431 protein-coding genes, 4 tRNA genes and 6 pseudogenes (2 of these 441 running past the window's edge) are annotated in these 447,956 nt (G+C 66.8%); 221 read left to right on the top strand and 220 right to left on the bottom strand.

The window, feature by feature from the left end:
- The 3 genes in view from CBM981_RS13515 to CBM981_RS13505 are tightly spaced (at most 1 nt apart) and all read right to left on the bottom strand, a layout consistent with a single transcriptional unit that may run on beyond the window.
- Positions 1-1,198: the 5' portion of an ABC-F family ATP-binding cassette domain-containing protein gene (locus CBM981_RS13515; RefSeq protein WP_087068824.1), read on the bottom strand. 734 nt of this gene lie to the left of the window's left edge; 1,198 of the gene's 1,932 nt are visible here — the first part of the coding sequence; it begins with the start codon at positions 1,196-1,198; the stop codon falls past the left edge of the window.
- A 1-nt stretch (position 1,199) separates the two neighbouring features.
- Positions 1,200-1,862, bottom strand: a complete 663-nt coding sequence (locus CBM981_RS13510; RefSeq protein ID WP_087068823.1) for a DUF2301 domain-containing membrane protein — start codon at positions 1,860-1,862, stop codon at positions 1,200-1,202.
- On the bottom strand, positions 1,859-2,845 hold the full coding sequence (locus tag CBM981_RS13505) for a glutathione S-transferase C-terminal domain-containing protein (protein ID WP_087068822.1): 987 nt from the start codon (positions 2,843-2,845) through the stop codon (positions 1,859-1,861). The genes CBM981_RS13510 and CBM981_RS13505 overlap by 4 nt, the downstream gene beginning before the upstream one ends.
- A gap of 163 nt (positions 2,846-3,008) precedes the next feature.
- Between CBM981_RS13505 and CBM981_RS13500 the strand changes: the two genes are divergently transcribed.
- Positions 3,009-3,947, top strand: a complete 939-nt coding sequence (locus tag CBM981_RS13500; RefSeq protein ID WP_087068821.1) for an aspartoacylase — start codon at positions 3,009-3,011, stop codon at positions 3,945-3,947.
- A 149-nt stretch (positions 3,948-4,096) separates the two neighbouring features.
- Here CBM981_RS13500 and CBM981_RS13495 read toward each other — a convergent pair whose 3' ends face one another.
- Together CBM981_RS13495 and CBM981_RS13490 are read right to left on the bottom strand one after the other, a co-directional pair.
- The gene (locus tag CBM981_RS13495) at positions 4,097-4,549 is read right to left on the bottom strand and encodes a hypothetical protein (protein WP_225867405.1); all 453 of its coding nucleotides are present in this window, start codon (positions 4,547-4,549) and stop codon (positions 4,097-4,099) included.
- A 63-nt stretch (positions 4,550-4,612) separates the two neighbouring features.
- Positions 4,613-4,969: a hypothetical protein gene (locus tag CBM981_RS13490; protein ID WP_172820903.1), complete on the bottom strand. Its 357-nt coding sequence runs from the start codon at positions 4,967-4,969 to the stop codon at positions 4,613-4,615.
- A 232-nt stretch (positions 4,970-5,201) separates the two neighbouring features.
- Between CBM981_RS13490 and psbA the strand changes: the two genes are divergently transcribed.
- Positions 5,202-6,281: a photosystem II q(b) protein gene (gene psbA, locus CBM981_RS13485; protein ID WP_087068106.1), complete on the top strand. Its 1,080-nt coding sequence runs from the start codon at positions 5,202-5,204 to the stop codon at positions 6,279-6,281.
- Positions 6,282-6,415: 134 nt separating this feature from the next.
- Positions 6,416-6,961, top strand: a complete 546-nt coding sequence (locus CBM981_RS13480; RefSeq protein WP_087068819.1) for a cupin domain-containing protein — start codon at positions 6,416-6,418, stop codon at positions 6,959-6,961.
- Positions 6,962-7,071: 110 nt separating this feature from the next.
- Here the strand turns inward: CBM981_RS13480 and CBM981_RS13475 are convergent.
- Positions 7,072-7,143, bottom strand: a tRNA-Thr gene (locus CBM981_RS13475).
- 47 nt (positions 7,144-7,190) lie between these two features.
- Between CBM981_RS13475 and CBM981_RS13470 the strand changes: the two genes are divergently transcribed.
- A complete protein-coding gene (locus CBM981_RS13470) occupies positions 7,191-7,457 on the top strand; it encodes a DUF3493 domain-containing protein (protein WP_087068818.1) in 267 nt (88 codons plus the stop codon).
- On the opposite strand, the gene CBM981_RS13465 is transcribed toward CBM981_RS13470, so the two are convergent.
- From CBM981_RS13465 to CBM981_RS13440, 6 genes are all read right to left on the bottom strand, one after another.
- Positions 7,362-8,348 (bottom strand): low-complexity tail membrane protein, encoded by a 987-nt coding sequence (locus tag CBM981_RS13465; protein ID WP_087068817.1) that lies wholly within the window; start codon positions 8,346-8,348, stop codon positions 7,362-7,364. The two genes, CBM981_RS13470 and CBM981_RS13465, sit on opposite strands and share 96 nt — an antisense overlap.
- Before the next feature lie 23 nt (positions 8,349-8,371).
- The gene (gene infB / locus CBM981_RS13460; protein WP_087068816.1) at positions 8,372-11,656 is read right to left on the bottom strand and encodes a translation initiation factor IF-2; all 3,285 of its coding nucleotides are present in this window, start codon (positions 11,654-11,656) and stop codon (positions 8,372-8,374) included.
- Positions 11,657-11,735: 79 nt separating this feature from the next.
- A complete protein-coding gene (locus CBM981_RS13455) occupies positions 11,736-12,011 on the bottom strand; it encodes a YlxR family protein (RefSeq protein WP_255376828.1) in 276 nt (91 codons plus the stop codon).
- 29 nt (positions 12,012-12,040) lie between these two features.
- Positions 12,041-13,477, bottom strand: a complete 1,437-nt coding sequence (gene nusA, locus CBM981_RS13450; protein WP_087068814.1) for a transcription termination factor NusA — start codon at positions 13,475-13,477, stop codon at positions 12,041-12,043.
- A gap of 51 nt (positions 13,478-13,528) precedes the next feature.
- Positions 13,529-14,005, bottom strand: coding sequence for a ribosome assembly cofactor RimP (locus CBM981_RS13445; RefSeq protein ID WP_087068813.1), 477 nt, complete (start codon positions 14,003-14,005; stop codon positions 13,529-13,531).
- A 67-nt stretch (positions 14,006-14,072) separates the two neighbouring features.
- Positions 14,073-14,375, bottom strand: a complete 303-nt coding sequence (locus tag CBM981_RS13440) for a hypothetical protein (protein ID WP_087068812.1) — start codon at positions 14,373-14,375, stop codon at positions 14,073-14,075.
- A 50-nt stretch (positions 14,376-14,425) separates the two neighbouring features.
- Here CBM981_RS13440 and CBM981_RS13435 point away from each other — a divergent pair, with 50 nt between their 5' ends.
- The 3 genes from CBM981_RS13435 to rpiA all read left to right on the top strand — a co-directional run bounded on the left by CBM981_RS13435 (position 14,426) and on the right by rpiA (position 17,211).
- Positions 14,426-15,199 carry a metallophosphoesterase gene (locus CBM981_RS13435; protein ID WP_087068811.1) on the top strand — a complete coding sequence of 258 codons (774 nt, stop codon included), beginning with the start codon at positions 14,426-14,428 and terminating at the stop codon, positions 15,197-15,199.
- 129 nt (positions 15,200-15,328) lie between these two features.
- A complete protein-coding gene (locus CBM981_RS13430; protein ID WP_369801703.1) occupies positions 15,329-16,444 on the top strand; it encodes a trypsin-like peptidase domain-containing protein in 1,116 nt (371 codons plus the stop codon).
- A 53-nt stretch (positions 16,445-16,497) separates the two neighbouring features.
- Positions 16,498-17,211, top strand: a complete 714-nt coding sequence (gene rpiA / locus CBM981_RS13425) for a ribose-5-phosphate isomerase RpiA (protein ID WP_087068810.1) — start codon at positions 16,498-16,500, stop codon at positions 17,209-17,211.
- 11 nt (positions 17,212-17,222) lie between these two features.
- Here rpiA and hisD read toward each other — a convergent pair whose 3' ends face one another.
- On the bottom strand, positions 17,223-18,545 hold the full coding sequence (gene hisD / locus CBM981_RS13420; protein ID WP_087068809.1) for a histidinol dehydrogenase: 1,323 nt from the start codon (positions 18,543-18,545) through the stop codon (positions 17,223-17,225).
- A 109-nt stretch (positions 18,546-18,654) separates the two neighbouring features.
- Here hisD and rpsT point away from each other — a divergent pair, with 109 nt between their 5' ends.
- From rpsT to rlmN, 7 genes are all read left to right on the top strand, one after another.
- A complete protein-coding gene (gene rpsT, locus CBM981_RS13415) occupies positions 18,655-18,960 on the top strand; it encodes a 30S ribosomal protein S20 (protein ID WP_087068808.1) in 306 nt (101 codons plus the stop codon).
- 62 nt (positions 18,961-19,022) lie between these two features.
- Positions 19,023-19,847: a TatD family hydrolase gene (locus tag CBM981_RS13410; protein ID WP_087068807.1), complete on the top strand. Its 825-nt coding sequence runs from the start codon at positions 19,023-19,025 to the stop codon at positions 19,845-19,847.
- A gap of 194 nt (positions 19,848-20,041) precedes the next feature.
- On the top strand, positions 20,042-23,332 hold the full coding sequence (gene rpoB / locus CBM981_RS13405; protein ID WP_087068806.1) for a DNA-directed RNA polymerase subunit beta: 3,291 nt from the start codon (positions 20,042-20,044) through the stop codon (positions 23,330-23,332).
- A 124-nt stretch (positions 23,333-23,456) separates the two neighbouring features.
- Entirely contained in the window at positions 23,457-25,361 is a 1,905-nt protein-coding gene (locus CBM981_RS13400) for a DNA-directed RNA polymerase subunit gamma (RefSeq protein ID WP_087068805.1), read from the top strand.
- Positions 25,362-25,413: 52 nt separating this feature from the next.
- Positions 25,414-29,511 carry a DNA-directed RNA polymerase subunit beta' gene (locus tag CBM981_RS13395; RefSeq protein WP_087068804.1) on the top strand — a complete coding sequence of 1,366 codons (4,098 nt, stop codon included), beginning with the start codon at positions 25,414-25,416 and terminating at the stop codon, positions 29,509-29,511.
- A 38-nt stretch (positions 29,512-29,549) separates the two neighbouring features.
- A complete protein-coding gene (locus tag CBM981_RS13390) occupies positions 29,550-29,741 on the top strand; it encodes a high light inducible protein (protein ID WP_087068803.1) in 192 nt (63 codons plus the stop codon).
- Positions 29,738-30,823 (top strand): 23S rRNA (adenine(2503)-C(2))-methyltransferase RlmN, encoded by a 1,086-nt coding sequence (gene rlmN / locus CBM981_RS13385; RefSeq protein ID WP_087068802.1) that lies wholly within the window; start codon positions 29,738-29,740, stop codon positions 30,821-30,823. The genes CBM981_RS13390 and rlmN overlap by 4 nt, the downstream gene beginning before the upstream one ends.
- 125 nt (positions 30,824-30,948) lie before the next feature.
- On the opposite strand, the gene CBM981_RS13380 is transcribed toward rlmN, so the two are convergent.
- Positions 30,949-32,460, bottom strand: a complete 1,512-nt coding sequence (locus CBM981_RS13380; protein WP_087068801.1) for a hypothetical protein — start codon at positions 32,458-32,460, stop codon at positions 30,949-30,951.
- A gap of 66 nt (positions 32,461-32,526) precedes the next feature.
- Between CBM981_RS13380 and CBM981_RS13375 the strand changes: the two genes are divergently transcribed.
- The 7 genes from CBM981_RS13375 to CBM981_RS13350 all read left to right on the top strand — a co-directional run bounded on the left by CBM981_RS13375 (position 32,527) and on the right by CBM981_RS13350 (position 37,656).
- The gene (locus CBM981_RS13375; RefSeq protein WP_087068800.1) at positions 32,527-34,296 is read left to right on the top strand and encodes a sodium:solute symporter family protein; all 1,770 of its coding nucleotides are present in this window, start codon (positions 32,527-32,529) and stop codon (positions 34,294-34,296) included.
- A 36-nt stretch (positions 34,297-34,332) separates the two neighbouring features.
- Positions 34,333-34,458 carry a hypothetical protein gene (locus CBM981_RS16060; RefSeq protein WP_006909996.1) on the top strand — a complete coding sequence of 42 codons (126 nt, stop codon included), beginning with the start codon at positions 34,333-34,335 and terminating at the stop codon, positions 34,456-34,458.
- An 8-nt stretch (positions 34,459-34,466) separates the two neighbouring features.
- The gene (locus CBM981_RS13370) at positions 34,467-35,300 is read left to right on the top strand and encodes a HEAT repeat domain-containing protein (protein WP_369801630.1); all 834 of its coding nucleotides are present in this window, start codon (positions 34,467-34,469) and stop codon (positions 35,298-35,300) included.
- A gap of 64 nt (positions 35,301-35,364) precedes the next feature.
- A complete protein-coding gene (locus CBM981_RS13365) occupies positions 35,365-35,571 on the top strand; it encodes a DUF2997 domain-containing protein (RefSeq protein WP_087068799.1) in 207 nt (68 codons plus the stop codon).
- A 4-nt stretch (positions 35,572-35,575) separates the two neighbouring features.
- Positions 35,576-35,965: a DUF1257 domain-containing protein gene (locus CBM981_RS13360; protein ID WP_087068798.1), complete on the top strand. Its 390-nt coding sequence runs from the start codon at positions 35,576-35,578 to the stop codon at positions 35,963-35,965.
- A gap of 11 nt (positions 35,966-35,976) precedes the next feature.
- On the top strand, positions 35,977-36,417 hold the full coding sequence (locus tag CBM981_RS13355) for a ferredoxin (RefSeq protein ID WP_225867404.1): 441 nt from the start codon (positions 35,977-35,979) through the stop codon (positions 36,415-36,417).
- Between the two features lie 39 nt (positions 36,418-36,456).
- Positions 36,457-37,656 (top strand): aldo/keto reductase, encoded by a 1,200-nt coding sequence (locus tag CBM981_RS13350; protein ID WP_087069445.1) that lies wholly within the window; start codon positions 36,457-36,459, stop codon positions 37,654-37,656.
- Here CBM981_RS13350 and rsmG read toward each other — a convergent pair.
- Entirely contained in the window at positions 37,645-38,421 is a 777-nt protein-coding gene (gene rsmG, locus CBM981_RS13345; RefSeq protein WP_087068797.1) for a 16S rRNA (guanine(527)-N(7))-methyltransferase RsmG, read from the bottom strand. The two genes, CBM981_RS13350 and rsmG, sit on opposite strands and share 12 nt — an antisense overlap.
- Before the next feature lie 48 nt (positions 38,422-38,469).
- On the opposite strand from rsmG, the gene CBM981_RS13340 reads away from it, so the two are divergent.
- Both CBM981_RS13340 and CBM981_RS13335 read left to right on the top strand, forming a co-directional pair.
- Entirely contained in the window at positions 38,470-38,940 is a 471-nt protein-coding gene (locus tag CBM981_RS13340) for a J domain-containing protein (RefSeq protein ID WP_087068796.1), read from the top strand.
- Positions 38,941-38,987: 47 nt separating this feature from the next.
- The gene (locus CBM981_RS13335) at positions 38,988-39,254 is read left to right on the top strand and encodes a DUF3143 domain-containing protein (protein WP_087069444.1); all 267 of its coding nucleotides are present in this window, start codon (positions 38,988-38,990) and stop codon (positions 39,252-39,254) included.
- 9 nt (positions 39,255-39,263) lie between these two features.
- Here CBM981_RS13335 and CBM981_RS15650 read toward each other — a convergent pair whose 3' ends face one another.
- From CBM981_RS15650 to CBM981_RS15475, 7 genes are all read right to left on the bottom strand, one after another.
- The gene (locus CBM981_RS15650) at positions 39,264-39,419 is read right to left on the bottom strand and encodes a hypothetical protein (RefSeq protein ID WP_172820901.1); all 156 of its coding nucleotides are present in this window, start codon (positions 39,417-39,419) and stop codon (positions 39,264-39,266) included.
- On the bottom strand, positions 39,416-40,120 hold the full coding sequence (gene bioD, locus CBM981_RS13330) for a dethiobiotin synthase (RefSeq protein ID WP_087068795.1): 705 nt from the start codon (positions 40,118-40,120) through the stop codon (positions 39,416-39,418). The genes CBM981_RS15650 and bioD overlap by 4 nt, the downstream gene beginning before the upstream one ends.
- Positions 40,117-40,899, bottom strand: coding sequence for a methyltransferase domain-containing protein (locus CBM981_RS13325; protein ID WP_087068794.1), 783 nt, complete (start codon positions 40,897-40,899; stop codon positions 40,117-40,119). The genes bioD and CBM981_RS13325 overlap by 4 nt, the downstream gene beginning before the upstream one ends.
- Complete coding sequence (locus tag CBM981_RS13320; protein ID WP_225867403.1) at positions 40,881-41,558, bottom strand: alpha/beta hydrolase; 678 nt, start codon at positions 41,556-41,558, stop codon at positions 40,881-40,883. Before CBM981_RS13320 ends, CBM981_RS13325 begins: the two co-directional genes overlap by 19 nt.
- On the bottom strand, positions 41,549-42,709 hold the full coding sequence (locus tag CBM981_RS13315; protein WP_369801702.1) for an aminotransferase class I/II-fold pyridoxal phosphate-dependent enzyme: 1,161 nt from the start codon (positions 42,707-42,709) through the stop codon (positions 41,549-41,551). The genes CBM981_RS13320 and CBM981_RS13315 overlap by 10 nt, the downstream gene beginning before the upstream one ends.
- A gap of 382 nt (positions 42,710-43,091) precedes the next feature.
- Complete coding sequence (locus CBM981_RS13310; RefSeq protein ID WP_157665475.1) at positions 43,092-44,024, bottom strand: NAD-dependent epimerase/dehydratase family protein; 933 nt, start codon at positions 44,022-44,024, stop codon at positions 43,092-43,094.
- Positions 44,025-44,092: 68 nt separating this feature from the next.
- Entirely contained in the window at positions 44,093-45,373 is a 1,281-nt protein-coding gene (locus tag CBM981_RS15475) for a hypothetical protein (protein WP_157665474.1), read from the bottom strand.
- Positions 45,374-46,240: 867 nt separating this feature from the next.
- Between CBM981_RS15475 and CBM981_RS15470 the strand changes: the two genes are divergently transcribed.
- From CBM981_RS15470 to CBM981_RS15455, 7 genes are all read left to right on the top strand, one after another.
- A complete protein-coding gene (locus CBM981_RS15470; RefSeq protein WP_157665473.1) occupies positions 46,241-49,756 on the top strand; it encodes a rhamnan synthesis F family protein in 3,516 nt (1,171 codons plus the stop codon).
- A 296-nt stretch (positions 49,757-50,052) separates the two neighbouring features.
- Positions 50,053-52,770 carry an RNA helicase gene (locus tag CBM981_RS13290; protein ID WP_087069441.1) on the top strand — a complete coding sequence of 906 codons (2,718 nt, stop codon included), beginning with the start codon at positions 50,053-50,055 and terminating at the stop codon, positions 52,768-52,770.
- Positions 52,767-53,378, top strand: a complete 612-nt coding sequence (locus CBM981_RS16260; protein ID WP_087068791.1) for a DUF1997 domain-containing protein — start codon at positions 52,767-52,769, stop codon at positions 53,376-53,378. The genes CBM981_RS13290 and CBM981_RS16260 overlap by 4 nt, the downstream gene beginning before the upstream one ends.
- Positions 53,379-53,409: 31 nt before the next feature.
- Entirely contained in the window at positions 53,410-54,222 is an 813-nt protein-coding gene (locus tag CBM981_RS15465) for a hypothetical protein (RefSeq protein WP_157665471.1), read from the top strand.
- Between the two features lie 17 nt (positions 54,223-54,239).
- A complete protein-coding gene (locus tag CBM981_RS13280; RefSeq protein ID WP_087068790.1) occupies positions 54,240-55,031 on the top strand; it encodes an ABC transporter permease in 792 nt (263 codons plus the stop codon).
- 374 nt (positions 55,032-55,405) lie between these two features.
- The gene (locus tag CBM981_RS15460) at positions 55,406-56,494 is read left to right on the top strand and encodes a sugar ABC transporter (RefSeq protein WP_157665470.1); all 1,089 of its coding nucleotides are present in this window, start codon (positions 55,406-55,408) and stop codon (positions 56,492-56,494) included.
- Positions 56,495-56,771: 277 nt separating this feature from the next.
- On the top strand, positions 56,772-58,073 hold the full coding sequence (locus CBM981_RS15455; RefSeq protein WP_157665469.1) for a glycosyltransferase: 1,302 nt from the start codon (positions 56,772-56,774) through the stop codon (positions 58,071-58,073).
- 65 nt (positions 58,074-58,138) lie between these two features.
- On the opposite strand, the gene CBM981_RS15450 is transcribed toward CBM981_RS15455, so the two are convergent.
- Both CBM981_RS15450 and CBM981_RS13265 read right to left on the bottom strand, forming a co-directional pair.
- Positions 58,139-58,990, bottom strand: a complete 852-nt coding sequence (locus CBM981_RS15450) for a hypothetical protein (RefSeq protein WP_157665468.1) — start codon at positions 58,988-58,990, stop codon at positions 58,139-58,141.
- Positions 58,987-61,347: a glycosyltransferase family 2 protein gene (locus CBM981_RS13265; RefSeq protein ID WP_157665467.1), complete on the bottom strand. Its 2,361-nt coding sequence runs from the start codon at positions 61,345-61,347 to the stop codon at positions 58,987-58,989. The genes CBM981_RS15450 and CBM981_RS13265 overlap by 4 nt, the downstream gene beginning before the upstream one ends.
- Positions 61,348-61,499: 152 nt before the next feature.
- Between CBM981_RS13265 and CBM981_RS13260 the strand changes: the two genes are divergently transcribed.
- Positions 61,500-62,432: a glycosyltransferase gene (locus CBM981_RS13260; protein WP_157665466.1), complete on the top strand. Its 933-nt coding sequence runs from the start codon at positions 61,500-61,502 to the stop codon at positions 62,430-62,432.
- 197 nt (positions 62,433-62,629) lie between these two features.
- Here CBM981_RS13260 and CBM981_RS13255 read toward each other — a convergent pair whose 3' ends face one another.
- Entirely contained in the window at positions 62,630-63,868 is a 1,239-nt protein-coding gene (locus CBM981_RS13255) for a polysaccharide biosynthesis/export family protein (RefSeq protein ID WP_225867402.1), read from the bottom strand.
- A gap of 397 nt (positions 63,869-64,265) precedes the next feature.
- Here CBM981_RS13255 and CBM981_RS13250 point away from each other — a divergent pair, with 397 nt between their 5' ends.
- The 3 genes from CBM981_RS13250 to CBM981_RS13240 all read left to right on the top strand — a co-directional run bounded on the left by CBM981_RS13250 (position 64,266) and on the right by CBM981_RS13240 (position 67,006).
- Positions 64,266-65,285, top strand: coding sequence for a GNAT family N-acetyltransferase (locus tag CBM981_RS13250; RefSeq protein WP_087068785.1), 1,020 nt, complete (start codon positions 64,266-64,268; stop codon positions 65,283-65,285).
- Between the two features lie 48 nt (positions 65,286-65,333).
- Positions 65,334-65,672: an acyl carrier protein gene (locus CBM981_RS13245; RefSeq protein ID WP_225867401.1), complete on the top strand. Its 339-nt coding sequence runs from the start codon at positions 65,334-65,336 to the stop codon at positions 65,670-65,672.
- A gap of 83 nt (positions 65,673-65,755) precedes the next feature.
- Positions 65,756-67,006, top strand: coding sequence for a beta-ketoacyl synthase (locus CBM981_RS13240; RefSeq protein ID WP_087068784.1), 1,251 nt, complete (start codon positions 65,756-65,758; stop codon positions 67,004-67,006).
- Between the two features lie 95 nt (positions 67,007-67,101).
- Here CBM981_RS13240 and CBM981_RS13235 read toward each other — a convergent pair whose 3' ends face one another.
- On the bottom strand, positions 67,102-69,123 hold the full coding sequence (locus CBM981_RS13235) for a 1-acyl-sn-glycerol-3-phosphate acyltransferase (RefSeq protein WP_225867400.1): 2,022 nt from the start codon (positions 69,121-69,123) through the stop codon (positions 67,102-67,104).
- 194 nt (positions 69,124-69,317) lie between these two features.
- On the opposite strand from CBM981_RS13235, the gene CBM981_RS13230 reads away from it, so the two are divergent.
- From CBM981_RS13230 to CBM981_RS13190, 10 genes are all read left to right on the top strand, one after another.
- Positions 69,318-71,405, top strand: a complete 2,088-nt coding sequence (locus CBM981_RS13230; protein WP_172820900.1) for a capsular polysaccharide biosynthesis protein — start codon at positions 69,318-69,320, stop codon at positions 71,403-71,405.
- A 34-nt stretch (positions 71,406-71,439) separates the two neighbouring features.
- Complete coding sequence (locus tag CBM981_RS13225) at positions 71,440-72,198, top strand: cytidylyltransferase domain-containing protein (RefSeq protein WP_087068782.1); 759 nt, start codon at positions 71,440-71,442, stop codon at positions 72,196-72,198.
- The gene (locus tag CBM981_RS13220; protein ID WP_087068781.1) at positions 72,195-73,493 is read left to right on the top strand and encodes a DUF6716 putative glycosyltransferase; all 1,299 of its coding nucleotides are present in this window, start codon (positions 72,195-72,197) and stop codon (positions 73,491-73,493) included. The genes CBM981_RS13225 and CBM981_RS13220 overlap by 4 nt, the downstream gene beginning before the upstream one ends.
- Positions 73,490-74,536: a DUF6716 putative glycosyltransferase gene (locus CBM981_RS13215; RefSeq protein ID WP_087068780.1), complete on the top strand. Its 1,047-nt coding sequence runs from the start codon at positions 73,490-73,492 to the stop codon at positions 74,534-74,536. Before CBM981_RS13220 ends, CBM981_RS13215 begins: the two co-directional genes overlap by 4 nt.
- The gene (locus CBM981_RS13210; protein WP_087068779.1) at positions 74,533-75,861 is read left to right on the top strand and encodes a DUF6716 putative glycosyltransferase; all 1,329 of its coding nucleotides are present in this window, start codon (positions 74,533-74,535) and stop codon (positions 75,859-75,861) included. Before CBM981_RS13215 ends, CBM981_RS13210 begins: the two co-directional genes overlap by 4 nt.
- Positions 75,862-75,995: 134 nt before the next feature.
- Positions 75,996-78,323, top strand: coding sequence for an N-acetylneuraminate synthase family protein (locus CBM981_RS13205; RefSeq protein WP_087068778.1), 2,328 nt, complete (start codon positions 75,996-75,998; stop codon positions 78,321-78,323).
- Positions 78,323-79,201, top strand: coding sequence for a sulfotransferase (locus CBM981_RS13200; protein WP_087068777.1), 879 nt, complete (start codon positions 78,323-78,325; stop codon positions 79,199-79,201). The genes CBM981_RS13205 and CBM981_RS13200 overlap by 1 nt, the downstream gene beginning before the upstream one ends.
- 41 nt (positions 79,202-79,242) lie before the next feature.
- Positions 79,243-80,358, top strand: a complete 1,116-nt coding sequence (locus tag CBM981_RS13195; RefSeq protein ID WP_087068776.1) for a glycosyltransferase 61 family protein — start codon at positions 79,243-79,245, stop codon at positions 80,356-80,358.
- A complete protein-coding gene (locus CBM981_RS15445; protein ID WP_157665465.1) occupies positions 80,342-81,004 on the top strand; it encodes a sulfotransferase family 2 domain-containing protein in 663 nt (220 codons plus the stop codon). The genes CBM981_RS13195 and CBM981_RS15445 overlap by 17 nt, the downstream gene beginning before the upstream one ends.
- Before the next feature lie 92 nt (positions 81,005-81,096).
- Positions 81,097-81,849 (top strand): sulfotransferase domain-containing protein, encoded by a 753-nt coding sequence (locus tag CBM981_RS13190; RefSeq protein ID WP_087068775.1) that lies wholly within the window; start codon positions 81,097-81,099, stop codon positions 81,847-81,849.
- A 112-nt stretch (positions 81,850-81,961) separates the two neighbouring features.
- On the opposite strand, the gene CBM981_RS13185 is transcribed toward CBM981_RS13190, so the two are convergent.
- Both CBM981_RS13185 and CBM981_RS13180 read right to left on the bottom strand, forming a co-directional pair.
- Positions 81,962-83,200 carry a class I SAM-dependent methyltransferase gene (locus CBM981_RS13185; protein WP_087068774.1) on the bottom strand — a complete coding sequence of 413 codons (1,239 nt, stop codon included), beginning with the start codon at positions 83,198-83,200 and terminating at the stop codon, positions 81,962-81,964.
- Entirely contained in the window at positions 83,197-83,757 is a 561-nt protein-coding gene (locus CBM981_RS13180; RefSeq protein ID WP_225867399.1) for a dTDP-4-dehydrorhamnose 3,5-epimerase family protein, read from the bottom strand. The genes CBM981_RS13185 and CBM981_RS13180 overlap by 4 nt, the downstream gene beginning before the upstream one ends.
- 77 nt (positions 83,758-83,834) lie before the next feature.
- Here CBM981_RS13180 and CBM981_RS13175 point away from each other — a divergent pair, with 77 nt between their 5' ends.
- Positions 83,835-84,851, top strand: a complete 1,017-nt coding sequence (locus tag CBM981_RS13175) for a hypothetical protein (RefSeq protein WP_157665464.1) — start codon at positions 83,835-83,837, stop codon at positions 84,849-84,851.
- Here CBM981_RS13175 and CBM981_RS13170 read toward each other — a convergent pair.
- The gene (locus tag CBM981_RS13170; RefSeq protein WP_157665463.1) at positions 84,815-85,813 is read right to left on the bottom strand and encodes a hypothetical protein; all 999 of its coding nucleotides are present in this window, start codon (positions 85,811-85,813) and stop codon (positions 84,815-84,817) included. The two genes, CBM981_RS13175 and CBM981_RS13170, sit on opposite strands and share 37 nt — an antisense overlap.
- A gap of 379 nt (positions 85,814-86,192) precedes the next feature.
- Here CBM981_RS13170 and CBM981_RS13165 point away from each other — a divergent pair, with 379 nt between their 5' ends.
- The gene (locus CBM981_RS13165) at positions 86,193-87,812 is read left to right on the top strand and encodes a glycosyltransferase family 2 protein (RefSeq protein WP_157665462.1); all 1,620 of its coding nucleotides are present in this window, start codon (positions 86,193-86,195) and stop codon (positions 87,810-87,812) included.
- On the opposite strand, the gene CBM981_RS13160 is transcribed toward CBM981_RS13165, so the two are convergent.
- Positions 87,769-88,755: a hypothetical protein gene (locus CBM981_RS13160; RefSeq protein ID WP_157665461.1), complete on the bottom strand. Its 987-nt coding sequence runs from the start codon at positions 88,753-88,755 to the stop codon at positions 87,769-87,771. The genes CBM981_RS13165 and CBM981_RS13160 overlap by 44 nt on opposite strands.
- A gap of 139 nt (positions 88,756-88,894) precedes the next feature.
- Between CBM981_RS13160 and gmd the strand changes: the two genes are divergently transcribed.
- Together gmd and CBM981_RS13150 are read left to right on the top strand one after the other, a co-directional pair.
- Positions 88,895-90,052 (top strand): GDP-mannose 4,6-dehydratase, encoded by a 1,158-nt coding sequence (gene gmd, locus CBM981_RS13155; RefSeq protein ID WP_087069437.1) that lies wholly within the window; start codon positions 88,895-88,897, stop codon positions 90,050-90,052.
- The gene (locus tag CBM981_RS13150; protein WP_172820899.1) at positions 90,052-91,062 is read left to right on the top strand and encodes a GDP-L-fucose synthase; all 1,011 of its coding nucleotides are present in this window, start codon (positions 90,052-90,054) and stop codon (positions 91,060-91,062) included. Before gmd ends, CBM981_RS13150 begins: the two co-directional genes overlap by 1 nt.
- Here the strand turns inward: CBM981_RS13150 and CBM981_RS13145 are convergent.
- The gene (locus tag CBM981_RS13145) at positions 91,031-92,080 is read right to left on the bottom strand and encodes a sulfotransferase family protein (protein ID WP_087068768.1); all 1,050 of its coding nucleotides are present in this window, start codon (positions 92,078-92,080) and stop codon (positions 91,031-91,033) included. The genes CBM981_RS13150 and CBM981_RS13145 overlap by 32 nt on opposite strands.
- 246 nt (positions 92,081-92,326) lie before the next feature.
- Here CBM981_RS13145 and CBM981_RS15440 point away from each other — a divergent pair, with 246 nt between their 5' ends.
- Positions 92,327-93,481 carry a hypothetical protein gene (locus CBM981_RS15440; RefSeq protein ID WP_157665459.1) on the top strand — a complete coding sequence of 385 codons (1,155 nt, stop codon included), beginning with the start codon at positions 92,327-92,329 and terminating at the stop codon, positions 93,479-93,481.
- 91 nt (positions 93,482-93,572) lie between these two features.
- Here CBM981_RS15440 and CBM981_RS15435 read toward each other — a convergent pair whose 3' ends face one another.
- Positions 93,573-94,235, bottom strand: a complete 663-nt coding sequence (locus CBM981_RS15435) for a hypothetical protein (RefSeq protein ID WP_157665458.1) — start codon at positions 94,233-94,235, stop codon at positions 93,573-93,575.
- A gap of 263 nt (positions 94,236-94,498) precedes the next feature.
- On the opposite strand from CBM981_RS15435, the gene CBM981_RS13135 reads away from it, so the two are divergent.
- A complete protein-coding gene (locus tag CBM981_RS13135; protein WP_087068766.1) occupies positions 94,499-95,017 on the top strand; it encodes a hypothetical protein in 519 nt (172 codons plus the stop codon).
- Positions 95,018-95,095: 78 nt separating this feature from the next.
- On the opposite strand, the gene purB is transcribed toward CBM981_RS13135, so the two are convergent.
- The gene (gene purB / locus CBM981_RS13130) at positions 95,096-96,397 is read right to left on the bottom strand and encodes an adenylosuccinate lyase (protein ID WP_087068765.1); all 1,302 of its coding nucleotides are present in this window, start codon (positions 96,395-96,397) and stop codon (positions 95,096-95,098) included.
- Positions 96,398-96,880: 483 nt separating this feature from the next.
- On the opposite strand from purB, the gene CBM981_RS13125 reads away from it, so the two are divergent.
- Complete coding sequence (locus CBM981_RS13125) at positions 96,881-97,789, top strand: TlyA family RNA methyltransferase (RefSeq protein ID WP_087068764.1); 909 nt, start codon at positions 96,881-96,883, stop codon at positions 97,787-97,789.
- A 22-nt stretch (positions 97,790-97,811) separates the two neighbouring features.
- On the opposite strand, the gene CBM981_RS13120 is transcribed toward CBM981_RS13125, so the two are convergent.
- A complete protein-coding gene (locus tag CBM981_RS13120; protein WP_087068763.1) occupies positions 97,812-98,150 on the bottom strand; it encodes a P-II family nitrogen regulator in 339 nt (112 codons plus the stop codon).
- A 204-nt stretch (positions 98,151-98,354) separates the two neighbouring features.
- Between CBM981_RS13120 and queF the strand changes: the two genes are divergently transcribed.
- Positions 98,355-98,771: a preQ(1) synthase gene (gene queF, locus CBM981_RS13115; protein WP_087068762.1), complete on the top strand. Its 417-nt coding sequence runs from the start codon at positions 98,355-98,357 to the stop codon at positions 98,769-98,771.
- Positions 98,772-98,826: 55 nt separating this feature from the next.
- Here the strand turns inward: queF and CBM981_RS13110 are convergent, their stop codons facing one another.
- From CBM981_RS13110 to CBM981_RS13080, 7 genes are all read right to left on the bottom strand, one after another.
- Positions 98,827-100,161, bottom strand: a complete 1,335-nt coding sequence (locus tag CBM981_RS13110) for a cytochrome c biogenesis protein ResB (RefSeq protein ID WP_087068761.1) — start codon at positions 100,159-100,161, stop codon at positions 98,827-98,829.
- 10 nt (positions 100,162-100,171) lie between these two features.
- Positions 100,172-100,900, bottom strand: coding sequence for a cytochrome c biogenesis CcdA family protein (locus CBM981_RS13105; RefSeq protein WP_087068760.1), 729 nt, complete (start codon positions 100,898-100,900; stop codon positions 100,172-100,174).
- Positions 100,901-100,909: 9 nt separating this feature from the next.
- The gene (locus CBM981_RS13100; protein WP_087068759.1) at positions 100,910-102,127 is read right to left on the bottom strand and encodes an FtsW/RodA/SpoVE family cell cycle protein; all 1,218 of its coding nucleotides are present in this window, start codon (positions 102,125-102,127) and stop codon (positions 100,910-100,912) included.
- Positions 102,128-102,336: 209 nt separating this feature from the next.
- Positions 102,337-102,537, bottom strand: a complete 201-nt coding sequence (locus CBM981_RS13095; RefSeq protein ID WP_087068758.1) for a phycobilisome linker polypeptide — start codon at positions 102,535-102,537, stop codon at positions 102,337-102,339.
- Positions 102,538-102,572: 35 nt separating this feature from the next.
- Positions 102,573-103,061: an allophycocyanin subunit beta gene (gene apcB / locus CBM981_RS13090; protein ID WP_006909433.1), complete on the bottom strand. Its 489-nt coding sequence runs from the start codon at positions 103,059-103,061 to the stop codon at positions 102,573-102,575.
- A gap of 42 nt (positions 103,062-103,103) precedes the next feature.
- The gene (locus CBM981_RS13085; protein WP_006911806.1) at positions 103,104-103,589 is read right to left on the bottom strand and encodes an allophycocyanin subunit alpha; all 486 of its coding nucleotides are present in this window, start codon (positions 103,587-103,589) and stop codon (positions 103,104-103,106) included.
- A 442-nt stretch (positions 103,590-104,031) separates the two neighbouring features.
- On the bottom strand, positions 104,032-107,046 hold the full coding sequence (locus tag CBM981_RS13080; RefSeq protein WP_087068757.1) for a phycobilisome rod-core linker polypeptide: 3,015 nt from the start codon (positions 107,044-107,046) through the stop codon (positions 104,032-104,034).
- 137 nt (positions 107,047-107,183) lie between these two features.
- Here CBM981_RS13080 and CBM981_RS13075 point away from each other — a divergent pair, with 137 nt between their 5' ends.
- From CBM981_RS13075 to CBM981_RS13015, 13 genes are all read left to right on the top strand, one after another.
- Entirely contained in the window at positions 107,184-108,386 is a 1,203-nt protein-coding gene (locus CBM981_RS13075; protein ID WP_087068756.1) for a trans-aconitate 2-methyltransferase, read from the top strand.
- Positions 108,387-108,578: 192 nt separating this feature from the next.
- The gene (locus CBM981_RS13070; protein ID WP_225867398.1) at positions 108,579-108,878 is read left to right on the top strand and encodes a hypothetical protein; all 300 of its coding nucleotides are present in this window, start codon (positions 108,579-108,581) and stop codon (positions 108,876-108,878) included.
- A 14-nt stretch (positions 108,879-108,892) separates the two neighbouring features.
- Entirely contained in the window at positions 108,893-109,621 is a 729-nt protein-coding gene (gene atpB, locus CBM981_RS13065; protein ID WP_087068755.1) for a F0F1 ATP synthase subunit A, read from the top strand.
- A gap of 144 nt (positions 109,622-109,765) precedes the next feature.
- The gene (gene atpE / locus CBM981_RS13060; RefSeq protein ID WP_006911576.1) at positions 109,766-110,014 is read left to right on the top strand and encodes an ATP synthase F0 subunit C; all 249 of its coding nucleotides are present in this window, start codon (positions 109,766-109,768) and stop codon (positions 110,012-110,014) included.
- A 74-nt stretch (positions 110,015-110,088) separates the two neighbouring features.
- Entirely contained in the window at positions 110,089-110,583 is a 495-nt protein-coding gene (locus CBM981_RS13055) for a F0F1 ATP synthase subunit B' (protein ID WP_087068754.1), read from the top strand.
- A complete protein-coding gene (locus CBM981_RS13050) occupies positions 110,580-111,110 on the top strand; it encodes a F0F1 ATP synthase subunit B (protein ID WP_087068753.1) in 531 nt (176 codons plus the stop codon). Before CBM981_RS13055 ends, CBM981_RS13050 begins: the two co-directional genes overlap by 4 nt.
- Positions 111,110-111,658 carry an ATP synthase F1 subunit delta gene (atpH, locus tag CBM981_RS13045; RefSeq protein WP_087068752.1) on the top strand — a complete coding sequence of 183 codons (549 nt, stop codon included), beginning with the start codon at positions 111,110-111,112 and terminating at the stop codon, positions 111,656-111,658. The genes CBM981_RS13050 and atpH overlap by 1 nt, the downstream gene beginning before the upstream one ends.
- Positions 111,659-111,728: 70 nt before the next feature.
- Entirely contained in the window at positions 111,729-113,246 is a 1,518-nt protein-coding gene (atpA, locus tag CBM981_RS13040; protein WP_087068751.1) for a F0F1 ATP synthase subunit alpha, read from the top strand.
- A 14-nt stretch (positions 113,247-113,260) separates the two neighbouring features.
- Positions 113,261-114,214: a F0F1 ATP synthase subunit gamma gene (locus CBM981_RS13035; RefSeq protein ID WP_087068750.1), complete on the top strand. Its 954-nt coding sequence runs from the start codon at positions 113,261-113,263 to the stop codon at positions 114,212-114,214.
- Positions 114,215-114,371: 157 nt separating this feature from the next.
- Positions 114,372-115,085, top strand: coding sequence for a TIGR02466 family protein (locus CBM981_RS13030; RefSeq protein ID WP_172820898.1), 714 nt, complete (start codon positions 114,372-114,374; stop codon positions 115,083-115,085).
- Positions 115,086-115,189: 104 nt separating this feature from the next.
- On the top strand, positions 115,190-115,519 hold the full coding sequence (locus CBM981_RS13025) for a 2Fe-2S iron-sulfur cluster-binding protein (protein WP_087068749.1): 330 nt from the start codon (positions 115,190-115,192) through the stop codon (positions 115,517-115,519).
- Positions 115,520-115,542: 23 nt separating this feature from the next.
- A complete protein-coding gene (locus CBM981_RS13020) occupies positions 115,543-115,773 on the top strand; it encodes a hypothetical protein (protein WP_087068748.1) in 231 nt (76 codons plus the stop codon).
- Positions 115,770-116,918, top strand: a complete 1,149-nt coding sequence (locus CBM981_RS13015; protein WP_157665457.1) for a DUF3326 domain-containing protein — start codon at positions 115,770-115,772, stop codon at positions 116,916-116,918. The genes CBM981_RS13020 and CBM981_RS13015 overlap by 4 nt, the downstream gene beginning before the upstream one ends.
- Here CBM981_RS13015 and CBM981_RS13010 read toward each other — a convergent pair.
- The 7 genes from CBM981_RS13010 to CBM981_RS12980 all read right to left on the bottom strand — a co-directional run bounded on the left by CBM981_RS13010 (position 116,800) and on the right by CBM981_RS12980 (position 124,462).
- Complete coding sequence (locus CBM981_RS13010; RefSeq protein ID WP_087068747.1) at positions 116,800-118,035, bottom strand: serine hydrolase; 1,236 nt, start codon at positions 118,033-118,035, stop codon at positions 116,800-116,802. The two genes, CBM981_RS13015 and CBM981_RS13010, sit on opposite strands and share 119 nt — an antisense overlap.
- Positions 118,036-118,140: 105 nt before the next feature.
- Complete coding sequence (locus CBM981_RS13005; RefSeq protein ID WP_087069433.1) at positions 118,141-118,575, bottom strand: 23S rRNA (pseudouridine(1915)-N(3))-methyltransferase RlmH; 435 nt, start codon at positions 118,573-118,575, stop codon at positions 118,141-118,143.
- A gap of 16 nt (positions 118,576-118,591) precedes the next feature.
- The gene (gene ald, locus CBM981_RS13000) at positions 118,592-119,704 is read right to left on the bottom strand and encodes an alanine dehydrogenase (RefSeq protein ID WP_087069432.1); all 1,113 of its coding nucleotides are present in this window, start codon (positions 119,702-119,704) and stop codon (positions 118,592-118,594) included.
- Between the two features lie 69 nt (positions 119,705-119,773).
- Positions 119,774-121,477: an NAD+ synthase gene (locus tag CBM981_RS12995; protein ID WP_087068746.1), complete on the bottom strand. Its 1,704-nt coding sequence runs from the start codon at positions 121,475-121,477 to the stop codon at positions 119,774-119,776.
- On the bottom strand, positions 121,477-122,094 hold the full coding sequence (locus CBM981_RS12990; protein WP_225867397.1) for a nicotinate-nucleotide adenylyltransferase: 618 nt from the start codon (positions 122,092-122,094) through the stop codon (positions 121,477-121,479). Before CBM981_RS12990 ends, CBM981_RS12995 begins: the two co-directional genes overlap by 1 nt.
- Positions 122,091-123,449: a GTP-binding protein gene (locus tag CBM981_RS12985; RefSeq protein ID WP_087068745.1), complete on the bottom strand. Its 1,359-nt coding sequence runs from the start codon at positions 123,447-123,449 to the stop codon at positions 122,091-122,093. Before CBM981_RS12985 ends, CBM981_RS12990 begins: the two co-directional genes overlap by 4 nt.
- The gene (locus CBM981_RS12980; protein WP_087068744.1) at positions 123,446-124,462 is read right to left on the bottom strand and encodes a CNNM domain-containing protein; all 1,017 of its coding nucleotides are present in this window, start codon (positions 124,460-124,462) and stop codon (positions 123,446-123,448) included. The genes CBM981_RS12985 and CBM981_RS12980 overlap by 4 nt, the downstream gene beginning before the upstream one ends.
- Before the next feature lie 116 nt (positions 124,463-124,578).
- Here CBM981_RS12980 and CBM981_RS12975 point away from each other — a divergent pair, with 116 nt between their 5' ends.
- The gene (locus CBM981_RS12975) at positions 124,579-125,886 is read left to right on the top strand and encodes an aminopeptidase P N-terminal domain-containing protein (protein WP_087068743.1); all 1,308 of its coding nucleotides are present in this window, start codon (positions 124,579-124,581) and stop codon (positions 125,884-125,886) included.
- Here the strand turns inward: CBM981_RS12975 and CBM981_RS12970 are convergent.
- On the bottom strand, positions 125,858-126,628 hold the full coding sequence (locus CBM981_RS12970; protein WP_255376826.1) for a TIGR01548 family HAD-type hydrolase: 771 nt from the start codon (positions 126,626-126,628) through the stop codon (positions 125,858-125,860). The genes CBM981_RS12975 and CBM981_RS12970 overlap by 29 nt on opposite strands.
- 101 nt (positions 126,629-126,729) lie before the next feature.
- On the opposite strand from CBM981_RS12970, the gene CBM981_RS12965 reads away from it, so the two are divergent.
- Positions 126,730-127,206: a 30S ribosomal protein PSRP-3 gene (locus CBM981_RS12965; RefSeq protein ID WP_369801627.1), complete on the top strand. Its 477-nt coding sequence runs from the start codon at positions 126,730-126,732 to the stop codon at positions 127,204-127,206.
- A gap of 134 nt (positions 127,207-127,340) precedes the next feature.
- Here the strand turns inward: CBM981_RS12965 and atpC are convergent, their stop codons facing one another.
- The gene (gene atpC / locus CBM981_RS12960; protein WP_087068741.1) at positions 127,341-127,751 is read right to left on the bottom strand and encodes an ATP synthase F1 subunit epsilon; all 411 of its coding nucleotides are present in this window, start codon (positions 127,749-127,751) and stop codon (positions 127,341-127,343) included.
- A 29-nt stretch (positions 127,752-127,780) separates the two neighbouring features.
- Entirely contained in the window at positions 127,781-129,241 is a 1,461-nt protein-coding gene (gene atpD / locus CBM981_RS12955; protein ID WP_087068740.1) for a F0F1 ATP synthase subunit beta, read from the bottom strand.
- Positions 129,242-129,496: 255 nt separating this feature from the next.
- Here atpD and groES point away from each other — a divergent pair, with 255 nt between their 5' ends.
- Complete coding sequence (groES, locus tag CBM981_RS12950; RefSeq protein WP_006910546.1) at positions 129,497-129,808, top strand: co-chaperone GroES; 312 nt, start codon at positions 129,497-129,499, stop codon at positions 129,806-129,808.
- A 117-nt stretch (positions 129,809-129,925) separates the two neighbouring features.
- Positions 129,926-131,560 (top strand): chaperonin GroEL, encoded by a 1,635-nt coding sequence (gene groL / locus CBM981_RS12945; RefSeq protein WP_087068739.1) that lies wholly within the window; start codon positions 129,926-129,928, stop codon positions 131,558-131,560.
- Between the two features lie 828 nt (positions 131,561-132,388).
- Here the strand turns inward: groL and msrB are convergent.
- The 3 genes from msrB to gpmI are packed head-to-tail and all read right to left on the bottom strand — an operon-like array spanning position 132,389 to position 134,761.
- A complete protein-coding gene (msrB, locus tag CBM981_RS12940) occupies positions 132,389-132,871 on the bottom strand; it encodes a peptide-methionine (R)-S-oxide reductase MsrB (RefSeq protein ID WP_087068738.1) in 483 nt (160 codons plus the stop codon).
- 48 nt (positions 132,872-132,919) lie between these two features.
- Positions 132,920-133,150 carry a preprotein translocase subunit SecG gene (gene secG / locus CBM981_RS12935; RefSeq protein WP_087068737.1) on the bottom strand — a complete coding sequence of 77 codons (231 nt, stop codon included), beginning with the start codon at positions 133,148-133,150 and terminating at the stop codon, positions 132,920-132,922.
- Between the two features lie 24 nt (positions 133,151-133,174).
- Entirely contained in the window at positions 133,175-134,761 is a 1,587-nt protein-coding gene (gene gpmI, locus CBM981_RS12930; protein ID WP_225867396.1) for a 2,3-bisphosphoglycerate-independent phosphoglycerate mutase, read from the bottom strand.
- Between the two features lie 366 nt (positions 134,762-135,127).
- On the opposite strand from gpmI, the gene pyrR reads away from it, so the two are divergent.
- Complete coding sequence (gene pyrR, locus CBM981_RS12925) at positions 135,128-135,727, top strand: bifunctional pyr operon transcriptional regulator/uracil phosphoribosyltransferase PyrR (protein ID WP_087068736.1); 600 nt, start codon at positions 135,128-135,130, stop codon at positions 135,725-135,727.
- On the opposite strand, the gene CBM981_RS12920 is transcribed toward pyrR, so the two are convergent.
- The 3 genes from CBM981_RS12920 to CBM981_RS12910 form a co-directional block, all read right to left on the bottom strand.
- Positions 135,724-135,942: a ferredoxin-thioredoxin reductase variable chain gene (locus CBM981_RS12920; protein WP_087068735.1), complete on the bottom strand. Its 219-nt coding sequence runs from the start codon at positions 135,940-135,942 to the stop codon at positions 135,724-135,726. The two genes, pyrR and CBM981_RS12920, sit on opposite strands and share 4 nt — an antisense overlap.
- 64 nt (positions 135,943-136,006) lie before the next feature.
- Positions 136,007-136,798 carry a hypothetical protein gene (locus CBM981_RS12915; RefSeq protein WP_087068734.1) on the bottom strand — a complete coding sequence of 264 codons (792 nt, stop codon included), beginning with the start codon at positions 136,796-136,798 and terminating at the stop codon, positions 136,007-136,009.
- Positions 136,799-136,911: 113 nt separating this feature from the next.
- Positions 136,912-138,471 (bottom strand): Hsp70 family protein, encoded by a 1,560-nt coding sequence (locus CBM981_RS12910; protein WP_087068733.1) that lies wholly within the window; start codon positions 138,469-138,471, stop codon positions 136,912-136,914.
- 131 nt (positions 138,472-138,602) lie between these two features.
- Here CBM981_RS12910 and CBM981_RS12905 point away from each other — a divergent pair, with 131 nt between their 5' ends.
- On the top strand, positions 138,603-138,833 hold the full coding sequence (locus CBM981_RS12905; RefSeq protein WP_043369135.1) for a DNA-directed RNA polymerase subunit omega: 231 nt from the start codon (positions 138,603-138,605) through the stop codon (positions 138,831-138,833).
- Positions 138,799-139,287, top strand: a complete 489-nt coding sequence (locus CBM981_RS12900; RefSeq protein ID WP_225867395.1) for a DUF1818 family protein — start codon at positions 138,799-138,801, stop codon at positions 139,285-139,287. Before CBM981_RS12905 ends, CBM981_RS12900 begins: the two co-directional genes overlap by 35 nt.
- Here the strand turns inward: CBM981_RS12900 and CBM981_RS12895 are convergent.
- Entirely contained in the window at positions 139,232-140,140 is a 909-nt protein-coding gene (locus CBM981_RS12895; protein WP_087068732.1) for an NAD(P)-dependent oxidoreductase, read from the bottom strand. The genes CBM981_RS12900 and CBM981_RS12895 overlap by 56 nt on opposite strands.
- A gap of 498 nt (positions 140,141-140,638) precedes the next feature.
- Between CBM981_RS12895 and CBM981_RS15980 the strand changes: the two genes are divergently transcribed.
- Positions 140,639-140,842 (top strand): DUF2811 domain-containing protein, encoded by a 204-nt coding sequence (locus CBM981_RS15980; RefSeq protein WP_225867394.1) that lies wholly within the window; start codon positions 140,639-140,641, stop codon positions 140,840-140,842.
- Between the two features lie 25 nt (positions 140,843-140,867).
- Here the strand turns inward: CBM981_RS15980 and CBM981_RS12885 are convergent, their stop codons facing one another.
- From CBM981_RS12885 to CBM981_RS12860, 6 genes are all read right to left on the bottom strand, one after another.
- Positions 140,868-141,629 carry a hypothetical protein gene (locus tag CBM981_RS12885; RefSeq protein ID WP_087068731.1) on the bottom strand — a complete coding sequence of 254 codons (762 nt, stop codon included), beginning with the start codon at positions 141,627-141,629 and terminating at the stop codon, positions 140,868-140,870.
- Positions 141,629-142,084: an EVE domain-containing protein gene (locus CBM981_RS12880; RefSeq protein WP_087068730.1), complete on the bottom strand. Its 456-nt coding sequence runs from the start codon at positions 142,082-142,084 to the stop codon at positions 141,629-141,631. Before CBM981_RS12880 ends, CBM981_RS12885 begins: the two co-directional genes overlap by 1 nt.
- A gap of 74 nt (positions 142,085-142,158) precedes the next feature.
- Positions 142,159-143,580 (bottom strand): UDP-N-acetylmuramoyl-L-alanine--D-glutamate ligase, encoded by a 1,422-nt coding sequence (murD, locus tag CBM981_RS12875; protein WP_087068729.1) that lies wholly within the window; start codon positions 143,578-143,580, stop codon positions 142,159-142,161.
- Between the two features lie 33 nt (positions 143,581-143,613).
- A tRNA-Val gene (locus tag CBM981_RS12870) sits at positions 143,614-143,685 on the bottom strand.
- Between the two features lie 267 nt (positions 143,686-143,952).
- Positions 143,953-144,738, bottom strand: a complete 786-nt coding sequence (locus tag CBM981_RS12865) for a photosystem II S4 domain protein (RefSeq protein ID WP_172820896.1) — start codon at positions 144,736-144,738, stop codon at positions 143,953-143,955.
- On the bottom strand, positions 144,738-145,256 hold the full coding sequence (locus CBM981_RS12860; protein WP_225867393.1) for a hypothetical protein: 519 nt from the start codon (positions 145,254-145,256) through the stop codon (positions 144,738-144,740). Before CBM981_RS12860 ends, CBM981_RS12865 begins: the two co-directional genes overlap by 1 nt.
- 68 nt (positions 145,257-145,324) lie before the next feature.
- Between CBM981_RS12860 and serA the strand changes: the two genes are divergently transcribed.
- The 4 genes from serA (at position 145,325) to CBM981_RS12840 (ending at position 149,028) form a co-directional block, all read left to right on the top strand.
- Positions 145,325-146,911 (top strand): phosphoglycerate dehydrogenase, encoded by a 1,587-nt coding sequence (gene serA, locus CBM981_RS12855; RefSeq protein ID WP_087068728.1) that lies wholly within the window; start codon positions 145,325-145,327, stop codon positions 146,909-146,911.
- Between the two features lie 71 nt (positions 146,912-146,982).
- Entirely contained in the window at positions 146,983-147,912 is a 930-nt protein-coding gene (gene prmA / locus CBM981_RS12850; RefSeq protein ID WP_087068727.1) for a 50S ribosomal protein L11 methyltransferase, read from the top strand.
- 165 nt (positions 147,913-148,077) lie between these two features.
- Positions 148,078-148,377, top strand: a complete 300-nt coding sequence (locus CBM981_RS12845) for a ferredoxin (RefSeq protein WP_087068726.1) — start codon at positions 148,078-148,080, stop codon at positions 148,375-148,377.
- A 231-nt stretch (positions 148,378-148,608) separates the two neighbouring features.
- Complete coding sequence (locus tag CBM981_RS12840) at positions 148,609-149,028, top strand: hypothetical protein (RefSeq protein WP_172820895.1); 420 nt, start codon at positions 148,609-148,611, stop codon at positions 149,026-149,028.
- 183 nt (positions 149,029-149,211) lie between these two features.
- Here the strand turns inward: CBM981_RS12840 and psbV are convergent, their stop codons facing one another.
- Together psbV and CBM981_RS12830 are read right to left on the bottom strand one after the other, a co-directional pair.
- Entirely contained in the window at positions 149,212-149,745 is a 534-nt protein-coding gene (gene psbV, locus CBM981_RS12835) for a photosystem II cytochrome c-550 (protein ID WP_087068725.1), read from the bottom strand.
- Positions 149,746-149,873: 128 nt separating this feature from the next.
- Positions 149,874-150,851: a ribonuclease Z gene (locus tag CBM981_RS12830; protein WP_087068724.1), complete on the bottom strand. Its 978-nt coding sequence runs from the start codon at positions 150,849-150,851 to the stop codon at positions 149,874-149,876.
- Between the two features lie 92 nt (positions 150,852-150,943).
- Between CBM981_RS12830 and CBM981_RS12825 the strand changes: the two genes are divergently transcribed.
- Both CBM981_RS12825 and CBM981_RS12820 read left to right on the top strand, forming a co-directional pair.
- A complete protein-coding gene (locus CBM981_RS12825) occupies positions 150,944-152,323 on the top strand; it encodes a SpoIID/LytB domain-containing protein (protein WP_225867392.1) in 1,380 nt (459 codons plus the stop codon).
- Positions 152,323-153,105, top strand: a complete 783-nt coding sequence (locus CBM981_RS12820; RefSeq protein WP_369801701.1) for a glucosamine-6-phosphate deaminase — start codon at positions 152,323-152,325, stop codon at positions 153,103-153,105. The genes CBM981_RS12825 and CBM981_RS12820 overlap by 1 nt, the downstream gene beginning before the upstream one ends.
- Here the strand turns inward: CBM981_RS12820 and CBM981_RS12815 are convergent.
- Positions 153,102-153,950 carry a YebC/PmpR family DNA-binding transcriptional regulator gene (locus tag CBM981_RS12815; RefSeq protein WP_087068723.1) on the bottom strand — a complete coding sequence of 283 codons (849 nt, stop codon included), beginning with the start codon at positions 153,948-153,950 and terminating at the stop codon, positions 153,102-153,104. The two genes, CBM981_RS12820 and CBM981_RS12815, sit on opposite strands and share 4 nt — an antisense overlap.
- Before the next feature lie 38 nt (positions 153,951-153,988).
- On the bottom strand, positions 153,989-154,876 hold the full coding sequence (gene truB / locus CBM981_RS12810; protein WP_087069421.1) for a tRNA pseudouridine(55) synthase TruB: 888 nt from the start codon (positions 154,874-154,876) through the stop codon (positions 153,989-153,991).
- 78 nt (positions 154,877-154,954) lie between these two features.
- On the opposite strand from truB, the gene CBM981_RS12805 reads away from it, so the two are divergent.
- Both CBM981_RS12805 and CBM981_RS12800 read left to right on the top strand, forming a co-directional pair.
- A complete protein-coding gene (locus tag CBM981_RS12805) occupies positions 154,955-155,656 on the top strand; it encodes a queuosine precursor transporter (protein WP_087069420.1) in 702 nt (233 codons plus the stop codon).
- A 50-nt stretch (positions 155,657-155,706) separates the two neighbouring features.
- Positions 155,707-156,468, top strand: coding sequence for a bifunctional 2-polyprenyl-6-hydroxyphenol methylase/3-demethylubiquinol 3-O-methyltransferase UbiG (locus CBM981_RS12800; protein ID WP_225867391.1), 762 nt, complete (start codon positions 155,707-155,709; stop codon positions 156,466-156,468).
- Between the two features lie 69 nt (positions 156,469-156,537).
- Here the strand turns inward: CBM981_RS12800 and rpmA are convergent, their stop codons facing one another.
- Complete coding sequence (gene rpmA / locus CBM981_RS12795) at positions 156,538-156,801, bottom strand: 50S ribosomal protein L27 (protein WP_087068721.1); 264 nt, start codon at positions 156,799-156,801, stop codon at positions 156,538-156,540.
- A 100-nt stretch (positions 156,802-156,901) separates the two neighbouring features.
- Positions 156,902-157,285, bottom strand: a complete 384-nt coding sequence (gene rplU / locus CBM981_RS12790; RefSeq protein WP_087068720.1) for a 50S ribosomal protein L21 — start codon at positions 157,283-157,285, stop codon at positions 156,902-156,904.
- A gap of 176 nt (positions 157,286-157,461) precedes the next feature.
- On the opposite strand from rplU, the gene CBM981_RS12785 reads away from it, so the two are divergent.
- The 3 genes and pseudogenes from CBM981_RS12785 (at position 157,462) to kaiC (ending at position 160,383) form a co-directional block, all read left to right on the top strand.
- Positions 157,462-158,349 carry a circadian clock protein KaiA gene (locus CBM981_RS12785; RefSeq protein WP_087068719.1) on the top strand — a complete coding sequence of 296 codons (888 nt, stop codon included), beginning with the start codon at positions 157,462-157,464 and terminating at the stop codon, positions 158,347-158,349.
- 19 nt (positions 158,350-158,368) lie between these two features.
- A pseudogene (kaiB, locus tag CBM981_RS12780) lies at positions 158,369-158,668 on the top strand (circadian clock protein KaiB); the annotation flags it as partial.
- Between the two features lie 176 nt (positions 158,669-158,844).
- On the top strand, positions 158,845-160,383 hold the full coding sequence (gene kaiC, locus CBM981_RS12775) for a circadian clock protein KaiC (protein WP_087068717.1): 1,539 nt from the start codon (positions 158,845-158,847) through the stop codon (positions 160,381-160,383).
- Between the two features lie 49 nt (positions 160,384-160,432).
- Here the strand turns inward: kaiC and CBM981_RS12770 are convergent, their stop codons facing one another.
- The gene (locus CBM981_RS12770) at positions 160,433-162,478 is read right to left on the bottom strand and encodes an ATP-binding protein (RefSeq protein WP_087068716.1); all 2,046 of its coding nucleotides are present in this window, start codon (positions 162,476-162,478) and stop codon (positions 160,433-160,435) included.
- A gap of 11 nt (positions 162,479-162,489) precedes the next feature.
- The gene (purD, locus tag CBM981_RS12765; RefSeq protein ID WP_255376825.1) at positions 162,490-163,689 is read right to left on the bottom strand and encodes a phosphoribosylamine--glycine ligase; all 1,200 of its coding nucleotides are present in this window, start codon (positions 163,687-163,689) and stop codon (positions 162,490-162,492) included.
- Between the two features lie 259 nt (positions 163,690-163,948).
- Here purD and CBM981_RS12760 point away from each other — a divergent pair, with 259 nt between their 5' ends.
- The 9 genes from CBM981_RS12760 to CBM981_RS12720 all read left to right on the top strand — a co-directional run bounded on the left by CBM981_RS12760 (position 163,949) and on the right by CBM981_RS12720 (position 172,422).
- Complete coding sequence (locus tag CBM981_RS12760) at positions 163,949-164,989, top strand: hypothetical protein (RefSeq protein ID WP_157665455.1); 1,041 nt, start codon at positions 163,949-163,951, stop codon at positions 164,987-164,989.
- Positions 164,986-165,753, top strand: coding sequence for a phosphoribosylaminoimidazolesuccinocarboxamide synthase (gene purC, locus CBM981_RS12755; RefSeq protein WP_087068714.1), 768 nt, complete (start codon positions 164,986-164,988; stop codon positions 165,751-165,753). Before CBM981_RS12760 ends, purC begins: the two co-directional genes overlap by 4 nt.
- A 44-nt stretch (positions 165,754-165,797) precedes the next feature.
- On the top strand, positions 165,798-168,032 hold the full coding sequence (locus tag CBM981_RS12750) for an outer membrane protein assembly factor (protein ID WP_087068713.1): 2,235 nt from the start codon (positions 165,798-165,800) through the stop codon (positions 168,030-168,032).
- Positions 168,032-168,895 carry a UDP-3-O-acyl-N-acetylglucosamine deacetylase gene (gene lpxC / locus CBM981_RS12745; RefSeq protein ID WP_087068712.1) on the top strand — a complete coding sequence of 288 codons (864 nt, stop codon included), beginning with the start codon at positions 168,032-168,034 and terminating at the stop codon, positions 168,893-168,895. Before CBM981_RS12750 ends, lpxC begins: the two co-directional genes overlap by 1 nt.
- Positions 168,896-169,002: 107 nt before the next feature.
- Entirely contained in the window at positions 169,003-169,431 is a 429-nt protein-coding gene (fabZ, locus tag CBM981_RS12740; RefSeq protein WP_087068711.1) for a 3-hydroxyacyl-ACP dehydratase FabZ, read from the top strand.
- Positions 169,431-170,237 carry an acyl-ACP--UDP-N-acetylglucosamine O-acyltransferase gene (gene lpxA / locus CBM981_RS12735; RefSeq protein WP_087068710.1) on the top strand — a complete coding sequence of 269 codons (807 nt, stop codon included), beginning with the start codon at positions 169,431-169,433 and terminating at the stop codon, positions 170,235-170,237. The genes fabZ and lpxA overlap by 1 nt, the downstream gene beginning before the upstream one ends.
- Positions 170,237-171,427, top strand: a complete 1,191-nt coding sequence (gene lpxB, locus CBM981_RS12730; RefSeq protein WP_087068709.1) for a lipid-A-disaccharide synthase — start codon at positions 170,237-170,239, stop codon at positions 171,425-171,427. Before lpxA ends, lpxB begins: the two co-directional genes overlap by 1 nt.
- On the top strand, positions 171,424-172,077 hold the full coding sequence (msrA, locus tag CBM981_RS12725) for a peptide-methionine (S)-S-oxide reductase MsrA (RefSeq protein ID WP_087068708.1): 654 nt from the start codon (positions 171,424-171,426) through the stop codon (positions 172,075-172,077). Before lpxB ends, msrA begins: the two co-directional genes overlap by 4 nt.
- A gap of 135 nt (positions 172,078-172,212) precedes the next feature.
- On the top strand, positions 172,213-172,422 hold the full coding sequence (locus CBM981_RS12720) for a hypothetical protein (RefSeq protein WP_087068707.1): 210 nt from the start codon (positions 172,213-172,215) through the stop codon (positions 172,420-172,422).
- A gap of 68 nt (positions 172,423-172,490) precedes the next feature.
- On the opposite strand, the gene CBM981_RS12715 is transcribed toward CBM981_RS12720, so the two are convergent.
- The 5 genes from CBM981_RS12715 to CBM981_RS12695 all read right to left on the bottom strand — a co-directional run bounded on the left by CBM981_RS12715 (position 172,491) and on the right by CBM981_RS12695 (position 176,364).
- Positions 172,491-172,745, bottom strand: a complete 255-nt coding sequence (locus tag CBM981_RS12715; RefSeq protein ID WP_087068706.1) for a hypothetical protein — start codon at positions 172,743-172,745, stop codon at positions 172,491-172,493.
- Between the two features lie 30 nt (positions 172,746-172,775).
- Positions 172,776-174,263 (bottom strand): leucyl aminopeptidase, encoded by a 1,488-nt coding sequence (locus CBM981_RS12710; protein ID WP_369801700.1) that lies wholly within the window; start codon positions 174,261-174,263, stop codon positions 172,776-172,778.
- A gap of 82 nt (positions 174,264-174,345) precedes the next feature.
- Positions 174,346-174,930 (bottom strand): GIY-YIG nuclease family protein, encoded by a 585-nt coding sequence (locus tag CBM981_RS12705; RefSeq protein ID WP_172820894.1) that lies wholly within the window; start codon positions 174,928-174,930, stop codon positions 174,346-174,348.
- 3 nt (positions 174,931-174,933) lie between these two features.
- The gene (locus tag CBM981_RS12700) at positions 174,934-175,617 is read right to left on the bottom strand and encodes a hypothetical protein (RefSeq protein WP_087068704.1); all 684 of its coding nucleotides are present in this window, start codon (positions 175,615-175,617) and stop codon (positions 174,934-174,936) included.
- Positions 175,618-175,650: 33 nt separating this feature from the next.
- A complete protein-coding gene (locus CBM981_RS12695) occupies positions 175,651-176,364 on the bottom strand; it encodes a response regulator transcription factor (RefSeq protein WP_087068703.1) in 714 nt (237 codons plus the stop codon).
- 189 nt (positions 176,365-176,553) lie between these two features.
- Here CBM981_RS12695 and CBM981_RS12690 point away from each other — a divergent pair, with 189 nt between their 5' ends.
- From CBM981_RS12690 to CBM981_RS12675, 4 genes are all read left to right on the top strand, one after another.
- The gene (locus CBM981_RS12690) at positions 176,554-176,877 is read left to right on the top strand and encodes a DUF1825 family protein (RefSeq protein ID WP_087068702.1); all 324 of its coding nucleotides are present in this window, start codon (positions 176,554-176,556) and stop codon (positions 176,875-176,877) included.
- Positions 176,878-176,928: 51 nt separating this feature from the next.
- Positions 176,929-178,215: a tyrosine--tRNA ligase gene (tyrS, locus tag CBM981_RS12685; RefSeq protein ID WP_087068701.1), complete on the top strand. Its 1,287-nt coding sequence runs from the start codon at positions 176,929-176,931 to the stop codon at positions 178,213-178,215.
- 66 nt (positions 178,216-178,281) lie between these two features.
- Positions 178,282-179,004, top strand: a complete 723-nt coding sequence (pyrF, locus tag CBM981_RS12680) for an orotidine-5'-phosphate decarboxylase (protein WP_225867390.1) — start codon at positions 178,282-178,284, stop codon at positions 179,002-179,004.
- Between the two features lie 14 nt (positions 179,005-179,018).
- Positions 179,019-180,401 carry a 1-acyl-sn-glycerol-3-phosphate acyltransferase gene (locus CBM981_RS12675; protein WP_087068700.1) on the top strand — a complete coding sequence of 461 codons (1,383 nt, stop codon included), beginning with the start codon at positions 179,019-179,021 and terminating at the stop codon, positions 180,399-180,401.
- 5 nt (positions 180,402-180,406) lie between these two features.
- Here CBM981_RS12675 and CBM981_RS12670 read toward each other — a convergent pair whose 3' ends face one another.
- Genes CBM981_RS12670 through hpf form a run of 5 tightly spaced genes read right to left on the bottom strand, consistent with a single transcriptional unit; the run spans position 180,407 to position 185,155 of the window.
- Complete coding sequence (locus tag CBM981_RS12670; protein ID WP_087068699.1) at positions 180,407-181,684, bottom strand: glycosyltransferase family 4 protein; 1,278 nt, start codon at positions 181,682-181,684, stop codon at positions 180,407-180,409.
- 25 nt (positions 181,685-181,709) lie between these two features.
- Complete coding sequence (locus CBM981_RS12665) at positions 181,710-183,068, bottom strand: MFS transporter (RefSeq protein ID WP_369801625.1); 1,359 nt, start codon at positions 183,066-183,068, stop codon at positions 181,710-181,712.
- Positions 183,069-183,094: 26 nt separating this feature from the next.
- Positions 183,095-183,889: a DNA repair protein RecO gene (recO, locus tag CBM981_RS12660; protein WP_087068697.1), complete on the bottom strand. Its 795-nt coding sequence runs from the start codon at positions 183,887-183,889 to the stop codon at positions 183,095-183,097.
- 7 nt (positions 183,890-183,896) lie between these two features.
- Positions 183,897-184,571 (bottom strand): deoxyribose-phosphate aldolase, encoded by a 675-nt coding sequence (gene deoC / locus CBM981_RS12655; protein ID WP_087068696.1) that lies wholly within the window; start codon positions 184,569-184,571, stop codon positions 183,897-183,899.
- A complete protein-coding gene (hpf, locus tag CBM981_RS12650) occupies positions 184,568-185,155 on the bottom strand; it encodes a ribosome hibernation-promoting factor, HPF/YfiA family (protein ID WP_087068695.1) in 588 nt (195 codons plus the stop codon). Before hpf ends, deoC begins: the two co-directional genes overlap by 4 nt.
- Before the next feature lie 54 nt (positions 185,156-185,209).
- On the opposite strand from hpf, the gene lipB reads away from it, so the two are divergent.
- The 5 genes from lipB (at position 185,210) to queA (ending at position 191,124) form a co-directional block, all read left to right on the top strand.
- Entirely contained in the window at positions 185,210-185,890 is a 681-nt protein-coding gene (gene lipB, locus CBM981_RS12645; RefSeq protein ID WP_087068694.1) for a lipoyl(octanoyl) transferase LipB, read from the top strand.
- Between the two features lie 46 nt (positions 185,891-185,936).
- On the top strand, positions 185,937-187,934 hold the full coding sequence (locus tag CBM981_RS12640; RefSeq protein ID WP_087068693.1) for an AMP-binding protein: 1,998 nt from the start codon (positions 185,937-185,939) through the stop codon (positions 187,932-187,934).
- An 81-nt stretch (positions 187,935-188,015) separates the two neighbouring features.
- Positions 188,016-188,459, top strand: a complete 444-nt coding sequence (locus CBM981_RS12635) for a YlqD family protein (protein WP_087068692.1) — start codon at positions 188,016-188,018, stop codon at positions 188,457-188,459.
- A gap of 28 nt (positions 188,460-188,487) precedes the next feature.
- A complete protein-coding gene (locus CBM981_RS12630; protein ID WP_087068691.1) occupies positions 188,488-189,864 on the top strand; it encodes a dihydrolipoamide acetyltransferase family protein in 1,377 nt (458 codons plus the stop codon).
- 15 nt (positions 189,865-189,879) lie between these two features.
- On the top strand, positions 189,880-191,124 hold the full coding sequence (queA, locus tag CBM981_RS12625) for a tRNA preQ1(34) S-adenosylmethionine ribosyltransferase-isomerase QueA (RefSeq protein WP_087068690.1): 1,245 nt from the start codon (positions 189,880-189,882) through the stop codon (positions 191,122-191,124).
- A 78-nt stretch (positions 191,125-191,202) separates the two neighbouring features.
- Here the strand turns inward: queA and CBM981_RS12620 are convergent, their stop codons facing one another.
- From CBM981_RS12620 to CBM981_RS12610, 3 genes are all read right to left on the bottom strand, one after another.
- Complete coding sequence (locus CBM981_RS12620; protein WP_087068689.1) at positions 191,203-191,802, bottom strand: superoxide dismutase; 600 nt, start codon at positions 191,800-191,802, stop codon at positions 191,203-191,205.
- A gap of 108 nt (positions 191,803-191,910) precedes the next feature.
- Entirely contained in the window at positions 191,911-192,519 is a 609-nt protein-coding gene (locus CBM981_RS12615; protein ID WP_087068688.1) for an FKBP-type peptidyl-prolyl cis-trans isomerase, read from the bottom strand.
- Between the two features lie 28 nt (positions 192,520-192,547).
- Complete coding sequence (locus CBM981_RS12610; RefSeq protein ID WP_087068687.1) at positions 192,548-192,886, bottom strand: phasin family protein; 339 nt, start codon at positions 192,884-192,886, stop codon at positions 192,548-192,550.
- A gap of 50 nt (positions 192,887-192,936) precedes the next feature.
- Between CBM981_RS12610 and lnt the strand changes: the two genes are divergently transcribed.
- Entirely contained in the window at positions 192,937-194,493 is a 1,557-nt protein-coding gene (lnt, locus tag CBM981_RS12605) for an apolipoprotein N-acyltransferase (protein ID WP_087068686.1), read from the top strand.
- 162 nt (positions 194,494-194,655) lie between these two features.
- On the opposite strand, the gene CBM981_RS12600 is transcribed toward lnt, so the two are convergent.
- Entirely contained in the window at positions 194,656-195,228 is a 573-nt protein-coding gene (locus CBM981_RS12600; protein ID WP_087068685.1) for a peroxiredoxin, read from the bottom strand.
- A 138-nt stretch (positions 195,229-195,366) separates the two neighbouring features.
- Here CBM981_RS12600 and CBM981_RS12595 point away from each other — a divergent pair, with 138 nt between their 5' ends.
- Positions 195,367-196,023 carry a methyltransferase domain-containing protein gene (locus tag CBM981_RS12595; protein ID WP_087068684.1) on the top strand — a complete coding sequence of 219 codons (657 nt, stop codon included), beginning with the start codon at positions 195,367-195,369 and terminating at the stop codon, positions 196,021-196,023.
- Here the strand turns inward: CBM981_RS12595 and CBM981_RS12590 are convergent.
- Positions 196,011-196,448: a hypothetical protein gene (locus tag CBM981_RS12590; protein ID WP_087068683.1), complete on the bottom strand. Its 438-nt coding sequence runs from the start codon at positions 196,446-196,448 to the stop codon at positions 196,011-196,013. The two genes, CBM981_RS12595 and CBM981_RS12590, sit on opposite strands and share 13 nt — an antisense overlap.
- Before the next feature lie 19 nt (positions 196,449-196,467).
- Positions 196,468-197,145: a pyridoxamine 5'-phosphate oxidase gene (gene pdxH, locus CBM981_RS12585; protein ID WP_087069416.1), complete on the bottom strand. Its 678-nt coding sequence runs from the start codon at positions 197,143-197,145 to the stop codon at positions 196,468-196,470.
- An 87-nt stretch (positions 197,146-197,232) separates the two neighbouring features.
- Between pdxH and CBM981_RS12580 the strand changes: the two genes are divergently transcribed.
- A complete protein-coding gene (locus CBM981_RS12580; protein WP_369801624.1) occupies positions 197,233-197,778 on the top strand; it encodes a DUF1499 domain-containing protein in 546 nt (181 codons plus the stop codon).
- On the opposite strand, the gene CBM981_RS12575 is transcribed toward CBM981_RS12580, so the two are convergent.
- Entirely contained in the window at positions 197,732-198,148 is a 417-nt protein-coding gene (locus CBM981_RS12575; protein WP_087068682.1) for a Crp/Fnr family transcriptional regulator, read from the bottom strand. The genes CBM981_RS12580 and CBM981_RS12575 overlap by 47 nt on opposite strands.
- 136 nt (positions 198,149-198,284) lie before the next feature.
- A complete protein-coding gene (locus CBM981_RS12570) occupies positions 198,285-199,223 on the bottom strand; it encodes an IS481 family transposase (RefSeq protein ID WP_087068681.1) in 939 nt (312 codons plus the stop codon).
- Positions 199,224-199,321: 98 nt separating this feature from the next.
- On the opposite strand from CBM981_RS12570, the gene CBM981_RS12565 reads away from it, so the two are divergent.
- Positions 199,322-199,867 (top strand): reprolysin-like metallopeptidase, encoded by a 546-nt coding sequence (locus CBM981_RS12565; RefSeq protein ID WP_087068680.1) that lies wholly within the window; start codon positions 199,322-199,324, stop codon positions 199,865-199,867.
- A 22-nt stretch (positions 199,868-199,889) separates the two neighbouring features.
- On the opposite strand, the gene CBM981_RS12560 is transcribed toward CBM981_RS12565, so the two are convergent.
- The 3 genes from CBM981_RS12560 to CBM981_RS12550 are packed head-to-tail and all read right to left on the bottom strand — an operon-like array spanning position 199,890 to position 201,983.
- The gene (locus CBM981_RS12560) at positions 199,890-200,216 is read right to left on the bottom strand and encodes a hypothetical protein (RefSeq protein WP_087068679.1); all 327 of its coding nucleotides are present in this window, start codon (positions 200,214-200,216) and stop codon (positions 199,890-199,892) included.
- Positions 200,200-201,033, bottom strand: a complete 834-nt coding sequence (locus tag CBM981_RS12555) for a fatty acid desaturase (RefSeq protein ID WP_225867389.1) — start codon at positions 201,031-201,033, stop codon at positions 200,200-200,202. The genes CBM981_RS12560 and CBM981_RS12555 overlap by 17 nt, the downstream gene beginning before the upstream one ends.
- Positions 201,030-201,983, bottom strand: a complete 954-nt coding sequence (locus CBM981_RS12550; RefSeq protein WP_087068678.1) for an orange carotenoid-binding protein — start codon at positions 201,981-201,983, stop codon at positions 201,030-201,032. The genes CBM981_RS12555 and CBM981_RS12550 overlap by 4 nt, the downstream gene beginning before the upstream one ends.
- Before the next feature lie 1,094 nt (positions 201,984-203,077).
- Here CBM981_RS12550 and CBM981_RS12545 point away from each other — a divergent pair.
- Positions 203,078-203,314, top strand: a complete 237-nt coding sequence (locus tag CBM981_RS12545; protein WP_087068677.1) for a Nif11-like leader peptide family natural product precursor — start codon at positions 203,078-203,080, stop codon at positions 203,312-203,314.
- Between the two features lie 138 nt (positions 203,315-203,452).
- On the opposite strand, the gene CBM981_RS12540 is transcribed toward CBM981_RS12545, so the two are convergent.
- From CBM981_RS12540 to CBM981_RS12530, 3 genes are read right to left on the bottom strand one after another with little or no spacing between them, the layout of a single operon-like run.
- Entirely contained in the window at positions 203,453-203,737 is a 285-nt protein-coding gene (locus CBM981_RS12540; RefSeq protein ID WP_087068676.1) for a hypothetical protein, read from the bottom strand.
- Positions 203,734-203,958 (bottom strand): DUF3721 domain-containing protein, encoded by a 225-nt coding sequence (locus CBM981_RS12535; protein ID WP_087068675.1) that lies wholly within the window; start codon positions 203,956-203,958, stop codon positions 203,734-203,736. Before CBM981_RS12535 ends, CBM981_RS12540 begins: the two co-directional genes overlap by 4 nt.
- 8 nt (positions 203,959-203,966) lie before the next feature.
- Positions 203,967-204,644 carry a DUF305 domain-containing protein gene (locus CBM981_RS12530; protein WP_087068674.1) on the bottom strand — a complete coding sequence of 226 codons (678 nt, stop codon included), beginning with the start codon at positions 204,642-204,644 and terminating at the stop codon, positions 203,967-203,969.
- 97 nt (positions 204,645-204,741) lie between these two features.
- Between CBM981_RS12530 and CBM981_RS12525 the strand changes: the two genes are divergently transcribed.
- On the top strand, positions 204,742-205,185 hold the full coding sequence (locus CBM981_RS12525; RefSeq protein ID WP_087068673.1) for a MerR family transcriptional regulator: 444 nt from the start codon (positions 204,742-204,744) through the stop codon (positions 205,183-205,185).
- Between the two features lie 90 nt (positions 205,186-205,275).
- Here the strand turns inward: CBM981_RS12525 and CBM981_RS12520 are convergent.
- From CBM981_RS12520 to ftsH, 4 genes are all read right to left on the bottom strand, one after another.
- Positions 205,276-205,348 (bottom strand) — tRNA-Ala (locus CBM981_RS12520).
- A gap of 107 nt (positions 205,349-205,455) precedes the next feature.
- Positions 205,456-206,097, bottom strand: coding sequence for a transcriptional repressor LexA (lexA, locus tag CBM981_RS12515; protein ID WP_087068672.1), 642 nt, complete (start codon positions 206,095-206,097; stop codon positions 205,456-205,458).
- Between the two features lie 70 nt (positions 206,098-206,167).
- Positions 206,168-207,181 carry an ornithine carbamoyltransferase gene (argF, locus tag CBM981_RS12510; protein ID WP_087068671.1) on the bottom strand — a complete coding sequence of 338 codons (1,014 nt, stop codon included), beginning with the start codon at positions 207,179-207,181 and terminating at the stop codon, positions 206,168-206,170.
- A 92-nt stretch (positions 207,182-207,273) separates the two neighbouring features.
- The gene (ftsH, locus tag CBM981_RS12505; protein ID WP_087068670.1) at positions 207,274-209,157 is read right to left on the bottom strand and encodes an ATP-dependent zinc metalloprotease FtsH; all 1,884 of its coding nucleotides are present in this window, start codon (positions 209,155-209,157) and stop codon (positions 207,274-207,276) included.
- A 104-nt stretch (positions 209,158-209,261) separates the two neighbouring features.
- Between ftsH and CBM981_RS12500 the strand changes: the two genes are divergently transcribed.
- The 3 genes from CBM981_RS12500 to CBM981_RS12490 are packed head-to-tail and all read left to right on the top strand — an operon-like array spanning position 209,262 to position 210,659.
- Positions 209,262-209,909, top strand: coding sequence for an SOS response-associated peptidase (locus tag CBM981_RS12500; RefSeq protein ID WP_087068669.1), 648 nt, complete (start codon positions 209,262-209,264; stop codon positions 209,907-209,909).
- Positions 209,906-210,151 carry a Nif11-like leader peptide family RiPP precursor gene (locus CBM981_RS12495; RefSeq protein WP_087068668.1) on the top strand — a complete coding sequence of 82 codons (246 nt, stop codon included), beginning with the start codon at positions 209,906-209,908 and terminating at the stop codon, positions 210,149-210,151. Before CBM981_RS12500 ends, CBM981_RS12495 begins: the two co-directional genes overlap by 4 nt.
- Before the next feature lie 13 nt (positions 210,152-210,164).
- Complete coding sequence (locus CBM981_RS12490) at positions 210,165-210,659, top strand: DUF427 domain-containing protein (protein ID WP_087068667.1); 495 nt, start codon at positions 210,165-210,167, stop codon at positions 210,657-210,659.
- Here CBM981_RS12490 and CBM981_RS12485 read toward each other — a convergent pair.
- The 9 genes from CBM981_RS12485 to CBM981_RS16110 form a co-directional block, all read right to left on the bottom strand.
- Positions 210,625-211,698 carry a mechanosensitive ion channel family protein gene (locus tag CBM981_RS12485; RefSeq protein ID WP_087068666.1) on the bottom strand — a complete coding sequence of 358 codons (1,074 nt, stop codon included), beginning with the start codon at positions 211,696-211,698 and terminating at the stop codon, positions 210,625-210,627. The two genes, CBM981_RS12490 and CBM981_RS12485, sit on opposite strands and share 35 nt — an antisense overlap.
- Positions 211,653-212,804, bottom strand: a complete 1,152-nt coding sequence (gene ribD, locus CBM981_RS12480; protein ID WP_225867388.1) for a bifunctional diaminohydroxyphosphoribosylaminopyrimidine deaminase/5-amino-6-(5-phosphoribosylamino)uracil reductase RibD — start codon at positions 212,802-212,804, stop codon at positions 211,653-211,655. Before ribD ends, CBM981_RS12485 begins: the two co-directional genes overlap by 46 nt.
- Positions 212,801-213,280 (bottom strand): DUF3122 domain-containing protein, encoded by a 480-nt coding sequence (locus CBM981_RS12475; protein WP_087068665.1) that lies wholly within the window; start codon positions 213,278-213,280, stop codon positions 212,801-212,803. The genes ribD and CBM981_RS12475 overlap by 4 nt, the downstream gene beginning before the upstream one ends.
- Positions 213,277-215,790: a GH116 family glycosyl hydrolase gene (locus tag CBM981_RS12470; RefSeq protein WP_087068664.1), complete on the bottom strand. Its 2,514-nt coding sequence runs from the start codon at positions 215,788-215,790 to the stop codon at positions 213,277-213,279. The genes CBM981_RS12475 and CBM981_RS12470 overlap by 4 nt, the downstream gene beginning before the upstream one ends.
- Before the next feature lie 92 nt (positions 215,791-215,882).
- The gene (locus CBM981_RS12465; protein WP_087068663.1) at positions 215,883-216,122 is read right to left on the bottom strand and encodes a hypothetical protein; all 240 of its coding nucleotides are present in this window, start codon (positions 216,120-216,122) and stop codon (positions 215,883-215,885) included.
- 206 nt (positions 216,123-216,328) lie between these two features.
- Positions 216,329-219,961, bottom strand: coding sequence for a Hint domain-containing protein (locus CBM981_RS12460; RefSeq protein WP_087068662.1), 3,633 nt, complete (start codon positions 219,959-219,961; stop codon positions 216,329-216,331).
- Between the two features lie 172 nt (positions 219,962-220,133).
- Positions 220,134-222,158, bottom strand: coding sequence for a TIGR03032 family protein (locus CBM981_RS12455; protein WP_087068661.1), 2,025 nt, complete (start codon positions 222,156-222,158; stop codon positions 220,134-220,136).
- Between the two features lie 8 nt (positions 222,159-222,166).
- Positions 222,167-224,032, bottom strand: a complete 1,866-nt coding sequence (locus tag CBM981_RS12450) for a glycosyltransferase family 41 protein (protein ID WP_087068660.1) — start codon at positions 224,030-224,032, stop codon at positions 222,167-222,169.
- Positions 224,029-225,531 (bottom strand): glycosyltransferase, encoded by a 1,503-nt coding sequence (locus CBM981_RS16110; protein WP_172820893.1) that lies wholly within the window; start codon positions 225,529-225,531, stop codon positions 224,029-224,031. The genes CBM981_RS12450 and CBM981_RS16110 overlap by 4 nt, the downstream gene beginning before the upstream one ends.
- Positions 225,532-225,676: 145 nt before the next feature.
- Here CBM981_RS16110 and cbiE point away from each other — a divergent pair, with 145 nt between their 5' ends.
- Entirely contained in the window at positions 225,677-226,963 is a 1,287-nt protein-coding gene (gene cbiE / locus CBM981_RS12440) for a precorrin-6y C5,15-methyltransferase (decarboxylating) subunit CbiE (RefSeq protein ID WP_225867666.1), read from the top strand.
- Here cbiE and CBM981_RS12435 read toward each other — a convergent pair.
- The 4 genes from CBM981_RS12435 to pheS all read right to left on the bottom strand — a co-directional run bounded on the left by CBM981_RS12435 (position 226,935) and on the right by pheS (position 230,192).
- On the bottom strand, positions 226,935-227,501 hold the full coding sequence (locus CBM981_RS12435) for a DUF192 domain-containing protein (protein WP_172820892.1): 567 nt from the start codon (positions 227,499-227,501) through the stop codon (positions 226,935-226,937). The two genes, cbiE and CBM981_RS12435, sit on opposite strands and share 29 nt — an antisense overlap.
- Positions 227,501-228,181, bottom strand: a complete 681-nt coding sequence (locus tag CBM981_RS12430; RefSeq protein WP_087068657.1) for a response regulator transcription factor — start codon at positions 228,179-228,181, stop codon at positions 227,501-227,503. Before CBM981_RS12430 ends, CBM981_RS12435 begins: the two co-directional genes overlap by 1 nt.
- The gene (locus tag CBM981_RS12425) at positions 228,178-229,095 is read right to left on the bottom strand and encodes an NAD(+) kinase (RefSeq protein ID WP_087068656.1); all 918 of its coding nucleotides are present in this window, start codon (positions 229,093-229,095) and stop codon (positions 228,178-228,180) included. Before CBM981_RS12425 ends, CBM981_RS12430 begins: the two co-directional genes overlap by 4 nt.
- Before the next feature lie 68 nt (positions 229,096-229,163).
- Complete coding sequence (gene pheS, locus CBM981_RS12420; protein WP_087068655.1) at positions 229,164-230,192, bottom strand: phenylalanine--tRNA ligase subunit alpha; 1,029 nt, start codon at positions 230,190-230,192, stop codon at positions 229,164-229,166.
- Positions 230,193-230,251: 59 nt separating this feature from the next.
- On the opposite strand from pheS, the gene surE reads away from it, so the two are divergent.
- Complete coding sequence (gene surE, locus CBM981_RS12415; RefSeq protein ID WP_087068654.1) at positions 230,252-231,043, top strand: 5'/3'-nucleotidase SurE; 792 nt, start codon at positions 230,252-230,254, stop codon at positions 231,041-231,043.
- Here surE and CBM981_RS12410 read toward each other — a convergent pair.
- On the bottom strand, positions 231,028-231,609 hold the full coding sequence (locus tag CBM981_RS12410; protein WP_087069411.1) for a DUF3611 family protein: 582 nt from the start codon (positions 231,607-231,609) through the stop codon (positions 231,028-231,030). The genes surE and CBM981_RS12410 overlap by 16 nt on opposite strands.
- A gap of 77 nt (positions 231,610-231,686) precedes the next feature.
- On the opposite strand from CBM981_RS12410, the gene CBM981_RS12405 reads away from it, so the two are divergent.
- The 4 genes from CBM981_RS12405 (at position 231,687) to CBM981_RS12390 (ending at position 235,235) form a co-directional block, all read left to right on the top strand.
- Entirely contained in the window at positions 231,687-232,676 is a 990-nt protein-coding gene (locus tag CBM981_RS12405) for a bifunctional riboflavin kinase/FAD synthetase (RefSeq protein WP_087068653.1), read from the top strand.
- Between the two features lie 132 nt (positions 232,677-232,808).
- Positions 232,809-233,903, top strand: a complete 1,095-nt coding sequence (locus tag CBM981_RS12400) for a thiamine phosphate synthase (protein WP_087068652.1) — start codon at positions 232,809-232,811, stop codon at positions 233,901-233,903.
- 83 nt (positions 233,904-233,986) lie between these two features.
- Positions 233,987-234,235, top strand: a complete 249-nt coding sequence (gene thiS / locus CBM981_RS12395; RefSeq protein ID WP_087068651.1) for a sulfur carrier protein ThiS — start codon at positions 233,987-233,989, stop codon at positions 234,233-234,235.
- 127 nt (positions 234,236-234,362) lie between these two features.
- The gene (locus CBM981_RS12390; RefSeq protein WP_225867664.1) at positions 234,363-235,235 is read left to right on the top strand and encodes a DUF1517 domain-containing protein; all 873 of its coding nucleotides are present in this window, start codon (positions 234,363-234,365) and stop codon (positions 235,233-235,235) included.
- On the opposite strand, the gene larB is transcribed toward CBM981_RS12390, so the two are convergent.
- From larB to CBM981_RS12365, 5 genes are all read right to left on the bottom strand, one after another.
- A complete protein-coding gene (larB, locus tag CBM981_RS12385) occupies positions 235,204-235,833 on the bottom strand; it encodes a nickel pincer cofactor biosynthesis protein LarB (RefSeq protein WP_087069410.1) in 630 nt (209 codons plus the stop codon). The two genes, CBM981_RS12390 and larB, sit on opposite strands and share 32 nt — an antisense overlap.
- A gap of 71 nt (positions 235,834-235,904) precedes the next feature.
- Positions 235,905-236,771 (bottom strand): methyltransferase domain-containing protein, encoded by an 867-nt coding sequence (locus CBM981_RS12380; protein ID WP_225867663.1) that lies wholly within the window; start codon positions 236,769-236,771, stop codon positions 235,905-235,907.
- Positions 236,772-236,808: 37 nt separating this feature from the next.
- Complete coding sequence (locus CBM981_RS12375; RefSeq protein WP_369801623.1) at positions 236,809-237,381, bottom strand: TIGR03792 family protein; 573 nt, start codon at positions 237,379-237,381, stop codon at positions 236,809-236,811.
- Positions 237,378-237,857, bottom strand: a complete 480-nt coding sequence (gene ispF, locus CBM981_RS12370) for a 2-C-methyl-D-erythritol 2,4-cyclodiphosphate synthase (protein ID WP_087068649.1) — start codon at positions 237,855-237,857, stop codon at positions 237,378-237,380. Before ispF ends, CBM981_RS12375 begins: the two co-directional genes overlap by 4 nt.
- A gap of 718 nt (positions 237,858-238,575) precedes the next feature.
- Positions 238,576-239,019, bottom strand: a complete 444-nt coding sequence (locus tag CBM981_RS12365) for an NfeD family protein (RefSeq protein ID WP_087068648.1) — start codon at positions 239,017-239,019, stop codon at positions 238,576-238,578.
- A 61-nt stretch (positions 239,020-239,080) separates the two neighbouring features.
- Here CBM981_RS12365 and CBM981_RS12360 point away from each other — a divergent pair, with 61 nt between their 5' ends.
- A complete protein-coding gene (locus tag CBM981_RS12360) occupies positions 239,081-239,962 on the top strand; it encodes an SPFH domain-containing protein (RefSeq protein ID WP_087068647.1) in 882 nt (293 codons plus the stop codon).
- Between the two features lie 14 nt (positions 239,963-239,976).
- On the opposite strand, the gene CBM981_RS12355 is transcribed toward CBM981_RS12360, so the two are convergent.
- The 4 genes from CBM981_RS12355 to era form a co-directional block, all read right to left on the bottom strand.
- Positions 239,977-240,354, bottom strand: coding sequence for a heavy metal-binding domain-containing protein (locus CBM981_RS12355; RefSeq protein WP_087068646.1), 378 nt, complete (start codon positions 240,352-240,354; stop codon positions 239,977-239,979).
- Positions 240,348-241,058 (bottom strand): tRNA (guanosine(37)-N1)-methyltransferase TrmD, encoded by a 711-nt coding sequence (trmD, locus tag CBM981_RS12350; protein WP_087069407.1) that lies wholly within the window; start codon positions 241,056-241,058, stop codon positions 240,348-240,350. Before trmD ends, CBM981_RS12355 begins: the two co-directional genes overlap by 7 nt.
- A 5-nt stretch (positions 241,059-241,063) precedes the next feature.
- Complete coding sequence (locus tag CBM981_RS12345; RefSeq protein ID WP_087068645.1) at positions 241,064-241,585, bottom strand: phycobiliprotein lyase; 522 nt, start codon at positions 241,583-241,585, stop codon at positions 241,064-241,066.
- Between the two features lie 77 nt (positions 241,586-241,662).
- Positions 241,663-242,727, bottom strand: coding sequence for a GTPase Era (gene era, locus CBM981_RS12340; RefSeq protein WP_225867387.1), 1,065 nt, complete (start codon positions 242,725-242,727; stop codon positions 241,663-241,665).
- A 132-nt stretch (positions 242,728-242,859) separates the two neighbouring features.
- Here era and CBM981_RS12335 point away from each other — a divergent pair, with 132 nt between their 5' ends.
- The gene (locus CBM981_RS12335; protein ID WP_087068644.1) at positions 242,860-243,387 is read left to right on the top strand and encodes a hypothetical protein; all 528 of its coding nucleotides are present in this window, start codon (positions 242,860-242,862) and stop codon (positions 243,385-243,387) included.
- Between the two features lie 135 nt (positions 243,388-243,522).
- Here CBM981_RS12335 and CBM981_RS12330 read toward each other — a convergent pair whose 3' ends face one another.
- The 5 genes from CBM981_RS12330 to CBM981_RS12310 form a co-directional block, all read right to left on the bottom strand.
- Positions 243,523-244,254 (bottom strand): Bax inhibitor-1 family protein, encoded by a 732-nt coding sequence (locus CBM981_RS12330; RefSeq protein ID WP_087068643.1) that lies wholly within the window; start codon positions 244,252-244,254, stop codon positions 243,523-243,525.
- A gap of 140 nt (positions 244,255-244,394) precedes the next feature.
- A complete protein-coding gene (locus CBM981_RS12325) occupies positions 244,395-245,435 on the bottom strand; it encodes a PhoH family protein (protein WP_087068642.1) in 1,041 nt (346 codons plus the stop codon).
- Positions 245,432-245,830, bottom strand: coding sequence for a 30S ribosomal protein S16 (rpsP, locus tag CBM981_RS12320; RefSeq protein WP_087068641.1), 399 nt, complete (start codon positions 245,828-245,830; stop codon positions 245,432-245,434). Before rpsP ends, CBM981_RS12325 begins: the two co-directional genes overlap by 4 nt.
- Before the next feature lie 48 nt (positions 245,831-245,878).
- Positions 245,879-247,363 (bottom strand): signal recognition particle protein, encoded by a 1,485-nt coding sequence (gene ffh, locus CBM981_RS12315; RefSeq protein ID WP_087068640.1) that lies wholly within the window; start codon positions 247,361-247,363, stop codon positions 245,879-245,881.
- Positions 247,364-247,444: 81 nt separating this feature from the next.
- Entirely contained in the window at positions 247,445-249,475 is a 2,031-nt protein-coding gene (locus CBM981_RS12310) for an ARC6/PARC6 family protein (RefSeq protein ID WP_087068639.1), read from the bottom strand.
- 149 nt (positions 249,476-249,624) lie between these two features.
- Between CBM981_RS12310 and pdhA the strand changes: the two genes are divergently transcribed.
- The gene (pdhA, locus tag CBM981_RS12305; RefSeq protein WP_087068638.1) at positions 249,625-250,755 is read left to right on the top strand and encodes a pyruvate dehydrogenase (acetyl-transferring) E1 component subunit alpha; all 1,131 of its coding nucleotides are present in this window, start codon (positions 249,625-249,627) and stop codon (positions 250,753-250,755) included.
- Positions 250,756-250,779: 24 nt separating this feature from the next.
- On the opposite strand, the gene CBM981_RS12300 is transcribed toward pdhA, so the two are convergent.
- The 3 genes from CBM981_RS12300 to CBM981_RS12290 all read right to left on the bottom strand — a co-directional run bounded on the left by CBM981_RS12300 (position 250,780) and on the right by CBM981_RS12290 (position 254,535).
- Entirely contained in the window at positions 250,780-251,694 is a 915-nt protein-coding gene (locus CBM981_RS12300; protein WP_087068637.1) for a histone deacetylase, read from the bottom strand.
- A 28-nt stretch (positions 251,695-251,722) separates the two neighbouring features.
- Positions 251,723-252,703 (bottom strand): sigma-70 family RNA polymerase sigma factor, encoded by a 981-nt coding sequence (locus CBM981_RS12295; protein WP_225867386.1) that lies wholly within the window; start codon positions 252,701-252,703, stop codon positions 251,723-251,725.
- 131 nt (positions 252,704-252,834) lie between these two features.
- Positions 252,835-254,535, bottom strand: a complete 1,701-nt coding sequence (locus CBM981_RS12290; RefSeq protein WP_225867385.1) for an NAD(P)H-hydrate epimerase — start codon at positions 254,533-254,535, stop codon at positions 252,835-252,837.
- Positions 254,536-254,684: 149 nt separating this feature from the next.
- Here CBM981_RS12290 and mnmA point away from each other — a divergent pair, with 149 nt between their 5' ends.
- A complete protein-coding gene (gene mnmA / locus CBM981_RS12285; protein ID WP_087069403.1) occupies positions 254,685-255,821 on the top strand; it encodes a tRNA 2-thiouridine(34) synthase MnmA in 1,137 nt (378 codons plus the stop codon).
- A gap of 42 nt (positions 255,822-255,863) precedes the next feature.
- On the opposite strand, the gene CBM981_RS12280 is transcribed toward mnmA, so the two are convergent.
- From CBM981_RS12280 to CBM981_RS12270, 3 genes are read right to left on the bottom strand one after another with little or no spacing between them, the layout of a single operon-like run.
- Positions 255,864-256,109 carry a 2Fe-2S iron-sulfur cluster binding domain-containing protein gene (locus tag CBM981_RS12280; protein WP_087068636.1) on the bottom strand — a complete coding sequence of 82 codons (246 nt, stop codon included), beginning with the start codon at positions 256,107-256,109 and terminating at the stop codon, positions 255,864-255,866.
- Positions 256,109-257,578: a cobyric acid synthase gene (locus CBM981_RS12275; protein ID WP_087069402.1), complete on the bottom strand. Its 1,470-nt coding sequence runs from the start codon at positions 257,576-257,578 to the stop codon at positions 256,109-256,111. The genes CBM981_RS12280 and CBM981_RS12275 overlap by 1 nt, the downstream gene beginning before the upstream one ends.
- Positions 257,579-257,586: 8 nt before the next feature.
- A complete protein-coding gene (locus CBM981_RS12270; RefSeq protein WP_087068635.1) occupies positions 257,587-257,982 on the bottom strand; it encodes an Npun_F0494 family protein in 396 nt (131 codons plus the stop codon).
- Positions 257,983-258,012: 30 nt separating this feature from the next.
- On the opposite strand from CBM981_RS12270, the gene CBM981_RS12265 reads away from it, so the two are divergent.
- On the top strand, positions 258,013-258,573 hold the full coding sequence (locus CBM981_RS12265; RefSeq protein ID WP_087068634.1) for a nucleoside triphosphate pyrophosphatase: 561 nt from the start codon (positions 258,013-258,015) through the stop codon (positions 258,571-258,573).
- 15 nt (positions 258,574-258,588) lie between these two features.
- Here CBM981_RS12265 and CBM981_RS12260 read toward each other — a convergent pair whose 3' ends face one another.
- The 3 genes from CBM981_RS12260 to psbD all read right to left on the bottom strand — a co-directional run bounded on the left by CBM981_RS12260 (position 258,589) and on the right by psbD (position 262,075).
- On the bottom strand, positions 258,589-259,353 hold the full coding sequence (locus CBM981_RS12260; RefSeq protein ID WP_087068633.1) for a YcgJ family protein: 765 nt from the start codon (positions 259,351-259,353) through the stop codon (positions 258,589-258,591).
- Positions 259,354-259,644: 291 nt separating this feature from the next.
- A complete protein-coding gene (psbC, locus tag CBM981_RS12255; RefSeq protein WP_087068632.1) occupies positions 259,645-261,033 on the bottom strand; it encodes a photosystem II reaction center protein CP43 in 1,389 nt (462 codons plus the stop codon).
- Entirely contained in the window at positions 261,017-262,075 is a 1,059-nt protein-coding gene (gene psbD / locus CBM981_RS12250) for a photosystem II D2 protein (photosystem q(a) protein) (RefSeq protein ID WP_006909677.1), read from the bottom strand. Before psbD ends, psbC begins: the two co-directional genes overlap by 17 nt.
- A 182-nt stretch (positions 262,076-262,257) precedes the next feature.
- Between psbD and CBM981_RS12245 the strand changes: the two genes are divergently transcribed.
- Together CBM981_RS12245 and CBM981_RS12240 are read left to right on the top strand one after the other, a co-directional pair.
- Positions 262,258-262,842, top strand: a complete 585-nt coding sequence (locus CBM981_RS12245) for a photosystem I assembly protein Ycf4 (RefSeq protein ID WP_369801622.1) — start codon at positions 262,258-262,260, stop codon at positions 262,840-262,842.
- A 53-nt stretch (positions 262,843-262,895) separates the two neighbouring features.
- A complete protein-coding gene (locus CBM981_RS12240) occupies positions 262,896-263,576 on the top strand; it encodes a peptidylprolyl isomerase (RefSeq protein ID WP_087069400.1) in 681 nt (226 codons plus the stop codon).
- Positions 263,577-263,633: 57 nt separating this feature from the next.
- Here the strand turns inward: CBM981_RS12240 and ilvN are convergent, their stop codons facing one another.
- Positions 263,634-264,164 carry an acetolactate synthase small subunit gene (gene ilvN, locus CBM981_RS12235; protein WP_087068631.1) on the bottom strand — a complete coding sequence of 177 codons (531 nt, stop codon included), beginning with the start codon at positions 264,162-264,164 and terminating at the stop codon, positions 263,634-263,636.
- Positions 264,161-265,201 carry an alpha/beta fold hydrolase gene (locus CBM981_RS12230; protein WP_087068630.1) on the bottom strand — a complete coding sequence of 347 codons (1,041 nt, stop codon included), beginning with the start codon at positions 265,199-265,201 and terminating at the stop codon, positions 264,161-264,163. The genes ilvN and CBM981_RS12230 overlap by 4 nt, the downstream gene beginning before the upstream one ends.
- A 215-nt stretch (positions 265,202-265,416) precedes the next feature.
- Between CBM981_RS12230 and CBM981_RS12225 the strand changes: the two genes are divergently transcribed.
- The 4 genes from CBM981_RS12225 to CBM981_RS12210 all read left to right on the top strand — a co-directional run bounded on the left by CBM981_RS12225 (position 265,417) and on the right by CBM981_RS12210 (position 268,118).
- Positions 265,417-266,616, top strand: a complete 1,200-nt coding sequence (locus tag CBM981_RS12225; protein WP_087068629.1) for a N2,N2-dimethylguanosine tRNA methyltransferase — start codon at positions 265,417-265,419, stop codon at positions 266,614-266,616.
- A gap of 26 nt (positions 266,617-266,642) precedes the next feature.
- Positions 266,643-266,744 (top strand): cytochrome b6-f complex subunit PetM, encoded by a 102-nt coding sequence (petM, locus tag CBM981_RS12220; RefSeq protein WP_043369173.1) that lies wholly within the window; start codon positions 266,643-266,645, stop codon positions 266,742-266,744.
- 94 nt (positions 266,745-266,838) lie between these two features.
- A complete protein-coding gene (locus tag CBM981_RS12215; protein ID WP_087069399.1) occupies positions 266,839-267,801 on the top strand; it encodes an NAD(P)H-binding protein in 963 nt (320 codons plus the stop codon).
- Positions 267,802-267,902: 101 nt separating this feature from the next.
- Positions 267,903-268,118, top strand: coding sequence for a hypothetical protein (locus tag CBM981_RS12210; RefSeq protein ID WP_087068628.1), 216 nt, complete (start codon positions 267,903-267,905; stop codon positions 268,116-268,118).
- Positions 268,119-268,145: 27 nt separating this feature from the next.
- Here the strand turns inward: CBM981_RS12210 and CBM981_RS12205 are convergent, their stop codons facing one another.
- Complete coding sequence (locus tag CBM981_RS12205) at positions 268,146-268,832, bottom strand: pseudouridine synthase (protein WP_087068627.1); 687 nt, start codon at positions 268,830-268,832, stop codon at positions 268,146-268,148.
- A 219-nt stretch (positions 268,833-269,051) separates the two neighbouring features.
- Here CBM981_RS12205 and infA point away from each other — a divergent pair, with 219 nt between their 5' ends.
- Positions 269,052-269,321, top strand: a complete 270-nt coding sequence (gene infA / locus CBM981_RS12200; protein ID WP_006911497.1) for a translation initiation factor IF-1 — start codon at positions 269,052-269,054, stop codon at positions 269,319-269,321.
- Between the two features lie 58 nt (positions 269,322-269,379).
- Here the strand turns inward: infA and trxB are convergent, their stop codons facing one another.
- The 3 genes from trxB to CBM981_RS12185 form a co-directional block, all read right to left on the bottom strand.
- Entirely contained in the window at positions 269,380-270,783 is a 1,404-nt protein-coding gene (gene trxB / locus CBM981_RS12195; RefSeq protein ID WP_172820891.1) for a thioredoxin-disulfide reductase, read from the bottom strand.
- A 103-nt stretch (positions 270,784-270,886) separates the two neighbouring features.
- Complete coding sequence (locus tag CBM981_RS12190; protein WP_087068625.1) at positions 270,887-271,123, bottom strand: hypothetical protein; 237 nt, start codon at positions 271,121-271,123, stop codon at positions 270,887-270,889.
- 169 nt (positions 271,124-271,292) lie between these two features.
- Positions 271,293-272,822 carry a DEAD/DEAH box helicase gene (locus tag CBM981_RS12185; RefSeq protein ID WP_087068624.1) on the bottom strand — a complete coding sequence of 510 codons (1,530 nt, stop codon included), beginning with the start codon at positions 272,820-272,822 and terminating at the stop codon, positions 271,293-271,295.
- Between the two features lie 164 nt (positions 272,823-272,986).
- Here CBM981_RS12185 and CBM981_RS12180 point away from each other — a divergent pair, with 164 nt between their 5' ends.
- From CBM981_RS12180 to CBM981_RS12160, 5 genes are all read left to right on the top strand, one after another.
- Positions 272,987-273,166, top strand: a complete 180-nt coding sequence (locus CBM981_RS12180) for a hypothetical protein (protein WP_087068623.1) — start codon at positions 272,987-272,989, stop codon at positions 273,164-273,166.
- 111 nt (positions 273,167-273,277) lie between these two features.
- The gene (locus tag CBM981_RS12175; protein ID WP_087068622.1) at positions 273,278-274,501 is read left to right on the top strand and encodes an NAD(P) transhydrogenase subunit alpha; all 1,224 of its coding nucleotides are present in this window, start codon (positions 273,278-273,280) and stop codon (positions 274,499-274,501) included.
- Entirely contained in the window at positions 274,498-274,785 is a 288-nt protein-coding gene (locus tag CBM981_RS12170) for an NAD(P) transhydrogenase subunit alpha (protein WP_006909833.1), read from the top strand. Before CBM981_RS12175 ends, CBM981_RS12170 begins: the two co-directional genes overlap by 4 nt.
- 112 nt (positions 274,786-274,897) lie before the next feature.
- On the top strand, positions 274,898-276,325 hold the full coding sequence (locus CBM981_RS12165; RefSeq protein WP_087069398.1) for an NAD(P)(+) transhydrogenase (Re/Si-specific) subunit beta: 1,428 nt from the start codon (positions 274,898-274,900) through the stop codon (positions 276,323-276,325).
- 6 nt (positions 276,326-276,331) lie between these two features.
- Positions 276,332-277,417: an alpha/beta fold hydrolase gene (locus tag CBM981_RS12160; protein WP_172820889.1), complete on the top strand. Its 1,086-nt coding sequence runs from the start codon at positions 276,332-276,334 to the stop codon at positions 277,415-277,417.
- Here the strand turns inward: CBM981_RS12160 and CBM981_RS12155 are convergent.
- Positions 277,384-277,758 carry a ferredoxin gene (locus CBM981_RS12155; RefSeq protein WP_087068621.1) on the bottom strand — a complete coding sequence of 125 codons (375 nt, stop codon included), beginning with the start codon at positions 277,756-277,758 and terminating at the stop codon, positions 277,384-277,386. The genes CBM981_RS12160 and CBM981_RS12155 overlap by 34 nt on opposite strands.
- A 3-nt stretch (positions 277,759-277,761) precedes the next feature.
- Complete coding sequence (locus CBM981_RS12150; RefSeq protein ID WP_087068620.1) at positions 277,762-279,012, bottom strand: 1-deoxy-D-xylulose-5-phosphate reductoisomerase; 1,251 nt, start codon at positions 279,010-279,012, stop codon at positions 277,762-277,764.
- Between the two features lie 50 nt (positions 279,013-279,062).
- Between CBM981_RS12150 and CBM981_RS12145 the strand changes: the two genes are divergently transcribed.
- The 4 genes from CBM981_RS12145 to CBM981_RS12130 are packed head-to-tail and all read left to right on the top strand — an operon-like array spanning position 279,063 to position 282,312.
- Positions 279,063-279,986: a DUF368 domain-containing protein gene (locus CBM981_RS12145; protein WP_225867384.1), complete on the top strand. Its 924-nt coding sequence runs from the start codon at positions 279,063-279,065 to the stop codon at positions 279,984-279,986.
- Positions 279,987-279,990: 4 nt separating this feature from the next.
- On the top strand, positions 279,991-280,668 hold the full coding sequence (locus CBM981_RS12140; RefSeq protein ID WP_225867383.1) for an RluA family pseudouridine synthase: 678 nt from the start codon (positions 279,991-279,993) through the stop codon (positions 280,666-280,668).
- A 20-nt stretch (positions 280,669-280,688) separates the two neighbouring features.
- Positions 280,689-282,044, top strand: a complete 1,356-nt coding sequence (locus CBM981_RS12135) for a sodium-dependent transporter (protein ID WP_087068618.1) — start codon at positions 280,689-280,691, stop codon at positions 282,042-282,044.
- A gap of 31 nt (positions 282,045-282,075) precedes the next feature.
- Positions 282,076-282,312, top strand: coding sequence for a hypothetical protein (locus tag CBM981_RS12130; RefSeq protein WP_087068617.1), 237 nt, complete (start codon positions 282,076-282,078; stop codon positions 282,310-282,312).
- A gap of 17 nt (positions 282,313-282,329) precedes the next feature.
- Here CBM981_RS12130 and cysS read toward each other — a convergent pair whose 3' ends face one another.
- From cysS to CBM981_RS12110, 4 genes are all read right to left on the bottom strand, one after another.
- Positions 282,330-283,889 carry a cysteine--tRNA ligase gene (cysS, locus tag CBM981_RS12125; RefSeq protein ID WP_087068616.1) on the bottom strand — a complete coding sequence of 520 codons (1,560 nt, stop codon included), beginning with the start codon at positions 283,887-283,889 and terminating at the stop codon, positions 282,330-282,332.
- A 63-nt stretch (positions 283,890-283,952) separates the two neighbouring features.
- The gene (locus CBM981_RS12120; RefSeq protein WP_157665451.1) at positions 283,953-284,195 is read right to left on the bottom strand and encodes a hypothetical protein; all 243 of its coding nucleotides are present in this window, start codon (positions 284,193-284,195) and stop codon (positions 283,953-283,955) included.
- A complete protein-coding gene (locus tag CBM981_RS12115) occupies positions 284,192-285,208 on the bottom strand; it encodes a glycosyltransferase family 2 protein (protein ID WP_157665450.1) in 1,017 nt (338 codons plus the stop codon). Before CBM981_RS12115 ends, CBM981_RS12120 begins: the two co-directional genes overlap by 4 nt.
- A gap of 98 nt (positions 285,209-285,306) precedes the next feature.
- Positions 285,307-286,080, bottom strand: a complete 774-nt coding sequence (locus CBM981_RS12110) for a hypothetical protein (protein ID WP_087068613.1) — start codon at positions 286,078-286,080, stop codon at positions 285,307-285,309.
- A gap of 153 nt (positions 286,081-286,233) precedes the next feature.
- On the opposite strand from CBM981_RS12110, the gene CBM981_RS12105 reads away from it, so the two are divergent.
- Both CBM981_RS12105 and CBM981_RS12100 read left to right on the top strand, forming a co-directional pair.
- Positions 286,234-287,565, top strand: coding sequence for a hypothetical protein (locus CBM981_RS12105; RefSeq protein WP_087068612.1), 1,332 nt, complete (start codon positions 286,234-286,236; stop codon positions 287,563-287,565).
- 192 nt (positions 287,566-287,757) lie between these two features.
- Complete coding sequence (locus tag CBM981_RS12100; protein ID WP_087068611.1) at positions 287,758-288,855, top strand: hypothetical protein; 1,098 nt, start codon at positions 287,758-287,760, stop codon at positions 288,853-288,855.
- Here the strand turns inward: CBM981_RS12100 and CBM981_RS12095 are convergent.
- The 5 genes from CBM981_RS12095 to CBM981_RS12075 are packed head-to-tail and all read right to left on the bottom strand — an operon-like array spanning position 288,830 to position 297,483.
- Positions 288,830-289,120 (bottom strand): hypothetical protein, encoded by a 291-nt coding sequence (locus CBM981_RS12095; protein WP_087068610.1) that lies wholly within the window; start codon positions 289,118-289,120, stop codon positions 288,830-288,832. The two genes, CBM981_RS12100 and CBM981_RS12095, sit on opposite strands and share 26 nt — an antisense overlap.
- On the bottom strand, positions 289,120-290,670 hold the full coding sequence (locus CBM981_RS12090) for an HlyD family efflux transporter periplasmic adaptor subunit (RefSeq protein ID WP_087068609.1): 1,551 nt from the start codon (positions 290,668-290,670) through the stop codon (positions 289,120-289,122). The genes CBM981_RS12095 and CBM981_RS12090 overlap by 1 nt, the downstream gene beginning before the upstream one ends.
- Positions 290,670-293,648 (bottom strand): peptidase domain-containing ABC transporter, encoded by a 2,979-nt coding sequence (locus tag CBM981_RS12085; protein WP_087068608.1) that lies wholly within the window; start codon positions 293,646-293,648, stop codon positions 290,670-290,672. The genes CBM981_RS12090 and CBM981_RS12085 overlap by 1 nt, the downstream gene beginning before the upstream one ends.
- Positions 293,648-294,517, bottom strand: coding sequence for a peptidylprolyl isomerase (locus tag CBM981_RS12080; RefSeq protein WP_157665449.1), 870 nt, complete (start codon positions 294,515-294,517; stop codon positions 293,648-293,650). Before CBM981_RS12080 ends, CBM981_RS12085 begins: the two co-directional genes overlap by 1 nt.
- A complete protein-coding gene (locus CBM981_RS12075; protein ID WP_225867382.1) occupies positions 294,514-297,483 on the bottom strand; it encodes a glycosyltransferase in 2,970 nt (989 codons plus the stop codon). The genes CBM981_RS12080 and CBM981_RS12075 overlap by 4 nt, the downstream gene beginning before the upstream one ends.
- Positions 297,484-297,758: 275 nt before the next feature.
- On the opposite strand from CBM981_RS12075, the gene CBM981_RS12070 reads away from it, so the two are divergent.
- The 4 genes and pseudogenes from CBM981_RS12070 to CBM981_RS16255 form a co-directional block, all read left to right on the top strand.
- Positions 297,759-299,705, top strand: a complete 1,947-nt coding sequence (locus CBM981_RS12070) for a hypothetical protein (protein ID WP_172820888.1) — start codon at positions 297,759-297,761, stop codon at positions 299,703-299,705.
- Positions 299,706-299,709: 4 nt separating this feature from the next.
- Positions 299,710-300,000, top strand: coding sequence for a hypothetical protein (locus CBM981_RS12065; protein WP_087068604.1), 291 nt, complete (start codon positions 299,710-299,712; stop codon positions 299,998-300,000).
- Between the two features lie 105 nt (positions 300,001-300,105).
- Positions 300,106-300,921, top strand: coding sequence for a class I SAM-dependent methyltransferase (locus CBM981_RS12060; RefSeq protein WP_157665448.1), 816 nt, complete (start codon positions 300,106-300,108; stop codon positions 300,919-300,921).
- A gap of 183 nt (positions 300,922-301,104) precedes the next feature.
- Positions 301,105-301,893, top strand: a pseudogene (locus CBM981_RS16255) (glycosyltransferase family 2 protein); the annotation flags it as partial.
- Positions 301,894-302,301: 408 nt separating this feature from the next.
- Here CBM981_RS16255 and CBM981_RS16250 read toward each other — a convergent pair.
- Positions 302,302-304,899 carry a glycosyltransferase gene (locus CBM981_RS16250; RefSeq protein ID WP_225867661.1) on the bottom strand — a complete coding sequence of 866 codons (2,598 nt, stop codon included), beginning with the start codon at positions 304,897-304,899 and terminating at the stop codon, positions 302,302-302,304.
- Positions 304,900-305,390: 491 nt separating this feature from the next.
- Here CBM981_RS16250 and CBM981_RS12045 point away from each other — a divergent pair, with 491 nt between their 5' ends.
- From CBM981_RS12045 to CBM981_RS16245, 9 genes are all read left to right on the top strand, one after another.
- The gene (locus CBM981_RS12045; RefSeq protein ID WP_157665447.1) at positions 305,391-306,497 is read left to right on the top strand and encodes a DUF1800 family protein; all 1,107 of its coding nucleotides are present in this window, start codon (positions 305,391-305,393) and stop codon (positions 306,495-306,497) included.
- A 10-nt stretch (positions 306,498-306,507) separates the two neighbouring features.
- Positions 306,508-307,638 carry a DUF1501 domain-containing protein gene (locus CBM981_RS12040; RefSeq protein ID WP_087068599.1) on the top strand — a complete coding sequence of 377 codons (1,131 nt, stop codon included), beginning with the start codon at positions 306,508-306,510 and terminating at the stop codon, positions 307,636-307,638.
- Positions 307,639-307,961: 323 nt separating this feature from the next.
- Positions 307,962-308,729 (top strand): glucose-1-phosphate cytidylyltransferase, encoded by a 768-nt coding sequence (gene rfbF / locus CBM981_RS12035; protein WP_087069395.1) that lies wholly within the window; start codon positions 307,962-307,964, stop codon positions 308,727-308,729.
- A complete protein-coding gene (gene rfbG / locus CBM981_RS12030) occupies positions 308,726-309,820 on the top strand; it encodes a CDP-glucose 4,6-dehydratase (protein WP_172820887.1) in 1,095 nt (364 codons plus the stop codon). The genes rfbF and rfbG overlap by 4 nt, the downstream gene beginning before the upstream one ends.
- Positions 309,821-309,833: 13 nt before the next feature.
- A complete protein-coding gene (gene rfbH, locus CBM981_RS12025) occupies positions 309,834-311,354 on the top strand; it encodes a lipopolysaccharide biosynthesis protein RfbH (protein WP_087069393.1) in 1,521 nt (506 codons plus the stop codon).
- 15 nt (positions 311,355-311,369) lie between these two features.
- Entirely contained in the window at positions 311,370-312,206 is an 837-nt protein-coding gene (locus tag CBM981_RS12020) for an NAD(P)-dependent oxidoreductase (RefSeq protein ID WP_157665446.1), read from the top strand.
- Positions 312,207-312,372: 166 nt separating this feature from the next.
- The gene (locus CBM981_RS12015) at positions 312,373-313,422 is read left to right on the top strand and encodes an SDR family NAD(P)-dependent oxidoreductase (RefSeq protein WP_087068597.1); all 1,050 of its coding nucleotides are present in this window, start codon (positions 312,373-312,375) and stop codon (positions 313,420-313,422) included.
- Positions 313,423-313,691: 269 nt separating this feature from the next.
- Positions 313,692-314,162, top strand: coding sequence for a hypothetical protein (locus CBM981_RS15960; protein WP_225867381.1), 471 nt, complete (start codon positions 313,692-313,694; stop codon positions 314,160-314,162).
- Positions 314,131-314,544 (top strand): DDE-type integrase/transposase/recombinase, encoded by a 414-nt coding sequence (locus CBM981_RS16245; RefSeq protein WP_369801621.1) that lies wholly within the window; start codon positions 314,131-314,133, stop codon positions 314,542-314,544. Before CBM981_RS15960 ends, CBM981_RS16245 begins: the two co-directional genes overlap by 32 nt.
- Before the next feature lie 240 nt (positions 314,545-314,784).
- On the opposite strand, the gene CBM981_RS12005 is transcribed toward CBM981_RS16245, so the two are convergent.
- The 3 genes from CBM981_RS12005 to CBM981_RS15430 form a co-directional block, all read right to left on the bottom strand.
- On the bottom strand, positions 314,785-315,147 hold the full coding sequence (locus CBM981_RS12005) for a DDE-type integrase/transposase/recombinase (protein WP_087068596.1): 363 nt from the start codon (positions 315,145-315,147) through the stop codon (positions 314,785-314,787).
- Between the two features lie 133 nt (positions 315,148-315,280).
- Positions 315,281-316,395 (bottom strand): IS3 family transposase gene (locus tag CBM981_RS12000; RefSeq protein ID WP_369801620.1). Its coding sequence is split into 2 segments (ribosomal slippage): positions 315,281-316,134 and positions 316,134-316,395, totalling 1,116 coding nucleotides; the frame shifts between segments, so codons are not numbered across the junction.
- Positions 316,396-316,556: 161 nt separating this feature from the next.
- The gene (locus CBM981_RS15430) at positions 316,557-316,766 is read right to left on the bottom strand and encodes an IS3 family transposase (protein ID WP_157665444.1); all 210 of its coding nucleotides are present in this window, start codon (positions 316,764-316,766) and stop codon (positions 316,557-316,559) included.
- Positions 316,767-317,350: 584 nt separating this feature from the next.
- Here CBM981_RS15430 and CBM981_RS11985 point away from each other — a divergent pair.
- From CBM981_RS11985 to istB (CBM981_RS11975), 3 genes are all read left to right on the top strand, one after another.
- A protein-coding gene (locus tag CBM981_RS11985) for an IS3 family transposase (protein ID WP_369801620.1) occupies positions 317,351-318,465 on the top strand; the annotation gives its coding sequence in 2 pieces (ribosomal slippage) (positions 317,351-317,612 and positions 317,612-318,465; 1,116 coding nt in all).
- Between the two features lie 54 nt (positions 318,466-318,519).
- Positions 318,520-319,752 carry a DDE-type integrase/transposase/recombinase gene (locus CBM981_RS15950; protein WP_087068592.1) on the top strand — a complete coding sequence of 411 codons (1,233 nt, stop codon included), beginning with the start codon at positions 318,520-318,522 and terminating at the stop codon, positions 319,750-319,752.
- Positions 319,667-320,434, top strand: coding sequence for an IS21-like element helper ATPase IstB (gene istB / locus CBM981_RS11975; protein WP_304441605.1), 768 nt, complete (start codon positions 319,667-319,669; stop codon positions 320,432-320,434). The genes CBM981_RS15950 and istB (CBM981_RS11975) overlap by 86 nt, the downstream gene beginning before the upstream one ends.
- Before the next feature lie 294 nt (positions 320,435-320,728).
- On the opposite strand, the gene CBM981_RS11970 is transcribed toward istB (CBM981_RS11975), so the two are convergent.
- Positions 320,729-321,055, bottom strand: a complete 327-nt coding sequence (locus CBM981_RS11970) for a transposase (protein WP_087068591.1) — start codon at positions 321,053-321,055, stop codon at positions 320,729-320,731.
- Positions 321,056-321,701: 646 nt separating this feature from the next.
- On the opposite strand from CBM981_RS11970, the gene CBM981_RS15425 reads away from it, so the two are divergent.
- The 11 genes and pseudogenes from CBM981_RS15425 to istB (CBM981_RS11920) all read left to right on the top strand — a co-directional run bounded on the left by CBM981_RS15425 (position 321,702) and on the right by istB (CBM981_RS11920) (position 332,109).
- Positions 321,702-323,543, top strand: coding sequence for a hypothetical protein (locus CBM981_RS15425; RefSeq protein WP_157665443.1), 1,842 nt, complete (start codon positions 321,702-321,704; stop codon positions 323,541-323,543).
- Positions 323,544-324,243: 700 nt separating this feature from the next.
- A complete protein-coding gene (locus CBM981_RS11965; protein ID WP_087068590.1) occupies positions 324,244-324,444 on the top strand; it encodes a hypothetical protein in 201 nt (66 codons plus the stop codon).
- 57 nt (positions 324,445-324,501) lie between these two features.
- Positions 324,502-324,759: pseudogene (locus CBM981_RS16240) on the top strand (transposase); the annotation flags it as partial.
- Positions 324,759-325,895, top strand: a complete 1,137-nt coding sequence (locus tag CBM981_RS11955) for an IS5 family transposase (protein WP_087066680.1) — start codon at positions 324,759-324,761, stop codon at positions 325,893-325,895. The pseudogene CBM981_RS16240 and the gene CBM981_RS11955, both read left to right, overlap by 1 nt.
- 276 nt (positions 325,896-326,171) lie before the next feature.
- Positions 326,172-326,627 (top strand): leucine zipper domain-containing protein, encoded by a 456-nt coding sequence (locus tag CBM981_RS11950; RefSeq protein WP_225867379.1) that lies wholly within the window; start codon positions 326,172-326,174, stop codon positions 326,625-326,627.
- Positions 326,628-326,669: 42 nt separating this feature from the next.
- A protein-coding gene (locus tag CBM981_RS11945; protein ID WP_369801619.1) for an IS3 family transposase occupies positions 326,670-327,784 on the top strand; the annotation gives its coding sequence in 2 pieces (ribosomal slippage) (positions 326,670-326,931 and positions 326,931-327,784; 1,116 coding nt in all).
- A gap of 18 nt (positions 327,785-327,802) precedes the next feature.
- The gene (locus CBM981_RS11940) at positions 327,803-328,354 is read left to right on the top strand and encodes an integrase core domain-containing protein (protein ID WP_369801699.1); all 552 of its coding nucleotides are present in this window, start codon (positions 327,803-327,805) and stop codon (positions 328,352-328,354) included.
- A 195-nt stretch (positions 328,355-328,549) separates the two neighbouring features.
- Positions 328,550-329,664 (top strand): IS3 family transposase gene (locus CBM981_RS11935; protein WP_369801619.1). Its coding sequence is split into 2 segments (ribosomal slippage): positions 328,550-328,811 and positions 328,811-329,664, totalling 1,116 coding nucleotides; the frame shifts between segments, so codons are not numbered across the junction.
- A 73-nt stretch (positions 329,665-329,737) separates the two neighbouring features.
- The gene (locus CBM981_RS11930; protein ID WP_157665442.1) at positions 329,738-330,328 is read left to right on the top strand and encodes a helix-turn-helix domain-containing protein; all 591 of its coding nucleotides are present in this window, start codon (positions 329,738-329,740) and stop codon (positions 330,326-330,328) included.
- Positions 330,329-331,234, top strand: coding sequence for an IS21 family transposase (gene istA / locus CBM981_RS15645; RefSeq protein WP_087068586.1), 906 nt, complete (start codon positions 330,329-330,331; stop codon positions 331,232-331,234).
- Positions 331,234-332,109, top strand: coding sequence for an IS21-like element helper ATPase IstB (gene istB / locus CBM981_RS11920; protein WP_304441604.1), 876 nt, complete (start codon positions 331,234-331,236; stop codon positions 332,107-332,109). The genes istA and istB (CBM981_RS11920) overlap by 1 nt, the downstream gene beginning before the upstream one ends.
- Positions 332,110-332,409: 300 nt before the next feature.
- On the opposite strand, the gene CBM981_RS11915 is transcribed toward istB (CBM981_RS11920), so the two are convergent.
- Positions 332,410-333,546, bottom strand: coding sequence for an IS5 family transposase (locus tag CBM981_RS11915; protein ID WP_087066680.1), 1,137 nt, complete (start codon positions 333,544-333,546; stop codon positions 332,410-332,412).
- Positions 333,547-333,679: 133 nt separating this feature from the next.
- Between CBM981_RS11915 and CBM981_RS11910 the strand changes: the two genes are divergently transcribed.
- The 3 genes from CBM981_RS11910 (at position 333,680) to CBM981_RS11900 (ending at position 335,427) form a co-directional block, all read left to right on the top strand.
- A complete protein-coding gene (locus CBM981_RS11910; protein ID WP_087068585.1) occupies positions 333,680-334,081 on the top strand; it encodes an ATP-binding protein in 402 nt (133 codons plus the stop codon).
- 192 nt (positions 334,082-334,273) lie between these two features.
- Positions 334,274-334,621, top strand: a complete 348-nt coding sequence (locus tag CBM981_RS11905) for a hypothetical protein (RefSeq protein ID WP_157665441.1) — start codon at positions 334,274-334,276, stop codon at positions 334,619-334,621.
- Positions 334,622-334,806: 185 nt separating this feature from the next.
- Positions 334,807-335,427, top strand: coding sequence for a transposase (locus CBM981_RS11900; protein ID WP_225867658.1), 621 nt, complete (start codon positions 334,807-334,809; stop codon positions 335,425-335,427).
- 102 nt (positions 335,428-335,529) lie between these two features.
- Here CBM981_RS11900 and CBM981_RS15945 read toward each other — a convergent pair.
- Positions 335,530-335,679: pseudogene (locus CBM981_RS15945) on the bottom strand (IS5/IS1182 family transposase); the annotation flags it as partial.
- 1,006 nt (positions 335,680-336,685) lie between these two features.
- Here CBM981_RS15945 and CBM981_RS15410 point away from each other — a divergent pair.
- The 7 genes and pseudogenes from CBM981_RS15410 (at position 336,686) to CBM981_RS11865 (ending at position 341,294) form a co-directional block, all read left to right on the top strand.
- Positions 336,686-337,186 (top strand): hypothetical protein, encoded by a 501-nt coding sequence (locus tag CBM981_RS15410; protein ID WP_157665439.1) that lies wholly within the window; start codon positions 336,686-336,688, stop codon positions 337,184-337,186.
- A gap of 612 nt (positions 337,187-337,798) precedes the next feature.
- Positions 337,799-338,209, top strand: a pseudogene (locus CBM981_RS11890) (IS630 family transposase); the annotation flags it as partial.
- 33 nt (positions 338,210-338,242) lie between these two features.
- On the top strand, positions 338,243-338,527 hold the full coding sequence (locus CBM981_RS16235; RefSeq protein WP_225867378.1) for a transposase: 285 nt from the start codon (positions 338,243-338,245) through the stop codon (positions 338,525-338,527).
- A 457-nt stretch (positions 338,528-338,984) separates the two neighbouring features.
- Positions 338,985-339,299, top strand: a complete 315-nt coding sequence (locus CBM981_RS16050; protein WP_255376823.1) for an IS3 family transposase — start codon at positions 338,985-338,987, stop codon at positions 339,297-339,299.
- A 71-nt stretch (positions 339,300-339,370) separates the two neighbouring features.
- Positions 339,371-339,583 (top strand): transposase, encoded by a 213-nt coding sequence (locus tag CBM981_RS11875; RefSeq protein ID WP_157665330.1) that lies wholly within the window; start codon positions 339,371-339,373, stop codon positions 339,581-339,583.
- A 167-nt stretch (positions 339,584-339,750) separates the two neighbouring features.
- Positions 339,751-340,137, top strand: coding sequence for an IS3 family transposase (locus tag CBM981_RS11870; RefSeq protein WP_157665438.1), 387 nt, complete (start codon positions 339,751-339,753; stop codon positions 340,135-340,137).
- Between the two features lie 42 nt (positions 340,138-340,179).
- Positions 340,180-341,294 (top strand): IS3 family transposase gene (locus CBM981_RS11865; RefSeq protein ID WP_369801618.1). Its coding sequence is split into 2 segments (ribosomal slippage): positions 340,180-340,441 and positions 340,441-341,294, totalling 1,116 coding nucleotides; the frame shifts between segments, so codons are not numbered across the junction.
- Positions 341,295-341,506: 212 nt separating this feature from the next.
- Here the strand turns inward: CBM981_RS11865 and CBM981_RS11860 are convergent.
- The 5 genes from CBM981_RS11860 to CBM981_RS11840 form a co-directional block, all read right to left on the bottom strand.
- Positions 341,507-341,821, bottom strand: a complete 315-nt coding sequence (locus tag CBM981_RS11860; protein ID WP_087068579.1) for a hypothetical protein — start codon at positions 341,819-341,821, stop codon at positions 341,507-341,509.
- A gap of 35 nt (positions 341,822-341,856) precedes the next feature.
- Positions 341,857-342,855 carry a sodium-dependent bicarbonate transport family permease gene (locus CBM981_RS11855; RefSeq protein WP_087068578.1) on the bottom strand — a complete coding sequence of 333 codons (999 nt, stop codon included), beginning with the start codon at positions 342,853-342,855 and terminating at the stop codon, positions 341,857-341,859.
- A 140-nt stretch (positions 342,856-342,995) separates the two neighbouring features.
- On the bottom strand, positions 342,996-343,559 hold the full coding sequence (locus CBM981_RS11850; protein ID WP_172820885.1) for a Crp/Fnr family transcriptional regulator: 564 nt from the start codon (positions 343,557-343,559) through the stop codon (positions 342,996-342,998).
- A 447-nt stretch (positions 343,560-344,006) separates the two neighbouring features.
- The gene (locus CBM981_RS11845) at positions 344,007-344,888 is read right to left on the bottom strand and encodes a DUF6671 family protein (RefSeq protein ID WP_087068576.1); all 882 of its coding nucleotides are present in this window, start codon (positions 344,886-344,888) and stop codon (positions 344,007-344,009) included.
- A gap of 7 nt (positions 344,889-344,895) precedes the next feature.
- Entirely contained in the window at positions 344,896-346,236 is a 1,341-nt protein-coding gene (locus CBM981_RS11840; protein WP_087068575.1) for a cation:proton antiporter, read from the bottom strand.
- Positions 346,237-346,699: 463 nt separating this feature from the next.
- Between CBM981_RS11840 and CBM981_RS11830 the strand changes: the two genes are divergently transcribed.
- Entirely contained in the window at positions 346,700-348,403 is a 1,704-nt protein-coding gene (locus CBM981_RS11830) for a SulP family inorganic anion transporter (RefSeq protein ID WP_225867377.1), read from the top strand.
- 27 nt (positions 348,404-348,430) lie between these two features.
- Here the strand turns inward: CBM981_RS11830 and CBM981_RS11825 are convergent, their stop codons facing one another.
- Positions 348,431-349,132, bottom strand: a complete 702-nt coding sequence (locus CBM981_RS11825; protein WP_087068572.1) for a Fe2+-dependent dioxygenase — start codon at positions 349,130-349,132, stop codon at positions 348,431-348,433.
- A 91-nt stretch (positions 349,133-349,223) separates the two neighbouring features.
- On the opposite strand from CBM981_RS11825, the gene CBM981_RS11820 reads away from it, so the two are divergent.
- Positions 349,224-349,457 (top strand): hypothetical protein, encoded by a 234-nt coding sequence (locus tag CBM981_RS11820; protein WP_087068571.1) that lies wholly within the window; start codon positions 349,224-349,226, stop codon positions 349,455-349,457.
- A 13-nt stretch (positions 349,458-349,470) separates the two neighbouring features.
- On the opposite strand, the gene CBM981_RS11815 is transcribed toward CBM981_RS11820, so the two are convergent.
- The 3 genes from CBM981_RS11815 to CBM981_RS11805 form a co-directional block, all read right to left on the bottom strand.
- Positions 349,471-349,785: a galactose oxidase gene (locus CBM981_RS11815; RefSeq protein ID WP_225867376.1), complete on the bottom strand. Its 315-nt coding sequence runs from the start codon at positions 349,783-349,785 to the stop codon at positions 349,471-349,473.
- A 95-nt stretch (positions 349,786-349,880) separates the two neighbouring features.
- A complete protein-coding gene (locus CBM981_RS11810) occupies positions 349,881-350,117 on the bottom strand; it encodes a chlorophyll a/b-binding protein (protein ID WP_087068570.1) in 237 nt (78 codons plus the stop codon).
- A gap of 278 nt (positions 350,118-350,395) precedes the next feature.
- The gene (locus tag CBM981_RS11805; RefSeq protein ID WP_087068569.1) at positions 350,396-350,539 is read right to left on the bottom strand and encodes a chlorophyll a/b-binding protein; all 144 of its coding nucleotides are present in this window, start codon (positions 350,537-350,539) and stop codon (positions 350,396-350,398) included.
- A 66-nt stretch (positions 350,540-350,605) separates the two neighbouring features.
- On the opposite strand from CBM981_RS11805, the gene CBM981_RS11800 reads away from it, so the two are divergent.
- The 4 genes from CBM981_RS11800 (at position 350,606) to CBM981_RS11785 (ending at position 356,141) form a co-directional block, all read left to right on the top strand.
- A complete protein-coding gene (locus CBM981_RS11800; protein ID WP_087068568.1) occupies positions 350,606-351,376 on the top strand; it encodes an AhpC/TSA family protein in 771 nt (256 codons plus the stop codon).
- A 108-nt stretch (positions 351,377-351,484) separates the two neighbouring features.
- Positions 351,485-352,213, top strand: a complete 729-nt coding sequence (locus CBM981_RS11795; protein ID WP_087068567.1) for a glutaredoxin — start codon at positions 351,485-351,487, stop codon at positions 352,211-352,213.
- A 161-nt stretch (positions 352,214-352,374) separates the two neighbouring features.
- On the top strand, positions 352,375-353,916 hold the full coding sequence (locus tag CBM981_RS11790) for a multicopper oxidase family protein (protein ID WP_087068566.1): 1,542 nt from the start codon (positions 352,375-352,377) through the stop codon (positions 353,914-353,916).
- Between the two features lie 1,991 nt (positions 353,917-355,907).
- Positions 355,908-356,141, top strand: coding sequence for a hypothetical protein (locus CBM981_RS11785; RefSeq protein WP_172820884.1), 234 nt, complete (start codon positions 355,908-355,910; stop codon positions 356,139-356,141).
- 274 nt (positions 356,142-356,415) lie between these two features.
- Here the strand turns inward: CBM981_RS11785 and CBM981_RS15405 are convergent, their stop codons facing one another.
- The gene (locus CBM981_RS15405) at positions 356,416-356,793 is read right to left on the bottom strand and encodes a hypothetical protein (RefSeq protein ID WP_157665436.1); all 378 of its coding nucleotides are present in this window, start codon (positions 356,791-356,793) and stop codon (positions 356,416-356,418) included.
- On the opposite strand from CBM981_RS15405, the gene CBM981_RS11780 reads away from it, so the two are divergent.
- Positions 356,792-358,318 (top strand): IS5 family transposase, encoded by a 1,527-nt coding sequence (locus CBM981_RS11780; RefSeq protein ID WP_225867339.1) that lies wholly within the window; start codon positions 356,792-356,794, stop codon positions 358,316-358,318. The two genes, CBM981_RS15405 and CBM981_RS11780, sit on opposite strands and share 2 nt — an antisense overlap.
- A 28-nt stretch (positions 358,319-358,346) precedes the next feature.
- On the opposite strand, the gene CBM981_RS16230 is transcribed toward CBM981_RS11780, so the two are convergent.
- The 10 genes from CBM981_RS16230 to CBM981_RS11730 all read right to left on the bottom strand — a co-directional run bounded on the left by CBM981_RS16230 (position 358,347) and on the right by CBM981_RS11730 (position 374,266).
- Positions 358,347-358,757 (bottom strand): DUF559 domain-containing protein, encoded by a 411-nt coding sequence (locus CBM981_RS16230; RefSeq protein WP_369801698.1) that lies wholly within the window; start codon positions 358,755-358,757, stop codon positions 358,347-358,349.
- Positions 358,758-358,825: 68 nt separating this feature from the next.
- The gene (locus tag CBM981_RS11770) at positions 358,826-359,746 is read right to left on the bottom strand and encodes a DEAD/DEAH box helicase (protein WP_087068563.1); all 921 of its coding nucleotides are present in this window, start codon (positions 359,744-359,746) and stop codon (positions 358,826-358,828) included.
- Positions 359,746-362,196, bottom strand: a complete 2,451-nt coding sequence (locus tag CBM981_RS11765; RefSeq protein ID WP_087068562.1) for an AAA domain-containing protein — start codon at positions 362,194-362,196, stop codon at positions 359,746-359,748. The genes CBM981_RS11770 and CBM981_RS11765 overlap by 1 nt, the downstream gene beginning before the upstream one ends.
- A gap of 7 nt (positions 362,197-362,203) precedes the next feature.
- Positions 362,204-365,509, bottom strand: a complete 3,306-nt coding sequence (locus tag CBM981_RS11760) for a DUF499 domain-containing protein (protein ID WP_087068561.1) — start codon at positions 365,507-365,509, stop codon at positions 362,204-362,206.
- A 7-nt stretch (positions 365,510-365,516) separates the two neighbouring features.
- Positions 365,517-367,343 (bottom strand): DUF1156 domain-containing protein, encoded by a 1,827-nt coding sequence (locus CBM981_RS15940; protein WP_157665435.1) that lies wholly within the window; start codon positions 367,341-367,343, stop codon positions 365,517-365,519.
- Positions 367,344-367,655: 312 nt separating this feature from the next.
- Complete coding sequence (locus CBM981_RS11750; protein ID WP_225867339.1) at positions 367,656-369,182, bottom strand: IS5 family transposase; 1,527 nt, start codon at positions 369,180-369,182, stop codon at positions 367,656-367,658.
- A 52-nt stretch (positions 369,183-369,234) separates the two neighbouring features.
- Positions 369,235-370,050 carry a DUF1156 domain-containing protein gene (locus tag CBM981_RS11745; protein ID WP_087068559.1) on the bottom strand — a complete coding sequence of 272 codons (816 nt, stop codon included), beginning with the start codon at positions 370,048-370,050 and terminating at the stop codon, positions 369,235-369,237.
- 4 nt (positions 370,051-370,054) lie between these two features.
- Positions 370,055-370,459, bottom strand: a complete 405-nt coding sequence (locus CBM981_RS11740) for a PIN domain nuclease (protein ID WP_087068558.1) — start codon at positions 370,457-370,459, stop codon at positions 370,055-370,057.
- On the bottom strand, positions 370,456-370,653 hold the full coding sequence (locus tag CBM981_RS11735) for a hypothetical protein (protein WP_172820883.1): 198 nt from the start codon (positions 370,651-370,653) through the stop codon (positions 370,456-370,458). Before CBM981_RS11735 ends, CBM981_RS11740 begins: the two co-directional genes overlap by 4 nt.
- A gap of 82 nt (positions 370,654-370,735) precedes the next feature.
- The gene (locus CBM981_RS11730) at positions 370,736-374,266 is read right to left on the bottom strand and encodes a helicase-related protein (RefSeq protein ID WP_172820882.1); all 3,531 of its coding nucleotides are present in this window, start codon (positions 374,264-374,266) and stop codon (positions 370,736-370,738) included.
- A 331-nt stretch (positions 374,267-374,597) separates the two neighbouring features.
- Between CBM981_RS11730 and CBM981_RS15395 the strand changes: the two genes are divergently transcribed.
- The 4 genes from CBM981_RS15395 to CBM981_RS15385 all read left to right on the top strand — a co-directional run bounded on the left by CBM981_RS15395 (position 374,598) and on the right by CBM981_RS15385 (position 377,479).
- A complete protein-coding gene (locus tag CBM981_RS15395; protein ID WP_157665434.1) occupies positions 374,598-375,584 on the top strand; it encodes a hypothetical protein in 987 nt (328 codons plus the stop codon).
- A gap of 80 nt (positions 375,585-375,664) precedes the next feature.
- Entirely contained in the window at positions 375,665-376,408 is a 744-nt protein-coding gene (locus CBM981_RS11725; RefSeq protein WP_157665433.1) for a MotA/TolQ/ExbB proton channel family protein, read from the top strand.
- Between the two features lie 55 nt (positions 376,409-376,463).
- A complete protein-coding gene (locus tag CBM981_RS15390) occupies positions 376,464-376,895 on the top strand; it encodes a hypothetical protein (protein ID WP_157665432.1) in 432 nt (143 codons plus the stop codon).
- Between the two features lie 47 nt (positions 376,896-376,942).
- Positions 376,943-377,479 carry a hypothetical protein gene (locus CBM981_RS15385; RefSeq protein WP_157665431.1) on the top strand — a complete coding sequence of 179 codons (537 nt, stop codon included), beginning with the start codon at positions 376,943-376,945 and terminating at the stop codon, positions 377,477-377,479.
- A gap of 195 nt (positions 377,480-377,674) precedes the next feature.
- Here CBM981_RS15385 and CBM981_RS11720 read toward each other — a convergent pair whose 3' ends face one another.
- Positions 377,675-378,073, bottom strand: coding sequence for a hypothetical protein (locus tag CBM981_RS11720; protein ID WP_225867656.1), 399 nt, complete (start codon positions 378,071-378,073; stop codon positions 377,675-377,677).
- Between the two features lie 110 nt (positions 378,074-378,183).
- Complete coding sequence (locus CBM981_RS11715) at positions 378,184-378,420, bottom strand: galactose oxidase (protein ID WP_225867375.1); 237 nt, start codon at positions 378,418-378,420, stop codon at positions 378,184-378,186.
- Between the two features lie 94 nt (positions 378,421-378,514).
- Between CBM981_RS11715 and CBM981_RS11710 the strand changes: the two genes are divergently transcribed.
- Positions 378,515-380,041, top strand: coding sequence for an IS5 family transposase (locus tag CBM981_RS11710; RefSeq protein ID WP_225867339.1), 1,527 nt, complete (start codon positions 378,515-378,517; stop codon positions 380,039-380,041).
- A gap of 244 nt (positions 380,042-380,285) precedes the next feature.
- Here the strand turns inward: CBM981_RS11710 and CBM981_RS11705 are convergent, their stop codons facing one another.
- Positions 380,286-380,606 carry a hypothetical protein gene (locus tag CBM981_RS11705; protein WP_087068553.1) on the bottom strand — a complete coding sequence of 107 codons (321 nt, stop codon included), beginning with the start codon at positions 380,604-380,606 and terminating at the stop codon, positions 380,286-380,288.
- Between the two features lie 350 nt (positions 380,607-380,956).
- Here CBM981_RS11705 and CBM981_RS11700 point away from each other — a divergent pair, with 350 nt between their 5' ends.
- Together CBM981_RS11700 and CBM981_RS11695 are read left to right on the top strand one after the other, a co-directional pair.
- Positions 380,957-381,250 (top strand): hypothetical protein, encoded by a 294-nt coding sequence (locus CBM981_RS11700; RefSeq protein ID WP_087068552.1) that lies wholly within the window; start codon positions 380,957-380,959, stop codon positions 381,248-381,250.
- The gene (locus CBM981_RS11695; RefSeq protein WP_369801616.1) at positions 381,237-381,971 is read left to right on the top strand and encodes an HD domain-containing protein; all 735 of its coding nucleotides are present in this window, start codon (positions 381,237-381,239) and stop codon (positions 381,969-381,971) included. Before CBM981_RS11700 ends, CBM981_RS11695 begins: the two co-directional genes overlap by 14 nt.
- A gap of 55 nt (positions 381,972-382,026) precedes the next feature.
- Here the strand turns inward: CBM981_RS11695 and CBM981_RS11690 are convergent, their stop codons facing one another.
- From CBM981_RS11690 to CBM981_RS11680, 3 genes are all read right to left on the bottom strand, one after another.
- Complete coding sequence (locus CBM981_RS11690; RefSeq protein WP_157665430.1) at positions 382,027-382,542, bottom strand: hypothetical protein; 516 nt, start codon at positions 382,540-382,542, stop codon at positions 382,027-382,029.
- 133 nt (positions 382,543-382,675) lie between these two features.
- On the bottom strand, positions 382,676-383,140 hold the full coding sequence (locus tag CBM981_RS11685; protein WP_157665429.1) for a helix-turn-helix domain-containing protein: 465 nt from the start codon (positions 383,138-383,140) through the stop codon (positions 382,676-382,678).
- A gap of 1,403 nt (positions 383,141-384,543) precedes the next feature.
- Complete coding sequence (locus CBM981_RS11680; RefSeq protein WP_087068549.1) at positions 384,544-385,812, bottom strand: AAA family ATPase; 1,269 nt, start codon at positions 385,810-385,812, stop codon at positions 384,544-384,546.
- 265 nt (positions 385,813-386,077) lie between these two features.
- Here CBM981_RS11680 and CBM981_RS11675 point away from each other — a divergent pair.
- Positions 386,078-387,192, top strand: a protein-coding gene (locus tag CBM981_RS11675; protein ID WP_369801615.1) for an IS3 family transposase whose coding sequence is annotated in 2 segments (ribosomal slippage) — positions 386,078-386,339 and positions 386,339-387,192 — 1,116 coding nt in all. Because the reading frame shifts where the segments join, the coding sequence is not laid out codon by codon here.
- Positions 387,193-387,854: 662 nt separating this feature from the next.
- Here the strand turns inward: CBM981_RS11675 and CBM981_RS15375 are convergent.
- The 3 genes from CBM981_RS15375 to CBM981_RS11665 all read right to left on the bottom strand — a co-directional run bounded on the left by CBM981_RS15375 (position 387,855) and on the right by CBM981_RS11665 (position 389,658).
- Positions 387,855-388,064, bottom strand: coding sequence for a helix-turn-helix domain-containing protein (locus CBM981_RS15375; RefSeq protein ID WP_157665428.1), 210 nt, complete (start codon positions 388,062-388,064; stop codon positions 387,855-387,857).
- A gap of 180 nt (positions 388,065-388,244) precedes the next feature.
- Entirely contained in the window at positions 388,245-389,204 is a 960-nt protein-coding gene (locus CBM981_RS11670; RefSeq protein ID WP_157665427.1) for a hypothetical protein, read from the bottom strand.
- A 382-nt stretch (positions 389,205-389,586) separates the two neighbouring features.
- Positions 389,587-389,658: transfer RNA gene (locus CBM981_RS11665), tRNA-Val, on the bottom strand.
- A 39-nt stretch (positions 389,659-389,697) separates the two neighbouring features.
- Here CBM981_RS11665 and CBM981_RS11660 point away from each other — a divergent pair.
- The 3 genes from CBM981_RS11660 to mazG all read left to right on the top strand — a co-directional run bounded on the left by CBM981_RS11660 (position 389,698) and on the right by mazG (position 392,195).
- Positions 389,698-390,696: a lysophospholipid acyltransferase family protein gene (locus CBM981_RS11660; protein ID WP_087068546.1), complete on the top strand. Its 999-nt coding sequence runs from the start codon at positions 389,698-389,700 to the stop codon at positions 390,694-390,696.
- The gene (locus tag CBM981_RS11655) at positions 390,696-391,223 is read left to right on the top strand and encodes a metal-binding protein (protein WP_087069388.1); all 528 of its coding nucleotides are present in this window, start codon (positions 390,696-390,698) and stop codon (positions 391,221-391,223) included. The genes CBM981_RS11660 and CBM981_RS11655 overlap by 1 nt, the downstream gene beginning before the upstream one ends.
- 63 nt (positions 391,224-391,286) lie before the next feature.
- Positions 391,287-392,195, top strand: coding sequence for a nucleoside triphosphate pyrophosphohydrolase (gene mazG, locus CBM981_RS11650; protein WP_087068545.1), 909 nt, complete (start codon positions 391,287-391,289; stop codon positions 392,193-392,195).
- Here mazG and arfB read toward each other — a convergent pair.
- The gene (gene arfB / locus CBM981_RS11645; protein WP_087068544.1) at positions 392,192-392,644 is read right to left on the bottom strand and encodes an alternative ribosome rescue aminoacyl-tRNA hydrolase ArfB; all 453 of its coding nucleotides are present in this window, start codon (positions 392,642-392,644) and stop codon (positions 392,192-392,194) included. The two genes, mazG and arfB, sit on opposite strands and share 4 nt — an antisense overlap.
- Positions 392,645-392,728: 84 nt before the next feature.
- Here arfB and speE point away from each other — a divergent pair, with 84 nt between their 5' ends.
- Together speE and speB are read left to right on the top strand one after the other, a co-directional pair.
- Positions 392,729-393,595: a polyamine aminopropyltransferase gene (gene speE, locus CBM981_RS11640; RefSeq protein ID WP_087068543.1), complete on the top strand. Its 867-nt coding sequence runs from the start codon at positions 392,729-392,731 to the stop codon at positions 393,593-393,595.
- Positions 393,596-393,606: 11 nt separating this feature from the next.
- Entirely contained in the window at positions 393,607-394,473 is an 867-nt protein-coding gene (gene speB, locus CBM981_RS11635; protein WP_087068542.1) for an agmatinase, read from the top strand.
- On the opposite strand, the gene CBM981_RS11630 is transcribed toward speB, so the two are convergent.
- Positions 394,467-394,877: a cyclic nucleotide-binding domain-containing protein gene (locus CBM981_RS11630; protein ID WP_087068541.1), complete on the bottom strand. Its 411-nt coding sequence runs from the start codon at positions 394,875-394,877 to the stop codon at positions 394,467-394,469. The two genes, speB and CBM981_RS11630, sit on opposite strands and share 7 nt — an antisense overlap.
- Positions 394,878-395,019: 142 nt before the next feature.
- Positions 395,020-395,283 (bottom strand): hypothetical protein, encoded by a 264-nt coding sequence (locus CBM981_RS11625; RefSeq protein WP_172820772.1) that lies wholly within the window; start codon positions 395,281-395,283, stop codon positions 395,020-395,022.
- A gap of 193 nt (positions 395,284-395,476) precedes the next feature.
- Between CBM981_RS11625 and gcvT the strand changes: the two genes are divergently transcribed.
- Positions 395,477-396,583: a glycine cleavage system aminomethyltransferase GcvT gene (gcvT, locus tag CBM981_RS11620; protein ID WP_087068539.1), complete on the top strand. Its 1,107-nt coding sequence runs from the start codon at positions 395,477-395,479 to the stop codon at positions 396,581-396,583.
- Here gcvT and CBM981_RS11615 read toward each other — a convergent pair.
- Complete coding sequence (locus tag CBM981_RS11615; RefSeq protein ID WP_087068538.1) at positions 396,580-396,801, bottom strand: hypothetical protein; 222 nt, start codon at positions 396,799-396,801, stop codon at positions 396,580-396,582. The two genes, gcvT and CBM981_RS11615, sit on opposite strands and share 4 nt — an antisense overlap.
- 116 nt (positions 396,802-396,917) lie before the next feature.
- Between CBM981_RS11615 and aspS the strand changes: the two genes are divergently transcribed.
- The 4 genes from aspS (at position 396,918) to CBM981_RS11595 (ending at position 402,134) form a co-directional block, all read left to right on the top strand.
- Positions 396,918-398,738 carry an aspartate--tRNA ligase gene (gene aspS / locus CBM981_RS11610; RefSeq protein WP_087069387.1) on the top strand — a complete coding sequence of 607 codons (1,821 nt, stop codon included), beginning with the start codon at positions 396,918-396,920 and terminating at the stop codon, positions 398,736-398,738.
- A gap of 130 nt (positions 398,739-398,868) precedes the next feature.
- Positions 398,869-399,852 carry an RNA polymerase sigma factor, RpoD/SigA family gene (locus CBM981_RS11605; protein WP_087068537.1) on the top strand — a complete coding sequence of 328 codons (984 nt, stop codon included), beginning with the start codon at positions 398,869-398,871 and terminating at the stop codon, positions 399,850-399,852.
- Positions 399,853-399,903: 51 nt separating this feature from the next.
- Positions 399,904-400,389, top strand: coding sequence for a Dps family protein (locus tag CBM981_RS11600; RefSeq protein WP_087068536.1), 486 nt, complete (start codon positions 399,904-399,906; stop codon positions 400,387-400,389).
- 62 nt (positions 400,390-400,451) lie between these two features.
- Complete coding sequence (locus tag CBM981_RS11595; RefSeq protein WP_087068535.1) at positions 400,452-402,134, top strand: CTP synthase; 1,683 nt, start codon at positions 400,452-400,454, stop codon at positions 402,132-402,134.
- Between the two features lie 63 nt (positions 402,135-402,197).
- Here CBM981_RS11595 and CBM981_RS11590 read toward each other — a convergent pair whose 3' ends face one another.
- From CBM981_RS11590 to CBM981_RS11580, 3 genes are read right to left on the bottom strand one after another with little or no spacing between them, the layout of a single operon-like run.
- On the bottom strand, positions 402,198-403,406 hold the full coding sequence (locus CBM981_RS11590; protein ID WP_087068534.1) for an HlyD family secretion protein: 1,209 nt from the start codon (positions 403,404-403,406) through the stop codon (positions 402,198-402,200).
- Positions 403,406-406,372: a peptidase domain-containing ABC transporter gene (locus CBM981_RS11585; RefSeq protein ID WP_087068533.1), complete on the bottom strand. Its 2,967-nt coding sequence runs from the start codon at positions 406,370-406,372 to the stop codon at positions 403,406-403,408. The genes CBM981_RS11590 and CBM981_RS11585 overlap by 1 nt, the downstream gene beginning before the upstream one ends.
- Positions 406,369-407,085, bottom strand: coding sequence for a peptidylprolyl isomerase (locus CBM981_RS11580; protein ID WP_087068532.1), 717 nt, complete (start codon positions 407,083-407,085; stop codon positions 406,369-406,371). Before CBM981_RS11580 ends, CBM981_RS11585 begins: the two co-directional genes overlap by 4 nt.
- A 155-nt stretch (positions 407,086-407,240) precedes the next feature.
- Here CBM981_RS11580 and CBM981_RS11575 point away from each other — a divergent pair, with 155 nt between their 5' ends.
- The 4 genes from CBM981_RS11575 to CBM981_RS11560 are packed head-to-tail and all read left to right on the top strand — an operon-like array spanning position 407,241 to position 410,826.
- The gene (locus tag CBM981_RS11575) at positions 407,241-407,870 is read left to right on the top strand and encodes a 7-carboxy-7-deazaguanine synthase QueE (protein WP_087069386.1); all 630 of its coding nucleotides are present in this window, start codon (positions 407,241-407,243) and stop codon (positions 407,868-407,870) included.
- 3 nt (positions 407,871-407,873) lie between these two features.
- A complete protein-coding gene (queC, locus tag CBM981_RS11570) occupies positions 407,874-408,551 on the top strand; it encodes a 7-cyano-7-deazaguanine synthase QueC (RefSeq protein ID WP_087068531.1) in 678 nt (225 codons plus the stop codon).
- On the top strand, positions 408,548-409,987 hold the full coding sequence (locus CBM981_RS11565) for an anthranilate synthase component I family protein (protein WP_087068530.1): 1,440 nt from the start codon (positions 408,548-408,550) through the stop codon (positions 409,985-409,987). The genes queC and CBM981_RS11565 overlap by 4 nt, the downstream gene beginning before the upstream one ends.
- Positions 409,984-410,826 (top strand): aminotransferase class IV, encoded by an 843-nt coding sequence (locus CBM981_RS11560; protein ID WP_087068529.1) that lies wholly within the window; start codon positions 409,984-409,986, stop codon positions 410,824-410,826. Before CBM981_RS11565 ends, CBM981_RS11560 begins: the two co-directional genes overlap by 4 nt.
- A 17-nt stretch (positions 410,827-410,843) precedes the next feature.
- On the opposite strand, the gene urtE is transcribed toward CBM981_RS11560, so the two are convergent.
- The 8 genes from urtE to ureE all read right to left on the bottom strand — a co-directional run bounded on the left by urtE (position 410,844) and on the right by ureE (position 418,169).
- Entirely contained in the window at positions 410,844-411,596 is a 753-nt protein-coding gene (urtE, locus tag CBM981_RS11555; protein WP_087068528.1) for an urea ABC transporter ATP-binding subunit UrtE, read from the bottom strand.
- A gap of 11 nt (positions 411,597-411,607) precedes the next feature.
- A complete protein-coding gene (gene urtD, locus CBM981_RS11550) occupies positions 411,608-412,369 on the bottom strand; it encodes an urea ABC transporter ATP-binding protein UrtD (RefSeq protein WP_087068527.1) in 762 nt (253 codons plus the stop codon).
- Positions 412,366-413,493, bottom strand: coding sequence for an urea ABC transporter permease subunit UrtC (gene urtC, locus CBM981_RS11545; RefSeq protein ID WP_087068526.1), 1,128 nt, complete (start codon positions 413,491-413,493; stop codon positions 412,366-412,368). Before urtC ends, urtD begins: the two co-directional genes overlap by 4 nt.
- A gap of 3 nt (positions 413,494-413,496) precedes the next feature.
- Positions 413,497-414,654: an urea ABC transporter permease subunit UrtB gene (urtB, locus tag CBM981_RS11540; RefSeq protein WP_087068525.1), complete on the bottom strand. Its 1,158-nt coding sequence runs from the start codon at positions 414,652-414,654 to the stop codon at positions 413,497-413,499.
- Positions 414,655-414,866: 212 nt separating this feature from the next.
- Positions 414,867-416,147, bottom strand: coding sequence for an urea ABC transporter substrate-binding protein (urtA, locus tag CBM981_RS11535; protein WP_087069385.1), 1,281 nt, complete (start codon positions 416,145-416,147; stop codon positions 414,867-414,869).
- Between the two features lie 261 nt (positions 416,148-416,408).
- Entirely contained in the window at positions 416,409-417,017 is a 609-nt protein-coding gene (gene ureG / locus CBM981_RS11530; protein WP_087068524.1) for an urease accessory protein UreG, read from the bottom strand.
- Positions 417,018-417,025: 8 nt separating this feature from the next.
- Positions 417,026-417,667 (bottom strand): urease accessory protein UreF, encoded by a 642-nt coding sequence (locus tag CBM981_RS11525; RefSeq protein WP_172820881.1) that lies wholly within the window; start codon positions 417,665-417,667, stop codon positions 417,026-417,028.
- Positions 417,657-418,169 carry an urease accessory protein UreE gene (ureE, locus tag CBM981_RS11520; protein WP_087068523.1) on the bottom strand — a complete coding sequence of 171 codons (513 nt, stop codon included), beginning with the start codon at positions 418,167-418,169 and terminating at the stop codon, positions 417,657-417,659. The genes CBM981_RS11525 and ureE overlap by 11 nt, the downstream gene beginning before the upstream one ends.
- A gap of 71 nt (positions 418,170-418,240) precedes the next feature.
- Between ureE and CBM981_RS11515 the strand changes: the two genes are divergently transcribed.
- Positions 418,241-419,101, top strand: coding sequence for an urease accessory protein UreD (locus CBM981_RS11515; protein WP_225867374.1), 861 nt, complete (start codon positions 418,241-418,243; stop codon positions 419,099-419,101).
- 6 nt (positions 419,102-419,107) lie between these two features.
- Here CBM981_RS11515 and CBM981_RS11510 read toward each other — a convergent pair whose 3' ends face one another.
- A complete protein-coding gene (locus CBM981_RS11510; RefSeq protein ID WP_087068521.1) occupies positions 419,108-420,367 on the bottom strand; it encodes a sodium:proton antiporter in 1,260 nt (419 codons plus the stop codon).
- A gap of 486 nt (positions 420,368-420,853) precedes the next feature.
- On the opposite strand from CBM981_RS11510, the gene CBM981_RS11505 reads away from it, so the two are divergent.
- The 6 genes from CBM981_RS11505 to CBM981_RS11480 all read left to right on the top strand — a co-directional run bounded on the left by CBM981_RS11505 (position 420,854) and on the right by CBM981_RS11480 (position 426,645).
- On the top strand, positions 420,854-421,156 hold the full coding sequence (locus CBM981_RS11505) for an urease subunit gamma (protein ID WP_087068520.1): 303 nt from the start codon (positions 420,854-420,856) through the stop codon (positions 421,154-421,156).
- Between the two features lie 37 nt (positions 421,157-421,193).
- Positions 421,194-421,511: an urease subunit beta gene (locus CBM981_RS11500; protein WP_087068519.1), complete on the top strand. Its 318-nt coding sequence runs from the start codon at positions 421,194-421,196 to the stop codon at positions 421,509-421,511.
- A 46-nt stretch (positions 421,512-421,557) separates the two neighbouring features.
- Positions 421,558-423,276 (top strand): urease subunit alpha, encoded by a 1,719-nt coding sequence (gene ureC / locus CBM981_RS11495; RefSeq protein WP_087068518.1) that lies wholly within the window; start codon positions 421,558-421,560, stop codon positions 423,274-423,276.
- An 83-nt stretch (positions 423,277-423,359) separates the two neighbouring features.
- Complete coding sequence (locus CBM981_RS11490) at positions 423,360-424,823, top strand: circularly permuted type 2 ATP-grasp protein (RefSeq protein WP_087068517.1); 1,464 nt, start codon at positions 423,360-423,362, stop codon at positions 424,821-424,823.
- Entirely contained in the window at positions 424,817-425,800 is a 984-nt protein-coding gene (locus tag CBM981_RS11485; protein ID WP_087068516.1) for an alpha-E domain-containing protein, read from the top strand. The genes CBM981_RS11490 and CBM981_RS11485 overlap by 7 nt, the downstream gene beginning before the upstream one ends.
- Positions 425,785-426,645 (top strand): transglutaminase family protein, encoded by an 861-nt coding sequence (locus tag CBM981_RS11480; protein ID WP_087068515.1) that lies wholly within the window; start codon positions 425,785-425,787, stop codon positions 426,643-426,645. Before CBM981_RS11485 ends, CBM981_RS11480 begins: the two co-directional genes overlap by 16 nt.
- On the opposite strand, the gene CBM981_RS11475 is transcribed toward CBM981_RS11480, so the two are convergent.
- Entirely contained in the window at positions 426,635-427,111 is a 477-nt protein-coding gene (locus CBM981_RS11475) for a redox protein (RefSeq protein ID WP_087069383.1), read from the bottom strand. The genes CBM981_RS11480 and CBM981_RS11475 overlap by 11 nt on opposite strands.
- A 292-nt stretch (positions 427,112-427,403) precedes the next feature.
- On the opposite strand from CBM981_RS11475, the gene cynS reads away from it, so the two are divergent.
- Positions 427,404-427,847 (top strand): cyanase, encoded by a 444-nt coding sequence (cynS, locus tag CBM981_RS11470; RefSeq protein ID WP_087068514.1) that lies wholly within the window; start codon positions 427,404-427,406, stop codon positions 427,845-427,847.
- Between the two features lie 232 nt (positions 427,848-428,079).
- On the opposite strand, the gene CBM981_RS11465 is transcribed toward cynS, so the two are convergent.
- The 3 genes from CBM981_RS11465 to CBM981_RS15935 form a co-directional block, all read right to left on the bottom strand.
- Positions 428,080-428,961 (bottom strand): formate/nitrite transporter family protein, encoded by an 882-nt coding sequence (locus CBM981_RS11465; RefSeq protein WP_087068513.1) that lies wholly within the window; start codon positions 428,959-428,961, stop codon positions 428,080-428,082.
- A gap of 975 nt (positions 428,962-429,936) precedes the next feature.
- Complete coding sequence (cobA, locus tag CBM981_RS11460) at positions 429,937-430,740, bottom strand: uroporphyrinogen-III C-methyltransferase (protein WP_087068512.1); 804 nt, start codon at positions 430,738-430,740, stop codon at positions 429,937-429,939.
- Positions 430,737-432,074, bottom strand: coding sequence for a hypothetical protein (locus CBM981_RS15935; protein ID WP_225867373.1), 1,338 nt, complete (start codon positions 432,072-432,074; stop codon positions 430,737-430,739). The genes cobA and CBM981_RS15935 overlap by 4 nt, the downstream gene beginning before the upstream one ends.
- A gap of 80 nt (positions 432,075-432,154) precedes the next feature.
- On the opposite strand from CBM981_RS15935, the gene CBM981_RS11450 reads away from it, so the two are divergent.
- The gene (locus CBM981_RS11450; RefSeq protein WP_157665425.1) at positions 432,155-432,559 is read left to right on the top strand and encodes a hypothetical protein; all 405 of its coding nucleotides are present in this window, start codon (positions 432,155-432,157) and stop codon (positions 432,557-432,559) included.
- On the opposite strand, the gene CBM981_RS11445 is transcribed toward CBM981_RS11450, so the two are convergent.
- The 3 genes from CBM981_RS11445 to CBM981_RS15370 all read right to left on the bottom strand — a co-directional run bounded on the left by CBM981_RS11445 (position 432,501) and on the right by CBM981_RS15370 (position 434,743).
- On the bottom strand, positions 432,501-434,072 hold the full coding sequence (locus tag CBM981_RS11445; RefSeq protein ID WP_087068510.1) for a ferredoxin--nitrite reductase: 1,572 nt from the start codon (positions 434,070-434,072) through the stop codon (positions 432,501-432,503). The two genes, CBM981_RS11450 and CBM981_RS11445, sit on opposite strands and share 59 nt — an antisense overlap.
- Before the next feature lie 278 nt (positions 434,073-434,350).
- Positions 434,351-434,563, bottom strand: a complete 213-nt coding sequence (locus CBM981_RS11440; protein ID WP_087069381.1) for a hypothetical protein — start codon at positions 434,561-434,563, stop codon at positions 434,351-434,353.
- A 30-nt stretch (positions 434,564-434,593) separates the two neighbouring features.
- On the bottom strand, positions 434,594-434,743 hold the full coding sequence (locus CBM981_RS15370; RefSeq protein ID WP_157665424.1) for a hypothetical protein: 150 nt from the start codon (positions 434,741-434,743) through the stop codon (positions 434,594-434,596).
- A 394-nt stretch (positions 434,744-435,137) separates the two neighbouring features.
- On the opposite strand from CBM981_RS15370, the gene CBM981_RS11435 reads away from it, so the two are divergent.
- Positions 435,138-436,178, top strand: a complete 1,041-nt coding sequence (locus tag CBM981_RS11435; RefSeq protein WP_225867372.1) for an anthranilate phosphoribosyltransferase family protein — start codon at positions 435,138-435,140, stop codon at positions 436,176-436,178.
- Positions 436,178-436,687 (top strand): nitrate reductase associated protein, encoded by a 510-nt coding sequence (locus CBM981_RS11430; RefSeq protein ID WP_087068508.1) that lies wholly within the window; start codon positions 436,178-436,180, stop codon positions 436,685-436,687. Before CBM981_RS11435 ends, CBM981_RS11430 begins: the two co-directional genes overlap by 1 nt.
- Here CBM981_RS11430 and CBM981_RS11425 read toward each other — a convergent pair.
- Positions 436,612-438,774 (bottom strand): molybdopterin oxidoreductase family protein, encoded by a 2,163-nt coding sequence (locus CBM981_RS11425; RefSeq protein ID WP_369801613.1) that lies wholly within the window; start codon positions 438,772-438,774, stop codon positions 436,612-436,614. The two genes, CBM981_RS11430 and CBM981_RS11425, sit on opposite strands and share 76 nt — an antisense overlap.
- Positions 438,775-438,939: 165 nt before the next feature.
- Positions 438,940-440,505: an MFS transporter gene (locus CBM981_RS11420; protein WP_087068506.1), complete on the bottom strand. Its 1,566-nt coding sequence runs from the start codon at positions 440,503-440,505 to the stop codon at positions 438,940-438,942.
- Positions 440,506-440,630: 125 nt separating this feature from the next.
- Between CBM981_RS11420 and CBM981_RS11415 the strand changes: the two genes are divergently transcribed.
- A complete protein-coding gene (locus CBM981_RS11415) occupies positions 440,631-441,290 on the top strand; it encodes a molybdenum cofactor guanylyltransferase (protein ID WP_369801697.1) in 660 nt (219 codons plus the stop codon).
- Positions 441,291-441,322: 32 nt separating this feature from the next.
- Positions 441,323-442,411, top strand: coding sequence for a GTP 3',8-cyclase MoaA (locus CBM981_RS11410; protein ID WP_225867371.1), 1,089 nt, complete (start codon positions 441,323-441,325; stop codon positions 442,409-442,411).
- Between the two features lie 10 nt (positions 442,412-442,421).
- Here the strand turns inward: CBM981_RS11410 and moaB are convergent, their stop codons facing one another.
- Positions 442,422-442,928 carry a molybdenum cofactor biosynthesis protein B gene (gene moaB, locus CBM981_RS11405; protein ID WP_087069380.1) on the bottom strand — a complete coding sequence of 169 codons (507 nt, stop codon included), beginning with the start codon at positions 442,926-442,928 and terminating at the stop codon, positions 442,422-442,424.
- Between the two features lie 51 nt (positions 442,929-442,979).
- On the opposite strand from moaB, the gene CBM981_RS11400 reads away from it, so the two are divergent.
- Positions 442,980-443,252 (top strand): MoaD/ThiS family protein, encoded by a 273-nt coding sequence (locus CBM981_RS11400; protein ID WP_087069379.1) that lies wholly within the window; start codon positions 442,980-442,982, stop codon positions 443,250-443,252.
- An 8-nt stretch (positions 443,253-443,260) separates the two neighbouring features.
- Positions 443,261-443,713 carry a molybdenum cofactor biosynthesis protein MoaE gene (locus tag CBM981_RS11395; RefSeq protein ID WP_087069378.1) on the top strand — a complete coding sequence of 151 codons (453 nt, stop codon included), beginning with the start codon at positions 443,261-443,263 and terminating at the stop codon, positions 443,711-443,713.
- A gap of 56 nt (positions 443,714-443,769) precedes the next feature.
- Here the strand turns inward: CBM981_RS11395 and CBM981_RS11390 are convergent, their stop codons facing one another.
- The 4 genes and pseudogenes from CBM981_RS11390 to CBM981_RS11380 form a co-directional block, all read right to left on the bottom strand.
- On the bottom strand, positions 443,770-445,011 hold the full coding sequence (locus CBM981_RS11390; RefSeq protein WP_172820880.1) for a molybdopterin molybdotransferase MoeA: 1,242 nt from the start codon (positions 445,009-445,011) through the stop codon (positions 443,770-443,772).
- 5 nt (positions 445,012-445,016) lie between these two features.
- Positions 445,017-445,532: a cyclic pyranopterin monophosphate synthase MoaC gene (gene moaC, locus CBM981_RS15930; protein ID WP_255376859.1), complete on the bottom strand. Its 516-nt coding sequence runs from the start codon at positions 445,530-445,532 to the stop codon at positions 445,017-445,019.
- A 36-nt stretch (positions 445,533-445,568) separates the two neighbouring features.
- Positions 445,569-446,387: pseudogene (locus tag CBM981_RS15640) on the bottom strand (HAD-IIB family hydrolase); the annotation flags it as partial.
- Positions 446,368-447,956: the 3' portion of an HAD-IIB family hydrolase gene (locus tag CBM981_RS11380; protein ID WP_255376820.1), read on the bottom strand. It continues 523 nt past the right edge of the window; the window shows 1,589 of its 2,112 coding nt (coding positions 524-2,112); its start codon lies beyond the right edge, outside the window — the gene reads right to left on this strand; it ends in the stop codon at positions 446,368-446,370. The gene CBM981_RS11380 and the pseudogene CBM981_RS15640, both read right to left, overlap by 20 nt.

Here is a 447,956-nt window from a genome sequence, read left to right as displayed (position 1 = left end):
CGCTGTGCTGGTCGAAGTAGGCCAGCTTCACCGTGGCGCCCAGCTCCAGCCGTCCGGCCTGCACGGGGCGGCGGCCCGCGATCAGATCGAGCAGGGTGGATTTGCCCGCGCCATTGGGGCCGATGATCCCCACCCGGTCCTCCGGGCTGAAGTCGTAGCTGAACTCCCGCAGCAGCGGCGCCGCACCCGCCGCGCGGGCGGCCTCACTGGCCCAGATGCTGAGGTCTTCGGCCTTGATGGCCCGCTTGCCGATGCGGCGCTGGTTGCTGGCCAGGCTGAGCTGGCCGCGCTGCTGGCGCCGTGGCGCCTCCTGCATCGCCTCGATCCGCTGGATCCGGGCCTTCTGCTTGGTGCTGCGGGCCTGGGGGCCGCGCCGCAGCCAGGCGAGCTCCCGCCGCAGTGCGCCCCGGAACCGGGCCTCGCCGGCGGCCGCGGCGGCCTCGTCCTCGGCCTTGCGGGCCAGGTAGGTGGCGTAGTTGCCGCCGTAGCTGCGCGCCTCGCCCCGGTCCACCTCCACGATCCGGTCGGCCACCTGATCCAGCACGTAGCGGTCGTGGGTGATCAGCACTAGGGCGCCGGGGAAGCGGCCCAGGTAGCCCTGCAGCCACTGGATGCAGTCGGCATCGAGGTGGTTGGTGGGTTCGTCCAGCAGCAGCACGTCCGGTTCGGCCACCAGGGCCGAGGCCAGGGCCAGGCGCTTGCGGTAGCCCCCGGAGAGCTCGCCCACCCGCCGTCCCACCTCGGTCACGCCCAGGCGGTCCAGCACCTCCCGCACCTGCTGCTCCAGGCCCCAGGCCTGGCTCTGCTCCATGCGGCTGTTGAGCTGGCTCAATTCGGCCAGCAGCGCCGTGGCCGCCTCGCCATCGCTGTGGGCCAGCGCCTCGCTCACGGCGGTGTAGCGCCGCAGCAGCTCCATCTTCTCGCCGCTGCCCTCGAACACCTGCTCGAGCACGGTGCGATCGGGGTCGAGCTCCGGGTCCTGGCTCACCAGCACGATCCGGGCCTGGGGGAGCACCCGCCGTTCTCCCGCGCCGGGGGGCTCTACGCCGGCGAGCAGTTTCAGCAGGGTGGTCTTGCCGGCGCCGTTGGGGCCGATCAGGCCGAGCCGCTCCCGCGCACCGATGTGGAGGGTGAGGTTCTCGAACAGGGTGCGGATGCCGAAGTCCTTGCGGACGTCGATCAGGCTGATCAGGCTCACCTCAGGCTCCCGTGCCGGCAGCGTGGCGCTGGCCGTGGCGCTGGTCTTTCAGGTAGGCGAACACGCTCTTGTCGCCCACGTCGGCGGCGGCGGGCATGGGGAACTTGCGCAGGCAGAGCACCAGCAGCAGCAGGGCCTCCAGGCCCAGCAGGGTGCCGGTGGCCTCAGGGGAGAGCAGGCCGCATAGATGCCCCAGCAGCGCCAGCGGCAGCAGCAGGGTCACCCCGATCGCTTCGGGGCGGCGGAAGCAGAAGAACTCCTTGAAGCCGATCCCGGCCAGCGCCGCGAAGAACGGACCCACCGCCCAGATCCAGCGCCCGTTTTCCGCCACGGCCGTACCCATGGCGCCGGGCCCCACCGCCAGGGCCAGGGCCAGGAAGCCCAGGCAGCCCAGCAGCCAGAAGATCTGCAGGCTGCGGTGCAGGGGGATCAGATAAATGTGGATCCAGCGCAGGGCCAGGCCCAGGCCGGCCGCCATCGGCAGCAGCCAGGGCCACAGCCAGCCCGGATCCCCCCAGCGCCACTGGGCCAGCAGGGCGAGCTGGGCAACGGCGAGCAGCAGCAGGCTGAGCCGGTACCCCCGCACGTCGTGCCGGTCGTCGTCGGTGATGGTGAAGGGCCCGTACATCCCTTCGAACACCGGATCCTTGCTTGGCTCCGTCATGGCGTCTCTCCCGGCGTATGCCCCCCGGCAGGGGGCTCTGCCACCAGTGTGGCCAGGCAGGGCCCGGCCGGAACGATCCCGGAGGGATGGAGCGGGAAGAGGGTGCCGAAGTAGTCCTGGCGCCAGGCAGCGGCGGCGCAGGTGTCCGCCACTCCCGGCAGGGCATGGAAGCGGGAGCGCCACCGCCAGAGGGCCGGCAGTTGCCACAGCGGCAGGCGGCTCACGCCGAACAGCGGCGCGTAGACCAGCTCCAGCCGGATCAGGGTGGGAAACAGCTGCACGTCCGCCAGGCTCAGCATCGGTCCGCTCAGCCAGGGGTCCGGCCTGGTGCTCAGCTGCTCCTCCACCTCCGCCAGGGTGGCGAACAGCGCGGCTTCGGCGCGGTCGTAGGCCGCCTGGGTGCGGGCGAAACCGCAGCGGTACACCCCATCGTTGACACTGTGCTGCAGCCGCTCGCGCCACCGCCCCGTGGCCTCACGCTGCGGGGCCGGGTCGAGATCCAGGGCCTGGCCGGAGGGCCACTGGTTGAGCAGCTCGATCAGCCGGGCGCTCTCGCCCACCACCACCCGCTGGCGCCGCCGCGACACCAGCACCGGCACCGTGGCCCTGGTGGCGGCGGGCGCTCCGCAGGCGCGGTAGAGCTCCTGGAGGGTGGTGCAGCCCAGGAACGGGCGGGTGAAGCGCCACCGCCCCGCTTCCGGGTCAGGTTCCACCACCTCCAGCGCGATGCTGCCGGCGAGGCCGCGCAGGCTCCACACCAGCCAGGCCCTGTGGGCCCAGGGGCAGCTGCGTCCCACGATCAGCACATGGCCGTCCGGGGCCGCGGCGTCCTCCGGCAGCGGGGGCAGGGCCGTGAAGACACCGGCGGGCCTGCGGTAGTTGCCCTCGCTGTCAGCGGGGGCCAGGCCCCCCATCAGCTGCTGCCATTGCCAGCGCCAGCAGCGGCGGGCCGTACGCACGAGGATGGGGGGCACCGGAGCCATGAGCCTGCTCGCACTGCTGCGAATCGCACTGCTGCGAACTCTGCGTCAGCGGCGCCGGTGACGCCAAGGTCGGGGTCGGCTCGGGGGTGATCGCCGCTGGCAGAACCCGGCAGACTTCACACTGGTGATCGGGCGTGGCACAGGAAGCGCTGGGGGGTGGTCCTTGGAACGGCTGAACGGGGTTCTGGTGGTGGGCGGCACCCACGGCAACGAGCGCAATGCCCCCTGGCTGCTCGAGCACTGGCGCCAGGAGCCGGCCCGTCTGCGCAGCGCCGCGCTGCATCCGGTGTTCGTGCTGGGCAATCCCCAGGCCTGGGCCAGCAATCAGCGCTACGTGGAGCGTGATCTGAACCGCTGCTTTTCCGAGGCCCTGCTGCAGCACCGGGGTGAGCAGGCTCTGGAGGTGCGGCGAGCCCGCCAGCTGCTGGAGGAGCACGGGCCTGGTGGCCGCGAGCCCTGTGCGGTGGCGATCGATCTGCACAGCACCACCAGTGCGATGGGGAGCTGCCTGGTGCTGTACGGCCGGCGCTTCACCGACCTGGCCCTGGCCGCGGGCATCCAGGCCAGACTGGGCTTGCCGGTCTACCTGCATGAGGGCGACCCCGCCCAGACGGGGTTCCTGGTGGAGCGCTGGCCCTGCGGGGTGGTGATCGAGGTGGGGCCGGTGCCCCAGGGTGTGGTACAGGCCCGCATCTGCCGGCAGACCCAGCTCGCCCTGGAGGCGGCTCTCGCCGTGCTGTCGGAGGCCCGCGGCGGGCCTCCGCGGCTGCCCGCCGCCCTGGTGGTGCACCGCCACCTGCGCAGCCTCGATCTGCCCCGCCGGCCCGATGGCGACCCGCTCGCCTGCATCCATCCCCGGCTCCAGTCGCGGGACTGGTGGCCCCTGCCGCCGGGGGCGCCCCTGTTCCTCGATCCGGATGGCCGGGTGATCGGCTTCGAATCCTCCCCGGATGCGGAGCCGCAGGTGGCCGTGTTCATCAACGAAGCGGCCTACGGGGAGAAGGGCATTGCCCTCAGCCTCACCCGCCGGGAGGCGTGGCCGGTGCTGCCCGCGTGGTCAGCAGCACTGCAAGCCTGCGCGGCCACCTTGACGACGACATGATGCCGAAAGCCTGATTCCGAAAACCTGATGCTGAGGACCTGACACCGACACCCTGAAGCCAACCCTTTGACGCCCGGTGGACGTGCCGGACCCCTTGCGCCGGACCCCATCCCCTGGGCCCCATCAATCGGGCCCGAGGGCCCAGGCCCTCATTGAGCCGGCAGTTTGGCAGCGGCAGGACGCGGCAGACCGTTGTAGAGAATCTGCACCACGCTGCGGCCGTCGCGGCTGATCAGCAGCTCGGTCTCCACGGTGGCGGGGAGTTGCAGTTGTTCCCAGCCCGGGCTCCCGCCGAGGAAGCGGAAGGTGTAGCCCTCAGCGCTCCGGTCGACCAGGCAGGGGTTGTTGTTGATGCCCTGGAACATGCACACGGCCGGGCGGTACACGCTCAGCCCGCCGTTGAGCTTGGCGGCTGTTCCGCGGGCGAGATTGACGGCCCGCTGCAGGCCCATCGCCTCGTTCTTGATCTGCTCGATGCGCTGGAGGGTCTGGCCCGTGAGGCTGGAGGGTGAGGGCTCCTGGGCGCGCAGGTCCGGCTGGCCGCCCAGACCGGCAGCCGTCAGCAGGCCTGCGGTCAGCAGCCACCTTCCGGAACGTTCCATCGTGAAGTCCGCTGGCTCTCGATCCACCAGCCTGAGGCCTGGGCCGCATTGCTGTTCGCCAGCTCAGCCACAAACCAGGGTGGCCTGCTCCTTGGTGCACTCCAGATCGCTCGTCTTGCCGTCGCCCCAGTAGATGCGGAGCCGGTTGCCCTCGGGGCTGGTGCGGTACGTGAGCGATTTCACCGGCCCTGCGGGGGGTTTGCCGCTGCTGTCGGCGGCTCCCTTGGGACTCACCGCATTGAGCTTCTGCTCGAGCTGCTGGATTTTCACGTCCTGCTGTTCCAGCCGCTGCTGCAGCTGCTGGAGTTCCGTGGTGGTCTTGGGCTGGCAGGCCGAGAGAGCGGCTGCCGCTCCAAGCGCCACCGACACCACCAGCAGGGGACGGACCAGCGAGGCGGACACAGGAGCTGGCACAGCCATGCCGGAGCACATGCGGGGTTCCGCAGACATAGCCGAGCGGCTGTGGTGGAACCCCTACCGCCACCCCTGCCGCAACCCCTCTTCACAAACCCCGCAATGTTGTGTTACATTCATTGGCGACGGGATTCCGTCCGCGGCCGCCGACCCGGCCCCAGAGACCTCACGGGATCTGTGCTTCACCGGCAGTGCCGCCCTACTTACCCGCTCTCCGGAGCACCATTCTCCTGTTCTCATGACCACCACTCTCCAGCAGCGCTCCGGCGCCAACAGCTGGCAGCAGTTCTGCGAGTGGGTCACCTCCACCAACAACCGCCTCTACGTGGGCTGGTTCGGTGTGCTGATGATCCCCACCCTGCTGGCTGCCACCATCTGCTACATCGTGGCGTTCATCGCTGCGCCCCCCGTCGACATCGACGGCATCCGTGAGCCCGTGGCCGGTTCGCTGATCTACGGCAACAACATCATCTCCGGTGCTGTTGTGCCCTCCAGCAACGCCATCGGCCTGCACTTCTACCCCATCTGGGAAGCCGCCAGCCTCGACGAGTGGCTGTACAACGGCGGTCCTTACCAGCTGGTGGTGTTCCACTTCCTCATCGGCATCTTCTGCTACATGGGTCGTGAGTGGGAACTCTCCTACCGCCTGGGCATGCGCCCCTGGATCTGCGTCGCCTACAGCGCCCCCGTGGCTGCTGCCAGCGCCGTGTTCCTGGTGTACCCCTTCGGTCAGGGCTCCTTCTCCGACGGCATGCCCCTCGGCATCAGCGGCACCTTCAACTTCATGCTGGTGTTCCAGGCTGAGCACAACATCCTGATGCACCCCTTCCACATGCTGGGTGTGGCCGGTGTGTTCGGTGGCTCCCTGTTCTCCGCCATGCACGGTTCGCTGGTGACCTCCTCCCTGGTGCGTGAGACCACCGAAAGCGAGAGCCAAAACTACGGCTACAAGTTCGGCCAAGAGGAAGAGACCTACAACATCGTGGCTGCCCACGGTTACTTCGGTCGCCTGATCTTCCAATACGCCAGCTTCAACAACAGCCGCAGCCTGCACTTCTTCCTGGCTGCCTGGCCTGTGGTCGGCATCTGGTTCACCGCCCTGGGCGTGAGCACGATGGCCTTCAACCTGAACGGTTTCAACTTCAACCAGTCGATCCTCGACGGCCAGGGCCGTGTGGTGAACACCTGGGCCGATGTGCTGAACCGCGCCAACCTGGGTATGGAAGTGATGCACGAGCGCAACGCTCACAACTTCCCGCTCGACCTGGCGGCTGCCGAAGCCACCCCTGTGGCGCTGACCGCTCCGGCGATCGGCTGAGGCTGAAGCGATCGCCTCTGCTGGAGGCGATCACCCCAACGGAATCCCGCCGGCCCCCCTCCTCGAGGGGGGCTTTTTCATGCGGGGTGGTTCGGGACGGATGATGGGGCCGGTTGTTGCCTGGAGGTGCGCTGATGGCGTCCTGGCCCGATCCCGCCCTGACCAGCGCCGCGGAGCTCGTGGAGCGCCTGCGGCTCCAGCCCCACCCCGAGGGAGGCTGGTACCGCGAGAACCATCGCAGTGGTGCCCAGGTCAGGCGCCAGGACGGTGCCACCCGATCGGCTCTCACCCAGATCTTCTACCTGCTGCCGGGCGGAGGTCTGAGCCGCTGGCATCGCGTGCGCGGCAGCGATGAGGTGTGGCAGTTCCTCGCCGGTGATCCCCTGGAGCTGTGGACCCTTCCTCCTGAAGGAGGCGAAGCCCAGCTCCATCGCCTGGCGCCTCCCGCAGGCCCGCTGGGGGACGAGGCCGTGGGCCCGAGCGCTGTGCAGCGTCCAGCTGTACACGAGGCGCCAAGTCTTTCGGTTCCGGCAGGCTGGTGGCAGGCTGCCCGGGCACCTGGCCGCTGGAGCCTGGTGAGTTGTGTGGTGGGTCCTGGCTTTGCCTTCGAAGACTTCGATCTGCTCAATCAGCTGCCGGTCCACCAGCACCCCCTCGGTGCCGCTGAGGCGTTCCTCTGAGGCTGGAACGATGGGGAACGTGAACGGACTTCGTGCTCAAAAGTCACCGCTGCCTGCAATCGCAGCAGCAGCACGAATGAGCATGACGCTCTGACGCTGAACCCAGAAAAAGCCGGTGACTGGATTTGAACCTGCGACCTACTGATTACGAATCAGTTGCTCTACCGCTGAGCTACACCGGCGTCCCAGTGAAATTAGCATTGTGCCGTCAGCCACGCGCACGCCGGCCATGGGACAGCAGCCTCGTCCTCTCGATCCTGACCTGCGGGCACGACTGCTCCAGGAGGCACGAACACCCTGGCGGGGATTGCGGCGGGCCCTGTGGCTGGCCCTGGCCGGTTCCGGTGGCGCCGGTCTTGCCGTGATGGCGCTGCGGGGTGCTTCCGGTGGCGAGGTGGCCTCAGGAGACATTCTCATCCAGATCGGTGCCGTCGCTCTTTTCGGCAGCCTGCTCTGGTTCGATCGAAACAGGTCCCCCCGGATCGAGCAGCAGTGAGGACCCAGGGCTGATGGGCTCGGGGCTGGTGATCTCGGGGCTGGCGGAGTCGGCGCTGGATGCCTGACGCTCAGATGCCTCACCTTCGGATGCTTCAGATTCGGATGGGTCTGAGCCGGCTGGGCCAGAACCCTCCCCGTTGGATGCCGATTCGCCCGTCCGGAGCTCGGGGGTCAAGCCGTCAGGGTTCTCGCCATCACCTCCGGGATCACCCCCGGCACTCGTCCCAGCAGCCCCTCTTTCCGGGGTGACGGTGCCTGCCTGCTTCTGGAGGGTGTCCAGGGTTGCAGCTCCTGATGGCTCCCGCGCTGCAAGCGGATCCAGCAGGAGCAGCGGCAACCCCAGGCAGAGGTGCTGATCATCGAGCTGCTCCGGGGTCATCGGCTGGGCCGCCTCCAGCTGGCCAGCCGAGCGGGTGAGCAGCCAGAGGGACTGCACCAGCTGCTGCCATTGCCAGAGGAGCACGGTGAGCAGGGGAAGGCTGAGCAGGAGGGCAATGAAGCGGTTGCTGCTGTGGAGGGGGGAGAAGCGTGTGGCAAAGGCTGCATGGCTGTCCAGCGTCCACAGCAGGGGCAGCAGCACGGCCGCCCCCAGCACCGCCAGAAGCTTCGGTGGCCAGCTCTCCTGAAGGCGCGAAAGGCTCCGCTGCAGCAGACTGCGGCCCCGCACCGGCACCTGGATCAGCAGCAGGGAACAGCAATCCGGAGGGCGGCGCCAGAACAGCAGGGCGGGGGCCAGCGCCCCGAGGCCCCACACCAGCAACCGCTCCACCCCTGGCACCGGTCCGGGGTCGGCCCCGGCCAGCACCAGGAGAAGGAGCAGCAGCTCCAGGGGGATGGCCCCCAGGGCGATGAGCTGTAGCCAGAGGAGGGGCTCGCTGCGGGGTGTCACGGCGTCGGGGTCCGGGGCGCCGCTCAGGTGCTGAGCGTGCGCCGCTGTGTCACCAGTTTGAAGGCTTCGATGCGATCGCCTTCCTGCCAGCCCGTGAAGCGGTCGCAGCCGATGCCGCATTCGAAGCCGGTGGCCACCTCCTTGACATCGTCCTTGTTGCGGCGGAGCGAATCGAGATCCCCCTCGAACACGATCTCTTTGGCGCGCCGCACCCGGACCCTGCAGTTGCGCTGCAGTTTGCCGGTGGTGACGTAGCAGCCCGCCACGGCGCTCTTGCCGATGGTGAACACGGCACGCACTTCGGCCTCGCCGAGGGATTCCTCCACCAGCTCCGGCTCCAGCAGACCTTCCATCGCCAGCTGGATGTCCTCCAGCAGCTTGTAGATCACGTCGTAGTCGCGCACGTCCACGCCGGTGGCGTCGGCGGCCCGCTTGGCCCCGGGTGCCATCGAGGTGTTGAAGCCCACGATCACGGCGCCGGAGGCGGCGGCCAGATCCACGTCGGTTTCGGTGATCTCGCCCGGAGCCGAGAGCAGCACCCGCACCTGCACCTCGCCCTGGGGCAGCTGCTCGAGGGAGCCGAGGATCGCCTCCACCGAGCCCTGCACGTCGGCCTTGAGGATCAGGTTGAGCTCCTTGAGCTCGCCCTCGCTGGCCTGGCCGGACATCGAGGCCAGCGACACCCGCCGGGAGGCCATCTGCTGGGCCAGGCGGGTGGCGCGGGCTTCGGTGGCCCGGTCGCCCACAACGGCGCGTGCCGTCTTCTCATCCGGGAAAACCTCGAATTCATCCCCGGCCGTGGGCACCTCGCTGAAGCCGAGGGCTTCCACCGCCAGGGATGGACCGGCCTGCTTCACCCGCTTGCCGGTGTCGTCCACCATGGCCCGCACCTTGCCGAGCACGGGGCCGGCGGCGAGCACATCGCCCGGCCGCAGGGTGCCGTTCTGCACCAGCAGGGTGGCCACCGGGCCCTTGGCCTTGTCCAGATGGGCCTCGATCACGGTGCCCTTGGCCATGCGGTCGGGGTTGGCCTGCAGGTCCTCGAGTTCGGACTGCAGCAGGATCATCTCCAGCAGCTTGTCCACGTTCTCGCCTTTGATGGCGCTCACGGGCACCATCACCGTGGTGCCGCCCCAGTCCTCGGCCACCAGCTCGAGGCCGGACAGCTCCTGCTTCACCCGCTCCGGAGAGGCGCCCTCCTTGTCGATCTTGTTGATCGCCACCACGATCGGCACCTTGGCGGCGCGGGCGTGGCTGATGGCCTCGAGGGTCTGGGGGCGCACGCCGTCGTCGGCGGCCACCACCAGCACCGCCACGTCGGTCACCTTGGTGCCCCGGGCCCGCATGGCCGTGAAGGCCTCGTGGCCGGGCGTGTCGAGGAAGGTGAGCTTGCGGGGCTCGCCGCCATGCTCGATCTCCACCTGGTAAGCGCCGATGTGCTGGGTGATCCCACCGGCTTCGCCGGCGGCCACACGGGTCTTGCGGATGGCATCGAGCAGGCTGGTCTTGCCGTGGTCCACGTGGCCCATGACGGTGACCACGGGGGGCCTGCGGATCAGGTGCTCGAGGTCGCTCTCCTCGATCATCTCCACCGTCTTGGCGGCGGCCTCCTCGACGTCGTCCTCGAGCACGGGCACCCCGAACTCCTCGGACACCGCCTCGATCGTGGAGAGGTCGAGGCTCTGGGTGACCGTGGCGATGATGCCCTTGAAGAAGAGGCTCTTGATGATGTCGGAGCTCTCGACACCGAGTTTCTCGGCCAGCTCCTGCACCGTGAGGTTGCCCTCCGGCACGATCAGCATCTCCGGACGCTGCTGCTTGGCCTCGCGGGAGGCGCGCAGCTCCATGGCGCGGCGGCGCTGGCGCTGACGGGTGGTTTCCTTCTTGCGCTTGCGCACGGCCACGGTGGGCCTGGGGGCCGGTGCTGTGCGCGTCCTGGGCTTGCTGGGGCGGGCCAGGCTGGCCTGCAGCACCACGGCCTCCTGTTCACCGGCATAGCCACCGGTCTCGGCCGTGAGGGCGTCGTCGTTGTCGCCGATGATGTGGACCTTCGGCCGCTGCCGCTGGGGCGTGCGGCTGCGCAGGGCCTCCAGCTTGGCGCTGTCGTCCCAGTCGGGGCGACGCGGCCGGCCGGCCGGCACCGGTGCCCGGAAGCCAGGACGGCGGGGAGCCGAGGGGGGCGTGGCGGTGGGCCGCACCAGATCCGGTGTGCCGCCGGGTCCGCTGCCGGCTTCGGAGCGGTCGGCCGGACGGCGCGGCGGCGGCGCCGGGGAGCGCCCCGTGGGCTTCTGCAGCTGCATCAGCTCGCCCGGGGCCATGGGCTTGCGCATGCCGGCGGGCATGCCGGGTCGGCCAGGAGCCGCGGGCCGGTTGCCGCCGCTGCTGTCGCGGCGGATGGGCTTGCCCACCAATTCCAGAGGGGTGGCCGCCGGCCGGCCGCCACCACCGCCCTGGCCCGCCCGGGTGGGGGATGGGGCACCGCTGCGCTGGGGAGGGGCCGGCCGCTGGCTCGTGGCCGGCCGGCTTCCGGGAGGGGCGGGCCGGTTGCTGCCCGCCTGGGGACTGATCGGGCGTCCCACCAGCTGGGGTCTGCCGCCCCCGGGACGGGCAGGTGGCTCGGGCTTGCGACTGGGGGCAGGGGTGCTGGGCCGGGAGGGCCGGGAGGCGATCACCACCGGCGGACGGGCCGGGGGTGCGGGTTTGGCTGCCGGGCTCTGCCGGTTCACCGGCGCCGGACCGCCGGGCCGGCTGGGGGCGGCGCTGGGCCTGGTCTGGGGAGGCGCAGGCGCGGGCCGCACCGGCTGAGGCGGCGTGGGGGCCGGAGCCGCAGCGGCGGGGGTGGCCAGGGGTTTGGGGGAGGGTTTCGCCACCGGCTTGGCCAGCGGGGGCTTCTGCGCTGCTGGCGCCGCTGCCGAAGGTTTGGCGGCGGCGGCGGGTGTGGCAGCGGCTGCGGCAGGGCGAGCCGGGGCCGGGGGTTTGCTCGGGGCCGCAGGGCGGGCAGGCTGGGCTGCGGCCGCCTGCGGGGGGGAGGGCCTGGCCGGAGCAGCAGGTCTGACGGGGGCGGCAGCCTTCTTTACCGAAAGGATGGCCTTGCCCGGGGCCGAGGGCGGAGCAGCGGCTGGCTTGCTCGAGCCGTTGCCGCCCGTCTCGATCAGCCGCCTGATCCGGGCCGCTTCGTCGTCACTGATCGAGCTGCTGTGGCTTTTGGCGGCCACCCCCAGTTTCTCGGCAGCATCCAGCACGTCCTTGTTCTCCAGGCCCAGGTCCCGGGAAAGCTCGTAGATTCTGACTTTGCCGCTGCTGGTCATTCAGGTCTCCAATGGTCCGGGCCCCTGCCCGCCATGGGGGGACAGAAGCACCAGGCCGCACGCGCTCTGCGGCCAGGGTTCATCTTGCCTCAGAGCTTGCCTCGAAGGCGGGTCTCTGGGCGGCAGGTCGGCTCTGGGCAACGAGACGCTGCTCGAGCACGTCCAGGACAGCGTCTGCCACCGGGCAGCGCAGGGCCCGCTGCAGACGCTTCCGCCGCCTGGCTTCGTCGAGGCATTCGCTGCGGGGACAGAGGTAGGCCGAGCGGCCCATGCCCTGATCCAGCTGAATGCCACCGGCGGCCAGGCGAACCACCCGCCAGAGCTCACTGCGGTCCATCAGGGAACGACAGGCCACGCAGCGCCTCAGGACGGGTCTGCTGGAGGTCACCGGGCTCCGTCCTCGCTGCTGACCAGCTCGCCGGTCTCGGACGGCACGCCCTCCGGGGCCTCCTCCTCCGCCAGGGCGTCGGCCGGGGAGGGCAGCGCATCAGCCTGGGGCTCGACACCCTCGTCCAGGGACTCCTCCTCGTCCTCCGGCAGGGGGTAGAGCTCCCGCAGCCGGGCATCCTCCTCGGCCCTGGCGGCCTGCTCGGCGGCGAGGCGGGCCTCGGCTTCGGCATGCAGCGCCTCCTCCTCCTGGCGGACGGCGATCAGCTCGGCCACCACGGCGTCCTCACTGGCCTGGTCGTATTCGTTGGCGTTCTTGATGTCGATCTTCCAGCCGGTCAGCCGTGCCGCCAGCCGCACGTTCTGTCCTTCCCGGCCGATGGCCAGGCTGAGCTGGTCGGGGGGAACCAGCACATGGGCGTGGTGACCGTCGGGATCCACCAGACGCACGGCCTCCACCCGCGCCGGGCTGAGGGAGTTGGCGATGTACTGGCCGGGGTCCGGCGACCAGCGGATCACGTCGATCTTCTCGCCCCGCAGCTCGTTCACCACCTGCTGGATCCTCGAGCCCCGGGCGCCGATGCAGGCCCCCACCGGATCCACCTCCCGTTCCACCGAGTCCACCGCCACCTTGGTGCGCGGCCCCACGGCACGGCTGGGGGGGTTGGCTTCCCGCGCCACGGCCACGATCCGCACGGAGCCCTCCTGAATCTCCGGCACCTCGTTCTCGAACAGGTACACCACCAGCCCGGCATTGGCCCGGCTCACGAACAGCTGGGGCCCGCGCCGCGGCACCTCGCTCACTTCCTTGAGGAACACCTTGAGGGTGGTGTTGGCCCGGTAGTTGTCGTTCGGCAGCTGATCCCTGCGGGGCAGCTCGGCCTCCACCTCCGGCCTGCCGGGGCCGCTGCTCACCGCCATGATCACGCTCTGGCGCTCGAAGCGCACCACCCGGGCGCTGAGCACCGGATCCTCCAGATCGGCGAACTCCTCCTGGATCATGCGGCGCTGCTGATCCCGCAGCTTCTGGGCCAGCACCTGCTTGGTGGTGGCGGCGGCCATCCGCCCGAAATCGTCCTTCTCCGGCGTCACGTCCAGCACCACGGTGTCACCGATCTGGGCGTCGTCGGCCACCTGCTGCACTTCCGCCAGGGCGATCTGGTGGTCCTCGCTCTCCACGTCCTCCACGATGATCTTGGAGGCCAGCACCCGGTACCCCTCCTCGTCCAGATCGAGTTGCACGTCGAAGTTGGAGAAGTAGTCCTCCTCGAAGGGGTCCTCGCTGATGCCGAGATAGAGGGTGCGCCGGTAGCGCTCATAGCCCTTGAGGAGCGCCTCCCGCAGCGCTGCCTCCACCACTGCAGGAGGCAGCTTCTTCTCCTCGCTGATGTCCTCGATCAGGTTGTTCAGACCGGGGAGCAGGACCAGGGCCATGGGGGTTCGGTTGTGGGTGATTCAGTTGTGGGGATGCCGCTCGTCGCGGTTTCAGGTGCCGGTGCTCGGCGCGACAAGGAGCACCTGCAGCACGGACGCACGGGGAATGCGCTTCGTGCGCCCGCGCATGTTGATCTGGAGCTCGCTCGCGGTGCGCTCCAGCAGCAGGCCCTCGCACCGGGCTTCAGCACCGTTGCGGTCAGTGAAGCGTACGGCCACGGGAAACCCACGGAAGCTGCGGAAGTCGCGGTCCTCCCGCAGCTCGTCGCCGACGCCCGGGCTGCTGACCTCCAGAATGTAGGTCTCCTGGTCCAGAACGCCTGCCGCATCGAAGGCCTCGCCCAGGGGAGCGCTCAGGGCGGCGCACTCATCGAGGCTGATGTCCTGGCCATCGCCACGCTGCACGAGCACCTGCAGGGTCATGGGGATGCGGTGCGTCAGCAGGTTCACCTGCCTGAGCTCGAAGCCCAGGTCGGCGCAGGCCCTGCCGGCGAGGGTCTCCAGTTCGGGGATCAGAGGGTGAGGCACGGCGGGTGAGGCACGGCACGAACGGGGCCGGAGAAAGACCTGGCCCGCGGACCTCAGACCCTGGAGGTCACCCTACGGGATCGCCGGGGTTGTCCTTTCCTCCCCCGGCGAGGGCACCGAGATCAATCACCGGGGCTTCGGCGTAGTAGTCACTGCCCTGCACGGTGCCACGCAGGGTGGTGTCCTGGTTGAGGCACTGGCTCTTCTGCTCGTCGCTGCGCAGGTACTGGCAGACCCGGGCCCAGAGCTTGGCGCGGGTGCCGGGAGCGCCCTGGCTGAAGTGCACGAGATCCGCGCCGCCGGGCATGCCCTGAATCTCCACCTGACAGAGGCTGCAACGCTGCCGGGTGCCGGGGGGGATTGCTGCCATGGCCGCCTCTGAGTTCAACAGGCAACTTAGGCGCAGCGGCCAGGGAGGAGATGCACGTTCTGCAGCTGAGTGATCCGCATCTGCTGGCGGGCCCCACGGACACCTACCGCGGTCGCCGGCCGATGCAATGGCTGGCTCAGGGTTTGCGGGAGTCCCTGGCGCTGGTGCCCCAGCCACCGGACCTGCTGCTGCTCAGCGGTGATCTGTGCCAGGACGAGAGCCTGGGGGGGTACGTGAACCTCCGCAGGCTGCTGGAGCCCCTGGCGATCCCACTGGCCCTGCTGCCGGGCAACCACGACCACCCCATGCTGCTGCGGGTGGCACTCGGTCGTACGGCGGTGATCGCCCCTGCGCTGCTGCAGCTCAACGGGGCGCGGCTGCTGTTGCTCGACAGCCACAAGGCCGGCGCCACGGCGGGCTGGCTCGGCACGGCCCAGTTGCGCTGGGTGGCCGAGCGGCTGGGGCAGCTGCGTGAGGATCCCGCCCGGTTGCCCCTGCTGGTGGCGGTGCACCATCCCCCTGTGCCGATCGGGGATCCGGTGATGGATGCCATCGCTCTGCTGGATGGTCAGGCGCTGCTGCGGCAACTGCGCCAGGTGCCCGAGCTGGTGGCTGTGGTGTTCGGCCACATCCACCAGCACTGGGCCGGAAGCGTTCCCGGACGCCCGGAGGTGCCCCTGCTGGGTTGTCCCTCCACCCTCTGCGGCTTCGGTCCGGTGCAGCCCTGCCCTCTCGGCAGGCCCGGAGATCCCGGCGGGCGCTGGCTGGTGGCGATGCCCGAGGGCGGATTTGAGGAGTCCCTGCTGCGCTGGCTGCCTCCCTAACCTCGGGGGATCAGTTGCCGGCGACAGGTCTTGAGAGTTGCTGCCATCGGCTCCGCCCGCTTCGGCGCACCAGAGGCCGGCACACCGCAGCTGGGGCCGCCGCGCCGTTGCTGGGCGACCCATCCTGGGCTGCGGCCCAGCCATGCCAGCGCTCTGGCGCTCGTGCTGTTGCTGCTTGTCCAGCTTCTGATCCCGTCCGCTGTCTGGGCAGCGCCGTCACCTGCCGCCCCCCACAGCTTTGTCGCCGATGCTGCCCGGGCCGTGGCTCCCGCGGTGGTGCGCATCGACATCGAGCGCGACGTGGCCCGGCAGCCCTTCGATCCCGCCCTGCTGGACCCCCTGCTGCGCGATCTGTTCGGTGACCCCTCCGGCAGCATGCGGGAGCGGGGCCAGGGATCCGGGGTGGTGGTGGACGCCGGCCGCGGCCTGGTGCTCACCAACGCCCACGTGGTGGACCAGGTGGATCGGGTCGAGGTGACCCTCGCCGACGGCCGCCAGCGGGACGCCGAGGTGGTGGGCAGTGATCCGGTCACCGATCTGGCGCTGGTGCGGATCCGCGGCGTGGAGGATCTGCGGGCTGCTCCCCTGGGGGATTCCGAGGCCCTGGAGGTGGGCGACTGGGCCATCGCCCTGGGCAGTCCCTACGGCCTGCAGCGCACGGTGACCCTCGGGATCGTGAGCAGCCTGCATCGCGACATCAACAGCCTCGGCTTCGCCGACAAGCGGCTCGATCTGATCCAGACCGATGCCGCCATCAACCCCGGCAACTCCGGCGGGCCCCTGATCAATGCCGCCGGTGAGGTGATCGGCATCAACACCCTGGTGCGTTCCGGCCCCGGTGCCGGCCTGGGCTTCGCCATCCCGATCAACCTGGCCAAACGGGTCGCCGATCAGCTGGCCGGCGGCGGTGAGGTGGTGCACCCCTATCTGGGCCTGCAGCTGGTGCCGCTCACGGCCCGCCGGGCCCGGGACAACAACCGCGACCCGGATGCCCTGCTGCAGCTGCCCGAGCGCGATGGTGCCCTCGTGCAGCGGGTGCTGCCCGCCAGCCCGGCCGAGACCGCCGGCCTGCGGCGGGGGGATCTGGTGGTGGCGGTGGCGGACCAGCCCGTGCGCGACCCATCCACCCTGCTGCAGCAGGTGGAGCGTTCGGAGGTGGGGCAGCCCCTGGCGCTCACCGTGGTGCGCGGCCGCCGCGAGCTGAGTCTCTCGATCCGCCCGGCCGCCCTGCCCCGGGCGGGCTGATTCCGGGGCTGCCCGGGCCACTGCTACGGTCGCGGCCCGTCTGCCACGCCGTGATGTCAGATCTGCAGGACCGGATGAAGCAGGCCGTCGCCCTGGCGGCCACCGAGCAGATCCAGAGCGGCATGGTGGTGGGTCTGGGCTCCGGCTCCACCGCCGCCCTGATGATCCAGGCCCTCGGTGCCCGGTTGCGCAGCGGTGAGCTCACCGACATCACCGGGGTCACCACCTCGTTCCAGGGGGAGGTGCTCGCCGCGGAGCTGGGCATCCCGCTGAAGAGCCTCAATGCCATTTCCCGCATCGACCTGGCCATCGACGGTGCCGATGAGGTGGATCCCTCCTTCCAGCTGATCAAGGGGGGCGGTGCCTGCCACGTGCAGGAAAAGCTGGTGGCCCGTCGTGCCGACCGCTTCGTGGTGGTGGTGGATGCCACCAAGCTGGTGGACACGCTCAACCTCGGCTTTCTGCTGCCGGTGGAGGTGCTCCCCGGAGCCTGGCGCCAGGTGCAGGGCGAGCTGCGGGCCATGGGGGGCGAGGCCCAGCTGCGGATGGCGGTGCGCAAGGCCGGCCCTGTGGTGACCGATCAGGGCAACCTGGTGCTGGATGTGCGCTTCGCCGGCGGCATCCCTGACCCCGTGGCGCTGGAGCAGCAGATCAACAACCTGCCGGGTGTGCTGGAGAACGGGCTGTTCGTCAACCTCACCGACCAGGTGCTGGTGGGGGAGATCGAGGCGGATCAACCCCGGGTGCGCGATCTCGCCCGGCGCTGAGCAGCCAGGGCTCAGCGGGATGGGCCGCTGAGCCGCAGGCGCACCGAAGCGGCATGGCTGTGGAGCCCTTCGCTCTCGGCCAGGGTCACCACGGCTTCGGCGGTGGCCTCCAGGGCCTCGCGGTTGAAGCGGATCAGGGAGGTGTGCCGCAGGAAGGTCTCCACACTCAGGGCACCGGCGAAGCGGGCTGTTCCCGCGGTGGGCAGGGTGTGGTTGGGGCCGGCCAGGTAGTCCCCCACGGCCTCGGGAGTGTGGGGGCCCATGAAGATGGCCCCGGCGTGCTGGATCCGATCCGCCAGGCCCTCCGGGTCCTCCACCAGCAGTTCGAGGTGCTCGGGGGCGAAACGATCGCTCAGGGCCGCCGCCGTCTCCAGATCTCCGCAGACCACGACCAGGCCCCAGTCCTCGATCGCGCGGCGGGTGATCGCCTCGCGGGGATGGCCGCTCAGCTGGGCTTCGATCGCCGCCGGCACTGCCGCCGCCAGGGCCTCGCTCGTGGTGAGCAGGATGGCGGCCGCGAGCGGATCGTGCTCCGCCTGGGCCAGCAGGTCCGCTGCCACCTGGTCGGCGCAGGCCGTGTGGTCGGCGATCACCAGCACCTCACTGGGGCCGGCGAGGGAGTCGATCGCCACCTGGCCATACACCGCCTTCTTGGCCAGGGTCACGTAGAGATTGCCGGGTCCGCTGATCACATCCACGCGGGGGATGGAGGCCGTGCCGTAGGCCAGGGCGCCGATCGCCTGGGCCCCTCCCACCCGGTAGATCTCCTCGATCCCCGCCAGGTGGGCCGCCGCCAGCACGGTGGGATTCGGCAGCCCCCCCGGGCCTGGCGGTGTGACCATCACCAGCCGCTGAACGCCCGCCACGGCGGCGGGCACGGCGTTCATCAGCACCGTGCTCGGGTAGGAGGCGCGGCCCCCCGGCACATAGAGCCCGGCCCGCTCCACCGGCCGCCAGCGGCGCCCGAGCTGCTCCCCGTAGGGACCACGCACCGCCAGGTCCTGGGGCAGCTGCCGCTGATGGAAATCGAGAATCCGCCCGTGGGCCAGGGTCAGGGCCTGCTGCAGCGGCGCCGGGCACTGCTCCCACGCCGCGGCCAGCTGCTCGCGGGGAATGCGCAGAGGATCGGGGCGCACGCCGTCGAATTCTTCCGTGAGGCTGAGCAGCGCCGCATCACCCTCCCGCCGCACCCGCTCGAGGATGGCGTCCACCCGCTGGGCGGCGTCCTGACTCTGGGCCGATCCGGTCCGCGCGGCGATGGCCTCCAACCGTTCGGCGGCGGCGGCCGGATCCCGCAGGCAGGTGAGGGCGATGGCGGTGGGTGCGGCGGCCACGAGACGCTCGAGTGGGAGCGTTCAAGCTAGTGGCCGGGAGGGTAGGAACTCCAGTGGTGGAAGGCTGGGAGGTACGATCAGCGATTGCCGAATCAGCGTCTGTCCGCCTGTGGCCAATAACAAGTCTTCGAAGAAGCGCATCGAGATTGCTGAGCGCAACCGGCTGCGGAACCGCAGCTACAAGTCTGCCCTGCGCACGCTGATGAAGCGCTGCTTCACGGCCTGCAGCGCCTACGCCCAGGCCCCCGGGGATGACGGCAAGGAGGCCGTGCAGCAGAGCATGAGTGCGGCGTTCAGCAAGATCGACAAGGCCGTCAAGGTGGGTGCGCTGCACCGCAACACCGGGGCTCACCAGAAGTCCCGGCTGAGCGCCGCCGTGAAGAAGGCCATCGAGCCCTCGACTGCCGGCGTCTGACGGTGTGGCAGGCCCGGCCGGCTGCCCCGCCGGCCGGGCTCCCCGTCTTCCGCCCGCACGCCATGACCCCCCCAGCCCACGCTGCCGAGCCGGCCCCGCTCATCGATTCCCACTGCCACATCGTCTTCCGCAACTTCGAGGACGACCTGGACGCCGTGGTGGAGCGCTGGCGTGCAGCTGGGGTCGTGAGCCTGGTGCACGCCTGTGTGGAACCAGCCGAAATCCCGGCGATCCGGGCCCTCGCCGACCGCTTCCCCGAGATGCGGTACTCGGTGGGGGTGCATCCCCTGGACACGCAGCATTGGCAGCCCGGCACACAGCAGGTGCTCCGGGAGGCCGCCCTGGCCGATTGCCGGGTGGTGGCCATCGGCGAGCTCGGCCTCGACCTGTACCGCGACCAGAACCTCGAGGAGCAGCTGGGCGTGCTCCGCCCCCAGCTCGACCTGGCCTGCGAGCTGGATCTGCCGGTGATCGTGCACTGCCGGGATGCCGCCGCTCCGATGCTGGAGGAGCTCCGGCAGCGGGCCAGCCAGGGGCGGTGCCCCCGCGGTGTGATGCACTGCTGGGGCGGCACTCCGGAGGAGATGGAAGCCTTCCTGGGACTCGGCTTCTACATCAGTTTCAGCGGGGTGGTCACCTTCCCGAAGGCGGAGGCCACCCACGCCTGTGCCCGCCAGGTGCCCGCCGACCGCTACCTGGTCGAGACCGACTGTCCGTTCCTGGCGCCGGTGCCGCGGCGCGGCAAGCGCAACGAGCCGTCCTTCGTGGCGGCCGTGGCGGCCAGGGTGGCCGAGCTGCGCGGCGAATCCCTGGCGACCGTGGCCGCCACCAGCACCGCCAATGCCAGACGCCTGTTCGCCTTGCCCCAGGCGGGTGACAATGTATGATTCTTCATTGGCCTGGAAGCGAAAGCGCTCCTTGTTGTCAACGCCTGCAGTTTTGATCCGATCCCGCTAAGTGCGTCCGCCGGGCAGCCGTTCCCCCCTGGGGAGCGGCTGTTCGCGTGGTTTGCCGTGGATTTCCCCAGCTGTCAGGGCCGACCGGCCACCCCCCTTCACTTCCGTTCCTGCAGGTTCACCGCATGAGCAGCGCGATCCAGGTCGCCAAGACCGCCACTTACCTGCCCGATCTGGTGGAGGTACAGCGTGCGAGCTTCAAATGGTTCCTGGAGAAGGGGCTGATCGAAGAGCTGGAGAGCTTCTCCCCGATCACCGACTACACCGGCAAGCTGGAGCTGCACTTCATCGGCAGTGAGTACCGCCTCAAGCGGCCTCGCCACGATGTCGAGGAAGCCAAGCGCCGTGATGCCACCTTCGCGTCGCAGATGTATGTGACCTGCCGGCTGATCAACAAGGAAACCGGCGAGATCAAGGAGCAGGAGGTGTTCATCGGCGAACTCCCGCTGATGACCGAGCGCGGCACGTTCATCATCAATGGCGCTGAGCGCGTGATCGTGAACCAGATCGTGCGCTCTCCTGGGGTGTATTTCAAGGACGAGCAGGATAAGAATGGCCGCAAGACCTTCAACGCCAGCCTGATCCCAAACCGCGGAGCCTGGCTGAAGTTCGAAACTGACAAGAACGATCTTCTCCACGTGCGGGTGGACAAAACCCGCAAGATCAATGCCCACGTGCTGATGCGTGCCATCGGCCTCACCGACAATGACGTTCTCGACAAGCTCCGCCACCCGGAGTACTACCAGAAGTCGATCGAGTCGGCCAACGACGAGGGAATCTCCTCGGAAGATCAGGCCCTGCTGGAGCTCTACAAGAAGCTGCGTCCGGGTGAGCCCCCCTCGGTGAGCGGCGGCCAGAGCCTGCTGCACAGCCGTTTCTTTGATCCCAAGCGCTACGACCTCGGCCGGGTGGGGCGCTACAAGATCAACAAGAAGCTGCGGCTCACCATCCCCGATGCCGTGCGCACCCTCACCCCTGAGGACGTGCTCAGCACCATCGACTACCTCATCAACCTTGAGCTCGATGTGGGTGGGGCCAGCCTCGATGACATCGACCACCTCGGCAACCGCCGCGTGCGCTCGGTGGGTGAGCTGCTGCAGAACCAGGTGCGGGTGGGCCTGAACCGGCTCGAGCGGATCATCAAGGAGCGGATGACGGTGGGTGAGACCGAATCCCTCACCCCGGCCCAGCTGGTGAACCCCAAGCCCCTGGTGGCAGCGATCAAGGAGTTCTTCGGCTCCAGCCAGCTCAGCCAGTTCATGGACCAGACCAATCCGCTGGCGGAGCTGACCCACAAGCGCCGGATCAGTGCCCTCGGCCCCGGTGGTCTCACCCGCGAGCGCGCCGGCTTCGCCGTGCGCGACATCCACCCCTCCCACTACGGCCGCATCTGCCCGATCGAGACCCCGGAGGGGCCGAATGCCGGCCTGATCGGCTCGCTTGCCACCCATGCCCGGGTGAATGAGTACGGCTTCATCGAAACCCCCTTCTGGAAGGTGGAGGAGGGCATCGTGCTGAAGCAGGGTGATCCCATCTATCTCTCCGCCGACCTGGAGGACGAGTGCCGGGTGGCCCCGGGCGATGTGGCCACCGACGCCGAGGGTCGCATCACGGCCGATCTGGTGCCGGTGCGCTACCGGCAGGATTTCGAGAAGGTGCCGCCGGAGCAGGTGGATTACGTGCAGCTCTCGCCGGTGCAGGTGATCTCCGTGGCCACCTCGCTGATCCCCTTCCTCGAGCACGATGATGCCAACCGCGCCCTGATGGGCTCCAACATGCAGCGCCAGGCCGTGCCGCTGCTGCGCCCGGAGCGCCCCCTGGTGGGCACGGGCCTGGAAACCCAGGTGGCCCGTGACTCGGGCATGGTGCCGATCACCCGGGTCAACGGCACCGTCACCTACGTGGATGCCACCGCCATCGTCATCCGCGATGAGGACGGGGTGGACCACACGCACTACCTGCAGAAGTACCAGCGCTCCAACCAGGACACCTGCCTGAACCAGCGGCCGATCGTTCAGCAGGGTGACCAGGTGATCGCTGGCCAGGTGCTGGCCAATGGCTCCGCCTGCGAAGGCGGCGAGATCGCCCTGGGCCAGAACGTGCTGATCGCCTACATGCCCTGGGAGGGCTACAACTACGAGGACGCCATCCTCGTGAGCGAGCGGCTCGTCACAGACGACCTCTACACCTCGGTGCACATCGAGAAGTACGAGATCGAAGCCCGGCAGACCAAGCTCGGACCCGAGGAGATCACCCGGGAAATCCCCAACGTGGCCGAAGAGAGCCTCGGCAACCTCGATGAGATGGGGATCATCCGGGTGGGTGCGTTCGTCGAGAGCGGCGACATCCTGGTGGGCAAGGTCACGCCCAAGGGCGAGTCGGACCAGCCCCCGGAGGAGAAGCTGCTGCGCGCGATCTTCGGCGAGAAGGCTCGCGACGTGCGTGACAACTCCCTGCGGGTGCCCAGCACCGAGCGTGGCCGCGTGGTGGACGTGCGCATCTACACCCGGGAGCAGGGTGATGAGCTGCCGCCGGGCGCCAACATGGTGGTGCGGGTATATGTGGCCAAGCGCCTCAAGATCCAGGTGGGCGACAAGATGGCCGGCCGCCACGGCAACAAGGGCATCATCAGCCGCATCCTCCCCCGCGAGGACATGCCCTACCTGCCCGATGGCACGCCCATCGACATCGTGCTCAACCCCCTCGGTGTGCCCAGCCGGATGAACGTGGGCCAGGTGTTCGAGTGCCTGATGGGCTGGGCCTCCTCCCACCTGGACTGCCGCGTCAAGGTGGTGCCCTTCGATGAGATGCACGGGGCCGAGAAGTCGAAGCAGACGGTGCAGGCCTTCCTCGAGGAGGCCGCCAGCCTGCCCGGCAAGGACTGGGTCTACGACCCGGAGAATCCCGGCAAGATCCAGCTGATCGATGGCCGCAGCGGCGAACCCTTCGACCAGCCCGTCACCGTGGGCTACGCCCACATCCTCAAGCTGGTGCACCTGGTGGACGACAAGATCCACGCCCGTTCCACCGGCCCCTACTCGCTCGTCACCCAGCAGCCCCTGGGCGGCAAGGCCCAGCAGGGCGGCCAGCGGCTCGGGGAGATGGAGGTGTGGGCCCTGGAGGCCTACGGCGCCGCCTACACCCTGCAGGAGCTGCTCACCGTCAAGTCCGACGACATGCAGGGCCGCAACGAGGCCCTCAACGCCATCGTCAAGGGCAAGCCGATTCCCCGGCCCGGCACCCCCGAGTCGTTCAAGGTGCTGATGCGCGAGCTCCAGTCGCTCGGCCTCGACATCGCGGTGTACACCGACGCCGGCGACGAAGTGGACCTGATGCAGGACGTGAATCCCCGCCGCAGCACCCCCAGCAGGCCCACCTACGAATCCCTCGGTGTCGCGGACTACGACGACGACTGATCGATCCGGATCACCCGGGCACGGGGGCCGTCGGCTCCCCCCGGGACTGCCCTCCGAGTTGTCCTCCGTGTCGACGCTTCCCCTGTTGACGCCACCCACTCCGATCTCCGCGCCCTAGCCCCCCATGTCCAACAGCAACCTCCGCACCGAAAACCACTTCGACTACGTCAAGATCACCCTGGCGTCGCCGGATCGGATCATGCAGTGGGGGCAGCGCACGCTGCCCAACGGTCAGGTGGTGGGTGAGGTCACCAAGCCCGAAACCATCAACTACCGCACGCTCAAGCCGGAGATGGACGGCCTGTTCTGCGAGAAGATCTTCGGCCCCTCCAAGGACTGGGAGTGCCACTGCGGCAAGTACAAGCGGGTGCGGCACCGCGGCATCGTCTGCGAGCGCTGCGGGGTGGAGGTCACCGAGAGCCGCGTGCGGCGCCACCGCATGGGCTTCATCAAGCTGGCTGCGCCGGTGAGCCATGTCTGGTACCTCAAGGGCATTCCCAGCTATGTGGCGATCCTGCTCGACATGCCCCTGCGGGATGTGGAGCAGATCGTCTACTTCAACTGCTACGTGGTGCTCGATCCGGGTGACCACAAGTCCCTCACCTACAAGCAGCTGCTCACCGAGGACGAGTGGCTGGAGATCGAGGATGAGATCTATGCCGAGGACTCCGACATCGAGAACGAGCCCGTTGTCGGCATCGGCGCCGAGGCGCTCAAGCAGCTGCTCGAGGACATCGACCTCGCCGAGACCGCAGAGCAGCTGCGCGAAGACATCGCCGCCAGCAAGGGCCAGAAGCGCGCCAAGCTGATCAAGCGGCTGCGGGTGATCGACAACTTCATCGCCACCAACGCCAAGCCGGACTGGATGGTGCTGGATGTGATCCCCGTGATCCCGCCCGATCTGCGCCCGATGGTGCAGCTCGATGGCGGCCGTTTCGCCACCAGCGACCTCAACGACCTCTACCGCCGGGTGATCAACCGCAACAACCGCCTGGCGCGGCTGCAGGAGATCCTGGCGCCCGAGATCATCGTGCGCAACGAGAAGCGGATGCTGCAGGAGGCCGTCGATGCCCTGATCGACAACGGCCGCCGCGGCCGCACCGTTGTCGGTGCCAACAACCGGGCCCTCAAGTCGCTGAGCGACATCATCGAGGGCAAGCAGGGCCGCTTCCGCCAGAACCTGCTCGGCAAGAGGGTCGACTACTCCGGCCGTTCCGTGATCGTGGTGGGGCCGAAGCTGAAGATGCACCAGTGCGGCCTGCCCAAGGAGATGGCGATCGAGCTGTTCCAGCCGTTCGTGATCCATCGCCTGATCCGCCAGAACATCGTCAACAACATCAAGGCGGCCAAGAAGCTGATCCAGCGCGCCGACGACGAGGTGATGCAGGTGCTGCAGGAGGTGATCGAAGGGCATCCGATCCTGCTCAACCGCGCCCCCACCCTGCACCGCCTCGGCATCCAGGCCTTCGAGCCCAAGCTGGTGGACGGCCGTGCCATTCAGCTCCACCCGCTGGTGTGCCCCGCCTTCAACGCCGACTTCGACGGCGACCAGATGGCCGTGCACGTGCCCCTGGCGATCGAGGCCCAGACCGAGGCGCGGATGCTGATGCTGGCCAGCAACAACATCCTCTCGCCCGCCACCGGCGAGCCGATCATCACCCCGTCGCAGGACATGGTGCTGGGCGCCTACTACCTCACCGCCGAGCAGCCCGGCGCCGACAAGCCCGCCTTCGGCGACCGCGCCCGCACCTTCGCGGGTCTGGAGGATGTGATCGCCTCCTTCGAAGAGAAGCACATCGGCCTCCACGACTGGGTGTGGGTGCGCTTCAGCGGCGAGGTGGACTGCGACGACGAGGACAGTGAACCCCTGAAGGTGGACACCCTCGGCGACGGCACCCGGGTGGAGCAGTGGAGCTACCGCCGGGACCGCCTGGACGAGGACGGCGCGCTGATCAGCCGTTATCTGCTCACCACCGTGGGACGCGTGGTTATCAACCACACCATCATCGACGCCGTGGCTGCCGCCTGAGCCTTCCCCCCTACGTCTCCTCCCAGTTCCGACCTTTCACCAGCGCGCTGCCATGACCGCCACCCCCTCCAAGAAGACCAAGTCGTCCAAGAAAGCCGCTGCTGAAGCCGGCCTCGAGACCTCTGCTCCTGTCACCCCGGCGCTCACCCGTGAAGCCCCGCCCTTCCGGAACCGGGTGATCGACAAGAAGGCTCTCCGCAACCTGGTGGCCTGGGCCTACAAGCACCACGGCACCGCGGCCACGGCCTCGATGGCCGATGAGCTCAAGGACCTCGGCTTCCACTACGCCACCCAGGCGGCCGTGTCCATTTCCGTGGACGATCTGCGCATCCCGGGCGACAAGGCGTCGCTGCTGGCCGAGGCCGAAGAGCAGATCACCGAAACCGAGGAGCGTTACCGGCTGGGTGAGATCACCGAGGTGGAGCGCCACACCAAGGTGATCGACACCTGGACCGAAACCAACGAGCGGCTCGTGGCGGCAGTCCGCCGCAACTTCAACGAGAACGATCCCCTCAATTCGGTCTGGATGATGGCCAACTCCGGCGCCCGGGGCAACATGTCCCAGGTGCGGCAGCTGGTGGGCATGCGCGGCCTGATGGCCAACCCCCAGGGCGAGATCATCGACCTGCCGATCCGCACCAACTTCCGTGAGGGCCTCACGGTCACCGAGTACGTGATCTCCTCCTACGGCGCCCGCAAGGGCCTGGTGGACACGGCGCTGCGTACCGCCGACTCCGGCTATCTCACCCGGCGCCTGGTGGACGTGGCCCAGGACGTGATCGTCCGCGAGGACGACTGCGGCACCACCCGCTCCATCCCCATCGATGCCGATGAGCGGGGGCGGTTCGGCAGCAAACTGGTGGGCCGCCTGGCCGCCGAGCCCGTGCTCGACGCCGATGGCGCGGTGCTGGTGGATCGCAATGGCGAGATCGACCTGCCCCTCTCGCGCCGCATCGAGGCGAGCGGGGTGACGACCGTCCATGTGCGCTCGCCCCTCACCTGCGAAGCCTCCCGTTCGGTCTGCCGCAAGTGCTACGGCTGGGCCCTGGCCCACAACGAGCTGGTGGATCTCGGCGAAGCGGTGGGCATCGTGGCCGCCCAGTCGATCGGTGAACCGGGTACCCAGCTCACCATGCGCACCTTCCACACCGGTGGTGTGTCCACCGCCGAAACCGGGGTGGTGCGCTCCCTCATCCACGGTGTCGTGGAGTTCGGGCCGAAGTCCCGGGTGCGGGCCTTCCGCACCTCCCACGGGGTCAACGCCCAGATCGCCGAAACCGATTTCCAGCTGCACCTCAAGCCCACGGGCAAGGACAAGCCCCAGAAGCTCACGATCACCAAGGGCTCCATCCTGTTCGTGGCCGATGGCGACACCGTGCCGGCGGACACGGTGCTGGCTCAGATCTCGGCGGGTGCGGAGGTCAAGAAGAGCGTGGAGAAGGCCACCAAGGATGTGATCTGCGACCTGGCCGGCCAGGTGCGCTACGAGGATGGCATCCAGCCCAAGGAGGTCACCGACCGCCAGGGCAACATCACCCACAAGGCCACCCGCCTGGGGCGGATGTGGGTGTTCGCCGGCGATGTGTACAACCTGCCCCCCAACGCCCTGCCGGTGGTGAAGGGCAACACGCCTGTCACCACAGGTGATGTGCTGGCGGAGAGCCGCCTGGTCTCCGAGTACGGCGGCGCCGTGCGCCTGCGGGAGAGTGCCGGTGATTCCCGCGAAGTGCAGATCGTCACCACCAGCCTCACCCTGAAGGACTGCAAGCTCGTGGGTGAATCCACCCACTCCGGGGAGATCTGGCATCTTGAGGGCAAAGAGGGCATCCGCTACCGCCTCAATACGGCGCCGGGCAGCAAGATCGGCAGTGGCGAAGTGATTGCCGAATTGGCCGACGATCGCTTCCGCACCCAGACCGGCGGCCTGGTGAAGTTCGCCCCCGGCCTGGCCATCAAGAAAGCCCGCAGTGCCAAGAACGGCTACGAGGTGAGCAAGGGGGGCACCCTGCTGTGGATCCCCCAGGAAACCCACGAGATCAACAAGGACATCTCCCTGTTGATGATCAACGATGGCCAGTGGATCGAAGCTGGCACCGAGGTTGTCAAGGACATCTTCAGCCAGACCGCTGGCATCGTGACAGTGACGCAGAAGAACGACATTCTTCGCGAAATCATTGTGCGTTCCGGTGTGCTGCACCTCGTCGCCGACAGCAAGACCCTGGGCAAGTTTTCCGAGGGGCGGATGGTGATGCCCGGCGAGGACATCGCCAAGGGGCTCAAGGCTGAAGCGATGACCTTCGTGGAGGCGGTGGATACCCCCGAGGGCGGTGCCCTGCTCCTGCGCCCGGTGGAGGAATACGCCATCCCCGATGCGGCTCACCTGCCTGAGCTCAGCTCCGTCAAGCAGTCCGGCGGACCCTCGATGGGGCTGAAGGCCACGCAGCGCCTGGCGTTCAAGGACGGCGAGCTGATCAAGAGTGTGGAAGGGGTGGAGCTGCTGCGTACGCAGCTGATCCTGGAAACCTTCGACACCACTCCCCAGATGACGGTGGATGTGGAAGCTGTGCCGGACAAGCGCGCCAAGACGATCGAACGGCTGCAGCTCACGATCCTGGAAACCCTGCTGGTGCGGCGGGACACCCTCTCCGATGCCAGCCACGGCTCCACCCACACCGATCTGCAGGTGCAGGACGGTGACACGGTCAAGAAGGGCGATGTGGTGGCCACCACCCAGATCCTCTGCAAGGAGGACGGTGTCGTCCAGCTTCCCGATCAGACCGATGGGGAGCCCATCCGCCGCCTGATCGTGGAGCGCGATGTCGACACCCGCCAGATCGACCTCGGCGCGGCGTCGCCGCTGGTGGCTGTGGATCAGCGTCTGGTGGACGGCGACCTCCTGGCCGAAGGGCAGCCATCGCCGTGCTGCGGCCAGGTGGAGGCGATCGAGGGGTCCACGGTCACGGTCCGCCTGGGCCGTCCCTACATGGTGTCGCCCGATTCCGTCCTCCACGTGCGGGACGGTGAGCTGGTGCAGCGGGGCGACGGCCTGGCGCTGCTGGTGTTCGAGCGGCAGAAGACCGGGGACATCGTGCAGGGTCTGCCGCGGATTGAGGAACTGCTCGAAGCCCGGCGCCCGCGCGACTCAGCAGTGCTCTGCCGCAAGGCCGGCACCGTGGAGATCAAGCAGGGTGAGGACGACGATGCCATCACCGTCACCGTGATCGAGACCGATGACGTCATCACGGACTACCCCATCCTCCTGGGACGCACCGTGATGGTGAGCGACGGCCAGCAGGTGCGCGCTGGCGAGTCGCTCACCGATGGTCCGATCAACCCCCACGAGCTGCTCGAGTGCTACTTCGAGGATCTGCGCAACCGCAAACCCACCCTGGAAGCTGCCCAGGAGTCGATCTCCAAGCTGCAGTTCCGCATGGTGCAGGAAGTGCAGAACGTCTACAAGAGCCAGGGCGTGTCGATCGACGACAAGCACATCGAGGTGATTGTGCGTCAGATGACCAGCAAGGTGCGCATCGAGGACGCCGGCGATACCACCCTGCTGCCCGGTGAGCTGATCGAGCTGCGTCAGGTGGAGCAGGTGAACAGCGCCATGGCGATCACGGGCGGAGCCCCCGCCGAGTTCACGCCGGTGCTGCTGGGCATCACCAAGGCCTCCCTCAACACCGACAGCTTCATCTCCGCCGCGTCGTTCCAGGAGACCACCCGGGTGCTCACCGAAGCGGCCATCGAGGGCAAGAGCGACTGGCTGCGGGGCCTCAAGGAGAACGTGATCATCGGCCGCCTGATCCCTGCCGGCACGGGCTTCAGCGGCTTCGAGGAGGAGCTGCGGGCCGAGGCCGGTCCGCATCCCGACATCCTCGAGGAGGACGGCATGGGCTACCGCCGCATGCAGAATCTGAGGCCTGACTACACGGTGGAGACCCCAGCCCCCGCGGCCCAGACCGCTGTGCTGGACGATCCTTCCGAGGAGGATCTCGAAGCCACCCGCAGCCGCCACGGCCTCGAGGCCAGCGCCAGCACCACGGCCGCCTTCACCCGCCCCACCCTGGAGGAGGGTCTGGAGGAGGAACTGGTGGCGGATCCCGCTGCCCTTGAGGGTCTGCAGGAGGAGGGGCTGCTCAGCGACGAGTGAGCCTCCACCCTCCAGCCCACGATCGCCATGATGGTGCCATGTCCTCTTCGTCCTCCACAAAGCAGCGGCCGCTGACCGCCCTGGGTACCCCTGTGCCCCTGCGGCGGCTGCCCCGCTACGGATTCCATCCCCATACCGAACGGCTGAATGGCCGGCTGGCCATGCTGGGCTTTGTGGCGCTGGTGGCCGTGGAGTGGTGGCTCGGCCATGGGCTGCTGATCTGGTCATGACCGCAGGGGCGACCCTCCCCCTGCTCGGGCAGAACCTGTCTGCCCTGGAGACCTGGGCGATCCAGCACGGACAGCCGGCCTTTCGTGGCCGCCAGATTCACGACGGCCTCTACGCCAAGGGGGCCCGCAGCCTGGATCAGCTCACGGTGCTGCCGAAAGCCTGGCGCCAGCAACTCCAGGCTGATCCCCCGAAGGGAGCGTCCGACTGGCTGGGGCGTTCCCGCGAGCTTCAGCGCAGCGTGGCCCGGGATGGAACCACCAAACTGCTGCTGGCCACTGCCGATGGCCTCAGCCTCGAAGCGGTCGGAATCCCTGCCCCCGGACGGCTCACGGTGTGTGTGAGCAGTCAGGTGGGATGCCCCATGGCCTGCCGCTTCTGCGCCACCGGCAAGGGGGGGCTGCAGCGCTCGCTCGCGGTGCATGAGATCGTCGACCAGGTCCTGAGCGTCCGTGAGGTGATGGGGGAGCGCCCCAGCCACGTGGTGTTCATGGGCATGGGGGAGCCTCTGCTGAATGTCGATGCCGTCCTGGACGCCATCGGCTGCCTCTGTGAGGACCTCGGAATGGCTCAGCGGCAGATCACGGTGAGCACCGTGGGTGTGCCCCATACGCTCCCGACCCTGGCGGAGCGGGCCCTTCAGCGCCTCGGCCGCGCCCAGTTCACCCTGGCCGTGAGCCTGCATGCGCCCAACCAGAGCCTGCGTGAGAACCTCATCCCCACGGCGCGGGCCTACCCGATCGAAGCGCTCCTGGACGACTGCCGCCGCTACGTGGCGATCACGGGACGGCGCGTGAGCTTCGAGTACATCCTGCTTGGGGGACTGAATGACCAGACCCACCACGCCACCGCACTCGCCCGGTTGCTGCGGGGGTTTCAGAGTCACGTCAATCTCATTCCCTACAACCCCATCGAGGAGGAAGATTTCAAGCGCCCCTCCCCTGCGACCGTCGAGGCCTTTCGTCAGGCCTTGCGCGCGTCCCGCACGGCCGTCAGCGTGCGGGCCAGCCGTGGTCTTGATGCGGATGCGGCCTGCGGGCAGCTGCGCAGGCGTCACCAGGCGGTTGCGCAGGCCGGTGGCTGATCGAATCAGCCTCGAATCAGCCCTGGCAGCGCTCTGCACTCCCCAGCCAGACGGCTGAGCCAGGGGCCGGCCGGATGGGCTGCCGGGACACCGGCCAACCGGCTGGATCCCCTGAACGCCTGGGATCACCACACATTCTCGATCACATTCATGGCTTTGAGGTAAGCCGGTGTCTCCTCGCTGGATCCGGCCTCATCGAGGTTGCTGTCGTCGGGGATGGCACGCCGGGCATTGTCGGCGATCACGGCATTGGCCAGCAGCGTCAGGGATTCGGGGCGGTCCAGGGTCTGCAGGGCCTCGGAATAGCGCCGGCTGTGGGAGGGTCTGACCGACTCCTGGCAGTAGTTGGAAAGCTCCCGGCTCTCGGTCATCACCCGAAAGGCGATCGCTTTGGTGTCGCTCTTGCCGAAGATGGCCATGTAGAGCAGGTTCACCATGGAGGCGTCGTGCACCTGGATTCCATAGTTCAGAAGGATCTGGGGCCAGTAGCGCAGGGCCTTGAGCCCTTCCAGGCCTCCCTTCTTCACACCCGCCTGCTCACACCAGTGCTCGAATTCGTCCACGTCGTTGGGGCAGCGCCCCAGCCGTCGCATGCCCTCCGCGAGGATCTGTCCGGCCTGGAAGTTGCGGGTGGGCCTGCCGCAGACCGGGAGCATCATGCTGCCCCGCACATCGGCCACCATCGCCGTGAGCTGGGTGAAGGTGTGATCCCGCACTTTCTCCATGTCACCGCCGCGGCTGAGGGTGGCCTCGATCCGCTGCACGCCGTAACCCAGCTCGGTGAGCGGAAAGGGCTGGCGCCCGTAGAGCCGCTGCCGGTCGCGGCGGCGCATCGAGACCGAGGAGGCCTGGTCGAGGCACTGGTCCAGCAGCAGCGTCAGCAGGGTGGGCAGAATGCCCGTGTTTTCGGCGTGGAAGCCGTAGCCGAAGCCGGCGAAGATCGAGGAGATGTTCTTGGCGGCTTTGATGTACTGGGCTTCCACGTTGTGGACTCCCGGTGACACCTGAATGTTGGGAGAGAGGCGATCCAGCAGCCGGGCCCCCAGCAGGGCGGTGATGGCGTTCGGATGGCAGAAGTTGGCCGTGAAGCTGTCCACGGGATCCCGCAGCGCCCCGTGGCGGTGGAAGCCCGAGAAGAAGGCCAGGTTCGGCTGCCGCTCGCACAGCACGTAGGAATCGTTGCGCAGCGGGTCGTGGCTGAAGGACCCCGCCAGGCAGGCCAGCACCACCTGTTCCCGATCGAGTTCGCGGCGCAGTTCACAGGCCTCATGCAGATCCTGTTCGATGTGGTTGCTGTTGGCCGTCAGCATCACCAGATCGCAGGATTCGATCAGGTCCTGCAGGGTGTTCTGCTCCCAGCGGCCCTCCCGCTCGTGGCGCACCATCCGTTCCATGGTGGCCACGTGGGTCGGGTCCATGCCCGAGAGGTCCTTCGGGGAGAAGGCCCCGAACAGGGAGCGGCCGGGGCGCGGGGCCAGCATCAGCCGGTCACCGCCCCCGTGCATCGCGCTGTTGTAGGCCAGTGAAGCGGGGTACAGACCGATGCTGTAGAACCCCACGCGTCCCTGCTCCAGCGCAAGGATCCGCTCCCTGACGGTGTCCTGGTCGAGCGAGTCGGCGAAGAAGCTGTTCTGCATCGCTCAGGTGTGGTCGGCCGTGGTTCGGATCACGCCTTCATACTGCGCCCAACGGCAGCCCACCTGTTGCACACGATCGATTGGCTGATCCTGATCGGCTACCTGGTGGCCAGCCTGATGCTGGGCCTCTGGCTGGCCCGTCGCAACCGCGACGAGGCCGATTACTTCGTGGCCGGCCGGCGCCTCAGCGGTTGGCTGGCGGGCGCCTCCATGGCCGCCACAACGTTTTCAGTGGACACCCCTCTGTACGTGGCGGGCCTGGTGGGGGTCCGCGGTCTGGCCGGCAACTGGGAGTGGTGGAGTTTCGGTGTGGCCCATGTGGCCATGGCGGTGGTGTTCGCGCCGTTGTGGCGCCGCAGCGGTGTGCTCACCGATGCGGCCTTCACCGAGCTGCGCTACGGCGGTGCCACGGCGGCCTGGCTGCGGGGCATCAAGGCGTTCCTGTTCGCCCTGCCGATCAACTGCATCGGCATCGGCTACGCCTTCCTGGCCATGGCCAAGGTGAGCGAAGCCCTGGGCCTGGCCCCCACCCCCCAGGCCCGGTTCACCCTGCTGGCGATCGTGGGGGTCTTGGTGCTGGTGTACACGGCCGCCGGGGGGCTCTGGGCCGTGGTGGTCACGGACATGGTGCAGCTGGTGCTGGCCCTGGCGGGCGCCACGGCCGTGGCCGTGGCCGCCGTTCAGGCCGCGGGCGGGATGGATGCCCTGCTGGCCAGCCTGCGGGCGCTGGAGCGGCCCGAACTCCTCTCCCTGGTGCCGTGGCAGCTCCAGGACGGCCAGCTGCGCTGGATCGACAGTGCCGGGATCTCGATCTCCACCTTCAGCGCCTACATCGCCCTGCAGTGGTGGAGCTTCCGGCGCAGCGACGGTGGCGGCGAGTTCATCCAGCGGCTGCTCGCCACCCGCAATGAGCGTGAAGCCCGGGTGGCCAGCTGGGTGTTCCTCGGGGTGAACTACCTGCTGCGCAGCTGGCCCTGGATCCTGGTGGCCCTGGCCGCCGTGGTGCTGCTGCCCGACCAGACCGACTGGGAACAGAGCTATCCCCTGCTGGCGGTGCGGCTGCTGCCCCCGGTGGCCCTGGGCCTGGTGGTGGTGTCCCTCGTGGCGGCGTTCATGAGCACCGTGAGCACGGCGGTGAATTGGGGGGCGAGTTACCTCACCCACGACCTCTACCAGCGCTTCATGCGTCCGGCTGCGTCCCAGCGGGAGCTGCTGCTGGTGGGCCAGCTGGCCTCCGTTCTGCTGGTGGTGCTCGGGGTGCTCACCGCCCTGGTGAGCACCAGCATCGGCACCGTGTTCCGGCTGGTGATCGCCATCGGCACCGGGCCCGGCGTGGTGCTGGTGCTGCGCTGGTTCTGGTGGAGGGTCAACGCGGCTGCGGAGCTGGCGGCGATGGTGGGCGGCTTCGTCGTGGGCTTCGGCACCTCGGTGCTGCCCATGGTGCGCATCGACGACTACGGCGAGCGTCTGCTCTTCACCACGGGGATCACCGCCCTGCTCTGGGTGGTGGTGATGTATGCCACCCCACCCGAATCAGCCCCGGTGCTGGAGCGGTTCGTCCGCCAGGTGCGCCCTGCCGGACCGGGCTGGCGTCTGTGGCGTCAGCGCACCGGCGTGGAGCCCCAGGAGAGCCTGCTCGACCTGGTGGCCCAGCTGATGTTCAGCTGTGCGGTCCTGTTCGGCGCCCTGTTGGGGCTGGGCGGCTTCCTGCTGAAGCTGCCGCTCTGGGGATGGGGTGGGCTGGTCACGGCCGTGCTGGGGGCGGTGGCGCTGCGCCAGCTGCCTCAGTTGCAGGCCGGTTTGCGTCGCGCCCTGGGCCAGACCCTGCAGGGGTGATGATGGCGGTGGCGAACGGCCCCCCTCTCCACGACAGTGCAATTCTTTCGCTCCACCCTGCTGCCGGCGGCCATCGTGCTGCTGTTCGCCCTGGCCCTGCTGGCGGTGAGTGCCCGGATCTGGCTTCCGGGCGACATGGCCGCCCCTGCTCCGATGGCTTGAGCGGCGTCGTGAGTGTTCCGCCCCCCGACCCCCCGCCTGAGCAGCCCGGGCCTCCTGGTCCCTATCCCGAAAGCCCCCAGGAGCTGTACCTCGATCCGGAGGTTCTGGCCCAGGAGCTGGCCCAGGAACTGCTGGGGGACCCTCTCGATGAGATCGATGGAGCCGATGCCTCCAGTGTCGATGTGGCAGCGGAGTGCGATCTCGGCCTCAGCCTGCTCCAGGGTCCGCACGAGCAGCGGATGCAGGGGTTGCGCATCTTCTGCGAACACCGGGACCCCCGCGCGGTGCCCCTGCTGCTGCCCCTGCTGTCCGCCAGCTGTCCGATCCTCCGCATGAGTGCGGTGTACGCCCTCGGCCGCAACCCCAGTCCCCAGGCCGTGGCCCCCCTCCTCAGCCTGCTGGGCGGCGACGACAACGGCTACGTCCGCAAGGCGGTCGCCTGGAGTCTGGGGAACTACCCCGATGCTCCGGTGCTCAATCCCCTGATCCGGGCCCTCCAGGTGGACATCGCCGCGGTGCGTCTCTGGGCGGCGAGCTCCCTGGCGGATGCCGGCGGCACGGGGCCCGCCAAGGCAGACCCCGCCGCAGCCCAGTTGCTGCTCAGCCTCCGCATCGACAGTGAGCCCGCCGTGCGCAGCAACAGCGCCTGGGGGCTCGGGCGCCTCTACCCCGATCTCGTCGAACCCCGCCAGCGGGACGTGGTGGAATCCCTGCTCCACGCCATGCTGCACGACGCCGAATCCGGGGTGCGCGATGAGGCCCGCCTGGCCCTCGAGCAGCTGGAGCAGCCGGAGGTGCTGGAGCGGCTGCAGACCCTGGTGGATGAGGGCCTGCTGGCCTGAACCACGCTGCAACACAGCACCCGCCGATCACGGCTAGCATCCGCCCATTCCGCCAGGGTCTGGGATGGCACAGGAATCCATCCGTTTCCGCATCCGGCCCGATGGTCGGGTCGAGGAGCTGGTGGAGGGAATCCAGGGCCTTGCCTGCGAGCAGCTCACCGAGCGGATCGAGGCTCGCCTTGGCTCCGTTCTGCAGCGGAGCAGCACCGCGGAGTCCTTCCAGCCCGCCATCCGGCGTCAGTCCCAATCCCAGACCACCCAGCTCTCTTGAGGTCATGTCCCACTTCAGCACCGTCAAGACCGAACTGCGCGATCGCGAGGCCCTGCTGGCCGCCCTCCAGGATCTTGGCCACGATCCCCGGGAAGGCGAGCTTCCGGTGCGCGGTTACCGGGGGCAGACCGAACTGGCTCACATGGCCATCGCCCAGCCCAACGGCGCCGACATCGGCTTTCGCCTCAACCCCGCCACCGGCTCCTACGAACTCGTCACCGACCTCGACCTCTGGTCCCAGCGGGTGCCGATCGAGCGCTTTCTGGCCCAGCTGACCCAGCGCTACGCCCTGCGCACCATCCTCGCCGCCACCGACGACGAAGGTTTCCAGGTGAGTGAGCAGATCGACCAGGTCGATGGCAGCATCGAGCTGGTGGTGACCCGCTGGAGCTGAGTGTGACCGGGATGGCGCCGGAGCCCGGCTCCCTGGCCATGCAGGCGGTGGATCCGGCCCTCGCCTTCCGTGACGCCGCTTCCCTCGCCGCCCCCTCCCCCACCGGACTGGAGCCTGTGCTGGCCGGTGCCCTGCGCGAGCAGGCTGTCTGGGTGGATGAAGCGGTGTGCATCGGCTGCCGCTACTGCGCCCACGTGGCGGCCAATACATTCCTGGTGGAGGAGCGCTGGGGGCGATCCCGGGCCATCCGCCAGGACGGAGACAGCACGGCGCTCATTCAGGAGGCGATCGACACCTGCCCGGTGGACTGCATCCACTGGGTGGCTTACGAAGAGCTGCCTGCCCTGGCCGATCAGCTGGCCCAGCAGGACCTCCAGCCCCTGGGGTTTCCCAGCCCCGCCAGGGTCAAGCGCACCCTGCCCCGTCGTTCCGCCCCCACGCCTTCGCAGTGACAGGGGCCGGACGCCCGTTCCCGCTGCTTCCCCATGGCCATGATTCCCACCCGTCGCTTCGGGCGCACCGAGCTGGCCATGCCGGTGCTCTCCCTCGGCGGGATGCGGTTCCAGCAGAGCTGGACCGACCTGCCCCCCGACCAGATCACGGCCGAGAGTCAGGCCAACCTCCGCGCCACGCTGGAGGAGGCCAGGGCAGCCGGGCTTCACCATCTGGAAACGGCCCGCCACTACGGCAGCTCGGAGCGGCAGCTGGGCTGGCTGCTCCATGACCTTGCCGATCCAAACCGGATACTGCAGACCAAGGTGCCTCCCCAGGCGGATGCCCGGGCGTTCGAGGCTGAACTCAGCCTCAGCTTCCAGCGGCTGGGTGTGGAGCGTGTGGACCTGCTGGCCATTCACGGCATCAATCGGCCCGAACACCTCGAGGCCACCCTCCGGCCTGGAGGTTGTCTGGCCGTGGTGCGGCAGTGGCAGCGCCAGGGGCGGATCGGCCATGTGGGCTTCTCCACCCATGCCAGCCTCAGCCTGATCGAGGAGGCCATCGCCTCCGATGCCTTCGATTACGTCAATCTGCACTGGTATTTCATTCGCCAGGACAACCGGCCCGCCATCGATCGGGCGATGGCCCATGACATGGGTGTGTTCGTGATCAGTCCCACGGACAAGGGCGGGCATCTGCACACGCCGTCAGCCCGCCTGATCGAGTTGTGCGCGCCGTTGCACCCGATCGTGTTCAACGACCTGTTCTGCCTGGCGGCCGAGGGCATCCACACCATCTCCGTCGGCGCCGCCCGTCCGGCTGACCTGGAGCTTCACCTCGAAGCCGTGGGGCTGCTGGATCAGGCGCCCGCCCTGCTGCCGCCCGTGCTGGAGCGCCTGGAGACAGCCCGGGAGGAAGCCCTGGGGAGGCAATGGCTTTCCAGCTGGCGTGAGGGGCTGCCCGATTGGCAGGACACCCCAGGTGAGCTCAATCTGCCTGTCCTGCTCTGGCTCCACAACCTGCTGGAGGCCTGGGATCTGGAAGGCTTCGCGCGGGCGCGCTACGGCCTGCTTGGCAACGGTGGTCACTGGTTCCCCGGCGCCAACGCCGACGTTCTCGATGCGGTGGTGAGCGAGGGGAGCCTGGATCGCGCCCTGCGGCACAGTCCCTGGCGCAGGGAGATTCCCGCTCTCCTCAGGCGTCTGCGGGAGAGGGTGGGCGGCCACGCCGTGCAACGGCTCAGTTCAGCGTCCTGACCTGGTGCCAAGGGGTTGCCTGGCGGGAACGCCCACCGCCCGGGGATAGACCCCGGGGCAGGGCCCCGCCGGGCTGAGAACCACGGCATGACGGCAGCCCCGTCCTCCCGGAAGATGCCGCTGGTCCACTGCGACCACCCGAGCCAGGAGGGGCTTGCAGGCCCGTTCCAGATCCTGCCGGTCGGCGGCAGTCCACTGGCCGCGGTAGAGCAGGGCCATTCCCTCGGGCTTCAGCAGCGGAATGAGGTACTCGGCAACGACCGGGGCACTGGCGACGGCCCGCGCCAGCGCCCAGTCGAACCGGCCACGGCCATCCGGCCTGCGGCCGGTGCGTTCCGCCCGCTCGCAGTGCAGGGTCACCCTGTCCCCCAGCCCCAGAGCCTCCGCCATCGCCCCCACGGCCTCCAGTTTGCGTCCCACCGAGTCCACCAGGGTGAGGTGGGCCTGGGGGAGTGCCACGGCCACCGCCAGGCCCGGGAAGCCGCAGCCGGTTCCCACATCGATCAGCTGAAGCGGCTCGCTGCTGGATCCGCGGTTGGTCAGCAGCGGCACGAGCGGCCAGAGGCTGTCGAACACCTGGGCGATCCAGTAGTCGTCACCGTCCACCAGCCGGGTGAGGTTGAGCCGGCTGTTCCAGTGCCGCAGTTGCTCCTGCAGCCGCTCCAGCTGCTCTTCCTGGACGGAGCTGGGTTGCCAGCCCAGGGCCGCCCAGAGCTGACCGCGGCTGACTCCGTCGGCAGCCCGGGATCCGGTGGCGGACGCCATCGTTCGATGTCGGGAGAGGCATCCTTAGGATCTCGCAGCCCGGTCCCTGTGCCGTTGCCACCCTTCGGCGCCAGCCCCAGCCACTACACGCTGCTGCAGTTGCCCTCCTCGGCCAGCCCGGAGGAGTTGCGGCAGGCGTTCCGCAGCCTCAGCAAGCTCTACCACCCGGACACCACCTCCCTTCCCGTGGAGGAGGCCGCCGAGGCCTTCCAGCGGCTCAAGCAGGCCTACGCCGTGCTGAGCAACCCGGAAAGCCGCCGCCGCTACGACGCTGAGCTGCTTCGGGCCATGGCCCCGGTCCGCCTCCAGACGGCTCTGCCTGCCGATCCCTTGCCGGCGCCCCAGACCGTGACGCCCGGACGCCCGATGTCGGGGCGCCGTTCCCTCTCCGGAGGGGAGTGGCTGGCCCTGCTGCTGCTGGCCCTCGCCCTTGTGCTCAGCCTGGTGCTGGGGGTGGGCCTGGCCCTGGCCAGGGGGATGGAGCTGGCTCGCCTGCCCAGCTGGTGGCCCCCGGGCTGAACTCTGCCAGCCTGCGGCTCCCTCTCCCACCAGTCCTGCTGCTTCGCATGTCCGCTCTCCCCCCCGAGACCACCCCCCTCTACAACCACCCCCTGCCGGCCCTGGAGGCCTGGCTGCTCCATCTCGGAGCCAGCCGCCGGCCGTCCGACCCCTGCCTCTGGGATCTGCACCGCCCCTGCTGGAGCGCGAGCATCGAGCTGGAGGTGGAGGACCTCAAGGTGAGCTGGCAGGCGGATGGGCAGGAATGTGTTCGCCAGTTCCCCTACGGACTCTCCCGCGCCGATGTGGAGGCGGCGATCCTGGCGGGACCGTGACCCCAGGGATCAGCGGCACACCCCGCTGCGCTGCTCGTCCGCCGGGGCCTGCGGGCCACAGTTCAACCACTCCACCAGCCTGAGTTCCACGTCGGTGAAGATCGAGAGGATCGCGCCGCACACCAGCACGAGGATCACACTCACCAGGGAGTTGCGGCTGATCATGGATCTGCGGGCCGATCGGCGTCGCTGCATCGCCATCCTCCCGGTTGCCGGGCTGTGATCAGCGTCTGCAATCTATGGGCGATCCGCTGGCGTTGCCATTCCGCCTGGAGGGCGCTGGCAAGGAGGTTCGGCAGGGGAGGCAGATGGCCGATCAGGGGCACGCCGCCCAGCTCGGTCAGGGTGCGTGGATTGTCGGGATGGGCCGGACCGTTCAGAATCAGGCCCAGCACGGTGATCTCGCGCCGGCTCAGTGCCTCCAGGGACAGCAGGGTGTGGTTGAGGGTGCCCAGGCCGCTGCGGGCCACCAGCACCACCGGCAGTTGCCATTGCTGCAGTTGCTCGATCTGCAGCCAGTCCCGCCGCAGGGGCACCAGCAGGCCGCCGGCGGTTTCCACCACCAGGGGCCCAGGCACGGATGGCAGCGCCAGACGCCCGGGATCGATCCGCACTCCCTCGAGTTCCGCCGCCCAGTGGGGGGAAGCGGGTTCCCGCAGCCGGTAGGCCTCGGGACAGAGGCGACCGGCGGGCAGGTCCAGCAGGGCCTGCACCCGGCCCGCATCGCCACCGCCATCCAGCCCGCTCTGCACCGGCTTCCAGTAGTGCGCCCCGAGCCCCTGCACCAGCCAGGCGCTCACCACGGTCTTGCCCACATCGGTGTCGGTGCCGCAGACCACCAACTTCACGGGCGGCGTGGGGGTCACGGGAGCTTCTGGCCGATCAGCAGCAGCACGTTCCACGTCACCAACCCAGAGCTGGGCCAATGCTGCAGCAGCCGCCGCAGTTCCTGGGGGGCCAACGGGGGTTGACGGCTGGTGCCTGCCCCCAGCTCCTTGAGCTGCTGCAGGAAGGCGAGGCCATCGGCGTACGTCAGGCTGAAGTGAAGCCGCCGCAGCAGGTGAATCTCGAGTTGCCCAGCAGCCATGGCCGTCAGGCCGTGGCTGCTGGGCAACGGCCAGCGGGTGCAGCGAACCCCGGCGGCCCGGGCGGCCCCGGTCCACTGGGGGAAGCTTCCCGCGGTGGGAACAGCCAGAAGCAGCCATCCCCCCGGTGCGAGCTGCCGGCACCAGGTCTCCAGTCGCTCCGCTGGCCGGTCCAGCCACTGCAGAACGAAGCTGGAGATCAGCAGGGCGGAATTCCCCAGCTCGGCGGGGAGCCCCTGGTTGAGGTCCCAGAGCAAGGCACCGTGCCGGGCTGCCAGTGGATTGTGGGCCAGCAGCGCAGGGCAGGCGTCCACCTGCAGCAGCCTGCCCTGAAAGCCCTGCTGCAGCAGGGCCTGGCCTACCAGTCCACTGCCCGCCCCCAGATCAGCCATCGGACCGCTGGGCAGCGGCAGCTCCAGGCTGTGATGGGCCAGCCGCCAGGCCAGGCTCCGCTGCAGCCGCGCATGGTGGTTGTAGCGGCTGGCCCGCAGGGCAAAACCCTCCACAACCCGGAGTTGGGCCGGAGCCTGGTGGGCCGGGTTCAGAGTGATCCGATCCATCCGAGCACCCGCTCCCCCAGATCCGGCACCAGCAGCGCGTGTCCCGCGTCCGGGAGGAGGAGGTGCTCCGCGCCGGGCAAGACCACGCGCAGCTTCTGCCGTGCTTCCGGTGCCACGATCCGGTCGGCCCCTGCCTCCACAATCAGGCAGCGGGCCCCGACGGGAAATCCGGCCGGCAGGCCGCGGCAGTGGGCCAGAAGCTGCAGATCCTGGAGCAGCCGCTGCAGGCCCGGCTGGCGCAGGGGCTCGTCCAGGACCGTCTCCGGCAGCGCGCTCCAGGGCTGGGGATCGGCGGCCCGTTCCAGAAAGGACTGCAGCATCGGGGTGGGGTCCACGCCCCGCAGGCACCGTTCCATGCCCTCCAGGGCCCTGCGCACGGGGCGGCCGGCTGCCCCTTCGGGCACGAACCGGCCGAAGCTGGCGAGCAGCACCACGGTGTCAGCCTGCTCCAGCACGGCAGCGGGCAGGAGATGCGGGCCCAGGGAGTGGGCGATCACTACCCGCGGTGAGCCGCCCCGCCAGCCGGGCACCATGGGGGGGATCGATCCATAGCCCCGCTCGCCGCTCTGCCAGCTCCAGCCGAGGCGTCGCGCCGCTTCTGCCATGGGGGCCCAGGCGCGTCCGATGCCGCACCAACCATGCATGGCGATCACCTGCATGGTGCCGGTCCCAGGGCCTGCAACAACCGGCGCAAGCTGCCATCAGGCAGATCCTGGCGAACCACGACCCGCAGGCGTGCCGTGCCATCAGGCACGGTCGGCGGCCGGATCGCCACCACCAGCAGGCCTGCCGCTTCCAGTTGGTGCTGCAGGTCCATCGCTGCGATGTCCCCGCCCACGACCAGAGACAGGATGGGTCCTTTCCCAGGAGGTCGGGGCCATCCTGCCGCCTCGAGGGCATCCCGCCAGCGCTGGGAGCGGGCCAGCAGCCGCTCACCCGGAGCAGCACCGGGTGCCGCCACGCCTCGAAGAAGCGCCAGCGCAGCCAGAGCCGCCGCCGTGAGGGCCGGTGCCAGGGCTGTGGTGTAGCGGAAAGCTCCGCTGCTCTGGAGAAGCCAATCCATGGCAAGAGGATCTCCTGTGAGGAAGGCACCACCGCTGCCGAAGGCCTTGCCGAACGTGCCGCTGATCAGGGCGATTCCGGCATGGCCGTACCCCAGCCCCCGCCCTCCCGGACCGAGAACCCCCAGGGCATGGGCCTCGTCCAGCACCAGAGCCGCACTGTGGGCTGAACAGACAGCGACCAGGGCCGCCACGTCCGGGCTGGTTCCCTCCATGGAGAAAAGACTCTCGCTCAGCACCAGCAGCCTGCGCTGGGGACAGGCCCGCCGTGCGGCGGACAGTCGGGTCGACAGATCCTCCAGGTCATTGTGCCGGTACCGCTGGAGTCGGGCCTGGCTGGTCCGCACTCCGCTGAGCAGGGAGTGGTGCACGAGCCTGTCCGCCAGCACCAGCGTTCGACGATCCGCCAGAGCAGTGATGGCGGCCAGGTTGGCCTGGAATCCGCTGGGGAAGAGCAGCACCTTCTCGCGCCCCAGCCAGGCAGCCAGCTCCCGTTCCAGTTGGAGATGCAGGGGGCGCGTACCGCTCACCAGCCTGGATCCCCCAGCCCCAGCCCCCAGTTCGGCAATGGCGCGCTGGCTGGCTTCCACGACCTCAGGATGATGAGCCAGGCCCAGGTAGTCGTTACTGGCCAGATCCAGCAGCATGCACCGGTCCGCATCGATGAAACGGGGCTGGCCGGCCAGCGGGGACAGGGGCCTCAGCTGGCGCTGCCGATGTGTGGGGATGGCCGTCAGGGCGCACCGCAGCTGTTGCTGCCAGCTTGATGGCCCAGCGGACGACCCATCGCCTCCCTCCTTCCTACCCCCGCTGCGTTCCACACCTCGATCGGGACCTGCGATGGATTGAGATTAGACCTGCGGTTCCACCGCCCAGGAGCCCGCCGGAGCGTGTCATCCGTCCGAATCCCGGGGGGTGCTGTGGAGGGGCCGCTCGCGGAGACCAGCTCACGGAGGAACGCTCACGGAGGAAAGCTCACGGAGGAAAGCTCACGGAGGAACGCTCACGGAGGAAAGCTCACGGAGGAAAGCGTCCTGTAATTCCCTACTGAAGAGAACAGCACCACCCTGGCAGGCTTGAGCGTGCCGCAGCCCTGGCCGCGATCACCACGGTGCTGGGCCGAAGCTGGTCTCAGGACTGCTCCATGGAGAGAGCGGCCAGAGTTTTTCCCATCCCGTCCTCAAGGGGTGTGGACGGACTCCAGCCCAGTTCTTTGGCGGCTCGAGAGATGTCCAGGCAAAATTTGGTCACATCGCCTGGTTTTCCTTCGGAGAGACGAAGCTTTGCTCTTCTGCCGCATTTCTCTTCTGCGATCCTGATCACATTTGTCAGTGAAATCGACGTTGCAGAGCCAATATTGAACACATGCTCATGTCCATGGTAGCTCAGGATTTTTGCGATACATGCGCAAACATCTTCCATGAAGATAAAGTCTTTTTGGATCGAGTCTGGATCGCCCCAGATTTCAACAGTGTCGTCAGCCAAGATCGACCTGAGTAGTCTTGGGATGAAACCGTGACGCCTGTGAGCAGGAACGAGAGATCCATAGGGATTTGAAATCCTCATAAGAACGTAGTTTGTTGAAGATTCCCTCAGCGTGAAGGCTACGATCTGCTCGGCGATGCACTTCTCAAGTCCGTAGATTGAAATTGGCTTGAGCGCACTTTCTTCGGCTGAAAGCTTTGCTATACCGTCATCATATTTATTCCCATAAACGGCTCCCCCTGAGGAAGAATAGAGGTAAAGATGAACCGAAGACTTTTCAGCCAATCTGAGTCGGGTTTCAAGGGCTTGAAAGTACTCGTAGTCGAGCCCAGAATCCTTGTCATCATTGTTGGTCAGTGGTTTGCGCGAGTGAGCAAAATCGACAACGACATCAGCCCATTGCATCCACTGTTCAAGTGATGAGGGGGTATTGGCATCAAGGCAAACATGCTGATAGGAACCGTTCGGGTTGAGGAGCAGGCCTGATGACCTCCGGCTGATTCCTGTGCACTGCCAGAGAGGGTAGAAGCTGATGAAATGGTGGATAAGGTTGGAGCCCAGGAATCCCGTGTCGCCCAAGATAAGAATGTTTCCTGATTGCATGTACTATCTGAATGGGAGTAATTATGGTGATAAGATGAGTGGTTTCACGATTCACTCGTCAGTTCCTGAAATCCCCAAAGGGCAGCCGAACCATTGATCAGCAACCTTAATGGGCGGTGATAGAGGTTGTCCAAAAGATTCTTGAATCCATTGACTGCCCATCTGTTGTTTGCAATCATCATGGGGAGGACTTGATCTTCCCACTCCATCATTGACTCTTTGCTTAACAATTGAGCTTGTCGGGCGGAGCGTGCCGCAGCGCGGATCCGATCTGGATAGTGACTGATTGAGTCGTAGGTTGGATCGAGAACATGCTCAAACGTGCCGAACCCCAGACGGCGGGCCAGGCTAAGCAGACCTCCAGCCCCAAAAATAACCACGGGATGACCCAGGCAAAGGGGCTTGATCAGCTTCTCTGTCATGAGCAGCTGTTGAGACGAATCCCAATGTGTCTCTGTGACACATGAAAAGATTGTGTGCTCATAGACAGAGGAGTCAATTCTATCGAAGAGCATGTTTCCCTTCTCGGTAAAGCCATCCACTTTAAGAGGAGCCAACTTCTCGAGCTTATTAAGCGTTTCCAAGAGATCAGCTCTGCCAATCGCTTCCAGTTCTCGACGGACCGTCTCCCTATCGCATCCGCCGAGTTTGGAACCGCCGAATCCTGAGAAAGAGAGAAAAGGTAGGTTGGGAACACGATAAGAAAGAAATTCTTCCCACTCAAATACCCTTTGATGAAGTAACTCCAAAATCGAGATGATTCTCCTCAGCCGAGGTGTTGCGTTGAGGCAGAGAGCGTAGGGTTGTCGCTGATTGCTGTGAAAGGAGCGCTTGATCCACTTGCCATTCAGACGGTTGGAGGTGATCTGTTGATGCAGCTTGGTGTAAACGGCAAGAAGAAAGTAATGGTATTGACAGTGTCGGATTCTCCCAGTTTTCTGTGGATGAACCAATGTGTTTGCCCCCAGCCAGGAAATGTTTTGGAGATCTTCAATGCCCAGCTGCTTCATCAATGCGCTGGCAACCTCAAGTTCGCGTTCGCCTGCTCCTTCATTCGAATGGTCTAGTATAAGTTTGAGTCCATCGTGGTTGACAGCATCGATAGCACCACTGTCCTTAAGTTCGGATGCAAACTCATCGGTAAAGATTCTTGGAAAATCTCGGACTGCAACAATCAAGGTAGCGTTGTGCGTCTTGATTCTATTGACATGTTGCACCCTAGCCACATCAAGAGCAGTCCTGCCGTCCAACGTGGAATAGAGATGATCCGCTTCTAAACAGTGGGCTTCATGATGCCCAAGCACGAAGCAGGATTGTTGGTTCATTCTGAAGAAGACCCTGTCAGTTGGTTGAATTGTTGCTTCTGGAAACTGAACTGTTCTGTGTAGACTCTTGTGTTTTGATTCAGTTGGGTTTCATTCAATGAGTATGGACGGACAGGATTTCACCCTCGAGCTCGATTGATACTGGCATAGTGATCTTATCAGGCTGTCACTGGTGGAATGCTCCAGAGATCCTGCTTGGAATCCTGGCTTGAAATCCATGGGCGTGAAGGCGGGTCGTGAGCGTACCGGTTCATAGGCGCCAGTGCGGACTTTGTGCCCAGGCTGAACGCAGGATAACGATGAAGGCTTCATGCCAAGTTAATTTAAAAATAACCTCAATCTCGAAGACCATGGTAAGACAGCCCTAGGCAATCAGATGATCAGCCTCATGGGCCTGAAGCTTGCTGTAGCTGTTATCCTGTGAGCTCTTGATAACACGGAACTTCTGAGTAGACCCTAGAAACGTTCAGATTTGGATGTACGGCTGGAGGTACGGTCTGTTCTGTGTTGGGAGTATGGATCGTTCTGGCGGCTGCGATCATCTTGGTGATCGCAACTTATGATGACAATACAGACCTGGAGAGGGTGAAGGTGTTTCGTTCGTTAAGCATCAGATTTTCCACCCCACAGGGGTGGCCATTCCTATGGGGCCTTGGCTGTTCCGCCCAGATCTCTTGCTGATGGCTTTCCATCGCAGCCGCCTGCCTGGGCCGTTTGGACTTTCGCTCTGGGTTTCAAGCCACAGCTATCACGCTGTATGTTTCAGCTTCGCTGATCTTGTAACCTGTGAGAGGGCCTACTTTGAAGCCTTGGTATGAATGAATGGGAATCAATCATGCTAGATTCCCACCATAGGAACGATAAGACATGTCTCTGAGCGATCTCCATAGCCTTGAGCATGCAGGCTTGTACCGGCAAGCACTCTTCTTGACATTGCGTGAGCTCTGCTGGGGATCGCACCATCCTTCAGTGCTGGCAGCAATCTTTTTGCGTCTCCACAAGCAAGCTGATCATTCGCCCCGAGCACAGAGAGATCAGAAAGTCATCGACCTTCCCCATGACTTTGAAAAGAATGAAGCTGCTTTTCTGTCCTTTTCATCATTGCCTGCATTGGCCAAAGCACTCCCTTCGGGAATTGCTTGGTCTATCCATGAAGATGCAACGACGCTCAGGCTTGCGAACCGGAAGGAATCAGATTCGTTGTTATGCTTTGTTGCCTTTCACAAGTTCTTTTGGAACAGTGAAATTCTTTCTGCTGATGGCCTGAATCTAGCCGTCGCTCAAGAGTTGCCACCACTCTATGAGCATTCACTGTTCAATGTTAACCCTGGTTCGCAAAGGGATTCCAAAGGATCAAGTGCTTGTAACAATGTTCTGACCACCGTTGTTTCCGGTGAGCATGACCAAGTGCACTATGCAGGATTGCTGAAGAAAATCCTTGAGAACCACAAGATCTTTCAAGGTGGATTTACGGCGCTACCACGAATAAGGCAGTTTTTGCAATCATACCTTCGCTCCCTTGAGTATGATTACATACCGATCATTCAGTCTATACCTACTGATCTTGCTGCGACTTTTGGAACAAAGCCAGAACTATCCTATGCCTATGATATTGATGCCTATGCCCTTCCTAAGCAGAAGAGCCCTGCAAGAAATAGTTCACGCTTGGCACTTGTTGTTCATATCTTTTATACGGATGTACTGCCAAGGTTGCTGGAGATGCTGTCAGGACAACCCAGCCTAATCGATCTTCTGATTACAACAGATACCACCGAGAAGCGCGATGAGATTCTTGAATTTGTCAAGGAATCACAGATAGATCCCATGGGTGTTCATGTCTTTGTCTTTCCCAATCTAGGACGAGACATCATCCCATTCTTCTCTCTTCCTTACGCGCTCATTTCGAACTATGATTTGATCGGCAAGATTCATATTAAGAAGAGTCATCACCTCAACAAGGACTTTTCATCTGATTGGGCCTCTTATCTGGTCGGTGCAATGCTGAATGGAAGTCATCACATCGAAAAGATTGCAGCTATCTTTGATTCCAATCCAGGCTTGGGAATGCTTGCGCCGGCAGCCATGCAGGGGACGTGCAATACAGGATGGTCTCTTAATATTCTTGACACTGCCTATCTAGCATTTTCACTCTCCCCAGATCTGCTCAATCACTATTATGGCACCCGTGATCTTGCCTATCCATCCGGGACCATGTTTTGGTTCCGTCCGGACGCACTTCAGCCGATCTTCAGATCAGAACTCACAAAACTTCCCATTCCATTAGAGCCTGTCCCGACGGATGGAACTATTCTGCATGCACTAGAACGTGTACTCCCATACTGTGCCTATTCTCAGGGGTATGCGACGGGGTTCTTTGTTAATAGGCAATATAGGTACCTGTCCCAAAGTGCACAAGATCTCTTTGACTTCTGCCAAGGAACGGGGGAACGACGTGCACTTCTCTTCACACATGATCTTTCCAATAGTGGCGCTCCGAGAGTTGTCCTTTCCTTGGCCAAAGCATTGCTTGATGAGAGCTATAAAATCTTTATAGTGAGTCTTGGCAATGGAGACTTGTTGTCCGAATTCAGGCAGTTCCAGCGTTTTATTATTCTTCCATCGGAATGTAGGTCCAGAGAGTTTTACAGTGATCTCTTTGCGCAATCCAGCGGGATTGATCTCGTCATTGCCAACACAGTGGTCTGCTCGGATGTAGTCGTTGAGGCAAAAGCAAAAGCCATACCAGTTGTCAGCTTAATACATGAGTCTGCATCGTATCGTGTTTGGCCGGAATCCTTCTTTCGAAATTCTCTTGAGGCCGATGTCTGTGTATTTCCCGGATCGGAAGTAAGAGACCAAGCTCTTGACTTCTGTGGACTTACCGTCAATAATACCCCCTCCATACTAATCCTACCCCAGCCAATTCACGATGCCAAGTTCCCACGTCTGAACGCATTTCAAGCCCGTACAGCTGTTCGTACATTATTAGGAATTCATCCTGATGCGTTTGTCGTGCTTGGGTGTGGCCAGATTGAGGAAAGGAAAGGCTTTGATCGCTTTCTCCATGCCTATGAGAGGTGCCAAGCTCTTGCCAAGGAGAACCCAATCTATTTTGTCTGGATTGGACCGAAGCCTGCCAGTCCAGGCCAGAGAAAATATTCGGAAGGTCTGTTGAGTAACCTCGACAGAAAGACCCATCCTTATCTCATACTTCCTGGAAAAGTAGAGAATACAGAGGTCTATCATCATGCATCTGACTTATTCTTTCTCTCCTCTCGCCACGATCCCTATCCTTATTCGGTTCTGGAGGCGATGGCCGTTGGTACACCCATTCTCGCCTACAAGGATGCGACGTCAATTCATCGTGCTTTTGGTGATGGTTTAGGTGGACGCCTTGTTGACCCTGAAGATGACAACTCGGCAGCCTCAGCAATCCTATCGATAAGTCAGAATCCTGGATGGAGAAGTCGAGCTATAGAGTCTAATCGTATGGCAATTTCTGAAGGTAGTACTCCGTCTGCGTATCTCTCAACGATTCTTTGTGCCCTTGCTTCTTACCGAGATGTTCCTGTGGATGCCTCTCCACTCTTCTCCATTCTTGTGCCTGCATTTGAGACACCATGTACAATGCTCCAACAGCTTCTAAGTTCTATTGATAACCAGCGTTATCCGCATTGGGAGCTTGTGGTTAAAGCGTGCTGTCTACCGCGCGACTCCATCAACCTGCTTTCACGCTTTGCCGAAGCAAATCCTGGAAAGGTGAAGATTCTGGTATCTGATGTTCCAGCAGGAATTTCTGACAATACAAATGATGCCTTGCGTGCATCAAGTGGTGAGTTTGTTTGCCTGGTTGACCATGATGACTTGCTCTATCCGATGGCCCTCCAGGACTTGTATAACATCCTGAAAGCAATAGATGCCGACGTCGTGTTTACCGATGAAGACAAGGTCGATGCCCATGGCCTACGTCGTCACTCGCCCATTAGGAAACACAACTTAGACATCAAGGTGCTGTACAAGCATAACTACATTACTCACCTCCTTTGTCTCCGAAGAAACCTCCTAACTGAACTGGGCGGGTGCAGAGCTCAATATGACGGAGCCCAGGACTACGATCTTGTCTTGAGATGTGTTGGCGCAGGTCTTAGCATAGCCTATCTTGCAAAGAATACCTATAGCTGGAGAATTGCTGCGCACTCCACCTCCAGCGGTGAGTCGCTCGCAAAACCCTATGCTCACTACGCTGGGAAGCGTGCCCTCGCTGAACATCTCGCAACGATTGGATGGCGACACCTCAAGGTCAAAAGTGGTTCAACGCCATTTACCTATAAAGTTGTTGGCTTATCAGCTCAGCATACTGATTCTAGAAAGAACTCTTCTTAGTCGGCTTTCCAGCTCTCGACGCCTGTGATTCAATGCTTCAGAACCTTGGCGATGATCACGATTCCATGACAGTCTCTGTCTGCAACGTGCGAGCTCTTGTGCCGTTGCGTTCAGTTCTAATGACGTTTTAAAGAGAGCTTCCCTTTCTTGTTCCAAATGATTGAGTGGTCTTTTCATTGTGCGTTGCCAACCCCAAGCCCCTAGACTCTACTGCATAGACTGGACATCTGATTCTTTCCTCCGCTTTTCCCATAGAGGCCTCCGTAGCCAGTCCTTGTCATTGCGATGGTTGTTTGATGATCCCGTCCGAAAGCTCCATTGATCTGCGATCGTTATATCCATTTCAGTTGGATGACTTCCAGCTGGAAGCTATTCAAGCCTTGAATCACGGGTCTTCGGTTGTCGTCAGCGCACCTACAGGATCGGGTAAGACACTTGTTGGCGAGTATGCTATTCACAGGGCGCTAAGCCATGGCCACAAAGTCTTCTACACGACGCCGCTCAAAGCCCTGTCTAACCAAAAGCTACGTGATTTTAGACGCCAATATGGCGATGAGAACGTTGGCCTCTTGACCGGTGATCTGAGTGTAAACCGTGAGGCCCCAGTTGTCGTAATGACCACGGAGATATTCCGGAATATGCTTTACTCGGGAGCCGAATCCTCCCCTGGCGATCTCTTGTCAAAGGTTGAGGCTGTTGTCCTCGATGAATGCCACTACATGAATGACTCCCAGCGTGGAACGGTCTGGGAGGAGTCGATTATCCACTGTCCGCCATCGATTCAATTGGTTGCACTGTCAGCTACGGTGGCCAATGCTGGACAGCTTACTGATTGGCTTAATCACGTCCATGGTCCCACTGAACTTGTGTTCAGTACGCACCGACCCGTCCCACTCGAATTCAGTTTCTGTAGCGCCAAAGGCCTCCATCCCTTGCTGAATGAGTCACGTACTGGGATCCACCCAAACTCCAAGGTATGGAGAGCTCCAAAACGAGTTCAGCGAAAAGGGTCTAAATCTCCAAAACCTCCTCAGCCTGAATCTCCTCCCCTCCCTTTTGTGGTTGAGCAGCTTGCCCAGCGGGATATGTTGCCCGCGATCTACTTTATTTTCAGTCGACGTGGCTGTGATAAGGCAGTTCGCGATCTTGGCAAGGTCTGTCTGCTGTCCCGAGAGGAACAACTTCAGGTTCAGCATCATCTCAATGTGCTTTCTGAGTCATCCCCTGAGGCAGTTCGCGAAGGTCACGTAGCAGCATTGCTTCACGGCGTTGCTTCCCATCATGCCGGTGTCCTGCCTGCATGGAAGGAGTTTATCGAGGAGATGTTCCAGCTTGGCCTCGTCAAGGTTGTCTTTGCCACAGAAACACTGGCGGCAGGAATCAACATGCCTGCGCGAACAACTGTGATCTCTTCGCTCTCCAAGCGAACGGAGAGAGGTCATCGGCCTTTGATGGGTAGTGAGTTTCTCCAGATGGCCGGTCGAGCTGGGCGCAGAGGTCTGGATACGCAAGGCTATGTCGTCACAGTCCAGAGCCGTTTTGAAGGCATTCGTGAAGCAGCTGAACTAGCCACTGCGGAAGCCGATCCTCTTGTCAGCCAGTTCACACCGAGCTATGGCATGGTCCTCAACCTCTTGCAACGGTATGACCTGAGCAAGGCACGTGAGCTCGTTGAGCGCAGTTTTGGCCGCTACCTGGCCACTCTGGACTCCAGGACAGACGAAAATCTCATCTCTGATCTTGAGGCTCAGTTACAGATTCTTGAGGCTGGTGACTCTGATGTTTCATGGGAAGACTTCGAACACTATGACAAGATGCGTTCCCGATTGCGAGAGGAACGTCGCCTCCTGAGAGTCCTGCAGCACCAAGCCGAGGAGACAGTTGCGCATGAACTCACTCTTGCATTGAATTTTGCCAGTGAAGGGACTTTGGTCAGCCTTAAGGCCCCCCAGCTCCGTGGTGCCATTGCTCCTGCCGTGATCGTGAGGAAGCTGAAGAGATCGGGCCAGTTCCCCTGGCTCTTGTGCCTGACTGCTGCCAATTTATGGATTCTCGTTCCTTGCAATGCCGTGGTGTGTCTTCATGCTGAGTTGGCTTGCCTTCAACATTCTGATTTGCCAATACCCGATCTCCAGCGTGTTGGTGAGATTCATCACGGTGATGAGAGGAGCGCAGGACTGGCACTCGCTGTCGCATCCATGGCTCAACGCCATGATATGACCACCCCCCAATATGATCTTGCCGGAGAAGTCCAACATCAAGCCCTGCTGGTGCATCAACTCGAACACGAGATTGAGAGTCACCCCGTACATACCACGGGTGACCTTCGTCGGCTGAAGCGCCACAGGCGGCGGATGTTGGAGCTACGTGCCGAGCTGCAGGAGCGTCGATCCCTCCTGCATGCTCGCGCGAACCGTCACTGGGATACTTTTCTCAGGCTTATCGAGATTCTTCAATACTATGGCGCATTGGGAGGTGATGATGGCCTCCAGCCGACAGATATTGGTCGAAGTATTGGCGCGATTCGTGGAGACAATGAACTTTGGATTGGCTTGGTACTTCTCAGTGGTTATCTCGATGATCTAGATCCCCCAGCACTCGCCGCGACAATGGAAGCGATTGCCACGGAAGTCAGTCGCCCTGATCTCTGGTGTTCGTGGTCTCCTCCTGCCCCTGTCGAGGAAGTGCTGCATTCCCTACGCGATGTGAGGCGTGAGCTCGCGCATCAGCAGGACAGGGGCCGAGTCATGCTCCCCCTCTGGTGGGAGCCTGAACTCACAGGTCTTGTTCATGCATGGGCAAGTGGTGCTCCATGGCACGAGGTTGTGGCCAATACGTCTTTGGACGAGGGAGACATCGTGCGGGTGCTGCGTAGAACCGTGGATATCCTTGCGCAAGTGCCTTATTGCGAAGCTGTGAGTGAGAAGCTTCGTCGTACTGCCGCTGCCGCAAAACGGGCCATCAATCGCTTTCCGGTTGCAGAGCTGGAGAGCCAAGCCGCTCCCGCAGCATGACCCTAGAGACGGTCAAGTTGAGTGAGTCACGCGCTTGCACCGTGACGTTGAACCCTCCATCGCTGGCAGATCCGACACCGTCTACCCATCATTGCGCTGCACTCCAACGCTATGTGAGCCATCCAGGTCGCGTTCTTTCGGCCCTACTCAGCAGGTCTCGTCTCCAGCGCCTCCCTTCCGGTGTCTTTCGTTATTCCTCTCGACCTGTCGCCATAGCCCGCTGGCTCGTCCAGCCTGAGTTCTTTTTCTCAGCGGAGTGGCAGGGAGATGCCCTGACCATCCATCTTGACTCCTGCCACCTGCCAGGTCTCCCCCCAGCACTTGCGCAGCAGTCCATCCAGTTCGGCCTTCGGGCTTCGATCCGACCCGTGCAGCTCCAGCTCATGGCCTGCGCCACGGCGAGTCTCGAGATCTGTGCAGCGAATCGGATGCTGTGGCTTCCCAGGCCATTGTTGACGGCACTTGCCCGCCAGGTGCTGCTGGTTTGCCTGGCAAGACTTGAAGCACGCTGCCAGAGCCGGTTACGATTGGGAGCCTTGGGATGGTTGGAGCGAGTCTCTGATGATGAGCGCGATGAAGCCCCCAACGGTGCCAGTGACATCCTCTGAGTTGGCCCCTGGCTCGGTTGTCTTCAGGAATGTGACCAAGCGAAGCTCAACTGGTGGTTCTGCTCCCAACGTAGTTCTTGATGACATCACCTACACCATTCCGCCAGGCAAACGACTTGCCGTCTTTTCAGGATCCCAGGAAAGCAGCCGTGCCTTTTTGAATTGTCTCGCTGGCCACGAGCCCATCAGCAGTGGGAACCTGCTCGTCGCAGGCTGCTCCTCGTGGGTGATTGGCTCTCGCATGCCGTTGATGCCAGCGCTCTCTGCTCGGGCCAATGCAGAGTTTCTTGTCTCGCTGTATGGAGTCTACGAGGACGACACCAGAGAACTTGACTTTATTCGACAGCTGTGTGATCTTGGTGAGCTTTTTGATGAGCCTCTTGAAAAGTATTCCGTAGGCATGAAGGACCGCCTTAAGTTGGCTCTCGCCTTGGCGTTCCAATTCGAAATCTATCCTGTAATGCGATGGGATGGATGGAACTGCAGATCAGAAGTACCATTCATGCGTCAGGTCAAACGGCTTGTGGATAGACGCTTGGAAGGAAGAACTGTCATTGTTGAGGCTTCAGGCTCCCAGTCCTTTGCCCGAGACTATTGCTCTGAAGGCATTGTGCTCAAGGACGGGAAGGTTATTTTCCAGGGCTCCTTGGATGAAAGTGCTGTTCTTGCCAAGGAAGTTCGCGCTGCCCGCAAGGATCGCTCTCTATCACGATCATTGCGACAACATTCCGATGTTGAGAGTTCCCTTGAAAGCACAATGAATGATTTGTTGGGTGATGCACCATTGGCGCAGGACCCCTGGGAAACGAAGGCACCTGATTCTGTGAAAACCAATCTTCTTTAATTGAAAGCATACTCCTGATGATCATTCAAAAGCTCTTTCTTCAGCTGCGTATCGTCAATGCTATTGCAAGGCGGGAATTGCAGATGCGCGCTGCCATGGGCCCCATGGGTGTAGTTGGTGTGTTTGTTGAACCCCTTTTCTTTATTGCTATCTTCATGTCTTTTCGCCTGTTTGGCAGTCAAGGCGGACTGCAGCCTGACTATATTAATCCTGTCTTGTGGACTGCCATCGGCTTTGTTGGCTTCTTCATGTTTTCTGAGGTGGCTCTGAAGGCGCTGAATGGCGTCAAGAAAAGCACGAAACTGACCTATTACAATCGAATCAGGCCTATTGACTATCTCTTGGGCTCGGCAATTCTTGATACTCAAGTATTCTCTCTTCTAATCCTTGCTTTTATTCTTGGCTCATTCTTTTATGAATGGAAACCGATTGTTGAGGAGCCTGGCCTAGCGGTGTTTTACTTCGTGATGCTCTCGCTTTTAGCGTTCGGTGTTGGACTGGTTACACTCATCATCGGCCATAGGATCCCGTTTGTAGCGAGCATAGCCAGAACCGCCATTCGACGCCTTCTCCTTTTTACCTCCTGTATTTTCTTTTCGATAAGTACAATACCCAATATCTTCCGCGGTTGGATCCTGTGGAATCCCCTTGCGCATGGAATTGAACTTCTTCGCCATGCTTTTAACCATGAGTACCCCATCCCAGATGTTTCCGCTCCTTACTTAATTGGATCCACCATCTTTCTGCTCGGGTTTGGATTCTTTATATATGGTAACAATGAGTCTCTTCTCTTGGCTGATGAGGACTGACTCCATTCCGCCCTTGCTTTTCCCCGAGGGAGAGTTTGAATTGCGTGGGGCACTTTGCAGACCATGTTAAAATTGTTGTGATGAACCGTCTTCACCCCTCACGGCTCTCCAAAGAGTCGCGGTCTTCTCGACCTTCCCGTCGCTCGCGGCTGGACGTCCGAGGTCGCACCGAGTCTCGCGCTTTGGAAATGGGTATGTTGGCGGGAGGGGTGGCCAGTCGCCTCACTGGCACGTTCATTCGTTTGATCAAGACCTTCGGTCTGTCTGACGATGAGTTGCCAAATGCTGGTGTCCAAAAGCCCAGCACGCAGCCTTCTGGACAGCAGCAGACACCACCCCAGCGGTGGAGAATCCCTCGACCCTCACCTGAGCACTTGCGCTGGCTTGTGCCTGGTCCCAAGCGGATTGCAGCGCTCATCCTCCTGGGAGGTGTTGCTTATTTTGGAGTCATTGGTCGCAACCGCTATCAGGTTACGTCTGACTTCATCGTTAGACTGCCGCAAGCTCCAAACAGTGTCACCCCGTCATTGCTCGGGAGTGTCCTTGCTGGGCCGACCATGCTGGGATCTTTGGAGGATGGACGGTTCCTTTCTGTCTATCTCACTTCACCCGAGGTCATGGCACGCGCTTTTGACAAGTTGAAGCCGGAGACCACCTATGCGAGAAAGGGGATTGATATCTTTGCAGGACTCCAGAAAAATGCAACTTTCGACCAAAGACTCTCTTTCTTCCGCCGCCAGGTCAACGTAGTTCCGCAAGACCTGACGGGCGTCATTCAACTGACTACAACCGGTCTGGATCCGGCCACAGCTTTTAAGCTGAATCGTTTTCTTCTGGACGAAGCCGAAAACTTCCTCAATACATCCAACCAAAACATCAGCCGTAACCAACAAACTTTTGCTGAGCAGGAGCTTGAGAATTCCCGTAAGCGTCTAGCCGCTGCCCAGCAAGCACTGGCTGACTTTAATAATAGAGCAGGAGAAATCAATCCTGCTGCCACTGCTGAAGCCACAAGTACTTTCATTTCTGCTTTAGAAGCCAGGCTGGTTGATCTGCAAGTGGAGGAAGGACGCCTCAAGCGTCAATTCCTCGATCCCAGCAGTCCTGAGGTGTCTTATGTGAGTGACCAGATTGCTGAACTTCGGCAACAGATTGACGAAGAGCGCTCCAAGCTTGTGGGCCCGGATGCCAAGAACTACAACGAGAAACTTGCTGAGCTTCGCAACCTCAATACCGAAGTCGAGTTCGCTGAGGCATCTGTCAAAGCATCCCAACTGGCAGCCGACAACAGTCGACTTGAAAGTCAAAGGCAGCTTAAATTTCTTGTCTTGCTCAGTAACCCTGCTACTCCTTCAGGGCAATCGCTGGATTGGCGCTGGAAGGGTCTTCTTTCCCTGGTCGCCCTCCTCCTCGTGGGTTGGGGCCTTGCCAGTTTCGTGTTGGGGATCTCACGTCGACAGTGACTGGGGTGTGTGATTGAGATTCTTCCCGCGTCGGCCGCGCCGTCAGTTTGTCGACGTACTACGTGAACAGCGCGATACTGCGCGACGACAGAGAGACCGCCTCTCAGCCCGTCTTCGAGTGGTCACTGAGCGTCTGGCTCTTGAACGTCAGAAGCCCCTCCTGCCCCCCTACGGACGTCTCGTCATCGACGAGCCTGTTGAAAAAGATCGCGTCTGCTGGCCTGCCCGGACTTGGTCGTCATCAAGTGCTTCCAATCCAGGGCCGCGGGTTGCCTTCGTGACCGTCGCCAACGAGCGCTTCCTTCCTGGTCTAAAAGGGTTGTTGTTGTCACTTGTGGCGATCTACCCAGACCTTTCCAGCCCTTGCATTGTCTTCCATGACGGTACTCTGACGGATACCCATCTGTTGGAACTCCAGTCGATATACAACGAGGTCTGTCTCCATGTTCCCAGCCCATCATGGGCTGATGCCCTCCCTCTTGATTCACCTAATCGCGCTCGAATCGGTCTCCTGGGTTATCTGAACACCTATGCCTTCTCCCTGGCTGGATATGAGAGGGTGATTGTTCTGGACTCTGATGTGCTTGTCCTCGGCGCTCTTGATCCCCTCTGGGCGCCTGGCGAGACGTTCCGGGCAGTGATGGATTGTGGAGCCAGGCCCTATGGGCTGATCAGCGAGCATACCGGCTTGCCAGTGATCAACTCCGGAGTTATCTCGATACCAGGCTGGGCACTCGGTGACTTGTTTCTCGATCGTGTTCATACCTTGGTCCGTTCCGCTGCCATCCCAGTGTGCCCCCTTCTGGATGGCTTTGCTGATCAAAAAGTATGGAATCAACTCTTGGCTGATCAGCCCCTAGAGATGATGCCGGTGAATTATAACTGTAACATTAAATACGTGGTCCAGTTTCTTGATGGTTGCGTTGAAGGTTTGTCTTTGATCCACTTCGCCGGCCCCAAGCCCTGGTTGAGTGATCAGTTGTCCCGGCCCCGCTCCAAGTCCATCACTGACCACTGGTTATGGCATCGACACTACCGCAAGCTTCTCTCTACAGAGCTGTTGCGTCAGTATCAAGCATATCTTGATACCCATAGCTATCTTGATCGCCATACCACTGCTGCCACCGGCTCATCGTCGGAGTCCGCAGGTCCATCCTGCAGCACGGCGCGAGCGGTTCTGGCCTGTGATCCTGCCAGCCTGATCCCCATGGACAGCGCCTCGCTGTCCCTCCATCTCATCCTTCACAGTGCTGACCAGTTCGGTTTCGATGGGGGAGTCTCCCCCAGGTGGCCAGAGCATTGGCTCAGCTCACTGGCCACTCTTGCGAGGGCGTTCCATGACCAGCGCCAGCCCCTGTCCATCTGGGCTCCTTTCGAGCTGCGGCACCTTCTGACCCAGCTGCCTGCGCCTTTGCCTTCCACCTACCGCTACATCCTCATGGACCCCTGCTTCAGTGCCCCTGACTTGCTGGATGAGGGCGGCTGCGCTTTTGTGCCGTGGCATGGAACCAGCCTGGACACCATGCGCCGAGCTGTTGAACGACGTGTCCCCTGCTCCAGCTTTCAGTGGCTCGATTGACCCCTGCTGTTGTTGTCCCCGACCCCTGGCATGCGGCTTCAGTAACTGAGCTCACAATTGCTGTCCTATTGGCTTTCATCCCCTAGGGGATAGAAGGCTGGATCCGTCAGCCGTTTCATTACCGCATCATTTCCTCCACTCTTATTGATGGTGAGGAACAGGCTCTTCAATGCAACCTCTGGTTTCTTGGCTCGAATCCTCCTGCCGGATGCGGTCAGTTCCGGAAACTCCAGGCTTAGTGAGGGGTTGAGCAAGACACTGGGTATCCCCAGTTTCAGGGTGTGGTGCTTGAACCAGAGATCGTCGGCGTGCCCAGCCAGCCTCAGAGCTGCTTCCGTATCGCTCACGGCTGCATGCAGTTGGCTTAGGCGGTAGCAGATACCATCTTTACCTGTCGGCACGGTCAGCAGGTGTGGGGACGTGAGGGATGAATCATGCTTGATCCAGCGATGGTACGGTTCAACCTTTCCCTCCTTCACCATCATTCTCCGCCCGCGAAACCCAACAACGCACTGGAGCGTGTCCTGGGCATCAAGCAGTCGCACCAACCAGTCCTGTGGGTAAAGAGTGTCATCGTCAGCGGTGACCAGATACGGGTCGTTTTCCTTCTGTTGCTCTGTCAGTCGCGCGATTAGAGGCAACAGTTTGCGATAGGGGCCAACGTTCTCTACAAAATGACACTCCAGTTCTATCCTGCGACCTTGTGACCATGCGATCCGACGCTGTATGAAGCTGGGAACGGATTGAAACCCTTCATCGAGCAGGTACGGTTGCTGCGAAAGGAAGAGATTCAACCTCACCCTTCTGCCATCCTGGGGTGGTCTCTGGCGCAGCAAAGTATCCAGGGTGCGACATAGTGCCTTTTCCCGGCCACGTATTGATGTCATCCCAATCAACACAGGCGGCAGGCTGCTCATGTCAGATAACCCTCCTGGATGAGTCTTCGCCACGTCGGCAGCCTCAGGCTGCAGCCGTATTCAAATCCCGACGATATCGTGGTTGGTGCTCCTCTCATCAGATAGAGGGGCTGCTCCAGCCAGCCCACTGCTTCCTGGCCGTATCTTCGGACAAGGCGGTTCCTGAATTCCACGTCGCCCCGTGAGCGCACTGGGTAGAAGCCTCCCATCTCCGCCGCAGTAGCGCGTCGCACCATCAGGGTGGTGATGCCGTCCCCGACTGCACGGGCGCCATCCCCATCCGGTTGCGGTTGTCCTGTGGCCTCATCCAACCGCACATGCTGGGCGTAGCAGGCGAGAACACCGCCCTGCAGCGCTTGCCACTGCCGTTCCAACCGCAGTGGATGGGAGAGGTCGTCATCATCCTGAATGGCCACAACCCGCTGACGACTTGCCGCGATCGCCAGGTTCCGGCAGGCGTACTGACCGCGGTTCTGTTCCTGTCTGATCATCCTGACCGGCAGCCCCTTGCCGTGGCGATGGAGGGCGATCAGTTGCTGCAGATCGCGAGCTTCTTCATCAGGGGAGCCGTCATCCACCACCAGGATCTCCTCGGCCTGCACGGTTTGGAGCCTGAGGGATTCAAGAGTCTGTCCGAGACGCTTCAGATCGGGCCTGAAGGTGGTGATCACGATGGTGATCGGAGCAGTGGCCGAGGGTGAGGACAGCTGCTGGCGGTAAGTCCGCCAGTGCTCCAGCACGCGGTCGAAGGCTTCGCCCACGCCATCGACCCGCGGTAACAGCGGAAGCAGCTCCGGCACTCCCCTGGCCGCCGACCAGAGCCGCAGCAAGGACGAGGTGTGGACACCGAGCCCGGCGCAGGCAGCCTCCAGAATCGCTCCCTCGTTCCTTCCCTGCCAGCAGAGGTGGGTGCCTCCTGGCTCCAGTTCGCGTACGCGGCGCAACAGGTTGGTGCGGTCACGCACCCCGCCCGCCAGCCGCAGCAGCAGCAGCAGCTGCCATCGTATCAAGGCCAGTTCAGGGTTCGGGCTCACGGGTTCGGCCCCCTCCCCGGCAGGAGTGCCCGGCTCCGGTGGGGGCACCAGGTACCGATGGAGACGGACCATGCCCTCGAGCACAGCCCCTCCCTGCGTGCCCAGCCAGCCTGGATCCAGCCGGAATCGCCGCAGATCCCGCAGCAGCACACGCAGGAGATCGGATTGCCACCACACGCGTGGCAGCAGGCGTTCAAACAGCTGCACGAGAGCGCCTTGCTGTTCCTCCGGCAGCACCACTACGCGATCCCGATCCAGCACCAGAAGCCCCTTCAGCAGGAGCAGGCACGACGACGGCGGTTGCCGTTGCGGCAGCTGGCTGCAACAGGCAGGGCTGAGCTGCAGCACCAACTCCCGAAGCAGCAGGAGGTTGGACCCGACACTCCTGAGGGCATCGCTGAGCTGACGTTGCAGCAGCCTCCTGCGCCGGCTGTCCCCCCGGCTGGAAGCGTGCTCGATCTGCTCCACCACCACACCGATCGCGGCTGCCAGTGTGGCGACCAGTTGTGGATCGCGCCGACAGCTGGCTTCATCGATGCCCTGGATCAGGCGGAGCGTCCGTTGAACTGGGTCCTCCAGCCGGCAGGCGGCAGCGAGGTGTTCCTGTCGAAGCCTGTCACCGATGTCCACCAGCTCCGGTTGGCGCGTGTTGAGGCCGCCGATGAGGGCTTCACAGACGCTCCACACCCATTCCGCCGGCGGCTCTGAACCGTCTTGCCCTGAACCGTCTTCCCCAACCCCGCCACGGAGCAGAAGCCCGAGCTGTTGCGCCAGACGGCGGGCAAAGCGTGGCTGCTCCTCCCCGGGCAGCAGATGCACCATGGCCACGAGCTGATCAGCCTCAGCCGGGCTCGGCGGAGCTGAGGCCTTGAGCCATGGGCGGGGATCGATGGGATTTCTCCAGCTCCCTGCTGGCCAGGAGCGGGGATCGATCCGGCAGCGCAACCGTCGTTCCAGCTGCAGCAAGGCCAGGGAGGCTGCGAGGGTGGGTTCCGCTGGGGCCTCCGGATCCTGATCCGGCTGCTTCTGCACCAACCGGCGATAGGTTCGGATCTGGTCGGCGAGGGCGGAGCTGGCGGAGGACCCAATCCCCTCCCACGCCAGGCTGGCCAGGCTCAGCGGACGGCAACCGAACGGTTCCAACCATTCCGGGCTGTCAAGAGCCTCTCCGGCGGCTACCAGATCCCTGCTCCATTCCACCGGCAGCAGGGCCATCATCCCCAGCGGCGCGCGGTCCCATGCGCGCGAGCCGTCCGATCCGCTCACCACGATCAGGCTCGGGATCCGCCCGGCAACGTGCTCCGGGCTGTCGGGGCTGGACACCAGCAAGAGCTGATCCAGTCCATGGACAAAGGCATACGAGCCCACGCCCGGCAGCGCGTACAGCCGCTGGATCAGCCCCTGGAGGTTCAGGCGGGAGTGAATGTCCAGAACGGTGGTCCGGGCGAGGATGGGATCCCATCTTCGCTTCCCGCTTGAGGCAGCTCGACTTGCTGGTGGCCGCTCCCAGCGATCCCGCCGGGTTTGCGGGCTGGGGGGATGTGGCCTTCGCCCAGAGCCTGCAGCGGGCGTTCCGCAGCTTCGGTGTCGCGACGCGGTTGCTCTTTCGAGATACCTACACAACTGCCCCTGCCCCTCCACCGGAAACCGCGCTGTTGGTGCTGCGCGGCAAGTTCCGCCCCCTTCCGGCCTGGTTGGAGCAGGCCCCCTACCAGAGCCTCCTGCTCTGGCAGATCAGCTGGCCACTGGATGTGAGTCGGCAGGAGCTGGCGGCCTATGACCACCTGTTCGTGGCTTCAGCCCAGGACCGGCAGCGCCTGGCCTATCTGAGCGGTCGGCCCACCACGGTGTTGCTCCAGGCCACCGACTTCCAGCAGCTCGGCCCTCCGCAGGCACCTTGCCGGGGGTTGCTCTTCGTGGGCAACACCCGGGGAGTGGCCCGGCCCCTGGTGCTGGCCTTCGCCCGCAGCGGCCTGCCCCTGACGGTGATCGGAGCAGGCTGGGAGGTGTACGGCATCCGGGCTGAGAGGAGCAGCATCAGCAACCATGAGTTGCCTGACCTCTATGCACGCAGTCTGGCCGTTCTCAACGACCACCACACGGCGATGCGGGATTTCGGCTATCTCAATAACCGGGTGTTTGACGTGCTGGCCTGCGGCGTTCCGGTGATCACCGATGGCGCACCGGGATGTCCCGGGGAGCTGAGCCCCGCCGTGCTGGTGCATGGTCCCAAGGACGATCCGCAGGCGACCTTGGCCGCCGTGCACCGTTGCCGCGATCGTGTGGGCCTGCTGCAGCAGCTCTCCCGCCATGTGGCTGGACACCACAGATTCGAGCACAGGGCTGGGGAGATTCTTCAGTGCTGTGCAGGAATCCTGAACACGGGGACATCTCCAGGGCGCGGCTGAGACCGGTGCGGGATGCCGCTCCGGCCCTGCGACGCTTCAACTGCCATGGGGAACTGCCATGAAGAGCACCTCCAAGGAGCTGCGATTGTGCCTCCCGTCATGGCTGCATGTGATCACAAATGGCGCAATCAGGGCACTTTGGAATCACTTTAGCAACAAACTTTCAGGCCGGTAACAGTCTCAGGGCGGGGAAAGCTCTATCGGGCGAGAATGTTGTAAAGAGAGGCTGCATTGAGCAGGGGGCCGAGTGGGGTGACAGCCTGCACCAGCAGGTCGTTCGCCCGCGTCCAGGCGTTCCGGGCCACCACGATCACGTCGCCGTTGCGTAGGGGTGGATTTTGCTCGGATCCCAGAGGCGCGGCGGGATCGTACGCCACTTCCTTGGAAACGATCGTGCCATCACTTTCCAGACGAAGCAGCCGCAGATTGGTGGTGTTCGCCCGCTGAGGATCCAGCCCCCCAGCCGCGAGCACGGCGTTGGTGAGCGGAGTGTTCGACTTCACCTGCTTGAGGCCCGGTGACACCACCTCTCCCACCACATTGACGGCAATGGAGTCGGGAGCGAAGTTGGATGTGGAAGAAGCGATCAGGGCGTCGCTGGAGCGGGGACCCTTGACCTTGGAGACCCGAATGGTATCGCCGTCATAGATCAGTGGATTGACGGCAGTGCCGTTCTCCATGAGCACCTTCAGGTAGTCGAAGTGGTATTCCCGAGGCGGGTCTGAGGGGGTGTGGCCCCGACGCACCAGCACAAGGTTGGACAGGTCCCCGAGTGCCGTGATGCCTCCAGCCCGCTGGATCGCATCCACCATGGTGGGCCACCCTGAGGTGGTCACCGCCACGCCCTCCGGACTGGGGCCTGAGGGCCTGAGCGTGGAGGTCGAGGGGTCCCTGGTGAGGGTGTAGAAGCCTGGCCGCTCCACCTGTCCCACCATGGTGACCCGTACGGGCCGTGGGGTGAGCAGGTCGATGTAGACCAGGGGGCGGCGGAGAATCCTGCTGTAAAGCCGGGTGATCCGCTTGTTCGCTTCGTCGAGGGTGAGGCCCCAGACGTTCACCGATCCAATCCTTGGCAGGTTGACCGTGCCATCGCTGAGCACCTCGGTTTCCGCTTCATAGCCTTCAACCTTGAAGACGGACACCCGCACCCGGTCACCGGGGGCCAGGCGATAGCGAAAGCCGTCGTTCTGGGGATTGTCGGGGAAGCGACGGGCCAGGGACGCGGGCGGTGTCTCGGGCCTGGTCCTCGGCCGGTCCTCGGGCAGAGGACCAGGGGACGTGGTGGAATCCCCGGGGATGGGGAAGGACTGGGGCTGGGAGCGGGCGGGAAGCGGTGCCAGCGCCATGGCCGTCTGCGCAACCAGGACGCCGCAGAGGCCGGCCCGGAGCGGGGCCAGCCAGTGGGCCGGCGCGGTGAGGGGGAACAACTGGATCATCAACGGACACCCGCGGTCACACAAGGGGCCGGACCCGTGACCGCGATGGCCCAGCCCGACCAGGGGGGCTCACTGTAGGGGCGGTGGCGAGGCTCTTCCAGGTGACAGCCCAGCAACCGGCAGCGCTGCTCTCCAGGCCATGGCGGCCGTGGAGGCGCACGCACAAACTGTCCGGTCTTGGGTCCCAGGCCGGGAGGTGGATGTCACAATCGGCCCACGTGCATCGGGGCGGGGGGTTGTCACACACTGATCTCCCCGCTGGTGTTCCCCCCGCTGGGCCGTTACCCCCTCTGGCCCTTGCTCGGGGCACGGGCCGTAACCGTCTCTTGCGCCCGCCCGTCCAGCAGCGCGACTCCTGGGGGACGCCCCTGACCCCTGAGCTCAGCCCCGACTGCCCATGATTCCCCTGAGCCGAGTTCTGATTGATGATATCAAGCCCTTCTTCTTCTTTTCAAATTATGGCCTGACCCTCTTTTTGATACCGGGCAATACGTTTGAAAACTTCGCTGACGAAGTCGGCTTGCTTCGCGAGCTCACATACAGGCAGAAACTTTCGGGTTCGGGAAACAATAAAGATCTGGATGGCCGCGACCCTTATTACGATCACTTTGTGCTCGTGGATGATGCGACGTTCGCCCTGGCAGGAACTGCCAGGTTGCAGTTCGTCCCGGACCAGAGCTCATCTCACCAATCCAGCCACGCAGGACTCACCCACAGCTCCTCAACCTCCTATCTGGAGCATGTCTATCCGGGAATTAAAAAGTGCTTGATGGCTCGTGGCAGCCATCTGGAAATAGGCCGTGTTGCCATCTCACCAGCCTTTCAGCGTCAACCGGCCTCGTTGATGACACTTTTTCGAGGTGGCTTGCAGGCTGCAGTTGCCTCCGGCTACACGGCTATCTATGGCTTGGTTTCCTACAATCATTTCCAATATCCAGGCGCTCTCAATGATTTCTTTCTTCGCTCCCTGATGTTGCCTCCCTTCAGGGGGCCCGTGGCGGATCTGCCGCCGGCGCGCTACCCCAGAATCTTCCGCGGCGATGAGCTGCATGCCGGTGGAGGTTGCCAATCCATTCAGCACCTTGAGGCTGAGGCGCAACGCCAGCTGCCAGCCTTCCGTCTGCCCGTACTGCTTCGTCAATATATCAACCTCATGGGCGCCAAGACCCATGATATTTCCATCGCCAAGGACTTCAACCAGATCACGGAAATCCTGATGACGGCCGACCTTACCCATGTTCCTCCGCGTCGCCTTCAGCACTTTGTGGGCTTTCCGCATGCTCCGGTGTACAGGCAATTCCCCTGGTTTCGGGGGCAATCTGAATCCATGGGATCGTGGCTCAGCCAGCCTGTCTGCTCAGAACTCGATGATAAAGTGTCAGGGGAAACCCTCTCAGTCCCATCCAGCTCGCAATAATTGAGTCCCTTGGTAGACCCAGCTACTCCATCAGAATCCAATGACGACTTGACCGGCGATGGCATGACCAAGGACGGTTTGGCCGATGACGGCATGACCAACACTGGCGTGTCTGGTGATCCCGCGCTTCGCCGACCGCTCACCCAGGCCGAGATTCTGCGTGGACTGAAAGACATCCTTGCCAGGATTGCCGGAGCCGACCCCGACACGATCAGCTTGGACGCCTTGATCATCGAGGATGTGGGGGTTGATTCGCTCGGTTTTTATGAAATCCTGATTGAAGCTGATGAGACAATGGGCATCAAAATAGAAGAAAAGGATTTGCTCACCTTCAAGACGGTTCGCGATATCGTGACCTACATCGAACAGAGGGAGAATCCGAGCTGACTCCATCCAGAAGCCAGCCGCGGAGCCGGAGCCTTGCCGGAGCCTAGGTTTGATGGCGTTCCCCGACGAGCCTGAACAGTCCCGTGCCGAAGGAGAGGATCGCCATCACGGGCATGGGAGTGGTGTCCCCCCTCGGATGCGGAGTCGAGACCTGCTGGGACCGCTACCGGGCCGGCCAGTCGGGCATCCGTCGGCTCGAGCAGGAGTGGGCCGTGTCCCTCCCCTCACGCCTGGCGGGTGTCATCCCCGGCGATCCCACCGTGGCTCTGGAGCCTCTGCAGAGACGCCGGCTGGACCGCTGTTCCCAGCTGGCCCTGCTCGCGGCCCTGGAAGCCTGGCAGCAGTCGGCTCTCCCGCAGGCCATTCCCGCCGAGGAACGCCGGGTCGCCGTGGTGGTGGGATGCGGCATCGGAGGCCTGGAGACCATGGGACAGCAGTACCGCACCCTGCTGGAGCGCGGAGCATCCCGGGTCAATCCCGTGACCGTGCCCATGCTGATCCCCAACGCGGCCGCCGGCCAGATCAGCATCGCCCTGGGAGCGCATGCCGGCGCCCACACGCCGGTCTCCGCCTGCGCCTCCTCCGCCGAAGCCTTGCTCTGGGGACTGCTGCTGCTGCGGGATGATCGGGCGGACGTCGTGATCGCCGGAGGATCGGAGGCCCCGGTGAACCCGTTGGGTCTGGCCGGCTTCAGTGCCATGCGGGCGCTGTCCACCCGGAACGACACCCCCCACCTGGCGTCCAGTCCCTACGGCCGTGACCGTGATGGTTTCGTGATCGCCGAGGGCGCCGGCATGGTGGTGCTCGAGCGGGAGGGGGATGCACGCAGTCGTGGCGCCTCCTGTGAGGCCTTCCTGCTCGATGCGGGCAGCACGGCGGATGCGCACCACATGGTGACCCCCGATCCCCGAGGTACCCAGGCCAGTGCGGCCATGCGACAGGCCCTGGATCGCAGCGGTCTGAGCCTTGGCGACCTCAGCTTCATACAGGCCCATGCCACCGGCACCACGATGGGCGACCTGGCGGAAGCCAGCGCCATCGAGCACCTGCTTGGAGCAACCCATGCTGACATTCCGGTCACGGCACCGAAGGGCCAGTTCGGCCACATGCTGGGCGGCGCGGGCGCGGTCGAGGTGATCATGGCGATCCGTTCCCTGCGTGCCGGCCTCGTTCCGGTGAGCGTCAACGCCGAGCCCATCGATCCGGCGATCCAGCTCCATCTCGTGACTGATCAGCCTGTGCCCCTGACGGTGCCTCAGGAGCGGCGCACGGTGCTGAAGAATGCCTTCGGCTTCGGTGGGCACAACATCTCGCTGGTGCTTCAGGGCAGCTGAGTTCCTGTCACTCCTCCCTCGCGTCACTCCCTGTCTTCACTCCCTGTCATCAGTGGCCGTGATCAGTCGCCGTCCCTGCGACAGAGACAGCGACGTCAGGAAGCGACGCTCTGGTGGGAGTCCGCCCAACCGGCCGCATCCTGGGCGTAGTAAGCGATCACCCGCCGCGAGAAGCCATCCCGGTTGCTTTCGCCGGGGCCAAGGCGTAAATCCTCGGCACGCCCCTGACGACAGTGCAGCACAGCCCTCGGGGCGCACAACCGCTGGCCCAGCAGCCGGAGCGGCTTGTAGAGCGTGGCGGCGTCGATTCCTTCCAGCCCCCGGTATTCAAACCACCAGGGCACCACGATGGCCTGATGGCGCCTGGCCAGCAGGAAGGCGCTGGCGGAGGCTCGCTGCAGTATCGAGGTGCGCAGGGATCCATTCGGGGCAATCATCAGCTGACCGTGCTGTTCCAGAACCTGGGAGGCTTTCCAGAGGCTGCTGCGTCGCTGATCAGGTTGCCGGTGGTCGAGCAGCACGTGTCCTGCATTGCTCGCTGACCGGTTGAAAAACGGCAGCAGACGATTGAGGTGGAGTCCGGAAGTCGTGACAGCCGGCATGCTCAGATAAGCCTGAATGGCAAAAACATCGAAAGGGCTGTTGTGGTTCCAGATGTGTACCCGTCTCTGAGCATCACCCGCCTGGACCAGACTGTCATCAACAATCACATCAATGCCGAGAGCCCGGAGCCCGAAGCGTGAAACGCTGGTGAGCAGGCGCTTGGCCGCGCGGCGCATTCCCAGACTGAGCGCCAGCAGCTCCAGGCCATAGGCGATGTACATCGCGACAAAACAGAGCAGGCGGTAGCTCACTCTGAATGGAATCACCCACTTCTCGAACCGAGGAGCGGCGCTCGCGAGTGGGAATGAACTCGAACGGGCGGTGGGTGAAACAGGAAAGGTGTTCCGGAAGGGGAACTCGCCATCGAAGTTCCCGTTGATCTGCGTGGTGGTGACCAGATGGTGGTAGAACCGGTAGAACAGCGGCCTGCTGCTGGGCTGGGGCGAAGCCCAGAAACCATCCAGGGGCTGTTGATCCGTGAGGCCCCGCAGGTTGTAGAAGGTTTCACCCAGCACCTTGGTGGGTGCGGCATGAAAGAGGGCCTGAAGCCCAACTGTGCTGTTCACCGTGACGACGCCACGGCACGTGCGAATGAAGGCGCTGAGGGGCGCGTCATGGAAATAGTGGACTCTACCGGTGACACCTTCGCGCTCAGCCAGAAGGCGAATCAGGGCTTTGTAGTTGTTGTAGCCCCGGTCGCGAGGGTGGTGTTTGAAGGCGAGATGATCCGATGGATGGGCATTGGCGGCGAACGAAACCACCACGGTTTCGATGAAGTCGTGCATCCCACGGAATCCTGACCCCATCGTGATCTGGGAGTCGCTTGAAACCTGAAGGATGGCCAGGAAAAATGAGAGGTTCTCCACCAGGAGGCGCTTGAGTTTTCGCTCCTCCAGTCGGTACATCCAATAGCGGACTGATCCCCGCACCTGGCACCACAGGAATCTTGGCGATGGCTGAAGTTTATGCTCGCCTTCGATGATTCTGTAGCGGGTGAAGGCATGCTGGATGAAGGTGGGAGCCTTCCATACTTTGCGCCATCGCCAACCGGGATCCAGCCGTGCCTGGGGCAGGCTGGAAACCGGTGGCAGTGCCTCGTAGAACTCCACCGGCTGGTTGAGATTTGATCGACAGTTGACGCGATCGCGCTCGAGAGTGACGTAGTTTGGGCGGACATAGCCCAGCTCAAATACATAGGCGTCGATCCCCATCTCTTTGGCGACTTCGATGGCGAGGCGATGGGGGTCGATGAAGTCGCCATACATAAACAGATGGCGAATCCCCTGCTTCTGAATCACATCACGAAGGAATTCCGGCCATTCCTGCATGGAGCCGCGGAATGGAATTCTGGCGCGATGTGGAAAGCCGAATTCGTGCAGGGGGTAGGAAATCTTGTAGGCCGGCACCCCCGAATCATCCAGGTAGTGCCAGAGCCTTGAGAAGAACAGACCGATGGGACCCATCAGCAGCAGGACGGGACCTTCGATCTGCACCTGAACGCTGGCCAATGCCACACCTGCGGCCCTGGCGCCATCCTCCCACGGGCCGGGGGCAATCCCAGTGGTGATGCGCCCTCCGGCAGCGCGGAAGGTGCGGAGGCCTAGGATTCGGCCAGCATGCGGGGACAGGGCCAGGTATGGGGAACAGCCCGCCGCAGGCACCTCCCCCCACCCTGCCTTCTCTGCTTTCGGGGTCAGCGGCAGACCTGGTGCTCGGCATCCCCGATCCACTCGTTCTCGCCCACAGCACCCTGGAGTCGCTGCTGAGCCCTGCCCGTCTGGTGCTGGGCCGCAGGGCTTGTTCCCACCAGGCCGTTGACGCCCTGCTCGTCTGGGGGCGTCGACCCAGCGGACGCTGGGGGGAACGGTTCGCCCGCCACCACCACCTCCCCCTCTGGCGCGCGGAGGATGCCTTCCTCCGTTCGGTGGATCCGGGGCCCGGTGCACCTCCGCTGGGAATTGTCCTGGATGATCGCGGCATTCACTACGACAGCTCCCGTCCGAGTCGGCTGGAGGCCCTGATCGCCGCGGGGATCGATTCAGCGCAGCGCCTCCGCGCCCGGGACCTGGTCTCCGCCTGGCGCCACCACAGGGTGAGCAAGGTGAACGCCGCCGCCGAGTCGCCACCACCGGAGAAGGATTTCGTGCTGGTGGTGGACCAGGTGGCCGATGATGCCGCGATCGTGCACGGATCCGCGACCGCCGCCAGCTTCCAGGCCATGGTGGCCGCGGCGCTGGACGACTTTCCGGACCACACGATCGTGATCAAGACCCACCCCGCCGTGGTGGGCGGGGGGCGTCAGGGGCATTTCTCCCCGGAACTGTTTCGGCACCCCCGCGTCCATGCCTGCATCGATGGCGGCCATCCTGTCGGCCTGCTCGAAGCGGCCACTGCGGTGTACGTGGTGACCTCCCAGATGGGGTTCGAGGCCCTGATCTGGGGCAAGCCCGTGCACTGCTTCGGAATGCCGTTCTACGCAGGGTGGGGACTCACCTGCGACCGGCTCGCTGCTCCGGAGCATGGAGCCCGCCGGGGCGACACCGATCTGGACACCCTGGTGCACAGTTGCCTTGTGGGGTACGGCCGCTACCTGGACCCCGAAACCGGGCAGATCAGCACCCCCGAACGGTTGATCGCCCAGGTGGGTTTCCAGCGCCGTCAGCGGGCGGCCGTGCCGCGCAACCTGGAGGTGTTCGGCATCGCCGGCTGGAAGCGCAATGCCGTGCGCCGTTTCCAGCGGGGGTTGACCCCTCGGCGGCTTCGCTTCCGGGGCTTTCACGCCCCGCCGGGGCGGGCCCAACATGGCCGCGCCCTGGTGTGGGGCAACCGCGTGGGAAGAGGACTGCGCCAGGCTGGGGTGCCCCTGATCCACGCCGAGGACGGTTTCCTCCGCTCCGTGGGCCAGGGCTGGTGGCTGCGCTGGGTACCACCGATCTCCTGGGTGGTGGACCACAGCGGCATCTACTACGACGCCTCGGCTCCCAGCGATCTGGAGACCTATCTGGCCACACACCCGTTCACGGAGGCAGAACGACGGCGTGCGGCGGCCCTGCGGCAGCGGATCGTGGCCTCACGCCTCACCAAGTACAACCTGCGAGCGCCGCGGTGGCAGCGTCCTGCCCATCTGGCGGGACGCTCCGTGCTCCTGGTGCCCGGCCAGGTGGAGGTCGATCTGTCGATCCGCTATGGCGTGCCGGCCGATGCCAGCGTGCACAGCAACCTTGCGCTGCTGTGCGCCGTTCGCGCTGCCCATCCCGACGCCTTCCTGATCTACAAGCCCCACCCGGACGTGGTCTCCGGGCGTCAGCGCCCCGGCCCCGGGGAGCGCGATGCCCGCCACCACTGCGACCTGGTGCTGGCTGAGGCGCCGATGGAGGTCTTGCTCGAGGAGGTGGACGGTGTGCATGTGCGCACGTCCATCACCGGATTCGAGGCCCTTCTGCGGGGGATCCCGGTGACCACCTGGGGCCTGCCGTTCTATGCGGGCTGGGGCCTCAGCGTCGATCAGCTGCAGTGTTCTCGACGGGGGCGTCAGCTGCAGCTCGACGATCTGGTCTACGCCGCGCTGATCCATTACCCCGTCTACCTGAGCCTGGTTTCCGGCGCCTACACCACGCCGGAGCGGGCCGTGGAGGAACTGGGGCTGCTGCGGGACGGTGCCCTGCCCCGCCGTTCCCCGGCGATGCCCCCGCGCTGGCTCGAGGTGCTGGGCCTCGAACTCCCGCCTCCGCTGTGCTTCCGCCTCGCCCAGGCGCGGGCCCGTCTACGGGCCTGGCTTCCCGATGAGCGCTGCTAGGTTCTCGAAGCGTGCGGGCCCCGGGGTCCTGGGGATGGAAGCGGAGATCCAACCTCGTGAGCAGCCTGGCATTCGCATCGATCCGGCCCTTCCCCCGCTGGCTCTCATCCCGGCGCGCGGAGGATCCAAGGGCATCCCGGGCAAGAATCTGCAGCCTGTGGGGGACGTTCCCCTGATCTGCCGCACGATCCAGGCGGTGAAGGCCGCCTCCACCATCGACCGGGCGGTGGTGAGCACGGAGGACACGGCCATTGCGGAGGCCGCCTCCTCGGCCGGGGCTCAGGTGGTGCACCGGCCTCCGTCGCTGGCGGGCGATGCGGCCACCTCGGAGTCCGCCCTGCTCCATGCCCTGCACCACCTGGGCCAGGCGGGGCCGCTGCCGCCCCTGTTCGTCTTCCTCCAGTGCACCTCCCCCTTCACCACCAGCGGGCAGATCGACCGCGTGCTCGCGGCACTGCAGGCCTCGAAGGCCAACATGGCCTTCGCCGTCACGGCCTGGCACGGTTTTCTCTGGGGTCTTGATGCCCAAGGCTGGGGCTTCGGGGTCAACCACGACGCCAGCCGCCCCCGGCAGCGGCGTCAGGATCTCGCTCCCTGTTACCTCGAAACCGGCGCGATCTACGCCCTGCGCACCGGTCCCTTCCTGGCAGCGGAAACCCGGTTCGTGCCTCCACTCCTGCCGGTGCCGGTCGAGGGACCGGCACCGGAGATCGACACTCCGGACGATCTGGCGCTCTGCCAGCGGCTGGCCGGACTGCTGGATCCGGCCCAGCCTGGGGGATCGGCGCGATGACGAGGCTGGAGGGGCGACGCATCGCGGCCATCGCCAGCTTCGATTCCTTCGGGAAGACCGCGATGACGATCTTGTCGCAATGCCGGCGGGAGCAGGCCCGCACCACCCTCTACCTGCTCGAGGTGCAGGGCCGGCGGCTCTCCCGCCGCCAGTTGCTGGAAATCCAGCGCATCGATGCGAGGGTCACCATCGTCCGCCAGGAGTGGCAGGCTCTGCGTCAGATCCGTTCCAGCCTGGCCGATCTCGATGCCCTGGTGCTCGGGCTGGACGGACAGCGCACCCGTGAACTGGAGCTGCTGTTGCGTGCCGACGTCCAGCCCGGGGGCTGGCCCCTCACCATCAGCGCCTATCCGGGGATCCTGTTCCGCCATCAGATCGAAGGGATGATGGACCGCTCCGGGGTGGACCTGCTCTGTCTCAACTCTCCGGTGGATCTGGATCTCTACGTGCAGGCCTGCCGTGCTCTGGGGCTCAATTCCGACAACGCGGTGGTCACCGGGCTGCCCATCCTCTGGAATCTTCACCCGGGCCGACGCGGCCGTGGGGACCAGCCGACGATCGTCTTCTTCGAGCAGCCCTCGGTTCCGGCCAACCCCCTCCAGCGTCACTACATCTGCAACCGTCTCAACGATCTTGCCAAGCGCTGGCCCGACCACACCGTGATCTTCAAGCCGCGGACGTCCGGGGTGGAGCGCACCCTCCACCGCAGGCATGGGGAGATGGCCAGCCGGATTGAAAAGCTGATGAGGAAGTCGCCCAACCTGCAGATCAACTACAAGCCCAGCCTGGCCCTGCTGCGGCAGTGTGGCTGTGCGATCACCGTGTCCTCCACGGCGGCCATGGAGTCGATGGCCATGGGCATCAGCACCCGGATCGTGGCGGATCTGGGAGTGAATGAAACCCTGGGGAACCACTACTTCATGGGGTCCAACACCGTGCGCAGCTTCGAGGCGATCATCGACGATCCCTTCACCCCGATCCACGACGAATCCTGGCTTGACAGCCATGGCCGCTGTCAGGACGGCAGCGCGCGCTTCATCGAGGCGCTCGTTGAACGGCTCGAACGGGGCCGGGTGCCCTCCGCTGCGGTGGCCGGCCTGACTCCGGGACCGCCGGGGTGGGGAACGGAGCCATGGCAGCGCTATGCCCTGCGGCACGGAGGTCGCCGGATGCTGACCAGCGCCGGCAACCGCTCCCGTCTCAAGACCACCCACCGCGGCAAGAACGTGGTGCGTTACCTGCGGGATCTGCTGCTGGGGCTGCGCTGGGTGGAGAACTTCGTCAGGGGCCGATGAGGCCGATCAGGGTGCTGCTGGTGGCAGACACCGCTCTGGCCAGCTCTGCCTGCGGCCGTCTCGCCGCTGCCCTGCGCCACCGGGGTGTGGAGGTGTTCGAGGAAGCCCCGCTCGATCTCGACGACCTGAGCGTCAGCGACCTGCTCACCCATCTGGACGCCGTGGGCCTGTTCGCGGCTCCCGAGTGCCTGCCACGCTTCCTGCGGCGCCTGCGCCAGGCGTGTGCCCTGCGGGGCGGCCGCTCCGTGGCTGTCTTCAGTGGCCCCACCACCCCCCTGGTGGGGGATGCACTCACGGCCGACCTTCTGCCCAGGCTTGGGGTGGATCTGCTCTGCTTGCACGGGCCCCGCCAGCAGGAGGAACTCGACGACCTGTTGCGCACCAGTGGCCACCCTGCGCCTGCCTCGGTGCTGCTGGGACCTTGGGGCCAATCCGGGTCTTCCCCACCGGAGGCCTCCCCGGACCCCAATGGCCTGCCGAGACGGCTCGTGTTTCTCGAACAGCAACGACTCCCACCGGCTCCAGGGGCGCGGGAACGGTTGCTCACCGTGCTGGAGCGGTTATGCGCGAACTCCCCCGGCTGGGAGCTGATCCTCCAGGCTGACCCGTTTTGCCACCCCGCCCCGGCTGCCGGGACGGAGGAGGATGGACCGGCCATGAGCGCCTTGCTCCAGGGTCGTGCCAGTCACCGTTCGCTTCGGGCCGCTCCCCCGGAGATCTGGCGGCAGAGCCTCCGGAGCGCGGGGGTCTGCGCCACGATCAGCAGCCCGCTGCTCTGGCAAACCCTGGCCCTGGGCCTGCCACTGCTGCTGCTGGGTGACTACGGCATTCGCACCGATATGGACGGCCCCCTGCTGTTCGGTTCGGGACTGATGGGCAGGCTGGCCGGTTGCGACAGCCTCGAGGAGCTTCGTGACCTGCCGGCCCCCAACCCAGAGTGGTTGCGTCAGATGGGCTGGACCATCCGGCCGGATGCCGGGCCCCTGGTCCGTTGGCTGGCCGCCAGGGCCGACCGGGGCCCTCAGGCTGGGGCGGAACGATGAGCTCGGTGCTGCTGATCGCTGATTCCGACAGCCAGCTGCTCTACTGCGAAGCCCTGGCGCGGGACCACGCTGCCTGCGGCATCCGCCTCACCATCAACCTCATACCCCGCGAGGGAACCCCCGAGGCGGTGAAGCAGCGGATGCATCGCCTGGGCACCGTGCAGGAGCGCAGCATGGGGGTTCTGCTCCAGGATGCCGATCTGGGCCGCTACAGCGGCATCGGCGTGTTTCTGACGGGCAGCAAGATCGCCGCGTTCCGCAGTGCCTACATCCGCTCGCGCCAGCAGCACCCGGACCGCGATGCCCTGCTGTTCTGCGGCTTCAACGGGGTGGTGCTCGAGCGCTTCGAGGAGGCCGTCACCTGGCGGCTGGGCTACGACCTGATCTGCCTCAACGGCCCGAGGGACCAGGTGCGCTTCGAGCGGATGGTGGGGCCTACCCCGTACCACGGCCAGGCCACGGTGATCACGGGACTGCGCCGATCGCTGGTGACAGCCCCTCCAGCGCCATCCTCCAGGCTGCGTCAGCTCGTCTTCGCTGAACAGGTGGCGATGCCGGCCCGGCTGGAGGAACGGGAGCGGCTGGTCGCCCTGCTGGTGGGTCTGGCGCGTCGCTTCCCGGACTGGCGGATCGTGATGAAGCCCCGGGTGGCCCGCCATGAAGCAACGTTTCATGACATCGGCGAGCACATCAGCGACACCCTCGCCCGTGTCACGCCGGCCTTCCCTCCCAACCTCGTGCTCTCCTACAGCCCGCTTCCCCAGTTGCTGAGGGAGAGCCGGCTGTTCGCCACCCTGTCCTCCACGGCGTTCTTCGATGCCCTTGACCATGGCTGCACCCCGCTCCTCGTGGGGGACTTCGGCCTCCGCAGCGACCTGGGCACCCACTTCTTCGGTGGGTCCGACCTGATGGTGAGGCTTGAGGACGTCCAGGATCTCGATGCCCTGGTGGACCGCCAAGGCAACCCCGACTGGCTGCGCTGGGTGGGCTATGACCCGAGCTTCTCACCGGCCAGCCTCTTCTCCGCCATCCAGGCCAGGGCCGTGGGCGCGTGCGCCGCCCCGGACCCCAGGGAGCCGGCTCTGGGGCTGCAGCAGCGGGGCTACGTGGTGAACTCGGCCGATCTCTCCAGCAACCAGCTGCGGTTGAACGCCGAGGAGGCCATTGCCACCAAGGACTACCTGGAAGCGGCCAGGCTTCTGGAGATGGCCGCCCTGCAACGCCCCGATCACGGCAACATCCAGCGCAGGCTCGCCGCCGTGCGGGCCCGGAACCGCCTCTGGCGGCGTATCTTGCTTCTGGTGACACCCAGGTTCAGCCTGTAGGCTGGCCCGGACTCGGGGCGATTCGTCTGCTGCGGGAAGAACTCTCGAGGGAGCGAATCTCAGGGTGACAAGTTACGGCAAGGAGGAACCGTTAACCGGCATTGAACCAGACACCGGCATTGAAAGGGTAACGCATGCAGATCGAGCGCAACTTCACCCAATTTGTTGTCTTTGCCGAAGACACGGTTCTGACGGCTCTGTCGAAGATCACCGCCAACAAGTCCCGGCTGATCTTTGTGGTGTCGGAAAGTGGGATTCTCCAGGGGGTGTTGAGCGATGGTGACTTTCGCCGTTGGGTGGCGGACTGCAGCAGCATCGATCTGAACGCTCCCGTCACACGGGCGATGAACCCTCGCTGCCGCACGGGCTTGATCGGGATGAGCCCGGCTGAACTGCTGCCGTTGTTCAGTCCACAGATTCAGCTGATTCCCCTGCTGGACAGCCATGGCCGCATTGCGGCCGTCGCCATGGAAGGGGCCCGGGAGCTGCGCATTGCCGGACGTGTGATTGGAGAGGGATCGTCCAGTTTTCTCATTGCTGAAATAGGCAACAATCACAATGGCAGCCTCGACCTGGCATTGCAGTTGATCGACGCAGCGGCTGCGGCTGGCGTGGATTGTGCGAAGTTTCAGATGCGCGAGATGAAGAATCTCTATGTGAACTCTGGTGATAGCAATGACATGTCATCAGATCTCGGGACGCAATACACCCTGGACTTGCTCGAGCGCTTCCAGCTGAGTGATGACGACTTGTATCGCTGCTTCGACTATACGGCTCAGAAGGGAATGATTCCTCTGTGCACTCCCTGGGATCTGAGTAGTCTGGAGAAGTTGAATCGCTGGGGTATGGAGGCATTCAAAGTCGCCTCAGCCGACTTCACCAATCATGCCCTGCTCAGTGCCATCGCTGCTACGGGCAAGCCCTTGATCTGCTCCACGGGAATGGCGACAGAGCTGGAAATCAGCAGTGGTATTCGCCATCTGCGCAAGCTGGGCGCCCCTTTCGCGCTGCTGCACTGCAATTCCACCTACCCGACTCCCTACAAGGATGTCAACTTGCGTTACCTGGCCCGCCTGCGTGAGCTCTCCGATGCGCCGGTGGGTTATTCAGGTCATGAACGGGGTATCGAGGTTCCCATCGCCGCTGTCGCCTTGGGAGCCACGGTGGTGGAGAAGCACATCACCCTCGATCCCAGCATGGAGGGGAATGATCACAAGGTGAGCCTTCTCCCCAGCGACTTTGCGCGCATGGTTGAGGCCATCAGGGCCGTGGAGGAATCCATGGGCAGCGATGCCGAACGGGCCATCAGTCAGGGCGAACTGATGAACCGCGAAATCCTCGCCAAGAGCCTTGTGGCCGCCTGTTCGATTCCACGGGGAACACGGATTGAGCCAAGCATGGTGCGTGTTCAGAGCCCTGGCCAAGGCCTTCAGCCATACCGACTCCAAGACCTTTTGGGACAGACTCTCAACTGCGATAAGAAACCGGGAGACTTCTTCTTTGAATCCGATCTTGGTGATGGGAGCGTAAAGGCGCGCAACTATCATTTCTTCAATCCCTTTGGGGTGCCAGTGCGTTATCATGATCTTGCTCTCTTCAGCAAGTCCAGCAATCTCGATCTGGTGGAGATTCACCTCAGCTATAAAGATCTCGATATTCCGCTCGATAAGGCTGTCCCCGAGCCTGTGCCGCTCGGCTTAGTTGTTCACGCCCCGGAACTCTTTTCGGGTGACCATACACTGGACCTCTGTAGCCTGGATGAAGATTACCGCAATCACTCCATCCGTGAGCTGCAGCGTGTCATCACGATCGCGCGCCTACTCAAGGACCGCTTTGAGTGCCCGGAGGACGTTCTCCTGGTTACGAACGTAGGAGGCTTTTCAGCGCATCAGCACCTGTGCCCTGACGATCGCCGCCCCATGTTGGAGGCGCTCGTCGATAGTCTTGGGAAACTCACGAGCGAAGGTGTCGAAATCATTCCGCAGACCATGCCACCTTTCCCCTGGCACTTTGGGGGACAGCGGTTTCACAATCTATTTGTTGATCCTGACTTTATCGAGTCGTTTTGTCAGCAGTATGGTTACCGCGTTTGCCTGGATGTATCCCATTCAAAATTGGCTTGCAATCACTTGGGACAATCCTTTCACCGTTTTCTTGAGCGGATTCTTCCCCTTACGGCTCACCTCCATCTTGCCGATGCCCGAGGGGTTGATGGTGAAGGCCTTCAGGTGAACGACGGTGATATTGATTGGCCTTTACTCTTCAGGATGTTGAGAGACCACGCTCCGAAAGCCTCCTTCATTCCAGAAATCTGGCAAGGTCACAAGAACCAGGGTGAAGGTGCCTGGCTGGCCCTGGAAAGGCTTGAGTTGCATGACCAACCTGAATCAGCCTCTGGGTCGGACCGCTTGGCTGAGCGGGATCCAGCCGAATCCGATCTCAGCCAGTCGGTCTTGCGTTGATGGCTGTGCAGTCCTGGCGGGACCCAGCCTGTGAGGTCAGGCATGACGACGACCCTGGCCTGTTGCAGACGCTGTCAGCTATTCAGAGGGGGTTGGAAGGGGCTGATCGTGCCGTTGTCAGCAGGATCGCTCCCGAGTCTCTTCCTGATTTCATCGTGGTTGGTGCGGCGAAATCAGCCACAACCACCCTGACGCGGGTTCTGGGACGCCATCCCGATATTTTCATGTCCAAGCCTAAGGAGCCTAAGTTCTTCGGTCGCCATTACGACAGAGGCTGGGCCTGGTATGCCGATCATTTCTCGGGAGGTACAGAATCCAGATTGAGAGGGGAGGGAAGCACGATGTACAGCAGCCCCTTGCCTGGCTTCGAACATACGGCGGCGTTGATCCACACCTATCTCCCAAGCGTCAAGCTGATCTATATGGTGCGACACCCCTTGGATCGTATCGTTTCTCAGTGGCGTCATATCAAGGGCAAACATCCTGATACCGCGGACTTTGAGCGGCTATTGAAGACATCACGGTTGAAGCGTCTTGTGATTGGTTGTTCTCTCTATTACGAGCGTATCAACCAGTTCCGCACCTATTTCCCTGACGACCAGATATGTTGCCTTACGTTTGAAGACTTTCTCAGCTCCCCGAAACCAATTCTGGAGCGGGTTCTTCAGTTCCTTGGTGTCGGTGGTCCTGTTGAGCCCCTGTTGAATGATGGCACCACGTTGCCGATGGTCAATGAGGCGGGGCAGCAGGGGAGACGTTATGTGGAGAAGCCAACCTGGCCCTGGTGGATGAAATGGCAGATCAGCCGCCAGATTCGACCCGACTCCGAGCTCTTCCTCCGCTACATCGGCAAGCCCCTGGACTACTGGAAATTATGATGAGCCATCCCACCAATCGGCGCCCCCTTCGCCCCTGAAGCATGTCCCTTGCCTTCAACCTCATCCGCGAAGCCAAGAAGCGCCATCCATCCTGGTGGGGGAAGGCCAGGGTCGCTGAACGAAGCCATATCATCATCGAAAATGATGCTTTCGTATTAGATATCAATCGCCACCAGCATTACCATAAGAGGTGGTGGCTGAATATGAGTCACGGCGTTGTCGACCGGGAAGGTGAGCTCCTTGAAGAGCTCAACGACAAGCGCGGTGAGCGCCACTTCTACTACCCCCAGGCGGAGCGCCTCATGGAGGTAAGCCAGGGGCGTGGAGTCGGAGCCGAACCAATTCATAAAGACCTTGTGCTCTACGGAGGTACCCTTTTTGATCACTTTGGCCACCTCCTGCTAGATATGACCCGAACCTATCAACTGTTGCGACTCTTTCGGGAGCATGATGCGCCGGTCTGGTTCCATTATCACCGACTACGCCGGGGTGGGACGATTGCCGAGCGCACCCTGATCACCGACTGGTTGGACTGTCTGGGCATCCGTCAGCGGGCGCGCCTGGTCCGACGCCCCATCCGAGCGAAGACCCTCGTGTCCAGCAGTGTGTTGTATCGAGATCGCTGTTTCGTGACGAAGGATTTCCATGATGCGTGCCTCGCGGCGCTGCGCCCTGAACTTAGCCATCAGTTGGCTTCCACCAAGAGAAAACAGAAGGTTGCCTATTTGTCGCGCCATAAGTTAAGCACTGGAACGACTAAATTTGTTGGGGAAGGTGAAGTTGTAGGCAGAATATCCACTCTTCCTGCTGTGGATGTTATTTGCCCTGAAGAGCTTGACTTCAAGCAAAAGCTCATGCTCTACCGCCAGTATGACTGGGTGATTGGCTTCCCCCAGGCTTGCATGAATCTCAAAGCCTTTGTTCCGTCTTCCCCGGAGCAGCCTGTCGCCCGCCAAGTCATGTTCCTTGCAGGACCCAGAACCTTGAGTACAAACTGGGTCAATATTGATGCGGCTTGTAAGTTTGATGACTACTATGTCGATTGTCATCCTGCTGATCTCGTTCGTCAATCTGCCGACGAGGGATTCCAGCGCAGCAACAGTTTTGATGTGGAAGCTGTTGTCAAGGCTGTAGAGCAGGTTGCTGCGCAAGGCTAATCTTCTTTGGGCCATGATATCTCACCAGCACCGCTGCATCTTTATCCATATTCCCCGCACAGCAGGCACCAGCATTGAAGACTGGCTCAGCCCAGATCCTCAATGGAGGGCCAGTCCTGAGGAGAAGCATTTAACGTCGATCCAAGCCCGGCGGCTTTATCGTGTGTATTGGGACGATTATTTCAAGTTCACTTTTGTAAGATCACCCTATACGCGCTCCGCTTCGCTTTTGTCTCGCTACAGCAGTTTCTATGGTGTGGGCATCAAGAAGGGCGCTATCCACTTTGGCAAGTACAAAGCCCGTTTTGGTTCTCCGATGACCCTTGAACATGATTTACGTTTTTATCGGTACAATGAGCTCTTGGAACTTGATTCTTTCTGTGAGCGCCCCTACCGCCCCCATAGTGTCTATGGAAACATTTTAACTGAATCTCTGGATAAGGTCTACCGCTTCGAGGATCTTCAGGACGCTGTTGTTGATATCGCTGAAAGGCTGCGTCTTCCTGCCCCTAGACTGGCCCACCGCGTAGCCGCTCTAAAGGCCTTGGATCCTGGAATACTCCAAAGTTCCCGCAGTATTCAGCGTGTGAATAAGTTGTATGCGAATGACTTTGAAGTCTATGGCTATGAGCGTATTCTGCCTTGATTCTGTGATCACTGACCTCTCATTCTCCTGAGCTGGAAATCGCCTCGCCCTGGTGGGTTATGATCGCTTAACTTATCTTCGGCACATTATCCATGCTCGTTGTCGTCTGCGGCATGCATCGATCAGGCTCGACCCTCGTTGCCCAGATGGCGAAAGGTCTCCTGTGTGATGTTGGCCCACTCACGATCAGCAGCAATGGCCTGGGTGGTTCCGTGGAGGAAATGCAGGCGAGGGCCAGCGACCCCCACCACACCTGGCTGGCCAAGGTCCACATCCCGCGTCGTGTGCTGCGCCGTGCTCTGCCTGACCAGGGTGCGCGCTATCTGTATACCTATCGGGATGTTCGCGATGCCTTGGCATCGGCTTGGAGAAAGAATCGCTTCCTGTTTGGAAGTGAGGAGCGCGGGCCTGAGATTGCCGCACAATTTGTACGGGAAGAGATAGACATCGGCGCCGTATTCGAGGACCGTCGTCACTGCTGGATTGGTCGCTACGAGACCATCGTTCATAATCTGCCTGCTCTTGTGGAAGACCTGGCATCGTTCCTTGATGTTCCCTTGTCCCCTGACAAACAGGCTCAGCTGGTGGCTGCCGCTTCGCCTGAGAAGCAACGCGAGCGCTCCCTGCTGGTGAGTAGTGGCGACCGTTCGGTTCGCGTCGAGACCTTCATCACCACCAACCACATCACCGATGGACGCTCGGGCGCCTGGAAGGAAACCCTCTCCGTGCAGGAGGCCATCGCCGCTGAACATGCAGGGCGTCAGTGGCTGCGGGACAAGGACTACCCCCTTTGTTTCCGCAAGGCCATGTACCCCGACAGCTCCCCAGAGAACTCTCCAGGCTGAGGTGCACGCGAGATGGGCATCTTTGTTCTTGCCGCCCAGCTCCCTTGCCGCTCAGCTGCTGAGTTGCTGAGCGGCTGCGTCGCAAACTGGTCGCACGGGTTGTACCGGCGGCCTAGATCGTCTCAAGTTTTGGTATGGCCCGGTGAAACAGGAGGCCAGGGCGGTCGGCAAACATGGCCTTGACCTCCTTGGCCAGATTCCAGGGAAGCACGAGCACATGGTGTGGGCTCAGTGACAGCCATTCCTCAGGGCTGATGACAGGAATATGGCTTCCTGGCAGGAACCTTCCAATCTTGCTGGGCGCCTTGTCGGCCACAAACGGAAGCAGATCGTCACTCACCCCTGCATAGTTGAGCAGGGTGTTGCCCTTGGCCGCTGCCCCATACCCCAATACTCTTTCTCCCCGTTGCCGCACGTCCAGGAGAAAGCGAAGCAGGTTGTGCTTGGCCAATTCGGCTCTCTGCTGAAAGCCTGCGTAGGCCTTGAGTGAGTTCAGCTCGGCGTCCGCCTCCTCCTGCAGGATCGCTTTGATCCGCTCCGATGCCGCCGGCCCGCTGACGACATCTCCCTGGCGAGCTGCCATCCAGACCCGCAGGCTGCCTCCATGGGTGTTGAGCTTCTCCACGTCCACAATCATCAGGCCCGCGTGGTTTGCGATCCGTTGCAGCACCCCCAGACTGATATAGCTGTAGTGCTCGTGGTAGATCGTGTCGAACTGGTTACCTTGAAGCAAGGAAAGAAGGTGTGGGAACTCCACCGAAACCTGCCCTGTCGGCTTGAGCAGGACTGTCATTCCTGCCAGAAAGTCATTGATATCCGGCACGTGGGCCAGCACATTGTTGGCCACGATCAGATCGGCCCTGCGACCCTCTTCCACGAGCTCCTCCGCCAGGGCCAGGCCAAAGAACCGCTCAATCGTTGCAATCCCCTTCTGCCGTGCAACAGCGGACGCTGCCGTTGTGGGATCGATGCCGAGGCAAGGAATGCCCCGTGCCAGGACATACTGCAGCAGGTAGCCGTCATTGCTGGCGAGCTCAACCACAAGGCTGTCAGCGCCCAGTCCCAACCGCTCGCTCGTGGTGGTCACATAGCGCTCAGCATGCGCACACCAGCTGCTGGAGGTGCTGGAGAAGTAAGCGTAGTCTGGAGTGAACAGCTCCTCGGCGGCTGCGTGGGCCGGCAACTGAACCAGCCAGCAGTTGGTGCAGACATACACCTTGAGCGGATAGGTGATTTCAGGCTCAGCCAGTTGCTGGGCGGTGAGGTAGGCATTGCTGGGTGGCTGGTGGCCCAGATCGATCACCTCCTGCTCCAGTGGGGTCTGGCAGTGGCGGCAGCGGTGATGGGTCACAACCAGTGAAGCGGGGGGCACAGGGCGGCCAGACGGGGCAGCTGCTCGTCGCGTCGACTGAGGTCGACCGCCGGCAGGGGCCACCCGATGGCGAGGTATGGATCATTCCACACCACACCCACCTGATCCTCTGGCCGGTAAGGCGCCGAGTGCACATAGAGCAGCTGGCTGCCCGGCTCGAGCACCTGAAAACCATGCAGGCATCCTTCAGGAATCAGCCAGGCATTGCCGTCCTGGGGGCTCAGTTCCAGGGCGTGCCATCGCCCCCGGCTGGGTGAGTCCTCGCGGAGATCCACGGCTACGTCGAACACGCGGCCCCGCAGACAGCGCACCAGCTTCGCCTCAGGAGTCGGTCCCAGCTGGGTGTGGAGTCCGCGGATGGCTCCGACCCGCTTGGTGCAGCTGATGTTGATCTGGTGGACCGGACGCTCCCCCCACCAGGGGGCGTAGTCCTCGCGGCGGAAGACGTTGTGGAAACTGCCGCGCCCATCGGTGAAGGCGGCGGACCGCAGTTCGATCAGACCGTGGAGCGGTGTGGCCAGAGCCTGGATAGCCAATGCCGAGCCTGCCTGCATCCGAGGGCCAGCCTGCCAGACATCCCCACCCGTAGGCTGCAGCCACCCTGGGCAAGGCCGTGGCGCGACCCTTCGCAGAGATGCGGGAACTGGTGATCCACACCGGTCTTGATGCCGGCCTGCTGGGGGAACTGGCCGGGGAAATGGCCTGCAACCAGCCCCAGCTGCTCGGCCAGGGCATCAGCCTGCAGCCTGGCGAGGCCTTCCTCGCCGCCGCACTGCGGAATGACTGGACGGCCTGGCGCTGGCGGGAGCGCCGCCGGCTCTGGAAGCCCTGGCGTCGGGGTGATCATGTCTGGACCGTCGCCCACGGTCTGGTGCATCCACTGCTTCAGGAGCGCCGCTTCGGGCGTCTCCAGAGGCAGACGGCGGCCATGGGTTTCCGAATGGCCGTGGTGGTGCATCTCCTGGACGGCCGGGAGCAGCTGGCACGGGACTATGCCCGCGCGCTGATCTCCCTGCGCTTCTGCGGCTCGCTGGACGACTACGTGGACCAGCAGCTGGAGCAGCATGCCCAGCGCTACCGGCTGGACCAACTGTTTGAGCCGCTGCTGGAGTGGCTCGGGGCCCGCGGTCTGCGCTTCGTGCGGCACTCGTCCCGTCCGGGAGGGCGTCTGCCCACCACCTGGGACACCCTGGACACCCTCGGTGGCGCCGGCCCCCGGGGCGGCAGCGGTGGTTCGCTTCGGGCCCCGCTGCCGCCGCCGGTGTGGCGTTCCCCTGAGGAGCGCCCTGCCACCTGGAGCTTGCGCCGGGTGCGCCTTGCCCAGGAGCTCCTGCAGCACCAGCAGCAGCCCCCGCGGGGCAGGCAGCGCGAGCAACTCCGCAGACGTCTCGAAGAGCGCCTGGCCCAGCCCCATGGCCTTGAGCCCACCGTGGAGAGCTGGGCTGACGTCCTGCAGCTTCCTGGCGTTCCCTCGAGTTTCTGTGCCGCTCAGGAACGGCTGGGTCTGAAGGTGTGGGGCCTTGGCTGGCCGGACACCGCCTCCTCGACCGCTCTGGCCCGCGCCCTGGCCACCCCACCGCGGCGACGGCGGCGTCAGGCGAGACGCAGATCCAGCAGGCGCTCGGGGTAGGCCAGCATCAGGGCGCGCTGCAGGCGTGAATTCCGCCAGGGCCGGATCTTGTTGAGATACCGCCCCTGTCTGTCCTCGATCAGGACATTCCGCACCCCGTCGAGCCCCCAGCAGTTGCCGGGGTCGAAGGGCCAGAAGCTGTAGACCGTCTCAGCCTGGGCCGAGAGTGCAACCACGCCCTGCATGAAGGTGCCCCGCCCCGCCACGAAGTGACGGCCCCGCACCAGAAAGGCGATGTCCTGCTCCAGCCCCCAGCTGTGCAGGCTCACACCCAGGCCGAGCTCCTCGCAACGACGCTTGAGGGCGAGCACCACGGGATTGCCGAAATCCTCGAACACCACATGCACGTGGCTCCATGGACGCTGCTGCAGCACCAGGCTGTAGAACGCCAGTGGCGGCTGGTAGTACCCCGGGTGCGGGTGGCGATCGAAGATGTCGCCACAGCGGATGTGCACCATCAGGTGGTCATCCGGGAGCGGATCCCCATCGAGGGCCAGGTGCATCGCCGGACGCAGCTGCTGCAGAAGGCTGCGGAAGCCCTCCATCGGATGGGCCAGGCCGCTGAGGGTGTGGCAGTAGAAGTAGCGCCCCTCCAGCCGGGTGTGTTCCGGCGGGAAGTGGTCGGTGCCATTGATCACCACCAGGCCATCCGGCAGGCGCGTGCTGCCACGGCGCAGGTACCAGGCATCGGGCACCTCCAGCACCCGGACACCCAGCCGTCGGGCCAGGTGGGAGGCATGGCACAGCTGGGCCAGGCTGTTGGAGAAGCGCTCCAGGCGGTGAATCCTCAGGGCGTCGACCCGCCCGTCGAAGTGTTCCGCCGAGGCGCCGGCCCCGAGATGGACGCCGTAGGGGTCGTTGCGCTTGCGGTGGGCCGTGGGGGAGGGAATGCGGTGCCCCTGCATCAGGCTGAGATCGATGCCGTGGCGCTCGGCGAAGACGGCCTGGACCTGTTCGTTCATGATTCAGCCGCCTGATCAGCCTCCGGGTCGGCCCGGCAGCCGGCCAGGCACGGGGTCTCGTCCTACTCCTTCCCGGACGGGGGAGTACGAGGAGGGTACGCCTCAGCCCGTTCCAGCCCCTTCTGGCACGTCGCTCCGGCCTGGCTCGGGAGGGGGAGGAAACTGCCTGCGAGGATGGCAGCCAGCAGGGCAGGCTCAAGGCGGCGCCGGATCCCGCGCCCCCAACATCTTTTCCTGCGCACCTCCTTTCCCTCCCACCTCCGTCAGCCCGAACCGGCCCCGTCTTGCTGAGTCCGTCCCCCGCCAGCTCCGTGGATCGACCGTCGCCTGGGCCCAGGCGCACCCCTGGGCTGATCCACCGTCACTGCCCCCAGGTTCGATGAGCGATCCAGGGGGCAGCCAGGCCGCGTTCCGCAACCCGGATCTCGTCTGGCTGCCACCGGCCAGCAGGCGTCTGATCGGCGCTGCCCGGCTGATGGAGGCCGGGCGACCGGTGCAGGCCCTGCATCAGCTGATGCGGGTGGCCAGCGGCTCCACCGCCCTCCGGCCGTTCTGCAGCCTGAGGGCGCGCCAGGCCCTGCATGCGCTGCAGCGGGACACGCGGGCCCCCTGGCTGTCCAATCCCAGGCCACCCCATGCCAGTCCCGAGGGCCTGCTCGCCTGGGTGGTCGCCCACCCCGCCCGCCTGGTGGAACTCACGGAGGCCACACCGGAGATGCTGCGTCTCGGCTTGCTCTACCAGCAGGTGTGGGATGCCTCGGTATGGCTCACGACGAACGCGGCAGGCCACGCGCTCCATCAGGGAGCGGAGCTGCACTGCCTCGACGGGCACCGGCTGCAGCGACCTGATCGGCCGCCGGCAGCCCTGAACCCCCGTCAGGCTCCGCAGGCCAGGCTGGAACGTGCCATCCGGCTCACGCTGGGACGGCGGTGCCTGCAGGCATGGCACCCCTGGCCCTGGTTGCCGCGCCGGCTCGGGCCGGAGGTCGGCGCCCCCCTGCCCCTCCCGGATCTTCCGCGTCACTGGCTGGAGGCCCGCAGGACCACCCATGCCCTGCTGCTCGAGGAGTCGAGCCGGATCGACTGGGTTGAGGAGGGGAAGCGATCCCGCCGGCCGGAGCTGGTGTCCGTCGTGATCCCGGTGTGGGGCGCCGGCGGGGAGCTGGCCGCGTGTCTGGCCTGTCTCCGCGGGATCCAGACCGGAGTTCCCCTCGAGATTCTCCTGGTGGACAACGGCAACACCGATCCCGGCACCCGCGCTGTCCTGGCCGAGGCGCCGCTCCACGACCCCCGGCTGCGGGTGCTGCCGCAGCCGCGCAACTTCGGCTTTGCCCTCGGCTGCAACCTGGGGTTCGCCGCCAGCCAGGGAACGCGGGTTCTGTTCCTCAACAGTGATGCCCGCCTCGAAGCCGATGCCCTGGAGCCTCTGCTGGAGCGGCTGGAGGACCCCCACTGCCGTGCCGTCCAACCCGCGCTGATCACGCCCACCGGCGCGGTGCAGTGCCTTGGCATCGTCTTCGGTGGCGCCAGCCGGCTGGGTCTGGCCCTCCATGCGGGGCTTGGCCCGGACCCTGCGCTGCTGCATGGGCGGGAGGTGCCCGCGGTCACCGCTGCCTGTGTGCTCGTGCGTGCGGAGGAATTCGCAGCCGTGCAGGGATTCGATGTGGGGTACCTCAATGGCCAGGAGGACACGGACCTCTGCCTGCGACTGCGGCAACGCTTCGGCGGCTGCTGTGCCGTGGCTGCCGCCAGCCGTGCCATCCATCCCGAAGGATCCAGTCCTGGGCGCTACCGGTTCATCGAAGCGAACCGCAGCCGTCTGCTGGCCCGCTGGCCCCGGACCGACTCCGGCTCACTGGAGCGGGCTCTGGCGGACGACGGCCTCACCCTGGTCGGCTACCTGCCCAACGACCGCCCCGACCGGCCGGCCTGGCTGCGGTCCCCGCGGCCCGTGGTCAGCCCTGGGGGAACCGACCCAGCTGCCGGGCCAGTGCGCTGATCACCTGCGAGGCGGCAGCCTGCATGGCGCCCTGACTGCGGGAGAACTGCACCGCCTGCTCCAGGCTGGACTGGATCATCAGCTGGTTGGCCTGCAGCTCCGCCTGGCGGAGCTGCTCGGCATCGAGCTGCTGCTGCAATTGCCTCAGCTCCTCCCGGCAGTCATCCAGCTGCACCAGTGCGGCCTGCAATCCCTGGAGCTGATCGCTCAACTGCTGCCGGATCCAGGCCGCATCGATCAGCTCCGCCCGGGCGGCCCCCAGCTCGCGTCCCAGTTGCCGCAGATCGGCTGTCGTGCCGGCCATCGCCTGGTGTTGCAGCAGCAGCTGCTCCATGGCCGCCGCCGCCTGCAGCCGCTCCGGGTAGGCGAAGTCGGCATCCCTGCCCTCGGCGCTGGCGGCCAGCGGGTGCTCCTCCAGGGCCAGATAGGCCGGCAGCACACCGGGATCGGCGGCGAGCAGCTCCAGCACGATCCGGGCCGCGAGCGGTTCGGGCTGCGGTTGGAACCAGAGGTCGGGCGGTTGTGCCAGCTCCGGCTCCCCCGGATGGGCTGGCAGTGGCCGCTGGCTCTCCCCAGGCTCAAGGTCCCGCTGGAGCTGACCCACGCACCAGCCGATCAGCCGGGGCGGGGAGGACAGGGCCAGGTTCACCAGCCGCAGCGGCTGCGCGGCGAGCGCCAGGCCCGGATCGTCGAGCCGCTCCAGCAGGAGACGGTACCGGCCCGCCAGGCCGTCGGGGCCCTCCAGCAGAGCCGGACCAAGGGCCTGGTCCGGCGGCGGATAGAGCATCAGCAACGGTCCATCTCCACCGTGGCCCGGATCCCAGTCCGGCACCAGCTGAACCGGGAGATCGGCATCCTGAAAAGCCGCGACCAGCCGCTCCACCGCCGGTGCGACAACGGGCCCGCTTGAGCCCGGGGGAGTGGCGATCCGTACTGCGCTCACGGAGGTTCCATGGGGGTCGGACCATCTTGGTCGTCCGTCCCGCCGTCAGCCCCTGAGGCTGGGAGCCTGCGCCCTCTGGGTCACAATGCGGCTGGGATCCAGCCCCAACGACATCGCGCTCTGCCACCAGGAGTCCAGGATGACCAAAACAGCCTTGATCACTGGCATCACCGGGCAGGACGGCAGCTACCTGGCGGAACTGCTGCTGGAGAAGGGCTATGTGGTGCACGGCATCAAGCGGCGGGCCAGCAGCTTCAACACCGATCGGATCGATCACCTCTATCAGGATCCCCACGACCAGAATCCGCGGCTTGTGCTGCACTATGGCGACCTCACCGACAGCACGAACCTGATCCGGATCGTGCAGCAGGTGCAGCCTGATGAGATCTATAACCTGGGCGCCCAGAGCCACGTGCAGGTCAGTTTCGAAAGCCCGGAGTACACGGCCAACAGCGATGCCCTGGGCACACTGCGCCTTCTTGAAGCGGTGAGGATCCTCGGTCTCACCGAGAGAACGCGGATCTACCAAGCCAGCACCAGTGAGCTCTACGGTCTGGTGCAGGAGACACCGCAGAGGGAAAGCACGCCGTTCTATCCCCGCAGTCCCTATGGCGTTGCCAAGCTCTATGCGTACTGGATCACAGTGAATTATCGTGAAGCCTATGGAATGTATGCTTGCAACGGTATTCTCTTCAACCATGAGTCACCGCGACGCGGTGAAACTTTCGTGACGCGGAAGATCACCCGCGGCTTGGCACGTATTGATGCAGGCCTTGAACAGTGCCTGTTCATGGGCAATCTGGATTCCCTCAGGGATTGGGGCCATGCCCGCGACTATGTGGAAATGCAATGGCGGATGCTGCAGCAGGCTGGACCGCCGGAGGACTTTGTCATCGCCACAGGGCGTCAGGAAAGTGTGCGCCGCTTCATCGAGCTGGCCGCGGTCGCCCTGGGCTGGCATCGGAATGACCACGGTGCCGCGCTGGAATGGCAGGGCCATGGCGTGGAGGAAGTGGGTCGCCGGGTGGATACCGGTGAGGTCGTGGTGCGGATCGATCCACGCTATTTCCGCCCAGCTGAAGTTGAAACACTTCTGGGTGATCCCAGCCGCGCTCGCGAAAAACTGGGATGGACTCCCACCACCACGCTGGAGGAACTGGTGCAGGAGATGGTTCAGGCGGACCAGCTGGAGGCCGCCAAAGAGGCAACACTGCGGCGCGAAGGCTTTGCGGTGGTCGGATCGATGGAGAACCCTCCGACCAACCTCTCGCCGCGCAACTCTGGAGGGAGGCTCTGATGACCGTGATGGAGTCGCTCCGGCCATTGATCCAGCCGAGCGATCGGATCTTCGTCGCCGGCCATCGCGGCATGGCCGGCAGCGCCATCTGCCGTTCGTTGTTGCGCCAGGGCTATGGCAACCTGCTGACCGTTACGCGGTCGGAGCTCGACCTCACCGATTCGGCGGCTGTGGGCAGCTGGTTCAGCCACCAGCGCCCCGATGTTGTGGTGCTGGCGGCAGCCAAGGTGGGGGGAATCCTGGCCAATGCAACCTACCCCGCTGATTTTCTGCTGGAGAACCTCAAGATCCAGAACAATGTGATCGAGAGTGCCTGGCGTTGTTCTGCACGCCGGCTGCTCTTTCTGGGCAGCAGTTGTATTTATCCAAAGTTCGCGACCCAGCCCATCAGGGAGGAGGAACTCTTGCAGGGTGGGCTTGAACCCACCAACGAGTGGTATGCCATTGCAAAGATCACTGGCATCAAGCTCTGTGAGGCGCTGCGCCAGCAACACGGCTTTGACGCCATCAGTCTGATGCCAACCAACCTCTACGGCCCCGGTGATAACTACCATCCGCAGAACAGTCATGTACTCCCAGCCCTGATCCGCCGTTTCCACGAAGCCAAGATGCGGGGAATGTCTTCCCTGACGTGCTGGGGATCAGGAACGCCCAGGCGTGAGTTCCTCCACGTGGACGATCTGGCGGATGCCGCCGTGCACTGCCTGCGTTGCTGGGATCCCAGCCAGGCGGACTCGCCACGCCGGACGGATGGTCAACCCCTCACGTTTCTCAACGTCGGCAGCGGCACTGATCTCACCATCGCGGAACTCGCCGGACTCGTTGCGGATGCCGTGGGGTACGGAGGAGAGATCCAATGGGACACCAGCAAGCCGGATGGCACCCCTCGGAAATGGCTGGATGTGAGCCGCCTGACCCAGCTCGGCTGGCAGCCCAGAATTTCTCTCCAGGACGGCCTGAGGCAGGTGGTCCAGGCGTTTACGTCTGGCGAGGTGGAGCAGCGTCTGTGAGGCTACGGAGCTCGATGCGTTGTTGACGGTCCTGGGCCGTGTTGGAACGTGGGAAGGGGACGCTGGGAACAGGGTGCCCCAGGAAAGGGCAGAGCTTGTCCCAGCCCTCGCCGGCAGTGAGGTCAATCTCCAGCAGATCCGAGGGCCGGTGCCTGAAGTACGCCCTGACCTCCGCATTGTGCTGCTGGTACCGATCGAGAAAGATGGATTCGTGGCCTTCGGGACAACCGACCCCATAGATCAACTCCCTCATGCGTGAACACTTCCTGCCAAAGTGCTTCACCTGGCTGCGAAGCCAGGCCTCGGCTGGTCGGTGGGTCAGGATAAATTTGCTACCGGGGTACTTGGCGTCGAGTTCCTTGTAGAAGATGGGCCAAGGGTTATCCTGAAAGGCATTGTATCTCGGCACCAGTTCACAGCAAGACGTGAACAGGCCCTCGATTGTGCGGGTATTCCTGAGACGTTTTCGCCCAACCACGCGGTAACCCAGATATTCCAGGGCCCGCTCCAGACTCGTGGTGCCGGTCTTGTGAAATCCGATGCAGAACACCTTCGTGCCGGCACGCCTGCGGCGTAGTCGTCGTGCGCGCCTGGCAGCTTTTCCGCTGACGCTCACTGGCAGTGCCGTGGGTTCCTCAAGGCCTAGAAAGTGTCGCAAGGCCACCCTGGCCTCGGGGCTTGGCATCCTCACCTTGAGCAACCTTTCCGGTTGATCTGCAAAGAAAGCCTCCACCTCCTGGCAAAAGGTGTTCAGCGCCAGGGTGCGATCGCGATCGTCCTGGTTGCGTACCTGATTCTCCTGGTTCGAGGGCTCCAGCAGAAGGAACCGACAGCCGGGAAACTCCGTGGACAGGTTCCGATAGCGTGCCGTCAGATCCGAGCCCATGAAGACATCGTGACCCGTGGCCCTGTCGGAGTCTGGTGAAGCCTCGGTGACAGCCAGTCCGAGACCCTTCAGGAATCTACGACAGACTTTCTGGCCCTGGTTGGAGGGCCGCAACACAAATGTCTTGATCATCAGCAAGCAGTCATCGGAGTTCCACCCTCAGCCGCTGGGTCAGCGTGGCTATGGTTCGCCTCCGTCCGCCAGGAGAGCGAGAAAGGGCTGGGGATAACAAAGTCTCCAGTTACTAGACTGATAGGATACTCGAAGCACGCCTCTTCCGAAAGTGGAGCCCATGGCCCCTTTGCCTGGCGGGGAGCCTGAATGGAGCTTGGAGCCCGTCAGGACCAGTGCTGTCGTGCAGAGGTCTGCGTTGTGAGCATGTCCGGGAGCCGCCAAGCCATTCTTCATATAGGAGCGCCTAAAGCTGGATCTTCATCCATCCAGGGTTTTCTAAAAGCCAATTATATTCATTGGAAATCCTTTGGTGTTCTGGCTCCGGGCATGACGGGTGCCAAGGTAGGGCTGAACCACCGAAGTCTGTACTTTGCTTTTCACAAAGGCAGCATCAGCCGCGTTGATCGAATGCGTTTTCGCTCAGAACTTGACTACGCAGAGCATCGCCAGCTCCAGCGCAAACTGGTTTCTGCTGAGCTGAAATCCCATGCTTTCTGCGAGACACTGATCTTCAGTGATGAATATCTTACGCGTCTTGACAGAGAGTCTGTCCATGAGTTGAGATGTTTTCTGGAAGATCATGGGGTCGAAAAATTTCTCATCCTGGCCTATGTCCGCGAGCCTGGATCTCTGTTCCTCTCCAGTGCACAGCAGTCCATCAAGGCCCACCATGAGCTGCCAACCCCTATTGGCTGGAAGCACGAGTTCTCAGAAGTTCTTTCTGTCTGGAAGTCGATTTTTCCTGAAGCAGTACTGTTTCGGCCTTACGAGAGAGAAGCTCTGAAGAATAACTCTGTTGTTGATGACTTTCTGGATGCTACGGCAAGTATCAATCCCTTCCTCAATCTCGAAGACAAGTCTTTGGCCATGGGCCATAGTCCACAGAATCTTTCGCTCACGGCGGAGGGAATGGCTCTGTTGCTTGATTACCGCAGGGCCTTTCATCGGGATCGCGGCAACGCGTTCACTCCAGACACGCGGCAACTTATCCTGTGTCTGCAAGAGTGTGCTGCCTCTCAAGAATCTCAGCGGGCTCGCCTAAGGCCAGCGTGGAGACAGTACATCGAAGCTTGTCATGCCGCCGAGCTTCTTAAACTGGCGGATCACTATGGATTGAGATACGGCGGTATTGATTATGAAAAGCTTGTGACCTATGCAGATGGTCGTGAGCCTTCACCGCCTGCTGCCGTTGAAACTTCTCTCCAGGGAGGCATGGGAGATGTTGCTCAAGTGGTCGATAGTATCTCTCCCTCGTCCTACGCAAAACTCTCGCTTTTAGTGTTGCATAAAATGGCCCATAAAGCTGCGGAAAACAGCAAGCTGAAGAGAGCCTTGAAAGAGCAGTCAAGCCAGCCTTGAATGGCTGATCCTTGTGCTGATGCCCCCCTTCGGCTCCTCATTCCACCGCTGCTCTCCTGTTCTTTCATGTGGCTTGGCATTCTGCTGCTGATCATGTGTAGTTGATGCCAAAATTGTCGCGTAGGAATGTGTTCGATGCGTTGAACACCTCCATGATCCTATTTCGTTCCTCCTGCGTGATTTGATCTGGTGTCGGAATTCCAGGTTGTTGGCGGAAACCAGACTTTGCCCGTGATGCCAGTTGAAAGCCTGGAAGGCCCCGTTCTGAAAGAAACTTTCTCACGCCTGTCTCAAGATCTGGATAATCGATAACCAGATCAACTTCCTTGCTCCAGTGACCATCCTCGCGCTGGGAGGCATACCTGGGAAGATCCATGGGGAACAGGCCAGTTTCGATATAATCAGCCCAAGTCAGGCTGGAGGCGTCCTGCCTGTGTGCGTGATGGGGAGAGTGGCGTAGCATGGCGAAATGGGAAAGGCATTTCTCGATCGGATGCCGCTCAATGCAGAAGGAAGAAAAGCCTGCCAGTTGATCACCATAAATCTGCCGTATGGTTGTCATCGGGACATGATTGCGAAGACGTTTTCCCCTGTATCTGTAATTTCTGGGTTGATGTCCTGGTTCTTCTGGAACCACTGGGGTTACGACATCTGTGGGTGGCAGCAGGGCTGAGAGTGACACCTCCAGCGCTGTTCCTGCGGTCTTGAGTGTTTTGCAGAAAATGAACTTGTAGGTAAAAGAAATGATCGTCATCCTATCTCCCTTCTCGAGCTGCTCCTGGATTGCGAATCTACCAGTCCATACCAGTCAGGACAATTCACTGGTCTCTCGTCATCCCATCTGTCGTCATCCCATCACGGTGTGCGGCTCCATCGCCTTCCTCCGCACCGCTGATCCGTATGGGGCTGTGGTTTGCTCTCATGCCTCGGGGTGACGGCTTAGTCTTTCAAGCGGGCCGAGGCTTCAGGCTGCTTTGGCCTTCGATCCACCTCCACCAGTTCTCCGCCAAGCACTGCATGGCCTCTCCCTCGAAGACCCGTCCCGGTGGCCGAGGCAAGCTGCCTGCCCGTGTGCTGCACTGGTGCCTGCGCAAGCTCGGTCTCTCCCGTCGTCCAGCGCCGGTGCAGCGGCTGGCGCGCCTGCTGGACCATCCGGCCGACCGTTCTCCGGACGAGTGGTCCGCATGGCGCAAGACCACGACAGCCCGCGTCAAGGCGCTGCTGGCCAACCGAAAGGGAGTGGTGGCAGCTCGGGAGCTCAGCAGGGCACTGCTGCAGGACCCGGACAACGCCGAGTTCCAGGCACTGCTGCAGGAGGCGGCTGCCACCAAGATCAAGCGCGATGTGAAGGCCGGAAAGCCCGATCCCTGGAGTGATCTACCTTCGGATCTGAGGCAGCAGGCCCTCGAGCTGGAGGGCTTTCAGATGTATGTCGATGAGCTCGAACAGCTCCTTGACAAAGCGGGTTTTCCCCCGGCTCCCTCTCCGGGCGCTTCCGCCAAACCGGCCTCCCGCAGCCGCAGGGGAACCGGCTGACTGACTGACCATGACCCACGCGGGCCCGTGCCTGCTCCGCCCTGCCAGCCACCCCCCCCGGGCATCACGCTGCTGGCTTCACTCCGCAAGCCCGAGTCGCTCCCAGATCACCGGGAGGTTGGCCCGGTGCACCTCCGTGGAGAAGCATTCGGCCAGTTTGCCCGGATCGAGCCTCTCGGTCACGCTGGGGTCCGCCTCGAGCGCGGCACGAAAATCGCCACCGTCCCGGTTCCAGGCCGCGTGCGCGTGGTGCTGGACGATGCGGTAGGCCTCTTCGCGACGCAGCCCTGATTCCACCAAGGCCAGCAGAACCCGCTGGCTGAAGACCACGCCCCCGTACACGTTCATGTTCCGGGTCATGTTTTCGGGATAGATCCCCAGACCCCTCACCACGTCAGTCATCTCCCGCAGCATGAAGTGCAGCGTGGCGGAGCAGTCCGGCAGCATCATCCGCTCCACCGAACTGTGGCTGATGTCGCGCTCATGCCACAGGGCACAATTCTCCAGTGCCGCCACGGTGTAGCTGCGCAGCACCCGCGCCAGGCCGCTGATCCGCTCGCTGCGGATCGGGTTGCGCTTGTGGGGCATGGCGGAGCTTCCCTTCTGCCCCTTGGCGAAGTTTTCCTCCACTTCCAGCACGTCGGTGCGCTGCAGATTGCGGATTTCGGTGGAAAATCGCTCCAGGGCCGCACCCACCAGGGCAAGGGTCTGGACATATTCCGCGTGGCGATCGCGGGCGATCACCTGGGTGCTGGCCGTGTCCGGCACCAGGCCCAGACGTGCACAGGCCATGGCTTCAACCCGTGGATCGGTGTTGGCATAGGTGCCCATGGCCCCACTGATCTGACCCACACTCACCACCGCCTCGAGCCGCTCGAGCCGTTCCTGGTTGCGAAGGGTCTCGGCCAGCCAGCCCGCCACTTTGAAGCCGAAGGTGATGGGCTCCCCATGGATGGCATGGGACCGTCCGATCATCACGGTGTCCTTGTGGGCCCGGGCCAGCGCGCGCAGAGCGTCAGCCAGCTTGTCCAGCTCGTCACGCAGCAGCTGAACCGAGGCCTTCATCTGCAGGGCGAGGCCGGTGTCGAGCACATCGGAGCTGGTCATGCCGACGTGGATGTAGCGCCCTGCGTCCCCGACATGCTCGTTCACATTGGTGAGGAAGGCGATCACGTCGTGACGCACCTCGGCCTCGATCTCGAGGATCCGCCGCACCTCGAAACGAGCCTTCCTCCGGATGGTGTCCACAGCCTCGGCCGGCACGTGGCCGAGCTCGCTGTTGGCCTCGGTGGCCGCGATCTCCACGTCCAGCCAGCTCTGGAATTTGGCTTCTTCGCTCCAGATGGCGCCCATTTCGGGCAGGGTGTAACGCTCGATCAAGGACCAGCGGGTGGCAACGGCCCATCCAATGTATGGGGCAGCTGGATGGGGCAGCAGGGGCCGGGGCGCGGTGGCCTCAGGCTGCTGCGGTGAGCTGGCGGTGGGCGACCTCCCACTGCACCAGCTGCCCCCAGCTCTGCTGGCGGACCCAGCATCGCCCTCCCCTGCACTGGATCAACTGGAAGGGGGGGAGGTCCGAGGGCTGATTGCGCAGCTTCACGAAGCTCCCGGGCTGCAGCAGCTCGACCACATTGGCGTAGTTCCGCCCTGAGTCTGGAGCTGGCCCAGCGGGCTCGGGCCATTCAGGGGATCGACGGGGCTGCATGGGGCAACTCCAGGGCTGGAAACCATCTTCCGCGCCCTCTTGGTGCCAAGCTGAACATTCACGCAATCTGTTTGGTTTCCCCTGTGGTTTGATCAGGGAACCGCAACGCAGCGCGGCTGTTGTGGGCCACCCCCCCGACCACCCCCAGCTCGTCAGCCTTGTCTCGTAAGCAACGCCTCGACCTTGAGCTCGTGTCCCGGGGGTTGGCGGAGACACGCCAGCGTGCCCAGCAGTTGATCCGTGCCGGAAGGGTGCGCAGCGGCGAGCGGGTGCTGGACAAGCCTGGCACCGATGTTGCCCCTGACCTCCCTCTGCAGGTGCAGCAGCCCCCCCGCTTCGTCTCCAGGGGCGGGGACAAGCTCGAGGCGGCCCTGAGCACCTTCCCGATCTCCGTGCGGGGCCGCGTCTGCCTGGATGGCGGCATTTCCACGGGCGGTTTCACGGACTGTCTGCTGCACCACGGAGCCGCCAGGGTGTACGGCATCGATGTGGGCTATGGCCAGACCGCTTGGAGCCTGCGCACGGACCCACGGGTGGTGCTCAGGGAGCGTACCAACCTTCGCCATCTCACGCCCGAGCAGCTGTTTCAGCCCGGGGATCCCAGGCCTGACCTGGCCGTGGCCGACGTGTCGTTCATCTCGCTGGGCCTGGTGCTGCCCGCCCTGATTGGGCTGTTGGCCTGTGGTGCGCCGGAAACCGCCCAGGAAACCGACCCGGACACCGCCATTGAGCTGCTGCTGCTGGTGAAGCCCCAGTTCGAGGTGGGCAGGGCCCGGGTGGGCAAAGGGGGTGTGGTGCGCAGTGCCGAGGCCCACGTCGACGCGATCAGCGGGGTGATCACGGCGGGCCAACAGCTGGGACTGGAGGCGGCGGGACTGGTGGCCTCGCCGATCACCGGTCCGGCAGGGAACCATGAGTATCTGCTCTGGCTGCGATCGGCCCCCCAGCAGGAAGGTCGGGCCCCTGATCCATCGATCGCCGGGGCCGACTGGTCTCTGGCTGGGGACCCTGTCCAGTGCAGGGCCAGGATCCAGCAGCTGGTGGCCAGCACCGTGGCCACCGGCTGAACCCCGCCTGGAGAGGGGCTGATCAGATGGCGCCGCTGTCCCGGTCCCCGGTGCGGATCCGAATCACGGCTTCGATGGTGCTCACGAAGATCTTGCCGTCGCCGATCTCGCCCGTGCGGGCCGCGTCCTGAATGGCTCCCACCACCGTGTCCACTTTCTCGTCGTCAACCACGATCTCAAGTTTGAGTTTCTGCAGGAATTCCACCGTGAACTCCGAGCCGCGGTAGCGCTCGACCTGGCCCTTCTGACGACCGAAGCCGCGCACTTCACTCACGGTCATGCCAACGATGCCTGCATTGACCAGGGCAATTTTGACGTCCTCAAGCTTGAAGGGCCGGATGATGGCCTCGACTTTTTTCATGGAAGCAGCTAGGGCTGGAAGATGCAGTCTCTCAGTGGACCCCACCAGGGGTGGGGAACCTTCCCATTAGGCCCGACCCTCCTGGGGGCTGTCGTAGCGGTTGCTACGGCCTGAGGGCTGCATAGGATCGCCGTGCCCGCGATCTTCCCCATTCCTGTGCCGGCCTCTCACCACGCTGCTTCCAGCCCGGGGGCACCTGCTCCAGTGGCCTCTCCCTCCGGGCATGACGGGCAGACGCGCACGCCTCTGTACGGGGAACGGGCCATTGCTGAGGCAACACTGCTCTGCTTTGACAACCCGCGGCCAGGTCGTGCCTACGAGGTCGCCATCACCCTGCCGGAATTCACCTGTCTGTGCCCGTTCTCGGGATATCCCGACTTTGCCACCCTGCGGCTGCTCTACCAGCCAGGCCCCAGGGTGATGGAGCTCAAGGCGATCAAGCTCTATGTGAATGGCTACCGCGACCGGGCGATTTCCCATGAAGAGGTTGCCAACCGCCTCCTCGACGACTTCGTCGCTGCCTGTGAGCCTGTCTGGATGCGGTTGGAAGCCGACTTCAACCCCCGGGGCAATGTGCACACGGTGGTGCGCGTCAGCCATGGTGTGCGCCAGTCCTGCTGAGATCGGCCTCTTCAGCCGTGGGGCGTGGAGCCAGTGGAGCTTTTTGGCCGCAGCCTCAGGCCTCGCGGATCCCAGGGTCTGCCTCTGCGGTGCTGAGACCACCCACAAGCTCGGGTAACTCCCGGGCAAAGGCGGCGAGATTGCGGTTGCACAGCCCACCCACATGCAGCCGCCCGCTTTCGGCGATCGCCCACAGCTGACGGGTGGCCAGCACGCTCAGGCCCCCGCCCAACAGGGCCAGCCCGAAGCCGCTGTACACCAGCGGCACTCCAGGATCGCGCTTCAGCAGGATTCCACTGGCGGGAAGGATGCTGGTCACCCTCATCGGCAGGCCATTCACCTCGAGGGGATCGCCGCCGATGGCGATCTGGCCCAGCCGGTTGCCATCGGCTCCGAACACGGCAACAGGGCCTTGCTCACTGGTCAGACTGAGCAGAACCGGGTCGGAGCCGTCGGGTCGTGTCGGCAGAACGAGACCCCAGATCTGATCGCCCAGCTGGGGAAAGCTCTGCAGCGGCAACTGGAGCACGGGACTGTTCCCCAGCCTCAGGCTGATGGCGGCCAGGCTCCAGTCAGCCTGGTACAGGGTGATGCCCTGGAAGCGCAGGGGGTGGTTGACGCTGATCGTGGCCGCTTTGAGCACCTCAGCCTGCTCAGGCTCCTCCGTCGGGCCATTGGCGCGCAGCAGCCGCAGCACCGAGCTGAACTGCTCCGGCCGGCCGGCCGGATCCCGCGTGATCGTGAACTGATCCAGGGCGAGGGTGAGGCTGCTGTGGCCGCGGCTGTCCACCAGTTCGAGGCTGCGTCCCGGCGCGAGAAACTGTTCGGCACGGCGTCCCCCCAGGGCACCCCAGGCGGCGCCCAGCATCAGCACCACCAGACCCGCGTGCACGAGCAGGGGCCCCACCCGGCCGAGTACCCCGCGGCGGGCTGCCAGGCGCTCGTGCTGGCGCAGCACCTGCCAGCCCTGTTGCCTCAGGCGGTTGTCCAGCCGGTCGAGGTCGGCCAGAGCATCGGCACTGGAGAGGGTTTCGGCCACAGTGAGTTTGCTGAGCTGCCTCGGAGTGCGGTAGTCGACCCAGCGCAGTGCGGCCCGCAGAGCTGGCCACTGGCGCCGCCAGCTGCACAGCAGCAGCGAAAGTGCCAGCCAGCTCAGCAGGGCAAGAAACCAGTGGCTGGAATAGACGTGATCCAGCTCAAGCCACAGCAGCCTGTCGGCCGGGAGCACGCCCAGCCATGGCTGGGGGTCGTAGATCTGGTGGTAGAGGCCTTCGCTTTCCTGCTGGGGAATCACCGTTCCCACGCCGCTGGCGATGGCGATCAGCACAAGCAGGGCGATGGCCAGCCTCAGGTCTGCAATCCAGCCCACCAGGCGCAGGAAGGGGGTCATGGCAGCGGATTCAGGAGAGGTTGGCCACCAGGGTGATCAGACCGCTGCTGAGCAGGACAACACCGCTGATCGGAGGAACCCACTGGCCCACCCTGCGCAGGCGCAACAGACCGGGAAGACTGGCGGCGGCCGTGCCTGCCAGCAGGAGGGGCAGCACCTGGCCGGCCCCGAAACTGGTGAGCAGCACCATGCCCATGAGCGGCTGGCCCATCTGGGCCATCCAGCCGAGCAGAACGGCCAGCACGGGGGTGGTGCAGGGGGTGGCGGCCAGTCCGAACGCGAGGCCTGCGGCCAGGGGGGCAAGGGGAGCCGGCACCCATTGCTTCCAACGCTCGGGATCAGGCCCGACCGGCAGGGACAACGGCATCAGTCCCAGCAGATTCAGACCCATCAACACGGCGAGCAGGGCCACCAGGGTGGGAACCAGGCCAGGAATCTGGCCGTACACCCTGCCGAGCAGGCCGCTGGCCAGGCCCAGGAGCACGAGGGCCGTGACGATTCCGGCAGCAAAGGAGAAGCTCCGCTGCCAGGGCAGCCCGGGGGTGCTGGAGTCACGAAAACCGGCCAGGTAGGCCACGGTGATCGGCAGCAGCGACAGGGAGCATGGCCCCAGGCTGGTCAACAGACCACCCGCAAAGACCAGCAGCAGGGTTGTGGGGCCCGGATGGCTGAGTGAGTGCTGGAGCAGCGACTCACTGCTGCGGGCCCAGTCGGCCACTTGGGGCCCGAAGTCCAACATCGGCCAAGCCTATCGGGAAGACTGCGGCCTCCGTCGGCGTGGCGGCTCCGGTGCGAGCCCTCCGGACTCCAGCGAGCAGCGGATCAGCAGACCGCAGACCAGCAGGCTTGCCATCAGGGAGTTCCCTCCGTAGCTGATCAACGGCAACGGCAGGCCCGTGGTGGGCATGGCGCCGCTCGCCACGGCGATGTTGAGGATCGACTGGCCGATCAGCAGGGTCGTGGCCCCCATGGCCACAAGGCGTTGCTGGTTGCTGCGGCAGCTCAGGGCCACCCGCAGCCCGACAAAGCCGAACAGCAGCAGGAACAGCAGGAGCACCAGGGATCCGACGAAGCCGAACTCCTCGGCGTAGACGGCAAAGATGAAGTCGGTGGTCTGGATCGGCAGATACTGGAGTTTCTGGGTGGAGAGCCCGAAGCCTTCGCCCAGCAGGCCTCCGGAACCGATCGCCATCAGGCTCTGAACCAGCTGGTAGCCGTCTCCCTGGGCGTCGCGCCAGGGATCAAGGAACGAAATCACCCGCAGCCGCTGGTAGTCATTGATCAGGATGCTGGCCGTGCCCAGCAGGCCACCGGCGCCAGCCGCTCCCAGCAACAGGGGATAGCCGACACCACCGGCCAGTGCCATGAGCCAGAGGAGGAGACCGCTCAGGGCCGCCGTGCTGAGGTTCGGCTGCTTGAGGATCAGCAGGATCAGGCCACCGAACACCCCCAGCCAGAGAAGTTTCTGGTCCAGGCTGATGCGGTGCCAGTGGGCGAACAGGGCAGCCCCCTGCAGCACCACGAAGGGCTTCACCAGTTCCGAGGGTTGAAGCTGAACGGGCCCCAGCACCAGCCAGCGGCTGGCGCCATTCACCGTGCTGCCGAACACGAGGGTGGCGGCTACCAGCATGGTGCCCACCAGGAGGGCGAGAGGCGCAAGATGCATCCACCGGCGAATGCTGGTGCGCAGCGCCAGCCAGAGCAGCCCCCAGCTGGCCACCATCCAGATGATCTGGCGCTTGAGGTAGAAGGCCCCATCGCCCATCTCGCGCTCCGCCACCCACCAGCTGGCTGAGCCGAGCACCAACAGCCCGATCACGCTCCACAGGGCCACGAGAGCGAGCAACAGCCGAGCCTCCGCAGGCCAGTGGCTCCATGGCCATGGCAACAGGTTGCGGCCGAGGTCACCCTGACCCTGGTGGGGGCGACGCTTGGGACGGTTCGGTAGGACGGCAGAACTGGACAAGGATCAGGAACCCGGCCGGGGGGGCCATCAGGTTGCCCTATTGAGCCGTGTCCCTCCCCTCCTTGTCGAGTCGCTGGGCCGCCGGCCGAGCTGTCCGCGGTGCCGCTGCTCGCTTCTGGCGCCTCGCCAAAAAAAGCCCGACGCATTGCGCCGGGCCGTGCTGATCTCGAGCCAGAGAGGAGGTCGGAGTGCTGGGATTGCGACCGGGCTCAGTTGCCCACGTTCACCTGGCGGCGACCAGTGGCCAGTTCCACCTTGAGAATCTTGCCGCCTTGCTTCATGATTCGCTGTTGTTCAGCGAACCAGCTCTCATAGGGGACCCACTTCGTGAAGTAAGTGTTCTGAAGTTCCCGCTGTGTGCGGGACTTCTCTGGACAAGGAATACAGGCGGTGATCTTGAACAGGCGCATGGAGAGATCCTTGGTGAGTGTCCAGGGGCCCCGGATCAGTTACCCAGGCCTGAGCAGATGTAGTCGAAGTACACGGCCATTTCCCGGCCTGCGTCAGGACCCACAAGGGAGGCTGTCACTTCCTTCATCGCCTGAATCGATTGCACAGTTGCGCCGATGGGCACCCCAAGGGAGTTGTAGGTCTCCTTCAGGCCGTTCAGCACGCGCTCATCAAGGATTGAGGTGTCGCCCGCCAGCATGGCATAGGTGGCGTAGCGCAGGTAGTAGTCCAGGTCGCGAATGCAGGCTGCATAGCGACGGCAGGTGTACATGTTGCCACCCGGACGGGTGATGTCCGAATAGAGCAGGGATTTGGCAACAGCTTCCTTGATGATGGCCGAAGCATTGGCGCTGATGGTGGCAGCGGCACGAACGCGCAGCTCGCCGCTGGCGAAGTACTGCTCAAGCCGTCCCATGGCTGAACCATCGAGGTACAGGCCTTGGACGTCGGCCTGGTTGATGACGTTGGTGATGGCGTCTTGCATGAATCCTGCTGAAGGCGATGGAAGAAAGGTGGGAGAGCAGCCTCAGGAGAGGGCGCCGATGACGTAGTCGAAGTAGAAACCAGCTTCTTCGGCATCAGCGCCAGTGAGCATGCCGGTGGCCACGTTCTTCATCTCACGGATGGCTTCGGCCATCGCATCGAGAGGAGTGCCGAGGGATCGGTACATCTCTTTGGCACCGATGATTCCGATCTCTTCGATGGGAGTCACATCGCCCGCAACCACGCCATAGGTGACCAGGCGCAGGTAGTAGTCCATGTCGCGGAGGCACGAAGCCGTCATCTCTTCGCCGTAGGCATTGCCGCCAGGGGAGATGACGTCAGGACGGCGCTGGAAGAGCGCTCCTCCGGCGGTCTTGACGATCCGTTCGCGGCTCTCGCTGAGGACCTGAGCCACGCGAACGCGGCGTTGGCCAGCGGCCACGAACGATTTGATCTGGTCGAGTTCGCCAGGGCTGAGATAGCGGGCTTCGGCGTCCGCGTTGATGATCGAGTTGGAGACGATGCTCATGCAGTTCTGCCTCGAAACAAGCGGCCGCCTTGACGGAGACCGGTATCCGGTGGGTAAGGGAGTGATCGACTCGCGCCGATCGCCGAATCATTCTGCGCCAAGGAGCCGCGATGCCTCCCGCTGCGGTAACAGTTCTTCATGGCGGGTGCCTTTCTGAAAGCCCTTGTGCCGCAACGGATCTCAACGATGTTTCCAATAGCGGTCAAACCCTTTGCCTGTTCATTCCAGTTTTTAAATCTTGAGCTGCATGCTGTGGCGGAAGACGGAAATCTTTGTTCGCGCAGCTAACTCACGGCAACAAGAAAACCACCATCGAGATATCTCGATGGTGGTGGGCTCGGTGGTGGTGTGGCTTCAGAGGTCCTGATCCGGGGCTGGGCCCATGGGGGCATGCCAGGGGGGGGGCTCAGGGGAGCGGACCGGCGCTCCTGGAGGTGTCTGCTCAGAGGGCTCCCTTGGGGCTCGGAGTCAACCCGGCATTGCCGGCATAGAGCGCCGCCGTTCGGTTCACGGTGGTCAGAGGCTGGCCTGGAGCCGTGCGGAGACCTCGGAGGAAAGGCACGGTGTCCTGGCCGAACGCGGTGGCGTATTCGGAGGAGTTGAGCAAGTCCTGCACGGCGGCCACCTGGCCCCGCTTGGAACGGATCGCGAGGAACCGACTCACCTCGTGGGGTTCGGCAGCCCTGCCGAGCAGCGCCAGGTAGGCCGCCGAGGCAGCTCTCAGTGGGGCCATCCGGTTGAGACGTTGCTGGAACAGATCAGTGGTGGCCAGCTGTTCAACGAACTCTGCTGCGGTGAGCTGGTTGTTGCGGAACTGGGATTCGGCATCCGTGAGCCGTTCCGCGGTCAGGGGAATCCGGTTGAGCAGCTGACGGTAGACCGCTTCGAGGGCTTCCTGAACCTGGGTTTCGGTGGCTGTGCGGCCGACGCGAACGGGACGGCCCAGGCTCTGACGCCGTTGGAACCCCTGGGGTTGGCCAGGACGCAGCGCATTGCGCATGGCATCGCCCGGTTGCAGGGCGGTGGCCGTGGCGAGGTTGGTGCTCACGGCTTTCTTCCAGTCCCCACTGGCTGGGGCGCTCTGAGCAGGGCCAGTGAACCCGGCACCGCCGGGAGTGCTCCAGTACGCGCTCACTCCAGGATCACGCCAGGTGCGGCTAGGGGCTGGTCGCTGCCGGATGCTGCGGCTCTCGAACGCCCCTGGAGCTGGGGTGTTCACCACGCCGCCGGCGATCTTGGCGCTCCAGCCCCCGCGAACGACTGTCGACCGCTCCGGCAGGTTGCGCGGGGTGATGTCTCCGACGGTGCGAACTGCTTGCGGAGGCGTGACCTCGGGCCGCTTGGCCGGGGTGAGGTCGGTGTAGGCCGATGCGTTGAAGGGGCGATTCAGCCCTGGAACCTTGCGTGCCGTGCGATCCGTGGGGGTGATGAAACGCTCGAAGGGAACGGTGTCCTCCCCGAAGCAGTCGTTGTATTCCCGGCTGTTGAGCATGGCATCAACCACGCCATAGAAGCCAAGGCGGGCAGCTGTATCAAAGTAAGCGTCGATCTCCCAGCGGCCAAACGTGGGGCGCCCAAGGAGCCGGCGGTGCATCACCTCGATGGCTTTGGTGATGTAGAGACCACTCCAGTAACGCCTTCTGAATGCATTCGACCTGGCTACCTGGCGGACGAATTCCCTGAGACTGATATCCCCATTTTCGAGCTTGATCTCTTCAACTTTGTTCCGCTCCCCCGCATAGCCGGTGTTCCCGAGCACCTGCACGTACACCGCGTTGATCACGGCCTGGGTGCTGGACTCCGTGTTCCGCACACTCGGCTGGCCGCCGCGACGAGGTACAGAGTTGCCACCCGTGGCGATCTGCTGCAGGCGCACCACCCGTGGCCCAACCCTGCGGGGTTCTGCCTTGCGGAACTGGGTGCTGCCCATCTGGCCAGGCTGGTTCAACCCGTTGCCGATCAGGATTCTGCGGCTGTCGTAGCTGAAGGGAACTGGTCGCGTCGCCACCTTGGCCGTGCCGGAGGGGAAGATGGCGCCATAGGTGAGGCCGAGGGGGTCGTTGCCACCCCCGTAGGGATGCTGGTCGGGGAAGGGTTGGCGGTAGGCCGCATAGAGGGTGACGTACTGCGGAGCCCCTTCGAAGGGTGCACTGAAGCGGAACAGCTTTCGATTGGAACCCCAGCCGGCACTCTCCTGGGCCTCTTCGCCCAGATCCCGCAGATAGGGAACGGTTTCTTCACCAAAAACCCTGGCATACTCCATCGAGTTCACCAGACAGTCGACCAGGCCGGGCAGGCCCTGGGCGCTGACGATGTCGAAGAATTTTGTGAATTCCTCCCTGGAACTGATCCCTCGACCGAGGAAGTGGCGGAAGGCGAGTTCAACGGCCCTGCTGTTGGAAAACCGGCCGTAGAACTGCTTCTGGTACTCCCTGCTGCGTCCGAGGGCACGGATGAACTCCCGCATCGAGATCTGACCCTGGCGCACCTGGGTCGCTTCGACGGGACAGACCTCCTGGCTGTAGCCCTTGACGATGTCCCGCTCAAACACCTGCCGATAGGCCGCGCGGATCACCTCGGCTTTCTGGGCCCCGGTCATTGCCGGCTTCATCACGAAGCGCTGGGCCTTGCCCTGAGCCCCTAGGGCGTAGGTGGCGGGGAGTTGCAGTCCCTGGTTCACGGGACTGCCCAGCCGCTGGCGGGCCGAGGGGGTGGGTACGGCCAGTTCGTTCAGCAGGACATTGAAGTATTGGATGACCAACTGGCGGGCTTCCGGCTCCGCCTTGAACAGGCCGGCCGCAGCGGCCCGCATCTCCTGCAGGGCGACGTTGGTGGCCGCCAGGGAGCAGGCTTTTTCGAGCACATCCCGCAGCCCTCGGGTGTTCACGGCGAGGATGCTCGGATCCCCCGCCACCAGCGCATAGCCCACATAGCGGAGGAACCAGGCCAGATCGCGGATCGACTTGCGCATCCGGGCTGTGCCGTAGATCCCCACCGAGATCGGCGTGAAACCGGTGGGCAGGACCACCCGGACGTCGGCATCGCCGCCCGCACCCTCGAGCAACCTGCTGATCAGATTCCCCTTGCCACTGGTCCCGGTGGCACCGGCAAAGGTCTGGACGGAGCGCTGGAAGGCGGCCTGGTCGGCAGCGAGGGGACTGCCATCACCGCCACCGCGCGCGCTGGGACTCAGGGGCGCGTCGAGATAGGAGAGCGGCGTGCCACCGGAGAAGATCCTGTTCGCCGCTTTGGCGACAATGAAATCGGCGTTTTCCGAGAGCCGCTGCGCCGCTGCAACCCGCCGTTGGCCGCTCTGGAAGAAGGTGATGAGGTTGTCGAGTTCGCCTCCGTCGGGGAAGCGGTCCTCCTGCTCCGCCTGACGGACGCTGGACAGCGGCAGGGTGTCGTAACGCTGGGGAGCAACCCTTGTGCTGCCGCTGCTGGCGGTCACGGTCATTGACGAGAGCGAACCGGGCTGGGCCAACTTACGGCTGGCCCCGTGGCCCCCACCGGCGGCATGAACAAATGTTTGCAGCCCCACCCTGGCCAGGGGAGCAGCCGTGAAATGCTCCCTGGGTAGCCCCCCCGAGCCCCGTGTCCGTCAGCGACGCCGCCACGCCCACGGTCAGTGCCTTCTACGACCGTTTCCCCTACCCCGGCGACCCCCTGCAGGACGGTCCGCCCCCGGGCTACAACTGGCGCTGGTGCGTCGACAGTGCCTGGGCCTGTGTCCACGGCGTTCTACCTCCTGCCCACGCCGGAGACGCTGGCCGCTGCTGGAACGTGCTGGATGCCGGCTGCGGCACCGGGGTGAGCACCGACTACCTCTGCCATCTCAATCCGGGGTCCCGCGTTCTGGCCGTGGACATCAGCCCAGGATCCCTGGCGGTGGCCCGCGAGCGCACGCACCGATCCGGGGCGGCGTCGAAGGTGTCGGAGCTGCGCATCGAGCAGCGCAGCCTCCTCGACCTCGAGGGTGAGGGGCCTTTCGACTACATCAATTCCGTGGGCGTGCTGCACCATCTCCGCGAGCCGGAGGCAGGCCTGCAGGCTCTGGCCCGCCTGTTGAGGCCGGGGGGCGTGCTTCACCTGTTCCTCTACGCGGATGCCGGACGGTGGGAAATCCATCGCACGCAGAGAGCGCTGCGGCTGCTGTCGGCCGGAACCGGGCAGGAAGGTCTCCGCATCGGGCGCGAGCTGTTCCGGGTTCTGCCTGAATCCAACCGACTGCGCCGCCATCACGATCAGCGCTGGGCTCTGGACACCACGGCCGATGTCAATTTCGCCGACATGTACCTGCATCCCCAGGAGACCAGCTACGACCTCGACGGCCTGATGCGGTTCGTTGCCAGTGCAGAACTCAGCTTCGCGGGTTTCTCCAATCCCCAGGTCTGGGATCCGGCCCGTCTGCTGCACGGTGAGCTGCTGGAGCGTGCCCGCGAATTGTCTCCCCAGCAGCAGTGGGCTTTGGTGGAGCAGCTGGATCCGGACATCAGCCACTTCGAATTCTTCCTCACCAAGGGGGCGATCGAGCGTCCGTCCTGGAGCGACGACAGTGCGCTGCTGCAGTGCCGGGGAACGGTCAGCCGCTGCCTGTGGGGCTGGCCGTCCACGGAGCTGCTGGGACCAGATCTGATGCCACTCAGCATCCAGGCGGAGGACCTGGGCCTGCTGCAGGTCTGGGAAGGCGAACCCAGCCTGGGTCTCGGCGACCTTCCCCTGGCGATGGATGCTGCGGAGCGTTGCAGCCGGGCCCGCCACCTCGCCGGTCTCGGGGTGCTCCATCTGGTCGCTTAACGCTGCGTGATAAGTTGCCGTGGCTTTTGCCGTACGGCGCGCTTGCAGGACACCATCCCCAAGGAATCCTGCGCCCAGCCCGCCACTGCCGGGTCTGAGCCGGGTTGTGCTGCCTCCGCTGATCTCCCGGTTCCCGCCGGGGCCGCCAGTCCGCAACCTGACGACTATTTCCGTCTCCAGCGTCGCCTTCTGGTGGCCACGGCGATGGTCACCGCGGTGGTGGTGCTGATCACCTGGATCGCGGTGGATGGGGCCGCGGCCCGCAGCCTCGCGTTGGGTGGCGCCTGTGGGCTCCTCTACCTGCGGCTGCTGGCCAGGAGCGTCGGCCGCCTTGGTCCGGAGTCGCGCTCACTCGGTCGTTTTCAGATCGTGGTGCCGGCGCTGTTGGTGGTATCGGCCGCCAAGGTTCCAGCGATCGAGCTGTTGCCGGCTCTGGCTGGCTTTGTGCTTTACAAACCCGCCCTGCTGCTGCAGGCCTTCATCAATCCCTGAACCACATCACCTCCATGGTTCCCTTGCCCCTTCATCTTCCCTTCGCTGAGTTGGAGGTTGGCCAGCAGTTCTACTGGCACCTCGGCAATCTTCAGCTTCATGGCCAGGTCTTCATCAGTTCCTGGGTCGTGATCGGCGCCCTCCTCGTTCTTATCGTCGTGGGCACCAGAAAGATGGAGCGCGATCCTCGAGGTGTCCAGAACCTTCTGGAGTTTCTCTGGGATTATCTCCGCGATCTGGCTCGGGAGCAGATTGGTGAAAAGGCATACCGAGACTGGCTCCCCTTCATCGGTACTCTCTTCCTCTTCATCTTTGTCTGCAACTGGGGCGGCGCTCTGATCCCCTGGAAGCTGATCGAGCTGCCCAATGGTGAGCTGGGAGCTCCGACAGCGGATATCAACACCACTGTGGCCATGGCCTTGCTGGTGTCATTGTCTTATTTCTACGCCGGGCTGAGCCGCAAGGGTCTCCGCTATTTCGAATATTACGTGGAGCCCACCCCGATCATGCTCCCGTTCAAGATCATCGAGGATTTCACCAAGCCGCTCTCCCTGTCCTTTCGTCTGTTCGGCAACATCCTTGCCGATGAACTGGTCGTGGCCGTTCTGGCATTCCTGGTGCCGGTCATCGTTCCGCTGCCGGCCATGTTCCTCGGCCTGTTCACCAGTGCCATCCAGGCCCTGATCTTCGCCACCCTCGCTGCCAACTACATCGGCGAGGCCGTCCACGAAGAGCACCACTGACCATCTCTCCGCCAGGCCGGTCCCCACGGTCTGGCAAACTCATCGCGCGCAGGTCCGGGTGGAACCGGGCCCACCCCTTCGGTGTCCCGGGCGCGCCTAGCCCTTCCCGCGCTCTCCCTGCGCTCTCTTACCTCTTTTCCACCAATGAGTGATCTGACCTCCGCCGCTTCCGTTCTGGCCGCTGCTCTGGCCGTGGGTCTCGCCGCCATCGGCCCTGGCATCGGCCAGGGCACCGCAGCCGGTCAGGCTGTGGAGGGTATTGCCCGCCAGCCTGAGGCTGAGGGCAAAATCCGTGGCACCCTGCTGCTGTCGCTGGCCTTCATGGAAGCTCTCACCATCTACGGCCTGGTCGTGGCTCTGGTGCTGCTGTTCGCCAACCCGTTCGCAGGCTGATCATCGGTCCGAGGGGAGTGGCCATCCGCTCCCCTCGGTGACGGCTCTCCTGTCCACCCTGGCGCCTTTTCCCCATGACCAGCTGGCTTCTGCTCACCGCAGCTGATGCCGCCTCCAGTGCCGCTGCCAGTGCACCGGAGGGAGGTCTTTTCGACCTCGATGCCACCTTGCCGCTGATGGCGGTCCAGGTCGTCATCCTCACCTTCATTCTCAATGCCCTGTTCTTCCGCCCCGTCGGTCGGGCAGTGGAGGAGCGCGAAGGCTTCATCACCACCAGCCGTGCTGAAGCCAAGAAGAAGCTGGCCCAGGTGAAACGCCTGGAGGCCGATCTCACGGAACAGCTCAAGGAGGCCCGTCAGCAGGCCCAGAAGCTGATCCTGGAGGCCGAGCAGGACTCCGACAAGCTCTACCGGGATGCTCTGGCGTCGGCCCAGGCCGAGGCGATCGCCACCCGTGAAACGGCTCGCCGCGAGATCGAATCTGAGAAGGACCGCGCGCTCGGTGCTCTCCAGGTGGAGGCTGAGCGACTCGGCTCCCTCATCGTCGATCGTTTGCTGGCCGCATCATGACCATCCAGTTCCCGGCACCAGCCCTTTTCGCCCACCACGGCGGTTTCGGCATCAACTTCAACCCCTTCGAAACGAATCTGATCAACCTGGTCATTGTGATCGGGGTCCTGGTCTGGTTCCTCAGGGGATTTCTGGGGGGGATGCTGGAACGCCGTCGCGAGTCCATTCTCGCAGATCTTTCCGACGCGGAAAATCGGCTCAGCAGTGCCACCGCAGAGCTTGAGCGGGCCCAGTCCGATCTGGCCGCCGCCCAGCACAAGGCCGAGTCCATCCGTCGCGATGGCGTGGCAAGGGCAGCTGCGGTGCGTGAGGAGAGCGAGAAGCGCACCATCGAGGAGATGGCCAGGCTCAAGGAAGATGCCGTGGCTGACCTCAATTCCGAGGCTGCCCGGGTCTCCGATCTGCTTCGCCGCGAAGCCGCCCGGCAGGCCATCGAGCGTGCCCTGGCTTCCCTGCCGTCCAAGCTCGATGACGCTGCCCAGACCCGGCTGATCGACCAGTCCATCCGCAACCTGGGGAACGACTGATGCCTCTCCTCAACACCATCGCCACCCCCTACGCCGAGGCCCTGCTTCAGGTTTCTGAATCCCGCCAGGACACTGATCTGGTGGCCGAGCAGGTTCGGGGTCTGCTCCAGGTGTGGTCCTCCAGCCCCGAGCTGCGGGCTGCCATGACCTCCCCCGTGCTGGAGCCCGAGGTCAAGAAAAGTGCCCTGGCGGCCCTCTTCGATGCCCAGCTCACTGCCTCGCTGCAGAACCTCCTGAAGCTGCTGGCCGACCGCCAGCGCATCGCCATGCTCGATGCGGTGCTGCTGCGTTTCCTGGAGCTCTATCGCGAACTGCGCCAGATCACGCTCGCCAGGGTCACGGCGGCCACCCCGCTGTCTGACCAGCAGCAGAGCCTGCTCAACGAGAAGGTCAAGGCCATTGCCGGCACTGACTCCGTTGAGTTTGAGATCCAGATTGACCCCGCACTGATCGGTGGCTTCATCGTGAGCATGGGCTCCCAGGTGATTGACGCCAGCCTCTCCGGTCAGGTGCGTCGGTTGGGTCTGGCGCTGGCCCGGGCGAGCTAGCCGCTCCACCCAGTACGCTTCCTCTTCTCCGCCTTCTCTCCATCAGCTCCCCTGCAGGGACTTCCAAATCATGGTTTCCATCCGCCCCGACGAGATCAGCGCCATCCTCAAGCAGCAGATTGAGGACTACGACAAATCTGTTTCGGTCAGCAACGTTGGAACCGTGCTGCAGATCGGTGACGGCATCGCCCGGGTCTACGGCCTCCAGCAGGTGATGGCCGGGGAGCTGGTTCAGTTCGAGGATGGTACCGAGGGCATCGCTCTCAACCTGGAGGACGACAACGTCGGCGTGGTGCTGATGGGCGAGGGCCGTGGCATCCAGGAGGGAAGCACGGTCAAGGCCACCGGCAAGATCGCTTCGGTGCCCGTGGGTGACGCCATGCTGGGCAGGGTCGTCAACTCTCTGGGTCAGCCCATCGACGGCAAGGGTGACATCGCCACCACCGAATCCCGCCTGATCGAGTCGATGGCGCCCGGCATCATCGAGCGCAAGTCGGTGCATGAACCCCTGCAGACAGGCATCACCGCGATTGACGCGATGATCCCCATTGGTCGCGGCCAGCGCGAGCTCATCATCGGCGACCGTCAGACCGGTAAGACCGCCATCGCGATCGATACCATCATCAACCAGATGGGCCAGGACGTGGTGTGCGTCTATGTGGCCATCGGCCAGAAGAATGCTTCTGTCGCCAACGTTGTCGATGTGCTGCGCGAGAAGGGCGCCCTCGACTACACGATCGTTGTGTGTGCCAGCGCCTCTGAGGCAGCTGCAATGCAATACCTGGCTCCCTACACCGGAGCAGCCCTGGCCGAATACTTCATGTACCAGGGCAAGGCCACCCTGGTGATCTACGACGACCTCACCAAGCAGGCCCAGGCCTATCGCCAGATGTCTCTGCTGCTTCGCCGGCCGCCCGGTCGCGAGGCTTACCCCGGCGATGTGTTCTATTGCCACAGCCGTCTGCTCGAGCGTGCCGCCAAGCTCTCCGACAAGATGGGCAAGGGATCCATGACCGCCCTGCCGATCATCGAGACTCAGGCGGGCGACGTTTCGGCCTACATCCCCACCAACGTGATCTCGATCACCGATGGCCAGGTGTTCCTCAGTTCCGACCTGTTCAACTCAGGCCTTCGTCCTGCCATCAACGTGGGCATCTCCGTGAGCCGGGTGGGTGGTGCTGCCCAGACCAAGGCGATCAAGAAAATTGCCGGCACTCTCAAGCTCGAGTTGGCCCAGTTCGATGAACTCGCGGCCTTCTCCCAGTTCGCCTCCGATCTGGATGCCGCGACCCAGGCCCAGCTTGCCCGTGGCAAGCGCCTTCGCGAAATTCTCAAGCAGCCGCAGTTCAGCCCCCTCAATCTCGCCGAGCAGGTGGCTGTCGTCTACGCCGGTGTCAAGGGTCTGATTGATGAGATCCCTGTGGAGTCGGTGGTTCAGTTCTGCCGAGAGCTGCGCGAGTACCTCAAAACCAACAAGGCTGACTACATCTCCAAAGTGCAGAATGAGAAGGTGCTCAGCGAGGAAGCTGAAGCCCTGCTCAAAGAGGCTATTGCTGAGGTGAAGTCGACCATGCTGGCCTCGATCTGAGGAGGAGTGTTCTGATGGCAAACCTCAAGGAAATCCGCGACCGCATCAGTTCGGTCAAGAACACCCGCAAGATCACCGAGGCCATGCGTCTGGTGGCGGCCGCCAAGGTGCGCCGTGCCCAGGAGCAGGTGCTTCGCAGCCGTCCCTTCGCCGACAGACTCGCCCGCGTTCTGGAAAATCTTCAGTCGCGCATGGGCTTTGAAGACGTCGATGCTCCCCTGTTGGAAGAGCGTCCTGTTCAATCCATCACTCTCCTGGCCATCACGGGTGATCGGGGCCTCTGTGGCGGTTACAACGCCAACATCATCAAGCGCACGGAGCAACGGTTCGCTGAACTCAGCGAGCAGGGTTATGCAGTGGATCTGGTGCTCATCGGCCGAAAGGCGATCACCTATTTCCAGAACCGCGCCAACACCTACAAGATCCGTGCCACCTTCACCGGCCTGGAGCAGGTGCCCAGTGCCGAGGAAGCCCGGGGCATTGCCAACGAAGTGCTGGCGGAGTTCGTCTCGGGTTCGACCGACCGCGTGGAGATCATCTTCACCAAGTTCATCAACCTGGTGAGCTCCCGTCCGGTCATTCAGACCCTGCTCCCCCTCGATCCCCAGGGGATCGCCACCCCGGAGGATGAGATCTTCCGGCTGACCACCCGGGAGGGCCGTCTGGTGGTGGAACCCGGCACTTCGGCCAACGCGGCTCCGAGCCTTCCCTCGGACATCGTGTTCGAACAGAGTCCGGAGCAGTTGCTCAATGCCCTGCTCCCCCTCTACCTGCAGAACCAGTTGCTGCGCTCCCTCCAGGAAGCCGCCGCCTCCGAGCTGGCCAGCCGCATGACGGCCATGAACAATGCCAGCGACAATGCCAAGGCTCTGGCCAAGACCCTGACCCTGGATTACAACAAGGCCCGTCAGGCGGCGATCACCCAGGAGATCCTCGAGGTTGTCGGCGGCGCCGCCGCCATGTCCTGAGCAATCGGTTCCCCTTCCCTCGGGACCCTTCCCTTCCCCGACGAGGGGAAGGGCTCCTACCGGTTGCGCTTGCGTATCCCCCCTGGGCACTGGCCCCCCTTTCTGGGTACGCCAGTGATCCAGGGATGCCGTCGTCTTCCTAGCCAGGGTCCGGACCATGCCTGCGCGCACTGCAGCAGCGTCTCCACTGCACATCCAGTCCCTGTTCCCGGTGGCGCTGGCCCAGGCGCAGCTGCATCCCGATCCCATGGATCTGGCGATCCAGCTGCAGGCCCTGCATCATCTCCGGGGCGAGGGTTGCAGCAATCCAGACCCTGGATGCGCATGGACGGGCGATCTCCACGGGGTGTGGCAGCTGCACACCCACCCCAGCTTCTCCCCGCTCGCAGGGGAACTCAGCCGCCTCGGCCATGCCTTCCTGGACCAGCTCGGCTTTCAGCGTGATCGGGTGTCTCTCCACATCCAGCGGTGCTGGCCTGTGATCAGTGAGGCTGACCAGGTCGTGGGCCGTCACTACCATCCCAACGCCCATCTCAGCGGGGTCTACTACTTCACGGGCGACGGCTCCGGTCGCCAGGGATGCCTGCGGTTGTTCCCCTCCCGCCAGGTGAACGAGCTGGTACCGGGCATGGCGGTCGGGCATGACGGACCGCTGCTGAGTTCTCCCTGGTGCGCAGGCCACTGGGATTTGCCGCCCCGCGCAGGCCTCTTTGTGCTGTTCCCCTCCTGCCTGGAGCATGCCGTGCTCCCGAACCAGGATCCGGACGCGCTCCGCTGTTCTCTGAGCATCGACTTCGTTCTCACCGCGCCCCCTGGGCAGCACCCTCCGGAGTACCTGGCCCCCCATCCCAGTGCCTGGCAGGCCTGCTGAAGTGCTCGCGCCAGTCCCATCGGCGCTGCTCCCGAGGCTGCGATCAGCCGGGTGCCATCAACTGGGAAGATGGGCGTGCTGCCCAAAACCACTCGGCGTCTTCAGTGACTCAACCCCAGACCTTCACGATCACGGCTGTCTACGAGGGAGTGACCCACAGCTTTCCCTGCCGCGCCGATCAGACCGTGCTGGCTGCGGCAGAGGCCGCCGGGGTGCCGCTCCCCAGCTCGTGCTGCTCAGGGGTCTGCACAACCTGCGCGGCCCGTATCAGCGAGGGCACGGTGCACCAGCCCGATGCCATGGGGGTCAAGGACGAACTCAAGCAGGAGGGTTATGCCCTGCTTTGCGTCGCTTTTCCGACTAGCGATCTCTCCCTCACCGCTGGGATGGAAGACGCTCTCTATGAGATCCAGTTCGGCCAGTACCAGAAATGAGGGGGGTTGCGATGAGCCCACCGTTGCGTCTGCAACCCCGGGTGCTGCGGTTGCGGCGCCAGCCAGGTGCCCTGCGGCCCCAGGTGCTGGCCGCCCTTGAAGCCGAGGGCCGCCCCCTGCGTTGGGCGATCACGGCCGTGGAGCGTGGATCGGGGTCGCTCCCTGACGAGGTCCTCCTCACCGTGGAGGCCCTCCTCACCGTGGAGACCGTGGTGTGCCGCGAGGATCCGGTGCAGTTCTGCGGCGAGGGATGAGCCCAGCAGAACCCCTGCTCACCCTGATGGTGATCCCCACCGGCATCGGCTGCCAGGTGGGGGGCTACGCCGGTGATGCGCTGCCGGCGGCCCGGCTGCTGGCAGCGGCCAGTGGCTGTCTGGTGACCCATCCCAATGTGATGAACGGCGCGGCGCTCTACTGGCGTGATCCCCGCATTCACTACGTGGAGGGAGCGGCCCTCGATCGCTTCGCAGCCCGGGAGCTGGCTCTGCGGCCGGTGCGTGCCCAGCGGGTCGGCGTGCTGCTGGATGCCGGCATCGAGGTGGACCTGCGCCAGCGGCACCTGCAGGTGATCGAAGCCTGCCGCGCCACGCTGGGTCTCGATCTCGGGCCGGTGGTCGTCACCGATCTGCCCCTGGAAGTGACTCTGGAGCAAGGGCCCAGTGGCTCCAGCTGGGGCCGTCTGCTCCGGCCGGATGCCCTGCTGCGGGCCGGCGAGCGTCTGCGCGATGCCGGGGCCACGGCGATCGCGGCGGTGGCGCGTTTTCCCGAGGATCCGGGCAGCGAAGCCCTGGCCGCCTACCGCAGCGGTTCCGGGGTGGATGTCCTGGCAGGGGCGGAGGCGGTGATCAGCCATCTGCTCACGGATCACCTCGGCTTGCCCTGCGCCCATGCCCCCGCCCTCTCTGCCCTTCCCCTGGACCCGCAGCTCGACCCCAGGGCTGCCGCCGAGGAGATCGGGCACACCTTCCTGCCCTGTGTGCTGGTGGGTCTGAGCCAGGCGCCCGATCTGGTGGCGCTGCCCAGCTCGGCTCCGGAGCACTGGCCGCCGGGTTGGCTTCACCCCAGCGGCATCGGGGCCGTGGTGGCCCCCGCCACCGCCCTGGGAGGCGCGGCGGTGCTGGCCAGCGCCGAGCGGGGGATTCCCCTGATCGCGGTGCACAACCCCGGCGTGCTGGAGGTGGATGCCGCCGCCCTGGGGCTGAAGGTCCTGTCCGCCTCGAGTTACAGCGAAGCGGCGGGCCTGGTGCTGGCTTTGCGGGAAGGCATCCATCCCGGTGCCCTCAGTCGGCCGCTCCAGCCCCTGCCCCCCGGGCCGGCCTGGGCTGGCGGGGAGGGGGAGGGGGATCCTCGGGCGGGAGCAGGGCACCCAGACGGCGAAAGAGCCGGTCAGCTTCGTTGACGTAGGTGCCATCCGGCTGGAAGGCCTCCTCCCTGAACGTCACGGCCACCGCGATGGCGATGCGCCGCTGCGGGTGGTAGCCGAAGGCGGCGGCATAGCCCCCGAACAGGGGGTTCTGGGTGAGCCAGCGCCCCGTGGTGACGATCCCCATGCCGAAGGTGTAGCCCTCGCTCTGGGGAAAGCAGGTGCCGCAGCCGGGCAGGGCTGTGGTGCGTCCGCGCAGGTCGGTGTTGACCATGGCGCGGTAGGACGCGGGCGTCAGCAGGGCTCCGCCACCGATGCCGACCGCCGTGGCGTGGAGGTCATCGAGGGTGGTGGTCTGCACCGCCCCGGCCGGCAGCGTCCAGGAGGGATCCCAGAAGGTGCTCTCCTCGAGAAAGCCCCGCTCGGGCGGGAGCGCCAGGGCGCTGCGCCGCTCCTCGGAGTAGGCGTGCAGCACGGGGGGCGGAATCGCCGCCGTCCCCGTGTCGCCGGTGTGCTTCAGCCCCAGGGGGCTGAGCACCTGCTGCTGGAGCAGCCGCTCCAGGGGTGCGCCGCCGGCCCGCTCCAGGGCCATCCCCAGCAGCAGCGTGCTGGTGTGGGAGTAGTTCCAGTTGGTGCCTGGCGGGTAGAGCAGGCTGGCCGGCTCGGCGAAGGCCAGCAGTTGCTCGCTGCGCCAACGGCGGAAGGGGTTCCGCTCGAAGGCCGCGATGAAGGCGGGGTTGCGGACATCGTCGCGGTAGCCGGCCGTCATCTGGGCCAGCTGGCGCAGGCTCACCCGCTCGGTGTGCGGCACCTCCGGCAGCCAGCGCCGCACCGGAGCGTCGAGGTCCACCACGCCCTGCTCCGCCAGCCGCAGCAGCAGCGTGGCGAGGTACGCCATCGCCACCGCGCCACTGCGGAAGCGCATCGCCGTGGTGGCGGGCTGCCCCGGCAACGACTCGCCGCTCACCATCCGCAGCAGGTCCTCTCCGTCCACACTCACCCGCACCAGCACGGCGCGCAGCTGGCCCTGGCGGCGTGCATCGTCCACAGCGCTGCGCAGCGCGGCCGGATCGGCCGCCGCCCTGCCGGGCAGAGGCATCAGGCTCAGCAGCAGCACCAGCAGGAGGGCTCGGCAGCGGCGGGACTGGGGCATGGGTGGCGGGCCGGTGGCGAGGGCAGGATCGGCGGTGGGGGCCGAAGGATGTGGATCAGGGCGTGGTGGATGGCGGCGCCGCAGTGGGCTGCCTGGCTGCCTGCCCTATTCCCGGTGATACGGCCCCCCCTGGAGAATGGTCTGGGCCCGGTAGAGCTGCTCCAGCAGCAGCAGCCTGGCCAGCTCGTGGGGGAAGGTGAGGGCCGAGAGGCTGAGCTGCCACTGGGCCCGGGCCCGCAGGGCCGGATCGAGGCCGTCGGCGCCGCCGATCACGAAGGCCAGGCGATCGGATCCGCTCTGGTTCAGGTGGTGGGCCAGCTCCCGTGAGCGGAAGGTGCGGCCCTCCTCGCTCAGGGTGATGAGCTGTTCATCGCTGCGCAGTTCGGCGCGGATCGCCTGGGCTTCCCGCACCGGATCGGTATCCCTCAGCTCCACGATGGAGAGGCCCGGCATCCGCCTGCGGTACACCTCCAGGCCCTCGCGGACCCAGGACTTGCGCACCTTGCCCACGGCGAGGATGCGGATGCGGCCAGGATTCAGCACGGCCCCGGGACGCTCAGCGCAGGCAGGCCATCGGGTGCCGCGGTGCCACCCCCAGCGCCTTGGCCACGCCTGGATGGCACACCGCACCATCCACCGTGTTCAGCCCCGAGAGCAGTTCCGGCCGGTCGGTGACCGCCTCGGCTAGCCCCCGCCCCGCCATCACCAGGATGTAGGGCAGGGTGACGCTCACCAGGGCCTCGGTGGAGGTGAAGGGAACCGCTCCCGGCATGTTGCCCACGGCGTAGTGCTGCACGCCATGCACCGCATGCACCGGGTCGGTGTGGGTGGTCTCGCGGCTGGTGGCGATGCAGCCCCCCTGGTCGATGGCCACATCCACGATCACCGAGCCTGGCTTCATCTGCTGCACCAGGGCTTCCTCCACCAGGGTGGGGGCACGGCCGCCGGGGGTGAGCACGGCGCCGATCACCAGATCCGCGCCGGGCACCAGGCGTTCCACCAGGCTGCGGCTGCTCACGAGGTTCACCAGCCGTCCGCGCCGGTCGGCCTCCAGCTGACGCAGCCGCTGGGGCGAGCGGTCGAGCAGGAACACCTCGGCGTCCATGGCGGCGGCGATGCGGGCGGCGTTCCATCCCACCGTGCCGGCCCCCAGCACCACCACCCGGGCCGGGCGTACGCCCGTGCACCCTCCCATCAGGATCCCCCGGCCCCCGTGGGGCTGCTCCAGCAGGTGGGCGCCCACCTGGGCGGCCAGACGGCCGGCGATCTCGCTCATCGGGGCCAGCAGCGGCAGGCTGGCGTCCTCCAGCTGCACCGTTTCGTAGGCCAGCGAGGTGGTGCCGGCCTCCAGCAGAGCCCGGCCCACATCCGGGTACGCGGCCAGGTGCAGGTAGGTGAACAGCACCAGATCGCTGCGCAGGAAGCCGAATTCCTCCGGCTGGGGTTCCTTCACCTTCACCACCAGATGGGCGGCCCAGGCCTCCTCCCGGTTCACCAGGCGGGCACCGGCGGCGGCGAAGTCGGTATCGGCGATGCCCGCCCCCAGCCCGGCGCCGGCCTCCACCCGCACCTCCATGCCCTGGGACACCAGCTCCTGCACCCCATCGGGGGTGAGGGCCACACGGCGCTCGTCGCGCTTGATCTCACGGGGCACACCGATGCTCGCCATGGGGGCGGTGAGCGTTGGAGCCGAAGCCTGGGAGGCCATCAAACGCAGGAGGCGCCCCACCAGCCTGGCTCAGCCAGCGGCGATCGGCATGCGCCAACCGCTGTCGAAGGCGTGACCGCTCACCTTCAGCACGGGCGCGGCCTGCCGGCGCTTGAATTCAGCCCGGCGCAACAGCAGGCCCACCTGCAGCGCCAGTGGCCCGAAGCGGGGTTCCGCAGCCAGCTCTTCAGCGCTGCGGCGCTGTTCCACCAGGGCCTCGAGCAGGGGGTCGAGCTCGGCGTAGTCCGGCAGGGAGTCGCTGTCGCGCTGGTCGGGCCGCAGTTCGGCGCTGGGGGGCTTGCTGCGGATGGCCAGGCCGATCAGCTCCCCCTCGGCGGGCAGGCCGACGTCTCGGCGGCAGGGCATGGAGGCCGGGCTGTCGAGCCAGTCCGCCAGGGCGAACACGGTGGTTTTGTAGAGGTCACCGATCACGGCCAGGCCGCCGTTCATGTCGCCGTAGAGGGTGCAGTAGCCCACGGCCAGCTCGGATTTGTTGCCGGTGGAGAGCAGCAGCTGGCCCTCCTGGTTCGCCACGGCCATCAGCAGGGTGCCGCGGATCCGCGACTGCAGATTCTCCGCTGCCAGCCCGGTGGGGGCATGGCCCAGGGCGGGCTGCAGGGCCGCATCGAAGCCGCCCATCAGCGGACCGATCGGCAGGGTGCTGGTGGGCAGGCCCAGGCGATCCGCCAGTGCCAGAGCATCCGCGATCGAGCCCTCCGAACTCCAGGGTGAGGGCATCAGCAGCGCGCGCACGGCGGCAGGCCCCAGGGCGGCGGAGGCGATCACCGCCACCAGGGCCGAATCGATGCCGCCGCTCAGGCCGAGCAGGCTCCGCTGGAAGCCGCACTTGCCGGCGTAGTCGCGGACACCCAGCACCAGAGCGCGGAACAGCTGCTCCATCGGAGCCGGCAGCACCGCTGCAGGGGGGGGCGGGCTGCCGGCAGACGATGCAGGGCTCCACAGCTCCAGGGCTTCCCGGCAGCTGGGCAGCTGGCACAGCACCGCCCCAGTGGAGCCCACCACGAAGCTGGCCCCGTCGAAGACCAGCTCGTCGTTGCCGCCCACCTGGTTCACGTACACCACCGGGCAGCCGAGCCGCTGGGCCGCCCGGGCGGCGAGGGCCTGGCGCAGGTCCGCCTTGGCCGGGTTGAACGGTGAGGCGGAGAGGTTGATCAGCACCTCCACCTGCCGGGCCTGTAGCGCCGCCACGGGATCGGGGCCGGCCAGGCGCTGCCCCTGCAGGTCCTCCTCCACCCAGAGGTCTTCGCAGATGGTGAGCCCCAGGCGCCACTGGCGGGCGCCCCTGCCGAACGCGAGCACGGCAGGCTCCGTGCCGGGGCGGAAATAGCGCTGCTCATCGAACACGTCGTAGGTGGGCAGCAACTGCTTGCGGGCCACCACCCGCCAGCCGGTTCCCTCCACCAGGGCCAGGGCGTTGTAGAGATTGGGCAGCTCCCGGCTGCCGCTGGCCTCGGCAATGCCCACCAGCACGGCCGGCGCACCTTCGCAGCCGGCCAGCTCAGCGACCAGCCTGTCCAGCGCGGTGGCCTGGGCGGCCAGACGGGCCTGATGGAACAGCAGGTCCCGCGGTGGGTAGCCCCAGAGCGAGAGTTCGGGGGTGAGCACCAGATCGGCCTGGGCAGCGGCGGCCTGCCGGCAGGCCTCGAGGATCAGCTGCCCATTGCCGGCCAGATCTCCCACCAGCGGGTTGAGCTGGGCCAGGGCAAGGCGCATCAGGAGGGATCGGCGAGGCCGTAGAGATTGTGCTCCAGCAGCACGGGCCACACACTCGCCGGAATCTGGCGGGGATCCGGCTGCAGGCGCAGGGCGGAGCTGGCCGTGGGCGGGATGGCCAGGGGCAGCACCTGCAGCTGGGCGCCGAGGGCCCGGAGGGGCTCCAGTTCGGCGCTGTCGACCGGCCAGCCCTCCCGCGGCACGATCGCCAGGCGGCAGCGCCGCAGCACCGCCTGGCCCTCCTTCCAGCGGGGAATCTGGGGGGCCAGATCGCTGCCGACCACGAACACCAGCTCCCGGCCCGGCCAGGTCTGCGCGGCCCGATCGAGGGTGGTGATCGCCCAGGGACTGCTGAGTTCCTGGTGCTGCTCCAGGCGGGGATCGGCCAGACCCCTCACCAGGGCTCCGAGCAACGCCGCCCGCTCCGCCAGGGGGGCACCGTGCTGTTTGAGCGGGTTGTCGCTGGCCCAGGTGGCCACCCTCGGAAAGTGGTCCAGAAGCCCCCGCAGCAGGGCCTGGTGTCCCAGGGTCGGAGGATCGGCACTGGTGCCGAACAGGGCGATCACGCCGCGGCTGGAGTTCGGCTCCAGGCTGGCTTCGGCCGGGGGGGCGGTCACGGCAGCAGGCCCTCCCCGAGAGCGTTGCCGCGCCCTGGAGTCAAGCGGCTGCCGTCCCTCTCCGGCCAGCGGCCGAGCCAGCGGCGCGCGCTGGGGTCGCTGGCGGCCAGCCGCCGCAGCAGGGCTCCCGGGCGGCCGCCGCGTCTGGCGCCGCGCATCAGTTCCAGGGCCGCCAGCTCGCCGGTGCGCCGGGTGGTGTGCACGGCCAGGGCCGCCTGGGCCACCGCCACCGGCGCCGCGGGGGCCAGGCTCAGGCCGCCGGTGAAGGGGGCCGCCACCAGCAGCACCTGGCGCAGCCCGCCCAGCAGGGCCTGAATCCCCAGCTGGGCGCCGCCCAGCAGGGCGTTGTGCCCCGACAGGCGGGTGAGCAGCTGCCGTGCGGCGCCGGCCCCCATCGGCAGGCCGTACAACCGGCACAGCTGCATCACCAGGGCCGTATCGCAGGCGAGGCCTCCGGCCAGATCCAGCAGCACCAGCGGATTGACGGCCACGCCGGTGGCCTTCATGGCGGCGAAACGGCCGATCAGCCCCTGGGCCGCCCGGCGGCTCTGGCGCAGCCGGTGTTCCTGAAGCACCTGATGGAACCGCTCGGCACTGCGCAGGCTGTTGATGGCCAGCAGCAGTTCGCCGTGGCCTTCCAGCAGAGCGATCAGGGCCTGCCGCAGGGGGCCGACAGCCGCTGGACGCAGCTCGGAGCGCACCCGGCCATCGGGCATCAGCCGGGCCTGGCGCGGGGCCGCGGCCACCGCGATCAGCTCCAGCGCCCTGGCCTGCGGCGGCAGCCGGCGCCGGATGCTGGCCAGCAGGGCGGGCAGTTCCTCCTGCGGCCAGCAGTCGCAGCGGTTCAGCACCAGCAGCAGGGGCTTGCCGCTGGCGCGCAGCACCTCGAGGGCCTCCAGTTCCACGCGGCTGAGATCGGCATCCAGCACCATCAGCACCAGATCGGATCCGAGGGCCACCCGCCCGGCCAGGCGGGCCCGGGATGCGGCGCCGATCTCGTCGATGCCGGGGGTGTCCACCAGCTCCGCCCCTGCCAGGCCCGCCAGGGGCTGGTCCCACGCCGCGGCCTGCTGATGCCGGGTGCAGCCATGGGCGACATCGGTGGCGAAGACCTCCTCATCCAGCAGGGCATTGAGCAGGCTCGACTTGCCGACCCCCACCCGCCCGAACACCGCGACCCGCGGCCTCCGCTGGGCCAGGCGCAGCAGCTGTCGGTCCACGGCAGCCAGCTCGCCGGCCAGCAGGCCGGCTTCCCGACCATTCAGCTGGAGGGAGGCTCTCCATGGCTCCAGGAGCAGGCGTGCCCGCTCGGCCGCCGCCGGAGGCACAGGGGACTGGGCCGGGCCGCCGCTCATTCCCCCCGATCCTCCTCGGCAGGCTGGGGACGGCGCCACCAGCCCGCCAGCACCGCCAGCACCGCTTCGGCGCCGATCACCCCGACGAAGCCCCCGAACTCGTCCACCACCACCCTCACGCCACCGCTGTTGCGGCGGAATCCCGTGAGCAGCCGATCGGCCCGGATCATCTCCGGCACGTACTCCACCGGTTCGCTGAGGTCGTCGGGGGTGCGCTCGCCATGGCCCTCCAGCAGGGCGGTGAGCAGCCGTTCCCGGCTGGCGACACCCAGGATTTCGTCCACCTCTTCCCCGAGCACCACCCACCACGGATCGGGCGTGCAGAGCAGCAGGTCCCGGGACTCCGCCAGCCGGCTGGCTCCGCGCAGGGTGGGGGCCGCCACGCGCGGGGTCATCAGGTCCCGGGCGGTGAGGTCGTTGAGCTGGAACACCTTGGAGATCATGGCGGCCTCATCGGCCTCGATCTGGCCCCTCTGGGACCCGAGCCGGGCCAGCAGGCGGATCTCCTCCTCGTCGGTGCTGATCTCGCTTTCGGCCGTGATGGCCGGCAGCACCCGCTCCAGCAGCAGCACCAGGGGGAGCATGAGCTGGCCCAGCAGGTGCAGCGCCGGTGCCGCGGCCAGCGCCACCGGCAGCGCCAGTCTGCTGCCGAGGGCCTTGGGCAGGATCTCCCCCAGCAGCATCACCAGCAGGGTCAGTCCCACGGAGAACAGCGGCAGGGCGGGGCCCTCCACGCCGTAGCGGCCGAAGACGTGGGCCGCGTAGCCGCCCAGCATCAGGCTGCCGAAGATGTTGAAACCGTTGTTGGCGATCACCAGCACCGAGAGGGTGCGGCCCAGCCGCTGGCGCAGCTGGGCCAGCCGGCGAGCCCCCCGCACGGGCCTGGGGCGGGCCGCCAGTTCATGCAGCCGCACCGGATTGACGGTGAGCAGGGCCGCTTCCACTCCGGAGCACAGCGCCGAGCCCGCCAGCACCACCACCACCAGGAGGGCCAGAACCAGCAGGTCGTTCATTCAGGAGGACGGCCGGTGGATCGGCGGGGTGGTGGCGGGCATGGCTCCATTAAATCGGCCCGGGCCGCGGCTGTCCCACAGTGGCCGGCAGGATTGGCACAGCCTGACTCCCTGGAATGGTGATCTACGCCGAGCGTCGCGCTCGCTTTCTGCAGCAGCTGGGTGGAGCGGCGGCCGTGATTCCGGCGGCGACCCTGGTGACCCATCACGCCGACTGCGAGTACCCCTTCCGCCAGGACAGTGACTTCTGGTACCTCACCGGTTTCGACGAACCCGATGCGGTGGCCCTGTTCCTGCCCCACCGTGACGACGCGCCCTTCGTGCTGTTCGTGCACCCCAAGGACCCCACAGCCGAGGTGTGGAACGGTGTGCGCTGCGGCACGGAAGGGGCGGTGGAGCGCTTCGGCGCGTCCGTGGCGCACCCCCTGGCTGAACTGGCCCAGCGCTTGCCCCACTATCTCGAGGGTGCGGAGGGGATCGCCTTTCGCGTCGGCCGCCACCCGGCGGTGGAGCCGCTGGTGCTGAAGGCCTGGGCCCAGCAGCTCGACCGGGCTCCCCGCCGCGGCTCCGCCGCCCTCGGGCTCGTGGCGCCCTGCCCTCTCCTGCATGCCCTGCGGCTGCGCAAGGGGCCCGACGAACTGGACCGGCTGCGCGAGGCGGCCCGCATCTCCGCCGAAGCCCATGAGCTGGCGCGCCAGGTGGCCCGTCCAGGCCTGAACGAGCGCCAGGTGCAGGCGGTGATCGAGCAGCATTTCCTCGAGCAGGGCGCCCGCGGACCGGCCTATGGCTCGATCGTGGCGGGAGGCGACAACGCCTGCGTGCTGCACTACACCGCCAACAACGCCCCCCTGCGGGACGGTGATCTGCTGCTGATCGACGCCGGTTGCAGCCTGACGGACTACTACAACGGCGACATCACCCGCACCTTCCCGGTGAACGGTCGTTTCAGCGGAGAGCAGCGGGATCTGTACGCGCTCGTGCTCGCTGCCCAGGAGGCCGCCGTGGCCAGCGTGGCCCCGGGCGTCACCGCAGAAGCCGTCCATCTGGCCGCCGTGCGGGTGCTGGTGGAGGGCCTCGTCACCCTGGGCCTGCTCAGCGGCAGCGTGGACGGGATCGTGGAGCAGGGGGCCTACCGGCACCTCTACATGCATCGCACCGGCCACTGGCTGGGGCTGGACGTGCACGACGTGGGGGCCTACCGGCTGGGGGAACACCCGGTGGAGCTGGAGCCGGGCATGGTGCTCACCGTGGAGCCCGGGCTCTATGTGAGCGATCGCCTGGCGGTGCCGGAGGGCCAGCCGGCCATCGAGGAGCGCTGGAAGGGCATCGGCATCCGCATCGAGGACGACGTGGCCGTGAGCGATCGCGGTCATGAGGTGCTCACGGCCGCTGCCCTCAAGAGCCTCGCGGCGATGGAGCGATGAGCCGCGAGGGAGCGAGCAGGCGCTCGAGGCTCTCCAGCACGGAGCCCGTGCTGGAGATCACGGCATCCGCTCCCGACTTCCTCAGGCTGTCCTCGTAGCGGCGGCGGGCCAGGGACGACCCGTGCAGGTGGGGCGGCGCCACTGCCAGGGCCAGGAAGGTCTGCTGCGGCTGCACCTGGCGGGCCCCCACCACCGTGAGCACATCCGCCACCGTGTCGCCCAGGTAGGCCACCGGCGGGCTGGAGCCGGTTCCGAGTTCGGTGCCCGCCAGCTGCCTGGCCAGGCGCAGCAGTCCCGTGGGATCCGGCTTGTCGGGGGCGTCGCCCATGGCCACCAGGGGCGGGTCCGCCAGGCCGAGGCGCTCCTCCAGCACGTAGCGGGCCGAGGGGGGTTCGGCACCACTCACGAAGCCCCAGGCCACATCGGCCCTGTCGAGCTGCTCGAACAGCACCGGCTCCACCAGCAGGGGCTCATGGCCGATGAAACCCGTCCACTGGAGAGGGTCGCCCAGGGGATCGCCGCCGAAATAGAAGCCGCTGAACACCCCGATCAGCGAGTCGCGATCCGGCAGTGGGTCCTGGCCGTGGCGACGCAGCAGCTCCAGGGAGGCGTCCCAGTCGTTGTTCCAGCGGCCTTCGGCCTTGAGGCCATCCACGGTGGCCGCGTCGGGCAGCCAACCGCTGTAGTGGCGCACGGTTTCGGCCAGGGCGCGGCGGTAGCTGGCTGCCACATCCCGGATCACGCCATCGATGTCGAACAGCAGGACGGCGCGCGGAATCAGGGGAGGGGTGCGGCTCGGCTGATAGGTTAGTTGTTTGACTTTCTGCCTTGAGCGCCGACACCATGACAGCCACCGAGAGCGCCGCCGGCGCTGCCGTGAGCGATGCGCCCGAGGTGGCGGCCGCCACTGAAGACAGCGCCTCCCAGGGGCGTCCGGTGATGCGTGGTGGCAGCGCCGCCCTGGCCTCCGCCACCATCGATGAGGACGGCGTCCCCTCCGGTTACACGCCGAAGGCGGATGAGGGCCGTTTCCTGCTGAAGATCCTCTGGCTGCCCGAGAACGTGGCCCTCGCTGTGGACCAGATCGTGGGCGGCGGCCCGAGCCCCCTCACGGCCTATTTCTTCTGGCCCCGGGAGGATGCCTGGGAAACCCTCAAGACCGAGCTGGAGGGCAAGAGCTGGATCACCGATAACGAGCGGGTGGAGATCCTCAACAAAGCCACCGAGGTGATCAACTACTGGCAGGAGGAGGGCAAGGGCAAGAGCCTCGATGAGGCCAAGCTCAAGTTCCCCGATGTCACCTTCTGCGGCACCGCCTGAATCCTGGTCACCACTCCAGGGCCTTGGCCCCCTCGTTGTTTCGAGGGGGCTTTTTCATGGCGCCATGACATGATCGCGGCATGAAAAAGGGCCATGGTGTCCATGGCCCGCAGTGATGCACCAGGGAGGGAGATTCAGCTCTGGCCCCGGGTGGCCTGCAGCCAGGCCCTTGCCTTCGCCAGGGCCTGCTGGGCCTTGAGCTTCTCGGTGCTCGGACTCTGGCCTTCGAAGGCTGCGGCAGCCTGCTGGGCAGATTCGAATTCCGCCTGGGCTGCGCTGGCGTCGATGCTGCTGCCCAGCTCAGCCCCGTTCACCAGCACGGTGACCTCATCGGACTCCACTTCAGCGAAGCCACCCAGCAGGGCGATGGAGGACCAGCCCCCTGCCCCGCGGAGCCTCATCACGCCGGTATCCAGTGCGGCCAGCATGGTGACGTGTCCCGGAAGGATGCCCACCTGTCCGGTGGTGGTCGGCAGAATCACCTCGTCAGCGCTGCCGTCAAAAACGCTCTGGTCTGGGGCCAGAACTCTCAGGGTTAAAGACATCGTGAGACCTCAGGATTGACAGGACGGGTTCAACCCTTGGAATCAGCCAGGATCTTGTCAGCCTTGGCCTTCACTTCATCAATGTTGCCGACGAGGTAGAAGGCCGCCTCGGGGAGGTGATCGAGTTCGCCGGCCAGGATCATGTTGAAGCCCTTGATGGTTTCCTCCAGTTTCACGTACTTGCCGGGCATGCCGGTGAACACCTCAGCCACGAAGAAGGGCTGGGAGAGGAACTTCTCGATCTTGCGCGCCCGGTCCACCGTGCGACGGTCGTCCTCGGACAGTTCGTCGAGGCCCAGAATGGCGATGATGTCCTGCAGCTCCTTGTAGCGCTGCAGGGTGCTCTGCACGGCACGGGCGGTGCGGTAGTGCTCATCGCCCACCACGGCGGGCTGCAGCATGGTGCTGGTGGAATCCAGGGGATCCACAGCGGGGTAGATGCCCTTGGAGGCCAGACCGCGGCTCAGCACGGTGGTGGCGTCCAGGTGGGCAAAGGTGGTGGCGGGAGCAGGGTCGGTGAGGTCGTCGGCGGGCACGTAGACGGCCTGGATCGAGGTGATCGATCCCTCCAGGGTGGAGGTGATGCGCTCCTGCAGCTCGCCCACGTCGGTGCCGAGGGTGGGCTGGTAGCCCACAGCCGAAGGCATGCGGCCCAGCAGGGCGCTCACTTCGGAGCCGGCCTGCACGAAGCGGAAGATGTTGTCGATGAACAGCAGCACGTCCTGCTTGTTCACATCCCGGAAGTGCTCGGCCATGGTGAGGGCCGAGAGACCCACCCGCATGCGGGCGCCGGGGGGCTCGTTCATCTGGCCATAGCACAGGGCCACTTTCGACTTGGAAAGGTCGTCGGCGTTGATCACGCCCGACTCCTTGAATTCCTCGTAGAGGTCGTTGCCCTCGCGGGTGCGCTCACCCACGCCGCCGAACACGGACACACCGCCGTGCTCCTTGGCGATGTTGTTGATCAGCTCCTGGATCAGCACGGTCTTGCCGACCCCGGCTCCGCCGAACAGGCCCACCTTGCCGCCCTGGCGGTAGGGGGCCAGCAGGTCGATCACCTTGATGCCGGTTTCGAACACCCGGGGCTTGGTCTCCAGCTCGGTGAGCTTGGGGGCCTCGCGGTGGATCGGGGCGGTCAGGGTGGTGCTCACGGGACCCTGCTCATCCACAGGCTCGCCGAGCACATTGAAGATCCGGCCCAGGGTGGCTTCCCCCACGGGCACGGAGATGGGGGCGCCGGTGTCCAGGGCCTCCATGCCGCGCACCAGACCATCGGTGCTGCTCATCGCCACGGCCCGCACCCGGTGGTCGCCGAGCAGCTGCTGCACTTCGGCGGTGAGGGCGATGGACTGGCCGGCGGAGTTCTTCGCCTCGATGCGGAGAGCGTTATAGATCTTGGGCAGCTGGCCGGCCGGAAATTCAACGTCGAGCACCGGGCCGATCACCTGCCGGACGATGCCTTTGGTGCCGGTGGCAGTAGCAGCAGCCATATGGATGGAATTCGGGGAGAGCGCTTGGTGGGACAGGGGTGCTGAGACGATCCCTGGCCCCGGGGGAGCCGGGCCACCTTACCACTCGGCCTTCCAGCTCCTCTGCGCGCCCATGCACGGTTCGGTCACCCGCACAGCTTCGGGGTGGTCGCCATGGACCCTCGCCGCATAGGTTGGCACTCGTGAGGGGGGAGTGCCAACTCCCCTCTTTACAGTGGCGTCTCGGGCGCCATGTCGTTGCTATCGCATCTATCCATGGCTGCTGTTTCCCTCAGCGTCTCCACGGTCAAGCCGCTCGGAGATCGCATCTTCATCAAGGTGTCGGAGTCCGAAGAGAAGACTGCCGGCGGCATCCTGCTGCCTGACACCGCCAAGGAGAAGCCCCAGGTGGGCGAAGTGGTGCAGGTGGGCCCCGGCAAGCGCAATGAAGACGGATCCCGCCAGGCTCCTGAAGTGAGCATCGGCGACAAGGTGCTCTACAGCAAGTACGCCGGCACCGACATCAAGCTCGGCACCGATGAGTACGTGTTGCTCTCCGAGAAAGACATTCTTGCTGTCGTCAACTGATCGGTCGATGGGCTCCTTCTGATCCAAGGAAGTTCTGCTTCCTACGGTCAGACATCTAAGCTGCAACCCTCAACAGACTGACCAACTCACAGTTTCCCTACGAGACATACGCCTCCCATGGCTAAGCGCATCATCTACAACGAGCAAGCCCGTCGCGCGCTCGAGAAAGGCATCGACATCCTGGCCGAATCCGTCGCCGTCACCCTGGGCCCCAAGGGCCGCAACGTGGTGCTGGAGAAGAAGTTCGGTGCCCCCCAGATCATCAATGACGGCGTCACCATCGCCAAGGAGATCGAACTGGAGGATCACATCGAGAACACCGGTGTGGCCCTGATCCGTCAGGCCGCCTCCAAGACCAACGACGCCGCCGGTGACGGCACCACCACCGCCACCGTGCTGGCCCACGCCATGGTGAAGGCGGGCCTGCGCAACGTGGCCGCCGGTGCCAACGCCATCACCCTCAAGAAGGGCATCGACAAGGCCTCCGACTTCCTCGTCAAGAAGATCGAGGAGCACGCCAAGCCGATCTCCGATTCCAGTGCGATCGCCCAGGTGGGCACCATCTCCGCCGGCAACGACGAAGAGGTGGGCCGCATGATCGCCGACGCCATGGACAAGGTTGGCAAGGAAGGTGTGATCTCCCTGGAAGAAGGGAAGTCGATGACCACCGAACTGGAGGTCACCGAAGGCATGCGCTTCGACAAGGGTTACATCTCGCCCTACTTCGCCACCGACACCGAGCGGATGGAAGCGGTGCTCGAGGAGCCCTACATCCTGCTCACCGACAAGAAGATCGGTCTGGTGCAGGACCTGGTGCCCGTGCTGGAGCAGATCGCCCGCACCGGCAAGCCCCTGCTGATCATTGCCGAGGACATCGAGAAGGAAGCCCTCGCCACCCTGGTGGTGAACCGTCTGCGCGGTGTGCTCAACGTGGCCGCCGTCAAGGCCCCCGGCTTCGGTGACCGCCGCAAGGCCATGCTCGAGGACATCGCCGTTCTCACCAACGGCCAGCTGATCACCGAGGACGCCGGCCTCAAGCTGGAGAACGCCAAGCTCGAGATGCTCGGCACCGCCCGCCGGGTGACCATCAACAAGGACACCACCACCATCGTGGCCGAAGGCAACGAGGTGGCCGTGAAGGCCCGCTGCGAGCAGATCCGCAAGCAGATGGACGAAACCGACTCCTCCTACGACAAGGAGAAGCTGCAGGAGCGTCTGGCCAAGCTGAGCGGCGGGGTGGCCGTGGTCAAGGTGGGTGCCGCCACCGAGACCGAGATGAAGGACAAGAAGCTGCGCCTGGAAGACGCCATCAACGCCACCAAGGCGGCCGTTGAGGAAGGCATCGTTCCCGGTGGTGGCACCACCCTGGCCCACCTGGCTCCGGCCCTCGAGGAGTGGGCGGCGGCCAATCTCTCCGGCGAGGAGCTGATCGGTGCCACGATCGTGGCCTCCGCGCTCACCGCACCGCTCAAGCGCATTGCCGAGAACGCCGGTGCCAATGGCGCCGTCGTGGCGGAGAACGTGAAGAGCAAGCCCTTCAACGAGGGCTACAACGCCGCCACCGGCGAGTATGTGGACATGCTGGCCGCCGGCATCGTGGATCCCGCCAAGGTGACCCGCTCCGGCCTGCAGAACGCCGCCTCGATCGCCGGCATGGTGCTGACCACCGAGTGCATCGTGGCCGATCTGCCCGAGAAGAAGGAAGCTGCTCCCGCCGGTGGCGGTGGCATGGGCGGCGACTTCGACTACTGATCAGCCCGGACCTTCTGGACCAAGCGCCCCGCATGGGGCGCTTTTTTGATGGCGGATCAGCTGTTATGGCAGATCGGCCGCCGTCACCCTGGTCATTCCCCCGGACTGCCGGGTTCTGGAAGGGGGGGTGGAGGCAGGGATGGCCCTGGGGTGTTGGACGGAGTCTGGATCGAAAGCGGGGAAGGAAGTGTGGGCTGCAGGGTCGGGGCGGGGACCGAAGGGGAAAGGGCCGGCTGGTTGGATTTCTCCTGTTTGCGCTGTTCCTCCAGTTGTTCGCGGAGCGCTTGTATCTCTTGTTGATTCTTTAGATCGCGCTGCTTCTGGTCGTCCACAGCCCGATAAACCGCAACGACGGTGAGACCAATCGTTCCGATGGCTGCAAAAGTTGAAATTGTCGCTTGAAATCGGCTCATCAATCTGAATAGTCAGACAGAATGGTGGGAAAACCTGTGGGCATGACCATGCCCGGGACTTGCTCATGGCCTCACACTCTAACCAGGGGCACATGTGCTCTCGACCGCCGCCTGGGGGGCAGAGCCCCTCCCGTCCATGGTGCGGTTCCAGCATCCGGGGAGGCGAATCAGGACGACCCTGGCCGCAGTGAAAGCCTGTCGGGGCCCGTGGACCGCGTTGGAGCGCCCCAGCCTCGCGGCATGACGCCTGGTCGGGGAGTGGGCTGTGGTTCCGGTGGAGTGATCCAACGTTCAGGTTGGATTCCCGGCTACGGGGTTGCCATGACGTGACCATCGAAGCGACCATCTTCCCGGTCAGCCCCCTGCCTCAGCAGGAGCCAGTCCGGCATCAGAGGGCCGGACTGGGAGCACTGGCTCAGCCGGGCTGGAAGCGCAGTGCAACGCCGTTGTTGCAGTAGCGCTTGCCGGTGGGTCGGGGGCCATCGTTGAACACGTGTCCCTGGTGTCCCCCGCAGCGGCGGCAGTGGTATTCAGTGCGTGGAATGAGCAGTTTGAAATCCTGCTTCGTGGCAATCGCCTTCGGCAACGGTTGCCAGAAGCTGGGCCAGCCCGTGCCGCTGTCGTACTTGGTGTCCGAACTGAACAGAGGCAGCGCACAACCGGCGCAGAGGTAGGTGCCCCGGCGCTTTTCGGCATTGAGCGGGCTGGAGAACGGACGCTCGGTGCCCTCCTGGCGCAGGACCTTGTAGGCCTCCGGGCTCAAGCGCCGTTTCCATTCGGCGTTGCTCAGGGCCCAGCGTGGCTCGGTGGCTGCCGCAGCGGCCTCAGCCTGCCGCGGCTTCCAGGCCAGCGCTGCCAGGGCTGTGCCCAGGCTGGCCAGGAGATGGCGTCGGAACATGGGATGTGCTTGGGGGATCGCTGTGCGCCCAGGCCGGATGGCCGGCCGTCAGGACAGCCAGCCCGCACTCAGAACGACGGCAAGGGCAAGAAAGATGCCCAGCAGGGTCCAGGTGATGCGGTTCAGGGTCTGCTCCGCACTGCGGGCACTGGTGAACATCGACCCACCGCTGGAGGCGAGTCCGCCCATGCCATCGCCCTTCGGGCTGTGAAGCAGAACGCTCAGGATCAGCAGCACACCACTGGCGGACCAGACCCAGGCCAGAACGGAGGAGAGCATGGCGGTGGCGATGGCTGGATCAGGCTAGACGCTGAGGGGCTGATGCAGGCGGGTCGCGGCAGCGGGTACCGCGCTCGGCTCGATCAGGGACGTCCCCGTCATGCTGGCTGGCTTGGGCAGGCCAAGAATCTCCAGCAGGGTAGGGGCAATGTCGGCAAGGCCGCCGTGCTCGCGGAGCAGCACCGCGTTGCCGTGGCCCGGCAGCTTGCGCTTCTCGCCTTCCACGAGAATCACGGGAACGGGATTGGTGGTGTGGGCTGTCCAGGGTCTGCCGTCGGGTCCCACCATCACTTCGGCATTGCCGTGGTCCGCGGTGATCAGCAGGGTGCCCCCCATCCGGTTGGTGGCTTCCACCAAGCGCCCCACGCAGCGGTCCACCGTGCTGATCGCTTCGGTGGTGGCGGCGATCTGACCGGTGTGCCCCACCATGTCGGGGTTGGCGTAGTTGATCACCACCAGCGAATAGATCCCCTTCTCGATGGCCGCCACGCAGCTGTTGGTGAGCTGGTCGGCCGACATGGCCGGGGCCTGGTCGTAGGTGGCGACCCTGGGGGAGGGCACCAGGTGACGGTCTTCTCCAGGAAAAGCCTGTTCAATGCCCCCGTTCATGAAGTAGGTGACATGGGGATATTTCTCGGTTTCAGCGGTACGGAGCTGGCGGAGCCCCGCTTCCGAGATCACCTGTCCCAGAAGCCCATCGAGGGATTCCGGCGGGAAGGCCACCTCCACCGGGAGTCCCTTTTCGTACTGGGTGAAGGTGACCACATCGACGGCGGGGTGATCAACGCGCTCAAAAGCGGTGAAGTCAGCAGCGACCAGAGCCTTGATCAGCTGCCGCGCCCGGTCAGGGCGGAAGTTGAAGCAGATGAGGCCATCCCCGTCGCGCAGACGTCCGTCCTGAAGGCGCATGGGCTCGAGGAACTCATCCTCCACATCAGCGGCGTAGGACGCCGCGATGGCATCCCTCGGGGAGAGGTCGGTGGGTTGGCGGCTGTCGGTGAGCAGGCGGTAGGCCTTCTCGGTGCGATCCCAGCGGTTGTCGCGGTCCATCGCCCAGTACCGCCCGCACACGGTGACGATCCTGCCCACGCCGGCGGCCTTGATCTGCTCTTCGATGGTGGCCACGAAGCCCGGCGAGCTGTTGGGAGCGGTGTCACGTCCATCGGTGATCACGTGGATGCAGACATCCTTCAGCCCCCGGGCCGCGGCCCACTGCAGAAGGCCTCCGAGGTGGTTGACGTGGCTGTGCACGCCTCCATCGGAGCACAGGCCGATCAGATGAAGGGTGCCGCCGCGGCTGTTCAGTCGGTCGGCAAGGGCATTGATGGCGGGGTTCTCCGCCAGGGAGCCATCCCGGACGGCCTGGCTGATTCGCACCAGCTCCTGCCGGATGATGCGGCCGGAACCTATGGTGAGGTGCCCCACCTCGGAGTTGCCCATCTGCTCGTCGGGCAGGCCGACGGCAGCGCCACTGGCCTCGATCAGGGTGTGGGGGTAGGCGTGCCAGAGGGCATCCATCACCGGGGTGTCGGCGATGCGGATGGCGTTGTGGGTGCCGTCGTGGCGATGCCCCCAACCGTCCAGGATGGCGAGCACGACGGGGGCAACCACGTCTGAGCCGGCAGGAGGGCGGTCACGCAGCGCCGTGCCCACGGAGCGGTCGGGGGAGCGGTCCAGGGAGGCAGAGCTCGACGGCTGGGATGACACAGGCTGGGAGGGATTTGCTTTCACCCGACTCACCTCACACACTGGAAAGCACCTTCCAAGGCCAACCTACAGCGCGGATGTGATGGCTCTGACGCTGCCGGAGCCCGCGTCAGCCTTTGGTCACATCCTGGACTCAATGGTCTCGGGTCCGTCGGCGGGGGACGCCCGCCGGGGCAGGTCCGAGGCAACGGTGTCCCCCGCGGTTGCGGATGTCTACGATCGGCTCGCCCGCCCTGGGGTCCGAGCTTCCCCCTCACCCTCACCCTGCCTATGGCCCGGCTGGAACTGCTTTCCGGCGTCGAGCTGGCCCGGACCCTGGACCGCCTGGCCACCCAGGTGCTGGAGACGGAGCCCGACCCCCCGGCGCTTCTGCTGCTCGGCATTCCGACGCGGGGCGTGGCCTTGGCGGAGGTGCTGGCCCATCGCCTCGAAGCGCTGTGCGGCCATGCCGTGGATTGCGGCTCCCTCGATCCCACGTTTCATCGCGATGACCTGGACCGCGTGGGCACCCGCCTGGTTCAGCCCACGGCGATGCCCGTGGGGCTGGAGGGTCGTCACGTGGTGCTGGTGGATGACGTGATCTTCACGGGCCGTACGGTGCGGGCGGCCCTGGAGGCGCTGCAGGCCTGGGGCAGGCCGCGGCGGGTGAGCCTGCTGGTGATGGTGGATCGAGGCCACCGCGAGTTGCCGATCCAGCCTGACTTCTGCGGTCGCGTGGTTCCCACCCGCCTGCAGGAGTCGATTCAGCTCTGCCTGCGGGGCATCGATCCGGAGGAAGGCGTGTACCTGCTCACCCCAGCGGTGGGTGGGGCTGGGGCGGAGGTGAGCCCGACGCCATCGTCTGCGCCCTCCTCCGCGCCCTCCCCCTAGACGGCTTCGAGTTCGTCGGGTCGGAAGTGGGCCCGGAACTTGCCGAAGGCCACCACCACGGGCAGTGTGGGGCTGATCACGCGACCCTTCCAGGAGTCCAGCACGGTGTGAACCTCGCCCTGCTGGCCCATCAGATCAAAGGCCTCGCCGCGATGCTGGGGGTGGTGGTAAACCACCACGCTCTGGCAGACCTTGACCTGATCCCCTGGCTGCATGGAAGGGTGCGGTGTCTTTGCCCCAATCTTGTCATGGGCCCTCTCCCCCACTCTGCTGGGGTGGTCAGCGCTGGCAGCCGGTTTCCGGGCCCGCTTCCACCACCTTGCCCCCAAGGGCCGCGCAGGCGCCCTGGAAGGCGGCCCATTCGTCCATCCCGCTGGCCAGTCGCCGCTGCACTTCCTGATCGAGTTGATCGACCGGCACGGTGTGGGGAAGGGAACCGTGTCCGTCCCGCTCACGCTCCTGGCCGCGCAGGCTGCTGATGCCTGCCTGCACCTCCGCCTTCACCCCCTCACCCTGTTGCTTCCACCAGGGATGGTCGATCCGGTTGAGGGCTTCGAGCGCTTCCCACCAACGCTTCTCGGCACTGAGGCGCTGGGCACGGTCCAGGAGTTGCTGGTTGCGGGTCCAGATCTCCTGCAGCCGGTTCCCCAGGGCCCGTCGGTCGGGTCGGCGATGCTCGCCCATCGGCTCGAGCAGGGCCAGGCTGCCCTCCAGATCCCCGGCGTTGAAGCGCGCCAGGGCCCGGTTCTTGAGGTCCTGTTGCCACGCATCGAGCTGTTGCCGATCCTCCGTCGTGCCCGCTTCGGAGTTCACCAGCTGCAGTTGCAGGCGCAGCGCCTCCCCCCACTTCTCCTGATCCCAGAGCTGGCCGGCCTTGCGCCGTCGGCACTGGCCCTGCTCGCCGGGGGCTCCACCCCCCAGCCACCGCAGCGCCTGCAGCTGTTCGCTGTAGCGCAGGCAGGCGTCCAGATCACCGCGGGCAGAGGAGGCCTCCAGGCGCTTCGGCAGCTGCTGCTCCCACCAGTAGGCCACACCCACTGCTGTTGCGACGAGCCCGAGGGTGATGCCCAACCAGAAACGAGGCAGTCGGTGCTGACGCAGCGCCAAGGGGAAGGAGTCCACCTGTAGACCGCACTTATGTAAGCGTCCGGGGGGCAGGCTGGCAGCCGACAGGGCCAGCTCGTTCAGCGAACCGCGCCCAGGTCCCGTGGTTCCGAGCGTTCACCCGTCAGCAGGTCCGTCACCGCCAGCATCAGCCGGCCGCGCCCGTCGATGCCGAAGGCCAGCTGCAGGCGGTCCTGTCCGCGGCATCCGGGAGGAACCAGCTCCAGGGGCCGTGGTTGACAGGGCCAGGGCTCCACGCCCGCGGAGCCGGCCTGCCGTTGGCGCAGCACGGGCAGGCCGGCCTCGAACACCACCTCCCGGCGTTCCTCAGCGCGGGGTTCACCCAGCACCAGTTCCAGCGCTGTCTGCCCGTCCCTGCTGCAGGCCAGCACCAGTTCCAGGGGCTGGTCGGTGGGCCAGCTCTGCCCGGCCATGAACAGCGGGTGCCAGTGATGCCGGCCACTGCGCTGTTCCCAGCAACGCAGGCTCACCCCATGGCTGAGCACGTCACGCACCTGTACGCCCGGCGTGAGGGCCAGGGCGCCGAGGGCCACGGCTTCCACAGGCCGCTGGGCGCGGATGGCCACGCCGCTGCAGCGCGACTCCAGCCATGCCCGGATCGCCCCGAGGCGGCTGCCGCCACCGACCGGCAGAACGGCGGCGATGTGGGTCAGGCCGATGCCGGCGCGGCGTCCGGCGGCGAGCACCTGCTCGAGCAGCGCATCCAGCTCGGCCAGCAGCCCCCGCTCCTGGAGCAGAGCGTCCAGCTCCCGGCGGGTCAGACGCCACTCCAGGGGCTGTCGCCCGGGAGGGGCCACGATCACCCGGGCCTCGTCGCTCTCGCTCAGGCGGCATTTCAGCTGTTCCGCCGCGTCCAGCAGGGCGGGTGTGTCCCAGCTCGCTCCCGCCGCCGGCGGGCAGAGGGACTGGGCGATCCAGCGGTCGATGTCACGCCCACCGATCGCCACGCCCGCCTTGCCGATCACCTGGGCGCAGCGCAGGGCCTGCCGGCTGTTGTGGAGATCTCTGCCCGCGAAGCGCAGCAGCTGGGCGATCGGCATCGCTCGTCCCTCGCCCCCCTCCAGCCGCACCAGCGAGAGATCGATCGTGCCACCCCCCACATCCACCACCAGCACCGTGCTGCCCGCAGGCAGGCCGGCACCGATGGCCGCTGCGGTGGGTTCGTCCACCAGGGCCAGCTCCGCCACCTCCAGATCGCGGCAGGCTTCCACCAGCCAGCTGCGGTAGTTCCGGTACCCCTCGACCGGCGCGGTGAGCACGAGCCGGCTCGGCTCGAGGCCGGCAGGCAGGGATCGCCAGATGTGCTGCAACAGCAGGGCTGCGGCAGCTTCAGGGCTCAGGGGCAGGCCGGCCGGCGCCGGCGGATTCAAGCCGATCCGTCGCTTGAAATCCCGGTGGAGCTCCGGGCCGCTGCTCAGGACCAGGCCGGCCTCGAGCACCTGGCGACCCAGGAGCGGCCTTGGGCTGTCCGGGGCAGCCATCCACACCAGCGAGGGGACCACGGGGGGCTCATCCAGGCTGTAGGGCGGCAGCGCCACCAGGCCGGGCTGGCCACCCGGCGGCTGAAAGGCCACCACGGTGGTGGTGCTGCCAAGGTCGATGGCCAGAGTGCCTACCATCGGGCTCTTCTAACCGTTCGTCCGCGCCGCTGCCGCCCCGATGCCGAGGTGCTGGGGTCCGCCTGCCAGGCGCAAGGCTGGGGTGGCCCCGAGGCAGTGCCTTACGCTGATTCAACTGTGCAGTGAATCAGATGCAGCGCGGACTGGATGTCAACGCCAAGGATCTGGCCCAGCGTGCCGAAAGTCTGATCCGTCACTCCAGCAACCGTTACCTCACCACCGTTCGCATCGCTTTTCGCGCCAAGCAGCGTCGCTTCGATGACTTTGACGGGCTGCTGGATGAGTCCATGATCAAGCCGGTGCAACGGGCGATCGTGGAACTCAGCGATGAGCAGGATCAGCCTGCCCTGCTGCCGGGCTGAGGTCTCCCCCGCGCAGGTCCCCCTCACCCCGGCCTCGCGGATGCGTGTCGTGGAGGGCCCGGGCTGGCGGCTGGCCGTGGAGGCCGAGCGACAGCACTGGCCTGTGCTGATCGGTGGCGAGGGCTGGGCGGCCGAATTCACCTGGCGGGAGGCCGCTCTGCTGCGGCGCTGCGTGCTGCAGCTCGTGGGGCAGCTCGAGGGGATCGCCGACCAGCTGATGGCGGACGAGGCCATCACCCTGGAGGTCGAGACCCCCTGTCCTCCGGGTTCCCTCTGGGTGGAGCTGGAGGGGCATCGCGCTGCCTGGCGGCTTCGCTTCGTGCTGGCCCCCGCAGATGGCAGCCGAGGCCTGGAGGGCAGCTGGAGTGAGCAGGCCAGCGGCCCGCTGGTCGCGGCCCTCACGCATTGCGAGGTCCTGCAGAGGGAGCGGGGGGAGGTGGGGCCGGCCCGGTGAGTCTGTGCAGCGCGCTGTAGTCGAGACGATCGAGCGGCGTGCCGCGGGCCTGGTCCAGCAGCAGCTCCAGGCCGGCTAATCCCGTGGTGTCGAGGCCGTGCTGGCGAGCTGCGGCCAGGAACAGCTGCAGATCCTTGCGCAGGTGCGCGGTGGGGAAGTTGGGATGGGTGAAATCGTCGGCCAGCAGCCTGGGCAGCTTCTTGTCAAAGGTGGGTGCATGCAGGGCGCTGCCGCGGAGCACCGCCATGAACTGCTCCACGTCGACCCCGGCAGCCTGCACCAGATGCAGCGACAGGCTGAAGGCGTGGGTGAGGCTGGCGATCAACTGGTTCAGCGCCAGCTTGGTTTCCAGGGCACTGCCCACCGCGCCGAACCACTTCGGCTGGGGTCCGAGATGCCGCAGCAGAGGAAGGGCTTCGCGGTAGAGATCCTCATCGCCGCCCACCAGGATCTGCAGGGTGCCGGCCAGGGCCTCCGGCCGGCTGCCGAGCACGGGCGCCTCCAGGTAGGCGGCACCCCGCTGCGGCAGTGCTTCGGCGAGCTGACGACTGGCGTCGGGGGCGATGGTCCCCATCTGCAGCACCCGCTGCCCCTGCCACCGGAGGTCATCGGCGGGCAGCAGCACCTGGCGACAGGCCCCACCGTCGCTGAGCGCCGTGATCACCCAGCGGCTCGGGAGCACGGCCTCGGCGGCCGTCGCGCAGGCCTCGGCCCCGAGGGCCACCAGGGGCTGCAGCCGCTCGGGGTGGCGATTCCACACCCGCAGCGTCAGCCCCTGCTGCAGCAGCCGCTGGCCGATGGCGGTACCCAGCAGGCCCGTGCCCAGCAGGGCGATCGGCAGCGAGGCAGACATCGGGGCGTGGCGGTTCCCACCAGCTTCCGATGGCGCGCTCAGCTGAGTCCCAGGCCCCTCGTCTGGGGGAATCAGCATTGCTGATCGATCCGGGTTCCCCAGCCACGGCCTGGGTTTTCCCCAGCTTTTCCAGACCGCTGCCACCGCCGCTGCTCACGGCTGCCCCGTGCTGGGGAGAAGGGCTGCCGGGGGGTGGGGAAATCCCCGGACCCTTGACAGGCCCGGCCAGGGCCTTTGTGGGGGGGTGCGGTGGGGAGCAGGCCGGCCACCATGCAGGTGTGGCGGACGATCTCAGGATGGGAGGGGGACGCCCCGCCCCCGCGGCCAGCGATTTGACGTGGGTGGGCAGCTGTGGACTACTGGTGCCCACTTCGGGATCTGGTGGTGATGTCCTGCAGCCACGGGTGGAGCCAAGGGTGCAGCCATGGGCAGCTCGGGCCCGGTGATGGGCCGCCAGCGGCAGGCCTGCGGACGCCTCGCTCCGCGGACCCCGGCACCGTGAGCCTCCAGGCCCGGGTGCCGGAGGAGCTGGTGCTGTCGATGCGGCGGTTCCTCGAAAGCCACCCCAACTGGGACCAGTACCGCCTGGTGCAGGCGGCCCTGGCCGGTTTCCTGGTGCAGAACGGTGTGAGAAACCGCGAGCTCACCCGCTGTTATCTGGCCAATCTGTTTCCCGGCCAGTCCGGCCTTCGCCCGTTCTGACGGGGGCGTGGCGGCGACGCCGGACTCACGCTGGCGCTTCCGGGTCCGGCGGTCCGGGAAACAGCTGGCGGTAGGCCGCCACCTGGATGCAGGTGGCCACGGGCAAGGTGATGGCCAGTCCGATCAGCAGGAACAGAAATCCGGCCAGCACCACCAGGCCCAGCACCAGGGTGAGCCCGAGCGCCTGGAGCCAGTGGGGATCGATCGCCTGGCGTCCGAGGCGGAATGCCCTCAGGGGGGCCGCTGGGCCGAGCACGCTGATCGGCAGACAGAGCAGCTGGTCGGTGACCAGATAGATCCCCACGGCCCATCCCGCCAGCAGAGGCAGCCACGCCAGTGCCGGCTGAATCAGGGCGATCAGCCAGGCACTGGCCTGGGCCAGCCGCGCGATCAGGCTGAGCACCAGCAGAACCAGGGCGAGGGTGCCCCCTCCCCGCAGCATCGCCCTGCCGTCGGGGCGCAGCATCCGGCGCAGACGGGGGCGGTGATGGCCGAGAGCCTGGTGGGCACCCTGCAGCAACCCCAGCGCCAGCCAGAGGTTGCTGAGTCCCCAGCCGATCCAGGCCAGGATCAGGGTCAGCTCGGCACGGCGATCGGGCTGTCCGAAGGGGGTGAGCAGCTGCTCCTGCTGAGCCTGAATGGTCAGCTGCCCCACCAGGTTGATGGCGCCGGTCACCAGGGTGAAGGCCACGAAGGGCACGGGCGCTCGGCTGAAGGCTCCCCAGCCCTCCTCCACGGCGCGCCGGATGGCGATGGCGGGCGGCGTTGCAACCCCGGGCTCCGGCATCAGCCCTCCAGGAGGTGCAGCAGAGTGCGGGCCGTGGCGTCAGGCACGGGCAGGATCGAGAGACGGTTCCCGCGCTTCACCACCCCCAGCTCTTCGGGCTCGAACGCCTGCCTGAGGGCCTCCAGGCTGAGCATCCTGGGAAACGTCCTGCGGTGGCGAAGCCGGGCACAGTCCCAGCGGGGGCTTTCCGGTTTGGAGGCGGCATCGAAATACTTGGAGGCGGGATCGAACTGGCTTGGATCGATCAGCAGGGTCTCGATCACCTCCATCAGACCGACAACGCCCGGTGGCTTGGTGTTGGAGTGATAGAAGAAAGCCAGGTCGCCCGGTTTCATGCTGCGCATGAAGTTGCGAGCCTGATAGTTGCGAATCCCATCCCAGAGGGTTGTGCCTTCGCGCTCGAGGTCCTGAATGCCGTACACCTCAGGTTCGCTTTTCATCAACCAGTAGGCCATGGCGTCTGCCTGCTTGGGGTCATGCTACGGAGCACCGCCTGGCAGCTGGACCCGGCCCCTTCCCCTTCGGCAGCTCAGCGGGCAAGCGTGAGCACCAGGGAGCGGAAATGCTCCCCGCGGGCTTCGAAGTCGGCGTACTGATCGAAGCTGGCGCACGCCGGCGAGAGCAGCACGGCGCGGCAGTGGAGCTCCAGGGCCAGCGCCCGCGCCCGGGGAACAGCCTCCTCCAGACCGCCGCAGAGGTGAATCGCGCCGTCGAAGCCAGCTCCCTCGAGCAGCGACTGGAATTCGGCCTGGGCCGCGCCGTACAGCACCACGGCGCGGGCGTTCTGCTTCAGGGCTTCCAGCCAGCCGCCGGCTTCCCCGATCTTGGCCTGCCCCCCGGCGAGCACCACCAGAGGCCCCGCCAGCGCCCGCACGGCCACCTCCGCGGCGTCGTAGTTGGTGGCCTTGCTGTCGTTGTAGTAGGTCACACCGCCGTGCTCGTGGATGCGCTCCAGGCGATGGGGTACCCCGGGGAAGCTCCGGAAGGCCCGCTCCATCTGCTCCCCGCTCAGGCCGGCTTCAAGGCCGGCGGCGATCGACAGCATCATGTTCTGTCGGTTGTGCTCCCCTGGCATGGCGAGGCAGTCGGCGGCCATCAGGTTCTGGCAGGTGCCGTGCCAGTCGTGCATGACCCGTCCTGCCTCGACCCAGAGGCGGGGTCGGATCTCCCCCGGCAGCCCCTGGCGGGGCCCGGCTGTCACCCAGCAGGCCTGCGGCCAGCTGGCGGCATGGTCCCGCAGATCAGGATCATCGCCGTTGAGCACCTGGACCATGCTGCGCTCCAGAAGGCTGCGCTTGATTGCCCGGTATGCCCTCAGCGTGCCGTGCCGCTCCAGGTGGTCCGGAGTCAGGGTGGTCCAGATGCCGATGCGGGGGGCCACCTCGGGCGCGGCCTCGATCTGATAGCTGCTCAGTTCCACCACCATCCAGGTGGGCAGTCCCGCCGTGCTGCTGCGGCGCTCGAGCACCAGTTCCGCTGCCGAAACGCCCACATTGCCCGCCATCGGGGCATCCAGGCCGCTGGCCTGCAGCAGATGGTGCACGAGGTGCGTCACGGTGGTCTTGCCGTTGGTCCCCGTGATGCCGATCCAGGGCACGGGACGGCTGGCCTCCCAGGCCGGAACGAGCTCGCCATGGATCCGGATGCCCCGGCTCCTGAGCTCGTTGAGCACCGGCAGGTCCCAGCGGATGCCCGGACTGAGGATCAACCGGTGCAGGCCACCCTCGAGCTGCCGATCCAGCTGGCTGAGGCTCGAGCTGTCCAGGGGGACGCCGAGCCTCACATCGATCCCCAGCTGCCGGAGGGTGTTCGCCCGAGCCTGCGCTTCGGGTGTGTCGACGGACTCGATCAGGCACACACGCTGCCCCAGGCTTTGCAGCAGCTTTGCGGCACCACAGCCTGAGCGACCGAGCCCAACGACAACCGAGGCATCCTGGGCCGGGGTGGACATCGGGGAAGGCGCTGGTGGGCGCTGATGTGGAAGTGGGCGATACTGGAATCGAACCAGTGACTCCTACCGTGTCAAGGTAGTGCTCTACCTCTGAGCTAATCGCCCGTGCTCCTGCAGTGAACATCGCTGGCGATGTTCATGGGATTCTGTTCTGATTCTGCATCCTGTTCAGATGCAGCGGGAACCGCATGGGATGCAGTGGGAACTGCATGGGCCGGTGTCGCAGACAGGTTCGCGGGGGCGATGACGTCGCAACTCCGGTGCGTCGAACATCCGAGGACTGTTCGCAGCACTCCGCTGAACAGAGCCAGTGAAACCTAGCAGCAGGCCTGTCGTCTCCCCCTCCGGACCGCTCCATTGCGGCGGGCGCTCTCACTGCCGCACCAGGGCGATGCGCCAGCGGTCCCGTTTCGTCGCCGTGATCGTGCCCACCTGCAGCTCGCCACGACCGCTCAACTGCACCCGATCCCCCGCCTGCAACTCCTGGCCCGGGCGGGTGGTCACGGCCCAGTTGAGCCGAACGGCTCCGTTGCGGATCAGGGTCACCATCCGGTTGCGGGAGATCCCGAAGCCGGCGGAGGCCACCGCATCGAGCCGGGTGGAGGCCTCCACGGTGTGGAGCTGCCTGGCCTGGCGCCGCGCCGGCGGCTGCAGCTGGGCCAGGGAAAGCCGTTCGCAGCTCACCGACACGCTGCGCATCTCGAGGGTGAGCCCTGAAGCAGGCCACGGAGCCTCCGCGGCGACGATGGCCTGAGCCCCCCGGTCACCGCGCAGCCACAGGTCTCCGATCGCATCCTCGGGCCAGCCGTGCCGCACCAGCGCGGCCCTGAAGTCGTCTGGATCGGCAGGATCGAAGAGGAAGTTACCGCTGAGGCTCAGCCCCTGCAGTGCGGCATCAGTTGCTGCCGGCTCCACCTCCGCATCACGCCGCCGCAGCAGCAGCCGGCAGCGCTCCGCGCCTGGATGGCCCCCCACGGCACGCAGCTCCAGCTCGGCCAGCGCCCCAAGCCGGGCCATGGCTTCCTCCAGCACCGCGCCTTCCAGAAAGCCCGTCCACTGGGGCTGCCAGGTGCGGAGCGCCCGTTCAGCCGTATCGATCACCATCCCCAGCCGCTCGGGGTGGTGGCTGCCGGCCAGCAGGTCGGTACGGGGGAGCATCAGCTTTCTGCCAGCCTCACCACAGCCTGGGGTCTGGCCTCCTGCAGCAGGCGCCACGGCATCTCCACGCCGTTCGGCGTTTCCGCCAGGAGCAGCCAGCTGCCCTCCTCCAGCCGGTTGCGCAGGCCGCGGATGCGGTCGTCCTCCTCGGAGGTCACACTGGCCGCGGCGGCGAAGCTGCCCATCCAGCCTGAGCCCAGGCCGAGCAGCCCGCCGATCAGGTGCTGACTCCAGGCGCCGGCGAAGGCGAAGGTGTCCAGGTCGGTGATGTAGGTGAAGGTGAGCCCGGCGAGGAAGCCGAAGGGGAGGAGCCAGCGGGCCATGCTGCGCTGCCGCTGTCGCCGCGCCGCCGCCGGATTGAGCCGGTCCACCGCCACCAGTGGCGTCTCCCCCTCGCCGATCGCCACGAGCTCCAGCATCGGTGGCTGCTGCTCCGAGAGACGCTGCTGCAGCTGGCGCAGCCGTTTGCGATCGTTCAGCACCACCACCACGCTCGTTCCCACGCCGCCTTGCCCCATGAATCCGATCGGGGTGATTCTGGCTGCTCACTACACTGCACCTCCGGCTTTCCTCCGACCCGCCGGGCATGACCAAGGTTCTCGTTTCTGATCCCATCGACCAGGCGGGGATCGACATCCTGTCGCAGGTGGCGCAGGTGGACCTGCGGCCCGGCCTCGCCCCCGAGGAGCTCGCCCGGATCATCGGCGACTACGACGCCCTGATGATCCGCTCCGGCACCACGGTGACCGCTGACATCATCGCCGCGGCCGACAGGCTGCGCATCATCGGCCGCGCCGGTGTGGGGGTGGACAACGTGGACGTGCCGGCGGCCACCAAGCGCGGCGTGCTGGTGGTGAACTCCCCGGAAGGCAACACGATCGCCGCCGCCGAGCATGCCCTGGCGCTGATGCTGTCGCTCTCGCGCCACGTGCCCCATGCCCATGGCAGCACCATGGCGGGCGGCTGGGACCGCAAGACCTACGTGGGCAATGAGCTCTACAAGAAGAAGCTGGGCGTGGTGGGCCTGGGCAAGATCGGCTCCCACGTGGCCCGTGTCGCCAAGGCGATGGGGATGGAGCTGCTGGCCTACGACCCCTTTGTGTCCCCGGAGCGGGCCCAGTCGATGCAGGTGAAGCTGCTGCCCCTGGCCGAGCTCTTCGCCGACGCGGACTACATCAGCCTGCATCTGCCGCGCACGCCCGACACCGAGAACCTGGTGAATGCGGCGCTGCTGCGCACCATGAAGCCCACGGCGCGCCTGGTGAACTGTGCCCGCGGGGGGATCGTGGATGAGGCGGCCCTGGCCGAGGCCGTCGAGGCCGGGGTGATCGCCGGAGCCGCCCTGGATGTGTACGCCAAGGAACCGCTGGCGGCCGAGTCCCCGCTGCGGAGCGTGAAGGAGCGGCTGGTGCTCACCCCCCACCTGGGGGCCAGCACGGCCGAGGCCCAGGAGAACGTGGCCATCGACGTGGCGGAGCAGATCCGGGACGTGCTGCTGGGTCTGCCGGCCCGCAGCGCCGTGAACATTCCCGGTCTGAATGCCGAGGTGATGGAGCAGCTCAAGCCCCATCTGCAGCTGGCCGAGACCCTGGGCCAGCTGCTCAGCCAGCTGGCCGGCGGTGCCATCAGCGAGCTGGAGGTGCGGCTGCAGGGCGAGTTCGCCGGCCATCCGGCCCAGCCCCTGGTGGTGGCGGCGCTCAAGGGCCTGCTCTCCACCGCCCTGGGGGATTCGATCAACTACGTGAACGCCAGCCTCGAGGCCAAGGACCGGGGCATCCACGTGCTGGAGGTGAAGGACGGTGCATCCCGGGATTACGCCGGGGGTTCGCTCCAGCTCAGCTCCCGCAGCAGCCTGGGCAACCACAGTGTCACCGGGGCCGTGTTCGCCGATGGCGAGCTGCGGGTCACCAGCATCGACGAATTCCCGGTGAACGTGACCCCCAGCCGCCACATGCTCTTCACCCGGCACCGCGACATGCCCGGGATCATCGGCCAGATCGGCTCGGTGCTGGGCGAGCACAACGTGAACATCGCCTCGATGCAGGTGGGGCGCCGCATCGTGCGGGGCGATGCGGTGATGGTGCTGAGCCTCGATGACCCCATCCCCCCCAGCCTGCTGGCCTGTGTGCATGCCATCAACGGCATCCAGGAGGCCCACCCCGTCACCCTCTGAGGCGCAAGCGCCGGACGCCGCCCTGCGGCGATCCCGCGCCGGTCGCCGTACGTCCCCCCGCCAGTTGATCGATGGCCTTGTCGTGGTGGCGCCTGGAGCTCGCCGTGCTTCCCGAGCTGGAGGAGTCGCTCCTGTGGAAGCTGCAGGAGCTCGGCATCGGGCGGGTGGCCATCCAGCACCGGCCCGAGCGACCGGAGCAGCGGCAGCTTCTGGCCTGGTTGCCGGCCAGTGAATGGCCCGAGGGCGAGCGGCAGACCCTGGAGGCGGCCCTGGCACGCCTGGCCGATCCCTTTGGCCTGACCCTCCCTCCGCTGCACTGGCAGCAGCAGGACGAGGAGGACTGGAGCCTCAGCTGGAAGCAGCACTGGCAGCCCGATCCGGTGGGCCAGCGCCTGCTGATCCTGCCGGCCTGGCTGGACCTGCCCCCCGAGCATGGGCACCGTCTGGTGATCCGGATGGATCCGGGCAGTGCCTTCGGCACCGGCAGCCATCCCACCACCAGGCTCTGCCTCGAGGCCATCGAGGCCCTCGCCGCGGGCCCTGATGCCGGCCCTGCGTCCTGGCGGGGTCTGGAGGGCTGCACCGTGGCCGACCTCGGCTGCGGCAGCGGCATCCTCGGCATTGCCGCGCTGCTGCAGGGAGCTGGTCGGGTGGTGGCGGCTGACACCGATGCGCTGGCGGTGCGTGCCACGCGCGAGAACGCGGCCGTGGGGGGGTGCCAGGACCGGCTGCAGGTGGTGCAGGGCTCGGTGGAAGCCCTGGCGGAACTGCTGGACGGCCGGCCGGCCGACCTGCTGCTCTGCAACATCCTGGCGCCGGTGATCGAGGCCCTCTGCCCGGCCTTCAGCGCGGTGCTGGCTCCCGGTGGCGTGGGCCTGCTCAGTGGGCTGCTGGTGGATCAGGTGCCCCGTCTCGAGGCGGTTCTGGCCGCCGAGGGATGGCGCAGCGAGCTGGCCAGCCGGCAGAGCGCCTGGGGGCTGCTGCGGATCTGGAAGGCCTGAGGCCACGGCCCGATGTCGCATAAGGCACGCTGATCTGTGCTTGCCCTTTGATTGGCCTTCCAGCCCCCGGGGCAGGAAATCGGCGGGAAGGGCCGGTGGAGGATGTAGGAAGGGCGGGTCCTACAGGCCCGGTCGCCCGGGTGCCTGTGAGCCCCATTCCCTTCCATGGCTTCCTACAAGGTCACCCTCATCAACGAGAGCGAAGGCCTCAACAAGACCATCGAGGTTCCTGACGACCAGTACATCCTCGACGCCGCTGAAGAGCAGGGCATCGACCTCCCCTATTCCTGCCGTGCCGGTGCCTGCAGCACCTGCGCCGGCAAGCTCACCTCCGGAACCGTTGATCAGTCGGATCAAAGCTTCCTCGACGACGACCAGATCGAAGCTGGTTTCGTGCTCACCTGCGTGGCCTACCCCACCAGCGACTGCACCATCAAGACCCACGCCGAGGAAGAGCTCTACTGAGCTCCGCCACGCTCCCAGCCTCCCCCCTCTGGCCTCTCCCGCTCGGGAACCCTCCCGCTCCGCCCCGGCTTCCGGCCGGACGCTGCGAAGCGGTCGTCAGAGCGATGGTTGGTCGGGATCCCGCCACGCTGATCGTTCGAGCCGGGCAGTCGTCCTGCCGAACTTGTCTCCAGCACTGCTCTCTGCCACCCTGCGGGGTGGTTTTTTCATGGCAATCCTGCATCCTCGTCCGTGACATCAGGTTCTGGTTGTGTCCCCTCCGCAGGCCTGCTTCCCCGGCCAGACCGGGAGCTGCTGGCACCGGGGAGTGAACACGCCAGTGTGGGGGGGCAGTACAGCTTCCGCGTGCTGGGGGCCTGCTGCCGCCTGTTCGATCGGGAGGAGCTGCCCTGGCCGTGCTGCAGGCTCGCCTGGCGCAGCAAGGAACCGAGCTGGCGCCGCATCGGTCGTCGCTTCGTGGCCGACCTTGCGGCCCGTCGCTGTCCCTCCTATGCCGTGGAGCTGCTGCAGCCCGGGGCGCGGCCCAGCCCCACCGTGATCACGCTCTTCCCCGTTCGGCTGAGTCCGGCCCTGCAGGAGTGGTGGTACAGCAGGCTGCCAGCCTCCCTGGATCCGCTGAACCATCAGCCCCCCCGCCCGGATGCTCCCTGAGGGACCCCCTGCGGGCACCCGGGGAGCGGTCGCAGGCCAGCAGCAGCGGCCGGGGTGGGGCTTCGCGCGAGCTTCTGGCCTCACCCCGGCACGGGCGGGACGGCAGCAAAAAGCCGGTGTCGATGACACCGGCTGGAACACGCTGAAAACACCGGCTGGCAGGCCTGGCCGGTGATCAGACGATCAGAAATAGATCTTGCCGCCACCCCACTGCACCCCCTGGGCCTTGGGTGCCACCAGGATGTAGCCGGCCATCAGCCGCAGGTCGTCGTCGTCGAGGTCGCGCATCTTCACGAAGATGTCGCTGCTGCGCATGCTGGGGTGGATGTCCGCAATGCTGTATTCGCCGTCGTAGCTGGTGGGATCCTTCATGTAGTCCACCAGAGCCTCCACGTTGTCCCGGGCCGGCGTGGCCAGGGCCAGGGTTTCGGGATCCAGACCCACGTTCTGGTTGGTCTTGGTGATGCCGCCGGCATGGCACTCGCCGCAACTGGAGTTGAACAGCTTGCGGCCGGCCTTGATCTCCGATTCGCTGAAGGTCACCGTGGTGCCGTCGGCGGAGGCGGGAACCGTGAGCTGCTCAGCCGTCCACTGGGCGGCCATGGCCTCGCTACCGAAGCCGAAGCAGAGCAGCAGGGCCAGGGGCAGGGCCAGCAGGGTGCGGGCGACGGCCCGTGACGCTCTGCGGAGAGCTGATGGGGAGAGGGTGGAGGCCATTGGGGGGAGCCGGCGGTGTGGCGAAGGGAGGTGTGGCGACGGAAACCGCATCGGAGACCTTGTATCACGGGCAACGGGGCCTCAGGCGTGGATTCGGGCGAACTGTTGCAGGGCCACGGGCCGGCCGCTCAGTGGGGGGAGGCCTCCTGGGCGGCGGCCGCGGCCTCCGGCACCACCTCAAGGGTGAGGAAATCCTTGGCCAGCAAGGTGTTGGGGAAGATCGCGCGGGCTTCCGCCAGCAGGTCATCGGGGCTGATCGCGCCGCCCGGCACGTAGCGCGGACTCAGGTGGGTCAGCGCCAGCTGGCGCACGCCGGCGCTGAGGGCCGTCTGCGCCGCCATCGTGCTGGTGGAGTGCTGGCGCTGAAAGGCCAGCTCGGCTTCTCCATGGGAGAAGGTGCTCTCGTGGATCAGGAGGTCCGCTCCCCGGGCCAGATCCACCGCCGCCTCACAGAACACGGTGTCGGTGCAGTACACCACGCTTGCGCCTGGCCGGGGGGGGCCGCACAGGCTGGCGCCCCGGATGATGCGGCCGTCGTCGAGGGTCACCGTCTTCCCCTGCTTGAGCGAGGCGTAGACCGGGCCGGGGGGGATGCCCAGGGCCTGGGCCTTCGTCACATCGAAGCGTCCCGCCCTGGGCTTCTGGTCGATCCGGTAGGCGTAGGCCGGCACCCGATGGGTCAGGGGAGTGCACCGCACCGTCAGCTCCCCGTCGTCCAGCAGCAGCGTGCCGGCCTCGGCGGCGGAGCGGACCCTGTGGTGCCGGATGGGATAGCCGATCCGTGTCGAGCTGGTGTGCAGAACGCCCTCGAGGAAGTCGCGCAGCCGGTCCGGGCCGTAGACGTCGACGCCGGGGCAGTTGCCCGCCAGTCCCAGGCTGGCCAGCAGACCCGGCAGGCCGAACACGTGGTCGCCATGCATGTGGGTCACGAAGATCCTGCGCAGCTGGCTCACCCGCAGGTCGCTGCGCAGGAACTGATGCTGGGTGCCCTCGCCGCAGTCGAACAGCCAGAGTTCGCTGCGCTGGGGCAGGCGCAGGGCCACCGCGGACACGTTGCGGCTGCGGGTGGGCACCCCTGAGCTGGTGCCGAGAAACGTGACCTGCACGGGGCATGTGCCTCCTGCGCATGCTGCCATGGCGGCTCTGGCATCCCTGGGAGGCGATCGCCACAATGAGGCGCCCTGAGTCGGCGAGCGTCGTGGCGTTCTCTTCCGTGATCCCGTGGCAGCCATCGGGGCTGATCCCGCTGGCCCTGGCCCTGCCGGTGGCGGCCCTGGCCAGCAGCGGCGGCGCGCTGCTGGCCCAGCAGGGGGACCCCGAGGTGCGGGTGCTGCTGGCCAGCGCCGCGGAGATCAGCCTGCGCTCGCTGGGGCGTCCGCTGGTGCTGCGGGCGGAAGGGGGCGACAGCCCCGTGCTGCTCGAGCTGCCTCCCTCCGCCTCCCTGCAGCTGCGGCTGGCGGGCGGCCGGGTGTGGCTCTCCAGCAGCGCCGGTGAACGGGTACTGCCGCCGGCGGCGTCCTACTGGCTGGAGAGCAAGCCGGGGCAGCCGCCCGCCGAAACCGGCACCTTCCAGCTGCAGCAACGTCACTACCGCGGCCGTCTGCAGGTGCGCTCCGAGGGGGCCAAGCTCCAGGCCATCAATCACATCGGCCTCGAGGCCTACCTCCCCAGCGTGGTGGGCAGTGAGATGCCGCCGCGCTGGCCCCTGGCAGCGCTGCAGGCCCAGGCGGTGGCGGCCCGCACCTACGCCCTGCGTCAGCGAAAACCGGCCAAGGCCTTCGATCTCACCGCCACGGTGAGCAGCCAGGTGTACAAGGGGGTCGAAGCGGAGACGGCCTCCACCCGCGAGGCGGTGGCCAGCACCCGCGGGCAGGTGCTGATGTACCGCAGCAGCCTGGCCAACACCGTGTTCCACAGCAGCAGCGGCGGGCGCACCGAGAACAGCGGGGATCTCTGGAGTCAGCAGCTGCCCTATCTGGTCAGCGTGCCCGACTTCGACCAGAGGAGTCCCGTGCACCAATGGGAGAAGCCGCTGCCCCCTGAGCTGCTGCGCCAGGCCTTCCGCGAGATCGGCGGGGTCCAGCGCATCGATGTCGTCGCCACCACGGCCACGGGGCGGGTGCGGCAGGCCCGGGTGATCGGCCCTGTCGGAACGCTGGTGGTGACCGGCCCCGAACTGCGCACCCGCCTGGGGCTGCGCAGCACCCAGGTGCGCTTCGAGGTGCTGGAGCCCCGACCATTCCGGCCCGGCCCGGAGGCGTCCAGGTTGCAGCAGCAGAAGGCCATGGCCTTCGGAGCGATCAGCCCGCCGCCTCCGGTGATGGGCGTGATCGACTCCGCCAGCGGAACCCCAGCCCAGGCTGGTCCGGGGGCAGCCGCGCCCTCGGGCCCAGCACCCCGCCAGCCATCGCCGCCGTCATCCCTTCCTTCCCTCGTCGCGATCGGCCGTGGCTTCGGCCATGGGGTCGGCATGAGTCAGTGGGGGGCCCTGGCCATGGCCGAGCAGGGCCAGAGCCATGAGCGGATCCTCAGCCACTATTTCCGAGGTACCGAACTGCGCCGCTACAGCGCCCCTTGATCCTCTCCGCCGCGATCCCACCCCCTCGGCCCACCCCCATCCAGCTCGCCGATGCCCCGGCCGTGGCCAGGGCTGTGGCGGACCTGCTCTGGGCGGAGCTGGCCCGGGGCAGGCTCCGCCGACCGCTGGGGCTCGCCACAGGGCGCACGATGGAGCCGGTCTATGCCGCCCTGGTGGAACGCTGTCGGGCTGCCTCCAGCGTTGAGCTGCAGGCCCTGCGGCAGCACTGGCTGAGTTTCAACCTGGATGAGTACGTGGGCCTGCCCAGCAGCGACCCCCGTTCCTTCGCCGCCTTCATGCGCACCCGGCTGGGGGAGCCGCTCGGGCTGGAGGACACCCAACTGCGCCTGCCGAATGCCCTGGCCCACGATCCGCGGGCCGAGGCCCGCCGCTATGCCGCCGCGGTGGCCCGCTGCGGTGGCATCGGACTGCAGCTCCTGGGGCTGGGGCTCAATGGCCATGTGGGCTTCAACGAGCCCCCGTGCGGACCGGAAGCTGCCTGCCGCTGCGTGCGGCTCAGCGCGATCACGCGGCGCCAGAACGCCGCGGCCTTCGGGGGCGATCCCCAGGCCGTGCCCCTGCGGGCGATCACCCTCGGCATGGCGGAGATCCTGGCCGCCCAGCGGATCGTGCTTGTGGTCACCGGTGCCGCCAAGGCGCCGGTGCTGCATCGCCTGCTGACGGAGCCCCCGAGCCCCGATCTGCCGGCCAGCTGGCTGAAGCGCCATGCCGCCGTGACGGTGGTGGCGGATCGGGCCGCTCTGCCGGATCCGCCGGACTAGGGCGGTGCGGCCATCACGGCCTCGAGCAGCTCCTCGGGGGCGTCCAGATTCGAGGTCACGCTGCGCACGTCGTCCAGATCGTCCAGGGCCTCGAGCATGCGCAGGCACTGGCGCAGCGGCTCCGGCTCCTGCATGGGGCAGGTGGTGTGGGGAATCCAGCGGTGCTCCCACTCCCGCACCGCAAAGCCCTGGCCGCGCAGGCTTTCCTGGAAGGCCTCCAGATCGGTGAAGCCGCACTGCACCTCGGCGGCGTCGGGCAGCAGCTCGTAGCCCAGGGCAGTGGGCCCACCCGCCGCTTCGATCGCCAGCAGGCCTTCCAGCAGGATCTCCTCGGCGCTGTCACCCGGGGAGCGGTCAGGGCTGCTGTCAGGACTGCCGTCCGGGCAGGGGTGCCAGGGCTGGTCGCCTGGCCCCTGCAGGCGCACCACCCCACGCTGGTCGAACAGGTAGCTCACGCAGCCGGTCTCGCCCAGGTTGCCGCCGTGCTTGCTGAAGGCCAGGCGCAGATCGGCGGCGGTGCGGTTGCGGTTGTCGGTGAAGGCCTCGATCAGCACCGCCACACCGCCGGGGCCATAGCCCTCGTAGCGCACCGCCTCGAACTGGTCGCCGTCGCTCCCCAGCTGGCCGGAGCCCTTGAGGATCGCCCGCTCGATGTTGAGGCTGGGCACGCCGGCCGCCTTGGCCTTCTCGATGGCCGTGCGCAGCTGGAAGTTGCCGGCCGGATCGCTGCCCGAGCGTGCCGCCACGGTGATCTCCCGGCCCAGGCGGGTGAACACCGCGCCGCGTTTGGCATCGACCACAGCCTTGGTGCGCTTGATCTGGGCCCATTTGCTGTGGCCGGCCATCGGAACGCGAAGAAGCTCAGGAACGGGAAGGACGGGGCTCAGCCGGCCGCATCGAAGACCAGCCGGGGTTGCAGCAGACCCCCTTCGGAGGCCCTGGCAACCCCAGCCAGATTGCCATCCGGGGCCAGCACCGCCACTGCAGCACCCCCCGGGTGGCTGCCGCTGGCCTCCAGGGCCCGGCCGCAGCGCCAGCCTGCCAGTTCCCCGGGATGCAGCAGGCGCCGGGGGAGGTGGGCCAGGGCCGAGAGGGGGGGCAGCAGTGGCGGAGGCGGCGCCTGATCGAGGGCCTGCAGGGGCACGGCCTGGGCCAGGCTGAAGCCCAGGGCCTCCGTGCGCCGCAGTTCCGCGAGACTGCCACCGCATCCCAGCGCCGCGCCCAGATCGCGGGCCAGGGAACGGATGTAGGTGCCGGCGGAGCAGCCCACCCTCAGCTTCAGCCGGCCCTGGGCGGGATCCCAGTGCAGCAGCTCCAGGGTTTCGATCGTCACGCTGCGGGCCTCCAGCTCCAGCTGCTCGCCGCGGCGGGCACGGGCGTAGGCCCGCTGACCCTCCACGTGAACGGCCGAGATCTGCGGCGGCACCTGGGCGAAGGTGCCGCGGAAGGGAGCCAGGGCCTCCTCCAGCCGGGCGCGGTCCAGCGCTGGCCAGGCCTGCCGCTCCAGCACCGTGCCGGTGAGGTCGTCGCTGTCGGTGCGCAGCCCCAGCTGCACCGTGCCCTCGTAGCGCTTGGCCCCCTCCAGGTAGGGCAGCAGCCGCGTGGCCGGCCCCAGGGCGAGGGGCAGCACCCCGGTGACCGCCGGGTCCAGGGTGCCGCCATGGCCCACCCGCCGCAGCCCGTAGGCCCGTCGCGCCCGCGCCACACAGCCATGGGAGGTGAGCCCGGCCGGCTTGTCCAGCACCAGAAACCCGCAGCACTGGTCAGCCATGCCCGCACCCATCAGCCTGGAAGCGTCCCATGCTCCGCCCCGATGGCCCTGCCGCCCCCCTTGGCCCTGCCGCCCCCGATGACCCTGCAGCAACGGCGTGATCTGGCGTTACTGGTGCTGGCGGGTCTGTTCCTCGGCAGCATGGCCATGCTCAACATCCTGGGGCTCACCCGCTTTCTGCAGCTCGGTGCGATCGGCTCCTGGCCGATCGTCGTGGCCGTGGGGGCCCTGCCCTACCCCGTCACCTTCCTGTGCACCGACCTGATCAGCGAGATCTGGGGGGAGCGCAAGGCCGGCCAGCTGGTCTGGGTGGGCCTGGCGCTGAATGGCTGGGTGGTGCTCGTGCTCTGGCTGGGCGGGGTGCTGCCGGGGTTGGCGGGCGCTCCGGAGGCCACGTTCTTCGAGGTCCAGCGGCTGGCCTTCGGGGCGGTGGGGGCGTCGATGCTGGCCTATCTCGCAGCCCAGTTCACCGATGTGCGCCTGTTCCATTTCTGGAAGCGCTTCAGCGGCGGCAAGGCCCTCTGGCTGCGCAACAACGGCTCCACCCTGGTGAGTCAGCTGGTGGACACCACCGCCGTGGTGCTGGTGAGCCACTACGCCAACCACCTGCTGCCGATCCGCCCGGGGGAGGCTGTGCTGCCCCAGCTGGCGAGTTACATCGCCAGCGGCTACCTGTTCAAGGCGCTGGCGGCCCTGGTGGACACCCTGCCCTTCTACGCCCTCACCGGCTGGCTGCGCCACTGGCTGGAGGTGCCGGGCGAGGGCAGTGAACTCGGCTGAGGCGCACCCGGATGGGATCTAGGTTTGGCCCTGTACGACTCGGACGGTCAGTGGTCACGGCAGCAGAACCCGGCCAGGGCACCCTCGGCGTGGAACGCTTCCTTGCGGATGGATTCGCCCTGCGGCAGCACCTGGCCGACTATCTCGCCATCGATGCCGCCGAGTTGGAGCGGCGCCTGCCCACCAGCACCGCGGAGCTGGCGGCCCTGCATCCCGGGGCGTTCGAGCTGGAGCAGGCCGGCCGCTTCTACGAAGACACCGTGGGCACGGCCCATCTGCTCGAGCTGGCCGCCTGGCACCTGGGCAGTGCCGACTACATCGCCGATACCCTCCGCCTGCAGCAGAGCTTCGCCCAGGGCCACGTGCTCGATTTCGGGGGGGGCATCGGCAGCCATGCCCTGGCGGCGGCGGCCCTGCCCCAGGTGGAGCGGGTGTGGTTCGTGGATCTCAATCCCCACAACCGCGCCTGCGTCGAAGCCCGGGCGGCCCGTCTCGGCCTGGCGGCCAAGCTCTCCTGCCATCGCGATCTGCAGGATGGGCGGCTGCCCCAGCGCTTCGACACCCTCGTGTGCCTGGACGTGCTCGAGCACCTGCCCGATCCGGCCGGCCAGCTCGAGCTGTTCGCCGAGCGACTCTCCCCGGCGGGAACCGCCCTGCTGAACTGGTATTTCTTCAAGGGGCACCGGGGGGAGTATCCCTTTCATCTGGATGACCCGGTGCTGGTGGAGCGCTTCTTCCGCACGCTCCAGAGCAGGTTCCTGGAGGTGTTTCACCCCTTCCTGATCACCACCCGCGCCTACCGCCTGGCCTGAGGGATCACCCCGGCCCCACCGTCACAGCGGCAGGGTCGGGGTGGCAGGCGCTGTGCAGCGCGCAGCCACTCAGCCCAGCGCCACGTTGATGCGCTTGCGGTTGCGCAGGCCGCGCTTGATCGAATCGAAGCTCACCACCCCGTCCACCAGGGCGAAGAGGGTGTCGTCGGAGCCGCGCCCCACGTTCACGCCCGGCAGCACCGAGGTGCCGCGCTGGCGGATCAGGATCGAGCCGGCGCTCACGGCCTCACCGCCGTAGGCCTTCACGCCGAGGCGCTTGGCGTTGGAGTCGCGGCCGTTGCGGGTGGAGCCTGTGCCTTTCTTGTGGGCCATGGTGAGGAAATGGAGAGGGGGGTGAAGGGGAGAATTCTGCCGGACTTGAACCGGTGGCGGTGGGTGGCTGCCGGCTGCTGCCCCGGGAACTGGGGCCGCCTCAGGCCAGAGGCTTGCCGCCCAGGGTGATGGCCTGCACCATCACGCGGGTGAGCTCCTGGCGGTGGCCGTTCTTGCGGCGCGTCTTCTTCTTGGGGCGCATCTTGTAGACGATCACCTTCGGCCCCCGCCGGTGGGCCATCACCTTGAGTTCCACGCTGGCGCCGCTCACGTAGGGCTGGCCGAGGGTGGTGGCCTCGCCGTCGTTGACGAGCAGCACGTTCTCGAGGGTCACGGTGTCATCCACCCCGGCGGCGATCCGGTCCAGGTCGTAGTAGCGGTTGGGCTGCAGCCAGAACTGCTGGCCGGAGGCCTCGACGATGGCGAAGGGACCAGTCGCCGCAGGGCTGGTGGTGCCGCTGGGAGAGGGGGAGCTCTGGGTCATGACAAGGGGGCGTGGACAGGCTGGCGGCCCGTTGACGGATCGCGGGGATCCGCCGGGCAGCCGATTACGCCTGGCTCACAATCGAAAGACAATGGCAAATCCTCCGATTTCAACCGGCCTTTCGTCAACATTGGGGCACGTCTCCGCCGGCCAGTCCACGCCGGCGGGGCTGTTCCATGCCCGAATCGGTCCTCACCGTTGCCTCCCTCGTCCATGACCCCGCGCTGCAGGCCGCCGTCGCCCGTTGGCTGGCAGGGGGGCGGTACGCCCTTGTCCCTGTCGATCCCAGCGACGAGCCTGGGGCAGCCCTTGAGCGGTTGCGGGAGGACTTCGACGCCCTGCTCATCGAGGAGGGCGCCGTCGATCCCAGCGTGTTCGCCGGCCTGAGTCAGCGGGGGCTTGTGCTCCCCGCCGTGGTGATCGGGGCGGTGACGGGCGAGGTGACCGTCCATGGGGCCGAGGTGCGCCTGCCCCGCGATCAGCTCGAGCAGCTGCCCTACAGCCTCGATGCGGCCGTGTCCCGTTTTCTGCGTCAGGGGGTGATGAGCGTGGGTGATGGACCCGGCACCCCCGGTGGGGTTGGTGCTGGGGAGGACGGTGGTGGGGCAACCGAGCCCAGCGCGGCCCCGTTACCGATCCCCTGGAGGTTGGATGATCGGCTCAAGGAACGGCTCGGCCTGCTTGGAGTTTTCTACAAGCGGGACCCCTCCCGCTTCCTGCGCAACCTGCCGCTGAAGGAGCAGAACGAACTCCGACGTTCGTTGGAGCGGAGTTATCGCGATCTTCTGCTCAATTACTTCCGTAACCCTTCGGCAGCCAACCAGGCCCTCGAGAGTTTTGTTAACACGGCCTTCTTCAGCGATCTTTCGATCACCACCGCTGTTCAGATTCACATGGATATGATCGAGTCCTTCTCCGATCGGCTGCGCTTGGAGGGGCGCAAGACGGACTTTCTTCAGGATTATCGCCTGGCCTTGTTGGATGTGATGGCCCATCTCTGTGAGATGTATCGGCGCTCCATACCTCCCGACGTGCCGCTCGTGCGCTTTTCTTCTTCCACTTGAACCCAGGCTTCCAACATCCATGTCCCCACGTAAAACCTACATTCTCAAGCTCTATGTGGCTGGAAATACGCCCAACTCGATGCGCGCGCTGAAAACTCTGCGTAACATCCTGGACACGGAGTTCAAAGGTGTTTATGCTCTCAAAGTGATTGATGTCCTGGTCAACCCCCAGCTTGCAGAAGAGGACAAGATTCTTGCCACCCCTACCCTCACCAAGATCCTGCCTCCGCCCGTGCGTCGCATCATCGGGGATCTGAGTGACCGTGAACGCGTTCTGATCGGCCTCGATCTTCTCTACGACGAGCTCACGGATGATGCCGACTTCGAGGACCAGCTCCAATCTGCCCAGGGCCAAGCGGCGGGGGGAGCTTCAGACTCCGATCCCGGCCTTCCTCCCATCCCCGCTGAAGGAGCCCGCCCTGCTGATGGCCTCAACCCTCCGGTCTGATCCCGGCGCCTGATCGTTCCCTGTTCTCTTCCTCTCGTTCCACGGCGATGCAGCAACCCAGTTCCCCATTGAATCCCTTGATGCAGGTCCAGAAGCTGCCCACGGGCATTGAGGGCTTTGATGATGTCTGCCATGGTGGCCTGCCGATCGGGCGTTCCACCCTGATCAGTGGCACCTCGGGAACAGGCAAGACGGTGCTCTCGTTGAACTTCCTCTACAACGGGATTCGCCAGTACAAAGAGCCTGGGATTTTCGTGACTTTTGAGGAGTCTCCCCTGGATATTCTCCGCAACGCTGCCAGTTTTGGCTGGAATCTCCAGGAGATGCTTGAACAGGATAAGCTGTTTATTCTCGATGCCTCTCCTGATCCGGATGGGCAGGATGTTGCCGGGAGCTTTGACCTGTCTGGCTTGATCGAACGGATCAACTATGCCATCCGTAAGTACAAAGCGCGCAGGGTGGCCATTGACTCGATCACGGCTGTATTTCAGCAGTACGACGCCGTTTCGGTTGTGCGCCGGGAAATCTTTCGTTTGATTGCCAGGCTCAAGGAAATCGGTGTCACCACGGTGATGACCACTGAGCGCATTGACGAGTATGGGCCGATCGCTCGGTATGGCGTTGAGGAATTTGTCTCTGACAACGTTGTGATCTTGCGCAATGTTCTGGAGGGAGAGCGCAGACGGCGCACTGTGGAGATTCTCAAGCTGCGGGGCACCACCCACATGAAAGGCGAATTCCCGTTCACGATGGGAAGCCATGGCATGAGTGTGTTCCCCTTGGGTGCCATGCGGCTGACCCAGCGATCGTCCAACGTCCGGATCAGTTCGGGTGTGCCCAAGCTCGATGAGATGTGCGGCGGTGGTTTCTTCAAGGACTCCATCATTCTGGCCACGGGTGCCACAGGCACAGGCAAGACCCTGCTGGTCTCCAAGTTCGTCGAAGATGCCTGCCGCAGCAAGCAGCGTGCCATCCTCTTCGCCTATGAGGAATCCCGGGCCCAGCTGCTGCGGAACGCCACCAGCTGGGGGATTGACTTCGAGCAGATGGAGCAGGATGGTCTGCTCAAGTTCATCTGCGCCTATCCAGAGTCCACCGGACTTGAGGATCACCTCCAGATCATCAAGACGGAGATCAGCCAGTTCAAGCCCTCCAGAATGGCCATCGACTCCCTCAGTGCTCTGGCGCGGGGGGTGAGCCACAATGCTTTCCGGCAGTTCGTGATCGGTGTCACCGGCTATGCCAAGCAGGAAGAGATTGCTGGTTTCTTCACGAATACATCAGAGGAGTTCATGGGGAGTCATTCAATCACCGACTCCCATATATCAACGATCACCGATACAATCCTGCTGCTTCAGTATGTGGAGATCCGTGGCGAAATGGCCCGTGCTCTCAATGTGTTCAAGATGCGGGGCTCCTGGCATGACAAGGGCATCCGTGAATTCGTGATCACAGGCAATGGCCCGGAGATCAAGGATTCCTTCTCCAATTTCGAGCGCATCATCAGTGGGGTGCCCCACCGGGTTACCACCGACGAGCGCAGTGAGCTCTCCCGGATCGTGCGTGGGGTGGCCGATGAGCGCTGATCGGCGCTGCACTCGCTTCACTCGTCAGTGGCTGTCGTCAGGGCTGTTGTCAGCGGCTGATCGAGCTGTCAGCTAACGCGCTGCTGGTGGCCATGGCGGCAGGCTCGGCCCGCCGTTCGGCCGTCAGCCGCAGCTCATCCTGGTCTGAATCTTCGAGGGGGAGATCGAACCAGAAACTTGTGCCGATCCCGGGTTCGCTGGCCATGCGGATCTGGGTGCCATGCTTGTCGAGGATGCCGCGCACGATCGAAAGGCCCAGGCCCGTGCCGGCTTCAAAGTGCACGGCGTTCTCCACCCGGAAGAAACGCTCGAAGATGCGGTCCTGATCGGCTTCCGAGATGCCGCAGCCGCTGTCGCTGATCTCGATCCTCAGGCGCGGCAGGGGTGAACTGAGGTCACAGCGCGGCAGGTCCTCACTGGGCAGGGCATCGGGATTGATCAGGCAGAGGTCGGGCCAGGGGTAGGCCCGCAACACGATCTGGCCCCCTTCCGGGGTGAACTTCAGGGCATTGCCCACCAGGTTGTCGAACACCTGCAGCAGCAGATCCCAGTTGCCCAGCACCACCGGCAGTGGTTCCTCGCACTCGAACACCAGCTTCACCCCCTTGTCCTCGGCATTGAGCCGGTAGGTCCGGAGGGTCTGTTCGATGGCGGGGCCCACCTCGAGGGGGTCAAAACTCCAGGCACGTTCCGATTCCAGGCGGGACAGGTCGAGCACATCGTTCACCAGCCGGGTGAGCCGGTCGGTTTCGGCATTGGCAATGCCCAGGAATTCCTTTTTTTCTTCCTCAGAGAGCTGATCGCCCAGATCGTGGAGGGTTTCCACGTAGCTCTTGATGTTGAACAGCGGCGTGCGCAGTTCGTGGGACACGTTGCTGATGAAACGGCTCTGGGCCGCGTTGAGCTCCACCTCCCGGGTGAGGTCCTGAACGGTCATGGCGATGCCCTTGAGGGATTCACCACTGGCATCGCGCACGGGTTGCAGCACGATGCGCAGGGTGCGGGGCGGTTCTCCCACGTTGCAGCGCACATCGGCGGCTTCCTGCTGGCCGCTCATCACGTTGTCCAGCGCGGAGTGGAGTTCAATCGCCAGCCTTTCCGGCAGCTCGCTGATCAGCTCCTGCCCTTCCAGCTTGCGGCCCTCCCAGCGGAACAGCCGGCGGGCCGTGGGGTTGGCCAGCACGATGGCTCCGCTCGCGTCGAGCAGAACGGCGCCATCGGCCATGGTGGCGATCAGGGATTCCTGCTTCACCTGGGCGGCGGTGAGCTCCTCGATGTTGGCCGCCTTGTACACCTCCAGTTCGGCGGTCATCGCGTTGAAGCCTTCCAGCAGTTCGCCCAGCTCCCCGCCCACCGGCAGGGCGATGCGGGCGCCGAAGTTGCCGCCGGCCACCTGCCGCACACCCCGCAGCAGTTCCTTCACCGGCTGGGTGATCGTGAGGGCATTGAAGACGGCCCCCAGAATCACCAGCACCCAGATCGAGATGAACACGGCCACGGTCACCTCCCGGGTGAGGGCGGCACTGGCGAGCAGGGTTTCGTTGGGGTTGATGCCGAGGGCCAGCACGCCGAAATAACGGCCCTCACTCACCATCGGCACGAACACGTCCGTCACCTGGCCGTCGGGCGTGAGGTGCTGCCGGATCAGGGGGTTGTCGGGCCGCTTCTGGATGTCCGGCGGCAGCTCCAGTCGCCGGCTGAGCAGCAGCTCGCTGCTGCCGGAGGTGCCGCCGATCGGAATGCCCAGGTAGATGACCCCGTCAGGGTCGGCGAAGAAGATGTAGCGGAGGCTGCGGCTGGAGCGCCAGAACCGTTCGGCCACCGAGGCCAGTTCCCTGTCATTCCCCTCCGCCACCAGGGGCGTGACGTTGGCGGAGAGCAGCAGGCCCAGATCCCGCGCGTAGCGGGTGTCGCTCATGCGGGCATCCCGCTGGATGCCATTGAGTGCAAAGAAGGTGATGCCCGTCATCAGCAGGCTCACCACCAGGGTGGCCACCGCCAGCAGCTTGGTCTGCAGGCTGAATTCCGCCCACCAGCGGCCCAGGGCCTGGCGCCAGGCTGCCAGGGTGCCGGTGCTGCCGGAGGGCTGGTTCATCCCATCGGCATTCATCGCGTTCGCACCTGGTGGCCGATGTCTCGCCGGTAGGTCATGCCGCGGAACCGCACCTGCTCCAATCCGGTATAGACCCGATCGAAGGCCGCATCGAAATCCTCGGCCTGGGCCACCACCGCCAGCACGCGGCCGCCGCTGCTGACGCAGCTGCCGTCCGCCTCGCGCCGGGTGCCGGCGTGGAACATCTGCAGATCCGGGCCAGGGGGCTGCACCCCCTGCAGAAGGTCGCCCTGACGGATCGTGCCGGGATAGCCCTCCGCGGCGAGGATCACACAGGCGCTGCAGCCCCGGCGGATGCTGAGCGCAGGAGCGGCGTCGAGCCGGCCCTGGGCACAGGCGAACAGCACGGCCGCCAGCTCCGGCCCGAGCAGCGGCATGAGGGTCTCGCACTCCGGGTCGCCGAAGCGGCAGTTGAACTCGATCACGCTCGGGCCGGAGTCCGTCAGCATCAGCCCGGCGTAGAGCACGCCGCGGTAATCGATGCCACGCGCCTGGAGGGCGTGCAGGGTGGGTTCCAGCACCTCGCGCCGCACCCGCTCCAGGCCGTCCTGGTCGAGCAGGGGTGCGGGTGCGTAGGCCCCCATCCCCCCCGTGTTCGGACCGGTGTCCCCCTCGCCGATCCGCTTGTGGTCCTGGGCCGGGGGCAGGAGCACCAGGCGCTGGCCATCGGTGAGGGCGAACACCGACACCTCAGGCCCGTGGGTGCGCTCCTCCAGCACCAGGGAGGCGCCGCTGCCGAAGCGGCCCGCGAAGATCTCCTCGATGGCATCGCGGGCCTCCGCCAGGGTCTCCGCCACGGTGACCCCCTTGCCGGCGGCCAGCCCGTCGGCCTTCACCACCAGCGGCCGGCCCTGCTCCTCGAGGATGGCGAGGGCCTGGCTGCGGCTGTCGGCCGGCCAGAAGCCCGCCGTCGGCACCCCGGCCTGCCGCATCAGGGCCTTGGCCCACTGTTTGCTGGCCTCCAGGCGGGCTCCATCGGCCCCCGGCCCGAACACCGCCACGCCGGCCTGGCGCAGCCGGTCCGCGAGCCCGGCGGCCAGAGGTCCCTCCGGACCCACCACCACCAGATCGATGGCCAGCTCGCGGCACACCTCCACCAGGGCATCCGCATCGCTGTCGCCCACCCCGAGCTGCCGGCAGCCGGGCAGCTCGGCGGTGCCACCGTTACCGGGGCTCACCCACACCTGCTCCACACCGGTGCTGCGGGCCAGGGCCCAGCCCAGGGCATTTTCCCTGCCCCCGAGCCCACCACGAGGATGTGGCGGGCTTGGGGTGAGACCTCTGGCTCCATCGGGACACGAAGGGTGGAAGGGGACGAGGGGGTGCGGCTGGGCCTGGGGCTGAAGTTGCGCGTCGCTTGAGCTTGGCGTTGAGCTTGAACCAAGATGATGCCGGCAGATGGTCGCCTCAGGCGATCGACCCTGCAGCGGCACGCCTCGCCAATCCTCCCCCATGTCAGCCCCGTCCATGCGGGCCCTCGCCTCGAACCCGGCGCGGGCAGCCGATGCCCTGCTGGCACCGCTGGCTGCCCTCGTGGCGGGCACGCTCGCCGTTGCGGCGGCCTGGGCGCTGGCGCTCGCCGCGCCGGCCCGCAGCCAGGAGGGGATGGGCGGCCCAGCCCAGACGGCCCCGATCCCCTCCCAGGAACCTCTGGAGACCGTGGTGCGGCGTTGCCGCGCGGCGCGGGCCTCCCGGGACATGGGGGAACTGCGGCGCCTGCAGGATGGGCTGATCAGCCAGCGCCGGGGCGAGCCCGACCTGGCCGCCGTGCTCGCCACGGCGGAGGCCCTGCTGGTGTGTGAGGCCCCGGATGATGCCCTGGCGGTGCTGGCGCGCCACAGCCCGGCCCCGGGCCCGGATCGCCAGGCCTGGCTCCTGCTGCAGTGGCGGGCGGCCGATGCCGGACAGGACCACGAACGGGCCGCCAGAGCCCTGCGCTGGATGGCGGCGGGCGACCTTGCCCGCCTGGAGTCCATCCGGCTGACGCGGCAGCCTGCCGTGGAGGGCGGCCCGGCCGTCACCCTGCCGGCCCTCGACCAGCTGGCCGACCATCTCACGAGCCTGGGCCGCAACGAGCAGGCCGCCGCGGTGCTGCTGGCCGCCTCCACGCCCGGGGCGCCGCAGGCCCGCCGCTGGGCCCGGGCGGTGGCGCTGGCCGATGGCCTGGATGCCCCCACCCGGGAGGCGCTGCTGGAGCGGGCGCTCGATCAGGCTGCCGCCAGTGGCGCCTGGGGCCTGGTGGCCGCCCTGCTGGATCAGCAGCTGGCTTTCGTGGAGAGCGGTGCGGGCTCCAGCCTGTCTCCCGCGGCGGCGCAGGCCCTGCGGCGCCGGCTGCGGCTCAGCGGTCGGATCGATGATGCCTACGGTGAGTGGCTGCTGCAGCGCCGCTTCGCCGTGGATCCTGCGCGGGCCGCTGAGCTCGAGAGCCAGCTCCGCTCGCCCCGTGACCCCGGTGGCCACGCCGCCCCTCCTGACCCCAGCACCCAGCCATGAGCGCCTACGCCCTCGGTCCCCTCCTGCATGAAGGCAAGGCCAAGCGGGTTCATGCCACCGACCGGCCCGATCTGGTGGCTGTGGAATACAAGGACGACGCCACGGCCTTCAATGCGCTCAAGAAGGCCCAGCTGGCCGGCAAGGGCTGGCTCAACTGCCAGATCTCCGCGCTGCTGTTCGAGCAGCTGGCCAGCCGGGGCATCCCCACCCACTACCGGGGACTGGGGCAAGGCGAGCACGCCGGGCACTGGATGCTGGTGCGGCCGGTGCGGATCATTCCCATCGAGGTGGTGATCCGCAATCGCGCGGCGGGATCCCTGTGCCGGCAGATGCCGATCAGCGCCGGGACCCCCCTCGACCCACCCCTGCTGGATCTCTATTACAAGGACGATGGCCTGGGGGATCCCCTGCTCACCGAGGCGAGGCTGGCGTACCTGGGCCTGCTGGATGGGGAGCAGCGCACGGCGGTGGAGCGGCTGGCCCGTGCCGTGAATGCGGCTCTGCAGGACATCTTCGAACGGGTGGGCCTGATCCTGGTGGATTTCAAGATCGAACTCGGCTACACGGAGGATCAGCAGTTGGTGGTGGCGGATGAAATCAGTCCGGACACGTGCCGTCTCTGGGATCGTGGCGTGCAGGATGCCAGCGAGAGGATTCTGGACAAGGATCGCTTCCGTCAGGATCTCGGCGGTGTTGTGGAGGCCTATGGGCAGGTTCTCAAACGGCTCCAAGGGGTGTGTCCCGAACCCTTGATCTACCGGTAAGGTCAGCCCACATTGGCGGGCCATCCGCCCCATTCGTCACAGGCATGGTGGGTTCGCTCGGCTTGAAGGGTGTATGGCCGCTGCTGGGCGTTGCTCTCCTGGCCGGCACGCCCGCGTTGGCTCAGGAGTCGCCCGCCCCCGACCCCAGCACGGAGTCGGCGCCCGCCGATCCCGCCGCCGACGCCCCGGCGGAGCAGCCCGCCGCCTCCGATGCGCCTGAGCCAGGGTCTGGCACGACGGGCCCCTCCCCGGGCAGGGCGCCGGCCAGCGAGACGTTCTCCTCTCCCGCGGAGTCCGCGGCGCCGGAGGAGCCCCGGGTGCAGATCGCCGAGATCGTGATCGAGGGCCTGGACGGCCATCCCGAGCGGGAGCGGCTCGAGCTGGCGGCCTACGGCGCCATGGCGGTCACCCCCGGCACGAAGGTGACCCGCAGCGAACTGCAGACCGATCTGTCGGCCATCTATGCCACCGGATGGTTCTCCGACGTGCGGATCCAGCCCGTGGATGGTCCGCTCGGGGTGCGGCTGATCGTGGCCGTGGTTCCCAATCCGGTGCTCCGGCAGGTGAGCCTGGAGCCGGCCGATCTCCAGGTGCCGGAGCAGGTGGTCACCGACACCTTCGCCGCCGATTACGAGAAGACGCTCAACCTCAACACCCTGCAGTCGCGCATGCAGGAGCTGCAGAAGTGGTACGCGGACCAGGGCTACTCCCTGGCCCGCGTCACCGGCCCGAGCCGGGTGAGTCCCGACGGCACCGTGGAACTGCTGGTGCGGGAGGGCATCGTCGAGGGCGTCGAGGTGCAGTTCCTCGACAAGGAAGGATCCGCCACCAACGACAAGGGGGAGCCGATCCGTGGCAAGAGCAAGCCGTGGGTGATCACCAGGGAGATCTCCATGAAGACCGGTGATGTCTTCAACCGGCGCCAGCTGGAAGAGGACATCCGCCGCCTGTACGGCACCGGTCTCTTCGGCGATGTCAAGGTCACCCTGAGGCCCGTGCCGGCCGAACCGGGCAAGGTGGTGATCGTGCTCGGCATGGTGGAGCAGTCCACCGGTTCGGTCTCCGGTGGCGTGGGCTACAGCCAGAACCAGGGGGTGTTCGGCCAGATCCAGCTGCAGGAGAGCAACCTGCTGGGCCGGGCCTGGAACCTGGGCACCAATTTCTCCTACGGCCAGTTCGGTGGCCTCGGGGATGTCACCTTCACGGATCCATGGATCAAGGGGGATCGGTTCCGGACCTCCTTCCGAACCCGCATCTTCTTCAGCCGGGAGGTGCCTCAGATCTTCCAGAGTGAGAACACCGACACCACATTCAACGGCAAAGATTTCGATGGGGCCGACTTCGATGTGGTCACCAACAGCCCGGTGAACACGTCGGGGCCTTTTGCTGAGGTGCGCACCAACTTCGACACGGTGGCCATCCAGCGCATCGGCGCCAACGTCCAGTTCGTGCGTCCGCTCAATGGAGGGAACCCCTACAAGAGAGCACCGTGGAATCTCATTCTGGCGTTTGGTGGCCAGGAGGTGACACCGATGAACTTCTCGGGCACCAAGTATTCCCAGGCTGTGGTGGGCGTGGACAATGACGACCGGCAGCCCGTCAGAGTGCCCAGCGACAACGTGATCTGCCTCGCCTTCAACTGCGCCTCGGAAAACCAGTTGCTCAGCTTCCGGGTGGGGGCCACCTACAGCAGCCTGGATGACCCCCGCAACCCCACCCGCGGCAACTTCTTCAGCATCGGCACCGAGCAATTCCTCTCGGTGGGCAACGACTCCCCCACCTTCAACCGGGTGCGCACCACCTTCACCCATTTCATCCCGGTGGACTGGCTGAAGATCTACAAGGGCTGCCGTCCCAAGCCGGGGGAAACCCGGGACTGCAAGCAGGCCCTGGCCTTCCAGGTGTCCGGCGGTGCCCTGATCGGGGATGAGATTCCTCCCTACGAGGCCTTCTGTCTGGGCGGGGGCAACTCCGTGCGTGGCTATGCCGACTGTGATCTGGGCGTGGGCAAGGTCTTCGGGGAGTTCACGGCCGAATACCGCTTCCCCCTGTTCAGCATCGTGAGCGGCTCGGTGTTCTTCGACGCCGGCACCACCTTCGGCACCCAGGGCGACATCCCCGGCAACCCCGGCGGTCTGCTGGGCAAGAAGGGGGAGGGGTTCTCCCCCGGCATCGGCCTGATCGTCACCACGCCGGTCGGTCCCCTGCGGCTGGAGGTGGCCACCGAGGACTTCACCGACAACTGGCGCTTCAATCTCGGTGTGGGCTGGAAGTTCTAGTGGGGCCCTGGCCAGCTGACTATTCCCAGGCCTGGACTCTGGCCTCGGCTGTCGACCGCTCCGGTGTGGGCCTCCACAGCGGGCAAGCGGGGCGGGTGCGGCTGGAGCCCTCTGCCCAGCCCGGCTACTGGCTCGGCTGGCTGGACCAACCCTCCCTTCCCCTGGTGCGCCTCACCCCCGCGGGCGTGCACAGCACCACCCTCTGCACGGCGTTGCAGCTGGGCGATCGCCGGGTCTCCACGGTGGAGCACCTGTTGGCGGCCCTGGCGGGTACGGGGGTGAGTCAGGCGGTTGTGCTGGTGGAGGGCGAGGAGATTCCCCTGCTCGATGGTTCCGCCCTGCCCTGGGTGGAGGCCATCGCCGAGGCCGGACTCGCGGCCCTGGGGGCACCGGCCCCTGCGCCAGCACCGCAGACCCCGCTGACGCTCCACCAGGGCGGGGGCTTCGTCACGGCCCTGCCCGCCAGCGGGCTGCGTCTGGGGGCCGCGATCGAGTTCAGCGATGCGGCGATCGGCCGGCAGATGCTGTCGCTGGAGCTCACCCCGGCCACCTTCGTGGCGGAAATCGCCCCGGCCCGCACCTTCGGCCTTCGCTCCCAGGTGGAACAGCTGCGGGCTGCCGGTCTGATCCGGGGCGGCGGCCTCGACAACGCCCTGGTCTGCGACGGTGACCACTGGCTGAATCCCCCCCTGCGGTTTGCCGATGAACCGGTGCGCCATAAAATCCTGGACCTGTTGGGCGACCTGGCGCTGGTCGGTCTGCCAAGGGCCCAGGTGTTTGCCTTCCGCGGCTCCCATGGTCTTCACACCGCCCTGGCTGCCGCCCTGGCGGAGCTGCCCTGCTCGTCGTCCCTCCCTGCCTGACCGTCTTGCCTCCCATCGCACCCTCCGGCCCCGATTCCTCTGCTCTCCCCTCCGTTGCTTCAGGGGGAGGAGATCCAGCACCCGCATCACTTCCATCCTCAGCGTGCGTGCTGCAGGCGGAGCAGATCCAGGGCCTCCTCCCCCATCGCTACCCTTTTGCGTTGGTGGACCGGGTGATCGCCCATGAGCCCGGCAAGCGCGCTGTGGCGATCAAGAACGTGACCTTCAACGAGCCCCACTTCCAGGGGCACTTCCCCGGGCGCCCGCTCATGCCCGGGGTGTTGATCGTCGAGGCGATGGCCCAGGTGGGCGGATTGATTGTCACCCAGATGCCCGATCTGCCCAAGGGGCTCTTCGTGTTCGCCGGCATCGATGGCGTGCGCTTCCGCCGGCCCGTGGTGCCGGGCGACCAGCTGCGCATCAGCTGCGAGCTGATCAGCCTCAAGCGCAAGCGATTCGGCAAGGTGGCGGCCGAAGCCCTGGTGGATGGCGAACTGGCCTGCTCGGGGGAACTGATGTTCTCGCTGGTGGACTGATGGCCACCACCGTCCATGCCACTGCGGTGGTCGATCCGCGGGCTGAGCTGGCCGCCGGCGTCCAGGTGGGGCCCTATGCCGTGGTGGGCCCCGAGGTGACGCTCGGGGAGGGCTGCCGGATCGGCCCCCATGTGGTGCTGGATGGCCGGGTGCGGATGGGGCGCGGCAACCGGATCTTTCCGGGCGCCTGCATCGGCCTCGAGCCCCAGGACCTCAAGTACACCGGCGATCCCACCGAAGTGGTGATCGGCAACGACAACACCATCCGCGAGTGCGTCACCATCAACCGCGCCACCACCGGCCGCCAGCAGACCAGGATCGGCGATGGCAATCTGCTGATGGCCTACAGCCATCTGGGCCACAACTGCCACCTGGGAGATCGGATCGTGATCGCCAACGGCGTGGCCGTGGCCGGCCATGTGGTGATCGGTGATCGGGCCGTGATCGGCGGCGTGCTGGGCATCCACCAGTTCGTGCAGATCGGCACCCTGGCGATGGTGGGCGGCATGAGCCGGATCGAGCGGGATGTGCCACCGTTCACCCTGGTGGAGGGCCATCCCTCCCGGGTGCGCGCCCTCAACACGATCGGCCTGCGGCGCAGCGGCCTCACCGAACGCGATGGGGGCCGCCAGTACGCCGACCTCAAGCAGGCCTGGACGGTGCTCTACCGCCAGCGCCGCACCCTGGCGCAGGCCCTGGCCCAGCTGCGCTCCGCTCCCCTCACGGAGGCGGCCGAGACGCTGGTGGCCTTCCTGGAGGCCTCGCTCGAGCCCTCGCGGCGGGGCCCGATTCCAGGAGCGCGCTGATGCTCCGGTTGCTGGTCAGCACCGGTGAGGTGTCCGGCGACCTGCAGGGGGCCCTGCTGGTGCAGGCCCTGCATGAGGAGGCCCGCCGGCGGGGGCTGGAGCTGCAGGTGGTGGCCCTCGGGGGTGAGCGGATGGAACGGGCCGGCGCCGAATTGCTGGCCAACACCACCCGGATGGGGGCGATCGGTCTGCTGGAGGCCATCCCGTTCGTGCTGCCCACCCTGCTGCTGCAGCGCCGCCTGAAACGGTGGTTCCAGGTGGCACCGCCCGATGGGGTCGTGCTGATCGACTACATGGGCCCCAACGTGAATCTGGGCCTGCGGCTCAAGCGCAGGTTCCCCCGCGTGCCTGTCACCTATTACATCGCGCCCCAGGAGTGGGCCTTCAAGTTCGGCTCCGAAGGGCGCACCAATCTGATCCGCTTCTCGAACCAGATCCTGGCCATCTTCCAGGAGGAAGCCCGCTTCTACGGTTCCCGGGGGGCCAACGTGATCTATGTGGGCCATCCCCTGGTGGACACGGTAGAGCATCTGCCTCAGCGTCAGCAGGCCCGCGCCGAGCTGGGCCTTGCCCAGGAGGCGCCGGTGCTGCTGCTGATGCCGGCATCCAGGCGGCAGGAGCTGCGCTACATGCTGCCCCACATCGTGGCGGCTGCCGCTGCCCTGCAGCGGGCCCAGCCCGACCTGCAGGTGGTGGTGCCGGCCGGCCTCTCCGGTTTTGAAACCCATCTCAGCCGCCAGCTGAGCCAGGCTGGTGTGAAGGCGCTGGTGATCCCCGCCGCCGAGGCGGATCGGCTGAAGCCGGCCCTGTGCGCCGCAGCCGACCTCGCCCTGGCCAAGTCCGGCACCGTGAACCTGGAGCTGGCGCTGCGGGGGGTGCCCCAGGTGGTGGTGTACCGCGTCAGCGGGCTGACGGCGTTCGTGGCCCGCCATCTCCTCCGGTTCAGCGTGCCCCACATCTCGCCGGTGAATCTGGTGCTGGGAGAGCGGCTGGTGCCGGAACTGCTGCAGGCTGACCTCACCGCCGAGGCGATCGTGCGGGAGGCGCTGCCGCTGCTCGAGCCGGGCAGTGCGGCCCAGACGGCCATGCTCATGGGCTATGCCCGCCTGCGGGAGGCCTTGGGCGAACCCGGCGTGACCCGGCGGGCCGCCGCTGCGATCCTCAACCAGGTGCTGGAGCCCGTTCCATGAAGCGACCCCTGACGCTGCTCCTCCAGCGCTGCTGGCCCTGGCTGCTCTGTCTGGCCCTGCTGCTGGGCGTGGTGTTCACCCCACGGCCGGCCCTGGCGCTTGCCGAGCAGGAGGCTGTGTTCGCCGGCGGCTGCTTCTGGTGCCTGGAGCACGATCTCGAGACGCTGCCGGGGGTGGTCGATGTGGAGAGCGGCTACAGCGGCGGCCACCTGGACCATCCGCGCTATGAGCAGGTTTCGGCCGGTGGCACGGGCCACCAGGAGGCGGTGAAGGTGCGCTTCGATCCTGCACGCATGCCCTACACCACCCTGCTGCGGGCCTACTGGCGCAACGTGGATCCCCTCGATGGCAGCGGCCAGTTCTGCGACCGGGGCTCGTCCTATCGGCCGGTGATCTTCCCGCAGGGTCAGGAGCAGCAGCGCCAGGCGCAGGAGAGCCTGGAGGCTGCGGCCCTGGCCCTGCAACGACCGCTCCAGGCGCTGCAGGTGGCGATCCAGCCGCTCGATCGGTTCTGGCCAGCCGAGGACCACCATCAGAACTACGCGGAGCGCAATCCCGTCAGCTACGCCTACTACCGCTGGGCCTGCGGCCGCGATCGTCGCCTGGATCAGGTGTGGGGCCCGCAGGCCCGCAGCTCGGCCCCCTGGTGAGCCTGGAAATCGAAGGACATTCCGCACGTCGCTTGGCTGGGCTCCAGCACGCACCACCGGCGGCGGACAAGCGGGTAGCTTCCCAGACCAACGGATCCGCCTTACCGTGAGACCCGCAGCCGAGCAGAACCCTGTATGTATCTGCTGACCATTCGCGAAGGCCTGCAGACTCGCCACATCGGTCCTTACGAGAGTCCGAAGCAGGCTGCCGACGACCTCGACCGCCTGTTGCCCCTCTGCAGTGAGCGGGCCCGCTGGCAGATCCATGCCCTGGAGCCGCCCCAGATGCTGCGCGGCGGGCAGGTGCACCCCGCCGTGGCCGCCCCGGGACCGATCGCGGCCTGAGCGCGGCTGCCGGGTAGGTGTGGGCAGGGCAATTGCTCTGGCCCGGCTTCAGGTGCTCTGGCCCGGCTTCAGGGTTGGCGCGGATAGCCCCTGAGCAGGCCGCTTTCCACCATCAGCCCCACGCCCGCATTGATCAGGATCAGGCCCAGGGTGCCGTACCAGAACCACGGTCCGGGGTCGGTCATGCCCTCCACCCGGCTGGTGGCCGCCAGCACCTGGATGCCCCGGCGGATCACCGCCTCGCCGAACAGGCAGAGGCCGGCGGGGAGCAGAAGCACCCCGAGCTGGGCCTTCACATACCAGCGAATCTTCTTCACGGCCATGCGGGGCAGCCTCCGGACAGGGATCCAAACCTAGGTGGCACCCAGCGGAGCTCCGTGGCACACCCAGGCCACCAGGGTGCGCACGCCGAAGCCGGTGGCACCGGACGGGTCCAGGCTGCGGCCCTTCTCCGTCCACACGGTTCCGGCAATGTCGAGGTGGGCCCACGGCAGGTCTCCGCTCACGAAGTCCTGCAGGAAGAGGGCAGCGGTGATCGATCCACCCGGGCGGGGGCCGGTGTTCTTGAGGTCGGCCACACCGCTCTTGAGCCCCTTCTTGTAGGAGGGCCGCAGCGGCATCCGCCACAGGCTCTCGCCGCTGGCCTCCCCCGCCTCCAGCAGGGCCGCCGCAAGGCCGTCATGGTTGCTCCAGAGGCCGGCCATCTCCTCGCCCAGGGCGATCACGCAGGCTCCGGTGAGGGTGGCCAGATCCACGATCGCGTCAGGCTCCAGTCGGCTGGCATAGACGAGGGCATCGGCCAGGGTGAGGCGACCCTCGGCGTCGGTGTTGTTGATCTCGATCGTTCTGCCGTTGGAGGCGGTGAGGATGTCCCCGGGATGGACGGCGCCACCGCTGATCATGTTCTCGCAGCTGGCCACGATCACGTGGACTTCCACGTCGGCAGGCTTCAGCTGCGCGATCGCCCGGGCCGCCCCCAGCACCGCGGCGCTGCCTCCCATGTCGTACTTCATCATCTCGATCTGGGAGCCGGCGGTCTTGAGGTTGTACCCGCCGGAATCGAAGGTGAGACCCTTGCCCACCAGCACCACCCGGCGGCTGGCGCCCGCCTCCGGGCGGTAGGTGAGGTGGATGAACTTGGGGGGCAGATCGGAGCCCTGCGCCACCCCCAGGTAGGCCCCCATGCCGAGGGCTTCGCAGTCCGCCCGCTCCAGCACCTGCAGGCTGAGGCCATGCTCTCTGGCGATGGCCGCGGCCGTGTCGGCCAGGTGCTGGGGTGTGGCCACATTGGGGGGAGCCGCCACCAGCTGGCGGGCCAGTTCCACCCCGGCACAGGTGGCGTCCATGGTCGCCAGTCCGGCGTCGGCGTCGGCCGGCAGTCCGATCAGGGCCACCCGTTCGGGCTGCCGGCCGGGCTTGGGCTCGCTCTTGAAGCGCTGGTCCTCGTAGAGGCTCAGACGCACGGCCTGGGCGATGGCCCGAGCGGCCTCAGCCGGGGTGAGGGGCCCTGGCGGGATGGCCAGCCCCACGCTGGTGGCCCGGTTGTCGGCGGCGGCGCGGGCGGCGGCGGCGGCCGCCTCCTGCAGGTTGATCAGGCCGTAGGCGGCTTCATCCCCCAGCCCCACCAGGATCAAGGTGGTGGGCGTCTCGCCGGGCCGGTGGACCGTGAGGCACTCCCCGGGCTTGGCCTTGAAGTGGCGCTGCTGCATCCAGGTGTCCAGATCCGCGCCCAGCAGCGCGCTCAGGGCGGGGGGGGCAGGGATGGAGGGCCCGGCCGCGGCGAACAGTCCCACCACCAGGGTGTCCAGGGGCTCCCCTTGCGGGGCGGAACCCCCACCCATCGCCGCCAGCAGGCTGCTCAGCGGGTCAGGGATGCAGCGAAACTCCATGGATCGGCCGTGGGGACGTCGATCGTAGCCAGCGTCAGGGGTTGGCCCCTGCGGTGAACGGGGTGGCCCAGCGGCTGCGGGTTTCCTTGTTGAACGGCGGTTGCCAGTGCCGGATCAGGGCCTGCTCCAGGGCCCGGCGGGGGCGGATCGCGCCGGGCACATCGAGGTCGAACCGGATGCTGAGGCAGCTGCTGAGTCCGGCCTTGGTGAGGGCTTCGCCGTAGGCCGCCAGATAGCTCTTGCAGTCGTGATCGCCCTTCCAGCGCCGGCCGGCCTGACCCGTCTCTCCCACGTAGAGCAGCAGCGGGCCCGGAAGATCCGGGGAGGTGTCGGTCACGAAGTAGAGGGCGGCGCCACGCTGGGGCGGTTCCGGCCAGCGCCAGAACTGCAGCGACTGGGGTTGCAACCGCATCGGGTCGGGCAAGGCTGGGGCGGACTCAGCCCCGAACAGCGAGGGCTGGGCGACGGCTGGCGCCGCCTCGTCCAGCAGCCCCGCCTGGAACGCCGCGATCTGCAGCCGCCAGGTCTGCAGCTGGTGCTGCTGCAGGGGGAGCGCCGCCCCGGGGGGGCCTCCCGCCACCATGGCCGACGCGGGGAACAGATCGCCCTGGCGCGCCATCGCTCAGCGCCGCCGCCCGGGGGGCAGCACGGGGCCGACCGGCCCGGGACTGAACCGAACCCGGCCGATCCACCCCTCCACCAGGGCCGATGGCAGTTGCAGGCGCTGCTGCAGCTCCGCCAGATCGCGGAATGGGCGGCGGGCCCGCTCGCGCTGCAGGAGCAGCCGCTGTCCGGGGCTCAGACCCAGGGCCTCGAGGGCATTGGCGGAGGCCCGGTTCACATCGGTCGGGGCGGCGCGCGCCGGCGTGGGGGAATCGCCGTACCAGCGGAACTCCAGCACCGGCAGCCAGGCGGCGATGCGTTCGGCCGGCCAGTCGAGGGCCAGGTGCAGGTCGTCCGGACCGCTCAGCTGAACCCCTCCGGCCTGCAGGCGCAGCAGCAGATCCACCTGCTCGGCCCGGATGCCGGGGAGACGCCTCCAGTCGGCCGCGCTGGCCCGGTTCACATCGAGGCGCCAGCCCAGGGCCGCCGCATGGCGGACTTCGGCGGCATCGAGGAGCTGGCGCTGGGGGTTCTGGCGCAACTTGATCGCCAGCAGCTCCCGCTCCACGGCCGCGCGCTCCTCAGCGTCCCGGTCCGGGGTTGGGGGCGTGCCGCCAGGGGCGGGCGGCGGGCTGGGGGGAATCTGCCCTGTGGCCACGAGCAGGTGCCGCGCCAGGGGGTCCAGCCAGTGGCGTGGGGCCATGGGTGGAAGCGCTCTGGGGTCGTGGGGCCGAACCTAGCGGCAGCTTCCGGGGTCGGGCCAGTGGATCAGCCCCCAGCACACCCCCAGGACGGCTGCGTGGGCCCGGTCCTTCGCCGGCAGCTTGCGCAGCACGTTCTGCAGATGGGTCTTCACCGTGTCCACGCTCAGGTAGAGGTCGCGGCCGATCTCCACGTTGCTGCAGCCTCGGGCCACCCGCGCCAGCACCTCCAGCTCCCGAGCTGTCAGGGGCTCCAGCGGCTGCTGCTCCCGGGGCAGGCCACGCACCACCGAGCGCAGGGTGTGATCGATGTAGACCCCGCCGCAGCACACGGCCTGCACGGCGGCCAGCCCCGAGCCCTGGCCGAAGCGTGGCTCGGCCACCAGACCCTCACAGCCTGCGGCGATGGCCTCCTGGAGTCGATGCCAGCGCTGTTCGCGGCTGACCAGCAGCACCACCGCCAGCTCCGGTCGTCGCGCTTTCAGGGTCACCAGCAGGTCGATGCCGTTGCCCTGCTCCAGCACGTCGCACACCACGAGCAGATCCGGCGCGAGACGTTCCACCAGCTCCAGGCCTTCGCTGGCCGTGGTGGCGGCCCCCACCACAGAGTCGCGGGCCAGGGAGCCGGCCAGGAACACACCCAGGCTCACCCGGTTGCCGTGGCAGAGCACCAGCCGGCGGTTCTGCAGCAGCGTGGCGGTCTGGCGACCTCGCTCCCGGAGGGCCTCAAGCAGGGGGGTGTAGTTCACGGTGGTGAAGGTGCTGACCTGGCGATGCGGTCAGGGCCGGTTCCCCCATCGTGGCCGGGATCGCCGGCATTGACAGCCGCCCCCGGAGCCGGGGCAGGGCTGGCCTCGATTACGCCAATCCGCACTCCCCACAGCCGTGTGCTCCCGCTCACAATTGAAGCCGTGCAGTCTTGTTCTGGTCGCCAGCTGATGGCCTTCTTCGATTCCGAGATCGTGCAGGACGAAGCCAAGCGGCTGTTCCTGGACTACCAGCAGCTGATGCAGCTCGGCGGCGACTACGGCAAGTTCGACCGGGAGGGCAAGAAGCTCTACATCGAGCGCATGGAGGAAATGATGGACCGCTACCGCGTGTTCATGAAGCGCTTCGAACTCTCCGAAGACTTCCAGGCCAAACTCACCGTGGAACAGCTGCGCACCCAGCTCGGCCAGTTCGGGCTCACTCCCGAAACCATGTTCGCCCAGATGGAGCAGACCCTCCAGCGCATGAGGGGGCAACTGGAGGCCCAGCCCTGAGGGGAGCGCGCCCTCCCCTGCCTACGATCCGCCGCTGAGCGGGGCAGGCCGATGGCAGAGAGCAGATGGAATCTTCCGGCCTGGCTGGACCGGGGCATCGCCGACCTGTTCCCCGCCGCCCCCGCTGCGGATCAGCAGCCGCCCGGTTCCGCCGGCCTTGCCGATGCGGCCCTGGCGGCCCGGCTGGAGGAGGCCGCCGGGGCGGGGCGCCCACTGCGGGTGAAGCTGGGCATCGATCCCACCGGGGCCGACATCCACCTGGGGCATTCCCTCCTGTTCCGCAAACTGCGGGCCTTCCAGGATGCCGGCCACACGGCGGTGCTGATCATCGGCGATTTCACGGCCCGCATCGGCGACCCCACCGGCAAGAGCACCACCCGGGTGCAGCTCAGCGCCGCCGAGGTGGAGGCCAACGCCGAAACCTATCTGCTGCAGCTGGGTTTTGGGCAGCCCAGGGAGCGGTCGCTGCTCGACTTCGAAACCCCCGGACGGCTGGAGGTGCGGCGCAACAGCGAATGGCTGGCCGGCCTGGCCCTGCCGGAGGTGATCGAGCTGCTGGGCACCTCCACGGTGGGGCAGATGCTGGCCAAGGACGACTTCTCGAAGCGCTACGGCTCCGGCACGCCGATCTCCCTGCATGAGTTCCTCTACCCGCTGCTGCAGGGCTACGACTCGGTGGCGATCCAGGCCGATGTGGAGCTGGGAGGCACCGACCAGAAATTCAACGTGGCCATGGGCCGTGACCTGCAGCGCCATTTCGGCCAGCGGCCCCAGTTCGGGCTGCTGCTGCCGATCCTGCCGGGTCTCGATGGGGTGCAGAAGATGAGCAAGAGCCTCGGCAACACCGTGGGGCTGGCCGAGGATCCGCTCTCGATGTACTCCAAGCTCGAGAAGGTGCCCGACGCGCTGGTGGACACCTACCTGACGCTGCTGACCGACCTCGCTCTCGACGCCCTGCCCACGCACCCGCGCGAGCGTCAGAAGGTGATGGCCCACGACATCACCCGCCAGCGCCATGGCCGGAGCGCGGCGGACCAGGCCCAGCGGGATGCAGCGGCGCTGGTGGCTGGCGCCGTGGGTGGCGATGCGGCTGCGGCGGAGGTGCCCGAGGCCTCCCTGGCCGGGGTGAACTTCCCGGCCCGGGCCTTCTACCTGCTCAGTGCCCTGGGCCTCTGTGCCAGCAGCAGCGAAGCCCGTCGCCAGATCCAGGGCGGCGGGGTGCGGCTGGATGGCGTGAAGCTGGCCGATCCGAATCAGACCTTCGCCGGCGCTCCCGAACTGGAGGGCAAGGTGCTTCAACTGGGGAAGAAGACGTTCCGTCGTCTGGTGCAGGGCTGACGCTTCGGTGCAGGGCTGACGCCTGGGTGCAGGGCTGACGCCTAGGGTGCGCTTCCACCTGTGCCGGTGCCGGGGGCCGTGGAATCCGCCGATCGCATCATCCTGGCTCTCGACGGCATGGAGCCCGACCGGGTGGCTCCTCTGGTGGCCGCCCTCCCCGACCTGCGCTGGGTCAAGGTGGGCCTGGAGTTGTTCGTGAGCGCCGGCCCCTCCGTGGTGCGCGAGCTGCGCCAGGCCGGCCTGCAGGTGTTCCTCGACCTGAAATTCCACGACATCCCGGCCACGATGGCCGGGGCCTGCCGCCGAGCGGCCGCCCTCGGTGCCCAGCTGATCACGGTGCATGCAGCAGCCGGCCGTGAGGCCCTCTCCGCCGCCCAGGCCGCCGCCTGCCAGGGCGCGGCGGAGACCGGCCAGTGCCCCCCGTGTCTGCTGGCCGTGACGGTGCTCACCAGCTGGGATCCCTCCCGGTTCCGGCTGGAGTTGGCCGTTCAGGAGCCCCTGCAGCACTACGTGCCCCGCCTGGCGGCTCTGGCCACCGAAGCCGGGATCGGCGGTGCCGTCTGCTCACCGCTGGAGGTGGCTGCCCTGCGCCAGAGCCATCCCGAGCCCTTCGTGCTGGTGACGCCCGGCATCCGCCCCGCCGGGGCTGCCCCAGGGGACCAGCGCAGAACCATGACCCCCGGCCAGGCGGTGGCCGCCGGGGCGAGCCGGCTGGTGGTGGGCCGGCCGATCACGGCGGCCCCTGATCCCGCGGCGGCCTTCGCGGCCTGTTGCGCCGAGCTCGGCTGAGGAGGTTTCCGGCCATGCCGCGCCTGCGCCTGGCGGGGGCCCAGCCCCCGCTCACCTTCATCCCTCCGGCCCGGCGTGCCTGGGTGCGCTGGCTGGTGCGCCTTCTGCTGCCGCTGCTGCTGCGGGGCCAGGGCGTGGGGCGGGTGCAGGCCGATGGCGTCGCCGAGCTGGCCGGCTGTTTCCGAGCCCAGCAGCAGGGGCGGGTGAGGCTCTTTCTGGCCTTCCGTCACCCCAGCACCCGCGATCCCCTGGTGCTGGCCTGGCTGTTCTGGTGCGCGGTGCCGAGGCTGGCCCGGCGCCTGGGCCGGCCCCTGAGGCCGCCGGTGCACGCCCAGTTCCTCTACGACCGGGGCATCCCCCTGTGGGCCGGCGCCCTGGTGGGGTGGGTGCTCTGCAGCCTTGGGGGCGTTCCGATTCAGCGCGGCAAGCTGGACCGCCAGGCCCTGCGCATGGCCAGGGAGTTGGCGGTGGATGGCCCCTTCCCGTTGGCCATCGCGCCTGAAGGGGCCACCAATGGCCATGGTGAGTTGATCAGTCCTCTGGAGCCGGGCCTGGCCCAGCTGGCCTTCTGGGCCTGTGAGGATCTGGCGGCTGCCGGGCGGCCCGAGCGGGTGGTGATCGTGCCGATCGGGCTGCGTTACCCGTTGCTGCGGCCCAGCTGGCCGCGGATTGAGCGGTTGCTGGCCCCGCTGGAGCGGCGGCTGGGCCTGGCGCCGCCGCCGCCCGGACCTCCGCGGCCGCGCAAGGACAGGGAAACCGACCAGGAGGCCCTGGCCGAGCACCGCTACGGCCGGTTGCTGGCGGTGGCGGAGGTGATGCTGCGGGAGCTTGAGGGCTTCTACCGACAGGCTCATGGCCTCCACTTCACAGGCGGCGCTCCCTTTGCCGAGCGCATGGCCCAGCTGCGCGACCGGGTGCTGGAGCTGGCGGAATCCCGCTTCGCCCTGCGATCGCAGGGAACGCTGCAGGAGCGCTGCCGTCGCATCGAACAGGCCGGCTGGGAGCGCATCTACCGGGCTGACCTGGACGCCCTCTCTCCGGTGGGCCGGGGCCTGGCGGACTGGACAGCGGCCGAGGCCAGCCTCTGCCTGGACCACATGCGGCTGGTGGAGCCGTTCACCGCCATGAGTGGGCGGTACGTGGTGGACCGACCCACCCCTGACCGCTACGCCGAGCTGCTGCTGATCCTGTGGCGGGCGGTGGCCTGGATCGAGGGCCGTCCCCAGCTCCGTCCTCCCTCGCTCGGTCCCACGCAGGCCGTGCTGCAGGTGGGCCCCGCCATCGATGTCACCGACCGCCATGGGGCTTACCGCCAGGATCGCCGTGCCGCGGTGGACTCCCTCACCGGCGCGGTCCGTACCGCCCTGCAGGACATCCTGGAACGGGGCCTGCGCTAGGGGCCTCACGCCGCCAGGGTGCGGCTGCCCACCAGCTCGGCATAGAGCTCCTCCAGGGCCTTGAGGTTGTTCTCCAGGGTGTAGCGCTCCAGAGCCCGCTCCCGGGCCCGACGGCCCAGCTCGGCGGTGAGCACCGGCTGGTCATGCAGAACCGGCAGCAGCGTGCGCAGCTGGGTGGTCACCCCCTGGGTGCTGATCACGATGCCGGCACCCCCTTCGAGCACCTCACCGTCGGCACCGGCATCGGTGGCCACGCAGGCGGTGCCGCTGGCCATCGCCTCCAGCAGGGCCAGGGACAGGCCCTCCACCAGGGAGGGCAGCAGAAACACCTCCGCCAGCTGCTGCAGGGCCACCCGTGTCGCCAGGTCGGGCTCATAGCCCCACCAGACCACGTCCCCCTCCTCGCCGTTGCCCTGGAGGGAAGAGCGCAGCGGGCCATCGCCCACGATCACCAGCACGCAGCCGGCCGGCCGCACCAGGCGCCAGGCCCTGAGGAGGGCTTCCACGTTCTTCTCCGTGGCGATCCGCCCCATGTAGAGAAACACCCGCCGCCCGCGGAACCGCTGCTGCAGGGCGGCCAGTTCGGCCGAGGGCGGCCCGGCGGCCGGCCGCCAGGTGGCCGTGTCCACGCCGTTGGGGATCACGGCGAGGCGGTCGGCCTGAACGCCCAGCCGCAGCAGCACGTCGGCCTGCAGCTCGGAGAACACGATCACGCGGTCGAAGCGGGCCAGCGAGGGGGCGTAGAGCTGGTAGGTGAGCTGCTGGGTGCCGGCCGTGAGGTTGCGCAGGCCTGCGTCGAAAGCGGGATGGAACGTGGCCACCAGCGGCAGCTTCAGCTGCTGGCAGAGATCCGGCAGGCGGAAATCGAGCGGGGAGAGCGTGAGGCTGGCGTGCACCAGATCCGGGCGCAGGCGCTCCAGCGATTCGCGCAACTCCCGCTGGGCCCCTGGGGAGGGGATGGTGTACACCTGCGACTTCACCAGGTAGGGCAGCGCCACCTCCCGATCGGCCAGGTCGAGCCCTGGCCCGTCCGTGGCGCCCCGCCACCGGGCAGCCCCGGCGGCGGGGCCGGGGCGTCCGCCCTGCCGCTTCCGTCGCGTGCGGTCGTCGCCTCCGCTGGCCGCCACCGCGATCGGCTGACGCCCCAGCTGGCCGGCGGGGGTGTCGAAATGGATGAAGCTGATGCGGTGGCCCCGCTCCTGCAGGGCATGCGTCGTGGTGAGGCCGTAGGTGACGTTGCCGCAGAAGGGAGATTTCTTGCCTAACCAGGCAATGTGAGCCACCCAGCCTCGTGCGACCGGTCTGACGCTAACAGCGCCGCCAGGGCCGCTCCGCCAGAGCCGCCAGCAGGGCGATCGAGGCCAGAACCCACAGCACCGGCAGCAGGCCCCAGCGGCTCACCACGGCACCCGCCAGCACCAGGGGGAGACTCAGGGCGATGTTGATCAGGTTGTTCTGCAGGCCGAACACCTTGCCGCGCATCGCTTCCGGGGTGTCTTCCTGGATGGTGGTCTGGGCCGGGATGGCCAGCATGGCGGCCCCCACCCCGAGCACCGCGCAGAGCAGCAGCGTGAAGGTGAGATTGCCGCGCAGCTGCCCCAGCAGCAGCAGGCTCCAGCCGATCGTGCCCAGCCCCGCTGCAGCCAGATGGCGCCGGTTGAGCTGCTGCCCCAGCTGCGCCACGGCCACGGCGCCGACGGCCAGGCCCAGTCCGCTCATGGCCAGAAGGGTGCCGAACCGGGTGGGACCCAGCCCCGCCACGGCTGAAGCCAGGCTGATCGCCAGCACATACAGGGCCGCCAGCAGGCTGTAGAGCAGCACCAGCTGCCCCATGGCGCTCGCCACCCTGGGGCGGTCGCGCAGCACCGCCAGCCCCTGCTGGATCTCTTCCCACACCGAAGTGCGGCTGGCCCGGCGGGGGGACTCCTGCCAGCGGATGCGCGAGATCGTGAGGGCCGCCAGGCCGTAGCAGGCGGGCAGCAGCAGGAACTCCCCGCCATCGATGCCGATCGCCGCCAGGGCGCTGCGCATCAGCCGCAGGATCGGATCCCCGAGGGCGAAACCCACGATGGTGGCGGCCATGCTGGTGGCCTGGTAGAGGGAATTGGCCGCCAGCAGATGCTGGGGTGGCACCAGCTTGGGAATGGCCGCCTGTTCCGCCGGCGCGAAGAACTGGGTGAGCACCGACTCCAGGAAGGTCATCAGCACGAGGCCCCAGTAGCCCACGCTCAGGCCCAGCCAGAGCGGGCTCTGCACCAGGCAGAGCGGCACGGCCAGCACCAGCGCGGCCCGCAGGCCGTTGGAGGCCACCATCACGGTGCGCTTGGGCCAGCGATCCGCCCAGACGCCCGCCAGGGTGCCGAGCACCATGGCGGGCACGGTGTTGGCCACGTAGATGCCGGTGGCCAGCAGGGTGATCATCTGGGCCCGGGTCTCGGGCAGATCCATGCGGATCGCCGAGGCGGCCTCCGCCAGCGCCGGGTTGGCGTCCGGCGTTCCCTGCACCCAGGTCTGGGCGATCAGGAACACCATCAGCACGATGTAGAACTTGTCCGCCAGCTGGGAGAAGATCTGCCCCAGCCAGAGCAGGCGGAAGTCCGGCAGGGCCAGAACGGCCTGGAGGCCGCTGGCCCCTGCGGGTGCGGAGCCCTGAGGACTGCCGGACAACCTGGACCTGCCACGGGAAGGGGTGCTCATGATGGCGCAGGGGCGGTCTGCAACCCCAGCCGCAGCAGCCGGAAGGCCCGCGGCCGCCGCTGCAGGTGCTCACCGCACCAGCACTCCACCAGCTCCAGCAGGTGGAGCCACACGGCCTGCGGGCCCATCAGGGCCCCGTCGCGCCGGCGGGGCAGGGCCGGCCGGGGCAGCCGTTGCAGCAGGGCCAGTTCCGAGGCGTTGAGCACCACCCGCGCTCCTGCCACGGCACCGAGCACGAAGCCTTCGCTGGGCACCAGGCTGCAGCGCCAGTCCCAGTCGCCCAGCGGAGGTTCGAGCCTCCGGCCCGAGCGGCTGCACTGCACGAGCGGCAGGGCATAGCCCCCCAGGGCAAGCAGGTGCACCGACCCCTGCACGGCCAGGGCCAGGGCCTCGAGGCTGTCGGAGCGCTCGCGCACCAGCTGCTCGAGCCTGCCGAGCTGCATCAGCATGGATCCCAGCATCCCCGGGGCCGGGGCTTCGCCGGGCACCAGCCCCAGGCAGAGTTCGGCGAGGGCCTGGGCGGCAGCCAGGGTCTCGAGCCGTTCGGCCAGCTGGCTGTAGTTGCGCACCACCCGCAGCTGGCGCACCCGCCGCAGCCCGGAGCGTCCCCCCACCTGGAGGCGCAGGTGGGCCAGGGGCACGGCCGCGGCGAGGCTACTGCGCGGCTTTCGGGCGCCTGGCACCGCCAGGCGGGTCAACCCTTCCCCCTCGCTCAGCAGGGTGAGCAGCCGGTCGCTCTCCCCGAGGGGCCTGCAGCTCAGCGCCAATCCTTCCAGCTGGGTCTCGGGCACGGGGGCGTCAGGTCCGCAGGGCCTGCATCAGGGCCACTCCCCGGCTGGTGCCGAGCCGGGTGGCCCCCGCCTCCACCAGCTCCAGGGCCTGCTCGAGGGTGGCGATGCCGCCGGAGGCCTTCACACCGGCCCGGCCCCGGGCCAGCTCCCGCAGGCGCACCACCTGGTCGGTGGTCACCGCCGGGCCGAAGCCGCTGCCGCTCTTGAGGAAGCGTGCCCCGGCATCGATGCAGATCTCCACCAGCAGGGCCAGCTGTTCAGGTTCCAGCCGTCCCGCCTCGAGGATCACCTTCACCGGTGGTCCCAGCTCGCAGATGGCGGCCAGCTCATCGAGCACTAACGAAGTCTTGCCGTCCACCAGGCCGCCGAAATCGGGAACCACATCCAGTTCGTCGGCTCCGGCGGCGGCGGCGGCCTCCGCCTCGGCCCGCTTCACGGCGCTGGGAACGGCACCGAAGGGAAACCCCACCACGGCGATCAGCCGTGGCGTGGTGCCTCGCCCCTGGGTCTCGACCGGCAGCCGCTGCCGCGCCTCCCCCACCCAGCGGGAGGCCACGCACACGCCGGCGAAGCCGTAGTGGCGGGCCTCATCACAACAGCGGTGGATGGCCTCGCTGCCCTGCAGGGGGTCCAGCAGGGCATGGTCGATCAGGGGCGCCAGGTCGGGGAGGTCGCGGGTCACGCATCCTTCGGTTGGATCACCCCGAATCCTCCATGGTTGCGGTGGTACACCACCTGGATCTGCCCGCTCTCGGCCTCCCGGAACACGTAGAAGTCGTGGTCGATCAGCTCGAGCTGGTGCACGGCCTCCTCCAGGCTCATCGGGGGCATGGCGAAGTACTTGCGCCGCACGCCCCGGCTGGGCAGCTCCGGTTCCTTGCCGTCGGTGAGGCTGCTGCCAGGCGGCGGCAGGCTGGCGGCACCGGCCTCCTCATCCCGTGCCGAGCGGTGCACGGGCCCCTGGTGCCGCGCGTGCACCCGTTCCTTGTAGCGGTTCAGCTGGCGGGTGAGCTTGCTCGCCACCAGATCGATGCTGGCGTAGAGGTTGTCGCTGTGCTCCTGGGCCCGGATCACCGTGCCGTTGGCGAACATGGTGACCTCGGCGATCTGCTGGGGCACCCGCGGGTTGCGGGCCACCGACAGGTGCACGTCAGCTTCCTTCACCATCCCCTCGAAGTGGTTGATGGCGCGGGTGAGTTTGGTTTCGGTGTACTCCCGGATGGCGGGAGTCACTTCCAGATTGCGGCCATGAATCAGCAGTTTCATCAGATGGCAGCTACCTCCGTTGCTGGCCTGGCCCAACGCTAGGAACGCCGGCCCGTGGACTCCCAGCTCGACGCAATCCTTTTCGAAGCGCAGCGGCCCGTGGCCTTCGAGCCCGCCTGGCAGGCCCAGCGCCAGCTGCAGCAGCGCCTGCTCGCCTGCCCGCAGGGTCCGGATGCCGTGCTGCTGCTGGAGCACCAGCCCTGCTACACCCTGGGCCGCGGCGCCTCCGAGGCCTTTCTCCGCTTTCCCGCGGAAGCTCCGCCCCTGCCGCTGCACCGCATCGACCGGGGCGGGGAGGTGACGCACCACGCGCCGGGCCAGCTGGTGCTGTACCCGGTGCTCAACCTGCAGCGCCATGGGGCGGATCTGCACCTCTACCTGCGGGCACTGGAACAGGTGGTGATCGATCTCCTGGCCCGGTTCGGTCTCCAGGGAGAGCGCCTCGAGGGGCTCACCGGCGTGTGGCTGCAGGGACGCAAGGTGGCGGCGATCGGCGTCGGCGCCCGCCGCTGGATCAGCCAGCACGGCCTCGCCCTCAACGTGGACGCCGACCTCACGGGCTTTCAGGCCGTGGTGCCCTGCGGCCTCGCCGACCGTCCCGTGGGCCGCCTGGCGGATGTCCTGCCTGGACTCAGGGCCGAGGAGTTGCGGCGACCCCTGCTGCAGGCCTTCGCCCGGCAGTTCCATCTCACGCTGCGGCCCCCCCTGGAGCACGAGCGGCTGGAAGGGTGGTAACCCTGGTGGCATTCTCCCCGTCCCTGTCGTGGCGTCTGACACCGCTGTGGCCGCTTCCGCTCCCAGGCGCCTGCCGGGCTCCGGCGGGGTGGCCGAAATCCGCTGGAGCGGCAGTGCCCGCGATCAGCAGGCCCTGGCCCTGCGCACCGACTGGCATGACCTCAGCGCCATCCATGGCCTCTGGGCTCCGCTGAGCCGGCTCTACGGCGACGCCCCGGCCCTGGAGGCTCCCCATGCCCCCACCCCCTCCACGCTGAGTTTCAATCAGCTGCACCGGGCCATCGAGCAGTGCGCGGCCGGCCTCGCTGCCCTGGGGGTCGGCCCCGGCACGGTGGTGGCCCTCTTCGCCGAGAACAGCCCCCGCTGGCTGCAGGTGGACCAGGGGGTGATGCGCTGCGGCGCCGCCGATGCCGTGCGGGGCAGTGCCGCGCCGGCGGAGGAGCTCCGCTACATCCTGGGCGACTCCGGGGCGATGGGGCTGGTGGTGGAGACCGCCGCCCTGCTGACGAAGCTCCAGCTCGATGGCGCCCAGCGTTCGGCCCTGGCGTTTGTGCTGGTGCTGGAGGGTGACCTCCCGTCAGCAGCTGCGCTCGAGGGCGCCGAGGGGTTGGTGCTGCTCCACTGGGAGGCGCTGATGGAGCGGGGGAAGGCGGCGCTGGCCGCGGGCCAGGCCGCTCCCGAGCCCCCGGCCGACCCCGGCCAGCTGGCCACGATCCTGTACACCTCGGGCACCACCGGCCAGCCCAAGGGGGTGCCGCTCACCCACGCCAACCTGCTGCACCAGCTGCGGCACCTCGGCGTGGCGGTGACCCCCCATCCCGGCGACCGGGTGGTGAGCGTGCTGCCGATCTGGCATTCCTACGAGCGCAGCGCCGAGTATTTCCTGCTGGCCTGCGGCTGTCACCAGAGCTACACCACCCTCAAGCACCTGCGGGCCGACCTGCAGCGGGTGCGGCCCCACTACCTGATCAGCGTGCCGCGGCTGTGGGAGGCGATCCTCTCCGGCTTCGAGGACGCTCTCGGCGGCCTGCCCCGTGCCCGCCAGCGGCTGCTGCGGGCTGCCCTGGCCAACAGCCGCGCCCAGGCGCTGGCCCGCCGGCGGGCCCGGGATCTCACCCTGACCCACGAGCCGCTCCCCACGCGGCTGCGGGCGGCGCTGGAGGCGGTGCTGCGCTGGCCCCTGCACCGCCTGGCCGAGGCCCTGCTCTGGCCGAAGGTGCGCAGCCAGCTGGTGGGCGGCCGCCTGCGCACGGCCATCAGTGGCGGCGGTGCCCTGGCCCTGCACGTGGATGCCTTCTTCGAGGCGATCGGCATCGAGCTGCTGGTGGGCTATGGCCTCACCGAGACCAGCCCGGTGCTCACTTGCCGCCGCCCCTGGGCCAACCGCCGCGGCAGCGCGGGCCAGCCCCTGCCCGGCACGGCGATCCGCATCGCCGATCCCGACACCCACCAGCCCCTGGCGAAGGGCCAGCGGGGCCTGGTGCTGGCCCGCGGCCCCCAGGTGATGGGCGGCTACTGGCGCAAGCCCGAGGCCAGCGCCAAGGTGATCGATGCCGAGGGCTGGTTCGACACCGGCGACCTCGGCCATCTGCTGCCGGACGGCACCCTGGTGCTCACCGGCCGGGCCAAGGACACGATCGTGCTCAGCAGTGGCGAGAACATCGAGCCGGGGCCCCTCGAGGATGCCCTGGTGGCCAGCCCTTTGATCGAGCAGGTGATGCTGGTGGGGCAGGACCGCAAGCAGCTCGGCGGCCTGCTGGTGGCCAGACCCGAGGCGCTGGAGGCCTTCGCCGCCGCGGCGGGCCTGGTCTGGGAGGCCTCCAGCCCGGCGGAACCGGCCCTGCTGCGGGCCCTGACCCGGGAGTGCAACCGGCTGCTGGCCGAACGGCCCGGATCGCGACCGGATGAGCGGCTGGGAGGGGTGGCCCTGGTGGAGCCCTTCAGCCTGGAGAACGGTCTGCTCACCCAGACCCTCAAGCAGCGCCGCGATCGCATCGCCAGCCGTGACGCCGCCGTGATCGACGCCCTCTACGGGGCGGGATGAGCGGTGCTGCCGGGGTGCGGGCAACCGCCGGTTGACCTGCGCCCGCGCGGCTGAGAGCCTGACCGTTGCATCCCTTCCCGCATGGCCAACGGCAGTCTGTCGATCAAGCGCTCCATCACCGTGCGGGCGGTGGTCACGCCCCGCTGGAAGGAGGACGCGGAGCGCGAGCTCAGCAACGCCCTGGCCGGCAGCGATGCCCAGCTGGCCCAGCTGGAGCAGGAGGGCCAGCAGCTGGTGGATGAGATCCGCCGCCAGAGCATCAACCCCCTCGATCCGCGGGTGCAGGACCAGGTGGCCTCGGTGCAGCAGCAGGTGGCCGCCAAGCGCGCCGAGCTCGAGGAGCAGAAGCGCCAGATCCTCGAGCAGCAGCGCCAGGTGCGCGAACTCGAGATGGAGCAGATCGTGGAGCAGGGGCAGCTGGAGAGTTTCTGCGAGGTGCAGGTGGGCGACAACCTGGTGGAGAAGCTCCAGGCCTCGGTGCTGGTGCGCGACGGGGTGATCGAGGCCATCGAAGGCGCCTCGTAAAATCCCCGCAACTGCGCGGCGCACTCCGTTGGCCACCCACGAAATCTTCATGCCCGCCCTCTCCTCCACGATGACGGAGGGCAAGATCGTGGAGTGGCTCAAGCAGCCCGGTGAGCGCGTCGAGCGCGGCGAGTCCGTGCTGGTGGTGGAGAGCGACAAGGCCGACATGGATGTGGAGGCCTTCCAGGAGGGTTTTCTCGCCGCGGTGCTGATGCCGGCTGGTGGCACCGCTCCTGTGGGTGAGACGATCGGCCTCATCGTGGAAACCGAGGAGGAGATCGCTGCCGCCGCTGCCGCGGCACCCGCAGCCCCTGCCGCGGCCACTCCGGCACCGGCCGCCGCAACCCCCGCCGCCGCCGCTGCGCCGGCGGCCCCCTCGCCGGTTCCGGCTCCCGCCCCGGCCCCTGTCGCTGCGGCCCCGGCACCCGCTCCAGCCGCCGCTCCAACCGTGACGGTCCCGGTGAGCGCCCCGGCGCCCAGTGCCGGGGGGCGGGTGGTGGCCACGCCCCGGGCGAAGAAGCTGGCCGGCCAGCTGGGCGTGGATCTGGGCGCCCTGCGCGGCAGCGGTCCCCATGGCCGCATCCAGGCCGAGGACGTGCTGGCCGCCACCGGCCAGCCCATCAGCGTGCCCCGGGTGGCCGAGGGATCGGCGCCGGCTGCCGCTGCCGGCGGCAACGGTGCCAGTGCGCCGGCGCCGGCCCCCGCCGGCCAGACCTTCGGCCGCCCCGGCGAGGCCGTGGCCTTCAACACCCTGCAGAACGCGGTCAACCGCAACATGCTGGCCAGCCTGGCGGTGCCCACCTTCCGGGTGGGTTACACGATCACCACCACCAAGCTCGACGCCTTCTACAAGCAGGTGAAGAGCAAGGGCGTCACCATGACGGCGCTGCTGGCCAAGGCCGTGGCCGTCACCCTGGCCCGCCATCCCCAGGTGAACGCCGCCACCTCCGCCGACGGCAGTGCCATGGCCTACCCCGCGGCCGTGAACGTGGCCGTGGCCGTGGCGATGGAGGACGGCGGCCTGATCACGCCCGTGCTGGCCAGCGCGGACAAGACCGACATCTACGCCCTGGCCCGCAGCTGGGCCGATCTGGTGGCCCGGGCCCGCAGCAAGCAGCTGCAACCGGAGGAGTACAGCACCGGCACCTTCACCCTCAGCAATCTGGGCATGTTCGGCGTGGATCGCTTCGATGCGATCCTGCCCCCCGGCACCGGCGCCATCCTGGCGGTGGCCGCCTCCCGCCCCTGCGTGGTGGCCGGCAAGGACGGATCGATCCGGGTGGCGAACCAGATGCAGGTGAACCTCACCTGCGACCACCGCACCATCTACGGGGCCCATGCCGCCGCCTTCCTCAAGGACCTGGCCCAGCTGATCGAGACCAACCCCGAGAGCCTGGCCCTCTGACCCCCCTGCTCACCGGTGTCCAGCGCGTGCGATCAGGTCCCTGCCGCGGTCCAGGGCGTCGACCCTGACGACCTCAGGCTGTCCAGCTACGACTTCCTGCTCCCCCAGGAGCGGATCGCCCAGCGGCCGGTGGAGCCCCGCCATGCTGCCCGGCTGCTGGCGGTGGGGGCCGAGCCCGGCACCGAGGCCGGCCCGCCAGGTCTGCGTCACCTGAGGGTGTGGGATCTGCAGCATCAGCTCCGCCCCGGCGATCTGCTGGTGGTCAACGACACCCGGGTGCTGCGGGCCCGCCTGGAGGCGCGCCGCGCCAGTGGTGGCCGCGTGGAGCTGCTGGTGCTGGAACCCTGGCAGCCCTCCGCCGCAGCGCTGACGGCTTCCCTGCCGGTGCCTGCTCCCGCTGCGGGGCCTGGCCGCTGGCTGTGCCTGGCCAAGCCGGCCAAGCGGCTGCACCCGGACGACACCCTGGAGGTGGTGGCCCCGGGCCAGGAGCCCCTGGCCGTGACGATCTGCGGCCGTGACCCCCAGACCGGGGGCTGCATCGTGCAGTTTCCTGCCGCCTGCACCGACGCCGCCTCCCTCGAACCCCTGCTGGTGCAGTACGGCGCCATTCCGCTGCCGCCCTACATCCACGAGCACGACGCTTCCGACAACGACCGCTACCAGACCCGCTACGCCGCCCGCCCCGGTGCGGTGGCCGCCCCCACCGCCGGCCTGCACCTGAGCGATGGGCTGCTCGCCGCGATCCGGGCCCGCGGCGTGGCGATCGCCACCACCACCCTGCACGTGGGGCTGGGCACCTTCCGGCCGGTGGAAACCGAAGACCTGCGCGGCCTCGAACTCCACAGCGAGTGGGTGGAGGTGAGCGAGGCGCTGGTGGCGGCCGTGCAGGCCTGCCGCGCCCGGGGCGGCCGGGTGATCGCCATCGGCACCACCAGTGTGCGCAGCCTTGAGGGGGTGGCGGCCCTGCACGGCGGCGTGTTGCGGCCCCACACCGGCCCGGTGAATCTGGTGATCCAGCCCGGGTTCCGCTTCGCGGTGGTGCAGGGCCTGCTCACCAACTTCCACCTGCCGAAGAGCTCGCTGCTGCTGCTGGTGAGTGCGCTGATCGGCCGACGGCGCCTGCTGGAGCTCTACGCCGAGGCCATCGCGCAGCACTACCGCTTCTTCTCCTACGGCGATGCCATGTGGATCGCGCCGGAGGCGGTGCTGCCCCAGGCCCTGGCATCCGGCGCCCCCGGACATCCGGGGGCGGCCGCCTGAACCCTCTCCATGAAAAAGCCCCCGTTGGAGCGGGGGCCTGCTGCCACGGGGGCAGGCGCCGGGTGGGGACGCCGCGGATCAGGCAGCGGCCAGGTTGGCGGCCACGAAGTCCCAGTTCACCAGCTTCTCGAGGTAGGTGGTGATGTAGTCGGGGCGGCGGTTCTGGTAGTCGAGGTAGTAGGCGTGCTCCCACACGTCCATGGTGAGCAGGGCCTTCTGGCCATGGGCCAGGGGCAGGTCGGCGTTGGCGGTCTTGGTCACCTTGAGGGTGCCGCCGTCCAGCACCAGCCAGGCCCAGCCGCTGCCGAACTGGGTGGCGCCGGCGGTCTTGAACTGTTCCACGAAGGCTTCGAAGCTGCCGAAGTCGGCATTGATCTTCTCGGCCAGGGCGCCGGTGGGTTGCCCACCACCACCGGGCTTCATGCACTGCCAGTAGAAGCTGTGGTTCCACACCTGGGCGGCGTTGTTGAACACGCCGGCCCTGCCCGCGTCACCTGCCACGGCCGTGATGGTGTCCTCGAGGCTCTTGCCGTCGAGGTCCGTGCCCTCCACCAGCTTGTTGAGGTTGGTGACGTAGGCGTTGTGGTGCTTGCCGTGATGGAACTCGAGGGTCTGACGGGAGATATGGGGCTCGAGCGCATCGAGGCCGTAGGGCAGCGTGGGCAGCGTATGGGCCATGGATGTGATTGACGTGCTGAATGTTTCCCGCCGGTGTGCCCGGTGGGTGGGGGGATCCTAACGATCGCTACAGATTCCCTGATGCGGGCCCGGCCGGCATCCCATGGATCAGCGGCCGATCTGGAGGAGTTCCACCTCGAAGATCAGGGTGGCGTTGGGCGGGATCACGCCGCCGGCGCCGCGCTCGCCGTAGGCGAGGTCCGGCGGGATCACCAGCTTCCGCTTGCCGCCCACCTGCATGCCGGCCACGCCTTCGTCCCAGCCCTTGATCACCCGGCCGGCACCGAGGGGGAAGGAGAAGGGGCCGCGGCCGTAGCTGCTGTCGAACTCCTTGCCGCTCTCGAGGGTGCCGCGGTAATTCACGCTCACGGTCTGGCCGGAGCTGGCCTCGGGGCCATCGCCGATCACCAGATCGGTGATGCGCAGGCCGCTGGGCGTCACCCGCTCCTTGGGAGCGACCATGTCGCCGCCAAGGGCACTGGCCTGGGCGATGTCGGGGCTGGAGTCGGGGGCCATGGCAAAGAGGGTGGGGTTGGGGTCGTCGGGGTCGAGTTCAAAGCTGGCCATCGCCGCCCGGGGCTGGGCGGCGATGGCGGCGGCTTCCATGGGGGCGGCGGGAGCGGCGGCCTCCACCGTGGTGGGATTCACCAGCTGACTCACCAGCGCCAGCAGCAGACAGGCCACACAGACGGTGGTGCTGATCAGGATGTCGCGCATGACGGACCCGCGGGGGGCATGATTCTGCCTACTCGCCCGCGGCCTCGCCGTTGCGCTGGCGCTGGGCCTGCTCCAGCCGGTCGATCCGCCCCCGCAGCTCGTCGAGTTCCCGCTGCAGGGGAATGCCGAGATCCTGCAGCAGCTGGTCGCGGTTGCGCTCCAGCTGCCGGCCGGCCTGTTCCTCCAGCCCCGGGGTGTCCCCCCGCAGGGCCCTGAGCACGTCCTCCACCAGGGCGGAGGCGTGGCTGGGGTCCAGCTTGCCGCTGCGCACCCACTCCTGGGTGACGTAGCGCAGCCGGTCGCTCACCAGGGAGGTGGTGCCCAGGCCCCGCAGCAGCAGCTGGTGCAGAGGGTTGGAGGAGTCCATCGCAGTGGTCGGGTCTGCTTCAACCTTGGCGCTTCCTAGGTTGGACTGCCATGGCGGTCGAGGGACGGTTGGCCTGGATCGTGGTGGGGGTTTCCGGCCTGCTGGCGGGGCTGGCTCTGCCTCCGCTGGGATGCCCGCCGCTGGCCTGGCTGGCGCTGGCGTTGCTGTGGAGCGCGAGTGGCCTGGGGCCGTCCCGGCAGCTGCTGCTCGGTTCCGGGCTGTGGGGCGGGCTGGCGGTGCTGCTGAGCCATCGCTGGCTGCTGGGGCTGCACCCCCTGGACTGGATTGGGGTGCCCCTGCCCCTCAGCCTGCCGCTCTGTGGGCTGCTGCTGCTGCTGTGTGCGGCACTGGGGGCCGTGCTGTTGGCCTGCTGGGCCTGGCTTGCGGCCGTGCTGGGGCCCCAGCGCCCCGGCACGGCGCTGCTGCTGAGTGGGGTGTGGGGCCTGGCGGAGGTGCTTCTGGCCCGCGGCCCGCTGTTCTGGCTGGGCCTCGGCGCTGCGCCCCTGCCCCACGACAGGCCGCTGGCCGGTCTGGCGGTGCTGGGCGGCAGCGGCCTGGTGGCGGCGGTGCAGGTTCTGCTCGGCTGGGGGCTGTGGCGCGTGGTCGCCGCCCCCGCCGGCCGCCTCCGCCGCCTGGCGACCTGGCTGCTGCTGGTGCTGCTGCTGCACGGGGCGGGGGCGGCGCTGCTCGCCGGCCAGCCTCCAGGGTCTGCGGCCAGCGAGCGCGTGCTGGTGCTGCAGCCCGCCATCCCCACCCGCGAGAAGCAGACAGGGGCGGCCCGCCAGCGCCTGGCGCTCCTGCTGGAGCAGGCCATGGCGGAGGCCCAGCGGCGGCGGGCGGCGGTGGTGGTGCTGCCGGAAGGCGCCCTCGGGCTGGAACCGCGGCTGGCCCAACCGGCGGCGGTGGAGCTGCTCAGTGGCGGCTTTCGCTGGCAGGACGGCGCCGGCGGGCCGGAACAGCGCAGCGCCCTGCTGCGGTTCGAGCCGGGGGCGCGGCAGGCCAGCGGCGCGGTGGACAAGCACCGGCTGGTGCCCCTGGGGGAATGGGTTCCCCTGGCGTCATGGTGGCGCTGGAGCGGCCTCTCGGCGGTCGGCGGGGTGGAGCCGGGGGCCCCGTCCCGCCTGCTGATCCGGCCTGCGGGGCCGGTGGCGGTGGCCATCTGCTACGAGATCTCCGATGGCGGCGCCCTCGCGGCGGCCAGCCGGAACGGTGCCACCTGGCTGCTGGCCAGCGCCAACCTCGATCCCTACCCCCTGATGCTGCAGCGCCAGTTCGCGGCGCTGGCGCAGCTGCGGGCCATCGAAACCGGGCGCTGGCTGGTGAGCTCCGCCAACACCGGCCCCAGCCTGCTGGTGACTCCCCAGGGGATCGTGCAGGCCGCCCTGGCGCCGGGGCGCGCCGCTGTGGCGCTGTTCGAGCCGGAGCTCCGTGCCGGCCTCACCCCCTATGGCCGTTGCGGGGAGGCCCTGCTGCTGGTCCTCGTGGGGGCGGGGGCCCTCACCCGCTGGAGGACCGGCAGCCCCGGCTGCAGAGCGGAGTCAGCCGGCGAAGCGGAGGGCCACCTCCACCAGGGTGAAGCCCAGAAGCCCGACCAGGGCAAGGAGTGATCCGAAGCTGCTCATCATGCTGCTCGTCATGCCGCTTGTCATTCAGAGGCGCCAGGTGGCGCGGTGACCCGTAGGCCATCCCACCAATTCTGACGAAATCCTTAAGGAGGCGCCCGTGGCGGTTGCTACGGGCGCGGCAATCGTTACGAGCCGTTGTGGTGCTCAGCCCTCGAACGCCAGGGCCGGTTCCCGCACCCCCTGGGGCGTCTGGCCGCGCAGGTAGGCCAGCATGGTGTCGGCATCGGAGACCTCGAAGGGGTCGATGGGGCAGTTGTCCCCGAAGTCGGGCTCGACGAAGATCTTCTCGATGCGGCCATCGTCCACCAGCATCGAGTAGCGCCAGGAGCGCAGCCCGAAGCCCAGGTTGGACTTGTCCACCAGCATCCCCATCTTGCGGGTGAACTCGCCGTTGCCGTCCGGCAGCAGGAAGACCTTGTCGGCGCCCACGTGCCGCCCCCACTGGAACATCACGAAGGCATCGTTCACCGAGAGGCAGATGATCTGGTCGATGCCCTCGGCGCGGAACTGCTCGTGGAGCTCCTCGTAGCGGGGCAGGTGGTTGGAGGAGCAGGTGGGGGTGAAGGCCCCCGGCAGGGAGAACAGCACCACCCGCTTGCCGGAGAAGATCTCCTCGGTGGTGAGGTCCTGCCAGCGGTAGGGGTTGGGCCCGGGGATGGATTCATCCCGCACGCGGGTCTTGAAGGTGACGGAGGGAACGCGTTCGATCACGGCCATGGAACGGGACAGAGTCAGGAGAGGTGGTCGGGGGCGGCGGCGCCGGCCTCCGCTTACAACTCATAATGACTCCGGTTTGCATTAGCTGCCAATAGGTGGTTCTGCTCATCGGCGCTGCCGCTGCGGCAGTGTGGGGGCATGGAGCGCGATGCCGCCGCCGTTGCCGAGGCCTGGGATGCCCGCTACCGCGAGCAGCGCGACGGCTGGGAGCTGGGCAGGCCCGCTCCCCCGCTCGAGGCCTTTCTGCGCCGCCATCCCCTGGCCCCCCGGCCCCCCGGGGTGGTGCTGGTGCCGGGCTGCGGCCGGGGCCATGAGGCGGCGCTGCTGGCGGACCTGGGCTTCTCGGCGGTGGGGGTGGATGTGAGCGGCGAGGCCGTGCGCCGGGCGCGGCAGCTGCACGGTGCGCGGCACCCCGGCATCCGCTGGCTGCAGCGGGATCTCTTCGATGGGGAGGGCCTGGCGCGCCAGGGCCTGGACAGCGGCAGCCTGGACGGGGTGCTGGAGCACACCTGTTTCTGCGCGATCGACCCCGCCCAGCGGCAGGCCTACATCGCCACCGCGGCCAGGCTGCTGCGCCCCGGGGGCTGGCTGCTGGGACTCTTCTGGTGCCATGGCCGGCCGGGGGGGCCTCCCTGGGGCAGTGACCCCGCGGCCATCGCCGGCCTCTGCCGTGCAGCGGGCCTGCGCCAGGAGCTGTGGCAGCCGGCGGAGGATTCGGTGCCGCAGCGGGAGCACGAGTGGATCGGCCTGTGGCGCCGCGAGGCCCTCAGCCCGGCCGTTCCTCAGCGCGCCTGACGCCACCACATCCAGCCCTCCAGGTTGATCGCCAGGCCGATGGCGGTGAGCACGGCCATCAGCACCACCTGATCCACCCGGGAATCCGGCACCAGGATGTCCGCCAGCAGGTGCGGCACGTTGGTGACCGAGTAGGCCACGCTGAACCAGAAGTGGAGGCGGCGCCAGGGCCGCCAGCTCCGCTGCGGGTCGGCGGCGCTGGCGGCATAGCCGATCAGCACCAGGGCCAGCAGCGGCAGCAGGAAATAGCCCAGCATCGCGCCGTAGAGCCAGGGCAGCAGCTCGGTGGGCACGTGGCCGTGGATCTCGGCCGACTGGCCGTGGAACAGGGGCATCAGGCCGAGATCCACGTGGAAGAGCATGGCCAGCAGCCAGGCCAGCCAGAGCACGATCAGCCGCTGGCCGTGGTTGATCCGTGGCGTCATGGTGCTGAGGCGTCTGCCTTCAGGGTGCCAACCGTTCGATCCGCCAGCTGCTCCCCTCCCGGCGATAGAGAAAGCGGTCATGCAGCCGGTTCTCGCGGCCCTGCCAGAACTCGATGCTCTCGGGCACGACCCGGAATCCCCCCCAGCTGGGCGGCAGGGGCACATCCCCATCGGCGAAGCGCCGCTTCATGTGCTCCCACTGCAGCTCCAGGATCTTGCGGGAGCTGATCACGCTGCTCTGCTGGGAGACCCAGGCCCCGAGGCGGCTGCCCCAGGGCCTGGAGCTGAAGTAAGCGAGGGATTCGGCCGCCGAGATCCTCTCGGCGCGGCCCTCGATCGCCACCTGGCGCTCCAGGGGATACCAGGGGAACAGCAGCCCCACCCACGGCCTGGAGGCGATCTGGCGGGCCTTGCGGCTGCCGTAGTTGGTGAAGAACACGAAGCCCCGCTGGTCGTAGGCCTTGAGCAGCACCGTGCGGGAACTGGTGCGCTCCCCTGCGGAGGTGCTCAGCACCATGGCGTTGGGCTCGGGCAGGGCGGCGCCGCGGGCCTGCTCGAACCACTGGCGGAACTGCTCCACGGGATCGTCGGCCAGCTCGGCGCGCCGCAGGCCGCCGCGGCTGTAGGAGCGGCGCAGGGCGGCCAGGTCGGCCTGGGTTTCGGAGGGATCCGGGCGGCCGGCGTCCCGGGAGTCCATCATGGCTGGGGGGTCCCGTGCGAAGGCATCGAGCCGCGCAACGCCCGGCCTGCTCCGATCCTGCCCGGGCCGGCCGCCCGCCGGTCGATGGCATGTCGATCCCATGCCCATGCCACTGCCGATGTCAACGCCGATGTCAACGCCGATGTCAATCAGGAGGCTGGTTCTGTGATGGTGCTGCTGCAGTCCTGGCTTCTGGCCCTCAGCTTCGGACTGTTTCACCTGGTCGGTCCGGTGCCGGCGGAGCTGGGGGTCCGCGAGGGGGCCCTGGCGGCGTGTCCGTCCCCCGCCCACTGTGCCCGGGCCGACTGGCCGGTGGCCGATCCCCAGGCTGCGCTGGCCGTGGTGCTGCCGGCGCTGATGGCCCAGCCCCGGGTGACGCTGGAGGTGCAGAGCCCCGGCTACGTGCACGCCACCGCCAGCAGTGCCCTCTTCGGCTTCGTCGACGACGTGGAGCTCTATGCCGATGCCGGCCGCGGTGTGTTGCAGGCCCGCTCGGTGTCACGGCTGGGTGAGTCCGATCTGGGCGTGAATGCCCGGCGGCTGGACACCCTGGCGTTGGCGCTCGAACAGGACGGTGCGAGCCTCAGAGGGAGTCGGCCGTCCCGAGCTGATCCTGAACCCGGCGCTTGAGATCCCGCAGCCGTGCCCCCAGCGACTGGAGCATCTCCAGGGCGAACATCGGCGTTTCCTGAACGGCGAACAGGAACTCCTGCTGGTTCATCACCAGCAGCTTGCCCTCGCTCATGGCACGGGCCGTGCCGAAGCGCCGGTGCTCCGGGTCGAGGAAGGCGCCGATGCCGAAGGTCTCGCCGGGGCCGATCCGTTCGGTCATCTCCCCTGCGTTCCACTCCAGCTCCACGGAGCCCTCGAGCACCCCGTAGAGGCAGTCACCGCGGTCGCCACTGCGGAAGATCACCTGGCCGGGCTCGATGGTCAGCACCGCCTGGTGTCTGGCCATGGCCCGGATCGTGTCCAGTGCGGTTTTGGAGGTGAGATGCATGGAAGGGGATGCAGGCAGGGCCCTGGGGCACCAGCTTGCCAAGCAAGGGTTAAGGACAAGGGTCTGAGGTGGTGGCGTTGCCGGAAACGGCTTGACAGGCCCGGCTCGACCTGGCTAGGTGTGCTTTCTCACCAGGTTATTCAGCGATCTGCAGCCGCTGGAGCGACTGAAGTGGCGTGATGCTTCCTAGGGCCATGTGGCACCTACGACCGTTGTAGATCCCGAGATATCGGCTTAGCCACTGGTTCCGCTCCTCGGAGGTCTGAAAGGACATGCCGTAGGCCCATTCCTCCAGCAGGGTGCGGATGAATCGCTCCGCCTTGCCATTGGTGCGGGGTGTGTACGGCCTGGTGCGGATCGGCTTGAGATCCAGGGCCTTGCAGGCTTTTCGCCACTCGCCGGATCGGTAGGCCGAACCGTTGTCCGAGAGGATCCGCTTGCAGGTGATGCCTTGATCTGAGAACCAGCCCACTGCCCGGGCCAGGAAGCCCACGGTGGTGGCCTTCTTCTCGTCAGGGAGCACCTCGACGTAGGCCAGCCGGGTGGCGTCATCAATGGCCACGTGGACCTTCTCATAGCCGGCACCACGGGAGGAGCCCAGCCGCCGATCGCCGGTGATTCGGTGCCCCACCTGGCGGAACCGCGCCAGCTGTTTGGTGTCGACGTGGATCATCTCGCCGGGCCGCTGCCACTGGTAGCGGCGCACCGGTGGCCTGGGCTCCAGGTTCCGGAGACGGCCCAGGCCGAGCGCCTTGAGCACCCTGCCCACGGTGGAGAGGGGCGCCTGCAGCGAATGGGCGATGCGGCGCAGGGTGCAGCGCTGGTGCCGTAAGTCCACAGCGTGCTGCAGTCGCTGCGGATCGAGCGTCCGCCGTTGGCTGCGGCGAACGCTCCGTCGATCCGCCAGAGCCGCTGGACCTCCTTCACGGAACCGGCCCAGCCACTTGTAGGCGGTGCGCAGGCTGATTCCCGCAGCGGCCGCAAGGGCCTTGAGCGGCACGCCCTCATCGAGGTGCCGACAAATCAGGCGTTGTCGACTGATCAGTGTCAGTCGCGCATTGGGGTGGCTATGCATGGGGGGTGAGGTCTTGGGACGGGCGGTGACACCCCGACCCTGGCGACCTCACACCCCCTTGTCAGCTGAACAACCTGGTGGGACTACACACCTAGGCCGTGGCTGACGACGGGGCGGCAGGGCCGGTGGGGATCGCCATCGAGGGCATCGTGGATCGGCGCTGGGCCCGTGCGCTGGACCGCTTCTCCGGTGGCGACGGGGTGGTGCACTACTGGATCAACCGCAGGGGATCTGGTGGCGCCGTGCCGATCTCGCGGGTCGAAGCCCGGTTCATCCGCAGGGTGTTCTCCCGGGTGGATCAGGTGACAGGCCTGCGGCTGGTGGAGAAGCGATCCCGGCGCGCGTCCGACATCGATGTGAGCAACGTGGTGGATCTCGGTGGCTCCACCATCGGGCTGGCCAGGATGCGCAGGGGCTGGTTCGAGCTGTTCTGGGAGGACAGGATCGGATCGGGTCTGAGCCGGGGCGAACGCCGCACGATCACCCACGAGATCGGCCACGCGTTCGGCCTGGATCATCCGTTCGGCAGCGGATTCAACCCGCTCTATGACACCTCCGACACGATCATGTCGTACAACACCACCCGCAACAGCACCTTCACCGCCTCGGATGTGCGTGCCCTTCAGTTTCTCTGGGGGGCCTGACTGTCAGAAGCGGGCCACGGCCTCAGAAGCGGGACATGGCCTTCACCTTGGCCAGCTTGTCGGCCTCCAGGCCCTCCAGCTCCTCGATCGCCAGCAGCTCATCCTTCACCAGGCCCGCCAGCACGAAGAGGATCCCGCCGAGGCGGAAATCGAAACGCCCCTCCATCGTGTGCCGCTCGATGCTCAGGAAGTCGTGCAGCTGCCACACCTCCTCGGCGGAGGCGAGCGCCTCGGTGCTGGTGCGCAGCCGGGCGATCAGGATGTCCACAGCGCGGATTCTGGCGTTCTCGAGGGCTGCCCGCGCAATCATCTGCTCGCGGTCGGTCCAGCTGTCAACCATCGTGTCCATGGGCTGCATACCCTTGCTTGTCGTCCCCTGTCGAAGCTAGGGGGAGGCCGCAGGCCGGCGAGAGCGGGCTGTTGCAAAGGTTGGCGGGGAGCCTGTCCCACCCGGGGGTGGCGGCCAGCCGGGGAAGTTCGTGCCAGGCCAGGCTCGGAGCCGCATGGTGCTCGTGGTGGTAGCCGAAGTGGTAGCAGGCCAGCAGCGACAGCCAGGGCGGCAAGCGAAGGCTGTGGACCTGGTGGGCGCCATCGCGGCCTCGGCCCCCGCGGTGGGGCAGATAGGTGCCGAAGGCAAACAGCTGGGCCGAGCTGAGCACCAGGGGCAGGGTGCAGAACACCAGCACGTTGAGCCACGCCGTTGGCGTGACCAGGCTCGCCACGAGACCCAGCAGGGCCCAGCCGCTGAGCAGTGCCCCCATCTGCCGCACGCTCAGATAGCCCGCCATGAAGCGGGCATACCAGGTGAGCACTCCGGCGTGGGGGTCTGGATGCACATCGGGATCAGCAGGGCTCGCCGGTGCCAGGTGATGCAACCGGTGGTTGCGGCGGCATTGCCGGTAGGGGAGGGCTGCATACAGGCCCAGGGCGAAGCAGCCGATCCGGTCGTTCAGGCGCCTGTGCTGGGGCAGCAGCACACCGTGGATGGCGTCATGCCCCACGATGAAGAGGCCCGTCTGCAGAAAGGTGCGGGCCAGAACGCTCAGTACCACAAGGGCAGGCGAGAGCTGCTGCAGGGGCTGAAGCAGCCCCGCCAGCAACGAGACCAGCCAGCCCAGGATGATCCAGGCGGCCAGGATGGGTCCGCACCAGGGGTTGGGCCTCAACGGCGAAACTTCAGCAGCTCCGCCGGGGAGGCCAGCAGGTCGATGGCCACGAAGTAGATCTTCCCTTCGGGGTCGAGCAGGAACCGCCAGGCCACGTTCATGCCCACCCCAGCACCGAACCAGGGGGTCTGCACCTTGCCGGTGACCTTGATCTGGGTGAAGTTGCCTTCGGTGGGCTCGGCATAGCCCCGCTCCGGCAGGAGCCTGAGATTCTGGCAATCCTGGCGGAAGAAGTTCAGGATCGCATCCCTGCCCACAATCGGTTTCTGGAAGGGAGGCTGCAGAGCACCATCGGGAAGGAAGAGCTCGATGAGGGCATCGAAATCGTTGGCATTGAGCAGATCCATGTAGTTGTTCACCGTGGGGTTGATCACCCCTTCGATGAACACCTTGGTGCGCTTCTCTTCTGGAGTCGCAGCCACCACGGGCTCCATCACCTGCTGACCCGTGCCTTTGGCGGGATCAAAGCCCATGTCCTCCACGAAGTTGCGCAGCAGGGTGATCTGCTGCCCCTGATCCACGGCCTTGAGGGAATCGAGCACGGCCAGGGCATTGGCGGAAAGCTGATAGCCCTCGGGAATCGGGGCCACGACGCCTTCGGCCATCCACTCGCCAAGCTGATACCAGAAGCCCAGCTTGATGTTCACTGACCAGCTGGCGTAGGTGCGGCAGATTTCGGAGTCGGTGCGGTTGGCCAGGTCGCACATCACCTGGCTCTGCTCTGGAAAGCTCATCCCCCGGATCTGCTGCAGCACGCCCTCGGCAAACTGCATCCTGGCTGCCCCCGGAGCGGCAATGGTGATGGTTTTGCCCATCTCCAGGTAGGCAAACCAGATCAGGGCGAGTTGATCTTCTGCGCTCAGAAGGCGGAACCGTGCCGTGATCGCCGGAACCACATCAGCCCGGAGAGTTTCCGGAAAGATCTGAGTAGCTTTCTGTAGCGTGAACATGCGATGCTCTCGCAAAACTAATCTTTTCTGGTCTAGCTACCTTGAGGGAAGGTTTGGTCTTTCGTTCTCAATTCTTCAAAGAGCATCCAGGTCTGAACTCTCCTGGCGCTGTCCTGCTGTAGCCTGGTACAGAACAGGAAGGCTGTTTGATCTTCTCGTTCTTTACTTCTTGATTGATCGTCTGTTTCGTTTTCCTGCTCTTTCCTGCCGCACTCTGCTGCTGCTCAGCTCGTTTCTCCGGTTCTTTTGTCCCAGTCGATCCTGCTTGTTGCCTGAATTGGCCCGTGCGCCAGAGTTCCGCTGTCGCCGCGATGAGTTCGTTGGCTTCCCCTGGATGGATGTGGGGATCTGAAGGCCGGCACCGGGAGGGTGCGTGGATCCCTCTCCTGTTGTGAATCGTGAGCTTGCTGGATCGCAGGTCTGGAGGTGATCGGGCCTTGGCGTGGGCCCGGCGGCGGAGGTGGCGCTGGGGGCCAGCGCAGCAGGGGCAGCAGGCTGTTCACCCCCAGCATCACAAAGGAGAGGGCCCCGAGCAGCGCCAGAATCCGCAACCCAAGCGGCAGCCCCTGCCGTTGCGGCATGGCGTCGGGATCGTGGCTCAGGCCCTCGGCCGGATCGTCTTGCCTGGGCGGGGGAGGTGTCATCCGGGCGGATCAGGCGGCTGCGGAAGAGGCCCACTCTGGGCCAGCACCCCGGCCAGGCTCCTGTGGATGGCTTTGGCCTCCACCGCCGTCAGGGCGTCAGCCCCGCGAACAGCACGGAGTCGGCAGGCCCCCGACCGACGGGCCTCACGGCAATGGCGAGGTTGCCGGTTGTCTTCCGACGGGCGCCTTGGCTGCAGCGCAGCTCCTGACTGCCGGCTTGCCAACCGGAGGTCCGCCTGTGCCATCGATGCGCTGGCGCGTGGCGGCTCATCCCGATGGATGGCCTGCGTCAGCCCCTCTCCCCGAAGCTCCTGCTGCCCGGATCCCCCACCGGAGCCTGAGGCCCCCTCACGGGCACCAAGCAGGACCTTCCACGTGAAGACGACTGAGCCCAGCGCGCCCATCCGAGTTGCCGTTCCTAGACTGGTATCACTCTGAGAAGGAGGCCCTATGGCCACCTGCGATCTCACGGCCCCCGAGGCCGTTCATCCCTCCGCTGAGGCGCTGCATCAGCTCAAGGAGCTGCTGCAGCACGACACCGCCTTTGCCCAGGCCTTGCGCACCACCGACACCACGGAGGCTGCAGCCCGGTTGGCTGCCGAGCATGGCATCCACGTGACGCCAGAAGCGCTCTGGCGCCATCGCGGCACGCTGGAAAGCGGCGGCTTGCCCACCTGGCGGGGCTGAGGCTCAGCGATCCTCCCCAGCCGGGGGGATCGCTCCCGATCCTCCGGACCTCCACCGTGAGGGTCACACCCGTGCCCACCCGTCCCCACCCAGGGGGCCGGTCGCCAATGGTTCACAGCAAGGGAGTGGGCGGGCGCGTCAGTGGTTCCGAGCTGCCCTTGGCCGCAGCAACAGCAGGCCGGATCCGATCGCCAGCAGCGTCAGCGCACCCAGCAGGGCGGAATAGTACGGCTGGAGATTGATCGGGCCGAACCGACCGGTGTGGATCTTGAGCAGCCAGAAGGCGTCCACGCCCCGTTCCAGCAGCAGGCTGTAGAGCGATCCGCTCAGCGCGGTGATCAGGAGGGGAGCGGCTGCGATCGGCACCACCCAGCGGTGCAGACGCCGCGAGGTGTGCTGCACAGGACGGGGGATCGGTGTCATTGCTGGCGCAGCTCCTGGTGAAGGTGGCGCTCACTGCTGCAGGGCATCCACAGGCCGTTGTTCCGGTGGGTGCCGCTGCAGCCCAGCTTGCGGGCCTGTTGTTCGGCCTCGGCCTGGGTCCGGTAGAGGCCCTTGCTGTGGGCCTGAACGGCAGGAGGGGCAGCCACGAGGCCCGCGAGCGTGGCGGCGGACAGCAGCAGGATCGCGGAGGAAGGCGCCATGGGGAGGATCAGAGGGAGAACAGCGGATCGAACCGGTAATACGCGGGTTTGTTGAGGCCGTCGTGCTGCAGCATGCGCCGCAGCTGGATGATCTCGAGGCGCTGGGTTACGATGATCTCCCTGGCCAGGCGGCGGATCGTGGGGGTGCTGGATTTCTCCAGGGCATCGTGGGCCATCTGAAGCGCTCCGCCATGGTGCTCAATCATGCTCTCGAGAAACCACACCACCCGGTTGGCCCTGGTGGGCTTGGTCGTCACCATCTGCATTGCCTCGATCTGCGCTGAACCCATGCGTTCCAGATCGGCCATGGCGTCGGGGTTGCCGCCCGGCCGGAGCGCCACGGGGTAGATGGGGGCCTCGGGGTACCAGGCCTTGCGCCACAGCCCCATGGCCCTGATCTCCCGGGCCTGCTCGCGCCAGATCGTGGTGGCCAGGGCGCCGACGCCCGGCTCGCCGATCCCGAAGACGAACTCGCTCATCCGCAGCGCTCCGGTGTGGTGCTGCACCATCGCGTCCAGGAAACGGAGGTCGTAGGTCTCCCCGGCAGGTCCCACGTCATGGGCATGGGAGCCATGGCCGGCCTCCTCTCCAGCGGCGGGGGCGGCCGTTGCATGGTGCCGGTGATCCATGCCGGGCATGGAGGGTGACGGCTGGGCCCTGGCCAGCCCGGGGGCCCCGAGAGCCATGGCGGCCAGGAGAGGGATCAGTCGGCGCACAGACGGGAGGGAACGGACGGAACTAGCATCAGCTCTCCAGCAGGTGGAGAGTCAAGGGGTGGTTGCCATGCGGGCTGCCGGTCAGCAGATCGGGGCGGTGGCGAAGCGTTCCGGCGTGTCGGTCAAGACCATTCGCTTCTATTGCGACCAGGGACTGCTGCACCCGGCCTCCCGCAGTGAAGGGCGGTACAGGCTCTTTGATGCATCGATCTACGAGGATCTGTCCCTGATCCGCACCCTGCGGGCCATCGAGATCCCCCTGGCCACGATCAGAACGGTGCTGGAGGCGCGGCGCTCCGGAATCTGCACCTGTGAAAACCTCCAGACCACGATCCGTGACAAGACCGGCGAGATCCACCAGCGGATTGAAGACCTGAAGGCCCTGGAGGCCGAGCTCGTGCGCATGCTCAGCAGTTGGGAGACCTGCGGTCGGCCGTCGCCCCAGGACCACCAGGACAAAGTGCGTGGTCCTGCTCGCACACGACCCATTCGCAGCCCTGGCGGCGCCTGAACCGGTGCGCTGTCGCCAGCGGATGCACCGGAACCTTGGTGGATCAGACCTCGTGGATCGGTGGGCCCTTGCGCAGCAACGACCCTTGAATGGAGCCAAGCGGATTCGAACCGCTGACCCCCTGCATGCCATGCAGGTGCTCTACCAGCTGAGCTATGGCCCCGTTGTGAACGCTCGGCGGAATGAACGCTGGTCGCTCATCCGGGTGGCCTGGTGGCCTTGCCTGGCGCTGGATGAGCTTACAACGTCATCGGTGCCCCCCTCGGGCTCTCACACCTGGCGCCACACGGCCACGAGCTTGCCCTGCACGGTCACCTGTTCGGCCGGCAGCACGATCGGTGCATAGGCGGGATTGGCGGCCTCCAGCGTCACCGTGGCGCCGTTGCGGTGGAAGTGCTTGAGGGTGGTGCCGCTGCCCGGCACCAGGGCACTCACGATCGTGCCGGCCCGCAGCCGCGCCGGATCCGTCACCGGTTCGAGCAGCACCACGTCGCCATCGGCGATGTGGGCATCCACCATCGAGTCGCCGTTCACGGTGAGGGCGAAGAGGCCCCTGGTTTCCAGCAGGGGCGCCAGGTCGAGCCGTTCCTGCACATCGTCGAAGGTTTCCACCAGACCCCCGGCCGCCACCGAGCCGAGCACGGGGATGCCGCTGCTGGCGGCCCCCAGCAGCTGCAGGGTGCGGGCCTGGCCCTCCTGCCAGGTGATCCAGCCCTTCTGCTGCAGGTGCCGCAGGCGGCTCTGGATCGGCGCCGGCGAGCGCAGGCCCATGGCCTGCATCATCTGGCGGATCGAGGGGCTGTGGCGGTGCTGGCCGATGTAGTCCACCAGCCAGTCGTAGAGCTCCTGCTGGGCGGAGGTGAGGGCCGAGGGCAGGGACTGGGGCACAGGAGGCGAGGCACTGATACACATGTACCGCCTTCCGGGGCGTTTGTCCAGGGTGGACGGCGGCTGCGCTGCGCCCGTCTGGCCTCAGGCCCCCCTAGATCTCCGCGCCCAGCAGGGCCGCCAGCAGCGCCTGCTGGGCGTGCAGCCGGTTCTCCGCCTGATCGAAGATGCGGCTGGCGCTGCCCTCCATGGCCCCGGCGCTGATCTCCTTGCCCCGGTAGGCCGGCAGGCAGTGCAGCACGATGGCGCGCGGGTCGGCCTCGGCGATCAGCTCCTCATCCAGGCACCAGCCGGCGAAGGCGGCATCACGGGATTCCTTCTCCTCCTCCTGCCCCATGGAGGCCCACACATCGGTGTAGAGGGCGTGGGCGCCGCGCACGGCCGCCACTGGCTCGTGGTGCACCTCCACCGTGCAGCCCTGCTCCGCCGCGATCGCCAAGGACCGTTCCAGCACATGGCCATCGGGCTCGAACCCCACCGGACAACCGATGCGCACGTTCACGCCCAGCAGGGCGCCGCAGAGCATCAGCGAGTGGGCCACGTTGTTGCCATCGCCCACATAGCTCAGGGTGAGGCCGGCCAGATCCCGGGGGCCGCTTCCGAAGGCCTCCTGCAGGGTGAGGTAGTCGGCCAGGGCCTGGCAGGGATGCTCCAGGTCGGTGAGGGCATTGATCACCGGCACCGAGGCCCAGTGGGCATACTCCTCGAGCTCCTCCTGGGCGAAGGTGCGGATCGCCAGGGCATCGACGTAACGGCTCAGCACCCGGGCGGTGTCGGCCACGGGCTCACCCCGGCCCACCTGGGTCACCTGGGGGTTGAGGTCGATGGTCTGGCCCCCCAGGCGGGCCATCGCCACCGTGAAGCTGGTGCGGGTGCGGGTGGAGGCCTTGGTGAAGATCAGCCCCAGCACCTTGCCGCCCAGATCGAAGCGGCGCTCCCCGTGCTTCAGGGCGCTGGCCAGCTCCAGCAGGGCCTTGGTCTGGGCTGGGTCGAGGTCGGCCGATGACAGCAGATCACTCCCCCGGAGGGAGCCGAGCGCTGCCAGCGGTGCCACGGGGTCGCTGACGCCAGCGGCAGCGTGGGCCTGGGACTGGGGCTGGCTGACCATCGGGCCCGTCTCAAAGAACCCTTATCGGAGATGGCCAGCCCCCCAGTCAAGGGGGCTGGCGTTTCGGAAAGCCGTCAGGGGGCCAGCCGCGATCAGACCAGGGCCTTGGCCTCTTCCGGCATCACGCTCTCGGCCAGCAGGTTGCGCAGGTTGTCACCCTCGATTACCTCCTTCTCGAGGATCTCCTGGGAGATGCTCTCGAGCAGGGAGCGGTTGTGGCGCAGGATCGCCAGGGCCCGGTCGTGGGCCCGGTCCACCAGGGAGCGCACCTCCTTGTCGATCGCCTGGGCCGTGGCGTCACTCACCACGCGGCGCGGGTTGCTGGGGCCGCCCAGGAAGCGGCTGCCGCCCTGCTTGTCGTAGGCCAGGGGGCCGAGGGTGTCGCTCATGCCGTAGGTGCCCACCATCTGTTCGGCGATGTCGGTGGCGCGCTGCAGGTCGTTGGCGGCGCCGGTGGTCACTTCGCCGAACACGATCTCCTCGGCGCTGCGGCCCCCGAGCAGGGTGGCGATCTGACCCTCGAGGTCTTCCTTGGAGTTGAGGAAGCGTTCCTCGGTGGGGAGCTGGAGGGTGTAGCCGAGGGCGCTCATGCCGCGGGGCACGATCGAGATCTTGGCCACCTTGGCCCCGCCGGGCATCAGGTGGCCCACGATGGCGTGGCCCACTTCGTGGTAGGCCACCACCTTCTTCTCATCGGGCTGGAGCACGCGGCTCTTCTTCTCCAGGCCGGCCACCACCCGCTCGATCGCCTCGTTCAGGTCGCCCTGCTCCACGGTGGTGCGGTAGGCGCGGGCGGCCAGCAGAGCCGCCTCGTTCACCAGGTTGGCCAGGTCGGCGCCGGCGAAGCCGCTGGTGGCCTGGGCGATCTTGTCGAGGTCCACCCCCTCGGCCAGCTTCACCTTGTGGGCATAGATGTCGAGGATCTTCTTGCGGCCGGAGAGGTCGGGGCGGTCCACCAGCACCTGGCGGTCGAAGCGGCCCGGACGCAGCAGGGCGGCATCGAGGGTTTCGGGCTGGTTGGTGGCCGCCAGCACGATCACCGGCTTGTCCTGGGCGGCGAAACCGTCCATTTCGGTGAGCAGCTGGTTGAGGGTCTGCTCCCGTTCGTCGTTGCCGCCCACCACGCCCATGGAGCCGGAACGGCTCTTGCCGATGGCGTCGAGTTCGTCGATGAAGATGATGCAGGGGGCCTTCTTCTTGGCCTCCTCGAACAGGTCGCGCACCCGGGCCGCACCGGCGCCCACGAACAGCTCCACGAATTCGGAGCCGGAGATGATGAAGAAGGGCACGCCGGCCTCACCGGCCACGGCCTTGGAGAGCAGGGTCTTGCCGGTGCCGGGGGGGCCCACCAGCAGCACCCCCTTGGGGATGCGGGCGCCGATGGCGGCGTAGCGCTCGGGGGTCTTGAGGAAGTCAACGATCTCGGTGAGTTCGGTCTTGGCCTCATCCACGCCGGCCACATCGGCGAAGGTGACCCGGGATTCCTCATCCGGCACATACACCTTGGCCTTGCTCTTGGTGAAGCTCAGGGCCCCCTGGGCACCGCCGCCCATGCCGCTGCGGCGGGCGAAGAACTGCAGCACCAGGATGAAGATCAGGGGCGGCACCACCCAGCTCAGCAGCGTGGTGAAGAAATTGGGTTTCTGGGGCGGTGCGGCGGCGAACTCCACGCCGTGCTGCTCCAGGCGCTGGGGCAGCTCCATGTCGAAGATCGGCGTGGTGGCCAGCACCGTGGGGGCCCCTTCCGCCGGAGGCTCCTTGAGCTCGTAGCGGATCTGCTCCTGGGTGATGTAGGCGCGCTTGACGCCGTCGTCGTTCACCTGGTCGATGAACAGGGAGTAGGGCACCCGCGGCACCTGGGAGTTGCCGTTGGGCAGGAAGTTGCTGAACAGGAGCAGAACGCCGAAGCCGATCAGAATCAGATTGATCAGGCCGAAGCGCCGCTGGGGCCGGTTGTCGTCCTGGCGGATCGGCATGGAGCGGCAGCCAAAGGTGTGCCCAAACTAGGCCTGGTCCGCTGCTGCCCGAACGCTGCGGGGGGTGGGAGAACCGATCCTCCACCGGCCAGTCCGCTATCCCCATGTGCGGCCGCTACTCCCTCACCAGCCGGCTCGATCGCCTGCTGCCCCGCCTCAAGGGGGCCCTGCCCGAGGGGCTGCTGGAGCACTACACGCCGCGGGCGCTGATCCGTCCGGGGGAACCGGTGCTGCTGCTGCGCCGGGAGCATGGCCGCAACCGGGTGGATCTGGCGCTGTGGGGCTTGCTGCCGGCCTGGGCGAAGGACCCGGCCAGCCATGGCCGGCCGATCAACGCCCGCGCCGAGACCCTGGCCCAGAAGGCCAGCTTCCGGGGACCCTGGCGCCATCACCGCTGCCTGATCCCGGCGGACGGCTTCTTCGAGAAGGGCCACCGCATCCGGCGCCGGGATGGGGCCCCCTTCTGGCTGGCGGGGCTGTGGGAGCGCTGGATCGCGGCCGATGGCACCGAGCTGGAGACCTGCTGCGTGATCACCACCGCCCCCAACGCCCTGATCGCCCCCCTGCACGACCGGATGCCCGCAGTGATCCCCGAGGGGCTGGAGCAGCCCTGGCTGGCCGCCGGCGATGGCGCCGAGCTGCGGGCGCTCGAACCGCTGCTGGAGCCCTGGGAGCCGGCGGAGTGGGTGGTGGAGCCGCTGCCGCGGGCTCCGGCCCGGTTAGACCAGAGCCAGTTGGAGCTGCCCTGGTGAGCCTCGAGCAACTGGATGCCTTCCTGGCCCTGGCCCGTGGCCGGGAGGATCTGGCCGCCCGGCTGGCGGAGCCCCTGGAGCTCGCCGACTTCCTGGCCCTGGCCCGAACCAGCGGCTATGCGGTGGAGGAGGCCGATGTGCTGGCGGCCCAGCAGCGGCAGGAGTCGTCGCTGAGCGATGCCGAACTGCAGCGCCGGGCGGGAGAGGAGGCCAGGCGGCTGCGCCACTTCATCCAGGTCTGAGCTTCGCCGCGCCATGGACACCATCAGCTCCCGGCGGCCTGATCGGGTGGCCGACTATCCCCGCCCTCCGGCCCTGGTGCGCTGCAGCCTGCCGGTGCGGGTGGAGGTGTTCGGACAGACGCTCGCCGCCACCGAAGAGAGCCTCTGGGTGCTGGAGACCTTCCATCCCCCCACGGTGTACCTGCCCCCTGAGGCCCTGAACCGGCAGCTGCTGCAGCCCGCGGACGGGCGGTCGTTCTGCGAGTGGAAGGGCCTGGCCAGCTACTGGGACCTGGTGTCGCCAGGCGATGGCCGCCGGCGGCGACGGGCCGCGTGGAGCTACCCCGCGCCCACAGCGGGCTTTGCGGCCCTGGCCGGCTGGCTCTCGCTCTACCCGTCCCAGACGGACGGCTGCTGGGTGGACGGAGCGCCGGTGGCGCCCCAGCCCGGCGGCTTCTACGGCGGCTGGATCCTGCCCTGGCTGCAGGGACCGTTCAAGGGAGATCCGGAGCACCCGGAGCTGGTATGAGCGTGCGGGTGGGGAAGGGCATGCTGGCCCCGTGCTCCGCCACCACCTCCCCGATCAGCAGCAGCAGCCGGTGCTGCAGGGCCCAGGCGGCCTTGATGTCGCCGCTGCTGGCGAAGCACATCAGGCGCAGATCCAGGCTCGAGGCCCCGTAGCCCATGAAGTGCACGAGGTGATCCTTGGCGGGATCGAGGCCCTCCACCTCCACCGCACGCCGCTCAATGGCCTCGCTGATGGCGGGGATGCGCTCGAGGTCGTCGTAGCTGACGCTGAAGGGGATCATCAGGCGGCGGTTGTCGATCTCGGCCACGTTCTGCACGGGCTGGCTTGTGAACACGCCGTTGGGCACGTAGAGGCGTTGTCGGTCGGGATCGCGCAGCTGGGTGTAGAACCAGCCGATCCGCTCCACCGAGCCCAGCAGGCTGAGGCCCGGCAGGCTGATGGTTTCCCCCACCGTGAACGGCCGGTTGATGTAGAGGCTGAGGCCACTGAGGCCGTTCTCCACGATCGTGCGGGCGCCGAAGCCCAGGGCCGCGGCCCCGAAGCCGCCGGCGGTGATCAGCACCGAGGCGGACACCCCCAGCAGCTGCAGCACCTGGAACACGATCAGCACGCCGATCAGCGTGCCGAGCAGCTTGTCGAGCACGTCGAACAGGAAGAGCCGGTCCTTGGCCGCCATGCGCGGCAGCAGCTGGGCCGCATAGCCCTCCGCCTTGGCGTGCAGTTCCCCCTTCCAGCGCAGCAGGGTCCAGAACAGGCCGATCACCAGGGCCACATCGCGCACTTCGGCGCCGTCGCGGGGCAGATCGAGCAGCCGGGGGTCGGCCAGCACCGCCAGCCACCAGGCGATCGAGCCCAGCGCCAGGGTGGCGGCGATGCTCAGGCGGCTCCGCAGCAGCAGGGCCCGCGTCAGCGAGCCGCTGCGGAACCGCCGCCCAGCCACTTCCAGCAGCAGCCACAGGGCGATGGCCAGGGCCAGGCCCAGCAGCGGAATGTTCAGGGCGAAGGGCAGCGCTGCGCCGGCAGCGGTGGGGAAGTCCATCGACGATCAAGCTCGGGGGCGTGCAGCTGCCAGAGCAGATCGTCCCCGAGCTGTTGGGGACAGGTGGTCTGCCAGGCAGGAACCTGCGGCATGCCAGTCAACCCCAGATCGCCCAGCGGTGTGCGGGCCAGGGTGCCGCCCATCAGTTTGGGTGCGATCACCGCGGCCACCTCCTGCACGCAGCCCTGGCGCAGGGCGGCGGTGGCCAGGGCGGCGCCGCACTCCCAGAGCACCAGGTTGCAGCCGCGCCGGGCCAGCTCCTGCATCAGGGCCCAGGGCTCGCAGGCCTGGAGCACGAGCCGTTCGATGCCGCGCCGATCCAGCTGGAAGCGCCGCCGGGCGGGGGCCTCGTAGCCGTGGGCCACCAGGGTGGGGGCCGTGGCCGTATCCCAGAGCCGCGCCTCTGCGGGCAGGTCCAGGCTGCGGCTGAGCACCACCCGCAGCGGCTCGGGCTGGCGCCGGCCCCGCGAGGTGAGCAGGGGGTCGTCGGCCCGCACGGTGCCCCCTCCCACGATCACGGCATCGCACCGGCCCCGCAGGCCATGCACCCAGCTCCTGGCCTCGGGGCCGCTGATCCACTGGCTGGCTCCATTGGGCAGGGCCGTGCGCCCATCCACCCCCATGGCCCACTTGAGGATGCCGAAGGGGCGCCGATGGGCGATCCGGTGCAGGAAGGCGCGGTTCAGGGCCCGGGCCTCCTCGGCCGCCACCCCCTCGATCACCTCCACCCCGGCGCTGCGCAGCTGGGCGAGGCCGCCGCCGGCCACCTGGGGGTCGGGATCGGCCATGGCCACCACCACCCGGCGGATGCCCGCCGCCAGCAGGGCCTCGCTGCAGGGCGGCGTGCGGCCGTGGTGACAGCAGGGCTCCAGCGTCACCACGGCGGTGCCGCCGCGGGCCCGCTCCCCCGCCTGGCGCAGGGCGCCCACCTCGGCATGGGCCTCGCCGGCCCGGCTGTGGTAGCCCTCCCCCACCAGCCGGCCCTCGGCATCCAGCACCACACAGCCCACCATCGGGTTGGGGCTGGTGCGGCCGCTGCCGAGGCTGGCCAGCTGCAGGGCCCGCAGCATCCACGGACGCCAGGGGCCCAGGGAAGCGGTGCTCATGGGGTGGCGGGAAGGCTGCGCCACTCGGCCACCACGAAGGGGGGCACCGGCAGTTCCACGAACACCCCGGGCAGCTGCAGCCGCAGGGGGCGGTCCTGGTGGAGATCGGCCAGCAGCGGTGCCAGGTCGAACTCGGCGGCGGCGGCACGGCCATCGGCCGCCAGTTTGGGATTGTCGAGGGTGCGGTCAGCCAGCTCCCAGCGGGCGCGCCCGCTCCGCACCTGCAGGGCGGTGGGATGGTCGAGCCGCACCTTGCCCGGATAGCCCACCACCCGCAGCCGCAGGGGGCCGCCCGGAGGACCCTCCCGGTAGGCCACCAGCTGCCAGCTCTGGTAGTCGAGGTCGCGCAGGCTCTCGAGGCTGCGCACCACGGGCGTGCCGTTCTCATCCGGGTGGGCATGGAGCTGGGCCAGGGCCGGAGCTGCCCCGGCCAGGGCCACCAGCAGGGCCAGCAGCACGGCGACCAGGCGGCTCATGCCAAGGCCTCCCGATCGGCGCCCGGGATCGGCTGCCAGCCGGTGTGGGTGGCCCAGAGGGCCCAGATCGCCATGGCGCGCAGGTAGTGGCAGGCGCGGAAGGTGTTCACGGCCGTGATCGCCTCCGGAGTGCGGAACTGCAGGCCGCCCCCATACACCTGCTGCACCACGGCGCCGGTGATCGCCAGGGCCGTGTCCGTCTCCCCCATCAGCCGGTAATAGGCGGCCAGGCCGAAGTTGATGCCGGTCCACACCTCCAACGGGTGGGTGCCGTTGGGATCCAGGGGGGTGCCGTCGCGGCGCAGGCCGTTGGCCACGCCCAGCGCCCCGCCCTGGAATCCCTCGAAGCAGGCCTGGCGGATCGCCCCCAGGGCACTGCGGGCCCGCTCCTCTTCCACCACCGGCGGCAGCCCCAGCAGCCGGGCATAGAAATCGCCGCAGAGCTGGTCGGCCATCACCACCGGCGTGCCGCTCTCGGCATCGATGTTGTAGTACTCCCCGTTCCAGAGCAGGCGGTCGAAGTTGGCGCGCGACTGCTCCAGCCAGCTGCTGAAGTCCCGCTGCTGGCTGGAGGTGTCCAGGCCCAGCTCCAGCTGCAGCCGCTGGCCCATGGCCAGCGCCGCCTCCAGGGCGGCGATCCAGAGGGCGCCGCAGTAGGCGCTCACCCCCTGCAGGGGCCAGTCGTCGAAGGTCTGGTCCGGTGCGCCGCCGTTGTCGGGCAGGCCATCGCCGTTGGCATCGAACGTCTTGAGGTGGCGCAGGGCCTCCACCGCCGCCGGCCAGCAGTCGGCCAGGAAGCGCAGGTCCTCGCCGGTGGGGGCCAGGCGGAAGGTGCGCCACACCTGCAGCACGAAGTCGCTGGCCAGGTCCTTCCAGAGGTTGCAGTCCTGGTAGGCGGTGTAGTTGGTGGCGTCCCAGGGGCGCTCGTTGGGGGCGCCCAGATCGTGGGGGGTGGCGCCGGCCACCTTGCGCGGGGCCTCCACCCGGCCCTTGCCCTGGGTGAAATACCAGCCGATCGGCCGCGGCGTGGGATCGGCGGCGGGGATGGCCCGGGCGAAGCTGCGCAGCACCGCCTTATCCAGCTCCGGCCAGAGCTGCAGCAGGGCGAAGGAGCCGTAGAGCCGCACATCGAGGCTCTCGTACCAGGCGTAGTCGAGGCACTCCAGCACACCGAAGCGGCCCACGGGGTCGTCGGGGCTGGCGGCGGTCCAGAGGGTGCCGCCGGAGGCCAGGTCGTAGAGCTCGTTGAACAGGGCCATCCGCACCGGCTCCGGCAGGTCGGCGCGCTCCAGCACCGGCTGCTGCCAGGCCGCGATCTGCTGCTGCCAGCGGGGCCAGTCGCGCAGGGCTTCCGCGGCGATGGCGGCGGCGTTGGTGCCGCTGGAGCCGAAGTGGTCGGTGTAGCGCCGCAGGGCCCGGGTGCCGCTGGCGAAGGCGGTCACCGGCAGGTCCCAGCTGATCACCAGGGGAATCTCGATCGAGGCGCCAGGCTCCAGCCGCAGCTGCACCGCCAGGGCGGCGCTGGCCGGGTCGTTGCTGCCGCTGTGGCGGTCGTTGTCGCTCTCAGGAATGGCGCCGTCGCGCTCGAAGGGCTCCCACAGCTCGGCGCCGTCGCCGGCGGGGTTCCAGCGGCTGCAGCGGCGGATGCGCAGCCCGGGGTGGCGTTCCTCCAGGCCCGCATCGGTGGCGATGCACCACTGGCCCTGGCCCTCGGCGATCGGCTGGGAGATCGGCCCCTCCAGCAGCACCCCCTTGAGCGGGCCCTCATCCACCCAGCGGTTGCGCTGGCCCTCGCTGCGGCCGATGGCCGGCACGTAGTTGTGCTCGGGGCTGCCGTCGTCGCGGAAGTGCACGGCGGCGGCGGGATCGGTGTTGGTGAACCAGCCGCAGGTGTTGCGCCAGCTCAGCAGCAGCGAGAGATCGAGGGGCTTGCGGGTGGGATTGCTGAGACTCCAGCGGAACACCGCCACCGGGTAGCTGCTGCGCTGGTAGTCGCCCGGCAGGATCGGGCTGAAGGCCTCGCAGCCCACCCGGGCGGCGAACACACCGCTGTAGCGGGTCCAGCTCAGGGGGTAGCGGGCCGCGTAGGTGCCGGTGCTCCGCTCGGCCGTGCTGGCCGGGTACCAGCTCCAGGCGCTCAGGGGTGGCCCGGCGTCGGGGCGGGAGGCGTCGGCAGCGGGTTGCACGGCGAGGGCATGGGCGCGGCTGCTGCTGCCGTCGCTCTCGAACAGGGCGAACTGGCAGTCCGGCAGGGTGCCGAACCAGTGCTCCCCCCCGTCGAGGTGCCAGAGGTTGAAGCTGCCGTCGGGGGCACGGCCGAAGCAGCCGGCCCCGAAGCCGCCCAGGGGCATGCCGTGGTTGGGGCCGTCATCGAGGTTGCTGGCGTAGCGCACCGTGTAGGGCTGCTCCCAGCCCAGGCCAAGGGGCCGCGACCAGCTCGCCGGCCGCGTGGCGGCGCCCCCCCGCTCCTGCAGCAGGCTCTTGAGGGCGGAGAGTCCGAGGGGAGCCATGGAGCCGTGGGAAGTGGCGCCAGCTTGTCAGAAATGGCCGGCGCTTCGGCTCAAGTGCAGCCCCGCACGGTGCGGATCGATGGCGGATGGATTCAGTCGACGTCCTGGGCCTGAAGCCCGCTGTTCACTTCCTGGTCGACCAGGGCATCGAGGGTGACGGCGGAGCGCACCAGGGCCTGGTAACGCTGCACCACGCGCCGATTGCGCTCGATCCAGTTGCCGGGGTCAGCGCTGGGTAGGGCAGTGCCCTCGCCGGCGAGGAGTTCGAGATCTTTCTGCTGGGCCAGCAGTGTGAGCACCAGCTCGTGAATGCGCTGGCGGCGGTTGCTCATCGCAGGGCCATGGTCATGCGAGGAGCCATCATGGCCTCCAGGGCCAGGGCTATCAGCTCGCGCCTGAGATCCAGGAGATGGCGGCATCGAGGCTCAACAGATCAAGGGGCAGGCCCCTTTGGTCCAGTGTGAGGCTGTTGCCGTTCGGCATAGAAATTGGCCATGCTGAAGAACGGCACCGCTCCGTCTGAGCCCTTCGGCACGGCTCAAGGGCAGGCCGCCACAGGTTGCTTGTGCTGCTGGGCTTGCTCTTCCAGCAGCGTCAGCGTCTGGCGCAGGGCCGAGGAGAGTTGGCGTTTGAATTTGACGCGGGGCAGGGGGAGTTCTTCCAGGGGTTGCTCGCTGCCGTAGAGGGCGAGGTAGGCGGGGTAGTTGTCCCAGCCGCTGCGCTCGAAGCTGTCGAAAAACGATTCCACCATCAGGCCCTCGGCGGTGATCAGCTCATGCTTTTCGAGCTCGATGTTGTAGTAGGTGATCGGCCGATGGGCATCCCAATCTTCTGGCTGGGTCTGGAGGATGGTGCTGCCATTCACCAGAGCCGAGGCATGGATGAGGTGACCATCGAGGAGCAGGGCATGGCCGCCGCTGACGTAGAGATCCCGGCGGGGGAGGCCATCTCCCAGGGCACCGGCCTTGATGCAGATGGGCAAGGCATCGAGGTTCCACAGGATCACCGGATGGTGCGTGGTGCGGCAGACGAACTTCACCGGCTGGGGCCCATCAGGAGTGCAGATGAGATCGCCAGGCTGCAGGGTTTCGATGGGCTGTTCACCGCCGGGTGTGGCGATGAGGGTGCCAGGGAGGAAGCAGGTCACCTCAATGTCTGCATTGGCGGCCAGGGAACCAGGAGCGCCCGGTTGGGCGAGGGTGAGGATGGCGTTGTTGCCGGCTGCATCCTGGATGGTGCCGCCATTGAGGGTGAGGGCATTGGCGGAGAGCTGATCGAGATCGGCGGAGATGTCTCCTGGTTGAACGGTGTAGGAGAAGGTGAGGGTGTCGGTGCCACTGCCTGAGGTGTAAGTCGCGAAGCGATCGATGGCACCGGTTTCCAGCTGCAGCAGTGGAGTTCCCGTAACGAGCACGGCCTCTGAAAACTGGACGGTGAGGGTGATGATGGAGCCAGGGCCATAGGTGCCGTCAGGGGTGGTGGAGTTGACGGGAGCTATGAGCGCAGTGGCGCCAGGGCTGGCGGTGTTGCGGAAAAAGAGAGTGTTGCCGTCTTTATTGCCAATGAAGAGATCCAGATCGCCGTCGCCGTCGGCATCCGCGAGGGCCGGGCTGGCTGCGGAACCCACAGCGGTTATCCCGAAGGGATTGGTAGAGGGTGCGTCAAAGGCGGGAGCGGTGGCGCCAGGGCTGGCGGTGTTACGGAAAAAGAGAGTGTTGCCGTAGGAATTGCGAATGAAGAGATCCAGATCGCCATCGCCGTCGGCATCCGCGAAGGCCGGGCTGGCTTGGTAGCCCACATCGGTGATCCCGAAGGGATTGGTGGAGGGTGCGTCAAAGGCTGGAGCGGTGGCTCCAGGGCTGGCGGTGTTGCGGAAAAAGAGAGTGTTGCCGTCTTTATTGCCAATGAAGAGATCCAGATCGCCATCGCCGTCGGCATCCGCGAAGGCCGGCTTGGCGAAGTAGCCCACATCGGTGATCCCGAAGGGATTGGTGGAGGCTGCGGCATAGGAGGGAGCGGTGGCTCCAGGGCTGGCGGTGTTGCGGAAAAAGAGTGTGTTGCCGTCTTTATTGCCAATGAAGAGATCCAGATCGCCATCGGCGTCGGCATCCGCGAAGGCCGGGGTTGCAGAAGCGCCCACATCGGTGATCCCGAAGGGATTGGTGGAGGGTGCGTCAAAGGCGGGAGCGGTGGCGCCAGGGTTGGCGGTGTTGCGGAAAAAGAGTGTGTTGCCGTCGCTATTGCCAATGAAGAGATCCAGATCGCCATCGCCGTCGGCATCCGCGAGGGCCGGGCTGGCGTAGGAGCCCACATCGGAAATCCCGAAGGGATTGGTGGAGGGTGCGGCATAGGCCGGATCCTGGAAGAAGCTTCCTGTAGGGGCCGTGGTGTCAATCACCAGATCAGCATTGGCCCCCAGGCTTCCGGCAGTGCCCGGTTGGGCGAGGGTGAGGATGGCGTTGTTGCCGGCCGCATCCTGGATGGTGCCGCCATTGAGGGAGAGGGCATTGGCGGAGAGCTGATCGAGATCGGCGGAGATGTCTCCTGGTTGAACGGTGTAGGAGAAGGTGAGGGTGTCGGTGCCACTGCCTGAGGTGTAAGTCGCGAAGCGATCGATGGCACCGGTTTCCAGCTGCAGCAGTGGAGTTCCCGTAACGAGCACGGCCTCGGAAAACTGGACGGTGAGGGTGATGATGGAGCCAGGGCCGTAGGTGCCGTTAGCGGTGGTAGAGCTGACGGGAGCTGTAGGGCTGGCGGTGTTGCTGAAAAAGAGTGTGTTGCCGGAGTTATTGTCAAGGATATTGCCGTTGCCAATGAAGAGATCCAGATCGCCATCGCCGTCGGCATCCGCGAAGGCCGGGGTCGCAGAAGCGCCCACACCGGTAATCCCGAAGGGATTGGTGGAGGGTGCGTCAAAGGCGGGAGCGGTGGCGCCAGGGCTGGCGGTGTTACGGAAAAAGAGAGTGTTGCCGTAGGAATTGCCAATGAAGAGATCCAGATCGCCATCGCCGTCGGCATCCGCGAAGGCCGGGCTGGCGAAGGAACCTACATCGGTGATCCCGAAGGGATTGGTGGAGGGTGCGTCAAAGGCTGGAGCGGTGGCGCCAAGGCTGGCGGTGTTGCGGAAAAAGAGAGTGTTGCCGTCTTTATTGCCAATGAAGAGATCCAGATCGCCATCGCCGTCGGCATCCGCGAAGGCCGGCTTGGCGAAGTAGCCTACATCGGTCATCCCGAAGGGATTGGTGGAGGCTGCGGCATAGGAGGGAGCGGTGGCTCCAGGGCTGGCGGTGTTGCGGAAAAAGAGTGTGTTGCCGTCTTTATTGCCAATGAAGAGATCCAGATCGCCATCGCCGTCGGCATCCGCGAAGGCAGGCTTGGCGTAGGAGCCCACATCGGATATCCCGAAGGGATTGGTGGAGGCTGCGGCATAGGAGGGAGCGGTGGCGCCAGGGCTGGCGGTGTTGCGGAAAAAGAGTGTGTTGCCGTCGCTATTGCCAATGAAGAGATCCAGATCGCCATCGCCGTCGGCATCCGCGAGGGCCGGGCTGGCGTAGCGGCCCACATCGGTAATCCCGAAGGGATTGGTGGAGGGTGCGGCAAAGGCCGCACCCTGGAAGAAGCTCCCTCTAGGCGGAGTGGTGTCCGCAGCAGCTTCCAGCATCAGGTTCTGGCCGTTGAGGTTGATCAGCTGCTGGTCGTCTTCTGTGAAGGCTGTGGTAGCGGGTGTGGTGCCGCGCAGGCGGGCGGAGAAGATTTCACCCTCGTCGCCGGGGGTGTCAGCGCCACTATTGAGGCGGCTGTCGATGGCATGGCCGAGCTCTTCCAGCAGCACCGCCTCGATCTGCACGGCTGTGGCGTTCTGCAGCCAGGTGGCATTGAGATAGATCCGTTCAGTGCCATCGGCTGCGGCGCTGGTGTAGGCCGCGTTGATGCCGCTGAGGGTAGAGCCATCGAGGATCTCCAGGCGGATCCCCAGCCCGGCGCCGCTGAGGCTGGCCTGGAGGGTGCTGGTGGCCTCGCTGCTCTGCGCCCCGAAAACGTCGAGCAGGTGGGCGTTGTAGGCGTGGGTATTGCTGGCCCAGGCCTGCAGGCGGTTGTTCACCCGTTGCAGTGCCATCTCCAGGTGGGAGGTGGCAGCAATGGAGGTGCCGGCGAGCAGGAGCTGGGTCACGGATGGAAGCCGATGGGAAAGAGTGGAGGGGCTGAACTCAGGTGCTCCGGGCTGGGCCTGGCCAGATCAGGAATCCCACTTGGGATTCGAGGTGGTGGCTGCACCTAGTGGCGCCTACCTCTAGCTCTTGCCGTCAAGAATCGCGCGGGAGCCTATCAGGTTGCGATGGCTTTTACTGCAGCAACATCGACTGGGTCACTCGGGAGCGGCCGACGCTGCTCAGGTGCAGACCGAGGTGTCGTTTGAGCAGGCGCAGCATCGCGGAGTTGCGGCGGTCGATGGCGGCACGGGCCGTGGGGATGGCGGCGGCGTGCTGACGGCGAAATGCTTCTGCCAGCAGGGCCAGGGCACGGGCACGGCCGCGATGGGCTGGGGTCACATAGAGGCTGGAGTAGCGCACGCTGGCAGCGCCGGTGCGATGGGCCAGCACCCAGCCCACCGGGCTGTCGTGGTGCAGCAGGGCCAGGCAGATCGATGGCTCGAGCCCCTCTGGATTGGCCGGTGGCTGTAATTCGGCCGGGGCGTCGAGCCTGGCGACCTGGGCCCGTTGAGGCTCGCTGAGCTGGTGCCAGGGAAGGAGGCTGTAGGGGGGGGTGATCGGATGGCGATCGGCCCAGTCGATCGCGGCGAGTTGATCGCTGCGGCCCTCCAGAAGCACGAAATCGGTGCGGGGTTGACTCCAGCCCAGGCGCGCCAGGATGGGCTCAAAGCAGGCGCTGATCTCCGGGCTGGCCTTGTAGCGGAGGTTCAGCGGTGTGATGCCCTCCTTGGCGAGAAACACCATCAGCCGCTGCAGCAGGCCGGTGCCGATGCCGCGGCGGCGCCAGGCGGGATCCACCTTGAGGGAGAGCAGCTGGGCACCGCCAGCGGCGAGCCGCTCGGCAATCGCGAAACCCACCATGGCGCCGGTGGCCATGGCGGAAAGGCCCAGCAGTTCGCCCTGGATGCGGGCGAGGGCGCTGCTTCCGGGGGCAAGGGAAGGGAAGGTGAGTTCGGCGTAGGGGGCGAGGTTGGCGGGGGTGAGATGGAACACCCGCTGATAGCGGATGGGGGTATCGGCCGTTGGCGCCGAGGGTTCGGGCAGGCCAAAGGGCCGCACCGCCGGCCCCTGGTGGGGCTTGCCGCTGGGGGCCAGGGGCCGCACGTGCAGGAGTTCGGGCAGATCGGGGATTTTCACCAGGCAGTCGATCTCCTCGCCCTGGAGGCCGAGGGCGCGGGGCTGGCGCACGCCGGGGAGGATGGCCACATCAAAGAGCTCATCGATGGGCTCGGGTAGATCGAGGCTGTGGAGAACCTGCCCACTGGCCAGATCGATCACCCGCAGGCCGCAACAGCCGCCCGGGATGGCCTCGGCATTCAGGCGTTCTTCCAGCGGCAGGCCAGTGAACTGGGGCGAGCGCAGCTTGGAGAGCCCCACCACGGCGCAGCCGCCCGCAAAGGCCAATCCCCGCACAAAGCCCGGCAGGGCGCAGAGGCTCTGGAACAAGCCGTTCTCGATCCAGCCCAATTCACCGGTGCCGGAGTTGAGCAGCCAGAGCTTGCCGCCATGCCAGCGGGGCGAATGGGGCATCGAGAGACCCGTGGCGGTGATGCTGTTGCTGGGGATGTGGAGCAGCACCCCGCCTTTGGTGCGGTTGTTGCGCCAGGAGGAGGGTTCACCGCTGCCGCCGCAGGCGGTGGCCCAGGTGGGGATACCGTCTTGGAGGGCCAGGCCGTTGAGATGGCAACGGTCGTCGCCGGCCAGTTTGCTGATGAACGGAGGGGCCCAGGTGGGCGCAAAGCTGCAGAGCGGCGCCAGGGTGGCCAGGCAGCTGAAGGCCGTGTTCACGAAGATCGGCTGGCCATCAGTGCCAAGCACCACTTCATGCGCGTTCACATCGCCGGTGGTGAAGGCGGCAGCAGGCACATAGAGCCGGTCGCCGCCTTCATGCAGGTGGCCTGGGCCGAGCAGGTTGTCGAGGCGCCAGATCTGGCAGCGGGCCGCCATCCATAGGCTCTCGCCGGCCACGAACAGCCCCATCGGCCGATCAAACAGGCGCTCGTGCAGGGCGCAACGGCCCTGGGGATCAACGCCAAGAAAGAGGACCCGATTGGCGCGGTAGGTGGAGAAGGCGAGGGAAACCTGCTGCTGGATCAGCCAAGCGGCAAGGGCTGGGGAACTCAGGAAGCGCAGCGAAGCCCGGTGCGGTCTGCCCAATCTGGGGCTTAATCCGGCGCCAAAGGATTATCCCCTGAACCCGGCTGATCTTCATGATGTCTACATCCTGCGGTGTCCTCGGCCGGCAGCCCGGCATTCACCAGCCTCAGCAGCAGCAGCTCGAACTCACGTACCCAGGCGCTGGTCTGAAACAGGGGCAGTGTTGCCTGCTGGCTGAGCAGGTGGCGGCTCAGCTGCCGCAAGCGCTGGGGGTTACGGCCCAGGGCAATGGCGCGCTCTCGGTAGGCCTCGGGCGTTGGGCAGATCAGCTCGTCCAGACCGGTGGCGGCGCAGAGGCTGGTGCCCATGCGTGAGGAGAAGCTCTCGCCAGGGCAGGTGAGCAACGGCAGGCCGGCGGCCAGGGCTGCCACGGCGGTGGCGCCGGAGCCGTAGCACGCGGTGTCGAGGAACAGATCGGCCAGGGAGCACAGGGCGCTGAACTCCCCGCTGCCCACCTGATCTCCAAACACGATCCGCGCCGGATCAACACCGGCGGCACTGGCGTACTGGCGCAAGCGCTGGCGCACCAGGGGGTGCTCCATCAGCAGCCACAGCACTGAACCGGGCACCTGCAGGAGGATGGCCAGCCAGAGCGAGAAGCGATCTGGATCGAGCTTCTCAGGCCGGTTGAAGCAGGCGAACACCACAGCCTTCGCGGGCAAGCCGGCTCGTTGCCGGGCGCGCTGCCGTTCCAGGCCATCAGCCACGTTGTCGCAGGGCTCAGGGGCTGGAGAGCTCACGAAGCCCCAGGGCAGCCGCAGGATCGGTTCGCTGTAGCCGTGCTCCAGCTCCACTGGGATGAGCTGGGCATCGGCGATCAGCCCATCGATCCAGCTGGCACCCAGCGATCCGGGGTAGCCCAGATAGTGCAGCTGCAGCGGAGCGGGCCGCTGGGCCAGCACCGCCGGGCGGCCGTGGTGGGTGTGGCCCATCAGATCGATCAGCACGTCGATGCGGTCAGCGCGGATGCGATCCGCGATCGCGCCGTTGCTCCATCCGCACACCACGGTGTATGTATCAACGCCCTGGCGCACCGAGGCGGTGTAGGCATCCTCAAGGTCGGCGAGGGAATAGGCGAACACCTCAAAGCGTTCCCGATCGTGATGCCGGAACAAGCCATGCAGGAGGGTGCCCATCGCGTGGTGGCGGAAATCGGCGGAGAGATAGCCGAGGCGGATCCGCCCCTGTCTCGGGGCAGCCGGGGGCGTTGACAGCGCCTTCGCTGCCCGTAGTGGTGGTGCCGGCGGTGGCGCAACGGTGGATGCGCTGTAGCGCTCAGCGAGGCGGCGCTGCAGCGCCAGCGGCAGCGGGAAACTGAGCAGTCGCAGCGGGGTGATCGGCGCGGCGGCCGGCCGGCTGGCGTGCTGCTCGAGCCGCTGGATCATCCGAGCCAGCCGCTCGTGGTGCCGGTGCCAGTCGCAGAGCCGCAGCCGCAGCACCTGCAGATGCACCAGCACGTCGGTGGCGGACGGATCGCACTGCAGGGCGCGGACGTGGGCGGCGATGGCGGCCTCCGGATCCCCCAGGGCCTCCAGCACCTGGCCGTACTGGAACAGCCCATCGCGGTGGCGGGGCTCCAGGCGCACCAGCCGCCCCAGACAGGCCCGTGCCGCCGGGAAGCGCGCCTGGCCCATCAGCAGTACGCCGGCCTCGAACAGGGCCGCCGGGTGCCGGGGTGCGGCGCGCAGCACGGCGCGCAGGGCGGCTTCCGCCGCTTCGGCCTGGTCGCCGTGCCGCAGTTGGCGGGCCAGCAGGGTGAGCTGGTCTGCCGCCTCGGCATTGGCCGGATCGCGCTGCAGGGCCTGCTGGTAGGCCTCGCTGGCCCCCTGGAGATCACCACGCTGCTGGAGCAGGGCGCCGAGGGCCTGGCTCATGGGGCGCTGCCGGAAGATTCGAACGGGTTGAGCCCATGGGCCACACGGCCGTAGTGCTCCGCGGCCTGGCGGTGAAGCCGGGCCAGGGCGCGCACCGGGCGCGACAGCAGGGGATCCAGCGCGACCGCCCCCTCGAAGGCTTCCCGCGCCGCCAGGAGCTCTCCCTGCCGCAGCTGGCAGTGCCCCAGGAAGGTGAGGGCATGGGGGTCTGACGGATCGAGGCGCACGGCAGCGCTGAATTCGCCCATCGCCCGCTCCAACGCCCCGATCTGCAGGGCGTCCATTCCCGCGGCCAGGTGGCGTTCCGCCGGAGTGCTCAGATCGAGGCGAAACAGGCGCTCCGCCAGCTGCCTGGCACCGCGCAGGCTGTGGAGAGGGCGGGTGCCGGCCCGCTGCAGCGCAGCCGGCAAGGGCTCCATGGCTGCTCGGCAACCACCCTGCAGCTCGCGGTAGAAGGCGATCCGCCGGGCGGCATGGTCGTCGCCGCGGCGCTGGCGGGCCACCTGCTTGTAGGCGGAATCGGCCACTTGCCGGCGCAGAGCTGGATCGGCGATCAGCTGATCCATGATCGACAGCAGTTGTTCCTGATCAGAGAACAGAAAGCCGGTGACGCCATCGCACACCCCGGCGTAGGGATCGAGCCGCTGCAGCACCGGGGTGACGCCAGCGGCGGCGTACTCCAGGAATTTCACATCCGAGCGGCAGCGGTTGAACTCCGTGGTCAGCAGTGGTGCCAGGCCGATGTCGAGGCTGCCCAGCCAGGCGAGGTAGTGCGGCAGTGGCCCGGCGCGATGGAAGCGGAACTGCTGGCGGGGCACGTCTGCAAAGAACGCTGCCAGGGCAGGGTCGCCCATGATCTCGAGCCTTGCCCGCGGCTGGCCCTGCAACCAGCGGCCCAGGGCCGGAGCGATGGCGCGCAGGTCTTCCATGTGGCCGATGGAGCCACCCCAACCCACCACCACCTGGCGGGCTTCATCGCTCAGCTCGCCGTTGCTGCTGCGTTGTCGGGGCGGTGGTAGCTGGGCGATCTGGTTGGGGAACACCGCCAGGCGCTGCGCCAGGGGCGCCAGCCGCTGGGCCAGGGCCGCCGTGGTCACCTGGGTGGCGTCGCAACGGCGGATCAGTTCTTCGAACAGCCGCCGTGCCCGTGGATCAGCCCAGGAGCGGTGGGCGGGGTTCCAGGGCTGCACGTCGGGCAGGTAGTCGTTCACCTCGCAGACGGTGGGCTTGCCCAGCTGCCGGCGCTGGTGGACCAGGCGGAACACCTCGACATCCATCGTCATGGTGAGCACCAGCACATCAGCGGCGAGGGCCGCTGCATCCCAATCGCGCGCCAGGGCGTGCACCTCGAACACCTCCACATTGGGCAGCCGGGCCATGGCGGCGGCTGGTTCGTGCATGCGGTAGACGTTGTCGCCGATCACCCCAAGGCTGCCCACCTGAACCACGGTGAAGGGTGTCGGTGTGGGTGCCATCCCGTTGAAGACGCTTGGCGCCATGCCGTTCAAGTCAGCAGTGGGTTTCCCCGGCGGCTGACGCTCGATCAAGGCTGGGATGAGCATCATGGCTGCCATGGCAGAAGGCACCCAGGGCAGCGAGCCGGCAGCGGCCGCCAGCAGCGAGCATGCGACGACCCCTCCCGGCGTGCTGGAGGTGATCGGCACCGATGCCGCCGGGGTGGCCGGCCTGGCGCCCCGCAGCCTGGCGCTGCTGCGGCAGGCTCGTCTGGTGCTGGCCCCGGCGCGGCTGCTGGCGGACCTGGCCCCCTGGTGGCAGGAGGAGCAGGCGGCCGGCCGGGTGCCGGCGGGATCGGAGGGTCCCGAACTGCTGGCCAGCGACAGGCCGGAGCTCATCCATGGCCCCCTGGAGCAGGCCTTCGCGGCCGGCCGGCCGGCGGTGTTGCTGGCCAGTGGCGATCCCCTCTGGTTCGGCATCGGCCGGCTGTTGCTGCAGCGCTTTCCCCGCGAGCGCCTGCGTTTTCACCCCGCCCCCTCCAGCCTGCAGCTCGCCTTCGCCCGCCTCGGCCGCCCCTGGCAGGACGCCAGCTGGGTGAGCCTGCACGGCCGCGACCCCGAACCCCTGGCGGCGGCGCTGCAGAAGCGCCCCGCCGCCCTGGCGGTGCTCACTGATCCCGGCCGCGGGGGGGTGGAGGAGGTGCGTCGGCTCCTGGCCGCCTCCGGCCTGGAGGCGGCCTATGCGTTGTGGCTGTGCGAGCGGCTCGGCCATCCCCGGGAGCGGGTGCAGCGGCTGGCGCCGGATGGCCCCCTGCCAGCCGATCTGGACCCCCTGCACCTGGTGCTGCTGATCGCCGAGCCGCCACCGCCGCCCGATCCGGCCTCCCTCCCCCTGTTCGGCCTGCCCGATGGTCTGTTCCTGCAGCACGCGGATCGGCCCGGGCTGATGACCAAGCGGGAGGTGCGCATCCAGCTGCTGGCCGATCTGGCCCTGCCCGCCAGCGGCGTGCTCTGGGATGTGGGGGCAGGGGTGGGCTCGGTGGGCCTGGAGGCCTTGCGGCTGCGGCCGGGCCTGCGGCTCTGGGCCGTGGAAGCCCGCGGCGGCTCCAGCGCCCTGATCCGGGCCAATGCCGCCCGGCTGGGCGTGCAGCCGGAGGCGGTGCTGGAGGGCCGGGCGCCGCAGGTGCTGGCAGAGCTGCCTGCGCCGGATCGGGTGCTGCTGGGCGGCGGCGGCCGGGACCGGCGGGCGATCCTCGAGGCCGTGCTGCCCCGGCTGCGGCCGGGTGGTGTGGTGGTGCTGCCCCTGGCCACAGTCGAGGCCCTGGCCGAGCTGCGCCCCTGCCTGGAGCAGGCCGGGCTCGCGGTGGCGGTGGGTCAGCACCAGAGCTGGCGCGGGGCGCCCCTGGCCGACGGCACCCGGCTGGCGCCGATGAATCCCGTGCTGCTGCTCAGGGGGGAGCGCCGCCGGGCGGGGTGACCAGCGCCGGTTCGATCACCACCCGGGTGCCCACCGCGATCCCCTGGGCCGCCGCCTGGCCGGCGGCCAGTTCCAGCACGCCCTCCACCAGCTGGTTCGGGCCGTAGCTGGGGCAGGGCAGCCGCGGGCAGGGCTGGGCCGCCGCCTCGATCGCCACCACGCGGCCGCCGGCCACGAACAGCATGTCGAGCGGCTCGGGGGTGCGGTGCATCCAGAAGCGGGCCGCGGTGGGCCTTGGAAAGGGGAACCACATGCCCCGCAGCGGTGGCAGGGCCGGCCGCAGCTGCAGCCCCTTGGCCTGTTCGTGGGGCTCATCCGCCACCTCCAGCGCGATGCAGCGCTCCGGTTCGAGGCACCAGCGCGCCTCCAGCGGCAGCCACTGGGGCGGCGGAGCCTGGCTCGCAGGAGCCTGGGCCTGCGGCAGGGCCGGTGGCTGGGGCTCGTCGGCCAGGACCACGGCGCCGCCGCTGAGCCCGAGGCCGAGCAGGGCACCCACCAGGCGACGCAGGGGCAGGCTTGGCAGCAGGCGTGGGGGCATCAACCGCGACCCTCCAGGGGAGGCAGGCGCTCGCTGAGGCAGTAGCCCTGGCCCCGCACGGTGTGGATCAGCCGCCGTTCGCCGCCCTCCTCCAGCTTCTGGCGCAGGTAGCGCACGTACACCTCGATCACGTTGCTGCTGGTGGCCTGGCGGTCGTCCCACACCTGCCGCAGGATCTGGTCGCGGCTCACCACGGTGCCGCGCCGCTCCAGCAGCAGCAGCAGCAGCTGGTACTCCCGGGCCGTGAGGGCCACCGCGCGGCTGCCGCGCCGCACCTGGCGGGTGGTGGGATTGAGGCTGAGATCCGCCAGCTGCAGGAGCTGCATCGGCACGGCCGCGCTCCTGCTGAGGCCCAGCTGCAGCCGCAGCCGCATCAGCAGATCGCTGGGGCCCAGGCTGGAGAGCCAGAAGTCGTCGGCACCGGAACTGAGGCAGTGGGCCCGCGCGTCCACGGTGTCGTCCCGCACGTCCAGCAGCAGCGGGGTGGCGCCGAGGCGGCGGCGCAGCTCCGGAATCCGCTGTTCCTGGCAGGCCGAAAGCAGCACCACATCCGGCGGGGCCGTCTCCTGCTCCCGTTCCTGCTCCGGCTCCTGCCAGAGGGCATAGCCGGAGGCCCGCAGTCGCGCGGCGAGGGCCTCGGCCTCCGGTCCGAGCAGCCACACCCACGCCGCGGGCGTCATGGCATCGCTCCGTTGCCGGGCTTGGCCACATGGGGCAGGCCCCAGCCCAGTTTGTTGCGCAGCACCTGGAAGAATTCGTGGTCGTTGAGCCGCACGAACCGCACCGGGTGGTCGCTGCGGCGGATCAGCACCCGGTCTTCCGGCCAGATGTAACAGCCGGCGCTGCCGTCCACCACCATCATCAGCCGCTCCGGCGTGGCGGGGAACACGGTCACCGGTTCGCGGTCGCTGAACACCAGGGCGCGCGAGGCCAGGGAGTGGGGGGCGATCGGCGTGAGCTGCAGCACCGGGCAGTCGGGCGTGATCACCGGTCCGCCGGCGCTGAGGGCATAGGCAGTGGAGCCGGTGGGGGTGGAGAGGATCACGCCGTCGGCGGCGATGTCCACCGGGGCATGGCGGCCGATGGCGATCTCGAAGTGGCACATCGAGGTGAGCGGCTCGCGGTGCAGGGCCATCTCGTTGAGACAGAGCACCTCCCAGCGCCGCTGCTCGCTGCGCAGCACGCTCACCACCAGCAGGGTGCGCTCCTCCACGCTCCACTCCCCGCGGATCACCTGCTCGAGGGCCTGATCCAGCTGGTGCAGGTAGGCCTCGGCCAGAAAGCCCAGGTGACCGGTGTTGATCGTGAGGATCGGCACGCCGATCGGTGCGGTCTGGCGGGCGGCGGAGAGCACGGTGCCGTCGCCGCCGAGCACGATCGCCAGCTCCAGCTCCTCGGTGAAGGTGCTGGGCACGCAGGCGGCGTAGCCCTTGGCCCGCAGGTGCTGGTCGGGGTTGGCGAAGCCCACCATGCCGCCGGAGCTGCTCACCCGCACCACGGCGCGGCCATGGGCCTCGAGGCGGCACTGGATGGCGTCGGCGGTGGAGACGGCCAGATCCTTGCCGTCGTTCACGATCAGTCCGACACAGGGCACCGATCGAGGGGCAGGGGGCCCTTGGAGTTTATGGGGCTCGCCCGGAACTCTCCTGGGCCGGCCCCGGCTCAGAACTGCTCGAGGAAGCGCAGATCACTCGTGTACAGCCGGCGGATGTCGTCGATGCCGTGGCGCACCATGCAGAACCGCTCCACCCCGAGCCCGGCTGCGAAGCCGCTCCAGCGCTCCGGATCCAGCCCCATCTCCGCCAGCACGGCCGGATCGACCATGCCGCAGCCCATCACCTCGAGCCAGCGGCCCCGCCACTGCACATCCACCTCGGCACTGGGCTCGGTGAAGGGGAAGTAGCTGGCCCGGAAGCGCACCGGCAGATCGCCGAAGAACCGTTGCAGGAAGGTGGTCACGGTGCCGCGCAGGTGGCTGAAGTCGAGTCCCTCGTCGATCGCCAGCACCTCCACCTGGTGGAACACCGGCGAGTGGGTGGCATCCACCGCGTCGCGGCGGTACACGCGGCCCGGGGCGATCACCCGCACCGGCGGCGGGTTGTTCTCGAGATGACGGATCTGCACCGGTGAGGTGTGGGTGCGCAGCAGCCGGCCATCCGCCAGGTAGAAGGTGTCCTGCATGTCCCGGGCCGGATGGTGCTCGGGGATGTTGAGGGCGGTGAAGTTGTAGTAGTCCGTCTCGATCTCCGGCCCCTCCGACACCCGGTAGCCGAGGCCGCAGAAGATGTCCACGATCTCCTCGGTGGTGCTGAGCAGGGGGTGGCGGTGGCCCGGCGGCACGTAGCTGCAGGGGGCTGTCACATCCAGGGTTTCGGCGGCGATGCGCGCGGCCATGGCGGCGCCCTTCACGGCCGCCAGCCGCTCGGCCAGCAGACCCTGCACCTGCTCCTTGAGCACGTTGGCCCGCTGCCCGATCACCGGCCGGTCTGGCCCCGGCAGCTTGCCCATGGCGCCGAGCACCGCCGAGAGGCGTCCCTTCTTGCCCAGCAGGCCCACCCGCAGCTCCTCCAGCTCGGCGGCGGTGGCGGCGGCGGCGATGGCCGCGGCGGCCTCGGCCTCGAGGGCCTCCAGCTGGCCGGTGAGCTGCTCCAGGGAGAGGGGGCTGGACCCTGTGGAGGAGGCGGCGCTCATCGCGTTCGCGGGGGCGGAGGGCAAGGGGGAGACTGTACGGAGCAGCCTCCAGCGTTCCGATGGCCCCCCTGAAGATCCTGATCAGCAACGACGACGGGGTCTTCGCCGCCGGCATCCGCACCCTGGCCAACGCCGCCCTCGCCCGGGGGCATGAGGTGACGGTGGTGTGCCCGGATCAGGAGCGCTCCGCCACCGGCCATGGCCTCACCCTGCAGACCCCGATCCGGGCCGAGCGGGCCGATGAGCTCTTCGACGATGGCGTGGTGGCCTGGGCCTGCAGCGGCACCCCCAGCGACTGCGTCAAGCTGGCGCTCTTCTCCCTGCTGGACACCTGGCCCGATCTGGTGCTCTCGGGCATCAACCACGGCCCCAACCTGGGCACCGACGTGCTCTACTCCGGCACCGTGAGCGCGGCCATGGAGGGCACGATCGAAGGGTTGCCGTCGCTGGCGGTGAGCAGCGCCGACTTCCAGTGGCGCCAGTTCGTGCCCGCCGCCGCCATCGCCCTGGATGTGGCCGAGCAGATGCTGGAGGCGGGCTGGCCCGCCGGGGTGCTGCTCAACCTCAATGTGCCGCCGCTGCCGGCCGAGAGCATCGGCCAGCTGCGCTGGTGCCGCACGGCGGTGCGCCGCTACACCGACCAGTTCGACCGGCGGGTGGATCCCCGGGGCCGCACCTACTACTGGCTGGCCGGGGAAGTGGCCAACGACCTGGAGGCCAAGGTGGCGGGCCCGGCCGACTGGCCCGTGGACGTGGCCCATGTGAACGGCGGCGGGGTGGCGCTCACGCCGCTGCAGCCGGAGCTGTTCTGGCGGGGCGCCTGCCGCGACCTGCCTCAGGTGGTTCGGTAGATCCGCTGCAGCAGCCACAGGCTGATGGCCAGTCCGATCAGGTGGGCGAACAGCACCTGGGTGTTGCCCAGCACCGAGAACATCTCGATCGAGGTGATCGGCAGGCCGATCACCCGCCCGCCGGTGCCCGGCTGCGACTGGATCTGGGCGCCGAAGAACCCCGGCACCTGCTGGGAGGCCTGCACGAACAGGCTGCCGGCCATGGCCTGGTAGCCCACGGCCGCCAGGCTGAGGCCCGCCAGATCGGCCAGCAGCCCCCGCTTCACCAGCCGGGCGGTTTCCCCCCGGCTCGGGCGCACCGGGCTGGCCAGGGCGCGGCCGCAGCGCACCACCAGCCAGCTCTGCCACAGGCACCAGAGCAGCAGCAGGAACGACAGCGTGGTGAGCGAAATGCCCGGGCCCAGCCCCAGGGCGCGGGAGGAGTTGGCCGCCAGCCGCCCGCCGATGTTGTTGAACACCAGCACCCCCACCACCACCACCGCCAGCACCAGCTGGATCCAGAAGCGCACCCAGCCCAGACGCCGCAGCGCCGCCGAGATCAACTGCAGATCGAGGCGGTCGGCCATGGCGGCGGCGGGAACGGCCACCCAAAGGTGCCATGGGAAGATCGGCCAGGCTCGCACCGGCGTTGGGATCTGTCGCGTTGATTCCCCTGCGAACACCCCAGGAGGCCCAGCGCCCCACCGCCATCGCCCTCGGCAGTTTCGATGGCCTGCACCGGGGCCATCGCCGCGTGATCGCGGCGGTGACCGGGCCGGCGGCGGCCAGCGAGCCGCAGCTGATCCCCACGGTGGTGAGCTTCTGGCCCCATCCGCGGGAGGTGCTGCACGGCGAACCGCGGCTGCGCCTCGATCTGCCCAGCGAAAAACTGGAATTGCTCGAACCGCTGGGGATTCGCCAGCTGGTGCTGGTGCCGTTCGACCGGCAGCTGGCGGCCCTCGATCCGGAGGCCTTCGTGGACCGGGTGCTGGTGAACCAGCTCGACAGCCGCCGGATCGCGGTGGGCACCAACTTCCGCTTCGGGGTGAACCGCCAGGGCGACACCGACACCCTGGCGGCGCTGGCGGCGGCCCGGGGCATCCAGGTGGAGGTGGTGCCGATGCTCACCGATGGGGAGGAGCGGCTCAGCAGCAGCCGCATCCGCCGTGCCCTGGCGGCAGGCGATCTGGTGGAAGCGGAACGGCTGCTGCAGCGGCCCTACCGCTTTCGCGGTGTGGTGGTGCGGGGGCGGGGTCTGGGCCGCCAGCTGGGCTGGCCCACCGCCAACCTGCAGGTGGACGGCCGCAAGTTCCTGCCGATGGAGGGGGTGTATGCGGCCTGGGCCCAGCTGGATGCGGCCGGACCGTGGCTGCCGGCGGTGATGAACCTCGGCCCCCAGCCCACGGTGGATCCCCTCGCTGCCTCGGCCGTGGAGGTGCATCTGCTCGACCGGCAGGTGGAGCTCACGGGCCGGCAGCTGCAGGTGGAGCCGGTGGCCCTGCTGCGCCGCCAGCAGCGCTTCGACGGCGTGGAGGCCCTCAGCGCCCAGATCGGCCGGGATGCGGCGCGGGCCCGCTCCCTAACCGCCGGGGTAGGCGTGGGTGAGCCCCCAGGCCATGAAGGTGGCGATGCCGCCCAGCAGCAGAATCCCTGACACCAGCACCAGCATCGGGTTGTCCGGACCGCCTTGTTCCATGGCCTTCGTGACGGGCCGCGGCCCCCGGGGTTGCCGCCCAACCTAGACAGTCCCGGCGGTGCCGTCCGTCCCTTTCCTCAACGTCCGGCCATGGTGCTCCCCCCCCTCTCCCCGCAGGCCGCCGCCGACACCCCGGCGGTGCGGCGGCTGCTGGACGCCAACCTCGACCGCGCCCGCGAGGGCCTGCGGGTGCTGGAGGACTGGGCCCGCTTCGGCCTGGAGCGGGCGGATCTGGTGGCCCGCTGCAAGGACCTGCGCCAGCGCCTGGGGCGCCTGCACGGGGAGGAGTACAAGCGGGCGCGTCACACCGCCACCGATTCGGGCGCGGGCCTGACCCATCCGGCCCAGGCCGAGCGGCAGCGGCCGGAGCAGGTGGTGGCCGCGAATGCCTCCCGGGTGCAGGAGGCCCTGCGGGTGCTGGAGGAATTCGGGCGCGGCATCGACCCGCCCCTGGCGGCCGAGGCGGCCACCATCCGCTACGCGCTCTACGACCTGGACGCCGATCTGCTGCGCGCCGGCCAGGACGGCGAGGCCCGCCGGCAGCGGCTGGCGGCCTGCCATCTCTACCTGGTCACCAGCCCCGTGCCCGATCTGGAGGGCGTGGTGGCCGGGGCTCTGGCGGGCGGGGTGCGGCTGGTGCAGTACCGCGCCAAGCCGGAGAGCGTGGGACCCGACGGTGCCCCCCTCCCCGACCAGCAGCGGCTGCAGCAGGCCCGGGCCCTGCGCGCGCTCTGCGGCGAGGCCGGCGCCCTGTTCATCGTCAACGACCGCATCGACCTGGCCCTGGCGGTGGATGCCGACGGCGTTCATCTCGGCCAGGGTGATCTGCCACCCGCCCTGGCCCGGCGGCTGCTCGGCCCGGATCGCCTGATCGGCCGCAGCACCCACGCCCTGCCGCAGCTGCGGCAGGCGATCCAGGACGGCTGTGACTACGTGGGGGTGGGGCCGGTGCAGGCCACCCCCACCAAGCCCGGCCGCCAGCCGGTGGGACTGGCCTACGTGAGCCAGGCGGCCCAGGCCTGTCCCCTTCCCTTTTTCGCCATCGGGGGGATCACGGCGGAGGGCATCGCGGCCGTGCGCCAGGCCGGGGCCGAGCGGGTGGCCGTGGTGCGGGCGATCACCGAGGCGGATGACCCGGCGGCCGCCAGCAGGGAGCTGCTCTCGGCCCTCGGCTGCAGCAGCTGAGCTCCACCCGCACTCCAGCGGCCCGTGCAACCCTGTGGCCAGCCCCCCGCCACCACCCGACCTCGCCACCATTCCCCCCCCCGATGTCTACCCCCCAGGAGCCACCATCTCCGGCCCCGGAGAGCGCGATCCTCATCCAGGTGAACGGGGAGTGCCGCTCCTGCCGTGCCGGGCTGACGCTTGAGCGGGTGCTTGAAGGACTGGGCTACCAGCCGCGTCTGGTGGTGGTGGAATTCAACGGGGCGATCCTGCCCCGCCAGAACTGGTCCACCCAGGCGGTGGTGGAATCCGACGTGCTGGAGGTGGTCACCATCGTGGGAGGTGGTTCCTAGATTTCTCCCACTCGCACCGGCCCCGTTGCCGCTTTCCGAAGCCCCCATCTCCCCCACCATTGCTCAGCAACCGGGCCGCCTCCGCTGGTGGCGCCGCAGCCTGACTTTCGTGATTCTTCCCGCCTTGATGCTCACGCTGCTGGTGTGGGCGCCTGAGCCCGCCCTGGCCGCCAGGGGCGGCAGGATCGGCGGCGGCAGTTTCCGTTCGGCCCCCTCGATGCCGCGCAGCTACGGCGGCGGCGGCTACCGCGGTGGCGGCGGCGGTTTCGGCGGCGGCGGGCTCGGCTTCCCCTTCCTGATCCCCATTTTCGGGTTCGGGGGTGGCGGCCTGTTCGGCTTCCTGATCCTGATGGCCGTGATCGGCCTGATCGGCAATGCCCTGCGCGGTGCCGGCGGCGCCCCGTCCCTGCCCGGTAACGGCGGCGGCTATGCGCCCCGGCCCGATGGTCCGGTCACCATCAGCCAGGTGCAGGTGGGCCTGCTCGCCGCCGCCCGCGATGTGCAGAGCGATCTGCGCACGCTGGCCTCCCGGGCCGACACCAGCAGCAGCAGCGGTCTGCAGATGGTGCTGCAGGAGACCACCCTGGCCCTGCTGCGTCACCCCGATCTCTGGGTGTACGCCAACGCCGAGGTGGGGCAGGTGCCCTTCGCCAGCGCCGAATCCACCTTCAACCGCCTGAGCATGGCCGAGCGCAGCAAGCTCGACGCGGAGCTCACCACCAACGTGGCCGGCCGGCGCTCCGCCGCCGCCGACTCCGCCGGTGACAGTGATGCCAGCAGCGACTACATCGCAGTGACCCTGCTGGTGGCCACCCGCCAGCGCCTCTCCCTGAAGGGGGCCGGCTCAGCCGATCAGCTGCGCGATTCCCTGCAGGTGCTGGGGGGGGTGTCCGCGTCGGACCTGCTCGCCATCGAAGTGATCTGGCAGCCGGATGGCGTCGGCGAGGTGTTCAGCACCGAGGAGCTGCTCACGACCTACCCCCAGCTCCAGCACCTCTGAGGATGCGCAGCGCCGCCATGGCGGCGCCGTAGCCGTTGTCCACATTCACCACCGTGAGCCCCGGGGCGCAGCTGGCCAGCATGCCGTGCAGGGCGGCCATGCCCCCGGCGCTCACGCCGTAGCCCACCGACACCGGCACGCCGATCACCGGCTGGGGCAGGAGTCCCGCCAGCACGGTGGGCAGGGCGCCTTCCATGCCAGCGCAGGCGATCAGCACCTCCACCTGCCGCAACTGCTCCAGCTGCCCCAGCAGGCGGTGCAGCCCGGCCACTCCCACATCCAGCAGCAGGCTCGTGCGGATGCCGTGGCAGCGCAGGGCCAGGCAGGCCTCGCTGGCCACCCCCAGATCGCTGGTGCCGCCGCCCAGCACCGCTACACCGCCGCCGGAGCACGGTGGTTCCGGCAGGCTTCCGCTGGTGAGGCAGCCTGCGGCTGGATGGTGCCGCAGGCCCAGCTCGGGCACCTGCGCCAGCACGGCCTGCGCCTTCTCCGCCGACACCCGGGTGGCCAGGAGCACCTCGCCCGCGGCCAGCAGACGCCGGGCGATGGCGGCGATCTGCTCGGCGGTCTTGTTCTGGCCCCAGACGGCCTCCACCATCCCCAGGCGCTGGCGGCGCTCCAGATCAAGCCTGTGCTCCGGTTCCTGGCCGGGAGCTGGGGTCGGGGAACTCAAGGTCGGATCCACACCATCTCCACCAGGGCGGGCGTGATCCACAGACTGTCCGCGCGGCGGCCCTGCTCCAGTTCCCGCCCCAGGGCCTCCTGCTCCGCGCTGCTCCAGAGGCCGGCGCCCATCAGCTGGGTGGGATAGGAGGCCAGGAAGTCCTGCAGCCACTGCGCCTTGGGCGCGGTGGCCGCTGAGCAGGCCATCAGGCTGCGGCAGTGGGCCAGGCGAAAGCCCCGTGCCCCCAGCAGGGCAGGCAGGCGGCTGGCCACGTCGGGGTCACCGCCGTGGTCCCGCCAGTGGCTGATGCAGCGGGCCACGAAGCGGCGCAGCATCGTGCCCTGCGGGTGCAGGGAGAAGGTGTCCCAGCGCACGTATTCGTGCAGCACCAGGGCGCCACCGGGCCGCAGGGCCCGCTGCACCAGCTCGAGCAGGGGATCCAGCTGGGGCAGGAACATGGCCAGCCAGCGGCACCAGGCCCCATCCCAGGTCCCGGGCGGCCCATGCCCGCTGTCCGTGAGGTCGTCAGGAGCACCTGGAGCGGCCAGGTCCCATTGCAGTGTCTGCAGCTGGGGCAGATCCCGGCGCCTGGCCTGCTCCCCAAGGTGGGCCAGGTAGGGGGCGGCGCTGTCGATTCCGAGCACCCGGCCGTCGCGCCCAACCAGCTCGGCCAGATCGAGGCTGGCGAAGCCCGGACCGCAGCCCAGGTCGAGCAGCTTCGCGCCGCTGCCGAAGCCCGCCTGGCGCCAGACCCGCAGGCAGTCGTCGCGCCAGATGGCGTGCTGGCGGCCCAGGCGCTCGAGCTCCAGGCGATCACAGCCGAGCACGTAGGTGCCGTCCGGGCCGGCTGCTGCGGGTTGGGACGGAGGCACGGTCAAGGGGAGCACAAGGGGCGCGGAGGGGCTGGGTTCAGAGCGGCTGCAGCTCGGCCTCGAAGACGAGCGGGAAGGGGTTGGTGCTGCTGCCCGTGAGCTCGCGGGCGCGCTGCTCGAACCGCTCCTGCACCTCGCTCACGGCCTCGGCGGGGATGGCTTTCCACTGGGCCCGGCTGGCCCAGCGGATCAGCAGCAGACCTTCCTCCCGTTCGGGATCCCAGAACAGCTGACGCCCCAGAAAGCCGTCCTGCCGGGAGAGCCAGGGTTCCCAGCTGTCCCGTTCCGCCGCCAGCCAGGCCTCGCGGGCCCCGGTCGGCACCTGCAGCCGCAGCACCTCCACCACCGCGGCTGGCGCTTCTCCTGCAGGCTGCTCCGCCGTGGGCTCTGCAGGCTGCTCTGCACGCGGCTCCGGCGGGGATTCGGCCATGGCGGATCGGGGGGGAGGAGAGCTGGTGGACCTGGCAGGAGCGCCCGGGCGGACCACGGCCGGGGGAGCGGCGGCAGCGGCGCGCACCCCAGGGCCAGCCTGCAGCCCAACGGCGCCCAGCAGCAGCGCCAGCAGCAGGCCCCTCAGGGCAGCGGTCGTCAGCCGATGGGCCGGGGTCATGGCCGCTGCAGCAGGGCCACCGCGTGGCAGGAGATGCCCTCCTCGCGGCCTTCGGCACCCAACCGTTCGTTGGTGGTGGCCTTCACCCCCACCTGGTCGGCCTCGAGGCCCAGCCGCTGGGCGATGGCCGCCTGCATGGCGGGAATGTGGGGCTTGAGCTTCGGGCGCTCCGCCACCACCACCGCGTCGAGGTTCACCACGCTCCAGCCCCGCTGCCGCACCAGCGCCATCACCTGCTCCAGCAGCACCAGGCTGTCGGCCCCCTTCCAGCGGGGATCCTCGGGGGGAAAGTACTTGCCGATGTCGCCGAGGGCGAGGGCACCGAGCAGGGCATCCATCAGGGCGTGCACCAGCACATCGGCATCGCTGTGGCCATCGAGCCCCAGCCCATCGGGATGCGGCAGGCACTGCCCCCCCAGGATCAGGGGCCGGCCGGGCACCAGCCGGTGGATGTCGTAGCCGTTGCCGATGCGCAGGACAGGGAGGACTGACGTTGCGTGATCAGTCGAATCAAAACGTTCGATTGTATCCCTCCAGAATATCAGTGGGTTCTGGATTTAAGAGTTAAGACGTGTTTGGATTGACTGTTGGAACTTGTCCTCGTTGAATGTAGGAACTTGTGTGATCCTTGCCAAGAGACTTGCGGTTCTTCGTGGGGTTTCAGGCTTCGTGGTTGTAGTGGATTCTGGCTCGGGATTGATGTGAATCATCCACGAAACAAAAGGAATGCCCGCACGAAGCTGTTTCAGAAGACCACTCAAGAATAGCTCGCAAACGAGTCTGACTTGTGTTTCGGTAAGGCCGGTTTGTTCGGCAATGCCCTTGCAGTAATCGGCAAGAGATTTTTGTTTGGAGGTGGCCATTGGAGGAGTGGGTTGGGAAATCGGTGCTGTCGTCTGCAACTGTGAGAGTGGGACCGGCTTGTCCCTTGCGGACTGCGGAGCCATGGGATTCATAGCAGTTAATTCATTGGTGTGGTTGTGCCTGGCCAACTCGTGGGGGGATGGGCTTTTAGTGTGATGACCCTGGGATGACCCTAAGAGTAGGCTGAAGATGGCTTTGATTTGGGCGAAGATTGGTATTTTATCGGGACTCATGTAGTCAAAATATTTGAACATTCATGATATCGAATCCCCGCGAGAAGGTCGCTATGGATGCGCCTGTTTCTGGACTGGTTCGAGGCCATGGACCAGTTCAGGTAGAGCCGCTCCTGCCTTCGGCAACAACCTGGAGTTGGTTGCCGTCGCGCCCCATCACCGTCACGGCGGCGCCGGGCGGCAGCGGGGCGCCCGTCTCCAGGCAGACGGCGGCCCAGCTCTGGCCCTGCCAGCGCACCCGCCCTTCCGGGCCGCCGTCGAAGCCCCCGATCACCTCGGCCCGCTGGCTGCGGCTGCTGGCGGGAATCGCCCGCTCCCGGCTGCGCTTCTCCCAGCCCCGCAGGGCCAGCAGACCCAGGCCGCTCAGCACCGCGAAGGCCGCCACCTGCAGCAGCGGCGGCCAGGGCAGCAGGGCACTCAGCACCGACGCCACCAGCGCCGCCACGGCCGCCTCCAACAGGCCGTCGAATTCCGCACCCAGCCATTCGATCGCCAGCAGGCCCAGGCCCACCAGCAGCCAGATCAGGGACGCCAGGGCCATGGGGTCGGGTGGTGGGCTCTCTCCATGCTGCCTAGCCTGGGACCGTGCTGCTGCTCCGGCGATGGAAACCCTGTTCGGGCTGCCGGCCCTGCTGGTGATGGCGTTCCTCGGGGTGAACAGCATCAAGGTGACCAGCGGCGGCCAGTCGCGCCTGGTGGAGCGCCTCGGCAAGTACGACCGCCAGCTCCAGCCGGGCCTCTCCTTCGTGCTGCCGGTGGTGGAGAAGGTGGTGAGCCACGAATCCCTCAAGGAGCGGGTGCTCGACATTCCGCCCCAGCAGTGCATCACCCGCGACAACGTGTCGATCGAGGTGGATGCGGTGGTGTACTGGCAACTGCTGGAGCACGCCCGCGCCTACTACGGCGTCGACAACCTGCAGGCGGCGATGGTGAACCTGGTGCTCACCCAGATCCGCGCCGAGATGGGCAAGCTCGACCTCGACCAGACCTTCACCACCCGCCAGGAGGTGAACGAGGCCCTGCTGCGGGAGCTGGATCAGGCCACCGACCCCTGGGGCGTGAAGGTGACCCGGGTGGAGCTGCGCGACATCCACCCCTCGGCCGGGGTGCAGCAGGCGATGGAGCAGCAGATGACCGCCGAGCGGGAGAAGCGGGCCGCCATCCTGCGCTCGGAGGGGGTGCGCGACAGCGAGCTCAACGCCGCCCGCGGCCGGGCCCAGGCCCTGCTGCTGCAGGCTGAGGCGGAGGCCAAGCAGCAGACGCTTCAGGCGGAGGCCAGGGCCGCGGCGGCCACCCGGCTGGCCGAGGCGATCGAGGCCAACCCCGCCGCGGCCGAAGCCCTGCGGCTGCTGCTGGCCAGCGACTGGATGGTGATGGGGCAGGAGATGGCCCAGGCGAAGGGGGGCAGTGTGCTGATGGTGGATCCCCAGAGCCCGGCGTCGCTGCTGGCGGCCCTGAAGGGTCTCCAGCAGGGGCAGATCTGAGCCGCTCCGCCGTCTCAGGCCTGGGGCGGCAGAGGCGGCGGCGGCAGGGGCAGGGCGCGGCCACGACCCGCCTCCTCCAGGCGCACCGCCGTGCCCACCGCGCACACCATCAGCATTCCGCCCGACTGGCCCAGCACCTCGGTGTCGAGCTGCAGGCCCACCACGGCGTCGGCGCCCAGCAGCTCGGCCCTGCGGGCCAGCTCCTCCATGGCCTCCTGGCGGGCCTGCTGCAGCGCCTTCTCGTAGGCCCGGGCCCTGCCGCCCACCACATCGCGCACCGAGGCCAGCAGGTCGCGAAAGATGTTGGCGCCCAGGATCGCCTCGCCGTGCACCGGACCCAGATAGTGCTGGATGGTCTGGCCCTCGAGGCTGGGGGTGGTGGTGATCAGCATGGGGGTGGGCCGGCCTGCTGCTGCGCCTGCCAGCGGGCGTAGAGATCGGGGCGGCGTTCGGCGGTGCGCTGTTGCTGCTGCTCCAGGCGCCAGCGGGCCACGGCGCCGTGGTCGCCGCTGCGCAGCACGGCCGGCACCTCCAGGCCCCGGAAGCTGGCCGGCCGGGTGTAGTGGGGATGCTCCAGCAGCAGGGTGCTGTGGCTCTCTTCCTGCAGGCAGGCTGCGGTGCCCACCGTGCCCGGCAGCAGCCGCACCACGCCATTGATGATCACGGCGGCTGGCAGCTCGCCGCCGGTGAGCACGAAATCGCCGATCGACACCTCCTCATCGGCGAGGCAGCGGATGCGCTCATCGAAGCCCTCGTAGTGGCCGCAGAGAAACACCAGCTGGTCGGCCTCGCCGGCCCAGCGGCGCAGGTCGGCCTGCCGCAGCGGCTGCCCCTGGGGGCTCATCAGCAGCACCCGCCGCCGGGGCAGCACGGGGATGGCCTCCACCGCGGCGAACACGGGCTCGGGCTTGAGCACCATGCCGGCGCCGCCGCCGTAGGGCTCGTCATCCACCTTGCGGTAGCGGTCGGTGGCGTGATCGCGGGGATTGTGCACATGCAGCTCGGCGATGCCGGCGGCGAAGGCGCGTCCGATCACCCCGAGGCTCAGCAGCGGGGCGAAGGCCTCGGGCGTGAGGCTCACCACGTCCAGCCGCATCGCCATCAGCTGCCGGCGGCGGGACGGCTCACCCGGCGGATCTCGGAGCTGAAGCTGGCCCGTTCCGGGCTGCCGTCCCCCTGCCGTTCCACCGTGCTGCGCAGCCGCAGGTTGGGCTTGGTGAACCAGATGCGCTCCCGCACCTCGCGGCCCTCCTGCTGGAGCCGGAGTTCGAGGCTGCCGTCGGGCCAGAGTTCCCACTCTCCCTCCAGCAGCGTGGCCTCAGCTGGGGTGCCTGCCGCCCCACTGGAGAAACGGCCATCGGAGCTGAAGTGCAGCTCCCGCTGCGGGCTGTTCCTGGGACCCACCCGCAAGCCGCCCGGGCCGTGGCCTGCTGCCGGCTCCAGGAAGGTCACCACCAGCTCGCCCCGCTCGCTGCTGTGCCATTCGTCGCCCTCGCCGGCCTCGTGCCCTGCCGCCTCCGCTTCCCCCAGGGCGAACTCGCTGCGCAGGCTCATCCACTCACCGGCGCAGAAGCGCAGGAAGGCGCCGATCTCCTCGGGCGGAAAGGCTGGGGTGTCGCTCATCGGGCCATTCTCTCAGTCGCCCTGCTCACTCTCCGCTCTCACCCTCCGCTCTCACCCGCCACTCCCACGCGCCGCTCCTACTCCCCCCTGTAGCCCAGCTCGGCCAGGCGGGCGGCGCTGCGGCGCCAGCCCGGCACCACCTTCACGAACAGCTCCAGGTACACCGGCCCGGAGAACACCTTCTCCATCTGCAGGCGGGCGCCCTGGCCGATGGTCTTCAGCATCCGCCCGCCCTTGCCGATCAGGATGCCCTTCTGGCTGGAGCGCTCCACCAGCACGGTGGCCAGCACGGCCGTGCGGGGGCCGTCGTCCACCACCCGGTCGATGCTCACGGCCACCGAGTGGGGCACTTCCTCGCGGGTGTGGCTGAGCACCTGCTCGCGGATCAGTTCCGCCATCAGCAGCTGCTCGGGCTGATCGCTCACCGCATCGGCCGGATAGAGGTGGGGGCCGGGTGGCAGGTCAGCGCTGAGGGCGTCCACCAGTTCGGCGGTGCCCTCGCCGGTGAGGGCGCTCACCGGGTGGAGGGGCCAACCCAGAGGTTCGCTCCTCTCCGGCATGGCGAAATCGCCCCGGCCGGCCAGCAGGCCGCGGTAACTCTCCGCCAGCGCCGCCGCCTGATCGGCAGACACCAGATCGTGCTTGTTCAGGGCCACATGCACGGGGGCGCGGCAGTGGCGCAGCAGCTCCACGATGAAGCCATCGCCGCGGCCGGCGCTCTGGCTGCCGTCCACCAGCAGCAGCACCACGTCCACCTCGCCGATGGCGCTGCGGGCCGTCTTCACCAGCCGCTCGCCGAGGAGGTGGTGGGGCTTGTGGATGCCGGGGGTGTCGAGCAGCACCAGCTGGGCCTTGGGCGTGGTGAGGATGGCCCGCAGCCGGTTTCGGGTGGTCTGGGCCACCGGGGAGGTGATGGCCACCTTCTGGCCCACCAGCTGGTTGAGCAGGGTGGACTTGCCCACGTTCGGCCGGCCGATCAGGGCCACGAAGCCGGAGCGGAACGCCGGAGCGCCCGGGCCACCGCCCAGCAGGCGGGCCGACTCGGCCGGATCGGGCACGGGCAGCAGCACGCCCGCCCCAGCCTCCTCCTCAGGTGCGGGCCGTTGTGGGCCGGAATTGGTGGGCGGCTCGGTTGGGTGCATGGGGTCCAGATTGTCAGCCCATGGCCGCCGGGGGACCACCACGGGGCCGCCACGGGGCCGCAAGGAGGCCACCACGGCGCCGCCGGGTCCATAACCTCTAGGGGAGCGTGTCCTTTCCCCCGCCCTGGCGCCATGACCACCACGCCCCTCGAACCCACCTTTCAGCAGGCGATGGAGATCACGGCCCAGTGGCTGGGCCTGTGGGAGAACGGCGAACTCAGCGACGAGGTGCTGGCCGATCGGGTGGCGGAGCTGGTGGCGGCCCGCGACGGGGCCCGGGGCTTCTTCGTGGTGAGCCTGGCCGGCGACTGTCCGCTGATGGACCGCCTCCCCGAGCCGCTGGTGCTGCAGCTGCGGGCGGCCGGGGAGGGGGTGGTGGATCTCTCGGCCCGCAACCTGGCCATGAGCACCGCCATGGCCCTGCACCACGCCCGGGCCGGCGATGGGGCCCAGCAGAGCGGCTCGGAACGGGTGGCCAGCCGCTGCACCGAGCTGCTGCGCCTGCTCGACCCCCATGCCGTGAAGCAGCGGCTGGAGATCCTGCTGGCCGCCGCCGGCTGCGGCGAAGGGGAGGATGTGGCGTTTCTCGATCGCTGGGGCTACGACGCCGAGCAGCGCCGTGCGATCGCCGGGGCCGTGGAGGCGGTGGCGGAAGGCTGAAGCCCCCTGGGTTGCCGGCCCGACCGCCGGGTTCACTCCCGCGTTCACCCATGAAAAAAGCGCCCCGTGGGGGGCGCCGATGCATGGCCTCTGGCTGGGGCAGGTCCTGCTGGCCAGGGCCAGGCTGCTGACAGGTCAGTCGCGGCGTCCACCGCCCTGCAGGGCGATGATCAGCCGCAGAATGAAGATGAACAGGTTGATGTAGGTGAGGTACATCCCCAGGGCGCCGGCCAGGTACTGCTCGTCGCTGTAGGTGCGGGGCATCGTGTAGAAGTCCACGAAGGCGGCACCGATGAACAGCACGGTGCCGAAGCCGGCGATCAGCAGCTCGAAGCCGTTGCCGCCGAACATGCCGGGCACGAAGATACTGCCCACGATCTGCACCACCATCGCGATCAGCAGGCCGATGATCCCGAGGCCCACCACACCGGTGAGGGCCTGGCCGACGCTGTCACTCATGCGACGGCCGGCGAAGGAGGCCACCACGAAGGTGATGCCCGTGGCCAGGGTGGCGGTGCCGATGGCCCCCACCCCCGCCACGCTGAGGGCGTAGGCCACGATGCCGCTGAGGGTGAAGCCGGTGATCAGGCTGTAGACGGCCAGGATCGGCAGCGCCGTGCTGTTGTTCCCCTTCATCGCCACGTTCTGGGCGACGAAGAAGAGGATGAAGTTGCCGATCAGGGCCACCCAGAACAGGGGCATGAACAACGGGCTGCCGATCATCGACAGGCCGCCGATCACCCCGCCGGCGGTGAGCACCATGCCGCCGCCCACATACGGCAGGGCCTTGTTGACCACATTGGGCCCCACGAGCGCGCTGGATTGCGCCTCGCGGATGGCCTCCTGAAAATTGCTGCTGGCCGGCATGGCGCACCAGGTTTCGAACTCCCACCATCCTGCCAGCGCCGCATCGGTGGTGGCAGAGCCCGGAGGCCTGCGGCAGGTGCGGATCTCCCCATGGGCAAAGGCGGAGCGCCCGCCCGCAGGCCTGTTGCGGTTGCTGAGGTTCAGGGGCGGCGTGGTGCTGGCCGCGTGGGCGCGGGCCGCCGGCCTCCAGGTTCGCGGCCCGCGTCGCGCTGTGCGTAGGCGGTGACAAGGCGCTGCACCAGGGGATGGCGCACCACATCGGCCGCACTCAGCCGGCAGATGGCCACCCCTTCCACCCCTTCGAGCACGTCGGCCGCCTCGCTGAGCCCGCTGGTGACCCCCGGCGGCAGATCCAGCTGGGTGGGATCGCCCGTGACCACCATCCGGGAGTTCTCGCCCAGCCGGGTGAGCACCATGCGCATCTGGGCGCTGGTGGTGTTCTGGGCCTCATCGAGGATCACGAAAGCGTCCGCGAGCGTGCGCCCGCGCATGTAGGCCAGCGGAGCCACCTCGATCACCCCCTTCTCGAGAAGGGCGGTGGTGCGTTCGGCGCCCAGCAGGGCGTGAAGGGCGTCGTAGAGGGGCCGTAGGTAGGGATCCACCTTCTGCTGCAGGTCGCCAGGGAGAAAACCCAGCCGCTCGCCCGCCTCCACGGCGGGCCGCGTCAGGATCAGACGCTGCACCCGGCGTTCATTCAGCATCCGCACAGCCAGCACCGTGGCCAGAAAGGTCTTGCCGGTGCCGGCCGGACCCAGGGCCAGGGTGAGGTCGTGGTGCTCCATGGCCTCCACGTAGGCCTTCTGCCGCAGGGTGCGGGGCCGCAGCAGCTGACCGCTCTGGCTGCGGGCCAGCACGTGCTGGCCGAGGGCGCGGTGTTCCTCGGTGCGGTCGGTGTCGAGGGCCTGGAGGGCCGTCTGCAGATCCACCGGGCTGATGGCCTGTCCCTGATCCCACAGCGGCCTCAGCATCTCCACCAGGGCGGTGGCGCGCTGCAGCTGGTTCGGACGGGCCGCGATCCAGAGATCAAGACCCCGCAGCACCAGGGAGGCGCCGGTGAGGGCCTCGAGCTGGCGCAGGGTGGCTTCGGCCGGACCCGCCAGGGCCAGGGCGGCGGCGGAGTTGGGCAGGGCGATGGAGGTGCTGCTGCGTCCTCCAGGTTCTGCGGTGGGGCTGGGGCTCAAGCCTCGGCAGCCGGTTCGGCGGCGGCTGCAGCCTCCTCAGCTGCCTTGGCCTCGGCTGCCGCCTTGGCTTCCGCGGCTTCCCTGGCCGCCTGCTTGGCAGCGGCTTCGCGGGCGGCCGCCTGCTTGGCCTGGCCTGCGGTCACCGATGGGCGCACCGTCTTCTCCACCAGCCCGCCCCGCTCGAGCAGGGTCAGCACCGTGTCGGTGGGCTGGGCGCCCTGAGCGAGACGGGCGCGGATGGCCTCGGTGTTGAGCCGGGTCTCCTTGGTGCGGGGGTTGTAGAAGCCCAGCTCCTCGAGCGGACGCCCATCCCGGCGGGAGGTGCTGTTGGTGGCCACGAGGCGGAAGCTCGCTTCCCGCTTCTTGCCGAACCGCTTCAGGCGGAGCTTGATCATCGTGGCTGTGCCGCTAGGTGTCCAAACAACCAATGTACCTGGTGGGGTTCAGAGCTGGCCGAAGCCCTTCCGCTTCTTCGGTGGCCGGTTCGCCTTGCGGCTTCCACCCCCTCTGCCGCCTGGACCCGCCGGGCCGCCCATCCCCGGCATGCCGGGAAAGCCCCCCATGCCGGGGAAGCCGCCGCCCATGCCAGGCATGCCCCCCATCCCGGGCATCCCGGGCATGCCGCCGCCCTTGGTCATCTGCTGCATGAAGCCCCGCATCCGCTGAAAATCGGCCAACACCTTGTCCACCTCGGCGGGGGTGTGGCCGCTGCCCTGGGCAATGCGGCGCCGGCGGGAGGGCATCGAGGCCAGCAGGTCGGGATTCTCCCGCTCGGCGGCGGTCATCGAGCTGATCATCGCCTCGATCTTCCCGAGCTGCTGCTCCCCCTGCTTGAGCATGCCGTCGTCGATCTTGTTCATCCCCGGGATCATCTTCATCAGGCCCCCCAGGGACCCCATCCGCTTGATCAGCCGCATCTGCTGCACGAAGTCGGAGAAGTCGAAGCTGGCCTCCTGCAGCTTCTGCTGCATCCGCGCCACATCGGCCAGCTCCACCTCCTTCTGGGCCTTCTCCACCAGGGTGAGCACATCGCCCATGCCCAGAATCCGGCTGGCCATCCGCTCGGGGTGGAACGGCTGGAGCGCCTCCACCTTCTCTCCGGTGCCGATGAACTTGATCGGGGCGCCGCTCACCTTGCGGATCGAGAGGGCGGCGCCGCCGCGGGAGTCGCCGTCGAGCTTGGTGAGCACGGCGCCGGTGATGCCCACCTGCGCGTGGAAGGCACGGGTGAGTTCGGCGGCCTCCTGGCCGATCATCGAATCCACCACCAGCAGCACCTCATCGGGCTGCACGGCCTCGCGGATCCGCACCATCTCCTCCATCATCGACGCGTCGATCTGGAGGCGGCCGGCGGTGTCCACCAGCACCGTGTCGTGCCCCTCCTCGCGGGCCTTGGCCACGCCGGCGGCGGCGATGTCCTCGGGCTTCGCCTCGGTGCCGAGGCTGAACACCTCCACCCCGATCTGCCCCCCCAGGGTCCTGAGCTGCTCGATGGCCGCCGGCCGATACACGTCGGCTCCCACCAGCAGGGCCCGCCGGCCCTGCTCCTTGAGATGGAGGCCCAGCTTGGCGGTGGCGGTGGTCTTGCCGGCACCCTGCAGACCGGCCATCAGCACCACCGAGGGTTCGCCGGGCTTGCCCCCCGCCGCCAGCGGTGCGTTCTCGCCCCCCATGGTGTCGACGAGCTGCTCGTGCACCACCTGGATGAACTTCTGATCCGGGCTGATGCCGCGCACCACCTCGGCGCCCACGGCCTTGCGGCGCACCTCGTCCACGAAGTCCTTCACCACCGGCAGGCTCACGTCCGCCTCCAGCAGCGCCCGGCGCACGTCCTTCAGGGCGCCCTCGATGTTGGTTTCGCTGATCGCCCCCTGGCCGCGCAGGTTCTTGACGGCGTCTTCAAACCGCTGGGAGAGCTCGTCGAACATCGCGGTGGGGGCGCAGGGGAGGGTCGGGCGGCGGTGGCCGCAGCCCAGGATCGTAAAAACCCGCGCCGCCGGGGGAGTGGCTCAGCGGGCGGCGCCGAAGCTCGCCAGGCGCCACACCCCCCCATCGCGGCCGAACACGTAGCGGTTGCGCAAGGTGGCGGCGGAGCTGGGGCCCGCCGGCTTGCCCTCGGCATCCAGCCTCTGGTCGCTGTAGTTGATGGTCGCCAGGATGGCGATCCGGCCGGCACTGCGCTCCTCGACCGTCACGTCGCCCACTCTGGCGTCGATCTTCTGGGTCTGCTGCCGGGCTGCGTCCTCCCGGCGTTCCTGCTGCAGACGCTCGATCTGGCCAGGCCGCGCCAGCTGGTCGAGGGGAACCGGGGCCTGCTGGCCCTCGAGCACGGCCGCCTTGGCGGCCAGCCAGGTTTCCAGCAAGCCCTTCAGCTCCGCCTCGGTGGGTGCCGCTGCGCTCAGGGGCAGCGCGGCCTGGTTCGGGGATGGGGTGCTGCCGCCTGGGGCCGGGGTGCTGGGCGGTGCATCGGGGCCTGGGGCTGCCTTGGGCTCCGGCACCGCGCTGGACGGGCTGGGCTCCACAGGGATCGGTGTGGCATCGGGCCGCGGCCGCAGCAGCAGTGCCGCTCCTGCGGCCAGCAGGAGGGCGGCCGCCGCGGCCGTGATGCGCCCCTGGCGCCGGGAGAGCGGCGGCGGCCATGGCAGCGGGGGGAGATCGGGCAGGCGCCAGCTTCGCGGCCACCAGCCACCGATCCACGGCCCGTCGTCAGGGAAACCATCGTCATCAGCGTCGTCAGTGTCGTCAGTGTCGAGCAGTTCCCCGGACGGGCTCCAGGCCTGGGGGGTCAGGGGGTCCCCGCTGCCGAAATCGCCGCTGTCGCTGGCCCAGTGGTCGGGCAGAACGGATGGTTCCGCCGCTGCCGGGGGAGGCGGTGTCGGCGCCAGCCGGTTGATGTAGGCCTGCACGTCGCGGTCGGCGAAGTAGGCCTCCAGGTCGGGATCGGCCTCCAGGTCGCGGTAGCCCGGCAGCACATCGCGGGCCAGCCAGTCGGTGCAGTAGGCGCAGAGCTGGGCCAGCGGATCGCTGCTCTGCTGCTCCGCCCACTCCCTGAGCTCAGGGCTCGCCCCCTGGCGGAAGGCGTGCTGGGCGGCCTCCACCTGGCCCAGGAGGAGATGCAGGCAGGCCAGCAGGGGCTGGATCCCTTCCTGGCCCGCGGCCTCCAGCCGCCGCAGGGCTGCGGCGATGCGATCCGGCTTGCGCTGGGCGAACCCGGAGGCGGTGAGGGCCGTGCTGGCCAGGAAATCGGCAGCCGGGGACCTCTCCGCCCAGCGGCTGAACAGGTCCACCTGCTCCTGCACCGTGAGGTAGGCGCGGATCTGCTTGAAGAAGGCCTGGAACTCCTCCGGCGTGAGGGTGGGGTCGTCGCTGCCCTCCAGCCCCCCCCGCTCGCGCACCTGGTCTTCGAGCAGGGCGATGCCTTCGGCGCGCTCCTCGGAGGCCGCCAGGTTGCGGCTGAGCAGATCCAGCACCCGGAAGGGCCGCAGCCGCTTGAGCTCGTCGCTGATCTGCTGGCGCAGGGCCGGATGCTGCCCCATCCGCTGGAGCAGCTGCAGGCCTTCCTGCAGGGTGTGTGCGGCGGCCTCGTAGCGGCGGTGACGTTGCAGTTCGGCCCCGCCCGCCAGGCAGGCCTGGCCGGCCAGCAGGCTGAGGTCGGTCTCGCGGCCACTGCCGAGGGTGGGGGCCTGGGGAGGCTGCAGGCAGCGCCGGGCCAGGCTGAAGCATTCGAGCGGCTGGTCGGCCTCCAGCAACAGCAGCAACCCGCCGAGTTCGCGGCTGGTGGGAATCTCCAGGCCGGCCTGGAGAGGCTGTTCGCTGCTGGCCAGGGCGGTGAGCTCCGACTCGTAGGCCGCGCGCCGCTCGCTGTTGGTGAGCAGGTCGGCGCTCAGGCGCAGCAGTGATTCCCGGGCCTGCAGGGTCTCGGGAGTGAAGCCGTGGTCCGGCGGCCGGTTGAGGCGCTGCTCCAGGGTGCGCAGAACAGTCTGGGCATCCGTGGTCGGACTGACACCGAGCAACCGGAAGTGATCGATCGGCAGTTCCAACCCGGGCTGGCCACTGAGGGCCGACTGTAGTCAGGGTCTTCGGTTTTGGCTGCCCTTCTCACAGTTCCTGCAGCCGGACCCCGTACAGTTCAGCCAGCTTCCTGCCTGACCAGGGGCCCATCGCGGGACTTTCTGAGGCACTTTCCGACATGACCCAGGCTGACACCAGTCGCGACATCACGGCGGCCTCCGGCCTTGCCGGCAGCGGCGCACCGGGCTGTTCCGCCGACGGGGGCTTCGGGGCCGGTCCCCATGCCGAGCGGCTCGAAAACCTCTATCCCGCCACACCGGCCACGGTGAACCGCGACGAGGGGCTGATGCTGTATCGCGACATGGTGCTGGGCCGCCGCTTCGAGGACAAGTGCGCGGAGATGTACTACCGCGGCAAGATGTTCGGGTTCGTGCACCTCTACAACGGTCAGGAGGCCGTGAGCACGGGGGTGATCAAGGCCATGCGGGCCCAGCACGACTGGTTCTGCAGCACCTACCGCGACCACGTGCATGCCCTCAGCTGCGGTGTGCCGGCCCGCCAGGTGATGAGCGAGCTGTTCGGCAAGGAAACCGGCTGCAGCAAGGGCCGCGGCGGCTCGATGCACCTGTTCTCCCGGGAGCATCACCTGCTGGGGGGCTATGCCTTCATCGGCGAGGGCATCCCGGTGGCTCTGGGCGCGGCCTTCACCAGCCGCTACAAGCGCGACGCCCTCGGTGATGCTTCCAGTGATGCCGTGACGGCGGCCTTCTTCGGCGACGGCACCTGCAACATCGGCCAGTTCTACGAGTGCCTGAACATGGCGGCCCTCTGGAAGCTGCCGATCCTGTTCGTGGTGGAGAACAACAAGTGGGCCATCGGCATGGACCACAACCGGGCCACCAGTGACCCCGAGATCTGGCGCAAGGCCGCGGCCTTCGGCATGGCCGGCGAGGAGGTGGACGGCATGGATGTGCTCGCGGTGCGCGCCGCGGCCCAGCGGGCCATCGAGCGGGCCAGGGCCGGGGAAGGTCCCACCCTGCTGGAGTGCCTCACCTACCGCTACCGCGGCCACTCCCTGGCCGATCCCGACGAGCTGCGGGCCGAGGCCGAGAAGGAGTTCTGGGCCAAGCGCGACCCGATCAACCGCCTGGCGGCCCACCTGGTGGAACAGGGCCTGGCCTCGGCCGATGAGCTCAAGGCCATCGACAGGGACATCGATGCCGAAGTGGCCGACTGCGTGAGCTTCGCCCTCGAAGCTCCAGAACCTGATGCCGCCGAGCTCACCCGCTACATCTGGGCGGAAGACTGACACCGGCCCCGCAGGCTGCCCGGTTCAGAGTCCGTGCAGCCTGGCCTGCTCGGCGGCAGCCCGGAACACCAGGGCGTGGCGCTCCACCAGCTCCTGGAGAGGTCCGTAGCCTCCGCCGATCACGGTGGCCACGGGGATCCTGCGCCGCAGGCAGGCATCGAGCACGAGCCGATCCCGGTTGATCAGTCCGGCGTGGCTGAGGCAGAGCCTGCCCAGCCGGTCGTCGCGGTGGGGGTCCACCCCGGCGTTGTACAGCACCAGATCGGGTTGCAGCTGATCCAGCAGATCCGGCAGGTGGTTGCCGATCGCCACCAGATACTCGTGGTCTTCCATCCCGTCGCTCAGGGGGATGTCGAGGTCGCTGGTCTGCTTGCGCAGGGGGAAGTTGCTGGCCCCATGGGCCGACAGGGTGAACACGCGGGGTTCTGCAGCGAAGATCGCTGCGGTGCCATCGCCCTGGTGCACATCCAGATCCACCACCATCAGGCGCCGCACGGCCCCTTCCCCCAGCAGCACCGTGCTGGCCACGGCCACATCGTTGAAGATGCAGAAGCCGCTGCCGTAGGCCGGGAAGGCGTGGTGGGTTCCCCCGGCCAGGTGGCAGGCGATGCCGTGCCGCAGCGCCAGCCGGGCCGTGAGCAGGGTGCCTCCCACCGACAGCCAGGTGCGCCGCACCAGGGGCTCGGTGGCCGGCAGACCGATCCGCCGCTGGTCGGCACGGCTGAGTTCACCCCGGGCAAAGGCCTGGTGATAGGTGCGCGGGTGCACGGCCTCCAGCCAGCGCCGGGGAACCGGCAGCGGTTGATGCAGCTCCCCGGGGCCCGCCAGCTCCAGCTGCTGCAACCGCTCCAGCAGCAGCCGGAACTTGGCCATCGGGAAGCGATGGCTGCTCGGCAGCGGCGCCGAGTAGGCGGGGTGGTAGACGAGCGGCGGACGCACCGGGCCGGAACGCCCCGGGGCCGGAGCGTCAGATGCCGCTGGGCAGGCGGCGGGTGAGGTTGCGCAGCTTACGCAGGGCCTTCAGCTCCACCTGCCGCACCCGCTCCCGCGACACGTCGAGCTGGCGGCCGATCTCGGCCAGGGTGTGACGCTCCCGGCCTGCCAGACCGAAGCGGAGCTGGAGCACGTGGCGCTCCTGCTCGCTCAGGTGATTCATCCAGTGATCCAGCTGCTCGTGATTGAGCCCCCGCTCCACCCGGTCGAGGGGCTCCTCCTCGCTGGAGTCGGCGATCAGGTCGCCGAGGAAGCTGCGGCCCTCGTCGCCATTCACCGGGGCATCCAGGCTCGAGGTGGTGAGGGCCTGGCGCAGCAGGCCATCGAGCTCATCGAGGGGGATCTCCATCGCCTCGGCGATCTCCTGGCGGCTGGGCATGGCCCCCAGCTTGTGGGCCAGTTCAAGGCTCACCTTGCGGATGGCGCTGAGCCGTTCGCTCAGATGCACCGGCAGGCGGATGGTGCGCGACTGGCAGGCGATGGCGCGGGTCATGCTCTGGCGGATCCACCAGAACGCGTAGGTGGAGAATTTGTAGCCGCGGGTGGGGTCGAATTTCTCCACGGCCCGCTCCAGCCCCAGCGAGCCTTCCTGGATGAGGTCGAGCAGCTCCAGGCCCTTGCCCTGGTACTTCTTCGCCACGCTCACAACGAGGCGGAGGTTCGCCTTCATCATCCGCTGCTTGGAGCGCCTGCCGATCCGCAGCAGTTTCTTCTCGTGGTCGCTGTAGGCGGGCTTGCCGGCCTCCACCAGCTGCATCATGGTCTGCACCTGGTTGCCGAGTTCGATCTCCTCGGCAGGAGTGAGCAGAGGTTCGCGGCCGATGCTGGCCAGGTACCAGCTGATCGGATCACTGCTGCGCCTGCGACTGCTCTCGCTGCTGCGTTCACTGGCGCGACTGCTCTCGCCGGTGCGACTGCTCTCGCCGGTGCGGGCGCCCAGGGACGGGGAATTCATGGGTCGGCAGTCGAGGACTAAGACTATCCGCGTGAAAAGGCTGCGTCCGTTGTTATTTCCATAACCCTTCAGCTTTTGCTTGCAAAAGCACATGGTTGATGTTTCTGAATACACACGTTCGGCCCGCGCCTTCAGCCAGGAGTTGCTTCGCCGCTCGCCAGCGGCTCCAGCCCCGCCAGGCCCGTGGCGACCGCCATGGGGGTGCAGCTGCCGGGGCCGCCGGCCCGCCGCACCCGCCGCGCGGTGATGGCGTGGGCCAGGCAGGCCGAGGCCAGCAGTTCGGCGCCGGCCTCGGCCGTGCTGGCCATGGCCATGGCTCCCAGGCCGGCCGCAAAGCCGGCCAGCACGTCGCCGAGGCCGCCGCGGGCTGCGCTGGGCTCGGCTTCACAGAGCTGCCAGCAGCGGCCATCCGCTCCCGCCACCACGCTGCGGGCCCCCTTCAGCACCAGGTTCACCCCCGCCGCCACGGCGGCACTGCAGGCGGCCTGGGGGGGCGGCGCCATGGCCCAGGCCGGAAACAGACGGCCGAATTCCCCCCCATGGGGCGTGAGCCATGTGGGCCCCGAGCGGGCGCGCAGCCAGGCTTCAGGGCTGGCCCCGGGCCCGCCGACCCCGGCCTCGGCGAGACGGTTGAGTCCATCGGCATCCAGCACCAGCAGGCCTGGAAACTGCAGCAGCAGCTCCCAGGCCCGGCGCTCTGCGGCGGCACCGGGTGCACCCAGCCCTGGATCCAGCCGGCCCAGGCCGGGGCCTACCAGCACGGCGTCGAGTCGCTGCAGCTCGAGGTCGGCCAGGCCTGCGAGCAACAGGGCTCCCGCCGCATCGCAGCCAAGGGGCGGGTCCAGCACCAGGTGGGGCGCCCTGGCGGTGAGAGCCCCGGCCAGAACCGTGGGGGCCGCCATGCGCAGGCTGCCGCAGCCCGTGGCGCTGGCCCCCTGCAGGGCCAGCTGGGCAGCTCCCGGATAGCGTCCGCTGCCGGCAACCAGCAGAACCCGGCCGCGTTCGTATTTCGAGGCCGCCACAGGCAGCCGGGGCCAGGGGGCGCTGGCCAGGTCGTCGCCGCGCAGGCCGAGGGGCTGGCCGGCCGGCAGGGCCTCCAGCACCGCGGCCGGCAGCCCCAGCGGCACCGTCTCCAGATCGCCCACCCAGTGCAGGGCGGGGTCCTGGATCAGGCCGATCTTCACCAGCCCCAGGCAGAGCGTGCGGCAGGCGCGGGCCGCCACGGCCCCGAGGCAGCGGCCGCTGTCGCTGCAGAGGCCCGTGGGCACGTCGATGGCCACCAGAGCGTTCGGCATCCCCCGCTCCCGCGCCTGGAGCAGCTCCTCCAGAGCTTCCCCGGGAGGGCGGTTCTGGTTCAGGCCGAACAGGGCGTCGAGCCAGAGCGCAGTTCCGGCCGGATCGGGCGGCTCGGCCTCGATCGGAATGCCCAGCCAGGCCGCATAGCGGCGGTGGGCTGCCGTGAGGGGCTTGCACCGCTCGAACGGACACCACACCCGCACGGCGATGCCGGCCAGGTGGAGCTCCCGGGCCACCACCAGGCCATCACCCCCGTTGTGGCCTGGTCCCACCAGCACCACGGCGCCCTGGCTGCGCAGCCGTGCACCGTGCTGCGCCAGCAGCCTCCGGCTCAGCGCCAGGCCCGCCTTCTCCATCAGGGCCTCCACCGGCATGCCCCGGTCGAAGAGCTCGGTTTCCAGGGCCGCCATCTGCTCGCCATGCACCAGCAGGTGGCCGGCATCGCGGGCGGGCCAGCTCGGCCCCGGCTGCCGGGCCGCCACTGGCGGCGGCACCGCCCGACCGGGCTGGGGGCTGCTGGAGGAGGGGGCAGGCACGGCAACCCGCGGGGACGTCCCTTCATGATGGAGGGGTACTGCCGTGCCGTCGTCCGTTGCCCAGCGCTGCCCCCGCGTCGAGCCGCGCCGGCACGTCCGCCGCCCCGCCTGCCGGCACTGCTGCCGCCACGCGCGCAGGGGCCGAAACCCTGGAGCGGCTGCGCAGCTGGCCGGGTGACCATCGGGTGGCGGTGGGTCTCTCGGGCGGTGTGGACAGCTCGCTCACGGCCGCCCTGCTGGTGGAGGCCGGCTGGCAGGTGGAGGGGCTCACCCTCTGGCTGATGAGCGGCAAGGGGGCCTGCTGCGCCGAGGGGCTGGTGGACGCCGCAGGCATCTGCGAGCAGCTGGGCGTGCCCCACCACGTGGTGGACTTCCGCGACCATTTCCGCGCCCAGATCGTGGACTTCCTCGTGGAGGGCTATGCGGCGGGGATCACGCCGCTGCCCTGCTCGCGCTGCAACCGGCAGGTGAAGTTCGCTCCGATGCTGGCCTGGGCGCGGGAGCAGCGGGGTCTGGAGCGGCTGGCCACCGGCCACTACGCCCGCGTGCGCCGCAGCGACGCCGCCGACCCGCTGCCCGTGCCCGGGGATGGGGGCGGGCGGCATCAGCTGCTGCGGGGACTCGACCCCCGCAAGGATCAGAGCTACTTCCTCTACGACCTGCCCCAGGAGGTGCTGGGGCGCCTCGTGTTCCCCCTCGGGGAGCTCACCAAGCCCGACACCCGCCTGGAGGCGGAGCGGCATGGGCTGCGCACCGCCCACAAGCCCGAGAGTCAGGACCTCTGCCTCGCCGATCATCACGGCTCCATGAAGGCCTTCCTGGATGCCTACCTGCCACCCCGGCAGGGCGAGATCGTGCTCCAGGACGGCCAGGTGGTGGGCCGGCACGACGGGATCGAGCACTTCACCATCGGCCAGCGCAAAGGGCTTGGTGTGGCCTGGAGCGAACCGCTCCACGTGGTGCGGCTCGATGGTGCCCTCAACCGGGTGGTGGTGGCCCCGCGCCGTGAGGCGGCCCGCGGCGATTGCGTGGTGGGCGCGGTGAACTGGGTGTCGATGGCCGCTCCGGACCAGCCGCTGGAGGTGATGGCCCAGGTGCGCTACCGCAGTGCGCCGGAGCCTGCCCTGCTCACGCCCCTGCCCCCCACCGACGCCGACCGCGCCGCTGAACGCCCCCATCGCGTGCGTCTGGAGTTCGCCGAGGAGCAGTTCTCGATCACGCCCGGCCAGGCGGCCGTGTTCTATGCAGGCGAGGTGCTGGTGGGCGGCGGCCTGATCCAGGCCTGAGCCCCTGGCGCTCCACGGTCCTGGCGGGTTCGGCAGCCGGCGTCACCAGAAGGGGTCAGCGGCGAGATCCACCGTGAGGGAGCCGCGGCGGCTGGAGGGCACCGTGGCGATGCAGGCCCGCACCGTGCGTCCGTTCACGTCGATCTCGCAGGCGCCGCAGCTGCCCCCCAGGCAGCCCGTGGGGATCATGAACCCGGCCTGGCGGGCCGCCTCCAGCCAGGGGCAACCGGGCTGAACCAGGGTGCTGGAGCCATCGGACCAGTGGATCGGGATCGGGCCGGTGGGCATCAGGAGCTCAGCAGGGGAGTGAGGTCGACGTGGGCCTCGAAGGCATCGGCGAGCCGATCGAGCAGGGCATCGCGCTGCTCGGCGTGGTTGGGGTGATGTTCGCTCAGGGGCGCCAGTCCGCGGCGATGCCGCAGCAGGTTCAACCAGCGGCGCCGCCAGGGGCCAGCGTCGAACACACCGTGCAGGTAGGTGCCGGCCACGGTCCCCCCCTGAAGGCCCACCGGCTGCCACCAGCCCAGCCCGGCCTCGTCCGCCAGGGGATGGGCGGCGGCCATGCAGGTGGTGTGGCCGCGGTGCAGCTCGAACCCCTGCAGCTCCAGCGGCGGACCGGGGGGCCACAGGGCCGGGCTCTGCCGCTGCCGCAGGGCCTTGCCATGGCCGTAGCTGGTGCGCAGGGGCAGCAGGCCCAGCCCGGCGCCAGGGCCGCTTCCCTCCAGAGCCTCGGGGTCGTGCAGCTCCTGGCCGAGCATCTGCAGGCCTCCGCACAGGCCGAACACCTGGCCTCCGCTGTGCACATAGGCCCGCAGCTGCTCCTGCCAGCCATGGCGTTGCATGGCAGCCAGGTCCCGCAGGGTCTGCTTGCTGCCGGGGAGGATCACCGCATCGGGCTGCCCGAGCGGTTCCTCAGGTTTCTGCCAGCGCAGCTGCACGCTGGGTTCCGCCTCGAGGGGGTCGAGGTCGGAGAAGTTGCTCAGGGAGGGCAGCTTCAGCACCGTGATCTGGAGATCGGCCTGGGGTTTGCGGCCGCGGCGCTCCAGCAGATCGAGGGAGTCTTCCGGTGGAAAGAGTTCCTCGAGCCAGGGCATGACGCCCAGCACGGGGATGCCGGTGTGCTGCGCGAGCCACTGGCGTCCGCTGTCGAACAGCTCCCGGCGGCCGCGGAAGCGGTTGATCAGCAGCCCCCGGATCAGGGGCCGCTGCACGGGAGACAGCAGGGCCAGGGTGCCCACCAGCTGGGCGAACACCCCGCCCCGCTCGATGTCGGCCACCAGCAGGCAGCGGGCCCGCAGAAACTGGGCCAGGCGCAGGTTGGTGAGGTCGCGGGCCTGCAGGTTCACCTCCACCGGGCTGCCGGCGCCCTCCAGCACCAGCCGCCCGTTCGGATGGCCGGCCTGCAGCTCCCGCAGACCCTGGCGGATCGCGGTCCAGCCCGGCCGGAACCAGTCGCGGTAGTAGTGCTCGGCCCGGGCGGTGCCCACGCTGCGGCCGAGGTGGATCACCTCGCTGGTGCTGTCCCCCTGGGGCTTGAGCAGCACGGGGTTCATCGCGCAGCGGGGCTCGAGCCCCGCTGCCCAGGCCTGCAGGGCCTGGGAGTAGGCCATCTCGCCGCCGCTGGCGTCCACCCAGGCGTTGTTGCTCATGTTCTGCCCCTTGAACGGCAGGGGTTGCTCCCCCCGCCGCCGCAGCACCCGGCAGAGGGCCGCGGTCATCAGCGACTTGCCGGCGCCGCTGCTGGTCCCGAGCACCATCAGCGCCCTCACAGGCGCGGGCGGCTGCGCCGCAGCTGGTGGTGGATCCGCTCCAGCAGGGGTGCCGCCGGAATCTCTCCGCGCCACTGGTGGAGCAGGTCGCGGCCCATCGGTGTGAGCCGCACCCGCTCGGTGAGGCCCTGGCCATCCACCTCCCGCCGCAGCACCCCCAGCCGGATCAGCCAGATCCAGTGCTGTTCCACCCGTTGGGCACCCATGGGGCGACGGCAGAGCTCACGGGCCTGGGGCAGCCGGCAGAAGGCGCTGCTGCTCAGGGGGCTGGTGGCCACCAGCTCGTAGAACCCGCGCCGGAACGGCAGGCAGCGCAGGGCCTGGGAGGCCCGCGCCCAGGAGCGGGCGTCGTGGGGCAGGGCAGCAGTGCCGGTGGGCGGCCGTCGTTTCATGGGGGAATTCTCCCTGACCCACCGCGGCCGATGTTGGTACTCGCTTCTGCCTCCCCGGCGCGGCGCCGTCTCCTGGAGCAGGCCGGCATCCGCCATCGCGTGCAGGTGAGCGGGGTGGATGAGCAGGCCATCCATCATCCCGATCCCCGCCAGCTGGTGCAGCGGCTGGCCCGGGCGAAGGCGGAGGCCGTGCTGGCAGCGCCGGCACCAGGGCCGGCCGCATCGGCGCTGCTGGGCTGTGATTCGGTGCTGGAGTTCGAGGGTGAGGCCTTCGGCAAGCCCCGGGACGTCGCCGAAGCCACGGCCCGCTGGCGCCGCATGGCCGGCCGCTGGGCAGACCTGCACACCGGGCACTGTCTGCTCCGGCCGGGGCAGGCCCCCCTCGTGGCCGTGGTCAGCACCCGGGTGGAGTTCGCCCCCGTGGGCGAGGCCGCCATTGCCGCCTATGTGGCCAGCGGTGAGCCCCTGCGCTGCGCCGGTGGCTTCGCCCTCGAGGGCCGCGGGGGGATGCTGATCGAGCGTCTGGAGGGCTGCGTCAGCAACGTGATCGGCCTCAGCCTGCCGCTGCTGCGCCGCTGGCTGCTCGATTGACCGGCGGCACGGCCCTCAACGCTCACCGAACAGGTCGCCGATGCCATCACTGGTCAGACGCCCGCGATTCAGCCCCTGGTTCTCGCGCGTGGCCACCAGGGTGAGGTTGCTCCAACGGAACACGCCGGTGTAGCCGTGGTCGATGAAGGTCACCGCCGAGGTGCCCGTGGCATCGGTCACTTCGAGGCGGCCCCGGCGGTCCGTGAAGTTGAAGCGGCGTCCGTCCGGTTGCATCACCACGTAGCGCGTCACGCCGTTGCTGCGCTCCACCAGCCGCAGGGAACAGTCGCCGTTGTGCAGCACCACGCTGGAGCCCTGCACGAGGGTGCAGCGACCCTCGTAGGTGGTCACCTCCCTGTCGTTGCGGGCCACCGAGCCGAACAGATCCCGGGTCATCTCCCGCTCCGTGCGCCGCCGGCCGTTGCTCTCGACCCAGCAGGTCGTGGCCTTCAGATTGCAGCGTGTGCCGTTGCTGAGGCTGAACTCCTGGCTGGGCCGGCGGCCGATCAGCTCGCCCCAGAGCTGGCGCTCGGCCTGGGGCCCGAAGTAGCGGCGGGTTTCCTGCAGTGAGGCACCGTCGCGGGTGTAGCAGCTCTGGGCCGCCGCATCACAGATCACCCCGGCCGCAGGGCTGGACACGCCCCGGGGGGCTGCATCGCCCGGTGCCGTGGTGCTGAGCAGACCGGCGATGGCGGCGGCGGCGCCGGCCATCGCCGTGAGCCCCCTGGTCAGTGGCTTCACCGGGCCGGATGACCCGTTCAGGGTGGAGGGTGTGGTCATGGGTATCGGATGGGTGGGAGTGGCTGCCGACAGGAACACCTGCAGCGCTCACCAGACCGTATGGAACCCGTCTGCCTGAGCCATGACCGGCACTCTCGGAGGTCTGACCAGATCTGACAGGCCCGCTCCGGGGCGGGGGGACAGGTCTTGGTACCCGGGGCTGAAGTGGCCCTTCCGCAAAAAAAAAGCCCCCCGCTGAAAGCGGAGGTCCCTGGGGCACGATCCGGATGTCGAACTCGAGATGTCGAACTCCGGGTGCTTTCGTCCGGGTCCTGAAACCGGAAGGCGGGATCAGTCGAGGTCCGGCATGGCCAGAGTGGGCTCGGCCTGACGGTCGATGCCCTTCTCGAAACCGGCGGCGGCGGCGCGGGCGCGGCCCGCATGCCAGAGGTGACCCACCAGGAAGAAGAAGGCCAGCACGAACTGGGTGGACGCCAGCCACTGGCGGATGTTCACGAAGTTCACCGAGTTGGGCTCGGTGATGATGCCGCCCACCGAGTTCAGAGACGCGTTGGGGGCGTGGGTCATGTATTCAGCCGCGCGGCGCACCTGCCAGGGCTGGATGTCGTTCTGGAGCTTGTCGAGGCTGAGGCCATTGGGGCCGCGTAGGGGCTCCAGCCAGGGGCCACGGAAATCCCAGAAGCGCATGGTTTCACCACCGAAGATGATCTCGCCGGTGGGGGAGCGCATCAGGTACTTGCCCAGACCGGTGGGACCCATGGCGGAGCCGATGTTGGCGCCGAGGCGCTGGTCACGCACCAGGAAGGTGAAGCTCTGGGCCTGGGAGGCTTCGGCGTTGGTGGGGCCGTAGAACTCCGAAGGGTAGGCGGTGTTGTTGAACCAGATGTAGGCCGAGGCGATGAAGCTCATCAGGCTCAGGGCGCCGAGGCTGTAGCTCAGGTAGGCCTCCCCGTTCCAGATGAAGGCGCGGCGCACCCAGCCGAAAGGCTTGGTGATCACGTGCCAGATGCCACCGAAGATGCAGATCAGGCCGATCCAGATGTGGCCGCCGATGATGTCCTCCATCGAGTCGACCCCGATGATCCAGCCCTCGCCGCCAAAGGGGGCACGGGTGAGGTAGCCGAAGATCACGCCCGGATTGAGGGTGGGGTTGGTGATCAGGCGCACGTCACCGCCGCCGGGGGCCCAGGTGTCGTAGACGCCACCGAAGAACATGGCCTTGAACACCAGCAGCAGGGCGCCGACGCCCAAAAGAATCAGGTGATAACCAATGATGTTGGTCATCTGATTCTTGTCACGCCAGTCCTGGGAGAAGAAGGAGGAGTAGTTCTCCAGGATCTCAGGGCCGCGCAGGGCGTGGTACAGCCCGCCGAGGCCGAGCACGGCGGAGCTGATCAGGTGGAGCACCCCCACCACGAAGAAGGGGTAGAGATTGGTGACCTCACCGCCGGGGCCCACGCCGTAGCCGAGGGTGGCCACGTGGGGCATGCAGATGAGGCCCTGCTCGTACATGGGCTTGTCGAAGGTGAAGTGACTCACCTCGAACAGCATCATGGCGCCGGCCCAGAAGACCATCAGGCCGGCATGGGCCACGTGGGCGCCGAGCAGGCGACCGGAGAGGTTGATCAGGCGGGCGTTGCCGGCCCACCAGGCATAGCCGGTGGAGTCGAGGTCCTTGCCCCCGACACTCACCAGGCCGGAATTAAAGGGCGTTTCCACGGGGCAGTACCTCTTCAGGGAAGACGAAGTTTTCGTGCGGCTGGTCAGCCGGTGCCATCCAGGCGCGGATGCCTTCATTCAGAAGAATGTTCTTCGTGTAGAAGGTCTCGAACTCGGGGTCCTCGGCGGCGCGGATCTCCTGCGACACGAAGTCGTAGGCGCGCAGGTTGAGGGCCAGGCCGATGATGCCGATGCTGCTGGTCCACAGACCCATCACCGGCACGAACAGCATGAAGAAGTGCAGCCAGCGCTTGTTGGAGAAGGCGATCCCGAAGATCTGGCTCCAGAAGCGGTTGGCCGTCACCATCGAGTAGGTCTCCTCCTCCTGGGTGGGCTCGAACGCCTTGAAGGTGTTCGACTGCTCCCCGTCCTCGAACAGGGTGTTCTCCACCGTGGCGCCGTGGATGGCGCACAGCAGCGCACCGCCCAGGATGCCGGCCACGCCCATCATGTGGAACGGGTTCAGCGTCCAGTTGTGGAAGCCCTGCAGGAACAGCAGGAAGCGGAAGATGGCGGCCACCCCGAAGCTGGGGGCGAAGAACCAGCTGCTCTGGCCCAGCGGGTACATCAGGAACACGCTGACGAACACCGCGATCGGCCCGGAGAAGGCGATGGCGTTGTACGGGCGGATGCCCACCAGGCGGGCGATCTCGAACTGGCGCAGCATGAAGCCGATCAGACCGAAGGCACCGTGCAGGGCCACGAACGGCCAGAGGCCGCCGAGCTGCACCCAGCGCACGAAGTCACCCTGGGCCTCGGGGCCCCAGAGCAGCAGCAGGCTGTGGCCCATGGCGTCGGCCGGGGTGCTCACCGCCGCGGTGAGGAAGTTGCAGCCCTCCAGGTAGGAGCTGGCAATGCCATGGGTGTACCAGGAGGTGGCGAAGGTGGTGCCGGTGAGCCAGCCGCCCAGCGCCAGGTAGGCGCAGGGGAACAGCAGCAGACCGGACCACCCCACAAATACGAAGCGGTCGCGCTTGAGCCAGTCATCGAGGACGTCGAACCATCCCCGTGCCGCTGGCGCGCGCCCTACAGCGATCGTCATGGAGGTAGCGGGATACCGGGCGATGGTAACAACGTTCCCCGGGATCGCGAGGCTGCTTGCAACGGGCTGAAATCCCTTGTCGCAGCTGGCTTTGCGAGACCTGCTCCCATCCCGGGTTCCCAGTCCGGCCTCCGGCCGGCCGCCCACGAGCCAGGATGGGCCCCATTGCCGACCCCCCCTGGATGCCTCCCTCCGATGTGCAGGGCTCTGACGTGAAGGCCCAGTCCTCCGTGCCTGGCTCCGTGCTTGAGCAGCCGGTGCTCGGTTCCCGCCGCCCCTCCAACCTGGCCATGGCCCTGGTGGTGAGCCTCGGCGGCGTGGGCTTCCTGCTCACCAGCCTCTCGAGCTACCTGGGCAGGGATCTGCTGCCGATCGGCCATCCGGCCGAGCTGGTGTACGTGCCCCAGGGCCTGGTGATGGGCCTCTACGGCGTGGCCGCCGTGCTGCTGGCCTCCTATCTCTGGACGGTGATCGGTCTGGATGTGGGCGCCGGCAGCAACCGCTTCGACCGCGCCACGGGATCGGCCCGGATCAGCCGCCGCGGCTTCCGCCAGACCATCGATGTGGAGATCCCCCTGCGGGAGATCCAGGCGGTGAAGGTGGAGGTGCGTGACGGCCTCAATCCGCGGCGGCGTCTGGCGCTCAAGCTGCAGGGGCGCAGGGATCTTCCCCTCACCCGCGTCGGGGAACCCATGCCCCTGGCCGATCTGGAGAGCTCCGGGGCCCAGCTGGCCCGCTTCCTGGGTGTGCCGCTGGAGGGCGTGTGAGCGATCAGGTTGCGATCAGCCTGCGGCGGCTGGTGCGCCGCTGCTCCCTCGGCATGGTGCTCATGCTGGCGCCACTGGCCCTGGCGGCCTGCAGCCCGAACCGGGTCAGCCAGGGGTCCCTGGGCTGTGCCACTGCCACCACCCCCTGCCTGAGCGGACCGGCCACGGTTGCCCTCCAGACCAGCCGGGGCGAGGTGCGGATCGAGCTGGATGGGGAGGCCGCCCCGCTCACGGCGGGGAATTTCGTGGATCTGGTGAAGCGTGGGGTCTACGACGGCACCGTGTTCCACCGGGTCGTGCGCGATCCCACGCCCTTCGTGGTGCAGGGGGGCGATCCGGCGAGTGCCAATCCGGTGGTGCCGCCCAGCCAGTACGGCAGCGGCAGTTACGTTGATCCCGCCAGCGGCGAGGCGAGGTTGATCCCGCTGGAGGTGAAGCTGAAGGATGAGGCATCGCCGCGCTACGGCCAGCCCCTCACCGACCCGGGGGTGAGCCGGGAGCTCAGCCTGGTTCATCAGCGCGGTGCCGTGGCGATGGCGCGCTCCGCCGATCCCAATTCCGCCAGTGCCCAGTTCTACGTGGCTCTCGAGGCGCTGCCCGAGCTGGATGGCCGCTATGCCGTGTTCGGCCGGGTGAGCGAGGGCATGGAGGTGATCGACACAATCCGCCAGGGGGACAAGATCACCAAGGCCAGCCTGGTGTCCGGCGGCAAGCTCGTCCGAGGCGGAGACTGAGCTGCGGAGACTGAGCGGGTGAGACTGAGCGGGTGAGGCTGAGCGGTTGCTGTGCGCTCAGGCCGGCACCCGCTTGCTGGAGGCGGTGACCCGCAGAAAGGCGGTGTTCACCCCGGAGGCCCTCTCCAGCGCCACCTTGCCGGTGCGGGCGATCTCCAGAATCCCGAAGGGCTCCATCACCTGCTCCAGCGCCACGAGCTTGCCGGGATCGCCCACCACTTCCAGGGTGAGGGCATCGTCGGCCACATCCACCACATTGGCGCGGAACACCTGAACGAGGTCGAGGATCGCGCTGCGGCTCTCCGCCGGTGCCGACACCTTCAACAGCATCAGCTCCCGTTCCACCGAGGGGATCTGGGAGAGATCGATCACACCGAGCACATTGATCAGCTTGTCCAGCTGCTTGGTCATCTGGGCGAGGGTGCGGTCATCTCCCTCCACCACCATGGTGAGCCTGGACATGCCCCCCCGCTCGGCCGGCCCCACGGCCAGGCTCTCGATGTTGAACCCCCGACGCGCGAACAGGCCGGAGATGCGGCTGAGGGCACCCGATTCGTCTTCCACCAGCACCGACAGGGTGTGCTTCATGGCTTGGGGATCGGGCCTGGCTGTTGCGCCCAAATTACCGCTCGGCCCCTGCCGGAGGCCGTGGGTGCCGCCGCAAGCCAGTCGAGCAGGGTGGCGTTGAACGGCTCGGAGGCTTCGTCGTGGGGGCAGTGGCCGCAGTGCTCGAGGTCCACCAGCGCCAGGTCCGGGCGGAGCCTCCGGATCTGCTCGGCCACCTGGATCGGCACGAGCTGATCGCCATGGCCCCAGATCAGCAGCAGGGGACGCTGCAACCGCCGCAGCAGGGTGGGGGCCGTGGCTCCGTGGGGGCGCAGGGCCATGGCGATGCTCATGGCCCGCAGGGAGCGCACCGCTCCGGGCCGTCGGGCGGGCTGGGCGATCAGCCGGTGCAGCTCCCGGTCGCCGATCACCGGGGTGGTGTAGGCCGACTGGATGCCCAGGGCCAGCAGGGGGGAGTGGGCCAGCAGCGGCACCAGCAGCTCGAGGGGCAGCAGGCGGCAGAGCACGATCACCCCCCAGCGCCTGAGGCGGCGGCGCCAGGGGCGTCGCCGCGGCGGCCAGGCACCCGGCCCCAGCAGCAGGGCGGGGTCCGGCAGGGGGGCCGCCACCACGGCGTCCACCCAGCCTGGGAAGAGGCTGGCGCAGGTGAGGGCCACCAGTCCCCCCAGGGAGTGGCCCACCAGCACCGCCGGATGTCCCACCACCTCCGCCACGAACGCCTGCACCTGGCGGGCCCAGAGCCGGTTGTCGAGCCGGCGGCGGCGGTGCGGCCCCGGTTGATCGGAGGCTCCGAAACCGATCAGATCCAGGGCGTACACACGCCATCCGGCGGCGGCCAGCGCCGCGGCGTTGCGCCGCCAGTGGCCACTGGCGGCACCGAAGCCGTGCAGGAGCACCACACTTCCGCGCTCACCGCTGCGGCAGCCCGGCCCTGCAGCCGCCGGAGGCAGATGGCGCCAGTGCACGGCCAGCCCCTGCCAGATCCAGGTGCTGTGCTCGCCCCAGTCGACCCCGGAATCGGGGGTTGGGCCCCTGCCATGGGGTGGGGTGGAAAGCATCGCGAGTTGCTCAGGACCGGAGGTCCCTGGCCCAGCGGGCCAGTTGGGTGCGTTGACCGTAGGTGTTCCGGAACCGCCGCTGGCGCGCGGGCCCAGCCTCTCCAACCGCCACAGGACTGGGGCGAACTCCACAAGCCCACCGGCCGGCCGAATACGCTCGAACCCCCTCTCTGCCCCGCAGGAGGGTGTGCCCGAGCTGGCCGCTGCCCCACGCCATGACGACGCCCCCGCACGCCATGGAGGAGGAGGCGCAGGCCCGGTTCTGCCCAGGTGCGGGTTTCTTCCGACAGGCGTCGCGTCCAGGCCGCGACCTCGGGGTGCTGCTGCTGCGCACCCTGGGGAGCGGCGGCAGGAGGCGGGTGCTCGATCTGATGGCCGGCTGCGGCGTGCGGGCCCTGCGCTACGGGCTCGAAGCGGGGGCCACGGCGGTGTGGGCCAACGACGCCGACCCGGCGCGCCTGCCCCTGCTTGAGCGCAATCTGGCCGCTCTGCCGGCCGCGCTGGCCCTCCGCCTCAGCGACCGCCAGGCCCATCTCCTGCTGGCCGACTGCCTGCTGCGGCAGGAGCGCTTCGAGCTGGTGGACCTCGATGCCTTCGGCTGTCCTGCGGCCCTGGTGCCCCTGGCCCTGGAGGTGCTCGCCTTCGACGGGGTGCTCTATCTGGCCAGCACCGACGGTCGCTCCCCCACGGGCCATGACCGCCCCGCGGCCATCCGCTCGCTGGGGGCCGCCGCCCGGGCCCATCCCGCCAGCTGGGAGCTTGCCCTGCGGCTGCAGATCGGGGTGGTGGCCCGCGCCGCCTGGACCCTGGGGCGGGGCATCACGCCGCTGTTCAGCTTCAGTGAGGGCCGCACCTTTCGCACGGCCATCCAGCTGCGGCGCAGGCCGGCCGTCCGGGAGGAGGAGCAGCTGGGGCTGCTGGCCCACTGCCATGGCTGCGGCGAGCAGTGGACCCAGAGCCTGCTGCAGCTGCGCCGCTGGCCAGCCTGTGGCTGCGGGGAGTCTCCAGCGGGCGGGGCGCCATCCGCAGCCCATGGTTCGCCGCTGGCGGTGTCCGGCCCCCTCTGGCTCGGTCCGCTCCAGGATCCCTCCCGCCTGGCGGCCATGGCGGCGGAGGAGTCGGCGGCGGTGGCCGCCGGTGCCCTGCCCAGCCTCGGCCGCGGTGGTGCCCGCCTCTGGCAGGCCCTCAGCCGGGATGCGGGGGTGCCGGCCCGCTGCTGGCCCTGCGCCGAACTGGGCCGCCGCCTCGGGGGCGGTCCCCCCCGCCTGGACGCCCTGGTGGCCGCCCTGCGCCAGGACGGCTGGACGGCCGGGCCGGGTGGGGTGATGGCCGGCAGCTTCCGCAGCGATGCCCCCTGGCGACGGATCCTGGAACTGGCCGCCAGCCCCGCGGTGGCCCAACCTGCGCCGCGCTAAAACGGTGCGCGTCACGGCATCGGTTCATGGCCTCTGAGATCTTCGGCATCGCCGCCCTGTTCTGGGTGCTGATCCCCGTCGGCCTGGCCGGCGGGGCCCTGCTGCTGCGTTTCGCCGACAAGGACTGACTCCCGCGGCTGCGCGGCCGCTGCGGCCCCCTGCCTCGCCCGATCTCGGCGCGACGGGCGCGCCCCTAGGCTCATCGCCGGTTGAACCATGGGCATGCAGGTACTGGTCGTCGGCGCAACGGGCACCCTCGGTCGCCAGATTGCCCGCCGTGCCCTCGACGCCGGTCATCAGGTTCGCTGCGTGGTGCGCTCGCCCCGCAAGGCCGCCTTCCTGCAGGAGTGGGGCTGTGAGCTCACCCGGGGTGATCTGCTCGAGCCCGACAGCCTCGATTACGCGCTGGAGGGTCAGGAGGCCGTGATCGATGCGGCCACGGCCCGGGCCACCGATCCCGGCAGCGCCTATGAGATCGACTGGACGGGCAAGCAGAACCTCTTCGCCGCCTGCAGCCGCGCCGGTGTCCGCCGGGTGGTGTTCGTGTCGCTGCTGGATGCGGCGAAGCACCGGGATGTGCCGCTGATGGACATCAAGGCCTGCACGGAGGAGTGGCTGCAGGCCTCCGACCTCGACTACACGATCCTGCGGGGTGTGGCCTTCATGCAGGGCCTGATCAGCCAGTTCGCCATCCCCGTGCTGGAGGGGCAGACGGTGTGGGTGAGCGGCTCGCCCACGCCGATTGCCTACATGAACACCCAGGACATGGCCCGCTTCGCGGTGGCCGCCCTGGAGTGCCCGCAGACCGTGCGCCGCGCCTTCCCGGTGGTGGGCCCCCGGGCCTGGACCACCGGTGAGATCACCCAGCTGTGCGAACGCTGCACCGGCAAGGATGCCCGGGTGTTCCGGGTGCCGCCGTTCCTGCTGCAGCTCATGCGCGGGCTCACGAGCTTCTTCGAGGCCAGCCTCAACGTGGCGGAGCGGCTGGCCTTCGAGGCGGTCACCGGCGGCGGCGTGCGGCTCGATGCCCCGATGGAGGAGAGCTACGAGGCCTTCGGGCTCGATCCGGCCGAGACCACCACCCTGGAGAGCTATCTCAAGGAGTATTACGACACCATCCTCAAGCGCCTGCGCGAAATGGAGGCCGACCTGGACAAGGACGCCAAGAAGAAGCTGCCCTTCTGATCCGCCGCCGGCAAGCCACCGCCGCCGGCAAGCCACCGCCGCCGGCAGGCCACCAGGGCCGGTGGTTCGTCCGTACTATGGCGTGTTGATGCCTCTCGCCGATGTCGGTTGCCCAGATCAAGAACCTGCAGCGCCGGCTGGCCAACCTGGAGGCGGAGGCGGTGGAGGCTCTGAACAGCACCTGCGGCCACGAGCTCTGGCAGAGCCTGGGCTTCGATGCCTTCGACAGCCTGGAGGATCCTGAGCGGCGGGCCCGCGCCAACTACTACTACGGCCAGCTGCAGACGGTGCGTGAACTCAGGGATGTGCTGGGCTGAGCCGGCCTTGCGGCAGGCCAGACCCCCCTACCCGCCGCCGCCGGCCTGGCCGGATTTCCCGCCGCCGGCACGACCGCCCCGGCCGGGTGAGTGACGCAGCAGCCGTTGCAGCCGCTGCTCCTCCTGGCTGTGGAGCGGCCGCCACTGGCCGGGGTCCAGGCCTGCCAGCTGCAGCGGCGGTTCGCCATCCATCAGATCGATCGCCACCCGGATCAGCCGCAGGGTGGGCAGCCCCACGCTGGCCGTCATGCGCCGCACCTGGCGGTTGCGGCCCTCCTGCAACTGCAGTTCCAGCCAGCTCACGGGGATGCTGGCGCGCTCCCGGATCGGCGGCTGCCGGGCGGGCAGACCCGGATCGGGCAGGGGCCGCACCCGGGCGGGCCGGCTGAGCCTCCCCTGCACAGGGACGCCGCGACGCAGCTGGGCCAGCGCCTCGGGCCGCTGGTCCACGTCCCCTTCCACCTGCACCCAGTAGGTGCGCCAGTGGCCGAAGGCCGGATCGGTGAGCCGCTGCTGCAACCGGCCGTGGGCCGTGAGCAGCATCAGGCCTTCGCTGTCGGCATCCAGACGTCCTGCCGCATAGACCCCTGGCACCGGGATGAAATCCGCCAGGCAGCGCCAGCGGCTGCCCGGTTCGGGGCTGAACTGGCTCAGCACCCCGTAGGGCTTGTGGAACAGCAGCGTGCGGGGTTGGGCCTCAGGACCGGCGGGCATTCCAGAGGTTGACCACGCCGATCGAAATCAACAGCAGGCCCAGATTCAGACTGAGTGGGGGAAGGACCATGGCGGTGAACGGCGCGATTGGAGTCGCGCCGACCCTAGGCCTGGGCTGCCGGCCGCCGACCACCCTGCGCTGCAGGCAGTGCTGCCAGCAGTGGTGCGGGCGGCACCTAAGCTGAAGGCTGCTGTTCCATGGATTGAGCGCCTCGCCGCATGATTGAGACCTCCGGTGTGATTGAGAAGGAACAGGGCAACGGGTTCTACCTGGTGACCCTGGAGCAGCCGGCCGGTCACCAGTGCCTGTGCCGGGCGGCCGGCAAGCTCACCAAGTTCCGCATCAAGCTGCTCGCCGGCGACAAGGTGCTCGTCGAGATCAGCCCCTACGACCTCACCCGCGGCCGCATCACCTACCGGGAGCGCAATGCCGGAGCCACCGGCCCCCGGGCCGGCGGCAACCGTCCCGGAGGGCCACGCCGGCGCTGAGCACTGGCTGCTCGGCACCGGGCTCAGAGCACCGTCTGCCGGGTCGCTCCTGCTGCTCTCAGACGGGAACCGCCAGCAGCGTCTCGATGGCCTCCTTGAACGCGCTGCGCTGCTTCACCCCCTTGAACTGCTGCTTCAGTTCCTTGCGGAAGAACAGCTGCACCGTGGGGGTTCCGGTGACCCCGGCCTGCACGGCGATCTCCTGATCGGCCTCGATGTCGATCTCCACCCCCTGGGCGGCGCCGCCGAGTTCATCCAGCACCCGCTTGAGCTGGGGCTTCAGCACATGGCACGGGCCGCAGGTGGGTGAGGTGTACACCACCAGCAGGGGCCTGTCGCTGTCGTGGTAGAGCTTGCGCAGGGCGAAGCTGCCCTTCTGCCAGAGGGCGTCGGGGTCGTAGTTGGCCTCGTCGCTCTCGGCGGTGCGCTTCGGTTCACCCACCTCCTGGGGATCCACCGCCTCGCGCTTCACCTCCACCGCGAGGTTGTGATGGCTGAGCCAGCGCTCGGCCGCCAGGGCCGCCTGGCAGCCGCTGCCGGCTGCGGTGATGCCCTGGCGCCACTCGGCATCGGCCACGTCGCCGGCGGCGAACACACCCTCCACGCTGGTTTCGGGTCGCCCCGGCCGGGTGACCAGGTAGCCATGGCCATCCACCTCCAGCTGGTCCCGCACCAGGCGGGTGTTGGGGGTGTGGCCGATCGCGTAGAAGAGGCCCTTCACGGCGAGCTCCTCGGTGGCGCCGCTGATGGCGTCACGCAGGGTGATCGCCTCGAGCCAGTCCGTGCCGCTGCAGTCCACCACCTGGCGATGCCAATGCACGGTGATGGAGGGGTTGGCCAGCACCCGGTCGGCCATCGCCTTGCTGGCCCGCAGCTTGTCGGAGCGCACGATCAGGTGCACGTGGTCGCCGTACTTGGTGAGATACACCGCCTCCTCGCAGGCGGAGTCACCGCCGCCCACCACCGCCACTGCCTGATCGCGGAACTGGGGCGTGGCGCCATCGCAGATGGCGCAGGCGCTGATGCCGCTGCTCCAGAACCGCTCCTCCTGGGGCAGGCCCAGCCGGTTGGCGCTGGCGCCGGTGGCCAGAATCAGGCTCTGGGCCTGGTAGGTGGTGCCATCGGCCGTGATCCGGAAGGGCCGCTGGGACAGATCGATCGCCGTGGCGTCGGCGAGCACGAGCGTGGTGCCCCAGCGCTCGGCCTGGGCCTTCATCCGGTCCATCAGGTCGGGCCCCAGGATGCCGTCGGGAAACCCCGGGTAGTTCTCCACGTGGGTGGTGGTCATCAACTGGCCACCGGGGATGCCGCCATCCTGAAAGCCCGTGATCATGAGCGGGTTGAGGTTGGCGCGGGCGGCGTAGATGGCGGCCGTGTAGCCGGCCGGGCCGGAGCCCACGATCACCAGGTTTTCAACGGCGGGCCTGGGGGCGGCGGCAGCGGCGGATCGCGCGTCGGACACGGCTTAGGCGGATTGACTATGAGTTAACCCTAGGAGATCGGCCTGGGGGATCGGCGGGCGGGGCCAGGCACGCCGGAGGACTGCTGCTGCCTTAAGCTTTTGTTCAGATTTCAAGAATGCCGTCAATCTCGGGGTTGGCGCCCTTGGTCATGTCCTTCGGCACCATCAGCATCCCCAGCTCGAGGAGCTGCGGGTGGTCTTCAACGCCGAGCAGCCACTCCCTGAATTCCTCGGTGAGGGCGTAGCTCTCCTCGTAGTGCTCCAGGGCGTCGAGGGTGGCCCTGCGGGCCAGGGCCCAGCTCACGGCAACGGTGAGTCGGCGGTTCAGTGGGGCTTCCATGATCCCGATCCCAGTCCGTTGGTGGCACCACGTTGGCGGGCCGGGCTCCCTCCTGACGTAGTGGTTGACACAACGTCTCAAAGCCCATCGCCGATGCGGCGGCATTTGGCAAGGGTGTGTGTTGAAAACGTACCGATCCCCCTGCGGCTCCCCGACCCCTCAGCGCCCCTCAGGCCGATCGACGCAGGAATCCGGGCAACTGGGGCCCGCGCATGCGGAGCATGGCGCCGGCTTCCTCATCGATCGCCTCCAGGGGCTGGAGGCTGCCGGGGCTGCCGCCCTGGCCGGCGGCGGCAGCCAGGGGCGGCCGGGTGCGCAGCAGGTAGGGCTCACTCAGCGACCAGCTGCGGGCATAGGAGATGAGCAGGGGATCGGCGGGGGCGAACACGTAGGAGGGATGACGCGGGATCGCCTCCTGGGCGGCGCGCTTCGCATCCATGCGCACGGCCCGCGTGATCGCCTGCACGAAGCGGCTGCGGGTGACCACGGTGGTGAGGTAGGCCACCACCCGGAGCCGGGGTGCATCGAAGCCCTCAGCGCACATGTCGATGCTCACCAGCCAGTCGGCATCCCCCTCCTTGAAGGCGCGCAGGTGGTCGGCGGCCGCGCAGTCCTGGGAATGCACCAGATGCACCCGGTCGCCCTGCTCGATCAGCAGATCGCTCACCTCACGGGCGTGGGCGATGTCACGGGCGATCACCAGACCTCCGGCCTCCGGGTGCTCCCGGCGCACCCGTTCCAGCCGTGTGCGGGCGCTCAGCAGCAGCCGCAGGGCGATGCTGCTGGAATCGCCCAGCCGGATCGCCCGCCGCAGGTTGCGGGCCCGCCAGCTTTCGCGGCTCTCGGCGGAGAGCGGTGAGGTTTCCGTGTCGCCGTGCTGCAGGCCCTCCGGGCTGGCAGCCCGTCCGTGCTCCACCCAGCCGTCCTGAAACCGGAACTCCAGGGGACGCACGTCCCCGGCGGCGATCAGCCGGCGCGGCTCCACGCTCAGGTCCGGCGTGATCCGCTCCACCACCTCATCACCCTGGCGCAGGCGCTCGCGCCGGGCCGCGCAGAAGGCCAGGTTGTCGGCGCGGAACGGCGTGCCCGTGAGCCCCAGCCGCAGGGCCGCCGTTTCGGTGAAGCGGCTGAAGGCATGGCCCCAGGCCGCCGCCTCCGGCTCCTCCGGATCGATGCCGAGGTGGTGCACCTCATCGGCGATCGCCAGCCAGCGGCCGCCGCAGCTCCCCTCTGCCGGGCTCGCCCCCGGGGTGAGCCAGGGATCGTTCCAGGCCGCCTCCAGGCGGGGGCGGTGGCGGGCAGCGGACTGGTAACTGAGCACGAGGCCCTGCCAGCCCTGGCCGGCCGCCAGGGGGTTGAGCCCCAGCTCCGGATCCCAGCGCTCCAGGCGCAGACCGAGGCGGCTGGCGGCGTCCTGCCACTGGAGCGCGATCGAGGAGCGGTGGCAGAACACCAGGAACCGCTCCAGACGTCCTTCCTGATGCAGCCGCTGGAAACCGAGCAGGGCGCCCAGGGTCTTGCCGGCGCCGGGGCCGGCATGGATGAGCACGTCCTGGCCGCCGGGGCGGGCCTTCACCAGCCGCGCCCGCATCAGCTGCACCAGCTGGCTCTGCCACTGGCGTGGCTGGATGCCGCTGCCGGTATTGCCGGCGCTCAGGGGGGGCTGGCCTCCGGCCAGCGCGAATGACAGATTGGCCATGACCCTCCAGGCGCTGACCATTGTCCGTGGTGCTGTCCAGCCCCGCTCTGGGCAGGGTCCGGCCCCGAAGACCAGACGCAGCCGGCCTGAATAGGTGTTCTCGCTGATGGGCCCCATCCCCGCTCTGCCTAGGTTCCGGGCACCCGCACCCCTCCCCATCGGTCATGCCCTCCCCCCCCGAGACCCGCCGCCCCTGGGCGTCGTGGCAGCGCCGCCATCTCGAGCTCTGCTGGCGGCAGGACTGCGACATCGACCCGCTGATCCTGCGGGCACGGCTGCTGCACCGGCAGCAGGCCCGCGGCCTGGCGGTCAGCATCGAGCAGGAGCTTCTTCCCCTGGTCTGAGGCGCCCGGTTCAGACCGGCTCTGCGTCGGCAACCCCGCACATTCGTGGCGGAGTCGTTGCCGGTTGCGCCGCACCGCTTCCTAATGGAGACAGGACCATGCGAAGCAACGGTGTCCCTTTCTCCCCCCCAGCTCCTGATTCCCCGGGAATACCGGCCCGGCGAGGCGCGGGTGGCCGCCACGCCGGAAACCGTGCAGAGGCTCACGGCCAAGGGCCTGCGCCTGGCCGTGGAAGCCGGTGCCGGTGAGCCCTCGGGCTTTCACGACCGCGCCTACGCCGAGGCCGGCGCCGAACTGTTGTCCCCCGAGGCTGCGTGCTGGGAGCAGGTGGACGGCGTGCTCTGCGTCCAGCCCCCCGCCCAGGAACGCCTGGAGCAATTGCGGCCCGGCGCTCTGCTGGTGGGTCTGCTCGCTCCCTACGGCGCCGATGCGCTGGTGGGAGCCCTGAACCGGCGCCAGGTGTCGGCCATGGCTCTGGAGCTGCTGCCCCGCACCAGCCGGGCCCAGACCATGGACGTGCTCTCCTCCCAGGCCAACATCGCCGGCTACAAGGCGGTGCTGCTGGCGGCGGCGGCCCTGGACCGCTACGTGCCGATGCTGATGACGGCCGCCGGCACGATCCAGCCGGCCCGCACCCTGATCCTGGGCGCCGGCGTGGCGGGCCTGCAGGCCCTGGCCACGGCCCGCCGCCTGGGTTCCGTGGTGTACGTCAGCGACGTGCGTCCCGCCGCGCGCGAGCAGGTGGAATCGCTGGGGGGCCGGTTCGTGGCTCCCCCGGAGCTGGGTAACACCCCGGCCGAGGTGGGCGGCTACGCCCAGGCGGCCACGGAAGCCTTCCTGGCGGCCCAGCGGGAGCAGCTCGAGGACCAGCTGGCCCAGGCCGACATGGTGATCTGCACGGCCCAGGTGCCAGGCCGGCGTGCGCCGCGTCTGATCAGCGAGACGATGCTGGACCGGCTGCGGCCCGGCTCGGTGGTGGTGGATCTGGCCGTGGGGCAGGGCGGCAACTGCGCCTGTACCGTTCCCGGCCAGACGGTGCTGCGCAACGGCGTCCAGCTGATCGGGGCCGACGCCCTGCCCAGCAGCGTGCCCAACCACGCCAGCGCGCTCTATGCCCGCAATGTGGCGGCGCTGCTGGAGCACCTGCTCAGCCTGTCATCGCCGGAAGCATTGCCGGAAGAGGACGGGACGGCTGGTCTCCAGGGCTTCTGCCTCAACCGGGAAGACCCGATCGTGGCCGGCTGCCTGATCACCCACGCCGGCCGTTGCTGGCGGCCGGATGTGGTGGGGGTGCCCGCCGCCGACGAGCCCCAGCTGGTGGGGGCGGGCTCATGAGCTCCCTCTCCGAATCGCTCTGGGTGCTGCTGCTCGGCAGCCTGCTGGGTCTCGAACTGATCGGCAAGGTGCCCCCCACCCTGCACACGCCACTGATGAGTGGTGCCAACGCCATCAGCGGCATCACCGTGCTGGCCTCCCTCACCCTGATCGCCCAGGCGGGCGAGAGCCCGGTGCTGCTGCTGCTGGGGTCCCTGTCGCTCGGATTCGCCCTGTTCAACGTGGTGGGCGGTTTTCTGGTGACCGACCGGATGCTGGCCATGTTCGCCCGCAAGCCGCGCTGAGCCGGCGGGCACACCCCGAGGCTCGCATCGCGTCCCTCCTCCCCTCGCGCCTCCCATCCCGGCGCTCCTTCCGGCTTCTTTCTTTCTTCGCCTCTACCCGCAACCGCTCATGATGGACACACTGGCTGCCGCATTTCCCGTGGCCATCGACCTGGGGGCGGTGCTGCTCCTGGCCCTGGGCATCAAGGGCCTCTCCAAGGTGCGCTCGGCCCGCTCCGCCAACGGTCTGGCCGCCCTGGCCATGGGCCTGGCGGTGGCGGGCCTGCTGGTTCAGCTGCGCCCGGCCCCGATCGCCTGGGCCGGCATCGCCCTGGGGGCCGCCGCCGGCGGCCTGGCCGGCCTGATCACGGCCCGGCGGGTGCCGATGACGGCCATGCCCGAGATGGTGGCCCTGTTCAATGGCTGCGGCGGCCTGGCCTCCCTGCTGGTGGCGGTGGGGGTCGCCCTGTTCCAGTCCGACGCCTCCGATCTGGTGGCCCAGGTGTCGATCGCCATCTCGGTGGTGGTGGGTTCCATCACCTTCAGCGGCTCGATCGTGGCCATGGCCAAGCTCCAGGGCTGGCTCGACACGCCCGCCTGGACCCAGAGCAGCCTGCGCCACGGCGTGAACCTCACCCTGGCGGCCGTGGCCCTGGGCTCGGCCGTGCTGCTGCCCAGCCACAGTGGCGGTGCGGTGCTGGCGGTGCTGGTGGCCAGTGCCCTGCTGCTGGGGGTGGGGGTGACCCTGCCGATCGGCGGCGCCGACATGCCGGTGGTGATCTCCCTGCTGAACAGCTACTCCGGCGTGGCGGCAGCGGCGGCCGGCTTCGTGGTGGGCAGCCAGCTGCTGATCGTGGCCGGCGCCATGGTGGGCGCGGCGGGCCTGATCCTCACCCAGGTGATGTGCACGGCCATGAACCGCTCGCTGGTGAGCGTGCTGTTCGGCGGCGCCCTCGGGGCGGCGGCCAAGGTGGGGGGTGGCGGCAGCGAAGCCGGCTACACCCGCATCACCAGCTGCAGTCCCGAGGAGTGCGCCCTCGCCCTGGAGAACGCCGAGCGGGTGGTGTTCGTGCCCGGCTACGGCCTGGCCGTGGCCCAGGCCCAGCACGCCCTGCGCGAGCTCGCCAAGATCCTCGAAGCCAATGGCACCGAGGTGAGCTACGCCATCCACCCGGTGGCGGGCCGCATGCCCGGCCACATGAACGTGCTGCTGGCCGAGGCCGATGTGCCCTACGAGCAGCTGCAGGAAATGGATGCCATCAATCCCGAATTTCCCCGCACGGATGTGGCCATCGTGCTCGGCGCCAACGACGTGGTGAACCCCGACGCCAAGACCGATCCCGCCAGCCCCCTCTACGGCATGCCGGTGCTGGAGGTGGACCAGGCGCGTCAGGTGTTCGTGGTGAAGCGTAGCCTCGGGGCCGGCTACGCGGGCATCGCCAATGCCCTGTTCGAGCTGCCCCAGACCGCCATGGTGTTCGGCGATGCCAAGGCGGTGCTCAACGGGCTGCTCGCCGAGCTGCGGGAGCTGGGGGTGGGCCGCCAGAAGGTGGCCTCCTGAGCGGGGGTGTCCCCCACGTTCAGGGCGGGCCCGCTGCTGGCTGCCCTTGATCCGGAGCCCTTCCAGCCCCGGTTCCCCTGGCTGGGCGCCGACCTGCAGACCCTGCGCGACAGTCTGCGCCCGCTGGCGCTGGGGCCCGATCGCGGCACCCCTCACCTGTTCGACCTCGAGGGGGGCGAGCATCTGATGGCCTGTCTGGATCCTCCGGAGCTCGGTGGGGCCAGCCCGGAAGCGCCGCCCCGGGGCTGGGTGGTGGTGCTGCACGGTCTGGGGGGAAGCAGCCGCCGTGGCGGGGTGCGCCGGCTGGGGCAGCAGCTGCAGGCGGCCGGCTTCGCCGTGCTGCGCCTGAACCTGCGCGGCGCCGGACCCGGCCGCCCCCTGGCCCGGGGCACCTATGCCGCCCGCTGCAACCGCGACCTCCTGCCGGTGCTGCGGCAGGCCGCTGCCCTGGCGGCGCCGGCGCCGCTGCTGGCCGTGGGCCTCTCGCTCGGGGGCACGGTGCTGCTCAATGCCGCCCTGGCGGAGCCGGCCCTGCTGGCGGGCCTGGTGTGTGTGAGCAGCCCCCTGGATCTGGCCGCCAGTTCGGCCCAGATCGAGCGGCCCCGCAACCGTCTCTACCAGCGCTGGCTGCTGCAACGGCTGATCGCCCAGACCCTGGACGACCCCTTCGGCGTGGATCCCCGCGAGCGACGCGCCCTCCAGGGCGACAACGCGCCCGGCAGCATCCGCGGCTTCGACGCCGCCATCACGGCACCCCGCTGGGGCTACGCCGATGTGGAGGCCTACTACCGGCAGGCCTCACCGCTGCCGGCCCTCGGCCGCAGGCTCCAGGAGGGGAAAGGGCTGCCGCCCACCCTGCTGGTGCATGCCCTGGATGATCCCTGGGTGCCCGCAGCCCCCGCCGCGGAGCTGGCCGCCGCCGTCGCCTCGGCTGGCCGCTCCCCTGCACCGGGATCGCTCGAGGTGCTGCTCACCCGGCAGGGCGGCCACAACGGGTTCCATGGCCGCAGCGACGGGAGCGGGGGCTCCTGGGCCGATCGTCTTACCGCCACTTGGCTTCAGGCTGTCGTGGGGGTATCAGTCCGCGACTGAAAGGGCTGGCGGCGCACGATCCACGCCTCCACCGGCTCCCCGCCCACCACGTGCTGGCGCACGATCCGCTCGATCCGCTCAGGGGTGACGCCGCCGTAGACGATCCCCTCCGGCCACACCAGCAGCACCGGCCCCTCGGCGCAGATGCGCAGGCAGTCGGCCTTGGTGCGCAGCACGATGCCCCCCGCGCGGCCTGGATCCTCGAGGCCGAGCTCGCGCACCAGGCGTTTGAGGGTGTCCCAGCTGGCGTCCCCCACGGCGGGATCGGGGCAGCAGAGCGGCTTGGTGGGGGTGGCGCAGAGCAGCAGGTGGTGGGCCACCGGTGCCGGGTTCACGGCCATGGCTCAGGCCGGCAGGGTGGCGGGCAGGCGGGCCTGCAGGGCGGCGGCGGCCTCCCGCGTCGCCCGGCGTGCCCAGCCGTCCACATCCAGCACATCCTCCAGGGAAGGGCTGTCCATCCGATCGGCGCGGTGGCGGTCGCACACCTGCTCGATCAGGTGCGGGATGTCGAGAAAGTGGATCCGTTCCTCCAGGAACAGGGCCACGGCCTGCTCATTGGCGGCGTTCAGCGCGGCCGGCATCGTGCCGCCGGCGCGGCCGGCGGCGTAGGCCAGCTCCATGCAGGGGTACTTGGCCGGGTCGGGCTTGCGGAAGGTGAGCGAACCCACTTCGGTGAGATCGAGGCGGCGCCAGGGGGTGGGCAGCCGGCCGGGCCAGCTCAGGCAGTAGAGGATGGGCAGCTTCATGTCGGGCCAGCCCAGCTGGGCCAGCACCGAGGTGTCGGCCAGCTCCACCATCGAATGGATGATGCTCTGGGGGTGGATCACGATCTCGATGGCGTCGTACTCCAGGCCGAAGAGGTAGTGGGCCTCGATCACCTCGAGGCCCTTGTTCATCAGCGAGGCCGAATCCACCGTGATCTTGCGGCCCATGCTCCAGTTGGGGTGGCTGGTGGCATCGGCCACGGTGGCCTTGGCCAGATCGGCCGGCTCCCAGTCGCGGAAGGCGCCGCCGGAGGCGGTGAGCTGGATGCGGCGCAGGCCCGGGGTGGGCACGCCGGTGGAGAGGCGGGCGGTGTCGGCCCAGGGGGTGCCCTGCAGGCACTGGAAGATGGCGGAGTGCTCGGAATCGGCCGGCAGCAGCCGGGAGCCGGATTTCGCCAGCTCCGGCAGCACCACCGGGCCGGCGGCGATGAGGGTCTCCTTGTTGGCCAGGGCCAGATCCTTGCCGGCGCGGATCGCGGCCAGGGTGGGCAGCAGGCCGGCGCAGCCCACGATGCCCGTCACCACCAGATCGGCACTGGGCCAGGCGGCCGCGGCGCAGAGGCCCTCCGGCCCGCCCAGCAGTTCGGGCAGCCGGGCGGGTTGGCGGGCCGGATCCAGGGCCTCCAGGCGCTCCCGCAGCTGCGGCACCATGTCGCCGTCGGCCAGGGCCACCGCCTCGGGGGCGTGGCGCAGGATCTGCTCCAGCAGCAGATCGAGATTGTTGCCGGCCGTGAGCGCCACCACCCGGAAGCGGTCGGGGAATTCGCAGGCCAGCTCGAGGGTCTGGGTGCCGATCGAGCCGGTGGAACCGAGCACGCTGATGGCTTTCACGGCAGGGCTCCCTAAGGTTGCGGCGCTCCAAGTGTCCCACCGGTTCGCCCATGGCCCCCGCGCCGTCTCTGCCCTACGTGATCGGCTGCGGTCTGGCGATGGGGGCCGCCGATGTGGTGCCCGGTGTGTCGGGGGGCAGCATGGCCTTCATCCTGGGCATCTACGGCCGGCTGCTGGAGGCGATCGCCGGATTCGATCTGGAGCTGCTCGCCCTGCTGCGCCGGGGTGCCTGGCGCCAGGCGGCCGAGCGGGTGCAGCTGGGCTTCCTCGTGCCCCTGCTGGTGGGGATCGGCGCCTCGGTGCTGCTGCTGGTGCGGCCGATCACCTGGCTGTATGAGCACCATCCGGTGCTGCTGTTCGCCTTCTTCTTCGGGTTGATCCTGGGCTCGATCGTGCTGATCGCCCGCCATGCCCACTGGGGAGCCTCCGGCCTGGTGGCGATGGCCGCCGGAGTGATCGGCGCCCTGGTGCTGGTCACCCGGGTGCCGGTGACCATGCCCCATGACGCCTTCACCATCTTCTGGAGCGGCGCCGTGGCGATCATGGCGATGATCCTGCCCGGGATCTCCGGCTCGTTCCTGCTGCTGGTGCTGGGGCAGTACCAGCACGTGATGGAGGCGGTGAAGGGCCTGGATCTGGCCACCCTGGTGCCGTTCGCCCTGGGCTGCATCAGCGGTCTGCTGCTGTTCGTGCGGCTGCTGCGCTGGCTGCTGCACCGCTGGCACGGCCAGACGGTGGCCCTGCTGGTGGGCTTCATGGTGGGATCGCTCTGGAAGATCTGGCCGTTCCGCACCGTGCTGGACACCACCATCAACGCCAAGGGCAAGCTGGTGGTGCTGCGCGATGCCCTGGCCGCGCCGGCCAGCCCCTCGGCCCTGGCCGCCGCCCTGCTGCTGATGGGCATCGGCGTGGCGCTGGTGGCGGGGCTCGAAGCCCTGCAGGCCCGGGCGGGGGTGGAGGAGATGGGCGGCTGAGTCCGTGAGGCCTGGGCCCACGCCGGTTGGTCCGCCCGCAAGCTGGTGGGGCCTGGAGCTGGTGCATGCCGATGCCTGGCTGCTCGCGGTGCACAAACCCTCCGGCCTGCTCAGCCAGCCCGGCCTCGGTCCTGCCCTGGCCGACTCGGCCCTCACCCGCCTGCAGCAGCGCTGGCCCACGGCCCGGCTGGTGCACCGGCTCGATCGCGACACCTCGGGCCTGCTGCTGCTGGCCCTCGATGCCGCCAGCCATCGCCACCTGAGCCTGCAGTTCCAGCGGGGCCTGGTGCGCAAGGCCTATGGGGCCGAGGTGCACGGCCGGCTGACGGCCCTGCGGGGACGCATCGCCGCCCCCCTGGCCCGGGTCGGCACCCGTCCGCCCCGCTACGGCGTGGTGCCCGCCGGCAAGCCCAGCCTCACCCTCTGGCGCCGCCTGGCCCTGGGTCCGGGCTGGACGCGCCTGCTGCTGCTGCCCCGCACCGGCCGCTCGCACCAGCTGCGGGTGCACCTGGCCGCGATCGGCCACCCGATCCTCGGCGACCCCATCTACGGCGGCGCCGATCCCAGCGGAGCGCCGGCCCCCGGGCGGCTGCGCCTCCATGCCCTGGGCCTGCGGCTCAACCACCCCCACAGCGGCGCACCGCTGCGCTTGCGGTGTGCCGGACACTGGGGCGATCCCTGACCAGTCCCCCCGCACGGCCCATGTCCAGCTTCCGCAGCGCTCCTGGCCACCCCCGTGAGCACTGGGGCTCGTCGCTGGGCTTCGTGCTGGCGGCCGCGGGCAGCGCCGTGGGTCTGGGCAACCTCTGGGGTTTCGCCTACCGGGCCTCCCAGGGCGGCGGCGGCGCCTTCGTGCTGCTCTACGTGCTGATCGTGCTGCTGGTGTGTCTGCCGGTGCTGGTGGCCGAGATGGTGCTGGGCCGCAGCACCGGCCACGCCCCCCTGCTGGCGCCGATCACGGCGGGAGGTCGCCGCTGGGCCCCCCTGGGCTGGCTCTACATGGCCGCGGCCATGGGGATCCTGGCCTACTACGCCGTGCTGATGGGCTGGACCGGTCGCTCGCTCCTGCATGCCCTCACCGCGGGACTGCCCGCTGACATGGCGGCGGCGGAGGCCTACTTCACGGCGATCAGCAGCGGCGGCGATGCCGTGCTCGGCCACCTGATCAGCCTGGCGATCACCGGGCTGGTGGTGGCGGCAGGCATCCGCGCCGGCATCGAGCGGCTCAGCCGCTGGGGTATGCCCCTGCTGTTCCTGCTGCTGCTGGGGCTGCTGGTGTGGGCGCTCACCCTGCCGGGGGCCGCGGAGGGCTACCGCACCTTCCTGCTGCGCTGGGATCCCGGCAAGCTCACCGATCCCACCACGATCCGCAACGCCTTCACCCAGGCCTTCTTCTCGATCGGCACCGGCATCGGCGCGATCCTGGCCTATGCGGCCTACCTCGACCGCCGCAGTCCGATTCCCCGGGAGGCCGCCTGCGTGGTGGGGATGGACACGGCCGTGGGCCTAATGGCCGGTTGCGTCACCTTCCCCGTGGTGGCCAGCTTCGGACTGGGCGATGTGGTGAGCGGCAGCACCGTGGGCACCCTGTTCATCGCCCTGCCCACCGGTCTGGCCTCGCTGGGGGCGAGCGGGCGGGTGGTGGCGGTGCTGTTCTTCTGCCTGGCCTACATCGCGGCGATCACCTCCTCGGTGTCGCTGCTGGAGGTGCCCACCAGTTCGCTGATCGACCGGCTCGGCTGGAGCCGGCGGCGCACGGTGTGGCTGCTGGTGGTGCTGATCGCCCTGCTGGGCCTGCCCGCGGCCCTCGATGTGGCGGTGCTGGAGCGGATGGATGCGGTGTTCGGCGGCGTGGTGCTGATCAGCGGCGGGCTGGCGATGGCCCTGCTGCTGGGCTGGGGGGCGCCCTCGCGCTTCCTGGCCGACCTGCACCAGGGCGGCAGCCCTCCGGCCCTGGCGCTGCCGCTGCTCTGGGCCCTGCGCTGGCTGTCGCCGCCGGCGATCACGGCGGGGCTGGTGGTGTCGGTGCTGGATCTGGTGCGCAGCTGGAGCGGCTGAGGCTTAACTGGCTGCAGTTCGGAGCCTGGGGATGGCGCCACTGCCGGTGTGGCTGCAACGCTGGAATTTCATCGAGCGCGCCAGGCTGGAGCGCCAGCTCTGGGAGGCCTTCGAGCGGCGGGAGGACATCGAGGCGCTGGTGGAGGGCTGCCGCCAGGCCCTGCAGGCGGGCGACGCCAGCCAGGCGTTCCGCTTGGACGTGTGGCAGACCACCCTGCAGCGCATCCGCCGCATCGAGCGGCTGATGGCCGATCAGCCGAAACCCTGATCTGCGTCCCCGCCTGATCAGTGGCGCAGCCAGTCGGTGACGCCGCCGGGCCGGTCGATCAGCTCGATGCCTTCGGCCTGCAGTTCGGCGCGGATCCGGTCGGCTGTGGCGAAGTCGCGGGCGGCCTTGGCGGAGCGGCGCGCCTCGATCCGCGCGGTGATCCGGGCCTCGAGGGCGGCGGTATCGCCTGTGCCCCGGGCCTGGACGGCGCTGGCGGGCTGCTCAGGCCGCAGGCCCAGCACGGCGGCCAGCTCCTGCAGCAACCGGCTGCGGCTGGCCAGGGGCGGGCTCTCGAGCTCCTGGGCAGCGGCGGCATCGCCCCGCTCCAGCCGGTGGGCCAGCCCCCGCAGGGGTCTGGCCAGCTCGAACAGCACGGCCAGGGCCGCCGCCGTGTTCAGGTCGTCGTCCATGGCGGCGATGAAGCGGCGGTGCAACGCGGCCAGATCCGCCGGGAGTGAGGCGGGATCCGTGGCGTGGGGAGCTGGCGTGACCGGGGCGAGCGCAGCGGGATCTGCCGGCTCGGCTTGCGGTCCAGCCTGGAGCCCGGTTTGTGGTGGGGCATGTGGTGCGGCTTTCGTGCCGCTGCCCAGACGCAGGGCGGCATTCAGACCATCCCAACCGCTGGCGGCGGCCTCGAGGGCCTCGGCGGTGAAATCCAGCGGTTTGCGGTAGTGGGCCTGCAGGGTGAACAGCCGCAGCGTCATCGGACTGACGCCGGAATCCAGCAGGGCGCGGATGGTGGTGAAGTTGCCGAGCGACTTGCTCATCTTCTCGCCGCCCACGTTCACCATGCCGTTGTGCAGCCAGTAGCGGGCCAGCTCCCGGCCCGTGGCCGCCTCCGACTGGGCGATCTCGTTCTCGTGGTGCGGAAAGATCAGGTCGGCACCGCCGAGGTGGATGTCGATCGTGTCGCCCAGCTCCTCCCGCACCATGGCCGAGCATTCGATGTGCCAGCCCGGCCGGCCCGGTCCCCAGGGGGAGGGGAAGCAGGGTTCGCCCGGCTTGGCCCCCTTCCAGAGGGCGAAGTCGAAGGGATGCTGCTTGCGGGCCTCCTCGGCGTCCGCCACCCGCCCGGCCGCGTTGTCCTGCTGCTCGGCCAGGTCGCGGCCGGAGAGCTTGCCGTAGCCGCTGTGGCGCATCACGGCGAAGTACACATCGCCATCGGCGGAGTAGGCGGCCCCCTTGGCCTCCAGCTCCTGGATCAGGCTCCGGATGGCCTCGAGGCTGCGGGTGGCCCGGGGCATCCGGTCGGCCGGCAGGATATTGAGCCGGGCCATGTCGGCTTCGAAGGCCTCGATGTTGCGGGCGCTCACCACCTCCATCGAGCTGCCCTCCCGGGCGGCCCGCTTGAGGATCTTGTCGTCAATGTCGGTGTAGTTCTGCACGAAGGTCACCGCATAGCCGCGCCAGAGCAGGTAGCGGCGCAGCACATCCCAGGCGATGTAGCTGCGGGCATGGCCCAGGTGGCACAGGTCGTACACCGTGACGCCGCAGCAGTAGATGCTCACCCTGCCGGGCTGGAGCGGCTCGAAGGGCTCCACGCGGCGGGTGAGGGTGTTGGTGAGCCGCAGGGTCACAGTGGAGCGAGGGACGAGAGGGGATCGTGCCACACGCCGGTGGGCGGCGGCCCGTGAGCTGCCCTAGGGCGGCGGCTGCTGGCCGCGATCCAGCCGGCCCACCACGTAGCCCACCACGGCACCGAGCAGGAAGCCCTGCAACTGGAGGATCTGGCGCCGGTACCGCCAGGGCACCCTGCCCAGCTGGATGCCCACCACCAGGGCCAGGGCCAGGGCCCCTGCGCCCACGGTGCGTCCCAGCGCCAGCCGCCCCGGGCGCCGGCGCGTGGCCAGGTCATGGTCGGGCTGGGGTGGTTGGCGGCTCATGGCGGGGCCGGCGCGGCGGACCACTGGTTCAGCCACAGGCGTCGCCAGGTGCCGCGGGGATCGTGGCGGAGGCGCCGGTGGCTGAGGTACCACAGCCGGTTGAGGGCAAAGCTGGCCCGGTTCTGACGTTCCAGCTCCGGATCGCTGAGGATGGTGGCACTGTGCTCGGGGTTCAGCGCAGCCATGGCCGCGTGGGCGAAGCTCCCATCCACTTGCTCCACGGCCGGGGTGCAGCGCAGACGGTCGCGGTAGTCGAGATCCTCGGCATAGGCGGGGTGGAAGCTGGGGTCGAAGAGGCCGAGCCGATCCCAGCAGAGCGCTGTGAGCAGGAAGGCGGAGAAGCCGTTGGGATCGGGAAGGAGCTGCAGGAACTGGGGGCGGTTGGGGTTCAGGCTCGCCAGAGCGGCGCTCAGCACGCCGGAAGCCAGCACCACATCATTGTTGATCAGCAGCGCCAGCGGGGCTGTGGGAAAGCTGCTGAGGATGAGATTCCAGCTGGCCGCCACACCCAGGTTGGTGAACGGCCGGGCGATGTGGATGCTTCCGATCAGCGGATGACCCAGCTGCCGCAGGGCCCGCAGCTGGGCCCCGACGCTGGACTCCGGTGGACTGTTGTCCACCACCGCCAGGATCTCCACCGGATGGTCGAGGCTGTCCAGCAGCCGCTGGAGCAGGTCGGCCCGGTTGAGGATCGGCACGCCCAGGAGGGGCAGCGGCCCGCTGGCCCGCTCTGGAGGGGTGGGGGGGGCCGGCAGGTCATCGAACACCTGCCAGAGCAACTCGATCAGGTACTGATCACTGGTGCGCTCCACCACATCGCCGAGGCAACGCCAGAGTTCCGGCTGCAGCAGATCGTGCCTCTGTGGTGCGCTGGGCAGGGAGGCGGCCCAGTCCTTGAGCCAGTGGTACACGATCGAGCGGGCGCCCTGCAGGTCCTGCTCCTCGATCGCTGCTTCCACCTCGGTGGCGAGGGAGCGGGCATCGGGGCGGCTTGGGTCACTCCAATCCAACATGGCCAGGCAGAGCAAGGGAGATGGCCGGCAACGGCAGCGTTGTCAGGCCAAAAAAAAGACCAGCCCGGAGGCTGGTCTTGATGGAGCAGGAGAGAGGATCAGAAGTCCTTGGTGGCTCCGTTGGCATCGTTGACCCACAGGTCCCTGGTGGCGTCGTAGGTGAACTCGGAAGAACCGATGAAGAGCTTGTCGCCCTCGCTTTCGCCCGTGATGCGCAGACCTTTGATGTCGTTCTTCTTGATGATCACTTCGTCGACGTCGGTGTCGCTGCCGAGGTCGAGGTCTACACCCCGCACCTTGCCGTTGAACTTCACAGTGTCAGCCCCATCGCCAAGGAAGACATCAACATCCTTGACGTTGCCGCCGAAGATCAAGGTGTCATCGCCATCACCCATGTCGACGACAGAGTTTCGGACGACAAATTTGTCCTTGGGGTCCTTGAAGAGGGCGTAGTCGTCGCCGGTGTCGGCGCGGAAGGTGCCGTTCTTGAAGGTGCCGAACTGGCGGAAGGAGTCGTCTCCCGCACCCATGTCGATGTACGTCGGGCGAGAGCCGTCCTGAGGCTTGCTCGTTTTGGTGTCGGTGTCAGTGCTCTTGGTGCCGATCTGCAGGAAGTCGTCGCCGCCCCCCATGAAGGCCTCAAGACCGCGGATGCTGGTCTTGGGACCGCCCAGGAGCTTCACGACGGTGTTCTGATCACCGAAATCGGTCATCAAGAGGTTGCGGATCGGGTTCGGGCGGTTGTTCTCCACCACGAACACCCCGTTGGCCTGCTTGGTCACGTCAATCTGGTTGACGCCGGTGCCCTTGATTCCCGTCCTCTTCCCCTTGACGAAGGAGCCGGACGCAAAAGCGATCGTGGTGGCGACCATGCCCTTAGGAAAAATTAAGTTGACGGAAAGCTACCAGCCCTTGAAACCTCAGTCACGGCCTGTCAGGCAATCCGGACAGTGGCACGTGCTGGCCAGGGCTTCACGGCGACCGGTCACCCAGACTCCAGTGCCAGTCAAGGGTTTGGAGGGGTGATGCCGGCAGAGCACGGGCCCGGACATGAGCTCGAGCAGTGGGAAGCCCAGGCGATGGAAGCGGTGGCCATGGAAGCGGAGGCCGCCGGCCAGTGGCTCAGGGCTGCCGCCGCCTATGGCAGAGCCGCAGCCTGCAGCGGGGACGACTACCAGCTGCTGGCCAATGCGGCGAACGCCTACTGGCTGGCCGACAGACCCCACCAGGCGCTGGAGCCCTACCGCCAGGCCGTTCAGCTGGCTCCCCACGATCCGGTGGTGTACCGAGGCCTGGGCAACGTGTACACCGATCTGCAGAAGTTCGAGGCCGCCGAGCGCTGCTACCGCATCAGCCTGCAGCTCGCCGACGAGGCCGCAACGGCCTGGAACCTGAGCCAGCTGCTGATCGGGCTGGAGCGCTACGCGCTGGGCTACGGCCTGGCCGAGAGGCGCTGGCAGCTGGAGGGCGCCGATCCCTACCTCGACCCTGCCGAGGCCTGGCGTGGGGAGGTGGAGGGCGATCGCGATCCCCTGCTGGTCTGGAGCGAACAGGGGTATGGCGATATCTTCCAGCACCTGCGCTGGGTCGGCAGCCTCATCCAGCGGCGGGGGCCCACGGCCCCGCCGCTGGTGCTGGATGTGGAGCCCCCCCTGGTGGGTCTGCTCCAGGAAGGACTGGCCCATCTCCGGCCTGCTCCTTTGGTGCGGGGCAAGCAGGCAGCAGCTCCGCCAGCCGAGCAATGGCGGGGGCGCCACGTGTCCCTGCTCTCGCTGCCGGCCCTGCTGGCCGCCCACCCTTCTCCGCCGGGGGCCTGCCGGCTGGCAAGTGACCAGTGGCCAGCCCTGCGCAGCCCAGGCCCATCACCCAGGAGGGTCGGTCTGGTGTGGGCCGCGGGACGGAAGCTCGAGAACCCCTTCACCGCCCGGGAATACTGGCGGCGCAGCCTCGATGACGCCGCCCTCGGTGCGCTGATCGCCGGACTGGCGGAGCTGGGGGCCGAGTGCGTGCTGCTTCAGTTCGGCGAGGACAGCCACCGGGCGGATCCGTGGATCCATCGCACCGCAGCAAGCCTGCCGGAAGGGGCCGACTTCGGCAGCACCGCCAGGGTGGTGGCCGGCCTGGATCTGGTGATTTCGGTGGATACCGCCATGGCCCATCTGGTGGGAGCCATGGGGCGGCCGGGCTGGGTGCTGTTGCCCTTCAGCGCGGCACCGCGCTGGCTGCGGCAGCGGCAAGACACTCCTTGGTATCCAACGCTACGCCTCTTCCGTCAGTCCTGTGCGGGTGAATGGGGAGAGGTGATTAGTTCCGTGCTGGAGGCTTTCGCCGGGCTGATGCATGACTATGGGCCCTGAAATCGTTCCGGCAGTCTGTCTGAAGATCGCCGCCAGCATCCGCGCAGAAGCTGACAAAGGCTGAAGTTTTACGTCTGGGTGTCCACTTACAATGCGCCAGCCGCTTGAAGGGTTGTGATGTCGCTGTGGAGCCGTCTGTTTGGTCGTCGCTGGTCTCGGCAGGACAGAGCGCTCCCGGCCCACGACCGACTGGTGGAGCAGCCCGACACGGCTGGAGCGGGGCTGGGGGGTACACCCCAGATCACCCCCTGGTCCACCACCCGGCTCGCCGGCATCATTCAGAACTGGGCTCGCAATCCCTCCTACGCCGCCCTGATGGATGCCCGGCTGGCCCGGCAATGCCTCTCCCAGTTCTGGCTGATGGCTCCGGTGGACCAGCTGGAGGCCCTCTACCGCTCCCCGATCGGCGAGTGCTACCGCCAGCTGCTGGCCAGCGGCCTGGCCCGGGAAAGCCTGCTCACGGCGGAGAGCCACTGGAAGGACGTGCTCACCCACCGGCTGGCCACGGCTTTTGAGCGCCCGGAGACGACCAACGTGCTGCTGGCGGCGATGCCCTACTTCCCGCCGGGGAAGATGCGGGTGGCCGATCCCTTGAATCAGGTGCCGGCCTGGCTGCAGGAGGACTACGGCAGGTTGTTCGATCCGGCGCTGCTGCAGGCCGCCTGGAAACCCACCGGCCTGCTCAACCCGGCCGGCCAGTCCTACGGCCAGGCGCCGCGCCTCGGGGTTCAGCCCGCCAAGGCAAGGGCGAGCGCCGCGCCGAGCGCCCCCAGCCGTCCGGCCCTGCCCAGGCTGGCCAAGGTGCGTGGCGCGGAGGCTCTGGCGGCCGTGCAGGAACCTGAATTCCTCAACCGCATGGGCGGATTGATCAATCTCCACGTCATCGATCCGGAGGACGGGCAGGTGCTCGCCCAGCTGATCGGGCTGCGGCGGCAGCTGGGCCAGATCTGGCTGGATGCCCAGCCGGCCCAGCTGCAGGACCTCTATCTCAGCCCCTTCGGGCAGCTCTACCGCGACCTGCTTGCCAGCGGCTTCTCCTCGATCCCCCTCACCCAGGAGGATCGCCTGCTGCGCAACCAGCTGGCCAGGCTGGTGGCCGACATGGCCCAGCCCGGCGCCATCAATGCGCTGATGGCCGTGCTCCCTTTCTATGCGCCGGGCAGCCTCGCCTTCGGTGGCGGTGAGCAGCACATGCCTTCGTGGCTTCTGCAGGAGATCGCCACCATCTATGGCGATCGCCCCGATCAGGACGATGCCCAGCCGGCTACCGGTGAAAGTCCTGCCATGTGAGCCAGTAGACGAGGTAGCCCAGCGGCGGGATCAGCACCAGGGGCAGGAGGGTGAGCAAGGCCAGCCCTCCGCCTCCACTCAGGTTCATCGCGGCGATGATCGTGAGCAGAACGATCATCAACATCGTTGCCTTGCCGGCCGTGCTGGTGATCCAGCCGATCAGCAGACGTCGGCGCCGACTTCTGAACACATCGCCGCGACGTCGTTTGGGCACATGCTGCCACCAGGCATGGGCCCGTGGATCGCTGGAAGGCCGTTGGCCCATCAGCGGATTTGCTCGAGCAGGCGGCGCTGGTCGGTGAACATGCTGGTGAAAATGTCGATGAAGCGACGCTCGCGCAGTTTGATGTCAGCCTGGAGAGACATGCCGGCCTGCAGCGGCACGGTGCTGTTGCGCAGCTTGATCGTCTGCTGGTCGAGCTTCAGCACGGCCGGGAAATAGAGGCCTTGGGCTTGGGTGCCAAGCACACGGGTCTGTTCCTCGGACGTGAGGGCATCGGAGGCCACCCGCTCCACCGTGGCGGGCACGGTACCGAAGTTGCCGGACTCGAATGCATCGATGGCCAGCTCGGCTTTCTGGCCCGGCACCACGAAGCCCACCGCCTTGTTGGGCAGGTACACCCGTGCTTGCAGGGCATCCTGGGGCACCACCTTCATCAGGGCCTTGGTGGAAGCGCTGGCCGAGCTGCCGGTACCTTGGGCCACCACACTGCCGGGGCTCACCTCCACGTCGAACACCAAACCGTCCACTGGCGCTGTGAGCTGGCCGTACTGGATCTGGAGGCGGGCCTGCTTGATCTGGTTGTCGAGATCGGCGATCAGGCGCAGGTTCTCCTCCACTTTGCGGCGCAGCTCCACGTTGGTCACCGCCCCGGTGTTCACCAGCTGGGACTGGAGGCGCAGGATTTCGCGCTGCTCCTCAGCGATCCTGTTCTGGTACTCCTGCACCTGATTGCGGGCTTCGAGCAGCTGCACCTCGCTCACCGCGCCCACCTTCTCCAGCTGGGCATAGCGGTTGGCGATGTTGGCGTAGGTGGCCAGGGTGGCGCGGTAGCCCTGCAGGCGGGTTTCTGCTTTGCGCAGTTCCTGGCGGGCCGACTCCCTTCGACTGGCCAGCTCCTCCGCCTGGCTGGAGAGCTGCAGGCGCTGGTTGGGGGTGAGCTTGGCGGTGGCGGCGGAATCGCCCAGGGTGGCAGCGGCGATCTGGTTTTCGTTCACCAGCCGTTCGCGGTTGGCCTCGGCGGCGGTGAGCAGGCTGCGCGGCTCGCGCAGGTCGAAGCGCACCAGAGGATCGCCTTTGCGCACGCGTTGACCTTCCTTCACCAGAACGGCTTCCACCACACCGGGCACCGGGGCATCCACCCGCTTGGTGGAGGTGCCGGGTTCGAGCTTGCCGGGCACGGCGATCGTTTCGGCCAGGGGGGCTGTGACTGCCCAGGTGCCGAGCAGCACCACCGTGCCGATGCCGGTCCAGAGCAGAACCCGCGAGCCGCGCCGCTTCTTGCGCAGAAGCACGGTCTGGCTGAAGGTCCAGGGGGCGGTGCTCGCCGAGGGGGCCGGGGCCAGGTCGGAGCGGAAGGCGCCGGCCGGCACCGGTGGCTGAGGCGGCTGGGTGCTGGCACCGAATGTGGCGGTTGGCTCATCGGGTTGGTCGGTGGGCTTCCGGCCCGTGCCCACCAGGTCCACCTTCACGGCCTGGATCGGCTCGGAGGATGGGCCGAAACCCTGGCCGCGAAGCCGATTGCGTCCGCCGGGGCGCAGCCAGTTGCGACAGCGATCAACCAGGCCGCTGAAACCGGACGAGGTGTGAAGCATCAGTTGAGTCCCTCCTGGTTCTGGCTGCGGTAGAGGGCGTAGTACCAGCCCTGTTTCTCCATCAGTTGGTCGTGGCTTCCCATCTCCATGATCCCGCCCTTGTCCATCAGCACGATCACGTCGGCTGGGCGAACCGTAGCGAGGCGGTGGGTGATGAAGAAGACGGTGCGTCCGCGGAAGGCGTCGAGCAGGTTGATGCACACCTGGCGTTCGGTGCTGGCATCCAGGGCGCTGGTGGCCTCATCGAGGATGAGCATGCGCGGGTTCTGCAGCACGGCCCGGGCCAGGGCCACCCGTTGACGCTGGCCGCCGGAGAGGCCGGCGCCCCGCTCGCCCACATCGGAGTTGTACCCCCTGGGAAGCTCCATGATGAAGTCGTGGGCGCAGGCGATGCGGGCGGCCCGGATCATCTCCGCGGCCGTGGCGTCGGGCTTCACCAGCAGCAGATTGTCCCGGATCGAGCCGTCGAACAGCATCGATTCCTGGGGCACCACGCCGATCTGGCGGCGCAGGGAGTAGAGCTCCACCTTGGCGATGTCGAGGCCGTCCACGAGCACGGTGCCCTCCAGGGGCTTGTAGCTGCGGGGAAGCAGCTTGAGCAGGGTGCTCTTGCCGCTGCCGGAACCGCCCACCAGCCCCACGAAGGCCCCCTTCGGCACCTTGAGGTTCACCCCCTCGAGATTGAGAGGGCCTTCATCGCGGTAGCGGAAGCTCACGTTGGAGAACTCCACGCTCCCTTGCATCGGTGGCATCGGGATGGTCTGGCTCTCCTCCAGGCTCTGTTCGGTTGGACGATCCACCACGTCGCCCACGATCTGGAGGGCCTGGGTGGCCAGCTGGATCTGCTGCCACTGGCGTGGCAGCTGGGTGATTGGATTGACCACGTAGCCGCCGAGGATCCTTATGGCGAAAAGGCCGCCGATGGTGAGGGTCTGACTCACCACCAGCACCATGGCCACAACGAGCATCAGCAGGCCACTGAACTGGCCGAGGAAGGCCAGCAGGTTGGAATTGGCCTCCGTGGCCACGCGCAGCTTGAGATCCTCGCCGAGGAAACGGGAATAACGATCCTCGAACTCCCAGCGGGTCTTGAGTTCGGCGTTCTGGGCCTTGATGGTCTGCACACCCGTGATCACCTCGGTGAGGAAGCTGTAGGTGCGGATCGCCTCCGCCTTCGTGCGCTGGATCTGGGCTTTGATCGCCGGGTTGGCCAGCAGTGAAAAACCCAGGATCACCGGCACCATCGCCAGCTTCACCAGTCCAAGCACAGGGCTGATGGCCATGATCACGATCAGGTAGATCGGCACAAAGGCCAGATCCACCAGCGCCGGCAGGGTGTTGCCGAGCAGCAGCTCGCGGAACTTGTCCAGTTCGCTGAAGTAGAACACCACCCGGCCCACGGGGCGGCTGTCGAAAAAGCCCTGGGGCAGCCGGATCAGGTGATCGAGCACCGTGGTCTTCATCGACTGGTCGACCCGGTTGGCCGTTTCGGTGAAGATGTAGGAGCGCAGGCTCTTGAGCAGCGCCTCCAGGACCGTGGCCAGCAGGATCAAAGCGCCGATGCTGAGCACGGTGCCCACCCCGCCGCTCACGCTCACGGCACCGATCATGGCGAGCATGCCCAGGGGCAGGGCCAGCCGCAGCACGTTGACCACCATGGAGGTGGCCACCACCTCCACCACTTCGCGCCGGTGCTCGAGCAGGTAGGGCCGGAACCAGCTCCAGCCGAAGTTTTGCCTCTTGGCGTCGTCTTTTTTCTCGAAGGTAAGCAGTTCGGTGAGTCCACCCTCATGGGTGGCGAGTTCACTGCAGGGCACTCGCAGCGCCCCCAGTTCCGCCTCCAGCAGGCGGGCATGGCCGTCGGGGTCCACCCCGTCAAGCAGGCCGATGCGGCCGCCCTGCATCAGAGCGGCCGGCGTGGGCACCCGCGCCAGCCTGTCGGTGGGCACGCGTGCTAGCACCACGCGCAGGCCCAGGGTGTCCATGATCTGGCCGAGGTTGACCAGGTTGATCGCCGCTTGCGACTGCAGGATCCCATCCACCTGCTGGAGCAGGGAGTCGCGGTTCAGGGGCAGGCCGAAGTAATCCGCCAGGGCGGTGCACAGGGCCACGGCGATCGCCCGGGCCCCGCTGGCCTGGCGCAGATGGAGTTCACCGGGCTGGACCCGGGGGGCAGGCTCCGTGGGGGAGGGGCTGTATTCATCGTCCCCGAGCAGCTCAGTGGTGGCGAGGGGCACCTCAGTACTTGTGCTCGTGGAGGCGCTGCCGCGGGTTGCCGATGGCTCGGATTCGGGTCCGGGAGGCTCGGGAGGCGCCTGCAGCCCGATCAGCCGCAGCCAGGGGCTGCCCGCAGGGCGGGGTTTCAGGGGCGGGGGGCTGGCGGGCCAGCCCTCGCCGAGGGGGCGACCGCTGCTGCAGAACCAACGGTAGCCCTCCGGCAGGTTGAGGCTGGTTTCCGGGCCTGGCGGGAGGCTGCGCACGATGGCGGCCCCCAGTGGGGCCGGCCAGCTCTCCAGCTGCTCCATCGCCCAGGGCAGGGTGGGGGCCAGCTGCAGCAGCAGGGCGTGCAGCTCACTGGGGGCCAGGCGCTGCTGGAAGCTGGCGGCAAGACCAGGATGGCCATCGAGCAGCTCGAGGAAGCGGGGCGCCGGCAGCAGCAGGGCCTCCACATCGGTGGAAGCCCGCAGGTGCTCGCAGGGATCCTGGCGCAGCACCCCGGCCCAGCCGGCGATGGAGCCCGCACTGAGGCGCTCGATCGTGCGCTGGCCCGTGCCCCGGGGGGCCGGGGCGAGGCTGCGCAGTTGGCCGCTGTTGATCAGCAGCACACCATCGGGCACCACATCGGGGCGGAGCACTGTCTGGCCCAGGCGGAAGCGGCAGGGCTCCAGCAGCGGATCGAGCAGGGGGGCCAGCTCGCTGGGCAGGCGCTCGAAAGGCTCGAACCGGCGCAGAACGGATGGGGAGGGGGCTGTCGTCATCAGCGGCGGGGCTCTCCCGGTGGAATCAGCGGCTCGGAGGCGGCCGGCATCGGAGGCAGGGGCGGGAGGGGCTCACCAGCCAGCAGCAGCTGAACCCGTTCCTGTAGCCAGGCCTCGAAAAGTTCCCCCATCATGCGGGAGCGGGTTTCGCCGTTCAAGCGCGCCGGCAGGTGTTCCTCCAGCCGCAGCACAACCCAGAACTGGGCAACGCGGAAAGGTGGCCACACCTGGCCGGGTTGTCCGAGCCTCAGACGGCGTGAGAGCTCGGCGTGGGAGGCGGCCAGGGAAACGGGGCCGATCAGCCCCCGGCTCTTCCGCTCCTGGCCCTCGGAGTGTCGGCTGGCCAGATCGGCAAACTCGGCTTCCCCCTCGGCAATGCGCTGGTGCAGCTCCTCGGCCAGGGTCTGGTCCTGCACCCGCAACAGGGAGTAGACCACTTGGTCGAGGTCGGGCTTGCGACGCAGGTAGTGCACCTCCACCTCATCGTGCCAGCGGTGCTGCTGGAACCGGCGCAGACGCTCGGCCTGGCTGGCGAGCACGCGCAGATCACGGCGGTGCAGACGCTGCTCCAGCAGCCAGCGGTCGAGGGCCTCCTCGTCCTTCACCCCCTGCTGCTCCACCCAGCTGCGGATCAGCTGGCGCTCCTGCTCGGGATCGAGGGGGATGGCGCGCACCAGCTCATCGAGGATCCAGGCGCGGGCCACCGCCTTGGCCAGGCCCTGCTGGCGGATCAGGCGGTTGGTTTCCTCGAGGGTGAGCCAGGGCAGGCCGCGGCCCAGCTCCACGACGGCCGGCTCGGGCAGGCCCGATAGCGGCTCCGGCAGGTTGGTGCGCGGGGTGGAAGTCGAGGAGGACGGCGACGTGGTCATGGCGTGCGGGGGGAGGCTGAAGGCTTCTGTGCCAGTCCGAGGCGCTCCAGGGCCTCCGCCATCATGGCGATGCCGCGCTCGCGGCTCCAGGTGGTGCGGGCGTAGCGGAAGGCGGCCTGGCTCATCTCCTCCCATCCGCCATCGTCGCCGAGCAGGCGATCAAGCGCCGCCAGCCAGTCGTCCGGACCGCGGGCGATCAGGATCTCCTGGCCATCCCGCAGCCCCGTGGCTTCCGCCGCCAGGGGGCTGAGCACCTGGGGAATGCCGTGGGCGGCGGCGGCGGCCACCTTGCCTTTGAGCCCGGCTCCGCTGCGCAGCGGAGCGATGAACACGCGGTGGCGGTCGTAGACCGTGGCGATGTCCGCCACCCAGCCCTCCACTTCCACCCCGGCGATGCTCCCCCACGTCTCCGCAAGGGCGGGCGGCATGCCGCTGCCGTAGAGGTGCAGCCGCAGCTCGGGATGCCGCTCGTGCAGCTGGGGCCAGACCTCGGCCAGGAAGCCGGCCACCGCCTCGGCGTTGGGCTGGTGGCCGTAGCTGCCCACGAAGGAGAGGCCGGAGCGTTCCGCGAGCGGAGCCGGCTGCTCGGGGCCGGCCACCACCCAGGGGCAGGGGGCAGTGGCCGCCGTACCGAGGCTTTCCACCTCGATCACGGCGCGCTCCACCTCGGAGTAGCTCAAGGTGAGATGCACGCGTTGCATCACCTCCAGTTCCAGGCGCTGCACCTCCCGCACCTGCGCCAGGGCCCGTTCGGCCTCCTCCCCCTCAAGGGCCGCGGCCCGCACGGCCCGCAGCTCGCGGAGATGGTGCAGGTCGGCGTTGCAGAAGAGCAGCCGGGCCTGGGGGGCGTGGCGCTCGATCAGGGGCAGGGCGGCGGCTGCGATGGCGTAGCGGGTGATGTAGATCAGCTCGAATTCGCTGCCACGTTCCTGGAGGAACTGCTCCAGACTGAGCACGAAGGGTGCATGGATCAGCTCGATTCCCTGGCGCTGCAGGTCTTCGCTGTAGCTGCCCAGCCAGGCGAGATTGGCGGGCAGGAAGGTGATCTTCCAGCCCAGGGACTGCACCAGCTGCATCTCCACCACGGCGGCATGGCTGCCGGCGTCCCGGTCGGGACGGGGGGTGTCGTGATCGAGGAACAGAGCACGGCCGCTGATGCCGCGGTCCTTGATCGTGTCGGCCTCGTGCAGGTTCGGTTCGTCCGGGCCGAGGAATGCCGCGGCCCATTTGGTGCGGAACCGGGGGCCGTTGATCTCCTGATACTGCTTGAGGCCTTCGCTGGCCTGGGTGTCGGAGCCGTTGCTGATTCCCTCATGGTGCACCACCCGCGCCAGGGGCGCGTAGCGCACGCGGCGCCCGGCCTGGCGCACCTTGAAGGCCAGATCGGTGTCCTCGTAGTAGGCCGGCGAGAATTCGGGGGAGAAGCCCCCCACCTGGATCCAGAGATCGCGGGGAATGGCTAGGGCGGCTCCGCTCACGTAGTCCACCTCGCGGCTGTAGGAATAGCGAGGGTCGCGGGGATTGCCGCCGCGGCCGTAGTTCCAGGGCTCGCCGTTGCCCCACACGATGCCGCCGGCCTCCTGCAGCTGACCGTTGGCGAAAATCAGTTGAGCTCCCGCCAGGCCGGTGTCGGGCCAGAGCTCGAACATCTTCAGCAACTCATCGAGCCAGTGGGCACAGGGTTCGGTGTCGTTGTTGAGCAGCACGATCACCTCGCCTCGGGCGGCTGCGGTACCACTGCAGCAGGCCTGGTTGAAACCGCGGGCATACTCATGGCGCACCACCCGCACGCCGGGAGCTTCCCGTTCCAGGAGCTCGGCGGTGCCGTCGCTGGAGCCGTCGTCCACCACGATCAATTCGAAGGGAATGGCGGTGGGGGCGTAGGCGAGGGCAGCCAGACAGCGCCGGGTGATGGCGTACTGGTTGTGCACGGGCACGATCACCGAGGCGCGGGGCGTGGTGCTCAGCGGCAGCTCAAGCGGCTCGCGCGCTACCGGGTTGCCGTCCGGTCCGGGCTCGTGGCCGGCGGGCAGGGCCTGGGGGCCGGCGCTGCCATCCCGTCGCAGCGGCTGGCTGAGCAGGCGCTGCCAGAGGGGCAGTTGGGCGGGCAGCGGCAGGGCTTCACGGTCGGCCCGGTCGAGCCAGGCCTGCAGGCTGCGCAGGCGCTCGGCGGCCAGCGGTGAGAGGTGATCGGGAAAGGGAGGGCGGCTGTGCTCGAGCAGCACCGACCACGGGGTGAGCTGGAAGGGAAGGATCTCGAGGCGTTCATCCACCAGCTCCCCGGCTGTGGTCTCCAACGCCAGGTGGTGCAGGTTGCCGTCGCAGAGGGAGGCGGCCAGGGGGATCTGGAAGGGCCACTCACCGGCAGGAAGCGGCTCCGGCGGCGTGATCGGCAGCGGTGCGCCCCTGTCGATCCGCAGCTGCAGCTGCTCCGATCCGCTCGCCCAGCCCCGCACGTCGAGGCCCTCGAGGCCGGCCAGGCAAGCCGGCCGCCCCAGGCCCAGCCGGCAGAGTTCGTTGAGGCGCGCGTAGGCCTCGGCATCGAGGCGCAGGGGGCTGCCGGGGAGCTCATGGCGCCGGGCCTCGTCAAAGAAGGCCCGCAGCACAAGCCCGTTGCTGGCTGGTGGCAGCTCCATGCCGGAGTGCCCGAGGAACAGGAACCCGCAGGCCTCGGTGATGCCGCTGGCATGCAGATCGGGCCGGGGCCTCTGGGCCACAAGGTCGGCCAGGGTCCAGCGGCGGCTGGGATCGAGCAGATCCTCGAGGCTGAGGCTGAGCCGAAGCGGGGTGGGCCCTTGCTCGGGCTCGGCAGGCCAGCGGAGCGCCCAGCCACCAACCCCACCCGCCTCAAGGAAGCCCTCCAGGCGCCCCAGGTAGGGCCCGCGGCGCAGGGGCTCCAGTTCGGTGGCGAGGGGTTCGGAGAGCCCGGAAATGGCTTCAGTAGCCGTCTCCGCGGCCATCGGCATCCTGGGGTGGGTGTTGGCAGGAAACTAGGACGGTTGGGTGATCTTGTGCGCCCCGGCAAGCGCATTGCTGCCGGTGTTGCGCTGCCGGTGCTGTCCGAGTCGGCGGGAGAGGCCTGGAGGGAACGGTTACTCTTGCCCCAGCGGGACGTGCCTCACTGACCGACTCCCTGACCCCCGGGCAGTCCTCTGCCGATCCAGCACCAGCAGCCGATCCAGCGGTTGAATCAGCAGCCGATCCAGCAGCTGAAGCCGATCCAGGGGCGACCCTGGTGTGGGTGAGGCTGGACCAGCTCATGGCCCTGCCGGTGGACCCCCAGGCGCGGTTGAGCTTGCAGCGGCAGTTGCTCGCTGGCTCCCAACCCCTGCGGGGCGCGATCGAGCTGTTGTTCAGCACAGCCCAGCTCTCCGCCGACTGTCTGGCGGAGGCCGCTGAGCGATGCGACTGGTCTGGGGCCCTTGATCTGCTGCGGGACCTGGTGCCCCTGGTGGACACCATGGCCGTGATGGCTCCGGATCAGGCCGAGGAGTTCTGGTCGGCGTACGCCACCCTGATCGGTCAGTTGATGCCCCCTCTGCAGGCCGCCCTGCAGCGCGAGGGGGAGGACGCCCTGGCGCCGGACGCAGCCGCAGGCCTCTGCGCCGACCTGGTGACCCTGCTGCGTCCCCTCCAGCAGCAGTCGTTTCCCCTGCCCCACTGGATTCCCGTGCAGGAACGGCAGCTGGTGCGCCGGGGCGCGCTGGCGGCCCATCAGCATGTGCGTCAGTCCCGCTCCGAGGCGGCTTCCCGCCAGGCCCTGGGCCTGGCGCTGCGGCTGGCGGAGCTGGAGAATCCCATCCCCCCCTGGGTGGCGCGCCTCTGCTGGCAGCTGCTCATGCCGCTCCTGCGGAAGATCCAGCGGGCCGAACCCCTGGAGCCCGCCGCCGTGGCCGAGCTGCTGGGTTGGCTGCAGCGCTTCCCCTTCGAGGAGGCCACCGCCCCCAGGGCCCGCTCCCTGGCGTCCCGGGCCCTGCACATCCTCGAAGTGATCGCGCCAGATCTGGAGGGCCTGCGGCCCCGCCCCCAGCCCGATGCTCCCCAGGCGGCGCCAGACGTCTCTGCCGCCCAGATCGCCGAGAACCGGCCGGCCCGGCTGGTGCTGCTTCCCGCCGGCGCCGAGGGAGCTTCGGAGTTGCTTGATCTCGGGCCGCTGCTGCGGCAGCTGGAGGGCGGCGATCTCCTCGGCGCGGGGCCGAAGGGCGTGGATCAGCTGCTCGACGATTTCTGCTGGCATCTGGCCGGCACCACCGCGGCGCGCCCGGCCTCGGAGACGCTGCTGGAGTCCCTGGAGCCCCAGTGGCAGGAGGGGCTGCGGCTGAGCTCCGATGCCTGTGGCCTGCTCGCCTACGCCGCCGCCGCCTGGCAGCGGCGGCTGGGAGAGCGCATCGATCCGCTGCCGCCGTCGGACTGGCATGACGGGCTGCTGGTGGAACTGACGGCCGACGAGCTCGCGGTGCTGGCCCCTCTGACCGCCCATCCGGATGGGCTGCGGGATGGGCTCGCGGAGCTGCGCCGGCTCCACCACGACACGGAGTTCTGGACCCGGCGGCAGGAGCTGCCGTGGATGGCCATCCCCCCTCCGCAGGAGGCGTTGCGACGGCTGCATGTGGATCAGGGGTTCTACGCCCTGAGCCATGACCCGCTCACCACGCTCTGCCGCTGGGGGGAGGACGCCATTGCGGCCCTGCTGGCCAGTGATCCCTGGACCGATGACGCCGCGGTTCTCGGCCACTGGATTGCGCTGGCCCAGGAGCTGGTGGGCCTGGGGAGGGGTCCGTTGCCGCCGCTCGGCCAGCCTCCCCTGGCGGAACAGCTGCTGGCGGAGTTCAGCGGCCTGGAGCTGGTGTACGTGGGCGACCGGAGCGAAGCGGTGGCGACGGCCCATCGCGCCGGCCAGCTGTTCCGTGGCAGGCCCTTCGGCCTGCGCTGCCTCGCCGCGCCGGACAGCCGCTATCCCCGCAGGCCCGCCGCCAGCCTGAGCGAAAGCCTGGAGGCGCTGCTGGGAGCCGTGGAGGGGCTGTACCGCCAACGTCCTTTCGCCGTGTTGCTGGCTGACTGCGGTGCCTACCGGTTGCCGCTGATGCACCGCGTCCATCAGCGCTACGGAGTGTCGTGTTTGAGTTCAGCTTTGCCTATGGCAGATTGGCTCGGCAACGACGCCGCTTCGCCATCCACCCGTGAGTGATTCCGTGAGTGAGTCTTCCCTTGAGCAGACACCCTGGGAGGACATCATCCACGCCCATGCCCTCGAGAGCCACGACCCCGCCGCCTGGCTTCAGTACGGCCTGGCGCTGCTTCAGACGCTCCCCGATGGCGACGGGGTGCTCCGGCAACAGCAGCAGGCCGCTCTCGCCTTCGTGAAGGCCCAGGAGCATGGCGCCACCGAGGAGGACGTGAAGCAGGTGCAGCTCAAGGCGCTGAGGAACACCCTCACCGAGTTGGTGGGGCTGCTGGCGGTGGACTCCACTGAGTCGCGATGAACGAGTCGCGATGAACCAGCCCCACGCCCCGATCCGATGACCCAGGCCTTGGCTGTCGAGCAGATGCCCCTTTCCCGCAGCCTCGCGATGGATCTCCACCACCGGGTGGAGACCTACCGCGACCTCGGAACCTTCCAGACCCACCTGGCGCGGCTGCTGGCCCAGGGGCGGAGCCTGGGAGACTGCGTGCAGCTCACTGAAGCCCTGGGAATCATCGAGCCGTTCACCCACCGGCACATTCCACCCGATGGGGTCCAGATCCTTGGCAGCAACTATCGCGAAACGCTGATGGCCAACGATCTGCTCAGCCGCAATCGCGGCGAGCTGTGCGTGCTCGAGAAAGCCTATGGCTCCCTGGAGGCCCTCGCTTCGCTCGATATCTACCTAGTGGAATACTTCACTGGCTTTGCTGCATGGATGCGGCAGCATGCAGATGCCGATCGCCTCACCTTGAGCGAGTTTCTCGAGGGAATTGAAGCCAACTTCGACGACGTTGTCCACCAGGACCTCTGCGCTCTGACGTATGCCGACCAGGCCTTTGACCTGGTGCTCTGCAACGAGCTTTTCGAGCATGTCTATGATCTCGGGCAGGCTTTCCACGAAATCGCCCGTGTCCTGCGCGCCGGCGGCAGGCTGTTGGCCACCTGCCCGATGGCCTTCGGCCAGAAGGAGCATATCGTGAAGGCGCAGCGCAACCGGGAGACCGGGGAACTGGAGCTGTTCGGTGTCGCCGAAACCCATGGCGATCCGCTCCGTCCGGAAGAGGGTTCCCTGGTGTACCAGATCCCCGGCTGGGCCATGCTCGATGAGCTGCGCGCGGCAGGGTTCAGCGATGTGATGCTCCATCACGTCACCAGCTGGAAGCACGGTGTGCTCGGTTCCGATCTGCCGGGCGTTCTGGTGCTGGAAGCGATCCGCTAGGTGGTGCAGGAGAGCGGGAGGCTCACGGCCACGGCCGACTGGCGGGCTCTCTTTGCCCACTGGAGTGCCTGCATCGCCGCCGGGCAGCCGCAACAGCTCGGCTGCCTCGACCAGGCCAGTCTCGAACGACTGCTGGGGGCCACCGGTCAGGTGGGCGCGGGCCTCCGCGGCGCCCAGGCGGCGATGCGCTTCGACCCGCTCGGCAGTTTCCTGGTGGCCTACTACCTGATGGCCGTGCGGGGGGTGGAAGCCCTCTCCCCGCCGCCGTGGGTGGTGCCGCCTGGGGCGACGGAGCCGCCCCAGGTGAGCCTGGTGCTGCCGGTGCACAACCAGTGGACGCTGACGCTCAACTGCCTGCGCAGCCTGCTGCTGGCCCGCACCGCCATCCGTTGTGAGGTTCTGCTGGCGGATGATGCCTCCACCGATGCGACGCCCCAGATCGCGGCCGGCAACCCCTGGCTGCAGGCGGCTGGAACCAGCAGCAATCTCGGCTTTCTGGACAACTGCAACCAGGCCGCCGCCCTCGCCAGGGGGGAGGTGCTCGTGTTCCTCAACAACGACACCCTGGTGGGCGATCACTGGCTCGACTGCCTCTGGAGCACGCTGGCGGCGTGCCCGGGCACCGGGGTGGTGGGAAGCCAGGTCTACGCGGCGGATGGTCCGGTGCTGGAGAGCGGCGGCATCTGCTGGGCCGACGGCGAGGTGTGGAACCACGGCCGCGGCTTCGGTCCGGAGCGCCAGTTCCTGCTCAACCACCGCCGCAAGGTGGACTACGTGAGCGGCTGCGCCCTGGCGATCCGCCGGGACCTCTGGAGCCGGCTGGGGGGCTTCGACCCGGTCTACCGTCCGGCCTATGCCGAGGACACGGACCTGTGCCTGCGCGCCCGGCAGGCCGGTATGGCGGTGATGGTGCAGCCCTGGTCCCGCATCGTTCATCTGGAGGGCCTGAGCCACTCCCGCAGCCTGGAGGAAGGTCTCAAGCGCCACCAGGTGCGGAACCTGCAGACGTTCCGCCAGCGCTGGCAGGGGGTGCTGCGGGCGGAGCAGCTGCTGGACACGCGCCAGTGGCTGCTGGCGAGCGACCGGGGCCTGCGGCGCGGGCCAGTGGTGCTGGTGCTGGCCTCCTGCCTGGCGGAGGCGGCGCTGGAGCGGGCCGTGCAGGGCTTTCAGGCCCTGGACTTCAAGGTGGTGGTGCTGCCGGAAGTGGAGCCGGACCAGCCGGGGAGCCGCCGGCGCCTGGAGGAAGCCGGTGTGCTGTGTCTGCCGGCGCGGCCGGCCGGGCTGGAGGGGCCGCTGCATGAGCTGCTGCACGGGCTGGAGGAGTCGTTGCGCCGCGTGGATGTGCTGCTGCTCTGCTCCGCCTCGGATCTCCGCCTGGGGCTAAGCCGGCTGGCCCTGCTGCAGGGCCACTGTCCGGAGGCGCTGGCGCTCGGCCCTGAGCCTGGGGGCAGCGGTGCGGCCGGCGATCGTCCGCCCCTGGTGGTGCTGGGGGAGCGGCCTCTGCTGGAGCTGCTGCGGCAGCACCGGCCCCAGCTTCTGGAGCCCCGCTCCCTGCGGCCGGCCCTTTCCCCCGTGCAGGGGCTGGAGCTGAAGGGGCTGCGCCTGCTGGCCGGCAGTCAGGGGGTCCATGCCGACCGCTGGATCGATCGCGACAACCTGCTGGTGCTGGAACTCGCCCCTGAGGCCCCGCCCTTCCCTGTGCTGCAGCTCCCTGCGCTGCAGCTGGAGGTGTATCTGCCGGAGCAGAGTGCGGTGGAGGGCGAGCCCGCCCTGGAGTGCCGGATCGAGGTTCCCCCGGGCCCGGCCCAAGTCACCAGTCTGCCGATGGCGCCGGGGCTCAACCGCGTCGATTTGGCCCTGCCTGACGGCCTGGGTCCAGCATCCTTGCTGCTGTTGCGCCTGCGGGGCCAGTACCGCCTGGTGTCCGCCGCCGCCGCCGAGGATCAGCGGCCGCTGTTGGCGGTGCTCACCCGGATGGCCCTGCAGGAGGGGGGGCGAGGCTGGCATCCGGCGCCGGGGGAGACGCCGCGTCCGATTGAACAGCCTTGCCTGGCCCTGCAGCTGGTCGGCAGGATCGTGCCACTCGGTTCCGATGATGCGCACCGGCCATTGGAGGTTCAGGCTCACCCGCTGGGACAGGTGCGACTCCCGCAGCAACCGCAGCCCTGGCGGCGGCGGAGCCTTGAGATCGGCCAGCCCCTGCCGGTAGTAGCGGGCGAAGCAGAGGGTGAGCATGCCGGGGCCGCTCAGGAACCAGGAATTCGATCCCTGCTCGCCCAGCACCAGAAAACAGGCGAGGTCCAGCATGGCCTCGACCAGCGGCTGTCCCGGCATCGCGGCCATGAAGTCCGTGCCGAGGAAGCCGGTGCTCTGCTGGTAGAGCACGCCATCGATGCCGGCACCGAGCCAGGGGTCGAGGGAGTGGCGGCAGCGGGTGTTGAGGCTGGCCACCACCCCCCCCTCCAGGTGGAGCCAGGCCAGGCGGAGCAGATCGGCCCGCAGCAGGGGGCTGGCGGCCTTGGCGTAGGCCTGACGCACGCGCTCCGGTGCGCGCTCGTTGATGAACTGGCTTGCTTCCTCATCCCGCCAGATCCGGTGTTCGTAGCCAGGGTTGGCCTGGGTCCAGCTGGAGGCGGCCACTGCCACCGAATCGGGCAGCTCCTCGCCCTGCCAGAACTGCAGCACCCGCCGGGGGATCAGCGGGGCGGTGCCCCCGGATCCCGCAGGGGGGCCTGCCCAGGGTTCGAGGTGGCCGGCCTGCCGTGCTGCCAGCAGCAGGGAGAAGGCGGCCGCATTCGACTCACTCTCTTCCGCGAGCAGCTGGGAGAGAGCATGGAGCCGGTGGGGTGGGGGCTGTCCGGTCTGCTGGCGCAGAGCCAGGCCCACCGCCCGGTTGGTGTTGAACTCCTCGTAGATGCCGCGATGGAGGCCCGCCCGGGAGGAGAGCTGCAAGGCCCGGTTGCCGCTCGACTGCTTGGCCTTGCGCAGCCGCAGGTAGAGGGAGCTCGCCTCCTGGAGCTGGAGCAGGCACACCTGGAGCAGGCAGGCCTGCTCGGCCGGAGCCAGGGGCAGGGGGTCCTCGCTGAGCAGGGGCTCGAGCAGCTGCAGAGCGTCCTGGTGGCGGTACTGGCTCTGCAGCCAGTCGGCCCGAAGCAGCAGGGATTCCCGTTCCTGGCGGGGCCCCACCGGGTGGAGCGCCTCGAGGGCGGCTTCCGCCTTGGCGTCTCCAAGCCGGATCAGCAGGCCGGCCACCTGGAGCCTGGCCTCGAAGCCGAGCTCCGCGTCTGCGGCGAGCCCCTGGGCGATGGCCAGGGCGGTTTCGTATTCACCGCGGCGGTGCAGCAGGTACACCTGCAGCAGGCGCAGCCACCGCTGCGCCGGCGCTTCGGGGTCGCTGATCAGCCGTTCGGCCTCGTGCAGGAGTTCCAGCCCCTGGTCGAGGGCGCCCACCTCGGCTTGCAGGAAACCGAGGGCGATGGCATGGTCGGGGCAGGTGGGGTCGAGGGCCACGGCCTCCTGCAGAGCGGCCAGACTTCCATGCAGGTCGCCCTGCTCCCTGAGGATCTCGCCCCGATTCTTGAGCACGTGGGCACGAAGTGGCCCCTTCACCTGGGCGGGGTTGAGTGCGGCCAGCGCCTCTGAGTCCCTGCCCAGCTGGCGGAGCAGGTGGGCATGGCGGAGCAGGGTCCACTCCGGCGCCTCCGGCAGCTGCCGCAGCCGGGTGGAGTGCGCCAGGGCAGCGCTAAGGTCCTGGACATCCAGCGCCTCCTGCAGCTTCTGCTCCAGCTTCTCAACCTCACCGGAGGTCTGGAGCAGGGTGAGGGCGGTGCGGGCCCCCAGGTGATCGGGTGCCAGGACCAGCACCTCGCGGTAGAGCGCGGCGGCTGACTGGTGATCACCCTGTTGCCGGGCGCAGGCTGCTCGGGTGAGCAGTAGCGTCAGCTTCGTGGGGGCGTCGGGCACCACCACGCTCTCCATCAAGCTCGCGGCTTCCTCGGCGCGCTGCTGCCGCAGCAGCAGTGCAGCCAGGCACAGCCGCCATTCGGGTCCTACATCCGGCTGCAGTACTAACTGCCGCCAACCGGCCTCTGCCTCGGTGATTCTGCCGCTGAGTTGGATCCGCACCACGTCCCCAAGCTGGGGGAGGTGGGGTTGCGACGGAGCATTCATCCGAGGGAGACTAGCAATGTTGGCTCAAGTGGGGCCCAAGACGGTTTGACCGGTTGCTCGAACTGTCACCTGCCACTAATTAAGATGAATAATTCGGGTGAATTTCATACCGTGACGCTCGGCGAAGCTGGTCGGCCTGACCTGGAATCCACAAGGTCTGGCCCCAGCGGGGTAGGCATGGTTCGAGATTCCTCGTGACGCCTCAACGTCTATACGAGCCCACCCAGCAGCCCACATGATACAACCCTGTTGAAACTTGTCTAGCTCGGGACAGATTACCTTTAGACCTCGTGATGCAGATGTCCAGTTTCAGTTCCATCAACTGTCGTACGCTTTCTACCGTGCAGGAAAAGCGGCGCTGCATGCATGCGCAGGTTCAGGAGCTGAAACAGACCTGGTTGGAGAGGCTCGCCTTCGGGCCTACCCGCCGCGACGATGCCCTCATCCAGCTCTGGCTTGGGGTTTTCCCCGTGAGCCTGAACCAGCTACCCCTGGAGCGTGCGGTGTTGCTCCAGGGTCAGATCGATGCCATCCGCCGTCACCTCTCGGGAACTTACCGCGATCTGCTAGGTGCCATGCTGGCTGATCCTGCCCTGCAGATCTCCCTCAGCGGCCACCTCAACAACCGAACCAACCCGAACGAAAACCTCGCCCGCGAGCTGCTTGAGCTATTCAGCCTTGGAGAAGGCCACTATACGGAAAACGATGTGATCGAAACAGCTCGGGCCCTTACGGGCTATCGCCTCGTTCAGCACCGTTCACTGGTGCTCGATCCCCGCCGCCACGACTTCGGGACCAAGACGATCCTAGGCCGTACATCGGGCTTTGATTTGTCAGAATTGGTGCAATGGCTCTGCCAACAGCCCGCGACGGCACGTCATATCACTCGCAGGCTGTGGCTAGAGATTGTGGGGCCTCTGCCTTCCCCCGCCCGGCTTGAAGAGATTGCGGCCGGCTGGCGCCAAAACCATCTCTCCTTGCCATGGCTGATCAGTGTCTTGGAGAGAACCCCCGAGGCCAGGGATGGGCGCCGCCAAGCAACCCGCCTTGATTCACCGATTGCCATGGTGAGCCGCAGCCTGGCCCTGCTTGGCAGCCGCCATCCCGATGCGCTCCGCATCAGCATCCATCATCTGCGGCTGATGGGGCAGCCACTGTTCGCGCCGCCTTCGGTGAAAGGATGGCCCACGAATGAAGAGTGGCTGAATCTTCGCTGGCTTACAGCTCGGCGGCGCGGTCTGATGGCACTCCTTGCTGATCCTGAGGTGTGGGCCTCTCGCGAGCTGCCAGACTCGCTACCGCCTGGCCTCACTGCCATCCCTCCCCTCACAATTGGCTTGCCGGCCCCTGCTACACGCGAAAACATCGCCAGGCTATGGAGGGATCCCGTCTGGCAACTCTGCTGAGGCTGCAACGATGAAACGACGCGACTTCCTGCTTACAGCGGGACTGGCGACCATCACCCCTCTGATGTTGCCCTTGTTGTGCCGGAGCCATGAGGAGGCGTCCGACAAGCCCGAACGGATTGTGGTGCTTCTGGAGCTCAAGGGGGGGAATGATGGGCTCAACACCGTGATTCCATACCGTGATCCCGCCTACCAACGGGCTCGTCCCAGGCTGGCGATTCGCGAGGGTCCATTGCTTGGTGAAGACCTGATGCTGCATCCCGCCCTGGCGTCGCTGATGCCGGTCTTGAAGGCCAGCCGCATGGCCTTTGTCCTCGGGGTCGGTTGGCCCCAGCCCAATCGCAGCCATTTCAAGGCGATGGATCAGTGGGCCACAGGATCTGCTTCTGGAGAGGGACCCGGGTGGTTTGCCGCCGCTCTGGCCCGAAAGCGGAGGTCCAGGACTCTGGTGGCCCTGGGGCCTTCGGGTTCACCGGCCTTGGAGGGCAGCGATGGTCTGAGTGTTCAGATGCAACCGGTTTGGCAGCATAACCCCCATGCTGGCAAAACCCGTCTCCCTGCTGTTGACCCTGAACTTGCCGGCGACAATGCCATGCTACGCAGCATGTTGGAGCTTGAGGCCAGCGGCCAGGCTGAGGTACTAAGGTTATTGGATTCCTTGGGCGATTTACCCCAGGGATTGACCATTCCCCGTGGAAGCTTGGGGGCGCAAGTTGCCATGGCCTTGCGGCTCATCGGCGCTCCCAGCCCGCCGGCGGTGATTGGTCTGGAGCACTCAGGCTTCGATACCCATTCCCAGCAGATCCCCCGTCATAATCAGCTCCTGATAGAGCTGGCCGACGCCTTGGTTTGCTTTGATGCGGGCCTAAGGCGCATGAACCACAGGCCTAAGGTTGCCTTGTTGGCTATCAGTGAGTTTGGACGTCGATTGAATCAGAATGCATCGGGTGGCACGGATCATGGCAGTGCATCGGTGGCATTGTTAATGGGTGATCATCTCCCTGGTCGAATTGTTGGTCGCTATCCATCTCTTGGCGACCTTGATGCTCGTGGTGATTTAATTCCGCATGTAAAGCCAACAGATCTTTATGAATCTGCCATGACGTCTTGGGAGCGCCTTGGAGGCCTCATGGTGCTTTAGAAACACTTAATCAGACATGGTGGACATGTTCAAGTGAAAGCTTGCGAGGATGCCTTGTTCCGTAACCAAGAACTATAGTTCGGCGTTTGGGTGGCCTAAGCCGAGAGGCGCCGCCTTTTCTCAGAACAACTGGATTCGCAGCTCCAAGAGGTACAGGGGTTGAACTCAGCTCAGTGGCCAATGGGACCAAGCCAACATCCACCATGGATCAAAAGCAGTGTCAGTATCCGTGGATACAGGAATTGATTTGCGGAAGGGGGTTCTTGGGCCCGCAGCCAGGCCAGTGTTGGCTTGTATGATTGAACCAATTTCAGAGGCACTTGATGAAAGCCGTCATCCTTGCTGGTGGGCTCGGCACCCGCTTGGCAGAAGAGACACATCTGAAGCCAAAACCGATGGTGGAGGTAGGCGGTAAGCCCATCCTCTGGCATATTTTGAAGACGTACAGTCACTTCGGCATCCAAGAGTTTGTTATTTGCTGTGGCTACAAAGGTTATGTCATCAAGGAGTATTTTGCCAACTACTTCTTGCACACAAGTGATGTAACTTTCCATATGGATCTCAATCATATGGAGATTCACCGTAAAAATGCCGAGCCTTGGAAGATTACCTTGGTGGATACAGGCGATACAACATTAACGGGCGGGCGCCTGGCTAGGGTGCGGGAATATTTGGATGGCACTTTCTGCTTCACTTACGGTGATGGCGTTGCCGATGTAAACATTCATGCCCTGATTGAGCATCACCATCGGCAATCGAGGCTTGCAACCCTCACTGCGGTGCAGCCACCTGGCCGTTATGGCGCCTTGGGAATTGACGATTCGCTTGTCCATAATTTTCAGGAAAAGCCTGATGGTGATGGATCCTGGATCAACGGGGGCTACTTTGTACTGGAGCCATCGGTGATTGATCTTATCGATGGGGATCACACAGTCTGGGAGCAAGCACCACTGATGACTCTTGCGGAGCGTGGAGAACTAGCTTGTTATAAGCATCAGGGATTCTGGCAACCTATGGACACACTTCGTGACCGCCAAAAGCTAGAGGAACTTTGGTCTACTGGACGAGCTCCCTGGAAAGTGTGGTCATGATTGATGTTGATTTTTGGAAGGACCGTCGCGTTCTTCTCACGGGACATACGGGTTTCAAAGGGAGCTGGCTGGCACTTTGGCTAACTCAGCTGGGAGCCAAAGTCACTGGCATTGGTTTACCAACGGACACGGATCCACATCTTTTTGATCAGCTTGCTCTTGTTTCTCGTCTCAAGGGTCACCATCTCCAAGACATCAGAGATTTGGCGCCTCTGCAGAAAATCGTTCAAGAGTGCCAGCCTGAGGTCGTGCTTCACTTGGCGGCACAGCCTTTGGTACGTCGAAGTTATCGAGATCCACTGGGAACTTGGGCAACGAATGTCCAGGGAAGTCTCCATATCCTAGAGGCATTGCGTCCTTTAGAGCATCCCTGTGCCGTGGTCATGATCACCACTGACAAGGTCTATGAAAATCGTGAATGGGACTTCGGCTACCGCGAAAATGATCGCCTTGGAGGGCATGATCCCTATAGCGCCAGCAAAGCTGCTGCAGAAATAGCAATAGCCAGTTGGCGGGATAGTTTTTGTGGCCAGGCTTCCCACCAGACACCTTGGCTAGCCATTGCATCAGCCCGCGCAGGAAATGTTATTGGTGGCGGAGACTGGGCAGAGGACCGCATAGTACCTGATGCCATTCGCTCCCTGGCAGCCCATCAAGCGATTCCAGTTCGGAGACCCGAAGCTACTAGACCCTGGCAACACGTACTTGAACCATTGAGTGGCTATCTTCTATTGGCCCAACGCTTGGCAATGGCCCATCAGGCTGATGGTGTCAACCCATACACAACATGCTTTAACTTCGGTCCGAGCCTTGAGGCCAATCAGCCTGTGCGAGAGTTGGTTCAGGAAGCGTTAAAGCACTGGCCTGGGGAGTGGGTTGACCTTTCAGATGCTAATGCTCCTCATGAGGCCGGCCGCCTCCACCTTCAGATCGACAAAGCCCACCACCAGCTTGGTTGGAAACCGCGTTGGCCTTTCAGCACCACGGTCCAGCGCACGGTGAGATGGTATCACCATGTCCATAATAGCCCTGAACAGGCAATCGATTGCTGCATCGCAGACATAGTAGACTACACGCAAGCATTTTCCTGATTCCCAAAATCAAATGAGTGACCTCCAATCCCTTAAACAGGAAATCCTTCGCCTCACCCGTGAGTACTCGAAGCAAGTCCATGCTTCTTTCCGTCCTGGTGATGACCCTGACCGTAAGCCCTGGCAACAAGGAGACCCCATCCCTTATGCCGGTAGGGTTTTCACTGAAGAAGAGGTGGCTGCAGCCGTTGGAACCACGCTGGACTTCTGGCTTACGCTTGGGACGGAAGGTATGGCGATGGAGAAAGAGTTAGCGGCATTTCTTGGCGTTCGCCACAGTTTACTGGTGAACTCAGGATCATCTGCAAATCTTATAGCCATTTCCGCACTGACTAGTTATAAGCTGCCTGCCTCCAAAAGAATCTTTCCTGGTGATGAAGTTATAACTGTAGCAGCTGGATTTCCTACTACAGTCTCACCAATTATTCAGGTTGGAGCCGTCCCAGTCTTTATCGACGCCAATCCAATTACCGGTAATGCTTGCTGTGATCAGTTAGAAGCTGCCTACGCCCCAGGCAAGACCAAAGCTGTCATGATGGCGCATGCCCTCGGCAATCCTTTTGATGTAGCTGCAACGCTGGCATTCTGTCGCAAATATGATCTTTGGTTGGTTGAAGACAACTGTGATGCCCTTGGATGTAGCTATTCGATGCCCCGCGATCTCGCTGAATCTTTAGGCTTTAGCGATAACAGCCCTGGCTTAGATGACGGTCCGGATCGAGTGATCCGTTGGACAGGTACGTGGGGAGACATCAGCACCCAGAGCTTCTATCCTCCTCATCACCTCACAATGGGGGAAGGCGGGGCTGTAAATATTGTCAATGATCAGAAACTTAGAGTTGTTGCTGAGAGTTTCCGGGACTGGGGACGCGATTGCTGGTGCCCAAGTGGTGTTGACAACACCTGCAACAAGAGATTTGATTGGCAGCTTGGAGACCTACCAAAAGGTTACGACCACAAATATACCTACAGCCATCTTGGCTTCAATCTCAAGCCGCTGGATACTCAAGCTGCTATTGGAAGAGTTCAAATGAAGCGCCTTCCCAATTTTATCGAAGCTAGAAAGCATAATTGGCAAACACTCCGAGAGGGTCTTCATTCTCTATCGGATGTACTTGATTTCGCTTTGCCTACTCATGCTACGGAGTGGCATGAAGATGGGAGTTTTAGCTGGGATTCGAGTGGCTGTAGAACAACATGCTCATGGTTTGGTTTCAAAATCGCTGTGCGTCCTACGGCACCATTTAGTCGCACTGATCTAGCACGTGAACTTGATCAGCATCACGTTGGAAACCGCATGCTCTTCGGGGGTAACTTATTGCGACAGCCTGCATTTGTACAACTGAAGAAGGACAACCCCCAAGCCTATCGCGTTGTTAGTGATTTGCAAGGAGCAGATGACATCATGAACGAAATTCTTTTTCTTGGAACATACCCAGGTCTTACTGCCGCTATGCTCAAAGCGAAAATATCAGTAATTCGGGGTTTTTGTGCCTCCCCCAACCATGAACTAGCAGCCCCACAGGCTTGTTAGTTTATGAGAATCTATGTGACCGGTGCTACCGGCTTTCTTGGGTCATGGGTTGTTGCCAAGGCATTAGCTGAGGGTTTTGATGTCATTGCTCCTCGCCGTAGCGATCATGCATCTCTCTGTATACCTTCAAGTCTGCAACCACTTTGGATTAATAAGGATCTCGAAGGGTTGTCATCTTCTGACTTACAAGGAGTTGATGCAGTCATCCATATGGCTTCAGCTGGTGTCAGTCCCAAGAAGGCAACTCCGAGAGAGCTGGCACACGTTAATGTTGAGCTGACATTACATCTTGCATCTCAAGCGTGTGAAGCTGGCGTGAGGTCTTTTGTAGTTGCAGGCACTTGTTATGAGTACGGTCTATCTTCAAATCACTATGAGTTCATCCCAGTTGATGCCTGTCTCCGACCTGTCAATGTGTACGGAGCCAGCAAAGCTGCAGCTTTCCATATGCTATATAGCCTTGCCCTAAGAGACGCACTCCCACTTGTCTACTGCAGAATCTTCACTGCCTTTGGCGAAGGTCAGTCAATCTTAAATTTTTGGCCTTCTCTGCGTGCTGCCGCTTTAACCGGAAGAGACTTCGAGATGTCCTCTGGAATGCAAATCCGAGACTTTCTTCCTGTAGAAAGAGTTGCTGAACAGCTGCTCTCAGCCTGTAATCGTGTAGACGCTTCTAACCAGCCAAAAGTGATTAATATCGGTTCTGGTGTACCCAAGACACTTAAGCAATTCGCCGAGGAACAGTGGCAGAGCTTTAATGCCCCTGGGAAGCTTATTTTTGGTGCCAAGCCTTCAAGGCCAGATGACTTACCTCGTATTGTAGCGGACATGACCGGGCCTTCCAACGGATGACCAGCCCCTTAGCCCTTACTGGTTCGCAATGATTGCTCCAGCCGTTGTTCATGAAAGCGTGATGTGAAGTCCCACACAGCCTTAGCCCGGTCCTTGGCCTGGGATTCAGCTCACCATCTTTTTGCTGTAGAGTTACGCCTTGTAGCCATTTGAGCACTAAGTAAGGATGCGTGTTCTGATTACCGGGGGCTGTGGTTTTCTTGGTACTAACCTTGCCTGTCATTTTCTCAAGAATGGTGCAGAGGTAATCGTCGCAGATGCTTTATTCCGCAATGGGTCTCAGCTGAATCTTGCCTGGCTGCAAGAACAATATGACTCAAAACAGCTTACATTTCACCAAATTGATATCGCTGATCACGAAGCAGTCTATTCGCTGTTCAGACGCTATTCTCCAATAAACTATGTCTGTCACGTGGGCGGGCAGGTGGCTATGACTACATCACTTACAAACCCACGTCGTGACCTCCAAACGAATGTTCTAGGAACCTTCAATGTGCTTGAGGCTTGCAGAGAGTTATCGCCTGAGGCTTTGGTCGCTTACAGCAGTACGAACAAGGTTTATGGCGACTTGGAGTGGCTACGTTATGAAGAAGGGCCTCGACGTTTTAACCTCCCCGACTTTCCCCATGGCTTGGATGAGAAGCTTCCTCTAGATTTCTCTACGCCCTATGGTTGCTCGAAAGGAGCTGCTGACCAGTATGTGCGAGACTGGTTTCGTGTTTATGGCCTCAAGACTGTAGTCTTCCGCCACTCCACAATTTATGGAGGACGTCAGTTCGCCTCGTTTGATCAAGGATGGATCGGGTGGTTCTGTCTTAAAGCTTTGGAGCAGCAGCAAGTTCTAGCCACTGGTCAAGATGTTGAACCGTTCACAATTGCTGGAACAGGCAGGCAAGTGCGCGACGTATTGCATGCATCAGATCTCATTGCATTGTATCAGGCTGCCTATGACAATCGCGATAGCGTCGCTGGTGAAGTCTTTAATATAGGTGGTGGCTTGGAAAACTCTCTAAGTCTTCTTGAGTTGTTTGATTTGCTATGTGACTTTCTTGATCTTCCATCTCTTTGTTTTACGCATACACCTCGCCGGTCAAGTGATCAAGACTTCTTTGTTGCTGATATTGGCCGCGCTAAAAACCTCCTTTCATGGCATCCGCGTACGAGCGCAAAAGATGGGGTTAAGGCCATGCTCGATTGGACTAAAGACTTGCTTTGATCAGCCAATGAGACTTGATTGTCTATGCGCAGTTAGATCGGTTAATTTCTTTGTCCTTCGCCTCATGCCGATTTTGCGCAAGGCCTATTCGGTCCCTTCCTCGCAAACTACCTTGTAAGGCGCTGTCTGAGGTGGTTTGGTTTTCTGGACAGCCTCCCATCGTTAACCTTTGAGGCGGGGCGCCGCCCCTGAAAGGCGCTCCCACCGGAGGACCAAGCGCCGCACCCACAGCCCCGAGTACAGGGCCAGGGTCGCCATGGAGGCGATCAGTGGCCGCAAGACGATCCAGGCCGATCGCTGCCGACCACGCCATCCATCCGATCCAGGGGAGCCAGTGGAAGCGACAGCTTCTCGACGGTGCCAGCGAGCTGTTCACCAGGGGTAAGAAGGACAAGGACAAGGAGGAGGTGCAGGCCAAGGAGGCAGAGCTCTTCCAGCAGATCAATCGGCTGCAGGTGGAGCTGGAGTGGCTCATAACAAGTCTCAGCTGCTCTGATGCCCGTGAACTGCGCAAGCTGGTCGATCACGACCATCCCGAGCTCAGTGTCAGCCGTTATTGTGCGCTGCTGGGCCTGCCCAGGTCCACGCTGTACTACCGGCCGACACCTGAGCTGGAATCGACCCTGCGGATCATGGCCAGGATCGACGCCCTCTATCTGGAGGATCCCTGCAGCGGCAGCAGCCGGATGGTGGACTACCTGGCCAGAGATGGGATCCCGATCAGCCGTGATCGGATGTGAAGCCTCATGCGCCGCAAAGGGTTACGAGCGATCTACCAGAAGCCACGCACCACGGTTCCTGGGGGTCCATCCGAGCGCTTTCCATGCTTGGTGGATGCCAGCACGGTCACAGCGGAGGATCAGGTCTGGGCCACCGACATCACTTCCATCCCGCTGCAGAGGGGGTTCCTTCTACCTGGTGGCAGTCATGGATCTCTACTCCAGGCACGTTCTGGCCTGGAAACCTTCCAACAGCCTTGACACGGAGTTCTGTTTGGATGCCCTGGAAATGGCCCTGCGATGTGGCCGTAAGCCAGAGGTCTTCCACTCCGATCAAGGGTGTCAGTTCACCTCAGCCGACTTCGTGGCCAGGCTGCAGGCTGCGGAGATCAAGATCAGCTAGTCGGGCCGAAAGCGCTGCTACGACAACATTCTGGTGGAGAGACTGCGGAGGAAAACCCAGTATGAGGAGGTGTACCTGCACGCCTACAGCGATGGATTGGAAGCTGAGATCAGCTCGGCCCGATTTCGTGGACAGCTCTCAGGGGCCTGCCGGTGTGAGTGTACGTATAGTGATGTACTGCTGCTCGTAGTCGATCGGGCTGAGGGAACTGATCGTTGAGTGCCGCCGCTCGCGGTTGTACTAACCCTCGATCCAGAAGGCCAGATCGCGCTGCAGCTGCTGGGGTGAGATCAACGCTTCCCGATGGTCATCGAGATCGAGCTCCAGTTTCAGGGTGGAGAAAAAGCTCTCCACCACCGCGTTGTCCCAGCAGCAGCCCTTGGCGGACATGCTCCAGACGATTTTGTGCTCCTTCAGCAGGTCGCGATAGTCGGTGGCCCGGTACTGGCTGCCCCGATCCGTGTGCAGCAGCAGCTGCTCCGGCTGGACCTGCCGGTGGCCGAGGGATCGGCTGAGGGCCTCGATCACCAGGGTGGCATCCATCTGCTGATCCAGCATCCAGCCCGCCACGCGGCGGCTGAACAGATCGATCCAGACCGCCAGGTACCGTCAGCCCGCTGTGGTGCGGATGTAGGTGATCTCACCCGCCCAGCAGCGGTTGGGAGCCGGGGGCTGGAAGTCCTGCTGACGTGACCCCCTTTATCGGTCCAGGGCTTATGAGAGTGGGTGGTCATGGTCATGCTGCAGCTCCTTGTTGAGCTGCCTCCAGGGGCGTACGCCCCTGGAGGGCCGAATGCGGCCTGAGTGAGTTGTACTCCCATCGCCAGCGATCGGCCAGGATCTGAGCCTCCGGGGCTGTGGTGAACAACTCGGTGTTGAGGAACTCATCCCGGAACCGGCCGTTGAACGACTCGGCAAAACCGTTCTCCCACGGGGATCCTGGCTCGATGTAGGCCGTGCTGGTGGCGCTGCTGGCCTCGCACCAGTCCCGTAGAGCCTGGGCAATGAACTCAGGGCCGTTGTCCGATCGGATGAACGCTGGCGCCGGGTAGAGGCTGGTGAGTTCCTCCAGCACAGTCACCACGTCTTTGGCCTTGCACCGCCTGCCCACCCGGATCGCCAGGCAGAGGCGGCTGTGCTCGTCGATCACGTTCAGGAACTTGAGTCTGCGGCCATCGGCGGTGGCATCGAACTGGAAATCCATGGCCCACACCTGGTGGGGATGCTGGGCCCGGTGACGCCTCACCGAGCCGTCGGCGGGCCGTGCCCGCTTCCGCTTCCTGGGAGTGGGCCGCTGCAGCCCCTCCTCCCGCCAGAGCCGTTGCACCCGCTTGTGGTTCACGGTCCAGCCCTCCCGACGCAGCAGGCGGTAGGCCATGCGGCGGCCCCAGCGGATGTGCTCAGCTGCAATCTCCCTCAGGCGGTGCCGAAGCTTGGTCTCCTCCAGGTCGACGACCTTCCCGCAATGGCGCTGGGTGCTGCGGTGCTGCCCCACAACACGGCAGGCCTGGCGCTCTGATGCCCGGTAACGCTCCTGCAGGACCGTGACGGCCCTGCGACGGCGTTCCGGGCTCAGAAGTTTCCCTCCGCAAGGTCCTTGAGCATCGCCTTCTCCAACTCGGCTTCTGCCAACAACTTCTTGAGCCGGGCGTTCTCCTTCTCCAGCTGCGTCAGCCGGCGGGCCTCCTCGGCCTGCATGCCGCCGTACTGCTGCCGCCAGCGGTGATACGTCGGCTGCGTCACCTCGATGACGCGGCAGACATCGGCGACGGTCTTGCCCTGGGCAATCAGCTGGTCGGCGGTCTTGAGCTTGCGGATGATCTGCTCCGCTGTGTGCCTGGTGCGTTTCATGGTGAAGTCCCCGGCCCAGTCTGGCCGGCTGAGGACTCTCATTCACCCTGGACCAATTCCCGGGGTCCACGTCACTGCTGCAGCAGGTTCTCCACCACCCCAGTGGCACCTTTTGAGCCCCTGGAGCCGGCACGGAAGGGCTTGCGGGTCCTGGCCTTGAGCTAAGCCCGTTGTACGAGACGGGCGACACGGTGGCGACCGACCCAGTGGCCGGCAGCACGCAGCTTGTGGTGGATCCGCGGGGATCCGTAGAAGCCCCGGTGCTCACCGAAAACCGTCTCGATCACGGCGGTGAGCCGGGCGTTCTCGGACGCCCGCTTCCCCGGCGGCGCCTGCTGCTGCCGCCAGGCGAAGTACCCACTGCGGGCCACCCCCAGCTGCCGGCACAGCCACGCGACCGAGAGTTGATCAGCGAGCTGTGTCCGGCGACAATCTGGTTGAGGGGTCGCGCCGATCTGGTTGACCGCTTCTGAGGGGGTCTGCTGAATCCGGTTGCCATGCGCAGGGCACCGGGCCATGCCTGCTCCCCTCACCGCTCAACAGATTGCGCTGTACATGTCCAAACGACGAGCCGGCAGCCGCCAGGAGGTGGCTGCCGCAGCGGCGGGCATCTCGGTGAGCAGTGCCCACCGCATTGATGCAGGCCGCCTCCAACCCAAAGCCGCCAAGCCCCGCACCAGGCGCCGACCCGATCCATTGGCGGAGGTCTGGGAACCACTCTTACTGCCGCTGCTGGAGCGCCATCCAGCGCTCACGCCCACCACCCTGCTGGAGCACCTGCAGGAGCAAAAGCCTGATCAGGACTGGAGTTCGGTGAAACGCACCCTGCAGCGGCGGGTACAGCAGTGGAAGGCACTGCATGGCCCGGCGCCGGAGGTGATTGACGTGGACCCCGGGAATTGGTCCAGGGTGAATGAGAGTCCTCAGCCGGCCAGACTGGGCCGGGGACTTCACCATGAAACGCACCAGGCACACAGCGGAGCAGATCATCCGCAAGCTCAAGACCGCCGACCAGCTGATTGCCCAGGGCAAGACCGTCGCCGATGTCTGCCGCGTCATCGAGGTGACGCAGCCGACGTATCACCGCTGGCGGCAGCAGTACGGCGGCATGCAGGCCGAGGAGGCCCGCCGGCTGACGCAGCTGGAGAAGGAGAACGCCCGGCTCAAGAAGTTGTTGGCAGAAGCCGAGTTGGAGAAGGCGATGCTCAAGGACCTTGCGGAGGGAAACTTCTGAGCCCGGAACGCCGTCGCAGGGCCGTCACGGTCCTGCAGGAGCGTTACCGGGCATCAGAGCGCCAGGCCTGCCGTGTTGTGGGGCAGCACCGCAGCACCCAGCGCCATTGCGGGAAGGTCGTCGACCTGGAGGAGACCAAGCTTCGGCACCGCCTGAGGGAGATTGCAGCTGAGCACATCCGCTGGGGCCGCCGCATGGCCTACCGCCTGCTGCGTCGGGAGGGCTGGACCGTGAACCACAAGCGGGTGCAACGGCTCTGGCGGGAGGAGGGGCTGCAGCGGCCCACTCCCAGGAAGCGGAAGCGGGCACGGCCCGCCGACGGCTCGGTGAGGCGTCACCGGGCCCAGCATCCCCACCAGGTGTGGGCCATGGATTTCCAGTTCGATGCCACCGCCGATGGCCGCAGACTCAAGTTCCTGAACGTGATCGACGAGCACAGCCGCCTCTGCCTGGCGATCCGGGTGGGCAGGCGGTGCAAGGCCAAAGACGTGGTGACTGTGCTGGAGGAACTCACCAGCCTCTACCCGGCGCCAGCGTTCATCCGATCGGACAACGGCCCTGAGTTCATTGCCCAGGCTCTACGGGACTGGTGCGAGGCCAGCAGCGCCACCAGCACGGCCTACATCGAGCCAGGATCCCCGTGGGAGAACGGTTTTGCCGAGTCGTTCAACGGCCGGTTCCGGGATGAGTTCCTCAACACCGAGTTGTTCACCACAGCCCCGGAGGCTCAGATCCTGGCCGATCGCTGGCGATGGGAGTACAACTCACTCAGGCCGCATTCGGCCCTCCAGGGGCGTACGCCCCTGGAGGCAGCTCAACAAGGAGCTGCAGCATGACCATGACCACCCACTCTCATAAGGACTGGACCGATAAAGGGGGTCACGTCAGTGATGTTCCCGCTGGCCTACCAGCCCGGCGAGATCGGCTTCTGCGACTTCACCCGGGTGAAACGGGTGGCGATCACCCTGCGCGGACAACCGTTCCCCCACCTTCTCTTTCACTACCGCCTGGCCTGGAGCGGCTGGGCCTACGGGCAGATCGTCCACGGCGGAGAGAGTTTCGTGGCCCTCTCCGAGGGTCTGCAGAACGCCCTGGCCGCCTGCGGTGGGGTGCCCAGAGAGCTGCGCACCGATCGGCTCTCGGCCGCCAGCCGCAACCGGGATGGCAGCTACGCCCTCGACATCACCCCCCGCTACCAGGCCCTGTGTGCCCACTACGGCCTGTCCCCCAGCCGCAACAACCGGGGTGTGGCCCACGAGAACGGCATCGTCGAGGGACCCAACGGCCATGTGAAACGGCGGCTGGAGCAGAAGCTGATCCTGCGCGGCAGCTGTGATTTCGAGGAGCCGGCCGAATACGGCGAGCTTCTCGCTGAGGTGTTCAGCGCCCTCAACGCCCCCCGGCAACGGCGCTACGAGCAGGAGCTGGAGCATCTGGCCCCTCTGCCGGCGTTCCGCTTTGCCGACTACGAGCGGCTCACGGTGCGGGTGCGGAGCACCAGCACGATCGAGGTGAGGCAGGTGATCTACTCGGTGCCGCCCACCCTGATCGGCCGTCAGGTCACGGTGCGGCTGCACCACGACCGGCTGGTGGTGTTCCTGGGCAGCGGCTGGGTCTGCCAGCTCCCGCGCGCCTATGGCGCCGCAGGTGAGAAGCGGGCCTGGTGCATCGATCTGGAGCACCTGATCGATGGCCTGCGGGCCAAGCCCCGGGCCCTGCTCCATTGCCGCTACCAGCGCCACCTGTTCCCGGATCAGCGCTGGTGGGAGTTCTGGCAGCAGTTGCTGGCCGGCGGTGAGCGTGACGGTGCGGCCCGGCTGATGGCGGAGGCCCTGTATGTGGCGGTGCGGGTGGCCTCGTTTGAGTTGGTGCTCGCCTTCCTGGAGCAGGCCCAGCGCCGCCAGTCCCTGTCCCTCTCGGCTCTGCAGCAGCGCTTTCGCGTGCCGCCCCGCTGCCCGAGCCTCCCCGATCCCGTCATTCCCCAACACCTGCTGGCCTCCTATGACCACCTCGTCCCCGCTGCCGCGCTCACAGGCGGTGGAAGCGGCCCTGCCGCTGCTGCTCAAACAACTCAAGCTGGCGCGGTTTCGCAGCCACTGGCAGCCGCTGGCCGAGCAGGCTGAGGCCCAGGGCTGGAGCCCGGGCCAGTTCCTCTACGCCCTCTGCGAGCAGGAGCTGGAACAGCGGCAGACCGCCCGTCAGCAGCGGCTGCTGCGCGGTGCCCATCTCCCCTGGCAGAAGGGCCTCGACGGCTTTGACCACCAGCACCTCGATCCCCGCCAGTGGCAGGAGCTCCAGAGCCTGGCGCGGCAGACCACCTGGCTGCTGCAGGCGGAAAACCTGCTGCTGTTCGGTCCCAGCGGGGTGGGCAAGACCCACCTGGCCATTGCCATCACGATGGCGATGGTGGCGCAGGACCAGGTCTGCCGCTTCTTCCCCGCCACCACGCTGGTGCAGCTGCTGCAGAAGGCCAAGGCGGCCTACGACCTGCCGGCGATGCTGCAGAAGCTCGATCGCTACGCCCTGCTGGTGATCGACGACATCTCCTACGTGCGGCGCAGCGAGCTGGAGACCTCGGTGCTGTTCGAGCTGATCTGCCACCGCTACGAGCGCAAATCACTGCTGGTGACCAGCAACCAGCCCTTCCGCGAGTGGGACGACATCTTCCCCAGCGGCTCCATGACCGTGGCAGCGGTGGACCGGCTGGTGCACCACTGCCACATCATCGGCATCAAGGGCGAGAGCTACCGGCAGAAGGCAGCTGCTGCAAGGGTTTCCAGCGATTCCAGCGACCCGCCAACGTAATTGACGCGGGCGTCAGCACCGGCACGATCACCGGCATCAGCGGCCCAGACGTCCAAGACCAGGGCGGCGACGCGACAACTGGCCCACCTGTCGAGGCAATCTCCCCGCGCAACCAACCAGATTGACGCGCCGCGACATGCCTGGTCACGATCCAGTCCTCATCGGCAGTTCAGGCCTGCAGCAGGGGCAAAACCGGTGCCGCTCACCGGTCAACCTGATTGACGCCACCCTTCAACCTGATTGACACGGGACAGAGCTGATTGATCAGGCGAAACCTCTCGGCGGCAGCTGCCCTTACTGCTGCGCGCAAGCCCTGCGGGCTACGCAAAGTGCGCTGCCGCCAGCCTGAAAAATCCTTCTCCCTCCTGAGTCCACGGTTCTCCTTGCGGAGAGCCGGTTGAGCTCGGCGCGTTCCTCGCTGGTGAGCGAGTCCTGGTCACGGGGGCTGGCCTGGCCACGGTCGACGCGGGCCTGGTGCATCAAGCGGGCCAGGCTGCTGGAAGGAAGGCCGAGCCGCTGGGCGACGGCATTGCAGGAGAGGCCCTCCTGCAGGCAGAGGTCCACGGCCTCCGCCTTCTGCTGCGCCGTAAACCGGCGCCGGGTTCTGGTGGGGTTGCTCATCGATGAACAGTCTGGTGGTCATGGCGTGACCCCTATCGACTTGTCCTTGAAATCGGGGGAACCTCACTGGGAGGCAAAAATTCCCCATGAGGTCTACCTTGAAATCGAACCCTATTCCTCCCGCCCAGGGTTCACGATGTCAAGTGTTGGAACTGCCCAGTAAAAGGTACCCACCTTATCGTGTCACCAGGGAATCCTTGATCAATGAACTGAGCGCAGTATAGCGATCATGCAGTAACTACTTAACTGACGAAATCTTCTCGCCCGCACCCCGTGACTCCTTATTCAGGAGACATCACCTAAGGAGAACAATCGACTGTTGAGCTGAGTCCATAGTATGATTTCCAACAGGCACCAGTTCTGGCACCTCTCAGCCTGGTTGTGGGATAAGGGGGCTGATCGGGTTCCCTCGTGCCTGGCAAAAGCGCATCCACCTGCGTCTGAGCGTTAATTTGCTCCCGCCTGGTGATCTGCCTAATTGCGGTATGCTGTAGTCACCGAAACCGAGCGACTTGTCCGCTGTGAACCCGAACTACATCCCAATCATCCCTGATCACTCTTACGATCGGCAAAGTCCTCTCACCTGTATCTTCTCCGTGCACCATCCTATGCTAGTGGCATAGGATGGTGCAACCTGAGTACTGTTATGGACTTTTCACACTGTGAGTCAGCCAAGCAAAAACTAGATGCATTCTCTTCTCTTATTGAAAGCAAGAGTTATTCTTCCTTGTCTGCGGGTCAATGCGAAGAATACCTGGCAGAACTTACACAGCTATCGCAAGATTCGAGTTGCTTGATCAAGCCTAATATCGCTTTGCTTCTTGCCGCAAAGTTGTTCGCTGCCGAAAGGAAAGACAAGGCATCAAGTTGTCTTGAAAAGCTCCTGTCCTGCGTTCAGCCTGTGAATAGTGCACTGACCCAAGAATATCCTGAGTCGCAAACAATTAGTCTTAGACTCCATTATATTGCTGCGGGTAGACTAGAGTCTTTATCAATTCTGGAGATTGTTAATGAGCTTCAGTGGGCGCACCCGCATTCTCTGGCATCTCAACAGCTTTACGAGGTGTTTGGCCTGTTGTCATATCTAAGTGCGGGTCGACTCTTTGGAGACCTGCTCTACCGCAACTCAGAAACGTGCTTGAATATCCCTGATCTTGGTTGTTCTTGGTACGCCAATAGGACTCCTGAGAATCACAGTGAGCGACGCAATATTAATGACTTGGCGAATATCTATACCAGTCTATTTACGGCCAACCTCTCAACTGAGATGTCTCTTGCGGTTTCAAAAGATCTTGACATCTCAAGGCTCCTCCCGCTGGGTACAGTTCTTGTTGGTGGAACACATCCAACTATTGCTATCCCATTTTCCAACGGCGAGCACTTGCTCGTTCCAGTCTATGGGGGTTATTACAGTAGTCTTCAGGCAATCGTAATAACTAGGCTAGGGAGTGAAGAAGTTTCTGTCATTGTTTCTACGCAATGGAAAATGCCCCCGCTTCTTATTCCTGTGCTGGAGAATGCAATCTGTCATATTCTATCCAAATGGCCAAAGGTCGCGACTGCCCCTCTTGAGCACGCTTTTCTGATCGGTAGCCGAAGCAGCTTTGGGCATACAATAATCAACGAGATAGCACACCTAGCTGTCCTAGAGGAGCTCGCTAATCATGGTAGGGCAGTCAACCTGTTGCTTGGGGAGTGGGACTTTCTCTCTACTCTTGAAATCATGCACCTTAGTGGAATTCCACTGAAGTCATTCTGCAATCGTACCTATCATCTGTCTAGTTATAGGCATGATGCAACTCCCCTTTATATGCTTCCTGGGCTTATCGCGATTCCCCTTGTCTCTCGCCTTCCCCCAGCTGCATCCCTCGACCTGCTGCGAAGGTGTGCGGTAAGCCCACGGCGCAAGGAACCAACCACGGCTATCTATCTACAGCTCGATAATCGCAAAGGGAGAAGAAAGTGTCTTAATACTCCAAATGTTGTAGAGACTGTCTTTGAGTCTGCAGCAAAGAAAGGAATTCGTACGGTTGTAATTGATGGGGGCACTTCGATTCCTCACTATTCCCAGGGAGAAGCTGGTGTTGTTACGACGTATAAAAACTCTAGTCTTGATAGCGCGATGTCAAGCATTATTGACAGTTGTGCATCTGCGTTCGATGTTTCCGTGGACATCATTAGTGGTTTGTCAGTCCCTTCAAAGCTTAAAATTGCAAGTCAATATTCTATAGCATTGAGTGTTGTTCCTTACGGTTCGGGATCTATGACTCCAATTTACCTGCTCAATACCGAGGTAGTCATCTATGGATCTGAGGCTTTTTTTGGGGTGCGAGGTGTTAGAGGTCGTGACATTGAAAGATGGCATGTGACCAGGTATTGTCATCCCTACAGGGAGTTTGTCGAGAAATATATTCAAACATCTCACTTCTCCCCCGCCGGCTACTATGTTGACTTGGCGCATCTGCAGGCAACTGTTCACGACATCTAACAAGGCTGCTGCTCAATTTGCTGGACCTGGCATCCTCGCCTTTGTCAGCCAGTGGGATGTCTCTACGCGAGCTCCTCCCCTATCCACCGAAACTTTCATAATCATGCATTTGCCCTGAATCTGTAATTGCTGATGAGAAGGTTGCTGAAGATAATGAACGGCCCGAGGTGAACTGCTCCCCATGTCTTATCATGCTCTAGTGATCGATTCTGAATGACGGCGTCTAGGGTTGTAGTCCCCCTTGATCAATAAGGCCAGATCACGCTGCACCAGCTATGGTCAGATCTGGACATTGATGTCGTCATCATGATAACGGTTGAGTTTAATGTCGGAGAATTAGTTCTCCACTGCGGCATTGTTCCTGTAGGAGCGGTGACTATCCGATAATTTCTCGGGGGCGTCCCTACGAGTTGTGGTCATCCTGACGCCTGTGACCTCATCGGAGAGTGGTAATCATGCAGCCGAAGCGAGTGTCGCTCTTTGCTGACTTGTGGACGAGCCGCCGAGGTTGTCGGGCTTGGCTACCGAGAGTTCAGAGCAGTCACGGCGGCGATTAAGGAGCCCAACCTTCTGCTGCCCCAGCAGCAGAGCTTCCACTAGGAGCGTGTCGCGCATAGATCGGCCGGCACCCTCTCCACAACCGCCCCTGAATCTGCCCAGACCCCAGTGACCGCAACGGGTCTGGGCGGGAGAATGGGGCATGGTCAAACCCAAGTCCTTCCGTCCCTGGAATCCCGAGCGGATGCTGCTGCTGCCACCGTCCCCGGTGGAGTGGCTGCCGGAGAACCACCTGGTGTTCTTCCTGCTGGATCTGGCGGCTGGGCTGGATCTCGAGGCGATTCATGCCCCCTACCGGCGGAAGGATCTGCGGGGGGAGAAGGCCTACGACCCCAGCATGTAGACGAAATCTTCCGCGCAGCGGTTGGTGGTGCTGCTCCTGTAGGCCTACTGCGTCGGAGTTCCCAGTTCCAGGAAGATCGAGAAGGCCTGCTGGCAGGACGCTGCATTCCGGGTGCTCACTGGCAACCAGCAGCCGGACCACAGCCGGATCAGCGATTTCCGCCGCCGCCACCTCCATGCCCTGGCTGGGCTGTTTGTTCAGGTGCTGCGGCTCTGCCAGAAGTCGGGACTGGTGAGCCTGTGTTCGGCGACGATTAGGAGTTCGCTGAAAAACCCGCCCACCCCTGCGAAAATGGAGTATCCGCCTCAGGCTTGATGCGTGGTCAGCAGGAGCGCACAGGCTCACTGTTCTCCTACGTCTCGATCGAGGAGCGGATTCCGGCCGGCCATCCGCTGCGGCGGATTCGCAAGCTGGCGGATCAGGCTCTCGATCGCCTCAATCCCACCTTCTGCCATCTCTATGCCTCAGAAGGCAGGCCATCGATACCGCCTGAGCAATTGCTGCTGGCCTCACTGCTGCAGGCGTTCTACGGGATCCGTTCGGAGCGCCTGCTGCTGGAGCAGCTCGACTACAACCTGCTGTTCCGCTGGTTTGTGGGCTTGAGTCCTGACGATCCGATCTGGCATCCGACCACGTTCACCAAGAATCGTGAGCGGCTGCTCAACGAGCAGTTGATGGGCCGGTTCCTGGAGAAGCTGATGGCGGCACCGGAGGTGAAACCGCTGCTCAGCAATGAACACTTCTCCGTCGATGGCACCCTGCTCCAAGCCTGGGCCTCACATGCCTCCCTGGAGCGAATCGACGGAGAGGATGACCCGCCGCCTCCGCCATCAGGCCCTGGCGAGGGATTCGGGGCGGCCAAGGATGGCAGGAAGCGGGCCAAGGGCGACTTCCGCGGGGTGCGTCTCAGCAACAAGACCCATCGCTCCGGCACGGATCCCGACGCTCTTCTGGCCCGCAAGTCGAATGTTCACCCGGCCCTGCCCAGCTACCGGGGGCATGTGCTCATGGACAACCGCCATGCCCTGGTGGTGGATTGCCGGGTGACCCAGGCTGACGGCTACGGCGAACGGGATGCGGCCAAGGAGATGGCCGCCGATCTCCCCGGGCACCACCAGAAAACCATCGGTGCTGACAAGAACTACGACACCCATGGATTCGTCGCAGAGATGCGACGGATCGGCGTTACCCCGCATGTCGCCCAGAACGCAGGACGCTCCGGCGGCTCCGCCATCGATGGCCGCACCACTCGCCATGAGGGCTATGCCAAGTCGATCCATGCACGCCGCGGCATCGAGAAGGTTTTCGGCTGGATCAAGCAGTTCGGCGGCCTGCGCCAGTTCAAGCTGCGCGGCCAGGCCAATGTCAGTGCCATGTTCGGACTGCATGTGATCGCCTACAACCTGATCCGCCTGAGCAACCTGCTCAGGCCTGTGGAGGCGATGGCATGAACAGGCCGTTCTCCAGAGATGGGAGCCTGCGAGGAGATTCAGCGTCGAGCGAGGTACCAATCCCGAGGATCAGGGACTCACAGCGAGCCTGAGTCATTCCAATAATCGCCTCGCCATGACCAGCTGGCTGGGTCACGGAGGGGGAGAACTCGCCTCGCGACGAGATTTTTTCTGCAAACTCTTAGATGTGTAGTCCCACCACGTTGTTCAGCTGACGATTGGGTGTGAGGTCGCCAGGGTCGGGGTGTCACCGCCCATCCCAAGACCTCACACCCCATGCATAGCCACCCCAATGCCCGACTGACGCCGATCAGTCGGGAACGCCTGATTCGTCGGCACCTCAATGAGGGCGTGCCGCTCAAGGCCCTTGCGGCACAAGCCGGGATCAGCCTGCGCAGCGCCTACAAGTGGCTGGCGCGTTTCCGTGATGGCGGCGTAACGGCACTGGCGGATCGACGGAGTGTTCGCCGCACCCAGCGGCGGACGCTCGATCCGCAGCAACTGCAGCAGGCTGTGGATCTACGGCACCAGCGCTGCACTCTCCGGCGCATCGCCAGGGCCGTCAAGGCGCCCCTCTCGACCGTCGGACGTGTGATGAATGCCCTGGGGCTGGGACGGCTCAGAAATCTTGAACCCAAGGTTCCAGTTCGCCGCTACCAGTGGGAGCGGCCTGGCGACATGATCCATGTCGACACCAAACTGACGTGGACCCCGGGAATTGGTCCAGGGTGAATGAGAGTCCTCAGCCGGCCAGACTGGGCCGGGGACTTCACCATGAAACGCACCAGGCACACAGCGGAGCAGATCATCCGCAAGCTCAAGACCGCCGACCAGCTGATTGCCCAGGGCAAGACCGTCGCCGATGTCTGCCGCGTCATCGAGGTGACACAGCCGACGTATCACCGCTGGAAGCAGCAGTACGGCGGGATGCAGGCCGAGGAGGCCCGCCGGCTGACGCAGCTGGAGAAGGAGAACGCCCGGCTCAAGAAGTTGTTGGCAGAAGCCGAGTTGGAGAAGGCGATGCTCAAGGACCTTGCGGAGGGAAACTTCTGAGCCCGGAACGCCGTCGCAGGGCCGTCACGGTCCTGCAGGAGCGTTACCGGGCATCAGAGCGCCAGGCCTGCCGTGTTGTGGGGCAGCACCGCAGCACCCAGCGCCATTGCGGGAAGGTCGTCGACCTGGAGGAGACCAAGCTTCGGCACCGCCTGAGGGAGATTGCAGCTGAGCACATCCGCTGGGGCCGCCGCATGGCCTACCGCCTGCTGCGTCGGGAGGGCTGGACCGTGAACCACAAGCGGGTGCAACGGCTCTGGCGGGAGGAGGGGCTGCAGCGGCCCACTCCCAGGAAGCGGAAGCGGGCACGGCCCGCCGACGGCTCGGTGAGGCGTCACCGGGCCCAGCATCCCCACCAGGTGTGGGCCATGGATTTCCAGTTCGATGCCACCGCCGATGGCCGCAGACTCAAGTTCCTGAACGTGATCGACGAGCACAGCCGCCTCTGCCTGGCGATCCGGGTGGGCAGGCGGTGCAAGGCCAAAGACGTGGTGACTGTGCTGGAGGAACTCACCAGCCTCTACCCGGCGCCAGCGTTCATCCGATCGGACAACGGCCCTGAGTTCATTGCCCAGGCTCTACGGGACTGGTGTGAGACCAATACCACCACCAGCACGGCCTACATCGAGCCAGGATCCCCGTGGGAGAACGGTTTTGCCGAGTCGTTCAACGGCCGGTTCCGGGATGAGTTCCTCAACACCGAGTTGTTCACCACAGCCCCGGAGGCTCAGATCCTGGCCGATCGCTGGCGATGGGAGTACAACACGCTCAGGCCACACTCGGCCCTCCAAGGGCGTACGCCCATGGAGGCAGCTCAACAAGGAGCTGCAGCATGACCATGACCACCCACTCTCATAAGCCCTGGACCGATAAAGGGGGTCACGTCAAAACAGCTGGCCAGGTTTGAGCGGGTCGGTCACCGGATCACCGGTGACCGTCGTCAAGGCTCTTCCCGAGGCGCCGGCTACGAGAAGGTGCACGTCGCCATCGACGACGCCACCCGCCTGGCGTATGTGGAGGTGCTGGCCGACGAGCAGAGGGCAACGACTGTTGGATTCCTGGCCCGTGCAGTCGGTTGGTTCTCGGAGCAGGGGATCACCTGCCGGAGGATCCTGTCGGATAACGGCTCCGCCTACCGCTCAGGGGATTGGCGAAAAGCCTGCCGGGCATTGGATCTGAAACCCATCCGCACCAAGCCCTATACGCCGCAAACCAACGGCAAGGCCGAGCGGTTTATCAAAACGATCCTGGCGGAATGGGCCTACGTGATCGCCTACCAGACATCAGAGGAACGCAACCGCTGGCTACGTCGCTATCTGGCCATCTATAACGGCAACAGGTGCCACATGGCTCTCGGTGGCCTCACGCCTCAGCAGTCCCTCCAGCGATTGCTGATCGCTGAATGACCTGGTGAGAAAACACAATTAGATAGGCGGGACCGCGCAACTACATTGGCGGGTCTCAGGTTGCGACAACAGGGCTCTGGTCACGGTCAGGAGCCCCGCGATGCCCGCCCCTCTGTCGTTGTGACGTGGACCCCGGGAATTGGTCCAGGGTGAATGAGAGTCCTCAGCCGGCCAGACTGGGCCGGGGACTTCACCATGAAACGCACCAGGCACACAGCGGAGCAGATCATCCGCAAGCTCAAGACCGCCGACCAGCTGATTGCCCAGGGCAAGACCGTCGCCGATGTCTGCCGCGTCATCGAGGTGACACAGCCGACGTATCACCGCTGGAAGCAGCAGTACGGCGGGATGCAGGCCGAGGAGGCCCGCCGGCTGACGCAGCTGGAGAAGGAGAACGCCCGGCTCAAGAAGTTGTTGGCAGAAGCCGAGTTGGAGAAGGCGATGCTCAAGGACCTTGCGGAGGGAAACTTCTGAGCCCGGAACGCCGTCGCAGGGCCGTCACGGTCCTGCAGGAGCGTTACCGGGCATCAGAGCGCCAGGCCTGCCGTGTTGTGGGGCAGCACCGCAGCACCCAGCGCCATTGCGGGAAGGTCGTCGACCTGGAGGAGACCAAGCTTCGGCACCGCCTGAGGGAGATTGCAGCTGAGCACATCCGCTGGGGCCGCCGCATGGCCTACCGCCTGCTGCGTCGGGAGGGCTGGACCGTGAACCACAAGCGGGTGCAACGGCTCTGGCGGGAGGAGGGGCTGCAGCGGCCCACTCCCAGGAAGCGGAAGCGGGCACGGCCCGCCGACGGCTCGGTGAGGCGTCACCGGGCCCAGCATCCCCACCAGGTGTGGGCCATGGATTTCCAGTTCGATGCCACCGCCGATGGCCGCAGACTCAAGTTCCTGAACGTGATCGACGAGCACAGCCGCCTCTGCCTGGCGATCCGGGTGGGCAGGCGGTGCAAGGCCAAAGACGTGGTGACTGTGCTGGAGGAACTCACCAGCCTCTACCCGGCGCCAGCGTTCATCCGATCGGACAACGGCCCTGAGTTCATTGCCCAGGCTCTACGGGACTGGTGTGAGACCAATACCACCACCAGCACGGCCTACATCGAGCCAGGATCCCCGTGGGAGAACGGTTTTGCCGAGTCGTTCAACGGCCGGTTCCGGGATGAGTTCCTCAACACCGAGTTGTTCACCACAGCCCCGGAGGCTCAGATCCTGGCCGATCGCTGGCGATGGGAGTACAACACGCTCAGGCCACACTCGGCCCTCCAAGGGCGTACGCCCATGGAGGCAGCTCAACAAGGAGCTGCAGCATGACCATGACCACCCACTCTCATAAGCCCTGGACCGATAAAGGGGGTCACGTCAGTTGCGGATCAAGGAGCGGTACATGGCCAAACGGGCCAGCGGCCTCAGCCAGCAGATGGCGGCCGATGCGGTGGGCATCTCGCTGTGTCAGGCGACATCGAAAACTGGACCAGAGGCGACACGAAAACTGGGCCATCCCGGAGCCGCCAGCGCGCCATCCACTGAGCAGCTGACCGCCCCCACCGGCAAGGGGCTGGCGGGATTGCCTGGCGCCCATACAGCAGGCCTGATGGCTGGGCTGGAGGGCGTGATGCAAACGCCGGAGGAGGTGGCGGTGATGGGCCAGCTGCTGGAGAGGGGCTGGAGTCAGCGCCGCATCGCCAGGGAACTCGGCATCTCACGCCACACGGTGAGTCGTTACCTGGCGTTGGGCACTTGGCAGCCGTACGACAGCAGCAATCGCGCCAGCCAGCTCGACGGGCACCAGGCCTGGCTGCAGCAGCAGTTTGAACAGCACCACGGCAACGCCGAGGTGGTACGGCAGGAGCTGCTCAAGCAGAAGGGCATCGAGGTAAGCCTGCGCACGGTGGAGCGGGCGGTGCAGGTCTGGCGGGAGGCGCTGCGCCAGAGCCGTCAGGCCACGGTTCGGTACGAGACCCGGCCAGGCCAGTAACTGCAGGCCGACTTTGGCGAGCTGTGGGTGCTGATCGGCGGAGTGCGTACCAAGGTGCACCTCTGCGTGCTGACCCTGGGCTACTCGCGGCGGCAGGTGGTGCGGGTGTTCCGGCAGCAGCGGCAGCGCCACTGGTTGCAGGCACTGGAGGAGGCGTTCCGGATCTGGGATGGGGTGCCCGAGCAGGTGCTGGTCGATAACGCCAAAGCCCTGGTCACGATCCACAACCCCAGCACAGGGGAGCTGGTGATCAATCCGGTGTTTGCCGCCTTTGCCCGGCACTGGGGGTTCACGCCCAAGGCCTGCTGGCCGCACCGGCCACAAACCAAAGGCAAGGACGAGCGTGGGGTGGGCTACGTGAAACGCAGTGGGCTGGCCGGCCACCGCTTTGACACCTGGGGCCAGATGGAGGGCCATCTGGACTGGTGGAACCGGGAGATCGCCGATCTGCGCATCCACGGCACCACCGGTGAGAAACCGCTGGAGCGCTTTCAAAGGTCCGAGGCCGGGGCGTTGCTGCCGCTGAACGGCAAGCCGTCGTACCTGGCGGAGCAGGAGTTCAGCCGCCGTGTCGCCAAGGACTGCTGCGTGCAGGTGGAGGGCAACTGGTACAGCGTGCCGGCGGCGCTGGTGCGCCAGAACGTGACGGTGCAGATCCGCGACCAGCAGGTGCTGATTCGCCAGGGGGGCCGGATCGTGGCGCGCCATTCCCGTCAGGCTGCCAACCAACGCTCCCGCCAGGTGATCGCCGGCCACTGGGCAGGGCTGGTGCCGCAGCGGGCCATCGATGCTGCTCGGGCAGACAACAGCGCCATCGCTGATGTGGTGGAGCTGGCTGCGGTGCGGCGTTCCTCACTGGCCAGGCCGCTCAGTGACTACGCGGCCGTGGTGGCGGAGGTGGGCTGATGGCGCGCAGTAAACAACTTGCTACAGCGACCGCGACGACGGCGAGCGGCTGTCCCGCCGCGGAGGCAGGCGACATCGCCAAGCTGGTGGAGGATCTCGACGGGATGCTCAGCCGCCTGCGGCTCGGTGCCATCCGCGAGCAGCTCGATGGACTGCTGGAGGAAGCGGCCCGGCGGCAGCTGAATCTGCGCGAGGCCCTGGCCTGGCTCTGCGCGGCCGAGGTGGCGAGCAAGGAGCAGCGGCGGCTGTCGATGGCGATGACCATTGCCCACTTCCCCTTTGTGCGCACGCTGGAGGGGTTCGAGTTCGAGGCCCAGCCCTCGATCGATCCAGCCAAGATCCGCGATCTGGCCACCTGCCGCTGGGTGGCCAATGGCGACAACGTGGTGCTGCTGGGCCCGCCGGGTGTGGGCAAGACCCACCTGGAGGTGGCCCTGGGCCGTGAGGCGGTGAGCCGGGGCTACACGGTGCAGTTCACTACGGCGATGGAGCTGCTCGGCTCACTGGTCAAAGGCCAGCAGCAGGGGAGCCTGGAGGTGCGGCTGGCGCAGTACAGCAAGCCGAAACTGCTGATCGTCGACGAACTGGGCTACCTGCCGCTCGAACCCCAGGCGGGGCACCTGTTCTTCCAGCTGATCTCCAGGCGCTATGAGCAGGGCAGCGTGCTGATCAGCTCCAACCGCCCCGTTGAGGAGTGGGACGAAGTGTTCGGCGACCAGTTGGTGGCGGCCGCGATCCTCGATCGGCTGCTGCATCACAGCCATATGGTGACGATCCGTGGCGACAGCTACCGGCTCAGGGAGAAGCGCCGCTCAGGCCTGTTCCGCCCGCAGACGGGCGGAACGTCCCCGCCGGTGGCTGCCAAGGAGGACTGAGATACCGGCAACCGACAGACCCCGCCTCAAGCAACGACAGACAACCATCAAGCCAACGCAGGACCCATGAGCAAGCCCAGGCAACGACAGCAGAACAGCCCAAAACCTCCGGCCCTTACGAGTTTGCAGAAAAAATCTCGTCGCGAGGCGAGTTCTCCCCCTCCGTGACCCAGCCAGCTGGTCATGGCGAGGCGATTATTGGAATGACTCAGGCTCGCTGTGAGTCCCTGATCCTCGGGATTGGTACCTCGCTCGACGCTGAATCTCCTCGCAGGCTCCCATCTCTGGAGAACGGCCTGTTCATGCCATCGCCTCCACAGGCCTGAGCAGGTTGCTCAGGCGGATCAGGTTGTAGGCGATCACATGCAGTCCGAACATGGCACTGACATTGGCCTGGCCGCGCAGCTTGAACTGGCGCAGGCCGCCGAACTGCTTGATCCAGCCGAAAACCTTCTCGATGCCGCGGCGTGCATGGATCGACTTGGCATAGCCCTCATGGCGAGTGGTGCGGCCATCGATGGCGGAGCCGCCGGAGCGTCCTGCGTTCTGGGCGACATGCGGGGTAACGCCGATCCGTCGCATCTCTGCGACGAATCCATGGGTGTCGTAGTTCTTGTCAGCACCGATGGTTTTCTGGTGGTGCCCGGGGAGATCGGCGGCCATCTCCTTGGCCGCATCCCGTTCGCCGTAGCCGTCAGCCTGGGTCACCCGGCAATCCACCACCAGGGCATGGCGGTTGTCCATGAGCACATGCCCCCGGTAGCTGGGCAGGGCCGGGTGAACATTCGACTTGCGGGCCAGAAGAGCGTCGGGATCCGTGCCGGAGCGATGGGTCTTGTTGCTGAGACGCACCCCGCGGAAGTCGCCCTTGGCCCGCTTCCTGCCATCCTTGGCCGCCCCGAATCCCTCGCCAGGGCCTGATGGCGGAGGCGGCGGGTCATCCTCTCCGTCGATTCGCTCCAGGGAGGCATGTGAGGCCCAGGCTTGGAGCAGGGTGCCATCGACGGAGAAGTGTTCATTGCTGAGCAGCGGTTTCACCTCCGGTGCCGCCATCAGCTTCTCCAGGAACCGGCCCATCAACTGCTCGTTGAGCAGCCGCTCACGATTCTTGGTGAACGTGGTCGGATGCCAGATCGGATCGTCAGGACTCAAGCCCACAAACCAGCGGAACAGCAGGTTGTAGTCGAGCTGCTCCAGCAGCAGGCGCTCCGAACGGATCCCGTAGAACGCCTGCAGCAGTGAGGCCAGCAGCAATTGCTCAGGCGGTATCGATGGCCTGCCTTCTGAGGCATAGAGATGGCAGAAGGTGGGATTGAGGCGATCGAGAGCCTGATCCGCCAGCTTGCGAATCCGCCGCAGCGGATGGCCGGCCGGAATCCGCTCCTCGATCGAGACGTAGGAGAACAGTGAGCCTGTGCGCTCCTGCTGACCACGCATCAAGCCTGAGGCGGATACTCCATTTTCGCAGGGGTGGGCGGGTTTTTCAGCGAACTCTTACCGGGCCGGAGGTGGCTCACTTTTCAATGTCGCCAGTGGCTCGGTTTTCAATGTCGCTTGACACAAAACCCACCTGGCAAGCGGGATCTGCCGCAGCCTGGTGGCCCTGGACCGCTCAGCCCGCTTCTTCTCGGGGACCGCTCTGGTGCAGCACCTGCAGCAGGCCAAGGCGGACTATGCCCTGGCCAAGGCGCTCACCCGGCTCGATCGCTATGCCCTGCTGGTGATCGACGACATCGGCTATGTCCGCAAGGACGAGTCCGAAACCTCGGTGCTGTTTGAACTGGTGATGCACCGCTACGAGCGCCGGTCCCTGCTGGTGACCAGCAACCAGCCGTTCAGGGAGTGGGAGACCGTCTTCTCCACCAGCGCCATGACGGTGGCGGCGGTGGACCGGCTGGTGGATCACAGCACCATCGTGCAACTCAACGGCGAGAGCTACCGCCGCAAACGGGCCCGGCGTTCAGCGTCCTGACCAGGCGTCAATTACCCGTCAACGGCCGGCAGCCCCCAGGCGAAAGCCGCTGGTGATGGGCTCCGCGCTGCCGGCGGACTGTGGTGTCCGCCGGCTCCTGCGCTCCGCAGCAGCGGCAGAGCGCAGGGAGAGCCGCCGAGGAAGGTGGCCCAGATTTCACGTCGCCCGGGGGGCGAGGACCCGCCAACGTAATTGACGCGAGCCGCCTACGTAGTTGACACCGGGCAGAGCCTGGGACGTGTGGCCCTGGATGGCACCAAGATCCGGGCCAATGCCAGCAGGCACAAGGCCATGAGCCACGAGCGGATGCTCAAGTCAGAGCGGCAGCTGGAGACCGAGATGCGTGCCCTGCTGCGCAAGGTCGAGCTGATCGACGCCCAGGAGGACGGCCAGTTCGGCAAGGGCAAACGGGGCGATGAGTTGCCGGAGGAACTGCAGCGGCGCCGCAGCCGGCTGGAGTGGATCCGCAGGCCAAGGCGGAGCTGGAGGCCGAGGCCGCTGCGGCCAAGGCTCGTCAACGGGACGAACAGGCGGAGGTAGCCGAGCAGGAGGTCGCAGATGCCGAGGCCAGCGGGGATGCCAAGGCCGGCACGCGCGCAGCCCGGCGGGCCCGTGGTGCTCGCAAGCGCGCCGATGCCGCTCAGAATCTGGCGATCGAGAAGGCAGAAGCTGCGGGCCTGGACCTTGGCTCCGTTGCCACTGCTGCTGAGACCGATCCGTTGGCGATGCCAACCCGGACGCTCCCGAACGATGCTGCCGGCAACCCAAAGCCCAGTGCCCAGCGCAACTTCACCGATCCAGACAGCCACATCCTCAGGGGCTCCGGCGGCTGGATCCAGGGCTACAACGCCCAGGCCGCGGTGGATGGGGATCACCAGGTGATCGTGGCGATCGGGGTGAGCAACCAGCCCAGCGATGCGGTGCACCTGCTGCCGGTGCTGGAGCGGATCCAGGCCAATACCGGCCAACTGCCGGAGGCCTTGATCGCTGACGCCGGGTACTGCAGCACCGCCAACCTGGAGGCCTGCGAGGACAGGGGACTGGCGGTCTACATCTCCACCAGCCGGCAGAAGCACGGCCACAGGCCAAGGCCATCCCGGGGTCCTGCGCCCCGGGGGCTGGATGCCCGCGGGCGTATGGATCGCAAACTGCGTTCGGTGGCCGGCCAGGCGAGCTACGCCCTGCGCAAGACGATCGTGGAGCCGTTTTTCGGTCAGATCAAGGGCGGCCGAGGCCTGGATCGGTTCCGGTTACGGGCTCTGGAAAAGGTGAACGGGGAATGGGCCCTGATGGCCACTACCCACATCCTGCTCAAGCTGTTCCGGGCCTTGCTGGCCACGGCTTGAGGGGCCTTGCTCCTTTCGCCAGTGCTGGCATCAGGCATCCCTGAATCTCGGGGGGCTTCTGCACAGCGATGTGGCCTGGGCGCAACGTGCGACACGCTCCTAGTTGCTGAGCATGATGCAGCGGCCATCCACGTTGGCTGGCTTCTTGCCCTGGTTTGGAGAGCCACCACCCTCGCCAGGGCCTGAAGGCGGTGGCGGCAGATTGTCCGGCCCATCGATCCGCTCCAGTGAGGCACGGGAGGTCCAGGTTTGCATGAACGAGGCCAGCAGCAGTTGCTCCAGCGGCACGGCGGTTCGGGCTGTCGGGTTTCTGCGGCGTACACCCTGGAGGTCAACCCAGGAGAAGGTGGGACTGAGCCGATCGAGGGCCTGATCGGCCAGCTTGAGGATCCGCTCAGCGGATGAGTGGCCGGGATCCGCTCCTCGATCGACACGTAGGAGAACAGGGAACCGCTGCGCTCCCTCTGACCCCGGGTCTCAAGCGGGCAGTTGGTCCATTTTTTACAGAGATCGCTGAAGGTCTTAGCGAGCTCTTAAGCTAACATTCAGTTGTCGTTGCTCTCTTTGGTGCTATCGCAGTCAACGGTCTTGCCTGAAATGCGTTGGCCACTCAGGTATCACACTCCACAGGAGGTCTTTATTTTAGGCTCTTAAGATAGTAAAAGATCTGGATTCAGATTTCGACAGTTCACCACAAGAGACAATGCCTGATCTTATTATTCATGCAGGGACCCCTAAAACTGGAAGCACGGCAATCCAGCATTATCTTCATGCCAACCAGCACATCCTTTCACAAGCTGGGATACTGTATCCTAAGCTATCAATAAATCTACCTAGGAAAGGAGAATTCACACAAGCTATAGGCAGGGCGCTTCGTGAGCCCTCGCCCTCTCATGCGCCTCATCTACTAGCGCTTCTATCCCGGCTGAAGCATGAAGTTGACGAAAGTGGCGCCAGTACCGTCATCCTAAGCGACGAGCTTCTTTTCTCCATGAGACGCCCATTTGCAAGTCTCCTTTTTTCCTCTCTTCAGCCCTACTTCAATCGCATTAAGGTTGTTTTATATATAAGACCCCAGCTCGAGCTTTGGACTTCATTGTATGCACAAGAATGCAAGTTCTTGGGTGTTATGCGTTCACATCGCGTATGGGGAGAGGGGTGTTTTCCCTTGGGCAATGCTCATAAGAATGGATTTTTTTACACATCAGTCTTGGATTCATGTTCGGAGCTTATCGGCCCTGAGAATGTTATAGCTCGAGTGTACGACCCCTCAGGTTTTCCTGGGGGCAACATCATTCTGGATTTCATGCGCCTCTTGGGCCTTGAGAATCCAACGCTGCCTTCTCCTCCTTCTGGTTACAGAAACAAAAGTTGGGGATGGAAGGCCGTAGAGTTCTCGAAGTATATAGCTTTCAGCTATTGGGAGCGCTTGAGGAAAGACCCTCCCTTTAAGCGGTCTATGTTTAATGCTCTGATTAGTACGGTCAATTCGACCTGCCTCGCTAGTAAGTCTGATTGGCTAGGTAAGGCACCAGTTTATTTAGACGAACAAGAACAGGAAAACCTATATCTTTATTACGAGCGGGACAATATGGTTTTAAAAGAAAGATATCTGCCAGAGTTTAATGTGACGCGAAGTGCTGAGCCCGTGCATTGGATCTCTACTTCTACTTATGATATCCCACCCGAAGAGTTCAATGCCTGTCTAAACACCTTTGTTGACAACCTGCCGCCTTCACTGCGCCAAGAGCTCTTTTAGGGTACATCTGGATGTACATCTGGATGTCCTACACCGATCCACGTGAGACTACCCTTTGATTGCACGTTAGGTCCGGGCTGATTGGTCGCAGGCAGCTCGGGCCCCTCGGATTTCGAGCTGACAATGTGTGACTTATCACCAGGTTAGTCATGCCTGCGGCCGAGCGAGCCTATGGGGGGGTGAGGCCCACCCCCTGAACCCTATGGTGCTTGCGGCCGTTGTAGATCCGCAGGTAGGCTGGCAATAGCCCAATGCGAGTCGCTGAATTGCTATAAAGCATTACCTTAACCTACTTCTCCAGCAACCTCTTCTCCAGCAACCTCTTCTCCAGCAACGTCTTGATGCAGCGCTCCGCCTTGCCGTTGCCCCGAGGGGTGTAGGTCCTTGTCTTCTCCGCCTTCAACCCTATAGCCTGACACGCGCTTCGCCAGTTGCGTCACTTGTAGGCAGACCCGTTGTCGCTGAGAACCCGCTGGCACTTGATCCTCTGGTTGTTGAATCAGGCCACGGCCCTGATCAGGAAGCCTACCGTGGTCGGGCCTTTCTCGATTGATTAGATTTACGATAGCTAGGCAGTGTCATCTTTCCTGGCAGAGGAGCGGTATCGACAGCCTGTACCTGAACCCGCCGGACAAGGCGATGGTGCTCTTTGTCGACGAGAAGACGCAGAGCCAGGCCTTGGAACGCACCCAGCCGCTGCTGCCGATGGGCCTGGGCTACGTCGAGGGTGTGACACACGACTACATCCGCGACGGCACCACCACTCTGTTCGCCGCCCTGGACGTGGCCACCGGCGAGGTGCTCACCCAGTGCAGGCCGGGTCACCGGAACCAGGAGTTCCTGGGCTTCCTCCCCCAGATCGAGACGTCCGTCCCGGAAGATCTGGACGTCGATCTGGTGGTGAACAACTCCTGCACCCACAAGCACGCCAATGTCCGGGTCTGGTTGGCGCAGCGGCCACGGTTTCATGTCCACTACACGCCCACCTACTCCTCCTGGCTCAACCAGGTGGAGCGCTGTTTTTTGAGGTGGACCCTGGAAACCGGTCCGGGGTGAATGAGAGTCCTCAGCCGTCCAGACTGGGCCGTGGACTCGACCATAAAACGCACAAGGCACGCAGCGGAGCAGATCATCCGCAAACTCAAGACTGCCGAGCAGCTGATCGCCCAGGGCAAGACCGTTGCCGACGTCTGCCGCGTGATCGAGGTGACGCAGCCGACGTATCACCGCTGGTGGCAGCAGTACGGGGGATGCAGGCCGAGGAGGCCAGGCGGCTGCCCCAGCTGGAGAAGGAGTGAGGTGGTCTGGTTTTTCTGGACAGCCCCCATCGTTAACCTTTGAGGCGGGGCGCCCCCCCTGAAAGGGGCTCCCACCAATGAGCAAGAGACGCACCCACAGCCCCGAGTTCAAGGCCAAGGTCGCCATGGAGGCGATCCGTGGCCGCAAGACGTCCAGGAGATCGCTGCCGACCACGCCATCCACCCGATCCAGGTCAGTCAGTGGAAGAAGCAGCTGCTGGAGGGCGCCAGCGATCTGTTCACCAGGGGCAAGAAGACCAAGGACAAGGAGGAGGGGCAGGCCAAGGAGGCGGAACTGTTCCAGCAGATCGGCCGTCTGCAGATGGAGCTGGAGTGGCTCAAAACAAAGTCTCAGTTGCTCTGATGCCCGTGAACTGCGCAAGCAGGTCGATCACGACCATCCTGAGATCAGCGTCACCCGGCAATGTGTGCTGCTGAGCCTGCCCGGGTCCACACTTTACTACCAGCCGATACCGATCCGGGAATCGACGCTGCGGATCATGGCCAGGATCAATGCCCATTACCTGGAAGACCCCTGCAGCGGGAGCCGCCGGATGGTGGGCTACCTGGCCAGAGATGGGATCCCGATCAGCCGTGACCGGGTGCGAAACCTCATGCGCCGCATGCGGTTACGGGCGATCTACCAGAAACCTCGCACCACGGTTCCTGGTGACCCATCTGAGCGTTTCCCCTGCTTGGTGGATGTCAGCACCATCACAGCGGTGGGTCAGGTGTGGGCCACCGACATCACCTCCATCCCCCTTCAGAAAGGCTTCCTCTACCTGGTGGCGATCATGGATCTCTTCTCCAGGTGACGTGGACCCCGGAAACCGGTCCAGGGTGAATGAGAGTCATCAGCCGGCCAGACTGGGCCGGGGACTCCAGCATGAAACGCACCAGGCACACAGCGGAGCAGATCATCCGCAAGCTCAAGACCGCCGAACAGCTGATCGCCCAGGGCAAGACCGTCGCCGATGTCTGCCGCGTCATCGAGGTGACACAGCCGACCTATCACCGCTGGAAGCAGCAGTACGGCGGGATGCAGGCCGAGGAGGCCCGCCGGCTGACGCAGCTGGAGAAGGAGAACGCCCGGCTCTAGCCGAAGGCTTCTCCGCAGGAGTAGAAGCTGTTGGCAGAAGCCGAGCTGGAAAAGGCGATGCTCAAGGATCTCGCCGAGGGAAACTTCTGAGCCCGGAACGCCGTCGCAGAGCCGTCGCGGTTCTGCGTGAGCGTTACCGGGCCTCTGAACGCCTGGCCTGCCGTGTTGTGGGGCAGCACCGGAGCACCCAACGAAATCCCGGCAAGGTTGTCGGCATTGAAGAGGCCAAGCTCCGCCATCGCCTCCGCGAAATCGCAGCGGAGCACATCCGCTGGGGCCGCCGGATGGCCTACCGGCTGCTCAGGCGGGAGGGCTGGACCATCAATCACAAGCGCGTGCAACGACTCTGGCGGGAGGAAGGCCTGCAGCGGCCGACACCCAGAAAGCGAAAGCGGGCACGGCCCGCTGACGGCTCGGTGCGGCGTCACCGGGCTGAGCATCCCCACCAGGTGTGGGCCATGGACTTCCAGTTCGATGCCACAGCTGATGGCCGCAGACTCAAGTTCCTGAACGTGATCGACGTGACGTGGACCCCGGGAATTGGTCCAGGGTGAATGAGAGTCCTCAGCCGGCCAGACTGGGCCGGGGACTTCACCATGAAACGCACCAGGCACACAGCGGAGCAGATCATCCGCAAGCTCAAGACCGCCGACCAGCTGATTGCCCAGGGCAAGACCGTCGCCGATGTCTGCCGCGTCATCGAGGTGACGCAGCCGACGTATCACCGCTGGCGGCAGCAGTACGGCGGCATGCAGGCCGAGGAGGCCCGCCGGCTGACGCAGCTGGAGAAGGAGAACGCCCGGCTCAAGAAGTTGTTGGCAGAAGCCGAGTTGGAGAAGGCGATGCTCAAGGACCTTGCGGAGGGAAACTTCTGAGCCCGGAACGCCGTCGCAGGGCCGTCACGGTCCTGCAGGAGCGTTACCGGGCATCAGAGCGCCAGGCCTGCCGTGTTGTGGGGCAGCACCGCAGCACCCAGCGCCATTGCGGGAAGGTCGTCGACCTGGAGGAGACCAAGCTTCGGCACCGCCTGAGGGAGATTGCAGCTGAGCACATCCGCTGGGGCCGCCGCATGGCCTACCGCCTGCTGCGTCGGGAGGGCTGGACCGTGAACCACAAGCGGGTGCAACGGCTCTGGCGGGAGGAGGGGCTGCAGCGGCCCACTCCCAGGAAGCGGAAGCGGGCACGGCCCGCCGACGGCTCGGTGAGGCGTCACCGGGCCCAGCATCCCCACCAGGTGTGGGCCATGGATTTCCAGTTCGATGCCACCGCCGATGGCCGCAGACTCAAGTTCCTGAACGTGATCGACGAGCACAGCCGCCTCTGCCTGGCGATCCGGGTGGGCAGGCGGTGCAAGGCCAAAGACGTGGTGACTGTGCTGGAGGAACTCACCAGCCTCTACCCGGCGCCAGCGTTCATCCGATCGGACAACGGCCCGGAGTTCATTGCGCAGGCCCTACGGGACTGGTGCGAGGCCAGCAGCGCCACCAGCACGGCCTACATCGAGCCAGGATCCCCGTGGGAGAACGGTTTTGCCGAGTCGTTCAACGGCCGGTTCCGGGATGAGTTCCTCAACACCGAGTTGTTCACCACAGCCCCGGAGGCTCAGATCCTGGCCGATCGCTGGCGATGGGAGTACAACACGCTCAGGCCGCATTCGGCCCTCCAAGGGCGTACGCCCATGGAGGCAGCTCAACAAGGAGCTGCAGCATGACCATGACCACCCACTCTCATAAGCCCTGGACCGATAAAGGGGGTCACGTCACTTGGGGCCTGACCAGGCCCTGAGGGTCGCGACGTGCAGGCGTGGTGAGGCGGGCGAAGGAGCCGCCTCAGCAGCCCAGGGACGACAGCAAAAACCCCGGCTGCGCCCATGGGCACAACCGGGGTTGGGTTGGATCAAGGCAGGAGCTAGTCCTGCTTGGCTCAGAACTTATGGTCGCGCAGGGCTTCCACGGGATAGAGATAGGTGATGATCGAGAAGTCCTTGTAGTACTTGGCCTCGATCTCACGGGTGATCTTGTCGGCCAGATCGCGGGTGCCTGTAAGCACCTCGATCTTCACGTTGGAAAGCGTGTGAGACACGCTTGGATCTCCCGTGGAGCGCACATTGCGGCTGCCTTCACCACCGGCTGCATTCACGGTGTAACCGGTGGCACCTGCCGCCTTGATGAGTTTGATGAGTTTCTTGGAAAGGATCTCCTCCCCAACGATCACCAATTTCCAAACCTGTTGACTCATGACTGTGGTCTCCGATTGGTTGTTGTAGTGTAGTTTTAACCACCAGCCATCATCTCGGCAATCCCGATGAAGAGCGGGATGCAGAGCGCGATCGCCACTGGGGTTCCGATGGCGGTGGAAGCGCCGATGTAGGCGGAAGGATTGGCGCTTGGGATGCCGGCACGCAGGGTGGGGGGCCCGGAGATGTCAGAGCTGGAAGCTGCGATTACCGCCAACACCACACAGCCGCCAAGGCTGAAGCCCGTGATTTGGCGGATCACAAGGCCAAGACCAAAGGCGATGAAGCCGTGCAGGAAGGGCGCGATGAAGGCATACACCGCATACCACTGGGCCACTTTGCGCAGCTCATTCATCCGCTGCGCGGCCTCCATGCCCATGATGATCATCATCACGGAAAGGAATCCACGGAACAGCGGGTTGAAGAACGTGTCGTAGACCGGCTCCGGCTTGGTGAAAATACCCAGGGCCAAGCCCAGCAGAAGGGCGGTGACAGCCGAGCTCTGCAGACTCTCCTTCACAATCGGCCAGATCTCCACATTCCCCGAGCTCTTGTCGCCATGGTTGCTGAGATAGACACTCGCCACCACAATGGCTGTGACCAGGGCCGGGATGTCCATGAACGGGTAGAGGGCTGCTGTCCAGGCCTCGTACTTCACACCGGCGGAATCGAGCTGGGGCAGAACGGCTGCCAGGGTGGAGCCACTCACGGCGCCGAAGAGGCCTCCTGTGGCCACGGCATCTGCCACCTTGATTCCAGGTAGCTTCGCCAGGGTGTACCGGGCGATCAACACGATGATGATTCCCAGGAAAATGGCCGCCAGGGCAGGGAGGAAGATCTCGGCAAGATTGGACTTACGAATGGCAAGACCACCAGTAAGACCAATCTTCAGGAGCAGGAAAAAGGTGATGAATCTGTAGATCGAATCCGGAATCGCCAGTTGGCTGCCGAAAGAGGCAACCACGATGCCACCGATCAGGAAGCCGAGCGTTGGAGACTGGAGCTGCTTGATAAAAAGCTCTAAGAATTCGGACACTTGGTTTTCGTGGTGTGCTTGCAGTTATCAGGGTTAAGCTGGAATCCGACCACTCACAAGGGAGGGGAACGGGCCAGCAGGATAGGGATCAACATCACCAGTTCGGAGGGAGTTCGATAAGAAGATTGACAATGGGTGGCTCAGCTGTATTCCCAGAGCTCTGATGCAGAAACCCGCAGCAACAGCGCTCCACCCTCCTGCCCCGCGATCACGCCGGACTGGCGAAACTGGGTGAGGGCCTTGGTCACCGTGACCCTCGTCATGCCGGCAATGTCCGCCAGTTGCTGATGGGTCAGGGTCTTCTCCCCGAAGCGCAGCACCACTCCCTGGCTGGTCATGGTGCCGAAGCGGGTGCCGAACCAATCGAGCAGCTGCAGCAGGCGGGATTCCGCCGGACGCACCCGGCTGAGCAACAGCAGGATGGCGGCCTGGCGCAACTGTTCCTCCAGAAATTCCCGTTCCATGGCACTCGTGGGCTCCTCCTCCTCCACCACCACGGCGGAGAGGGAGCGCAGCTCCAGTCCGGTGAGGCCAATCAACGCCGGCATCACCAGCTCACCGGGGCCCCACACCCCCAGGGTGAGAGGGTCGGCCCCGGGGCACCAGCGGGCCAGCCACACATAGCCCTGCTCAACCCGCCAGCAGAGGTTGCTGGGCAGCGTCTCGCCGGCCCGGAGGCTCAGGCGAAGACAACGACGTGACATGGAGACAGCCATGGCAAAGAAAAGAGGGAGAACTGCTGCTGAAAACCGGAAAAGATGTACACAAAAAGCAACAAACAGCCTTCAGGGAAAGCCGTGCCAGGGGCCGTTCACATCGCCCCGGGAAAACCAGACGCGAGCCCTGAAGCCCGCCGGAGACATCGAAGAAATCCCGCCTGAAATTGAGTCCGCAAACCTTAAGGCTTGCTTGAGCGATTGTGTCGCTCCTCACCTCCAGGATTCCAGATTGGAACCATAAGGCGATGTGATCATCCTCCTGATCCTGTGGCTCTGGGCACAGGGCAGGGTGGCGCTGTGGCCTTCAACCCAGGCTCCATCACGCCAGAATCCACACTCCTGGAGATTCCAACCGCCTGGGGCTCGCCTTCAGGCGGTTTTTACTGGCTTTGATTTGCCGCTCGGCTGCAACAACTCCCCGCCGGACACCGATCAGGGATTGCACCAGGGGCAATGCATCGGATCGGCCACGGTCCTGCCATCCCGGCGGGGCCGCAGTTCGGTGTGGGAGCAGGTGGCACAGCCCCAGCGCTCCCGGGCGACCAGCGCCGTGCTGGTGCCACAGCAACGGCATGGCAAGCCGGGGATCGCCTCCAGCCGCCCCCAACCGGGTGTGGCACAGGCCGGGCACAACCGGCGCAGCCGGCGCACCAGCTGAAAGCCCAGGCTCCTGATGCTGGCCATGCGGGTGGGATTGCAGTGGGCCCGCATGTCGGTTTCCAGCCTCACCCTTCCATCGGCGGACAGGGCGGCGCAGCGGGCGATGGCGGCCTCCAGGGCTGGCTCGGTGCGGATGGCCTTGATGCACAGGCCGCTCGGGTTCCCCGGCTGGCCGGGCGCATGGGGCCGGGCAATCAGCGCATGGCTGGGGAACTGCACCTGATGTAGCCAGCGGAGGACCTCCGGACCCTGGAGGTCGGATGGCGCCACGACGCGGCTGGCGAAGGTGGTGCGCAGCTCCAGGCGCTGTTCCACCAGCGTGAGCTGGCGCTCCCGGTCCAGGAACACCAGCACTTCCTGGCCCACGGGCAGCAGGGGCACCACGGGGTGGGGGCCGAAGCTGCCCTCGCTGGCGAGCCCGAGCGGCAGCCCGGTGGCCGCAAGGCCGAGCTCCGCCTTGCGGCGACAGGTGGTGATCGGGTCGTCCGCTCGCTCGATCTCACCGCTGAAGGTGCCGAGCTGGTCGGTGTCGCAGCCACACACCTGCAGCTGGGCGCCGAGGCCATGAAAAAAGGGCCTGGCCAGCACCTTCTCCTTGCCGTGGAGCGTGGTGAGGCAGACCCTTCGTCCGGCGTAGGGAGCAGCCGGTGCCATCGCCCGATCAGGAGGGCTGTGGGGCGGCGACGGACTTGGAGCCGATCACCAGCCGCAGCAGGATTGGCGCCAGGAAGGTGGTGCCGATCACCATCAGCAGGATCGCGGCTTCCAGGGCCGGCGTGAGGATGCCGGCCTGGGTGCCGAGCCCCAGGAAGATCAGACCCACCTCGCCGCGGGGCATCATGCCGAGCCCCACCACCAGCCGGTTGGTGGGGTCCTTGCTGGTGTAGGTCCAGCCCGCCGCCACCTTGCCGACGATCGCCACGGTGAGCAGGAACATGGCCACGATCAGGCCCTCCCGGTTGGCGGGATCGAAGGGGTTGAGCACCGACAGATCCATGCCCGTGCCGATCAGCACGAAGAACACGGTGGCGAACAGCGCCACCAGCGGCTTCACGGCCGTGTCGATGTCATGGGTGTGCTTCGAGCCACTGAGGATCAATCCGGCGGCAAAGGCGCCGAGGGCCGCCTCCAGACCGATCGCCTGGGCCGCGAAGCAGCAGAGGGTGAGCACCACGAAGCTGGCCACGGCCACATCACCCGGGGCCTTGAGCCGATCCACCACCCAGTCGAACACGGGCGCGGCGGTGCGGCTGAGGAACAGGGCCGCCGCCACGAACACCAGGGCGGCGGCGCAGAGCTTGAGGATCGGGCCGACGGTGAAGGCACCGCCCCCGGCCAGGGCCACCACCACCGCCAGGATGACGATGCCCAGGATGTCGTCGAGCACGGCCGCGCCGATCACGATCTGCCCCTCCTTGCGCTTGAGCCACTGGAGCTCGCCGAACACACTCGCCGTGATGCCGATGGAGGTGGCCGTCATGGCCGCGCCGGCGAACACCGCCGGGATCAGGGGCACATGAAAAAGGTAGTAGAGGCCGGCGGTGCCGAGGGCGAACGGCAGCACCACCCCGGTCACGGCCACCGTGGTGGCCTGCACGCCCACCGCCACCAGCTCGTCGAGTTCACTCTCGAGGCCGGTGAGGAAGAGGAGCGCGAACAGGCCGAGCTGGGACACGGCCTGCAGGCTCGGGAAGGTTTCCCGGTACACCTCCTCCACCGTGTCGGCGGGCACGTCGGCCAGGGAGCCCACCAGGCCCAGCACCGCCTCGCTGAGATGGGCCTGGGCATCGGGGGGCAGCACCAGATGAAGGCCGGAGGCGCCGATCAGCACCCCGGCCACCAGCTCACCGAGGATGGTGGGCAGCTGCAGGCGCACCATCAGCTCAGCGATGGTGCGGGCCGCGACGAAGATCACCAGGAAGCGCCCCACGCCGATGAGGGTTTCGACCACTTCCAGCTGGTGACTGCCGATTTCCATCAGCACGGTGGGCAAGGGATCCATCAAGGCCTGGAGAGGAGCGAGCTGTTTTAGGAGGAAAAAGCCAGGTTCTGCCGCATTTGCAGCTCCAGATCGAATGGAGAAGGTGATCAGTGCGATCAGCACAAGTGATCAGTTGGCGAATTCCATGGAGCTGATCACTCTCCCGCTGGACCGTCCGACCGCTGATCCCGCAGCCCACGCTGCTGCAGTTCCGCCTGGAACTGGCGGGCCAGCAAGGCTTCGGGGCGGTGTGCCGAGATCTGGGCAGACACAGCAAGCACACGCATCGCCAACCAGAACGAAGCGAAAACAAGAATTAACGCCACGGCCAGCAAGACGGAATCGGCTCGGAAAGCCTTAATGCACAGACGGCAAGTCTGGCGTGGGTGGATCCCGGAGTCCGGCGATCCACCCACGCTTCGGAGCAGAAACCACAGCCCCCCATTGCGCCCTAGGGTTTCGCCCACCACACCTTGGTGTAGCGATGGCAACGGTCACGGTGCCGCCCGGGGGGCGTCCTGCCTTCCGGGTGCTGAATCACTTCAGCACCAGCAACGTCAGGGGTGACCTCTTTGGAGGGGTCACCGCGGCCGTGATCGCCCTGCCCATGGCCCTGGCCTTCGGGGTGGCCTCCGGCGCCGGTGCCACCGCGGGCCTGTGGGGCGCCGTGCTGGTGGGCCTGTTCGCCGCCCTGTTCGGCGGCACCCCCACCCTGATCTCCGAGCCCACGGGCCCGATGACGGTGGTGATGACCGCCGTGATCGCCACCCTCACCGCCAAGGATCCAGAGAACGGACTGGCCATGGCCTTCACCGTGGTGATGCTGGCCGGGGTGTTCCAGATCCTGTTCGGCATGCTGCGGCTGGGCCGGTATGTCACCCAGATGCCCTACACGGTGATCTCCGGCTTCATGAGCGGCATCGGCATCATTCTGATGGTGCTGCAGCTCGGGCCGTTCCTCGGCCAGGCCATCCCCAGGGGGGGCGTGATGGGCACCCTCACCAACCTCCCCAGCCTCCTCGCGGGAGCCCGCCCTGCGGAGGTGACACTGGCCGTGGTGACCCTGGCGATCCTCTGGTTCACACCGGCCCGGATCCGCAAGCTGGCGCCACCCCAGCTGATCGCCCTGATCGCCGGCACCATCCTCTCGCTCACCCTGCTGAGCGGCGCCGACGCCTCCGCCGAGGTGGAGGGCATCCGCCGCATCGGCGCGATCGCCTCCGGTCTGCCCAGGCTGCAGGTGCCCACCTTCGAGGCCTCCCAGCTGCAGCTGATGCTGGTGAACGGGGCCGTGCTGGGCATGCTCGGCTGCATCGACGCCCTGCTCACCGCCGTGATCGCCGACAGCATCACCCGCACCGAGCACGACTCCAACAAGGAACTGATCGGCCAGGGCCTCGGCAACCTCGTTTCCGGCCTGTTCGGGGGCATCGCCGGGGCCGGCGCCACCATGGGCACCGTGGTGAACATCCAGGCGGGGGGCCGCAGCGCCCTCTCCGGTCTCAGCCGCGCCCTGATCCTGATGCTGGTGATCCTGGTGGGCGGCCGCCTCGCCGCCCAGATCCCCCAGGCCGTGCTCGCCGGCATCGCCCTCAAGGTGGGCTTCGACATCGTCGACTGGAGCTTCCTCAAGCGCGCCCATCGCATCTCGATCACCGGCGCGCTGATCATGTACCTGGTGATCGCCCTCACCGTGCTGGTGGACCTGATCGCCGCGGTGGGCATCGGCGTATTCATCGCCAACATCGTCACGATCGACAAGATGAGCGCCCTGCAGAGCCGGGCCGTCAAGTCGATCTCCACCGGTGACGGCGATCTGCTGCTCGAGCCCGAGGAGAAGAGCCTGCTGGATCAGGGCCAGGGCCAGGTGCTGCTGTTCCAGCTCACCGGCGCCATGATCTTCGGCGTGGCCAAGGCGATCGGCCGCGAGCACAACGCCATCGGCGACTGCCGCGCCGTGGTGTTCGACCTCACCGAGGTGTCCCACCTGGGCGTCACCGCCGCCCTGGCGGTGGAGAACGCGGTGGAGGAGGCGATCGAGAAGGGCCGCCAGGTGTTCGTGGTCGGCGCCAGCGGCACCACCCGGGAGCGGCTGGAGAAGCTCGGACTCTTCGCCAAACTGCCGCAGGAGCACGTGTGTGTCAGCCGCTCCGAGGCCCTGCAGCAGGCGGTGACCGCCATCGCCTGACCGCCCGCGCGCCGCTGCGGTGCGGCGTCAGTCTCCCCAGCGGCGCAGCAGGTTGGTGTAGCTGCGGTTGATCAGGGCGAACACCTCCGCCGGCAGAGCGGCGTCCTGCCCCCCTGCCGCCTGGCTGTCGCCCTGGCCGGCGAAGAGGGCGCGACGGGCGGTGTCGAGCTCGAAGAGCAGCTCCCTCTGGTCGGCGTGACGCACGCGGCTCTGGATCCAGCCCACCGCCACCAGCCGCTCACCGCTGCGCACCGGCTCCACGCGGTGCAGCAGGGTGCTCGGATAGAAAATCGCGTCACCGGCGCTCAGCCGCACCGGCTCCTCCCCGGCGGGCGTCTCCAGCATCAGGGCCCCGCCGGCGTAGCTGCCGGGCTCGGAGAGAAACAGGGTGAACGAGAGGTCACTGCGGCCCTCCTTCATGTAGGCGTTGTCCACATGCCGGCCATACCCCTCGCCCACACCGCAGCGGCTGAACAGCAGGCCATGCACCCGCACCGGCAGGGCAGCGGCGGCCACGAGCGGATGGGCCAGCAGTGCTTCCCGCACCTGCTGCGCCAGCTCGGCATGCAGCGGCGAATCCTGGGCCAGCTGGCGGTTGTGCTTCACGGTGCGGGCGTGCCAGCCCGCGGTGTCGGCTCCGGACCGCCAGCACGCTGCCTCGGCCAGCAGAGCCCCCCGCATGGCCTCCACGCGCTCGGGGGAGAGCAGGGATTCGACGGCGAAACGCATGGGACGTGATCAAAGGCACGCGCAGGGGTGACCTCACGGCCGGGTGCCGGGAGGTGTCGACAGCATGATCGGATCAGTTCCGGTCCACGCCATGCCACGCTCAAGCCTTGCCCTGTTCCTCGCCACCGCCGGCCTGGTGGCGGGCACCCTGGGCTGCGGCCAGGCCCCCGAACCGAAGGACGGCGGCGAGGCCGGCGAGGACGGCACCGAGATGACGAGCCCGTCGGGGTCTGCCGCGCCGCAGACTTCCACGCCGCAGACTTCCACGCCGAAGCCGGAGAACGCAGGAGAGGGCGGCGAGGCTGGGGAGGCTGGCGAGGGCTGAACCGAGGCCCGGATCAGGCCCCCTCCGGCGCCCACCCCCGCTGGCGATGGAGGCCGTCGGTCCATCCGTGGCATCGGCGGGTGAGGTGCTCGCCGTGGGCGATCAGGCCGGCATGGAGCTGGCAGGTGAGCAGCGGAATGGCGTCCTCGGCCGCCTGATGGCGGAAGAAGTGACAGGTGAGGCACACCTGACGGCTGCGGCTGGGTGCCAGCAGGGGCTGCTCCAGGTAGGGCCAGGCCTGAACGGCGCAGGGGCAGGCCTCAACGGCAGATTCGCTCGACGCCGCGACCGGGTGGCTGGGCAGGGAGAGCGGCGGGAAAGCGGACATCGGCCCTTGCGCAATACAGATGTACTATCGCAGCGGGAGCTGGCCATGTCAAAGCCCCCGGGCAGGGCCCAGGGGCTGGGGTTCAGGAGCGAGGCTCAGAAGCAGAAGGGAAGGAACTGCGTGCGGCAGGCGGTGTAGCCGTCCACGAGGGGGCCGAGGCCGATCTGGTGGGCGATGCCGGCTCCGGTGAGGCCTTCGGTGATGATGCCGATCACGATGCCGAGCATGGCGGCGCGGCCGTTGAAGCGCTCAGCGCGCTGCAGCTGCTCCAGGTGGATCTGCTCGGTGGCGCGGTCCTGGAACCACTTCTCGTTGGCGGGAGTGTTGGTCATGGGAAGAAAGCTGTAGAGGTGGATGGGACGAAAGCTGTGGACGAAGGCAGGGCCAGCTGGCGTCCGGCCAGCCGGCGGCCTGTCAGCTGGCGGGGTCGGGCCGGAGCAGGGAGCCTGCGATCCAGGCCGCGAACAGCACGACGGCGAGGGTGGCGGTCATCGGGAATCAGGAGAGAGGTCGCTGGGGCGGGACAGCACGAAGGCCACCATTGCCGTGAGCACCAGCGCGATGGCAATCAGCCCGGCGATGGCTGTGGTGTAGTCGCTGGTCATGGCGCTCAACCCAGGCCGATCTGGGAGAGGATGCCCTGACCGGTGAGCAGCTCGGTGGCCAGGCCGATCACGAAGCCGAGCATGGCCAGGCGGCCATTCCAGGTTTCGGCGAAGGCGCTGAAGCCGAAGCGGGTGGTGGAGTCGGTCATAGCGACGGGGTGTAGTTGCGTTTTGTTACGAAGACTGTAACAGACTGCAACGGGATCTTGACGGAATTGCCTGAATCGGCCGCGGCCCAAGGGATCACAGGGGCTCCCTCCCTGCCGCCTCGGCCCCTGCTCGAGGCCCTGGCCGGCCGCGAGGGCATGGGCGCAGGCCAGCGCCGGCTGGTGCTGCTCTGGGGCCAGCTCGGCGATTTCGACAGCCTGGAGTACGCCCAGGCCCTGGCGGGAGCCCGCAGCCGGCTCGAGCGGGCCGGGATCCAGGTGCTCGCCTTCGGCATCGGCAACGAGGCGGGCCGGCAGCGCTTCTGCGCCTTCACCGGCTTGCCGCTGGCCTGGCTGCAGGCCGTGCCGGACGCGACGCTGCATCAGGCGCTGGAGCTCTACCCGGGGCTGCAGCTGCCGATCGGCCCCTGGGGCAACCTGCTGCTGATGTGCGCCGGGCTCGGTTCCCCGGGCACGCTGCGGGAAGTGCTGCGCGGCTACACGGGCGACCGCCGGGCTCCCCAGCTGATCGACGAGGAGACGGTGATCCAGGCCCCGCCCCTGCCCCCGCTGCGGGGTTCCCTGTTCGCCAAGGCCGGCGGCCGGGGCTTCCAGCGGCCCTTCGAGCTGGCCACGCTGCGCCTGCGCAACATGGGCGAGGTGCTCGGGCACTGGCGCACCTATGTGCCGCACGACGCCTTCCTCACCCAGCGGGGCGGCACCTTCCTGCTGGACGGGGACAACACGCTGCTCTACGTGCACCGCGACCGGGGAATCCTGGGCTTCGCCGAGGCGATGGCCCAACCGCTGCGGTTCCTGGAGCCCTACCTCGGCGCCTGAACCCGGTGCCCCCCGGGGCCCAGCCATGAAGGCCGGTCACGGCGCCTTGACTCTCCAGCTGCTGGAGACTGCAGGCTTGAAGGTGATGGCCCCCTCGCCTCGCCGCCGATGGCTTCGCCTCCCCTCCAGCACGTGCGGCTCTACCGCATGGACCTGCCCGGTCACGCCTGCCCGTGGGGGCTGAAGGCGGTGAAGCTGCTGGAGGAGCATCACATCCCCTTCGAGGATCACCCGCTCCGCAGTGAGGAGGAGGTGGCCGCCTTCAAGGCGGCCCATGGGGTGGCCACCACGCCCCAGGTGTTCGCGGAGCAGGAGCGCATCGGCGGCTACAGCGTGCTGGCGACGCGGCTGGGCACCCGGCCGGAAGCCGATGGCGTGTCCTATGTGCCGGTGATCGCCGTGTTCGCCACCGCGGCGCTGATGGCTCTGGCGCTGGCAGGCGGCTTCAACGGCTTCATGGGCATCGCCATCTGCCTGCTGGCGATGCTGAAGCTGATGGATGTGCAGGCCTTCGCCGCCAGCTTCCGCAAGTACGACCTGCCCAGTCGGCGCTGGAGGGCCTGGGCAGAGCTCTACCCCGGGGTGGAGCTGCTGGTGGGCCTCGGCATCCTGGTGCAGCCGCAGCTCCCCGTGGCGGCCCGGCTGGTCGGCGCCACGGCCCTGCTGCTCGGGGGCATGGGCATGGTGTCGGTGGGCAAGGCCGTGTTCCTCGACCGGCTGGCCCTGAACTGCGCCTTCGTGGGGGGCAACACCCGCACGCCGCTCGGGGTGGTGAGCTTCGCCGAGAACCTGATCATGGGCCTGATGGGCGGCGCGATGGTCCTCCGGGCATGGTGAGCCTGAGCCCGGGGACACCGGAGCACCGGGATGCCGGCCCTTGACTCTCCTCGGGATGAGGACCCTAGGGTTGAAGGTGAGGCGGCACCGGCAGTGCTGCTGCCAATCGCGCCCCGGCCACGGCGGGGTGTGACCGACCCAGCAGCTCGGGGCCTGATTCCATGCCTGGACACCCCTTCGGCCGACGCTCCTTCCTCACCCTGGCTGCCGGGGCCACGGCCGCTGCCACAGGGGCCGTGCTGCTGGGGCGCTCCGGTGATCCTCGCCGCTCACAGCCTCTCTTTGCGGCCACCAGCTCCCGCCTGAATTCCCGAGGCGGCCTGCTCGAGCTCGACCTGACCGCCGAGGAGACGGCGGTTTCCATCCCCGGTGGGCCAGAGCGGGCACTCACCTACAACGGCCTGCTGCCCGGGCCGCTGCTGGAACTGCAGCCCGGGGATGCCGTGCGCCTCCGGCTGCACAACCGGCTCGATCAGCCCACCAACCTGCACTACCACGGGCTTCACATCCCGCCCGGCGGTCAGGCCGACAACGTCTTTCTCAGCGTCGCTCCCGGCGCCAGCCAGACCTACGACTTCCAGCTGCCGGCCAACCATCCGGCGGGCACCTTCTACTACCACCCCCACCGCCACGGCACGGTGGCCGATCAGGTGTTCGGTGGCCTGGGCGGCGTGCTGATCGTGCGCGGCGCTCTCGATCGCATTCCCGAGGTGGGGGCGGCCCAGGAGCAGGTGCTGTTCCTCAAGGATCTCCCCGTCGGCTGGGAGAACGCCGCGATGGGCAGGGGGATGGGCCGGGGGAGGATGCTGGGACGGGAGGGTTCGGCCCTCACCGTGAACGGGCAGGTGAATCCTGACCTCACGGTTCCCGCCGGCGCTCTGCTGCGGCTGCGGATCGTGAACGGCTCCAATGCCCGCTTCTGGCGCCTGGCGCTGGAGGACCATCCCTTCCATCTGATCGCCACGGATGGCGGCGCTCTGGAGGCCCCCGTGGCCCTGAGGGAGCTGCTGCTCGCGCCCGGCGAGCGGGCCGAGGTGCTGGTGCAGGCCAGCCGGGCCGGTGGCCGCTACCGGCTGCTCAACCTGCCGTACGCCCGCGCTGCCGGCGGAAGGATGGGCGGAAGGAGGGGTGGCATGGGGATGGGCCCGCGCGGTGGCATGGGCATGGGGCCTGGACGCGGTGCGGAGTTCGGTGCGGGATTCGGTGCGGGCTCAGGCCTCCAGCCGCAGGCTGAGATCGCGATCGCCACGCTCACCTACGCAGGAGCCGTTGCTCCCCAGCCCCTGCCCGAGCGGCTGCTGCCGGTGGAGCCCCTGCCGCCGCCTGTGCGCAGCCGCCGCTTCGAGCTGAATCACGGCATGGCTCCCGGCATGGGAATGGTGTTCCTGATCAACGGCCGCCCCTATGCGCCGCACCGCACCGACACCCGGGTGCGCCTGGGTGACACCGAGGACTGGGACCTGGTGAACACCGGCGTGATGGATCACCCCTTCCATGTGCACATCAATCCGTTCCAGGTGATCAGCCGGAATGGCCGCCCCGAGCCCTACCGCGCCTGGATGGACGTGGTGCTGGTTCGCTCCGGCGAAACGGTGCGGATCCGCACCCGCTTCACCGACTTCCCTGGCCGCACGGTGTACCACTGCCACATCCTCGACCATGAGGAACTGGGCATGATGGGCAATCTGGAGATCACGACCTGAGCTGCGTCTGCCATGGCGGAGGCTTGGCCTGCACAAGCCGGCGAACGACTGGTTTGATCCCCGCTTCAGCCTCTGAGGGGCGCCATCACGCGCAGAACAATGCCATTATCGAAGCTTCCGGAGGGGCTGAACTCTGCTGTGGCAGTCCCGCACCAATCCGGAGTCTGCCAGCGATGCGCGATGCCGGGTTCGAACCAGCGACATCCTGCTTGTAAGGCGGGGCGTCGGGGCCAAGATTAACTGCAGTAACTGGCCCCGAAGTCGCTTGCAGAGCGACTCGCGTGAATTCCGCGTGAACTAATCGCCCCTGCAGGCGCTTTCGGTAGCATGCAGGCGTCTGAGGTGTTCACCCTGAGATGGCTGCCGAATCTGATCTGTGTGTGGAAGATTTGGCTCAGGAGCTCCACCTCACTGATCGCTATATTCGGGAACTTGCCAGAGCCGCTATTAGCAGATCTGGCAAGGTTGGATTAACACTATTGGAGGATCCGACCACCGGCAAGCCAATCAAGGGCGAAGACGGCTTAGCGTTCTCTGTGGTGTCCAGCCCCCCTTCCAGGCGGGGCCGGCCGTCCAAGAAGCGTGGTGAAAGCACTTGGGCCTTCCGCCGGGTGAGGCTTGATAGCGTCACATTGGCGCAGCGGTACCTGCTCCCTGGAAGCCCTCAAGGAAGAAATCAAAAAAGTATCAAGGCCATTGCAGCGGCCGCGGGCATCACCCCAGGTGGACCTGTACGAGGGCTCAGCGATGCCTCACCGGGAGAGCCGACGCATGTAATAGCAGCCGATGACCCTGGGCCCGTCCTGGGGATGCTCCTCCTACCTGAAGGCATGCCAGTGGAGTGGCGGCCCTCCAAAGGCGACCATGTGGAGGTATTGGTGCGGGGGACGTTACTCGTGCCAACTGCCGGGCCGATCGGGATGGGACCTGGTTTCGACCGGATCCTGTGGGACCTAGAGACTCAATGCTGGTGGGGGGAACCACAGGAGGAGCGGCGGTTGCTGGAGATGTTCGGCAGCTGGGGACTGGATCACGAGAGTGATGGCAGGAAGCCTGCAGCAGTGCTTCTCTCCGGTGTCCAAGGTCTACGGCTGGACTGGGTGCATGGCGATCCCAGGGACTGAGCGGTCCTTACAAGCATCGAGCCGACCTTCAGGGGGCACGACAGTGGGAACACCGGCCTGCGCCGTTGCAGCAACAGCGCCAACATGGAAACCATGCCGGCCCAATATCTACTGTTGACGTAGCTCCCCGGTATTGGTCCAGGTGCATGAGAGTAGGGGCTTATACAGCAGCAACTTGAGCCGACGAACGACTGCGACCATCCTCCCTGGAGCGAGCTGGACCGATAAAGGAGATCACGTCAGAATGTGGATTAGGATGGCAGATATAGGCACACGTTCTACCCACAGTATCCGTCATCCTCATCAGGCGACCCGTGCTTAACTACAGTTTCCACTGCCGCTACCCCAGTCTAACCAGTGGGAGTGGGGGAGTTTATAAAAGGGATTCAGAAGATTGTTCAGCCCCAGCAATACGAAAGAGAAGGAGCCAACTTTCTGACGACAATCTGGTTGAGGGCCGCTTTGCATCAATGAATTGTTGCCGAATCTGATTGACATCTGACATCCTGAGAGATATCGGCCACGCTCAGGCGATGGGGAAGCCCCATCCAACGGTAGACATCAGCCCTGTCGGCTTCGCTGTAACGACGCATCGGTCTGCTCCATCAAGCCGCCTGGTGGTTGAAGTAGTCGAGATGGAGAGGCGTCAACTTTCCTGTCAGAGGGGGACGCAGCAGCAAGATATGAGCGACTGCTGGGGGCTGAAGACGGGAATCAGCAAATTCAGCGAGAGAAGGCTCCGCGACCCGCCTGAGGGCGCATCCGCTGACGAGACTGAGCCTGGCGGAACGGATCTTGGTGGCCAGGACCCAACCAAAGATCGATCATCTAGCCTAAGGCAGTTTTTTCAGTTCCATGATGGACAACTTGGAAGCCTATCTTGAGAGAATCGCCAGCTCACTGGAGGCTATTCAGGCGCAGAACCAGGATATCGTGATGAGCCTGGAGCAGATAAAAACGGAGCTGAACTGGGTCGACCCGCTTTCGGCCATGTGGAATCTTAAGTCAGAGATTGAGGATATCAAGTCCAGTCTTGATTCAGACTTGTCGGCTATTCTTGTTAGCCTTCAGGAAGTTCAGGAAAACACATTCCCTCAGTAATGCCAACCCTCGAAGTGGCGCAATGCATCGTCGGCAAGTGCTCATATCAGCCTATCTGCTGCATTCGTGCGCGGGTGGGCCAGCAACTACCCGCCCGTCTGGCTCGTCCCTTTGAAGACCTCAGCATTGCCGCATCTGAGAGGATGAGGCAAGCGGTAGGCTGCTTGGGCACCTTGATTCCTGATGCATTTCAGGCAAGGCCAGGTTGTTACCTTTAGCCCAATGGACCCTTCTACTTCCATATAGCATCTTCAGAAAGAAGCCCGATTTCCATTCAGGTCACGAGACCGCTCTTTCTGCAACGAGCAATAACATCGGCAAGTCGAGCAACGATGCGTGCCCCTCGGCGCTTAAAGCCCAATTCGGGCAAGATGGAAGCAATAATTTCATCATCACTGCGCAGGATTCCATCTGACTGCAACCATAGGATGAGCGCTTCTAGCTCCTGATCGCTATAGTCATTAATGGTGGACTTCAGGCTAACCTTAGGCCGCTCGTCCCTGGCGGGAGCATCCTGCTGTGGGACCACCAAGAAGGGCCTCCTGAGAAAAGCCACATCCACTGCAGCGCAATGGATGTGAGCAGTTTTCTCGGCTAAAATGTACGAGATTGGGCTCGTTTGCGCCCAAAAGCCGCCCAGAGTTTTCCACATGTACCGACGTGAGCATCGTGATCAGCTCTCGTTCGAGGACTTCTTCCTGCCGTTTGGAGGAAAGCTCTCTGGTGACAATCGCTGGATCAAGCTGGCTGAGCTGATCCCATGGGATGAGCTGGAAGGTGACTATGCAGCTCAGTTCTGCAAGGGCTTTGGCGCCCCGGCAAAGCCATTTCGCATGGCACTGGGCGCCCTGATCATCAAGGCCCGCATGGGGCTGACTGATGAAGAACTGGTTGAGCAAATCAAAGAGAACCCCTATCTCCAGTTCTTCATCGGCCTGGAGGCATTTCAGTACTCGGCTCCGTTTGACCCATCAATGATGGTGTACTTCCGGAAGCGGCTGCCAGATTCGGTCGTGAATGACTGCAATGAACGAATCGTGCGTCACGGTCTGAACGTGATCCGTTCGTCTGCAGTTGATGAGCACGACAGCAGCGATGGAGGCGGAGCCGGGAGCGCAGCTGATCAGAAGATTGAATCCAAAACGCCACGGCCAAATCAGGGGTCACTGCTGATTGATGCGACATGCGTTCCGGCAGATATTCGGCATCCAACGGATCTCTCGCTGCTCAATGAAGGCCGAGAGCTCACCGAGACTCTGATCGATGCCATGTATTCGCAGGTCAGAGAGTCCTTTGGTCACAAACCACGAACGCATCGGAAGCAGGCCAGGCAGCAGTTCCTCGCCGTGGCCAAGAAAAAACGCCCTCGGTTTCTCAAGATCCGCAAAGCGATCAAGCAACAGCTTGGGCATCTCAAGCGCAACCTTGCCAACATTGACGCCCTGACAGCCTGTGGCGCAAGCCTTCTGGCGGCTGGGCGGCATGCCTATCAGAAGCTGTTGGTTGTCAGTGAGCTGGTCCGCCAGCAGAACATTCTCTATCGCTCAGACACCAGAAGTATTCCCGCTCGCATCGTCAGCCTCTGTCAAGCGCACATCAGGCCAATTGTTCGCGGCAAGGCGAGGTGCAATGTTGAGTTCGGCGCCAAGATCTCACTTTCTGTCACCGATGAAGGATTTGCTTTCCTGGATCGGCTGAGCTTTGACCCCTACAACGAAGGGGAAGATCTGAAAGTTCAGGCCCAAGCCTATCGTCGTCGATACGGCTGCTATCCGGAGGTGATCTGCGCTGATCAGATCTACCGCACAAGATCAAATCGGGCATTCTGCCAGCGTCACGGCATTCGGCTGAGTGGGCCTCGTCTTGGTCGCCCGAAGAATGATCCGGAGTTGGTGGCAGCCGAGAGGCGGCAGTTCGTTGATGATCAAAGGCGGCGCAATGCTGTTGAAGGCAAGATCGGTCAAGGCAAGCGTCGCTATGGATTGGGATTGATCCGAGAGAAACTGCCGGCAACACAGGGTTCATCCATCGCGATGAATGTCCTGGTCATGAACCTCCAGAAGCTCCTGGAGCTTCTTTGTCTCTATTTTGTGCTCTGCTGGCAACTCTTGGTCTCCGCCGCACGGGCTCTGAGCTCCAGCAGCAGAGAGCTGAGTTGTCAGCTCAGCGGGGCCTGAGGATCACTCAGAGGTCGCCCGGGCAGGCTCATTGTGGTGCGCATTGCCCGCGGCTCACTTTCTCAGGAGGCCCCAAGAAGCCCTCAGCGCTTGGAAGTGGTGGCGTGGAAGTTGGGACTGCCGAGTCTTCCGACGTTGACGTGACTGGTGTCGACACGCCCGAACTCAGGGCAGCAAGAGCCCGGTGATAGGCCTCTACCGCGAGCTCGATCTCTTTCTCCCGGTTGTGGAGCCACTCCGTGGACCAAATGCGGTGGAACCGCCAGCCGAGGCGCTCCAGATGCTCCTGGCGGATGCGATCACGGTCACGAGCAGTATCACTAGCGTGATAGGCCGCACCATCAGCCTCGATCGCCAAGACAAAACACCCAGGCTCATCGGGATGCTGTACGGCGAAATCGAGCCGGTAGCCACTCACACCGTACTGGGGAACAAGCATCAGACCCTGAGCTCTCAGGGCATCGTGGATGTCTTGTTCAAAGGGATTCATTGGCTCGCGTTCAAGCCTCAGGTCTCCAAGGTCATCTCCGCCGCTGCGGGCGAAACCAAGTAGTCGATGAAGGCCTTGCTGCCGATTCTCGTTAGCCGGTTAGTGTCATACAGGTCGGGGTTGATTGTTGTGACAACCTCCACCGAGCGTCGAGCTCGCGTGATGGCGACATTCAACCTGCGCAGGCCTTGGAGATTCTCATCATTGTTGATGGGGCCAAAGGCATAGCTGGGTTTTCCGGTTGTCGTGAGTCCGTAGCCGGTAGCGATGATCACCACATCCCGTTCATCACCCTGGATCGTCTCCAGGTTGCGGATGCGGAACTTCTCCTCAGGCCGATCCTTTGGATGCAGGGCAATCTCGCCAATTTCATCCAGACGGGCCTCGAAGGCCTTCTGAATGCGAGTGGCATGCTTAAGACCAAAGGCAATCACCGCCAGGCTTTGTTCTGGGCGTTCTCTGAGGTGATCGACGGCGAGCTCAACCGTGCGCAAGACTTCGGCATTGGGCGAGGCACCGCTCACATCAGCCTGACTGCCCTGCACCAGATGGAAGCGAAACGGTTCCTGGGAAGCAGCCCCAGGGAGGGTGATCAGTTTGCGGTCGTAAAGGTCGGGGTGAGCGTTGGAGAAGGCAATCAACCGCTCGTCCTCCGAGCGGTAGTGCCACTGCAGCGTGCGTGTGCCTGTGAGCCTGGGCAGTGAAGCCTTCATGGCCTCAAGCAAAGACTCTGCCTCCTTGACGGCATCGACCTCGTATTCGGAGACGTCATCCCGCTCAGCGGGGTCATCATCCTCTTCTTCGGCACGGGTGGAGAAGAAGGAGGTGCTGGTAGGAGAGAGCTGCTTGGAATCGCCGGCTACCACCACCTGCTTGCCACGCAGGATGGCGGTGACGGCTTCATGGGGAACGATCTGACTGGCTTCATCGAAGACCACTACATCAAAGTGCTGCCGATCGGCCGGCAGTTCTGGGAGACCACCAGGGGGCTCATCGCCCAGCAGGGTTTCAGGGCCGTGAGCAGGTCTGGCGCAGCTTCGAACAGCCGCCTTGCACTGAGCCGGCCTTTCCGGCGGCGCTTCAGTGCCTCTCCCCGAATCAGACGCTCCTGCTTCTGCCCTTCCGGCTGCAGACGAATGGCATGGGCTCGCTCCGCAACCAGCCGCCTGATCTTGAGGGGCTTGGCTGCAATGACCTTGCGGTCGGTCTCGCGAAAGCGCCTGACGAGCGAGTCAAGATTGCGGCGCGTCGCTTCGGTGAGGCGTGGGTCCAGCAGGGAGATCTTCTCCTCAACTTGAAGAGCCCAGCCGCGTCGTGCGGATCTGGCGAGCTTTTCGCTCGACATCCCCTGACTGAGCCGATCGGCTACCTGTTGAAGGAGCCCCTCCCGGCTTGCACCAGCAGCTTCCAGTTCATTGAGGCGCTGGGCGATGGCTGGGGCCTTGATCAGCAGCCTTCGGCTGTCCTGGGTGGCCTCCAGCAGCGCCAGCAACGAGTTGATTGAGGCAGCTTCGGGAATGGACACCACACCCCGGGCGCTCAGCCACTGCAGATGGGCCGTGATGGCATCAATGGCCTTCATCAAGGCGCCACTTCCGGGGATCTCACCAATGCGCACCATCGGCGCCTCAAGCTGGCGGATCAGCTCCAAGGCCCGCTCCACCTGGAAGAGATCGCCGTTGCGACTGAGGTTCCGGGCCTGGTCAATGGCCGACTTGCGCTCCCTGTTGAACAGGCCGCCAAGGAGACCCGCCTTGTATCCCTTGGCGAGTTGGTCGGCCAGGTTGCTGCGCTCTGCAGGCGGCAGTGAGAGCAGGCGGTAAACATCCACAGCGGCGGCGCAGGGTCCGAGAAGCTCGCCGAGTTGACTGGTGATCGTGGAGGCGGCAGAGAGAGTGAGTGCTTCGCGATTGCGGAGTCGCGGGGAGGCGTGCTCCAGCCAGTCGTTCAGCTGACGAACGGATGGCTTCAGAGCATCGGCTCGGTCCAGGAGTTCCTGAACTATCTGAGCGTCGGCGAGGGCGCCGGAGCGGACAGCTACGCAGAAGATCCAGCTGGGTTTGAGGACCTGGGCACTGGGAAGCGTGCCGAGGTTGTTGATCAGCTGGGAGATGCGGAGGATGCCGGCCCGATCGATCCCCTGCAGCTCTGACTGGGTCAGGCGCAAGGGCTCTGGATCCAATGTGCCGCTGCTGAGCAGCATGGTGGCGACTTCGTGGTAGGAGCAACGCCAAGGCTCCCGGGTGGCGTGCAGAGCCTCACTGTGTGCCAGCAACCGTTCGCGAACGACGTCGAGCGATTGGTGGGCAGGCTCCAAATCAACATCAGGGACCTGCGCGAGTGCCTCCAAAGCCTGGGCGAAAGGCTGGGCCGGGCGGGCGCGCAGAACACTGGAGTCGTGCAGGTCCAGCAGGAGCTCCCCCAGCCCTGCCTTGTCGATGCGCTTCTTGACCGCATCGATGGCGGCACGTTTCTCGGCGACGAACAGAACGCTTTTGCCGCGAGCCATGAAGGCGCCGATGAGATTGGCGATCGTCTGGCTCTTCCCGGTGCCTGGAGGCCCCTCGATCACCAGATTCTGACCCTCCAGTGCCGTGTTGATCGCCCAGTGCTGGGAAGCATCGGCATCGAGAATCAGAAATTCCTCACGGCTGGGCGTGTGGTTCGGCGCCGTTCGGGGGCAGCTCGCTGTGAGCTTCTGCAGGGAAGCCGTGGCGTTCTGGTCGCCGGCGAGGGAGGCGATCACCTTGTGGTTGGAGAGGGCATCGGTGGCTCGTCGGAGGTCCTCCACCATCGGCAGCTTCTGGTAGGTGAGGTTCTTGATGAACAGGCCTGATGTGAAGTGAAGCCCGAGCTCCGCCGGCGCTGCTGCTGAAAGCAGCTCCTGAACTGCTTCCGGGGAGGTATCGAGGGCCTCATCGAGGGCCTCGTCAGACACCTTCAACCCTGCGACCCCTCGCAGGTATTGCAGCAGCACGGGATTGATCTCACTGGCCTCGGTGTCTAGAGCGATCTCCCAGCGATCCAGATTCGAGCCTGCACCGCGAACCTTCACATCCATGAGGAGAAACGGTGCCTGAGGGCGAGTGATCTTTTCTGCGGACCACTCGGCGAAACCCGAGATGAAGGTGAGGGTTTCGACTCCGAGCTGCTCCGCATTGTCTTCCGCGATGGTGAGCACCCTGCGGATGAGAGAACGATTTCCCTTCTCCACCAGGTCGAAGAGATCCCTTACCAGACACCACTGGCCCCGCTGCAGACGAGCGGCTGCCTCTGGGGAAAGGGTGAGGGTGCTGGTTTTGGTCTGGCGGAAGCTGATCAGGTCGTTGCGGCCGGAGAGATCGACCAACTGATCCGCCCATGCCTGGAACTGTTCGACAAGACTCATCTGGCGCTCAATACAACCCCGGCTTATCCACCTTCAGCGCCGCTGAGTTCTCCAGCACGATCCGTGCCGTGGCCTCGGCGATGCCGTTGGGTACCCGAGCCTGCACCTCCAACGACATCTCGATCTCTGCACCCGGCAGTGCCTGCAGGTGCGACATCACCTCATCGAGGAACTGCCCCATCTGAAGACCGGCCTTCACCGGGTCGAGCTTGAGCGAAGCGGTGTAGGTGGTGGGCAGGGAAGGTTTCAGTGGTGGTGGTGGCGGCGGAGGGGCAACCCCCATGCCTGGAGACACGCTCACACCGCCAACAGGGGCCGTTGAAGGTGGTGTGTCTGGGGTATAGCCAATGGCGGCAGCAGCGCCGGCCTCAGCAGCAGCCTTCGTCTCCGCTTGGATCTGCACCTGCGCCACCTCATCCTTGACGAGGAGGGTGTTGAGGCTCGCAGGCCGGCTGCTGGAAGCCGACTGGTGGCGCAGGCCCGAGTACCGGCCACTGGCCTCATCGAATCCATCAGCAAGGTGGAAGGTGGCCTCGCCTGTGAGAGCAGCACCGGCGCTCACCAGGGCATCGAGGATCACATGGTCACCGCTGATCCGAGGCAGGTAGAGGTACTTGCGGCACCAGTCCACCAGCTCGCGGGCGCTCACGGAGTCGCGGTCCTTCCAGAGGAAGCGGTCGAGGTCCTGGCGGATGCGGCGGGCTCCCAGGGAGGAGAAGAGCAGGTCTTCCTGCTCGCACTTCTGGCTGGCGCGCTCGCCCAGGCTGCCCTTGCCGCCGCTGAGGCGGCGTTCATCCCAGGACGCACCGCCGGGGCCGGGTTCGCTCTGGAACGGCACCAGCAGGTGACACCAGGTTTCGGGAATGCGCAGGCTGATGGCGTGGGTGGCGTCCTCGATCTTGCTGATGGCCTGGTTGCGCTGCGCCACGGTGATGTTCATCTCCTCGGCGTGGTCGGCGATGCGCTGCCAGGCGCGGCGGTCGGCCAGTGCCTGGTAGAGGTCTTCGATCGCCTTCTCATCCGGGGCCAGGAACACCAGGGTGTTCTGGAACAGTCGTGGGGCATTGCCCCGGCTCTGCAGACAGCTCGCGGCCCAATGCCTTGCCTCACTGAAGTCCACGCCCCGGGTGTGGGTGGCCTGGGGCGGGAGCAACACCAGCCGGGTGGCGGGCTCGTCGGGAACCTCGCCCGAATCGGCGGGGGTGGAATGGAGCCCGGAGAAGGAGCCGCGCCGGCCAGCCTCCTTGGCCAGCAGCTGGTTCAGCTCGGCGTTCAGCTCGTCCCGCTTGCGCAGATAGCTCTCGCGGTACTCCTCGGCGGTGCGATTGAGGTTGGGGCGGGTATCGATCCAGTAGCGGTCGCCGTCCTGCTGGATGAAGCGGCCGCGATCCGCCAGGCGGCGCAGCGCGTCGCCGAACACGTGGATCGGCTCGCCGGGCATGGCGCAGGCCAGCTTGACGCGCTGATCACCGATGCCCTTGCGCTCAGTTTCGGCGTCGGGGGCGGTGCCGATGTAGAGGCTGCGGGCCACGCGCTTGCAGGCGCTGACGCGGCCGAAGTTGGGGTTGTCGCTGTCGAGCCGCGCCGGGGTGGACTCCGGGCCATCCACGTCGACCGAGAGGATCGGCTCCCACTGGTTGTCGAGGTAGCGCATCAGCTCGTTCTTCACCTCGATGTCGTCCATCGGCACCGAGCTGGGCATGATCAGCAGGTCTTTGCTGTTGCCGTTCCAGAGGCCTTCGATCGTCTTGGCCAGCAGTCGCAGCACGCCACGGGTGCGCTGGAAGCGATCAAGGGTGCTCCAGTCGTCGTAGAGACGGCGGAACAGCTCGGGATGGATCGGGTAGGCGGCGGTGAGCAGGTCGCGGTATTCGGCCTCGCGGGTTTCGGCGGGGAACTCAGCGCGCTGGCTGGCGTACATGTCAGTGAAGGCGCGCACCACCGCATCGCGGGAGGCGCCACCCTCGCGGGTGGTGATCGTCTCGAACAACCGCCGCCGCACGATCTCGAAGCCCTCGTTGCCAGTGGCGGGGCGCCACTCGTAGGCCACCCGGTTCACCACATTGCGCAGGCCATCGAGGGCCTTCTCGCCATCGCTGCCACCGATCTCGTTGGTGCTCTGGGGCACGGAGATCAGCAGCAGCATGTTGGGCACCTGTTTGGCGGCCTCAGTGAGCGCCTGGGCGAAGGACACCTGGGAGTCGTAGGTGCCGGCAGGCAGGTCGACACTGCGGACCAGCTGACGGGCGTAGGCCACCCACTCATCCACCAGCACCAGGCAGGGGGCGTAGGCGCGGAACAGCGCGGCGATGTCCTGGGCACCGGGTGCCACGCGCTGCTTGTCGCTGCTGGCGATCAGCTCATACCCCTCCGATCCACCGAGCTGGTAGGCCATCTCGCCCCAGAGGGTGTTCACCACCGTGCCGTCGGGCTTGCGGCTGGGTTCGGCGGGGCTGAAGGCGGTGCCTACCAGTACCGCCCGCGCGGCCTTGGGGACGCTGTGGATACCGACCTCCGAGCAGACCTCATCAAGGCCCGGGAGGTTGGCGAGGGGGGTGCCGGAGCAGAGGTGGTAGAGCGCCAGCATCGAGTGGGTCTTGCCGCCGCCGAAGTTGGTCTGCAGCTCGATCACCGGATCACCGCCCTGGCCGTTGAGGCGCTGCAGGGCGATGCGAAGCAGCTCCTTCATGCCGGAGGTGATGAAGGTGCGGCGGTAGAACTCCACCGGGTCGGTGTACTCCCGGCTGCCGCGTCCACGGCGCACCTGGTCGAGGTCGGCGGCGAACTCGGCCTGCTGGTACTTGCCGCTGATCACATCGGGGTGGGGGGTGATCACCTCCCGCCAGGGCACCAGGCCAGGGGCAACCTGGTTCTGGGTGGTGCTCTGGTAGCGGATCCGGTTGCGGGCACGGTCGGCATACACCTGCTGCTGCAGCTCCTCACGCATGGTGCGCAGGGTTTCGGCAGGTTCAGGAGCAGCGATCGAGGTGAGCAGCCGCGCAGCCGTATCGAGGGTGCGGTCGGTGTCGTCGGAGGAGAAGGCTTCCTGGTGTGCCCAGCGGTTGCGCGCCACCAGCAGTTCGCTCACGTAGGAGCGATCCGAGGAGCTGAGCTGCTGCTTGAACACCCCGGCCCAGTGGTCCATGAACAGCTTGAGCAGCACCGACACGTCCTGGAGACTGCTGTTGGAGGACAGGTTGTTCTGCCAGCCCGAGCCGATGCTCTTGTCCAGCTCCCGTTTCATGTATGGGAACAGGCCATCGCGGAGCAGCTCCAGGGCCTTGCTGATGCGGTCGCGGTTGGAGAGGGCCATGGCGAGATCAGATCAGGGAGGCCTGAACAGCGGTTTCGATGCCCTGGGCGGCTGCCAACCGCTCCAGCTCGGGCCAGGCGATCACCAGGCCGTTGTAGGCGCGGGCTTCTTCTGCCTGCTTGGTTTTCTCGCAGTGGTTATAGAGGCGGTAGGCCAGAGCGCGGCAGTTGTCGGCCAGCTCGCCATGGCCAGGCAAGGCGCGCAACTGGGCAAGGAGTTCGGCGGCATTGGCTTCTCCTCCTTCTTCCAGCCTGCGGATAAGGTGCTGGGTGGCCTCCCAGACGCAGAGGCGCTCATCGCGGGATGGATCCCAGTCGACATCGAGCTGTTCCCGGCGCAACAGCCAGGCCTTGCCGGCAACGGCACGGAGAATTCCAGATTGGGCTACGCCAGCCACGGAGACGTTGCGGGCCTTGGCCAGGCCCTCCGCATCCCCAAAGTCGCGTTCCGTGTAGCCGAAGCTCTCGAAGAAGGTGAGGGCGAAACGGCTGTCAGCATCCAGATCGCCCTCCTGCTGGGAGAGGTAGTCGTCGAGGGCGGCATTGATCTCGATCAGGGCCTCTCGCACGCTCATGGGGCTGTCGTCAGGATTGAGCACAGCCTTGGCGCTGCTGTAGATGGCCATGCCGGGGCCTATCGCCGCCTGAGCAAGATCGACGGGGGCGATGTTGGCGCGTTCCAGCTCCTTCAGGGCCCTGGGAAGTTCCTGGCGGAGTTGGCGACGGAATTCGTTGCGCGAGAGAGTGAGCGCCGAGTCCAACCGGCGATGGCAGACGAGCACAACGCTGGTGGCGAGGGCGTTGGAATCCATCCCTCGCATGCGGTTGGCCAGCTCCGTTCGTATCGGCCAGGTGCCATCTAGTGCAAACCCCGCATTGATCACCGCTGCCAGGAAGGTCTCCCATCCTGTGCTCGCGGTACCGGCAGCAGTCTTCATCTCAGATTGCTTGAAGGCGTAGTAGATCGTGACAGGAAATGCCGGATGTGACTGCTCGGCGATGCGTTGCATCGCCTGCGTCATGCCACAGAGAAAGAAATCTTCGGCGTTATCCTTGCCGCCATGGCGATAGGCCGTGGCCACCAGCTCCTCAGCCTTGGGGACAGTCAAAGTCGCGAATAGATCAGGAAAGACAGCCCTTAGTGAACGGCGCAGCCAAACATAGAAGAAATCAGAGAGGTCCGCATAGCCAATGTTGTCATAGTAAGGAGGATCTGTTGAGACAATCCTAAAATTACTCAGATCTTGAGATTGGGCGTCGAACTGTGCGGCAGTTCCTTGGCTGGGTTTTTCAAACAACTTGTCCAGGACTTCGCAGAGTGAATGGGCTGTCCCGTAGATGTCGCCGCCAGCACCTCCAATGGGATTGGTCTCAACATAGTCCCATGTCATGGGTAGACATTGCCTCTGAAAAGTATGCCCCATCCGGTCCATGCGGTGCTCCCATGTACACAGAGTTGTGTTCCTGTCTAGGGCCTTGCTTACTGAGAAGCTCAAGTACATCACCACCGAGTCTCGATACGCTGCAGCCCCAACTCCTCCATTAAACAAAGGGGTTTCGTCATTTGAATAACCCGCAGAAGACGCATCCTCCCAAACCCTTGCTTGCGTCTCTTGCACTATGTCGGAGAAGGTGGCAAGGGCCACTAGCTGGCGATCAGTAAAGAGATCGCTCCATCGGGTCATGCCGTAGTTGCCGACTCGGAAGCCAAGGGCTTGCTGGAAGAACTCGACATCGGGCTTCCAGAAAGGTTGAGCATTTTTGGCGATGTCCTCTTGCTCATGTGATGGATTGAGATAAACACGCTCTCGGATGCCCTCAGCCACAATCGCCATTAACCGAGCACCCATGCGACCTGCTTGTGCCTCGGATTTGATGTGGCTTGGTTCAATCGCGTTCCCTGACATTAGGCAGCGGAAGCTACCACCGGATCCACATAGGCCTCTTTACCCGCTTTGGTAGAGAGCATGAAGGTGGAGGCCAGAGGCACGTCCACGTTCGAAAACGCAGGGTTCGGGCTCTTCACCGTCCTCGACCAGATCCACGCGATCACGGTGAGTTTCTGGCCCACGTAGGGCCTCCTGAGAAAGTGAGCCGCGGGCAATGCGCACCACAATGAGCCTGCCCGGGCGACCTCTGAGTGATCCTCAGGCCCCGCTGAGCTGACAACTCAGCTCTCTGCTGCTGGAGCTCAGAGCCCGTGCGGCGGAGACCAAGAGTTGCCAGCAGAGCACAAAATAGAGACAAAGAAGCTCCAGGAGCTTCTGGAGGTTCATGACCAGGACATTCATCGCGATGGATGAACCCTGTGTTGCCGGCAGTTTCTCTCGGATCAATCCCAATCCATAGCGACGCTTGCCTTGACCGATCTTGCCTTCAACAGCATTGCGCCGCCTTTGATCATCAACGAACTGCCGCCTCTCGGCTGCCACCAACTCCGGATCATTCTTCGGGCGACCAAGACGAGGCCCACTCAGCCGAATGCCGTGACGCTGGCAGAATGCCCGATTTGATCTTGTGCGGTAGATCTGATCAGCGCAGATCACCTCCGGATAGCAGCCGTATCGACGACGATAGGCTTGGGCCTGAACTTTCAGATCTTCCCCTTCGTTGTAGGGGTCAAAGCTCAGCCGATCCAGGAAAGCAAATCCTTCATCGGTGACAGAAAGTGAGATCTTGGCGCCGAACTCAACATTGCACCTCGCCTTGCCGCGAACAATTGGCCTGATGTGCGCTTGACAGAGGCTGACGATGCGAGCGGGAATACTTCTGGTGTCTGAGCGATAGAGAATGTTCTGCTGGCGGACCAGCTCACTGACAACCAACAGCTTCTGATAGGCATGCCGCCCAGCCGCCAGAAGGCTTGCGCCACAGGCTGTCAGGGCGTCAATGTTGGCAAGGTTGCGCTTGAGATGCCCAAGCTGTTGCTTGATCGCTTTGCGGATCTTGAGAAACCGAGGGCGTTTTTTCTTGGCCACGGCGAGGAACTGCTGCCTGGCCTGCTTCCGATGCGTTCGTGGTTTGTGACCAAAGGACTCTCTGACCTGCGAATACATGGCATCGATCAGAGTCTCGGTGAGCTCTCGGCCTTCATTGAGCAGCGAGAGATCCGTTGGATGCCGAATATCTGCCGGAACGCATGTCGCATCAATCAGCAGTGACCCCTGATTTGGCCGTGGCGTTTTGGATTCAATCTTCTGATCAGCTGCGCTCCCGGCTCCGCCTCCATCGCTGCTGTCGTGCTCATCAACTGCAGACGAACGGATCACGTTCAGACCGTGACGCACGATTCGTTCATTGCAGTCATTCACGACCGAATCTGGCAGCCGCTTCCGGAAGTACACCATCATTGATGGGTCAAACGGAGCCGAGTACTGAAATGCCTCCAGGCCGATGAAGAACTGGAGATAGGGGTTCTCTTTGATTTGCTCAACCAGTTCTTCATCAGTCAGCCCCATGCGGGCCTTGATGATCAGGGCGCCCAGTGCCATGCGAAATGGCTTTGCCGGGGCGCCAAAGCCCTTGCAGAACTGAGCTGCATAGTCACCTTCCAGCTCATCCCATGGGATCAGCTCAGCCAGCTTGATCCAGCGATTGTCACCAGAGAGCTTTCCTCCAAACGGCAGGAAGAAGTCCTCGAACGAGAGCTGATCACGATGCTCACGTCGGTACATGTGGAAAACTCTGGGCGGCTTTTGGGCGCAAACGAGCCCAATCTCGTACATTTTAGCCGAGAAAACTGCTCACATCCATTGCGCTGCAGTGGATGTGGCTTTTCTCAGGAGGCCCCACGTAGGGATTCAGGTCGGGCCTGTCCTTCGCCATCTCGGCGGTCACCTCCACCTTCGGGTAGAGGTGGCCGATGCGTTTCTCCGCTTCGTCGCGCATCCACTGGCCGTAGTAGCGCACGTCTTCCGCTAGCCCCTGGGCGCCTTTCCAGGTCTGCACATCCAGCTTGCGCCGGCTGTCCGGATTCACCGGCGGCATGCCCGCGAACTTCGGGGGTATTTCGATCATCGCCTTGTTGATCAGCACCGCTACCGGGTTCAGGTCGCTGGCGTAGGCCTCCAGCCCAAGCCGCTGCGCCTCAAGCGGCAGCGCCCCACCACCGGCGAAGGGATCATGGAAGCCTGGCAACTTCTCTGGGTTGAACAGCTCGGCTGCTTCTGGATGGTCAGCGTTGTCGTCACAGCAGCGGCGCCAACTGCGGCGGATCTCCTCTCGCGCTCGGTTCAGCACCTGCTCGTTGGTGGTGTTCTCCCACAGCACCAGCTCACTGATCAGGGCGAACAGCCGCAGCCGCTCCTTCTCCTGCTCCTCCTCCGTGGGGAACTCCTCCGGCACTGCCGAGGGGTCATCTACCGTCTGGCAGAAGATCACCGCCCGCGCCGCCGCCAGCGGCCGCCGCGCCCACCACAGGTGCAACGTGCTCGGGTGCCCATGGCGGATGCTCTTCTCCCGCGCCGATGCTGCATTGATCGCCTCCAGTGGGATGGCAACCTCGATCAGCTTCTTGCGGCGTTTGACGGGGTGGGTGGTCATGGGATCAGGCAGGGCGGTTCAGACGCTGCAGCCGCAGCTCACTCACCGAGGCAATCGCCTCGAAGTCGGCATCGAAGCTCACCAGCACGGCGTTGTGGTGCAGAGCCACGCCGGCCACCAGCAGATCAAGGCTGAGCACCGTGCGGCCGATCTGGCGGCAGGCCTGACCCAGGGCGATCGCACGCTGCCAGAGGTCTGCCGGGGTGGGGAGCGTAGGCAGGGTGGCGAACTGGGCCTCCAACCGGCGAGCCTCCTCCGGCCGGGCCGAGCGCAACACCTCGAAGAGCACCGGTTCAGCCAGGTGGGCTTCAGGGTCGAGAACGAAGGGCGCGATGAACTGCTTCAGCGCAGCCGGGCTGCGGGCACGGGTGAAGTCGACCCAGAGGCTGGTGTCGAGCAGCAGGGTCATGAGGCGATCTCCTGATCCCGCTGGCGCTCGCGTTCCTGGTCGGCCTCGAAGCTCTCCAGCTCCACGCCCCATTCGCCACTGATGAACCGCTGGGCGATCTGGGCGCGGCGCCGCTGCTGCAGTGCCTCCTCCATCAGGCGGCGGATCGCAGGGCCCTTCTTGCGCTCGCCGGTGAGGACGAGGATTTCGGCCATCTCACTTTCTGAGAGTTCCACGGTCACTTTCATGGTTTTTGCCGCCTCGCGTCAGACTCTGGCTTCACAATGGCACCGGCCGTCAATGGGGTGCCCTCCCCACCGCCAGCAGCGGCGCCAGGCTCTTGGTGATCTGGGTGTCGCCGAAACCGGGCACGCCCCAGTCGATGCCGCTCACATACACCGGTGCTGACGGCTGCTTGCCCTCCACGGTCACCAGGGCCAGGCGGAACCGCTCAGGCGAGTTGCGGCCGGTGTTCACCTCGTTGATCGTGAGCGTCACCGAGTCGGCCCCGGCCACGCGCCCCTTCACCTCGATGAAGAACAGGTTGCCGGCCGCATCGATGGATTCGATGTCGTAGCCCAGGCCCCGCTGCTCGCTCACATCCCTGGGCATACGTCCTAGGGCCTTCTCGGCCTCGAAGACCGCCCGCATCGCCAGCAGCTCCACCCGCCTGCGGGCTTCCGCATCCACCCCGCTCGGGTCTGCTTGTCCGGCGGCCTGCCGCAGCAAGCCGGCCGGGATCACCAGAGTGCCGGCCTTGAGGATGGGAGACCTGGGGCTGATCTGAGCCTCCAGATCGAGCTGGGCCATCCGCTTCTCCAGACGCACCACCAGCAGCTCCGCCCGCTCCTTGGCCACCTGGGCCGGCAGGCGTACGTCCTTGCCGGCCGCCTCCTTGAGCTTGAGGTCCTGGTAGCGGTAGCTCCAGTGGTTGATCTCCTTCTGCATCCGCGCCTTGATCTCCTCGCGGGCCTTGGCGATGCGGGTCAGCCGCTCGGTCTTCACCTCCTCCAGGTGGGCGGGCACCAGGGAGGGCATGGCATGGGTGAGCACCACCTTGTCCCAGTCCTGCGCCAGCCAGTCCTCCTGGAGCATGCCGCCGATCCGCTGTCGTTCCTCCTGGCTCAGCGGCCGGTAGTCGAGATAGGGGGCCGAGCCGGCCTCGCTCACCGTGCCGCTGCGATCGATCTCCAGGAACTGCAGGCGGTTGGAGATCAGCTGCTGCTGGCCATGGCGGTTCTTGCGGCCGTCCTGAAGCCCGTGCTCCAGGGCGAACAGGATGCGGGGCTCGGTCCCGGCATCCCCCTCATCCACGAGCACAGCGCCCTGGCTGAGCACATGGCCATGGCGTTCGAGGGTGAGGGAGATGCAGGCCTCCAGCAAGGGGTGGCCCGGGCTCACCAGCTCCGCCCGGGGGCTCTCGGCCACATGTTCCTTCTCGAAGCAGATGCGCTCGTAGCGCGGCTGCACCGGCACCCCCACGCCGATCTCCTGGTTGCGATCGATCAGTAGCGGCGGCACGTAGGTGATCTCGTAGCGCCCCTTCTCTCGGGGGTTCACCTTGCCCCCCAGCCGGCGGAAAGCTTCCAGGAAGAAGTCATGCACGTAATGGGGGTGGATGCGGCGGGCCATGGCGCGCTCCATCTGCTGGCGCAATAGCTCCACCCGGGCGGTGTCCATGCCCTGGTGCACCAGCGCCCGCTGAGCCAGCAGGTCTTCCAGGTGCTTGCGGTCCACCACCCCCTCGATCTGCAGCTCCAGCTGCTGCTTCACCTGGGGGTCTTCGTTGTAGCGGACCGCATCCATCAGCAGATCCCGCAACGAGCGGCCGTGGAACAGCTGGCCCAGCACGTCGAACACCTTGTCGCCCAGGGCCTCGCGGGCGGCCTCCAGCTTGTGCAGGAGCTTGATGTACACGTCACCCTCGCGGGTGTCCTTGGCCAGCAGGTTCCAGAGATGGCAGACGTCCTTCTGGCCGATCCGGTGGATCCGCCCGAAGCGCTGTTCCAGCCGGTTGGGGTTCCAGGGCAGGTCGTAGTTCACCATCAGGTGCGCCCGCTGCAGGTTCACGCCCTCCCCGGCGGCGTCGTTGGCCACGAGCACCACCACCTCCGGATCGTTCATGAAGGCGTGGACGATCTTGCGCCGCTGATCCCGGGGCACACCGCCATGGATCTCCACCACCGCCTCGGGCCGACCCAGGCGGTTGCGGATCTTGGCCGCCAGATCGGTGAGGGTGTCCTTGAACTCGGTGAACAGCACCAGCTTGCGGCGGCTGCCGTTGGGCTGCTTCATCAACGGGTCGTCCAGGATCCGATCGAGCTGCTGCCACTTGGCATCAGTGCCCTTGGCCATCACCGTGCGGCTGAGCTGCTCCAGCTGCTTGAGGGTCTGGATCTCCAGCTCCAGCTCGGCCAGGGTCTGAGCGGAGGTGGCGTTGTCGGCGAAGGCGTTCTCGGTGGCCTCCACCTCCTCGGCGGTGTCCTCCTCGTACAGCTCATCGAGCACCTCCTCATCGAGGCTGGAGGAAGGCTGGAACTGGTTGTCCAGCTTCAGGCGGGCTTCGGCGGCCTGACCCTGCAGCAGTAGCCGCTCCTCCTTGAGGCGCTTCTCCAGCCGCTCGCGCCGGCGCTCGATCGAGCGATGGATGGCGAAGGGGGAGCTGGCCAGCCGCCGCTGCAGGGTCATCAGCGCAAAACCCACGTTCACACGCCGCTTGCCGCCGCCTTCCTGCTCGGCGTTGCGGTCGGCGCGGTTCATCTCCTCGCGCACGTACTCGGTGACCTTCTCGTAGAGCACCTTCTCCGGATCGGAGAGTTCGTACTCGGCGGTGTAGCTCCGGCGTTCGGGGAAGAGCTTGGTGCCGGAGAAGGTGTAGAGGTCTTCCTTCACCAGCCGGCGCATCAGATCGGTGGGATCGGCTCGGTGGATGGCGTCGTTGGCCGAGCCCGCGAAGCGGTCCTCATCGAGGAGCGCCATGAACAGCTGGAAGTCCTCCTCGTTGCCGTTGTGGGGCGTGGCCGTCATCAACAGCAGGTTGCGGGCATGGTTCCCCACCCGCTTGCCCATCTGGTAGCGCTTGGTGCGCTTCACTTCGCTGCCGAAGTAGTGGGCACTCATGCGGTGCGACTCGTCGCACACCACCAGATCCCACTCCGGCGCCTGCTCCAGCCGGCTCTGCAGCTCCTCGTCGCGGGAGAGCATGTCCATGCGGGCGATCAGCAGCGGCCGCTGCTCAAATGGGTTGCCCAGGCCGGTGGCGTTGATCAGATCCCGCGTCAGCAGCTCGAAGCTCAGCTCGAACTTCTCCTTCAGCTCGTCCTGCCACTGCTCGGTGAGCGAGCCCGGCGCCACGATCAGGCAGCGCTCCAGCTCGCCCCGGATTAGCAGCTCCTTGATCAGCAGGCCGGCCATGATCGTCTTGCCGGCACCGGGGTCATCGGCCAGCAGGAAGCGCATCGGCTGGCGGGGCAGCATGTGCTCGTACACCGCGCTGATCTGGTGCGGCAGCGGGTCGATCGTGCTGCTGCTCACTGCCACGTAGGGATCGAACAGCCAGGCCAGCCGGATCCGCTCGGCCTCCGCCACCAGCCGAAACAGATCTCCATCCCCCTCGAAGCTCCACTTGCGGCCGCCGGCCACCAGCTCCAACTCGGCTTCGCTGGAGCGGAACACAATGGTGTCGCCAATGCCACCGTCCTGCCGGCGGAAGACCACCTGGCAGGCCGCATCGCCCATCATCTGAGCGCTGACGATGCGGACGGCTTCCTTGCCCAGGAGACCGAGCACCTGGGCGTCGGGTTTGAGGTCCTCCAGGCGTGTGGGCATTGGTGTGGCCACATGGTCCTCACTGCACCGAATCATGGCCATGCCGTCGAGGCCCGTCAGACAAACGGATAAAAACTAAAGGCCGAAGCTCAACGGAAGTGAGAACTTTGGCATTATTGGGTGGAGTTAGTATAAGTGAATACTGTATAGACAGGAACTATGCAGCGCACGCACCTCTGTCATCACTGGAGCAATAGGATGGGAGATCAAGCTAGCAGGCTAACCACACTGTCCCAAGCTGCCACAATGTAGGCTAGCGTCTCGGTCATCATTCACTGGCAACAAGAGCAGCTATAGCCACAGACAAAGCCTCGACCCTCGACGAGGGTCAGTGGCTATCAGCCTCTATGTAGCAACCAACACACACTCTGAGGGAATCAAGCGCATTGAAGTAATGGACCTCAAGCAATCCTCAATCAATGACCTAGCTGCGCTGCTCAAAGGACTCAAGCAAAACTATGGCTGGGCCACACTCCGCGGAATGCCTGTCCAGGACTTCAGAGTACTGCTTGACAGAGCTGCGAGAACGGAAAGCGAGCGCAATGCCATAAGGGAATTCGATGAATGGATTGGGCATGGCCTCCTCGAAGTCCTTTCTTCTCGTTCTTCGCAGCGCATCAAAGCCATTACGGACTTCACAGCCTCCCTAGATCAACCGAAAGATGAGGTTATTGCATCAATTGAAAAGTTAGACCGAGCCATTGCCCTTACCAGAGCAGATCGAAGACTACAGCGTGCGGGCAACACGTCCAGTGTGCTCAGCAAGACTCAACACCATCCAGCATCGAGACTAATCTTAGTCGCTGGCATTGCAATATTGATCATGGCTGGCGGGTTTGCGGTCACTGTTCAGATTGAGCAATACAGGCGCGAGCTGGCAAGTCAGAAAAAAGCCAGTGCCAGCCAGAAGAATGAACTGGAAAACTTGAAGCGTGAGCTGGAAAAACAAAAGAAGACAGAAGCCGAAAAAGAACAGGTGGAGCGCCTGGCTCCAAGCAACCCAGCGCCACTTCCAAGGCCAAAATTACCGGAGGCGCCTCCGGCCCAAACGGCCCAGCCTTGGCCCGTATGCGAGCTTTTCAGCAGGGAAAGCCCAGCTCAGTCTCGGGAAGTCTGGTGGCCAGTGGTTGGACCAACAGATTCTCTTGATGCGGTACGCCGATTTTGTCGGCAAGATGCGTTTAGAAATAGAGATGGGAATGTGCAGGTAGCTAGCTTTCGCGATCGCGAGATGGCCGCGGCCTTTGCGGACCAACTGAATAGCAGCCGTCAGCACCCATACACCTTCTATGTCGGCGACCCAACAATCTATGACTGAAATCCATGGCAACTAACCCCTCCATCGCAGCTTCAAACCATGATCTGCTTCAGCTTCCAGCGAGACGCTGGCTGCCATCGATGAGTTTCGCATCAATCCTGATCGGGATTAGCCTCTCACTTGCAGTCTGCCTCGGGCTCTTCCCCTTGCGCAGTACCCCACTAGGCGCATTCTTCCTCGGTCGTGGGATAACACAGCCCATCACACTAGCAATCGCCATCTCGGTTGCAAACTTCTGCTTAATGCGTCTTTCAATCAGCACCCGTGAACGCAAGCTTCTTGGGCGAGACTGGATCCCGCATGGAATGGTAAACGTCCGGCCTGACGACGAAGCAATCCAAGTGATTCTTCGTGTAATTTCCACTCCGAAGACATTAATTGGGAATCGCCTCGGGCGAGTGCTTGTTTGCTTTCGAGACTCTGGCTCACGTGCCATTGCCAGAGAGCTTCATGAGGATGATGTAGCACTAACGCAGGCCGAGATTGAAGAAGGATTTTTGGTCACGCGCACAATGATCTGGGTCCTTCCAATGCTTGGATTTCTGGGCACCGTGCTTGGAATCTCGGTATCTATAGGCGGCTTTTCCGGACTGCTAACAAACGTAACAGATATTGCAAAAGTTAAGGCTGGGCTTACTCAGGTAACAGGCGGACTCTCGACTGCATTCGACACGACATTGCTGGGCATTGTCTGCGCAATTGCATGCATGGTACTGATGAGCCTTGCAGAAAAGTCCGAATTTCGTCTTGCCGCAGGACTAGAGAGCAGCATCACCGACACCCTACTACCTCGACTTGGCCAGTATGAGAAGAAAGCGACTTAGACCCAAGATCAGCGTTGACCTATTTGGATTTCTTGACATCCTGAGTGTTGTCATTGTGATTGTTTTACTAGTCATTTCCGTCCTTGCCATTTCGATCGGCGTCAGTCGTTCCACGGACACCACCAAGAAGGACAGCAGTGAAATTCTTGGACCAGAGACTTCCCCAAATACAAAAGCCGATTCTGCACTTGTGGAAATTACCAGAGAAGATGGAACCAACATCACGACTGATACGGCATTCCTGCTTTGCAAGAATCGCCGCCTTGAACGGTTTGACCCAAGAACAGCCCAAAGCGTTGAAACCTGGAATCTTGAAGTCCACAATGCAGTTCGGATCGCACAAGACCTACAATCACCAAATATTTTCCTGGCGGTAGCAGGTTCTTGCTTCCCGAACCTTGACGAGCTAGTCGAAGCTTTCAGGTCAAGCGGATTCAATCTGGGATACGAGCCAGTACCAGAAGATGCACAAGTGCCATGGCAGTGACCCGCAGAGGCCGGAGGCATGCCACTTTGAGCCTCAGTTTTGATAGCTTGATCGACGTGTTCATGAATGTTCTTGGAGTACTCATGATCACTGCAGTTGTGTTGGCCTTGGCCGCACAGGACGAGAACACTTCTCGGAGAAAGCAAGAGAAGCCCTCGACGCCACCGCCAGCAACCCAAACCAAGCCTAAAGTGGCGCCTGCACGGCTTTCCCTGCCACAAGCCCAAGAGGTGGACACGCGCCCTATATACCTTTTCATCAATGCCGAGGGTATCCGAGCATTCTCCGGGGATGATATGGCTACCACAGGTCAATACTTCGCGATCACTGATCTTGGCATGCAGACGCTATTGCAGCCTGTTGCGGGGCAGGTCATGACTGCAGGAAAGTTGCGCAGGTGGCTTCGCCAAAACGATCCCTCCTTGAGGCATGTCATTGCAGCTATCACTCCTGAAGGCTCTGGCTTTTACCTTGAAGCCCGGCGCATTGCTTCTGAAGAAGGCTTTCGTTCTGGGTGGGTAGCCCATGAAGGTAACTCCGTCGTGCTTGGGCCAGGGGGACGGTCAGAATCGCTAGTTCAATAAGAGTATTGCCCACAGCTGCGTTGATCATGAGAACAACCAAACGCGAGAGTTCCGTGCTGCTCTTTCAGCTAGTACCCACACGCTCCTCACCTCCAGGCAGCACGGAAGTGAACCTTTTAGGGTTCGTCATGTCGAGTATGGAACATCCGCTGACGTCCCCTGGCAGACCATCTAAACGGTATTCCGCTGGATGCCTCATGGTTGATCGACGCACTCCTGGATGTATCGGCAGCAGGCTTCCGCATCCTCGGCGGTCTGCACCTTTCCGGACAGTGAGCAGAAGAAGTCACGCCACAGCGGCGGCACTCCCAGCAGCACCAGCAGCCGGCCAGCCTTGATCGCGTGGGCCGCCTCCGATGCCGTGCCGGCACCACCGGCGCCGCAAATCACCACCACATCGGCGCTGAGCACGTTGATCAGGTTGCGCGCCTGGCCCATGCCGGTGAACAGGGCCACGTCCAGCTCGGCGGTGTGCTGCCGTTCGCTCCCCAGTCCGGCACCAGGAAGCACGCCGATCACCAGGTGCCCCTCCACGCGGCTGGCACCGCGGCAGGCCGCGGCCATCACGCCCTCCGGGCGCCCGCCGCAGAGCAGGGCTCAGCCCCGCTTTGTGACGGCCGCGCCCAGCTCCTCGGCCATCTGGATACAGGCCTCCGACGCCCCCTCGCCAGCGCCCATCACGCCCACAACCGGCCGGCGGGGGCTCATCCCACCTCCGGTGCCCAGCCCTTCTGACGAACCAGATCCTCAGTCCAGCCCTGGCAGCGGTGGGTGAGGTGCTCGCCATGGGGGATCAGGCCCTGGTGCAGCTGGCAGGTGAGCAGGGGGATGCAGCTCACCCCGGAGTGGTGCCTGAACCAGTGGCAGCTGATGCAGACCTGGCGGCCGCGGCTGCGCATCAGAACGGACGGATCGAGATAGGGCCTCCTGAGAAAAGCCACATCCACTGCAGCGCAATGGATGTGAGCAGTTTTCTCGGCTAAAATGTACGAGATTGGGCTCGTTTGCGCCCAAAAGCCGCCCAGAGTTTTCCACATGTACCGACGTGAGCATCGTGATCAGCTCTCGTTCGAGGACTTCTTCCTGCCGTTTGGAGGAAAGCTCTCTGGTGACAATCGCTGGATCAAGCTGGCTGAGCTGATCCCATGGGATGAGCTGGAAGGTGACTATGCAGCTCAGTTCTGCAAGGGCTTTGGCGCCCCGGCAAAGCCATTTCGCATGGCACTGGGCGCCCTGATCATCAAGGCCCGCATGGGGCTGACTGATGAAGAACTGGTTGAGCAAATCAAAGAGAACCCCTATCTCCAGTTCTTCATCGGCCTGGAGGCATTTCAGTACTCGGCTCCGTTTGACCCATCAATGATGGTGTACTTCCGGAAGCGGCTGCCAGATTCGGTCGTGAATGACTGCAATGAACGAATCGTGCGTCACGGTCTGAACGTGATCCGTTCGTCTGCAGTTGATGAGCACGACAGCAGCGATGGAGGCGGAGCCGGGAGCGCAGCTGATCAGAAGATTGAATCCAAAACGCCACGGCCAAATCAGGGGTCACTGCTGATTGATGCGACATGCGTTCCGGCAGATATTCGGCATCCAACGGATCTCTCGCTGCTCAATGAAGGCCGAGAGCTCACCGAGACTCTGATCGATGCCATGTATTCGCAGGTCAGAGAGTCCTTTGGTCACAAACCACGAACGCATCGGAAGCAGGCCAGGCAGCAGTTCCTCGCCGTGGCCAAGAAAAAACGCCCTCGGTTTCTCAAGATCCGCAAAGCGATCAAGCAACAGCTTGGGCATCTCAAGCGCAACCTTGCCAACATTGACGCCCTGACAGCCTGTGGCGCAAGCCTTCTGGCGGCTGGGCGGCATGCCTATCAGAAGCTGTTGGTTGTCAGTGAGCTGGTCCGCCAGCAGAACATTCTCTATCGCTCAGACACCAGAAGTATTCCCGCTCGCATCGTCAGCCTCTGTCAAGCGCACATCAGGCCAATTGTTCGCGGCAAGGCGAGGTGCAATGTTGAGTTCGGCGCCAAGATCTCACTTTCTGTCACCGATGAAGGATTTGCTTTCCTGGATCGGCTGAGCTTTGACCCCTACAACGAAGGGGAAGATCTGAAAGTTCAGGCCCAAGCCTATCGTCGTCGATACGGCTGCTATCCGGAGGTGATCTGCGCTGATCAGATCTACCGCACAAGATCAAATCGGGCATTCTGCCAGCGTCACGGCATTCGGCTGAGTGGGCCTCGTCTTGGTCGCCCGAAGAATGATCCGGAGTTGGTGGCAGCCGAGAGGCGGCAGTTCGTTGATGATCAAAGGCGGCGCAATGCTGTTGAAGGCAAGATCGGTCAAGGCAAGCGTCGCTATGGATTGGGATTGATCCGAGAGAAACTGCCGGCAACACAGGGTTCATCCATCGCGATGAATGTCCTGGTCATGAACCTCCAGAAGCTCCTGGAGCTTCTTTGTCTCTATTTTGTGCTCTGCTGGCAACTCTTGGTCTCCGCCGCACGGGCTCTGAGCTCCAGCAGCAGAGAGCTGAGTTGTCAGCTCAGCGGGGCCTGAGGATCACTCAGAGGTCGCCCGGGCAGGCTCATTGTGGTGCGCATTGCCCGCGGCTCACTTTCTCAGGAGGCCCGAGATAGGGCCACGCCTCGATGGCGGCAGGGGCCGTAGCGGCGGCCTCGCCAGGGGAGCGGCGGCGGGGAGGACCCATGGGCCAGTCACGCATTCGTACGTCTGTACTAACGGCAGGTGGTGGGTTCTGTCTGCTCCCTGGCGGTGGTCACCCGGTCCACGGCTCGCACTCTCAGCGCAGCGGCACGAAGATCCTGTTGCCGTTGGCCGGGTTGGTGAACACGGCGTTGCCCTGGATCAGCACCCGCCGCTGCCACAACCCGCCAAGCGAGTCGCGCAGAGTGGAGATCGGAAAGCCTTCCTCCACCAAGCGGTAGGTCATCGCCTGGCCGTCCTCCCAGACGATCCGCACGCTGCCATCACTGCCGTGGCTGTCGCGGCAGCCGATCGGCTGGTCGTTGAAGGCGCAGTCCTTCCAGCCCTCCGCCAACGCATCCGAGATGGCCACGCCGGCGATCAGCGCCAGCGCCAGGCCCGTGATGGCTCCGGCCATCGTCTGGCGTTGCCGCGGCCTGCTGCGGGCCGGACCTGGGCCTTGGCGGCAGCGGCCTGCGGGATCCCTACGTTCCGGCCAACGCATGACTCAGATGTTGGATCGTTCGATGGTGGATAGGGAAGCCCTGGATAGGCAAATGCTGAATAGGCAAGTGCCGGATAGCCAGGTGTTGGATAGTCAGACATTGGCCCCTATTCCATCCATTCTAGAGCGGATCCATCGCAGATCTCTCTCGCCATGGTCACGTCCCCCAGCGGTCTTTCCCTGCTCTGCAGCCCATGACAGCCGTGGGAGCATGAACCTCCAGGCGCTGGTCCGGGGGGTGTCCCTCACTCCCGGAGGCACCGATGAAGCCCCTGTTCCGTTATTTCGCCAAGGAGGATCCCTGGCGGGATGATCTCGATGGCCACCACGGCCGTCCTTACATCCTGGCCCGCCTCGGCGATGGCCCCGGCAGCGAGGCCCGCTGGAACCAGCAGCGCGGCTGCTGGGAACCGTTCCCTGACCTCATCGAACGCCTGATCGGCGGCGACTGGTGGGGAGAGATCCCCGAGACGCGGGCCCGGCTCTATTTCGCGGCCGAGGCCTTTGAGGGCGGCGCGATTCAGCCGCCGCAGGAGGAGCCCCATGGCCAGCCTTGAGCCCCGCACCGTGTTCCACCAACCACCACCCGAGGAACCCATGACAGCCCAGCCTCAAGCGCCGTTCCACAGCGAGCGCTACACCCAGGCCCTCACCCTGGCGGCCCACCTGCACCGCCACCAGTGCCGCAAGGGCAAGACAGTGCCCTACATCGCCCACCTGATCGCCGTCAGTGCCCTGGTCTGGGAAGACGCCGGCACAGAAGACCAGGCCATCGCCGCCCTGCTGCATGACGCCATCGAGGACGCCGGCCAGAGCGAGGAGTCAATCGCCCGCCTGTTCGGCGCCGAGGTGGGGGCCAGCGTGCAGGCCTGCACCGATACGGCAGGGCCGGCGCTGCATGACGAGCGCAAGGAGCCCTGGATCGATCGCAAGACGCGCTACATCGAGCAGCTGCCCCACAAGCCGGCCGCGGCCCTGCTGGTCACAGCAGCCGACAAGGCCCACAACGCCCGCGACTGCGTGCTCGATGCCGCAGCCGATCCCGAGGCCTGGAACCGCTTCCGCGCCGGGCTGGCAGGCACGGCCTGGTACTTCCACAGCCTGCACCAGCAGCTGGCGCAGCTGCTGCCCCAGAGCCGCTCGGTGGCGATGCTGGGTGAGGCGGTGACCACGATCCTGGAGAGCACGGAGCTGCAGGCGCTGGTGCCGGCAGGACAGACGGCCCGGCAGTGGGTGGAGGGCTATCTGGAGAGGCCGGACAGCCATCCGGCGGATTGAGCTCACCAGGTGAGTGGTGAGTGGGATGGAGGAGGGGCGGTGGTTGCTGCCCCGATCAGCGCGGCACTGGCATGGGGTGGGGCCACGGCTCCCAGTGCTCGCCGCCTCCGTCGCATAGCTCCTCCAGCACCCCACGCTCCCAGGTGTAGATCGGGTCTTCAAAGGCGAGCTGCAGCAGCGTTCTGGGGCTGGGGAACGAGTAGGGCACCAGCATCGGGTCCCAGAGCGCATAGTCCTCATAGTGCTCAAGCACCAGATCGGCCGCGGCCTGCATTCCCGTGCGCTGCAGCACCGTCAGAAGTGACGGTGTCACAGCCTTTGCCGCCTCTTGCAGCAGTGCCACGGCCCCGCAGACCTGCTCCAGCTCCTGGTCGCTGTCCTCCACAGGAAAGAAGTCCAACGGCTGTCTTTTCGTCAACTGGCTGATGTTGTGGTCCGGGGTGATCCACGAGAATCCGGCCGAGTGGTCCAGCTTCATGCGTAGAAACCAGATCTCACCATCGCGCAGCACCGGCCGCCCGGCGGGGTGCTGCTGGCTGCAGTCCACTGCCAGCCAGGGGATGGGCGGCATCTGATCCGGGCGGCTCTGGACCCAGCGCACCAGCTTCCTCTGGGCTACCACCAGGGGCGGCTCATGAATCGGATGCTTCTGGCGGTGGATCTGCTGGGCCTCCTGTTTCAGGGCGGCCAGCATGCGGTGGAAGCTATGGCTCATGAGTGAGGGCGGTAACGATCTGATCCATCACCTCAGCCGGCAGCTGCTCAGCCAGCTGCTGCAGCACCGTCCTGGCTCCCCAGGCACTGGCGGCGGCATCGAGGTTGGGGGGAACATCGAGGCCCAGCAGCCTGGACTCGCGCTCCTGGATCTGAATCCAGCGGCCGATCGCCGCAACTTCCCCCCGGCTCACCGCGGCGGTGAGCTGTTCCCTCAGCCAGCGCAACTCCAGCAGGTGCTGGGCACGGATGGCCGCGGCCTGATGGCGGATCTCCTGCTGGAGCTCTTGAAGGTGGCGCTGCAGCACCCGCTGCACGGTCGCCACACCGCAGCCCACTGCATCGGCGATGGTGCTGTGGGTGTGACCGGCGGCCCGCAGCCGCAGGATGTGGGCATCACGCTGGGCACGGGGCAGGCGCGTGCGGTGCTGGATCGGGCTCTGCAGCAGGGCCACCCCATCAAGCCAAGGGTCAATCAATTCTGCCGAGGCAGGTTGAAGGATCCCCCGCCCTGGGGCCTACCTATCGACGGACCACCATCCGGGTTAATCCTCCATAGCTTCAGCGATCGGCCAGCACCGTCACCATCACCGAGCGCGACTAGTGGGGGCTGACGTGGGCCTTGGAGCGACTTTCAGGGCCCACGTCAATCAGAAACCCAGGCTCCCGCCTGAGGGGCCGATGGCAGGCGCGTGGGGGTTGACGATCTATAGGAGCATCACTGCTGCATCAGGTAAGTGCGCAGAATGGTGGCCAGCGGATAGGACGGGCAGCCGCCTTTGCTGCTGGTCTTGGAGTAGTAGGGCTCGATCAGAGCGATGAGCACTTTCCAAGGCACTACCGCGTCCATCTCAGAGTGAAAACGATCACGAGTAGTCCGCTTGTTGGCAGTGGATTGCTCAAAGTCACCAAACCCGAGCCGCTTGCCACCTTATGACCCCGCCATGACTTGCGATCACAAGGTCATTGCCCCGCAGTCGAGTTGGCTTTTCCTGAGTCTCCCGAACTTAGGCTCTATATTAAGTGATGGTGACTGGCAATGTACCCCCTAAGCTGCAGTCAGACCCGCTAGCGGTGATCTTGATGCTGTCCTGACCCTTGTAACCCCCGGTTAGCGTGAGCGTCGCACTGCTGGTCGTCGCGTTCGTGGGGCTGCCCGCCAGTGCTGCTTGGGCCTTGCCCGTAGACGTCGCGCTGTAATTGGCTGGCACAACCGCCGTCCATGACCCCCCCACCCAACTCTTGCGCTCCAGCGTCACGATCACAGTGGCAGTGGCGTACTGTGCGACCACTACTGGAGTGCTAGGCGTCACAGTCAGACGACAGTAGTGCTTAAAGATGAGCCAAAGACCAATCCCCACCCCAACGACCACTACTGCGATAACAAGTACCCCAGTTCCTCCTGCTGCACCTGCGGCTGCGGCCGCCTCTCCCATAGCTGGAATTGCGTCTGCCATTTAACCTATTAATTGAAGCCAATGACTTAGCGAGTGCTTCTTAATCCGTTATACAGCTGCGTCTGAGGGGTGGCCTGGCAACGCTGAATGGCCTGGTGGCATACCCCTTCACGCGGCCCCGTTAAGCAGGCCGTGGGCCCCAGTGCGGATCGTCCCCGTCATCAAAGACGTCAGCGCCGCTGCCGTCTGGGCACCCTTACCGAAGCAATCAGCGATTTTCCTAAGGGTATGTCTTCCTCACGGGAAGTAGTCCCGGCAGATCTGTTGCCCTGACAGGCGTTTGGCAATTTCCCGGCAATTTCCCAAGGGGACTGCTCGGGAGATTCCGATTGCCAGCGGGAACTGCTCGGGAAATCATCAGATCCCAATCTCTGACTGAGTTCTCTGCTATTTTCCTCCTTTTAGAGAGACACCCCCTTAAGGGAAATCCCCTGAATGACTTTTGGCGCCAGACAGTAGCGACCCCTGGTAGGTCTCACGACCAGCCTGCTGCGGCAAAGGTTGCCCAGCGTGTTGTCTGCCGTCTTGGCGCTGTAGCCGCTGCGGAAACAGGCTTCGATCAGCTCCTGCCTGGTCAGGCTGCTGGCACCTCCCTCTAGGGCATTCCTGAGCAGCCTCCAGATCAGCGTGCTGCAATCCCCGACCACTGGAGTACCACCATCAGCGGTAAGCTGAACCCTGCCGGTGTCCTGGCCCAGTTCGTACTGAAACCGTCGCTCGGCTCCCATACGGCACTTCCGCACCGACCACTGCCGTAATTGATTTCCGCTGCATTCACCGTCGTGCTGCTCCACCTTCTCGATGGACTGCACGGAAGACGGCACCTCACGCCATGCCTTCGCCCCGGCATGCATCCCTTTGCCAGTGCCGTCGTGGTTCAGCCAGATGACACTGCAATACTGACAGATCACCTCCTGAAAGAAGGTCAGCAGCGCCGTGACCTGGGAGTTACTTGTGTATTCCAGATCGGCTTTAGTCGTGACCACCTTACAGCTGTCGATCAGCACTAGTTCAATGCCTTGATCCTGCACCGCCTTGAGCAGTGCGAGGCAGCCTGCAATGGACGCATCCCACGGCTTGCGGCTTTGCACCTTGCTATGGCCCCAGACCGTGAAGCGGCTATCCCTCAGTGCTGGGTGGCTGCCATAGTCGGAGCGCTCCAGCACCTCCATCAGAGGCGCTTGGCCGGAGTCGCTGCTGATGAACAGAACCTTGCCAGGGGATGCTGGTGTTGAGCGATCGAGCAGGCCAGTCCCGTCGATCACGGCAAACGCCAACGCAATGGCTGCAGTCGTCTTCCCTGCTCCTGCTTCCCCGTAGAGCAGGACTTGATCATTGGCTGGGATGAAGCCGTCCAGCAGCCAGCGCATCGGCTCCGCGTCGGCAATCTCCACAGCGCCATAGGTAGGTCGATCGGCGCCGCTCTCTTGAGCAGTCAGCAGTTGCAGCAACTCGGCATTGATCTGGCCATCGTTGCGGCGGAATCGACCGATGATCTCAGCCCGAAGCTCCATCTCGGTATCCAGATCCTCGCGGCGGATTGCTATTAGAGCATCGTTGAGCAGCGCCCGGTACGAAGGTTTAGCCTGCTTGAGGGTCGCATCATCGATGATCTCTCTAATGCTGGGCAGGGCAGGTAGTGCTGCAGCCGTAGGGCGATTCATCGCCATCCCTCCTGCATGCCGAGCTCATCGCGCTGGAAGCGGCGTAGATCGGCCTGCTGGTAGCTAAGCGCGCGAACCCAGTGCCGCACCGTTGGTAGCAGCCTTGCCAAAGACGGCTCTATGCATCGAGCCCGCTGGAGATGGCGGATCAGATCCTGAGCACTTCTGTATGTGGCCGCGACCATCTCCATTTCATCTGACGTGGACCCCGGGAATTGGTCCAGGGTGAATGAGAGTCCTCAGCCGGCCAGACTGGGCCGGGGACTTCACCATGAAACGCACCAGGCACACAGCGGAGCAGATCATCCGCAAGCTCAAGACCGCCGACCAGCTGATTGCCCAGGGCAAGACCGTCGCCGATGTCTGCCGCGTCATCGAGGTGACGCAGCCGACGTATCACCGCTGGCGGCAGCAGTACGGCGGCATGCAGGCCGAGGAGGCCCGCCGGCTGACGCAGCTGGAGAAGGAGAACGCCCGGCTCAAGAAGTTGTTGGCAGAAGCCGAGTTGGAGAAGGCGATGCTCAAGGACCTTGCGGAGGGAAACTTCTGAGCCCGGAACGCCGTCGCAGGGCCGTCACGGTCCTGCAGGAGCGTTACCGGGCATCAGAGCGCCAGGCCTGCCGTGTTGTGGGGCAGCACCGCAGCACCCAGCGCCATTGCGGGAAGGTCGTCGACCTGGAGGAGACCAAGCTTCGGCACCGCCTGAGGGAGATTGCAGCTGAGCACATCCGCTGGGGCCGCCGCATGGCCTACCGCCTGCTGCGTCGGGAGGGCTGGACCGTGAACCACAAGCGGGTGCAACGGCTCTGGCGGGAGGAGGGGCTGCAGCGGCCCACTCCCAGGAAGCGGAAGCGGGCACGGCCCGCCGACGGCTCGGTGAGGCGTCACCGGGCCCAGCATCCCCACCAGGTGTGGGCCATGGATTTCCAGTTCGATGCCACCGCCGATGGCCGCAGACTCAAGTTCCTGAACGTGATCGACGAGCACAGCCGCCTCTGCCTGGCGATCCGGGTGGGCAGGCGGTGCAAGGCCAAAGACGTGGTGACTGTGCTGGAGGAACTCACCAGCCTCTACCCGGCGCCAGCGTTCATCCGATCGGACAACGGCCCGGAGTTCATTGCGCAGGCCCTACGGGACTGGTGCGAGGCCAGCAGCGCCACCAGCACGGCCTACATCGCGCCGGGATCCCCATGGGAGAACGGATTCGCAGAATCCTTCAACGGCCGCTTCCGCGATGAATTCCTCAACACCGAGTTGTTCACCACAGCCCCGGAGGCTCAGATCCTGGCCGATCGCTGGCGATGGGAGTACAACACGCTCAGGCCGCATTCGGCCCTCCAAGGGCGTACGCCCATGGAGGCAGCTCAACAAGGAGCTGCAGCATGACCATGACCACCCACTCTCATAAGCCCTGGACCGATAAAGGGGGTCACGTCACATCGGGTTGGCACAGCTCCCAGGCAGGCAAGCGCAGTGAAGCATGCTCCCGTGGACGCAGTTCACGGTAGAAATATCTGCACAGCCGAACGATCAGATCTTCTTCCGTGACGGCCTGGAGTTTGTTCCGAGTGAACTGTGGCCGCTGCCGTGGAGTATGCGGGCGATAGACGTGGCTGCACCCGCTGTGCCCTGCTTCAACCGCCGCCAGATACCATTGCAGCCCATCCACCATCAAGGTCTGGCCAGGTTGTAGATGATTCGCCGCTGCACCGGAATGGCAGCTGATCCAGTCATAGGACCAACGGCAATCTGAGTCTTTTATCCTGCCGCAGATCGGGCAGGGCGACTTACGCGAGGAAGTGTAAAGCTGTTGCCGAGCCAGCCTTCTACCAGATTGGGGAAGTAACATGGCTAAGTGCCTTGAAGTTGACAGCTGGAAGGGAGGTGTCCTGGCCTTCCTTCCCTTTCAGTGGAGATCCAGTCCCGTACAGTCTCTAACGAGTCCGATCAGTTCCGGAGGTATTTCGACAAGCTCTAGGCAGGAATCACCACCATGAAGGCGATCTCATTAGGCCATTTATTAGGGATTCGGATCCCGACGCTGTTGACTACTTCTTGCTAGGGCGGGGAAGTGATTTCGAGCGACGTGCGAGGGTTTCTTCCACCTTGTCGAGATCCCACCTCAGGCAGGCACGCTGTTCGCCCCGGCCGATATTGATGAAGTGAATTGCGGGCCTCAGCACATCCGACGCGCGCAGACGGATCAGAGTATTTTTCGACAGCCGAAGCGCTGCAGCCACCTCTGCGGTGGTGGTCATAAAAGCCATGTTGATCACTGGAAGCAAGTGAAGATCAGCAGGGCCTTCCCGGCCCCTTGAGGAGTTATAGCAGCCTTAATTGTCCTGGCGATGAGGAAGAAAAGGAGGTCTTGATTTCCTTTTCTGGCATACGAAAAGGAAGTGGCTATTTCCTTTTTGGGGCCATAGGGCCTTCGCCTACTACCCGCTACGGCCAGCCACCAGCTGCTGCACCTTCCGCTGCAAAATCGGTCCATCCAGTCGCCGCCCATAAGTGGCCAGATGTACCTGCGGCGAGTGGCCCATCAACTCGGCGCTCTCGCGGACGTGGAGCCCCAGGTCGAGCCCCAGGCGCAGCGCGAAAGCGTGCCTCAATCCGTAGCTGGTGAGGTCGCTGGGCATCTGCAGGCGGCGCAGCTGCTGTGTCATGTGGGCGCCGGGGCCGGTTGCCCGCTGGCTCCACTCAGGCAACCCGTGAGCGCGCCAGCGCTGCAAGAGGCGGTAGCAATCCGGTGGCCAGTCGGCCGGTGGAACGGCCGGTACCTGCCGCGGCCGTGTCGCACCTTTGCTGGACTGCTTCGAGCGGGTGACCACAGCAATGGGCACGCCACGCGGCCCGCTCTTCACATCCAGTCCAATCAGTTCCTGGGGACGGAGCCCAAAAACCGCCAGGACGTCCCAGGCGAGAAGATCGGAAGCACCCAGCTTGGCGCTCCTCTCAATCCGCTCACGCAGTGCCTGGATCTCCTGATCGCTGAAGGCCCTGACCCCCTCGGGATCGGCCGCGGCCTTGCCGTTGCCGCGCAGCTGTGCCACCTCATCGTGCCAGGGCCAGCCTGCTTCCTTCCAGAGGCTCCGTGCACGATCGTGTGCCATCTGTCGGGAGCGGGTGTTCGCATCCCATTGCCGCAGGTAGTCCTCAAGCAGGACCATGTCGTCCCTGCAGTGGTGCTCAGCGGCAGTTGCCACCAGCCGGGAGAGGAACGGCGCCCATGTGCGTTCCCACGTGCGGGCAGTCATTCGCTCGCCTACGAGGCGGGTGCGGAGCTGTGGGATCAGCCGTTCAAGGTGCTCAGGATGCAAATGGCGAGGGTCTTCGGCAGGCGGTGGGGCTGCCTGGTCGGGCCATTGCCAGCTTCCCGCCATCACGCTGTCAAACATCGCGCAGGCCTCGCTCAGGGCCGCGGCGGCGGTAGCCGGTCCGGGTGGCGCGGAGAGGCTGTAAGCCCTTCGCTTATGAGCCTGGTCCGGTGACTCACCAGGCCTGAGGGGCAGCTCGGCGGAGACCACCCGCAGACGGTCGCGGTTCAGCTCCACGTACCAACCAGGCCGTCCCAGCCGGTGCGCCTTGAAGGCCTGGCTCAGGCTCCGGAGCCATGGGGGTGATGCCATGCGTCTGCACGCCCGCGTGAAATCCGCGTGAAATCCTGGCATTTCAGGGGGAAATTAGGCCGTTTCTGGCACCCTTGTGGCGCCGTGAGAGCCCATCAAAACCCTTGTCGCAACCCAAAAGAGCCCAGTCGTAGACTGTGTTCTCTGGAGATGCGCGATGCCGGGTTCGAACCAGCGACATCCTGCTTGTAAGGCAGGCGCTCTACCGCTGAGCTAATCGCGCGTGGGCCCGACGCTACCGCAACCGACCCGCCTGGCCGGGGTGCCCACGGGGCGGCCTGGCCGGCGGCGCAGGCGCTCGCCCCCCAGCCGGCTTCTGCGCCTGCGCTGGCGCGGCGAGGCCCTGGCGCTGCGGCTGCTGCTGGCCCTGCTGCGGGGCCGCTCCCACACCACCATGCGGCGCGGCATCCGCCTGGCCTGCCGCCTCGCGGCGCCGGCCCTGGCCCAGCGGCTCAGCACGGCAGGCGCCAACCTCGAGCGGGTGTACGGCGACCAGCTCAGCCCGGCCCAGCGGCGCCAGCTGGCCGGCGAGTCGCTGCAGAGCTTCTTTCTCTCCTGCCTGGAATCGATCATCCAGCCGGTGGATCCGCAACGCATCACGGCCGAAGGGGAGGGCCTGGCGGCCCTGATGGCCATGCACCGGCGCGGTGAGGCCGTGATCGTGGGCTCCCTGCACCTGGGCTGCTGGGATCTGGGCCTGCGCTGGCTGAGCGAGCGGCTGCCCCACCTGGCCGTGATCTACCGCCCGGCCCACAACCCCCACGCCGACGCCCTGCTGAATGCGGCCCGCAGCGCCAACAGCCACTGCCGCTGGATCTCCCAGTTCGATGCCCGCGGCATCCTGCAGAGCCTGCGCGACGGCTGCGGCCTGGTGGTGATGACCGACCTCTACAGCCACCGCACCGCGCTCATGGTCGATTTTCTCGGGCTGCGCACCCGCTTCGCCACCGGGCCGGTGGCTCTCTCCCAGAAGACGGGCGCGCCCCTGTTTCCGGTGGCCCACGTGCGCGGCGACGACGGCCGCTTCCGGCTGATCTGCGGCGCCCCCCTGCAGCCGGGCCACGGACCGGAAGCCCTGGCGGCCCAGGCCGCGGCGCTGGCCCGCTGGCACGAGCCCTGGATCCAGGCCTACGCCGAGCAGTACTACTGGATCAACCGCCGCTGGCGGCCCGGCGACGGCAGCGGCGAGCGGCTGCGGCCGATCGCCCCGCCGGCCCCACGGGCCCTGGCGGCCGGCGGGGAGTGGCGGCGGCGGCCCTGATGGCCAGCGGCCGCCGCCACGACCGGGCCACCCTGCTGCTGGCCCTGCCCTTCGCCCTGTTCTGGGCGCCGGGCCTGGGGCCGGCCGGCGTGGCCGTCGCGGGCGTCAGCTTCCTCGCCGGCGGCCTGCTGCTCTCCCCCGACCTCGACACCCTCTCCAACCCCGCCCGCCGCTGGGGGCCCCTGCGGCTGCTCTGGTGGCCCTACCGCAAGGTCTTGTCGCACCGCTCGCTGCTCTCCCACAGCCCGCTGCTGGGCACAGCCGGGCGGCTAGGCTACCTGGCCCTGCTGGCCCTGGTGCTGACGGTGCTGCTGGCCCCGTTGGGCGGGCCGGCTCCGGCGGCGCTGCTGGGCGGGCTGGCCCAGCTCTGGAGCGAGCGGCGTGCCCTGGTGATCACGGCCCTGGTGGGGCTGGAAGCCAGCAGCTGGCTGCACCTGATCCAGGATGGCGATCCCCTGCCCCGACTGCCGCGGCTGCTGCGCCGCCGTGCCTCGCGCCGATCCGGGCGCCGGCACCGGAGCCGCTGAGGCCGAGCCAGCGAGGCTGAGGCGCCGGCCGTCCGGCGTCGCCGACCCCCCATCCCATGGCCGATGCCCGCTGATCCACCAGGCACCCCCCGCACCGCTGCCACCCTCGACGCCCTGGCCGAGCTGATCGCCGTGGTGGAGCGGCTGCGCGACCCCGAGGGCGGCTGCCCCTGGGACCTGGAACAGACCCACGCCTCCCTGGTGCCCTACGTGCTGGAGGAGGCCCACGAGGTGGCCGATGCCATCCGCCACGGCGACGACCGCCACCTCGCCGAGGAGCTGGGCGACCTGCTGCTGCAGGTGGTGCTGCACGCCCGCATCGCAGCCGAGGAGGGCCGCTTCGATCTGGAGACCATCGCCCGCGGCATCAGCGCCAAACTGGTGCGGCGCCATCCCCACGTGTTCGCCCCGCCCGGCCAGACCGCGCCGCTGGCCGACAGCGCGGCGGTGAAGGCCAGCTGGGAGGCGATCAAGGCCGAGGAGCGCCGCCAGGCCGCCGCCTCCAGCTCCAGTGAGGCAGCCTCCATGAGCCCCCTCAGCGACCGGCTGGCGGGCAAGGTGCGCGGCCAGCCCGCCCTCGCGGGCGCCATGACGATTTCCAGGAAGGCGGCCGCGGCCGGCTTCGAGTGGGACGACCTCGGCGGCGTGTGGAGGAAGGTGCACGAGGAGCTCGATGAGCTCAAGGAGGCCGTGGCCAGCGGCGATCGGGTCCATGCCCAGGAGGAACTGGGCGACGTGCTGTTCACCCTGGTGAACGTGGCGCGCTGGTGCGGCCTGGATCCGGAGGCGGGCCTGGCCGGCACCAACCGCCGCTTCCTCGATCGCTTCTCCCGCGTGGAGGCGGCCCTCGGCGGCGATCTCGGTGGCCGCAGCCTGCGGGACCTGGAGGGCCTGTGGCAGGCCGCCAAGGCCGCGATCCGGGCGGAAGCGACCCCTTCGCCAGGCAGCGCCGCTGCCGAGGGTTCGCCCTAGTCCTCCCCGGCCCTGTCGCGGGAGGCCCGCCGCGCCTTGGTGGCACTGCGCCGTTTCTTGGCCGTGAGCCGCCGTTCCACCGCCCCGCGGCCGGGGCGGGTGGGGCGCCGCGGCGGAGGCGGCGGCTGCAGCGCCTCCTGCAGCAGGGCCACCAGGCGGCGCTGGGCCGCCACCCGGTTGCGCCACTGGGAGCGGTGTTCACTGGCCGCCACCACCACGGATCCCTCCACCAGCCTGGGCTCCAGCCGCCGCAGGGCGCGGGCGTGCAGGCCCGGAGGGAACGCCTGGGAGGCCGCCAGATCGAACACCAGCTCCACCCGCGAGTCGGTGGTGTTCACGTTCTGCCCGCCCGGGCCGGAGGAGCGGGAGAAGCGCCAGCGCAGCTCCGCCGCCGGGATCACCACGGCCGGCGACACGCGCAGATCCCCGCTGGACAGCTCGCCGGCCATGGCCTGAGCCTGCCATGGGCGCGGCGGGGCGTGAACCAGGGCTGTGCAAGCGTACGCAGAGCGCTCCCGGGCACCCGCTCCACCATGGCTCCCTCCTCAGGCCGGCCCACTGAAGGCTGGATCGACGAGATTCACGACGGCGTCCGCTATGGCCTGGCCGGTCGGGTGATCGCCGAAACCCAGTCGCCGTTCCAGCGCGTCACGATCATCGAGAGCGAGCGCTACGGCAAAGGCCTGCTGCTCGACGGCTGCTGGATGACGGCCGAACGGCAGGAGCGCCACTACCACGAACCCCTGGTGCATCCGGCCCTCTGCGGGGCCGAGCGCATCGAGCGGGTGCTGGTGATCGGCGGCGGCGATGGGGGCACCGCCCGCGAGTGCCTGCGCCACGGCGGCGTGCGGCACCTCGACCTGGTGGAGATCGACGGCCAGGTGGTGGCCTGGAGCCAGCAGCACCTGCCCGCGATCGGGGAGGGGTGCTGGAGCGATCCCCGCTTCCACCTCACCGTGGGCGATGGCATCGCCTGGGCGGCCCAGGCTGCGGAGGCCAGCTACGACGTGGTGATCGTGGACGGCTCCGATCCGGCCGGCCCGGCCGAGGGCCTGTTCAACCGCGCCTTCTTCGCGCACTGCCGCCGCATCCTGCGGCCCGGCGGTGTGTTCGCCACCCAGAGCGAATCGCCGGAGGCCTTCCGCCAGGTGCACCTCGACACCGTGAAGCTGCTGCGGGAGGTGTTCGGCCACGCCGACCCGCTGTACGGCTGGGTGCCGATGTATCCGAGCGGCTGGTGGAGCTGGACCTTCGCCGCCACCGGCGGCCGCCGTTACCTGGAGCCGGATCCCGCCCGCGCCGCGGCCGTCGTCGGTGGCTGTGAGATCTGGAGCCCCCGCTGGCAGCGGGGTGCCTTCGAGGCGGTGCCGGTGGCGATCGAGCGGGCCCTCGCGCACTGACACTGGCCGTCATGCAGCACGCTTCCCCCTTCGACACCGACGGCACCATCTACATGGCCAGCCGCCGCGACCCGGCCGGCTGCCGCGTGGGCCTGTTCGGGGTGCCCTACGACGGCACCACCTCCTTCCGGCCCGGCACCCGCTTCGGGCCGGCGGCGATCCGGGAGGTGAGCAGCGGCCTGGAAACCTATTGCCCCCAGCTCGACCTGGATCTGGAGGATCTGGCCTTCGCCGATCTGGGCGCGGTGGCCATCCCCTTCGGCGCCCCCGAGCCGGTGGTGGCGGCGGTGCGGCAGGCCACCGAGACGGTGCTGGCCCTCGGGCTCAAACCCCTGATGCTCGGCGGCGAGCACTCGATCAGCTCCGGCGCCGTGGCGGCCGTGGCCGCCCGCCACCCCGATCTGGTGCTGGTGCAGCTCGATGCCCACGCCGACCTGCGCCACGAATGGCTGGGCGCCCACCACAGCCACGCCTGCGCCATGCGCCGCTGTCTGGAGGTGCTGCCCAGCCAGCGGCTGCTGCAGATCGCCATCCGCAGCGGCACCCGGGAGGAATTCTCCGAGCTGCGCCGCAGCGGCCGGCTGGTGGCGATTGAGCGCATGGCCGAGGCGCTGCGGCCCCTGCGCGGCCAGCCGCTCTACCTCACCGTGGACCTCGACTGGTTCGATCCGGCCGTGATGGCCGGCACCGGCACGCCGGAGCCGGGGGGCTTCCTCTGGCGCGATTTCGCCGCACTGATGGAGGAGCTGCGCCACCACCAGCTCGTGGCCGCCGATGTGGTGGAACTGGCGCCGCAGCTCGACCCCAGTGGCGTCAGCAGCGTGCTGGCCGCCAAGGTGGTGCGCAGCCTGCTGCTGTTGCTCGGGGGCTCTCAGTAGCAGCAGGTGCCGCTGGTGCGCTGCTCCCGCAGCCGCTCATGCTGCTGACCGATCAGCTGCACCGCCAGGGTGGGGTGGTTGTGGAGCAGGTTGAGAAAGCGCAGGCGATCCAGGCGCAGCACCTCCACCGGCGTGCGGGCCAGGGCGTCGCTGCGGTGGAGGCCGTCACCCCACACGATGTCCTGGTAGCTGAACATCTCCCCCGGGCGGTAGCAGAGCTTCTCCTGCGACGGCCCCAGCACTTCCACGATGCCGCGCCGCAACCCATAGATCGAATCCGCCGGAGCCCCCGCGTGGAACACCCTGGCGCCGGTGGGAAGAATCACCACCTCGCAGTCCCCATGGGCCGCCATCAGATCGATCGGGGTGGTCGGAGCGACAGATCCAGCAGCCGTGCTCAGCAACGGTTCACCTCCCGGGAGTACCCATTGTCTTCCCCTGATACCACCCTGACTGTCGTGGCGACAGTGTCAGACACAGCAATGTCAGACGCCGTGTCTGGAGCAGCAGGGCCAGGGCAGCAGTGTTCAGCCGCCACGCCCCGGTTCAGAACTGGGGCAGCAGGGCTTCCAGTGTGAGCTGGCGGCTGGCGCCGGCGTGGCCATCCTCAACCCCCTGGCGCGGATGCAAGGGCAGGCGCGGGGCTCCACCACCACTACGGCTCTCGGGGTGGCCGCCCTGCTCAGAACCGGAGCAGGGCAGGCGGGGGGAGCGGGCCGTCCAGTGGTGGCACCACAGCTCGGCGGAGAGTTCCGGATGGATCGCCAGCCGGCGCAGATGGCACCAGCCCGACTCGCCGCCCTGGGGCATCGCACAGTGGCGGCAACTGCGGCAGCTGGGTCGGTATCCCATCCAGGCAACTTCCGGGGCGCCCAAACTAGTGAGCCTGCGCCGCCGCGTCTGGCGAAGAAACCGAATCTCCCGATTGTCTTCGGAGGTCTGCAGAGGATCTGTGCAGACCCCGCGACGGCCGCCATAACCTCAGGCACCCGCTCCGACGCCTGTGGATCTGCAGCGCACACCCCTCCATGCGGCCATCCAGGCGGCGGGTGCCCGCCTCGTGCCGTTCGCCGGCTGGGAGATGCCCGTGCAGTTCGCGGGCCTGGTGGCCGAACACCAGGCGGTGCGCCAGCGCTGCGGCGTGTTCGACATCTCCCACATGGGGGTGCTCAGCCTGCGCGGCGATGGCGCCAAGGATGCCCTGCAGGGGCTGGTGCCCACTGACCTGTTCCGGATCGGCCCCGGCGAGGCCTGCTACACCGTGCTGCTCAACGAGGAGGGCGGCATCCGCGACGATCTGATCGTCTACGACCGGGGCCGCCGGGCCGATGCCGGCGGAGAGATCAGCGAGGAGCTGGTGCTGGTGATCAACGCCGCCTGCGCCGACAGCGACACGGCCTGGATCCGCAGCCAGCTCGAACCCCTGGGCATCAGCATCGCCGACCGCAAGGGCGACGGCGTGCTGCTGGCCCTGCAGGGCCCGCAAGCCCAGAGCCGGCTGGAGACCCTCAGCGGCACCAGCTTGGAGGGCCTGCCCCGCTTCGGCCACCGGGAGCTGGAGCTGGCCGGCTGCACCGCCTTCGTGGGGCGCACGGGCTACACCGGCGAGGACGGCTTCGAGCTGCTGCTGCCCCGCGCCGCCGGCATCGCCCTCTGGCAGCAGCTGGTGGAGGAGGGCGTCACCCCCTGCGGCCTCGGCGCCCGCGACACCCTGCGCCTGGAGGCCGCCATGCACCTCTACGGCCAGGAGATGGATGCCCGCACCACCCCCCTGGAGGCGGGCCTGGGCTGGCTGGTGCACCTGGAGATGCCCAAGCCCTTCGTGGGGCGGGAGGTGCTGGAACGGCAGAGCGCCGAGGGGGTACGTCGCCGGCTGGTGGGCCTGAAGCTTCAGGGCCGCGCCATCGCCCGCCACGGCTATCCCGTGCTGCGGAACGGGGAGACCGTGGGGGAGGTGACCAGCGGCACCTGGTCGCCCACCCTCGGCGAAGCGATCGCCCTGGCCTATGTGCCCGTCGAGGCCGCCCGCCTCGGCACCGAACTGGCCGTGGAGATCCGCGGCAGGGCCGAGCCGGCGCTGGTGGTGAAGCGGCCCTTCTACCGGCGTTAGGCGCCGCTGCCGATGCGGGCGCTCAACCGGGCCAGCAGGGCGGCGGAGCGCTCGGGGTGGCCCTTCACCTGGAGTTCGCCCGAGGCCGGCCAGAAGTTGATCATTTCACCGTCCTCCAGCCGGAACACGTCAAACACGCCTTCGTGGCTCCAGTGGCCCTGGAGCTCGAGGGCGGCCACGTGGGCCTTGAGCGCATCCAGCGAACCGGGAAAGTGCATGACGCAGCAACGCAGCAGGCCCCCTGCATGCTGGCCCATCCGGGCGGCGCCGGCTGCGCCCGGCCGCGGCCAGCCCCTCCGAGTGGGAAAATCGCCGATTGCTCAGGGATCTCGGCATGCGCAGCCACGGGTGCGGCGACCTGCTCCAGAACGCCACCGGCCAGAAGGTGCGGCTCTGCGGCTGGGTGGACCGGCGCCGCGACCACGGCGGCGTGATCTTCATCGACCTGCGCGATCGCAGCGGCACGGTGCAGATCACCGTGGACCCCGACCTCGGCGCTGAGGCCTTCGCCGTGGCCGAACACCTGCGCAACGAAACGGTGATCCAGGTGGAGGGCAAGGTGCGGCAGCGCCCCCCCGAATCCATCAACGAGAAACTCGCCACCGGCACCGTGGAAGTGCTGGCCAGCGCCATCACCGTGCTGAACAGCGTCAAGGCCAACCTGCCCTTCCCCGTGTCGGTGCACGACGAGGAGAACACCCGCGAGGAGCTGCGGCTGCGCCACCGCTACCTCGACCTGCGCCGTGAGCGCATGAACGGCAACCTGCGGCTGCGGGCCCGCACGATCCAGGCCGCCCGCCGCTTCCTCGAAGAGCAGGGCTTCATCGAGGTGGAAACACCCGTGCTCACCCGCTCCACCCCCGAGGGGGCCCGCGACTACCTGGTGCCGAGCCGGGTGTGCGGCGGTGAGTGGTTCGCCCTGCCCCAGTCGCCCCAGCTGTTCAAGCAGCTGCTGATGGTGGGCGGCATCGAGCGCTACTACCAGGTGGCCCGCTGCTTCCGCGACGAGGACCTCCGGGCCGACCGCCAGCCGGAGTTCACCCAGCTGGACATGGAGATGAGCTTCATGGATCAGGAGCAGATCCTCGAGCTCAACGAGGCCCTGATCGCCCACATCTGGCACACCGTGAAGGGCGTGGAGCTGCCCCGCCCCTTCCCCCGCCTCACCTGGCATGAGGCCATGGAGCGCTACGGCACCGACCGGCCCGACACCCGCTACGGCATGGAGCTGGTGAACGTGAGCGACCTGGTGGCGGACATGGGCTTCAAGGTTTTTTCAGGCGCCGTGGCCGCCGGCGGTGCGGTGAAGTGCATCGCCGTGCCCGGCGGCAATGACGCCGTTTCGAACGTGCGCATCAAGCCGGGCGGTGACGTGTTCAGCGAAGCCCAGAAGGCCGGCGCCGGCGGCCTGGCCTTCATCCGCGTGCGCGAGAACGGCGAGATCGACACCATCGGCGCCATCAAGGACAACCTCACAGGCGAGAAGAGGGCCGAACTGCTGCAGCGCACCGGCGCCGGGCCCGGCACCCTGATCCTGTTCGGCGCCGGCGACACCGCCACGGTGAACAAGGCCCTCGACCGGGTGCGCCAGTACCTGGCCCGTGAGCTGGGCCTGGTGCAGCCCGACAGCGCGAACGACCGCTGGAACTTCCTCTGGGTGGTGGATTTCCCGATGTTCGAGTTCAACGCCGGCGAGAACCGCCTCGAGGCCCTGCACCATCCCTTCTGCGCCCCCAACGCCGAGGATCTGGGCAGCGATCCGGCCGCCTGGGCCGAAACCCTGCCCACCGCCCGCGCCCAGGCCTACGACCTGGTGCTCAATGGCCTGGAGCTGGGCGGCGGTTCGCTGCGCATCCACGATTCGGCCCTGCAGCGCCAGGTGCTGCAGACCATCGGCCTGCCCCTGGAGGAGGCCGAGGCCCAGTTCGGCTTCCTGATGGAAGCCCTTGACATGGGCGCGCCGCCCCATGGCGGCCTGGCCTTCGGCGTGGACCGGATCGTGATGCTGCTGGCGGGCGAGGAGTCGATCCGCGACACGATCGCCTTCCCGAAAACCCAGCAGGCCCGCTGCCTGATGACCCAGGCCCCCGCCGGAGTGGCCCCGCAGCAGCTGGAGGAGCTGCATGTGGCCAGCACCTGGGTGGAGGAGGTCTGATCCGCAGGGCCCTTCCCAAGGGCCGCTGGCGGTTCGGCGGCCCGGTTGCGCCGAAAACCGAAGCAAAGCGGCCGAATCAGGGGCCTTCCCCACCCTGGTGACAACGGTGGGGACAGTCCGGTTCCAGGTCTTGACCCACGCTCCGCCCACCAGGGCCGCCACCACCGGCCAGGCCAGCTCCACCAGCGATCCGGTTCGGCTGTATCTGCAGGAGATCGGCCGGGTGGACCTGCTGCGGCAGGAGGAGGAGATCCTGCTGGCCCGCCTGGTGCAGGAGCGGGAGAACCTGCTGCGGCAGCGCGGCGATGGCGAGCTGCTGGCCTGGGCCGAGCGCTGCGGCCTCCAGCCTCCCGACCTGCGCCAGGCCCTGCACCGGGGCCGCCGTGCCAAGGAACGGATGCTGCAGGCCAACCTGCGGCTGGTGGTGGCCGTGGCCAAGAAATACCAGCGCCGGGGGCTCGACCTGCTCGATCTGATTCAGGAAGGCACCCTGGGCCTGGAGCGGGCGGTGGAGCGCTACGACCCGCGCCGGGGCTTCCGCTTCAGCACCTACGCCTACTGGTGGATCCGGCAGGGCATCACCCGGGCCCTGGCCAGCCAGAGCCGCACCATCCGCCTGCCGGTGCACGTGACCGAAACCCTCAACCGCATCCGCACCTGCCAGGGCGAGCTGACGCGCCAGCTCGGCCACCAACCCACCCTGGCGGAACTGGCCAGGGCCGTGGGGCTGGACGAAACCCGGCTGCGCAGCACCCTCACCCACCTCCCGCGGCCCGTGTCGCTGGAGGGAAAGGTGGGCGCCCATGCCGACACCCCGCTGGTGGAGCTGCTGGAGGACGACCACGCCACCCCGGAGCAGACCCTCACGCGCCAGCAGCTGCATGCCGACCTGGAGGCGCTGCTGGGGGAGCTGACCCAGCGCGAGGCCACCGTGATCCGGCAGCGCTTCGGGCTGGATGACGACACCCCCCGCACCCTGGCCGAGATCGGCGAACAGCTGCAGCTGTCGCGGGAGCGGGTGCGGCAGATCGAGTCGCGGGCCCTGCTGAAGCTGCGTCAGCCCCAGAACCGTTGCCGCGTGCGCGACTACCTCGACAGCCTGGACCGCCCCTGAGCGGCGGCGTCCCCTGGTGAGCTAAAACGGACTCAGTACGCCTTAGCAACCATGACCATCTCCGCCCCCCCGATCGACATCGGCATTCCCGAGGCCCAGCGCCAGCAGATCGCCGAGGGGCTGGGCCGGGTGCTGGCCGACAGCACCGTGCTCTACGCCAAGACCCATGGCTTCCACTGGAACGTCACCGGCCCGATGTTCAACACGCTCCATCTGATGTTCATGGAGCAGTACACCGAGCTCTGGACCGCCCTCGATGAGATCGCCGAGCGCATCCGCGCCCTCGGCTGCCCCGCCCCCTTCGGCGGCAGCACCTACAGCGGCCTCTCCTCCATCCCCGAAACCCAAGGCATCCCCGCCGCCCTGGCGATGGTGCGCGAGCTGGTGCAGGGCCATGAGGCCGTGGCCCGCACCATCCGCGGTGTGATCGCCGTGGCCGAGGACGCCAACGACCAGCCCACCGCCGACCTGCTCACCCAGCGGCTGCAGATCCACGAGAAAACCGCCTGGATGCTGCGCAGCCTGCTGGAGGGCTGAGCATCCCCGGTACAGGGCGAACGGATCGCCCTCGGTAGATTGAAGGGTCAGCCAGGTACCCCATGCCCTCGACCGCCGCCCCCGCCGGACACGGCACGAAGTTCGTGTTCGTGACCGGCGGGGTGGTGTCGAGCATCGGCAAGGGCATCGTGGCGGCCAGCCTGGGGCGGCTGCTCAAGAGCCGCGGCTACAGCGTGTCGATCCTCAAGCTCGACCCCTACCTCAATGTGGATCCGGGCACGATGAGCCCGTTCCAGCACGGGGAGGTGTTCGTCACCGAGGACGGCGCCGAGACCGACCTCGACCTCGGCCACTACGAGCGCTTCACCGACACCGCCATGTCACGCCTCAACAGCGTGACCACCGGATCGATCTACCAGGCGGTGATCAACAAGGAGCGCCGCGGCGACTACAACGGCGGCACCGTGCAGGTGATCCCCCACATCACCGGCGAGATCCGTGAGCGCATCCACCGGGTGGCCGCCAACTCCGGCGCCGATGTGGTGATCGGCGAGATCGGCGGCACCGTGGGCGACATCGAGTCGCTGCCCTTCCTGGAGGCGATCCGCGAATTCCGGGGCGATGTGGGCCGCCAGGACCTGGCCTACGTGCATGTGACGCTGCTGCCCTACATCGGCACCTCCGGCGAACTGAAGACCAAGCCCACCCAGCACTCGGTGAAGGAGCTGCGCTCGATCGGCATCCAGCCCGACGTGCTCGTGTGCCGCAGCGACCGGGAGATCACCGAGGACCTCAAGGGCAAGATCGGCGGCTTCTGCGGCGTGCCGCAGCGGGCCGTGATCCAGGCCCTCGATGCCGACAGCATCTACGCCGTGCCCCTGGCCATGGAGCAGGAGGGCCTCTGCCGCGAGGTGCTCAGCGTGCTCAACCTCCCGGATCACGACAGCGACATGGCCCGCTGGCAGGAGCTGGTGACCAAGCTGCGCCATCCCGGCCCGGCGGTGAAGGTGGCCCTGGTGGGCAAGTACGTGCAGCTCAACGATGCCTACCTCTCGGTGGTGGAGGCCCTGCGCCATGCCTGCCTGGATCGCGACGCCTCCCTCGACCTGCACTGGATCTGCGCCGAACAGATCGAGACCCTCGGCGCCGATGTGCTGCTGCACGGCATGGATGCCGTGGTGGTGCCGGGCGGCTTCGGCAACCGGGGGGTGGACGGCAAGGTGGAAGCGATCCGCTGGGCGCGGGAGCAGCGGGTGCCGTTCCTGGGCCTCTGCCTGGGCATGCAGTGCGCCGTGATCGAGTGGGCCCGCAACCTCGCCGGCCTCGCCGGCGCCACCAGCGCCGAACTCGACGCCGCCACCCCGCACCCGGTGATCCACCTGCTGCCGGAGCAGCAGGACGTGGTGGACCTGGGCGGCACCATGCGCCTGGGGGTCTATCCCTGCCGCCTCACGCCGGGCACCCTCGGCCAGCGCCTCTACGGCGAGCAGGTGGTGTACGAGCGCCACCGCCACCGCTACGAGTTCAACAACGCCTACCGCCACCTCTTCCTCGAGTCGGGCTACCGGATCAGCGGCTCCTCCCCCGATGGCCGGCTGGTGGAGCTGATCGAACTCGAGAACCACCCGTTCTTCACCGCCTGCCAGTACCACCCCGAATTTCTCTCCCGGCCCGGCAAACCCCACCCCCTGTTCCGCGGCCTGGTGGAGGCGGCCCAGCAGCGGCGGGGGCTGCAGGCCGAAGCGCCGGTGCCGCAGGAAGCCCCTGCCCCCCTGGCCCACTGAGCGCTACTGGGGCGCTACTGGGGCGCTACTCAGCGCTAATGAGCGAGTTCAGCGCAAGCGAGTTCAGAGACGCTTCAGGGAATCGGCCTTGTCCTTGAACTCGCCCAGCAGCAGCTGCAGGTAGGTGACCTGCCGCAGCTTGATGTTGGCCGTGAGCGACATCCCCACCTGCAGGGGCAGAGCCTGGCCGGATTTGAGCCGGAGCTCCTGGGTGCTGAGCTTCACCACCGCCGGGAAGCGGTAGGCCGGCTTCTGATCCTCCGGTGGCAGGGCGTCGGAGCCGATCGACGCCAGCGTGCCTTCGATCACGCCGAAGTCGGAGGAGGGGAAGGAATCGATGCTGATGTCCACGGGCTTGCCCACCCGCACGAAACCGATGTCGGCGCTGTCGATCTCCACCTTGGCCTCCAGATCGTTGAGGGGCACGATCTTCATCACCGGCTCGCTGCCCTGGGCCACGAAGCCCGGTCCGGTGGGCTTGAGGTCGAACACCACCCCATCCACCGGGGAGCGCACGTCCTGGTAGCGGATGTTCACCTTCGACTCGGTGAGCCGGCTGCGCAGGTCCGCCAGCTCACCGCGCAGCTCCGCCACGGCCTGCTGCAGCAGAGCCTGCTGCCGCAGCCGGTCCACCTGGGTCTTCTGCAGCTCTCCCTCCACCTCCCGCACCTGGTTGCGCTGCTGCAGGTAGTCGAGTTCCGGCACGGCACCCACCCCCTGCAGCGACTCCAGCCGGGCCAGCACCTGCTGCTGCAGCTCGAGGTTGCGGGTCAGCACCTGCTGCTCGGTGTCGTTGAGGTTGAGATAGCGGTCCAGCTCCAGCTGCTTGAGGGAAAGCTGGCGCTCCTTCGCCTGGATCGTCTCCCGCAGGCTGTCCCGGCGATCCACGGTGGTCTCGTTGTCGAGCCGCAGCAGCACCTGCCCCTTGCTCACCCGCTCGCCCTCCTTCACCAGCATGGTGTCGAGCACCCCACCCACCGGCATCTGGACGGTCTTGACGTCGCCGATCGGCTGCAGCTTGCCGGGGGCGATCACCACCTCGTCGGTCTTGGCCAGGGCCAGCCAGGCCAGGGCGAAGCCCGTGGTGCCGATCAGGGTCCAGGTGATGGCCCGCGCCAGGAAGCGCGACTGCTGCAGCACCATGCCTTCATGGCCGCTCTTCACCCGCTGCTCGATCGCCGTCTGGGTGGCGCGCACCAGGGAGGAAGGCCGGGGGGCCAGCGCTCCCCGGGAACGCTTGACGGGCGGGGAGGACGGGGGTTGGTCAGCCATCAGGCCGCCTCCTGCTGCCTGTAGAGAGCGTAGTAACGCTCCCGCTGCTGCACCAGCTGGTCGTGGGTTCCCTTCTCCACCACCACCCCGTCCTGGAGCATCACGATCAGGTCGGCACGCCGGATCGTGGAGAGCCGGTGGGTGATGAAGAACACCGTGCAGTGGCGCAGATTCTCCAGCAGGTTGTCGCAGACCCGCCGCTCCGTGTCGTAGTCCAGGGCGCTGGTGGCCTCATCGAGCACCAGCAGCTTGGGCCGGGAGAGCAGGGTGCGGGCCAGGGCCAGCCGCTGGCGCTGGCCGCCGGAGAGGCCGGAGCCCCGCTCGCCCACGTTGGCGCTGTAGCCGCCCGGCAGCTCCATGATGAAGTCGTGGGCGCAGGCCAGGCGGGCCGCCTCCACGATCGCGTCGCTGGTGGCGTCGGGGTCGGTGAGGGCGATGTTTTCCGCCACCGTGCCGCTGAACAGCAGGGGCTCCTGGGGCACGATGCCGATCTGACGGCGCAGGGAATACAGCTCCACCTTGTCGATGTCGAACTGATCGATCAGGATTTTTCCTGCGTTCGGTTTGTACAGCCGGGTGAGCAGCTTCATCAGTGTGCTCTTGCCGCTGCCGCTCTGACCCACCACCCCCACGAAGGTGCCGGCGGGAATCGCGAGATCCACGTGGCGCAGCACCGGAGGCGTGTCGGGCTCGAAGCTGAAGCTGACATCACGGAACTCCACATCACCGCTGATCGGAGGCAGGGGAATCTTCTGCTTGTCCTTCTCATCCGACTCCTCAGGCGTGTCCACCACATCAGCCAGCCGCTCAAACGACACCTTCAGCTCCTGGATGTTCTGCCAGATCGAAGACAGGCGCAGCAGGGGCTGGGTGACATAGCCGGAGATGATGCGGAAGGCGATCAGCTGGCCCAGGCTCATCTCCCCCTTGAGCACCAGGCTCGCGCCCACCCACAGCACCAGCAGCTGCGACAGCTTCTGCAGCACCTGGGAGGTCTCCACCAGCGCCGTGCCGGTGATGGTCTTCTCGAAGCTGCGGGCGATGTAACGGGAGTAGAGGTCCTGCCACTTCCAGCGGCTGATCATCTCCACGTTCTGGGCCTTCACGGTCTGGATGCCCGTGAGCACCTCCACCAGGTGGCTCTGGGTGCGGGCGTTCTCGTGGGCGGCCTCCCGGTACTGGCGCCGGAACAGCGGGGCTCCCAGCACGGTGAGGCCGATCTGGATCGGGAGCACGCACAGGGCGATCAGGGACAGCAGCCAGCTGTAGAACACCATCACCACGATGTAGATCACCGAAAAGAGGGTGTCGAGCAGGGTGGTGAGGGCCTGGCCGGTGAGGAATTCCCGGATGTTCTCCAGTTCCGCCACCCGCGTTCCCAGTTCCCCCACCGGACGGCGGTCGAAATAACTCAGCGGCAGGCGCAGCAGGTGATCGATCACCTCGGCACCGAGGCGCAGATCGATGCGGTTGGTGGTTTCGGTGAACAGGAAGGTGCGCAGGGCTCCGATCAATCCCTCCAGCAGGGTCACCACCACCAGGGCGATGCCCAGCACCTGCAGGGTGTCGAGGCTGCGCTGGGCGATCACCTTGTCGATGATCACCTGGATGAGCAGGGGATTGGCCAGGCTGAACAGCTGCACCACGAACGAGGCCACCAGCACCTGCAGCAGCAGGCCGCGGTAGCGCTTGAGCGAAGGCCAGAACCAGCTGAAACTGAAGCGCTGATCCGGCGTGGCGCTGCTGCGCTCCATCAGCAGCAGCTCGATGCCGTTGGGGAACTCCTGCTCGATCTGCCGCGGCGAGAGCTCCACCCAGCCGTCCCGCGGTGAGGCCAGCACCAGGCCCTTGGCATCGGCGGCGCGCACCAGGGCGAAGCCGCCTCTCCAGGGCACGAGCGACGGAACCTGCAGCCGGGTGCCCTGGGCGGCCGGGATCCGGTAGCCGCTCACGTGCAGCCCCATCATCGCGGCGATGTTGCCGCAGAGCTGCAGGTCGGGGGTCTGGCCGCGCCGCAGCACATCCCGCAGGATCTTCTCGATCGAGTCGCGCCGGAAGGGGAGCTTGAGCTCCATGGCCAGCATCTGGAAGCAGGCCAGCGTTTCCTCCAGCGGCCCGCTTCCCCGCAGCAGCCGCAGCTCGGGGCGTGGCTCCTGGCCGAAATCCAGCCGGCTCGCCAGGGGGCCCGGCCCGGCCGCCCGCGGCGCCAGGGCCGACGCCTCCACCGCCTCCACCGGCTCGAGCTCGATGGCCTCCGGGCCCGCGCGGGAAGGGCCTGCCTCATCCAGCTGGGCCAGCACGGCCTCCGGCAGGGCCAGCAGGCGGGGAGGCAGCGGCGGGCGGACCCGTGGCAGACCCTGGGCTGGATCCAGGCGGGCCCCGATGGGGTGCTCCAGCAGGTTCTGGCTGGCGGCGAAGAGGATCTGGTCCCTGGGCAGGCTCTGGAGAGCTCCGGGCTCGGGCGGCACGAGGGTGGCCCGGCCGGCGACATCGGCCCGCAGGGCCAGCAACGACGGGCCGCCGCGGGGATAGCGCTCCAACAGCCCCGCCAGCAGGTCCAGCAGCTCAGCCTCGAACAGCTCCGCGCCGCACCAGGCCGCGAAGCCCGGCTCCTGCTCCAGCAGCGCGAGCACCAGCTCATCGGGCAGCTCCAGCGCCTCCCCCGCCGAGGCCGCGCTCACCTCCTCACAGGCCGCGGCCCGCAGCAGGGAAGCCAGCCCCACGAAGCTGCCGGCCCCCAGCCGGGCGCCGGTGCGCAGCGTGCCCTGATCCCGCACCAGCAGCCGGGCCGAGCCGGAGAGCAGCAGCAGGATCCGCGAGGGGATCAGCTCGCCATGGCAGAGGGGTTCCGCCAGGGCGAACGGCCGGCGCGCAACGCGCCGCTCGAGCTGCTGCAGGCCCCGCGGCGAGAGGGCGGCGAAGGCGGGGTGGTCGCGCAGCTGGGCAAGGTCGAAGCTGGTGGTCATCGGCTCCCTTCCGCCGTCCCGGGGCGCATGCGGGCGAGGCAGGCATCCACCTCCTCCTCGAGCCACTCGTCCAGCAACTCCTGGATCATGGCGTCGGCCACCTCGTCGTTGAAGCTGGCAGGGATCAGGGTCTCCAGCCGCACCAGCAGCCACCACTCGCCGATGGGAAAGGGCTCGAGCACCACGCCCGGATGGGCTGTGCGCAGCCGTTGCACCAGTTCCGGATGGGCCTGGGTGAGCGGCACCGGCCCCACGATGCCGCGGGTGGCCTGCTCGGGTCCCTCCGCATGGGCCACGGCGAGAGCATCGAAACTCGCCTCCCCTTCGCTGATCTGCAGGTACAGCTCCCGGGCCAGGTGGGGCTGGGTGGTGCGCAGCAGGCTGTAGACCACCTGGTCGAGGTCGGCCTTCTTGGCCAGGAAGCGGGATTCGGCCTTGGCCGCGAAGTGCTCCACGCAGTACTTCCACACCCTCACGGGGAACTGGGCCTGGTAGTCCACGTCCGCCTGGCTCATCATCAGCCCCTGCCGGAGCCGCTGCAGATCCTCCTCGCTCTCGATGCCGTTGTCCTCGCGGAACTGCGCCCAGGCCGCCTCCCGCTCCTCGCCATCGAGCGCGATCCCCTCGAGGGCCTCCTCCAGCCTCACCTGGCGGATGAAGGGACGCAGCAGGCCGTAACGGGCAAGCTTCTGCAGATCCGGAGACGTGATCAAACCTGTGACTCCACCCCGGGGGGAACGCCGGTGGGGCGTGGATCGGCCTCACCTGCAGCCATCCTGCCAAGGGCCGGCTGGCTTGGCTCTGCGTGCGGGCCAGGCCCGGCGGAGGCCTGCCTAGGGTTGAGGGGTGGATTTCGGTCAAAGGTTTGGTGGTGTCCTCACCCCCGGCCGCCCTGCCCGTGGTGGAAACCTTCCACTCCCTCCAGGGCGAAGGGCTGCATGCAGGGCGGAGCGCCTGCTTCATCCGGCTGGCCGGCTGCGGCGTGGGCTGCCCCTGGTGTGACACCAAGCACTCCTGGCCCGAGGCCGGCCATTCCAGGCGCCCTGTGGCGGCCCTGGCCGACACGGTGCGGCGCGCGGCGGCGGCGGGGGCGGCCTTCGTGGTGGTGACGGGCGGCGAACCGCTCCACCACGACCTCACCGACCTGTGCGAGGGGATCGCGCCGGTGGGGCTCCCCCTGCACCTGGAAACCAGCGGCGTGGATCGGCTCAGCGGCCGCTTCGACTGGATCACCCTCTCGCCCAAGCCCCATCGCCCTCCCCTCCCCTCCCTGCTGGCCGCCTGCCAGGAGCTCAAGGTGGTGGTGCACGGGGAGGCCGACCTGCACTTCGCGGTGGCCATGGCCCAGCAGGCCCGTGCCGCGGGGAACCACCCGGCGCTGCTGCTGCAGCCGGGCTGGGACAGCGCCGAGGGGCAGCGGCTGGCCCTCGACTTCGTGCGCGGCCATCCCGCCTGGCGCCTGAGCCTGCAGAACCACAAGTGGCTGGCGATCCGCTGAGCCATGGCCAGCCCCTCCCCCACGGCGATCGCGCTGCTCTCCGGCGGCCTCGACTCCGCCACGGCCGCCGCCCTGGCGATCGAGGCGGGCCACCGGGTGATCGGCCTCTCCTTCGACTACGGCCAGCGCCACCGCCGCGAACTGCTGGCGGCCAGCGCCATCGCCGGGGCGCTGAACCTGGCGGAGCACCACACCGTCGCGGTGAACCTGGCCGCCTGGGGCGGGTCAGCCCTCACCGATCCCGCCCTGCCGGTGCCCCAGGAGGGAACCGCCGCGGGGGTGATTCCCAGCACCTACGTGCCGGGCCGCAACACCGTGTTCATCGCCCTGGGGCTGAGCCTGGCCGAGGCCCGCGGCGCCGGCCGGCTGGTGCTGGGGGTGAATGCCGTGGACTACTCCGGCTACCCCGACTGCCGGCCCGACTATCTGGAGGCCTTCCAGACCCTGGCCGACCTGGCCAGCAAGGCCGGCCGCGAGGGGCACGGGGTGCGCCTCTGGGCGCCGCTGGTGCAGTGGAGCAAGACCCGGATCGTGCGTGAGGCCCTGCGGCTGGGCGTGCCGATCGCCAGCACCTGGAGCTGCTACAGCGGCGGCGATCGGCCCTGCGGGGTGTGCGACAGCTGCCGCATCCGCGATGCGGCCCTGATCGAGGCGGGGCGGGCTGATCTGGTGGGCCGATGAGGGCTTCGAGGAGGGCTTGGGAGCCCGAACCGCCGGGCCAGCCCCTGCTGGAGGCGCCGCCACAGCCGCCGCTGCGCCGGCCGCTTCCCTGGCGCCCTCCGGAGCAGGTGGTGGAGATTCTGGTGGGTGCCCTCGGTGCCGAGGGCCTGGTCTGGCTCGACAGCCAGGGAGCCGCCGATTCTCCCCTCGCCGGCCAGAGCTTCCTGGCGGTGGCTCCGGCCGAGCAGCGCTGCTGCCATGGGCTGCCGGGCGATCCAGGCGCCCGCGATCCCTTCGCCCTGCTGGCGGAGCTGGCGCGTCAGGCGAGGGCCGAGGGGGACACCTGGCTCGGTTGGCTCAGCTACGAGGCGGGAGCCTGGGTGGAACCGGCCGGGCATTGGCGACGCCCGGACATGGCCGTGCTCTGGGCCGTGCGCGCCGACCCCCTGGTGGTGATCGACCGCCACCGGATGCGGCTGGAACTTCAGGGGCGGAACCCCGCCACCCTCGCCCGCTTCAGCGCCCTGCTGGACGCACCGGCGGCCGGCCCTGCACCCACCCGGCCTGACCGCCTGGCGGCGCCGCGGGACGGCTGGCGGTGGCACACCGACCGTCAGCAGTTCGCCGACCAGGTGCGCCGGGTGCAGGCCTGGATCGTGCGCGGCGATCTCTTCCAGGCCAACCTCACGGCCTGCTGCGAACAGGTGCTGCCTGAGGTTCCCGGCGCCGAAGCCCTGGTGGACCTCTACCTGCGGTTGCGCCGCCACTGTCCGGCGCCGTTCGGTGGTCTGGCGATCGGCCGCATCGAGGGCGGCAACCCCCTGGAGGGGGGCTCCGGCCTGCAGGCCGTGCTGTCCACCTCCCCGGAGCGGTTTCTGCAGCTCAAGCCGTCGGGCCAGGTGCAGACCCGGCCGATCAAGGGCACCCGGCCCCGCCACGGCAATCCCGAGGCCGACGCGGATGCCGCGGCCGAGCTGATCACCAGTGCCAAGGACCGCGCCGAGAACGTGATGATCGTGGACCTGCTGCGCAACGACCTGGGCCGGGTCTGCAGGCCCGGCTCGATCGGAGTTCCCCAGCTGGTGGGGCTGGAGAGCTACCCCCAGGTCCACCACCTCACCTCGGTGGTGGAGGGAGAGCTGGCGGCGGGGCAGGACGTGGTGGCGCTGCTGAAGGCCTGCTGGCCCGGCGGCTCGATCACCGGCGCCCCCAAGGTGCGGGCCTGCGCCCGCCTCAACGCCCTGGAGCCCGTGCCGCGGGGGCCCTACTGCGGCGCCCTGTTCCGGCTGGGACCGGACGGCAGCCTGGACAGCAACATCCTGATCCGCTCGCTGCTGGTGCGGGGAGCCCGGCTGCGCGCCCACGCCGGCTGCGGCATCGTGGTCGACTCGGATCCGGACGACGAAGCCGAGGAAATGGGCTGGAAACTGGATCCTCTGCTCGACGCCCTGGCATGAGCAGCGCCAGAGCCATCGCCTGGATCGCGCATCCCCAGGAGGCTGAGCGCTGGGGAGCACCGGCCGAGCTGGGGGTGCCGCTGCACGACCGGGGCCTCCTGCTCGCCGATGGGCTGTTCGAGACGCTGTGGGTGGAGGCCGGCCGGGCCCAGCTGCTGCGGCAGCACCTGGAGCGCTGGCACCGGGGCGCCGCCCTGCTGGGGATGGAGGCTCCACCCACCCAGGCGCAGCTGGAGCCCACCATCGCCACCGCCATCGGCCGCAGCGGCGGGGTGAACGGGGCCCTGCGCCTGAACTGGAGTCGGGGCGACGCCGGGCCTGGGGCCAGCCGCGGTCTGGCGATCCCGGCCGGGTGCCGGCACCGCTGCTGGCTGGTGCTCACCCCTGCTGAGGCGTGCTTCACCCCGGTGCGAACGATCGTGAGCCCCACCGAACGTCGCTGCAGCACCAGCCTGCTGAGCCGCTGCAAGACCTTCGCCTACGGCAGCGCCATCCAGGCGCGCCGCCAGGCGGAGGCCGCCGGCGCCGACGATGCCCTGCTGGCCAGCAGCGGCGGGGGCCTCAGCTGCGGCACCGCAGCGAATCTGCTGGTGCGCCGCGGCGGCCGGTGGCTGACGCCACCCCTCTCCAGTGGCTGTCTGCCCGGCGTGATGCGGGGCCAGGCCCTCGCTCTGGGGATGGCCGAGGAAGCTCCCCTGGGCGTCGAGGATCTGCTCGCGAGCCGGGGCGCTGTGCTGCTGAACAGCCTGGGTTGCCGGCCGATCGCCCAGCTTGAGGGCCAGCGCCTGCCACCGGTGGAGGGTGCCGAAAGGTTCTGGAGGGCCCTGCTGGAGGGTTGAACCTCGGGCCTGGGGTCTCAGACGCTCAGGAAGCGGTCCACCACGTCCTTGCTCAGCTCGGCCGTGGGGCCACTGGCCACCACCCCACCCTTCTGCATCGCGTAGTACCAGTCGGCCTGGCGCACGAAGTGCAGGTGCTGCTCCACCAACAGCACACTCACGCCGGTGGTGGCGATGATCCGGCGCACGGCCCGCTCGATGTCGAGCACCACCGACGGCTGGATGCCCTCGGTGGGCTCATCCAGCAGCAGCAGCTTCGGTTTGCCGAGGAGGGCCCGGGCAATGGCGAGCTGCTGCTGCTGCCCACCGGAGAGGTCGCCCCCCTGGCGGTTGAGGAACTTCTCGAGCACGGGAAACAGCTCGAACACCACCGGGTCGATGTGGCGGTTGCGGCCCAGGCCGCCCGGCAGCGCTTCGAGGCCCAGCAGCAGGTTCTCACGCACCGTGAGGCGCGGAATGATCTCCCGCCCCTGGGGCACGTAGGCGATACCGCCGCGGGCTCGTCCGTGGGGCGGCAGGGCGGAGAGGTCGCGCCCCTCCAGGGTCACGTGCCCGCTGCGCTGGCGCAGCAGGCCCACCACCGTCTTGAGCAGGGTGGTCTTGCCGACGCCGTTGCGGCCGATCAGGCACACCATCTGGCCCGGGCGCACGCTCAGATCCACGTTTCTGAGGATGTGGCTCTCGCCGTAATACACATTGAGGCCCTGGACCTCAAGCACCGTGTCGGCCACGGGATCGGGGGGGTCCTGCAGGGGGCTGGTGACGGTCATCGGCTTGGAAGTCAGTTGAATTCACCCTCGGTTTCGCTGCCGAGATACACCTCGATCACCCGCGGATCGCTCTGCACCTGATCCATGGGGCCCTCACACAGCACGTGACCTTCATGGAGCACCGTGACCGGCGCCTGCAGATCGCGGATGAACTCCATGTCGTGCTCGATCACCAGCACGGTGTGATCCCCGGAGAGCTGCTTGAGCAGATCAGCCGTGAGTTTGGTCTCCTCGTCGGTGAGGCCAGCCACGGGCTCGTCCACCAGCAGCAGCTGCGGATCCTGTGCCACCAGCATGGCGATCTCCAGCCACTGCTTCTGGCCGTGGGAGAGGCCCCCGGCCCGCTGGTTGGCATGGGGCTCGAGCCCCACCACGCCCAGAAGGTGCTGCACCCGGTCCCTGGCGGTGGAATCCAGCCGGCCGAAGAGCAGATCAAAGGGAGACGACCGCCGGCTGACGGCCAGCTCCAGGTTGCGCCGCGGCGTGAGGTTCTGATACACGCGCGGGGTCTGGAATTTGCGGCCGATACCCAGCCTGGCGATCTTGTGTTCGCTGATGCCCAGCAACGACTGACCACGGAAGTGAACCTCCCCCTTGGTGGGTTTCACCTTGCCGGTGATCACATCCAGGAAGGTGGTCTTGCCGGCGCCGTTCGGACCGATCACGGCGCGCAGTTCACCGGGTGCGAGGGCGAGGTTGAGATCGCTGAGGGCCCAGAAGCCATCGAAGCTCACACTCACCCCACGCAGTTCCAGCAGCGGTGACACAGTCATGACCCACCTCCCTGAAGGTCGTGCTTTTCAGCCTGCACAGCCGGATCGAGATCGAGGCTGGGGTAGGTGGGTGCCAGCGGCGGCCAGCCCACCATGGCCTGGAGATGGCGCGGACCACCCTGACGCCACCAGCCCACCAGCCCATCGGGCAAGGCGGTGACCACCAGAAGGAAGAGGCCGCCCTGGATGAACAGCCAGGTTTCCGGCAGCTGCTCGCTCACCAGGCTCTTGGCGTAGTTGATCAGCACGGCGCCGAGCACGGCGCCGATCAGGGTGCCCCGTCCGCCGACGGCAACCCAGATCACCATCTCGATCGAGAACGGCACGGCCATGAACTGGGGCGAGATGATGCCGGACTGCACGGTGTAGAGGGCACCGCTCACCCCGGCCAGGGCGCCGGCGATGGCGAAGACCACCGTCTTGTAGGCCGTGGGGTTGTAGCCGGTGAAGCGCAGGCGTGGTTCGTCGTCACGAATGGCGATCAGCGCATCGCCGAAGCGGCCGCGGGTGAGCCAGCGGCACAGCACCCAGGAGGCCACCACCAGCAGCAGGGTGAGCCAGAACAGCCAGCGCTGCATGCCGTCACTGCCCACCAGCTGGCCGAAGATGCGCGCCGTGTCGGTCTTGAGGCCGTTGGTGCCATTGATCAGCTTCTGCTGGCCGTTGAAGAAGTTGAAGAACACCAGCAGGGAGGCCTGGGTGAGGATCGAGAAGTAGACCCCCTTGATGCGGTTGCGGAACACCAGATAGCCCAGCACCCCCGCCACGAGGGCCGGCAACACCCAGATGCAGAGGAAGGTGAACAGGGGTGAGCCGAACGGCTTCCAGAAGGCCGGCAGTTCCTGAACGCCATAGAGGCCGAAGAACTCGGGCAGCTGGCCGGGCTGCAGGCTCTTGAGCTGGAGGTACATGCCGATGGCATAGCCCCCGAGGGCGAAGAAGATGCCCTGACCCAGGCTGAGCAGGCCGGTGAAGCCCCAGATCAGGTCGATGCCCAGGGCCACGATGCCGAGGGAGAGAAAGCGGCCGAGGAGGTTGAGCCGAAAGGGCGGCAGCACGGCCGGAAGGATGAGGCCGGCCGCGATGATCAGCAGCCAGGGCAACCATTGACGCAGGCGTGGCATGGATCAGGCCTCCACCATGCGTCCCTTCTGCGGGAACAGGCCAGCGGGCCTGAACTGCAGGAACACCACGATCACGGCGAACACGAGCACTTTCGCCATCGAGGTGGTGGCGAAGAAGGTGACCAGGGCGTTGAGCCCCTCCGGCATGGCGGGCCACACCAGCAGCAGCGAGCCCGAACCGATCACATAGCTGAGCACGCCGATGCCCAGAGCGGCCACAACAGTGCCCAGCAGCTTGCCCACCCCGCCGAGCACCACCACCATGAAACAGTCCACGATGTAGTTGCCGCCGAGATTCGGCCCCACCGAGCCCAGCAGGGTCACAGCCACGCCCGCTACGCCCGCCAGACCGGAGCCCACCAGGAAGGTGAGCGCATCCACCGTTTCGGTGGGGATGCCCAGGCAGTCGCTCATCGGCCGGTTCTGGGTCACGGCACGGATGCGGATCCCCCAGACGCTCTTCTGGAGAAACCAGGTGACCGCCACCAGCGAGACGATCGTGAGGGCGATGATGAACAAGCGGGCCACCGGCATGGTGAGCGCCCCGACCTGCAGGGAGCCGCGCAGCCACACGGGTGCCGTCACGTCGATGTTGCGGGCACTGAACCAGGGCTGATCGAGCACCCTCACGCCGCCGAGAACGCTGGCGAGAACCACACCGGCAAGCGCCGCCACGATCCAGCTGCCCACACCCAGCAGGGGGGTCCAGCGCTGCTGCCACCAGGTGCGGGGGGTGAACTTCGGCACCAGCAGACCCACCACCACCGCCACCACCAGGCCGATGGCGAAGGCGCTGCTCACCGAGCGCACGAACTGCTGCAGGATCAGGCTCACCCCCCAGGTGGCGAGCAGGGTCTCCAGCGGTCGGCCGTAGAGACGGCGGATCACCGTCTTCTCCAGCAGCAATCCGGCCAGACCGCTCACCAGGAAGGCGGCGGGGATCGCCAGGATGATGTAGAGCGGGAAGAGGGCTTCCAGCGGGCCGTTCTTGAAGAGGTTCTGCACCACGAAGGTGGTGTAGGCCCCGAGCATCATCAGCTCGCCGTGGGCCATGTTGATCACACCCATCAGGCCGAACACCACGGCCAGGCCGAGGGCGGCCAGCACGAGCACCGATCCGATGGCGAGGCCGTTGAAGAGGGTTTCGTTGAAGAGATCCATAGGCCCTCGCAGGGGCGCCCAGGGGAACAGAGAACAGCGCAGAGGCCCCGGTTGCCCTGATGCGGCCATCCTTCAGGGAGAGCCGAATTCAGGAACAGGATGTCAGCGACACAGGAAGCGACCCATGAAAGGAAGGGGGAGGTGGCTCCCCCTTCCGGCGCCGAGGCAACCCCTCCCCCTGGGCGGGGGGTGGGTCATCGACGCCTGGCGGCTCACATCTTGAACTTGCCGGGATCGGGCACGTCCGTGCGGGTCCAGTCGCAGGTGAAGCCCTTGGTTTCGGGCACAAACTGGTTCCAGGCGATGGGCTTGATCACGCCCTTGTCCTCGACGATCTTGAACATGCCGTCCTTCTGCACCTCACCGATCAGCACGCGCTTCTCGACGTGGTGATTGGGCTGCACGGTGACGGTGCCCTGGGGAGCGTCGAAGCTGACACCGATCAGGGCTTCACGCACCTTGTTGTCGTCGACGCTGTTGGCCTTCTCGGCAGCAGCGGCCCACAGGTACACCATCATGTAGGCAGATTCCGCCGGGTCATTGGTGACGCGGTTATCGCCGTACTTCTTCTTGAAGTTCTCGGTGAACTCCTTGGAAGCGGGAGTGTCGAGCGACTGGAAGAAGTTCCAGGCCGCGAAGGTGCCCTCGAGATACTCAGGACCGATGGCCGCCACTTCCTCCTCGGCGATCGAGAAGCTCATGATCGAGTAGCCGTTGGCTGGCGTGATCCCAGCGGCCTTCATCTGCTTGAAGAAGGCCACGTTGCTGTCGCCGTTCAGGGTGTTGACAATCACGCCGCCGTTGGGGAGGGCCTGCTTGATCTTGGCAATGATCGGGGCGACTTCCGTGTTGCCCAGAGGCAGGTAGTCCTCACCCACCACGGTGCCGCCCATGGCCTTGAGCTGCTCCTTCATGATGGTGTTGGCCGTACGTGGATACACGTAGTCGGAGCCCACCAGGAAGAAGTCCTTGCCCTTGTTCTTGAGCAGCCAGTCAACAGCGGGCTCAGCCTGCTGGTTGGGGGCAGCACCGCTGTAGAAGATGTTCTTGGAGCACTCCTGGCCTTCGTACTGAATCGGATAGAAGAGGAAGTGATCCTTGGCCTCGAAGACAGGCAGCATGGCCTTGCGGCTGGCGGAGGTCCAACCGCCGAACACCACGGCCACCTGATCCTGATCGATCAGTTTCTTGGCCTTCTCGGCGAAGGTGGGCCAATCCGAGGCTCCGTCTTCCTCGACAGGAACGATCTTGAGCTTCTTGCCATCGATCGTGATGCCGCCCTTGGCATTGATCTCATCGATCGCCATCAACTCGGCTTCGGCCACCGTGTTCTCGGAGATGGCCATGGTGCCCGAGCGGGAATGAAGGATCCCGACCTTCACTTCACCGTCGAAATCCCCGGAGGCCTGTTCGCCTCCTCCGCAGGCCACAAGGGTGAGGGAGGTGGCCAGGGCCGTGGCACCGCTGAACAGGCGCAGCGACGTCTTGCCCATGGCTTTGCCCATGAAGGAAGGGGTCATAGAAGCTCCTACGGAAGAACCGCCGAATGGTCCGCTGCGATTCAGCGGCATAGCGGACCGTATCCAGCGGGCAACCGATGGAATGTAGCCAAGGCCACACTTTGCCGGGCTGGTCAGTGGCACCTGACCCATCCCCTTGCATGGGGAGACCCCTGGCAGCAGCCCCAGCGCAACGTTCTGAAGCGGGTGCCCCGAACCCGCCAAGCCATGCCCGCTGATCTTCAACGAATTGTGTTAGTTCGTGACGACTGGCAGTTGACGCAGCAGAAACGCCTCCACCGCCTCCAACCCCTCGCCACTGCGCAGATTGGTGAAGCACCAGGGCCGCCCCGGCCGCATCCGCTCGGTATCGCGCTCCATCACCTCCAGGCTGGCCCCCACCATCGCGGCCAGGTCGATCTTGTTGATCACCAGCAGATCGGAGCGGGTGATGCCGGGGCCGCCCTTGCGGGGGATCTTGTCACCGGCGGCCACATCGATCACATAGATGCAGAGATCCACCAGTTCAGGGCTGAAACTGGCGGCCAGGTTGTCGCCGCCGCTCTCCACCAGCACCAGATCGAGATCGGGGAAGGCCTCCTCCAGCTCCCGCACGGCGGCCCGGTTGATCGAGCAGTCTTCCCGGATGGCGGTGTGGGGACACCCTCCCGTTTCCACGCCCCGGATGCGCTCCGGCTCCAGCGCCCCGGCCCGGGTGAGGAACTGGGCATCCTCCTGGGTGTAGATGTCGTTGGTGACCACGGCCAGCTGCAGCTGCTGGCGCAGGCGGCGGCAGAGGGCCTCCACCAGGGCCGTCTTGCCGGAGCCCACCGGGCCGGCGACACCCACACGCAGCTTGCTCATGGCCCCGTTCAGCTCCTGAACAACCGGGAGTAGAGCTCAGCATGGCGCAGCTGGGCGATGCCGGCGCCCACCCCCCCGTTCCAGAGCTGGCGCGGATCGGCCGCCGCCAGCTCCACCGCCCGCTCCTGTATCAGCGGCGCCAGGGCCAGCTGCAGCCGCTGGGCCTCGGTGGAGCCCAGGGGCACCAGGCGCACCGCCGCACTCAGCTGGTTGGCCACCCAGCCATAGAGGTAGGCCTCCACCACATCGGCTGCAGGGAGATCCAGGGCCCGGCCTGCCAGGGCGAAGGCCGCCGGCCAGGCCAGGTCGAGCCTGGGCATGGAAAATCCCAGGTCGGCCAGCAGCCGCAGCAGCGAGCCGCCCATCTGGCGCTGCTGGGCCCGAACCTCGTGGGCCTCCCGCAGGGCCAGCAGCCAGCGGTCCCGGTCCTGCAGCTCCTGCGGCGAAGCCTCCATCAACGCGGGCAGCCAGGCCGCCTCGATGGCCAGCACGCCCCGGTGGAGCTCGTCCTGCAGCCAGCGGGCCACGGCAGGGCCATCCTCCAGGCGGCCGGCCTGCACCAGGGCCTCCAGTCCCTCGGCATAGCTGAACGCGCCCACCGGCAGCGCCGGGCTGACCAGCTGGAACAGGCGGAGCCGCTCAATGCCCATGGGTGTGGGTGTGGGTGTGGGTGTGGTCGATGGCCGGGGCATAGGCCCCCGCCTCCGGCAGGAAGGGGGCGACCACCTCGGTCACGGTCAGGCCCCGGTGTTCGAGCAGATGGGCCAGCACCGGATCCGCCAGCAACCGCAGTTCCCCGGTCTTGATCTCCATCGCCACATGGCGGTTGCCGAGGTGGTAGGCCGCCTGCAACAGGCCGAGTTCGGAAGCCGCGGTGACCCGCAGCAGCGGCTCGGGGGCGGCCTCGATCCGCACCAGCGGCTCGGCGCTGGCTCCCCCGAGCAGTTCGCCCGGCCGCAGCGGCTCACCCCGGGGGAGCTGCAGCAGCAGCGGGCAACCACAGACGCTCTGGCGCAGGCCCCGCAGCCGGCTGCGCTCCTCGGCGCTGAGGGCCAGCTTCAGGGTCGCCTCTCCCCCGGCCCGCTCCCCCAGCCTGCGGGTGAGGAGCAGGGGGCCGGAGGCTGGCGCAGCGGGCGCGGCGGCGGGGATCATGGCCGGAGCACGCGGACGGGACGATCACCAGCATCACAGGGAATCCCCCGTGGCATGGCAAGGCCCGGCTGTTGTTCCGCCGCCGCGGGCAGGACCCGCGGGCGGACACGGTTCACCAGGGGGAAACGAGCGCACCGCTCAAACTGCAACGCGCCTTTCCCCACGCCGATGGCCGCTGTGAGCTGCCGCTGCTGCACACCGCCGGGGGCCTGGTGGGCGGCGATCGGCTGAGCATCACGGCCGGCCTCGCCCCCGGCAGCCGGGCTCTGCTCACCAGCGTGGCCGCCCAGAAGATCTATGGCTCCGTTGGCCGCTGCCGGGAGGCCCCCGCGGGCCGCTGGGCCCGTCAGGATCTGCACTTCAGCCTCGAGGAGGGGGCCGACCTGGAGTGGCTGCCCCAGGAGCTCGTGCTCTACGCCGATGGGCTGTTCGAGCAGCACTGCCGGGTGAACCTGGCCGCGGGAGCCTCCTTTCTGGGGGGCGAGGTGGTGCGCCTGGGCCGCACGGCGGCCGGGGAGACGCTCGGATCGGGCCGCTGGCGCTCGGCCCTCGAGATCCGGCGGCAGCGGAACGGGGCGAGCGAGTGGGTGCTGGTGGACCGCACGGAACTGGCGGGGGGCTGTCTGGAGGGGGAGCACGGCCTGGCGGGAGCGCCGGTGTATGGCTCGCTGGTGTGGGCGGCGCCGGACACCCTGGCCACCACGACGCTGACGAGCCTGCTCGAGGGCTGCCGCCGGGACCGGGCCGGCCTGAGCGGTGAGATGGCCTGCGGCGCGCTGGAGCCGGGCCTGGTGGCCCGCTACCGGGGCCACTCCAGCCAGGCGGCCCGCTACTGGTTCACCCGGATCTGGGCCCGGGTCCGCCAGGTCCGGAACCTGGCGGACCCGGACCTGCCCAGGGTGTGGCCCTTCCAGGAGCGGCCGCTGGGCTGAGTGGCCTCACCTGGACGCTGCTTCTGCCGGCGCAGAAGCCTCCAGCAGCCCGAGCCGGCCAGCCAGCCAGCGGGTGGTGGTGGCCTGGGTGAGAATCGTGACCAGGATGGCCAGGAAGGTCACCGAGGAGATCAGCCGAGCCTGGGGGGCGCCGACCCCGAGCATCAGACCCGCCAGCGCCCCCGGAATGACACCGGTCTCCCGGGTCCAACAGATGAACAGCAGCTCTTCGATCGACCAGCGGGCGCGGCGATCCGGCAGAGCACACACGAACACCGTGATCGGTCGGGCCACCAGCATCAACACCACCACCACCCCGATTCCGCCGAGGAAGTACTGGTTGATCAGGGCGAAGTCAACCTGACTGCCGAGCAGAAAGAAGATGAACATCCGCATGATCAACGAAGTCGTTTCGACAAAATCGTCCATCCGCTCCTGCTCACCCTCCTTCATTTCAAAGCCGAACAGCTCCTTGTTCCCCACCATGAAGCCGAACACGAAGACGGCCATGAAACCACTGGCGTGCAGGCCGCTGGCGCCGAGGTAGGCCGCGATCACGGCCATCAACGACACCAGCGGAGCGTATTCCTGCAGAAAGCCATAGCGCTCATGGGCGATCAGGGTGGCCGCCAGGTAACCGAGCAGGGCCCCCGCCACCAGGCCGAGCAGGGCCTGGTGCACCAGTTCAAGGGCGGCAGCCTGCAGCGAGAACTGGCCCGTACCCATGGCAACCCCCAGCACCGAGAAGGTGAGGATGGCTCCGGTGGCGTCGTTGAAGGCCGACTCCGACATCACCGTCTGGGAGACCCGGTCCTTCACCCTCACCTGGCGGAAGACGGGGATCAGGGTGGCCGGGTCCGTGGAGGCGATCACCGAAGCCAGCAGCAGTGCCACGAGGAAGGGCAGGCCCAGGAAGACGTGGGCAGCCAGGCCGGTGATCGCGGCGGTGATCAGAACCCCGGCCGTGGCGAGCGACACGATGGTGACCCACACCTCCTGGATGACCCGGAAACGCATGGAAACCCCGCCATCGAAGAGCAGATAGCAGGACCCGAAGATCAACAGCAGCTGGTTCAGCGCCGAGTCGGCCTTGATGTCGATCCAGCCCAAACCCCCGGGCCCGAGAAGGGTTCCCACGAGCAGGAAGGTGACCACATCGGGGATTTTCAGCTTCTTGGAGAGAACCGCACAGCTCGATCCCACCGCCAGGATCACACCGAACTGAAGCAGGATGTGTTTAGCGAACTCAATGGAGTACGTCGTCATCGGAAGTCATCGCAAGGCGAACCTCATCGCAGGACCATGGCTTCCCATGAGCTGCGCAGCCCACTGGAAACCATGCACAGAAGCTCGAGCAGCAGGGTGGAGGCGGGGACTTGAGGCAGAGGGTTGCAGGAGACGATCGAGGCCGTTGGGTCGAGGCCGATGGGTCGAAGCCATAGATCGAGGCCGTGGATCGAAAGCGCCGTACCCCTGGGGAACGCCGCACCTGCCGGCTGGTCCTGGCCAGCCCAGCCATGACGGTCACATGCCTGGGCCATCCGAAAGGTTCCCCACACTGGCAGTTCCCAGGCCCCGGTGCCCGCTCAAGCACCCAGGACACCGCTGAAGAGAACCTGACGGTTTCCTGAGGGGTCTTCCTGAGGGTCTTGCCGAGGTGTCCTCATGAAACGTCCAGTCAGAACGTGGGCAGAGTCCAGGTGACTGTCAGAGTGGTTCCGGTGGATCTGAATCGTTCCACGCCCGGCAGCCATGCACCTCAGCCCCCAGGAGAAGGACAAGCTCCTGATCGTGACCGCCGCGCTGCTGGCCGAGCGCCGCCTCCAGCGCGGCCTCAGGCTCAACCACCCCGAAGCCGTGGCCTGGCTCAGCTTTCTGGTGCTGGAAGGCGCCCGCGACGGCAGGACCGTGGCCGAATTGATGGGCGAGGGCACCACCTGGCTGAGCCGCGACCAGGTGATGGAGGGCGTGCCGGAGCTGGTGCAGGAGGTGCAGATCGAGGCCATGTTCCCTGACGGCACCAAGCTGGTGACCCTGCACGACCCGATCCGCTGAGACCCTCCCCCATCCCGGCCACCCCCGCCGCTTCCCCATGGCCCCCCTCATCCCCGGCGAGCTGATTCCGGAACCCGGCGAGCTCGAGCTCAATGCCGGCCGGCCCGTCACCACCCTGCTGGTGGCCAACACCGGCGACCGCCCCGTGCAGGTGGGTTCCCACTTCCACTTCCAGGAGGCCAATGGCGCCCTTGCCTTCGACCGCGACGCCGCCCGGGGCCTGCGGCTCGACATCCCGGCCGGCACGGCGATCCGCTTCGAACCGGGCGACAGCCGTGAGGTGAACCTGGTGCCCTTCGCCGGCCAGCGCCGTGTGGTGGGCTTCAACGGCCTGGTGAACGGCCCCCTGGACTGACCCCTTCCCACGCCCCTGGCCTCCGCCCCCACGCCTTCCCGCCGCCATGCCCTACCGGATCTCCCGCCGCACCTACGCCGAGACCTACGGCCCCACCACCGGCGACCGGCTGCGGCTGGCCGACACCGAGCTGATCCTCGAGGTGGAGAAGGACTTCACCGTGTACGGCGACGAGGTGAAGTTCGGCGGCGGCAAGGTGATCCGCGACGGCATGGGCCAGGCCCAGACCACCCGCGCCGACGGCGCCGTGGACACGGTGATCACCAATGCCCTGATCCTCGACTGGTGGGGGATCGTGAAGGCCGACATCGGCCTGCGCGACGGCCGCATCGTGGCGATCGGCAAGGCCGGCAACCCCGACACCCAGGAGGGGGTGACGATCGAGGTTGGGCCCGGCACCGAGGCGATCGCCGGCGAAGGGCACATCGTGACCGCCGGCGCCATCGACACCCACATCCACTTCATCTGTCCGCAGCAGATCGAAACCGCCCTCGCCTCGGGGGTCACCACCCTGCTGGGGGGCGGCACCGGCCCGGCCACCGGCACCAATGCCACCACCTGCACCCCCGGGGCATTCCACATCGGCCGCATGCTCCAGGCCGCCGAGGGGCTGCCGGTGAACCTGGGCTTCTTCGGCAAGGGCAACGCCTCCACCCCCGAGGCCCTCGAGGAGCAGGTGCGCGCCGGCGCCTGCGGCCTCAAGCTCCACGAGGACTGGGGCACCACCCCGGCCGCGATCGACTGCTGCCTCACGGTGGCCGACCGCTACGACGTGCAGGTGTGCATCCACACCGACACCCTCAACGAAGCGGGCTTCGTGGAGGACACGATCCGCGCCATCGGCGGCCGCACCATCCACACCTTCCACACCGAGGGGGCCGGCGGCGGCCACGCCCCGGACATCATCCGCATCTGCGGCGAAAGCCATGTGCTGCCCAGCAGCACCAACCCCACCCGGCCCTACACCCGCAACACGCTCGAGGAGCACCTCGACATGCTGATGGTGTGCCACCACCTCGATCCGCGCATCCCCGAGGACGTGGCCTTCGCCGAATCCCGCATCCGCCGCGAGACGATCGCCGCCGAGGACATCCTTCACGACCTGGGCGCCTTCTCGATCATCGCCAGCGACTCCCAGGCCATGGGCCGGGTGGGCGAGGTGATCACCCGCACCTTCCAGACCGCCCACAAGATGAAGGTGCAGCGCGGCGCCCTGCCGGAGGATGGCGCCAGCGGCGGCCGCCATGACAACGCCCGCCTGAAGCGCTACATCGCCAAGGTGACGATCAACCCGGCCATCGCCCATGGCCTCGACAGCCAGGTGGGCTCGGTGGAGGTGGGCAAGCTCGCCGACCTGGTGCTCTGGAAGCCGGGCTTCTTCGGCGTGAAACCGGAGCTGGTGATCAAGGGGGGCTCGATCGTGTGGGCCCAGATGGGCGACGCCAACGCCTCGATCCCCACACCCGGCCCGGTGCACGGCCGGCCGATGTTCGGCGCCTTCGGCAGGGCCCTGGCGCCGAGCTGCCTCACCTTCGTGAGCCAGGCCTGCCTGGAGGCGGACATCCCCCGCCAGCTGGGCCTGGAACGCCGCTGCGTGCCGGTGGTGAACACCCGCGGCATCGGCAAGGCCGCGATGCGCAACAACACGGCCCTGCCGAAGATGGAGGTGGACCCCCAGACCTACGAGGTGTTCGCCGATGGGGAACTGCTCACCTGTGAGCCCGCCGAGGTGCTGCCGATGGCCCAGCGCTACTTCCTGCTCTGAGGGCCCGTTGGGTCTTCCGTAGCAACCCACACCGGCCACCCCCCAGACGGCTGCCCATGATTGGCGCAGCCAGCTGGCCAGGCATGTTCACCGACTACAAGCCCAACCGCGGCTACGACGAGTACTTCAGCGCCGCCGACGAACCGCGCCGCGCCCTCAGCCCCCTGCTCTCCTGCCTGGGTCAGCTGGGGCTGGAGGAGCTGAACCGCAACCATGCGGCCGCCGGCATGCTGCTGAAGCGCCTCGGCGCCACCTTCCGGCTCAACGGTTCCGACAACCGCGGGGTGGAACGCATCCTGCCCTTCGATCCCCTGCCGCGCCTGATCGGCTCAAGTGAATGGCAGCGGCTGGAGCAGGGTCTGGTGCAGCGGCTGGAGGCGATCGACCAGTTCCTGGGCGACATCTACAGCGACCGGCTGATCGTGCGCGACGGCATCGTGCCCGTGGGGGATCTGGAGAGTTCCCAGGGCTGGCGCCCCCAGATGGAGGGCTTCAAGCCGCCCCTGGGCAAGTGGTGCCACATTTCCGGGCTCGACCTGATCCGCGACGGCCAGGGCACCTGGCGGGTGCTGGAGGACAACCTGCGCTGCCCCTCCGGGGTGGCGTACTTCCTGGAGAACCGGCGGGTGATGAAGCGCATGTTCCCCAGCCTGTTCTCGGCCCGCACGGTGCAGCCGATCGACGACTACCCCTCCCATCTGCTGCAGACCCTGCGGGAGCTCGCCCCCTGGACCGAGCGGCCCACGGTGGTGCTGCTCACCCCCGGGGTGTTCAACAGTGCCTACTTCGAGCACAGCTACCTGGCCCAGCAGATGGGCATCCAGCTGGTGGAGGGGCGGGATCTGATCTGCCACGACGACCGCGTCTGGATGCGCAGCACCAGCGGCCTGGAGCCGGTGGATGTGATCTACCGCCGCATCGACGACGACTTCCTCGATCCCGCCGTGTTCCGCAGCGACTCGATGCTGGGGGTGCGGGGGCTGATGGGGGCCTACCGCGCCGGCCGGGTGGCGATCGCCAACGCCCCCGGCACCGGGGTGGCCGACGACAAGCTGATCTATGCCTATGTGCCGGAGATGATCCGCTACTACCTGGGCGAGGAGCCGATCATCGAGAACGTGCCCACCTACCTGTGTTCCCGTGACGACGACCGGGCCTACGTGCTGGAACACCTGCCGGAGCTGGTGGTGAAGGCCGTGGCGGAAGCGGGCGGCTACGGCATGCTGATCGGCCCCCATGCCCCGGCGGAGGAGATTGCCGACTTCGCCCAGCGGATCGAGGCCAACCCCCGCAACTACATCGCCCAACCCACGCTGGAACTCTCCACGGTGCCGTCCCTGAGCAACGGCGAGCTGTTCCCCTGCCACGTGGATCTGCGGCCCTATGTGCTGCGGGGCAAGGGCGCCTGGGTGAGCCCCGGCGGCCTCACCCGCGTCGCCCTGCGGCGCGGCTCCCTGGTGGTGAATTCCTCCCAGGGTGGGGGATGCAAGGACACCTGGATCGTGAGTGAGCAGAACGACGCCGACGATGGAGCCGCGTCATGCTGAGCCGCGTAGCCGAATCGCTGTACTGGATCAACCGCTATGTGGAGCGGGCGGAAAACATCTCCCGTTTCGTGGAAGTGAGTGAAGCGATGGCCCTCGACTGCCCCCCCGGCAGTGCCGAACCCTGGCTTCCCCTGATCGATGCGAACGGCGATCGGGAACTGTTTGACAAGCTTTACCCCCAGGGCCAGCCCATGGACGTGGTGGAGTTTCTGGTGCGTGCGGAAGACAACCCCAACAGCGTGGCCAACTGCATTGCCATCGCACGGGAGAACGCCCGGCAGATCCGCGAAGTGATCACCACGGAGATGTGGGAGCATCTCAACGACATCTACTGGACACTGCAGGAAAACGAAGGGTTCTGGCGTCAGCCCCCCCAGGAGCAGTTGCGCGACATCCGCAGGGCCTGCCAGCTCTTCTACGGCATCACCGACTCCACCCTGAGCCGGGACCTCTCCTGGCAGTTCAGCCGGCTGGGCCGGCTGCTGGAACGGGCGGACAAGACCACCCGCATCCTCGACGTGAAGTACTTTCTGCTGCTTCCCTCCCCCGACGAGGTGGGGGGAGTGCTGGATGAACTGCAGTGGATCTCGCTGCTGCGCAGCGCCGGGGCCTATCAGATGTTCCGCCAGTCGCGCCAGCAGGCCATCGAACCGCGCGCCGTGGCCGCCTTCCTGCTGCTCGATCCCATCTTTCCCCGTTCGGTGCGCTACTGCCTCGAACGGATCCAGGAAACCCTGCGGATCGTGCAGGGGCGTGCCGTGCCCGGTGCCCCCGATGAGCTGGAATGCCTGAGCGGCCTCACCCTGGCCCGCTGGAGTTACACCCGCATCAACGATCTGATCGCCGTGGGTCTGCACGAGGCGATCGATGCGCTGCAGAGCGACCTCAACAGGCTGCACAACCTGATCGAGCAGCGCTACTTCGTGGCCCCCACCCTCGAGTCCCAGAGTGCGGATCCGGCATGCGTGCCCGCCTGACGCACTCGCTCACCTACGGCTATTCGGCTCCGGTGCAGCTCGGAGCCCATCGCTTCTGCCTGAAACCGCGGGGGCACGGCTTTCAGACCCTGGTGGACTTCAACCTGGCCATTGATCCGGCGCCCAGCTGCCTGTATCCCCTGGTGGCCGCCAGTGGCGATGAAATCCTGCGCGCCCGGTTCGAGGGAAGCACCGACCGTTTCCTGGTGCGCGCCGCCAGCACCGTGGACACCCAAACGGCGCCGGCCCTGGAGGTGTGCCTGGAGGCGAACGAACCCCTGCTGCCCTATCCGGCGGGCCGCCTCAACGGCGATCTGATGGGTTCGCTGCAGGGATGGCTGCCCAATGGCCAGCACGATCCCGCCGCGGTGGACATGGCCCAGGAAGCCCTGATGGGGAGTGATCAGCGGGCCCTGATGTTCCTGGGCCAGCTGGTGGAGATGATTCAGGATCGGGTCAAGTACACCCAGCGCCACGTGGGGCCGGCCTGGCCGGCCGGGCGCACCCTCAAGGAACGGGTGGGATCGTGCCGCGATCTGGCCATGCTGATGGTGGAGGCCTGCCGCTGCGTGGGCCTGCCGGCCCGCTTCGTGAGCGGCTACCACCTGGTGGACCCGGCCCCCAGGCGCTACGACCTGCACGCCTGGGCGGAGGTGTACCTGCCCGGAGCCGGCTGGAGGGGATTCGACCCCAGTGGCAAGGGGGCCGTGGACGACCGCTACATCACCGTGGCCACGTCCTCGAAACCGGAACTCACGGCAGCCATCACCGGCAGCTTCTCCGGTCCGCCGGGTGTGAGCAGCAGGTTCGCCTGGGACATCCAGGCGGAGATCCTCACCAGTTGAGGCCGTGCAGCTTCGGCAGGGGAGCCGTCTTGGACGTGGTGGCGAAAAGACGCGGGATCCGCCGGCTGTTGTAGACACGGAACTCGCGCACCACACTGGCCCCCTCGTCGCGTACGGCCTGGTTCAGCACCACGGAACCGTTGGGGTCGGAGACCGACCGGTGGAACGTGCCGGGGGGGATGCGCAGGATGTCGCCGCCGGTGTCCAGCCGCACAATGTGAAACGGGTAGTTCCAGCCGAAGTTCACCAGGTAGAAGGTGCGGCCGCCGTGCAGGGCCAGCAGGTTGTCCTCCTGGTGGGGGTGCAGGTAGAACTGCCAGGCCCCGGTGTCGGCAGCGTCAGGCGGTGAGATGGCTGGCCCGGAGTGGATCACCAGATCCCGGGCGTTGGAGGCCGCCACGGTGATGTCGAAGAACCGCACGGCGGGGGTGTCCCGGAACTTCTCGTACGGGATCAGCTCGAACATCGGCGCCGGCTTCGGCGAGGTGGCGACCATGGCGGTGGGTGCTGGGCAGCACCGGATGGGGGTAGTCCAGTGAACCGAACGGGCCAACCCCTCCAACGTGACCACCACTACCGAATCGGGAACCGGCTGGGCAGTTCCCGGGGTGGCCCAGGCCGAGGGGGCCGAACGTAGCATCGATGACACGAGATTTTGGCCCACAGCGAGAGAATCACAGGGTCGCTTCTTGCGACCTTTAGAGCAAAGGGCGAAGCCCCTTTAACCCGCTCTTCTTATATTACAATCCCCACGATTTATGGCAGCTTCTGCTCTGACAGCCAAGCTCATGGCTGCAAAAAAGGTCAAGAATCTCAGTTTTGCTGACCTGGAAGCATCACTCGGGCGCGACGAAGTCTGGATCGCCTCGCTGTTCTATAGCCAGGCAACGGCGTCGCCAGAGGAAGCCACCAAGCTGGCGGAGCTTCTGGATCTGGACGCGGAGACCACGGCAGCCCTCCAGACCTTCCCCACCAAAGGGTGCCTGGATCCTGTGATTCCAACGGACCCACTGATCTATCGGTTCTACGAGATCATGCAGGTGTACGGGATGCCTCTCAAGGATGTGATTCAGGAGAAGTTCGGCGATGGCATCATGAGTGCCATCGACTTCACCCTTGATGTGGAAAAGATTGACGACCCAGCCGGCGCCCGCGTGCAGGTGATCATGTGCGGCAAGTTTCTGCCCTACAAAAAGTGGTGACGCTGCAAATCAGCTGACCAGTTGGCCAGTCAGCCCGTTGATGGCGGCAGCCCCCTGTCATTCCCTGCGCTGATCGAGGCGGGGATTGGTCGGGGGCTTTCCTCATGCTCCCTCCTTCCATGGTCTCCTCCCGTTCCCTCCTCCCGTTCCCAGAGAAGGCCATGAAAAACCCCCGGCCATCGACCGGGGGTGAACGGTGCAGCCATCGGCCAGCACCTGTGCCGGGCAGAGCTCAGCGGGCACCAAGCTCGGCGGCCAGCTCACGCTCCAGCCTGTCGTCATGCTGCGGAGGCAGCACATTGCTCATCGGCGTGCGATGGGTGCTGTAGAAGAGCATGCCGATGAACACCATGCCACCCACAATGTTCCCCAGGGTGACAGGAAGATAGTTCCAGAAGGCGATCTGAGCGAAGCTCACACCGGAACCCAGGAGGGGGCCCGTGGTGTGGAGGAACATGTTCACCACGATGTGCTCCATGCCGAGGGCCTGGAAGGCCGTAATCGGCAACCAGCAGGCCAGGATTTTGCCCGGCACACTCTTGCTCACCAGGGCCAGGGTGACGCCGAGACAAACCAGCCAGTTGGCAATCAGGCCACGCAGGAAGGCCAGGAAGAAGCCAAGCACCCCAAGGTTCTGGTACTTGACGATCACATTGGCCTTGTTCAGGCCAATGATCTTGTTGGCAACGGCGACCCAATCCCCGGTGCCGGCCGCCAGATCCGCCGTGCCACCACTGGTGAGGCTGATGGCGAACAGGATGCCGACCAGACCTGTTCCCAGAAAGTTACCGATCCACACCCAGACCCAGTTTCGGAGGGTCTTGCCCCAGGTTGTCTTCCCAGCCCAGACAGCCATGGGCAGGAGGGCAAAATTACCGGTGACCAGTTCCATGCCGAAGAGCACGATGCTGGCAAAGCCGAAAGGGAAGATGAAGGAGCCAATCCAGGGAATCCCTGTCTGGTGCATGATCGTCAGGGCCAGGCAGAGGGCCAGACCGAGCACCGAGCCTGAGTAGAAGCCTCTCAGCAGAAGGTTTTTGGTGCTGACATGAGCTTTCTTGCCTCCGGCGGCAATCATGCCATCCACAAGCTCATTGGGTAAGACGTAATCCATGATGGTAACGAAGCCCGGAAGAGAAGGTTTGATTAAAAAGAGAGAGCAGGGATTCAGCGGCTGAACTTGTTCATCAGTGCACTGAACCTGTCCTGCTGCTGTGGTGGCTGGGCAACCGGTGGGAGATCCTTACCGAGCGTACTGAACCAGTTGACAAAACGTGAAAGAACGTCTGAAGGAGTGGGTGTAGTGGGGGCCATGGCCTCGAAGCGGTGTCGTCATGGGCGCGGCTGCGTACCGCAGCGCTGTTGAGCTCCCGCGCCGCAATCCCGCCAGGCCAACCTGCAGGGGTGGGGTCGGGCAAGGCACGCCAATCCCCGGCAGCTGCGGAAGACGCAGCCGCAAGGAGAGGAGCAGCGCAGCAATGGCATTGCCGGCCAGCGGCAAGGCGAGGGAGGGAAAGCTGCGGGAGCGTTGAAATCAGCCTGTGGACATCGAGGGGGAAACCCCAGGCGCAAAGAAGTGTCCAGTGCTGTCCGCTTCTCAGCGGAAACAGAGAAAATCAGCTGTAACTGATTGACCCAATGAAACTATTAAGACACCGAATGATGATTGGTCCTGTATCTCGCGCCACCAACAGGCCTGTTGGTGGGAACACCATCACCAGGGAGAAGGCTGGCTGAGAGAGGAAGGCCGGGTGAAAGAGGAAAGCCGGGTGAAAGCGGAAGGGTGGCTGAGTCGCCTGGGTGCGTCAGGTGGTGCGACCGATTTCGCCCCACATGCGCAAGGCACCGGCTCGCAGCATGATCAGCACCTGGCGCATGGACTGCCAATCGCGCTCAAGGGAAGCGGCTGATCCTGTGGAGCGGCTCCTGCCCACGGCGTCCCCCTGGGGGCCTCTGCGTCGCTGCTGGCGACTGGAACGGGGAAGGGGCCGGGGCAGGGGCATCGGACGTGCGCAGACGTGAAGGTCCAGGTGACCAGATCGGTGCCGGAGGCCAGGTGTTCCTCGCTACTGAAGGGCGACGCAACGGTTCAGAAAGGAATGGGCATCTCCGCATCGGCGGGAGTGGGCGCGCACGCCTCGATGCGCTCGGCCACCATCGCCCCCACCACCACGATCGACGGCGACGAGAAAGCCTCCTGGTCCACCCGCTCGGCCAGGCTGCCCAGCTCCGCCACCAGGCTGCGCTGGCCACGCACGGTGCCCTGCTGGATCACCGCCGCGGGGGTGGACGGATCCAGCCCCCCCGCCATCAGCTCCTGGCAGATCCGCGCGAGGTTGTGGAGCCCCATGTAGATCACCAGACCATCGCTGCTGCGGGCAAGGCCCTGCCAGTCCACCCCGCGGCGCGCCTTGTCGATCTCCTCATGGCCCGTCACGAACGTCACGCTCGAACCGGCACGGCGGTGGGTCACGGGTATCCCGGCATAGGCCGGAGCCGCAATGCCGGAGGTGACGCCTGGAACCACCTGCACAGGGATGCCGTGGGACGCCAGGTGGGCCGCCTCCTCACCACCGCGGCCGAACAGGAACGGGTCACCACCCTTGAGCCTCACGATCATGCGGTGGGTGGCGGCCAGGGCCACCAGCACCGCATTGGTGCTGGGCTGGGGCACGGAATGGTGGCCACGGCGCTTGCCGACGAAGCGGCGTTCGCAGCCGGGCGGAACGAGGTCGAGCAGGGCCTTGGGCACGAGGGCGTCGTAGACGAGGGCATCGCACTGCCGCAGCAGCCGGTGGGCCTTCAGGGTGAGCAGCTCCGGATCGCCGGGCCCCGCACCCACCAGATAGACCGTGCCGGGTCCACTCACGCCGGACGGGGGGGATGCACTCATGGCAGGGCGGCGAGCAGGTCCAGCAGGCAGGCGCGCAAGCGCGGGCGCTGCAGCAGCGCAGGGCCGCACCGGGGAGGCAGGCTCTCGGTGAGACGGTTGGCGGCCAGCACCAGCGGCAGCGCGGCGGGCTGGTCGGGGGACTGCAGCAAGGCCAGCTGCTCCGCAGAGTCCGCCGCACTGTATGGAGTGGGCAGGCATCTGACAGCACAGAACCGCTCCAGATGGGCCAGATAGCGGGCTCCCAGGCCGCTCTGGAGGGGGTGATGCAGCAGCAGCGGCCGTGGGCAGCCGCTGCCGTCGGTGCCGGAGGCTGCCGCCAGGGCGGCGGCCTCCTCCATGAGCGCGCGTTGCCACACCGGCCACGCTCCGAGAAACGGCAGCCGCTGCACGGGCCCGCTGCAGCGCCAGGTGGCGGCGAGGGCGGGCACGTCCCGGCAGACGTGCCCGCCCGGCAGCAGCAGCAGGGGCATGAGGGTGAGGGGCCGTCCCCGGGCGGCCTCCCGCAGGGGAGCAGCATCCGGCGGGCCTGCCGCCGTCAGGCTCTGGAGCAGCACGGGGGCGCCGCGACGGGCTTCGAGCTCGGTCCGGAGCACGTCCAGCGCCTGTGGGATGGCGCCCCCCTGGCGGCCGTGCACCACAAGAACCAGGGGTTGGGCAGGCAGGGCCCCCAGCCGCCGCAGACGGCGCGCCTGAACAGCCGGCTCGAGGCGCAGGGGGTCCAGCCTGGCCAGACCCCAGCGGGGCTGCGGCAGCCGGGCCAGCAGATCCACCGCCGAGGCGGCCAGCACCCCGTCGAGGTCGGCGGCAAGCCAGCGCAGCACGGGCCTGAGCTGGGCCACCGGCCAGCTCGGCAGGCCCACGGCGAGGCCCTCGAGGGCCGCGCGGCGGCAGGCGGTGCCATGGGGGCTCTGCACCCAGCGACGCAGCAGGGGGAAATCGACGGCCTCGCGCTGGTGGCCCAGCAGCGGCAGCAGCCAGCGGGCACGCTCCGGAGCACAGCCAGGCATGGCGTCGCGCAGCTGCTCCGCCAGGGCGGGATCCCGCCGCTGCCCGATCACCGGCAGGAGGGCTGGATCCGCCTCCGGGTCGGCCAGCCACCAGCCCAGCAGGCGGAGCGTGGCTGCCCGGTCCAGGTGTGGGGCCAGCACAGCCATCAGATCGGCCTGCGGACGCAGCTGGCCCGCCTCGATCGCGGCCAGCCAGGGCTCCAGCGGCACGGCCGTGCTGCGCTTCAGGCGCTGGAGCCAGGGCCAGCGCTCGCTCGAGCCCGGTGGGGGCAGGTCCGCCGGGGGAAGGGAGGGAGTGCTCGGGCCGCCCCCGCCAACGGTGACCACCGATACGTTTGGTGAGGCATCTGCACAACGGTCGGCCATCGGCTGTAGCAAGGAGTACGGATTCGACACGGGGGATGGCGATGGGCACCACCACACGCAGGCCAGGCAACCAGCGCCCACGGGTGGGACGCATCGATGCCGCCAGGCTGGCAACGGTCAAGGAGCAACAGATTCTGGTGAACCTGGTGCAGCAACTGGCCGACAGCCAGTTCCGCCGGGCCGATCAGCCGCGCAGCGAGCGCCTCTGGCAGGAACTGGCGCAGCTCCAGCTGGACCCCGAGCGCGCCACCCACCTGCTCTATGCGGGCGTGGACATGGAGGACCGGCAGGCCCTGGTGGACCTGGACGGCCGCTGGTGTGGCCGGATGGCCGCGGCGGAGCGCCGCCCATGGCTGGTGGCCCCCTGGCTGGGAGGAGGCCACCGTGTCAGACCGCGGCGGCCTTCCGGCGCGCACCGAAGCGCTCCACCAGCAGCTGCTCGATGACATCGGCCAGCTCATCGAGGGGCACGCCCTTGTCGTGCAGTTCTGCCAGCCTGGGCTCGGCGTCCATCGAGCCCCCCAGGAAGATCTTGGCGGCCTCCACCATCTGGCCATCCTTGCGGGCCTTGGCCCCCATCAGACCGATCTGGCCCATGTAGGGCTGGCCGCAGGCGTTCGGGCATCCCGTCCAGTGGGTGCGCACGGCGTGGGGCAGCTCCACCCGGCGCTCCAGCTCCTCCACTAGGGCCTGGGCCGTGCCCTTGGTGGGGATCAGGGCGAAGCTGCAGTAGGCATTGCCCGTGCAGCTCACCGCCTCGGCCTGGAGCGGACCGGGATCGGGACGGAGCTGCTGCAGCAGGGGTTCGGCCTCCAGGGCCTCGCGGCGGGCCAGGGGCACGCCCGGAAGGAGCACGTTCTGGGCCTCGGTGAGGCGGAGCTCACCGCTGCCGTAACGGCGGGCGAGGTCGGCCAGGGCGAGCATCGCGGCGGCATCGAGGCGGCCCATCGGCACGTGCAGGCCCATCCAGGCCAGGCCTTCCTGCCGCTGGAGGTTCCAGCCGAGACCGTCCCGCGGAGCCCGGGTCACCAGGTGACGGCCATCGTGGGGCTGGACCCGGGCCAGGGCCTCAGGCCCGGCGAGCTCGCCGTACAGCCCCAGCACGGCCTCCCGGTAGGCCTCCAGCCCCAGGGCGTCGATGAGGTACATCAGGCGGCTCTTGTTGCGCTGCTGCCGGTTGCCGCTCTGCTCGAAGTGGAGCAGGACCGCGAGGGAGAAGTCCGGCAGCTGGTCGGCTGCCAGCCAGAGCCCGAGGGGAACGGCCAGTTCGTTGCGCTGGGCCGAGAAGAACCCCCCCACCATCACGGTGAAGCCGAGCCTGCCGTTGTGGTGGGCCGGCAGGAAGGCCAGGTCGTTGTGCAGCAGGAAGCTGTCGGGGGCGCCTCCCACGGCCACGTTGAACTTGCGGGGCAGGTTGCGTGGGCCGTCGGCCCGGAACAGGCGCTCCTGGATGGCCTGCACCACGGGCCGGGTGTCGAGGTACTCCTCGGGGTCGATGCCCGCCAGGGGATTGCCCGTGATGTTGCGGGGATTGTCGTGGCCGGACTGGCGGCTGGTGAGGCCCAGCTGGTCCATCGCCTCCAGCAGCGGTGGCATGTCCTCGAACAGCAGGCCGCGCAGCTGGAGGTTCTGGCGGGTGGTGATGTCGGCGCTGCCGTGCTCGCCGCAGCGGTCGACGGCTTCCGCCAGCAACGCCATCTGCTCGGCGTTGATCACGCCGTTGGCGAGGCGCAGCCGCAGCATGAACCGGCCGGGTGTGACCGGCCTGAAGAAAATCCCCAGCCACTTGAGCCGGATGGTGAGGGTGGCCTCGTCGAGGGCTTCCCAGCCCTCGACGGCCAGCTCCGCCAGACGGGGCCGGAGGTCCAGGCCACAGAGGTCGGCTTTCGCCTGTTCGACCTTGGACAGGCCGGCAGCGGAATCGCCGGATACGGGAGCGGAAGACGTAACTGAACTCATAACGATGGGGCGACACACAGGGGCGCCCGGAGGGACGCAGCGGAGGCTCCGTGACGTCAGGCTTTCAAGGCACCGGCAGGTCTTTGGGGCTGGAGACCGGAGCGGCCGGGAAACGCCAATGAGGGATGCGTCGCCTGGAATGGAACGCGGGAGGTGGGGCAGTGCCGCCCCCCGCGGGCACGGGCTCCGACCATCGTGAGGGCCGGCGTCCGATTCGTGTGTCGTGATCGTTACGGACCGGCGGGCGGGTCACAGCGCCGGGCCAGGACCGCGGGGAGTCAACGCTCGCCCAGGGCGCTCCAGAGCGCCGCCGGATGGGCCAGGACCGGTTCCGGTCCGCCGGAGGGGACGGCGGCGGCACGGGGCAACGTGCTCAGCAGCTGCACACCCAGGGACCCGACCACGAACATGCCGAGGAAAGCCAGGGCGACACCCAGGGGGGACGACGCCCGCTGGGAAGCCCGCTGGGAAGACTGAACCGGAAGGGCCATGACAGAGCCGTCACAGAGCAACGGCCAGTATCAGAGGCCGAACCCAGGGCCGGATGCGGGGCTCCAGGCCTCCGGCGGCTCCGCTGCACCGAACTGCAGGGGCCTGGAGGCCTGCAGGTCCACAGCCAGGAGTCCATGGAGCACACCGAGCAGAAGCCCGCAGCAGGCAGCGAAGTGCATCGACAGGAGCAAGGGGGATGGGGAACTCTCTCCGCTCCGCCACCCCCTGGGATGCAGCCATTGGTACCGAAGCCCGCCCGGGGCGAGGCGCGCGGCAGGGCTCAGAATGTTTTTGGTATTGCTTGATACTTCTTTGGCCTTGCCTTGGGCCCGGCCCCGTCCATCCTCGGCTCTGATATGCGGGCACAGGCCTCCAGCTGCCGCCGTGGAGTGTCCGCAGCGTGGAGAATGAACGCAAGGCAGCGACTGCTGCACGGACTTTTCTCTGCCGTTGATGGCGCTTTCCGCCGGCACATCCACCGACCCGGTCCCCGGCACCGACCCGGTCGCCGGCACTGACGCGGTCCCCGGCACGGACCCGGACCCGCAGGCCCCTGCAGCGCCTGCGGTTGGGGTGAGCGGGCGCGAGCGCTTCAAGCACTACATCCAGAAAGTGGGCAGCGGGGAGCACACCAGCCGGGGCCTCAGCCGCGACGAGGCCCACGACGCCCTGGCGCTGATGCTGAGGGATGAGGCCACGCCGGCCCAGATCGGGGCCTTTCTGATCGCCCATCGCATCCGGCGGCCCGAGCCCCAGGAGCTGGCGGGCATGCTGGACCTCTACCGGGAGCTGGGCCCCAGCCTCAGCAGCACGGAGCCGGCCGTGTGCTTCGGCATGCCCTTCGACGGCCGCACGCGCACCGCACCCCTCTACCCGCTCACGGCCCTGACCCTGGCGGCCGCAGGTCTGCCGGTGGTGCTGCAGGGTGGCGCCCGGATGCCCGTCAAGTACGGCGTGACGGCCATGGAGCTGTTCGCTTCCCTGGGGCTCAACCTGCAAGGCCTCTCCCTGGCGGCCCTGCAGCAGGGCCTCGACAGCCAGCGCCTCGCCCTGGTGCACCTGCCGGACCATTTCCCCCTGGCCGACCGGCTCACCCCGATCCGGGACGAGCTGGGCAAGCGTCCCCCCGTGGCCAGCCTCGAACTGCTCTGGACCGCCCACCGCAGCCATCACCTGCTGGTGAGCGGCTTCGTCCACCCCCCCACGGAGACCAGGGCCTGGAAGGCCCTGGAGCTCGCCGGTGAGTCGGCGGTGATCACCGTCAAGGGGCTGGAGGGCAGCACCGACCTGCCGATCAGCCGGGCCTGCATCACCGCCCGGGTCCACAGGGGGGTGGGCGAGCGGGTCATTCTCCATCCCCGCGACCACGGCTGCTATGGCGCCGACGCCCTCTGGATCGACCTCGACAGCTGGCGGGAGCAGGCCCTGGCCGCTCTCGGAGGCCAGGGCCCCCTGGCCATTCCCCTGGCATGGAATGCGGGCACCTACCTCTGGTTCGCGGGCATCGGCAAAAGCCTCGAGGAGGGGCTGGCCAAGGCTCAAGAGCTGGTGCAGACGGGCGCGGTGCTGGGCCAGCTGCGGGAGCTGATCGCCTGGAGAACCCTCGCCGGCTGATGGCTCCTGTGCCCCCGCCACGGCAGGCCGCCCATTGCTTCGGCTTCGAGAGCGATTTCCTCGGCCATTGGCGTTGCATTCCCCTGTGCCTGCGCCGCAAGCTCGACCTGGCGGGCATCAAGCTCAAACTCAGCCACTGGCTGGCCATGAGCGAGGCGGAGCGGCAGGCGCTGGTGCAGTGGCCCGATGACCCTGCGGCCTTGCGGTCGATGGCCGATCACCTGCACGCCCGCACCGCTCACCATGCCGACGGTGCGGTGAAGCGCCTGCCGATCCCCACCGAGGCCCCGTGGCAGTGTGTTGACCGCGTGCCGGCCGAGGTGAACACATCGGCCGGAGCCCTGGGGTTCACCATCACCGCCGGGCAATGGATGGACCTGTCGGAGCTGGAGCGCTTCGCCCTCTGCAAGCTGGCCCGACCCGGCCACGACCATCACAACCTGGCCCCGGCCCTCGCGGAGGTCTTCGCTGCCACCGGCACCAGCCCCTCAAGCCCAGGCAGCGACTGAGCCGGCGCGATCGGCTCCACACACACCGCCGCGGCCTTGAGTTCCGGCTGGCGGGAGATCGGGCAGGCCTGCTCGTGCAGCAGCACATTGGCCTCACAGGCCTGCTCCTGCATGAAGCCCCAGTGCATCGGCAGGAACACGGTGCCGGGGCGAATGCGCTCCGTCAGCCGCACCCGGGCCGAAACGCTGCCCCGGCGGGAGCGGATGGCGGCCCGGCCGCCGTCCTCGAGGCCCAGGGGGAGGGCGTCGTCGGGATGGATCTCCAGCAGCGGCTCGGGATGCATGGCGGTGAGCCGGGGCACCCGGGCCGTGCGCGTCATGGTGTGCCACTGGCCCAGATAGCGGCCCACCGTGAGCACCAGGGGGTAGGCCGCGCTGGGCGGTTCGGCCAGGCCCATGGGCTCCTCGGCGATGAAGCGGGCCCGCCGGCTGGGCGTGGAGAAGCGGAAATCGGTGTAGAGCCGCTTGGAGGCCGTGGTGGGCGCGGAGCCCCGCGGGAACGGCCACTGCTGCGGGCCTTCGGCGGCCAGCAGCCCATGGCTGAGCCCGGCGTGGTCACAGAGCCGCCCGTCGGTGAGCCGGGTGAACTCGGCATAGACCTCGGCGGCGGAGCCGAAGCCGAACGCCTCGGCATGCCCCAGCCGCCGGCCCACCTCGGCGAACACCTCCCAGTCCGGGCGGGCCTGGCCGGGGGGCCGCCGGAAGGCCGGGCAGTAGGTGACCCGCCGCTCGGAATTGACCATCACACCGGCCTTCTCGCTCCACTGGGCCGCGGGCAGCACCAGGTGGGCGTACTGGGCGGTCTCGGTGCCGGCGTAGGCCTCGCTCAGCACCACCAGGGGACAGCGGGCCATGGCGGCCTTGACCCGCTCCAGGTTGGGCATGCTCACCAGCGGATTGGTGGCCGCCACCCACCAGAGGTCGAGGGTTCCGGCCTCCATCGCCTCCACCTGTTTCCAGGCATCCAGACCCGGCTCCGGCGCGATGGCCCCCTGCCTGAAGCCCCACACCGCCTCCACCTCGGCCCGATGGGTGGGGTTGGTCACGCTGCGGTAGCCCGGCAGCAGGTGGGCCAGTCCGCCGGCCTCCCTTCCCCCCATGGCGTTGGGCTGGCCGGTGAGCGAGAAGGGACCGGCGCCCACCCGGCCGATCTGGCCGGTAAGGAGATGGAGATTGATCAGGCCCGCCACCTTGGCGGTGCCCTCCACGCTCTGGTTGATGCCCATCGACCAGAGACTCAGCACCCCGCCGTCCTGCTCCCACAGATCCGCCAGCTGCCGCAGGGCCGGCTCGGCGATGCCGCAGAGGCGGCAGACCCGCTCCGGAGTCCAGGCCTGCACCAGCTGGGCGTAGGCCGCGAAGCCCTCGGTCTCCCCCTCGATGAACTCGAAGGCCACGGCGCCACGGCGCAGCAGCAGGTGGGCCACCCCGTGCAGCAGCACCAGATCGGTGCCCGGCCGGATGGCCAGATGCAGGTCGGCGGCGTCGCTGGTGGCCGTGGCGCGGGGATCCACCACCACGATCGTGACGCTCTCCGGCTGGCGCCGCTTGCGCTTGATCAGCCGCTGGAACAGCACGGGGTGGCACTCGGCCGTGTTGGTGCCGATCAGCAGGGCCACGCTGCAGTGATCGAGATCCTCGTAGCAGCAGGGGGGGCCGTCCGAGCCGAGGCTGCGGGCATAGCCCGCCACCGCCGAACTCATGCACAGCCTTGAGTTGGCATCGAAGCTGTTGGTGCCGATGGCCCCCTTGAGCAGCTTCTGGGCGACGTAGTAGTCCTCCAGATGGAACTGCCCGGAGCCGTACATCGCGATGCCCGCCGGCCCCCGGGTGGCGAGGGTGCTGCGGATCCGGGCGACGATCCGATCGAGGGCCTCCTCCCAGCTGATGGGTTCCAGGGGGTCATCGAGACTTTCGCGTGCCAGGGGCTGGGTGAGGCGCCCGCCCTGGAGGGTGTCTCCCACGGTGGCGCCCTTGATGCACACCTGGCCCTGGCTGGAGGGATGGGTGCGGTCACCGCGGGCGCCCCACACCGGCAGGCCCTCCGCATCCCGCCGGGTGGGCTGGCTCTTGGCGGCCGGAGGCATCAGCTCGAGTCCGCAACCCACGCCGCAATAGGGGCACTGGGAACGCACAGAGGCAGAAGCAGAGTCAGGCATGAACCAACAACAACAGAACGGGGCAGGCCCACGGACTGCCCCGTGGACCTGCCAGGAGAAGAGGTTGCGCCTGGCCTCCGGCCGAAGCGGGGATCAGGCCAGAGGGACCGTGGCGGGTGCCTCACCTTCGTGTTGTTCAGCAAAGGAACCCTTGGGCTCCTTGAGCACGAAGTAACAGAGGAAGCCCACGATCAGGCCAGCGATCCCCAGCACCTGGAAGAAGGCGCTGTTCGAGGCCGCGATCACGGCAGGGGTGGGATCGGCATCGGCGGCGCCCCCCGACATCCACAGGGGCAGCAGGCTGTAGATGGTGAGGTAGGCCACCGCGCCCACGTTGCCGTAGGCGCCGACCATCCCGGCGATCTGGCCGGTGACCCGGCGCTTCACAAGGGGAACGATGGCGAAGGTGGAGCCTTCCCCGGCCTGGACGAAGAAGGAGCAGGCCATCGTGATCACCAGAGCCAAGGCGATGCCGGCGGTGCCGGTGAAGGCGCCGGGCTTGATCATGCTCATCACCAGGTAGCCGATCCCGAGACCCACGGTGAGGAAACCCATCGTGGATTTGCGGGAGCCGAGCTTGTCCGAGAGCAGGCCACCACCCGGACGCGCCACCAGGTTCACGAAGGCGAAGGCGGATGCCAGGATCCCGGCGGTGGCCTTCGGGAGCTCGAAGGTGGTTTCGAAGAAGGTGGGCAGCATGGACACCACCGCCAGCTCGGAGCCGAAGTTCACGATATAGGTGAGTTCGAGAATCGCCACCTGCTTGAACTCGTAGCGGTCCTCCTTGGGATAGGTCTTGCGGCCGCTGAGCAGGTCCTGGTTGGTGCGGATGATGCCCCAGGTCTGGAACACGAAGAAGGCGAGCACCAGCAGCAGGGCGATGGTGTAGCCGGGACCGGTGAGAAATTTCACCTTCTGCAGGCGCCAGGCGAGCACCGCCAGAATCGCGGCAAAGGGCACGTTCATGCCGATCAGCCCCCAGAAATCCCGCATGGAGGTGACTTCCAGGCCGGCGGTCTTCTCAGGGCGCTGGTAGGTCTTGCCGGGCGGCGTGTCCTTGACGTTGAAGAAGTAGAGAACGCCGTAGACAGCAGAGATGATGCCGGTGAGGGCGATGGCACCGCGCCAGTTGAGCACCACCCCATCCACCTCGAAACCGCCGCTGAACGAGAGCCAGCCGGCCACCATGACCAGGGTGAGGGCCGAGAAGGCGGAGCCGAAGTTGCCCCAGCCGCCGTAGATGCCTTCGGCGAGGCCGATCTCCTTGGGCGGGAACCACTCGGCCACCATCCGGATGCCGATCACGAAACCGGCGCCCACGATGGAGAGCAGCAGACGGGCGATGACGAGCTGACTGAAGTCCTGCGCCAGGGCGAACATCAGGCAGGGAATCGCCGCATACACCAGAAGGGTGGAATAAGTGATGCGCGGACCGAACTTATCCAGCAGCATGCCGATCAGGATGCGGGCTGGAACCGTGAGAGCAACGTTGCAGATGGCCAGCGTGCGGATCTGGGGCACGGTGAGACCCAGGTCTGCTTTGACCGTTGTGGCGAGTGGCGCCAGGTTGAACCAGACGACAAACGTGAGAAAGAAAGCAAACCAGGTGAGATGCAGTGTCTTGTATCTCCCCTGGAGCGACCAGAGTTCACCAAGCATGGAGCACTATTATTATTGATCAGGCTTCGGAACGCTGGAGCCGGATCTGAAGGCGGCGCTTCATGCAAACCGCAAGAAAACAGAACCACAACGGCCCCGCTCCGTCTGTTGTTGAAGCTACCGAGATTGCGATTCCGGCACGCCGCGGGCCTGTCCTATGGCGCAGCTGCCTGCTGAGCGGTGGCCACAGCCGCCGGATGGGGCAGGACAAAGCACTCCTGCCCCATCCCGCCGGAGGCACCTGGCTGAGCCGCACCGTGGAACTGCTGGCGGACCTCCAGGCTCCGCTCACGGTCTGCAGCCACCATCGGCGTCACCGGCAGCTGCTGCACGGCCTGTCGCAGCGGGTGGAGATCACGGAGGAGCCGGTGCCCGGACAGGGCCCCCTCAACGCCCTGCACCATCTGATGGGCCTCCATCCCGGCGAGGACCTGCTGATCTGTGCCGTGGACATGCCCTGGCTGGATCCGGCCAGCCTCCACATCCTGCTGGCGGCCAGGCAGCAGGCTCCGGATGCGGTGCTGGTGGCCACCGATGGCGATCGTCTCCACCCCCTGCTCGGGATCTACCCGGCCACGCCGAGCCGCCACAGCAGCCTCGAGCGCTTCCTGGCCCTGGGAGGCCGCAGCATGCTGGGCTGGCTGGGCGGCCAGCCGTTCACGGGCGTGACCCTTGACCCCCGGGCCCTGGCCAACTGCAACAGGCCTGAAGAGTGGGTGGGCAGGAGGCCCGCCGGAGCACCCGTCAATGCGCGAGGACAGGCGACAGGCTGGGCACGGGGTTGACCCTTCCTCCCTCCCCTGTTCGCCCAGACCCCGTGGATGCTGCCGCTGCCACCGCTGCCACCGCTGCCGCCCTGCCGTTCGACCAGCTCGGGCGGCCCCCCGGCGTGCTGCGCCTCTCGCTCACGGCCCGCTGCAACCTGGCCTGCCCCTACTGCTGCCCCGACGACGCGGATCCCCCGGGGCTGCTCAGCCTGCCGGAGCGCCGGGCACTGATCGCGGCCGCCGCCGGCCTTGGGTTCGGCAGCCTGCGGCTCACCGGCGGCGAACCGCTGCTGCATCGGGGGTTGGAGGACCTCATCCACGCCGTCCAGCCCCTGCGGCGAGGGTGCGGCAACGAAGGGGCGCACCACGGGGCACTCCAGACCATTGCCCTCACCACCAACGGGATTCTGCTCACGGCGGCGCGGGCCCGGGCCCTGCGTCAGGCGGGGCTGGACCGGATGACGATCAGCCTGGACGGTGCCGATGGCCCCAGCGTGGGACGCATGACCGGCCGGGTGAGCCAGGGGGAGGCGCTGCTGGAGCGGGTGCTGGAGGCGGTCGCCCATGCCAGGGAGGCGGGTTTCGATCCGCAGCGCGGCGAACTCAAGCTGAATGCGGTGATCGACCGCCACCGCAATGGCGGGCAGGTGGTGCCCCTGGCCGACCTGGCGCGACGGCTGGGCCTGGAGCTGCGCCTGATCGAGTTCATGGACGTGGGCAACCGCAATGGCTGGAGCGTCGATCAGGTGCTGCCCGCCGCCGCGATGGTGGAGCGGATCCACCGGCAGTGGCCCCTCGATCCGGTGGGGCGGGCCGCCCACGGCACGGCCAGCCGCTGGCGCTACCGCGACCGCGCCGATGGCCTGCACCTGGCGGTGGTGGCTTCGATCACGGCCCCCTTCTGCGGCGACTGCAACCGGCTGCGCGTCACCGCCGACGGCCAGGCCTACACCTGCCTGTTCGCCGAGCGGGGCACCGACCTGCGGCCCTGGCTGCGGCCCGACCCCGATCCGGCGGGGCTGCGCCAGGCCCTGGCCGGCCTGTGGCGGCAGCGGCACGACCGCTACAGCGAGGAGCGGGCCAGCCAGCCCGGGGCCGGGAGCCGCTCGCCGGCCGAGATGGCCTACCTGGGGGGCTAGCTCCGGGCCATCAGCCCGTGGGCTCGGTGAGGCGCGGCAGCAGCATCGCCAGGTTGCACGGCCTGGTCTCCGCACTCAGCTGGGCCCCGATCAGCCGGTCCCAGGCGGTCTGCACCGCGTCCAGCGATCCCGGCAGCACGAACACCACGGTGCCGTTGGCCACCCCGGCCAGGCAACGGCTCTGCAGGCTGCTGGTGCCGATGGTCTCGAAGGAGAGCACGCGGAACAGCTCCCCGAAGCCCTCGATCGTCTTGTCGAGCAGGGGCGCCACCGCCTCGGGCGTGCCGTCGCGGCCCGTCAGCCCCGTTCCCCCCGTCGTGATCACCACCTGCACGCCGGCATCGGCGATCCAGGTGCTCAGCGCCGCCCGGATCCGGTAGCGGTCGTCGGGCACGAGCTCCCGCGCGGCAAGCCGGTGGCCGGCGGCCTGGAGACGCTGCTGCAGGGTATCGCCCGATGGATCCTCGGCCAGGCTGCGGGTATCCGACACCGTGAGCAGAGCAATGGTCAGACCCACCACGACCCCTGGCAAAGCGCCATTGTGATCGAGTTCCGCCATGCCCACCCCATGGGGCCACCGCCCGCCGACGCGAGCACCGGTCTGCGCGTGAGGTTGTTCGCCAGGCTGCGGGAGGAGGCGGGCTGGGGTGAACGGTGCTGGCCCCTGGCGGCCGCGGGGGTGACCACGCCCCTGGACATCTGGCACCAGCTGGAGCTCAACGGGCCAGGGCCGCTTCCGGCAGGGGTGCGGGTGGCCGTCAACCAGCAGTTCGCGCCGCCGGATCAGCCCCTCCATCCCGGCGATGAGCTGGCCTTCCTGCCACCGATCAGCGGGGGCTGACCATGCCCATGCAGCTGTGCCTCGCTCTCCAGGCCGAAGCCTTCGATCCCCTGCAGGAGCTGCAGCACTGGCAGAACGCCCTGGAGGGGCAGCCCGGGGGGGCGCCTGCGGCCGAGGCCGTGTTCATCGGCCGGGTCAGGGGCCATGGTCCGCAGGGCGAGCCCCTGGCGGCGCTGGAGCTGGAGCACTACCCGGGCATGACGGAGCAGTGCCTCGCCAGGCAGGCCAGGCAACTCGCTCAGGAGCACGGGGCCTCCGCCGTGCTGATCCGGCACCGCGTGGGGGAGGTGCTCCCCGGGCAGACGATCGTGCTGGTGGCCGTGGCCGCCGACCGGCGTGGGCAGGCCCAGCGCTGCGCCCAGGCCCTGCTGGAGGCCCTCAAGCACGACGCCCCCTTCTGGAAACGGGAGCATCTGCGCAGCGGCGAGGGCCGCTGGGTGGAGGGCAACACCCTCTACTGACGGCCTGGGTGACCGGGGCCGGGGCCTGGCCTGGGCAGGAGGGGGCAACCCGGCGGTCAGAAGATCGGCAGCCTGAGCCACTGGGCCCACACCGTGGCCCCCGCCTCGAGGGAGGCGCAGGCCGCCGGAAGCTCCAGCAGCAGATCGGCTCCCTGCAGCGAGCCGATCCGCGACGATGCCTGTGTGCCATCCAGCCGGGCCAGCAGCTCCCCGGCCGGTCCCACCTCCAGACGGGCCCGGGCCAGCTCGGGCCGGCCGGCCGGGCGCTGCAGGGGAGCCGCCAGCTGCACAGGCAGCCGCGGCAGCAGCTGCACCTGGGCTCCCTCAAGCCTCTGCAGGGCCGGCCAGAGCAACTGCAGGGCCGTGACGGCCGCGGCCACTGGATTGCCGGGCAAGCCGAAGAACGGCCGGTCCCGCACCTGGCCGAAGGCGAAGGGGCGGCCGGGTTTCAGGAACAGTTTCCAGAACGCCACCGTGCCCAGCTCCGCCACGAGCGGACGGATCCAGTCGCTGTCGCCGGCGGAAACCCCGCCGGTGCTCACCACCACATCGCAGGCGGAGGCCAGCTGCTCCAGGGCGGCCCGCAGGGCTTCGGGCGTATCGGCCACCACCAGCCGCTGCGCCACCCCATAGCCCAGTCGTGCCAGAAGGGCCTGCAACAGGGTGCCGTTGCTCTCCCAGATCGCCCCGGGGCGGCGAGGTTCCCCCACGGGGGTGAGCTCGTCACCACTGATCAGCACCCCGATCCGCGGGCGCCGGCGCACCGGCACCAGGGGCACGCCGCAACTGGCCAGGCGGGCCAGATCGGCCGGGCCGAGGCGCCGGCCCGCCTCACAGAGCACCTGTCCCGGTTCGGCTTCCTCATCTGCGGCACGGATCCAGGGATTGGGCCCCACCGGCCGCTGCAGCCGCAGCGCATCCCCCTGCTCGAGCAGCACCAGCTCCTGGGGCAACACCCGCGCGGAGCCGCCTGGAACCGGGGCTCCGGTGAGGATGCGCACGGCCTCTCCGGGCAGCAGGGCGCGCCCGAAGGGCGCGCCCGGGGCGGCACGGCCCACAAGGCGCCAGCGGCTGCCCTCCGCCGGGATCGCCCCATCCCCCCCCAGGGCGTAGCCGTCCATGATCGAAGCCCTGAAACCGGGGACGGTCTCGCTGGCCAGGAGGGCAGCGGCGGTGACGCGCCCGAGGGCCGCGTCCAGGGGAAGCGTCTCCTCGCCAGCGAGGGGCTCCAGGCCGCTCAGCACCTGGCGGCGGGCCTCCTCCAGCGCCAGTCCCTCCGGGGGGAACGGTTCGCCCATCGTCGTCAACCCTCCACCGGCAGGGCGGCCTGCCCACCGGCCGGATGGGCCCAGGCACCATGGCGGCCGCCCTCCTTCCGCAACAGCCGCACCGGGCCGATGGTCATGGCCGGATCCTGGGCCTTGACCATGTCGTAGAGGGTGAGCAGGGCCACCTGCACGGCCGTGAGCGCCTCCATCTCCACCCCGGTGGGCCCGGTGGTGCGGGCGGTCACCTCCACCCGCAGCGCGCTCCGCTCCGGCACCGGGGCAATCGCCACATCCACGCCACTGAGCGCCAGGGGATGGCAGAGCGGGATCAGCTCGGAGGTGCGCTTGGCGCCCTGAATCGCGGCCACCCGCGCCACGGCCAGCACGTCTCCCTTGACGCTGCGGCCCTCCACCACGGCCTGGAGCAGCGCGGGGTCCATCGTGATCAGGCCTTCCGCCGTGGCCTGCCGCAGGGTGTGGGGCCGGTCGCCCACCTCCACCATGCGCACCTCCCCCCGCGCATTTAGGTGGGGGAGCGGCCCCGGCTCCAGCCAGGAGGCGGTGCCGGGGCAGTGGTGCACCACGCCCTCCACGATTCCGGCGCTGTAGTTGCCGTTCATGCCCATGAAACCGCCGCGGGCCACATAGACATGGCCGCCCCCCGCTCGGGCCGATCCGAGGCTCTCGATGAGGTGCGGATCGGCATTGGCCACCAGGATCGAGGGCAGATCACTGAGCAGAACCGGCAGGTCGTTGCCGCTGTCGCCGGCGAAGATGGTGTTGCCGTGATCAAAGCCGAGGCGGGCCATCAGAAACTGCACGGCATGCAGCTTGGTGGCCGAGGCGGGCAGCACGTCCACCAAGCCCACGGCGGCGGCCTCGTCAATGCTGTGGATCACGCTGGCCCGAAATCCCGCGCGCCGCAGCCTGGTTTCCAGATCGTCCTGCAGGGACGGGGCGTCCACGTCCAGGGGCACATAGAAGCTGAGCTTGTGGCGCCCCTGCCGGTGGGATTCCTGCAGCGTCAGCCCGCACACCCCCTCCAGCAGAGGCAGCAGCTCGAGGGCCCCCCGGCCGGCCCAGTCCGCCGCAATCGCCTCATCCCAGCCGCCATCCCTCTCCCAGCCCCGGCCGGAGACCTCCAGAATCGAGGTGCCCACATCGGCCACCACCCAGGCGGGCCGGGGCAGCTGGTAGGTCGTGATGGCCTCGGCCACCAGGGCCGGATCACGGCCGGACACGTAGGCCAGGGTCACCTGCGGCCGTTGCACCAGCTGGGCGAACAGGCCGCGGGCAGCGGCGGATTCGGCCTGACGGCCGTTGGGCAGCAGAGTGCGGTCGAGATCGGTGCAGAGCAGCAACCGGGCGGGCGGCGCAGGCCGGGCCTCAGAGGTCGAGGAAGTCATAGTGCGCGATGGCTTCGAGGATTCCCCGGGCGTGCGGCTGGCTGGCCAGGTACACGTGTTCGGTCTCACCCAGCACCGAGAGCTCCTCACGGTGGCGGTTCGCCACCACGACCCCCAGGGTATTGCCCCGCAGCATGTCCTCATCGCCGCCGGAGCCCCCGGTGGCGAGGATCCGGTCCAGGGGAATGCGCCAGCGCTCCGCCGCGAACCGCAGGGCCTGCCCCTTGGAGGCTCGGGCGGGCACCAGATCGAGAAACTGGCCGAACGAGAGGGTGAGGTTCACGGAGAGATCGTGGTGGCGCAGCAGCGCCCGGATCTGATCGACCGAGGGAGCCAGGGCGGCGTCGTAGTGGTACGACAGCTTGAAGCTGCTCTGCTCGCGGCGCGACTGGGGGGTCACACCGGGCAGCTCCTGCATCAACCGCCGCAGCACCTGGGGCGTCCAGAGATGGTTGATGTGCCTGGCCCAGGCCAGATCGGGCAGCCAGTTGGGGGCGTAGTAGATCTCCGAGCCGAGGCTGGTGATCAGGATGTCGGGCACGGGAATGCCGTACTCGCGGATGATCGCCAGCACCGAATCCAGGCGGCGCCCGGTGGCGATCCCGAACAGCCATTCCTTGCTGCGCTCGCGGATCAGGGCGCTCAGCAGGTCCAGGCCCTCCCGATCGCCGAGCAGGGTGTTGTCGATCGCCGTGAACAGGGCCTTGGTGCGGCCGCGGCCACCCCGTTGTTCCATCTGCGGCGCCTCCTGGGACGCCTTCACCGCCACGAGCGCGTGCGCCCTGGCCAGGTAGGCCTCGGCGTGGGCATCCCAGGAGTAGTGGTCGGCCACCAGGCGGGCCCCCTGCCGGGAGTAGCGATCCCACTGGTGCGGGTCCGCCAGGATCGCCTGCAGAGCGCGGGCAATGGCCTGGCGATCCAGGGGGTCCACCAGCAGGCCGTGGCGGCAGTTGGCCAGGATGTCCACCGGGCCACCGTTCTCCGTGGCCACCACCGGCAGGCCGCTGGCCGCCGCCTCCAGCAGGGTGAGCCCGAATGGCTCGGTGAGGGCGGGGTTGATGAACACCCCCCGGGACGCGGCTGCGAGCCGGTAGATCAAGGGCACGTCCGCGGCGCTGTGGTGCTTCGGCAGGGCCACCCGTCCCACCAGGTCGTAGCTGTCGATCGCCAGCAGGAGCTCGGTGAACACCGCCTGGGGCCCTTCGTCCAGGTCCCGGATGTCGTCGCGGTTGCCGGCCACGATCACCAGGTTGGCGAGCTGCTGGAGGGCGGGGCATTCCCCGAAGGCCTCCACCAGGGTGATCAGGTTCTTGCGCAGATCGGGGCGGGAGAGGGCCAGGATCATGGGCTTCTCCGGCTCCTGCAGGGCCGCCTTAAGGCTGGCCTGGAAGTGGGCCGCACCCTTCACCGGATCGGACCCGTCAGGCGGGTGGAAATTCTCCAGGTCGGTGCCTGGGGGAATCACCGCCATCTTGGCTGGGGTGTAGCAGTCGTAGAGCTCGTACTGGTCCTCGATTTCGTTGCGGGTGCTGGTGATCACCAGGGCCGCCGAGCTGAGCACCTCCTCCT

This window comes from Cyanobium sp. NIES-981, from assembly GCF_900088535.1.
In the GTDB taxonomy this organism is placed as follows: domain Bacteria; phylum Cyanobacteriota; class Cyanobacteriia; order PCC-6307; family Cyanobiaceae; genus NIES-981.
The sequence above is the reverse complement of the archived record's forward strand: the minus strand, read 5'-3'. Positions and strand labels throughout refer to the sequence as shown.

What these genes read in the sequence shown, in the direction of transcription:
- CBM981_RS13510 (WP_087068823.1), bottom strand. Translation starts at nt 1,862, where the DNA reads ATGACGGAGCCAAGCAAGGATCCGGTGTTCGAAGGGATGTACGGGCCC.
- CBM981_RS13505 (WP_087068822.1), bottom strand. Translation starts at nt 2,845, where the DNA reads ATGGCTCCGGTGCCCCCCATCCTCGTGCGTACGGCCCGCCGCTGCTGG.
- CBM981_RS13495 (WP_225867405.1), bottom strand. Translation starts at nt 4,549, where the DNA reads ATGGAACGTTCCGGAAGGTGGCTGCTGACCGCAGGCCTGCTGACGGCT.
- CBM981_RS13490 (WP_172820903.1), bottom strand. Translation starts at nt 4,969, where the DNA reads ATGGCTGTGCCAGCTCCTGTGTCCGCCTCGCTGGTCCGTCCCCTGCTG.
- psbA (WP_087068106.1), top strand. Translation starts at nt 5,202, where the DNA reads ATGACCACCACTCTCCAGCAGCGCTCCGGCGCCAACAGCTGGCAGCAG.
- CBM981_RS13480 (WP_087068819.1), top strand. Translation starts at nt 6,416, where the DNA reads ATGGCGTCCTGGCCCGATCCCGCCCTGACCAGCGCCGCGGAGCTCGTG.
- CBM981_RS13470 (WP_087068818.1), top strand. Translation starts at nt 7,191, where the DNA reads ATGGGACAGCAGCCTCGTCCTCTCGATCCTGACCTGCGGGCACGACTG.
- infB (WP_087068816.1), bottom strand. Translation starts at nt 11,656, where the DNA reads ATGACCAGCAGCGGCAAAGTCAGAATCTACGAGCTTTCCCGGGACCTG.
- nusA (WP_087068814.1), bottom strand. Translation starts at nt 13,477, where the DNA reads ATGGCCCTGGTCCTGCTCCCCGGTCTGAACAACCTGATCGAGGACATC.
- CBM981_RS13440 (WP_087068812.1), bottom strand. Translation starts at nt 14,375, where the DNA reads ATGGCAGCAATCCCCCCCGGCACCCGGCAGCGTTGCAGCCTCTGTCAG.
- CBM981_RS13435 (WP_087068811.1), top strand. Translation starts at nt 14,426, where the DNA reads ATGCACGTTCTGCAGCTGAGTGATCCGCATCTGCTGGCGGGCCCCACG.
- rpiA (WP_087068810.1), top strand. Translation starts at nt 16,498, where the DNA reads ATGTCAGATCTGCAGGACCGGATGAAGCAGGCCGTCGCCCTGGCGGCC.
- CBM981_RS13410 (WP_087068807.1), top strand. Translation starts at nt 19,023, where the DNA reads ATGACCCCCCCAGCCCACGCTGCCGAGCCGGCCCCGCTCATCGATTCC.
- rpoB (WP_087068806.1), top strand. Translation starts at nt 20,042, where the DNA reads ATGAGCAGCGCGATCCAGGTCGCCAAGACCGCCACTTACCTGCCCGAT.
- CBM981_RS13400 (WP_087068805.1), top strand. Translation starts at nt 23,457, where the DNA reads ATGTCCAACAGCAACCTCCGCACCGAAAACCACTTCGACTACGTCAAG.
- CBM981_RS13395 (WP_087068804.1), top strand. Translation starts at nt 25,414, where the DNA reads ATGACCGCCACCCCCTCCAAGAAGACCAAGTCGTCCAAGAAAGCCGCT.
- CBM981_RS13390 (WP_087068803.1), top strand. Translation starts at nt 29,550, where the DNA reads ATGTCCTCTTCGTCCTCCACAAAGCAGCGGCCGCTGACCGCCCTGGGT.
- rlmN (WP_087068802.1), top strand. Translation starts at nt 29,738, where the DNA reads ATGACCGCAGGGGCGACCCTCCCCCTGCTCGGGCAGAACCTGTCTGCC.
- CBM981_RS13380 (WP_087068801.1), bottom strand. Translation starts at nt 32,460, where the DNA reads ATGCAGAACAGCTTCTTCGCCGACTCGCTCGACCAGGACACCGTCAGG.
- CBM981_RS13365 (WP_087068799.1), top strand. Translation starts at nt 35,365, where the DNA reads ATGGCACAGGAATCCATCCGTTTCCGCATCCGGCCCGATGGTCGGGTC.
- CBM981_RS13360 (WP_087068798.1), top strand. Translation starts at nt 35,576, where the DNA reads ATGTCCCACTTCAGCACCGTCAAGACCGAACTGCGCGATCGCGAGGCC.
- CBM981_RS13355 (WP_225867404.1), top strand. Translation starts at nt 35,977, where the DNA reads ATGGCGCCGGAGCCCGGCTCCCTGGCCATGCAGGCGGTGGATCCGGCC.
- CBM981_RS13350 (WP_087069445.1), top strand. Translation starts at nt 36,457, where the DNA reads ATGATTCCCACCCGTCGCTTCGGGCGCACCGAGCTGGCCATGCCGGTG.
- rsmG (WP_087068797.1), bottom strand. Translation starts at nt 38,421, where the DNA reads ATGGCGTCCGCCACCGGATCCCGGGCTGCCGACGGAGTCAGCCGCGGT.
- CBM981_RS13335 (WP_087069444.1), top strand. Translation starts at nt 38,988, where the DNA reads ATGTCCGCTCTCCCCCCCGAGACCACCCCCCTCTACAACCACCCCCTG.
- CBM981_RS15650 (WP_172820901.1), bottom strand. Translation starts at nt 39,419, where the DNA reads ATGATCAGCCGCAACTCCCTGGTGAGTGTGATCCTCGTGCTGGTGTGC.
- CBM981_RS13325 (WP_087068794.1), bottom strand. Translation starts at nt 40,899, where the DNA reads ATGGATCGGATCACTCTGAACCCGGCCCACCAGGCTCCGGCCCAACTC.
- CBM981_RS13320 (WP_225867403.1), bottom strand. Translation starts at nt 41,558, where the DNA reads ATGCAGGTGATCGCCATGCATGGTTGGTGCGGCATCGGACGCGCCTGG.
- CBM981_RS15475 (WP_157665474.1), bottom strand. Translation starts at nt 45,373, where the DNA reads ATGAACCAACAATCCTGCTTCGTGCTTGGGCATCATGAAGCCCACTGT.
- CBM981_RS15470 (WP_157665473.1), top strand. Translation starts at nt 46,241, where the DNA reads ATGTCTCTGAGCGATCTCCATAGCCTTGAGCATGCAGGCTTGTACCGG.
- CBM981_RS13290 (WP_087069441.1), top strand. Translation starts at nt 50,053, where the DNA reads ATGATCCCGTCCGAAAGCTCCATTGATCTGCGATCGTTATATCCATTT.
- CBM981_RS16260 (WP_087068791.1), top strand. Translation starts at nt 52,767, where the DNA reads ATGACCCTAGAGACGGTCAAGTTGAGTGAGTCACGCGCTTGCACCGTG.
- CBM981_RS13280 (WP_087068790.1), top strand. Translation starts at nt 54,240, where the DNA reads ATGATCATTCAAAAGCTCTTTCTTCAGCTGCGTATCGTCAATGCTATT.
- CBM981_RS15450 (WP_157665468.1), bottom strand. Translation starts at nt 58,990, where the DNA reads ATGAGCAGCCTGCCGCCTGTGTTGATTGGGATGACATCAATACGTGGC.
- CBM981_RS13255 (WP_225867402.1), bottom strand. Translation starts at nt 63,868, where the DNA reads ATGATCCAGTTGTTCCCCCTCACCGCGCCGGCCCACTGGCTGGCCCCG.
- CBM981_RS13250 (WP_087068785.1), top strand. Translation starts at nt 64,266, where the DNA reads ATGATTCCCCTGAGCCGAGTTCTGATTGATGATATCAAGCCCTTCTTC.
- CBM981_RS13225 (WP_087068782.1), top strand. Translation starts at nt 71,440, where the DNA reads ATGGAAGCGGAGATCCAACCTCGTGAGCAGCCTGGCATTCGCATCGAT.
- CBM981_RS13220 (WP_087068781.1), top strand. Translation starts at nt 72,195, where the DNA reads ATGACGAGGCTGGAGGGGCGACGCATCGCGGCCATCGCCAGCTTCGAT.
- CBM981_RS13215 (WP_087068780.1), top strand. Translation starts at nt 73,490, where the DNA reads ATGAGGCCGATCAGGGTGCTGCTGGTGGCAGACACCGCTCTGGCCAGC.
- CBM981_RS13210 (WP_087068779.1), top strand. Translation starts at nt 74,533, where the DNA reads ATGAGCTCGGTGCTGCTGATCGCTGATTCCGACAGCCAGCTGCTCTAC.
- CBM981_RS13205 (WP_087068778.1), top strand. Translation starts at nt 75,996, where the DNA reads ATGCAGATCGAGCGCAACTTCACCCAATTTGTTGTCTTTGCCGAAGAC.
- CBM981_RS13200 (WP_087068777.1), top strand. Translation starts at nt 78,323, where the DNA reads ATGGCTGTGCAGTCCTGGCGGGACCCAGCCTGTGAGGTCAGGCATGAC.
- CBM981_RS13195 (WP_087068776.1), top strand. Translation starts at nt 79,243, where the DNA reads ATGTCCCTTGCCTTCAACCTCATCCGCGAAGCCAAGAAGCGCCATCCA.
- CBM981_RS13190 (WP_087068775.1), top strand. Translation starts at nt 81,097, where the DNA reads ATGCTCGTTGTCGTCTGCGGCATGCATCGATCAGGCTCGACCCTCGTT.
- CBM981_RS13170 (WP_157665463.1), bottom strand. Translation starts at nt 85,813, where the DNA reads ATGAACGAACAGGTCCAGGCCGTCTTCGCCGAGCGCCACGGCATCGAT.
- CBM981_RS13165 (WP_157665462.1), top strand. Translation starts at nt 86,193, where the DNA reads ATGAGCGATCCAGGGGGCAGCCAGGCCGCGTTCCGCAACCCGGATCTC.
- gmd (WP_087069437.1), top strand. Translation starts at nt 88,895, where the DNA reads ATGACCAAAACAGCCTTGATCACTGGCATCACCGGGCAGGACGGCAGC.
- CBM981_RS13150 (WP_172820899.1), top strand. Translation starts at nt 90,052, where the DNA reads ATGACCGTGATGGAGTCGCTCCGGCCATTGATCCAGCCGAGCGATCGG.
- CBM981_RS13145 (WP_087068768.1), bottom strand. Translation starts at nt 92,080, where the DNA reads ATGATCAAGACATTTGTGTTGCGGCCCTCCAACCAGGGCCAGAAAGTC.
- CBM981_RS15440 (WP_157665459.1), top strand. Translation starts at nt 92,327, where the DNA reads ATGTCCGGGAGCCGCCAAGCCATTCTTCATATAGGAGCGCCTAAAGCT.
- CBM981_RS15435 (WP_157665458.1), bottom strand. Translation starts at nt 94,235, where the DNA reads ATGACGATCATTTCTTTTACCTACAAGTTCATTTTCTGCAAAACACTC.
- CBM981_RS13135 (WP_087068766.1), top strand. Translation starts at nt 94,499, where the DNA reads ATGGCCTCTCCCTCGAAGACCCGTCCCGGTGGCCGAGGCAAGCTGCCT.
- CBM981_RS13120 (WP_087068763.1), bottom strand. Translation starts at nt 98,150, where the DNA reads ATGAAAAAAGTCGAGGCCATCATCCGGCCCTTCAAGCTTGAGGACGTC.
- CBM981_RS13110 (WP_087068761.1), bottom strand. Translation starts at nt 100,161, where the DNA reads ATGACCCCCTTCCTGCGCCTGGTGGGCTGGATTGCAGACCTGAGGCTG.
- CBM981_RS13105 (WP_087068760.1), bottom strand. Translation starts at nt 100,900, where the DNA reads ATGTTGGACTTCGGGCCCCAAGTGGCCGACTGGGCCCGCAGCAGTGAG.
- CBM981_RS13095 (WP_087068758.1), bottom strand. Translation starts at nt 102,537, where the DNA reads ATGCGCCTGTTCAAGATCACCGCCTGTATTCCTTGTCCAGAGAAGTCC.
- apcB (WP_006909433.1), bottom strand. Translation starts at nt 103,061, where the DNA reads ATGCAAGACGCCATCACCAACGTCATCAACCAGGCCGACGTCCAAGGC.
- CBM981_RS13085 (WP_006911806.1), bottom strand. Translation starts at nt 103,589, where the DNA reads ATGAGCATCGTCTCCAACTCGATCATCAACGCGGACGCCGAAGCCCGC.
- CBM981_RS13080 (WP_087068757.1), bottom strand. Translation starts at nt 107,046, where the DNA reads ATGACCGTGACCGCCAGCAGCGGCAGCACAAGGGTTGCTCCCCAGCGT.
- atpB (WP_087068755.1), top strand. Translation starts at nt 108,893, where the DNA reads ATGGTTCCCTTGCCCCTTCATCTTCCCTTCGCTGAGTTGGAGGTTGGC.
- atpE (WP_006911576.1), top strand. Translation starts at nt 109,766, where the DNA reads ATGAGTGATCTGACCTCCGCCGCTTCCGTTCTGGCCGCTGCTCTGGCC.
- CBM981_RS13055 (WP_087068754.1), top strand. Translation starts at nt 110,089, where the DNA reads ATGACCAGCTGGCTTCTGCTCACCGCAGCTGATGCCGCCTCCAGTGCC.
- CBM981_RS13050 (WP_087068753.1), top strand. Translation starts at nt 110,580, where the DNA reads ATGACCATCCAGTTCCCGGCACCAGCCCTTTTCGCCCACCACGGCGGT.
- atpH (WP_087068752.1), top strand. Translation starts at nt 111,110, where the DNA reads ATGCCTCTCCTCAACACCATCGCCACCCCCTACGCCGAGGCCCTGCTT.
- atpA (WP_087068751.1), top strand. Translation starts at nt 111,729, where the DNA reads ATGGTTTCCATCCGCCCCGACGAGATCAGCGCCATCCTCAAGCAGCAG.
- CBM981_RS13035 (WP_087068750.1), top strand. Translation starts at nt 113,261, where the DNA reads ATGGCAAACCTCAAGGAAATCCGCGACCGCATCAGTTCGGTCAAGAAC.
- CBM981_RS13030 (WP_172820898.1), top strand. Translation starts at nt 114,372, where the DNA reads ATGCCTGCGCGCACTGCAGCAGCGTCTCCACTGCACATCCAGTCCCTG.
- CBM981_RS13015 (WP_157665457.1), top strand. Translation starts at nt 115,770, where the DNA reads ATGAGCCCAGCAGAACCCCTGCTCACCCTGATGGTGATCCCCACCGGC.
- CBM981_RS13010 (WP_087068747.1), bottom strand. Translation starts at nt 118,035, where the DNA reads ATGCCCCAGTCCCGCCGCTGCCGAGCCCTCCTGCTGGTGCTGCTGCTG.
- ald (WP_087069432.1), bottom strand. Translation starts at nt 119,704, where the DNA reads ATGGCGAGCATCGGTGTGCCCCGTGAGATCAAGCGCGACGAGCGCCGT.
- CBM981_RS12995 (WP_087068746.1), bottom strand. Translation starts at nt 121,477, where the DNA reads ATGCGCCTTGCCCTGGCCCAGCTCAACCCGCTGGTGGGAGATCTGGCC.
- CBM981_RS12985 (WP_087068745.1), bottom strand. Translation starts at nt 123,449, where the DNA reads ATGAGCGGCGGCCCGGCCCAGTCCCCTGTGCCTCCGGCGGCGGCCGAG.
- CBM981_RS12980 (WP_087068744.1), bottom strand. Translation starts at nt 124,462, where the DNA reads ATGAACGACCTGCTGGTTCTGGCCCTCCTGGTGGTGGTGGTGCTGGCG.
- CBM981_RS12975 (WP_087068743.1), top strand. Translation starts at nt 124,579, where the DNA reads ATGGTGATCTACGCCGAGCGTCGCGCTCGCTTTCTGCAGCAGCTGGGT.
- CBM981_RS12965 (WP_369801627.1), top strand. Translation starts at nt 126,730, where the DNA reads ATGACAGCCACCGAGAGCGCCGCCGGCGCTGCCGTGAGCGATGCGCCC.
- atpC (WP_087068741.1), bottom strand. Translation starts at nt 127,751, where the DNA reads ATGTCTTTAACCCTGAGAGTTCTGGCCCCAGACCAGAGCGTTTTTGAC.
- atpD (WP_087068740.1), bottom strand. Translation starts at nt 129,241, where the DNA reads ATGGCTGCTGCTACTGCCACCGGCACCAAAGGCATCGTCCGGCAGGTG.
- groES (WP_006910546.1), top strand. Translation starts at nt 129,497, where the DNA reads ATGGCTGCTGTTTCCCTCAGCGTCTCCACGGTCAAGCCGCTCGGAGAT.
- groL (WP_087068739.1), top strand. Translation starts at nt 129,926, where the DNA reads ATGGCTAAGCGCATCATCTACAACGAGCAAGCCCGTCGCGCGCTCGAG.
- msrB (WP_087068738.1), bottom strand. Translation starts at nt 132,871, where the DNA reads ATGTTCCGACGCCATCTCCTGGCCAGCCTGGGCACAGCCCTGGCAGCG.
- secG (WP_087068737.1), bottom strand. Translation starts at nt 133,150, where the DNA reads ATGCTCTCCTCCGTTCTGGCCTGGGTCTGGTCCGCCAGTGGTGTGCTG.
- pyrR (WP_087068736.1), top strand. Translation starts at nt 135,128, where the DNA reads ATGGCCCGGCTGGAACTGCTTTCCGGCGTCGAGCTGGCCCGGACCCTG.
- CBM981_RS12920 (WP_087068735.1), bottom strand. Translation starts at nt 135,942, where the DNA reads ATGCAGCCAGGGGATCAGGTCAAGGTCTGCCAGAGCGTGGTGGTTTAC.
- CBM981_RS12910 (WP_087068733.1), bottom strand. Translation starts at nt 138,471, where the DNA reads ATGGTAGGCACTCTGGCCATCGACCTTGGCAGCACCACCACCGTGGTG.
- CBM981_RS12905 (WP_043369135.1), top strand. Translation starts at nt 138,603, where the DNA reads ATGCAGCGCGGACTGGATGTCAACGCCAAGGATCTGGCCCAGCGTGCC.
- CBM981_RS12900 (WP_225867395.1), top strand. Translation starts at nt 138,799, where the DNA reads ATGAGCAGGATCAGCCTGCCCTGCTGCCGGGCTGAGGTCTCCCCCGCG.
- CBM981_RS12895 (WP_087068732.1), bottom strand. Translation starts at nt 140,140, where the DNA reads ATGTCTGCCTCGCTGCCGATCGCCCTGCTGGGCACGGGCCTGCTGGGT.
- CBM981_RS12885 (WP_087068731.1), bottom strand. Translation starts at nt 141,629, where the DNA reads ATGCCGGAGCCCGGGGTTGCAACGCCGCCCGCCATCGCCATCCGGCGC.
- CBM981_RS12880 (WP_087068730.1), bottom strand. Translation starts at nt 142,084, where the DNA reads ATGGCCTACTGGTTGATGAAAAGCGAACCTGAGGTGTACGGCATTCAG.
- murD (WP_087068729.1), bottom strand. Translation starts at nt 143,580, where the DNA reads ATGTCCACCCCGGCCCAGGATGCCTCGGTTGTCGTTGGGCTCGGTCGC.
- CBM981_RS12865 (WP_172820896.1), bottom strand. Translation starts at nt 144,738, where the DNA reads ATGCTCCCCCGTACCGACCTGCTGGCCGGCAGCCACCACCCCGAGCGG.
- CBM981_RS12860 (WP_225867393.1), bottom strand. Translation starts at nt 145,256, where the DNA reads ATGGGGCAAGGCGGCGTGGGAACGAGCGTGGTGGTGGTGCTGAACGAT.
- serA (WP_087068728.1), top strand. Translation starts at nt 145,325, where the DNA reads ATGACCAAGGTTCTCGTTTCTGATCCCATCGACCAGGCGGGGATCGAC.
- prmA (WP_087068727.1), top strand. Translation starts at nt 146,983, where the DNA reads ATGGCCTTGTCGTGGTGGCGCCTGGAGCTCGCCGTGCTTCCCGAGCTG.
- CBM981_RS12845 (WP_087068726.1), top strand. Translation starts at nt 148,078, where the DNA reads ATGGCTTCCTACAAGGTCACCCTCATCAACGAGAGCGAAGGCCTCAAC.
- psbV (WP_087068725.1), bottom strand. Translation starts at nt 149,745, where the DNA reads ATGGCCTCCACCCTCTCCCCATCAGCTCTCCGCAGAGCGTCACGGGCC.
- CBM981_RS12815 (WP_087068723.1), bottom strand. Translation starts at nt 153,950, where the DNA reads ATGGCCGGCCACAGCAAATGGGCCCAGATCAAGCGCACCAAGGCTGTG.
- truB (WP_087069421.1), bottom strand. Translation starts at nt 154,876, where the DNA reads ATGGCTGACCAGTGCTGCGGGTTTCTGGTGCTGGACAAGCCGGCCGGG.
- CBM981_RS12805 (WP_087069420.1), top strand. Translation starts at nt 154,955, where the DNA reads ATGACCCTGCAGCAACGGCGTGATCTGGCGTTACTGGTGCTGGCGGGT.
- rpmA (WP_087068721.1), bottom strand. Translation starts at nt 156,801, where the DNA reads ATGGCCCACAAGAAAGGCACAGGCTCCACCCGCAACGGCCGCGACTCC.
- rplU (WP_087068720.1), bottom strand. Translation starts at nt 157,285, where the DNA reads ATGACCCAGAGCTCCCCCTCTCCCAGCGGCACCACCAGCCCTGCGGCG.
- CBM981_RS12785 (WP_087068719.1), top strand. Translation starts at nt 157,462, where the DNA reads ATGCCCGAATCGGTCCTCACCGTTGCCTCCCTCGTCCATGACCCCGCG.
- kaiC (WP_087068717.1), top strand. Translation starts at nt 158,845, where the DNA reads ATGCAGCAACCCAGTTCCCCATTGAATCCCTTGATGCAGGTCCAGAAG.
- CBM981_RS12770 (WP_087068716.1), bottom strand. Translation starts at nt 162,478, where the DNA reads ATGAACCAGCCCTCCGGCAGCACCGGCACCCTGGCAGCCTGGCGCCAG.
- CBM981_RS12760 (WP_157665455.1), top strand. Translation starts at nt 163,949, where the DNA reads ATGTCAGCCCCGTCCATGCGGGCCCTCGCCTCGAACCCGGCGCGGGCA.
- purC (WP_087068714.1), top strand. Translation starts at nt 164,986, where the DNA reads ATGAGCGCCTACGCCCTCGGTCCCCTCCTGCATGAAGGCAAGGCCAAG.
- CBM981_RS12750 (WP_087068713.1), top strand. Translation starts at nt 165,798, where the DNA reads ATGGTGGGTTCGCTCGGCTTGAAGGGTGTATGGCCGCTGCTGGGCGTT.
- lpxA (WP_087068710.1), top strand. Translation starts at nt 169,431, where the DNA reads ATGGCCACCACCGTCCATGCCACTGCGGTGGTCGATCCGCGGGCTGAG.
- lpxB (WP_087068709.1), top strand. Translation starts at nt 170,237, where the DNA reads ATGCTCCGGTTGCTGGTCAGCACCGGTGAGGTGTCCGGCGACCTGCAG.
- msrA (WP_087068708.1), top strand. Translation starts at nt 171,424, where the DNA reads ATGAAGCGACCCCTGACGCTGCTCCTCCAGCGCTGCTGGCCCTGGCTG.
- CBM981_RS12720 (WP_087068707.1), top strand. Translation starts at nt 172,213, where the DNA reads ATGTATCTGCTGACCATTCGCGAAGGCCTGCAGACTCGCCACATCGGT.
- CBM981_RS12715 (WP_087068706.1), bottom strand. Translation starts at nt 172,745, where the DNA reads ATGGCCGTGAAGAAGATTCGCTGGTATGTGAAGGCCCAGCTCGGGGTG.
- CBM981_RS12710 (WP_369801700.1), bottom strand. Translation starts at nt 174,263, where the DNA reads ATGGGTGGGGGTTCCGCCCCGCAAGGGGAGCCCCTGGACACCCTGGTG.
- CBM981_RS12705 (WP_172820894.1), bottom strand. Translation starts at nt 174,930, where the DNA reads ATGGCGCGCCAGGGCGATCTGTTCCCCGCGTCGGCCATGGTGGCGGGA.
- CBM981_RS12700 (WP_087068704.1), bottom strand. Translation starts at nt 175,617, where the DNA reads ATGGCCCCACGCCACTGGCTGGACCCCCTGGCGCGGCACCTGCTCGTG.
- CBM981_RS12690 (WP_087068702.1), top strand. Translation starts at nt 176,554, where the DNA reads ATGGCCTTCTTCGATTCCGAGATCGTGCAGGACGAAGCCAAGCGGCTG.
- tyrS (WP_087068701.1), top strand. Translation starts at nt 176,929, where the DNA reads ATGGCAGAGAGCAGATGGAATCTTCCGGCCTGGCTGGACCGGGGCATC.
- CBM981_RS12675 (WP_087068700.1), top strand. Translation starts at nt 179,019, where the DNA reads ATGCCGCGCCTGCGCCTGGCGGGGGCCCAGCCCCCGCTCACCTTCATC.
- hpf (WP_087068695.1), bottom strand. Translation starts at nt 185,155, where the DNA reads ATGAAACTGCTGATTCATGGCCGCAATCTGGAAGTGACTCCCGCCATC.
- CBM981_RS12635 (WP_087068692.1), top strand. Translation starts at nt 188,016, where the DNA reads ATGGCCAACGGCAGTCTGTCGATCAAGCGCTCCATCACCGTGCGGGCG.
- CBM981_RS12620 (WP_087068689.1), bottom strand. Translation starts at nt 191,802, where the DNA reads ATGGCCCATACGCTGCCCACGCTGCCCTACGGCCTCGATGCGCTCGAG.
- CBM981_RS12615 (WP_087068688.1), bottom strand. Translation starts at nt 192,519, where the DNA reads ATGCGCGACATCCTGATCAGCACCACCGTCTGTGTGGCCTGTCTGCTG.
- CBM981_RS12610 (WP_087068687.1), bottom strand. Translation starts at nt 192,886, where the DNA reads ATGGACTCCTCCAACCCTCTGCACCAGCTGCTGCTGCGGGGCCTGGGC.
- lnt (WP_087068686.1), top strand. Translation starts at nt 192,937, where the DNA reads ATGGCGGTCGAGGGACGGTTGGCCTGGATCGTGGTGGGGGTTTCCGGC.
- CBM981_RS12600 (WP_087068685.1), bottom strand. Translation starts at nt 195,228, where the DNA reads ATGGCCGTGATCGAACGCGTTCCCTCCGTCACCTTCAAGACCCGCGTG.
- CBM981_RS12595 (WP_087068684.1), top strand. Translation starts at nt 195,367, where the DNA reads ATGGAGCGCGATGCCGCCGCCGTTGCCGAGGCCTGGGATGCCCGCTAC.
- CBM981_RS12590 (WP_087068683.1), bottom strand. Translation starts at nt 196,448, where the DNA reads ATGACGCCACGGATCAACCACGGCCAGCGGCTGATCGTGCTCTGGCTG.
- pdxH (WP_087069416.1), bottom strand. Translation starts at nt 197,145, where the DNA reads ATGGACTCCCGGGACGCCGGCCGCCCGGATCCCTCCGAAACCCAGGCC.
- CBM981_RS12580 (WP_369801624.1), top strand. Translation starts at nt 197,233, where the DNA reads ATGGCATGTCGATCCCATGCCCATGCCACTGCCGATGTCAACGCCGAT.
- CBM981_RS12575 (WP_087068682.1), bottom strand. Translation starts at nt 198,148, where the DNA reads ATGCATCTCACCTCCAAAACCGCACTGGACACGATCCGGGCCATGGCC.
- CBM981_RS12570 (WP_087068681.1), bottom strand. Translation starts at nt 199,223, where the DNA reads ATGCATAGCCACCCCAATGCGCGACTGACACTGATCAGTCGACAACGC.
- CBM981_RS12560 (WP_087068679.1), bottom strand. Translation starts at nt 200,216, where the DNA reads ATGGACACGATGGTTGACAGCTGGACCGACCGCGAGCAGATGATTGCG.
- CBM981_RS12550 (WP_087068678.1), bottom strand. Translation starts at nt 201,983, where the DNA reads ATGTTCACGCTACAGAAAGCTACTCAGATCTTTCCGGAAACTCTCCGG.
- CBM981_RS12545 (WP_087068677.1), top strand. Translation starts at nt 203,078, where the DNA reads ATGGCCACCTGCGATCTCACGGCCCCCGAGGCCGTTCATCCCTCCGCT.
- CBM981_RS12540 (WP_087068676.1), bottom strand. Translation starts at nt 203,737, where the DNA reads ATGACACCGATCCCCCGTCCTGTGCAGCACACCTCGCGGCGTCTGCAC.
- CBM981_RS12535 (WP_087068675.1), bottom strand. Translation starts at nt 203,958, where the DNA reads ATGGCGCCTTCCTCCGCGATCCTGCTGCTGTCCGCCGCCACGCTCGCG.
- CBM981_RS12530 (WP_087068674.1), bottom strand. Translation starts at nt 204,644, where the DNA reads ATGGCTCTCGGGGCCCCCGGGCTGGCCAGGGCCCAGCCGTCACCCTCC.
- CBM981_RS12525 (WP_087068673.1), top strand. Translation starts at nt 204,742, where the DNA reads ATGCGGGCTGCCGGTCAGCAGATCGGGGCGGTGGCGAAGCGTTCCGGC.
- lexA (WP_087068672.1), bottom strand. Translation starts at nt 206,097, where the DNA reads ATGTGTATCAGTGCCTCGCCTCCTGTGCCCCAGTCCCTGCCCTCGGCC.
- argF (WP_087068671.1), bottom strand. Translation starts at nt 207,181, where the DNA reads ATGGTCAGCCAGCCCCAGTCCCAGGCCCACGCTGCCGCTGGCGTCAGC.
- ftsH (WP_087068670.1), bottom strand. Translation starts at nt 209,157, where the DNA reads ATGCCGATCCGCCAGGACGACAACCGGCCCCAGCGGCGCTTCGGCCTG.
- CBM981_RS12500 (WP_087068669.1), top strand. Translation starts at nt 209,262, where the DNA reads ATGTGCGGCCGCTACTCCCTCACCAGCCGGCTCGATCGCCTGCTGCCC.
- CBM981_RS12490 (WP_087068667.1), top strand. Translation starts at nt 210,165, where the DNA reads ATGGACACCATCAGCTCCCGGCGGCCTGATCGGGTGGCCGACTATCCC.
- CBM981_RS12485 (WP_087068666.1), bottom strand. Translation starts at nt 211,698, where the DNA reads ATGGACTTCCCCACCGCTGCCGGCGCAGCGCTGCCCTTCGCCCTGAAC.
- ribD (WP_225867388.1), bottom strand. Translation starts at nt 212,804, where the DNA reads ATGAGCACCGCTTCCCTGGGCCCCTGGCGTCCGTGGATGCTGCGGGCC.
- CBM981_RS12475 (WP_087068665.1), bottom strand. Translation starts at nt 213,280, where the DNA reads ATGAGCCGCCTGGTCGCCGTGCTGCTGGCCCTGCTGGTGGCCCTGGCC.
- CBM981_RS12470 (WP_087068664.1), bottom strand. Translation starts at nt 215,790, where the DNA reads ATGGCTCCCCTCGGACTCTCCGCCCTCAAGAGCCTGCTGCAGGAGCGG.
- CBM981_RS12465 (WP_087068663.1), bottom strand. Translation starts at nt 216,122, where the DNA reads ATGAGCAACCGCCGCCAGCGCATTCACGAGCTGGTGCTCACACTGCTG.
- CBM981_RS12450 (WP_087068660.1), bottom strand. Translation starts at nt 224,032, where the DNA reads ATGAGCCAGGCCCTCGGCGCCCTGCTCCAGCAGCGTGGTGATCTCCAG.
- CBM981_RS16110 (WP_172820893.1), bottom strand. Translation starts at nt 225,531, where the DNA reads ATGGCGCCAAGCGTCTTCAACGGGATGGCACCCACACCGACACCCTTC.
- CBM981_RS12435 (WP_172820892.1), bottom strand. Translation starts at nt 227,501, where the DNA reads ATGCCCCCACGCCTGCTGCCAAGCCTGCCCCTGCGTCGCCTGGTGGGT.
- CBM981_RS12430 (WP_087068657.1), bottom strand. Translation starts at nt 228,181, where the DNA reads ATGACGCCCGCGGCGTGGGTGTGGCTGCTCGGACCGGAGGCCGAGGCC.
- pheS (WP_087068655.1), bottom strand. Translation starts at nt 230,192, where the DNA reads ATGAGCGCCGCCTCCTCCACAGGGTCCAGCCCCCTCTCCCTGGAGCAG.
- surE (WP_087068654.1), top strand. Translation starts at nt 230,252, where the DNA reads ATGGCCCCCCTGAAGATCCTGATCAGCAACGACGACGGGGTCTTCGCC.
- CBM981_RS12410 (WP_087069411.1), bottom strand. Translation starts at nt 231,609, where the DNA reads ATGGCCGACCGCCTCGATCTGCAGTTGATCTCGGCGGCGCTGCGGCGT.
- CBM981_RS12400 (WP_087068652.1), top strand. Translation starts at nt 232,809, where the DNA reads ATGGTGCTCCCCCCCCTCTCCCCGCAGGCCGCCGCCGACACCCCGGCG.
- thiS (WP_087068651.1), top strand. Translation starts at nt 233,987, where the DNA reads ATGTCTACCCCCCAGGAGCCACCATCTCCGGCCCCGGAGAGCGCGATC.
- CBM981_RS12390 (WP_225867664.1), top strand. Translation starts at nt 234,363, where the DNA reads ATGCTCACGCTGCTGGTGTGGGCGCCTGAGCCCGCCCTGGCCGCCAGG.
- larB (WP_087069410.1), bottom strand. Translation starts at nt 235,833, where the DNA reads ATGGTGGAGGCCGTCTGGGGCCAGAACAAGACCGCCGAGCAGATCGCC.
- CBM981_RS12375 (WP_369801623.1), bottom strand. Translation starts at nt 237,381, where the DNA reads ATGACCCCGGCCCATCGGCTGACGACCGCTGCCCTGAGGGGCCTGCTG.
- CBM981_RS12365 (WP_087068648.1), bottom strand. Translation starts at nt 239,019, where the DNA reads ATGGCCCTGGCGTCCCTGATCTGGCTGCTGGTGGGCCTGGGCCTGCTG.
- CBM981_RS12360 (WP_087068647.1), top strand. Translation starts at nt 239,081, where the DNA reads ATGGAAACCCTGTTCGGGCTGCCGGCCCTGCTGGTGATGGCGTTCCTC.
- CBM981_RS12355 (WP_087068646.1), bottom strand. Translation starts at nt 240,354, where the DNA reads ATGCTGATCACCACCACCCCCAGCCTCGAGGGCCAGACCATCCAGCAC.
- trmD (WP_087069407.1), bottom strand. Translation starts at nt 241,058, where the DNA reads ATGCGGCTGGACGTGGTGAGCCTCACGCCCGAGGCCTTCGCCCCGCTG.
- CBM981_RS12345 (WP_087068645.1), bottom strand. Translation starts at nt 241,585, where the DNA reads ATGAGCGACACCCCAGCCTTTCCGCCCGAGGAGATCGGCGCCTTCCTG.
- era (WP_225867387.1), bottom strand. Translation starts at nt 242,727, where the DNA reads ATGCACCCAACCGAGCCGCCCACCAATTCCGGCCCACAACGGCCCGCA.
- CBM981_RS12335 (WP_087068644.1), top strand. Translation starts at nt 242,860, where the DNA reads ATGACCACCACGCCCCTCGAACCCACCTTTCAGCAGGCGATGGAGATC.
- CBM981_RS12330 (WP_087068643.1), bottom strand. Translation starts at nt 244,254, where the DNA reads ATGCCGGCCAGCAGCAATTTTCAGGAGGCCATCCGCGAGGCGCAATCC.
- rpsP (WP_087068641.1), bottom strand. Translation starts at nt 245,830, where the DNA reads ATGATCAAGCTCCGCCTGAAGCGGTTCGGCAAGAAGCGGGAAGCGAGC.
- ffh (WP_087068640.1), bottom strand. Translation starts at nt 247,363, where the DNA reads ATGTTCGACGAGCTCTCCCAGCGGTTTGAAGACGCCGTCAAGAACCTG.
- pdhA (WP_087068638.1), top strand. Translation starts at nt 249,625, where the DNA reads ATGACCCAGGCTGACACCAGTCGCGACATCACGGCGGCCTCCGGCCTT.
- CBM981_RS12295 (WP_225867386.1), bottom strand. Translation starts at nt 252,703, where the DNA reads ATGAATTCCCCGTCCCTGGGCGCCCGCACCGGCGAGAGCAGTCGCACC.
- CBM981_RS12280 (WP_087068636.1), bottom strand. Translation starts at nt 256,109, where the DNA reads ATGCCCACCGGCCCGATCCCGATCCACTGGTCCGATGGCTCCAGCACC.
- CBM981_RS12275 (WP_087069402.1), bottom strand. Translation starts at nt 257,578, where the DNA reads ATGGTGCTCGGGACCAGCAGCGGCGCCGGCAAGTCGCTGATGACCGCG.
- CBM981_RS12270 (WP_087068635.1), bottom strand. Translation starts at nt 257,982, where the DNA reads ATGAAACGACGGCCGCCCACCGGCACTGCTGCCCTGCCCCACGACGCC.
- CBM981_RS12265 (WP_087068634.1), top strand. Translation starts at nt 258,013, where the DNA reads ATGTTGGTACTCGCTTCTGCCTCCCCGGCGCGGCGCCGTCTCCTGGAG.
- CBM981_RS12260 (WP_087068633.1), bottom strand. Translation starts at nt 259,353, where the DNA reads ATGACCACACCCTCCACCCTGAACGGGTCATCCGGCCCGGTGAAGCCA.
- psbD (WP_006909677.1), bottom strand. Translation starts at nt 262,075, where the DNA reads ATGACGATCGCTGTAGGGCGCGCGCCAGCGGCACGGGGATGGTTCGAC.
- CBM981_RS12245 (WP_369801622.1), top strand. Translation starts at nt 262,258, where the DNA reads ATGCCTCCCTCCGATGTGCAGGGCTCTGACGTGAAGGCCCAGTCCTCC.
- CBM981_RS12240 (WP_087069400.1), top strand. Translation starts at nt 262,896, where the DNA reads ATGGTGCTCATGCTGGCGCCACTGGCCCTGGCGGCCTGCAGCCCGAAC.
- ilvN (WP_087068631.1), bottom strand. Translation starts at nt 264,164, where the DNA reads ATGAAGCACACCCTGTCGGTGCTGGTGGAAGACGAATCGGGTGCCCTC.
- CBM981_RS12230 (WP_087068630.1), bottom strand. Translation starts at nt 265,201, where the DNA reads ATGCTTTCCACCCCACCCCATGGCAGGGGCCCAACCCCCGATTCCGGG.
- CBM981_RS12225 (WP_087068629.1), top strand. Translation starts at nt 265,417, where the DNA reads ATGACGACGCCCCCGCACGCCATGGAGGAGGAGGCGCAGGCCCGGTTC.
- petM (WP_043369173.1), top strand. Translation starts at nt 266,643, where the DNA reads ATGGCCTCTGAGATCTTCGGCATCGCCGCCCTGTTCTGGGTGCTGATC.
- CBM981_RS12215 (WP_087069399.1), top strand. Translation starts at nt 266,839, where the DNA reads ATGCAGGTACTGGTCGTCGGCGCAACGGGCACCCTCGGTCGCCAGATT.
- CBM981_RS12210 (WP_087068628.1), top strand. Translation starts at nt 267,903, where the DNA reads ATGTCGGTTGCCCAGATCAAGAACCTGCAGCGCCGGCTGGCCAACCTG.
- CBM981_RS12205 (WP_087068627.1), bottom strand. Translation starts at nt 268,832, where the DNA reads ATGCCCGCCGGTCCTGAGGCCCAACCCCGCACGCTGCTGTTCCACAAG.
- infA (WP_006911497.1), top strand. Translation starts at nt 269,052, where the DNA reads ATGATTGAGACCTCCGGTGTGATTGAGAAGGAACAGGGCAACGGGTTC.
- CBM981_RS12190 (WP_087068625.1), bottom strand. Translation starts at nt 271,123, where the DNA reads ATGGAAGCCCCACTGAACCGCCGACTCACCGTTGCCGTGAGCTGGGCC.
- CBM981_RS12185 (WP_087068624.1), bottom strand. Translation starts at nt 272,822, where the DNA reads ATGGCCAATCTGTCATTCGCGCTGGCCGGAGGCCAGCCCCCCCTGAGC.
- CBM981_RS12180 (WP_087068623.1), top strand. Translation starts at nt 272,987, where the DNA reads ATGCCCTCCCCCCCCGAGACCCGCCGCCCCTGGGCGTCGTGGCAGCGC.
- CBM981_RS12170 (WP_006909833.1), top strand. Translation starts at nt 274,498, where the DNA reads ATGAGCTCCCTCTCCGAATCGCTCTGGGTGCTGCTGCTCGGCAGCCTG.
- CBM981_RS12165 (WP_087069398.1), top strand. Translation starts at nt 274,898, where the DNA reads ATGGACACACTGGCTGCCGCATTTCCCGTGGCCATCGACCTGGGGGCG.
- CBM981_RS12155 (WP_087068621.1), bottom strand. Translation starts at nt 277,758, where the DNA reads ATGGCCGTGAACCCGGCACCGGTGGCCCACCACCTGCTGCTCTGCGCC.
- CBM981_RS12145 (WP_225867384.1), top strand. Translation starts at nt 279,063, where the DNA reads ATGGCCCCCGCGCCGTCTCTGCCCTACGTGATCGGCTGCGGTCTGGCG.
- CBM981_RS12135 (WP_087068618.1), top strand. Translation starts at nt 280,689, where the DNA reads ATGTCCAGCTTCCGCAGCGCTCCTGGCCACCCCCGTGAGCACTGGGGC.
- CBM981_RS12130 (WP_087068617.1), top strand. Translation starts at nt 282,076, where the DNA reads ATGGCGCCACTGCCGGTGTGGCTGCAACGCTGGAATTTCATCGAGCGC.
- CBM981_RS12120 (WP_157665451.1), bottom strand. Translation starts at nt 284,195, where the DNA reads ATGAGCCGCCAACCACCCCAGCCCGACCATGACCTGGCCACGCGCCGG.
- CBM981_RS12115 (WP_157665450.1), bottom strand. Translation starts at nt 285,208, where the DNA reads ATGTTGGATTGGAGTGACCCAAGCCGCCCCGATGCCCGCTCCCTCGCC.
- CBM981_RS12110 (WP_087068613.1), bottom strand. Translation starts at nt 286,080, where the DNA reads ATGGTCGCCACCACGATCGCTTTTGCGTCCGGCTCCTTCGTCAAGGGG.
- CBM981_RS12105 (WP_087068612.1), top strand. Translation starts at nt 286,234, where the DNA reads ATGCCGGCAGAGCACGGGCCCGGACATGAGCTCGAGCAGTGGGAAGCC.
- CBM981_RS12095 (WP_087068610.1), bottom strand. Translation starts at nt 289,120, where the DNA reads ATGGGCCAACGGCCTTCCAGCGATCCACGGGCCCATGCCTGGTGGCAG.
- CBM981_RS12090 (WP_087068609.1), bottom strand. Translation starts at nt 290,670, where the DNA reads ATGCTTCACACCTCGTCCGGTTTCAGCGGCCTGGTTGATCGCTGTCGC.
- CBM981_RS12085 (WP_087068608.1), bottom strand. Translation starts at nt 293,648, where the DNA reads ATGACGACAGCCCCCTCCCCATCCGTTCTGCGCCGGTTCGAGCCTTTC.
- CBM981_RS12080 (WP_157665449.1), bottom strand. Translation starts at nt 294,517, where the DNA reads ATGACCACGTCGCCGTCCTCCTCGACTTCCACCCCGCGCACCAACCTG.
- CBM981_RS12075 (WP_225867382.1), bottom strand. Translation starts at nt 297,483, where the DNA reads ATGCCGATGGCCGCGGAGACGGCTACTGAAGCCATTTCCGGGCTCTCC.
- CBM981_RS16250 (WP_225867661.1), bottom strand. Translation starts at nt 304,899, where the DNA reads ATGGAGAGCGTGGTGGTGCCCGACGCCCCCACGAAGCTGACGCTACTG.
- CBM981_RS12045 (WP_157665447.1), top strand. Translation starts at nt 305,391, where the DNA reads ATGTCCAGTTTCAGTTCCATCAACTGTCGTACGCTTTCTACCGTGCAG.
- CBM981_RS12040 (WP_087068599.1), top strand. Translation starts at nt 306,508, where the DNA reads ATGAAACGACGCGACTTCCTGCTTACAGCGGGACTGGCGACCATCACC.
- rfbF (WP_087069395.1), top strand. Translation starts at nt 307,962, where the DNA reads ATGAAAGCCGTCATCCTTGCTGGTGGGCTCGGCACCCGCTTGGCAGAA.
- rfbG (WP_172820887.1), top strand. Translation starts at nt 308,726, where the DNA reads ATGATTGATGTTGATTTTTGGAAGGACCGTCGCGTTCTTCTCACGGGA.
- rfbH (WP_087069393.1), top strand. Translation starts at nt 309,834, where the DNA reads ATGAGTGACCTCCAATCCCTTAAACAGGAAATCCTTCGCCTCACCCGT.
- CBM981_RS12015 (WP_087068597.1), top strand. Translation starts at nt 312,373, where the DNA reads ATGCGTGTTCTGATTACCGGGGGCTGTGGTTTTCTTGGTACTAACCTT.
- CBM981_RS16245 (WP_369801621.1), top strand. Translation starts at nt 314,131, where the DNA reads ATGGGATCCCGATCAGCCGTGATCGGATGTGAAGCCTCATGCGCCGCA.
- CBM981_RS15950 (WP_087068592.1), top strand. Translation starts at nt 318,520, where the DNA reads ATGTTCCCGCTGGCCTACCAGCCCGGCGAGATCGGCTTCTGCGACTTC.
- CBM981_RS11970 (WP_087068591.1), bottom strand. Translation starts at nt 321,055, where the DNA reads ATGAGCAACCCCACCAGAACCCGGCGCCGGTTTACGGCGCAGCAGAAG.
- CBM981_RS15425 (WP_157665443.1), top strand. Translation starts at nt 321,702, where the DNA reads ATGGACTTTTCACACTGTGAGTCAGCCAAGCAAAAACTAGATGCATTC.
- CBM981_RS11965 (WP_087068590.1), top strand. Translation starts at nt 324,244, where the DNA reads ATGGTCAAACCCAAGTCCTTCCGTCCCTGGAATCCCGAGCGGATGCTG.
- CBM981_RS11955 (WP_087066680.1), top strand. Translation starts at nt 324,759, where the DNA reads ATGCGTGGTCAGCAGGAGCGCACAGGCTCACTGTTCTCCTACGTCTCG.
- CBM981_RS11950 (WP_225867379.1), top strand. Translation starts at nt 326,172, where the DNA reads ATGCATAGCCACCCCAATGCCCGACTGACGCCGATCAGTCGGGAACGC.
- CBM981_RS11930 (WP_157665442.1), top strand. Translation starts at nt 329,738, where the DNA reads ATGGCCAAACGGGCCAGCGGCCTCAGCCAGCAGATGGCGGCCGATGCG.
- istB (WP_304441604.1), top strand. Translation starts at nt 331,234, where the DNA reads ATGGCGCGCAGTAAACAACTTGCTACAGCGACCGCGACGACGGCGAGC.
- CBM981_RS11915 (WP_087066680.1), bottom strand. Translation starts at nt 333,546, where the DNA reads ATGCGTGGTCAGCAGGAGCGCACAGGCTCACTGTTCTCCTACGTCTCG.
- CBM981_RS11900 (WP_225867658.1), top strand. Translation starts at nt 334,807, where the DNA reads ATGCCAACCCGGACGCTCCCGAACGATGCTGCCGGCAACCCAAAGCCC.
- CBM981_RS16235 (WP_225867378.1), top strand. Translation starts at nt 338,243, where the DNA reads ATGAGAGTCCTCAGCCGTCCAGACTGGGCCGTGGACTCGACCATAAAA.
- CBM981_RS16050 (WP_255376823.1), top strand. Translation starts at nt 338,985, where the DNA reads ATGGCCAGGATCAATGCCCATTACCTGGAAGACCCCTGCAGCGGGAGC.
- CBM981_RS11875 (WP_157665330.1), top strand. Translation starts at nt 339,371, where the DNA reads ATGAAACGCACCAGGCACACAGCGGAGCAGATCATCCGCAAGCTCAAG.
- CBM981_RS11860 (WP_087068579.1), bottom strand. Translation starts at nt 341,821, where the DNA reads ATGAGTCAACAGGTTTGGAAATTGGTGATCGTTGGGGAGGAGATCCTT.
- CBM981_RS11850 (WP_172820885.1), bottom strand. Translation starts at nt 343,559, where the DNA reads ATGTCACGTCGTTGTCTTCGCCTGAGCCTCCGGGCCGGCGAGACGCTG.
- CBM981_RS11845 (WP_087068576.1), bottom strand. Translation starts at nt 344,888, where the DNA reads ATGGCACCGGCTGCTCCCTACGCCGGACGAAGGGTCTGCCTCACCACG.
- CBM981_RS11840 (WP_087068575.1), bottom strand. Translation starts at nt 346,236, where the DNA reads ATGGATCCCTTGCCCACCGTGCTGATGGAAATCGGCAGTCACCAGCTG.
- CBM981_RS11830 (WP_225867377.1), top strand. Translation starts at nt 346,700, where the DNA reads ATGGCAACGGTCACGGTGCCGCCCGGGGGGCGTCCTGCCTTCCGGGTG.
- CBM981_RS11825 (WP_087068572.1), bottom strand. Translation starts at nt 349,132, where the DNA reads ATGCGTTTCGCCGTCGAATCCCTGCTCTCCCCCGAGCGCGTGGAGGCC.
- CBM981_RS11820 (WP_087068571.1), top strand. Translation starts at nt 349,224, where the DNA reads ATGCCACGCTCAAGCCTTGCCCTGTTCCTCGCCACCGCCGGCCTGGTG.
- CBM981_RS11815 (WP_225867376.1), bottom strand. Translation starts at nt 349,785, where the DNA reads ATGTCCGCTTTCCCGCCGCTCTCCCTGCCCAGCCACCCGGTCGCGGCG.
- CBM981_RS11810 (WP_087068570.1), bottom strand. Translation starts at nt 350,117, where the DNA reads ATGACCAACACTCCCGCCAACGAGAAGTGGTTCCAGGACCGCGCCACC.
- CBM981_RS11805 (WP_087068569.1), bottom strand. Translation starts at nt 350,539, where the DNA reads ATGACCGACTCCACCACCCGCTTCGGCTTCAGCGCCTTCGCCGAAACC.
- CBM981_RS11795 (WP_087068567.1), top strand. Translation starts at nt 351,485, where the DNA reads ATGGCTTCGCCTCCCCTCCAGCACGTGCGGCTCTACCGCATGGACCTG.
- CBM981_RS11790 (WP_087068566.1), top strand. Translation starts at nt 352,375, where the DNA reads ATGCCTGGACACCCCTTCGGCCGACGCTCCTTCCTCACCCTGGCTGCC.
- CBM981_RS11780 (WP_225867339.1), top strand. Translation starts at nt 356,792, where the DNA reads ATGTACCGACGTGAGCATCGTGATCAGCTCTCGTTCGAGGACTTCTTC.
- CBM981_RS15405 (WP_157665436.1), bottom strand. Translation starts at nt 356,793, where the DNA reads ATGTGGAAAACTCTGGGCGGCTTTTGGGCGCAAACGAGCCCAATCTCG.
- CBM981_RS16230 (WP_369801698.1), bottom strand. Translation starts at nt 358,757, where the DNA reads ATGCTTGTTCCCCAGTACGGTGTGAGTGGCTACCGGCTCGATTTCGCC.
- CBM981_RS11765 (WP_087068562.1), bottom strand. Translation starts at nt 362,196, where the DNA reads ATGAGTCTTGTCGAACAGTTCCAGGCATGGGCGGATCAGTTGGTCGAT.
- CBM981_RS11760 (WP_087068561.1), bottom strand. Translation starts at nt 365,509, where the DNA reads ATGGCCCTCTCCAACCGCGACCGCATCAGCAAGGCCCTGGAGCTGCTC.
- CBM981_RS15940 (WP_157665435.1), bottom strand. Translation starts at nt 367,343, where the DNA reads ATGGCGATTGTGGCTGAGGGCATCCGAGAGCGTGTTTATCTCAATCCA.
- CBM981_RS11750 (WP_225867339.1), bottom strand. Translation starts at nt 369,182, where the DNA reads ATGTACCGACGTGAGCATCGTGATCAGCTCTCGTTCGAGGACTTCTTC.
- CBM981_RS11745 (WP_087068559.1), bottom strand. Translation starts at nt 370,050, where the DNA reads ATGACCACCCACCCCGTCAAACGCCGCAAGAAGCTGATCGAGGTTGCC.
- CBM981_RS11740 (WP_087068558.1), bottom strand. Translation starts at nt 370,459, where the DNA reads ATGACCCTGCTGCTCGACACCAGCCTCTGGGTCGACTTCACCCGTGCC.
- CBM981_RS11735 (WP_172820883.1), bottom strand. Translation starts at nt 370,653, where the DNA reads ATGGCCGAAATCCTCGTCCTCACCGGCGAGCGCAAGAAGGGCCCTGCG.
- CBM981_RS11730 (WP_172820882.1), bottom strand. Translation starts at nt 374,266, where the DNA reads ATGCCCACACGCCTGGAGGACCTCAAACCCGACGCCCAGGTGCTCGGT.
- CBM981_RS11725 (WP_157665433.1), top strand. Translation starts at nt 375,665, where the DNA reads ATGAGTTTCGCATCAATCCTGATCGGGATTAGCCTCTCACTTGCAGTC.
- CBM981_RS11710 (WP_225867339.1), top strand. Translation starts at nt 378,515, where the DNA reads ATGTACCGACGTGAGCATCGTGATCAGCTCTCGTTCGAGGACTTCTTC.
- CBM981_RS11705 (WP_087068553.1), bottom strand. Translation starts at nt 380,606, where the DNA reads ATGGCCGGAGCCATCACGGGCCTGGCGCTGGCGCTGATCGCCGGCGTG.
- CBM981_RS11700 (WP_087068552.1), top strand. Translation starts at nt 380,957, where the DNA reads ATGAAGCCCCTGTTCCGTTATTTCGCCAAGGAGGATCCCTGGCGGGAT.
- CBM981_RS11695 (WP_369801616.1), top strand. Translation starts at nt 381,237, where the DNA reads ATGGCCAGCCTTGAGCCCCGCACCGTGTTCCACCAACCACCACCCGAG.
- CBM981_RS11690 (WP_157665430.1), bottom strand. Translation starts at nt 382,542, where the DNA reads ATGCCGCCCATCCCCTGGCTGGCAGTGGACTGCAGCCAGCAGCACCCC.
- CBM981_RS11680 (WP_087068549.1), bottom strand. Translation starts at nt 385,812, where the DNA reads ATGGCGATGAATCGCCCTACGGCTGCAGCACTACCTGCCCTGCCCAGC.
- CBM981_RS15375 (WP_157665428.1), bottom strand. Translation starts at nt 388,064, where the DNA reads ATGACCACCACCGCAGAGGTGGCTGCAGCGCTTCGGCTGTCGAAAAAT.
- CBM981_RS11670 (WP_157665427.1), bottom strand. Translation starts at nt 389,204, where the DNA reads ATGTTTGACAGCGTGATGGCGGGAAGCTGGCAATGGCCCGACCAGGCA.
- CBM981_RS11655 (WP_087069388.1), top strand. Translation starts at nt 390,696, where the DNA reads ATGGCCAGCGGCCGCCGCCACGACCGGGCCACCCTGCTGCTGGCCCTG.
- mazG (WP_087068545.1), top strand. Translation starts at nt 391,287, where the DNA reads ATGCCCGCTGATCCACCAGGCACCCCCCGCACCGCTGCCACCCTCGAC.
- arfB (WP_087068544.1), bottom strand. Translation starts at nt 392,644, where the DNA reads ATGGCCGGCGAGCTGTCCAGCGGGGATCTGCGCGTGTCGCCGGCCGTG.
- speE (WP_087068543.1), top strand. Translation starts at nt 392,729, where the DNA reads ATGGCTCCCTCCTCAGGCCGGCCCACTGAAGGCTGGATCGACGAGATT.
- speB (WP_087068542.1), top strand. Translation starts at nt 393,607, where the DNA reads ATGCAGCACGCTTCCCCCTTCGACACCGACGGCACCATCTACATGGCC.
- CBM981_RS11625 (WP_172820772.1), bottom strand. Translation starts at nt 395,283, where the DNA reads ATGCCCCAGGGCGGCGAGTCGGGCTGGTGCCATCTGCGCCGGCTGGCG.
- CBM981_RS11615 (WP_087068538.1), bottom strand. Translation starts at nt 396,801, where the DNA reads ATGCACTTTCCCGGTTCGCTGGATGCGCTCAAGGCCCACGTGGCCGCC.
- aspS (WP_087069387.1), top strand. Translation starts at nt 396,918, where the DNA reads ATGCGCAGCCACGGGTGCGGCGACCTGCTCCAGAACGCCACCGGCCAG.
- CBM981_RS11600 (WP_087068536.1), top strand. Translation starts at nt 399,904, where the DNA reads ATGACCATCTCCGCCCCCCCGATCGACATCGGCATTCCCGAGGCCCAG.
- CBM981_RS11595 (WP_087068535.1), top strand. Translation starts at nt 400,452, where the DNA reads ATGCCCTCGACCGCCGCCCCCGCCGGACACGGCACGAAGTTCGTGTTC.
- CBM981_RS11590 (WP_087068534.1), bottom strand. Translation starts at nt 403,406, where the DNA reads ATGGCTGACCAACCCCCGTCCTCCCCGCCCGTCAAGCGTTCCCGGGGA.
- CBM981_RS11585 (WP_087068533.1), bottom strand. Translation starts at nt 406,372, where the DNA reads ATGACCACCAGCTTCGACCTTGCCCAGCTGCGCGACCACCCCGCCTTC.
- queC (WP_087068531.1), top strand. Translation starts at nt 407,874, where the DNA reads ATGGCCAGCCCCTCCCCCACGGCGATCGCGCTGCTCTCCGGCGGCCTC.
- CBM981_RS11565 (WP_087068530.1), top strand. Translation starts at nt 408,548, where the DNA reads ATGAGGGCTTCGAGGAGGGCTTGGGAGCCCGAACCGCCGGGCCAGCCC.
- CBM981_RS11560 (WP_087068529.1), top strand. Translation starts at nt 409,984, where the DNA reads ATGAGCAGCGCCAGAGCCATCGCCTGGATCGCGCATCCCCAGGAGGCT.
- urtE (WP_087068528.1), bottom strand. Translation starts at nt 411,596, where the DNA reads ATGACCGTCACCAGCCCCCTGCAGGACCCCCCCGATCCCGTGGCCGAC.
- urtD (WP_087068527.1), bottom strand. Translation starts at nt 412,369, where the DNA reads ATGACTGTGTCACCGCTGCTGGAACTGCGTGGGGTGAGTGTGAGCTTC.
- urtC (WP_087068526.1), bottom strand. Translation starts at nt 413,493, where the DNA reads ATGCCACGCCTGCGTCAATGGTTGCCCTGGCTGCTGATCATCGCGGCC.
- urtB (WP_087068525.1), bottom strand. Translation starts at nt 414,654, where the DNA reads ATGGATCTCTTCAACGAAACCCTCTTCAACGGCCTCGCCATCGGATCG.
- urtA (WP_087069385.1), bottom strand. Translation starts at nt 416,147, where the DNA reads ATGGGCAAGACGTCGCTGCGCCTGTTCAGCGGTGCCACGGCCCTGGCC.
- ureG (WP_087068524.1), bottom strand. Translation starts at nt 417,017, where the DNA reads ATGAGCAAGCTGCGTGTGGGTGTCGCCGGCCCGGTGGGCTCCGGCAAG.
- CBM981_RS11525 (WP_172820881.1), bottom strand. Translation starts at nt 417,667, where the DNA reads ATGGGCATTGAGCGGCTCCGCCTGTTCCAGCTGGTCAGCCCGGCGCTG.
- ureE (WP_087068523.1), bottom strand. Translation starts at nt 418,169, where the DNA reads ATGATCCCCGCCGCCGCGCCCGCTGCGCCAGCCTCCGGCCCCCTGCTC.
- CBM981_RS11510 (WP_087068521.1), bottom strand. Translation starts at nt 420,367, where the DNA reads ATGACGACGTACTCCATTGAGTTCGCTAAACACATCCTGCTTCAGTTC.
- CBM981_RS11505 (WP_087068520.1), top strand. Translation starts at nt 420,854, where the DNA reads ATGCACCTCAGCCCCCAGGAGAAGGACAAGCTCCTGATCGTGACCGCC.
- CBM981_RS11500 (WP_087068519.1), top strand. Translation starts at nt 421,194, where the DNA reads ATGGCCCCCCTCATCCCCGGCGAGCTGATTCCGGAACCCGGCGAGCTC.
- ureC (WP_087068518.1), top strand. Translation starts at nt 421,558, where the DNA reads ATGCCCTACCGGATCTCCCGCCGCACCTACGCCGAGACCTACGGCCCC.
- CBM981_RS11490 (WP_087068517.1), top strand. Translation starts at nt 423,360, where the DNA reads ATGTTCACCGACTACAAGCCCAACCGCGGCTACGACGAGTACTTCAGC.
- CBM981_RS11485 (WP_087068516.1), top strand. Translation starts at nt 424,817, where the DNA reads ATGCTGAGCCGCGTAGCCGAATCGCTGTACTGGATCAACCGCTATGTG.
- CBM981_RS11480 (WP_087068515.1), top strand. Translation starts at nt 425,785, where the DNA reads ATGCGTGCCCGCCTGACGCACTCGCTCACCTACGGCTATTCGGCTCCG.
- CBM981_RS11475 (WP_087069383.1), bottom strand. Translation starts at nt 427,111, where the DNA reads ATGTTCGAGCTGATCCCGTACGAGAAGTTCCGGGACACCCCCGCCGTG.
- cynS (WP_087068514.1), top strand. Translation starts at nt 427,404, where the DNA reads ATGGCAGCTTCTGCTCTGACAGCCAAGCTCATGGCTGCAAAAAAGGTC.
- CBM981_RS11465 (WP_087068513.1), bottom strand. Translation starts at nt 428,961, where the DNA reads ATGGATTACGTCTTACCCAATGAGCTTGTGGATGGCATGATTGCCGCC.
- cobA (WP_087068512.1), bottom strand. Translation starts at nt 430,740, where the DNA reads ATGAGTGCATCCCCCCCGTCCGGCGTGAGTGGACCCGGCACGGTCTAT.
- CBM981_RS11450 (WP_157665425.1), top strand. Translation starts at nt 432,155, where the DNA reads ATGGGCACCACCACACGCAGGCCAGGCAACCAGCGCCCACGGGTGGGA.
- CBM981_RS11445 (WP_087068510.1), bottom strand. Translation starts at nt 434,072, where the DNA reads ATGAGTTCAGTTACGTCTTCCGCTCCCGTATCCGGCGATTCCGCTGCC.
- CBM981_RS11440 (WP_087069381.1), bottom strand. Translation starts at nt 434,563, where the DNA reads ATGGCCCTTCCGGTTCAGTCTTCCCAGCGGGCTTCCCAGCGGGCGTCG.
- CBM981_RS15370 (WP_157665424.1), bottom strand. Translation starts at nt 434,743, where the DNA reads ATGCACTTCGCTGCCTGCTGCGGGCTTCTGCTCGGTGTGCTCCATGGA.
- CBM981_RS11430 (WP_087068508.1), top strand. Translation starts at nt 436,178, where the DNA reads ATGGCTCCTGTGCCCCCGCCACGGCAGGCCGCCCATTGCTTCGGCTTC.
- CBM981_RS11425 (WP_369801613.1), bottom strand. Translation starts at nt 438,774, where the DNA reads ATGCCTCCGGCCGCCAAGAGCCAGCCCACCCGGCGGGATGCGGAGGGC.
- CBM981_RS11420 (WP_087068506.1), bottom strand. Translation starts at nt 440,505, where the DNA reads ATGCTTGGTGAACTCTGGTCGCTCCAGGGGAGATACAAGACACTGCAT.
- CBM981_RS11400 (WP_087069379.1), top strand. Translation starts at nt 442,980, where the DNA reads ATGGGGCCACCGCCCGCCGACGCGAGCACCGGTCTGCGCGTGAGGTTG.
- CBM981_RS11395 (WP_087069378.1), top strand. Translation starts at nt 443,261, where the DNA reads ATGCAGCTGTGCCTCGCTCTCCAGGCCGAAGCCTTCGATCCCCTGCAG.
- CBM981_RS11390 (WP_172820880.1), bottom strand. Translation starts at nt 445,011, where the DNA reads ATGGGCGAACCGTTCCCCCCGGAGGGACTGGCGCTGGAGGAGGCCCGC.